General features: G+C 68.2%; 413 protein-coding genes, 5 tRNA genes, 3 rRNA genes and 1 other RNA gene (2 of these 422 running past the window's edge). 156 read left to right on the top strand and 266 right to left on the bottom strand.

The window, feature by feature from the left end; genetic code table 11:
* A protein-coding gene (locus CAL11_RS08520; RefSeq protein ID WP_086092667.1) for a valine--tRNA ligase crosses the window boundary here: on the top strand, positions 1-380 show its 3' end. It extends 2503 nt beyond the left edge of the window; the window shows 380 of its 2883 coding nt (coding positions 2504-2883); the start codon falls outside the window, past its left edge; its stop codon occupies positions 378-380.
* A gap of 78 nt (positions 381-458) precedes the next feature.
* Here CAL11_RS08520 and CAL11_RS08515 read toward each other — a convergent pair whose 3' ends face one another.
* The gene (locus CAL11_RS08515; RefSeq protein ID WP_015063938.1) at positions 459-1214 is read right to left on the bottom strand and encodes a MipA/OmpV family protein; all 756 of its coding nucleotides are present in this window, start codon (positions 1212-1214) and stop codon (positions 459-461) included.
* Positions 1215-1343: 129 nt separating this feature from the next.
* Between CAL11_RS08515 and CAL11_RS08510 the strand changes: the two genes are divergently transcribed.
* The 4 genes from CAL11_RS08510 to CAL11_RS08495 all read left to right on the top strand — a co-directional run bounded on the left by CAL11_RS08510 (position 1344) and on the right by CAL11_RS08495 (position 5142).
* The gene (locus CAL11_RS08510; protein WP_033466135.1) at positions 1344-2015 is read left to right on the top strand and encodes a response regulator transcription factor; all 672 of its coding nucleotides are present in this window, start codon (positions 1344-1346) and stop codon (positions 2013-2015) included.
* Entirely contained in the window at positions 2012-3361 is a 1350-nt protein-coding gene (locus CAL11_RS08505; protein WP_086092666.1) for an ATP-binding protein, read from the top strand. Before CAL11_RS08510 ends, CAL11_RS08505 begins: the two co-directional genes overlap by 4 nt.
* A 73-nt stretch (positions 3362-3434) precedes the next feature.
* Positions 3435-3908, top strand: coding sequence for a RidA family protein (locus CAL11_RS08500; RefSeq protein ID WP_086092665.1), 474 nt, complete (start codon positions 3435-3437; stop codon positions 3906-3908).
* 25 nt (positions 3909-3933) lie between these two features.
* Positions 3934-5142 carry an aminotransferase class V-fold PLP-dependent enzyme gene (locus CAL11_RS08495; RefSeq protein ID WP_086092664.1) on the top strand — a complete coding sequence of 403 codons (1209 nt, stop codon included), beginning with the start codon at positions 3934-3936 and terminating at the stop codon, positions 5140-5142.
* Here CAL11_RS08495 and trmD read toward each other — a convergent pair.
* From trmD to rpsP, 3 genes are all read right to left on the bottom strand, one after another.
* Positions 5139-5912, bottom strand: coding sequence for a tRNA (guanosine(37)-N1)-methyltransferase TrmD (gene trmD / locus CAL11_RS08490; RefSeq protein WP_015063943.1), 774 nt, complete (start codon positions 5910-5912; stop codon positions 5139-5141). The genes CAL11_RS08495 and trmD overlap by 4 nt on opposite strands.
* A complete protein-coding gene (gene rimM / locus CAL11_RS08485) occupies positions 5912-6535 on the bottom strand; it encodes a ribosome maturation factor RimM (RefSeq protein ID WP_015063944.1) in 624 nt (207 codons plus the stop codon). The genes trmD and rimM overlap by 1 nt, the downstream gene beginning before the upstream one ends.
* Positions 6536-6700: 165 nt before the next feature.
* Complete coding sequence (gene rpsP, locus CAL11_RS08480; RefSeq protein ID WP_010926757.1) at positions 6701-6961, bottom strand: 30S ribosomal protein S16; 261 nt, start codon at positions 6959-6961, stop codon at positions 6701-6703.
* Positions 6962-7266: 305 nt separating this feature from the next.
* Here rpsP and CAL11_RS08475 point away from each other — a divergent pair, with 305 nt between their 5' ends.
* Entirely contained in the window at positions 7267-7848 is a 582-nt protein-coding gene (locus CAL11_RS08475; RefSeq protein ID WP_086092663.1) for a hypothetical protein, read from the top strand.
* 64 nt (positions 7849-7912) lie between these two features.
* Here the strand turns inward: CAL11_RS08475 and CAL11_RS08470 are convergent, their stop codons facing one another.
* The 17 genes from CAL11_RS08470 to CAL11_RS08390 all read right to left on the bottom strand — a co-directional run bounded on the left by CAL11_RS08470 (position 7913) and on the right by CAL11_RS08390 (position 27540).
* Positions 7913-8167, bottom strand: coding sequence for a sulfurtransferase TusA family protein (locus CAL11_RS08470; RefSeq protein WP_015063946.1), 255 nt, complete (start codon positions 8165-8167; stop codon positions 7913-7915).
* Positions 8154-10778 carry an alanine--tRNA ligase gene (gene alaS, locus CAL11_RS08465; protein WP_086092662.1) on the bottom strand — a complete coding sequence of 875 codons (2625 nt, stop codon included), beginning with the start codon at positions 10776-10778 and terminating at the stop codon, positions 8154-8156. The genes CAL11_RS08470 and alaS overlap by 14 nt, the downstream gene beginning before the upstream one ends.
* 71 nt (positions 10779-10849) lie before the next feature.
* Positions 10850-11668, bottom strand: coding sequence for a hypothetical protein (locus CAL11_RS08460; protein ID WP_086092661.1), 819 nt, complete (start codon positions 11666-11668; stop codon positions 10850-10852).
* On the bottom strand, positions 11665-12270 hold the full coding sequence (locus CAL11_RS08455) for a type 4 pilus major pilin (protein ID WP_015063949.1): 606 nt from the start codon (positions 12268-12270) through the stop codon (positions 11665-11667). Before CAL11_RS08455 ends, CAL11_RS08460 begins: the two co-directional genes overlap by 4 nt.
* Positions 12271-12307: 37 nt before the next feature.
* Positions 12308-13441 (bottom strand): general secretion pathway protein, encoded by a 1134-nt coding sequence (locus tag CAL11_RS08450; RefSeq protein WP_086092660.1) that lies wholly within the window; start codon positions 13439-13441, stop codon positions 12308-12310.
* A complete protein-coding gene (locus tag CAL11_RS08445) occupies positions 13434-15149 on the bottom strand; it encodes an ATPase, T2SS/T4P/T4SS family (protein ID WP_086092659.1) in 1716 nt (571 codons plus the stop codon). Before CAL11_RS08445 ends, CAL11_RS08450 begins: the two co-directional genes overlap by 8 nt.
* Entirely contained in the window at positions 15146-15625 is a 480-nt protein-coding gene (locus tag CAL11_RS08440) for a hypothetical protein (RefSeq protein ID WP_244172923.1), read from the bottom strand. The genes CAL11_RS08445 and CAL11_RS08440 overlap by 4 nt, the downstream gene beginning before the upstream one ends.
* The gene (locus CAL11_RS08435) at positions 15600-16874 is read right to left on the bottom strand and encodes a type 4b pilus protein PilO2 (protein WP_086092658.1); all 1275 of its coding nucleotides are present in this window, start codon (positions 16872-16874) and stop codon (positions 15600-15602) included. The genes CAL11_RS08440 and CAL11_RS08435 overlap by 26 nt, the downstream gene beginning before the upstream one ends.
* A gap of 4 nt (positions 16875-16878) precedes the next feature.
* Positions 16879-18456: a hypothetical protein gene (locus CAL11_RS08430; protein ID WP_086092657.1), complete on the bottom strand. Its 1578-nt coding sequence runs from the start codon at positions 18454-18456 to the stop codon at positions 16879-16881.
* Positions 18453-19187 carry a TcpQ domain-containing protein gene (locus CAL11_RS08425; protein WP_086094532.1) on the bottom strand — a complete coding sequence of 245 codons (735 nt, stop codon included), beginning with the start codon at positions 19185-19187 and terminating at the stop codon, positions 18453-18455. The genes CAL11_RS08430 and CAL11_RS08425 overlap by 4 nt, the downstream gene beginning before the upstream one ends.
* 178 nt (positions 19188-19365) lie before the next feature.
* Positions 19366-20721 carry an amidase gene (locus CAL11_RS08420; RefSeq protein WP_086092656.1) on the bottom strand — a complete coding sequence of 452 codons (1356 nt, stop codon included), beginning with the start codon at positions 20719-20721 and terminating at the stop codon, positions 19366-19368.
* Positions 20718-22352, bottom strand: a complete 1635-nt coding sequence (locus CAL11_RS08415) for an ABC transporter ATP-binding protein (RefSeq protein ID WP_086092655.1) — start codon at positions 22350-22352, stop codon at positions 20718-20720. The genes CAL11_RS08420 and CAL11_RS08415 overlap by 4 nt, the downstream gene beginning before the upstream one ends.
* Positions 22345-23175, bottom strand: coding sequence for an ABC transporter permease (locus CAL11_RS08410; protein ID WP_086092654.1), 831 nt, complete (start codon positions 23173-23175; stop codon positions 22345-22347). Before CAL11_RS08410 ends, CAL11_RS08415 begins: the two co-directional genes overlap by 8 nt.
* Before the next feature lie 17 nt (positions 23176-23192).
* Positions 23193-24131 (bottom strand): ABC transporter permease, encoded by a 939-nt coding sequence (locus CAL11_RS08405; protein WP_411469332.1) that lies wholly within the window; start codon positions 24129-24131, stop codon positions 23193-23195.
* A 58-nt stretch (positions 24132-24189) separates the two neighbouring features.
* On the bottom strand, positions 24190-25764 hold the full coding sequence (locus CAL11_RS08400; protein ID WP_068925794.1) for an ABC transporter substrate-binding protein: 1575 nt from the start codon (positions 25762-25764) through the stop codon (positions 24190-24192).
* A 47-nt stretch (positions 25765-25811) separates the two neighbouring features.
* A complete protein-coding gene (locus tag CAL11_RS08395) occupies positions 25812-26171 on the bottom strand; it encodes an AtuA-related protein (RefSeq protein WP_161780343.1) in 360 nt (119 codons plus the stop codon).
* On the bottom strand, positions 26164-27540 hold the full coding sequence (locus tag CAL11_RS08390; protein ID WP_086092653.1) for an acyclic terpene utilization AtuA family protein: 1377 nt from the start codon (positions 27538-27540) through the stop codon (positions 26164-26166). Before CAL11_RS08390 ends, CAL11_RS08395 begins: the two co-directional genes overlap by 8 nt.
* 96 nt (positions 27541-27636) lie before the next feature.
* On the opposite strand from CAL11_RS08390, the gene CAL11_RS08385 reads away from it, so the two are divergent.
* Entirely contained in the window at positions 27637-28593 is a 957-nt protein-coding gene (locus CAL11_RS08385) for a LysR family transcriptional regulator (RefSeq protein ID WP_086092652.1), read from the top strand.
* 156 nt (positions 28594-28749) lie between these two features.
* Here the strand turns inward: CAL11_RS08385 and CAL11_RS08380 are convergent, their stop codons facing one another.
* The 14 genes from CAL11_RS08380 to CAL11_RS08315 form a co-directional block, all read right to left on the bottom strand.
* Positions 28750-30087, bottom strand: a complete 1338-nt coding sequence (locus CAL11_RS08380) for an extracellular solute-binding protein (RefSeq protein ID WP_086092651.1) — start codon at positions 30085-30087, stop codon at positions 28750-28752.
* 4 nt (positions 30088-30091) lie between these two features.
* Entirely contained in the window at positions 30092-31348 is a 1257-nt protein-coding gene (locus CAL11_RS08375; protein WP_068925791.1) for a D-amino acid dehydrogenase, read from the bottom strand.
* Between the two features lie 196 nt (positions 31349-31544).
* Positions 31545-32591, bottom strand: a complete 1047-nt coding sequence (locus CAL11_RS08370) for a CDP-6-deoxy-delta-3,4-glucoseen reductase (RefSeq protein ID WP_015063962.1) — start codon at positions 32589-32591, stop codon at positions 31545-31547.
* Positions 32592-32648: 57 nt separating this feature from the next.
* Positions 32649-33017, bottom strand: coding sequence for an aspartate 1-decarboxylase (gene panD / locus CAL11_RS08365; RefSeq protein WP_003818672.1), 369 nt, complete (start codon positions 33015-33017; stop codon positions 32649-32651).
* A gap of 130 nt (positions 33018-33147) precedes the next feature.
* The gene (locus tag CAL11_RS08360) at positions 33148-34020 is read right to left on the bottom strand and encodes an MOSC domain-containing protein (RefSeq protein ID WP_015063963.1); all 873 of its coding nucleotides are present in this window, start codon (positions 34018-34020) and stop codon (positions 33148-33150) included.
* A gap of 74 nt (positions 34021-34094) precedes the next feature.
* A complete protein-coding gene (locus CAL11_RS08355) occupies positions 34095-34991 on the bottom strand; it encodes a GntR family transcriptional regulator (RefSeq protein WP_033460229.1) in 897 nt (298 codons plus the stop codon).
* A gap of 4 nt (positions 34992-34995) precedes the next feature.
* Entirely contained in the window at positions 34996-36051 is a 1056-nt protein-coding gene (pdxA, locus tag CAL11_RS08350) for a 4-hydroxythreonine-4-phosphate dehydrogenase PdxA (protein WP_015063965.1), read from the bottom strand.
* Positions 36048-37265: a D-threonate kinase gene (gene dtnK / locus CAL11_RS08345; protein ID WP_086092650.1), complete on the bottom strand. Its 1218-nt coding sequence runs from the start codon at positions 37263-37265 to the stop codon at positions 36048-36050. The genes pdxA and dtnK overlap by 4 nt, the downstream gene beginning before the upstream one ends.
* Positions 37266-38288 carry a 2-keto-3-deoxygluconate permease gene (locus CAL11_RS08340; protein ID WP_033460235.1) on the bottom strand — a complete coding sequence of 341 codons (1023 nt, stop codon included), beginning with the start codon at positions 38286-38288 and terminating at the stop codon, positions 37266-37268.
* A gap of 263 nt (positions 38289-38551) precedes the next feature.
* Positions 38552-39478: an ectoine hydroxylase gene (thpD, locus tag CAL11_RS08335; protein WP_015063968.1), complete on the bottom strand. Its 927-nt coding sequence runs from the start codon at positions 39476-39478 to the stop codon at positions 38552-38554.
* Between the two features lie 18 nt (positions 39479-39496).
* Entirely contained in the window at positions 39497-39892 is a 396-nt protein-coding gene (locus tag CAL11_RS08330; protein ID WP_015063969.1) for an ectoine synthase, read from the bottom strand.
* Entirely contained in the window at positions 39889-41196 is a 1308-nt protein-coding gene (ectB, locus tag CAL11_RS08325; RefSeq protein WP_015063970.1) for a diaminobutyrate--2-oxoglutarate transaminase, read from the bottom strand. Before ectB ends, CAL11_RS08330 begins: the two co-directional genes overlap by 4 nt.
* 110 nt (positions 41197-41306) lie before the next feature.
* Positions 41307-41867, bottom strand: coding sequence for a diaminobutyrate acetyltransferase (gene ectA / locus CAL11_RS08320; protein ID WP_003810598.1), 561 nt, complete (start codon positions 41865-41867; stop codon positions 41307-41309).
* Entirely contained in the window at positions 41864-42409 is a 546-nt protein-coding gene (locus CAL11_RS08315) for a MarR family winged helix-turn-helix transcriptional regulator (protein WP_033446833.1), read from the bottom strand. Before CAL11_RS08315 ends, ectA begins: the two co-directional genes overlap by 4 nt.
* Positions 42410-42605: 196 nt before the next feature.
* Between CAL11_RS08315 and CAL11_RS08310 the strand changes: the two genes are divergently transcribed.
* The 4 genes from CAL11_RS08310 to CAL11_RS08295 all read left to right on the top strand — a co-directional run bounded on the left by CAL11_RS08310 (position 42606) and on the right by CAL11_RS08295 (position 48835).
* A complete protein-coding gene (locus CAL11_RS08310; protein WP_086092649.1) occupies positions 42606-43634 on the top strand; it encodes a MurR/RpiR family transcriptional regulator in 1029 nt (342 codons plus the stop codon).
* Between the two features lie 40 nt (positions 43635-43674).
* The gene (locus CAL11_RS08305; RefSeq protein WP_086092648.1) at positions 43675-45015 is read left to right on the top strand and encodes an aspartate aminotransferase family protein; all 1341 of its coding nucleotides are present in this window, start codon (positions 43675-43677) and stop codon (positions 45013-45015) included.
* Between the two features lie 108 nt (positions 45016-45123).
* Positions 45124-46128 (top strand): TAXI family TRAP transporter solute-binding subunit, encoded by a 1005-nt coding sequence (locus tag CAL11_RS08300; RefSeq protein ID WP_015063973.1) that lies wholly within the window; start codon positions 45124-45126, stop codon positions 46126-46128.
* Positions 46129-46234: 106 nt separating this feature from the next.
* Positions 46235-48835, top strand: a complete 2601-nt coding sequence (locus CAL11_RS08295; RefSeq protein WP_015063974.1) for a TRAP transporter permease — start codon at positions 46235-46237, stop codon at positions 48833-48835.
* Here the strand turns inward: CAL11_RS08295 and CAL11_RS08290 are convergent.
* From CAL11_RS08290 to CAL11_RS08275, 4 genes are read right to left on the bottom strand one after another with little or no spacing between them, the layout of a single operon-like run.
* Positions 48832-50043 (bottom strand): DUF418 domain-containing protein, encoded by a 1212-nt coding sequence (locus CAL11_RS08290; protein WP_086092647.1) that lies wholly within the window; start codon positions 50041-50043, stop codon positions 48832-48834. The genes CAL11_RS08295 and CAL11_RS08290 overlap by 4 nt on opposite strands.
* A 2-nt stretch (positions 50044-50045) precedes the next feature.
* The gene (gene parC, locus CAL11_RS08285) at positions 50046-52361 is read right to left on the bottom strand and encodes a DNA topoisomerase IV subunit A (RefSeq protein ID WP_086092646.1); all 2316 of its coding nucleotides are present in this window, start codon (positions 52359-52361) and stop codon (positions 50046-50048) included.
* Positions 52362-52378: 17 nt separating this feature from the next.
* Positions 52379-52990 carry a YcxB family protein gene (locus CAL11_RS08280; RefSeq protein ID WP_086092645.1) on the bottom strand — a complete coding sequence of 204 codons (612 nt, stop codon included), beginning with the start codon at positions 52988-52990 and terminating at the stop codon, positions 52379-52381.
* Complete coding sequence (locus CAL11_RS08275) at positions 52990-55002, bottom strand: DNA topoisomerase IV subunit B (protein ID WP_086092644.1); 2013 nt, start codon at positions 55000-55002, stop codon at positions 52990-52992. The genes CAL11_RS08280 and CAL11_RS08275 overlap by 1 nt, the downstream gene beginning before the upstream one ends.
* 241 nt (positions 55003-55243) lie before the next feature.
* Here CAL11_RS08275 and trxA point away from each other — a divergent pair, with 241 nt between their 5' ends.
* Both trxA and rho read left to right on the top strand, forming a co-directional pair.
* A complete protein-coding gene (gene trxA / locus CAL11_RS08270) occupies positions 55244-55570 on the top strand; it encodes a thioredoxin TrxA (protein WP_033446842.1) in 327 nt (108 codons plus the stop codon).
* Positions 55571-55682: 112 nt separating this feature from the next.
* On the top strand, positions 55683-56939 hold the full coding sequence (gene rho, locus CAL11_RS08265) for a transcription termination factor Rho (protein ID WP_003810577.1): 1257 nt from the start codon (positions 55683-55685) through the stop codon (positions 56937-56939).
* A 66-nt stretch (positions 56940-57005) separates the two neighbouring features.
* Here rho and CAL11_RS08260 read toward each other — a convergent pair whose 3' ends face one another.
* Positions 57006-60665, bottom strand: a complete 3660-nt coding sequence (locus CAL11_RS08260; protein WP_086092642.1) for a YhdP family protein — start codon at positions 60663-60665, stop codon at positions 57006-57008.
* Between the two features lie 33 nt (positions 60666-60698).
* Between CAL11_RS08260 and glnE the strand changes: the two genes are divergently transcribed.
* A complete protein-coding gene (gene glnE, locus CAL11_RS08255; protein WP_086092641.1) occupies positions 60699-63524 on the top strand; it encodes a bifunctional [glutamate--ammonia ligase]-adenylyl-L-tyrosine phosphorylase/[glutamate--ammonia-ligase] adenylyltransferase in 2826 nt (941 codons plus the stop codon).
* 35 nt (positions 63525-63559) lie between these two features.
* The gene (locus CAL11_RS08250) at positions 63560-64219 is read left to right on the top strand and encodes an epoxyqueuosine reductase QueH (RefSeq protein ID WP_003810571.1); all 660 of its coding nucleotides are present in this window, start codon (positions 63560-63562) and stop codon (positions 64217-64219) included.
* A 144-nt stretch (positions 64220-64363) separates the two neighbouring features.
* On the opposite strand, the gene CAL11_RS08245 is transcribed toward CAL11_RS08250, so the two are convergent.
* Positions 64364-65755 (bottom strand): L-serine ammonia-lyase, encoded by a 1392-nt coding sequence (locus CAL11_RS08245; protein ID WP_167382464.1) that lies wholly within the window; start codon positions 65753-65755, stop codon positions 64364-64366.
* A gap of 167 nt (positions 65756-65922) precedes the next feature.
* On the opposite strand from CAL11_RS08245, the gene CAL11_RS08240 reads away from it, so the two are divergent.
* Entirely contained in the window at positions 65923-67584 is a 1662-nt protein-coding gene (locus CAL11_RS08240) for a Na/Pi cotransporter family protein (RefSeq protein ID WP_068925775.1), read from the top strand.
* Positions 67585-67617: 33 nt separating this feature from the next.
* Here the strand turns inward: CAL11_RS08240 and CAL11_RS08235 are convergent, their stop codons facing one another.
* The 3 genes from CAL11_RS08235 to polA form a co-directional block, all read right to left on the bottom strand.
* Positions 67618-68406, bottom strand: coding sequence for a dienelactone hydrolase family protein (locus CAL11_RS08235; RefSeq protein WP_033460384.1), 789 nt, complete (start codon positions 68404-68406; stop codon positions 67618-67620).
* Between the two features lie 54 nt (positions 68407-68460).
* Positions 68461-69297 (bottom strand): ZIP family metal transporter, encoded by an 837-nt coding sequence (locus CAL11_RS08230; RefSeq protein WP_086092639.1) that lies wholly within the window; start codon positions 69295-69297, stop codon positions 68461-68463.
* 115 nt (positions 69298-69412) lie between these two features.
* Complete coding sequence (polA, locus tag CAL11_RS08225) at positions 69413-72127, bottom strand: DNA polymerase I (RefSeq protein WP_086092638.1); 2715 nt, start codon at positions 72125-72127, stop codon at positions 69413-69415.
* A gap of 52 nt (positions 72128-72179) precedes the next feature.
* Between polA and CAL11_RS08220 the strand changes: the two genes are divergently transcribed.
* From CAL11_RS08220 to CAL11_RS08210, 3 genes are all read left to right on the top strand, one after another.
* Positions 72180-72809 carry a TIGR00730 family Rossman fold protein gene (locus tag CAL11_RS08220; RefSeq protein ID WP_167382463.1) on the top strand — a complete coding sequence of 210 codons (630 nt, stop codon included), beginning with the start codon at positions 72180-72182 and terminating at the stop codon, positions 72807-72809.
* A gap of 149 nt (positions 72810-72958) precedes the next feature.
* On the top strand, positions 72959-73363 hold the full coding sequence (locus CAL11_RS08215; protein WP_033460396.1) for a hypothetical protein: 405 nt from the start codon (positions 72959-72961) through the stop codon (positions 73361-73363).
* Positions 73360-74097, top strand: coding sequence for a toxin (locus tag CAL11_RS08210; protein ID WP_086092637.1), 738 nt, complete (start codon positions 73360-73362; stop codon positions 74095-74097). The genes CAL11_RS08215 and CAL11_RS08210 overlap by 4 nt, the downstream gene beginning before the upstream one ends.
* A 71-nt stretch (positions 74098-74168) precedes the next feature.
* On the opposite strand, the gene typA is transcribed toward CAL11_RS08210, so the two are convergent.
* The 8 genes from typA to scpB all read right to left on the bottom strand — a co-directional run bounded on the left by typA (position 74169) and on the right by scpB (position 85601).
* Positions 74169-75989, bottom strand: a complete 1821-nt coding sequence (gene typA / locus CAL11_RS08205; RefSeq protein ID WP_033460398.1) for a translational GTPase TypA — start codon at positions 75987-75989, stop codon at positions 74169-74171.
* A 16-nt stretch (positions 75990-76005) separates the two neighbouring features.
* Complete coding sequence (gene truB, locus CAL11_RS08200; protein WP_086092636.1) at positions 76006-76740, bottom strand: tRNA pseudouridine(55) synthase TruB; 735 nt, start codon at positions 76738-76740, stop codon at positions 76006-76008.
* Positions 76741-76785: 45 nt separating this feature from the next.
* On the bottom strand, positions 76786-77187 hold the full coding sequence (rbfA, locus tag CAL11_RS08195; protein ID WP_003810550.1) for a 30S ribosome-binding factor RbfA: 402 nt from the start codon (positions 77185-77187) through the stop codon (positions 76786-76788).
* A gap of 27 nt (positions 77188-77214) precedes the next feature.
* Complete coding sequence (gene infB / locus CAL11_RS08190) at positions 77215-80214, bottom strand: translation initiation factor IF-2 (protein WP_086092635.1); 3000 nt, start codon at positions 80212-80214, stop codon at positions 77215-77217.
* Positions 80215-80290: 76 nt separating this feature from the next.
* Positions 80291-81769, bottom strand: coding sequence for a transcription termination factor NusA (nusA, locus tag CAL11_RS08185; RefSeq protein WP_033460401.1), 1479 nt, complete (start codon positions 81767-81769; stop codon positions 80291-80293).
* Positions 81766-82272, bottom strand: coding sequence for a ribosome maturation factor RimP (gene rimP, locus CAL11_RS08180; protein ID WP_086092634.1), 507 nt, complete (start codon positions 82270-82272; stop codon positions 81766-81768). The genes nusA and rimP overlap by 4 nt, the downstream gene beginning before the upstream one ends.
* Before the next feature lie 459 nt (positions 82273-82731).
* Positions 82732-84474: a 23S rRNA pseudouridine(2605) synthase RluB gene (rluB, locus tag CAL11_RS08175; RefSeq protein WP_432206081.1), complete on the bottom strand. Its 1743-nt coding sequence runs from the start codon at positions 84472-84474 to the stop codon at positions 82732-82734.
* Positions 84475-84509: 35 nt separating this feature from the next.
* Positions 84510-85601, bottom strand: a complete 1092-nt coding sequence (scpB, locus tag CAL11_RS08170) for an SMC-Scp complex subunit ScpB (protein WP_167382462.1) — start codon at positions 85599-85601, stop codon at positions 84510-84512.
* Positions 85602-85670: 69 nt separating this feature from the next.
* On the opposite strand from scpB, the gene CAL11_RS08165 reads away from it, so the two are divergent.
* Positions 85671-85747 (top strand) — tRNA-Met (locus CAL11_RS08165).
* Between the two features lie 788 nt (positions 85748-86535).
* Here CAL11_RS08165 and CAL11_RS08160 read toward each other — a convergent pair.
* Positions 86536-87447 (bottom strand): LysR family transcriptional regulator, encoded by a 912-nt coding sequence (locus CAL11_RS08160; RefSeq protein ID WP_086092631.1) that lies wholly within the window; start codon positions 87445-87447, stop codon positions 86536-86538.
* 110 nt (positions 87448-87557) lie between these two features.
* Between CAL11_RS08160 and CAL11_RS08155 the strand changes: the two genes are divergently transcribed.
* The gene (locus tag CAL11_RS08155) at positions 87558-88148 is read left to right on the top strand and encodes a malonic semialdehyde reductase (protein ID WP_086092630.1); all 591 of its coding nucleotides are present in this window, start codon (positions 87558-87560) and stop codon (positions 88146-88148) included.
* A gap of 55 nt (positions 88149-88203) precedes the next feature.
* Here CAL11_RS08155 and CAL11_RS08150 read toward each other — a convergent pair whose 3' ends face one another.
* On the bottom strand, positions 88204-89208 hold the full coding sequence (locus CAL11_RS08150; RefSeq protein WP_086092629.1) for a CobW family GTP-binding protein: 1005 nt from the start codon (positions 89206-89208) through the stop codon (positions 88204-88206).
* A gap of 210 nt (positions 89209-89418) precedes the next feature.
* Between CAL11_RS08150 and CAL11_RS08145 the strand changes: the two genes are divergently transcribed.
* Positions 89419-89754, top strand: a complete 336-nt coding sequence (locus tag CAL11_RS08145; protein WP_086092628.1) for a cupin domain-containing protein — start codon at positions 89419-89421, stop codon at positions 89752-89754.
* A 185-nt stretch (positions 89755-89939) separates the two neighbouring features.
* On the opposite strand, the gene CAL11_RS08140 is transcribed toward CAL11_RS08145, so the two are convergent.
* Positions 89940-90015: transfer RNA gene (locus tag CAL11_RS08140), tRNA-Asn, on the bottom strand.
* A gap of 170 nt (positions 90016-90185) precedes the next feature.
* Between CAL11_RS08140 and CAL11_RS08135 the strand changes: the two genes are divergently transcribed.
* A tRNA-Thr gene (locus CAL11_RS08135) sits at positions 90186-90261 on the top strand.
* A gap of 47 nt (positions 90262-90308) precedes the next feature.
* Here CAL11_RS08135 and maiA read toward each other — a convergent pair.
* The 3 genes from maiA to CAL11_RS08120 are packed head-to-tail and all read right to left on the bottom strand — an operon-like array spanning position 90309 to position 92445.
* Positions 90309-90953, bottom strand: coding sequence for a maleylacetoacetate isomerase (maiA, locus tag CAL11_RS08130; RefSeq protein ID WP_086092627.1), 645 nt, complete (start codon positions 90951-90953; stop codon positions 90309-90311).
* Positions 90954-90991: 38 nt separating this feature from the next.
* Positions 90992-91969: a 4-hydroxy-3-methylbut-2-enyl diphosphate reductase gene (gene ispH / locus CAL11_RS08125; protein ID WP_033465830.1), complete on the bottom strand. Its 978-nt coding sequence runs from the start codon at positions 91967-91969 to the stop codon at positions 90992-90994.
* Positions 91969-92445 (bottom strand): FKBP-type peptidyl-prolyl cis-trans isomerase, encoded by a 477-nt coding sequence (locus CAL11_RS08120; protein WP_086092626.1) that lies wholly within the window; start codon positions 92443-92445, stop codon positions 91969-91971. The genes ispH and CAL11_RS08120 overlap by 1 nt, the downstream gene beginning before the upstream one ends.
* A gap of 52 nt (positions 92446-92497) precedes the next feature.
* Between CAL11_RS08120 and radC the strand changes: the two genes are divergently transcribed.
* The 6 genes from radC (at position 92498) to CAL11_RS08090 (ending at position 98466) form a co-directional block, all read left to right on the top strand.
* Positions 92498-93175: a RadC family protein gene (gene radC / locus CAL11_RS08115; protein ID WP_086092625.1), complete on the top strand. Its 678-nt coding sequence runs from the start codon at positions 92498-92500 to the stop codon at positions 93173-93175.
* Between the two features lie 86 nt (positions 93176-93261).
* Positions 93262-93891: an arylformamidase gene (gene kynB, locus CAL11_RS08110; protein ID WP_033465836.1), complete on the top strand. Its 630-nt coding sequence runs from the start codon at positions 93262-93264 to the stop codon at positions 93889-93891.
* 31 nt (positions 93892-93922) lie between these two features.
* The gene (kynA, locus tag CAL11_RS08105) at positions 93923-94777 is read left to right on the top strand and encodes a tryptophan 2,3-dioxygenase (protein ID WP_086092624.1); all 855 of its coding nucleotides are present in this window, start codon (positions 93923-93925) and stop codon (positions 94775-94777) included.
* A 167-nt stretch (positions 94778-94944) separates the two neighbouring features.
* Positions 94945-95211, top strand: coding sequence for a type B 50S ribosomal protein L31 (locus tag CAL11_RS08100; protein ID WP_003810513.1), 267 nt, complete (start codon positions 94945-94947; stop codon positions 95209-95211).
* 115 nt (positions 95212-95326) lie between these two features.
* Complete coding sequence (locus CAL11_RS08095; RefSeq protein WP_033465838.1) at positions 95327-97063, top strand: ArnT family glycosyltransferase; 1737 nt, start codon at positions 95327-95329, stop codon at positions 97061-97063.
* A complete protein-coding gene (locus tag CAL11_RS08090) occupies positions 97060-98466 on the top strand; it encodes an MATE family efflux transporter (RefSeq protein ID WP_086092623.1) in 1407 nt (468 codons plus the stop codon). Before CAL11_RS08095 ends, CAL11_RS08090 begins: the two co-directional genes overlap by 4 nt.
* 67 nt (positions 98467-98533) lie before the next feature.
* Here CAL11_RS08090 and CAL11_RS08085 read toward each other — a convergent pair whose 3' ends face one another.
* The 3 genes from CAL11_RS08085 to radA all read right to left on the bottom strand — a co-directional run bounded on the left by CAL11_RS08085 (position 98534) and on the right by radA (position 101074).
* Positions 98534-98761 (bottom strand): hypothetical protein, encoded by a 228-nt coding sequence (locus CAL11_RS08085; protein ID WP_033465841.1) that lies wholly within the window; start codon positions 98759-98761, stop codon positions 98534-98536.
* 158 nt (positions 98762-98919) lie between these two features.
* Complete coding sequence (locus CAL11_RS08080) at positions 98920-99690, bottom strand: sulfite exporter TauE/SafE family protein (protein WP_086092622.1); 771 nt, start codon at positions 99688-99690, stop codon at positions 98920-98922.
* Positions 99691-99712: 22 nt separating this feature from the next.
* Positions 99713-101074 carry a DNA repair protein RadA gene (gene radA, locus CAL11_RS08075; protein WP_033465845.1) on the bottom strand — a complete coding sequence of 454 codons (1362 nt, stop codon included), beginning with the start codon at positions 101072-101074 and terminating at the stop codon, positions 99713-99715.
* Positions 101075-101201: 127 nt separating this feature from the next.
* On the opposite strand from radA, the gene CAL11_RS08070 reads away from it, so the two are divergent.
* The 3 genes from CAL11_RS08070 to CAL11_RS08060 all read left to right on the top strand — a co-directional run bounded on the left by CAL11_RS08070 (position 101202) and on the right by CAL11_RS08060 (position 104308).
* A complete protein-coding gene (locus tag CAL11_RS08070; protein WP_086092621.1) occupies positions 101202-102917 on the top strand; it encodes a vWA domain-containing protein in 1716 nt (571 codons plus the stop codon).
* Between the two features lie 77 nt (positions 102918-102994).
* Entirely contained in the window at positions 102995-103573 is a 579-nt protein-coding gene (locus CAL11_RS08065; protein WP_033465849.1) for an RNA polymerase sigma factor, read from the top strand.
* Positions 103574-103576: 3 nt separating this feature from the next.
* Positions 103577-104308, top strand: a complete 732-nt coding sequence (locus tag CAL11_RS08060; protein ID WP_086092619.1) for a hypothetical protein — start codon at positions 103577-103579, stop codon at positions 104306-104308.
* Positions 104309-104321: 13 nt separating this feature from the next.
* Here the strand turns inward: CAL11_RS08060 and CAL11_RS08055 are convergent, their stop codons facing one another.
* Positions 104322-105038 (bottom strand): SDR family oxidoreductase, encoded by a 717-nt coding sequence (locus CAL11_RS08055; protein WP_003810494.1) that lies wholly within the window; start codon positions 105036-105038, stop codon positions 104322-104324.
* Between the two features lie 151 nt (positions 105039-105189).
* Positions 105190-106317, bottom strand: a complete 1128-nt coding sequence (alr, locus tag CAL11_RS08050; RefSeq protein ID WP_086092618.1) for an alanine racemase — start codon at positions 106315-106317, stop codon at positions 105190-105192.
* Positions 106318-106445: 128 nt separating this feature from the next.
* Here alr and hpnC point away from each other — a divergent pair, with 128 nt between their 5' ends.
* Genes hpnC through hpnE form a run of 3 tightly spaced genes read left to right on the top strand, consistent with a single transcriptional unit; the run spans position 106446 to position 109469 of the window.
* Complete coding sequence (gene hpnC / locus CAL11_RS08045; protein ID WP_033465856.1) at positions 106446-107276, top strand: squalene synthase HpnC; 831 nt, start codon at positions 106446-106448, stop codon at positions 107274-107276.
* Position 107277: 1 nt separating this feature from the next.
* Complete coding sequence (gene hpnD / locus CAL11_RS08040) at positions 107278-108141, top strand: presqualene diphosphate synthase HpnD (protein ID WP_033457053.1); 864 nt, start codon at positions 107278-107280, stop codon at positions 108139-108141.
* Positions 108138-109469 carry a hydroxysqualene dehydroxylase HpnE gene (gene hpnE / locus CAL11_RS08035; protein ID WP_086092617.1) on the top strand — a complete coding sequence of 444 codons (1332 nt, stop codon included), beginning with the start codon at positions 108138-108140 and terminating at the stop codon, positions 109467-109469. The genes hpnD and hpnE overlap by 4 nt, the downstream gene beginning before the upstream one ends.
* Before the next feature lie 21 nt (positions 109470-109490).
* Here the strand turns inward: hpnE and crcB are convergent, their stop codons facing one another.
* The 4 genes from crcB to CAL11_RS08015 form a co-directional block, all read right to left on the bottom strand.
* Positions 109491-109877, bottom strand: coding sequence for a fluoride efflux transporter CrcB (gene crcB, locus CAL11_RS08030; protein ID WP_033457057.1), 387 nt, complete (start codon positions 109875-109877; stop codon positions 109491-109493).
* A gap of 9 nt (positions 109878-109886) precedes the next feature.
* Entirely contained in the window at positions 109887-110447 is a 561-nt protein-coding gene (locus CAL11_RS08025; RefSeq protein WP_033465862.1) for an HdeD family acid-resistance protein, read from the bottom strand.
* Positions 110448-110538: 91 nt separating this feature from the next.
* Positions 110539-111324: an ABC transporter permease gene (locus CAL11_RS08020; protein WP_086092616.1), complete on the bottom strand. Its 786-nt coding sequence runs from the start codon at positions 111322-111324 to the stop codon at positions 110539-110541.
* On the bottom strand, positions 111321-112268 hold the full coding sequence (locus CAL11_RS08015) for an ATP-binding cassette domain-containing protein (RefSeq protein WP_086092615.1): 948 nt from the start codon (positions 112266-112268) through the stop codon (positions 111321-111323). The genes CAL11_RS08020 and CAL11_RS08015 overlap by 4 nt, the downstream gene beginning before the upstream one ends.
* A 147-nt stretch (positions 112269-112415) precedes the next feature.
* On the opposite strand from CAL11_RS08015, the gene CAL11_RS08010 reads away from it, so the two are divergent.
* Genes CAL11_RS08010 through CAL11_RS07990 form a run of 5 tightly spaced genes read left to right on the top strand, consistent with a single transcriptional unit; the run spans position 112416 to position 116810 of the window.
* Positions 112416-113045, top strand: coding sequence for a PepSY-associated TM helix domain-containing protein (locus tag CAL11_RS08010; RefSeq protein ID WP_086092614.1), 630 nt, complete (start codon positions 112416-112418; stop codon positions 113043-113045).
* 22 nt (positions 113046-113067) lie between these two features.
* The gene (locus CAL11_RS08005) at positions 113068-113583 is read left to right on the top strand and encodes a DUF2271 domain-containing protein (protein ID WP_033465868.1); all 516 of its coding nucleotides are present in this window, start codon (positions 113068-113070) and stop codon (positions 113581-113583) included.
* Positions 113584-113612: 29 nt separating this feature from the next.
* Positions 113613-114413 (top strand): DUF4198 domain-containing protein, encoded by an 801-nt coding sequence (locus CAL11_RS08000; RefSeq protein ID WP_086092613.1) that lies wholly within the window; start codon positions 113613-113615, stop codon positions 114411-114413.
* 4 nt (positions 114414-114417) lie between these two features.
* Positions 114418-115431, top strand: a complete 1014-nt coding sequence (locus CAL11_RS07995) for an FAD:protein FMN transferase (RefSeq protein WP_086092612.1) — start codon at positions 114418-114420, stop codon at positions 115429-115431.
* The gene (locus CAL11_RS07990; protein ID WP_086092611.1) at positions 115431-116810 is read left to right on the top strand and encodes a sulfite reductase subunit alpha; all 1380 of its coding nucleotides are present in this window, start codon (positions 115431-115433) and stop codon (positions 116808-116810) included. The genes CAL11_RS07995 and CAL11_RS07990 overlap by 1 nt, the downstream gene beginning before the upstream one ends.
* Before the next feature lie 15 nt (positions 116811-116825).
* Here CAL11_RS07990 and CAL11_RS07985 read toward each other — a convergent pair whose 3' ends face one another.
* Together CAL11_RS07985 and CAL11_RS07980 are read right to left on the bottom strand one after the other, a co-directional pair.
* Positions 116826-117782 (bottom strand): tripartite tricarboxylate transporter substrate binding protein BugE, encoded by a 957-nt coding sequence (locus tag CAL11_RS07985; RefSeq protein WP_086092610.1) that lies wholly within the window; start codon positions 117780-117782, stop codon positions 116826-116828.
* Between the two features lie 50 nt (positions 117783-117832).
* Complete coding sequence (locus CAL11_RS07980; protein WP_086092609.1) at positions 117833-119275, bottom strand: N-acyl-D-glutamate deacylase; 1443 nt, start codon at positions 119273-119275, stop codon at positions 117833-117835.
* A gap of 104 nt (positions 119276-119379) precedes the next feature.
* On the opposite strand from CAL11_RS07980, the gene CAL11_RS07975 reads away from it, so the two are divergent.
* Positions 119380-120342, top strand: coding sequence for a LysR family transcriptional regulator (locus CAL11_RS07975; protein ID WP_033465881.1), 963 nt, complete (start codon positions 119380-119382; stop codon positions 120340-120342).
* An 11-nt stretch (positions 120343-120353) separates the two neighbouring features.
* On the opposite strand, the gene CAL11_RS07970 is transcribed toward CAL11_RS07975, so the two are convergent.
* The 3 genes from CAL11_RS07970 to CAL11_RS07960 form a co-directional block, all read right to left on the bottom strand.
* On the bottom strand, positions 120354-120806 hold the full coding sequence (locus CAL11_RS07970; protein ID WP_086092608.1) for an SRPBCC family protein: 453 nt from the start codon (positions 120804-120806) through the stop codon (positions 120354-120356).
* A 67-nt stretch (positions 120807-120873) separates the two neighbouring features.
* The gene (locus CAL11_RS07965) at positions 120874-121704 is read right to left on the bottom strand and encodes a phosphoenolpyruvate hydrolase family protein (protein ID WP_086092607.1); all 831 of its coding nucleotides are present in this window, start codon (positions 121702-121704) and stop codon (positions 120874-120876) included.
* A 9-nt stretch (positions 121705-121713) separates the two neighbouring features.
* Positions 121714-122922 carry a Tm-1-like ATP-binding domain-containing protein gene (locus CAL11_RS07960; RefSeq protein WP_086092606.1) on the bottom strand — a complete coding sequence of 403 codons (1209 nt, stop codon included), beginning with the start codon at positions 122920-122922 and terminating at the stop codon, positions 121714-121716.
* Between the two features lie 128 nt (positions 122923-123050).
* Between CAL11_RS07960 and CAL11_RS07955 the strand changes: the two genes are divergently transcribed.
* Positions 123051-123776 carry a TetR family transcriptional regulator gene (locus CAL11_RS07955; protein WP_050458167.1) on the top strand — a complete coding sequence of 242 codons (726 nt, stop codon included), beginning with the start codon at positions 123051-123053 and terminating at the stop codon, positions 123774-123776.
* Between the two features lie 156 nt (positions 123777-123932).
* Here the strand turns inward: CAL11_RS07955 and CAL11_RS07950 are convergent, their stop codons facing one another.
* Together CAL11_RS07950 and clpB are read right to left on the bottom strand one after the other, a co-directional pair.
* The gene (locus CAL11_RS07950) at positions 123933-125762 is read right to left on the bottom strand and encodes an autotransporter outer membrane beta-barrel domain-containing protein (RefSeq protein WP_086092605.1); all 1830 of its coding nucleotides are present in this window, start codon (positions 125760-125762) and stop codon (positions 123933-123935) included.
* 316 nt (positions 125763-126078) lie between these two features.
* Positions 126079-128676, bottom strand: a complete 2598-nt coding sequence (gene clpB, locus CAL11_RS07945; protein WP_068925744.1) for an ATP-dependent chaperone ClpB — start codon at positions 128674-128676, stop codon at positions 126079-126081.
* Between the two features lie 322 nt (positions 128677-128998).
* Between clpB and btr the strand changes: the two genes are divergently transcribed.
* Both btr and CAL11_RS07935 read left to right on the top strand, forming a co-directional pair.
* Complete coding sequence (btr, locus tag CAL11_RS07940; RefSeq protein ID WP_033461900.1) at positions 128999-129727, top strand: oxygen-responsive transcriptional regulator Btr; 729 nt, start codon at positions 128999-129001, stop codon at positions 129725-129727.
* The gene (locus CAL11_RS07935; RefSeq protein WP_033461902.1) at positions 129724-130878 is read left to right on the top strand and encodes a hypothetical protein; all 1155 of its coding nucleotides are present in this window, start codon (positions 129724-129726) and stop codon (positions 130876-130878) included. The genes btr and CAL11_RS07935 overlap by 4 nt, the downstream gene beginning before the upstream one ends.
* A 31-nt stretch (positions 130879-130909) precedes the next feature.
* On the opposite strand, the gene CAL11_RS07930 is transcribed toward CAL11_RS07935, so the two are convergent.
* The 6 genes from CAL11_RS07930 to CAL11_RS07905 all read right to left on the bottom strand — a co-directional run bounded on the left by CAL11_RS07930 (position 130910) and on the right by CAL11_RS07905 (position 133979).
* Positions 130910-131251 (bottom strand): 2Fe-2S iron-sulfur cluster-binding protein, encoded by a 342-nt coding sequence (locus tag CAL11_RS07930; RefSeq protein WP_086092604.1) that lies wholly within the window; start codon positions 131249-131251, stop codon positions 130910-130912.
* On the bottom strand, positions 131248-131865 hold the full coding sequence (locus CAL11_RS07925; RefSeq protein ID WP_080699689.1) for an NUDIX domain-containing protein: 618 nt from the start codon (positions 131863-131865) through the stop codon (positions 131248-131250). The genes CAL11_RS07930 and CAL11_RS07925 overlap by 4 nt, the downstream gene beginning before the upstream one ends.
* A gap of 49 nt (positions 131866-131914) precedes the next feature.
* Entirely contained in the window at positions 131915-132133 is a 219-nt protein-coding gene (locus CAL11_RS07920; protein ID WP_003810443.1) for a DUF3820 family protein, read from the bottom strand.
* A gap of 24 nt (positions 132134-132157) precedes the next feature.
* A complete protein-coding gene (locus CAL11_RS07915) occupies positions 132158-132484 on the bottom strand; it encodes a hypothetical protein (protein ID WP_086092603.1) in 327 nt (108 codons plus the stop codon).
* A gap of 150 nt (positions 132485-132634) precedes the next feature.
* A complete protein-coding gene (locus CAL11_RS07910; protein ID WP_086092602.1) occupies positions 132635-133540 on the bottom strand; it encodes a sigma-70 family RNA polymerase sigma factor in 906 nt (301 codons plus the stop codon).
* On the bottom strand, positions 133533-133979 hold the full coding sequence (locus CAL11_RS07905) for a carboxymuconolactone decarboxylase family protein (RefSeq protein ID WP_033461911.1): 447 nt from the start codon (positions 133977-133979) through the stop codon (positions 133533-133535). The genes CAL11_RS07910 and CAL11_RS07905 overlap by 8 nt, the downstream gene beginning before the upstream one ends.
* Before the next feature lie 231 nt (positions 133980-134210).
* On the opposite strand from CAL11_RS07905, the gene CAL11_RS07900 reads away from it, so the two are divergent.
* Complete coding sequence (locus CAL11_RS07900) at positions 134211-134639, top strand: copper resistance protein NlpE (protein ID WP_086092601.1); 429 nt, start codon at positions 134211-134213, stop codon at positions 134637-134639.
* Positions 134640-134646: 7 nt separating this feature from the next.
* On the opposite strand, the gene CAL11_RS07895 is transcribed toward CAL11_RS07900, so the two are convergent.
* The 3 genes from CAL11_RS07895 to CAL11_RS07885 all read right to left on the bottom strand — a co-directional run bounded on the left by CAL11_RS07895 (position 134647) and on the right by CAL11_RS07885 (position 136116).
* Positions 134647-134865, bottom strand: coding sequence for an oxidoreductase-like domain-containing protein (locus CAL11_RS07895; protein WP_050458063.1), 219 nt, complete (start codon positions 134863-134865; stop codon positions 134647-134649).
* Between the two features lie 11 nt (positions 134866-134876).
* On the bottom strand, positions 134877-135761 hold the full coding sequence (locus CAL11_RS07890; protein ID WP_086092600.1) for a hypothetical protein: 885 nt from the start codon (positions 135759-135761) through the stop codon (positions 134877-134879).
* Positions 135762-135921: 160 nt separating this feature from the next.
* On the bottom strand, positions 135922-136116 hold the full coding sequence (locus tag CAL11_RS07885) for a hypothetical protein (RefSeq protein WP_033461918.1): 195 nt from the start codon (positions 136114-136116) through the stop codon (positions 135922-135924).
* 286 nt (positions 136117-136402) lie between these two features.
* Here CAL11_RS07885 and CAL11_RS07880 point away from each other — a divergent pair, with 286 nt between their 5' ends.
* From CAL11_RS07880 to CAL11_RS24335, 9 genes are all read left to right on the top strand, one after another.
* Positions 136403-137083 carry an RraA family protein gene (locus tag CAL11_RS07880; protein WP_086092599.1) on the top strand — a complete coding sequence of 227 codons (681 nt, stop codon included), beginning with the start codon at positions 136403-136405 and terminating at the stop codon, positions 137081-137083.
* Entirely contained in the window at positions 137080-138282 is a 1203-nt protein-coding gene (locus tag CAL11_RS07875) for an aminotransferase class I/II-fold pyridoxal phosphate-dependent enzyme (protein ID WP_004568591.1), read from the top strand. The genes CAL11_RS07880 and CAL11_RS07875 overlap by 4 nt, the downstream gene beginning before the upstream one ends.
* Positions 138283-138347: 65 nt before the next feature.
* Entirely contained in the window at positions 138348-139166 is an 819-nt protein-coding gene (locus CAL11_RS07870) for an ABC transporter substrate-binding protein (protein WP_080699691.1), read from the top strand.
* Positions 139167-139269: 103 nt separating this feature from the next.
* Complete coding sequence (locus CAL11_RS07865; RefSeq protein ID WP_033461923.1) at positions 139270-139959, top strand: amino acid ABC transporter permease; 690 nt, start codon at positions 139270-139272, stop codon at positions 139957-139959.
* Positions 139952-140641, top strand: coding sequence for an amino acid ABC transporter permease (locus CAL11_RS07860; protein WP_033461987.1), 690 nt, complete (start codon positions 139952-139954; stop codon positions 140639-140641). Before CAL11_RS07865 ends, CAL11_RS07860 begins: the two co-directional genes overlap by 8 nt.
* Positions 140642-140660: 19 nt before the next feature.
* The gene (locus CAL11_RS07855) at positions 140661-141398 is read left to right on the top strand and encodes an amino acid ABC transporter ATP-binding protein (RefSeq protein ID WP_086092598.1); all 738 of its coding nucleotides are present in this window, start codon (positions 140661-140663) and stop codon (positions 141396-141398) included.
* 112 nt (positions 141399-141510) lie between these two features.
* The gene (locus tag CAL11_RS07850) at positions 141511-142446 is read left to right on the top strand and encodes a LysR family transcriptional regulator (RefSeq protein WP_244172922.1); all 936 of its coding nucleotides are present in this window, start codon (positions 141511-141513) and stop codon (positions 142444-142446) included.
* 345 nt (positions 142447-142791) lie between these two features.
* The gene (locus CAL11_RS07845; protein ID WP_068925725.1) at positions 142792-143655 is read left to right on the top strand and encodes a DMT family transporter; all 864 of its coding nucleotides are present in this window, start codon (positions 142792-142794) and stop codon (positions 143653-143655) included.
* 86 nt (positions 143656-143741) lie between these two features.
* Positions 143742-143885 (top strand): hypothetical protein, encoded by a 144-nt coding sequence (locus CAL11_RS24335; protein WP_157668845.1) that lies wholly within the window; start codon positions 143742-143744, stop codon positions 143883-143885.
* Positions 143886-143895: 10 nt separating this feature from the next.
* Here CAL11_RS24335 and CAL11_RS07840 read toward each other — a convergent pair whose 3' ends face one another.
* The gene (locus CAL11_RS07840; protein ID WP_033461990.1) at positions 143896-144306 is read right to left on the bottom strand and encodes a VOC family protein; all 411 of its coding nucleotides are present in this window, start codon (positions 144304-144306) and stop codon (positions 143896-143898) included.
* Between the two features lie 174 nt (positions 144307-144480).
* On the opposite strand from CAL11_RS07840, the gene CAL11_RS07835 reads away from it, so the two are divergent.
* Positions 144481-144693, top strand: coding sequence for a YdcH family protein (locus CAL11_RS07835; RefSeq protein WP_033461929.1), 213 nt, complete (start codon positions 144481-144483; stop codon positions 144691-144693).
* 84 nt (positions 144694-144777) lie between these two features.
* Here the strand turns inward: CAL11_RS07835 and CAL11_RS07830 are convergent, their stop codons facing one another.
* Complete coding sequence (locus CAL11_RS07830; protein ID WP_086092597.1) at positions 144778-146064, bottom strand: MFS transporter; 1287 nt, start codon at positions 146062-146064, stop codon at positions 144778-144780.
* Between the two features lie 109 nt (positions 146065-146173).
* On the opposite strand from CAL11_RS07830, the gene CAL11_RS07825 reads away from it, so the two are divergent.
* The 3 genes from CAL11_RS07825 to CAL11_RS07815 all read left to right on the top strand — a co-directional run bounded on the left by CAL11_RS07825 (position 146174) and on the right by CAL11_RS07815 (position 150444).
* Positions 146174-147064: a LysR family transcriptional regulator gene (locus CAL11_RS07825; RefSeq protein ID WP_033461934.1), complete on the top strand. Its 891-nt coding sequence runs from the start codon at positions 146174-146176 to the stop codon at positions 147062-147064.
* 121 nt (positions 147065-147185) lie between these two features.
* Positions 147186-149261: a putative bifunctional diguanylate cyclase/phosphodiesterase gene (locus CAL11_RS07820; protein WP_086092596.1), complete on the top strand. Its 2076-nt coding sequence runs from the start codon at positions 147186-147188 to the stop codon at positions 149259-149261.
* A gap of 97 nt (positions 149262-149358) precedes the next feature.
* Positions 149359-150444 carry an AI-2E family transporter gene (locus CAL11_RS07815; RefSeq protein ID WP_080699693.1) on the top strand — a complete coding sequence of 362 codons (1086 nt, stop codon included), beginning with the start codon at positions 149359-149361 and terminating at the stop codon, positions 150442-150444.
* Positions 150445-150459: 15 nt separating this feature from the next.
* On the opposite strand, the gene CAL11_RS07810 is transcribed toward CAL11_RS07815, so the two are convergent.
* The 14 genes from CAL11_RS07810 to CAL11_RS07745 all read right to left on the bottom strand — a co-directional run bounded on the left by CAL11_RS07810 (position 150460) and on the right by CAL11_RS07745 (position 161558).
* The gene (locus CAL11_RS07810) at positions 150460-151221 is read right to left on the bottom strand and encodes an ABC transporter permease (RefSeq protein WP_033461937.1); all 762 of its coding nucleotides are present in this window, start codon (positions 151219-151221) and stop codon (positions 150460-150462) included.
* On the bottom strand, positions 151218-152141 hold the full coding sequence (locus CAL11_RS07805) for an ABC transporter ATP-binding protein (protein ID WP_086092595.1): 924 nt from the start codon (positions 152139-152141) through the stop codon (positions 151218-151220). The genes CAL11_RS07810 and CAL11_RS07805 overlap by 4 nt, the downstream gene beginning before the upstream one ends.
* A 98-nt stretch (positions 152142-152239) precedes the next feature.
* The gene (locus CAL11_RS07800; RefSeq protein WP_208617576.1) at positions 152240-152740 is read right to left on the bottom strand and encodes a GNAT family N-acetyltransferase; all 501 of its coding nucleotides are present in this window, start codon (positions 152738-152740) and stop codon (positions 152240-152242) included.
* 32 nt (positions 152741-152772) lie between these two features.
* Positions 152773-153516, bottom strand: a complete 744-nt coding sequence (locus CAL11_RS07795) for a sulfite exporter TauE/SafE family protein (protein ID WP_033461993.1) — start codon at positions 153514-153516, stop codon at positions 152773-152775.
* A 97-nt stretch (positions 153517-153613) separates the two neighbouring features.
* A complete protein-coding gene (locus CAL11_RS07790; protein WP_086092593.1) occupies positions 153614-153853 on the bottom strand; it encodes a hypothetical protein in 240 nt (79 codons plus the stop codon).
* 13 nt (positions 153854-153866) lie between these two features.
* Complete coding sequence (locus CAL11_RS07785) at positions 153867-154085, bottom strand: FixH family protein (protein ID WP_033461946.1); 219 nt, start codon at positions 154083-154085, stop codon at positions 153867-153869.
* Between the two features lie 28 nt (positions 154086-154113).
* Complete coding sequence (ccoG, locus tag CAL11_RS07780) at positions 154114-155604, bottom strand: cytochrome c oxidase accessory protein CcoG (protein ID WP_033461949.1); 1491 nt, start codon at positions 155602-155604, stop codon at positions 154114-154116.
* A 91-nt stretch (positions 155605-155695) separates the two neighbouring features.
* Positions 155696-156634, bottom strand: coding sequence for a cytochrome-c oxidase, cbb3-type subunit III (gene ccoP / locus CAL11_RS07775; protein ID WP_033461951.1), 939 nt, complete (start codon positions 156632-156634; stop codon positions 155696-155698).
* Positions 156631-156807 (bottom strand): cbb3-type cytochrome oxidase subunit 3, encoded by a 177-nt coding sequence (locus CAL11_RS07770; protein ID WP_033461952.1) that lies wholly within the window; start codon positions 156805-156807, stop codon positions 156631-156633. Before CAL11_RS07770 ends, ccoP begins: the two co-directional genes overlap by 4 nt.
* Before the next feature lie 2 nt (positions 156808-156809).
* Positions 156810-157472: a cytochrome-c oxidase, cbb3-type subunit II gene (gene ccoO / locus CAL11_RS07765; RefSeq protein ID WP_033461955.1), complete on the bottom strand. Its 663-nt coding sequence runs from the start codon at positions 157470-157472 to the stop codon at positions 156810-156812.
* 10 nt (positions 157473-157482) lie between these two features.
* Entirely contained in the window at positions 157483-158970 is a 1488-nt protein-coding gene (gene ccoN, locus CAL11_RS07760; protein WP_086092592.1) for a cytochrome-c oxidase, cbb3-type subunit I, read from the bottom strand.
* Positions 158971-159094: 124 nt separating this feature from the next.
* Positions 159095-159238, bottom strand: a complete 144-nt coding sequence (gene ccoS, locus CAL11_RS07755; RefSeq protein WP_033461960.1) for a cbb3-type cytochrome oxidase assembly protein CcoS — start codon at positions 159236-159238, stop codon at positions 159095-159097.
* Entirely contained in the window at positions 159235-160209 is a 975-nt protein-coding gene (locus tag CAL11_RS07750) for a hypothetical protein (RefSeq protein WP_086092591.1), read from the bottom strand. The genes ccoS and CAL11_RS07750 overlap by 4 nt, the downstream gene beginning before the upstream one ends.
* Positions 160210-160283: 74 nt before the next feature.
* Complete coding sequence (locus tag CAL11_RS07745; protein WP_086092590.1) at positions 160284-161558, bottom strand: adenosylmethionine--8-amino-7-oxononanoate transaminase; 1275 nt, start codon at positions 161556-161558, stop codon at positions 160284-160286.
* Positions 161559-161667: 109 nt separating this feature from the next.
* Here CAL11_RS07745 and bioF point away from each other — a divergent pair, with 109 nt between their 5' ends.
* Genes bioF through CAL11_RS07720 form a run of 5 tightly spaced genes read left to right on the top strand, consistent with a single transcriptional unit; the run spans position 161668 to position 166027 of the window.
* Positions 161668-162861 (top strand): 8-amino-7-oxononanoate synthase, encoded by a 1194-nt coding sequence (gene bioF, locus CAL11_RS07740; protein WP_167382461.1) that lies wholly within the window; start codon positions 161668-161670, stop codon positions 162859-162861.
* The gene (locus tag CAL11_RS07735) at positions 162858-163511 is read left to right on the top strand and encodes an alpha/beta fold hydrolase (RefSeq protein WP_086092589.1); all 654 of its coding nucleotides are present in this window, start codon (positions 162858-162860) and stop codon (positions 163509-163511) included. Before bioF ends, CAL11_RS07735 begins: the two co-directional genes overlap by 4 nt.
* On the top strand, positions 163508-164944 hold the full coding sequence (gene bioD, locus CAL11_RS07730; RefSeq protein ID WP_086092588.1) for a dethiobiotin synthase: 1437 nt from the start codon (positions 163508-163510) through the stop codon (positions 164942-164944). Before CAL11_RS07735 ends, bioD begins: the two co-directional genes overlap by 4 nt.
* On the top strand, positions 164932-165291 hold the full coding sequence (locus tag CAL11_RS07725) for a CidA/LrgA family protein (protein WP_033461973.1): 360 nt from the start codon (positions 164932-164934) through the stop codon (positions 165289-165291). Before bioD ends, CAL11_RS07725 begins: the two co-directional genes overlap by 13 nt.
* Positions 165284-166027, top strand: coding sequence for an LrgB family protein (locus tag CAL11_RS07720; RefSeq protein ID WP_033461975.1), 744 nt, complete (start codon positions 165284-165286; stop codon positions 166025-166027). The genes CAL11_RS07725 and CAL11_RS07720 overlap by 8 nt, the downstream gene beginning before the upstream one ends.
* 10 nt (positions 166028-166037) lie before the next feature.
* On the opposite strand, the gene CAL11_RS07715 is transcribed toward CAL11_RS07720, so the two are convergent.
* Together CAL11_RS07715 and aceA are read right to left on the bottom strand one after the other, a co-directional pair.
* Entirely contained in the window at positions 166038-166748 is a 711-nt protein-coding gene (locus CAL11_RS07715) for a hypothetical protein (protein ID WP_086094528.1), read from the bottom strand.
* A 251-nt stretch (positions 166749-166999) separates the two neighbouring features.
* Positions 167000-168322 carry an isocitrate lyase gene (aceA, locus tag CAL11_RS07710; RefSeq protein ID WP_033467077.1) on the bottom strand — a complete coding sequence of 441 codons (1323 nt, stop codon included), beginning with the start codon at positions 168320-168322 and terminating at the stop codon, positions 167000-167002.
* Positions 168323-168641: 319 nt separating this feature from the next.
* Here aceA and queF point away from each other — a divergent pair, with 319 nt between their 5' ends.
* Positions 168642-169463, top strand: coding sequence for an NADPH-dependent 7-cyano-7-deazaguanine reductase QueF (queF, locus tag CAL11_RS07705; protein WP_086092587.1), 822 nt, complete (start codon positions 168642-168644; stop codon positions 169461-169463).
* Between the two features lie 6 nt (positions 169464-169469).
* On the opposite strand, the gene CAL11_RS07700 is transcribed toward queF, so the two are convergent.
* From CAL11_RS07700 to CAL11_RS07650, 11 genes are all read right to left on the bottom strand, one after another.
* Positions 169470-170723 carry an MFS transporter gene (locus CAL11_RS07700; RefSeq protein ID WP_086094527.1) on the bottom strand — a complete coding sequence of 418 codons (1254 nt, stop codon included), beginning with the start codon at positions 170721-170723 and terminating at the stop codon, positions 169470-169472.
* A 165-nt stretch (positions 170724-170888) separates the two neighbouring features.
* A complete protein-coding gene (pgsA, locus tag CAL11_RS07695; RefSeq protein ID WP_003810356.1) occupies positions 170889-171461 on the bottom strand; it encodes a CDP-diacylglycerol--glycerol-3-phosphate 3-phosphatidyltransferase in 573 nt (190 codons plus the stop codon).
* Between the two features lie 39 nt (positions 171462-171500).
* Positions 171501-173330 (bottom strand): excinuclease ABC subunit UvrC, encoded by a 1830-nt coding sequence (uvrC, locus tag CAL11_RS07690; protein ID WP_086092586.1) that lies wholly within the window; start codon positions 173328-173330, stop codon positions 171501-171503.
* The gene (gene nagZ / locus CAL11_RS07685; RefSeq protein ID WP_086092585.1) at positions 173293-174354 is read right to left on the bottom strand and encodes a beta-N-acetylhexosaminidase; all 1062 of its coding nucleotides are present in this window, start codon (positions 174352-174354) and stop codon (positions 173293-173295) included. The genes uvrC and nagZ overlap by 38 nt, the downstream gene beginning before the upstream one ends.
* Before the next feature lie 37 nt (positions 174355-174391).
* Entirely contained in the window at positions 174392-174853 is a 462-nt protein-coding gene (gene acpS, locus CAL11_RS07680; RefSeq protein ID WP_086092584.1) for a holo-ACP synthase, read from the bottom strand.
* A gap of 85 nt (positions 174854-174938) precedes the next feature.
* Positions 174939-175685, bottom strand: coding sequence for a pyridoxine 5'-phosphate synthase (pdxJ, locus tag CAL11_RS07675; RefSeq protein WP_086092583.1), 747 nt, complete (start codon positions 175683-175685; stop codon positions 174939-174941).
* Complete coding sequence (locus tag CAL11_RS07670; RefSeq protein WP_086092582.1) at positions 175682-177181, bottom strand: efflux transporter outer membrane subunit; 1500 nt, start codon at positions 177179-177181, stop codon at positions 175682-175684. Before CAL11_RS07670 ends, pdxJ begins: the two co-directional genes overlap by 4 nt.
* A complete protein-coding gene (locus tag CAL11_RS07665; protein WP_033467098.1) occupies positions 177178-180408 on the bottom strand; it encodes an efflux RND transporter permease subunit in 3231 nt (1076 codons plus the stop codon). Before CAL11_RS07665 ends, CAL11_RS07670 begins: the two co-directional genes overlap by 4 nt.
* 66 nt (positions 180409-180474) lie before the next feature.
* On the bottom strand, positions 180475-181704 hold the full coding sequence (locus CAL11_RS07660) for an efflux RND transporter periplasmic adaptor subunit (protein WP_033467101.1): 1230 nt from the start codon (positions 181702-181704) through the stop codon (positions 180475-180477).
* Between the two features lie 336 nt (positions 181705-182040).
* A complete protein-coding gene (locus CAL11_RS07655) occupies positions 182041-183219 on the bottom strand; it encodes a DUF3734 domain-containing protein (protein ID WP_033467103.1) in 1179 nt (392 codons plus the stop codon).
* A gap of 10 nt (positions 183220-183229) precedes the next feature.
* Entirely contained in the window at positions 183230-183820 is a 591-nt protein-coding gene (locus CAL11_RS07650; RefSeq protein WP_086092581.1) for a DUF4136 domain-containing protein, read from the bottom strand.
* Between the two features lie 110 nt (positions 183821-183930).
* Between CAL11_RS07650 and CAL11_RS07645 the strand changes: the two genes are divergently transcribed.
* Positions 183931-184737 (top strand): TOBE domain-containing protein, encoded by an 807-nt coding sequence (locus CAL11_RS07645; RefSeq protein WP_068927748.1) that lies wholly within the window; start codon positions 183931-183933, stop codon positions 184735-184737.
* 28 nt (positions 184738-184765) lie between these two features.
* Here the strand turns inward: CAL11_RS07645 and CAL11_RS07640 are convergent, their stop codons facing one another.
* The 16 genes from CAL11_RS07640 to CAL11_RS07565 form a co-directional block, all read right to left on the bottom strand.
* The gene (locus tag CAL11_RS07640) at positions 184766-185560 is read right to left on the bottom strand and encodes an ABC transporter ATP-binding protein (RefSeq protein ID WP_033467107.1); all 795 of its coding nucleotides are present in this window, start codon (positions 185558-185560) and stop codon (positions 184766-184768) included.
* Between the two features lies 1 nt (position 185561).
* On the bottom strand, positions 185562-186452 hold the full coding sequence (locus CAL11_RS07635; RefSeq protein ID WP_033467110.1) for an ABC transporter permease: 891 nt from the start codon (positions 186450-186452) through the stop codon (positions 185562-185564).
* 109 nt (positions 186453-186561) lie between these two features.
* Positions 186562-187536, bottom strand: a complete 975-nt coding sequence (locus tag CAL11_RS07630) for an ABC transporter substrate-binding protein (RefSeq protein ID WP_033467112.1) — start codon at positions 187534-187536, stop codon at positions 186562-186564.
* Between the two features lie 161 nt (positions 187537-187697).
* Positions 187698-188210: a superoxide dismutase family protein gene (sodC, locus tag CAL11_RS07625; RefSeq protein WP_086094526.1), complete on the bottom strand. Its 513-nt coding sequence runs from the start codon at positions 188208-188210 to the stop codon at positions 187698-187700.
* A gap of 156 nt (positions 188211-188366) precedes the next feature.
* Positions 188367-189338, bottom strand: coding sequence for a Bug family tripartite tricarboxylate transporter substrate binding protein (locus tag CAL11_RS07620; protein WP_086092580.1), 972 nt, complete (start codon positions 189336-189338; stop codon positions 188367-188369).
* Between the two features lie 196 nt (positions 189339-189534).
* A complete protein-coding gene (locus CAL11_RS07615; protein ID WP_086092579.1) occupies positions 189535-191076 on the bottom strand; it encodes a malonate--CoA ligase in 1542 nt (513 codons plus the stop codon).
* A gap of 5 nt (positions 191077-191081) precedes the next feature.
* Entirely contained in the window at positions 191082-191888 is an 807-nt protein-coding gene (locus CAL11_RS07610) for an enoyl-CoA hydratase/isomerase family protein (RefSeq protein ID WP_033467121.1), read from the bottom strand.
* Positions 191885-193183, bottom strand: coding sequence for a malonyl-CoA decarboxylase domain-containing protein (locus CAL11_RS07605; protein ID WP_167382460.1), 1299 nt, complete (start codon positions 193181-193183; stop codon positions 191885-191887). The genes CAL11_RS07610 and CAL11_RS07605 overlap by 4 nt, the downstream gene beginning before the upstream one ends.
* Positions 193134-193895: a GntR family transcriptional regulator gene (locus tag CAL11_RS07600; protein ID WP_086092578.1), complete on the bottom strand. Its 762-nt coding sequence runs from the start codon at positions 193893-193895 to the stop codon at positions 193134-193136. The genes CAL11_RS07605 and CAL11_RS07600 overlap by 50 nt, the downstream gene beginning before the upstream one ends.
* A gap of 113 nt (positions 193896-194008) precedes the next feature.
* A complete protein-coding gene (locus CAL11_RS07595) occupies positions 194009-194779 on the bottom strand; it encodes a spermidine synthase (protein ID WP_033467129.1) in 771 nt (256 codons plus the stop codon).
* 87 nt (positions 194780-194866) lie between these two features.
* Entirely contained in the window at positions 194867-196048 is a 1182-nt protein-coding gene (gene bktB / locus CAL11_RS07590; RefSeq protein WP_033467132.1) for a beta-ketothiolase BktB, read from the bottom strand.
* Positions 196049-196120: 72 nt separating this feature from the next.
* Entirely contained in the window at positions 196121-196495 is a 375-nt protein-coding gene (locus CAL11_RS07585) for a tautomerase family protein (protein WP_033467135.1), read from the bottom strand.
* Between the two features lie 94 nt (positions 196496-196589).
* The gene (locus CAL11_RS07580; protein ID WP_086092577.1) at positions 196590-197852 is read right to left on the bottom strand and encodes a quaternary amine ABC transporter ATP-binding protein; all 1263 of its coding nucleotides are present in this window, start codon (positions 197850-197852) and stop codon (positions 196590-196592) included.
* Positions 197849-198706 (bottom strand): ABC transporter permease, encoded by an 858-nt coding sequence (locus CAL11_RS07575; protein ID WP_033467141.1) that lies wholly within the window; start codon positions 198704-198706, stop codon positions 197849-197851. The genes CAL11_RS07580 and CAL11_RS07575 overlap by 4 nt, the downstream gene beginning before the upstream one ends.
* A gap of 173 nt (positions 198707-198879) precedes the next feature.
* Entirely contained in the window at positions 198880-199881 is a 1002-nt protein-coding gene (locus tag CAL11_RS07570) for an ABC transporter substrate-binding protein (RefSeq protein ID WP_033467144.1), read from the bottom strand.
* A gap of 451 nt (positions 199882-200332) precedes the next feature.
* On the bottom strand, positions 200333-201598 hold the full coding sequence (locus CAL11_RS07565; protein ID WP_086092576.1) for a class I SAM-dependent methyltransferase: 1266 nt from the start codon (positions 201596-201598) through the stop codon (positions 200333-200335).
* Positions 201599-201756: 158 nt separating this feature from the next.
* Here CAL11_RS07565 and CAL11_RS07560 point away from each other — a divergent pair, with 158 nt between their 5' ends.
* The 3 genes from CAL11_RS07560 (at position 201757) to rpmG (ending at position 203794) form a co-directional block, all read left to right on the top strand.
* Positions 201757-202950, top strand: a complete 1194-nt coding sequence (locus tag CAL11_RS07560; protein ID WP_086092575.1) for a multidrug effflux MFS transporter — start codon at positions 201757-201759, stop codon at positions 202948-202950.
* 373 nt (positions 202951-203323) lie between these two features.
* Positions 203324-203560 carry a 50S ribosomal protein L28 gene (gene rpmB / locus CAL11_RS07555; protein WP_003810297.1) on the top strand — a complete coding sequence of 79 codons (237 nt, stop codon included), beginning with the start codon at positions 203324-203326 and terminating at the stop codon, positions 203558-203560.
* A gap of 66 nt (positions 203561-203626) precedes the next feature.
* Positions 203627-203794 carry a 50S ribosomal protein L33 gene (rpmG, locus tag CAL11_RS07550; protein WP_003810296.1) on the top strand — a complete coding sequence of 56 codons (168 nt, stop codon included), beginning with the start codon at positions 203627-203629 and terminating at the stop codon, positions 203792-203794.
* A 112-nt stretch (positions 203795-203906) separates the two neighbouring features.
* On the opposite strand, the gene CAL11_RS07545 is transcribed toward rpmG, so the two are convergent.
* A complete protein-coding gene (locus tag CAL11_RS07545) occupies positions 203907-205712 on the bottom strand; it encodes a SulP family inorganic anion transporter (RefSeq protein WP_033467146.1) in 1806 nt (601 codons plus the stop codon).
* A gap of 115 nt (positions 205713-205827) precedes the next feature.
* Here CAL11_RS07545 and CAL11_RS24330 point away from each other — a divergent pair, with 115 nt between their 5' ends.
* From CAL11_RS24330 to CAL11_RS07505, 9 genes are all read left to right on the top strand, one after another.
* On the top strand, positions 205828-205968 hold the full coding sequence (locus CAL11_RS24330; RefSeq protein ID WP_157668844.1) for a hypothetical protein: 141 nt from the start codon (positions 205828-205830) through the stop codon (positions 205966-205968).
* Between the two features lie 174 nt (positions 205969-206142).
* The gene (locus tag CAL11_RS07540) at positions 206143-206580 is read left to right on the top strand and encodes an HU family DNA-binding protein (RefSeq protein ID WP_033467147.1); all 438 of its coding nucleotides are present in this window, start codon (positions 206143-206145) and stop codon (positions 206578-206580) included.
* Positions 206581-206702: 122 nt separating this feature from the next.
* Positions 206703-207215 carry a MarR family winged helix-turn-helix transcriptional regulator gene (locus CAL11_RS07535; protein ID WP_086092574.1) on the top strand — a complete coding sequence of 171 codons (513 nt, stop codon included), beginning with the start codon at positions 206703-206705 and terminating at the stop codon, positions 207213-207215.
* Positions 207212-208417, top strand: a complete 1206-nt coding sequence (locus tag CAL11_RS07530; RefSeq protein ID WP_033467149.1) for an MFS transporter — start codon at positions 207212-207214, stop codon at positions 208415-208417. The genes CAL11_RS07535 and CAL11_RS07530 overlap by 4 nt, the downstream gene beginning before the upstream one ends.
* Before the next feature lie 76 nt (positions 208418-208493).
* Positions 208494-211151: a leucine--tRNA ligase gene (gene leuS / locus CAL11_RS07525; protein WP_086092573.1), complete on the top strand. Its 2658-nt coding sequence runs from the start codon at positions 208494-208496 to the stop codon at positions 211149-211151.
* A 15-nt stretch (positions 211152-211166) separates the two neighbouring features.
* A complete protein-coding gene (gene lptE, locus CAL11_RS07520) occupies positions 211167-211826 on the top strand; it encodes an LPS assembly lipoprotein LptE (RefSeq protein ID WP_086092572.1) in 660 nt (219 codons plus the stop codon).
* 2 nt (positions 211827-211828) lie between these two features.
* Entirely contained in the window at positions 211829-212884 is a 1056-nt protein-coding gene (gene holA / locus CAL11_RS07515; RefSeq protein ID WP_033467152.1) for a DNA polymerase III subunit delta, read from the top strand.
* A gap of 121 nt (positions 212885-213005) precedes the next feature.
* A complete protein-coding gene (locus tag CAL11_RS07510; protein ID WP_086092571.1) occupies positions 213006-214265 on the top strand; it encodes a glutamate-5-semialdehyde dehydrogenase in 1260 nt (419 codons plus the stop codon).
* Complete coding sequence (locus tag CAL11_RS07505; protein ID WP_086092570.1) at positions 214262-214657, top strand: hypothetical protein; 396 nt, start codon at positions 214262-214264, stop codon at positions 214655-214657. The genes CAL11_RS07510 and CAL11_RS07505 overlap by 4 nt, the downstream gene beginning before the upstream one ends.
* 21 nt (positions 214658-214678) lie before the next feature.
* Here the strand turns inward: CAL11_RS07505 and CAL11_RS07500 are convergent, their stop codons facing one another.
* Positions 214679-216073: an amidase family protein gene (locus CAL11_RS07500; RefSeq protein WP_086092569.1), complete on the bottom strand. Its 1395-nt coding sequence runs from the start codon at positions 216071-216073 to the stop codon at positions 214679-214681.
* Positions 216074-216244: 171 nt separating this feature from the next.
* On the opposite strand from CAL11_RS07500, the gene CAL11_RS07495 reads away from it, so the two are divergent.
* The 3 genes from CAL11_RS07495 (at position 216245) to CAL11_RS07485 (ending at position 217991) form a co-directional block, all read left to right on the top strand.
* A complete protein-coding gene (locus CAL11_RS07495; RefSeq protein ID WP_086092568.1) occupies positions 216245-217213 on the top strand; it encodes a 3-hydroxyacyl-CoA dehydrogenase NAD-binding domain-containing protein in 969 nt (322 codons plus the stop codon).
* Entirely contained in the window at positions 217210-217482 is a 273-nt protein-coding gene (locus tag CAL11_RS07490) for a GNAT family N-acetyltransferase (protein WP_086092567.1), read from the top strand. Before CAL11_RS07495 ends, CAL11_RS07490 begins: the two co-directional genes overlap by 4 nt.
* Positions 217483-217589: 107 nt before the next feature.
* Positions 217590-217991, top strand: coding sequence for a YchJ family protein (locus CAL11_RS07485; protein WP_086092566.1), 402 nt, complete (start codon positions 217590-217592; stop codon positions 217989-217991).
* Between the two features lie 665 nt (positions 217992-218656).
* On the opposite strand, the gene rrf is transcribed toward CAL11_RS07485, so the two are convergent.
* From rrf to CAL11_RS07460, 5 genes are all read right to left on the bottom strand, one after another.
* Positions 218657-218769: ribosomal RNA gene (rrf, locus tag CAL11_RS07480) — 5S ribosomal RNA — on the bottom strand.
* A gap of 175 nt (positions 218770-218944) precedes the next feature.
* A 23S ribosomal RNA gene (locus tag CAL11_RS07475) occupies positions 218945-221826 on the bottom strand.
* Positions 221827-222148: 322 nt separating this feature from the next.
* Positions 222149-222224 (bottom strand) — tRNA-Ala (locus CAL11_RS07470).
* A gap of 20 nt (positions 222225-222244) precedes the next feature.
* Positions 222245-222321, bottom strand: a tRNA-Ile gene (locus CAL11_RS07465).
* A gap of 97 nt (positions 222322-222418) precedes the next feature.
* Positions 222419-223949 (bottom strand): 16S ribosomal RNA (locus CAL11_RS07460).
* The 16S, 23S and 5S rRNA genes sit together here with 2 tRNA genes alongside, the layout of an rRNA operon.
* 748 nt (positions 223950-224697) lie before the next feature.
* Here CAL11_RS07460 and rng point away from each other — a divergent pair.
* Entirely contained in the window at positions 224698-226161 is a 1464-nt protein-coding gene (rng, locus tag CAL11_RS07455; protein ID WP_033462414.1) for a ribonuclease G, read from the top strand.
* A 51-nt stretch (positions 226162-226212) separates the two neighbouring features.
* Here rng and CAL11_RS07450 read toward each other — a convergent pair whose 3' ends face one another.
* Positions 226213-227136 (bottom strand): aromatic alcohol reductase, encoded by a 924-nt coding sequence (locus CAL11_RS07450; protein WP_086092565.1) that lies wholly within the window; start codon positions 227134-227136, stop codon positions 226213-226215.
* 232 nt (positions 227137-227368) lie between these two features.
* On the opposite strand from CAL11_RS07450, the gene CAL11_RS07445 reads away from it, so the two are divergent.
* Positions 227369-228274: a LysR family transcriptional regulator gene (locus CAL11_RS07445; RefSeq protein ID WP_086092564.1), complete on the top strand. Its 906-nt coding sequence runs from the start codon at positions 227369-227371 to the stop codon at positions 228272-228274.
* A gap of 42 nt (positions 228275-228316) precedes the next feature.
* Here the strand turns inward: CAL11_RS07445 and CAL11_RS07440 are convergent, their stop codons facing one another.
* Both CAL11_RS07440 and CAL11_RS07435 read right to left on the bottom strand, forming a co-directional pair.
* Positions 228317-229117 carry a prephenate dehydratase gene (locus CAL11_RS07440; protein ID WP_244172921.1) on the bottom strand — a complete coding sequence of 267 codons (801 nt, stop codon included), beginning with the start codon at positions 229115-229117 and terminating at the stop codon, positions 228317-228319.
* 41 nt (positions 229118-229158) lie between these two features.
* Positions 229159-229704 (bottom strand): TetR/AcrR family transcriptional regulator, encoded by a 546-nt coding sequence (locus tag CAL11_RS07435; protein ID WP_086092562.1) that lies wholly within the window; start codon positions 229702-229704, stop codon positions 229159-229161.
* A gap of 83 nt (positions 229705-229787) precedes the next feature.
* On the opposite strand from CAL11_RS07435, the gene CAL11_RS07430 reads away from it, so the two are divergent.
* The gene (locus CAL11_RS07430) at positions 229788-231287 is read left to right on the top strand and encodes an MFS transporter (protein ID WP_086092561.1); all 1500 of its coding nucleotides are present in this window, start codon (positions 229788-229790) and stop codon (positions 231285-231287) included.
* Here the strand turns inward: CAL11_RS07430 and msbA are convergent.
* Positions 231260-233131, bottom strand: coding sequence for a lipid A export permease/ATP-binding protein MsbA (msbA, locus tag CAL11_RS07425; RefSeq protein WP_208617574.1), 1872 nt, complete (start codon positions 233129-233131; stop codon positions 231260-231262). The two genes, CAL11_RS07430 and msbA, sit on opposite strands and share 28 nt — an antisense overlap.
* A 15-nt stretch (positions 233132-233146) precedes the next feature.
* Here msbA and CAL11_RS07420 point away from each other — a divergent pair, with 15 nt between their 5' ends.
* Genes CAL11_RS07420 through CAL11_RS07410 form a run of 3 tightly spaced genes read left to right on the top strand, consistent with a single transcriptional unit; the run spans position 233147 to position 235163 of the window.
* The gene (locus CAL11_RS07420; protein ID WP_086092560.1) at positions 233147-234106 is read left to right on the top strand and encodes a glycosyltransferase family 9 protein; all 960 of its coding nucleotides are present in this window, start codon (positions 233147-233149) and stop codon (positions 234104-234106) included.
* 12 nt (positions 234107-234118) lie between these two features.
* Positions 234119-234883, top strand: coding sequence for a YdcF family protein (locus CAL11_RS07415; RefSeq protein WP_086092559.1), 765 nt, complete (start codon positions 234119-234121; stop codon positions 234881-234883).
* A gap of 4 nt (positions 234884-234887) precedes the next feature.
* Positions 234888-235163: a YkgJ family cysteine cluster protein gene (locus tag CAL11_RS07410; RefSeq protein ID WP_086092558.1), complete on the top strand. Its 276-nt coding sequence runs from the start codon at positions 234888-234890 to the stop codon at positions 235161-235163.
* Between the two features lies 1 nt (position 235164).
* On the opposite strand, the gene CAL11_RS07405 is transcribed toward CAL11_RS07410, so the two are convergent.
* Both CAL11_RS07405 and CAL11_RS07400 read right to left on the bottom strand, forming a co-directional pair.
* Positions 235165-236286, bottom strand: coding sequence for a glycosyltransferase family 4 protein (locus CAL11_RS07405; protein ID WP_086092557.1), 1122 nt, complete (start codon positions 236284-236286; stop codon positions 235165-235167).
* A gap of 7 nt (positions 236287-236293) precedes the next feature.
* A complete protein-coding gene (locus tag CAL11_RS07400) occupies positions 236294-237019 on the bottom strand; it encodes a polysaccharide deacetylase family protein (RefSeq protein WP_086092556.1) in 726 nt (241 codons plus the stop codon).
* Between the two features lie 361 nt (positions 237020-237380).
* Here CAL11_RS07400 and CAL11_RS07395 point away from each other — a divergent pair, with 361 nt between their 5' ends.
* Complete coding sequence (locus tag CAL11_RS07395; RefSeq protein WP_033462426.1) at positions 237381-238997, top strand: phosphoethanolamine transferase; 1617 nt, start codon at positions 237381-237383, stop codon at positions 238995-238997.
* Here the strand turns inward: CAL11_RS07395 and CAL11_RS07390 are convergent.
* The 5 genes from CAL11_RS07390 to dnaE are packed head-to-tail and all read right to left on the bottom strand — an operon-like array spanning position 238976 to position 246272.
* Complete coding sequence (locus tag CAL11_RS07390) at positions 238976-240088, bottom strand: glycosyltransferase family 4 protein (protein ID WP_086092555.1); 1113 nt, start codon at positions 240086-240088, stop codon at positions 238976-238978. The genes CAL11_RS07395 and CAL11_RS07390 overlap by 22 nt on opposite strands.
* Entirely contained in the window at positions 240085-240837 is a 753-nt protein-coding gene (locus CAL11_RS07385; RefSeq protein ID WP_033462429.1) for a glycosyltransferase family 2 protein, read from the bottom strand. The genes CAL11_RS07390 and CAL11_RS07385 overlap by 4 nt, the downstream gene beginning before the upstream one ends.
* The gene (locus tag CAL11_RS07380; protein ID WP_086092554.1) at positions 240834-241685 is read right to left on the bottom strand and encodes a polysaccharide deacetylase family protein; all 852 of its coding nucleotides are present in this window, start codon (positions 241683-241685) and stop codon (positions 240834-240836) included. The genes CAL11_RS07385 and CAL11_RS07380 overlap by 4 nt, the downstream gene beginning before the upstream one ends.
* A complete protein-coding gene (locus CAL11_RS07375; protein ID WP_086092553.1) occupies positions 241678-242781 on the bottom strand; it encodes a glycosyltransferase family 4 protein in 1104 nt (367 codons plus the stop codon). Before CAL11_RS07375 ends, CAL11_RS07380 begins: the two co-directional genes overlap by 8 nt.
* Positions 242781-246272 carry a DNA polymerase III subunit alpha gene (gene dnaE / locus CAL11_RS07370; protein WP_086092552.1) on the bottom strand — a complete coding sequence of 1164 codons (3492 nt, stop codon included), beginning with the start codon at positions 246270-246272 and terminating at the stop codon, positions 242781-242783. Before dnaE ends, CAL11_RS07375 begins: the two co-directional genes overlap by 1 nt.
* A gap of 137 nt (positions 246273-246409) precedes the next feature.
* On the opposite strand from dnaE, the gene lpxO reads away from it, so the two are divergent.
* Complete coding sequence (lpxO, locus tag CAL11_RS07365; RefSeq protein ID WP_033462434.1) at positions 246410-247309, top strand: lipid A hydroxylase LpxO; 900 nt, start codon at positions 246410-246412, stop codon at positions 247307-247309.
* 49 nt (positions 247310-247358) lie between these two features.
* Here lpxO and hrpA read toward each other — a convergent pair whose 3' ends face one another.
* A complete protein-coding gene (gene hrpA / locus CAL11_RS07360; protein WP_086092550.1) occupies positions 247359-251246 on the bottom strand; it encodes an ATP-dependent RNA helicase HrpA in 3888 nt (1295 codons plus the stop codon).
* Between the two features lie 132 nt (positions 251247-251378).
* On the opposite strand from hrpA, the gene argA reads away from it, so the two are divergent.
* The 3 genes from argA (at position 251379) to CAL11_RS07345 (ending at position 255067) form a co-directional block, all read left to right on the top strand.
* A complete protein-coding gene (argA, locus tag CAL11_RS07355; RefSeq protein ID WP_080699722.1) occupies positions 251379-252782 on the top strand; it encodes an amino-acid N-acetyltransferase in 1404 nt (467 codons plus the stop codon).
* A gap of 73 nt (positions 252783-252855) precedes the next feature.
* On the top strand, positions 252856-253128 hold the full coding sequence (locus CAL11_RS07350) for an oxidative damage protection protein (RefSeq protein WP_033462439.1): 273 nt from the start codon (positions 252856-252858) through the stop codon (positions 253126-253128).
* Positions 253129-253183: 55 nt separating this feature from the next.
* Positions 253184-255067 carry an alkaline phosphatase family protein gene (locus CAL11_RS07345; RefSeq protein WP_086092549.1) on the top strand — a complete coding sequence of 628 codons (1884 nt, stop codon included), beginning with the start codon at positions 253184-253186 and terminating at the stop codon, positions 255065-255067.
* A gap of 13 nt (positions 255068-255080) precedes the next feature.
* Here the strand turns inward: CAL11_RS07345 and phoU are convergent, their stop codons facing one another.
* From phoU to rmuC, 4 genes are all read right to left on the bottom strand, one after another.
* Positions 255081-255866 carry a phosphate signaling complex protein PhoU gene (phoU, locus tag CAL11_RS07340; RefSeq protein ID WP_086092548.1) on the bottom strand — a complete coding sequence of 262 codons (786 nt, stop codon included), beginning with the start codon at positions 255864-255866 and terminating at the stop codon, positions 255081-255083.
* 154 nt (positions 255867-256020) lie between these two features.
* Positions 256021-256701, bottom strand: coding sequence for a ribose-5-phosphate isomerase RpiA (gene rpiA, locus CAL11_RS07335; protein WP_003813244.1), 681 nt, complete (start codon positions 256699-256701; stop codon positions 256021-256023).
* A gap of 53 nt (positions 256702-256754) precedes the next feature.
* Positions 256755-258413 (bottom strand): isovaleryl-CoA dehydrogenase, encoded by a 1659-nt coding sequence (locus CAL11_RS07330; RefSeq protein ID WP_086092547.1) that lies wholly within the window; start codon positions 258411-258413, stop codon positions 256755-256757.
* Positions 258414-258492: 79 nt separating this feature from the next.
* Entirely contained in the window at positions 258493-259875 is a 1383-nt protein-coding gene (gene rmuC, locus CAL11_RS07325; RefSeq protein WP_411469324.1) for a DNA recombination protein RmuC, read from the bottom strand.
* A gap of 111 nt (positions 259876-259986) precedes the next feature.
* Between rmuC and CAL11_RS07320 the strand changes: the two genes are divergently transcribed.
* The gene (locus CAL11_RS07320; RefSeq protein ID WP_086092545.1) at positions 259987-260694 is read left to right on the top strand and encodes a PhoP regulatory network YrbL family protein; all 708 of its coding nucleotides are present in this window, start codon (positions 259987-259989) and stop codon (positions 260692-260694) included.
* Positions 260695-260701: 7 nt separating this feature from the next.
* Here the strand turns inward: CAL11_RS07320 and CAL11_RS07315 are convergent, their stop codons facing one another.
* From CAL11_RS07315 to CAL11_RS07275, 9 genes are all read right to left on the bottom strand, one after another.
* Positions 260702-261418 (bottom strand): DNA-3-methyladenine glycosylase, encoded by a 717-nt coding sequence (locus tag CAL11_RS07315; RefSeq protein WP_033462446.1) that lies wholly within the window; start codon positions 261416-261418, stop codon positions 260702-260704.
* Positions 261419-261422: 4 nt separating this feature from the next.
* Positions 261423-261779 carry an arsenate reductase gene (locus CAL11_RS07310; RefSeq protein ID WP_086092544.1) on the bottom strand — a complete coding sequence of 119 codons (357 nt, stop codon included), beginning with the start codon at positions 261777-261779 and terminating at the stop codon, positions 261423-261425.
* The gene (locus tag CAL11_RS07305; RefSeq protein ID WP_086092543.1) at positions 261776-262585 is read right to left on the bottom strand and encodes an ABC transporter permease subunit; all 810 of its coding nucleotides are present in this window, start codon (positions 262583-262585) and stop codon (positions 261776-261778) included. Before CAL11_RS07305 ends, CAL11_RS07310 begins: the two co-directional genes overlap by 4 nt.
* Positions 262582-263496, bottom strand: coding sequence for an ABC transporter permease subunit (locus CAL11_RS07300; protein WP_086092542.1), 915 nt, complete (start codon positions 263494-263496; stop codon positions 262582-262584). Before CAL11_RS07300 ends, CAL11_RS07305 begins: the two co-directional genes overlap by 4 nt.
* Positions 263493-264620 carry an ABC transporter ATP-binding protein gene (locus CAL11_RS07295; RefSeq protein WP_086092541.1) on the bottom strand — a complete coding sequence of 376 codons (1128 nt, stop codon included), beginning with the start codon at positions 264618-264620 and terminating at the stop codon, positions 263493-263495. Before CAL11_RS07295 ends, CAL11_RS07300 begins: the two co-directional genes overlap by 4 nt.
* A 6-nt stretch (positions 264621-264626) precedes the next feature.
* A complete protein-coding gene (locus CAL11_RS07290; RefSeq protein ID WP_033462452.1) occupies positions 264627-265730 on the bottom strand; it encodes a polyamine ABC transporter substrate-binding protein in 1104 nt (367 codons plus the stop codon).
* A 134-nt stretch (positions 265731-265864) separates the two neighbouring features.
* Entirely contained in the window at positions 265865-266599 is a 735-nt protein-coding gene (locus tag CAL11_RS07285) for a 3-deoxy-D-manno-octulosonic acid kinase (RefSeq protein ID WP_086092540.1), read from the bottom strand.
* Entirely contained in the window at positions 266589-267014 is a 426-nt protein-coding gene (locus CAL11_RS07280; RefSeq protein ID WP_086092539.1) for a group II truncated hemoglobin, read from the bottom strand. Before CAL11_RS07280 ends, CAL11_RS07285 begins: the two co-directional genes overlap by 11 nt.
* Positions 267014-269545: an ABC transporter permease gene (locus tag CAL11_RS07275; protein WP_086092538.1), complete on the bottom strand. Its 2532-nt coding sequence runs from the start codon at positions 269543-269545 to the stop codon at positions 267014-267016. The genes CAL11_RS07280 and CAL11_RS07275 overlap by 1 nt, the downstream gene beginning before the upstream one ends.
* 114 nt (positions 269546-269659) lie before the next feature.
* Here CAL11_RS07275 and CAL11_RS07270 point away from each other — a divergent pair, with 114 nt between their 5' ends.
* The 7 genes from CAL11_RS07270 to CAL11_RS07240 all read left to right on the top strand — a co-directional run bounded on the left by CAL11_RS07270 (position 269660) and on the right by CAL11_RS07240 (position 275644).
* Positions 269660-270634 carry a TRAP transporter substrate-binding protein gene (locus CAL11_RS07270; protein WP_068926747.1) on the top strand — a complete coding sequence of 325 codons (975 nt, stop codon included), beginning with the start codon at positions 269660-269662 and terminating at the stop codon, positions 270632-270634.
* 82 nt (positions 270635-270716) lie between these two features.
* Positions 270717-271217, top strand: a complete 501-nt coding sequence (locus tag CAL11_RS07265; protein WP_033462458.1) for a TRAP transporter small permease — start codon at positions 270717-270719, stop codon at positions 271215-271217.
* Positions 271218-271257: 40 nt separating this feature from the next.
* A complete protein-coding gene (locus tag CAL11_RS07260; protein ID WP_086092537.1) occupies positions 271258-272535 on the top strand; it encodes a TRAP transporter large permease in 1278 nt (425 codons plus the stop codon).
* A gap of 157 nt (positions 272536-272692) precedes the next feature.
* Positions 272693-273322, top strand: coding sequence for a fimbrial protein (locus CAL11_RS07255; RefSeq protein WP_086092536.1), 630 nt, complete (start codon positions 272693-272695; stop codon positions 273320-273322).
* A gap of 116 nt (positions 273323-273438) precedes the next feature.
* A complete protein-coding gene (locus tag CAL11_RS07250) occupies positions 273439-274068 on the top strand; it encodes a fimbrial protein (RefSeq protein WP_086092535.1) in 630 nt (209 codons plus the stop codon).
* A 121-nt stretch (positions 274069-274189) separates the two neighbouring features.
* A complete protein-coding gene (locus CAL11_RS07245) occupies positions 274190-274810 on the top strand; it encodes a fimbrial protein (protein WP_086092534.1) in 621 nt (206 codons plus the stop codon).
* A gap of 234 nt (positions 274811-275044) precedes the next feature.
* Positions 275045-275644 (top strand): fimbrial protein, encoded by a 600-nt coding sequence (locus tag CAL11_RS07240; RefSeq protein WP_086092533.1) that lies wholly within the window; start codon positions 275045-275047, stop codon positions 275642-275644.
* Between the two features lie 50 nt (positions 275645-275694).
* On the opposite strand, the gene paaK is transcribed toward CAL11_RS07240, so the two are convergent.
* The 9 genes from paaK to paaA form a co-directional block, all read right to left on the bottom strand.
* Positions 275695-277008, bottom strand: a complete 1314-nt coding sequence (gene paaK / locus CAL11_RS07235; RefSeq protein WP_033461998.1) for a phenylacetate--CoA ligase PaaK — start codon at positions 277006-277008, stop codon at positions 275695-275697.
* 75 nt (positions 277009-277083) lie between these two features.
* Positions 277084-277554 carry a hydroxyphenylacetyl-CoA thioesterase PaaI gene (gene paaI / locus CAL11_RS07230; protein ID WP_033461999.1) on the bottom strand — a complete coding sequence of 157 codons (471 nt, stop codon included), beginning with the start codon at positions 277552-277554 and terminating at the stop codon, positions 277084-277086.
* Complete coding sequence (gene paaG, locus CAL11_RS07225) at positions 277554-278342, bottom strand: 2-(1,2-epoxy-1,2-dihydrophenyl)acetyl-CoA isomerase PaaG (RefSeq protein WP_086092532.1); 789 nt, start codon at positions 278340-278342, stop codon at positions 277554-277556. The genes paaI and paaG overlap by 1 nt, the downstream gene beginning before the upstream one ends.
* A 10-nt stretch (positions 278343-278352) precedes the next feature.
* A complete protein-coding gene (gene paaN / locus CAL11_RS07220; protein ID WP_033462002.1) occupies positions 278353-280017 on the bottom strand; it encodes a phenylacetic acid degradation protein PaaN in 1665 nt (554 codons plus the stop codon).
* Between the two features lie 50 nt (positions 280018-280067).
* The gene (paaE, locus tag CAL11_RS07215) at positions 280068-281156 is read right to left on the bottom strand and encodes a 1,2-phenylacetyl-CoA epoxidase subunit PaaE (RefSeq protein ID WP_003813290.1); all 1089 of its coding nucleotides are present in this window, start codon (positions 281154-281156) and stop codon (positions 280068-280070) included.
* An 11-nt stretch (positions 281157-281167) separates the two neighbouring features.
* A complete protein-coding gene (paaD, locus tag CAL11_RS07210) occupies positions 281168-281674 on the bottom strand; it encodes a 1,2-phenylacetyl-CoA epoxidase subunit PaaD (RefSeq protein WP_086094524.1) in 507 nt (168 codons plus the stop codon).
* Positions 281671-282435, bottom strand: a complete 765-nt coding sequence (gene paaC, locus CAL11_RS07205; protein ID WP_086092531.1) for a 1,2-phenylacetyl-CoA epoxidase subunit PaaC — start codon at positions 282433-282435, stop codon at positions 281671-281673. The genes paaD and paaC overlap by 4 nt, the downstream gene beginning before the upstream one ends.
* 15 nt (positions 282436-282450) lie before the next feature.
* Complete coding sequence (paaB, locus tag CAL11_RS07200; RefSeq protein WP_003813296.1) at positions 282451-282735, bottom strand: 1,2-phenylacetyl-CoA epoxidase subunit PaaB; 285 nt, start codon at positions 282733-282735, stop codon at positions 282451-282453.
* 64 nt (positions 282736-282799) lie between these two features.
* Entirely contained in the window at positions 282800-283789 is a 990-nt protein-coding gene (paaA, locus tag CAL11_RS07195; protein ID WP_086092530.1) for a 1,2-phenylacetyl-CoA epoxidase subunit PaaA, read from the bottom strand.
* Between the two features lie 171 nt (positions 283790-283960).
* Here paaA and paaX point away from each other — a divergent pair, with 171 nt between their 5' ends.
* Entirely contained in the window at positions 283961-284890 is a 930-nt protein-coding gene (gene paaX / locus CAL11_RS07190) for a phenylacetic acid degradation operon negative regulatory protein PaaX (protein ID WP_033462007.1), read from the top strand.
* Here paaX and CAL11_RS07185 read toward each other — a convergent pair.
* Together CAL11_RS07185 and orn are read right to left on the bottom strand one after the other, a co-directional pair.
* The gene (locus tag CAL11_RS07185) at positions 284862-285548 is read right to left on the bottom strand and encodes an NAD(P)H-hydrate epimerase (RefSeq protein WP_086092529.1); all 687 of its coding nucleotides are present in this window, start codon (positions 285546-285548) and stop codon (positions 284862-284864) included. The two genes, paaX and CAL11_RS07185, sit on opposite strands and share 29 nt — an antisense overlap.
* A gap of 33 nt (positions 285549-285581) precedes the next feature.
* Entirely contained in the window at positions 285582-286127 is a 546-nt protein-coding gene (gene orn, locus CAL11_RS07180; protein ID WP_033460125.1) for an oligoribonuclease, read from the bottom strand.
* 44 nt (positions 286128-286171) lie between these two features.
* Here orn and CAL11_RS07175 point away from each other — a divergent pair, with 44 nt between their 5' ends.
* Both CAL11_RS07175 and rsgA read left to right on the top strand, forming a co-directional pair.
* Positions 286172-287437 carry a M48 family metallopeptidase gene (locus tag CAL11_RS07175; protein ID WP_033460127.1) on the top strand — a complete coding sequence of 422 codons (1266 nt, stop codon included), beginning with the start codon at positions 286172-286174 and terminating at the stop codon, positions 287435-287437.
* A complete protein-coding gene (gene rsgA / locus CAL11_RS07170; RefSeq protein ID WP_033460129.1) occupies positions 287434-288336 on the top strand; it encodes a ribosome small subunit-dependent GTPase A in 903 nt (300 codons plus the stop codon). The genes CAL11_RS07175 and rsgA overlap by 4 nt, the downstream gene beginning before the upstream one ends.
* A 55-nt stretch (positions 288337-288391) precedes the next feature.
* On the opposite strand, the gene CAL11_RS07165 is transcribed toward rsgA, so the two are convergent.
* From CAL11_RS07165 to rplS, 3 genes are all read right to left on the bottom strand, one after another.
* A complete protein-coding gene (locus CAL11_RS07165) occupies positions 288392-289441 on the bottom strand; it encodes an NADP(H)-dependent aldo-keto reductase (protein WP_033460131.1) in 1050 nt (349 codons plus the stop codon).
* 104 nt (positions 289442-289545) lie between these two features.
* Complete coding sequence (locus CAL11_RS07160; protein WP_003813314.1) at positions 289546-290271, bottom strand: CoA pyrophosphatase; 726 nt, start codon at positions 290269-290271, stop codon at positions 289546-289548.
* A 624-nt stretch (positions 290272-290895) separates the two neighbouring features.
* Positions 290896-291276, bottom strand: a complete 381-nt coding sequence (gene rplS / locus CAL11_RS07155; protein WP_003813315.1) for a 50S ribosomal protein L19 — start codon at positions 291274-291276, stop codon at positions 290896-290898.
* Between the two features lie 307 nt (positions 291277-291583).
* Here rplS and CAL11_RS07150 point away from each other — a divergent pair, with 307 nt between their 5' ends.
* A complete protein-coding gene (locus CAL11_RS07150) occupies positions 291584-292456 on the top strand; it encodes a DMT family transporter (RefSeq protein ID WP_086092528.1) in 873 nt (290 codons plus the stop codon).
* A gap of 7 nt (positions 292457-292463) precedes the next feature.
* Here CAL11_RS07150 and CAL11_RS07145 read toward each other — a convergent pair whose 3' ends face one another.
* From CAL11_RS07145 to CAL11_RS07080, 14 genes are all read right to left on the bottom strand, one after another.
* Complete coding sequence (locus CAL11_RS07145; protein ID WP_086092527.1) at positions 292464-292835, bottom strand: hypothetical protein; 372 nt, start codon at positions 292833-292835, stop codon at positions 292464-292466.
* A 155-nt stretch (positions 292836-292990) separates the two neighbouring features.
* Complete coding sequence (locus tag CAL11_RS07140; protein WP_086092526.1) at positions 292991-294265, bottom strand: PA0069 family radical SAM protein; 1275 nt, start codon at positions 294263-294265, stop codon at positions 292991-292993.
* Positions 294266-294454: 189 nt separating this feature from the next.
* Positions 294455-295753, bottom strand: coding sequence for a sulfate adenylyltransferase subunit 1 (locus CAL11_RS07135; RefSeq protein WP_086092525.1), 1299 nt, complete (start codon positions 295751-295753; stop codon positions 294455-294457).
* A 52-nt stretch (positions 295754-295805) separates the two neighbouring features.
* Positions 295806-296714 carry a sulfate adenylyltransferase subunit CysD gene (gene cysD, locus CAL11_RS07130; RefSeq protein WP_033460142.1) on the bottom strand — a complete coding sequence of 303 codons (909 nt, stop codon included), beginning with the start codon at positions 296712-296714 and terminating at the stop codon, positions 295806-295808.
* 49 nt (positions 296715-296763) lie between these two features.
* A complete protein-coding gene (locus CAL11_RS07125; RefSeq protein WP_086092524.1) occupies positions 296764-297516 on the bottom strand; it encodes a phosphoadenylyl-sulfate reductase in 753 nt (250 codons plus the stop codon).
* The gene (locus CAL11_RS07120; RefSeq protein ID WP_086092523.1) at positions 297513-298577 is read right to left on the bottom strand and encodes a sulfate/molybdate ABC transporter ATP-binding protein; all 1065 of its coding nucleotides are present in this window, start codon (positions 298575-298577) and stop codon (positions 297513-297515) included. Before CAL11_RS07120 ends, CAL11_RS07125 begins: the two co-directional genes overlap by 4 nt.
* A 24-nt stretch (positions 298578-298601) precedes the next feature.
* Positions 298602-299501, bottom strand: a complete 900-nt coding sequence (cysW, locus tag CAL11_RS07115; RefSeq protein ID WP_086092522.1) for a sulfate ABC transporter permease subunit CysW — start codon at positions 299499-299501, stop codon at positions 298602-298604.
* Complete coding sequence (gene cysT / locus CAL11_RS07110; RefSeq protein WP_033460152.1) at positions 299498-300373, bottom strand: sulfate ABC transporter permease subunit CysT; 876 nt, start codon at positions 300371-300373, stop codon at positions 299498-299500. Before cysT ends, cysW begins: the two co-directional genes overlap by 4 nt.
* A gap of 14 nt (positions 300374-300387) precedes the next feature.
* Positions 300388-301422 carry a sulfate ABC transporter substrate-binding protein gene (locus tag CAL11_RS07105; RefSeq protein WP_033460154.1) on the bottom strand — a complete coding sequence of 345 codons (1035 nt, stop codon included), beginning with the start codon at positions 301420-301422 and terminating at the stop codon, positions 300388-300390.
* 158 nt (positions 301423-301580) lie between these two features.
* Positions 301581-302222, bottom strand: coding sequence for a peroxiredoxin (locus CAL11_RS07100; protein ID WP_033460156.1), 642 nt, complete (start codon positions 302220-302222; stop codon positions 301581-301583).
* Between the two features lie 82 nt (positions 302223-302304).
* Entirely contained in the window at positions 302305-304131 is a 1827-nt protein-coding gene (locus CAL11_RS07095; protein ID WP_068926761.1) for an acyl-CoA dehydrogenase, read from the bottom strand.
* Between the two features lie 260 nt (positions 304132-304391).
* The gene (locus tag CAL11_RS07090; protein ID WP_086091891.1) at positions 304392-305321 is read right to left on the bottom strand and encodes an electron transfer flavoprotein subunit alpha/FixB family protein; all 930 of its coding nucleotides are present in this window, start codon (positions 305319-305321) and stop codon (positions 304392-304394) included.
* On the bottom strand, positions 305321-306070 hold the full coding sequence (locus CAL11_RS07085) for an electron transfer flavoprotein subunit beta/FixA family protein (protein WP_086092521.1): 750 nt from the start codon (positions 306068-306070) through the stop codon (positions 305321-305323). Before CAL11_RS07085 ends, CAL11_RS07090 begins: the two co-directional genes overlap by 1 nt.
* Before the next feature lie 71 nt (positions 306071-306141).
* Positions 306142-307056, bottom strand: coding sequence for a histone deacetylase family protein (locus CAL11_RS07080; RefSeq protein ID WP_086092520.1), 915 nt, complete (start codon positions 307054-307056; stop codon positions 306142-306144).
* Positions 307057-307075: 19 nt separating this feature from the next.
* On the opposite strand from CAL11_RS07080, the gene mltB reads away from it, so the two are divergent.
* On the top strand, positions 307076-308221 hold the full coding sequence (mltB, locus tag CAL11_RS07075; RefSeq protein ID WP_086092519.1) for a lytic murein transglycosylase B: 1146 nt from the start codon (positions 307076-307078) through the stop codon (positions 308219-308221).
* A 57-nt stretch (positions 308222-308278) separates the two neighbouring features.
* Here mltB and cysM read toward each other — a convergent pair whose 3' ends face one another.
* The 14 genes from cysM to gyrA form a co-directional block, all read right to left on the bottom strand.
* Positions 308279-309190, bottom strand: coding sequence for a cysteine synthase CysM (gene cysM, locus CAL11_RS07070; protein WP_033467722.1), 912 nt, complete (start codon positions 309188-309190; stop codon positions 308279-308281).
* Positions 309191-309270: 80 nt separating this feature from the next.
* Positions 309271-309855 (bottom strand): ComEA family DNA-binding protein, encoded by a 585-nt coding sequence (locus tag CAL11_RS07065; protein ID WP_086092518.1) that lies wholly within the window; start codon positions 309853-309855, stop codon positions 309271-309273.
* A 34-nt stretch (positions 309856-309889) separates the two neighbouring features.
* Positions 309890-310879: an ADP-glyceromanno-heptose 6-epimerase gene (gene rfaD, locus CAL11_RS07060; protein ID WP_086092517.1), complete on the bottom strand. Its 990-nt coding sequence runs from the start codon at positions 310877-310879 to the stop codon at positions 309890-309892.
* Positions 310876-311817 carry a D-glycero-beta-D-manno-heptose-7-phosphate kinase gene (gene rfaE1, locus CAL11_RS07055; protein WP_050458070.1) on the bottom strand — a complete coding sequence of 314 codons (942 nt, stop codon included), beginning with the start codon at positions 311815-311817 and terminating at the stop codon, positions 310876-310878. The genes rfaD and rfaE1 overlap by 4 nt, the downstream gene beginning before the upstream one ends.
* A complete protein-coding gene (gene lapB / locus CAL11_RS07050; RefSeq protein ID WP_086092516.1) occupies positions 311814-313034 on the bottom strand; it encodes a lipopolysaccharide assembly protein LapB in 1221 nt (406 codons plus the stop codon). Before lapB ends, rfaE1 begins: the two co-directional genes overlap by 4 nt.
* Positions 313035-313076: 42 nt before the next feature.
* Positions 313077-313391: a lipopolysaccharide assembly protein LapA domain-containing protein gene (locus CAL11_RS07045; RefSeq protein ID WP_003813353.1), complete on the bottom strand. Its 315-nt coding sequence runs from the start codon at positions 313389-313391 to the stop codon at positions 313077-313079.
* Positions 313392-313531: 140 nt separating this feature from the next.
* The gene (locus CAL11_RS07040; protein ID WP_010928906.1) at positions 313532-313891 is read right to left on the bottom strand and encodes an integration host factor subunit beta; all 360 of its coding nucleotides are present in this window, start codon (positions 313889-313891) and stop codon (positions 313532-313534) included.
* A gap of 1 nt (position 313892) precedes the next feature.
* A complete protein-coding gene (gene rpsA / locus CAL11_RS07035) occupies positions 313893-315608 on the bottom strand; it encodes a 30S ribosomal protein S1 (protein WP_033462332.1) in 1716 nt (571 codons plus the stop codon).
* 183 nt (positions 315609-315791) lie between these two features.
* The gene (gene cmk / locus CAL11_RS07030) at positions 315792-316463 is read right to left on the bottom strand and encodes a (d)CMP kinase (protein ID WP_033462333.1); all 672 of its coding nucleotides are present in this window, start codon (positions 316461-316463) and stop codon (positions 315792-315794) included.
* Positions 316464-316476: 13 nt separating this feature from the next.
* Positions 316477-317805 (bottom strand): 3-phosphoshikimate 1-carboxyvinyltransferase, encoded by a 1329-nt coding sequence (gene aroA, locus CAL11_RS07025; RefSeq protein ID WP_086092515.1) that lies wholly within the window; start codon positions 317803-317805, stop codon positions 316477-316479.
* Entirely contained in the window at positions 317802-318701 is a 900-nt protein-coding gene (locus CAL11_RS07020) for a prephenate dehydrogenase (RefSeq protein WP_033462335.1), read from the bottom strand. The genes aroA and CAL11_RS07020 overlap by 4 nt, the downstream gene beginning before the upstream one ends.
* 86 nt (positions 318702-318787) lie before the next feature.
* Positions 318788-319873, bottom strand: a complete 1086-nt coding sequence (gene pheA / locus CAL11_RS07015) for a prephenate dehydratase (protein WP_086092514.1) — start codon at positions 319871-319873, stop codon at positions 318788-318790.
* Positions 319866-320999, bottom strand: coding sequence for a 3-phosphoserine/phosphohydroxythreonine transaminase (gene serC / locus CAL11_RS07010; protein WP_086092513.1), 1134 nt, complete (start codon positions 320997-320999; stop codon positions 319866-319868). Before serC ends, pheA begins: the two co-directional genes overlap by 8 nt.
* The gene (gene gyrA, locus CAL11_RS07005; RefSeq protein WP_068926770.1) at positions 320999-323680 is read right to left on the bottom strand and encodes a DNA gyrase subunit A; all 2682 of its coding nucleotides are present in this window, start codon (positions 323678-323680) and stop codon (positions 320999-321001) included. The genes serC and gyrA overlap by 1 nt, the downstream gene beginning before the upstream one ends.
* 370 nt (positions 323681-324050) lie before the next feature.
* Here gyrA and ompA point away from each other — a divergent pair, with 370 nt between their 5' ends.
* From ompA to ssrA, 5 genes are all read left to right on the top strand, one after another.
* Complete coding sequence (ompA, locus tag CAL11_RS07000) at positions 324051-324632, top strand: outer membrane protein OmpA (protein WP_033462340.1); 582 nt, start codon at positions 324051-324053, stop codon at positions 324630-324632.
* 126 nt (positions 324633-324758) lie between these two features.
* Positions 324759-325484: a bifunctional 2-polyprenyl-6-hydroxyphenol methylase/3-demethylubiquinol 3-O-methyltransferase UbiG gene (gene ubiG, locus CAL11_RS06995; protein ID WP_086092512.1), complete on the top strand. Its 726-nt coding sequence runs from the start codon at positions 324759-324761 to the stop codon at positions 325482-325484.
* Positions 325481-326158, top strand: a complete 678-nt coding sequence (locus CAL11_RS06990; RefSeq protein WP_086092511.1) for an HAD-IA family hydrolase — start codon at positions 325481-325483, stop codon at positions 326156-326158. The genes ubiG and CAL11_RS06990 overlap by 4 nt, the downstream gene beginning before the upstream one ends.
* A gap of 217 nt (positions 326159-326375) precedes the next feature.
* Entirely contained in the window at positions 326376-327560 is a 1185-nt protein-coding gene (locus CAL11_RS06985; RefSeq protein WP_086092510.1) for an MFS transporter, read from the top strand.
* 42 nt (positions 327561-327602) lie between these two features.
* Positions 327603-327989: a transfer-messenger RNA gene (gene ssrA / locus CAL11_RS06980) on the top strand.
* Positions 327990-328067: 78 nt separating this feature from the next.
* Here the strand turns inward: ssrA and CAL11_RS06975 are convergent.
* Positions 328068-328979 carry a LysR family transcriptional regulator gene (locus CAL11_RS06975; RefSeq protein ID WP_086092509.1) on the bottom strand — a complete coding sequence of 304 codons (912 nt, stop codon included), beginning with the start codon at positions 328977-328979 and terminating at the stop codon, positions 328068-328070.
* A 123-nt stretch (positions 328980-329102) separates the two neighbouring features.
* Between CAL11_RS06975 and CAL11_RS06970 the strand changes: the two genes are divergently transcribed.
* From CAL11_RS06970 to CAL11_RS06940, 7 genes are all read left to right on the top strand, one after another.
* The gene (locus CAL11_RS06970; protein WP_086092508.1) at positions 329103-330077 is read left to right on the top strand and encodes a Bug family tripartite tricarboxylate transporter substrate binding protein; all 975 of its coding nucleotides are present in this window, start codon (positions 329103-329105) and stop codon (positions 330075-330077) included.
* A 77-nt stretch (positions 330078-330154) separates the two neighbouring features.
* A complete protein-coding gene (locus CAL11_RS06965; RefSeq protein WP_033462348.1) occupies positions 330155-330502 on the top strand; it encodes a DUF4286 family protein in 348 nt (115 codons plus the stop codon).
* Between the two features lie 81 nt (positions 330503-330583).
* A complete protein-coding gene (locus CAL11_RS06960) occupies positions 330584-331756 on the top strand; it encodes a thiolase domain-containing protein (protein WP_086092507.1) in 1173 nt (390 codons plus the stop codon).
* A 2-nt stretch (positions 331757-331758) separates the two neighbouring features.
* Entirely contained in the window at positions 331759-332181 is a 423-nt protein-coding gene (locus tag CAL11_RS06955; RefSeq protein ID WP_086092506.1) for a Zn-ribbon domain-containing OB-fold protein, read from the top strand.
* A 4-nt stretch (positions 332182-332185) separates the two neighbouring features.
* A complete protein-coding gene (locus CAL11_RS06950; protein ID WP_086092505.1) occupies positions 332186-333169 on the top strand; it encodes a tripartite tricarboxylate transporter substrate binding protein in 984 nt (327 codons plus the stop codon).
* Positions 333170-333180: 11 nt separating this feature from the next.
* Entirely contained in the window at positions 333181-334839 is a 1659-nt protein-coding gene (locus CAL11_RS06945; protein WP_167382458.1) for an AMP-binding protein, read from the top strand.
* 91 nt (positions 334840-334930) lie between these two features.
* On the top strand, positions 334931-335506 hold the full coding sequence (locus CAL11_RS06940; protein WP_086092503.1) for a restriction endonuclease: 576 nt from the start codon (positions 334931-334933) through the stop codon (positions 335504-335506).
* Between the two features lie 19 nt (positions 335507-335525).
* Here the strand turns inward: CAL11_RS06940 and CAL11_RS06935 are convergent, their stop codons facing one another.
* Positions 335526-336515 (bottom strand): LysR family transcriptional regulator, encoded by a 990-nt coding sequence (locus CAL11_RS06935; protein WP_086092502.1) that lies wholly within the window; start codon positions 336513-336515, stop codon positions 335526-335528.
* Between the two features lie 137 nt (positions 336516-336652).
* On the opposite strand from CAL11_RS06935, the gene CAL11_RS06930 reads away from it, so the two are divergent.
* The 3 genes from CAL11_RS06930 to CAL11_RS06920 all read left to right on the top strand — a co-directional run bounded on the left by CAL11_RS06930 (position 336653) and on the right by CAL11_RS06920 (position 339736).
* The gene (locus tag CAL11_RS06930) at positions 336653-337630 is read left to right on the top strand and encodes a Bug family tripartite tricarboxylate transporter substrate binding protein (RefSeq protein ID WP_086092501.1); all 978 of its coding nucleotides are present in this window, start codon (positions 336653-336655) and stop codon (positions 337628-337630) included.
* Positions 337631-337753: 123 nt separating this feature from the next.
* On the top strand, positions 337754-338827 hold the full coding sequence (locus tag CAL11_RS06925; protein WP_086092500.1) for a TauD/TfdA family dioxygenase: 1074 nt from the start codon (positions 337754-337756) through the stop codon (positions 338825-338827).
* A 48-nt stretch (positions 338828-338875) separates the two neighbouring features.
* Positions 338876-339736 (top strand): fumarylacetoacetate hydrolase family protein, encoded by an 861-nt coding sequence (locus CAL11_RS06920; protein WP_086094523.1) that lies wholly within the window; start codon positions 338876-338878, stop codon positions 339734-339736.
* Positions 339737-339788: 52 nt separating this feature from the next.
* Here the strand turns inward: CAL11_RS06920 and CAL11_RS06915 are convergent, their stop codons facing one another.
* Both CAL11_RS06915 and CAL11_RS06910 read right to left on the bottom strand, forming a co-directional pair.
* Positions 339789-340685, bottom strand: a complete 897-nt coding sequence (locus CAL11_RS06915; RefSeq protein ID WP_086092499.1) for a TrmB family transcriptional regulator — start codon at positions 340683-340685, stop codon at positions 339789-339791.
* A gap of 41 nt (positions 340686-340726) precedes the next feature.
* Positions 340727-341542, bottom strand: a complete 816-nt coding sequence (locus tag CAL11_RS06910) for a phosphosulfolactate synthase (protein ID WP_086092498.1) — start codon at positions 341540-341542, stop codon at positions 340727-340729.
* Positions 341543-341654: 112 nt separating this feature from the next.
* On the opposite strand from CAL11_RS06910, the gene CAL11_RS06905 reads away from it, so the two are divergent.
* Genes CAL11_RS06905 through tcuA form a run of 3 tightly spaced genes read left to right on the top strand, consistent with a single transcriptional unit; the run spans position 341655 to position 345538 of the window.
* Positions 341655-342887: a 2-methylaconitate cis-trans isomerase PrpF family protein gene (locus tag CAL11_RS06905; protein ID WP_086092497.1), complete on the top strand. Its 1233-nt coding sequence runs from the start codon at positions 341655-341657 to the stop codon at positions 342885-342887.
* Positions 342888-342929: 42 nt separating this feature from the next.
* The gene (gene tcuB, locus CAL11_RS06900) at positions 342930-344114 is read left to right on the top strand and encodes a tricarballylate utilization 4Fe-4S protein TcuB (RefSeq protein WP_086092496.1); all 1185 of its coding nucleotides are present in this window, start codon (positions 342930-342932) and stop codon (positions 344112-344114) included.
* A gap of 20 nt (positions 344115-344134) precedes the next feature.
* Complete coding sequence (gene tcuA, locus CAL11_RS06895; RefSeq protein WP_086092495.1) at positions 344135-345538, top strand: FAD-dependent tricarballylate dehydrogenase TcuA; 1404 nt, start codon at positions 344135-344137, stop codon at positions 345536-345538.
* Between the two features lie 267 nt (positions 345539-345805).
* Here the strand turns inward: tcuA and CAL11_RS06890 are convergent, their stop codons facing one another.
* From CAL11_RS06890 to CAL11_RS06870, 5 genes are all read right to left on the bottom strand, one after another.
* Entirely contained in the window at positions 345806-347218 is a 1413-nt protein-coding gene (locus CAL11_RS06890; protein ID WP_167382457.1) for an MmgE/PrpD family protein, read from the bottom strand.
* 125 nt (positions 347219-347343) lie between these two features.
* Positions 347344-348123 carry an ABC transporter ATP-binding protein gene (locus CAL11_RS06885; protein ID WP_033462366.1) on the bottom strand — a complete coding sequence of 260 codons (780 nt, stop codon included), beginning with the start codon at positions 348121-348123 and terminating at the stop codon, positions 347344-347346.
* Positions 348124-348146: 23 nt separating this feature from the next.
* Entirely contained in the window at positions 348147-348974 is an 828-nt protein-coding gene (locus CAL11_RS06880) for an ABC transporter permease (RefSeq protein WP_086092494.1), read from the bottom strand.
* Positions 348971-349843: an ABC transporter permease gene (locus tag CAL11_RS06875; protein ID WP_086092493.1), complete on the bottom strand. Its 873-nt coding sequence runs from the start codon at positions 349841-349843 to the stop codon at positions 348971-348973. The genes CAL11_RS06880 and CAL11_RS06875 overlap by 4 nt, the downstream gene beginning before the upstream one ends.
* Before the next feature lie 19 nt (positions 349844-349862).
* Positions 349863-350837 carry an NrtA/SsuA/CpmA family ABC transporter substrate-binding protein gene (locus CAL11_RS06870; protein ID WP_086092492.1) on the bottom strand — a complete coding sequence of 325 codons (975 nt, stop codon included), beginning with the start codon at positions 350835-350837 and terminating at the stop codon, positions 349863-349865.
* A gap of 225 nt (positions 350838-351062) precedes the next feature.
* Here CAL11_RS06870 and CAL11_RS06865 point away from each other — a divergent pair, with 225 nt between their 5' ends.
* Positions 351063-352433, top strand: a complete 1371-nt coding sequence (locus tag CAL11_RS06865; protein ID WP_086092491.1) for an MFS transporter — start codon at positions 351063-351065, stop codon at positions 352431-352433.
* A gap of 14 nt (positions 352434-352447) precedes the next feature.
* Here the strand turns inward: CAL11_RS06865 and CAL11_RS06860 are convergent, their stop codons facing one another.
* Positions 352448-354067, bottom strand: a complete 1620-nt coding sequence (locus tag CAL11_RS06860; RefSeq protein WP_086092490.1) for a sensor domain-containing diguanylate cyclase — start codon at positions 354065-354067, stop codon at positions 352448-352450.
* Positions 354068-354211: 144 nt separating this feature from the next.
* Here CAL11_RS06860 and CAL11_RS06855 point away from each other — a divergent pair, with 144 nt between their 5' ends.
* Positions 354212-355066 carry a universal stress protein gene (locus tag CAL11_RS06855; protein ID WP_086092489.1) on the top strand — a complete coding sequence of 285 codons (855 nt, stop codon included), beginning with the start codon at positions 354212-354214 and terminating at the stop codon, positions 355064-355066.
* A gap of 10 nt (positions 355067-355076) precedes the next feature.
* Here the strand turns inward: CAL11_RS06855 and CAL11_RS06850 are convergent, their stop codons facing one another.
* The 3 genes from CAL11_RS06850 to CAL11_RS06840 form a co-directional block, all read right to left on the bottom strand.
* Positions 355077-355517, bottom strand: coding sequence for a YidB family protein (locus CAL11_RS06850; protein ID WP_208617573.1), 441 nt, complete (start codon positions 355515-355517; stop codon positions 355077-355079).
* A gap of 167 nt (positions 355518-355684) precedes the next feature.
* Positions 355685-356914 (bottom strand): lytic murein transglycosylase, encoded by a 1230-nt coding sequence (locus CAL11_RS06845; RefSeq protein WP_086092488.1) that lies wholly within the window; start codon positions 356912-356914, stop codon positions 355685-355687.
* Positions 356915-356952: 38 nt separating this feature from the next.
* The gene (locus CAL11_RS06840) at positions 356953-357774 is read right to left on the bottom strand and encodes a ferritin-like domain-containing protein (RefSeq protein WP_086092487.1); all 822 of its coding nucleotides are present in this window, start codon (positions 357772-357774) and stop codon (positions 356953-356955) included.
* Between the two features lie 53 nt (positions 357775-357827).
* On the opposite strand from CAL11_RS06840, the gene CAL11_RS06835 reads away from it, so the two are divergent.
* Positions 357828-358982, top strand: a complete 1155-nt coding sequence (locus CAL11_RS06835; RefSeq protein ID WP_086094520.1) for a GNAT family N-acetyltransferase — start codon at positions 357828-357830, stop codon at positions 358980-358982.
* A gap of 51 nt (positions 358983-359033) precedes the next feature.
* Here the strand turns inward: CAL11_RS06835 and CAL11_RS06830 are convergent, their stop codons facing one another.
* From CAL11_RS06830 to CAL11_RS06820, 3 genes are all read right to left on the bottom strand, one after another.
* Positions 359034-360017: an IS110 family transposase gene (locus tag CAL11_RS06830; protein ID WP_157668840.1), complete on the bottom strand. Its 984-nt coding sequence runs from the start codon at positions 360015-360017 to the stop codon at positions 359034-359036.
* A gap of 291 nt (positions 360018-360308) precedes the next feature.
* On the bottom strand, positions 360309-360797 hold the full coding sequence (locus tag CAL11_RS06825) for a DUF1854 domain-containing protein (RefSeq protein ID WP_086092486.1): 489 nt from the start codon (positions 360795-360797) through the stop codon (positions 360309-360311).
* Positions 360794-363082, bottom strand: coding sequence for an ABC transporter ATP-binding protein (locus CAL11_RS06820; RefSeq protein ID WP_086092485.1), 2289 nt, complete (start codon positions 363080-363082; stop codon positions 360794-360796). Before CAL11_RS06820 ends, CAL11_RS06825 begins: the two co-directional genes overlap by 4 nt.
* 264 nt (positions 363083-363346) lie before the next feature.
* Here CAL11_RS06820 and cphA (CAL11_RS06815) point away from each other — a divergent pair, with 264 nt between their 5' ends.
* The 5 genes from cphA (CAL11_RS06815) (at position 363347) to CAL11_RS06795 (ending at position 369661) form a co-directional block, all read left to right on the top strand.
* Positions 363347-365962 (top strand): cyanophycin synthetase, encoded by a 2616-nt coding sequence (cphA, locus tag CAL11_RS06815; protein ID WP_033460064.1) that lies wholly within the window; start codon positions 363347-363349, stop codon positions 365960-365962.
* Between the two features lie 70 nt (positions 365963-366032).
* Positions 366033-368606, top strand: a complete 2574-nt coding sequence (gene cphA / locus CAL11_RS06810; RefSeq protein ID WP_086092484.1) for a cyanophycin synthetase — start codon at positions 366033-366035, stop codon at positions 368604-368606.
* Between the two features lie 265 nt (positions 368607-368871).
* Positions 368872-369072 (top strand): CsbD family protein, encoded by a 201-nt coding sequence (locus tag CAL11_RS06805; RefSeq protein WP_003813568.1) that lies wholly within the window; start codon positions 368872-368874, stop codon positions 369070-369072.
* A 31-nt stretch (positions 369073-369103) separates the two neighbouring features.
* Positions 369104-369265, top strand: coding sequence for a DUF1328 domain-containing protein (locus CAL11_RS06800; protein ID WP_003813570.1), 162 nt, complete (start codon positions 369104-369106; stop codon positions 369263-369265).
* A 57-nt stretch (positions 369266-369322) separates the two neighbouring features.
* The gene (locus CAL11_RS06795; RefSeq protein ID WP_003813572.1) at positions 369323-369661 is read left to right on the top strand and encodes a BON domain-containing protein; all 339 of its coding nucleotides are present in this window, start codon (positions 369323-369325) and stop codon (positions 369659-369661) included.
* 148 nt (positions 369662-369809) lie between these two features.
* On the opposite strand, the gene CAL11_RS06790 is transcribed toward CAL11_RS06795, so the two are convergent.
* From CAL11_RS06790 to CAL11_RS06745, 10 genes are all read right to left on the bottom strand, one after another.
* On the bottom strand, positions 369810-370691 hold the full coding sequence (locus CAL11_RS06790) for a PhzF family phenazine biosynthesis protein (protein WP_086092483.1): 882 nt from the start codon (positions 370689-370691) through the stop codon (positions 369810-369812).
* Positions 370692-370768: 77 nt separating this feature from the next.
* Positions 370769-372148: a 4Fe-4S binding protein gene (locus CAL11_RS06785; RefSeq protein WP_086092482.1), complete on the bottom strand. Its 1380-nt coding sequence runs from the start codon at positions 372146-372148 to the stop codon at positions 370769-370771.
* A gap of 40 nt (positions 372149-372188) precedes the next feature.
* Entirely contained in the window at positions 372189-373034 is an 846-nt protein-coding gene (locus tag CAL11_RS06780; RefSeq protein ID WP_086092481.1) for an FTR1 family iron permease, read from the bottom strand.
* Positions 373035-373049: 15 nt separating this feature from the next.
* Positions 373050-373394 (bottom strand): cupredoxin domain-containing protein, encoded by a 345-nt coding sequence (locus CAL11_RS06775; protein WP_080699623.1) that lies wholly within the window; start codon positions 373392-373394, stop codon positions 373050-373052.
* Positions 373395-373396: 2 nt separating this feature from the next.
* Entirely contained in the window at positions 373397-373933 is a 537-nt protein-coding gene (locus CAL11_RS06770; RefSeq protein WP_003813582.1) for an iron transporter, read from the bottom strand.
* 171 nt (positions 373934-374104) lie between these two features.
* Complete coding sequence (phaR, locus tag CAL11_RS06765) at positions 374105-374680, bottom strand: polyhydroxyalkanoate synthesis repressor PhaR (protein WP_033460072.1); 576 nt, start codon at positions 374678-374680, stop codon at positions 374105-374107.
* A 102-nt stretch (positions 374681-374782) separates the two neighbouring features.
* On the bottom strand, positions 374783-375520 hold the full coding sequence (gene phbB / locus CAL11_RS06760) for an acetoacetyl-CoA reductase (protein WP_033460074.1): 738 nt from the start codon (positions 375518-375520) through the stop codon (positions 374783-374785).
* Between the two features lie 67 nt (positions 375521-375587).
* Positions 375588-377225, bottom strand: a complete 1638-nt coding sequence (locus CAL11_RS06755; RefSeq protein ID WP_033460075.1) for a PHA/PHB synthase family protein — start codon at positions 377223-377225, stop codon at positions 375588-375590.
* A 107-nt stretch (positions 377226-377332) separates the two neighbouring features.
* Positions 377333-378088 (bottom strand): peptidoglycan editing factor PgeF, encoded by a 756-nt coding sequence (gene pgeF, locus CAL11_RS06750; protein ID WP_086092480.1) that lies wholly within the window; start codon positions 378086-378088, stop codon positions 377333-377335.
* On the bottom strand, positions 378076-379038 hold the full coding sequence (locus tag CAL11_RS06745) for an RluA family pseudouridine synthase (protein ID WP_086092479.1): 963 nt from the start codon (positions 379036-379038) through the stop codon (positions 378076-378078). Before CAL11_RS06745 ends, pgeF begins: the two co-directional genes overlap by 13 nt.
* 101 nt (positions 379039-379139) lie before the next feature.
* Between CAL11_RS06745 and CAL11_RS06740 the strand changes: the two genes are divergently transcribed.
* Positions 379140-379940: an outer membrane protein assembly factor BamD gene (locus CAL11_RS06740; protein WP_003813594.1), complete on the top strand. Its 801-nt coding sequence runs from the start codon at positions 379140-379142 to the stop codon at positions 379938-379940.
* A 61-nt stretch (positions 379941-380001) separates the two neighbouring features.
* Here the strand turns inward: CAL11_RS06740 and CAL11_RS06735 are convergent, their stop codons facing one another.
* Positions 380002-382077, bottom strand: coding sequence for an ATP-dependent DNA helicase (locus CAL11_RS06735; protein ID WP_033460081.1), 2076 nt, complete (start codon positions 382075-382077; stop codon positions 380002-380004).
* Positions 382078-382241: 164 nt separating this feature from the next.
* Here CAL11_RS06735 and tex point away from each other — a divergent pair, with 164 nt between their 5' ends.
* Entirely contained in the window at positions 382242-384617 is a 2376-nt protein-coding gene (gene tex / locus CAL11_RS06730; protein WP_086092478.1) for an RNA-binding transcriptional accessory protein Tex, read from the top strand.
* Between the two features lie 95 nt (positions 384618-384712).
* Here tex and CAL11_RS06725 read toward each other — a convergent pair whose 3' ends face one another.
* The 7 genes from CAL11_RS06725 to CAL11_RS06695 form a co-directional block, all read right to left on the bottom strand.
* A complete protein-coding gene (locus CAL11_RS06725; RefSeq protein ID WP_086092477.1) occupies positions 384713-386068 on the bottom strand; it encodes a tryptophan--tRNA ligase in 1356 nt (451 codons plus the stop codon).
* A gap of 59 nt (positions 386069-386127) precedes the next feature.
* Entirely contained in the window at positions 386128-386454 is a 327-nt protein-coding gene (locus CAL11_RS06720) for a DUF3325 domain-containing protein (protein WP_086092476.1), read from the bottom strand.
* 7 nt (positions 386455-386461) lie between these two features.
* Positions 386462-388093, bottom strand: coding sequence for a PepSY-associated TM helix domain-containing protein (locus CAL11_RS06715; protein WP_086092475.1), 1632 nt, complete (start codon positions 388091-388093; stop codon positions 386462-386464).
* Complete coding sequence (locus tag CAL11_RS06710) at positions 388090-388398, bottom strand: DUF3649 domain-containing protein (RefSeq protein ID WP_080699809.1); 309 nt, start codon at positions 388396-388398, stop codon at positions 388090-388092. Before CAL11_RS06710 ends, CAL11_RS06715 begins: the two co-directional genes overlap by 4 nt.
* Positions 388399-388514: 116 nt before the next feature.
* On the bottom strand, positions 388515-390992 hold the full coding sequence (locus CAL11_RS06705; RefSeq protein ID WP_086092474.1) for a TonB-dependent siderophore receptor: 2478 nt from the start codon (positions 390990-390992) through the stop codon (positions 388515-388517).
* A 92-nt stretch (positions 390993-391084) separates the two neighbouring features.
* Entirely contained in the window at positions 391085-392047 is a 963-nt protein-coding gene (locus tag CAL11_RS06700; protein ID WP_086092473.1) for a FecR domain-containing protein, read from the bottom strand.
* On the bottom strand, positions 392040-392573 hold the full coding sequence (locus CAL11_RS06695) for a sigma-70 family RNA polymerase sigma factor (protein WP_086092472.1): 534 nt from the start codon (positions 392571-392573) through the stop codon (positions 392040-392042). Before CAL11_RS06695 ends, CAL11_RS06700 begins: the two co-directional genes overlap by 8 nt.
* Positions 392574-392842: 269 nt before the next feature.
* On the opposite strand from CAL11_RS06695, the gene CAL11_RS06690 reads away from it, so the two are divergent.
* Genes CAL11_RS06690 through CAL11_RS06680 form a run of 3 tightly spaced genes read left to right on the top strand, consistent with a single transcriptional unit; the run spans position 392843 to position 395448 of the window.
* A complete protein-coding gene (locus CAL11_RS06690) occupies positions 392843-393691 on the top strand; it encodes a TauD/TfdA dioxygenase family protein (RefSeq protein ID WP_086092471.1) in 849 nt (282 codons plus the stop codon).
* Positions 393688-394410, top strand: coding sequence for an SDR family oxidoreductase (locus tag CAL11_RS06685; RefSeq protein ID WP_015065173.1), 723 nt, complete (start codon positions 393688-393690; stop codon positions 394408-394410). The genes CAL11_RS06690 and CAL11_RS06685 overlap by 4 nt, the downstream gene beginning before the upstream one ends.
* A 54-nt stretch (positions 394411-394464) precedes the next feature.
* A complete protein-coding gene (locus tag CAL11_RS06680) occupies positions 394465-395448 on the top strand; it encodes a Bug family tripartite tricarboxylate transporter substrate binding protein (protein WP_015065172.1) in 984 nt (327 codons plus the stop codon).
* Between the two features lie 26 nt (positions 395449-395474).
* Here the strand turns inward: CAL11_RS06680 and CAL11_RS06675 are convergent, their stop codons facing one another.
* Positions 395475-396377 (bottom strand): LysR family transcriptional regulator, encoded by a 903-nt coding sequence (locus CAL11_RS06675; protein WP_086092470.1) that lies wholly within the window; start codon positions 396375-396377, stop codon positions 395475-395477.
* An 87-nt stretch (positions 396378-396464) separates the two neighbouring features.
* Between CAL11_RS06675 and CAL11_RS06670 the strand changes: the two genes are divergently transcribed.
* Positions 396465-397223 carry an SDR family oxidoreductase gene (locus CAL11_RS06670; protein WP_015065170.1) on the top strand — a complete coding sequence of 253 codons (759 nt, stop codon included), beginning with the start codon at positions 396465-396467 and terminating at the stop codon, positions 397221-397223.
* Between the two features lie 12 nt (positions 397224-397235).
* Here the strand turns inward: CAL11_RS06670 and zapE are convergent, their stop codons facing one another.
* The 6 genes from zapE to CAL11_RS06640 form a co-directional block, all read right to left on the bottom strand.
* On the bottom strand, positions 397236-398327 hold the full coding sequence (zapE, locus tag CAL11_RS06665; RefSeq protein ID WP_167382456.1) for a cell division protein ZapE: 1092 nt from the start codon (positions 398325-398327) through the stop codon (positions 397236-397238).
* Between the two features lie 97 nt (positions 398328-398424).
* Entirely contained in the window at positions 398425-399852 is a 1428-nt protein-coding gene (gene lpdA, locus CAL11_RS06660) for a dihydrolipoyl dehydrogenase (RefSeq protein WP_015065168.1), read from the bottom strand.
* Positions 399853-400081: 229 nt separating this feature from the next.
* Complete coding sequence (gene odhB, locus CAL11_RS06655) at positions 400082-401302, bottom strand: 2-oxoglutarate dehydrogenase complex dihydrolipoyllysine-residue succinyltransferase (protein WP_015065167.1); 1221 nt, start codon at positions 401300-401302, stop codon at positions 400082-400084.
* A 45-nt stretch (positions 401303-401347) separates the two neighbouring features.
* Positions 401348-404218 (bottom strand): 2-oxoglutarate dehydrogenase E1 component, encoded by a 2871-nt coding sequence (locus tag CAL11_RS06650; protein WP_033460735.1) that lies wholly within the window; start codon positions 404216-404218, stop codon positions 401348-401350.
* 325 nt (positions 404219-404543) lie between these two features.
* Positions 404544-406592, bottom strand: a complete 2049-nt coding sequence (locus CAL11_RS06645; RefSeq protein WP_086094519.1) for an OPT family oligopeptide transporter — start codon at positions 406590-406592, stop codon at positions 404544-404546.
* Between the two features lie 35 nt (positions 406593-406627).
* On the bottom strand, positions 406628-407116 hold the full coding sequence (locus CAL11_RS06640) for an Lrp/AsnC family transcriptional regulator (RefSeq protein ID WP_033450274.1): 489 nt from the start codon (positions 407114-407116) through the stop codon (positions 406628-406630).
* Positions 407117-407238: 122 nt separating this feature from the next.
* Here CAL11_RS06640 and mdeB point away from each other — a divergent pair, with 122 nt between their 5' ends.
* The 4 genes from mdeB (at position 407239) to CAL11_RS06620 (ending at position 413739) form a co-directional block, all read left to right on the top strand.
* Positions 407239-409935 (top strand): alpha-ketoglutarate dehydrogenase, encoded by a 2697-nt coding sequence (gene mdeB, locus CAL11_RS06635; RefSeq protein ID WP_086092468.1) that lies wholly within the window; start codon positions 407239-407241, stop codon positions 409933-409935.
* 152 nt (positions 409936-410087) lie between these two features.
* A complete protein-coding gene (locus CAL11_RS06630) occupies positions 410088-412370 on the top strand; it encodes an NADP-dependent malic enzyme (RefSeq protein ID WP_086092467.1) in 2283 nt (760 codons plus the stop codon).
* Positions 412371-412545: 175 nt separating this feature from the next.
* Complete coding sequence (locus tag CAL11_RS06625; RefSeq protein WP_086092466.1) at positions 412546-413175, top strand: fimbrial protein; 630 nt, start codon at positions 412546-412548, stop codon at positions 413173-413175.
* 111 nt (positions 413176-413286) lie between these two features.
* Complete coding sequence (locus tag CAL11_RS06620) at positions 413287-413739, top strand: DUF2214 family protein (RefSeq protein ID WP_086092465.1); 453 nt, start codon at positions 413287-413289, stop codon at positions 413737-413739.
* Between the two features lie 13 nt (positions 413740-413752).
* On the opposite strand, the gene CAL11_RS06615 is transcribed toward CAL11_RS06620, so the two are convergent.
* From CAL11_RS06615 to CAL11_RS06580, 8 genes are all read right to left on the bottom strand, one after another.
* A complete protein-coding gene (locus CAL11_RS06615; protein WP_244172917.1) occupies positions 413753-414862 on the bottom strand; it encodes a hypothetical protein in 1110 nt (369 codons plus the stop codon).
* A gap of 91 nt (positions 414863-414953) precedes the next feature.
* A complete protein-coding gene (locus CAL11_RS06610; RefSeq protein WP_015065159.1) occupies positions 414954-416264 on the bottom strand; it encodes a citrate synthase in 1311 nt (436 codons plus the stop codon).
* A 20-nt stretch (positions 416265-416284) separates the two neighbouring features.
* Positions 416285-416545, bottom strand: coding sequence for a succinate dehydrogenase assembly factor 2 (locus CAL11_RS06605; protein WP_015065158.1), 261 nt, complete (start codon positions 416543-416545; stop codon positions 416285-416287).
* A gap of 25 nt (positions 416546-416570) precedes the next feature.
* Positions 416571-417287, bottom strand: a complete 717-nt coding sequence (locus CAL11_RS06600; RefSeq protein WP_015065157.1) for a succinate dehydrogenase iron-sulfur subunit — start codon at positions 417285-417287, stop codon at positions 416571-416573.
* Positions 417288-417299: 12 nt separating this feature from the next.
* On the bottom strand, positions 417300-419078 hold the full coding sequence (gene sdhA, locus CAL11_RS06595; protein WP_015065156.1) for a succinate dehydrogenase flavoprotein subunit: 1779 nt from the start codon (positions 419076-419078) through the stop codon (positions 417300-417302).
* 3 nt (positions 419079-419081) lie between these two features.
* The gene (gene sdhD / locus CAL11_RS06590; RefSeq protein ID WP_003813653.1) at positions 419082-419465 is read right to left on the bottom strand and encodes a succinate dehydrogenase, hydrophobic membrane anchor protein; all 384 of its coding nucleotides are present in this window, start codon (positions 419463-419465) and stop codon (positions 419082-419084) included.
* Positions 419465-419878, bottom strand: coding sequence for a succinate dehydrogenase, cytochrome b556 subunit (sdhC, locus tag CAL11_RS06585; protein WP_003813654.1), 414 nt, complete (start codon positions 419876-419878; stop codon positions 419465-419467). The genes sdhD and sdhC overlap by 1 nt, the downstream gene beginning before the upstream one ends.
* A gap of 123 nt (positions 419879-420001) precedes the next feature.
* Positions 420002-420781: a GntR family transcriptional regulator gene (locus CAL11_RS06580; protein WP_003813656.1), complete on the bottom strand. Its 780-nt coding sequence runs from the start codon at positions 420779-420781 to the stop codon at positions 420002-420004.
* A 287-nt stretch (positions 420782-421068) separates the two neighbouring features.
* Between CAL11_RS06580 and CAL11_RS06575 the strand changes: the two genes are divergently transcribed.
* The 15 genes from CAL11_RS06575 to CAL11_RS06505 all read left to right on the top strand — a co-directional run bounded on the left by CAL11_RS06575 (position 421069) and on the right by CAL11_RS06505 (position 438077).
* Positions 421069-422058: a malate dehydrogenase gene (locus CAL11_RS06575; protein ID WP_015065155.1), complete on the top strand. Its 990-nt coding sequence runs from the start codon at positions 421069-421071 to the stop codon at positions 422056-422058.
* Between the two features lie 258 nt (positions 422059-422316).
* The gene (gene prpB / locus CAL11_RS06570; RefSeq protein ID WP_015065154.1) at positions 422317-423210 is read left to right on the top strand and encodes a methylisocitrate lyase; all 894 of its coding nucleotides are present in this window, start codon (positions 422317-422319) and stop codon (positions 423208-423210) included.
* A 71-nt stretch (positions 423211-423281) separates the two neighbouring features.
* A complete protein-coding gene (gene prpC, locus CAL11_RS06565) occupies positions 423282-424484 on the top strand; it encodes a bifunctional 2-methylcitrate synthase/citrate synthase (RefSeq protein WP_015065153.1) in 1203 nt (400 codons plus the stop codon).
* Positions 424485-424602: 118 nt separating this feature from the next.
* Positions 424603-427197 (top strand): Fe/S-dependent 2-methylisocitrate dehydratase AcnD, encoded by a 2595-nt coding sequence (gene acnD / locus CAL11_RS06560; RefSeq protein WP_167382455.1) that lies wholly within the window; start codon positions 424603-424605, stop codon positions 427195-427197.
* Positions 427198-427253: 56 nt separating this feature from the next.
* Positions 427254-428444 carry a 2-methylaconitate cis-trans isomerase PrpF gene (gene prpF, locus CAL11_RS06555; RefSeq protein ID WP_086092462.1) on the top strand — a complete coding sequence of 397 codons (1191 nt, stop codon included), beginning with the start codon at positions 427254-427256 and terminating at the stop codon, positions 428442-428444.
* Positions 428445-428461: 17 nt separating this feature from the next.
* The gene (locus CAL11_RS06550; protein WP_086092461.1) at positions 428462-429919 is read left to right on the top strand and encodes a bifunctional 2-methylcitrate dehydratase/aconitate hydratase; all 1458 of its coding nucleotides are present in this window, start codon (positions 428462-428464) and stop codon (positions 429917-429919) included.
* A gap of 70 nt (positions 429920-429989) precedes the next feature.
* Positions 429990-430412 carry a CopD family protein gene (locus CAL11_RS06545; RefSeq protein WP_010930898.1) on the top strand — a complete coding sequence of 141 codons (423 nt, stop codon included), beginning with the start codon at positions 429990-429992 and terminating at the stop codon, positions 430410-430412.
* A gap of 29 nt (positions 430413-430441) precedes the next feature.
* Entirely contained in the window at positions 430442-431938 is a 1497-nt protein-coding gene (locus CAL11_RS06540) for a THUMP domain-containing class I SAM-dependent RNA methyltransferase (protein WP_086092460.1), read from the top strand.
* 212 nt (positions 431939-432150) lie between these two features.
* Complete coding sequence (locus CAL11_RS06535; RefSeq protein ID WP_003813674.1) at positions 432151-432333, top strand: hypothetical protein; 183 nt, start codon at positions 432151-432153, stop codon at positions 432331-432333.
* Between the two features lie 143 nt (positions 432334-432476).
* Entirely contained in the window at positions 432477-433007 is a 531-nt protein-coding gene (locus CAL11_RS06530; RefSeq protein ID WP_015065147.1) for an RDD family protein, read from the top strand.
* Between the two features lie 64 nt (positions 433008-433071).
* A complete protein-coding gene (locus CAL11_RS06525) occupies positions 433072-433944 on the top strand; it encodes a UDP-2,3-diacylglucosamine diphosphatase (RefSeq protein ID WP_086092459.1) in 873 nt (290 codons plus the stop codon).
* A 137-nt stretch (positions 433945-434081) separates the two neighbouring features.
* Positions 434082-435746 carry an acyl-CoA synthetase gene (locus tag CAL11_RS06520; RefSeq protein ID WP_086092458.1) on the top strand — a complete coding sequence of 555 codons (1665 nt, stop codon included), beginning with the start codon at positions 434082-434084 and terminating at the stop codon, positions 435744-435746.
* 11 nt (positions 435747-435757) lie between these two features.
* A complete protein-coding gene (locus CAL11_RS06515) occupies positions 435758-436279 on the top strand; it encodes a gamma carbonic anhydrase family protein (RefSeq protein WP_015065144.1) in 522 nt (173 codons plus the stop codon).
* Positions 436280-436328: 49 nt separating this feature from the next.
* Positions 436329-437243: an Hsp33 family molecular chaperone HslO gene (gene hslO / locus CAL11_RS06510; RefSeq protein WP_086092457.1), complete on the top strand. Its 915-nt coding sequence runs from the start codon at positions 436329-436331 to the stop codon at positions 437241-437243.
* A gap of 81 nt (positions 437244-437324) precedes the next feature.
* The gene (locus CAL11_RS06505; protein WP_086092456.1) at positions 437325-438077 is read left to right on the top strand and encodes a TadE/TadG family type IV pilus assembly protein; all 753 of its coding nucleotides are present in this window, start codon (positions 437325-437327) and stop codon (positions 438075-438077) included.
* Here CAL11_RS06505 and CAL11_RS06500 read toward each other — a convergent pair.
* From CAL11_RS06500 to CAL11_RS06490, 3 genes are read right to left on the bottom strand one after another with little or no spacing between them, the layout of a single operon-like run.
* Positions 438055-438456: a cupin domain-containing protein gene (locus tag CAL11_RS06500; RefSeq protein WP_086092455.1), complete on the bottom strand. Its 402-nt coding sequence runs from the start codon at positions 438454-438456 to the stop codon at positions 438055-438057. The two genes, CAL11_RS06505 and CAL11_RS06500, sit on opposite strands and share 23 nt — an antisense overlap.
* A gap of 24 nt (positions 438457-438480) precedes the next feature.
* Entirely contained in the window at positions 438481-438960 is a 480-nt protein-coding gene (locus CAL11_RS06495) for a carboxymuconolactone decarboxylase family protein (protein WP_086092454.1), read from the bottom strand.
* A 49-nt stretch (positions 438961-439009) separates the two neighbouring features.
* A complete protein-coding gene (locus CAL11_RS06490) occupies positions 439010-439765 on the bottom strand; it encodes an SDR family oxidoreductase (protein WP_086092453.1) in 756 nt (251 codons plus the stop codon).
* A 197-nt stretch (positions 439766-439962) separates the two neighbouring features.
* Between CAL11_RS06490 and CAL11_RS06485 the strand changes: the two genes are divergently transcribed.
* On the top strand, positions 439963-441528 hold the full coding sequence (locus CAL11_RS06485) for a winged helix-turn-helix domain-containing tetratricopeptide repeat protein (protein ID WP_086092452.1): 1566 nt from the start codon (positions 439963-439965) through the stop codon (positions 441526-441528).
* 278 nt (positions 441529-441806) lie between these two features.
* On the opposite strand, the gene ftsB is transcribed toward CAL11_RS06485, so the two are convergent.
* The 12 genes from ftsB to CAL11_RS06425 form a co-directional block, all read right to left on the bottom strand.
* Positions 441807-442163, bottom strand: coding sequence for a cell division protein FtsB (gene ftsB, locus CAL11_RS06480; protein ID WP_015065137.1), 357 nt, complete (start codon positions 442161-442163; stop codon positions 441807-441809).
* Positions 442164-442244: 81 nt separating this feature from the next.
* On the bottom strand, positions 442245-443531 hold the full coding sequence (gene eno, locus CAL11_RS06475; protein ID WP_015065136.1) for a phosphopyruvate hydratase: 1287 nt from the start codon (positions 443529-443531) through the stop codon (positions 442245-442247).
* A gap of 5 nt (positions 443532-443536) precedes the next feature.
* Positions 443537-443821 (bottom strand): DUF1330 domain-containing protein, encoded by a 285-nt coding sequence (locus CAL11_RS06470; protein ID WP_015065135.1) that lies wholly within the window; start codon positions 443819-443821, stop codon positions 443537-443539.
* 9 nt (positions 443822-443830) lie between these two features.
* Positions 443831-444688 carry a 3-deoxy-8-phosphooctulonate synthase gene (gene kdsA / locus CAL11_RS06465; protein WP_015065134.1) on the bottom strand — a complete coding sequence of 286 codons (858 nt, stop codon included), beginning with the start codon at positions 444686-444688 and terminating at the stop codon, positions 443831-443833.
* Complete coding sequence (locus CAL11_RS06460; protein WP_003813705.1) at positions 444685-446337, bottom strand: CTP synthase; 1653 nt, start codon at positions 446335-446337, stop codon at positions 444685-444687. The genes kdsA and CAL11_RS06460 overlap by 4 nt, the downstream gene beginning before the upstream one ends.
* Before the next feature lie 216 nt (positions 446338-446553).
* Positions 446554-448353 (bottom strand): aminopeptidase P family protein, encoded by a 1800-nt coding sequence (locus tag CAL11_RS06455; protein ID WP_086092451.1) that lies wholly within the window; start codon positions 448351-448353, stop codon positions 446554-446556.
* 8 nt (positions 448354-448361) lie between these two features.
* A complete protein-coding gene (locus CAL11_RS06450; RefSeq protein ID WP_086092450.1) occupies positions 448362-449180 on the bottom strand; it encodes a M55 family metallopeptidase in 819 nt (272 codons plus the stop codon).
* A 26-nt stretch (positions 449181-449206) separates the two neighbouring features.
* A complete protein-coding gene (locus CAL11_RS06445) occupies positions 449207-450355 on the bottom strand; it encodes a P1 family peptidase (RefSeq protein WP_086092449.1) in 1149 nt (382 codons plus the stop codon).
* 15 nt (positions 450356-450370) lie between these two features.
* Positions 450371-451270, bottom strand: a complete 900-nt coding sequence (gene gsiD / locus CAL11_RS06440; protein ID WP_086092448.1) for a glutathione ABC transporter permease GsiD — start codon at positions 451268-451270, stop codon at positions 450371-450373.
* Positions 451271-451277: 7 nt separating this feature from the next.
* Positions 451278-452198, bottom strand: coding sequence for a glutathione ABC transporter permease GsiC (gene gsiC / locus CAL11_RS06435; protein WP_086092447.1), 921 nt, complete (start codon positions 452196-452198; stop codon positions 451278-451280).
* A 61-nt stretch (positions 452199-452259) separates the two neighbouring features.
* A complete protein-coding gene (gsiB, locus tag CAL11_RS06430; protein ID WP_015065128.1) occupies positions 452260-453813 on the bottom strand; it encodes a glutathione ABC transporter substrate-binding protein GsiB in 1554 nt (517 codons plus the stop codon).
* 70 nt (positions 453814-453883) lie between these two features.
* Positions 453884-453930, bottom strand: the final stretch of a protein-coding gene (locus CAL11_RS06425) for a dipeptide ABC transporter ATP-binding protein (RefSeq protein WP_086092446.1). Its footprint extends 1864 nt past the window's final position; only the last 47 of its 1911 coding nucleotides appear in the window; the start codon falls outside the window, past its right edge — the gene reads right to left on this strand; its stop codon occupies positions 453884-453886.

Raw genomic sequence — 453930 nt, 5'->3', positions numbered from 1 at the left:
CGGCCCAGCGCGTGCCATTGGTGGCCGAAGGCTCCATCGACGTCCTGTCGCGCAATGCGCCCTACCTGGCGGCGCTGGCCAAGCTGAGCGAGGTCGAGGTGGTGGCCGCCCTGCCCGACGCCGGCGCGCCGGTGCAGGTGGTGGGCGACGCCCGCCTGATGCTGCATGTCGAAATCGACGTAGCGGCCGAATGCGCGCGCCTGGACAAGGAGATCGCGCGCCTGGAAGGCGAAATCGCCAAGGCGAACGGCAAGCTGGGCAACGCCAGCTTCGTCGAGCGCGCGCCGGCGGCCGTGGTCGAACAGGAGAAGGCGCGCCTGGCGCAATTCAGCGAAACGCTGGACAAGGTGCGCGGCCAGCGCATCAAGCTGGGCGCCTGAACGCAAAAAGCCCCCGGCACGGCCGGGGGTTCTTCTTGCCCACGCCAATCGCCATGGACGCGGCGGCGCTTGCGCGGTTCAGAACGCGTAGGTCAGGCCCACGCCGCCGAAGTAGTTGGTCGAACGCTCGCTCACGGGGCTGTCGCGGGCGTCGCCGAACAGGGTGTTGACCCCGGCCGTGGCATTGACGGCCCAGCGCTGGTCCAGGCGGTGCGTCCAGGACGCGAAGAGCCCGCCGGACTTGAATCCCGACGAGGCCGAGTAGCGGCGCAACCCGGCCTCGCTGCGCGCGGCCTGGGAGGCGCTGATGCCGTACCAGGTGCGCATGTAGTCGTCGCTGGCCCACTCGGTGCGCGCGCCCACCGAGACGCTGTCGCGCCCCGTCTGCCAGATGCGGTAGGTGGCGCGCAGCTCTCCCACGCCGCCGTAGCCGCTGCGCGCCGCCTGGCGGTATGCGGCGCCCAGGCCCAGCGCGCCATGCTGCCATTCGATGTAGGCGCCGTAGGTCGCGTGCATGTCGATGTCGCCCAGGCCATGGAGAATGGCCGAATCGTCGGCGTCACGCCCCAGGTGCGCGCCCACGAACACGCCGGCATGCACCTGTTCGCCGAGCTGCCATTTGAGGCCGGCGCTGGGCAGCCCGGCGCGCGGCGAAATGAAGAAAGGCCCGTTCTCGTAATGGATGAGGGGCACCGGCAGGAAGCGGTAGTCCTTCGCGCCCTCGTAGCGCGGCGCCACCGCGGCCGACATGCCGATGTAGTTCTGGGCCTGCGCCGCCGTGCCCAGCGTGCCGGCCAGGCACACGACGGTCGCGCGCCACCATGCGTGCTTCATTGTCATTCCTTGGAAAACCGGGGCGCCGCGCTGGCGGCCTGCCCCAACGGCGCGATTGTGCGCGCCGCGTTTTAAATTCTTTTTAATCGGCGGCTGCGACACTGGACGCAGACAGCCCGGCGACACGACATGACTCATTTGCTATTGGTGGAAGACGACCCGATGCTGGGCGACGCGCTGCAAACCGCGCTGCAGCGCGAACTCGGCGCCCGGGTCGATTGGGTGCGCGACGGCGCGCAGGCGCAGCTTGCGCTGGTCGACCACGCCTACCAGCTGATCCTGCTGGACATCGGCCTGCCCGGACCGTCCGGGCTCGCACTGCTGCGCGCGCTGCGCGAAGGCTACGACACCACGCCGGTGCTGCTGGTGACCGCGCGCGACCAGCTCAGCGACCGCATCCGCGGCCTGGACGGCGGGGCCGACGACTACATCGTCAAGCCGTTCGAACTGGACGAATTGCTGGCGCGCCTGCGCGCCGTGCTGCGCCGCAGCCACAACCAGGTGGCCCCGCTGATGCGGCACGGCGAACTGCTGGTGGACCCCGCGGCGCGCCAGGTGTCGCGCGCGGGCCGGCCCGTCGCGCTCAGCCAGAGCGAATACCGCACTCTGCTGGCGCTCATGCAGCGGCGCGGCCGCACGGTCTCGCGCGAGCAGCTGGAGCACGACGTCTACGGCGCCAGCGTGGCGCTGGAAAGCAACACGGTCGCCGTGTACGTGCACCAGTTGCGGCGCAAGCTGGGCGACGACCTGATCGAGACGGTGCATGGCTACGGCTACCGTATCGGCCAGGAAGGCGCATGAAATCGCTCAAGCGCCGCATCCTGACCGCGGTACTGGCCGCGCTGCTGCTGAACTGGGGAGTCTGGCTGGGCTGGCAGGCCTTCGAAATGGGCCGGCGCGAAACCGGCACCTGGGACGCCCGGCTGCGCGATGTGGCCAGCCAGGCCATGCTGTCCATGCCGCTGGACATCATGGAGCGTTCCGAGCCGACCGGCTTCCGCCTGCCCGAGCCGGCGCCGACCAGCGAGCTGCGCATGAGCTTCCAGATATGGAGCATGGCGTCGCGCCGCCAGATCGTGCACAGCGTCAATGCGCCGCCCGGCCCGCTCAACCCGGCCTTCGCCGACGGCTATGCCGACGTCGAGCTGGACGGAGAGCCATGGCGCGTCTACAGCGTGACCGACGCCGAAGGCCGGATACAGGCGCAGGCCGGCCATTCGCTGGCCGCGCGCCGCGGCGACATCCTGCAGTGGCTGGGCGCCAGCCTGAAGGCCTCGGCCCTGCTGTTCCTGTTCCTGGCCCTGAGCATACTGCTGGCGATCGACCGCGCCATGCGGCGCCTGGACCATGTCGGCCGCGCCGTCCAGCAACGCGATCCGCTGGATCTCGCCCCCCTGCCCGACGGCGACGTGCCGGCCGAACTGCGGCCGCTGATCACGGCGATCAACCGGCAGTTCGCGCGCGTGCACACGGCGCTGGCGCGCGAACGGCGCCTGATCGCCGACGCGGCGCACGAGCTGCGCACCCCCCTGGCCGCGCTGAAGATGCAGGCCGAAGTCGCGCTCGGCGCGCGCCACGACGACGAACGGCACAGCGCGCTGTGCAAGCTGCTGGACGCGGCGCGGCGCGCCGCCCGCCTGTCCGAGCAGTTGCTCGACCAGGCCCGCCTGGACGCCATGGAGGCCACCGTGCCAAGCGGCGAAGTGGACCTGGCCGCGCTGACCGCCATGATCATCGCCGACTGCCAGGCGCGCGCGCAGGCCCGCCGCCAACGCATACAGCTCGACGTCCAGCCCGCTGCCGTGACCGGCGACCTGGACTCGCTCGGCATCCTGGCGAGCAACCTGGTCGACAACGCCCTGCGCTACACGCCCGAGGGCGGCCGGATCGTGGTGTACTGCGGCCCGCTGGGGAACGGCGCCGTCGGCCTGCGCGTGCTGGACAACGGCCCGGGCGTGCCCGCCGACCGGCACGCGCGCATCTTCGAGCGCTTCTATCGCCAGCCGGGACAGGCGCAACGCGGCGGCGGCATCGGCCTTTCGCTGGTGGCCCAGATCGCCCGCCTGCATCATGCCCGGATCGACTGCGGCCCCGGCCTGGACGGCCGCGGCTTCGGCATCGCCGTGGGCTTCGCGCCGCGCGGCTAGCGCACGAAGGATTGGCCAGCATGGGCCGCAACCGCTAGGATGTGGGATTCACTCTCCCAACAGGTGTACCGACATGACTGCTTCGATCTCCGCCCGCGTCGCCGAACTCGGCCTGGCCCTGGAACCGGCCAACGCCCCAGCCGCCAATTACGTGCCGTTCGTGCGCGACGGCAACCTCCTGTACATATCGGGACAGGTGCCGCGCGTGGGTGGCAAGCCCGTACACCTGGGCCGCCTTGGCGACAGCGTAAGCGACGAGGAAGGCGTGCAGGCCGCGCGCCAGGCCGCGCTGGGCGTGCTGGCGCAACTGGCGGCCGCCACGGGCGACCGCCTGCAAGGCGTGGCGCGCGTCGTGCGCCTGGGCGTGTTCGTGGCCGCGACGCCGGACTTCAATCGCCACAGCGCCATCGCGAACGGCGCATCGGACTTGATGGTCAATGTGTTCGGCGAAGCCGGGCGCCACGCGCGCAGCGCGGTGGGCGTCGCCTCGCTGCCCAACGGCGTGGCCGTCGAAGTCGAAGCCGTGATCGCGCTGGCCCAGGCCTGAGCCGCTCCAACGCCAGGATTGCGCCATGCCCGCAACGCTGACCGATGAGCTCGTCGCCACCCTGCGTGCCCGCACACCGGGCACGCAGGGCGCATTCATCCACTTCAACCACGCGGGCGCTTCGCTGCCTTCGGCCGGCACCTTGCAGGCCATCGAGACGCATCTGCGCCTCGAGGCCATGCAGGGGCCCATGGAAGCCGGCGCGCAGGCGCGCGAGCAGACCGAGCGAGCGCGCCTGCTGGCCGCCCGCCTGCTCAATGCCCAACCGGCCGAGATTGCGCTGACCACGGGCAATTCGGCGGGCTGGGGCGCGGCATTCGCCGCGCTCGGCCCCTGGCGGGCCGGCGACCGCATCCTGGTCGCCCGCCATGAATGGGGCGGCAACCTGGCGGCCATGCGCCTGGCCGCGCAGCGCGCCGGCGCGACAATCGAAACCATTGCCTCGGACGAAAGCGGCGCGGCGGACCCCGCGGCCTTGCTGGCCATGCTGGACGAGCGAGTGCGCCTGATCGCGCTGACATGGCTGCCGGCCAATGGCGGACTGGTCAATCCGGCCGCCGCCATCGGGCGCATTGCGCGGCGCCACGGCATCGCCTATTTCGTCGATGCTGCGCAGGCCATCGGGCAACTGCCCATCGATGTCGCCGAGGTGGGTTGCGACGTCCTGAGCGGCGCCGGCCGCAAGGCCTTGCGCGGACCGCGCGGGACCGGACTGCTGTATGTTCGGCAGGCTTTCCTGCAACGGCTTGCGCCCGCCTGGGTCGACACCTGGTCGGCGCCGCTGGGCGAGGATGGGACCCCCATGGTGCGCGGCGACGCCGCCCGTTTCGAGTCGGCCGAAAACAGCGTGGCGCTGCGCTGCGGCCTGGCCCACGCGCTGCACGAAGCGCTCGAGCTGGACATCGCGCCGATCCGCGCGCGCATCGACGCCGTGGCCACGCGCCTGCGCGCGCGCCTGGCCGCGCTCGACGGCATCACGCTGCTGGACCAGGGACGGGTGCGATCGGGGCTGGTTGCCTTCGATGTGGCAGGATGGCAGGCCGATGCGGTGCAACGCGACCTGGCGCGCCAGGGGATCGCGCTGGGCTGCAACGGGGTGGCCTATACGCCCCTGGACATGCAGGCGCGCGGGCTGCGGCAGATCGTCCGCGCTTCGGTCAGCTACCTGACCACCGAGGCCGAAATGGACGCGCTGGTCGATGCGCTGGCCGCGCTGGCGCGCCGCGCGCCCTAGCTTTCGCGCTCGCCCGCCAGGCTGGCCAGGAAGCGCTCGTCGGCCTTGCTGAGCCGGCCCTCGCCGCGCGCGCGTTCGATCAGTTCGGGGCGGCGGCTGGCGGTCAGGCGCAGGGATTGCTCGCGGCGCCAGCGCGCGATATTGGCATGGTGGCCGCTGAGCAGCGGCTGCGGCACCGGCGCGCCTTCGTACACTTCCGGACGGGTGTAGTGCGGACTGTCGAGCAGGCCGTCGAGCGCCGCGTTGAAGGAATCCTGCAGCGCGGAGTCGCCGTCGTTGAGCACGCCGGGCAGCAGACGCACCGCGGCGTCCATCATGGCCAAGGCGGCCAGTTCGCCGCCCGACAGCACGAAATCGCCCAATGACAGCTCATGCGTGACACAGCGCTCGATGAAACGCTGGTCCACGCCTTCGTAGCGTCCGCAAATGAAAATAGCGCCCGAGCCCGCCGCCAGCGTGGTGGCTTCGGCCTGGTCGTAGCGCCGGCCCGCCGGCGACAGCAGGATCACCGGCGCGGCCTGCAGTCCCTGCGCGGCACGGGCGGCCTGCGCGGCCGCCACCGCGGCCTCCAGCGGCGCGGCCATCATCACCATTCCCGGACCGCCGCCGTAAGGGCGGTCGTCAACCGTGCGGTGCACATCGTGGGTGAAGTCGCGCGGATTCCACGCGTGCAGCGCCCACAGGCCCTGCGCATGCGCGCGCCCCGTCACGCCCTGGTCGCGCACCAGGCCGAACATGTCGGGAAACAGCGTGACGACGTCGAAGCGCATCAGTAGTCCAGTGGCCAGTCGCTGTCGATGCGGCGCGCGGCCAGATCGACATGCCGGATATGGGCGCCCACGAACGGCACCAGTTCTTCGAGCGGACGACCTTTGGCGTCGACCAGCGGCACCGGCTCGGACTGGCCCGGCTGGATCTGCTGGCGCAGGACCTTGAGGACCGCATGCGCGCCATTGTCGAATACCTCGTCGACCACGCCCAGCAAACGGGACTCGCCGTCCGCGTCGCTGTAGAGCGCGCAGCCGATCAGGTCGACCCAGTAGTATTCGTCGTCGGCGGGCGCCGGAAAGGCGCTGCGCGCCGCCTGGACGAGGCAACCGCGCAAGGCCTCGGCCTGGTCGCGGTCGTCGATGCCTGCCAGCTGGGCCACCACCGCGCCGCCATGGACGCGCGCCTGCAGCACCTGGTAGGCGCGCGGCACGGACGCGACAACGCCCCGGGCCGCTTGCGGCGCGGGGCGAGTCAGCCACCAGTGAGAGACGGTGCGCAACACTTCGGCCTGTGCCGAGTGGGGCTGCACCTTTACCCAGCCTTTGACACCGTAGGCCGATGCAATGCGGCCCAGCTCGACCAGATCCGCGGGCGCCGCGCCGGAATGTGCGGCTTCAGACATGTGTCGTGTGTAGCAAAGTTGCGGACAAAGAAAGCGCTGACCCAGGCAGCGCTTTCAAGAAATGCGGGCGCCGGCGGGCATGGCAAAGCCCCGGCCAGACGCGCACGGGGGCACGGCCGGGGGTACGCTTACGCGCGCCCGCACCCGCCGCACCCGGCAGCGGGCTCAGGCAGCAGCCGAAACCTTGGCCGAGTATTCCTTGACCAGGCGCTCGACGGCGGGCGACAGCAGCGCGCCATTGCCGGTCCAGTATTGCACGCGGTCCAGGGCGATGCGCAGATTCTCGGTGCCTTCGGCGGCAACCGGGTTGTAAAAGCCAACGCGCTCGACGAAACGGCCATCGCGACGATTGCGCGAATCGGTAGCTACCAGGTTGTAAAACGGACGCTTCTTCGAGCCACCGCGGGCCAGACGAATCACCAGCATAGGTAATCCCTTGAATTGGTTGTGAAAAACGGGAAATTCTAGCACTTAAAGTTGCCTGGTGGCAACTGAAGTTGCGTTTTTCCCCTATGGACAGATAAAAAATGGGGCGAATGCCCGACTGCGCTGAACGCCGCCAGCGCCACAGGCGTATGCTTGCGTGACGCAATCGGGGGGATCGGCCACGCGGGCGGCCCCAAGGCCCCTCGCAAGCGGCGCGCCGGCCTGCCTGCAAAGGCAGCCGGCCCGGCAGGTATGCAAGCATACACCGCCCGCTGTTTCATCGCATCGACAAGGAGCTTTCCATCATGAAGCATTGCTCGATTCTTGCCCCGCTTACCCGCCTGGCTGCCTGCGGCGCCCTGGCCGCCATCCTGGCGGCCCCCTTGCCGGCGGCCGCGCGGGTCGGCGACGCCGCCCTGGTCTCGGTCACAGGCCAGATTACCGCGGTGGACCCCGCCACTCGCACGGTGACGGTGCGCGGTCCGCAGGGCAACGAAGTCCCCCTGCAGGCCGGCCCCGAAGTGCGCAATTTCGACCGCATCAAGGTGGGCGACACCATGCGGGTGGACTACTACGAATCCGTGTCGATCGCCACCCGCGCCAAGGGCAGCGGCGTGCCGGAAGTCCGCAGCGAGACCGTCGCCACCCGCGCCAAGGAGGGCGCCCTGCCGCAAGGCGCGGTGGGCCGCAGCACGACCATCACGGCCGAAATCTGGCACATCGCCAAGGATGGCCGCACGGTCATCCTGCAAGGCCCGCAAGGCGGCCGCGAGACCTTCCATTTGCGCAGCGCCGCCGCGCAGGAAAAGCTGCGCACCCTCAAGGAAGGCGACCTGGTCGACTTCACGGTGACGCGCGCGCTGGCCGCCGCCGTGCGCAACCGCTAGCCCCGCTCCTGCCCGCCTACGCAAACGGCCCGCTCGCGCGGGCCGTTTGCGTGCCGGCGGGCGCTCAGCGCCGCTGCAGGAAATGCTCGCCGCGGCCCTCGGCCTCGTGTTGCGCCAGCAAGGTATTGCCGGTCTGGCGCGCGAAGGCCTGGAAATCGCGGATGGCGTTGGGGTCGGTGGTGACCACCCGCAGCACCTGGCCGCTTTCCATTTGCGCCAGCGCCTTCTTGGCGCGCAGGATGGGCAGCGGACAGGTCAGTCCGCTGGCGTCGACCTCGTGCTGGTAGGACGGCAGGCCGCCGGTATCAGAGGCGCTCATCGACCCACTTCTGTACGCTGGCCACGGCAGCCGGCAGAGCCGCCAGGTCGGTGCCGCCGCCCATCGCCATATCGGGACGGCCCCCGCCCTTGCCGCCCACCTGGCCGGCTACGAAGCCGACCAGATCGCCGGCCTTGATGCGGCCGGTGAGGTCGGCCGTCACGCCGCCCACCAGGCTGATCTTGCCATCGGCCGAGCCGGCGGCAAGCAGGACCACGGCCGGCTTGAGGCGGTCCTTCAGGTTGTCGACCATGCCGCGCAACGCCTTGGGATCCACATCGCCGATGCTGGCGGCCAGCACCTTGATGCCCTTGACCTCGACCGTGGCCGTGGCGGCCAGGTCGTTGCCGGCGCTGGCGGCCAGCTTGGTCCGCGCCTGCTCGAGCTCTTTCTCGAGCGCCTTGAGCTGTTCCTGCACCTGGGCGATACGCTCGGGCAGCTCGTTCGCCGGGGCGCGCAGCACGCCGGCGGCGCGCTGCAGCAGCGCGTTCTGGTCCTGCACCCAGGCCAGCGCGTTGTCGCCGGTAATCGCCTCGATGCGGCGCACGCCCGCCGCCACGCCGCCTTCGGACACCACCTTGAACAGGCCGATGTCGCCGGTGCGCTGCACGTGCGTGCCGCCGCACAATTCGCGCGAGAAGCCGATGTCCAGCACGCGCACGGTATCGCCGTATTTCTCGCCGAACAGCGCCATCGCGCCGCCCTTGACGGCATCGTCGTAGGCCATGACCTGGGCCTGCGTGGCCTGGTTGGCCAGCACCTCGGCGTTGACGATGGCTTCCACGCGGGCGATCTGCTCGGCCGTCATGGGCGCGTCGTGCGCGAAATCGAAGCGGGTCTTGTCGGGGTCGACCAGCGAACCGCGCTGCTGCACGTGGGCGCCCAGCACTTCGCGCAGGGCCTTGTGCATCAGGTGCGTGGCGGAGTGGTTGCGCACCGTGCGGGCGCGGCGCACCGCGTCCACGCGCGCCAGCAAGGTGTCGCCGACCTTCAGCGCGCCGGCTTCGAGCGTGCCGTGATGGCCGAACACGCCGGGCTGGATCTTGAGGGTGTCGGCCACCGCGAACCGCACGCCGCCGGCCTCCAGCAGGCCGGTGTCGCCCACCTGGCCGCCGGACTCGGCATAGAACGGGGTGGCGTCGAGCACCACGACTGCGTCCTGCCCCGCCGACACCTGCTCGACCTGGGTGCCTTCGACGTACAGCGCCGTCACCTTGACGCCGCTCAATTCGAGGTTCTCGTAGCCTTCGAAGCGCGTCTCGGCGCCTTCGTAGCTCAGGCCCTCGGCCATCTTGAACTTGCCCGCGGCGCGCGCCTGCTCGCGCTGGCGTTGCATGGCCGCCTCGAAGCCGGCCATGTCCACCTCGACCTCGCGTTCGCGACAGATGTCGGCGGTGAGATCGACCGGAAAGCCATAGGTGTCGTACAGCGTGAACAACGTGGTGCCGTCCAGCTGCCCGCCCTTGGCGACCTTGGCCAGCGCGCCGTCCAGGATCTTCATGCCGTGTTCGAGCGTTTCGCCGAAGCGTTCCTCTTCCTGGCGCAGCACCTGCGCCACGCGCTCGGCCACCTGCGCCAGCTCGGGATAGGCGTCGCCCATCTCGGCCACCAGGTCCGGGACCAGGCGATGGAAGAACGGCTTGGTCTGGCCCAGCTTGTAGCCATGGCGCAGGGCGCGGCGCACGATGCGGCGCAGCACGTAGCCACGGCCTTCGTTGCTGGGAATGATGCCGTCGACGATGAGGAAGGCGCAGGCGCGGATGTGATCGGCAATGACCTTCAGGGAGTTATCGGCCAGGTCCTTCACGCCGGTCTCGCGCGCGGCGGCGGCGATCAGCTTCTGGAACAGGTCGATCTCGTAGTTGGAATGCACGTGCTGCAGCACGGCCGCGATGCGCTCCAGGCCCATGCCGGTATCCACGCACGGCTTGGGCAGGCGCTCCATGTTGCCGGCGGCGTCGCGCTCGAACTGCATGAACACCAGGTTCCAGATCTCGATATAGCGATCGCCGTCTTCCTCGGGCGAGCCCGGAGGGCCGCCCCAGATGTCCGGGCCATGGTCGTAGAAGATTTCCGAACACGGGCCGCAGGGGCCGGTGTCCGCCATTTGCCAGAAGTTGTCGGACGCATAGCGGGCGCCCTTGTTGTCGCCGATCCGGATGATGCGTTCGGTGGGCACGCCGACTTCCTTGGCCCAGATATCGTAGGCTTCGTCGTCTTCCTGGTAGACCGTGACCCACAGCTTCTCGGCCGGCAGCTTGTAGACCTGGGTCAGCAGTTCCCAGGCGTACTGGATGGCCTCGCGCTTGAAGTAGTCGCCGAAGCTGAAGTTGCCCAGCATCTCGAAGAACGTATGGTGGCGGGCGGTGTAGCCCACGTTCTCGAGGTCGTTGTGCTTGCCCCCGGCGCGCACGCTGCGCTGCGAGGACGTGGCGCGCGTGTAGGCGCGCGCTTCCTTGCCGGTGAACACATCCTTGAACTGCACCATACCCGAGTTGGTAAAGAGCAGCGTGGGGTCGTTGGCCGGCACCAGGGACGACGACGGGACGATCGTGTGGCCCTTGGATTGGAAGAATTGCAGGAACTTCTGGCGAATCTCAGAGGATTTCATCGTGGATGAATCGGGATTTTGGCGAATTTTTGATTATAGAGGGTCGGCAGACCGATGCCAGCGCCGCCGCCCTACCCCTTGTCCGGACGCACGCAGACGAAGCTGCTGAACCCCGGCGCGCCGTCCACCCGGTCGGTGGTCTGCGCCATGATGACCGACGTGTAACCCGGCGGGCACGAACACTGACCGGTGAGCGGGTTGCGGCTGGTATGGCCGCTGTACGAACGGCAGCCCGTGTGGGAGTTCACCGAATAGGCCCCGCCGAACGCCGCCGACGCCTTGCCCGCCGCCAGGCCGGCCCAGGCCAGCGGCGTGCCGGCGGGCAACCGCGCCATGCCCGGCCAGGGCGGGTTGGCAAAGCGAAACGCCGCGCCTCGCACCGCGTCGGCCGAGGCGAAGCCGCCATGGCCGGCGGTGGCCGCCACCAGGGGCGCCATGCGCATCAGGTCGATCTGCCCGTGGCCGTCCAGCAAGGGACGATCGAGCCAGGCCAGCGCGTCCAGCCGGCAGCCCGCCCATGGACAATGCGGATCGCGCCTGACCTGCAGGGTCACGCCCGTGCCCAGGGGCGAGCGCCCGGGCAGCGAGCTTGCCAGCAGGCCGGCTGCCCGCAGCTCGGGCAGCGTCGGACGCCAGGCATCGCGAAACAGCGCACGCCCGCGCTCATCGCGCGGCGCCAGCCCTTCGGCCAGCGCATCGAAATGCCGCTGCAGCAATTGCTCGAGGCCGCGCTGGATTTCGCCCAGCCAGACGCCGGCGCCGCGCGCGGCCGCGTCCTGCGCATCCTGCACCAGCCGGTTGGCGGCCCACACCGCCGCCATCGCCGCGAGCGCGGCGGCCACGGCCAGCTCGAGCAAGGCCAGGCCACCCTGGGTGTGCGCGGACCTCATCGCGCCGTGAACACGAAAGTGTTGCGATCGCCCGCCACGCACTGCGCCTGGGCGGCCTGCGCGCGATACGGCAACGCCGGCACGGCCAGCGCGTTCTTGACCACCACCGGCCCCGCCTTGCCCTGCACGGCAATCATGTCGGATACGCGCTGCATGACCGAGGCCAGCGCCGGGCACGCCGCGTCGTTGACATTGGTCAGCGTCAGCGTGAACGCCGATCCGGGCGGCGCGCCGCCCGGCGCGGCCGGCGCCACGCTGATGACGCCATTGGCGCCGACCCCCTGCCCGCCCAGGCCGTGCGCCACCGTCGCCCCGGCGCCCTCGCCGCGCACCGACACCACGCTGGAATCGCGCAGCGCATGCGCCAGCGACGCCGTGCCGATGCCCGTGTACGGCGCGGCGCCATCGCCTTGCGCATTGGCCTTGGTCCGCGCCACGAAGCGCTGCAGTTCCTCTCCGACCCGGGGAACCTTGCTTTCGATGACATACGAGCCGATGGCGGGAATGCCGATGATGGCCACCAGCAAGACGATGGCCGTGACGATGGACACCTCCACCAGGGAGAAGCCGGCTTGGCGGCCGGACGGAATCGTGTGCGACATGAAGAATGCTCCTGCTTGAAGAAACGCCTGCCGGGCTTTACTGGCTGGCGTAGAAACTGACCAGTGCGCGCCGTAGATCGTCGATGGCGGCGTAATGCCACAACGCCAGGGCCAGCACCGCCGCCACCGCGCCCAGCAGCAGCGCCCAGCGCAGGCCTTGCGCCTGGCGCCGCAGGCGCGGCAGCATGTGCGCCTCGACGCGCATGCGCGCCCGCGCCAGCCCGGCTGCCAGGCCATGCGCAGCGACCATGTCGGCCATGAACCAGGCGTGCGCGGGCTCGAACAGCCCGGTATCGAACACGCTGGCGTCGACCGCCCCGGCGTCGACCCGCAGCAGCATGCGCTCGAGGTGCCAGGCCAGCCATGGCGGCGCGTCGGCCCCCTGGACCAGCAGCGCGGTGCGCAGGCGCGTGTCGATGTTGCCTCGCTGGCGCAACAGGACGGTGGCCAGCGCCAGGAAGCGGACCGCCTGCATATCGCGGTACAGGCGCCATGGCTGCCAGCGTTCCAGGAACATGCGCGCGCGCCCCGTGTAGCGGGGCAGCGACCAGCACACCAGCGCCGCCGCGACCGCCAATGCCGCCGCTGCCGCCGGCCAGGCCGCCTCGACGTGCCTGGCCAGCGCGAACAGGCCGGCCGACCAGGCCCCGTAGTAATCCGGCGGCACGGCCTGGAATACCAGGCGCAGGCGAGGCGCGCTGAAGGCCGGCACGGCCGCCAGCAAGGCGCAGGCCACCGCCATGGCGACGATGCCGGCGGCGGTCGTCATGCAGAACTCGCGCCGCAGCCCCTGCGTCAGGCGGGTCAGGTGCGCCAGATCGCGCAACACGACGCCCAGCGCGCCGCCGCCCGCCGACTGCGCCAGCGCCAGAAGCGCGCAATCGCCCTCGGGCAGGCAGCCCGACCAGGTAGCGCGCAGGTCGCCGCCGCAATCCTGGTAGCGATGCAGCCAGCGGCGCGCCAGGCGGCCGCGCACGCTTGCCTGCCCATGGCGCGCCGCGTCGGCCTCGAAGATGTCGCGCAGGGTCTGCCGCCCTTGCAGGCCTTCCAGCATGTCGGCCAGGTATTCGTAATAATCGGCCCGCTCGGCGCCGAAGCGCCATGCGTCGAGCCGCTGGACCAGCGCGCCGTCCGCGCGCCAGGCCGACGCCAGCGCCGCATGCTCAGCCATGGCCGCCCTCCGCGCCCGTCGGCGCGCGCAAGGCGGGCGGCAACGCGAAGCTGCGTTCGACCAGGCGCGGATCCACCCCTCCGGCCTCGACCTTGCGCCAGGCGCAATCGACCGCCCGCAACGGCGCATCGGGCGCCCGCCGGCGCGCGCGCCGCCCCAGCAGGCGGCGCAGCGCCGGATTGTCGCGCCGGCGGATGAGATCGAGCAGGACGGTGTCGGTTTCGGGCTCGAGCAGTTCGGCGACGACAGTGCGGCCCGCGTAGCCGCGCAAGGCCGGCAAGCCGGCGTCCGCGCAAGCCTCGCAGCCGGCCGGGTTGCGAACGCGCGCCTGCTCCAGCGCCACGCCGGCGCGGCGCAGGCGCGCGGCCCAGCAGCGCCAGGCCAGGCGTTGCGCATGGGACCGCCCGGCGTCGCGGCGCCACAGCACGGCCAGGGGCAAGGCGCATGCCGGACACAGGCGCGGCAGCAAGGTCTGGTAGACCAGCAGCTTGAGCACGCCGGGCGTGGCCAGGAAGTCGCGCGACACGCCGATGAAGTCGGACGCCAGGCGCTCCGGGATCAGCAAGGCGGAGCCGGCATGGGTCGTGGTGTAGAGGCTGACCCCGGAGCCGGCCAGTTCCGTGAAGACGCGCCCGGTCTGGCGATCGCGGACTTCGCCCAGGTACAGGTCGTGCATGGCGGAGCGCTTGATGGTCAGCAGCTTGGCATCGAACGGCGCGCCGGCCTCCCCTTCCAGCGAGCGGCTCACGCTGTTCTGCAAGGCGTTGGCGATGGCGTACTCGGCCGGGTCCTCCAGGGTGACCAGCTTGCGCTCGGCCGGCAGGCCGCGCAGCATGGCGGCGATCGTGGTGGACTTGCCGGCCCCCACCGTGCCCGCCAGCACCACCGCCCCGCCGGCGCGCTGGCAGGCGCGCTCGAGCGTGGCGACCTGCGCCGGCAGATAGCCCAGTTCCGCCAGGCTGCCCCCGCCGTGCGGCTGGTCCTGGCGCAGGATGCGCAAACATACCGACGGACCGTGATCCGTCGCCAGGGAGGCCCAGCGCAGCACGACCGGCACCTCGTCGACCTGCAGCGTAATGCGCCCCTGCTGTTCGGCGCGCGGATCGAACACCGCGCCATTGCCCGCGCGCACGTCCATCCAGGCCACCGCGAGGATTTCGAGCAGGCAGGCGTGCGACAGGCCCTGGAAGCATGGCGCGGCCACATAGGCGCCGCCCACGGTGTAGCGAACCTGCGCGGCCGCGGCGCGCCGGTCGGCATGCAGGTGCAGATCGCTGGCGCCGTGGCGCACGCCCCAGCGCACCATGTCGAAGAACAGCGCCTGCAGCGCCGTGCGCCGTTGCGCGGGATGCTCGGCCGCGTGCAGGCCCGGGGCGCCGGACGCCTCGCGCGCCACGGCCAGCAGCAAGGGCGAGGGCAAGACATAGCGCGCCGGCGCCGCCAGCCGGTAGCCGCGCTTGCGCATGAGCCGTTCGAGCTCGTCGGCCTGGTCGCCGTGCACGTAATCGGCCAGCGCGAACAGGGCGGCGTAGCTGCCTTCGAGCAGTACCGGGCACAGGCGTCCCGCCAGGGCGCCCAGGTCGAACTCCCGCGCCAGCGCGCGCACGAACGCGGGGCGCAGGCGGCCCAGCGCCTCGTAGTCGGCCACGAACGGCGCGAGCGTCGGGCACGCGCCGTGCAGGGCCGGCCTGTGGGAACGCATTCTCATGGCGCCTCGCCTGTGGCGGGCGCCGCGCCGCTGTCCAGGCTCGCGGCCGGCCCCAGGCAGGCCGTATGGCGGGCCGCGCCCTTGCGCAGGTGCACGCATGGCGCGTCGATGCCATCGAGCTGGTAGCGGGCCTCGGCCGCCTGGCCGGACGGCTTGCGCTGGCCGGCCAGGTAGCGCCAATGGCGCCGGTTGATGGAGACTTCGGCGCGCAGCGCCGCGCCGACGCCGTAGATGGCCAGCAATACGATGCGGTCGTCGCGCCGGCCGGGCGCGGCCCGCGCTGCCTCGCCCGGGGCCGGGGACCGCGGCGCCCGCGCGGCCGCCAGGGTTTCTCGCCGCAGCAGCTCGCGCACGGTGTCGGCCTGCGGCCACGGCGCGGGCGGCGTGGCCGGCTGTGCCAGCGCGGCATGGGCCGTCAGGGCCGATACCGCGGCCAACAGGGATGCCCCGCTAGGAACGGGAAGTCGTCTGCTCATAGAGGGATCCTTGAAGATGCAGCGACAGTACGCTGGCGCGCAGCGTCGCGATCGTATCCGGGACCACGCGCAGGGACACCGCGGTCCATCCGATGGGCGCCGACAGCGGCCACACCAGCGCCAGCGAACGCAGGGGCCCGTCGAGCACGAGTTCGCGCCGGTGGAGCGCGGGCGCGGGGGGCGGCGCGAGCTCGGGCGGACCGTCCCAGACCGGGCCGGCCAGCGCTTGCGAAGCGCCCACGAAGACATGCGTGAAGGCGGCGCTGGCGCGCTGCAGCGTGGCGGCCAGCGCCAGCGTGTCGGCCGGCGAGGCCGGCGTAGCGCGATCCAGCCCCTGCCGGTCGCCGGCCAGTATCCAGGCCACCCGCGTATGTTCCAGCGTGTGCAGCCGCATCTGCCAGCCGGGCGGCACGGCGGCGGCAAACGCCAGGCTGGTGGCGGCCACATCGACGCGGTGGTAGTCGGCGTCGCACTGCCACGCCGGGCCCGGCACGCATTGCGCCTGCCGCAGCGCCCAGCCGGCGACCCGCAACGGCAAGGCCTGCAAGGTGTCGAGCACGCGCGCCAGCTCGTTGCTGGTATGCACCGGCCAGGCGCGCAGGAACTCCGCTTGGGCGGCCCGCCAGGCGGCCCGCGGATCGGGCGCGGCGGGCGGCGGCGCCTGGTGCGCGCTGCGCCACAGCGAGACGCCGCCAGCCACGGCCAGCGCCAGCGCGCCCGCTCGCGCCGCGACCGGCACACGCGACCAGCGCGAGGCCAGCGGCGCCAGGCGGGCGGCGGGATCCGGCCTGGCGAGCAAGGCATCCAGCGCATCCTGGGCCGGCGCCTCGCGCAGATCGGGACGCTGCGCCAGCAGGGCGCGCAGTCGGGCCTGCGCCTGGGCGGCGTCCGCGAAGAGGCGGTCGGCGCTGGCGAGCACCGCGCCGTCCTGCACGGCGATCAGCCAGCCCTGCCCGTCCGGCAGGCTGGCCACGCCTGCCTGCGCGCCCTCCGGGTGCAGATTGGCGTACGCCTGCGCCGCGCTGTGGACCGCCATCGCGCCATACCGGCGCGGCAGGCGCGCGCAACCCGCGGCAACCGCGTGCCGGCCGCCCACCACGTAATGCGTGGCGCGCAAGGCGCGGGCGCGGGCCCGCCCCTGCAGCGCGGCGTGGCTGCCCAGCACGGCGAACCACGTCAGCCCGAAGGCCAGCGCGGGCCCGCCCTGCGTCTGTTGCAGCACCAGCGGTGGATGCGTGGTCGCGCCCATGGGGTCAGCCCTCGTCGATCTGCGCGGTGACCATGACCACGGTCGTGACCCGCTCGCGCGCCGTGCGGTCGTGCCCGCCCGCCGCGAGCGGCGCATCGGGGAACAGGCGATGGCGTTCGTATTGATCTTCGCTGTGGTCGAAGCCCGACAGGATGACGGGCTGGCCCGGCAACAGTTCGACCTGCTGCACGATGCCGCTGCCGTCGATGGCGATCTGCTGCAGCGACACCTGCTGGCCGCCCTCGCCGAAGGCCAGGGTGCGCAGCGGCTGGGCGGTGGTGTTGTCATAGGAAATGGAGAGCAGGATGCGGCCGTCATCGCGCGCCTCGGGCAACAACGTGAGGAACGTGCCCACGGTCTCGCGCTTCTGCTGCACGGCCAGGCCCGGCGCGACGTCGCGCCCATCGGGCGCCGCCGAACCCTGGCCCAGGCGCTGCACCTGGTCCACGTAGGAGAACGTGGTGCGCACGGCGTGGGTGACGGCGCGCCGGTTCAGCGTCAGCATGGGTATGCTGCGATGGCGCAGCACCGCCCCCATGGTGCTCAGCGCGGCGATCAGGGCGCGCGCGTCGCGCCAGGGCCCCGCCAGCACGTGGGCGCCAAGCGCGCCCGCCGCGCCGGCCCCGCCGGGCATGGCGTAGGATGCCGCGGCGCGCGCGCTGGCGTAGACCGCCTGCCAATCGATGCCACCCTCGGCGGCGGCCGTGGTGCGCACGGTGAGTTCTTCGAAAACCAGGCGCACCCGGCGCGTCAGGGAACGGTTTTCGCGCTGCAGGTATTGTTCGATGCGTTCGAGCGCCTCCGGCGTATCGGTAACCGCGAGTGTGCTTCCGCCCGCCTCGATCCCGGCGATGACGCCGGCGCGCGTCAGGAAGGCGGCGACGCGGTCTCGCACGGCCTGCAGCGCCTTGCCGGCGTCGGTGCTCAGCACCGTGCTGGAGGCGTGGTCGAAACCGCCGGCCTCGTCGCCGCCGGCGCGGCCCAGCCGCGCCTGCGCGCTGGCGGCCAGCGCCAGCGTATGCACATCGAAGACCCGCGTTTCGGTGCGGTAGAACTCGATGGCGCCGCGATGGTAACGCCAGTGCACATACAGCTGCGCGGCCAGCGCATCGAGAATGTCCGCCAGCGGGCGCGGCCCGGCCCGCAATTCGGCCTGGCCGCCAGGCTCGGCCGCCAGTTCGGCCTGCTCGGCCAGGCGCGGCAGGAAAGCGGCGCGCGGCAGCAGCGCGTCCGGATGCACGCGCACGGCGATGCCGGTGGCGCGATGCAGGCGTTCGGCCAGCACGGGCAGCGTGCTCTTGCCCGCGAACAGCAAGGTCGTATCGACATCGGCGCGCAGCGCCGGCGGCAGCAGCACGTCGCGGGCCAGCGGCTGGGCGCGCCCGGCCAGCCAGGGCCGCGCGACGTCCTGGGCGGCCTCGCGCGCCGGCCGCTCGCCGCCCCGGCCCACGGCCTGCTGCCCTTCGAGCAGGCGGGCGCGCAGGGACGCCGCGGCGTCGCGCATGGCCTGCATCTGCTGCGACAGGGAGCATCCGCCGAGCGCCAGCAACAGGCCCGCCGCGACCAGGCGCCGCGCCTTCATGTCAGCCCCGGCGCGGCCGCGCGCGTGCGGTCGCAGGCTTGCGCCAGCGGCACGACGCGCAATACCCGGTTGGCGTAGAAGCACGGCTGCGCCGGCCGCTCGGACAATTCGGTGGTGGCCAGCAGCGCGCGCACTGCAGCCTTGAAATCACCCGGCAGCTCGGCCCTGCCCGCCAGCGGAATATCGACGTCGAGAGTCCAGTGTTCGGGCTCGAAGGTCCAGCCGGCGGCGCGCGCCCAGCGCGCCAGCACGGCCCGCAAGGTCTGGTCGGGCGGCGCGGCCTGGAAACGCGGCGCCGGCGGCGGGGCCTCGGCAGTGGCGGCGGCCGGAACCTCGGAGGCGGGCGTGGCGGGCGGGGCCGACGCCTCGGCGCGGGCGGCCGGCGCGCCGGCGCGCTGTATGCGCGCCACATAGCGGCCACCCCGCAGGCTGAGCGCGGGCCAGGCGCCATCCACGACGATGTAGGGGTCGCGGCGCACGTACGGCACCGGACGCTCGCCGCCCGCGCCATGCGCGAAGATGGCCGGCACCGGCTGGCCCGGCGCGAACTGCAGCCAGATGCGCCGGGAGTCGTCGAACACTTGCAGCGGCGCCACCGCCGGATCGCCCGAGAGGCGCCAGTCGAAGCGGTACTGGCCCGCCGGCGCCTCGGCCCAGGCATCCGGACCCGGGCCTGCGCAGGCCTGCACCATGATGGCCAGCAGGCACACTACGAACAGCGATCGAACCATGCGACTTTCCTGGCAAGGCGGCGCGACGGCCGCGGGATGCCAGGCATGGTGGCGCAACCGGCCAGGCGCGCCTAGACCGACATGTACGCATGGATCAATCGGGCACTAGGCCTTGCCGGCGCAGGCCCACGGGCACGAAAAAAGGCCGGCCGGCGGCCGGCCCGCGGCGCGCCGCGCCCTACGCATATTCCTGGTAGGCACGTCCCAGCGCCATCACCAGCCGGTCCGATTCGGGCAGGCCGACGATCTGCAGGGAGGTCGGCAAGCCGTGCGCCCCGGTGCCGTTGGGCACCGCCAGCGCGCAGCAACCCAGCCACGCCGGCATGCGCGTGTACACCGCCGGGTTGTACGGCGACTGCTCCAGCCCCGAAAGCGGCTGCGCCACGCACGGCGTCGTGGGCATCAGCAAGGCCTTGACGCCGGCCATGGCCTGCGTGAACGTATCGATCATCGCGCTGCGGCGCCCCAGCAGTTCGGCATAGGCCGCGGCGTCGTACTGGTCGCCAACCAGGAAGCGCCCGCGCACGTCCTCGTCCATGCCAGACAGCGGATCGTGGGCGTACTTCCCGGCGAACTGCAGGCCTTCGCAGGCAATCAGGGTGGAGGTCAGCTGGGCGAACACTTCCCGGTCGAACGGCAGCGCCAGCTCGACCAGCGTCGCGCCCATCGCCTCGAAGGCCCGCAGGCTTTGCGCATAGGCGTGCGCCACCTCGGGCTCGATGGCGCCCAGCCAATCCGTGCCCAGCACGCCGATACGCGCGTCGCGCACCCGCGCCATGGCCTGCGAACCCGGCTGCGCGGTGTCCGTGGTGGTCTTGCCGGTCAGCAGGTCGTCGAGCATCTGCACGTCTTCGACGGTGCGCGTCAGCGGCCCGATGGTGTCGAGCGTGTGGCTGAGCGACATGACGCCGGCGCCGCTGTGGCGTCCCATGCTGGGCCGCATGCCGGTCAGGCCGCAGAACGCCGAGGGGATGCGGATAGAACCGCCGGTGTCCGTGCCTACCGCGAAGGGCACCATCCGCGCGCCGACCGCGGCCCCCGATCCGCTGCTCGACCCACCCGTCGCGCATGGCACGTCCGCGCGCAGCGGGTTGCGCGGCGTTCCCATGCGCTGGTTGGTGCCCCAGCCGCCGAACGCGAACTCGACGGTGTGGGTCTTGCCCAGCAGGATCATCCCGGCGTCGAGCAGCGCACGCACGTACTCGGCGGTGGCGCCGGCCTGCCGCCCCGCGCCGGTGCGCGAGCCGTAGGTGGTGAACTTGCCGGCCACGTCGACGATGTCCTTCACGGCGAACGGAATGCCGTGCAAGGGGCTCAGGCGCTGCCCTTGCGCCAGCGCCTGCGTGGCCTGCCGGGCCGCTTGCCGGGCTTCGTCCTCGTAGACGGCCACGAACGCCCCGATCGCGGGATTCAGGTCCTGGATACGGCGCAGGAATACGTCGGTCACCCCGGCGGGCGTGTACTCGCCCCGGGCGATCCCCCTGGCGAGCTCGGCGACGCCGGCGCGGGCAATGTGCTGATCGGTACTGGTCATGCCTGTAGCTCCATGGCGGGTTCCGCCGCCTGGCCCACGCGGCCGGGCAGCGAATCGAACAAGTGGCGGGTATAGGGGTGCCGGGGCGCATGGATGACCTGCCGCACCGGACCCAGCTCCAGCAGGCGCCCTTTCTGCATCACGCCGATGCGGTCGCAGACCTGCGCGGCCACGCGCAAGTCATGGGTAATGAAGATCATGGCGAATCCCAGCCGCTTCTGGAGGTCCTCGAACAGCTCCAGCACCTGCGCCTGCACCGACACGTCCAGCGCCGACACGGCTTCGTCCGCGACGATCAGGTCGGGCTCCATCGCCAGCGCGCGCGCGATGCAGATGCGTTGCCGCTGCCCGCCCGAGAACTGGTGCGGGTAGCGCTGCAGGCCGTCGGCCGGCAAGCCCACCAGGGCCATCAGCTCGGCCGCGCGCGCGCAGGCCGTCTTGCGGTCCACCCCGCTTTCGACCGGGCCTTCGATCAAGGCGTGCAGGATCCTGCGGCGCGGATTCAGCGACCGGTAGGGGTCCTGGAAAACCATCTGCACGCGGCGGCGCACCGCCCGCAGCGCCTTGCCGGACAGGCCCGCGATGTCCACGCCGTCGAATACGATCCGGCCCGACGTGGGCGTGTGCGCCCGCGTGATGCAGCGCCCCAGCGTGGACTTGCCCGAACCCGACTCGCCGACGACGCCGAGGGTTTCGCCCTTTTTCAGCGTGAAGCCGACATCGGCGACGGCATGCGTGCGCCGCGCCGGGCCCAGCAGGCCGCGCGACTCATAGACCAGGTTCAGGCCGCTGACCGACAGCAGCTCATCGGACGACGCGCCCTGCTGCGCCTTGGGCGTGCCGCTGGGCACGGCGGCCAGCAGTTTGCGGGTGTAGTCGTGGCGGGGCGCGTCCAGCACCTGCCCGGCCGGCCCCTGCTCGACGATGCGGCCCAGTTGCATCACGGCCACGTGGTCGGCGATATCGCGCACCACGTCGAAGTCATGGGTGATGAACAGCACCGCGCTCGAATGCTTGGCGAGCAATTGGCGAAACAGCCTGAGCACCTGCGCCTGGGTCGTGACATCAAGCGCCGTGGTGGGTTCGTCGGCGATGATCAGCGCGGGCTCCAGCGCCAGCGCCATCGCTATCATGATGCGCTGGCGCTGTCCGCCCGACAGCTGGTGCGGAAAGGCGTCCATGAGCGCCTCGGGGGTGGGCAGGTGCACATCGTGCATCAGCTCCAGCACCCGCGCCCGCACTTGCCCGCCGCTCAGCTCGGGCCGGTGCACCTGCAGCACCTCCGCGATCTGGCGTCCCACGCGCATCAACGGATTCAGCGAGGTCATGGGCTCCTGGAACACCATGGCCATGCGGTCGCCGCGCAGCGCCTGCATGCGCGCCGGCGACGCCGCGGTGAGGTCTTCGCCGTCGAGCCGGATGCTGCCGGCGCCCACGCTCAGGTTGCCCGGCAGCAGCCCCATGACGGCCGACGCCGTCAGCGACTTGCCCGACCCCGACTCGCCCACCAGGCACAGGATTTCCCCCTGCGCCACGTTCAGCGTGACGTCCTGCACCAGCGGCCGCCCGCCGGCGTGGATGGCCAGGCCGGACACCTCCAGCACCCGTTGCTTCGGTGTGTTCTCAGTCATTTGCGCGCCTCGCGAGTTTCGGGTCCAGGCTGTCGCGCAGTCCATCGCCCAGCAGGTTCACCGCCAGCACCGTGACGGCCAGCAGCAGGCCGGGCGCCACGGTGGCCCACGGCGCGCGCTGGAATACCGGCCGCGCCTCGGCCAGGATGTTGCCGAAGGTGGGGATTTCGGGCGGAAAGCCCACGCCCAGAAAGCCCAGCACGGCCTCGAGCAGGATCGCCGCGGCGAACACGTAGCTGGCCTGCACGATAAGCGGCGCGAAGCAATTGGGCAGGATGTGCCGCCAGACGACTTTGGGATACGGCACCCCCAGCCCGACCGCGGCCTCGACGTAGGGCTCTTCGCGCACCGAGAGCACCACGCTGCGCACCAGGCGCACCACGCGCGGAATCTCGGGCACGGCGATCGCGATCACGACCGAGACCAGGCTGGCGCCGAACAGGGACACCAGGGCCACCGCCAGCAGGATGCCGGGAATGGCCATGACGCCGTCCATGATCCGCATGAGGATGCGGTCCATGATGCGCGAGGCCCCGGCCACCAGGCCGATGAGCGTGCCGATGGCAATCGTGATGACGACCACCAGCGCGCCGATCGCCAGCGACATGCGGCTGCCATGCACGACGCGGGAGTACACGTCGCGCCCGAGCGCATCGGTGCCCAGCAGGAAGGCCTCGCCCGGCGGCGTCAGGCGCATGCGCGGCTGCATCATCGCGGGGTCCATGCTGGCGACCCAGGAGGCCGCGACGCTGATGGCGATCATCAGCAGCAGCACGCCGCCTCCCAGCAGCGCCAGTCTGTTGTGGCGAAGAATGGATGTCATGTCTCGTCTCCGGATCGTCAGTAGCGGATCCGTGGGTCGATGACCACGTACAGCATGTCGATCAACAGGTTCACCAGGATATAGACGCAGGCGAAAAAGAGGATGACGCCCTGGACCACGGGATAGTCCCGCGACAGCACGGCGTCGATGGTCAGGCGGCCCAGGCCGGGCAGGTTGAACACGCTCTCGGTGATCACCACGCCGCTGATCAGGAAGGCCAGCCCGATGCCGATGACGGTGACGATGGGAATCGCGGCGTTGCGCAGCACGTGCTGCGAAAGTATGCGCAACGGCGGCACTCCCTTGGCCTTGGCGGTGCGCACGAAATCCTCGTTCAGGACTTCCAGCACGCTGGCGCGCGTCACTCGCGAAATCAGCGACATGTAGAAGATCGCCAGCGCCAGGGTGGGCAGCACCAGGTGCTGCGCGGCCAGCCAGAGATCGTCGGTGATGCTGACGTAGCCCTGCACCGGCAGCCAGCCCAGCCAGACCGAGAACATGAGTATCAGCAGGTACCCCACCACGAAGCTGGGCAGCGAGAAGCCGATGACCGCGTAGACCATCACGACCCGGTCCACCAGCGTATTGTGGCGCCAGGCCGCCAGCACGCCCAGCGGCACCGCCAGCAGCACCGTCACGACCAGGGCGCTGAGCGACAGCACCAGGGTCGATTCAAGGCGTTCGCCGATCAGCGTCGCCACCGGCTGCTTGGTGACGATGGATGTGCCGAGGTTGCCCTGCAACAGATCCCACAGCCATTGCGCATACTGGCCCAGCAAGGGACGGTCCAGCCCCAGGTCGGCGCGCACGCTGGCGACCACCTCGGGGCTGGCCATGTCGCCGGCAAGAATCGTGGCGGGATCGCCGGTCAACCTGACCAGCAGGAACACCACCGTCACCACCACGAGCACCACGGGAATGGCGCTGGCCAGGCGCAGGAACAGCAACCTCAGAATTTGCACGGAAACGACCTCCTACGTGCTGCGCGGCGCCGTGGCGGCGCCGCGCGGCGACTCAGTTCTTGGATATTCCCCAGAATACCGTCACGGGCGCGTCCAGCAGCGGCGTCACATTGCTGCGATGGGCGGCGTAGTTGCTGTAGGTGCCCAGCGGAATATAGAAGACCTGGTCATAGGCCAGCTGCTGGATCTTCGCGGCAATCTGCTGCTGGCTGGCAGGGTCGGTGGCCTGGGCGTACTGCGTGCGCAGCGACTCCATCTCGGCGCTCTCGGTCCAGCCCGCGTATCCCTCCTTGCCGCGGCCGTCGAGGTTGAGGTTGGCGATGGGCGACATCAGGTCCAGGGTGTTCCAGCTGCCGTAGGCCACGCTCCAACCGCCCTTCTCCACCGGGTCCTGCTTGCCGCGGCGGGTGAGGAAGGTCGCCCAATCCATGGACTGGACTTCCGCCTTCATGCCGATGGAACGCAGGATCTGCGCCGTGAACGGCGCGATGGCCGACGTGGGCGGATAGTCGGTGGCGTGCAGCAAGACGGCCTTCTCGTTCTTGTAGCCGCTCTCCTTGAGCAAGGCCTTGGCGGCGTTGAGATCGACCTCGTCGTCCTTGGACACCACGCCGGCCGTGCTGGCCAGCGGCGAGTCGCAGCCGAACATGGCCCAGCACACGCGATAGGCCTTGGGGTCGCCGACCTGCGCATCCATGTAGTCGCGCTGGCTCACGGCATGCAGCAGCGCCTGCCTCACCTTCTGGTTGTTGAACGGCGGCTGCAGCCAGTTCAGGCGCAGGGTCGGCGTGGTGGTGCTGGCCAGTTTCTGGATGACCACATCCTTGCTGGCCTGAAGCGTCTGCACCACGTCGGGGTACACGGTCTGCACATAGTCCACCTCGCCCTTGGCCAGCGCATTGGCCTCGGTCTGGATGTCGGGCAGCGACAGCCAGACGACGCGGTCCACGTTCACGACCTTGCCGCCGGCCAGGCCGCTGGCGGGCTCGCTGCGCGGCACGTAATCCGTGTTGCGCTCGTAGACGACCTGCAGGCCGGGGCGGTATTCCGACGCCACGAAGCGAAACGGCCCGGACCCGATCACTTCGGTGATCGCCTGGCTGGCCGGCGCGTCGGCGATGCGCTTGGGCATGATGAAGGCCGGCAGCGAGCTGGCCTTGCTCAGGCCTTCGATGACGGCGCCGAAGGGCTGCTCCAGCACGATCTCGAAGGTCTTGTCGTCCTTGGCGGTGATTTCCTTGGTCGCCGCCATCATGCGCAGGCCGGTCAGGTCGCGTTGCGCCCAGCGCTTGATCGACGCGACGCAGTCGGCCGCGGTCACCGGGCTGCCGTCATGGAACTTCAGCCCGTCGCGCAAGGTGAAGCTATAGACCAGTTTGTCGGGGCTCACGCTCCAGTTGCCCACCATCTGCGGCTGCGGCTTGAGCTGCGCGTCCAGCGCGAACAGCGTGTCGTAGACCATGTAGGCGTGGTTGCGCGTGATATACGCAGTCGTGCCCACCGGGTCCAGCAGCCTCAACGGCGCCTCGGCCGCAACCTTGACTTCCTGCGCCAGGGTGGTCGCGTGCGGCACGGCCGTGCCGATGGCCAGCAGGACGGCTGCATAGGTACTTTTCAGGTATCGCATCAGGGGGCCCCTTATCAGTTGAGTTGTTATAAGCAGACTGACCGCCTTCAGCCGGGCGAACCGGCCAGGCGGCAGACCAGGTCGGACGGAACGGCGATTTCCGTCTTCAGGATCAAATAGGACAGCGCCTTGCCGTGCGCGTCGAGGTTGAGCGCGCCATTGACGCCCCCGTCGAGCACGGCGTCAAGCACGAAGTTCATGGCGCCCAGCTTGGGCAGCAGATAGCGCTGCGCCCCGGCGGGCCGCCGATGCGCGAATTGCGCCAGCACCACCTCGGGCGTGAGCTGCTCGACCAGCAAGGGGTACAGCGCGCGGTCCCAGGCGATCACGCTGATATTCGAGCGGTCGCCTTTGTCGCCGGTGCGCGCGTGCGCGACGCGAAACAGGGGAACAAGCACATCAGACATCGGCATCCACCATTTCGAATCCGGCGCGCACCAGGTCGCGCGGCAGCAGGCATGAAACCATATCGAGCCGCGGCGTCAGCGTGGTGCGCACGCCGCCGCCGCCGGCGGGGCCGCAACAGTAAAGCGCGGTCACTTCGCGCGTCAGGCGCATGGCGTCCTGGCGCGTGACGGCGTGCGCGGCCAGGCGCAGGCGCACGTCCTCGCCATCGCCCGTCAGCGCGCCGGCCAGCAGGCGCCCGGCGTCGTCGCCGAAAATGCTCACGCGGCCGATCAGGTCGGTCCGGATGCGCAGGTCGGCCAGCCGCTTGCACACCACCTCGGCGGCCAGGCGCGCGCGCGCCTCGGCGCGCGGGCCCGCGTATGAAATCTCGCCCTCGGCCAGCCAGCCGCCTTCCAGGCACACATTGACCTTGTACGCCGCCGGCCGGGGATGGCCGCGCACGCCGGTCAGCCGGACCTGGTTGTCGGCCACGCGCCGGACCTCGGCCTGCGAAATGTCGGCAACCACGTCGGGCGTCAGGTAGCCGGCCGGATCGTGCACCTCGTAGAGCAACTGTTCGATGACGGTGGCCTCGTCGACCAGGCCGCCCGTGCCATCGGATTTGCCGATGACGCAATGACCGTCCTCGTCGATCTCGGCGACCGGAAAGCCGACCTGCTCCAGTCCGGGCACGTCCTTGTAGCCGGGGTCGGCGTAGTAGCCGCCGCAGACCTGCGCGCCGCACTCGAGCAGATGCCCGGCCATGGTGGCGCGGCCGATGCGGTCCCAGTCGTCGGCCTGCCAGCCGAAATAGGACATCGCGGGCCCCACCGTCAGCGACGGATCCGCCACGCGGCCGCACACGACGATTTCCGCGCCATGGTCCAACGCATCGCGGATCTGTTCGCCTCCCAGATAGGCATTGGCGCTGACGATGCTGGACGGATCGTATTGCTCGCCCAGGTATTCGGCCAGCATGCCGGCATGCTGCGCGCCCGAGACATCATCGCCCTTGACTACCGCGATGCGCGGCTTGCGCAAGCCCTGCCGCGCGGCCATGCGCAGGATATGGCGCGCCGCGCCTTCCGGATTGGCGGCCCCGAAGTTGCTGACGATGCGTATGCCATGCGCCAGGCAGCGCGCCAGCACCGGTCCGAGCATGTCCTCGAGCAGGGGTTCGTACCCGGCCTGGGCATCGGCGCGCTTGCGCAGCTGCGCCAGCGCCAGGGTGCGCTCGGCCAGGGTCTCGAAAATCAGGAAGGCTCGGCCGTTGGCGGGAGCGCCGCCCAGGCGGGCGATCAGCGTATCCACCACCGGGCCGGCGGCATCGACACGGTCGCCCGAGAAACCTGCGGCGCAACCGATCAACAGGGAAGGGAATGAACGCATTGCTGAATCACGAAGTGACGGTGGCAGCCAGTTTAGAATCGGCAGTACGATAAGAAAAATCGATTTTTTGGATTGATTAATAGATACTTCAAATCAATGAGACCCCAGGCCGATCTGTCCACCCGCCAATTGCGCGCCTTCGTCATGCTTGCCGACCTGCGCCACTTCACCAAGGCCGCGCAGGCATGCCATTTATCCCAGCCCGCATTCAGCGCGCTGATCCAGTCGCTGGAGGCGACGCTGGCCATGCAGCTGTTCGATCGCAGCACGCGGCGCGTGGTGCTGACGCAGGAAGGCGAGCTGTTCGAGCCCCTGGCGCGCAGGCTGCTGGCCGACCTCGGCCACGCCATGACGCACATCGCCAGCTTCGTCGAACTGCGGCGCGGACGCGTCCATGTCGCCGCCCTTCCCTCCCTGGCGGCGGGATGGCTGCCGAAAATCCTGCACGAATTCCACGCCGAGCATCCCGACATCGAACTCATGCTCTCGGATGTCCTGTCCGACGAGTGCATCGAGCTGGTGCGCAGCGGCCAGGCCGACTTTGCGCTCGCCTCGCGCGGCATCCGCTCCTCGGATCCCGCGGTCCTGCATGCGCGCGAGCTGTGCAGCGACACCTTCCACCTGATCTGCCGCAAGGACCATCCGCTGGCGTGCGAGCCGCGCCTTACCCTCAGGCACCTGGCGCCCTGGCCCTTCATCCATCTCACGCGCAACAGCAGCGTGCGCCAGACGGTGGAGGCGGCGCTGCGCCCGCACGTCGCGAAAACGATACTGGAGGTCGCGCAGCTCGCGACCGTAGCGGGCATGATCGAGGCCGGACTGGGCATAAGCGTCGTGCCGACCTTCACGCTGTACCAGTTCGAACGCCCCGGCCTGCTCATCCGCCCCATTTCGCTGCCGGGCCTGACGCGCCAGATCTACATCGTCCGCCGGCAGGAGGAAAGGCTGTCGATCGCCGCGCAGGCGCTGTACGACCTGGTGGTCGCGAAACTGGGCACGCCGGCGGCCTCCCCGGCAAGGCCCCGGCGGCGGCGCACCGAGAAGCGCGATTGAACGCCAGGCGCATTCACGGCGCCATGACGGAGCGCCTGTCCCGGCGGGGACAGGCACCCTGGCCGCAGGTGTCGCTCCCTCTGCGGGCACAGGCACCGCGCCGTACGCAAAAAAAAACCGGGCCAGCGGCCCGGTTCCGTTGCGGCGCCTGAACGCTCAGCGCTGCGCGGCGAGCGAGCGCGCCTGCGAGGCGGCATTGTTCAGCGCCGCGACCGGCGGCGTCTTGCCGTCGAAGGCCGCGGTCAGCTGGGTGTTGAGCACCGGTTCGATGCGATCGTAGTTGGCGATGCGAAAGCCCCGGCTGGTGGCCGCCGGCGGGTTGCGCATCAACTCGACCACTTGCTGCGCGCCGGGCACCTTGTTGTAGAACGACACGTCCGAAGCGCGGAAGGCCGCCTCGGTCAGCGGCAGGTAGCCGGTGCGCTGGTGCCATTCGGCGGCGATCACGGGCTTGGAGAGCCACGCCAGGAATTGGGCGGTGGCCTTCTCCTGCGCCTGCGGATGGCCTTCCATGGCCCACAGCGCCGAGCCGCTGACAAATGGCCGGCCGCCGGTCTTGGTGACCTGGTCATAGTACGGCAGCGGCGCCACGCCGAACGACAGCGAGCGGGTGTTGAGGAACTGGCCAAGCGCGCTCGAACTGGTGGTCAGCACGGCGCATTCACCCTTGGCGAACAGCTGGTCGCTCTTGTTGTCGTCCGAATACGCGGTCAGCAGCAGCGAACGCTTCCAGCTCACCATCAGCGAGACGTGGCGCATGTACAGCGTGTCGAACTGCATGGACGGCGAGCCCTTCTTTGCGACGTCCAGGCCGTTGTTCAGGGTGGCGTACAGTTGGTTGTTGACCGGCGCCAGGTTCTCCAGGTGCACCGTGACCTGGTCGCTGGTGGCATACGGGCAATCGATGTTGGCCACGTCGCGCAGCTTGAGCAGCTCGGCCTGCAGGTCGGCCCAGGTGCGCGCCGGCTTGTTGGGGTCCAGGCCCGCCTTCTTGTAGTACGCGGTGTTGTAGAACATCACCGGCACTTCGGCCATCCACGGGAAGGCCAGCAGGCGGCCCTTGCCGTCGCGCGTGAAGCTGGTGGTCGACGGCAGGAACCAGTTCAGGTCCTTGACCGGATACTTGGCCAGCAGCTGATGCAGCGGCAGGATGGCCTTGTGCTCGGCGACCACTTCCGGCGAGTGGTTGTCCGCCAGTTGCACCAGGTTCGGTCCCTTCTTGGACTTGACGGCCGAAGCGGCCTCCTTCTTGAGGTCGTCCTGGTTGCCGAAGTCGCGCAGCTTGACGACGACGTCGTCCTGCTCTTTGTTGAATTGCTTGGCCAGCTTCTCGAATTCGGCCTTGTTGGGGCCTGACAGGGTGTGCCAGACCTGGATCTCGACCGAGTCGGCGGCCTGGGCCGCGCCCATCGCGGCCATCGCCAGGCCCAGCACACAAGCGCGCCGGCTGGCGCGCATCGCGCGGGCAAAGCCCGTCATTTGCAGTTTCTTCATAGGTTCACAGACCAAGAAAGGGAAATTCCGGTTCCGGCCGCCGCCCGCTGAGCAGGTCGGCCAGGGCCCGGCCAGAGCCCACCCCCATCGTCCAGCCCAGCGTACCATGTCCGGTATTGAGGTACAGGTTGGATACGCTGGTGCGGCCGATCAGGGGCACGTTGGAAGGCGTGGACGGGCGCAGGCCCGACCAATAGCTGACGCGCTCGAAATCGAGCGCCTCGGGAAACAGTTCGCGCGCCAGGCGCGTCATGGCTTCGCAGCGGCCGGTATTCAGGCCGCGCGAATAGCCCGACAGTTCGGCCGTGCCGGCCATGCGCAGGCGTTCGCCCAGGCGCGAGAAAACCACCTTGTGGCTGCTGTCGGTCAGGCTGACCATCGGCGCGAGCGCGCCCGGGCGCACCGGGAACGTCGCCGAATAGCCCTTGGCGGGATACACCATGCACGGCACGCCCAGCGGGCGCACCAGTTGCGCGCTGAAGCTGCCCATGGCCACCACGAAGGCGTCGGCATCCAGCCGGCCGTAGCGGCCGTCGGGCTCGATCAGTTCCACGCCCTGCACGCGCCCGCCTTCGCTCAGCAGGCGCGTCACACGCGTGGAGAAGCGGAACTCCACGCCGGCGGCCTCGCAGCGCCGGGCCAGTTCGGCGGTGAACAGATGCACGTCGCCGCTTTCGTCCTCGGGCGTGTAGTCGCCGCCGACGATGGTCTGGCGATGCGCGGCCAGGGCCGGCTCGATGGCCACCACTTCGTCGGCGTTGATCACCCGCCGCTCGACGCCGAAGTCGCGCATCAGGCCGGCGGCGCGCTGCGAGGTCTCGAACTCGCGCTGGTCGCGGTAGAAATTGAGAATGCCGCGCTCGAGGTGGTCGTACTGGATGCCCAGTTCGGCCCGCATGCCCTGCAGCGTGGCGCGGCTGTATTCGGCCATGCGCACCATGGCGCGGATATTGGGCGCCAGCCGCGAGGGCAGGCATTCGCGCAGGAACGCCAGGCCCCATTGCCATTGGCGCCAATCGAGCTGCGGCCGGAACAGCAGCGGCGCGTCGTCCTGGAACATCCACTTCAGCAGCTTGAACGGCGCCTGCGGATTGGCCCAGGGCTCGGCGTACGACACGGATATCTGCGCGCCGTTGGCCAGGCTGGTTTCCTGCGCCGCGCCGGTGCACCGATCGACGACCACGACGTCGTGGCCTGCCTGGCTCAGCCACCAGGCGCTCGAGACTCCTATGATGCCACTGCCCAATACCGCTACTTTCATTCCTGAATCGCTCCCTGGGTGCGGGTCGGATCGGCGGGCCCGACCTGCGCACCGCGGCCGCATGACCGGTCAATATGCTGGCCGGCAGTTTACTCCGGCGCGCCGGGCGCGCCTATGACATTAAAAAAAGGGCGGTATCCATTTGCACGCGCCGCGTGCAGGGATGCCGCCCCGTGCTTGCCGCGCCGGCCCGCCCTCAGGGCGTCGCCCTGGCCAGATCGGCTTCCGAGGTGAAGGCGTCGGCATAGAACGCCTCGGCGGGCAGGCCGCACTGCGCGCTGAATTCGCGCCGCGCCGCGTCGACCATCAGCGGCGTGCCGCATGCATACACTTCGTAACCAGAGAGGTCGGGCAGGTCCTGCATGACCGCTTCGTGCACATAGCCGGTGCGGCCGCTCCAGCCATCCTCGTCCAGCGCGTTGGAGACCACCGGCACATAGCGAAAGCCCGGCAGGCTCCGGGTCCACGATTGCGCCAGCGCATCGTGGTAGAGGTCGCGCGGGCGCCGTCCGCCCCAGTACAGCACGACGGGCCGCTGGATCTGGTGGTGGATCATGTGCTCGACGATGGCCTTGACCGGCGCGAATCCGGTGCCGCTGGCCAGCAGCACGACCGGCTTGTCGCTGTCCTCGCGCAGGAAGAACGAGCCGAACGGCCCCTCCAGGCGCAGGATCTCGCGCTCCTTCATCTGCGTGTCGCCCGCGCCGAACACGTGGTCGGTGAACAGGCCGCCCGGCATGTGGCGGATATGCAGTTCGAGCGGGCTGCCGGTATGCGGCGCGCCGGCCATCGAATAACTGCGGCGCTTGCCGTCCTTGAGGATGATTTCGATGTACTGGCCGGCGTAGTAGCGGAACTGCTCGGAAGCCGGCAATTGCAGCTTCAGCACCGCGACGTCGGGCGCGACGCGTTCGATCGTCTGGACCCGCGAAGGCAGCTTGCGGATCTGGATGTCGCTGGCCAGCCGGACTTCGGTGGACTCGACCACCAGGTCGCTCTGCGGCTTGGCCTGACAGAACAGCGTGTAGCCCTGCGCGAGGTCCTCGGGCGACAGGATCTGGGCCGGATAGGGCCCCGCATCCACCTCGCCGGAGACGACCTTGCCCTTGCAGGTCGAACACGCGCCGGTACGGCAGCTATAGGGCAGCACGATGCCGGCCGCCAGGGCCGCATCCAGGACAGTCTGGCCGGCCTCGGCCTGGAACTGGTGCTTGCTGGGTTCGATGGTGACCTGGAAACTCATAGCGATACGAATCGGAAGTGACCGCGGCGCCCTGCCCGGGCGCGCGCGCAACGGCCGTCAGGCCGGGAATTTACGGATTTCCTTGACGCGGTTGGCGTCGTCGACCAGCACGACCTGCGGCTTGTGCGCGGCCGACTGCTCTTCCGACATCGGGCCGTAGGTGCAGATGATCAGCAGGTCGCCGACCTGCGCGCGCCGCGCCGCGGCGCCGTTGAGCGAGATCGCGCCGCTGCCGCGGGCGGCCTTGATGATGTAGGTGTCGAAGCGTTCGCCGTTGGTGACGTTGTAGAGCTCGATCCGTTCGAACTCGCGCATGCCGGCGGCGTCCAGCAGGTCTTCGTCGATGCCGCACGATCCCTCGTAGTGCAGATCGGCCTCGGTGACCGTAACGCGGTGCAGCTTCGCCCGCAGCATGATGCGTTGCATAGAAAATGTCCTGGCGCGCGGGCCGGACCGCGCAAGCGTGCTCGAATGCGCCCGGCATCCGGCTGTGCCCGCGCAAACCCACATTCTATATTTTTTGCCGCCGCCGACGCGCGCGCCGCGGCGGACGGGGCTAGAAGTCCAGTTCGATCTCGACCGCGTCGCCCACGCGCAATGGCGCCGGGGCGGTACGATCGACGATGGCGTTCTGGCCGAACACCACGCCGATCTCCAGTGAGCGGAAGGTCGTCAGCGTCAGGCCGGGCTCGTCATACACCTCGGCGGTGACCTGGTCCACATTGGGCATCGGACAGCGCGTGCACGGCTTGACGAACGCCATGCGCACGCCGCCGGCCACGATGCAGGCGGTCTGGTCTTCCTCGAAGGCCGGCCAGTCGCCCTCGACCACGATATTGGCGCGAAAGCGGTTCATCGGCACCGGCGCCTGGCCGCGCGCCGCCAGGCGTTCGTTCAGCTCGTCCAGCGACGACTGGTTGGCCACCAGCAGCGGAAACCCGTCGGCAAAGCCGAAGAAATGGTCGCCGGCGAAATCCTCGGCCCATTCGGGGTGGCGCTCCAGCCAGGTGTCGACCCATTCCGGATTGGCCGAGCGGTCCGCCCGCAGGTCGATCTTGAGCAGGCGGCACGGCAGTCCCAGGAAGCGGCTCAGCCACTCGGCGCAGCGCGGATGTTCGGCGCGGGCAATCACCGTATCGCGCCACACGCCCACGGGCTGGGTGCGCTCGGCCAGTTCCGAGCCATCCGCCGGTATGCGCAAGTCGTCCATGCCCGGAGCGCGCAGCACCAGCATGCCGTCCTCGAGCGCCGGGCGGATGCGCGCCATCTGCGGATACTGGCGCTGGGTCATGAACTGGCCGGCGGCCGTCGTCACCATCCAGCGGCGATCGTGCGCCAGGCCGGCGCGATCGACGCTCGACTCGGCCAGGTCGATGCCGGCGCAGGATTTGACGGGATAGATATGCAGACTGCGGATGCGGGTGGACATGGCGACGCGACCTGACAGGAGAAGGCGTCAAGAATAGCAGTTGGCGCCAGCCGGCGCGAAATGGCGCGCCTGCCCTATCGGCCCTCGCGGGCGTGCCGCACGGCCTGCAGCGCCTGCAGCAGCGACTGCTCGACGGCGTCCAGTGCGCCGGACGGCGGCACGGCCACGGCCGGCGACGTCACGGCGGCCGCCCCGCGAGTGAGCGCGGGCTGCACGCTTTCCTGCTCCTGCCCCACGTCCACGTCGAACACCAGGTTTTCAGGGCGGTGCCAGGTGGTGAACCACTCCAGCGGATGGCCGTCCTGGTCCAGTCCCTGCCCTTCCAGCATCAGCAGCGGGCTGCCCGGCGCCACGTCCAGCGCCTGCGCCAGGGGCGCGTCGGCGGCCACGGCCCGGATGCGATTGCGGCCGCGCCCCGGGCGCAGACCGAAGCGCTGCGCCAGCACGCGGTGCAGCGAGGCGTCCCGCAAGTGGTCGGCCGCCAGCCCGGCAATGGCCGCGCGCGGCAACCAGGTGCGCACGTACGCCAGCGGCTGGGCGTCGACGCTGCGCAAACGCTCCAGCAGCAAGGTCTCGGCCGTGCCGAAGAAGGCCGCCACCTCGGGCGGCGGTTCGGCGGGCCGGCAGACCAGCACGCGCGTGCGCAGCGCCACGCCCAGGCCGGCGAACTGCTCGTACAGGCCGGCCGAGCGCTGCACCATGCGCCGATGTTCGCGCGGCGGCGCCACCACCGGCGCGCGGCCCTGGTCGCGGCGGATCAGCCCTTCGGCGACCAGGGCGCCCAGCGCCTGCCGGACCACGCTGCGCGCCACGCCGAAGCTGTGGCACAGCGCCGCCTCGCTGGGCAGTACGGTGCCGGCGGTCAGCCGATGGTTGCGGATATGGGCGCGGATTGCGTCCGCCACCTGCGCATGCAGGGGGATTGCGCCGGAACGATCCAGCGCAAGGGGTTCAATGGCGGACAACGCCATGCGATCAGCCTCCGGTTGTGGAGCGCGCAGTTTCCCATACTTGATGCCAGCCCGGCGCCAGCTGCGCCGCGCGCTCGGCGGCCAGCACCAGGCTGTCCTCGCGCGCGATGCCCTTGCCGGCGATGTCGAACGCGGTGCCGTGGTCGACCGACACGCGCACCACCGGCAAGCCTACCGTGATGTTGACGCCGTCGTCGCCGTAGACCGACTTGAACGGCGCATGGCCCTGGTCGTGGTAGCAGGCGATGACGAATTTCCACTTGCCGCGCACGGCCTGCGGAAACAGCGCGTCGGCCGGAATCGGGCCGGCCGCCAGGATGCCCTCGGCATTGGCCTGCGCCACCGCCGGCGCCAGGATCTCGTCGTCCTCGGTGCCGAAGATGCCGTTCTCGCCGGCATGCGGGTTCAGGCCCGCGACCGCCACCGGCTGGTCGGCGCGGCCCAGCGCGCGCGCGAACGAACCGGCCAGGCGCAGCACCGCGCGCATGCGCTGCGGATTCACATCCTCGATCGCCTGGCGCAGCGACACATGGGTGGTGGCATGGAAGATATACAGGTCGCCGGCCGACAGCACCAGCGAGAAGGTCTTGACGCCGAACTCGTGCGCCAGCAGCTCGGTATGGCCCGGCCATTTGTGGCCGGCCATGTGCATGGCGGCCTTGTTCAGCGGCGCGGTGACGATACCGTCGATCAGGCCGTCGCGCGCCAGCGCGCAGGCCGTGGTGACGTAGCGCACCGAGCCGTCGCCGGCCTCGGCGCTCAGCTGGCCCGGCGGCACGTGCGCCAGCGACGGGCCGGCCTGGATCACTTCGATGCCGCCGGGCTGGTTGGTCGCCTCGGCCGGCGTCGCGATGACGCGCACCCGCGCCGGATCGCCCCCCACGGCCTGCACGGCCTGGGCCAGCACGGCGGCGTCGCCGACCACCAGCAGGCGGGCGCGCTGGCGCAGCTCGTCGTGGCCGAGCAGCATCTTGGCGGTGATTTCCGGGCCTATGCCCGCCACGTCGCCCAGCGTCACCGCCAGGGTGGGAATGCGGGAGGGGGTAGCGTCTTGCGTCATTTCGTGAATCTCCGTTCCCGGATCGCCTGCGCGGCCCGGATCAATACATCCTGCTCGCCAAAGCCGCCGGCCTTGGTAACGATTGGCAGCCCTGCCGCCTGGCCACCGGTCAGGGTGCCCAGCGGTACGCCGCCGGTGACTTCATCGACCAGCGCAATGCCGCTGGCCCGCAATGCCGCCAGCACGGCGCTGGCGCCGTCGCCGCCGGTGGCCACCACGCCGGCCGCGCCGTGCGCCAGCACCAGGCGCGCGGCCAGCTCGCCCAGCCTGCGCGCGACGCTGTCGGCGTCCAGCCCGGCCAGGCGTCCTTCGGGCGCCAGCAGCATCAAGGCGTCGACCGCCGGCATGCCGTGCTCGGCCGCCTCGACCTCGGCGGCCCAGGCCGCCCAGCTCCGGTCATCGGCCAGTTGCGCCAGTGTCGGCGACCAGGTGCGCGCGCCGGCCTGCTGCAACGCGGCGGCCTGCTGGCGCGCCGCGCTGTGCTGCGAGGTCACGACCACCAGCACCGGGCCGGCGGCCTGCCCGCCCGCCCATACGCGCGCAAGCGGCGCGGCCAGCCCGCCCGAGCCGACCGGCACGGCGCGCTGGCCCAGCACGCCGATGGCGTGCGCCAGCCGCTGCATATCGGCGTCGTCCAGGGCATCCACCACCACCACCGGAGCGGCGGCGGCGATGCGCCGCGCCAGTTCGGCCGGGGTTTCCCCCGCCTGTACCGCCAGGTGGGCGCAGCCCAGCAGGGTGGGAATGTGCGATTCGGTCACCGGCGTCACCGGGTCCGTGGCGGCCGATGTCTCGGTGACCGGCCGATCGCCCACATACAGCACGCCCTGGCGCACCGTGCGGCCGGTGACGGGAAACGCCGGGCAGACCACCGCGATCGCATCTTCGCCCCAGGCCAGCCGCGCGGCGTCGATCTCGGCCTTGAAGGCGCCGCGCAGGGTCGAATCGACCTTCTTGTACAGGCGCTGCACGCCAGCGGCGCGCAGCCGCTCGACCTCGCCGCGCACCACGGCGGCGGCGGCTTGCGCCGCCAGGGGACGGCTGTGCGTCGTGACCGCCAGCACCTCGGCCTGGCGCACGGCCGGATCGGCCAGCGCCTGCTCGGCGCCGCCCACCGACAGCTGGGTCGCCCAGCCGGCCCGCACGAACTGCACCGCGGTGTCGCCCGACCCGGTCAGGTCGTCGGCCACGATGCCTATGTACGGCCCGCTCATTCAGAGGCTCACTTCGGCGGGCTGGCCGGCGCGCTCGTCCTGCGGTTCCTGGTCCACCGGCTTGAGTTCGCCGGCGCGCTTGAGGAAGTACGACGCCAGCACCGGCGCGAGGATGGAGCTGATCAGCACGCACGCGGCCACCTGGGCCGTCGCGGTCGCGACATAGGGCTGGAACGACGGATCGGCGGCGGCCACCACGGCCGGCGTGGCGATGGCGTTGCCGGCGGTGGTCCCGGCGGCGAAGCCCAGGCCGCTCTTGCCGCCGCGGCGCAGGATGTAGCGGTAGCCGAAGTACACCAGCGCGCCCGTGATGGGGCTGATCAGCAGGCCCAGGACCAGGCCGCTCATGCCGCCCGAGATCACCGCGCCCAGGTTGATGCCGGTGCCCAGCGCGAAGGCGAAGAACGGGATCACGATGTTGGGCACCGGCTTGAGCACGTTGCGCCATTCGATGTCCAGGTTGCCCACCACCACGCCCAGCAGGAACGGCACCAGCGCGGCCACCAGGGCGATGGTCGGGATGTCCGCCAGGCCCGAGGCGCCCAGGAACAGCAGGCTGAAGAACGGGCCGTCGTTGACCGCGCTGGCGACGTAGGCGCCGCGATCGCGGCTGTCACCGTATTGCCCGGTGTAGGCGAGCCACAGGCCGCCGTTGCTGTTGTCGAAGGCCGCCAGCATGGCCAGGATGGAAATGCCCATCACGCCGTCCAGGCCGACGAAATGGCCCAGCAGAATGATCAGCGTGGCCGGCACCAGCGTCTTCATCAGCAGGATGGTGCCGGCCGTGGCCAGGATCGGACCGCCGGTGCGCATGTTGACCTGCGTGCCGGTCGCGAAGATCAGCAGCGCGATCAGCGGCAGCGCGCTGTTCTTGAACAGCGCGGTGGTGAAGCCGCCGATGGCCAGGGCGTCGGGCGCGAAAGTACCCAGCAGCGATCCGAGGATCAGCGGCAGCAGCATGAGGCCGCCCGGCACTTTCATCATGGTCGAGTAGAACGGTACGCGGGAAACTTCGGTAGTCATGACAGGTTGTCTCCGTAGGATTTGCTTTGCTTATGCATCAGAGGGAACACAGCTGCTGGGAAAAGCGCCATTCTAATCCTATACGTACAACCTGTACGTACAAATCTGCAACATACTGATTTGTCACCGTTTTTTCTCGATTCCGGGCAGCGATCCGCATGGGCCCAGCCCTGCCGATCCGGGACATGGCGGGCATAAAAAAACCCCGCGGGGGTTCGCGGGGCTCAAGCCAAACGCAGGTCGGCCCGAGGGCCGCTCCGCGCCTAGCGCTCGACCAGTTTCAGGCTATCGAGCGGACGCACCGCCTTGAACGCCTGACGGGTGGCAATGTGCTCGGGCCGCGGATTCAGCCCGTACTTGGGCGGGTTCAGCGTGTTCTCCATGCTGTTGTAGACCATGAACACGTTGGCGCGCGGCCACGGCGAGATGTTGCTGTTGGAGCCGTGCATGGTATTGCAGTCGAAGAACACCACCGAGCCGGCCTTGGCCGTCATGGTGCTGATGCCGCCCTGCTCGGCCAGCAATTGCAGGCTGACCGGATCGGGCACGCCATACTCCTGCTTCTTGAGCGACTGCTTGTAATGGTCGCGCGGCGTCTCGCCCACGCACGAGATGAACTGGCGGTGCGAGCCGGGCACCAGCATCAGCGGGCCGTTGGTCTCGTTGTTGTCCGTCAGCAGCACCGAGCAGCTGAGCGCGCGCATCGACGGCATGCCGTCCTCGACGTGCCAGGTTTCGAAGTCGGAGTGCCAATAGAACTCCTTGCCCTTGAAGCCCGGCTTCATGTTGGCGCGCGACTGGTGGATGTACACCTCCGACCCCAGGATCTGCCGCGCGGCATTGGCCAGGCGCGGGTCGCGCACCAGGCGGCCCAGGATGGGGCTGAGCACATGCACCATGAAGATAGAACGCACCGCGTTGCTGCCCGGTTCGGTAATCGCTTCTTCGCGGCGCACGATGGCGGGATCGCGCGTCATGCGCTCGACCTCGGCCAGCAATGCGGCAACCTCTTCATCGGAGAACAGGTTCTCCAGCAGCAGGAAGCCGTCGCGCTCGTAGGACTGGACCTGGTCGGCCGACAACGCGTCGGCAAACTTGCCCTCGCCATAGACCACGGGATCCTGGCGGGCAATGATGGCGGAACTGCGATCCGTACGCGAGGCGTACGGATCCTGAGCAGGTGAAATCATAATGAGCCTCCTTGGTTCTCAGGCCGCTTCCTCGACCAGCGCATAGACGCCTTCGGCGTCGTGCACTTCCTGGCCGGTCAGCGGCGGGTTGAACACGCAGATCACGCGCAGCGGCTGCTTGCCGCCGCACAGCCAGTGCTCGTCGTTCTCGTTCAGGGCATAGACCACGCCCGGACCCAATTCATACGTCTTGCCATCGGCGATCGTTTCGATCGAGCCGTCGCCCTCGATGCACCACACGGCCTCGAGGTGGTTCTTGTAATGGATATGGGTGCGGGTGCCCGGAAAAATGGTGGTTTCGTGAAACGAGAACCCCATGCCGTCCTTCTTCAGCAGCACGCGGCGGCTGACCCAGGTTTCGGTGCGGACTTCGTCCTCGGTTCCCATCACATCTTTCACGTTGCGTACGATCATCGACGTTTTCCTCCAAATTTCAGTACCTGGGCGGCAGGCTGGTCTTCCGACAGCGCATCGGCAACGCTGGCCTCGATCAGGTCCAGGCCGCGCGTCAGCAGCTCGTCCTCGATGGTCAGCGCCGGCAGCAGCTTGAGCACTTCGTCCTGCGCGCCCGACGTTTCGATCACCACGCCGCGCTCGAAAGCCTTGCGGGCGATGCGATTGGCCAGTTCCGGCTCGGCGGTGGCCACCAGGCCCTGGATCAGGCCGCGGCCGCGCACGGCCAGGCCGGCGTTGGGATAGCTGTGGACCAGGTTCTCCAGCCAGTCGCGCACCAGGCGCTCCTTGCGCTGCACCTCGTTGGAGAACGCGTCGCTGGACCAGTAGGTCTCCAGCGCCTGCGTGGCGGTGACGAAGGCCAGGTTGTTGCCGCGGAACGTGCCGCTGTGGGCGCCCGGCTTCCAGATGTCCAGCTCGGGCTTCATCAGCACCAGCGACATGGGCAGGCCGAAACCGGACAGCGACTTCGACAGCGTGATGATGTCGGGCTGGATCCCGGCCGCCTCGAAACTGAAGAAGCTGCCGGTGCGGCCGCAGCCGACCTGGATGTCGTCGACGATCATCAGCATGTCGTGGCGACGGCACAGCTTCTGCAGGTCCTTCAGCCAGCGCAGCGTCGCGACGTTGACGCCGCCTTCGCCCTGCACGGTCTCGACGATCACCGCGGCCGGCTTGTCCAGCCCGCTGCTGGAATCGTCCAGCATGCGCTCGATGTAGGCGATGGTGTCGACGTCCGGGCCGAAGTAGCCGTCATACGGCATGAACGTGGTATTTCCCAGCGATACGCCCGCCGCGTCGCGGAACTTGGCATTGGCCGTCGCAGCCAGCGAGCCGCCGCTGACGCCATGGAATCCGTGGGTGAACGATATGATGTTCGAACGCCCCTTGACCTGCCGGGCGATCTTCAGCGCCGCCTCGACCGCGTTGGTGCCCGTCGGGCCGGTGAACTGCAGGGTGTACTGCCAGTTGCGCGGCTTGAGCAGCACGCGGTCCACCGTTTCGAGAAAGCGCTTCTTGGCGCTGGTGGCCATGTCCAGGCCGTGCACCACGCCATCGGAGTGCAGGTACTCCAGCAGGCGTTCCTTGAAGACCGGATTGTTATGGCCGTAGTTCAGCGTGCCGGCGCCGCTGAAGAAATCGATGTACTCGTTGCCTTCCTCATCGATCAGCAGCGAACCGCGCGCCTGGCTGAATATCACTGGAAAAGACCGAATGTAGCCCCGCACTTCCGACTCCATTCGGTCAAAGATTTTCAAGTCCATAAATCCTCCCTTCATATAAGTTGACAGACGGCCAGCGCCGGCCTGCTGCCGCTTTGGCGGCCAGGCTTTACGCTGCGTCCCGGTTCCGATAGGCCGTGCGGCCCGCCCAGCTAGTGCGGCGGATGCGTGAACGGACCTATCCTCAACAGCATCTCGTCGTCATGGTCTGCGCCGCCGAAAGCCTGCCGGTCGAAGAACGGCTGTTCGGAGACATGCGCGCCCCGCTCGCCGGCCAGGCCGGCGAAGGTGCGGCGCGAAGCCTGGTTGTCAGGCCCCACCGTGGTTTCAAGATGTCGAACATGCCTGCACTCCTGGCGTTCCAGGATGTGGCCAAGCATGGCGCGGCCCAACCGATGGCCGCGTGCGCGGGAATGCACCGCGACCTGCCAGACGAACAACACGTCGGGCCGAGTCGGGAGCAGATAAGCGGAAACGAACCCGTCGATACGTCCGCCCGGGCTTTCGGCGACCACGCAGGTATGGGCGTGGTGCTCGCACAGCAGCAGGTAGGCGTAGAGGGAATTGAGGTCCAGTGGCGGACACTCGGACACCAACTGGTGTATGGCCGCGCCGTCGTTGCGGCGGGGTGGGCGCAGCTGGTAGCGCAAGGCGCTGGCCGGCTGCGCGGCGGAGATATCTGGCGAGGTGTTCGATGTTTCGTCTTTTCTCATACTACCAATCCCGATTCCGGGGGCGCGCCGCCAGTAGGCATTTCGAGTATGGGCGGCGATCCCTCGCCGGCCGCCTCGACGGCATGCCCCTCCTGTTCCATCAGCGCCACGATGCGCTCCAGCGCCAGCGTGATCGTCGCCTGCTCCAGTTCGGGCAGGGCATTCAGGCCGTCGGCCAGGTGCTTTTGCAGCGGCGACGGCGCGTCCGCGGCCAGCGCGCGGCCGGCCTCGGTGGCGGTGACGAACACGATGCGGCGGTCTTCCCGGCCGCGTTCGCGGCGGATCAGGCCCTTGTCTTCGAGGCGATCCAGGATGCCGACCACCGTGCTCGGGCTGACGTGGATTTCGCGGCTGATGGCCGTGGCCGTCATGGGGCCGCCGGCGATCACGGCGCGCAGGCACATCAGCTGCGGAGCGGTGATGTGGCTGACGGCCGCCAATTGCCGGGAATGCAGCGCGATGGAACGCGTAATGCGGCGCAGGGCGCGCAGGATGCGTAGATCGTATTGCTGCGGCGTGTCAGTCTGAGCGACGTTGTTCATAGCCAGGAAAAAAGAGGTTCGGACCAAATTGATTTCTACTCAAATGATATGCCTGCAATCCATTCAAGTCAAACCAGAATTGCCGGCAAGATGTAATTCAATGCGAGCGTTTTTGCGGCAATTGCCGTCATGATCGCTTCGGCGGGCGAATCCTCCCAGGGGGCTTAGTGGATTACCCCTAGGACGCATAAAACACATGTTTTTTATTTTTGACGGGATATATCATGTGTTTTTTATCCTGTTTCACGCCATGCTGCCCACCCCCGCCCCGTCCATGCTGGAAACCCTCCAGTCACTGCTCGACGACCTGCCCGCCGAACTGCAGCGCGCCGCCCGCTGGGTGGCCGCGCACCCGGCCGAAGTGGGCCTGTGGTCGATGCGCCGGCAGGCCCAGGCCGTGGGCGTGGCGCCAGCCACCATGCTGCGCCTGGCGCGGGCGGCAGGCTGCGACAGCTACGAAGACTTCCGCGCGCCGTTCCAGCAGGCGCTGACCGCCGCCGGCGGATCGGGCTGGCGCGACCGCGCGGCGGAACTGCAGGCGGCGCAGGACGCGGGCGCCGCGCCCGGCCATGACGTATTGACGGGGCTGCAGACCCAGGCCATAGGCTCGATCCGGGCGCTCAATCCGCCGGCCGCCTTCGACGCCGCGGCCAGGACCCTGCTGGCCGCCGGCCAGGTGGGCTTCCTGGGCACCCGCTCGGCTTTCGGCATCGCGCACCAGATGCGCTATGCCTACCAGCTGGTGCGCCGCAACGGCCTGCTGATCGACGGACTGGGCGGCGCGCCGGCCGAACAGATCGACAACCTGCAGGCCGGCGACGCGCTGGTGGCGATTTCGCAGGCCCCTTACCCGGCCGCCACGGTGCACCTGGCGCGCCAGGCCAGCCAGCGCGGCGTGACCATCGTGGCGCTCACCGACGACCCGCTCTCGCCCCTGGCGCTGGACGCCGGCCATGTGCTGCTGTTCGCGCGGCCGGAACGCGAGCGGGTCTATGCCGAGCCGGCCCAGCGCGGCCCGGGCTCGTTCTTTCACACCACCGCCGGGCTGCTGGGTCTGGCCGAGCACCTGATCGCCCGCCTGGCCGCGTGCGGCGGCGAGACCGCCCTGGCGCGGCTGGCCGAAATCGAGGCGCGCCTGCAGGCCGAGCAGGTGTATTGGTCGCCGGCGCACGCGCGCCGCGACAAGGCGCGGCCAGGCCGCGGCATGCCGCGGGAAACGGCATGACCGCCCTTCTCCTCTTGCCTCTCCTACCAGGAATACCGGAATGAGCACCACCCACGTTCTTCATCGCTCCTTGCGCCACACTCCGCCGGTCGCCGTGCGTGGCGAAGGCGTCTGGCTGTACGACCAGGCCGGCCGCGCCTACCTCGACGGCTCGGGCGGCGCGGCCGTCTCGTGCTTGGGCCACAACCACCCTGATGTGCGGGCGGCCATGCACGCGCAGATCGACGCGCTGGCCTATGCGCACACGGGCTTTTTCTCGACCGAGATCGCCGAACGCCTGGCCGACCGCCTGGTCGCCGATGCCCCGGCCGGCACCAGCCATGCCTATTTCGTCTCGGGCGGCTCCGAGGCGGTCGAGGCGGCCCTGAAAATGGCGCGCCAGTACTTCGTGGAGATCGGGCAGCCGCAACGCCGCCACCTGGTGGCGCGCCGCCAGAGCTACCACGGCAATACGCTGGGCGCCCTGGCGGTGGGCGGCAACGAATGGCGGCGCGCCCAGTTCGCGCCGCTGCTGATCGACGTGGAGCACGTTGCGCCGTGCTATGCCTACCGCGACCAGCGCGAGGACGAAAGCGCCGAACAGTACGGCGAACGGCTGGCGCGCGAACTGGAAGACACTTTCCAGCGGCTGGGCCCGGATACCGTCATCGCCTTCGTGGCCGAACCCGTGGTGGGCGCCACCGCCGGCGCGCTGACCGCAGTGCCGGGGTATTTCCGCCGCATCCGCGAAATCTGCGACCGCTACGGCATCCTGATGATCGCCGACGAAGTGATGTGCGGCATGGGCCGCACCGGCACGCTGTACGCCGTCGAACAGGAAGGGATCGTGCCGGACCTGATCACCATCGCCAAGGGTCTGGGCGGCGGCTATCAGCCGATCGGCGCCGTCATGGCGCAAGGCCGCATCGTCGACGCCATGGGCAAGGGCAGCGGCTTTTTCCAGCACGGCCATACCTACCTGGGTCACGCGACCGCCTGCGCGGCGTCGCTGGCGGTGCAGGAGGTGATCCGCCGCGACGGCTTGCTGGCGCGCGTGCGCCGCCAGGGCGACGGCCTGCGCCAGCGTCTGGTCCATGCGCTGGGCGCGCATCCGCACGTGGGCGACATCCGCGGCCGCGGACTGTTCCTGGGCGTGGAGCTGGTGCGCGACCGCGCCACCAAGGCGACCTTCGACCCCGAGCTGACCCTGCACGCGCGCGTCAAGCGCGAGGCCATGGCGCGCGGCCTGATGGTCTACCCGATGGGCGGGACGATCGACGGCCGCCATGGCGACCATGTGCTCGTGGCGCCGCCCTTCATCATCGCCGACGACGAACTGGACCAGCTCGTCGAGCGGCTGGCCGGCGCCATCGACGCGGCCATCGCGCAAACGCGCGCCTGACGGCCGCGCGCGGCGCGCGACTCAGTAGCGGCTGGCGTCACGGGCGCCAGCGCAGACCGCCGGCACAGACCGGCAATACCACGGGGAAAAACCCCAAAAGGAGTTTGTATGAGCAAGTCAGTCAAACACACCTTGGGCCACCGCAAAGCCTTCAGTCTGGCCGCCGCCTGCGCCGCCGTGACGCTGGCGTGGGCCGCGCCCTCGCCAGCGGCGGCCCAGCAGAAGTTCGTCAGCATCGGCACCGGCGGGGTGACCGGCGTGTACTACGCCGCCGGCGGCGCGATCTGCCGCCTGGTCAACAAGGACCGCGCCACCCATGGCGTGCGCTGCTCGGTCGAATCGACCGGCGGCTCGGTGTTCAACGTCAACACCATCAAGGCCGGCGAACTGGACCTGGGCGTGGTGCAATCGGACGTCGGCTTCAATGCCTACAACGGCGAAGGCCAGTTCAAACAAGGCGGCGCGTACAAGAAGCTGCGTTCGGTGTTCTCCATCCACCCCGAGCCCTTCACCGTGCTGGCCCGCAAGGACGCCGGCATCAAGTCGTTCGAGGACTTCAAGGGCAAGCGCTTCAACGTCGGCAACCCGGGTTCGGGCACGCGCGCCTCGATGGAGGAGCTGCTGTCGAGCATGGGCTGGACGCTGAAGGACTTCTCCCTGGCCTCCGAACTGCGCCCGGACGAACACGGGCCGGCGCTGTGCGACGGCAAGATCGACGGCTTCTTCTACGGCGTGGGCCACCCCTCGGCCAACATCCAGGACCCCACCACGACCTGCGGCGCGCAACTCGTGTCGCTGACCGGTCCGGCGGTCGACAAGCTGGTCGACAAGTATCCGTACTACGCGCACGCCACCATCCCGGGTGGCCTGTACCCCAACAATCCGCAAGACACCAAGACCTATGGCGTGACCGCCACCTTCGTCACCTCCGAGGATGTGCCGGAGCAAACGGTGTACCTGGTGGTCAAGGCCGTCTTCGACAACTTCGAGGACTTCAAGAAGCTGCACCCGGCCTTCGCCAACCTGAAGGCCGCCGACATGGTCAAGAATGGCCTGTCCGCGCCGCTGCACCCCGGCGCCCAGAAGTACTTCAAGGAAAAGGGCCTGCTGTAGACGCAAGCCGCGGCGCGCGCCAGCCTGCCGGGGCGCGCGCCTTCGCAACACCGCGCGGGCGGCCGCCAGGCCGCGCGCGCGCCATGACAAGCAGGGGAATCCACGCATGAAAAACGAGTCGTCCACCACGACCGCAGACCTCGAGCAATTGGTCGCCGAAGCCGACCGGGGCGGCCGCCATGCCGGCGGCGTGGCCGGCGCCACGCTGGCCGCCGGCGCCCTGGTCTGGTCGCTGTTCCAGCTCTGGTATGCCTCGCCGCTGCCTTTCTCGCTGCACTGGGGCATCTTCAACGATACCGAGGCGCGCGCGCTGCACCTGGGCATCGCCATGTTCCTGGGCTATCTCGCCTATCCAGCCACCAAGCGCTCGGCGCGCGACCGCATGCCCTGGTACGACTGGGTGCTGGCCCTGGCCGCCGGGTTCTGCGGCGCCTACCTGTACCTGTTCTACAACGAGCTGGCCACCCGGCCGGGCCAGCCCACGTCGATGGACGTGGCCACCGCCGTGGCCGGCCTGCTGCTGCTGCTGGAAGTCACCCGCCGCGCGCTGGGCCTGCCCATGACCGTGCTGGGCGCCGTGTTCGTCCTGTACGCCCTGGCCGGTCCGTGGCTGCCCGACGTGCTCGCGCACCGCGGCGCCTCCATCGAGCGCCTGATGTCGCATATGTGGCTGACCACCGAAGGGGTCTACGGCGTGGCGCTCGGCGTGTCGGTGTCGTACATCTTCATCTTCGTGCTGCTGGGCTCGCTGCTGGACAAGTGCGGCGCCGGCAACTACATGATGCAGGTCTCGTTCGCCTTGCTGGGCCACCTGCGCGGCGGCCCGGCCAAGGTCGCCGTGGTGTCCTCGGCGGTCAACGGCCTGGTGTCGGCCTCCTCGGTCGCCAACGTGGTGACCGGCGGCATCTTCACCATCCCGCTGATGAAGAAGGCCGGCTACGGCGGCGTGCGCGCCGGCGCCATCGAAACGGCCTCGTCGGTCAACGGCCAGATCATGCCGCCGGTCATGGGCGCGGCGGCTTTCCTGATGATCGAGTACGTGGGCATTCCCTACACCGATATCATCCGCCACGCGATCCTGCCGGCCTCGATCTCGTACATCGCGCTGTTCTACATCGTGCACCTGGAAGCGCTCAAGCTGGGCATCGAGCCCATGATGGCCGCCGGCAAGCCGCGCACGCCGCTGCAGAAGCTGGCCGGCTGGGGCATGGGCATCAGCGGCACGCTGATCGCGATGGGCCTGATCTACTGGATCGGCGTGGGCGTGCAGGCGGTGGCCGGCGCGGCCGCGATCTGGATCCTGCTGGCCATGCTGGCGGCGCTGAACATATGGCTGCTGCGCGTCGCCGCGCGCCACCCCGACCTGCCCACCGAGATCGACGTCAACCATCCGGTGCGCCCCGAACCATGGCCGACGGTGCGCGCCGGCCTGCACTTTCTCATCCCCATCGGCATCCTGGTGTGGTGCCTGAGCGTCGAGGAGCTGTCGGCGGGCCTGTCGGCGTTCTGGGCGGCCGCGGCGATGCTGCTGCAGATGGTGACCCAGCGTCCGCTGGTCGCGTGGTTCCGCGGCCAGGCTGTCGCGCCCGCCACCCGCTTGGGATGGCAGGACGCCATCGGCGGCCTGCAGGACGGCGCGCGCAACATGATAGGTATCGCCATCGCCTGCGGCACCGCGGGCCTGATCGTCGGCGCCATCACGCTGACCGGCCTGGGCCTGCGCATGACGGCCTTCGTCGAACTGGTGTCGATGGGCAACGTGCTGCTGATGCTGATCTTCACGGCCATCGTGTGCCTGATCCTCGGCCTGGGCATGCCCACCACGGCGAACTACATCCTGATGGCCACCCTGATGGCGCCGGTGGTGGTCGAGCTGGGCGCGCAGAACGGCCTCATCATCCCGCTGATCGCCGTGCACATGTTCGTGTTCTATTACGGCATCATGGCCGACATCACGCCGCCGGTGGGCCTGGCCACCTTCGCCGCCGCGGCGATCTCGGGCGCGGATCCGATCAAGACCGGCATCCAGGGCGTGACCTACGCACTGCGCACGGCCGTGCTGCCGTTCATGTTCGTGTTCAACCCCCTGCTGCTGCTGATCGACGTCAACTCGTGGACCGAGCTGATACTGGTGGCCGGCAGCGCCACGCTGGCCTCGCTGACCTTCGCCGCGGCGACGCTGGGCTGGTTCCGCGTGCGCTGCACGGTGCTGGAGATCGTCGTGCTGCTGGCCGTCACGTTCATGCTGTTCCGGCCCGACTGGCTGCTGGACCAGGTGTCCGAGCGCTACCAGGCTCGGCCGGCCGCCGAGGTGGTGCGGACCGCCGCGGCGCTGCCCCACAACGGACGCCTGGTCGCCGTGCTGCGCGGCATCAACCTGGAAGGCGACGAGCTGACCAAGACCGTGGCGGTGGCGCTGCCGGCCCTGGACGAAGGCGAGGCCCTGCAAGGCGAGGCCGCGGGCCGCAAGCGGCTGACCGACGCCGGCCTGACCGTCGTCGCGCTGGGCGACCAGGTGCAGGTCGGCGGCGTGCGTTTCGGCAGCACCGCGCGCCGCGCCGGCTGGGAACAAGGCTGGGACATCCTCGAGCTGCGCGTGCCCAACCCCGCGCGCCCGGCGGAATTCTGGGCCTATCTGCCCGCGCTCGTGTTGCTGGCCCTGGTGTGGCTCGCGCAGGGGCGTCGCCAGCGCGCGGCGGCGCGCTAGCCGCGCCCGGCCGGCGGCGGCCCGATCCGCCATGCCGGCCGGCGCGCCAGCGTCAGCGCACGCAGCAACCACTCCACCGGCCCATACGCATGGTGGCGCAGCCACCATGCCGACCAGGGCATCTGCAGCGCGAACAGCAGCACGGCCAGCGCCAGCACGGCCAGCGGCGCCAGGGTGCCGACCCAGCGCAACCCCCAGGCGGTAAACAGCACGGCGCAGACCAGCGACTGCAGCAGATAGTTGGTCAGCGCCATGCGCCCGGCCGGCGCCAGCCAGCGCGCCAGCCGCGCCCCCGCCGGGCGGCGCATGGCCAGCAGCAGCGCGGCCGCGTACGAAGCGCTCAACAGCGGCGCGGTCAGCATGCCCGCGCCCAGGCCGATGAGATCGATGCCCAGCGGCTGGCCGGGCAAGCCGCTCCAGGCATAGACAGCGGCGCCCGCCGCGCCCAGCGGCAAGCCCGCGGCCAGCACGGCGCGCAGCAGGCGCGGATGCGCCTGCGGGTCGGCCAGCGCGCGCCGCCGGCCCAGCGCCAGTCCGGCCAGGAACATCGCCAGAACGAACGGCCCCTGCACCAGCAGCACGACCATCCAGACGCCATGGGTCAAATCATGGATGTGCCGCGCGATCGTGGTGCCTATGGTGCCGCGGTAGGCCTGCAGCGCCGCCAGCGCATCCTCCTGCGTCAGCGCCAGCGTGGCGGGATCCTGCGGCGTCATCAGGCTGAGCACGCCCAGCGCCAGCCAGCCCAGTCCGGCCAGCAGCGCCAGCCAGCAGGCCCAGCGCAGCGCCCGCCCGGGCGCGGTGCGGCGCAATGCCAGCAACAGCGCGCCCAGCAGGGCGTACGTCAACAGGATGTCGCCGTGGTACAGCAACACCGCGTGCGCCAGCCCCAGGACCGCCAGGCCGGCCAGCCGGCGCAGGAAGCGCGGCGCGAAGGCCGCGCCGGCCCGCTCGGCCGCGTCGATCTGCAAGGTGAAGCTGTAGCCGAACAGGAACGAAAACAGCAGGTAAAACTTGGTTTCGAACAGCACGGCCACCAGCAGGTTGACCCACTGGTCCAGCGGCCGCGAGAACGCGGGATCGGGCAGCCCGGTACCGTAGTACACGGAGGCGAACACACCGATGTTGACGACCAGGATGCCGAACAGCGCGAAGCCGCGCAGCGCGTCCAGGTGGGCCAGGCGCTGCGCGGCGGGGCCGTCGGTCACGTTCAGAACACCGGCGAAAGCACAGGCTGCTTGGGACGCACGTCCAGTTGCCGGCCCTTGCGGGCGCGCTTGCCGACGTAAGGCGCGAGCGCGGCGCCGGCCAGGATGTCCTCGGTCGGCTTGTTGCGGTAGATGCCGGCTGCGCGCAGGCCCGCCGCGCCGATCGGCACGGTCTGGTCCAGCTTGTCGGCCGTGTCCAGCCCCATCAGGATGGTGCCGCGCCCGCCGCCCGACAGGCTCTTGACCTCGTCCAGGCCGAACACCAGGAATTTGCCCTTGGCCGACAGCAGCGCCAGCTGGGTCGCCCCGTCGAACAGCGGAACCGGCCGCAACAGCTCGTCGCCCTTCTCCAGCGTGATGAACTGCTTGCCGGCGCGCTGGCGGCTGCTCATGTCGCTCAGCCGGGCGGCGAAGCCGAAGCCGCGGCGCGTGGCCAGCAACCAGCGGCTGTCGGGCGCCGCCGCGATGGTGTGCACGATGCGCGTGCCGGCCTCGAGGTCGATCATGGTGGTGACCGGCTGGCCATCGCCGCGCGCCGACGGCAGGCCCGAGACCGCCACCGAATAGACACGGCCGTTGTCGCCCACCGCGATCAGGGTATCCGTGGTGCGGCACTCGAAGGCGCCGTACAGGTCGTCGCCCTGCTTGAAGCTGAATTGCCCGGCATCATGGCCGTGGCCCTGGCGCGCGCGCAACCAGCCCTTCTGCGACACGATCACCGTGACGGGTTCGTCGACCACCTTGGTCTCGAGCACCGCGCGCTCGGCGGTTTCGATCAGGGTGCGGCGATCGTCGCCGTACTGCTTGGCGTCGCCCTCGATTTCCTTGATGAGCAGGCGCTTGAGCGACCCCGGGTTCTCCAGCAGGTCCTGCAGGCGCAGTTGCTCTTCGCGCTTGCCGGCCAGTTCCTGTTCGATCTTGATGCCTTCCAGGCGCGCCAGCTGGCGCAGGCGCATTTCCAGGATGTCCTCGGCCTGGCGCTCGGTCAGCCCGAAGCGCGCCATCAGCGCGGCGCGCGGCTCCTCGGCCTCGCGAATGGTCTGGATCACCTCGTCGACATTGAGGTAGACCACCATGCGCCCTTCCAGCACATGGATGCGGTCGAGCACCTTGTCCAGGCGATGGCGCGTACGGCGCACCACCGTATCGGTGCGAAACGCCACCCACTCTTCCAGCACGTCGCGCAGGCTCTTCTGGCGCGGCCGGCCGTCGGTGCCGATACACACCAGGTTGACCGGCACGTTGCTTTCCATGCTGGTCTGCGCCAGCAGGGTGTTGACGAATTCGTCGCGGTCGACGCGCGAGGTCTTGGGCTCGAACACCAGCCGCACCGCCGCGTCCTTGCCGGATTCGTCGCGCACCGCGTCGAGCAGGCTGAGCATGACGGCCTTGGCCTGCTGCTGCTCGGCCGACAGGCTTTTCTTGCCCGCGCGCACTTTCGGATTGGTGATTTCCTCGATTTCTTCCAGCACCTTCTGGCCCGAGGTGCCCGGCGGCAGCTCAGTCACCACCAGCTGCCACTGCCCGCGCGCCATTTCCTCGAACTGCCAGCGCGCGCGCGCCTTCAACGAGCCGCGCCCGGTGGCGTAGATATGCGCGATATCGGCGGCCGGGGTGATGATCTGGCCGCCCCCGGCGAAATCCGGGCCGGGCACCAGCCCCAGCAGTTCCTCCTGCGGCAGCTTGGGATTGCGGATCAGCGCCACGCAGGCCTGCGCCACCTCGCGCAGGTTGTGCGAGGGGATCTCGGTGGCCATGCCCACCGCGATGCCCGAGGCGCCGTTGAGCAGCATCACGGGCAGGCGCGCCGGCAGCATGGCCGGTTCCTGCTGGCTGCCGTCGTAGTTCGGCACGAAGTCGACCGTGCCCTCCTCCAGTTCGTCGAGCAACAGCTTGGCGAACGGCGTCAGGCGCGCCTCGGTATAGCGCATGGCCGCCGCGTTGTCGCCGTCGCGCGAACCGAAGTTGCCATGGCCGTCGATCAGCGGATAGCGCAGCGAGAAGTCCTGCGCCATGCGGACCATGGCGTCATAGGCGGCCTGGTCGCCGTGCGGGTGGTACTTGCCCAGCACGTCGCCGACCACGCGCGCCGACTTCACCGGCTTGGCACCGGCGGCCAGCCCCATGGCCTGCATCGCGTACAGGATGCGGCGCTGCACCGGCTTCTGGCCGTCGCCCACATCGGGCAGGGCGCGGCCGCGCACCACGGACACGGCGTAGTCCAGGTAGGCCTGCTCGGCATAGCGGCCCAGGGTGATGGCTTCGTGGGGATCGGTGGCGCCACCGTCGAACAGGCCCGGTTGATTGCTGTCGCTCATGATGTACTCGGATTTGACTATTGCTTGTCCGCCGCGCCGGCCAGCACCGCGCCGGGCACGTGCGCGCGCAACTGCGCGCGCACCGCCTGCAGGACATCGGCGGACTGGCCGCGCTTGGGAATGATCACGCCTTGCAGCGGACTGATGAACAGATACAGATGGCTAGCGGTTTCCTCGACCTGGGCCACCGCCTCCCATGGCATGGTACCGCTGGCGCCGGCGGCGGCGTCATCCACGCCGCGCGGCCCGAAGTCCAGCGTGTGCCGGCCCAGGAAGGGATTGTCGGGCTGGCGGCCCAGCGCGCGGCGCACGTTGCCGCGCGCCAGCCGCGGCAGCACGTACTCGTAGCCCGCGGCCAGCAGCGCGAACACCGCCAGGCCTACGGCCAGCGCCTGCCCGTAGGCCGGCAGCGCCGCGCCCCAATCCAGCTGCCCGCCGTCCCACACGCGCAGCAGGATCACCGCCAGCAGGCCGGCGGCCAGCAGGACGGCAAAACGCAGGTGCGACGCGCGGCGGCGGCGGCGCAGCGCCGGGCGCTGGTACGCATAGGCGGTGAATGCGGCATAGTCGTCGACCGTCAGGTCGACCACCATGCGCACCGGCGCGCTGCTGTCGGGCGCCTGCGCCATCAGATATCCAGCTCCGCCAGGTTGCCCTTCTCCTCGATCCAGGCACGCCGCTGCGACGACTCGCCCTTGCCCATCAGCATGTCGAACATGCGGGTGGTGTCGCCGGGAGTCAGGTCGCCGTAGCCGACCGGCAGCAGCCGGCGGGTGTCCGGGTTCATGGTGGTCTCCCACAGCTGTTCGGGATTCATTTCGCCCAGGCCCTTGAAGCGGCTCACGCTCCAGGCCGACTCGCGCACGCCTTCCTTGCGCAGCTTGTCCTGCGCGGCTTCCAGTTCGCCGGCGTCCAGGCAGTAGATCTTGCGCGCCGGCCGCTTGCCCTGCGCCGGCACGTCCACCCGGAACAGCGGCGGCCGGGCCACGAACACATTACCGGCTTCGATCAGCTTGGGAAAGTGCCGGTAGAACAGCGTCAGCAGCAGCACCTGGATGTGCGAGCCGTCCACGTCGGCGTCCGAGAGGATGCAGATGCGGCCATAGCGCAGGCCCGACAGGTCGGGCTCATCGCCCGGGCCGTGCGGGTCCACCCCGATCGCCACCGAAATATCGTGGATCTCGTTGTTGGCGAACAGCCGGTCGCGGTCGACCTCCCAGGAGTTGAGCACCTTGCCGCGCAGCGGCAGGATGGCCTGGAACTCCTTGTCGCGCCCCATCTTGGCCGAACCGCCGGCCGAGTCGCCCTCGACCAGGAACACTTCGGTGCGGCTGGCGTCGCTGGACTCGCAATCGGTCAGCTTGCCCGGCAGCACGGCCACGCCCGAACTCTTGCGCTTTTCGACCTTCTGCGCCGAGCGCTGGCGCGCCTGCGCCTGGCGTATGGCCAATTCGGCCAGCTTCTTGCCATATTCGACATTGCTGTGCAGCCACAGGTCCAGGGCGCTCTTGGCAAAGCCGCCCACCAGGCGCACGGCGTCGCGGCTGTTCAGGCGCTCCTTGATCTGGCCCTGGAACTGCGGGTCCAGCACCTTGGCCGACAGCACGAAGCTGGCGCGCGCGAACACATCCTCGGGCAGCAGCTTGACGCCCTTGGGCAACAGGCTGTGCAGCTCGGCGAACCCCTTGACCGCGCCGAACAGGCCTTCGCGCAAGCCCGACTCATGGGTGCCGCCGGCCGGGGTCGGGATCAGGTTGACGTACGACTCGCGCACCACGTTGCCGTCCTCGGCCCAGGCCACCACCCATTGGGCGCCCTCGCCCTCGGCGAAGCTGTCGTGGTCGGCCCCGGCGTACTGCCGGCCCTCGAAGAACGGGATCATCAGCTCGGCGCCGGCCAGCGCCTCGGCCAGGTAGCCGCGCAGGCCCTCCTGGTACTGCCAGGTGCGCGTGTCGCCGGTTTTCTCGTTGACCAGCGACACCTTCACGCCCGGCAGCAGCACGGCCTTGCTGCGCAGCAGGTGGGTCAGCTCGGCCATCGGAATGGCCGGGCTGTCGAAATACTTGGCGTCGGGCCATACCCGCACGCGGGTGCCCGACTTCTTGCGCCCGCCCTCGGGATACGGCGCCAGCGCTTCGATCACGTCGCCGCCGGCGAACACCAGCCGGTGCGCGGCGCCGTCGCGCCACACCACCACCTCCAGGCGGGTGGCCAGCGCGTTGGTGACGGACACCCCCACGCCGTGCAGGCCGCCGGAGAACGCGTACGCGCCGCCGCCCTGCTTGTCGAATTTGCCGCCTGCGTGCAGGCGCGTGAAAACCAGCTCGACGACCGGCGCGTTCTCTTCCGGGTGCAGGCCGACCGGAATACCGCGTCCGTCGTCCTCGACCGAAATGCTGCCGTCGCCGTGCAGCGTGACTTGAATCTGCTTGCCGTAACCGGCCAGCGCTTCGTCGGCCGCGTTGTCGATGACCTCCTGCACGACGTGCAGGGGGTTCTCGGTGCGGGTATACATACCCGGGCGCTGGCGCACAGGCTCCAGCCCCTTCAGAACGCGGATCGACGCTTCGGTGTAACGTGGTGTGGCCAAGTTATCCCCAACATCTGTGGAAAAAAACCGACATTTTACGGACAAGTCCATATTCGGCGCGGCTCCAGGTGGGATGCGCACGCGCTGACCAGCCGCGAATTCGGTACGATGAACATTGTGACAGCCGCCGGACCCTTTTGTGGGCCCGGTGACGCCGCAACATCCTACACAAAACCGGCAAACCCTGTTGTTAATGACAGTGGTATGCTTTAATCCTTCCTACACGTCGAACAAGAACAGCGGCCACATGCTCCATGCACGGGCCGCGCAGCGGAATCCGAGAATCACCATCATGAGCGAGCAAATCAAGAACGTCAGCGACGCCAGCTTCGAGGCAGATGTGCTGAAATCCGGCCAGCCCGTGCTGGTGGATTACTGGGCCGCCTGGTGTGGCCCCTGCAAGATGATCGCCCCCATCCTCGAAGAGGTGGCTTCCGAATACGCCGGCCGCCTGACGGTGGCCAAGCTGAACGTGGACGAAAACCAGGACACGGCGGCCAAGTACGGCGTGCGCGGCATTCCGACCCTGATGCTGTTCAAGGACGGCCAGGCCGCCGCCACCAAGGTCGGCGCCCTGTCCAAATCGCAGCTGACCGCATTCCTGGACGGCGCGTTGTAAAATCCGGGAATGCGCCGCCGACCGGCCCGCGCATTCCCCCTGATTCCCGCGCGGGCCCGTCCGTGGCCCGCCGCCCGAACCCTTCTTCTTACCTCCCCCTACATTCACCGCGATGCACCTCAATGAACTGAAGGCGCTGCACGTGTCGCAGTTGCTGGAAATGGCCGCCGGCCTGGAAATCGAGAACGCCAACCGCCTGCGCAAGCAGGAGTTGATGTTCGCCATCATGAAGCGGCGCGCCAAGCAAGGCGAACAGATCTTCGGCGACGGCGTGCTGGAAGTCCTGCCCGACGGCTTCGGATTCCTGCGCTCGCCGGACACCTCGTACCTGGCCAGCACCGACGACATCTACATCTCGCCGTCGCAGATCCGCCGCTTCAACCTGCACACCGGCGACTCCATCGAAGGCGAAGTGCGCACCCCGAAGGACGGCGAGCGCTATTTCGCGCTGGTCAAGGTGGACAAGGTCAACGGCTCGCCCCCCGAAGCGATCAAGCATCGCATCATGTTCGAGAACCTGACGCCGCTGCACCCCAACCAGGTGATGCGTCTGGAACGCGACATCAAGAGCGAGGAAAACCTCACCGGCCGCATCCTCGACATTTTCGCCCCCATCGGCAAGGGCCAGCGCGGCCTGATCGTGGCGCCGCCCAAGTCCGGCAAGACGGTCATGATGCAGCACGTGGCCCACGCCATCACCACCAACTACCCGGATGCCGTGCTCATCGTCCTGCTGGTCGACGAGCGTCCCGAGGAAGTGACCGAAATGCAGCGCACCGTGCGCGGCGAAGTGGTGGCCTCGACCTTCGACGAACCGGCCACCCGCCACGTGCAGGTCGCCGAAATGGTCATCGAGAAGGCCAAGCGCCTGGTCGAGATGAAAAAGGACGTGGTCATCCTGCTGGACTCGATCACCCGCCTGGCCCGCGCCTACAACACCGTGGTGCCGGCCTCCGGCAAGGTGCTGACCGGCGGCGTGGACGCCAACGCCCTGCAGCGCCCCAAGCGCTTCTTCGGCGCGGCGCGCAACCTCGAGGAAGGCGGCTCGCTGACCATCCTGGGCACCGCCCTGATCGAAACCGGCAGCCGGATGGACGAAGTCATCTACGAAGAATTCAAGGGCACCGGCAACTCCGAAGTGCACCTGGAGCGCCGTCTGGCCGAAAAGCGCGTCTACCCTTCCATCAACCTGAACAAGTCGGGCACCCGCCGCGAAGAGCTGCTGATCAAGCCCGAACTGCTGCAGAAGGTGTGGGTGCTGCGCAAGTTCATCCACGACATGGACGAAATCCAGTCGATGGAATTCATCCTCGACAAGATGCGCGCCACCAAGACCAACGCCGAATTCTTCGACATGATGAAGAAATAAGCCTGGCCCGCGCCATGCCTGTCCCGACCCCCGGCCCGCGCCGGGGGTTTTGCTTTGCGGCGCGGCTCAGTGCTCTGGCTGCGGCTCCTGCTGGCGCGTCGGCGCGCGCGACTCCACCGGCGTCACCTTGGGGTCGTCCCAGGTGCCGGTGACCGCATACTCGGAAGACATGGCGCGCGCCAGCGGCTGCTTGAGCAGCCACTGCGTCACGAAAGCGCCCAGGCCGATCAGCGGATTGACCAGCGCGGCCGTCACGGCCGCCGCGCCGCTGGCGTCCAGGTTGGGCACCACCACCGCCCGCATGTCCCAACGCTCGTCCACGATATTGGTGGTGCCGGCCAGGACGATCCCGGCCACCGGGCCGCTCAGCTTGTAGCCCTCGGTCGTCAGCACACCCTGGCTGAGCGACATGTCGCCGCGGATCGTGTCGAACGGGAACCCCTCGCGCAGCAGCCCGCCCGGGTTGGCGTCCAGGCGCGCCAGCCGCTGCAGCGACTGCAGCGACAGCAGCTCCAGCAGGCGCGCGGCGCGCGAATTCACGTGCAGGAAGCGGCCATTGTCCAGACTGACGCGCGCATTGCCTTCCAGCTCGGCCAGGTTGTGCGACCAGGGCAGATTGCGCCAGGTGACGGTACCCTCCAGGCTGCCCTTGCCCCCGCCCACGGTCTGCGGCAGCCCGACCCGGTCCAGGAACTTGCCCAGGTCGCTGAACTCGGCGTTGGCCTGCACGGTCAGGCCGCGCTGCGTGCCGTCCAGGCGCCAATTGCCCGTGGCGTCGAGCCGGGCGGCGTCGTTGGCGATCTGCAGCTTGTCCAGCCGCCACAGGCGGCCGCGCTCCATGTTCGTGCCGACCAGCTGCAGGCTGCCCAGCTCCTTGCCGTACAGGCTGAATTCCTGGGCCTGCAGATCGATGGCGGGGATATCCTCCAGGTCGTTGCCGGCCGACAGCGCATCCTCTTCCTGGCGCGTGTCCTCCTCGCCCGCCAGCGCCAGCCGCTTGAAACGGCCGGTCACGCGGCCGGCGATGGCGCCCGAGGCCTCGGTCCACTCCAGCGTGCCCTGCGCCTGGCGCGAGTCCACCGTCACGCGCCACTGCGAGGCGGCCGGCCGCTGGGCCGCCAGTTTCAGGTCATTGAGGGTATAGCCGGCCACGCGCAAGCGGTCGGCGGCCAGGTTGATCTGGTCGGGCTGCGGCAGCAGCGGCACGCGCGACGACTGCCGCCGGCCGCTGGAAGGCTCGTCGAAATCGGCCTTCAGGGCGTCCCAGGCGTCCAGGTCCAGTTCTGGCAGGGTCGCGGCCACGGTCAGGCCGCGCTGCGGCAGGCTGGCGGCCCGGTTCACGCCCAGCGCGCCGCGCGCGAAATAGGTCCGCGAGGCGTCGGCGGGATCGTATTCCAGCAGCGCATTGATGTTCTCGGCCAGGCTGCCCGACAGCCAGCGTCGGCCGCGCGGTCCGCGGTCGTTGGCCGGGCCCCATTGCAGCTTCAGCGGCATGGCGCCGCGCGCGGGCTTGCCGACCGGCGCCGGCATGTCGATCGCCATGCCGTCCAGGTTGGACTCCATCGAGATATCGACCGCCCCGCCCTTCAGGTAGTTGAGCTGTCCGCGGTAGGCGCTCTGGCCGGACAGGCGCTTGAGCGCCGGCGCCTTGCTCACCTCGCCCAGGCCCGCCGCCGTCAGCGTGCCCTCGAAGCGCAGCGGGGCGCTGCCCTGCTCCAGCACGCCCCAGATGCGCGCCGGCCCGCCCAGGAAGCGGGCATGGATTTCCTTGGCGCTCATGCCCAGGTCGGAGAACGCCAGCTCGCCGCGCACTTGCGTCAGCATGGGCATCTCGGGCATGAAGCGAAACGCGTTGCCGGCGAATACGATACGCCCCTGGACCTTGGTGTCTTCGGCATTGAGCAGCGGTACGTCCAGCGCCAGCGGCACCTCCCACTGGCCGGTGCCCTCGGCCTCGTCCAGCGCGCCGTCGAGCAGCTCGCCCAGCGGCGAATTGGCGGCCAGCGCCAGATAGGCCGGCACCGCGCCGGAACTCTGCCCCTCCACGCGCAATTGCGCGTGGTCCTCCATGTCGGGAATCGAGGCGCTCACCGCTCCCAGGTTCACCACCTGGTCGTCGGCGGTGCGCACCAGGCCGCCGCCGGCGCTGTCCAGGCTCAGGCTCACCTTGTCCACGGCGAAGTTGCCCGACAATCGCTCCAGCTTGGGCCAGGCCTTGCGCTTGCCTTCGGCCGGCGCGTAATCGACCACGGCATCCTGGTACCGTCCCGCGATGCGGAACTGCCCCTCGTCGCCCGGCTGCGAGAACGGGAAGTCATCCAGGTCTCCGGCCAGGGTGATGGCGGCGTCATGGACCGTCCCCGCCGGCAGGCCCGTCGCCAGCCACAGGCGGGCATCCTCGTTCACCTCCAGGGGCAGGTAGCGGTGGATGGCCGGCATCGACGCGCGCGCCAGGCTGCCGCGCAGGTCTGCCGTGCCGGCCGCCGTCTTGCCCTGCTGGCGCCAGGCGCCGTGCAGGGTCGCATCCAGGTCGGGATTGGCAAGCTGCAGGCGGCGCAGGTTCAGGGTCAGCGGCTGCCCCGCCGGCTCGGTCAGGCTGGCGTCGAGTTGCGCCCGGTCCAGCGCCAGCGGGTGCTCGAATATCTCGGGCAGGTTCAGCCACAGGCCCTGCGCCTGGCCCGTGACCGCCACGCCGGCGCCGTCGGCGCTGCGCGCCAGCGGCAGGTCCGAGAACTGCAGCAGGTCGCCCGGGGCGCCCTGCAGGCGCCATTGCGCGCTGTCCACGCTGACCGACGCGCTCTGGCCGGCGCGCCAGTTCAGCCCGCGCAGCGCCACGTCCATCGTCAGGTCGGTGAACTTGCCATGATCCAGTTGCAGCCAGGCACGCGCCGCGTAGCGGCCTTCGGCCGCCGGCATCGCGACCCACGGCGCCCAGGCCGCCGGCTCGGCGTCCTGCACCTCGGCAAACAGCTGGCCGCTCCAGCTGGCCGGATTGCTGCCGTCGCGCGCGAACAGGCTGCGATTGAGTTCGCCGCGCACCGATACCCTGGCGGCCAGGTGCGCGGGCGGCCGCACGCGCAGGGAGAAGCGATGCGACAGCACCCCGTTGCGCATCAGCAGGTCCAGGCCATCGAGGCGCAGTTCGGGCGCCTGGCGCGCCTCGTCCTGCCAGCGCAGCGTCACCCCGTGCAGGGCCAGCTCGCGCTGGCGCGCCAGCCAGCGCAGCGCCGGCGATTCGGTCAGCCCGTGGTCGGACGGCGCGGCCAGGTCGATCGATTGCCCCGCGACCCACAGACGATCGGCCGCGTCGCGCCGCACCAGCAGATCGGCGCCGTCGATGCGCAGGCTCTGCAAAGTGGGCGACAGCTTGAGCACGCTGCGCCAGCCCAGCACCGCCGCCACCGAGGGCAGGCTGAGCACCGGGTCGGCCTGGTGGTCGTAGATGCGCACGCCGGAGAGATTCAGGCGCGGATTCAGGCCGCTCCAGTCCGCGCTGAGGCTGTCGATCGCCACCCGCGAACCCAGCGCCTGGCTGGCGTACTGCTCGATCTGCGGCCGCCATTGGTCGGCCCGCGGCAACACCCAGTAACGCAAACCCAGGAAAGCGATCGCCAGCACGCCATAAATGGCGAACACGCTCCAGAACAGCAAGCGAAGAATTTTCGTCGATACGGACACGGGCGGCGGGCAGGAAGAGGCGTCTTGCAGTATCGTCCCCTTATACATGAATCCCGCCTTTCCGTCTGCCTGAGTCCCGCCATGTCCTCCGCCCCTCCCTTCGCCGCCGCCCTGGCCTGGTCCGGCCACCTGCGCCGCCGTCTCGATGCCCATCCCGACCTGGCGGCCTGGCTGGCCAACGCCTGCGCCCATCCCGTCAGCGCCAACGTGCTGGCGGCCTGGCAGGCCGAACTGAGCGGCCCGGACGCGCCGGAAGTGCTGCCGGTCGACCAATGCCGCGGCATGCTGCGCAAGCTGCGCGAACGCGTCTTCCTGACCCTCATCGTGCGCGATCTCGGCGGACAGGCGGACCTGGAGGAAGTGGTCGGGGCGATGACGGCCCTGGCCGACATCGCCGTGGGCACCGCCTACCGCAGCGTGGCGGCCGAACTTGCCGCCGTCCACGGCCTGCCGCGCGAACAGAGCACCGGCGACCCGCAGGAAATGCTGATCGTCGGCATGGGCAAGCTGGGCGGCCGCGAGCTGAACGTTTCCTCGGATATCGACCTGGTCATGCTGTACGGCGACGAAGGCGAGACCGACGGACCGCGGCGCATCAGCAACCATGAGTTCTATGGCCGGCTGACGCGCCGCATGATGCCGGTGCTGTCGGAGGTGGACGCCGATGGCCAGGTCTTTCGCACCGACCTGCGGCTGCGCCCCGATGGCGACGCCGGACCGCTGGCCTGGAGCCTGGACGCGCTGGAGCACTACCTCATCGGCCAGGGACGCGAGTGGGAACGCTACGCCTGGCTCAAGGCCAGGCTGATGCCGGCGCAGGCGTTTGCCGACAGCAATCCGCAGGCCCAGGCCCGCCAGCTCGAAAGCCTGCGCGTGCCGTTCGTCTACCGCAAGTATTTCGACTTCGACGCCCTGGCGGCGCTGCGCGCCCTGCGCGAACGCATTCGCCAGGACTGGCAGCGCCGCGCCCTGGCGCGCAACGGCGTGGACAGCGCCAACAACATCAAGCTGGGCGATGGCGGCATCCGCGAGATCGAGTTCATCGTGCAGCTGTCGCAGCTCATACGCGGCGGCCGCATGCCCGCGCTGCAGCGCCGCGGCCTGCTCGAAGCGCTGCACGCCGAACGCGCCGCCGGGCTGGTGCCCGAGGGCGACGCGCAGAAACTGGAAGCCGCCTATCGCTTCCTGCGCCGCACCGAGCATGCCCTGCAATACCGCGAGGACGAACAGACCCATCTGCTGCCGGCCGATCCGGCCCAGCGCGCGGCGCTGGCGACGGCCCTGGGCTACGAGCCGGCCGTCTTCGAGCGCACGCTGGCCGAACATCGCGCCTTCGTGTCGCAGACCTTCCGCAACGCCTTCCGCCTGGCGGGCATGGGCGAGGAGGACGACAGCCCCGCCCCCGCACGCGCCTTCGCCAACGGGCACGGCATGCGCCCGCATGCCGGCGCCCTGCACGATATCGAGGAGCGCCTGGCCGGACAGATCCAGCGCGACTTCCCCGAACAGGCCGAGGACCTGCTGCGCCGCACCGAAACGCTGCTGGGCAGCCATCGCGTGCGCAGCCTGCCCGACAGCAGCCGGCACCGGCTCGAAGCGCTGCTGCCGGCGGCGCTGACGGCGGCGGCGCAGACCGGCGCGCCCATGGATGCCGCGCTGCGCCTGTTCGACCTCATCGAAACCATTGCGCAGCGCAGCGCCTACCTGGCGCTGCTGGCCGAGTACCCCGACACCCTGGCCCGCGTGGCGCGCATGGTGGCGGCCAGCCCCTGGGCGGCCCAGTACCTGACCCAGCACCCCCTGTTGCTGGACAGCCTGATCGATTGGCGCACGCTGTTCGAACCGCTGGATTTCGCCCAGGTCGCGCGCCAGCTGGCCGCCGACCTGGACGCCTGCCGGCTGCCGGACGGCGAGCCCGACATCGAGCGGCAGATGAATCTGATGCGCGACGTCCAGCGCCAGGCCAGCTTCCAGTTGCTGGCGCAGGATCTCGAAGGCGAGCTGACGGTGGAGAAACTGGCCGACCAGCTCTCGGCGCTGGCCGACCTGCTGCTGGCCGAGGCCATCCGCCGCGTCTGGCCGCTGGTCAACCGGCAGCCCGGCGCCGAGCCGCGCCTGGCCGTCATCGCCTACGGCAAGCTGGGCGGCAAGGAACTGGGCTACGCCTCCGACCTGGACCTGGTGTTCCTGTTCGACGACGACCGCGAGGACGCCGCCGAGCTCTATGCCAAGCTGGGGCGGCGCATGACGTCATGGCTATCGACCATGACGTCCTCGGGCCGCCTGTACGAAATCGACCTGCGGCTGCGCCCCGACGGCGACGCCGGGCTGCTGGCCGTCTCGCTGGAGGCCTTCGAGCAATACCAGCGCTCGCACGCCTGGCCCTGGGAGCACCAGGCGCTCACGCGCGCGCGCTACGCCGCCGGCGACACCGAGGCTGGTGCGCACTTCGAGCGCATCCGCGCCGACATCCTGGTCATGCCGCGCGACGCGCAGGCGCTGCGCGGCGAGGTGCTTGGCATGCGCGACAAGATCAGCGCCGGCCACCCGAATCCCACCGAGCTGTTCGACGTCAAGCATGACCGCGGCGGCATGGTCGATGTGGAGTTCGTCACCCAATACCTGGTGCTGTGCCACGCGGCCACGCACCGGGTGCTGGTCAACAATCTGGGCAATATCGCGCTGCTGCGCCTGGCCGGCGAGGCGGGCCTGATCCCGGCGCCGCTGGCGCTGGCCGCCGGCGACGCCTACCGGACACTGCGGCGGGTGCAGCACCAGCTGCGCCTGAAGGGCGTCGACAAGGCGCGCGTGCCGCCCGGGCAACTGGCCGCCGAGCGCGCCACGGTGTGCGAATTGTGGCAAACCGTGCTGCAGGACGGCACGATTGCGCAAGCCGAAGTAAAATAACGGTTTTTCCCCGCCGCAAAGCCGCTTTTCACGCCATGTCCCAACTCGTGCGCCCCACACTCGAACTGCCCGCCGGCCGCCGCAAGGTGCTGCTGCACTCGTGCTGCGCGCCCTGTTCCGGCGAAGTCATGGAAGCCATGACCGCCTCCGGCATCGACTATGCGATCTACTTCTACAACCCGAATATCCATCCGGTCAAAGAGTACGAGATCCGCAAGAACGAGAACATCCGCTTCGCCGAGGAACACGGCATCGAATTCATCGACGCCGACTACGACATGGACAACTGGTTCGAGCGCGTCAAGGGCATGGAAAACGAGCCCGAGCGCGGCATCCGCTGCACCGCCTGCTTCGACATGCGCTTCGAGCGCACGGCCCTGTACGCGCACGAGCACGGCTTCGACACCATCACCAGCTCGCTGGGCATCTCGCGCTGGAAGGACATGAACCAGATCAACGGCTGCGGCGAGCGCGCCGCCGCCCGCTACGACGACCTGGTGTACTGGACCTACAACTGGCGCAAGGGCGGCGGCTCGCAGCGCATGATCGAAATCAGCAAGCGCGAGAACTTCTACCAGCAGGAATACTGCGGCTGCGTCTACTCGCTGCGCGACACCAACCGCCACCGCCGCGCCCAGGGCCGCGAACGCATCCACCTCGGCGTGAAGTTCTACGGGGTAGAGGAAAAACTCTAACCCCGGGTGCCTGTCCCCGCAGGGGACTGGCACCCGCAAACTCAACCCGACGTGCCTGCCCCCACAGGCAGAAGTGCCTGTCCCCGCTGGGACAGGCGCCTGCAGACGGCGGCCGTCCCCGCAGGGGACTGGCACACAGTGCCGTCAGCACTCGACGATATTCACCGCCAATCCGCCGCGCGCGGTTTCCTTGTATTTGGTCTTCATGTCGGCGCCGGTTTCGCGCATGGTCTTGATGACCGAGTCCAGCGATACATAGTGGTGCCCGTCGCCGCGCAGCGCCATGCGCGCGGCGTTGACGGCCTTGACCGAGGCCATGGCGTTGCGCTCGATGCACGGAATCTGCACCAGCCCGCCCACTGGGTCGCAGGTCAGGCCCAGGTTGTGCTCCATGCCGATCTCGGCGGCGTTCTCGACCTGTTCGACGCTGCCGCCCTGCACGGCGGCCAGCGCGCCGGCCGCCATCGAACAGGCCACGCCCACCTCGCCCTGGCAGCCCACCTCGGCGCCCGACAGCGAAGCGTTGTACTTGTACAGCAGGCCGATGGCCGCCGCCGTCAACAGGAAATCGTGCACGCCCGCCCGGCCGGCGCCCGGGACGAAACGGTCGTAATAATGCAGCACCGCCGGAATGATGCCGGCCGCGCCATTGGTCGGCGCGGTCACCACCCTGCCGCCCGCGGCGTTTTCCTCGTTGACGGCCATGGCGTAGAGGTTCACCCAGTCCATCACCGACAGGGGGTCGGACAGCGTGCGCTCGGCGCGCTGCGTCAGCGCGCGATACAGCTCGGGCGCGCGCCGACGCACCTTGAGCGGGCCCGGCAGGTCGCCGTCGGCCTCCGGATGGCCGATGCCGCAGCCACGGGCCACGCACGCCTGCATGACCTCCCAGATGCGGTCCAGCCTCTGCTCGATCTCGGCGGCGCCGCGCCAGGTCAGCTCGTTGCGCATCATCAGGCCCGCCACCGAGTGGCCGCTGGCGCGGCACATCTCCAGCAGCTCGCGTCCGCTGCGAAACGGATACGGCATCTGGTCGTGCGCGCCGATGACCTGGGCATTGGCCGCGCCGGCCGTGACCACGAAGCCGCCGCCCACCGACAGGTAGCGCGATTCGCGCAACAAGTGGCCATCGGCGTCAAAAGCGTGAAACTTCATCCCGTTAGGATGTTCGGCCAACGCCTCGCGGCGATAGAACAACATATGCTCTTTTTCGACGAACGGCACCTCGTGCCGACCCAGCAGCGACACGCGCCGATTGGCGCGCACGGCCTGCAGCATGCCGGCGATGGCCGCGGGGTCGACCGTATCGGGCGCCTGGCCCATGAACCCCAGCAGCACGCCCTTGTCGGTGCCGTGCCCCTTGCCGGTCGCGCCCAGCGACCCGTAGAGTTCGGCGCGCACGCTGGCCACGCGCGCCAGCAGGCCGTCGCGCTCCAGCCCCTGCACGAACAGGAGCGCGGCCCGCATCGGGCCCACCGTATGCGAACTGGACGGCCCTATGCCTATCTTGAAAAGGTCGAAGACGGAAACTGCCACGCGCACACTCCGTATCTGGGTCCACTGGCCGCCATGGCGGTCGATAGCATCATACGCGCCGGCCCGGATTTCCGCTGCGAGGCGAGGCGTGCGATGATTACAGAATTGTTTCATGTCATATATGGACGCCGCGCCCCGCGCGCGGCGCGCCTTTTCCAGGGAGAGCCATGTCCGGACTGCTGCCGTTGCTCGATTTCGCCGGCTACGTAGCCCTGCTGCTGTGGGGCGTGCACATGGTGCAGACCGGCGTGCAGCGCGCCTTCGGCGCCGCGCTGAGCATCGCGCTGGGGCGCGCCCTCGGTACGCGGCTGCGCGCCTTCGCCTCCGGCCTGGCCATCACCGCCGCGCTGCAAAGCAGCACCGCCACCGGGCTGATGATCACCGGTTTCGCCGCCGGCGGGGTGGTGGCGCTGGTGCCGGCGCTGGCCGCCATGCTGGGCGCCAACGTCGGCACCACCCTCATCGTGCAGCTGCTGTCGTTCGACCTGACCTCGCTGGCGCCCATCCTCATCCTGGCAGGCGTATGGATGTTCCGACGCGCCGCGCCCGGCCGCACCCGCGACCTGGGGCGGGTATTCATCGGCCTGGGCCTGCTGCTGCTGTCGCTGCACCAGTTGGTGCAGCTGTTCCAGCCCTTCGAGACCGCGCCCCTGCTGGGCGTCCTGCTCGACGCGCTGGCCAGCCAGCCGGTTGCCGCGGTGCTGCTGGCGGCGGCCCTGACCTGGGCCGCGCACTCCAGCGTGGCGATCGTGGTGCTGGTCATGTCGCTGGCCAGCCATGGCATGGTCAACCCTGAACTGGCGTTCGCGCTGGTGCTGGGCGCCAACCTGGGCACCGCGATCAATCCGATGATCGAAGGCGTGACGGGCGACGACCCGGCCGCCCGCCGCCTGCCGCTGGGCAACCTGCTCACGCGCGTGGCCGGCGTACTCGCCGGCATCATCCTGCTGCCCTGGCTGCAGCCCTGGCTCAGCGCCATGGCCGGCGACCCCGCGCACGCCGTGGCCAACTTCCACACCTTGTTCAACGTCGTGATCGCGCTGGTATTCCTGCCCATCCTCGCGCCGTACGCCGCGCTGCTGACGCGCTGGCTGCCCAAGCGCACCGACCCCAACGACCCGGCGCGGCCGCAATACCTGGACGAATGGGCCCATGACGTGCCGACCGTCGCGCTGGGCAACGCCGCGCGCGAGGCCTTGCGCATGGCCGACATGCTGCAGACCCTGCTGCTGTATGCGCGCGCCGGCTTCAAGCGCGACAACCGGCACCGCATGGTGCAGGCGCGCCAGCTCGACAGCGCGCTGGACAAGCTGGAGACCGCCATCACGACCTACCTGGCCACGCTCGACCAGGAAAACATGACGCGCGAGGACCACCAGCGGCTCGACGCCATCCTGGCGTTCTGCAGCAACATCGGCCACGCGGGCGATATCGCCTATCACGGCCTGCTCAACCATATCGGCCGCCTGCGCAAGCAAGGCCTGCTGCTGTCGGCCGAGCAGCGCGCCAGCCTGGACGCGACGCTGGGCGAGCTGATCGCCAACCAGCGCCAGGCCGCCGCGCTGTTCGTCACCGACGACCTGCGCCAGGCGCGCGCGCTGGCGGGCGAAAAGGCGCGCTTTCGCGCCCTCGAGGCGGAAGCCGCCGAAACGCAGCTGCAGCAGATCAAGTCCGGCAAGGTCGATGCCGCCGAAGTCGGCGCGCTCTACCTGGACATCCTGCGCGACCTCAAGGGCATCAACTCACACGTGGTGGGCGCATCGGCGTATCCGCTGCTGGCGCGCCACGGCGAGCTCCTGCCCAGCCGCCTGCGCGACGCGGGCAACTGAGGGCCTGCCCGGAGACCGGCAGGCCCCGGTCCGCTACAGATACAGCGCGAACCAATCCAGCATGCGCCGCCAACCGTCCTGCGCGTCGGCGGCGCGATAACTGGGACGGTAATCGGCCAGGAAGGCATGCCCGGCCTGCGGGTACACCACGATGCGCGATGCCTGGGCGGACGCGCCGCCTTGCTGCAGGCGCGCTTCCATGGCCCGCACATCGTCCAGCGGAATGCTCTCGTCCTTGCCGCCGTACAGCCCCAGCACCGGCGCATGCAGGTTGCCGGCCACGTCCAGCGGCACCTGCCTGATCAAGGGGCCATGGCCCGAGGACAAGCGCCCGTACCAGGCCACGCCCGCCTTCACGGCCGGATTGTGGGCCGCATACATCCAGGTGGCGCGTCCGCCCCAGCAAAAGCCGGTCACGCCCACGCGCGCGCCGTCGCCGCCGTGGGCGACGGCCCAGGCCAGACTGGCGTCCAGGTCGGCGTGGACCTGCTCGTCGGACACCTTGCTCACCAGCTCGGCGACCAGTTCGGGAATATTGTCGTAGCGCGAGGCGTCGCCCTGGCGCTGGTACAGGTTGACCGAGACCGCCAGGTAGCCATCGTGCGCCAGGCGGCGGCAGACATCCTTGATGTGTTCGTGCAGGCCGAAGATTTCCTGCACCACCAGCACGATGGGCAATTGCTCGCGCCCGGCCGGCGCGGCGTAATAGGCGGCGACCGGTCCGCCCGGCACCGCCAGTTCGAAATCGCCGTGCGACAGGCCCTGCGTGTCGGTATGGATCGTGGTGGGCGCGGTACTACCCGCGGCGGCGGCGAAACTCATGGCAACTCCTGGGCGTGGAAAGGAAATGGCCGCCCTCCTGCCGCCGCGCCGCGGTCAATGCCGGTGGCCTGCCGCCTCGATGGCATGCTGCCCGTGCTCGCGGGCCGGGTCATGCTCATGATGCATGAACGAGGTGACGCCATAGATGAGCAGCACGCCGGCGCCCACCAGCAACAACTGCGGCACCGCATCGGCCGGCGAAACGCGTTCGTGCATTTGCGGCATCAGGTCGGCAACCGAGATGTACAGGAAGCTGCTGGCCGCGACGACCAAGACGTAGGGCACCGCCGCCTGCGCCTCCTGCAATACGAAGTATCCTACAACGCCGCCCGCCGCCGTGCACAGGCTGGTGAACAGGATCAGGGAAAATGCCCTGCCCCGCGCCAGGCCGGCGTTGAGCAGCACCACGAAATCGCCCAGCTTGTGCGGCACCTCGTGCACGATGATCGACGCCGCGGTCAGCACGCCCAGCATGGGATCGGTAAGAAAGGCCGCCGCCACCAGCACGCCATCGGCCAGGTTGTGCAGCGAGCTGCCCACCAGGATGAGCACGCCGCCCCGCCCTGCCTCGTGCCGGTCGTGGCCCTTGTGATGATGGTGCCCGTCGCCCTCATGGTGGTGGCTGTGGCGCAGCAGCGCGATCTTCTCCAGCACGAAGAAGCCGATCAGGCCGGCCAGCATCAGCGCGAACAGGGCCCGCGCGTCGGCGTGCGCGGTTTCGAACGCCTCGGGCAGCAGGTGCAGCAGCGCCACCGACAGCAGCACGCCCACCGACAGGCTGACCATGTGGTGCAGGTACCGCGCGAACACGCGATAGGCCAGCCAGCTGGCGATCGAGACGGCGATCAGGCCGCCGGCAATCGTGGCGAGCAGTATCCAGAGCAGCAGCATGGCGAGGGGCGATTCAGGCGGGAAAGCGCAACATTATATCGTTGCAAGCACCAAATCGAAAATGGCCGTCAGGCAATTCGCAACCGGCCGGCATACGCGCCGGCCGGGGGCCCCATCAGTGCGCCTGCTCCCAGTTCGCGCCCATGCCCACCTCGGCCACCAGCGGCACGCGCAGCGTGGCCACATCGCACATCAGCCTGGGCAGCGCCTGCGTCACGGATGCCAGTTCCTCGTCGGGCACCTCCAGCACCAGTTCGTCATGCACCTGCATGATCATGCGGGTGCGCAGGCGCTCGGCGTCCAGCCAGTCCTGCACCGCCACCATGGCCATCTTGATCAGGTCGGCGGCGGTGCCCTGCATCGGCGCGTTGATGGCGGCCCGCTCGGCGCCCTGGCGGCGCGGCCCGGAGGCGGCCCGGATGTCCGGCAATTGCAGCCTGCGGCCGAATACGGTCTCGACGTAGCCCTGGTCGCGCGCCAGCCGGCGCGTGTCCTCCATGTAGCGCGCCACGCCGGGATAACGGGTGAAATAGCGGTCGATGTAGGCCTGCGCGGCGTCGCGCGTGATGCCCAAGTTGGAAGCCAGCCCGAACACGCCCATGCCGTAGATCAGGCCGAAATTGATCGCCTTGGCGGCGCGGCGCTGTTCGGCGCCGACCTCGGCCAGCGGCACGCCGAACACCTCGGAGGCGGTCGCGCGGTGGATGTCCTCGCCGGCCGCGAAGGCGCGCTGCAGGTTGGCGTCATCCGACACGTGCGCCATGATGCGCAGTTCGATCTGCGAGTAGTCGGCCGACAGCAGCTTGCCCTGCTCGGCGACGAAGGCCTCGCGCACGCGCCGGCCGGCCTCGGTGCGCACCGGGATGTTCTGCAGGTTGGGATCCGACGACGCCAGCCGGCCGGTGATCACCGCCGCCTGCGAATAATGCGTGTGCACGCGGCCGGTGGCCGGATTGATCATGCGCGGCAGCTTGTCGGTGTAGGTGGACTTCAGCTTGGACAGGCCCCGGTATTCCAGCAGCACCTGCGGCAGCGGATAGTCCTGCGCCAGCCTGGACAGCACCTCCTCGTCGGTCGAGGGGGCGCCGCCCGCGGTCTTGCGCACAACCGGCAGCCCCATGCGGCCGAACAGGATCTCGCCCAGTTGCTTGGGGGAGTTCAGGTTGAACGGCTGGCCGGCCAGCTCATAGGCGCGCTGCTCCAGCGCCAGCATTTCCTGGCCCAGCTTGTGGCTCTGGCGTCCCAGCTCCTGGGCATCGACCTTCACGCCATTGCGCTCGACCACCGTCAGCACGCGCGAGACCTGCAGCTCGAGCAGGTAGGTGCGCTCCAGCCCTTCGTCTTCGGCCACGCGCGGACGCAGCACCTCGTGCAATTGCAGGGTGAAATCGGAATCCTCGCAGGAATAGTGCCCCGCCAGGGCGACCGCCACTTCGTCGAAACCGATCTGCTTGGCGCCCTTGCCGCACAGGTCTTCGTAATTCACGCCGCTGCGCCCGAGAAACCGCTGGGCCAGATCGTTCAGGCCCACGCCGCGATGCGATTCCAGCACATAGGCCTGCAGCATCGTGTCCTCGGCCACGCCCGCCAGGCTCACGCCTTCGTTGGCGAACACATGGGTATCGTATTTGGCATGGTGCAGCAGCTTGGCGCGCCCGGCGTCCTCGAGCCAGCCGCGCAGGCGCGCGATGACCTCGTCCCGGGGCAGTTGATCGCCCGCCTCGGGGCCGCGGTGCGCCACCGGGATATAGCAGGCCACGCCCGGCTTGACCGCCATCGACAGGCCCACCAGCCGCGCCTGCATTTCATCGAGCGAGGTGGTCTCCGTATCCAGCGCCACCAGCGAGGCGTCGTCCACCAGCGCCATCCAGGCGTCGAAGGCGGCCCAGTCGGTGATGATGCGATAGTCCAGTTCGGCCGGCGCGACGGCCTGCGGCGCGGCGCGCGCGTCGCCCGTGGGCAGGCGCTCCTGGTCGCCCGTCAGCTCGCGCAGCCAGGTGCGGAAGCCATAGCGGTCGAACAGCGCGGTCAGCGTATCGGCGTCGCGCTCGCGCCATGCCAGGTCTTCCCAGCCCGACACATGGCCGCTCAGGTCGCAGTCGCACTTGACCGTCAGCAGCGTGCGCGTGAGCGGAAAGTTCGGAATGGCTTCGCGCAGGTTGTTGCCGGCCACCCCCTTGACGCTGTCGGCGGCGGCCACCAGCGCGTCGATGGAGCCGTGCTCGGCCAACCACTTGACGGCGGTCTTGGGCCCGACCTTGTTCACGCCGGGCACGTTGTCGACCGCGTCGCCCACCAGCATCAGGTAATCGACGATGCGCTCGGGCGGCACGCCGAACTTGCTGTTCACTCCCGCGACGTCGAGCACCTCACCGCTCATGGTGTTGACCAGCGTCACGTGCGGGTCGACCAGCTGCGCCAGGTCCTTGTCGCCCGTGGAGACGATGGTGTCGATGCCCTGCGCGCTGGCCTGCCGCGCCAGCGTGCCGATGATGTCGTCCGCCTCCACCCCTTCGATGGCCAGCAGCGGCCAGCCCAGGGCCCGTACGGCCTCGTGGATCGGCTCGATCTGCGCCGCCAGGTCTTCCGGCATGGGCGGGCGGTGCGACTTGTAGTCGGGGAACAAATCGTCCCGGAACGTTTTTCCGCGTGCATCGAAAACGCATACGGCATACTCTGCCTTATGATCCTGAACGAGCTTGCGCAACATATTGACCACGCCATAGAGCGCACCCGTGGGTTCGCCCTGCGCATTGCGCAGGTCGGGCATGGCGTGGAAAGCACGGTACAAGTAGCTCGAACCGTCTACCAGCAATAAGGTTTTTTTCATGGTTACAAAGGCAGAGCTTGAGACACCCGCCGGCAAACAAATTCCGGTGATTATGTCAGAGATAAAGACCGCGGCCGAGAAATTGGCCGACATCGGTCCCGCGGTGAGCATGTTCGGCAGCGCCCGCATCAGCCGCGAGTCGCCCTATTATGAAACCTGTGTGGCCATCTCGGCGGCCCTGGCCGGCGCCGGTTTCGCGATCATCGCCGGCGGCGGCCCCGGCATCATGGAAGCGGCCAACAAGGGCGCCTTCGAGGCGGGCGGCACCAGCGTCGGCCTGAACATCAGCCTGCCCCACGAGGCGCACAACAACGAATACCAGACCATCAGCCTGTCGTTCGAGTACTTCTATTCCCGCAAGGCCACCTTCTTCATGCACAGTATGGCCTATGTCGCCATGCCCGGCGGGTTCGGCACCCTGGACGAGCTGTTCGAGGCGCTGACCCTGATCCAGACCGGCAAGGTCCCGCCCGCCCCCATCGTGCTGGTGGGCAGCGAATTCTGGCATGGCCTGGTCGACTGGCTGGGCGAGCAGTTGCTGGCCAACGGCATGATCGCGGCCCACGACCTGAATCTCTTCATCATCGAGGACGACCCCGCCAAGGTCGTGCGCAAGGTGGTCGAATTCCACGACAGGCAAGGCAGGACGGACAGCCAGTACGCGCCCTCCCTCCCGGCATAACAAGGGATAACGCTTCGTTATCACCAAGAAAGAGCAACCAGACCTGAAGGAAGCATCTACTTTGGCATAACCCCCGACGGTCGAGCGCCCACGGCGCAGGCCAGCGCCCTAGACTGCCACACAACTCGCAGTCCAGGGTCCTCCTCGCTATGCCCCCATTTAATTTCACCGCGTCCGCGCTGGCCGCGCTGCTGGCCGCCTGGCTCCCGGCGCACGCCGGCGCCGTGCACGACTACCCTTCCGCCGTCATCGACGCCTACCACATCGGCCAGTTGCGCACCGGCTCCACGCCCTTCGTGTGCGCGCGCTTCCATCCCGCCGGGCAGGCCTCGCCGCAAGCGCTGCGCATTGCCTGCGCCGTGCAACGCTACGGCAGCGGGCGCAAACACTTCGACGAACACCTCGCGCGCATCCTCACCTGCCATGCGTCAAACATACCCACATCGCTGCGGGTCGAATCCGACGTCTGGACCGATCCGCAGATATACCGCCTGTTCTCGCGCGCCGAGATCCTCTCCATCGCGCCCTGCGGTATGGGCGGGTATCTTCCATGAGGCGGATCCCGGCGCGTGCGGGCTGGCGGGCAGCCGCGCTGCTGTGCCTGCTGTTGGCGGGTACGCGCGCTTGGCCCGCCTCCGAGCTTATCCTGGTGCGCGGCTATGGCAATTGCCCTTTCGGCTATGCCCCGCTCACATACGACCAGGCGCATCAACCGTCGCTGCGGGCACGCATGCGCGAACTGTCGGGCAACGAGCCCTGGCCGATCCACGGACTGGCCGACGGACAATACCTGGGCGGCAGGTACGGCGGCGAACTCAAGCGTACCCGCATCGAGGATATCCGCGGCCTGCGCGATCACTTCTGCCTCGCCTCGGATTGGGACGGCGCGACCGGAAATGGCCCGGACCGGTACCTTCCCGCCTGGCGCGACGCATCCTGGTGGCGCGGCTGGCAATGGCGGCACGGCAGCCAGCCCGCCAGGGGGCCGGGCCACTATTCCAATGTGCGCGTCGCCCGGCTCGAATACCTGCCCTTCGGCGACCTGTGCGCGGTATTCACGCGTGAGGGCAGCCCCGTGGTGCAAGCCTGCATCAGCCCGCAGCCGGGCCAGCCGCACCGCGAATCCTACGCCCCGCTGCGGCGCGCCCTGGAGACGCTGAAGCGGCGAGGCCTGCCGCTGCGCGTCTATGTCGACCATGACCGGCGCCCGGCCATTGCCGCCGAGCCCGACATGCCGGCTTACGCGCTCACCGAGCTGGCCACCTGCAATCGCGGCGGCTGCATGTAAAAAGGGTTGTGGCCGCCACGGCCACAACCCTTGCGCCAGGCATGGCCGCCTGGCGGCCGCCCGGTCCTGCGTTACGCGTTTTCGCGCGAAGCGCGGCGGCGCTCGTGCTCCTGCAGGTGGCGCTTGCGCAGGCGGATCGACTTCGGCGTGATTTCGACCAGTTCATCGTCGTCGATGAACTCGACCGCGTACTCGAGCGACATCTGGATCGGCGGCACCAGGCGCACGGCCTCGTCGGTGCCCGAGGCCCGAACGTTGGTCAGCTGCTTGCCCTTGATGGGGTTGACCACCAGATCGTTGTCGCGGCTGTGGATGCCAATGATCATGCCTTCGTACAGCGGCTCGCCGGGGTTGACGAACATGCGGCCGCGATCCTGCAGCTTCCACAGGGCGTAGGCCACCGCGTCGCCGTTATCCTGGCTGATCAGCACGCCGTTGCGGCGCTCGCCGATCGAGCCTTCGCGCACCGGCGCGTACTCGTGGAAAATGTGGCTCATCAGGCCGGTGCCGCGCGTCAGCGTCAGGAACTCGTTCTGGAAGCCAATCAGGCCGCGCGCCGGAATGATGTATTCCAGGCGGGTACGGCCACGGCCGTCGGGCTGCATGTCCTGCAGGTCGCCCTTGCGGCGGCCCAGTTCTTCCATCACGCCGCCCTGGTGGGCGTCCTCGACGTCGACCGTCAGCGCCTCGAACGGCTCGCACTTCACGCCGTCGACTTCCTTGTAGACCACGCGCGGGCGCGACACCGCCAGCTCGTAGCCCTCGCGGCGCATGTTCTCGATCAGGATGGTCAAGTGCAGTTCGCCACGGCCCGAGACTTCGAACACCGTATCGTCGCCCGTGTCGCGCACGCGCAGCGCGACGTTGGACTTCAGTTCGCGCTCCAGGCGGTCGCGGATCTGGCGGCTGGTCACGAACTTGCCTTCGCGGCCGGCCAGCGGCGAGGTGTTGACCATGAAGTTCATGGTCAGCGTGGGCTCGTCGATGCGCAACACCGGCAGGCCTTCGGGCGTGGACGGATCGGTGACGGTCGAACCGATGTGCAGGTCCTCGATGCCGTTGATCAGCACGATGTCGCCGGCCTCGGCTTCGTCCACCACGACGCGCTCCAGGCCGCTGAACTTCATCACCTGGTTGATGCGGCCGCGCTGGACCTCGCCGTCGGGCCCGAAGCGGAACGCAACGTCCATGTTGCCGCGCATGCGGCCGCGGTTGATGCGGCCCACGCCGATCTTGCCGACGTAGCTGTTGTAGTCCAACGAAATGATCTGCATCTGCAGCGGCCCGTTGGCATCGTCATCGCGCTGCGGCACGTACTTCATGATGGCCTCGAACAGCGGCCGCATGTCGCCCGAACGCACGTCGTCGGTAAGGCCCGCGTAGCCCGACAGGCCCGAGGCGTACACCACCGGGAAGTCCAGCTGTTCTTCCGTGGCGCCCAGCTTGTCGAAAAGCTCGAAGGTGGCATTGATCACGAAATCCGGGCGCGCGCCCGGGCGGTCGATCTTGTTGACCACCACGATGGGCTTGAGGCCCAGGGCCAGCGCCTTGCGCGTGACGAAGATGGTCTGCGGCATGGGGCCTTCGACGGCATCGACCAGCAGCAGCACGCCGTCGACCATCGACAGCACCCGCTCGACTTCGCCGCCGAAGTCGGCGTGTCCCGGAGTGTCGACGATGTTGATGTGCGTGCCTTCGTACTCGACGGCGCAGTTCTTGGCCAGGATGGTGATGCCGCGTTCTTTCTCGATGTCGTTCGAATCCATGACCCGTTCGGCCACCGATTGGTTCTCGCGGAAAGTGCCGGATTGGCGTAGCAATTGGTCGACCAGGGTCGTTTTGCCGTGGTCCACGTGGGCAATGATGGCGACGTTGCGCAGGGCGCGGGTCATAGCAGGTCCTTTAAGTTCAGGTGGCGGGCAGCAGGCCCGCCGGCAATTCATTCATGGCAAGCAAGGCCTGCTTGGCGTCGGGCATCGCCTGCAGGGCTTCCAGGGTTACGGCGCGGTCCAGCGAAAACGGCCCGACGTGCGTGCGCCGCAGCGCCGCCAGGTGGGCGTGACAGCCCAGCGCGCGGCCGATGTCCTGGGCCAGCGTGCGGATATAGGTGCCCTTGCTGCAGGCCACGTCGATCTGCGCCTGCATCCCGGAGAACGACAGCAGCTCGATGTGGTGAATGGTCACCCGCCTGGGCGGGCGGTCCAGCTCGATGCCGGCCCGGGCGTACTCGTACAACGGCTTGCCGTCGCGCTTGAGCGCCGAATACATGGGCGGAATCTGCTCGATGGTGCCCACGAAACGTGACAGCACATCGCGCAGCGCCGCCTCCTCGACCCCGGCGAATCCGTCCGGCGCCCGGGCCACGATGTGGCCGGTCAGGTCGCCCGAGTCGGTCTCCTCGCCAAACTGCAGCGTGGCCTGGTAGGTCTTGTCGGCCTCGAGCATGCGGCCCGAGATCTTGGTAGCCCGGCCCATGCAGCAAACCAGCAGGCCGGTGGCGAAAGGGTCCAGCGTTCCCGTATGACCGGCCTTGGCCGCGTCCACGGTGCGCTTGGCTCGCTGCAAGGCGTGATTGCTGGACAGACCCACGGGTTTGTCCAGCAACAGCACACCGTCGAGCGCGAGCCCGCGTCGTTTAGCCATCGTCGAATCCGGAAAAAAAGAGAAAAAGCAGCGACGACAGCCCGGTCAGGACTGGTCTTCGGGCTCGTCGGGAACGCCCGAGTGCGGACCGGGCCGGTTGGCACGATCGATCAGCATCGACATCTCGATGCCGCGGGTGATTTGCGGATCATGCACGAACCGCAGGGTAGGAACAGTATGGATGTGCAGCAGCTTGTACAGCTGCGAATGCAGCCAGCCGGCCTTTTCGTTCAGCAAGGCGGCAGCGGTGTCGGGCTCGGCGCCCAACACCGTGAAATACACCTTGGCATGCGCGTAGTCGGCCGACAGCTCCACACCCGAAAGCGTGATCAGTCCGGCGCGGGTCATATCGATCTCGCGCTGGATGATCCCGGCCAGATCCTTCTGGATCTGGTCGGCCAGCCGCAGGTTGCGGCCGGGGATGGATTTGGACTTGTGACGGCTCATGTAAAGATTGCTGTATCGCCTCGCACCTTACAGCGTGCGCGCGATCTCCTTGATTTCAAAGACTTCCAGCTGGTCGCCCAGTTGCAGGTCGTTGTTGCCGCGCAGCGTCAGGCCGCAATCGAAGCCGGACTTGACTTCCTTGACGTCGTCCTTGAAACGGCGCAGCGAATCGAGATGGCCCGTCCATTGAACCACGTTGTTGCGCAGCAGTCGAACCTGCGAATCGCGGCGCACCACGCCGTCGAGCACCATGCAGCCCGCCACCGTGCCGATGCGGGAGATCGTGTAGACCTCGCGCACTTCGACCAGGCCGATGACCTCTTCGCGCTTCTCGGGAGCCAGCATCCCCGACATGGCGGCCTTCACTTCGTCGACCGCGTCGTAGATGATGTTGTAGTAGCGCAGGTCGATACCGTTGGTCTCGGCCAGCTTCTTGGCGCTTTGCTCGGCGCGCACGTTGAACCCGATCACCACCGCGTTCGAGGCGATGGCCAGGTTGACGTCGCTTTCCGAGATGCCGCCCACGGCGGCGTGCACCACCTGCACGCGCACTTCGTCGGTCGACAGCTTGGTCAGCGACGACACCAGCGCCTCCTGCGAACCCTGCACGTCGGTCTTGACGATCAGCGCCAGGGTCTGCGTGCCCTCGCCCAGGTTGTCGAACATGGATTCCAGCTTGGCGGCCTGCTGGCGCGCCAGCTTGACGTCGCGGAACTTGCCCTGGCGGAACAGCGCGATCTCGCGCGCCTTGCGCTCGTCGGACAGCACCATCAGCTCGTCGCCGGCGGCCGGCACTTCGGTCAGGCCCTGGATCTCGACCGGGATCGACGGACCCGCGGTCTGGATCTGCTTGCCGTTCTCGTCCAGCATGGCGCGCACGCGGCCGAAGCTGGCGCCGGCCAGCACGACGTCGCCGCGCTTGAGCGTGCCGCTTTGCACCAGGATGGTGGCAACCGGGCCACGCCCCTTGTCCAGACGCGCCTCGATGACCAGGCCCTTGGCAGGCGCGTCGATCGGCGCCTTCAGTTCCAGGATCTCGGCCTGCAGCAGCACGTTCTCGAGCAAATCGTCGATACCCGCGCCCGTCTTGGCCGACACCGGCACGAACGGCACATCGCCGCCGTATTCTTCCGGCACGACTTCCTCGGCCACCAGCTCCTGCTTGACACGCTCGGGGTTGGCCTCGGGCTTGTCGATCTTGTTGACGGCCACCACCAGCGGCACGCCGCCGGCCTTGGCATGGTGGATGGCTTCGCGCGTCTGCGGCATCACGCCGTCGTCGGCCGCCACCACCAGGATGACGATGTCGGTGGCCTTGGCGCCGCGCGCACGCATCGCCGTGAAGGCCTCGTGGCCCGGGGTGTCCAGGAAGGTCACGACGCCACGGCCGGTCTCGACGTGATACGCGCCGATGTGCTGGGTAATGCCCCCGGCTTCGCCCGAGGCGACCTTGGCGCGGCGGATGTAGTCCAGCAGCGAGGTCTTGCCGTGGTCGACGTGGCCCATGACGGTCACGACCGGCGCGCGCGGCTCGGCTTCGGCCTCGGTGACCGCCGCGGTTTCGTCCAGGAAGGCCTCGGGGTCGTCCAGCTTGGCGGCGATCGCCGTGTGGCCGAACTCCTGCACCACGATCATCGCGGTTTCCTGGTCCAGCACCTGGTTGATCGTGACCATCTGGCCCAGCTTCATCAATTGCTTGATGACCTCGGCCGCCTTCACCGACATCTTGTGGGCCAGGTCGGCCACGCTGATGGTTTCGGGAACGTGGATCTCGCGCGCGATGAATTCCTGCTGCACCTGCTCGTGGCGGCGATCCTGGTGCTGGTTGCGGCTGTTGCGTCCGCCCCTGCCGCCCTTGCCGCCGGCGCGCCAGCCGTCACGCGTGGTGACCGCGGGCTTGTTGTCGGCCGGCTTCTTGCGGGCGCTGTCGTCGCTCCAGGTGGAGGACACCTCGGCGGTCTTGATGGTCTTCTTGGTGCCCGGCGCGCCCGGCTTGGCGTCCTTCTTGGGCGCGGCCGTGGCGGCCGGCTTGCCGGCCGGCTTGTGCAGCGTGCCCGACAGGGCGCCTGCCTGCGGCTCGGGCTCGGGGGCACGCAGCACCTTGCGCGGACGGCTGAGCATCTCGCGCAGCGCGGCGGCCTCGGCCTCGGCGGCGCGACGCGCCTCTTCGCGGGCACGGTCGGGCGCCGCCGGCGCGGCGGCGCGGCGGATCTCACCCGGCTTGGCCGTGGTCTTGGACGCGGCGGCCGGTTCGGCCTTGGCGCTCTTGGGAGATTCAGCGGGTGCGGACGGCTGGGCCACCGGAGCCGGGGTCTTGGAGGTCAGTTCAGTTTGGGCGTGCACAACGGGTTCCGGCCGGGCCTGTTCAGCCTCGGTCTCGGTGACAGATACATTCTTTGCAGGTTCGACCGGCTCGGCGACTGCCTGGGCAGGGGCGGCTTCCGGTTGAGGCTCGGGTTGCGGCTCAGGCTCGGCCTGGGCAGCGGGAGTCGGCTCGGGCTGGGCTTCGGCCTGAGCGGGCTGTTCGGGTTGCGGCTCGGCCGCCGGCGCCTCGGCAGGCTCGGCGGACGCCTGGGCGACGGGTGGTTCGACCGGCTTGGCGGCCGTCTCGACCGCGGGCTCGGCGCGCACCGGTTCGGCCGGCGCGGGCGCAACCTCGGCCGGCACGGCCTCCGCGGCCGCCGCGGCTTCTTCCGCACGCGCGGCAGCCTGCTCGGCGGCCAGCTCGGCCGGATCGCGCTTGACGAAAACGCGCTTCTTGCGCACCTCGACCTGGATCGTGCGCGAGCGGCCGGTGGCGTCGGCCTGGCGGATCTCGGACGTCTGGCGACGCGTCAGGGTGATTTTCTTGCCCTCGGTCGCACCATGCGCGCGACGCAGCGATTCGAGCAACTTCGCCTTGTCGCTATCGGTGACGGCGTCGTCCACCGATTTGAGGTCAACACCGGCCGCACGCAACTGCTCGAGCAGCACGTTGGCAGGCATTTTCAGCTCGGTAGCGAACTGGGCGACAGTATTACTCGACATTAGGCTCTCTTCCCTATATGCAGCTAATTACAAACATGAACTCTCGGCATTACGCCGTACAACCGTGCGCCGTGTTTCATTCCTCGTCGAACCAGTGGGCGCGGGCGCGCATGATCAGGTCGCTGGCCTCCTGTTCCTGCAGGCCGGCGATCTCGGCCAGCTCGTCGGTCGACAGCTCGGCCAGATCGTCACGCGTATGCACCTGCCGTTCGGCCAGCTTGGCGGCCAGCTCCGGCGTGATGCCCTCGAGTTCGAGCAGGTCCTGGGCCGTTTCAAGGCGCTCTTCCTGGGCGATCGCCTCGGTCAGCAGCGCATTGCGGGCACGGGCACGCAGCTCATTGATGGTGTCCTCGTCGAATGCCTCGATCTCCAGCAGTTCCTGCATGGGCACGTAGGCAATCTCTTCGATACCGGTGAAGCCTTCATCGATCAGGATGTCGGCCACTTCTTCGTCGACGTCCAGCTTGCTCATGAACGTCGCGCGCAACGCGGCACGCTCGGTCTCCTGGCGGTTGAGGCTTTCCTCCGGCGTCATGATGTTGATCTGCCAGCCGGTCAGCTCGGACGCCAGGCGCACGTTCTGACCCTTGGCGCCGATGGCCTTGGGCAGGTTTTCCTCGTCGACCACCACGTCCATGGCGTGCTTGTCTTCGTCCACCACGATGGACTCGACGTTGGCCGGCGCCAGCGCGCCGATCACGAATTGCGCCGGGTCTTCCGACCACAGCACGATATCGACCTGCTCGCCGCCCAGCTCGTTGCGCACGGCGGTCACGCGCGAACCGCGCATGCCCACGCAGGTGCCGATGGGATCGATGCGCTTGTCGTAGGCCACCACGGCGATCTTGGCGCGCACGCCCGGGTCGCGCGCCGCGGCCTTGATTTCCAGCAGGCCCTGCTCGATCTCGGGCACTTCGTTCTCGAACAGCTGGCGGATGAACTCGGGCGAGGTGCGCGACAGGATCACCTGCTGGCCGCGCGCGGCGTGGTCGACCCGCAGCACGAAGGCGCGCACGCGGTCGCCGACCCGCAGGTTTTCCTTCGGGATCATCTCGGAGCGCGGCAGGCGCGCTTCGATCTTGCCGGTTTCGATGATCACGTCGCCCTTGTCCATGCGTTTGATGGACCCGGAAATGATCGTCTCGCCACGGTCGAGGAAGTCGTTGAGGACCTGCTCGCGCTCGGCGTCGCGGATCTTCTGCAGGATCGCCTGCTTGGCGGCCTGCGCGCCGATGCGGCCGAACTCGACCGGCTCGAGCGCTTCCTCGATGTACTCGCCGACTTCGATATCGGGCGCCAATTCGCGCGCATCGGACAGCAGCTCCTGCTTGTCGGGCTCTTGCAGGCCAGCCTCGTCGGGCACGACCAGCCACCGGCGAAAGCCTTCGTGGCCGCCGGTTTCACGATCGATGGAGACACGGATGTCCGCGTCGTCCTTGAAGCGCTTTTTCATGGCCGAAGCCAGCGCGCTTTCGAGCGCCCCGAACACCACTTCGCGGGTGACGTTCTTTTCGCGCGCCAAAGCATCGACCAACAGAAGAATTTCGCGACTCATCGCTTTTTGCCCTTGAAATCCAGAACGGGATCCAGCTTTGCGCGCTCGATGTCATCGAGCGTGAAGCTCAGCACCTGGATATCGTTCTTCTTTGCCTCAAATTCGAGACCGAATACGGCCTTGCCCGCACCGGCGGTGTCATCCTGGCCGGACGCGCCACCCGCCTCGGGCGCGTGCAGCGTGCCGGAGAACACTTTGCGCCCGTCGAGCGCCTCTCTCAGCTTGATCTCGATACGTTCGCCCGCGAAACGGCGGAACTCCGCCTCGTTGCGCAACGGACGATCGACGCCCGGCGACCCGACTTCGAGGCGCTTGTAGTCGATGTTCTCGACTTCGTACACGCGCGACAAATGGCGGGACACCTGCTCGCAATCTTCAATACGCACGCCATCGACCCGGTCGATGGTGACGCGCAACAGCCCCATGGCGGCACGTTCGACATCGACCAGTTCGATGTCCATGCCCGCCAGCGCTTCTTCGGTCAGTGCGAATAAATCAGCCATACACTCAAAAAAAATGGGCTGCACGCCCAGCCCACCGTATTGCCTGGCCCCCGGCCGGGCGCTGCTGACAGCGCCGCTTGCCGAACCCAAGCCCAAAATTGCGACCCAAAATATATTGCAAAAATCGGCCGCGCTTGCCCGCGGCCCGCTGGTGGCCGCGTGCGCATTCCAGGTTCCCCTGGCGCGCCGCCCACCCGGCTGGCCTGCCCTGCAAAGGCAAACCCGGCGCACTTGCGACTCACGCGCCAAATAGCGCAAATCACATCAATCACGCGCCAAAGCGTGCACAACGTGCATTCAAAAGCCGCTGCGCGCAACGCCGTGCTGCGCGCGCATTGCCCTGCAAATGCACTGCGCGCCATGAAAACCGTTGATTTTACCAGATAAACCGGAAATTTGCCTGATACGCCGGGAGCTTACGGATAAGCGGGACACATCCGATCCTCATGGCGCAGCGCATCAACGTCCGCGCCCGCCTCGCCCGCCCAGGAAACCGAGACGGGACTCGTGGGCGCCAGCGCCCTTGGGCTGCCAATCGTCGCCCCGGCCGCCGCCACCGCCGCCACCGCGACGCGCGCGCTGCGGCTTGGGCGCGGCCGGGCCGCGGTTGCCTGTCGGCGAGGCGGGCTTGGCCACCCCCGCCACCTTGCCGCCCGCGCCGGCCGCCTTGTTGCCGCCGGCACGGCCGCCCGCGCCCTTGGCGCCAGGCGCCGTGGCGCGCCCCCCGGCCTTCTTGCCGCCACGCGCGCCCGCCGGCTTGGCCGCCGCGCCCTGGCCGCCGCCCTGGCCACCCTGGCCGGCGCCGCCCTGCGCGCCCGCCGCCTTGCGGCCCTGGCCGCGCTGCGGCCTGTCGCCGCCGGCCTTGCCCTTGGCAGGCTTGCCCTTGCCGCCCCGCCCAGCCGCGCTGTCGTTGCCCAGCGGATGGCCATTGGCATAGCCGCCGGTAATCATCAGCCCGGTCCCGAACGGGTCGGACGGACACGCGGCCGCGCTGCCGGGACGGCCGCCCTGCAGCTTGCCGCGACGGCCGATGCGGGCGCCGTTCATGCCATTGCGCTCCAGCGTGCCGAAGCCCGGCGGCAGCGCGCTGTCATGCGACTGGGGCTGGCGCGATTTGCGCCGCCCTTCGGACTCGTCCCCGTCGCGCAGCAGGCCCAACTGAACCATCAGGGCGGTCACCAGCGAACCGTCCAGCTCTTCCCAGCGGCCGCGGCGCAGGTTGCGCGGCAGCACGATATCGCCGAAACGCGTACGGATCAGGCGGCTGACGGTCACACCCACCGCCTCGAACATGCGGCGCACTTCGCGATTGCGCCCCTCCTGCAGGGTGACGCGATACCAGCGGTTGCTGCCGTCGCCTCCCAGGTATTCGAAAGAGCCGAAAGCCGCCTTGCCGTCATCCAGCTCGATGCCCTCGGTGAGCGACTTGCGCTGCGCGTCGTCCATCTCGCCCAGGACGCGCACCGCGTATTCGCGCTCGGTACCGTAGCGCGGATGCATGATGCGGTTGGCCATGTCGCCGGAGGTCGTGAAGATCAGCAAGCCTTCGGTATTGAGGTCCAGCCGCCCCACGGACAGCCACTTGCCGGTACGCAGCTTGGGCAGCCGGGCGAACACGCTGGCGCGCCCGCCCGGGTCGTCATGGCTGACGATCTCGCCGGCCGGCTTGTGGTAAAGGATGACGCGCGGCGGCTTCTTGGCATTGGGGCGTGCAATCGGCTTGCCGTTGACGCGCACCTGGTCGTTGGGGGCGACGCGCTGGCCGATGTGGGCCGGCTCGCCGTTGACCGACACCCGGCCGGCAACGATCAGCTCTTCCATTTCGCGGCGCGAACCGATCCCGGCATCGGCCAGCACCTTGTGCAGCTTGGGCATCACCGCCTCGCTGTTCAGGTACTTGCCCAGGCGCTGCTCGATACGCGCCGCATTGTCCAGGTAGGCCAGCGCCTGGTCGGCGTCGCGCTCGCTGGCGCGGGCGTCGCCCTCGGACTGGACGGCAGGCTGGCCGCCCGCCTCGTCGGCGCCGGCCTCGCCAGCGGCGGCCGCATCGCCGCGACGGCGGCGAAACGGCGTGCGCAGCTTGCGGCCACGCGCCCGGGCTCCGCCCTCGCCGTCGCCGGCCTCGCCGGATGCGGCGGGCTCGCCGACGGGCGGCTGCGCCACCGGGGATTCATTATCAGGAAAGGAATTATCGTCTTGCATCGTTGTATTCGTTGTCACTGGGACAGCTCCGAATTTCAAACTTGGGGGAGCCGGCCGGATGCGGCAGACTCGTCATCTTCAGGATCGGACACCACGCCATCGGCCTCCTCGCGTCCCGGCGCCGGCTCTGGGGCCGGCGGGGTGGCGGGCTCGGGCGTGGCCGGCACGATTTCGGGCTGCGGCTCGCCAGGATCGACCTCGGGCGCCGGCACGTGCGGGCGCGCCTCGGCAGGCTCGTCAGGTAGGGATATCTGGTCTGGCTGGAGCGGAGGGACCTCGACAGGCCCATTCCCATCATCCGGCGCCGCGCCGGCGGACTCGTGCGCCGGTTCGGCAACACCTGCGCCGGGCAGGCTGGCGGCCGTGGTTTCGGCCGGCTCGTTCGTATCATCGTCGGCGGATACGGGCGGAGCCGGCGCCGGCGACACGGCGGATTCTACGCTATCCGCGGCCGCCTGCGCCACCTCCGGCGGCGCATCGCCCAGCGAGGCAGCCACCTGCCCCGCGGCATCGTCACCGGCCGCGCCGTCCTGGACAGCATCGCCCTCGACTGCCTCGACCAGCACCTCGGTGCCGCCCAGGTCCAGCCCCGCCAGCGCGGCGGCGGCCTGCGCCGACTCCAGCGGCGGCAACTCATCCAGCGCACGCAGGCCCAGGTCATCGAGGAACTGCCGGGTGGTGGCGAACAGCGCCGGCCGGCCCGGCGCATCACGATGACCGATGACCTCGATCCAGCCACGGTCTTCCAGCACCTTGACGATCTGCGACGACACCGTCACGCCGCGGATGTCCTCGATATCGCCGCGCGTCACGGGCTGCCGCCAGGCAACGATGGCCAGCGTCTCGAGTACCGCGCGCGAATACTTGGGCGGCTTCTCGGGATTGAGCCGCTCGAGGTAGCGCTGCATCTGCGGCCGGCTCTGGAAACGCCAGCCCGAGGCCAGTTGCACCAGCTCCAGGCCGCGCTCGTTCCATTGCACCTGCAGCGCTTCCAGCCAGGCGCGCAATGCGTTGTTGTCGAGATCCTGGTCATCACCGAACAGCTTGCGCATTTCGGCGAACTGCATCGGCTGGGACGCGCACAGCAGCGCGGTTTCCAGCACGAGTATTGCCTCGCTATCGTTCATCGGCACTCACAAAATAAGGGGGCAAACTTGCGCTAAATCGGGATTGAGATTAATATTCTTCTTCTCAGACGCGGGGTGGAGCAGTCTGGCAGCTCGTCGGGCTCATAACCCGAAGGTCGTAGGTTCAAATCCTGCCCCCGCAACCAAATCGTTGATCAAGGCCTGGCACATCGTTGCCGGGCCTTTTTCATTGGCGCGGCGCTTGCCGCCGGGCGCAACGGCGCCACGCACGCCGAGCGACACGCGACGAGCGCGCACGGCCGCCCCGGCAGCCTGGGCATGATGAGCCCGGGCTTGAAAAAACGCATGACCGGAAATACGGATACTGGCGCTCACGAATATCTTGTTCAATCAAACTGGATCACGGCGGGACCACCCCATGCCGGCTGCGCCGACGCGGCCGTCGAACCACGGCCGCGCGACGCCCGTGCCGGCCCGCCAGCTATGCCGCGGCCCGGCATGCCGCGAAATGGCGCGCCAGCCGCCGCACCGACATGGCGGCGCGACATCGGCAAACCGCATCGCGGGCATGGCCCACAGACCGAGGCTTTCTTGACCGTAGCCGGCAGCGGCTGCAAGCGCCTGCATCCAGGCGCCGGGGCAGGCGCGCCACGGCAATCGCAAACAATGAATCCGCCAGGGCGGGCCCGCCTGCGTGGCCCGTTCCGGACCAGGGCGCGGCCCCGACCGCACAACGACCACCGTACCGGCTTGTGACCGGGCGCCCGTGCCGCAAGGGCCGGGTTACGCGCAATCGTTGATCGGGGGATTCTTAGACGTATTGGAACGACATTGTGTCCGGCGGCATATCGCGCAATCAGCGCAGGCCCGCCCGGACAAACCGGTTTGGCGTCGCACGCCAGGCCGGATGTAATGTTTTGATTATACCCACAACCGCCCACCCGACAAAGCCCTCGCGACGCCCGCGCCACACTCAGCGCCCGTCCAGGGCCGCATCCCAGGGGGCGGGGCTGAAGCGCTCGGCCAGGAAATCGAGCATGGTGCGCAGTATCAGCGGCATCTGCTTGCGCGATACGTAGACCCCATGTATTCCCAGCACCGGCGGCGCGCAATCGGGCAGCAAGGGACGCAGGCTGCCCGCGGCGATCTGCCCGGCCGCCAGGTAGGTGGGCAGCATGACGATGCCCGCGCCGGCCAGCGCCGCCCGCATCAGCACGTCGGTTTCATTGGCCGTGATATTGCCGCCGACCGGCACTTCGATGGGCTCGCCGGCGCGCTCGAAACGCCACAGGCTGCGGCCGAAATACGAATGCGTCAGGCAATTGTGCAGTGACAGGTCCTCGGCCCTGGCCGGCGCGCCGTGCTGCTGCAGATAGTGCGGCGCGGCGCAGACGACCGACCGGCAGTCGGCCAGCCTGCGCCCGATCAGGTTGGGATCGAGCTCATTGGTGATCCGCACCGCCAGGTCGACCCGCTCCTCGACCAGATTGACGGCGCGATCGACCAGCAGCAGGTCGATGCTGGCGGCCGGATGGCGGCGCACGAACTCCGCCACCGCTTCGGCCAGCTGCGCGCCGCCGAACGACATGGCGGCCGTGACACGCAGCAGCCCGCGCGGCTCGGCGTCGGGCGCGGCCACCGCCTCGCGCATGTCGCCCACCATTTCCAGCATGCGGCGGCAGCGCGGCAGGGTTTCCGAGCCGGCCAGCGTCAGGCTCAGGCGGCGGGTGGTCCGGTGCAACAGCCGCACGCCCACCCATGCCTCGAGCTCGGCCAGGTAGCGCGACACCATGGCGCGCGACATGCCCAGGTGCATGGCCGCCGCCGACAGGCTGCCGCGATCGGCGACCTCCACGAACACCTGCATGGCTTTCAGACGATCCAAGATTGTCTCGCTTTATGCATCAGACTGTTCTGTTTATACCGTATTTTGATGCGTTTCAAGCACTTAAAATTGACGGGTCTCCAACATCCACGCCCGCACGCCCCTCCCCCATGAATGCCCCGTTGAGCCTTGCCGCCCAGGAACAGATCTTCCAGGCCGCCCGCACCTTCAATCGCTATACCGACCAATCGATCAGCGACGCGACCCTGCTCGAACTGTACGAGCTGATGAAATGGGGACCGACCGCGATGAATTCGCAACCTGGCCGGTTCATCTTCCTGCGCAGCGCCGAGGCACGGCAGCGCCTGGCGCCCGCCCTGTCTCCCGGCAACCTGGAAAAGACGCTGGCCGCGCCCGTGACGGTGATCGTCGCCCAGGACACCCGGTTCTACGAGCACCTGCCCACGCAGTTCAGCGCCTACGACGCCCGCCCGGTCTTCGAGAACAACGCCGATGCCGCGCGCGCGACCGCCATGCGCAACAGCTCCCTGCAGGGCGCCTATCTGATCGTGGCCGCGCGCATGCTGGGGCTGGACGCCGGCCCCATGAGCGGCTTCGACGCGGCCAAGGTGGACGCCGAGTTTTTCCCCGACGGCCGCTGCAAGTCCAACTTCCTGGTCAACCTGGGTCATGGCGACCCGGCCGGCAACTATCCGCGCGGCCCGCGCCTGCCATTCGACACCGCGGCGCAGATCCTCTGAGCGCGGCAGGCCGCGCGCCGCGGCCTCGCCCCCGGACAGGGGCCGCCCAGCGCCCTCACCCCTGCCGCAGCCGCCTGGCGACATCGGCCTGGACCGCATCCCGATCCAGGCCGCGCAGGATGAACACCAGGCGCGACTGGCGGTCGTCGCCCGGCCATTGCGGCAACGGCTCCAGCGGATACAGTTGGCGGTGCACGCCATGCACCGCACAGGGCAAGGCTTCCGCCTCGAAACACACCAACCCCTTGACGCGCAGGATACCGCGGTCATAGACCGCCTGGATTTCCGACATCCGCGCCAGGAACATGCCGCGCGTGAGCGGCACGGACAGGTTCAGGGAAAAATGCGCCACATTGGGATGCGGGCCGCCCGGCGGCGTGGCAAACGCGCTCAGCCAGCGCCCCATGGGCGCGGCCTGCCGGCGCTCGCGCACCAGGAAGTCGCCGCGCAGCCGTTCATCCAGCGGCTCGCCGCGCCGCACCACGCACGTGGGCACGCCCGGATTGGCGCGCGCCACATCGCGCATGGCGCTGGCCAATTGCGCCCGGCCAGCCAGGTCCGCCTTGCTGAACACGACCAGGTCGGCCAGCGCGATCTGCTGGGCCGCCTCGGGCTGCACCATCAGCTGTTCGCGCACGCGCTGCGCGTCGGCCAGGGCGATCGCGCCATGGTACGCGTAGCGCTCGGCCAGGAACGGATCGTGACGCAGCGAGAACATGACCGAGGCGGGCCCGGCCAGGCCGGTTGTCTCCAGCAGCACCCGCTTGAACGGCTTGATGCGGCGGCGCACCGCCAGCATGAACAGATCGCGCAGCGTATCGACCAGCCCGCCGCTGGCGGTGCAGCATATGCAGCCGCCCTCCAGCAGCACGATACGGTCATCGACATTGCGCACCAGATGGTGGTCCACGCCTATGTCGCCGAACTCGTTGACGATGACCGCCGCCGCGGCGTACTCGGGCTCCTGCACCAGACGATTGAGCAGCGTCGTCTTGCCGCTGCCCAGGAATCCGGTCAACACCGTCACGCCGATGCGACTGTCTTGCTTGAACGCATCCATCGCTTTCCCATGCGCGGGCCCGTCCCGCGCCATTGCCGCCCCGGCACGGCCTCGCCGCCCATGCCAAGGGCAGCGGCCGCGCACGACGCAACACCTATTGATCATCCCGCGGGCCGCCCGCGGGCTTGCACATGCGCCTCCCGCGTTTGCACGCCCGGGGACGTGCAGTAAGCTGAGGTTTTGCCCCCTTCGCACAGGGAGGTTCTTGTTATGGCCATGCATCACGCCCGCTCGGGCGAATTGATCGACTTGCGCCCGCTGGGCGAATCGCTGCGCGAAACCGTCTCGCAGGCGCTGGTGCGCGCCGACCACCTGGAAGTGATGCGCCTGGTGCTGCCGCGCGACCACCAGCTTCCCAGCCACGCCATCGACGCCAGCGCGATCACCATTCAGTGCCTGGAAGGCGCCGTCATGCTGACCGCGCAGGACACGACGCAACGCATGCCCGCCGGCACGCTGGTCTACCTGGCGCCAGGCGTCGCGCACGCCGTCAAGGCCCTGGAAGACAGCACGCTGCTGGTCACGCTGATGCTGGCGCGCCCCTGATGGCGGCCTGCCCGCAACGCAAGCCCGCCGGCCGCCATTCTATCCAATCGGACTGCGCCCGCCGCGCGGCAGCGCCCGGCCACAGGCGATGCCGACCGCGCAATGCAAAAAGCCGCTCACTAGCGTGAACGGCCCTTTTGTGTCGACGGTGTCGGTACTGTCGACGATACGGCAAAAAATTCTTTTGGCTCCCCGAGCTGGGCTCGAACCAGCGACCTGCGGATTAACAGTCCGTCGCTCTACCGACTGAGCTATCGGGGAACTGCCAAGAAACGAGATTATGACGACTTTTTTTTAAGTGCGCAAGTCACCCCGCCCGATGCATGTTTATCCGGCCCGGGTTTCTCATCGCGATTTTTTTCTGATATCATCTCGGTCTTTCCTGGATACGCCCACCCGCACGGGGCGCGGCATCCGAGAAACAGGTTTTGGCCGGCATAGCTCAGTTGGTAGAGCAGCGCATTCGTAATGCGAAGGTCGGGGGTTCGACTCCTCTTGCCGGCACCAGAAAAAAGGGCAGCCCATCAGGGCTGCCCTTTTGCTTGGGCGCGCGGCTATTCGGCGTCGGGCTGCGCGGCAGGCGCTGCCTGCTGGAACGCAGGCAGTTCGGCGCATGCCGCTTCGATGCGGGCCAGCGTCGGCATGGCCGACAGATCGCAGCCGAAGCGGCGCGCATTGGCCAGCTGCGGCACCAGGCATAGGTCGGCCAGGGTCGGCGCATCGCCATGGCAGAAGCGCCCAGTCTGCGGCGCATCGGCCAACATGGCCTCGACCCCCGCCAGGCCCAATTCCACCCAGTGGCTGTACCAGGCGTTCTTGGCCTCTTCGCTCACCTTGAGCTCATGCTTGAGATATTTCAGCACGCGCAGGTTGTTCAGCGGATGGATGTCGCAGGCAATGGTCTGCGCGATCGCGCGCACGCGGGCGCGCCCGAGCGCGTCGGAGGGCAGCAGCGGCGGCTGCGGATGGGCTTCCTCGAGATACTCGACAATGGCCAGCGACTGGGTCAGGACCGCATCGCCGTCGACCAGCGCCGGCACCAGGCCATTCGGATTGAGCGCGCGGTACTGCGGCGCCAATTGCTGGCCGCCGTCCTTGAGCAGGTGCACGGCGCGATAGTCGTACGGCAGGCCCTTCAGATTGAGGGCGATGCGCACCCGATAGGCGGCCGAACTGCGGAAATAGCTGTACAACTCCATTTTGCCTCCAGCTGCGCGGGCTGCGCCGCGCGTCGTTGTCATTCGAGGGATTCGGTCTGGGCGATCTTGCGCGACAGGCCCTTGGGCAGGGGGAAGGCCACGCTTTCCTCCAGGCCCGGCATGGTGCGGACCGACACCGCACCGAGTTCGCGCACGCGTTCGACCACCTGCTGCACCAGCACTTCGGGCGCCGAGGCGCCGGCCGTGATGCCGATGCGCCGCCGCCCCTTGAGCCACGCCGGGTCGATGGCGTGCGCGCCGTCGATCAGGTAGGCGGCCACGCCCTTGCGCTCGGCCACTTCGCGCAGCCGGTTGGAATTGGAGCTGTTGGGGCTGCCCACGACCAGCACCAGGTCGCACTCCGGCGCCAGCACCTTGACGGCGTCCTGGCGGTTCTGGGTGGCATAGCAGATGTCGCTTTTCTTGGGCTCGACGATGCCCGGGAAACGCGCCTTGAGCGCGCCCGCGACCGCCGCGGCGTCGTCCACCGACAGCGTGGTCTGCGTGACATAGGCCAGGTTGCCCGGATCGCCGACCTGCAGGGCCGCGACGTCCTCGACCGTTTCGACCAGGTACATGCCGCCCTGCGCCTGCCCGAGCGTGCCCTCCACCTCGGGATGGCCCTTGTGCCCGATCATGACGATCTCGCGCCCGGCCGCGCGCATGCGCGCCACCTCGATGTGCACCTTGGTCACCAGCGGGCAGGTCGCGTCGAACACCCGCAGGCCGCGCGCCTCGGCTTCGCCGCGCACCGCTTGCGACACGCCGTGCGCGGAGAACACCACGATGGCGCCGGCCGGCGCCTGGTCCAGTTCGTCGATGAACACGGCGCCCTTGCCGCGCAGGTCCTCGACCACGTAGCGGTTGTGCACGATCTCGTGGCGCACATAGATCGGCGCACCGTGCAGCTCGAGCGCGCGCTCGACGATGTCGATGGCGCGATCCACGCCGGCACAGAAGCCGCGCGGCTGCGCCAGCATGACTTCGGCATCGGCGGCGGTAACTTCAGCGGTCATCACAGCACTCCCAGGATGGCGACATCCACGCGCAAGGCCGTGCCGGCCAGCGGATGGTTGAAGTCGAACATCGCCCAATCGGCGTTGATTTCCTTCAGCACGCCCGAATAGCGCCCGCCGTTGGGCGCGGCGAACTCGACCAGGTCGCCGGGCTCGAAGGTGGCATCGGCGCCCGCATGCTCGGCCAGCATGGCGCGCGTCACTTTCTGGACCAGGTCCGGATTGCGCTCGCCATAGGCCTGGGCCGGCGCCAGCGTCACGCTGAAGCGCTCGCCCTCCGCGCGGTCGAGCAAGGCGGCTTCGAGGCCGGGGGCCCACTGGCCGCTGCCCATCTGCAGCGTCGCCGGACGACCGTCGAAGGTATCCGTGAACACCGAGCCTTCGGCAGGCCCCGAGGCCAGCACGATGCGGTAATGCAGGGTGAGGTAGGAGTCCGGACGGACCAAAACATTCACATTCTCAGAGGCGGCGCTCAAGGTCTGTCACCGTATGGCAATCCAATAAAGATCTGATTTTAGAGCTTATGCCATGACTCTGCCCGCCCCCCTGCCCCGCGCCGACTGGCCGCGCGAACGCCTGCTGCGCCACGGCGCCACCGCGCTGAGCGATCCGGAGCTGCTGGCGCTGGCGCTGCGCACCGGCGTGGCGGGCTGCAACGCGGTCCAGCTGGGGCATGACCTGCTGCGCCGGTTCGGCGGCCTGCGCGGCCTGCTCGGCACCTCGCCGGCCGAACTGCAGGCGGTGCCCGGACTGGGCACCGCCAAGGCCTGCGTACTGGCCGCGGTGCTGGAACTGGCCCGCCGCACGCTCGAGGAAGACCTGGCGCGCCAGGATGCGCTGGCCAACCCCGACCTGGTGCGCCGCTATTGCCAGGCGGCCCTGGGCCACCGCCAGGTCGAGCACTGCATCGCCCTGTACCTGGACGCGCGGCTCAAGCTGATCGTCTGCGCCGAAGTCGCGCGCGGCACCTTGACCCAGGCGCAGATCTACCCGCGCGAAATCGTCCGCGAGGCGCTGCGCCACCACGCGGCCGCGCTGATCCTGGCCCACAACCATCCGGGCGGCACCGCCGCCGCCAGCGCCGCGGACATCGCCATGACGCGCCAGGTCAGGCAGGCGCTGGCCCTGATCGACGTGCGGCTGATCGACCACGTCATCGTGGCCGGCGCCACCACCGTGTCGATGGCCGCGCAAGGGCACCTCTGACAGGCCCAGGCATCCCGGCATCGCCAAACCCCGGGCAGTTCGTTAGACTAGGAGTCAGTCATTTCAATCCTAAACCGTTTTTTCTCATGAAGCGCCTGTGGGACATTTCGCCGCCGGTTTCGGCCGACTCGCCGGTTTTCCCGGGCGACACGCCATATCGCCAGCAATGGAAATGGTCGCTGACGCCGGATTGCCCGGTCAATGTCAGCGAGATCACCCTGTCGCCCCACGTCGGCGCGCACGCCGACGCGCCGCTGCACTATGAGAACGGCGCGGCCGCCATAGGCGCCGTCGCGCTCGAACCCTTCCTGGGACCCTGTCGCGTCATCCACGCCATCGGCCGCGGGCCGCTCATCCTGCCCGAGCACCTGGCGCACGCCCAGGCCGGCCTGCCGCCGCGGGTGCTGGTGCGCACGGCACGCCACGCGGCGCTGCAATGGTGGGTGGACGACTTCTCCGCCTATGCGCCCCAGACCATCGAATGGCTGGCCGGACGCGGCGTCACGCTGATCGGCATCGATACGCCCAGCATAGACCCCGCGTCCAGCAAGACCCTGGACAGCCATCACGTCATCCGGCGGCACGACATGCGCGTACTGGAAAACCTCCGCCTGGACGACGTGGACGAAGGCGATTACGAATTGATCGCGCTTCCGCTGGCGCTGGTCCAGGCCGACGCCAGTCCGGTGCGCGCCGTGTTGCGCGAACTGGCCTGACCCGCCCGCCATTCACGCAGCAGGACCCACTATGCCGCCCACCCCTACGCAACGCCCCGAAGCCATCGTGCACGACGAGAAAGCCCAGCTCGATTTCGCGCGCGACATGAGTTATGGCGACTACCTGCACCTGGACGAACTGCTGGGCGCCCAGCACCCGCTCTCGCCCGAGCACAACGAAATGCTGTTCATCGTGCAGCACCAGACCAGCGAGCTGTGGATGAAGCTGATGCTGCACGAACTGCGCGCGGCGATCGCCGCGATCCAGCAGGACCGCCTGCAGCCGGCGTTCAAGATGCTGGCGCGCGTCAGCAAGATCATGGAGCAACTGGTGTCGGCCTGGGATGTGCTGGCCACCATGACGCCGCCCGAATACTCGGCCCTGCGTCCCTACCTGGCGCGCTCCAGCGGCTTCCAGAGCTATCAGTACCGCCAGATCGAGTACCTGCTGGGCAACAAGAACGCCGCCATGCTGCAGCCCCATGCCCACCGCGCCGACCTGCTGGCGCAGGTGCGCGCCGCCTTCGAGGCGCCCTCGCTGTACGACGAGGCGCTGCGCTTCCTGGCCCGCAGCGGCCTGGACGTGCCGGCCGGCGCGCTGCAGCGCGACTGGACCCAGCCCTACCAGGCCGATGACCGGGTCGAACAGGCCTGGCTCACCGTCTACCGGCAATCCGAGCGCTACTGGGACCAATACCAGCTGGGCGAAAAGCTGACCGACCTGGAGGACGCCTTCCGCCTGTGGCGTTTTCGCCACGTGACGACGGTGGAGCGCATCATCGGCTTCAAGCGCGGCACCGGCGGCACCTCCGGCGTCACCTACCTGCGCAAGATGCTGGAGGTGGTGCTGTTTCCGGAAATCTGGAAATTGAGGACGGATCTCTGAGGCACGCGGGACTTGTATCGGGGCCGGATATGCGTGCTAGAATGCGGGGTTGTTTTTTGGATACGTTGCCAGACGGCGCATCCTGGCAGCCGCCGCGCTAGACGCGTGGCCGTGCGCCGGGCGGCTCCACCGGCCTGGCTGGCGACCCGCTAACCTGGGAAATTATCATGAAAGAAGGCATTCACCCCGAATACCGCGAAGTGGTGTTCATGGACGTTCAGACGGGCAACAAGTTCATCACCCGCTCGACCATCCACACCCGCGAAACCGTCGAAATGGACGGCAAGACGTACCCGCTCTTCAAGTGCGACGTGACGTCCGAATCGCACCCGTTCTACACGGGCGCGCAGACGCGTATCGTCGAGACCGGCCGCGTGGAAAAATTCCGCGCCCGTTTCGCCCGCACCGCCGGGACGGTCAAGTCGGCGTCCTGATCGGCAAGCTCCTTCGGGAGGCGCACCAGAAAGCAGCCTGCGGGCTGCTTTTTTTTCCTCGCGGCATGCCGCGCCAACCCTCATCGGTTCCACGCTCGTCGGTTACATTACGTCCGTGTCTCCCACTTCGCGCTCTACTCCGGCCCGGCTGACGGTACAGGCTACCGCCAAGCTGCCCCGGCTCGTCCTGCTTGGCCTGTCGCTGATCTATATCGTGGCGGGCCTGTTCATGCGCGACCCCTGGAAGACCGACGATGTGGTCGGGCTGGCCACCATGGTCACCGCGCTGCGCGAAGGCGGCATGACCTGGCTGCTGCCGCAGGTGGGGCACCTGGCGCACGCCGAGGAAGGCCCGATGATCACCTGGGTCGGCGGCGCCTCGATGTGGTTGTTCGGCCCATGGCTGGGCGACATCACGGCCGGCCGCCTGCCCAACCTGCTGTGGTTCGGCATCGCCACGGTCAGCGTCTGGTACGGCACCTATCTGCTGGGCCGGCGCGCCGAAGCGCAGCCGCTGAAACTGCCGTTCGGCGGCGAGCCGGCGGCGCGCGACTATGGCCGCATGCTGGCCGACGCGGCCCTGCTGCTGCTGCTGGCCACGGTGGGCATCCTGCAACGCCTGCACGAAACATCGGTGGTGCCAGCCATCATGGCCTGGCAGGCGCTCGCGTTCTACGCCATGGCGCGCACACTGGACCGCCCTTTCCTGGGCGCCACTACCCTGGGGGTGGCGGTGGCGGGCGCCTTCCTGACGCGCGGCTGGATCGGCGCCGCGCCGGTGATGGTGGCCGCGGTGCTGGCGTTCTACCCGCGCAGCCTGCTGTGGCAGCGGGTGCGCTGGCTGCCCTGGGCGGCCCTGGTCGCCGCCGCGCTGATGCTGGCCTGGTGGCTGCCCGCCACCCTGGCCGAGGGCAGCGACTACTGGATACGCAACTGGAAAACCTGGACCCTGGCCTCGTACGACTGGCCGGACCTGCGCATCACCGGCCGCACGCTGCGCGACCTGCCCTGGTACCTGTGGCCCACCTGGCCGCTGGCCCTGCTGGCGATCTGGCGCTGGCGCGCCTGGCTGTATGCGCCCCATATCTGGGTGCCCCTGGTGCTGGCCGCCACCGCGGCGCTGATGCTGCTGTTCCTGGACGGACCCAACGACGCCGAGTACGCCATGCTGGCGGTGCCTTGCGCCATCCTGGGCGCCTTCTCGCTGCCCACGCTGCGGCGCGGCGTGGTCAACACGCTGGACTGGTTCGCGGTGATGTGCTTTTCGCTTACCGCGGCCACCGCCTGGCTGGGCTGGGTGGCGCTGCATTTCGGCTGGCCGGCGCAGATTTCCCGCAACATCGCCCGCCAGACCACCGGCTACGAAGCGTCCATTTCCTGGCTGGCCAGCGCGCTGGCGCTGGTCATCTCGGCCGCCTGGGTCGTGCTGGTCGTCTGGCGCCTGCGCAGCCGTCCGCTGGCGCTGTGGCGCGGCACGGTGCTGTCGGCCGGCGGCCTGACCGCCACCTGGATCCTGCTGGTGCTGCTGTGGCAGCCCGCGGTGGACTATGCGCGCAGCTACCGCACCGTGTCGGGCCAGCTGGCCGAGGCGCTGCAGGCCAATCGCCAGCCGGGCGAGTGCGTGCGCGGCCTGAGCCTGGGCAGCGGGCAGCGCGCCTCGTTCCTGGTGTTCGACAACATGTCGTTCACCTATGACTCCAAATGCACGCTGGTGCTGCAGCAGACCACCCACAGCAGCCTGCGCGACGGCACCGCCGCCTACAGCGACGGCGCCACCGAACTGTGGCGCGGGGGCCGCCGCGCCGACCGGCACGAAGTATTCCGCCTGCTGCGCGTCACGCCCGTCCGATGACGTCCGCCGCCGCCCCCTCGCCCGGGTTCGGCGCGACCATGCGCGACATCGCGCGCCAGGCATGGCCGGTACTGATCAGCCAATGGGCCGGCATCTCGTTCGGCGTGCTCGACACCGCCATGACCGGCCACGCCAGCGCGCAGGACCTGGCGGCGATGTCGCTGTCGGTGTCGGTGTACATCACGGTTTTCGTCGGCCTGATGGGCGTGGTGCACGCCCTCATTCCCATCCTGGCGCAGCACTTCGGCGCCGGCCAGCATCGCGAAGTCGGCAGCACCTGGGGCCAGGGCGTGTGGCTGGCGCTGGGCCTGTCGGTGGTAGGCGCAATCCTGATGCTGTTTCCCGACGCCTGGCTCTCGCTGTCCGGCGACGTGGACCCGGCGGTGCGCGACCGGGTCGCGGCCTATCTGCGCGCCCTCGTGCTGGCCCTGCCCGCCATGCTGGTGTTTCGCACCATTTACGCCCTGGGCACGGCGGTATCGCGTCCCAAGGTGGTGATGAGCATCAACCTGGCGGCGGTGTTCGTCAAGGCGTTCTGCAACTGGGTGCTGATCTACGGCAAGTTCGGCCTGCCCGCGCTGGGCGCCGTGGGCGCCGGCCTGGCCACCGCCATCTCGGGCTGGCTGAGCCTGGCGGCAGGCCTGTGGATCATCACGCACGACCGCTATTACCGCCGCTTCCGCCTGCGCGTGGGACGGCCCGACTGGCGCGCGCTGAAAGAGCTGCTGCGCCTGGGCCTGCCCATGGGCGGCTCGTACCTGGTCGAGGTATCGGCGTTCACGTTCATGGCCTTGCTGGTGGCGCGCGAAGGCACATACGTGTCCGGCGGACACCAGATCATGTCCAACCTGGCCGCGCTGTGCTACATGATGCCGATGGCGCTGGGCGTGGCGACCGCCGCGCTGACCGCGCAATCGATCGGCGCGGGCCGCCCCGACCTGGCGCACCGCACCGGCATGGCCGGCCTGGCGCTGGGCCTGCTGGGCGCGGCGCTTACCGCCGCCGTGCTGCTGGTCGGCCGCCCGCTCATCATCGCCGCCTATACCGACGATCTCGAAGTCGCCGCGGTCGCGGCGTCGTTGCTGGCCATCATCCCGCTGTTCCACTTGTGCGACTCGATGCAATGCATCAACTCGTACCTGCTGCGCGCCCACAAGGTCGCTGTCATGCCGCTGGTGCTGCAAACCGTGGCGCTGGGCGGCGTCGGCCTGCTGGGCGGGTGGTGGCTGGGATTCGGTCCGGGACGCGGCGGCCTGGATCCGGTGCGCGCGGCGCTGATGCCGGGCTCGCCGGCCGGCGCCGGCACGATGTGGCTGATGGCGATGGCCGGACTGGGCTTGTCGGCCGTGCTGCTGCACTACTGGTACCGTCGGATAGCGCGGCTGGCGCTGGCCCGCGGCTGAACGCGGCGCCGGTCCGCGGCGCGGCGCCCCCGCGGCGCCCCGTGCCATGGACCGGCTGCCATGAAAATTATTTGGTGGATGTACCGCCCGTCTTGGCGTGGTGGGCGCCGTGATGCGCGCCGCTCTTGGCGTGTTTCTCGCCCTTGGCATGCTTGCCGCCGGACGGCGCCTTGACGCTGCTCTTGGCACCGGACTGCGCGTCGCCCTGCGCGGCGTACGCCGATGGGGCGGCCGCCAGGCCGAGGCACAGGGCCGAGGTGGACAAAAAGGCGGCGATACGGGACTGAGTCGTCATGTTGTGTACTCCTATCTTGCGGGCGCGGGAGCCCGTCCATACAAGGCCCGGCAAAATGCCATGAGACCTGTAATTCGTTGGAGCAAGCACCCAAGGAAAGGTTCGGAGTGCGGAATAAATTTTTCCGTCGCTAACGGCTCGTCATGATCCCGCGCCGATCAGGCCTCGAAGATCAACAAGGCGACGGTCGCGAACAGCATGGCGGCGAAGCAGGCTCTCAGCTTGCGTTCAGGCAGCCGATAGGCCAGCCGTACCCCCACCGGCACGAACACCAGGCTGCCGGCCGCCAAAGGCACGCCTATCCACCAGTCCGCCTGCCCGGCCCAGCTGTAGGTGAGCAGCGCGATCATCGAGCCGGGGATGACCATGGTCAGCGCCAGCGCCTGGGCCATCGTCTGCGGCAGGCGAAACACCGAAGTGATGATGGGCACGGCCAGCACCGCGCCGCCCACCCCGAAGAATCCGCCCAGCGTGCCGCACAGCATGCCCAGCGCGGTGGCGCGCGGCGGGCTCAGGACGGGCGCGGGCCGCGCCTGCGCCGCCGGCGCGGCGGCGCGCTTGCGCAAGGTCTGGTAGACATAGAACAGCGCGATGAAGAACAGGAACACCGCGAAGCTCAGGCGCAGCGTACGCGAGGAGATGCCCAGCGCCAGCTGCGCGCCGACCCAGGTGAACACCACGGCGCCCGCCGCGCCGGCGGCCGCCACGCGCATGTCGATGCGCGCATGCTGGTGGTACTTGCGCACCGCCATCATGATGGTGGGCAGCACCATGATGAGGGCCGTGCCCTGGGCGAGTTGCTGCGACATGCCAAGCAGCAGCGCCAGCGCCGGGATGGCGATCAGCCCGCCGCCGATGCCGAGCGCGCCGCCCATGAAACCGATCAGCGCGCCGCTGGCCAGGCAGGCCACGATTACCAACAGACTCAAGACATGCTCCCCGGGCGTTCCATCAACGCAATTTGTCCAGGGCGGCGTCCAGCCGGTCCACGGCCCATATCTCCAGCCCTTCGATGGGCTGGCGCGGCGCATTGGCCTTGGGAATCAGCGCAATGCTGAACCCCAGCTTGGCAGCCTCGCGCAGGCGCTCCTGGCCGCGCGGCGCGGGCCGGATCTCGCCGGCCAGGCCGATCTCGCCGAACGCCACCAGGCCGGCGGGCAGCGGCTTGTCGCGCAGCGATGACATGATGGCCAGCAATACCGGCAGGTCGGCCGCCGGCTCGGTGATGCGCACCCCGCCCACGGCATTGACGAACACGTCCTGGTCGTAGGTCGAGACGCCGGCATGGCGGTGCATGACGGCCAGCAGCATGGCCAGGCGGTTACCCTCCAGCCCGACCGTCAGGCGGCGTGGATTGGGCGCGTGCGAGGTGTCGACGAGCGCCTGCACCTCCACCAGCAGCGGGCGCGTACCCTCCTGGGTCGCCAGCACGCACGAACCCGCCACCTGCTGCTGGTGCTGCGAGAGAAACAGCGCGGACGGGTTGGCCACGCCGCGCAGGCCGCGGTCGGTCATGGCGAACACGCCCAGTTCGTTGACGGCGCCAAAGCGGTTCTTGAAGGCGCGCACCAGGCGAAACGACGAATGCGTGTCGCCCTCGAAGTACAGCACGGTATCGACGATGTGTTCGAGCACGCGCGGGCCAGCCAGCGCGCCGTCCTTGGTGACGTGGCCGATCATCACGATGGCGATGCCGGTCTGCTTGGCCAGGCGCGTCAGTTGCGCCGCGCATTCGCGCACCTGGGACACCGAGCCCGGCGCGGCGGTCAGCTCGCCGCTGTAGAGCGTCTGGATCGAATCGATCACCGCCACGGTGGGTTTCTGTTCCGACACCGCCGCCTGGATCGCCTCGAGCCGGATCTCGGCCAGCAGGTCGACATTGCCGGTCTGCAGGCCCAGCCGCCGCGCGCGCAGCGCGACCTGTTCGGCCGACTCTTCGCCGGTGACATACAGCACCTTGGTCGTGGCCGACAACGAGGCCAGCGCCTGCAGCAGCAGCGTGGACTTGCCGATGCCGGGGTCGCCGCCGATCAGCACCACCGCGCCGGCGACCAGCCCGCCACCCAGCACGCGGTCGAACTCGTCCAGCCCGGTGGGCTGGCGCGGCGTCTCGCGCGCTTCGATTTCGGACAGGCTGCGTACCGGGCTGGCCGCCGCCAGGGGGGCGTAGCGATGCCCGCCGGCCGAGGGCGCGGCGGACTCTACGGTTTCTTCCAGGGTGTTCCAGGCCGAGCAATGCGGACACTTGCCCAGCCACTTGAGGCTGGTGCCGCCGCATTCGGCGCAAACATAGATGGTTCGGGATTTCGCCATGCCGGCAGTTTACCGGCAAGCGCAGTGCCGATACGTTTGTTTGCAATTCTGTCGCCTCGCATCAACCCCTTCCGGGTCGCTCGTGCGTTTAACCAAGTACCGATCCACCACGACGAGACCCGACGCCATGACGCCGATCCTACGCCCCTCTCCCCTGCTGTGCACAGTGCTCAGCCTGGCCCTGCTGAGCGCCTGCAGCCCGCCCGAACCGCCGCCGGCCGGCGCGGCCGCCCAGCCCGCCGCCGTACCGGGCCGGCCGGCGCCACAGGCCGTGCCGGCTGCGCCGCGCGGCGAACCGGCCGGCGCGCCGCAGCGCGAACTGGCGGCGCAAGCCTATATGCCCGCGGCGCCGCACGCGGCAGTCCGGGCGCATGCCGACCAGGCACGCATGCGGATCATGCCGGCGCCCCTGCCGGTCATCCAGGAGGATCGCGAAAATTATGCCGGCTACCAGGACAATCCCGTCCAGCTGGCGCAAGAGCAGCCGGTCTCCACCTTCGGACTGGACGTGGATACGGGCTCGTACAGCAACGTGCGCCGCCTGCTCAACGATGGCCGCCTGCCGCCGGCCGACGCCGTGCGCGCCGAAGCGTTCATCAATTACTTCGACTACGGCTATCCAGCCCCCGCCACGCCGGCGGTCCCCTTTTCGGTCACCACCGAGGTCGCGCCGGCGCCCTGGAATCCGCAACGCCAGCTGCTGCTGGTCGGCATCCAGGGGTACCGGGTGGCGCCGCAGGATATTCCCGCGGTCAATCTGGTGCTGCTGATCGACACCTCCGGCTCGATGGCCGACCGGGCCAAGCTGCCGCTGCTCAAATCGGCCCTGCGCCAGCTGGTGACGCAGATGCGCGCGCAGGACCGCGTCGCCATCGTCGCCTATGCCGGCAGCGCCGGACTGGTGCTGCCCTCCACGCCCGGCGATCGCCATGCGCAGATCCTCGCGGCCATCGACGGCCTGCAGGCCAGTGGTTCGACCAATGGCGGCGCCGGCCTGGAGCTGGCCTACGCCGAGGCCGCCAAGGGCCTGGTCAAGGATGGCGTCAACCGCATCGTGCTGGCCAGCGACGGCGACTTCAACGTGGGCCGCACCGATCTCGCGCAGCTCAAGGACTATGCCGGCAGCCAGCGCAAGCGCGGCATCGCGCTGACCACCCTGGGGCTGGGCAGCGGCAACTACAACGACGCCATGGCCATGCAGCTGGCCAACGCCGGCGACGGCAGCTATCACTACATCGACAGCCTGCTGCAGGCGCGCAAGGTCTTTGCCAGCGAACTGTCGGCCACCCTGCTGACCATCGCCAAGGACGTCAAGGTGCAGGTGGAATTCAACCCGGCGCAGGTGGCCGAGTACCGCCTGATCGGCTACGAAAAGCGCGCCCTGGCGCGCGAGGACTTCAACAATGACACGGTCGACGCGGGCGAGCTGGGCGCCGGCGCCAACGTCACGGCGCTGTACGAGATCACCCCGGTGGGCGGCGCCCGGCGCATCGATCCGCTGCGTTACGGACAGCCGGCCCGCGCCGCGGACAGCGCGCGCGACGAACTGGCCCATGTGCGCATCCGCTACCAGCCGCCCGAAGGCGGCGCCAGCCGCCTGATCGAGCAGCCGGTGGCGGCCGGCGCGGCGGCGCCGGACGCGAGCGCGCGCCTGAATCGCGCGGCGGCCGCGGCGGCCTTCGCGCAATGGCTGCGCGGCGGCAAATACCTGGACGGCTACGCCCCGCCGGCCATCGCGGCGCTGGCGCGGCAATCGCGCGGCGCCGACCCGCTGGGCCTGCAGGCCGAGTTCGCCAACCTGGTCGAGCTGGCCGCCAGCCTGGGCGCCCCGGCGGCGCGCTGAATACGGTGACGACCCTGGCAGTCGCGCCGGCCTCGGCGGCGTGCGCAATCGCCGCCGAGGCGATACACTGCGCCGCCATGGACACCGCGAGCGCCGCCGACGAAGCCTTGATGCTGGCCTACGGGGCCGAGGGCGACATGGACGCCTTCGATGCCCTGTACGCCCGCCACCGCGCCGGCCTGTACCGCTACATCCTGCGCAGCGCGCGCAACGCGGCCCAGGCCGACGACATCTTCCAGGAAACCTGGAGCCGCGTCATCGACGCCCGGGCCCGCTACCGTCCCCAGGCGCGCTTTACCACCTGGCTGCTGCAGATCGCGCACAACCTGCTGGTCGACGCCCATCGCCGCCAGCCCGCCCCGGTCGCCCCGGAGCTGGCCGAGGCCGCGCTGGCCAGCGTGCCGGCCGCCGAGCACGAGCAGCCCGAGGCGCGGCTATCCGAGTTCCAGCGGCGCCGCCGGCTGCAGCTGGCCATCGAGCGCCTGCCGGATGAACAAAGACTGGCAATGCTGCTGCGACTGGAGCACGATCTGGATGTGGAAGAAATTGCGCAAGTCACCGGTGTCTCTCGCGAAACCGTCAAATCGCGCCTGCGCTACGCCACCCGGCGCATCCGCGAGGAGCTGAGCTCCGAGAGCGCCCCCAGGAGCCCCTAGGCCATGAACCCGCACCTGCCGCCCGACGACGACGATCGCGACCTGCGCGCGCTGTATCGCGAGCTGCCGCGCCACGAGCCCGACATCATGCTCGACGCCTCGATCCGCGAGCAGGCCCAGCGCGCCGCCGAAGCCGACCGTCGCGCCCGCCGGCCGCGCGCGACCTGGCACCCGGCCTGGGCCGTGGCGGCCTGCGTGGTCGCGGTGAGCGCCCTGTTCGTGTTCACCGACCTGGAGCAGTACGCGCTGCAGCCCGCCGCCGAGGTCGAGCTGCAGGCCGAGCAGGAGGCCGCCCAGGCCACCCGCGACGCCGTGCCCGAACCGCCCGCTCCCGATCCCGCCCTGGCCGCGCCGCCGCCGCTGGGCGCGCTGGCGCCGGCGCCCGCGCCCGCCCTGCCGCCGGCGCTGGCGCCCGAGGCCGCGCGCGGCGCCGCCGCCGAATCGTCGGCCCAGGACGCCGCGCCGGCACGGCGCGGCTATATGCCGCAGCGCGCCGCGCCCGCGGTGCGGGCCGAAAAACAGCAACAGGAAAACCTGGCGGCGTCAGCGCGCCAGCGCGACGAGCCGGCCTATGCGCAACGCGTCGAGCGCATCCGCGCGCTGGTGCGCGACGGCAAGCGGCAGGAGGCGGCCGCGGAAGTCCTGGCCTGGCGCCATGCCGTCCCGGGGCTGACCCTGCCGCCCGATCTCGAACAGTTGGCGCCCGCCGACCCGGGCGGCACGCCCGGCCAATAGGGGCCGGAACCGGTCAGTGGCCGCCCAGGCTGCCGCCGCCGTCCACGCCCAGGACCTGCCCGGTAATGAAGCCGGCATCGTCCGACAGCAAGAACGCCACCGCGGCAGCCACCTCGGCCGGCGTGCCGAACCGCTTCATGGGGATCGAAGCCTGGGCGCGCTTTTCGGCGTCGCTGCCGGCCGGATGGCCGCGCCGGAACAGCTCCGTCTCGACCGGGCCGGGCGCCACCGCATTGACCGTGACGCCATACTCGGCCAGCTCCAGCGCCCAGGTGCGGGTGCATCCGACCAGGGCGCTCTTGGCGGCCGAATAGCTGGTGCGGTCGTAGGCTCCCAGGATGGCGCGGCTACAGATATTGACGATCCGTCCGCTGCGTCGCACCTTCATCGACTCGACGAAAGTCTGGGTCACCTGCACCGCCACGCGCACGTTCAGGTCGAGCACGCTGTAGAGCGTGGCCAGGTCGATCTCGCCGAGCGCCTGCGGCGCCACGATGCCGACATTGTTGACCACCGCGTCGACCGGGAATTTGTCGCGAATCTCGCGCAGCACTTCCTCGGTGCGGCCGGCGTCGGCCAGGTCGCAGGCGTAGAGATAGCCAGGGAAGTCGACATCCGCGGTATTGCGCGCGATACCCACTACGTGGCAACCCAGATCGGTCAACCGCTGCGTCAGTGCCCAGCCGATGCCTTTGGTGGCACCTGTCACCAGCACGCATTTGTCCTTCATGGATTGAAACCTCGTCATGTTTGCCCCGCCAGCGCGACCGGCGGCCGCGCGACGACAGGGTATAGAGTAGACACCATCCGGCCGGCGGCGTCATGTAACTTGCGTAGCAATTCATGCCAGCGGGCCGGCCCGCCGGCGGTCCGCGCAGCGCTCAGCCCTCGTGGCGCACGGGTACGCGCGGGGCCAGCGCGCACAGCAATTCGTAGCCGATGGTGCCGGCGGCCTCGGCCACTTCGTCGACCGACGGGCCATCCTCGCCCCACAGCACCACGGGCGTGCCAATGCCGGCGGCCGGCACCGGATCCAGGTCGACCATGAGCATGTCCATCGACACGCGGCCGACCAGCCGCGTGCGCACGCCGCCCACGGTCAGCGGCGTACCGGTGCCGGCATGGCGCGGATAGCCATCGGCATAGCCGCACGCCACCACGCCGATGCGCATCGGCCGCTCGGCGCGGAAAATGGCGCCGTAGCCCACCGCCGCGCCGGCCGGAATATCCTGGATGGCGATCAGCTCCGAGCGCAGCGTCATGGCCGGAATCAATCCGAACGCCCCGGCGTGGGCATCGGCGAACGGCGAGGCGCCGTACAGGCAGATGCCCGGGCGCACCCAGTGGGTCTGGCCGTCGTGGCCGACCGCCAGGTCGGCATAGCGCAGGGTGGCGGCCGAATTGCACACGCTGGTCGTCCCGGCCAGGTGCGCGGTGGCGCCGTTGAAGACGTTCATCTGCTGCGTCACGCCCTGCGGCCCGTCGGCACAGGCGAAGTGGGTCATCTTGCCGATGCCGCCCACCACGCCGTACTCGTGCAGCTGCTGCGCGCGCGCATAGGCCGACCCGTAGGCGTCCGGCGCGAAACCCAGCCGGTTCATGCCGCTGTTGAGCTTGACCATGATGTCGACGCGGCGCGACAGCCGCGCATGCGCCAGCATGTCGAACTGCTCGCGCGTGTGCACGGTGGTGGCGAGATGGTAGCGATCGACGATTTCCAGGTCGGACGGCTGGAAGAAGCCTTCGAGCAGCAGGATGGGACCGCCCCAGCCTGCTTCGCGGCAGCGCACGGCCTCCTGCAGGTCCAGCATGGCCAGGCCCTGGGCCGCCGAGAAGCCGGCCACCGCCTGTTCGATGCCGTGCCCGTAGGCATTGGCCTTGATCACCGCCCAGATGGAAGGCGGCGTGCCATCCGCCTTGGCCGCCACGTCATCGAGATGGCGGCGCACGGTGGCAAGGTTGTGCCGCAGCGCGGACTGGGAGATCGAAGCGAATATGGGACGCGGCATGATGAGATTTCCGAGGCACCCGGGCCTGTTGCCGCCAAGTCTAACTGATCCGCCCGCGGCGCCATACGCCGCCCTCCCCTAAAATGCCTCATTCCGGCGGCTGATGCCGCCCTGACCTCTCTATCCGTATGGCCATCGATCACTACGAGAATTTTCCCGTCGCTTCGCTGCTGCTGCCGCGGCGGCTGCGCGGCGCCGTGACCGATATCTATCGATTCGCCCGCGCCGCCGACGATATCGCCGATGAAGGCGCCGCCGAGGACGCCGACCGCCTGCGCCAGCTGGCCGCCTTCCGCGCCGAACTGCATCGCATCGGCGCCGAGCCGGGCGCGCTGGCCGTGCCGGCCAGCGCCGACCTGGCGCCCATCTTCACCCCGCTGGCGGCCACCATCGCGCGCCACCAGTTGCCCATCACGCCGTTCTTCGACCTGTTGTCGGCGTTCGAGCAGGACATCTCGGTCAAGCGCTACGAGTCCTACGACGATCTGCTGGACTACTGCCGGCGCTCGGCCAACCCGGTGGGCCGGCTGATGCTGCACCTGTATGGCGCCGTCGACGAAACCAATCTGCGCGATGCCGACGCGATCTGCACCGGCCTGCAACTGGTGAATTTCTGGCAGGACGTGCGCATCGACTGGCGCAAGCAGCGCGTCTACCTGCCCGAGGAGGATCTGCGCCGCCACGGCGTCGGCCGCGACGACCTGGCGGCCTGCCGGCTGACCCCGCAATGGCGCGAGCTCATGGCCTTCGAGGTGCAGCGCACGCGCGCGCTGCTACACTCTGGCGCTGCGCTGCCGCGCCGCCTGCCGGGCAGGATCGGGTTGGAATTGCGCCTGGTCGTCCAGGGCGGCCTGCGCATCCTGCAACGCATCGAGGACGCCGGATACGACGTCTTCATGAATCGCCCCGAGTTGGGCGCCAAAGATTGGGCCGTCATGCTGTGGCGCGCCTTCACCTGATATGACCCCTGACGAATACTGCCAGGAAAAGGCCGCCAAAAGCGGCTCCAGCTTCTATTACTCGTTCCTGTTCCTGCCGCCGGCGCGGCGGCGGGCCATTACCGCCCTGTACGCGTTCTGTCGCGAGGTCGACGACGTGGTCGACGAATGCAGCGACCCCTCCCTGGCGCGCGTCAAGCTGGCCTGGTGGCGCACGCAGGTGGACCAGATGGTCGATGGCAAGCCGGACCACCCCGTCACGCGCGCGCTGCAGCCGCACCTGGCCGATTGCAACATCACGCGCGAGCGTCTGCTGGCCGTCATCGACGGCATGGAGATGGACCTGGACCAGACCCGCTACCTGGACTGGCCCGGCCTGCGCAAATACTGTTGGCACGTGGCCGGCGTGGTCGGCGAATTGTCGGCCGGCGTGTTCGGCTACCAGGATGCGCGCACGCTGGACTATGCCGGCAAGCTGGGGCTGGCGTTCCAGCTCACCAACATCATCCGCGACGTCGGCGACGACGCGCGGCGCGGCCGCATCTACCTGCCGGTCAACGAACTGCAGCAATTCGAGGTCAAGGCCGCCGATATCCTCAACGGCGTCCATTCCGAACGCTTCAGCGCGCTGATGCGCTTTCAGGCCGAGCGCGCCCGCGGGCTGTACCGCGAGGCGATGCAGGCCCTGCCCGAGACGGACCGGCGCGCCCAGCGGCCCGGGCTGATGATGGCGGCCATCTACCATGCGCTGCTCGACGAAATCGAGCGCGACGACTGGCAAGTGCTGGACCAGCGCATTTCGCTCACGCCAGTGCGCAAGCTGTGGCTGGCCTGGAAGACCTGGGTAAGCGGCGGCGCCCCCCTGGTGCGCCGGTTGGCGCGATGAAGGTCGCCGTCATCGGAGCAGGCTGGGCCGGCCTGGCCGCCAGCGTGGCGCTGCGCGAGGCCGACGCCAAGGTCACCGTGTTCGAAGCCGGGCGCACGCCCGGCGGGCGCGCCCGCCGCGTGGTCCATCCGGAGTTCGGCGACGACCTCGACAACGGCCAGCACATCCTGCTTGGCGCCTATGGCGAAACCCTGGCGCTGATGCGCCGCCTGGGACGCAACCCGGATGCGCTGCTGATGCGCCGGCCGTTGCGGCTGGCCAGCCTGGACGGCGGTTTCCGCCTGTCGGCGCCGCCCCTGCCGGCCCCCCTGCACGCCGCCGCCGCGCTGCTGCTGGCGCGCGGCCTGCCCTGGCGCTCGCGCCTGGCCGCCGTGCGGCTCATGCACTACCTGCGCCAGATGCAGTGGCAGGCGCCGCGCGACTGGACCGTCACGCAATTGCTGGACCATACCCGCCAGCCGGCCGGCATCCGCCAATCCGTCTGGGTGCCCCTGTGCCTGGCCGCCCTGAACACGCCGCCGGCGCAGGCCAGCGCCCTGCTGTACGCGCACATCCTGCGCGACAGCCTGACCGGCCACCGGCGCAACAGCGATCTGCTGCTGCCCTGCGCCGACCTGTCGGCGCTGTGGCCCGATGTGGCGGCCCTCCAGGCCACCATGCGCTACGGCAACACGGTGCGGCGCCTGACGCCGCAGGCCGGCAGCGTCGAGGTCAACGGCGAACGCTTCGACGCGGCCGTCCTGGCCGTCTCGCCCCAGGTGGCGGCGCGCCTGCTTGAGAACGCGCTGGCCGGGCAAGGCTCCGTCGGGCTGCTGCGCGCCCTGCAGGCGTTCAACTACGAACCCATCGCCACGCTGAACCTGCGCCTGGCCGGCCCCTGGCCGCTGCCCGAACCCATGATGATGCTGCGCGAGGAACCGGCGCGCGGCTTTCATGGCCAGTGGCTGTTCGACCGCTCGCGCCTGACCGGCCGCGGCGAGCGCGGCGAACTGGCGCTGGTGGTCAGCGCGGCGCGCGCCGTGGCGGCCGCCGACCGCGAGCAGGCCATCGCCGCCCTGACACGCCAGGTGGCCGAACAGGCCAGCCGCCACCCGGCGCGCCTGGCCCCGATGCCCGCCGTCGAGATCGCCGAACTGTTCGTGGAAAAGCGCGCCACCTTCGCCGCCGTGCCCGGCCTGGCGCGGCCGCTGAACAGCACGCCATGGCGCTCGCTGGCGCTGGCCGGCGACTGGACCGACACGGGCTACCCCGGCGTACTCGAAGGCGCGGTGCGCAGCGGCCTGCAGGCCGCCCGCGTCGTGCTCGGCGGCGCGGCCGCGCCGGACTGAGGCCGGCGCCCGGCGCCGGCCTCAGCGCAACAGCAGGCGCACGGTCGCCAGCCCCAGCCCGGTCATGACCAGCGAACCGGCCAGGCTCGCGCCGGCGTAGGCCGCCGCGGTCGCGTAGACGCCCCGCTCCAGCATGTCGACGGTCTCGGCCGAGAAGGTCGAGAACGTGGTCAGCCCGCCCAGGAAGCCGGTCACCGCGGCCAGCCGTATCCAGGCGGGCCATTCCGGATGGCTGGCGACAAGCGCGACCATCACCCCGATCAGATAACCGCCGACCAGATTGGCCGCCAGGGTGCCCCAGGGCCAGCCTGCCCCGTTCAGGCGCAGGCCCAGCACCCAGCGCAGCCAGGCGCCCAGGGTCGCGCCGATGCCGATGGCGATGAAATTGAGCGGTGCGAAGGTCAGCACGAAAACTCCTCAGGCCGGCGTCGCGGCGTGGTTCTTGAGCCGGAATGCCAAGGCCAGCAGCAGCACGCCGAACAGCACCGCGTACACGCCGATCACCCACACCAGCGCCAGCGCGCCGGCGCCCGGCTGGAACAACAGCAGCGCCCCGAAGACAATCGACAGCGCGCCCGACAGGCCGTGCAGCCACTCGTTCTCGATATCCTTGCGAAAGCGGATCGCCGCGGCAATCTGGAACACCCCGCCGATCACCGCCCAGAACGCGATGATGTAGAGCAGCACCAGCGCGGTCAGGCCGGGCCAGGCAAAGGTCGCGATGCCGGCGGCGATGCCCGTCAGGCCCACCAGGATCAGCGGCCACAACGGCTTGTCCTGGTCGCGGATGCGCCAGCCCGCGATCAGCGCGAAAATCCCGTCGGCCAGCGCGAAAGCGCCCCACACCAGCACCAGCGCCGACAAAGTGATGCCTGGCATCAGAACCGCCATCAGGCCGAACAGCACGGCCACCACGCCGCGCAACGCCACCCAGCCCCACTCGCGTCCTGCATGATTCAACACCGCATCCGTGACCATGACGTTCTCCTTTGAGTACCGCGACAAACCGCCCAGGCGGGCCCTGGAAACATGTTAGACGTCCACGCCGCCCCTGTCATGCGGGCGCCGTTCAACGCAGCAGCCGGCGCCGCATCAGCACCGCCACCAGCCAGATGCCCAGCGCGGCCGTCACGGCCAGCTGCGCGACATCGGCCCACCAGGCGTGCGGCACCTGACCCAGCGTGAGCGGCCGGATCAGGTTGACCGCCGGGGCCACGGGCAGCCACTGCAGCGGGCCGGCCAGCGCGGCCGGCAGTTGCGAGGCGGGAAAGAACACCCCCGACAGGAACACCATGGGCGTGACGCCCAGCGTGAAGTAATACATGAAGAACTCGTAGCCGCGCGCCAGCGCGCTGACCACCAGCGCCATCGACGCGAAAGCCAGCCCGGCCAGGGCCAGCACCGACGGCACCCACAGCAGGGTCGGCGCACGCGCGATGTCCAGCGCCACCACAACCAGCAGGATCGCGATGCCGCTCTTGAGCGCCTTGGCGGCGGCCCAGAGGATTTCCGCCCAGACCACGTCGTCCAGGTCCAGCGGCGTGCTCAGCATGGCATCCCAGGTGCGCTGCACGTGCAGGCGCGAGAAGGCGTTGTAGGTGGCCTCGAAGGTGGCGCCATACAGCGCCCCCACGCACATCGAGCCGGCCGACAGGAAGGTCACGTAGGGCACGCCCTCGATGCCCGGCAGCAGCGCGCCCAGGCCGAACCCCAGCGCCAGCAGCGCGACGATGGGATCGAGAACGTCGCCCAGCACGGTGGTCAGGGCAGTCTTGCGCCACACCAGGAAATTGCGCCGCAGCACCGCCACGCAGCGGCGCGTCAGCGGCGGCCAGCCCCAGGCGCCGGCGCTCATGCGTCCTCCCGCATGCCGCGCCCCGTCAGGCGCAGGAACAGGTCTTCGAGGTTGGCCGGCCGGTGCAGGTAGCGCAGGTCCGGCCAGCCCTGCAGCGCCTGCACGATGGGTGTGGCGTCGTCGGTATGGCAGAACGCCGTTTCGCCGCTCACCTCGACCCGCGCCGGCAAGGCCGCGCGATGCGCGTCCAGCCAGGCGTGCAGGTCCTCGCCATAGATCTCGACCACCTGCGGCTCCAGGTAGCGCTCGATCAGGGCCCGCGGCGCGCCCTCGGTAATCAGGCGGCCATGGTCGATCACGCCGAGCCGGTGGCACAGGCGTTCGGCCTCGTCCATGAAATGCGTGGTCAGCAGGATGGTCTTGCCGCGCGCCAGCAGCGCCTTCAGGCGCTCCCAGATCAGGTGGCGCGCCTGCGGGTCCAGCCCGGTGGTCGGCTCATCCATGATGATGAGGTCGGGATCGTTGATGAGCGCGCGGGCCAGCGTCAGGCGCCGCTTCATGCCGCCCGAGAGCTCGCCGATGCGCGCATCGGCCTTGGCCGCCAGCGCCGCGAAGGCCAGCAATTGCGGCAGCCTGGCCCGTACCTGCGCGTCGCTCAGGCCGAAGTAGCGGCCGAACACCAGCAGGTTCTCGGCCACGGTGAAATCGGGGTCCAGGTTGTCGAGCTGCGGCACCACGCCCAGGCGCGCCCGCGCCTGCCTGGCCTGCGCCGGCACGGCGCGGCCCAGCACCTCGACGTCCCCGCCGTCGAACGGCGTCAGGCCCAGCAAGGCGCGCAAGGTGGTGGTCTTTCCGGCGCCGTTGGGGCCCAGCAGGCCATAGCACTCGCCGCGCCGCAGCGCGAAGGACAGGCCGTCGACGATCACGCGCTCGCCGTAGCGCTTGGTCAGGCCATGCACCTGCAGGACAGGCGCGCACGAGGCGGAAACCAGGTTGGAGGACATGGCGACGATTCTATATCCGCGGCGCGCCGCGCCCGCGTGGCGCGCGCGAAACCGATTGAAATAGGGCCAGCCAGAATGAAAACGAGGCTTTTATAAGATTCATTCTCATTAAGTGTTAGAATCCGCGACCTTGACAAACGAAATCCCATGGACGGCAAAACCTCCTCCAAACGGCGCGCCTACTGGCTGAAGACGCTGCATCAATGGCACTGGATCAGTTCGGCGCTCTGCCTGCTGGGCATGTTGCTGTTTGCCGTGACCGGCCTGACGCTGAACAACGCCTCGCACATCGAGTCGCGCGCCCGCGTCGATACCCGCCGCCTGGAATTGCCGGCGCCGCTGCGCGCCGAACTGGCCGCCGCGGCCCCGGCCAGGCCGGCGCTGCCGCCGGCCCTGCTCGAATGGCTGGACCGCGAACTCGACGTCGATGCGCGCGGCGCCGCCGCCAAGCCCGAATGGTCCCCCGACGAACTGTACGTATCGCTGCCGCGGCCGGGCGGCGACGCCTGGCTGTCGATCGACCTGCAAAGCGGCGAACTCGAATACGAGCGCACCGACCGCGGCTGGATCGCCTACCTGAACGACCTGCACAAGGGGCGCCACACCGGCCTGGCGTGGAGCTGGTTCCTGGACATCTTCGCGGTGGCCTGTCTGGTGTTTTCGCTGACCGGGCTGGTGCTGCTGAAAATGCATGCCGGCAACCGCGCCGCCACCTGGCCCATGGTCGGGCTGGGCGTGATCATCCCGGTCGTGCTGGCACTGCTATTCATTCATTGACCGTCTTACTGGATATCGGACTATGCGCAAACTGTTGTTGTCTGCCCTGCTGGCCGGCCTGGTCGCCCGCACCGCCTACGCGGCCGACCTGGGCCTGAGCGTCGAAATTCCCCGCCTGGACGTGGCCGAGTACCACCGCCCGTACGTGGCCATCTGGATCGAGCAGGCCGACCAGAGCGTAGCGGGCGACCTGGCGGTCTGGTACGACGTGGCCAAGAAGAACAACGAAGGCACGGAATGGCTCAAGGACATGCGCCAGTGGTGGCGCCGCAGCGGCCGCAACCAGCAGTTCCCGGTCGACGGCGTCAGCGGCGCCACGCGCCCGGCGGGCAAGCACGCCCTGTCGTACGCCGGCACCGCCAAGCCGCTGGCCGATCTCAAGCCCGGCAAATATGCCGTGGTGGTCGAGGCCGCCCGCGAAGTCGGCGGCCGCGAGCTGGTACGCGTGCCGTTCGACTGGCCGCCGCAACAGGCGCAGCAGCTCACCGCCCGCGGCGAGCACGAGCTGGGCGCCATCGCCGTCGATCTCAAGCCCTGACATTCCTTTCCCCCACTAGGAGCGCCCTCATGAAAGCCGTAGCCAAACTGGCCGCCGCCCTGACCCTGGCCCTGCCGCTTGCCGCGCAGGCGCACGACGTCTGGGTCCTGCCCTCTTCCACGGTGCTGTCCGGCGTGGATAGCTGGATCACCGTGGACGCCGCGGTCGGCAACGACAAGTTCTACTTCAACCACGCGCCGCTGCGCCTGGACGGCCTGGACATCGTCGCCCCCGACGGCAGCGCCGCGCAGGCCGAGAACGTCAGCCGCGGCAAGATCCGCAGCACCTTCGACCTGCAGCTCAAGCAGAACGGCACCTATCGCGTGGCGGTGGTCAACGACGGCGTGTTCGCGCGCTGGAAGGAGGACGGCAAGCCCAAGCGCTACTTCGGCAAGCCCGAAGGCATGGCCGCCGCGGTGCCGGCCAACGCGCAGGAGCTGGAAATCTCGCAGAGCCTGGGCCGCGTCGAAACCTTCGTGACCGCCGGCAAGCCCGGCGCGATCAAGCCGGTCGGCAAGGGCCTGGAACTGGTGGCGGTATCGCACCCCAACGATCTGTACTCCGACGAGCCGGCCACCTTCCAGATGCTGCTCGACGGCAAGCCGGCCGCCGGCCTGGAAATCGAAATCGTGCCCAACGGCAGCCGCTACCGCGACAAGATCGAGGAAATCGAGCTCAAGACCGACGCCGACGGCAAGTTCCAGGTCAAGTGGCCGCAGCCCGGCATGTACTGGGTGCACACCGGGGCCGAAGACGACAAGGTCAGCGTGCCCAAGGCCACCAAGCGCCGCATGTCGTACGCGCTGACGCTGGAAGTGCTGCGCCCCTGAGCGCCTGAGCATGGCTCGTCCGCCCTCCTACGCGCCGCCGCTGGCGGCGCGCATGCCCTCGACCCCGCCGCGCCTGTCCGGCGAACCGGTGGCGCTGGCCGGCGCCACCATGGGCACGACCTGGTCCGCGCGCCTGGCCCTGCCGCCCGGCGTGACGCGCCAGCAGGCCCGGGCGGCCATCGCGGCGGCCCTGGACGAAGTCGTGGCCCAGATGAGCACCTGGGAGGCCGGCTCGGACATCTCGCGCTTCAACCGCGCCGCCACGGGCTGGCATGCGCTGCCCGAAGCGCTGTTCCACGTGCTGTCGCATGCGCTGCATCTCGCCGACGCAAGCGGCGGCGCCTACGACCCGACCATCGGCGCACTGGTCGACGCCTGGGGCTTTGGCGCCGGGCCGCGCGTGCACGAGCCGCCCGCCGCCGCGGCGATCGCCGCCGCCCTGGACGATTGCGGCCACGGGCGGGTGCGGCTGGATGCCGGGACCCGGCGCGCCTGGCAACCCGGCGGCGTGCGCCTGGACCTGTCGTCCATCGCCAAGGGCTATGGCGTGGACCGCGCCGCGCTGGCCCTGCGCGCGCTGGGCGTGACGGCCTGCCTGATGGAAGTGGGCGGCGAACTGCGCGCCCATGGCGCGCGGCCCGACGGCCTGCCCTGGCGCGTGGCGGTCGAAGTGCCCGATGCCAGCGGCGCCCATGCGCTGGCGGTGCCGCTGCGCGACCGGTCGATCGCCACCTCGGGCGATTACCGCCGCTACCTCGAACAGGCCGGCCGGCGCTACGCGCACACGCTGGATCCGCGCACCGGCAAGCCGCTGGACAACGACGTGGCCTCGGTCACGGTGATCCATCCCGAATGCATGCTGGCCGACGGCCTGGCCACCGCGCTGGGCGTACTGGGCGCGGCCGCCGGCGGCGACTACGCCGCGCGCCATGGCCTGGCCGCCCTGTTCATCCTGCGCGGCGCGGCGGGCCACGAGGTGCGCGCCACGCCGGCCTTCGCCGCGCTGCTGGAACCCTGATGCCGCTGCCGCCCCATCCGCGCCTGATCGCCGCGGCCGGCATCGTGCTCGCCTGGCTGTTGCTGTGCCTGTGGGCCTGGCGCCAGGCGCGCATGCGCGCCGCCAGCCAGGCTCGCGCGCTGCGCGCGCTCGACGCCCCGCCCGGCCCGCAGACCGTCCTGGTGGCCTACGCCAGCCAGACCGGCTTCGCCGCCGAACTGGCCGAACATACCGCGGCGGCGCTGGCCAGCGGCGGCCTGCAAGCACGCGTGGCCAAACTCGGGCAGCTCGACACCGCCACGCTCGGCCACTACGCCCGCGCGCTGTTCATCGCCAGCACCTACGGCGAGGGCGATCCACCCGACGCGGCCGCCGCGTTCGCCGACACCGCCATGCAGTCCGCCGCCGGGTTGGGCGCCTTGCGCTACGCCGTGCTGGCGCTGGGCGACAGCAGCTACGCGCACTTCTGCGGCTTCGGCCATCGCCTGGACGACTGGCTGCGCGCCAACGGCGCCACGCCGCTGTTCGACCTGGTCGAGGTCGACGCCGGCGACGCGGCGGCGCTGCGCCACTGGCAACACCACCTGGGCCTGGTGACCGGCTGCACCGACCTGCCGGATTGGCAAGCCCCCGCCTACCAGGCCTGGCGGCTGGCGCGGCGCACCCTGCTCAACCCCGGCAGCCAGGGCGGGCCCTGCTACTTCATCGAATTGACGCCGCCGCACGGCATGGCGCCGCAATGGCAAGCCGGCGACATCGCCGAGATCGGCCCGCGCGACGCGCCCGACAGCCCGCTGCACGCCCATCGCGAATATTCGATTGCCTCGCTGCCGGCCGATGGCGCGGTACACCTGCTGGTGCGCCAGATGCGCGCCGCCGACGGCGCGCTGGGCCTGGGCAGCGGCTGGCTGACGCACACCGCGCAGGCCGGCCAGCGCATCGACCTGCGGGTGCGCGCCAATCGCAACTTCCATCCGCCGGCCGACGCCCGCCCGCTGATCCTGGTGGGCAACGGCACCGGGCTGGCCGGCCTGCGCGCCCTCATCAAGGCGCGCCGCGGCGCCGGCCACGGACGCAACTGGCTGGTGTTCGGCGAGCGCAACGCCGCCCACGACTGGTTCTGCCGCGACGAACTGGAACAATGGCGCGGCGAAGGCTGGCTCGAACATGTGGACGCGGTGTTTTCCCGCGACACGCCGCAACGCCGCTACGTGCAGGACCTGCTGCGCGAACGCGCCGAACGCGTGCGCGACTGGATAAGCGAGGGCGCCGCGGTGTATGTGTGCGGCAGCCTGCACGGCATGGCCGAAGGCGTGCACCAGGCGCTGGCCGACATCCTGGGTCCGGCGCAGCTGCAGGCGCTGCAGCACGCCGGACGCTATCGCCGCGACGTGTACTGAGCGCCGTGCACGCCGTCACTGCAGCTTGATGTCGGCCTTCTCGATCACGGTCTTCCAGCGCGCCTGCTCGGTCTGGATCTGCGCGGCGAACTCGGCCGGCGTATTGCCCAGCGGGAATGCGCCGGTCTCCTCCATCTTCGCCGCCGTGGCCGGGTCGCGCACGGCCTGGGCAAACGCCTGGGCCAGCTTGTCGCGTACCGCGTCCGGCAGACCGGCCGGCGCGACCACGCCATACCAGGCCGTCACGTCGTAATCGCGGTAGCCCTGTTCGGCGAAGGTGGGCACCTCGGGCAGACGCGGATTGCGCGCCGTGCCGGTGATGGCCAGCGGGCGCAGGTGGCCGCTCTTGACGTAGGGCAACGACGAGGGGAAGTTGTCGAAGATCACCGGAACCACGCCCGAGACAGTATCGGTCAGTGCCGGCGCCGAGCCGCGGTAGGCAATGCTGGTCATCTTGCCGCCAATCAGCTGCAGGAACCAGATCATGCCCAGGTCGTTGACGCCGCCGGCGCCCGCGTTGGCGTAGCCGTCGCGGCCCGGGTTGGCGCGCACGTGCGCCACGAACGCGCCGAGATCGGCCGCCGGGTACGAGGGATTGACGCTGAGGATGTTGGGGCTGGTCACCAGGTTGCTGACCGGGGTGAAGTCCTTGATCGGATCGTAGGCCAGGTTGGGAAACAGGTGCGGCGCCGTGCCGTGCGTGCTGACCGTGGCCAGGCCCAGCGTATAGCCGTCGGGCTTGGCCCGCGCGGTGGCGGTGATGCCGATGGTGCCGGCCGCGCCGGTCCGGTTCTCGACCACGATCTGCTGGCCGAGGATCTCGCCCGCCTTGGCCGCGGCCACGCGGCCGACGATATCGGTCGGGCCGCCGGCCGGGAACGGCACGATCAGCGTGATCGGACGCTCGGGAAAATCGGCGTGCGCCGCGGGCACCGCGGCCATCAAGGCCAGGACGGCCAGGGTCTTGCGCATGGGATGTCTCCGTTTCAAGTGTCGATGCGTAGGAAAAAAAGCCGGCGCGCTCAGGCGCCGGCGCGCAGTACCTGGCCTGGACGGCTATCGGCGGGGGACTGCGGGAAGACTTCGGCGCCATTGACCAGCACGCCGGCGATGCCGACCGAGGCCAGCGTCGGCTCGTCCCAGGTGGCGCGGTCGGCCACCGTATCGGGATCGAACACCACGACGTCCGCCCAGGCGCCCAGCTGCAGCACGCCGCGGCCGGCAAAGCCGAACACGCGCGCCGGCAGCGCGGTCATCTTGGCCACCGCCTGCTCCAGCGTCATCAACTGGGCTTCGCGTACATAACGGCCCAGCACGCGGGTAAAGCTGCCCCACAGGCGCGGGTGAGGGCGGGCATCATTGGGCAGGCCGTCCGAGCCCACCATGCAACAGGGATGCTGGAAGATGCGCTTGACCTCGTCCTCGTCCATGGCGAAATAGATCGCGCCCGCAGGCGCCAGGCGGCGCGCCGCGGTGGTCTTGTCGCACCCCCAGCGCGCGGCGATATCGGCCAGGTACTCGCCACTGCATTCCGGGTGCGGCGTGGACCAGGTGATGCGGATGTCGTCGATGGTCTCGGCGCGCTCGGGAATCAGGATGGTGGAGCTTCCCGGGTAGGGATAGATATCCAGCGCCACCTCCACGCCCTGCTCGCGCGCGCGGTCGATATTGGCCAGGGTGGCGCGGCTGCGCCCCCAGTTCTGCGGCATCATGCATTTGTGATGCGACACCACCGTGGCGCAACCGGTGCCGCGCCCTATCGCCAGCACCTCCTCGACGGCCGCCTCGACGCCGTCGGCCTCGTTGCGGATGTGGCTGGTATGCAAGCGCTGTCGCTCGGCCGCCACCCGCGCCAGCCCTTCGAGCTCGGCCGCCTGCGCCACCGCGCCGGGCTGGTAGGCCAGCCCGGTGCTGAAACCCACCGCGCCGGCCTCGAGCGCCGCTTGCAGCATGTCCTGCATGGCCTGCTGCTCGGCCGCCGTGGGCGCGGCCTGCGGATCCCGCATCGCCGCCAGCCGCAAGTTGGCATGCCCGACCAGCGCGGCGACGTTGATCATGGGCCGCTGCGCGTCGAGCGCGGCGAAATAGGCCGGCACATCGGCAAAAAGCGGCGTCTCGCCCAGCAGCGCCAGCGCCGCGGCGGTGTTGCCCGGCAGCGGCGCGGGCGCGGCGCTCACGCCGCAGTTGCCCACCACCACCGTGGTGATGCCCTGGCTGGTCTTCCAGCGCAAGTCCGGCTTCTCGACGAACATCAGGTCATCGTGGCCGTGCACATCGATGAAGCCCGGCGCCACGATCTTGCCGCTGGCGTCCCAGGCGCGGCGCGCCGGATGCGCGCCCAGCTCGCCGATCGCCACGACGCGGCCGTCGCGCACGCCCAGGTCGGCGCGGCGGCGCGGCGCGCCCGTGCCGTCGATGATCCAGCCGCCAGTAATCTTGAAATCGAGCCTGTCCGCGTTCTGCATGTCCACCCCTTGCGGGCCTGTCCCAAACCTTGGAAGGGTCCAGTATCATCGCAAACATCGATCATGAAAAATTGTTTTACTTTATCCATCTATCGTAATTTGCAATGAATCGCCTGCCCAAGCACGTCACGCTCAAGCATCTGACCGCCTTCGTGGCCGTGGCCCAGGAAAGCAGCTTCACGCACGCGGCGCGCCGCCTGTTCCAGACCCAATCCTCGGTCACCACGCTGGTGCGGCAGCTGGAGACCGCGCTGGGCACCCAGCTGTTCGCGCGCACCAGCCGCAAGGTCCTGCTGAGCGCGGCCGGCCAGGACTTCCTGCCGCGCGTGATGCGCCTGCTGGCCGATTTCGACGGCGCGATCGAGGATGTGGTGCGCTACGGCGCGCTGGAGCGCGGCCGCGTGAGCGTGGCGGCCGCGCCATCGGCCATCACCGAGTTGATCGCGCCGGCGGCGGCCGACTTCGCACGGCGCCACCCCGCCATCCGCCTGTACCTGCGCGACGACAATTCCGGGCGCATCCAGCGGCAGGTGGCCGCGCAGGAGGTCGACTTCGGCCTGACCAGCCGCTGGGCCGACGCGCCGGGGCTGGCGTTCGACCCCTTGCTGGAAGACCGGTTCGGCGTGCTCTACCGGGCCGACGACACAAGCATCCAGCCGGGCCGCGACGGCCACGTGCGATGGGAGCACCTGAGCCATCGCAAACTGGTGGGGGTCGTGGATGAAACCGGCATCATGGCGCTGCTGCGCGCGCGCGCCGATCTGCCGATCGAAGCGGCGGCGCCGTTCTACGAAGCCTCCAGCACCACCTCGCAGGCGGCGCTGGTCAAGGCGGGCCTGGGCGTGGCCCTGCTGCCGGCGCTGGCGGCCGAACGGGTGCGCGAGCCGGGCCTGGCCTTCGCCCTGCTGGCGCGTCCCACCGTGATGCGCACGCTATGCATCATCGGCCACCAGGAGCAGGCGCTCAGCCCGGCCGCCGCGGCGCTCATCGACACGCTGCGCGCCTATGTGCGGCAGGCCGCCCTGCCGGCGGGCTGCCGTCCGGCCAGCCGCAACAGCCGCGCCTGAAAACCCTGCCCCTATCCCCGCCGATCGCGCAGGTACTGGTCCAGGGCCTCCAGGCCGGCGGCAAACACGCCCTCGCCCACCAGGCGGGCCACCTCGTCCCGGTTCGCGCCGGCCACCACGTCGAAATCGGCCCACCATTGCGCAAACGTGCCGCCACCCTCGGTGACCGGGCACAAGTCCACGCCGGCGACGTAATCGCGCATGGGCAAGTCGGTTTCGATGATGGCGTAGCGCAGCGACCGCCCGGCATCGTCGAGCATCAGCAGACGCTCGCGTACATAGCCCGACGGATTGAGCGACAGGAAGCGCACCGTGCCCGGCGCGTCGGCGCGCCCGCCCTCTTCCAGGCGGCTGTCGGCCACGCCCGGATGCCAGACCGACAGGCCGTTGAAATCGCGCAGATGCGGCCACACCCGCTCGATGGGCGCGGCGATGACACGGCTGACATACACCAGATGACTCATGAACGGTCTCCGCGGCCGTAGCCGCCTGCTTGCACATCCCGGCGCGGGCCGGCGGCCCCGCCGGTCCTCAGAAACTCAGCTGCTTGAACGCGCGCGTCGTCGCCGTCAGCGCCTGTTCGGCGGGCAGGCGCTCCATCGAGCTGGCGCCGTAGAAACCGTGGCAGTGCTTGCAGCGCTGCAGCACATAGGCGGCGTCCTGCGGCGTGGCGATCGGCCCGCCGTGGCAAAGCACGATCACGTTGCCGCGTTCGGCCAGCGCCGCGGCGGCGATCGCGTCGATGCGCGCCACGCAATCATCCAGCGACAGCGCCGTCTCCGCGCCGATATTGCCGCCCGTGGTCAGCCCCATGTGCGCCACCACGATGTCGGCGCCGGCGGCGGTCATCGCACGCGCCTGGTCCGGATCGAAGACATAGGGCGTGGTCAGCATGCCCTTGGCGTGCGCCAGGCGGATCATCTCGACCTCCAGGCCGTAGCCCATGCCGGTTTCCTCCAGATTGGCGCGGAACGTGCCGTCGATCAGGCCTACCGTGGGAAAGTTCTGCACGCCGGAGAAACCGGCCGTGGCGAGCTCGTCGAGAAAGGCGTCGAAATTGCAGAACGGATCGGTGCCATTGACCCCGGCCAGCACCGGCGTGTGCTGCACGACCGGCAGCACTTCGCGCGCCATGTCCAGCACGATGTCGTTGGCGTTGCCATAGGCCAGCAGCCCGGCCAGCGAGCCGCGCCCGGCCATGCGGTAGCGGCCCGAGTTGTAGATGACGATCAGGTCGATACCGCCGGCCTCTTCGCACTTCGCCGACAGGCCCGTGCCCGCGCCGCCGCCCACGATGGGCTGGCGCCGGCGCACCATGTCGTGGAACTTGTCGAGCAGGGCCGAGCGCTCAAAACGCGGCATGGCAATACCTCATTGGCTGATTTCTTGAAACTGCTCGACCGCGGCGCGGGCGAACAGCGGATCATTGATATGGCAAGGCACTCGCACCAGGCGGCGCCTGTCGGTCTGGCGCACATGGTCGTACAGGGCCTGGAACAGCGCCGCGTCGGCGGCCTCGTCGTGAAACGCCTGCCCAGGCGCGTCCAGCGCCGACACCCCGCCCTCCGGAATCAGGAAACGCACCTGGCCTTCGCAGCGGTTCAGGCGCTCGGCGATCCACGCGCCTTGCCGGGCGTTTTCCTGCGCCGTGGTGCGCATCAGCGTCACCTGCGGATTGTGCGGGTAGAACAGGCGCTCGCGGCAGGCCGCCGGCACCGTGTCCATCGCGCCAAAGTTGACCATGTCCAGCGCGCCGCACGATCCCACGTAAGGCACGCCGCTGCGCGCGATGGCGCCGAAGCGGTCGTCGGTGCAGGCCAGCACGCCGCCGAACAGGAAGTCGCAGACTTCGGTCGTGGTGAGATCCAGCACGCCTGCCAGCAGCCCGCTGTCGGCCAGCTTTTCCATCGATTGGCCGCCCGTTCCGGTGGCGTGGAACACCAGGCAATCGTAGCGGTCGTGCAGCGCGGCCGTCACATGCTGCACGCATGGCGTGGTCACCCCGAACATGGTGATGCCCACGGCCGGCCGGCCATCGTCGGCGACAGGCTGGCGCGCCTGGCGGAATGCGCCCGCGATGGCGCCCGCGGCATTGGCCAGCACGCGCCGCGAAATGCGGTTCAGGCCCGCCACGTCGGTCACCGAGTACATCATGGCAATGTCCGACGGCCCGACATATGGCGCCACATTGCCCGAGGCCATGGTCGAGACCATCAGCTTGGGCACCCCGACCGGCAACGCGCGCATCGCAGGCGTAATCAGCGCCGTGCCGCCCGAGCCGCCGATGCCCAGCACCGCGCCGACATCGCGCTGGCCGACCAGGTAGCGTTCGAAAGCCAGCGCCATCGCGGCGATGGCGCTGCCACGCTCGCCCGTGAAAACGGCCTGCGCCCCCTGCGGGTGACAGGCCGCCACCTCCTGGGCCGACACCATGGCCGGCGATCCCTGGCCGCCGGTCGCCACATCGACCGTCACCACCATGACGCCGTCGCGGCGCAGCAACTGCCGCAGGTACTCCGCCTCCTCGCCCTTGGTGTCGTAGGTGGCGGCCAGGTAAATCCGCTGTTCAATCTCTTGCATGGCTCCTCCGCTGGGCGAGCTACACTTGATGGACCCCGGTGTCCCCGGCAGACAGTACGCCAGGAAAAATGAGACGAAAGAATCATATTGAGACGAGTGTCTCACGTCAATCCGCTGGGACGGCCGACATGGCCGCAACGCAGACGGTACCCGAATCAGGACAGCTTATCGCGCCGGCCAGTCCGCAGGCCGCGCTCAGCGGCGAGCCCCCGCACGGCCCGCGAGCCCGCATGCGCAAGGCCTTGCTCGATACCGCCCAGCGCTTGATGGCCCAGGGCATCACCCCCTCGGTGGCCGAACTGGCGGAAGCCGCGGCGGTCTCGCGCGCCACCGCCTACCGCTACTTTCCCAGCCAGAGCGCGCTGATCGCCGCGGTGGTGGACCAGAGCCTGGGCCCCATCCTGCAATGGCGGGCGCAATCGGATGACGCGGCCGAACGCATCGACGAACTGCTGCGCTTTGCCTATCCGCGCCTGCAACAGCATGAAGCCTCGCTGCGCGCGGCCATCATGCTGTCGCTGCAGCAATACGCCGAAGCCAGCGCCGGACATAACCCCGATACGCCGCGCCTGGTGCGCGGCCATCGGGTCGATACCCTCAAATATGTCACGGCTCCGCTGGCCGGCCAGCTCGAGCCCGCCGCGCACCAGCGCGTCATGCGCGCCTTGTCCTTGTTATACGGCACGGAAGTCTTCCTGATACTCAAGGATATCTGGCACCTGGAACTGGACGACATCGTGGACGTCGTGACATGGACCGCGCAGGCCATCGTCCGTCAGGCCAAGCAGGAAGCCGGCATTGCGCCGACTTCCGGCAAGTCGCAGGCCCGGCGCAAGCGCAACGCGCCTGCATGAGCGTCGCGCCCTGTGGTCCTGCCCCGCATGAGGCTGAACGCTGAGGCAGGGTGTGCCTGCCCCCGCCGGGACGGATACCGTCCTGGCGGCCAAGCGTTCATGGCGTAGAACGGTGTGCCTGTCCCAGTCGGGACAGGCACACGGCGCAAGCGCCCGCTACCAGGTGTAGCGATAGCCGATGTGGAAGGTCCACGGCATGGTCTGGCGGCTGCCCTTGGCGTACTCGTACGAGCCATACAGGCTGCCGTGCCGGCCCAGCTGCGCGGCCACCCCCACGTCCAGTTCCACGCGCCCGCCATCGAGCCGGCTCTTGTGGCGTATGCCGTTGGTGCGCACCGTGTTCTTGCCGTCGAACTCCTGCAGCCAGCTCAGCTTCGCGTACGGCTGCACCACGCGCCCATCGCCCAGGTCGAACTGCCGCCCCACGTGCAGCCCCGCCCGCCCCAGCAACGAGGTCAGCCCGCCGTCCTTGACGCGCAAATCCTTGCCCGCGCTATAGCTGCCGCCTTGCGCATGGAACACCGCCATCTCCAGTTGCGGCTCCACGTACCAGGCATCGGCCCACGTGAAGCGCCGGCCCAGCTCCAGCGACGCGCCCACGCCATTGGCCCGGTACCTGCCCCGCGCGCGCCGGCCCTTGGCATCGGGCGCCTTGAACGCATGCGCATAGCGCGCCACCCGCACGATGCCGTCGAGATAGAACCCGCCATCCTCGATGTAGGTCGCGTAAGCCCCCACGTGCGCGCTGTCGCCCTCGCCCGTGGCGCCGCCGCCGAACTTCAGCTTGCCGTGGCTGTAGCCGGCCACCGCGCCCACGTGCCAGCGCCCCTCGGCCGCCGCCAGCGCCGTGTCCGCGCCCACTTCGAAGCCGCCCACGGTCTGGCGCAATTCCCGCGCCGCGCCGTTGTCCAGCTTCTGCCGCTGCGCGAAGGCCCGACCCCACACCCCGCCCGCCGCCGGCGTCAGGCGCAACTCGCCCATGCGCTTGCCCAGCGCGTTCATCTCGGCCTGCCACAGGCCTTGCGCCGCGCTCGCCGTGCCCAGCGCCGCGTCGGCCGTCGGCGTCAGCGTGCGCGTGCCCGGCAGGTACACCGCGTCGCCGGCCGGCCGCGCGGGCTGGACGGCCGGCGGCTCGGCTGCAGGCGGCTCGGCCGGCTCCGGCATCACCGGCGGCGCTTCGGGCCCCGCTTGCGGTGGCGCCGCCGGCGGCGCTTCGGGTTGGCCGGAAGGCGGGCTGGGCCTGGCCGGGGGCGCCAGCCATTTATCGAGGTCCTTGCGATACTCCTGCGCCGCCTTGTCCGGATCCGGCTCGACGGGCGGCTTGGACCCGGGCGCCAGCCATTTTTCGAGACCCGCACGGATTTCGTCGAGCGTCTTGCCAGGTTCGGGCGGATTGCGCTTTTCCGCCCCCGGCACCAGCCACTTGCCGGGCCCCTCGTCCGGCGTTGCGCCGATTTTTTCGGCCGTCTTGCCGGGCTTGGAGGGGCTGCGCTTTGCGGCATCCGGCGCCAGCCAGCTGCCGAGGTCCTGCTGCAGGATCCCGCTGATCACGCGATCGCCGCCTGAAGCAGGCGGCGGATGTGGCAAGGCATCGGGCGACGGCATGGCAGGCGTGCCGGGCGATGAGCCGCTCACGGACGCCGCTGGCGAGCCGGAGGGACTGCCGGGCCGGACCGGGGCAGGCCTGCTCGACGGCGCCAGCCATTGATCCAGGCCGCCGGCGCTCAGCGAGCCGAAGCCTGCCATGCCCGTGGCCGCTGCCTGTTTTCCCGGCGGCGTGGCCTCGGGCGCCTTCCGGCTGGGCGGGGCCAGCCACTGGCGCAGGTCGGCCTGGCCCGCGCCCGCGGCCCAGGCAGGCGCCGCGCATATCGCGCCCGAGCCCGCCAACGCGGCGAGCCGCCAACGCCAGCAATGGCGCCAAGAAGCCGGGACGCGATGCACGCGCCGATCGATGCGCACGCCATGCGATTTTCGATGGACGAACATAAGCTAAGACCTGTCTTACGCACACCCACATGAATGAGCATGCCGTTTATCAAGATTGATTCGTACGCTTGCGAAAATGAAAACACTCGACTAAGCATTTCCATACACACGCGCACAACCAAGTCTCCTATCGGCATCACCCATCCGGCCATAGGCCGGTTGTTCGCGAACGGTGTCGCATCGGCCTTTCTTCGCACTGAAGCCACCGCAAGGCCACCCTGAAATCGCGATACGAGCGAACAGAAAAAACCCCTGGTCCAATGGAGCCAGGGGTTGGGAGACCGGGCGCCGCGCGTGGCGGCGCCTGTCGGCGGCGTTACTGCAAGGTGCGCGTGAAAACGAACTTGCCGTCCTGCCAGTCGACCGGCACGACATCGCGCGGTCCGAACACGCCTTCGAGAATCAGCTTGGCGACCGGGTTCTCGATCTGCTGCTGGATGGCTCGCTTGAGCGGTCGGGCGCCGAACACCGGGTCGAAGCCCGAGCGGGCGATTTCCGCCAGCGCCGCGTCGGACACGTCCAGGCGCATCTCCTGCTTCTCGAGGCGCTCGCCCAGCCGCTTGAGCTGGATCCGGGCGATGGACTCGATATGCTGGGCCTCCAGGCCATGGAACACCACGACTTCATCGATACGGTTCAGGAACTCCGGGCGGAACGTATGCTTGAGCTCGTCCCACACGACTTCCTTGATGACCTCGTACGGCTTGCCCGCCATGCTTTGTATGTGCTGCGACCCAAGGTTGGATGTCATGACGATGACCGTATTGCGGAAGTCCACCGTACGCCCCTGGCCGTCGGTCAGGCGGCCGTCATCGAGCACCTGCAGCAGCACGTTGAACACATCGGGGTGCGCCTTCTCGACCTCGTCGAGCAATATCACGCTGTACGGCTTGCGGCGCACCGCCTCGGTCAGGTAGCCCCCTTCCTCGTAGCCCACGTATCCCGGCGGCGCGCCGATCAGCCGCGCCACGGAATGCTTCTCCATGAATTCGCTCATGTCGATGCGGATCATGTGCTCTTCGGAGTCGAACAGGAAGTCCGCCAGCGCGCGGGTCAGTTCCGTCTTGCCCACCCCGGTGGGCCCGAGGAACAGGAACGAACCGTAGGGACGCGACGGATCCGCCAGGCCCGCGCGCGAACGCCGGATGGCATCGGAAACCAGCCGCACGGCTTCATCCTGGCCCACGACGCGCTTGTGCAGGAAGTCCTCCATGCGCAGCAGCTTGTCGCGTTCGCCCTGCATCATCTTGGCCACCGGGATGCCGGTGGCGCGCGAGACGACCTCGGCGATTTCCTCGGCGCCCACCTGGGTGCGCAACAGGCGCGGCTTGCCGCTGTCGGATTCGCCGGCTTCGCGCTCGGCGCTGTCGGCGGCCTTCAGGCGCGCTTCGAGCTCGGGCAGCTTGCCGTACTGCAGCTCGGCCAGTTTGTCGAACTGGCCCTTGCGCTGCAGTTCGGCCATCTCGGCGCGCACGCGGTCGATCTCTTCCTTGATGGCCTGCGTGCCCTGCACGGCGGCCTTCTCGGCTTTCCAGATTTCCTCGTAGTCGTTGTATTCGCGCTGCAGCTTCTCCAGCTCTTCCTCGATCACGGCCAGGCGGCGCATGGAAGCATCGTCCGTTTCCTTCTTGACCGCTTCGCGCTCGATCTTGAGCTGGATGATGCGCCGGTCCAGGCGATCCATCACTTCCGGCTTGGAATCGATCTCCATGCGGATGCGCGCGCCGGCCTCGTCGATCAGGTCGATCGCCTTGTCGGGCAGGAACCGGTCGGTAATGTAGCGGTGCGACAGCTCGGCCGCCGCCACGATGGCCGGATCGGTGATCTCGACGCCGTGGTGCAGCTCATAGCGCTCCTGCAGGCCGCGCAGGATGGCGATGGTGGACTCCACGTCGGGCTCGCCGACCAGCACCTTCTGGAAGCGGCGTTCGAGCGCGGCGTCCTTTTCGATGTACTTGCGGTATTCGTCCAGGGTGGTGGCGCCGATGCAATGCAGCTCGCCGCGCGCCAGCGCCGGCTTGAGCATGTTGCCGGCGTCCATGGCCCCTTCGGCCTTGCCCGCCCCGACCATGGTGTGCAGTTCGTCGATGAACACGATGTTCTGGCCGTCGTCCTGGGCCAGCTCCTTGAGCACGGCCTTCAGGCGTTCCTCGAACTCGCCGCGGAACTTGGCGCCGGCAAGCAGCGCCGCCAGGTCCAGCGACAGCACGCGCTTGCCGCGCAGCGTCTCGGGCACCTCGTCGTTGACGATGCGTTGCGCCAGCCCTTCGACGATGGCGGTCTTGCCGACGCCGGGTTCGCCGATCAGCACGGGGTTGTTCTTGGTGCGGCGCTGCAGGATCTGTATGGTGCGGCGGATTTCATCGTCGCGGCCGATGACCGGATCCAGCTTGCCCTGGCGGGCGCGCTCGGTGAGGTCCAGCGTGTACTTGGACAGCGCCTCGCGGTTGGATTCGCCTTCCGCGCCGGAGACATTCTCGCCGCCGCGCACGGCGTCGATGGCCGCTTCCAGGGCCTTCTTCTGCAGGCCCGCCTCGCGCAGGATGCGGCCGGCGTCGCCCTTGTCGTCGGCCAGCGCCAGCAGGAACAGCTCGCTGGCAATATAGGTGTCGCCGCGCCGCGCGGCCTCCTTGTCGGTGCGCACGAGCACGCTTTGCAACTCGCGCCCGACCTGGACGTTGTCGTCGCCCTGCACCTGCGGCAGGCCTTTGAGGGCGCTGTCGATGGCGGGCTGCAGGCGGTTGACGGCGACGCCGGCGCGCGCCAGCAGGCTGGCCGCGCCGCTGTCGGGGTCGCCCAGCAGGGCCGCCAGCACGTGGATGGGCTCGATATAGGGATGATCGTTACGGGCGGCCAGGCTTTGCGCGTCCGCCAGGGCCTGCTGGAACTTGGTGGTAAGTTTGTCGAATCGCATAATGTACGGTTAGCAGATGAGAGAGCCCGACCGGCGTCGCGGTCAGCCCGATGATCTGAAAATGCGGGCAATGCAGGCCATTTCAAGACCTTGCGCCCGCTCCTGTTGCCGTTATGACGACTTGCTCGTTACAACACCTTGTCCCGCCAGCATATACGCATTCCCCCAGGCCGCGCCATGCGGCCGCCCGGGCCGGCCCGGGCGCGCAATGTTGTAACCACTCGGTCAAGCTGCCGCGCGCCGTCCGGTCTACAATGTAACGATTCCTAGCGTGCCGGGCGCTCGCGGCGCACCGGCTCTCACGCATTGCCAGAGGTATCACATGCAAAGACGGGTTCCCCTTTCACCAGATGCGGCACACTGTTCCAGCTGCATGCTGGGGCACGTCTGCGTCCCCGTGGGCATGCCCGCCAACGAAGTCGAGAAACTCGACGAGCTCGTCAAGGAGCGCGTGCGCGTGGAGCGCGGCAAATCGCTCTACGAGCTCGACGATCCCCTGGACGCCGTCTATGGCGTGCGCTTCGGCTCGCTCAAGACGCAGCTCGAGGATTCCAGCGGCCAGCAGCAGATCACCGGCTTTCACCTGCCCGGCGAAATCGTCGGCCTGGACGGCATGCTCGAGGGCAAGCACGTCTCGAGCGCCGTCGCCCTTGAAGACTCCGAAGTCTGCGTCATACGCCTGCCGGAAATCGACCGCGTCTCGACCCAGCTGCCATCGCTGCAGCAGCAGTTCCGCCGCCTCATGAGCCGCGAGATCAGCCGCTCGCACCAGATGCTGGCGACAGTGGGCGCGATGCGCTCGGAACAGCGGCTGGCCGCGTTCCTGCTGAATCTGTCGCAGCGCTACGCGGCGCTTGGCTATTCATCGACCGAGTTCGTGCTGCGCATGAGCCGCGAGGAAATCGGCAACTACCTCGGCCTGACGCTGGAGACCGTAAGCCGATTATTCTCGCGCTTCGGCCGCGAGGGCTTGATCCGCATCAACCAACGCGAAGTCCGCCTGATCGATCTGCCCGGCCTGAAGCAGTTGATCGGCCAAGAGAGCTGTTGACCGGCAGGCCGCGGGCGCCCATGGTATCCGGCCTTTTCCGCATAGGCGCTCTGCTGGCCGCCGGGCTCGTGTGCGCAGGCGCATGGGCGCAGGACGCCGAGGCCGACCCCTACGGCGATCCCGTCGTGGCGCCGCGCGCCGCGCCGCCGCAGTGGAAACCGCTGCAGATCGGCCCGCCCGGGCACCGTTATGCCTTTCCCCTCTACAGCAGCAAGAACCTGGAACGCGATGACCTGCGCGGCATCCGGCGCCTGGTGATCGTCCTGCACGGGGTCAAGCGCAACGCGGCTTCCATCCATGGCACGGTCACGGCGCTGTTCGAGGCCAATCCCGAGCGCGCCGAGGATACGCTGGTCATCGCCCCCAAGTTCGCCAGCGCCATCGACGCGGGCTTTGCCGCCATGCCGGCCTGGCGCCGCGCCACCTGGGAAGACGGCGAGCTCAGCATGCAGGCCAGGGGACGCCCGGCGCCGGTCAGTTCGCTGCAGGTGCTCGACGACCTGTTGCGCGAGCTGAGCGATTCGTCCCGCCTGCCGGCCCTGCGCGACATCGTCCTGGCCGGCCATTCGGGCGGCGCGCAGCTGGTGCAGCGCTACGCGGTGCTCAACAGCCTGGACGAGACCCTGCGCCGCGAAGGCCTGACGCTGCACTACGTGGTCGCCAATCCGTCCTCGTACCTGTACCTGTCGCCGGAGCGCCCACGCGCCGACGGCAAGGGGTACGCCCCCTACGAACGCGGCATCTGCCCCACCTACAACCAATACAAGTACGGCCTGGACCACCTGCCCGCCTATGCGCGCGGCCTGGACCCGGCCAGGCTGCCGGCGCGCTATGCCGAGCGGCACGTCACCTATCTGCTGGGATCGGCCGACAACAACCCCGAGCATCAGCTGCTGGACAAGGGCTGCGGCGCCGAGGCGCAAGGCGCCACGCGGCTAACGCGGGGGCTGGGGTACTGGCGCTACGAAGCCGGCGTGCTGGCGCCGCGCCTGCCCAAGTCGGTGGCATGGCACCATGACGCCCAGGAGGTCGTGGACGCCGGCCATGACGCCGCGCAGATGTTCGGTTCCAGCTGCGGCGCGCGCGCCCTGCTGGGCGGCCGCAGCGCGCCGCTGCCCGACGGCCCGGCCTGCCTGCCCGCCCGGCGCTGAGCCGCGGCCCCTGCCCGGCCTGCCCCGGCCATCAGGCCCGCCTGGCGCCTGTCAGGGGCAACGAGGGCGGCGGTTTGGGCGGCAGGGGCGTCGCCCGCGGCGCCTCGATGGCCGCGGGCGCGAGCGCCTGCGCCACGCAAGGCAGGATCCAGCCCTGCGCCTTCTCGTCGGCGCTGACGCCCGGCCACTCGACCAGGTAGGCGACCTCGCCCGACACCAGGCGGCAAAGACAGGTGCGGCAGGTACCGTTGCGACAGGAGCTGGGCAACCGGATGCCGGCGCGCGCGGCAGCCCGCAGCAAGGACTCGCCGGGCCGCGCGCCGAACCGCCAGCCCTGCGGCCGGATCTCTACCTCGTGGTCTTCCGGGCTCATGCGGACTGCCAGTCCAGCGGCCACTCGCCGGCCAGCACATTCTGCAGCCACAGCACGCAGGTCAGGGTCTTGGCATCGGTGACGCGCCCTTCGCGGCAGGCTTGCAGCAGCTCGGGGACGGTCGCGCTGTGCACATCGAGGAATTCGTCTTCGTCCAGCTGTCGCGCGCCGGCCCGCAACTGGCGCGCGAAGAAAATGTGGATGATTTCGGTCGAATACGCGATAGCCAGGTGCAGCGCGCCGGCGCTGGCCCACTGGCCGGCCGTATAGCCGGTTTCCTCGAGCAGCTCGCGCCTGGCGCAAGCCAGCGGGTCTTCGCCCGGGTCCAGCTTGCCGGCCGGGAACTCGGTCATGACCTGGCCGATGGGGTAGCGGAACTGCCGCTCGAGCAGCACCCGTCCGTCATCGAGCAGCGGCACCACCACCACGGCGCCGGGATGCACGATGTATTCGCGCGTGGCGGCGCGGCCGCTGGGCAGGCGCACGGTGTCGCGGCGCGCCTTGAGGAACCCGCCATCGCACAGCGTTTCGCTGCTGATCAGGGTTTCGACGAGATGGGAGGAATCGGACGGATCGGCGCTCATGGCATGGGCTGGCATGCGCGCGGCCAACACGGCCACGCGGAAAAGGGCCAGCTTACCATCGCCGGCGCGGCGCCCAGGATCAGGCGCGCCCGCCGCGCAAGGGCTTGAGCAAGTCGCGCAGGCCGTTGTGATCCAGTTCGTGCATCAAGGCCAACAGGCGGCCGATCTCGCCGGCCGGAAAGCCGTTGCGCGCGAACCAGGCCAGATAATGGCCCGGCAGGTCGGCCATCAGGCGGCCCTTGTACTTGCCATAGGGCATTTCGCGCTCGACCAGCAGCGCCAGCAATTGTGGATTCATGGGCGCCGCCTGATGTACTCCGCCTCAGCCCGCCTGGCGGCGCGCTTCCAGCTCTTTCAGGCATTGCGCCACGCCGGCGCGCATCTGCTCGTTGGACACGGCGGCGCGGTCCGAGACTTCGCGGCAACGCTGGTACTCGCGCACGCTCTCGGGAGTGTCGCGAATGGGAGCGGCCGTGCTGCCGGGCGTCTCGGTGATGCGCAATGTCGAAGGCGGCGACTGGCTGCCATCCCTGGACGGCGCGCTGGGGTACTGGTACTGCTGCTGCACGGCCTGCGCCTGCGCCGCCGGGGCGGCGGCGCACAAGGCCGCCAGCAGGCCGGCGGCAAGAATGCGATGGGGTGTCTTCATGGTTACCTCGTGGCGATACGGTGCGCCGGGCTGCCGATGGCGGGCGCCCGACGGCTGCGCCTATGGTAGCCCGGCGCGGCCGCGCCCGCGCGTGCCAATCGGCAACAAGGGCAACAAGACCGCACGCCGGCCGGCGCCGCCCCGGCCTGCTCAACCGACCAACCGGGCCAGGTGCGCCAGCTTGTCGGGGTTGCGCATGATGTAGACGCGGACGATGCGCCCGCCGCATATGCCCAGCGAAATCGTGCGCGGCAACCCGTCGCGCTCGATGCCATAAATGGCCGGCATGCCGTTGAGCTGCACGATGCGCACCGACGACAGATCGCTCTGGCCCTTGCGCGCCAGGCCGGCGAAGGCGCGCAGGATGCTGGCGCGGCCCAGGATGGGGCGCATGAACGCCAGCTTCTTGCCGCCGCCGTCGCTGTGCAGCACCGCGTCGTCGGCCAGCAACTGCCGCAGGACGTCCACGTCGCCATGCCGCGCGGCGTCGATGAAGGCGCGCGCCAGCCGGACGCCTTCGCTTTCCTCCACGGCAAAGCGCGGCCGCGACTCGCGCACGCGGTTGCGGGCGCGCGCGGCCAACTGGCGGCAGCCTGCCTCGGTGCGCCCCAGCGTGCCCGCGATTTCGGAAAACGGCACATCGAACACATCGTGCAGCAGGAAGGCGGCCCGCTCGGATGCGGACAGCCGCTCCAGCGCCAGCATCAGCGCCACCGACACATCGTGCGCGATCTCGCCCGGGGCCGCGCCGGCATAGGCCTGCGCGTCGGGCAGGGGCTCGGGCAGCCAGGGACCGACATAGACCTGGCGGCGCACGCGCGCCGACTTGAGCACATCCAGGCACAGGCGGGTCGCGATGCGCGAGAGAAACGCCCGCGCATCGTCCAGCGTGGCCGGATCGACCTCGCGCCAGCGCAGCCAGGTTTCCTGCACGACGTCCTCGGCCTCGGACCAGGAGCCCAGCATCCGGTATGCCAGCCCGTACAGGTGGCGCCGGTGCGGCTCGAAATCGTCCGCGCGCGGCGTATCGGTCGTAAGGGCGGCGGTTTTACTCATTGACGGGATGCAGGCTGCGGAACCCCACGGCGATGCGGTTCCACGCGTTGATGGTATTGATGGCCATCGTCAGGTTAACCCGTTCCAGCTCGTCGAAGTGGGCCGCCAGTTCGGCATAGTCCGCGTCGGGCGCCCGTGTTTGCGCCAGCAGGGTGAGCGCTTCGGTCCAGGCCAGCGCGGCGCGCTCGCGCGGCGTATACAGCGGCGATTCGCGCCAGGCGTTGAGCAGTTGCAGGCGCAGCTCGCTCTCGCCCTGCTTGCGCGCCTCGGTATAGTGCATGTTCAGGCAGAATGCGCAGCCATTGAGCTGCGAGGCGCGCATCTTCACCAGTTCGAGCAGGCTGTGCTCCAGTCCGCAATCGTTGACGTACGACTGCAGGGCCATCAGGGCCTGCATGGTCCGGGGCGCGACGGTATAGGGGTTCATGCGGGGCTTCATTGCGGTTCCTCGAATCGACGGCCGCCCGGGGCGGGCAGCCATGCGGACAAGACGAGCCAGCCCCCGCCCGTGTGACACGCCGGAGCGCCAAAGATGAAACAAGACGTTTCATCTCGGTCGCGGCGGCGCCGTCCTATTGCGCGCGCCAGGGGGCTGGCATCCAATATCCGGTTACCCCGCCCGCCTCGATGAAGTCTTATGGTTGGGCCTGGCCCGCACAAGGAGAACGTCTTGAAAACCCTGCTACCCGTCCTCGCGCTTACCGCCCTGCTGTCGGCCTGCAATGCGAACGCCCCATCGGACACGCCCGAAGGCGCGCCGCCGCCCGATACGCACACCTCGCGCAATTCGCTGGACTGGCAAGGCACGTACCAGGGCGTGCTGCCGTGCGCCGACTGCCCCGGCATCCGCACGGTGCTGACCCTGCGCGCCGACAACACCTACCAGCTGCAGACCCAGTACCTGGAACGCCAGCCACGCCCGGACACGGTGCAAGGCAATTTCGGCTGGCTGACGGGCGACAACGCCATCGAACTGGACAGCGCGGGCGATCACTACCGCTACCAGGTCGGCGAAAACCAGCTGACCATGATGTCGCAGGACGGCAGCCTGCCCAGCGGCCCCCTGGCCGAGCACTACGTGCTCAAGCGCAGCCAGTGAATATGGGTCAGGCGTCGCCGCCGCCCGCCGCCTCGGGATGGCGCGCGCGCCAGGCGCGCAGCGCAGCCTGGTAGCGCTCGCGCGCCTCGTCGTAGAGGTCGTAGACACACGGAATGCAACCGCTTTGGCAGCAATCGGAGGGCTCGGGCGGCTCCGGCGGCTCCGGCTTGGGGTCGTCGGCCACAGCCTGGTCGGGAAGTCTTTGCATATCCCTAGGATACGCCATGCGCCGTGGCGCTATGCCTGTGCGTCCAGGGCGGTTGCGCCGATCCAGTGGCCGCTGAGCAGCGGCCCGAGACAACGCGCGGCGGCGACCCGCGCCGAATCGGGCCAGGCGTCGACGCGCACGCGCAGCCCGGCGTATACGCCATGCCCTTCGCCAGCCTCGATGCGCCCGCCCGCCTCCAGGCCTTCGCCCGAACGGATCGCCCCGTCGGCCACGATGTCGTGGCCGGCGATCATGCCCCACCCCGTTTCCACATGGCCGCCGGCCAGGATGGAGCCGCCGGCCTGGATGCCGCTGACCACGTTGATGTCGTATTCGGCCTGTACGTCCTGCCCCGCGCGAATGCCTTGCTCGCACTTCAGGATGCCGCCGCTGACCACCGCGTCGCCCGCCCGGATGGGCCCGGCCACGCTCAGGTCGCCTCCGGTGCGGATGTCCCAGCCTGCGCGCAGCTGTCCGCCCGCCGTCAGGCGCTTGCCCACCTGGACACCCCACGTGGTCTGGATATCGCCGCCGGCCTGGACGTCGCCGTCGCAGACGATGCTGCCGCGCGCGTCGATGCCTTCGCCGGCCTGCACCAGCGTGCCGGCGCGAATGCCGGCGCCGCAGACGATATTGCGGCCCGCGCGCAGCACCCCGTCGACGGTGATCCCGCGCCGCACCGTCACGGTGCCGGCGAACACCAGCGCCGGCGCGTCCAGCGTATCCAGGTTCAGCACCTGGTCGGTGGGGCCGAACTGGTCGATCAGCCACATGGCGTCGTCGATGCGGCCGGCCGCCACCAGCGCGTCGAGCACGGGCTGGTACTCGCCATGGCCGTTGTGGTCGCGCAGGAACCACCGGTATCCGGCCGTGCAGGGGTTCTTGGCTTTGACGAAGTTCTTGGTAAGTTGCATAACGCTATCGGACAGGACGAGACAAGGCGCGCCACGCAGGCTCGAGGCCGGTCCGGCCCGCGCATCCGGCAGGGATGCGCGCGGGCGGGCGGGCCGGGCCGCCGCGTGGCGCAATGCGCCGCCGCGGGCGGTGTGGCGGGAAAATGGCGTGCTTGTCTGCTCAGCCGGGTTTGGCGCGCGCATAAGCCGAGCGCGCGGCCACTTCGTACGAGGCCAGCAGCATGGCCCGGCGTGCGAGGTCGAGCGCGTCGATGGCGCCCAGGCCATGCGCCGCCCGCGGCGCGCAACGCTGCGCCCACCAGCGGGCGGGCCCGGCGGGAAGCGTGGTGCGGCTGGCAGGAGCTGTGGCGTTCATGACCGTCGATAGCAAGCGGCGCGCCTGCTCCAGCCCTTTCGGGAACAGTACGCGCCGACCAAAAGAAGACCGCCTCGACAGGCGGTCGCGCCCATACTACCAGCCCGGGCGGCGGCGTCAAGCCACCTGGCGGGGCTCGCCGCGGCGTCACGAATAAGGGTTTACCCTTATCCCACACATCCACGAATTAAATTCGTGCATGGCGTGGAATTTATATCGTTTTGAGGAATGTGCATCGGCGTCTTGTAATGCAAGCCTGTTCCGTGACGTATCTGGTTCCATTCCCATGAGTTCTATCGGTTTCCGTATTCTTCCCCCGCCCGAGCCGCCCGCGGCCGATGAGGTGCTGGCTGGCTTCGCCCAGATCGGCACGGCCCAGATCAGCGATTGCATGGGCCGCCTGTACGGCGCGCAGGGCCTGCGCCCGCTGCATGCCGGCGCTGCCCGCATCGTCGGCCGCGCCATCACGGTCAAGACCCGCCCGGGCGACAACCTGATGATCCACAAGGCCATTTCGCTGGCCGGGCCGGGCGACGTGATCGTCGTCGATGGCGCCGGCGAGACGGCCAACGCCCTGGTGGGCGAACTGATGATGATGGACGCGCGCTCGCGCGGCGTGGTTGCCTTCGTCGTCGACGGGGCGGTGCGTGACCTGGATGTGTTCCAGCAAGGCGGGTTCGGCTGCTTTGCCCGCGCCGTGTCGCACAAGGGACCCTACAAGGACGGCCCCGGCGAGATCAACGTGCCGGTGAGCATAGGCGGCCAGGTCGTGGCGGCCGGCGATGTCATCGTGGGCGACGCCGACGGGGTGGTTGCCGTACCGCTGGCCCAGGCCGGGGAAGTCCTGGCGGCGGCCCGCAAGAAAGAGGACGCGGAGCTGCTGGCCAAGGAAAAGCTGCGCGCCGGCACCTACGCCAAGCCCTGGGTGGACCGCCTCATCGCCGAGAAGACGGGGGGCGCGCAGTGAGCATCGTCGCCGACAAGATCAAGCGCATCAAACTGTCGCCCAGTGTGGCCACGCGCGCCATCGTGGCCCAGCTGCGCGAGGAAGGCCGCCGCGTCATCGACCTGACGGTGGGCGAACCGGACTTCTCCACCCCCGCGCATATCTGCGAGGCCGCCATCGCGGCCATGCAGCGCGGCGAAACCAAGTATCCGCCGGCCCAGGGGACGATGGCGCTGCGCAAGGCGGTGCGCGCCCGGCTGCGGGAAGAAACCGGCGTCGACTACCCCGAAGGCCGCATCATCGTGGGCACCGGCGCCAAGCAGGTGCTCTACAACGGCCTGGCCGCCACGCTGAACGAGGGCGACGAGGTCATCATTCCGGCCCCCTACTGGGTGTCGTACCCCGACATGGTGCTGGTCAACGGCGGCGTGCCCGTGGCGGTGACCGCGACGCCGGCCACCCAGTACAAGCTGACGCCGCAGGCGCTGGAGGCGGCCATCACGCCACGCACCAAGTGGCTGATGATGAACGCGCCCAGCAACCCCACCGGCGCCATCTACACCGCCGACGAATGGCGCGGCCTGGCCGAGGTGCTGCGCCGCCACCCGCACGTCTGGCTCATGACCGACGACATCTACGCACGGCTGAACTTCACCGCGACGCCGACGGTGCATCCGCTGCAGGTGGCGCCCGAACTGGCCGAGCGCACGCTGGTGGTCAACGGCGTGTCCAAGGCCTATGCGATGACGGGCTGGCGCATCGGTTATGGTGCGGGTCCGGAGGCGTTGATCAAGGCCATGGCCATCCTGCAATCGCAGAGCACCTCCGGCGCCTGCTCGATCAGCCAGGCGGCGGCGCGCGAAGCGTTGGCCGGCCCCCAGGATTGCGTGGCCGAGTTCGCCCGCACCTTCAAGGCCCGGCGCGACGCCGCGGTGGCGGCCCTGCAGGGCGCGCCCGGCCTGTCCGTGGTGATGCCCGAGGGGGCCTTCTACGTGTTCCCGGACTGCGCCGGCGTGCTGGGCAAGACCACGCCCGACGGCCGCGTCCTGGAGACGGACACCGACTTCGTGCACTACCTGCTGCGCGAAGCCGGCGTGGCGGTGATCGACGGCACGCCGTATGGCGTGCCCGGCACCTTCCGGCTTTCTTTCGCAGCGGCGCTGGAGGATATCCAGCAAGGCTGCGCGGCCATCCGCGCGGCGTGCGAACGCCTGGCCTGAGCGCAACCCGATCGGCGGCGGGCCCGCGCCCGCCGCGGCTTTTTCGACAACCAACAAGGGGATCGATGATGAAACGCAATGTTCTTGCCGTGCTGACGATAAGCCTGCTCGGCCTGGCCGGCCCGGCCCACGCCGACCAGCTCGACGATATCAAGGCGCGCGGCGAATTGCTGTGCGGCACGCTGGGCACCTCCCAGCCGTTCAGCTACCAGGACGCCGCCACCCGCACCGTGGTGGGCTACGACGTGGACATGTGCAAGCTGGTGGCCGACAAGCTGGGCGTGAAGGTCAACTACAAGCTGCTGTCGGTGGCCGCGCGCGTGCCCGAACTCAACGAAAGCCGCGTGGACATCCTGGCCGCCAACCTGGGCTACTCGCCCGAGCGGGCCGAGCAGATCGCCTTCAGCCACACCTATTACGTCAGCCCGCAGAAGCTGCTGGTGCGCAAGGACTCGAACCTGCAGACCATCGAGTCGGTCAACGGCCGCCGCGTGGCCGCCACCAAGGGTTCCAGCTCGGAGCGCGAGATCAAGCGCATCCTGGACAAGTCGCAGGTGATCGGTTTCACCGACAGCTCGGCCTCCTACCTGGCCCTGCAGCAGAAGAAGGTCGACGCGCAATTCGCCTCGGAACTGGTGCTGGTGCGTCTGATGCTGCAAAGCCCGCCCACCGCGCCCGTCTCGATCATCGACAAGGCGGTGTTCGACGAACCCTGGGGCCTGGGCATGCGCAAGTCCGAAACCCGCTTCATCGCCAAGGTGAACGAGATCCTGGACCAGGCCGAAGCCTCCGGCGAGGCGCAGCGCCTGTTCGAGAAGTGGTTCGGCGCGCAGACCCCGTACAAGCTGGAGCGCTCGTTCAAGATCGGGCCCATCGCGGGATGACGCCCCGGCGCGCCGGCCGCCGCCCGGGCCTTGGCGCGCCACCCTGCCGCGGCGTGCGCCCCCTCCCCGGCGCCGCCGCGCAGTCATTTCCGGAGTTCTACGCGTGTTTTTCCTAGACGCCCATTATCTGTCCCAGCTCGCCGATGGCATGATGACCACGGTGCAGCTGTTCCTGGTGGCCTGGGTGCTGGCCTTCACACTGGCCGTGCTGCTGGTCGTGATACGCACCACCAACCTGGCGCCGTGCCGCTGGTTCGTGGACGCCTATGTCGAATACCACCGCAACGTGCCGCTGCTGGTGCAGGTGCTGTTCTGGTACTTCGGCATGCCCGAGCTGCTGCCCGAAGGCGTGCGCGGCTGGCTCTACCAGCACAACGCGGAGCTCTCGCTGGCCGCCATCGCGCTGGGCCTGGGCTCGGCCGCCTATATCGCCGAAGACATACGCAGCGGCCTGCGCGCGATCCCCGGCACCCAGTTCGAAGCCGCCCGCGCCCTGGGCTCGTCGTACCTGCAATGCATGCGCCACGTCATCGTGCCGCAGGCGCTGCGCATTTCGATCCCGCCGCTGGTCGGCCGGGCCCTGCTGCTGTTCAAGAACACCAGCGTGGCCATGGCGATCGGCGTGGTCGAGCTGACCTACCAGGCGCGCGAGATCGAGAACGAGACCTACCGCACCTTCGCCACCTTCGGCGCCGCCACTCTCATGTACCTGCTCGGTTCGTTCCTGCTGATGTTCATCGGCTCGCGCGTGTACGCCCGCTACAGCATTGGAAGCGGAGGCCGCCGTGCTTGATATCCTGCATGACTACTGGCCCATGCTGCTGGTGGGCCAATACCCCAACGGCCCGCTGGGCGGCCTGGCGCTCACGCTGATACTGGCGCTGCTGGGCCTGCTGCTGTCGATGCCGCTGGCCCTGCTGATCGCCATCGCCCGGGTCAGCCCGTTTCGCGGCCTGCGGGTGGCCAGCCGCCTGCTGGTCAATACCGTGCGCGGCATGCCGTTGCTGATGCTGATCTTCTGGGCCTACTTCGCCGTGCCCAAGCTGACCGGCGGAAGCATCAGCGGCTTCTGGACCCTGGTCACCGCGCTGGTGATCTACGAAAGCGCCTATCTGTCCGAGGTCATCCGCTCCGGCATCGAGGCCATTCCCAAGGGCCAGATCGAAGCGTCGCGCTCGCTGGGCGTGGGCTACTGGACGACCATGCGCAAAGTGGTATTGCCGCAGGCGCTGTTCAACGTGCTGCCCAGCATGACCAGCCAGTTCGTCTCCACCATCAAGGAGACCTCGCTGGGCTATGTGATCAGCGTCAACGAGCTGACCTTCGCGGCCAACCAGGTCAACAACCTGGTGCTGACCCAGCCGCTGCAGGTGTTCGGCATCCTGGCCATTATTTACTTCCTGGTGTGTTTCAGCCTGAGCCGCAGCGTGGCCTGGCTGGACAACTGGGTGCGCCGCAGCCGCAGCATGGCGTGACGGCGGGAGGAATCACAACATGATCAAGCTAGAAGGCGTCAACAAGTGGTACGGCGAGCACCATGTGCTCAAGGATGTCAGCCTGGAGGTCGGACGCGGCGAAGTGCTGGTCGTGTGCGGCCCGTCGGGCTCGGGCAAGTCCACGCTCATCCGCACCATCAACCGGCTCGAACCCATCGGCAAGGGCGTCATCCGCATCGACGGCCGGGACATCCACGCCAAGGGCGTGAACATCAACACGCTGCGCCGCGGCATCGGCTTCGTGTTCCAGCAGTTCAACCTGTTTCCGCACATGAGCGTGCTGGACAACGTGACGTACGCGCCGCTGCATATCCTGAAGACGCCGCGCCGCGACGCCGAGGCACTGGCGCACCAGCTGCTGGAGCGGGTGGGCATGGCGCACAAGGCGCAGGCCTATCCCGGCGCGCTGTCCGGCGGCCAGCAGCAGCGCGTGGCCATCGCCCGGGCGCTGGCCCTCAAGCCGCCGATCATGCTGTTCGACGAACCGACCAGCGCGCTGGATCCGGAGATGGTCGGCGAAGTGCTGCAGGTGATGAAGTCGCTGGCGCGCGACGGCATGACCATGGTCTGCGTCACGCACGAAATGGGATTCGCGCGCGAGGTCAGCGACCGGGTGATCTTCATGGACGCCGGCGAGATCCTCGAGATCGCCACGCCGCAGCGTTTTTTCAGCGCGCCGCAGCATCCGCGGGCGCAGCGCTTCCTGGCCGACATCATCGGACACCACCCCGCCTGATGGGCAGCGACACCTTTCATGGCGCCGCGGCGCCATGAACCGGCGCATGGCCGCGCGGCCGTGGGGCGATGGTATGGTTGGACCTTCCGATCGACAGCCCGCCTACTCTGCCATGTACACCCTGAAGCAACTCGAGGCGTTCTACTGGAGCGCCGTGCTGGGCAGCTTCAGTGCGTCCTCGCGCAAACTGCACACCACCCAGTCGGCCGTGGCCAAGCGGGTCGGAGAGCTGGAAGGGTTCGCGGGCACGCCGCTGTTCGAGCGGCGCGCCAAATCGCTGGTCCTGACCCAGCAAGGCCGCAAGCTGTTCGAGGGCGCGCGCGAGATGCTGGAGCTCAACAGCCGCATGGTGCTGGACATGGCCGACCCATCGCGCTTCGAAGGAAGCGTGCGCCTGGGCGTGACGGAACTGGTGGCGCTCACGTCGCTGGCCGGGGTCATCGAACGGCTTAACCAGCGTTATCCGAAGATCCAGCTGGTACCCGAGATCGAGGCCGGCATCACGATGTACCAGCAGCTCGAACGCGACGAACTGGACCTGGCCATCATGCCCGGCCCCTTCTGGAGCTACGAGTACGACTGCGTGCAGCTCGGCTCGGTGACCAACGCCTGGATGGCCAGCCCCTCGCTGGCGCTCGATGCCGCACGCGTGCTGACGCCGCACGACCTGGCGCCCTTTCCCGTCATCAGCCAGCCGCAGAGCTCGGCGCTGTCGCACCTGTACGATGCGTGGTTCGCGCAGCAAGGCCTGTCGGTCAAGCGCGTGCTGACCTGCAACAGCCTGGCCATGATGGCGCAGCTGACCATGCTGGGGCTGGGCATCAGCCACCTGCCTTCGGCCTATTTCGATCCGCTGGTGGCGCGCGGCGCGCTGTGCCGGCTGCGCGTCCAACCGGACCTGCCCACCATCCACTATTACGCCGTCTACAAGAAAAGCCTGATCAATCCGGTTGTCAGCACGGTCATCGACATCGCGCGCGAGACCTGCGACTTCGAGGTCGAAGGCGCGTTCCTGCCGCTGCCGCCAAGCGGCCAGCCGTCCGGTTGACGCCGCCAGCGTCCCTGTGTAGCGTATAGGCCTCCTACATCCCGCTACCTCCGGGTGCCTCCATGATCCGCTTCGGTCCGTCCTGCCCGCCCGCCGCCGCATTTGCCGGCGGCCTGCCGCGCACGCGCACGACCCTGGCGGGCCTGCAGGCCCCGCCGCCTGTCGTCTCACCGCCAGCCGGCCTGCTGCGCGGCGCTCCGCCGCCGCCCCGGCACGCCCGGGGCTGATCCGCAGCCCTCCCGGCCTTTCTCCGTCGCCGCCGCGCCGCGGCCGCCTTGCGCGGCCATGGCGCTCGCGCCCGCGCGCGCCGGCAACCCGAGCATTCTTCGACACAGGTGATTCGACATGCCATTCAATCAGACCGTCTGGGCCGCGCGCGGCTCGACGGCGCTTTTCGTGCTGCTGTGGAGCAGCGGCGCGATCTTCGCCAAATGGGGGCTGGACTATGCCTCGCCCTTTGCCTTCCTGGTGCTGCGCTTCGCCCTGGCGCTGGCCGTCCTGGCGGCCCTGGGCCTGCGCGCGGGGCGCTGCCTGCCCGCGCCCGGCACGCGCCTGCGCACCGCCGCCACCGGCGCGCTGCTGCTGGGCGGCTATTCGATCTGCTATCTGCTGGCGCTGCAGCACGGCGTGACGCCGGGGGTGCTGGCCACGGTGCTGGGCGTGCAGCCGCTGCTGACGCTGCTGTGGCTGGAACGCGACCTGCCGGCCCGCCGGCTGGCCGGGCTGTCGCTGGCCCTGGCGGGCCTGGTGCTGGTGGTGTGGCGCAACATCGATGTGACGCGGCTGGACCAGGCCGGCATGGCCTACGCCCTGGCCGCGCTGGGCTGCATGACGGCGGGCGCCCTGCTGCAGAAGGGGTCGCGCCAGGCGCCGGGCGAGGTCTTGCCGCTGCAGTATGCGGCAAGCCTGGCGCTGTGCCTGGCGCTTGCGCCCGGACAGCCCTGGCAGGTGCAGTGGAGTCCTGGTTTCGTGGCGGCCTGGCTGTGGCTGGCGCTGGTCATATCGGTGGCGGCCACGCTGCTGCTGTACCGCCTGATCCAGGGCGGTAATCTGGTCGACGTGACCAGCCTGTTCTACCTGGTTCCCCCCGGCACCGCGCTGCTGGATTACCTGCTGCTGGGCAACCGGCCCGCGCCGGCCAGCCTGGCCGGCATGGCGGCCATCATCGCCGGGCTGGCGCTGGTGTTCGGGCGCCGGCGCGCGCCTTGAGCGGCCGGGCACGCGCCTTGGCAAGGCGCCGGCGCGGCGCTATGGTATGCGGATAGCGCCGCGCGGGCCGCGGCAGGAGACGCGCCATGAAGCGCTTGCTCATACTCGCCATGCTGGCGATCGCCGCCCTGACCGGCGGCTGCGCCAGCGAACCCGGAGCCGGCCGCCCCGCCTCTTCCATGCCGGACGATACCGGCGGTGGCGGTGGTGGTGGTGGCGGCGGCTACTAGCTCCGCTGGTTCAAGCAGCCGTTGGCGGCCCCTTCAATTCGACGGTGTTGCCTTCGGGATCGTTCAGGTAGACCGACGGCCCTTCGCCGCCGGCGCCATAACGCATGCCTGTTTCACCCACTTCCACGCCATGTCCGCGCAGATAGGCGACGATCGCTTCGGTATCGAACGGTTCGACGGCCAGGCAGAAATGATCGACGTTGCGGCCCTGCGCGCCCGGCCCGGCGCCGCCGGCGCGCCCCAGCTTGCCATCGAGCGCCACCAGGTCGATCAGGGCGCTGCCGGCGCGCAGCTGGGTCAGGCCCAGTGCGGGCTGCTCGCGTTCGCCGGTACAGCCCAGTATGTCCACGTAGAACGCGCGCATGCGCGCTACATCGCGCACACGCAGCACAATGTGGTCCAACCCCTTGATCCTGAACATACCGCCTCCGCAGGTCCACGGCGCGATGCGCGCCCATTGCGCCATGATAGGCAATCGACACGGCGCATGGACAGCGCGGCAACCGCTATACTGGGTTCATATCAGGAACCCGGCAATCTTGAACAGCCGCGCCGCCCCCCTGGCGGACGCGGTGTTTTTATCAAGGAGGTCCCCATGTTCCCTGAGTATCGCGACTTGATATCCCGACTCAAGAACGACGATCCGCATTTCTCCAGGTTGTACGACAAGCACAACAACCTCGACCAGCATATCCAGAATATCGAGGCCGGCCGCGCCACCGGCACATCGCTGGACATCGAGAAGCTGAAGAAGGAAAAGCTGCATCTCAAGGATCAGATCTACGCGATCCTGAAGAACGGCGCATAGCGCCCCCTTCTCCTCCCCGCCGCCAGTCCGGCGCGCCGCCTCGACAGCGTGCGCGCATGGGCCAGTTCGTGTCCGCGGCCCGGCTCAGGCAGCGGGCGGGCGCGCCGCGGCCGCGCCGCCACGGACCGGACTGCCCCGGAACAACCACGCGCTCAGCCCCACCGCCCCGGCCAGCAGCGCGCCGGCCAGGGCCACCACGCCGGCCCAGCCGCCATGCGACCAGCTGCCTCCGCCCACCGAACCCAGCACACTGGCGCTGAAGTAATAGGCCAGCAGGTAGAGCGAGGCCGCCTGCGCCTTGTAGCCGCGCGCCATCTGCCCCACCCAGCCGCTGGCCACGGCATGGGCGGCGAAGAAGCCGAAGGTGAACACGATGATGCCGGCCACCAGCACCGCCAGCGCATCGGACAGCGTCAGCAACAGCCCCGCCATCGCGATGCTGGTGGCCGTGCACAGCATGGCGCCCCGGCCATGCCGGTCGGCCAGCCGGCCGAACAGCGTCGAAGCCACGATGCCGACCAGGTAGACCACGAAAATGGCGCCGATGAAGGTCTGGCTGAGCGAAAACGGCGGCAACAGCAGCCGGTAGCCCACATAGTTGTAGACCGTCACGAACGCGCCGGCCTGCAGGCCGGCCAGCACGAACAGCGCCACCAGGCGGCCATGGCGCAGATGCGTGGCCAGGCCCGCCCGCGCATCGCGCCAGCCGTTGCCGCGGCGCGGCACGAAGCGGCGCGAAGCCGGCAGCAGCCAGACGAACAGCACGGCCGCCAGCAGTCCCAGGGCGCCGAGCGCGCCCAGCGCCGCGCGCCAGCCCAGGTAGTCCGACACGAAGCCCGTGATGACGCGCCCGGTCAGTCCGCCGAACGCGCTGCCGCTGATGTACAGCCCCATCACGAAACCCAGGGTATCCGGCTCGACCTCTTCGGCCAGGTAGGCCATGGCAACGGCCGGCACCCCGCCCATGGCGGCGCCTTGCAGGGCGCGCAGCACCAGCAGCGTGTGCCAGTCGGGCGCGAAGGCCGCCACCGTGCCCAGCGTGGCGGCGGCGAACAACGAGACCGCCATGACGGCCTTGCGCGGCAGCGCCTGCGCCCACAAGCCCACCAGGAAGATGGCCAGCGCCAGAAAGATGGTGGACAGCGACAGCGACAGGCTGCTCTGGACCGGCGAGACGGCAAACGCCTGGGAGAACAGCGGCATCAGCGGCTGCACACAGTACAGCAGGGAGAAAGTGGCGAAACCGGCGGCGAACAGCGCCCATTGGGCGCGATGCAGCTCGGCCGTGCCGCGCCGCAGATAAGGCTGCCCCGGATCCGCCCCGGAATGCGTGGTGGGCGGGGTGGCGGCGACGGCAGACGGGGGCGGCATGGGGTTCTCGGCAAGACGGCAAGCGGAGCACATGCCCGCCCGGCCACAGTAGACTTCCGGCCGTCATTTGTCCAATATATGAAACCGGCACCAACGATATTTTAAAAAAATGGAACTGCGTCACTTGCGCTACTTCGTCGCCGTGGCCGAAGACCTGCACTTCACCCGCGCGGCCGCCCGGCTGGGCATCGGCCAGCCGCCGCTGAGCCTGCAGATCCAGCAACTGGAACGGGAGATCGGCACGGCGCTGCTGCTGCGCCAGCCGCGCGGCGTGACCCTGACCGAGGCCGGCGCCCGGTTCCTGCAGGATGCCCGCGCGGTGCTCGCCGCCGCCGAGCAGGCCGTGGAGACCGCGCGCCGGCTGGGTCACGGCGAACAGGGCGATATCGCGGTGGGCTTCACCGCCTCGGCGGTCTTCCATCCCTACCTGCCCAGCGCCATCCGCGCCTATCGCGACCGCTACCCCGGCGTACGCATCGCGCTGAGCGAAAGCAATACGCGGGCGCTGCTGGCGGGCCTGCGCAGCGGCGAGGTGGACGTCGCCTTCGTGCGCCCGCCCTACGCCCTGGACCAGGAGTTCGCCAGCGAACGGGTGCTGGACGAGCCGATGCTGGTGGCGCTGCCGCCGGACCATCCGCTGTGCCGCAAACGCGCCGTGCCCGTTGCCGCTCTGGCCGGACAGGACTTCGTGCTGTACCCGCGCCCCATCGGCGCCGGCCTGTATGACGCCATCATGCAGGCATGCCAGCGCGCCGGCTTCACGCCGCGCGTCATCCAGGAGGCCCCCCAGATGGCCTCCATCATCAGCCTGGTGGCCGCCGGCGTGGGAATCGCCGTCGTGCCCGCGGCCATGCGCCACATGGGCGCGGCGGGCATCGTCTACCGACCCATCCGCGGCGATGCGCCGCGCGCGCTGCTGGACATGGCGTACCGGCGCGAGCCCCGCAGCGCCGCGGTGCGTCATGCGGTCGAACTGCTGCGCGGCCGCGCCCACCCCTAGGCCAGGACCCGCCCACAAGCCTCCTCCCGCTGGTATATTGGCGCACCTCGACGCGCCTGGCGTCGGCAGGCACTCTTTCCCCCGCGCTCGCGGCCATGCGCCGTACTCCTGGAGGCTTCCGATGCTCGTTGGCAATTACGATGCAACCCTGGTGTTGACTTCGCTGTTTGTTGCCATTCTGGCGTCGTACACCGCCCTGGGCATGGCCGGGCGGGTCGCGGCCAGCCGCGGCGTGGCCGCGCGGGTCTGGCTGGGCGGCGGCGCGTTCGCCATGGGCCTGGGAATCTGGTCCATGCACTTCATCGGCATGCTGGCGTTCAGCCTGCCTATCGCGCTGGGCTACGACATCGCACTGACCGTGGCGTCAATGGCGCTCGCGGTGGCCTGCTCGGCGTTCGCGCTGTGGGTGGTGACGCGCGCCACGCTGCCGTGGCCTCGCCTGGCCGGCGCCGCGGCCCTGATGGGCTCGGGCATCGCGGCGATGCACTACACCGGCATGGCGGCCATGCGCATGCACCCCGCCATCGAGTACTCGCCGGTCCTGTTCATGCTGTCGGTGGCCGTGGCCATCGCGGCCTCGGGCGCCGCCCTGTGGATCACCCACGCGCTGCGCCACAACCGCCCCGGCGCGCCGGCCTACCGGATCTGCGCCGCCATCGTCATGGGCCTGGCCATCGTCGGCATGCACTACACCGGCATGGCCGCCGCCAATTTCCCGGAAGGCAGCGTCTGCATGGCCGCCAACAGCGGCATCTCGGCCGGCTGGCTGGCGGTCTCCACCGCCTCCGTCACGCTGGCCGTGCTGGCCGTGGCCCTGGTGGTGGCGGTGCTCGACACGCGGCTGGAGACGCGCACCTCGGCGCTGAATGCCTCGCTGGCGCAGGCCAACGAAGAACTGGTGCAGATGGCGCTGCACGACACCCTGACCAAGCTGCCCAACCGCGCCCTGCTCGACGAGCGCCTGAAGCAGGCCATCATCCGCGCCACCGCCGCCGGACGCGGCTTCTCGCTGCTGTTCATCGACCTGGACGGCTTCAAGGCCATCAACGACGCCTATGGCCATGGCGCGGGCGACCTGCTGCTGGTCGAAATGGCGCAGCGCATCAAGCGCGCCATGCGGCCGCAGGACTGCGTGGCCCGGCTGGGCGGCGACGAGTTCGTGGTGCTGGCCGACCTGCCCGACCCCAATGACGCGGCCGGCCTGGCCGAACGCCTGATCGATGCGCTGACCATCCCGGCCGAGGTGCAAGGCCACGAGGTGTCGGTGGCCGCCAGCATCGGCATCGCCCTGTTCCCCGGCGACGGCGCCGACGCCGGCACGCTGCTGGCCCATGCCGACGCGGCCATGTACCACGCCAAGCGCCTGAGCCAGACGCATCGCGTCAGCTTCTTCGAACCGTCGATGAACGAGGATGCGCTCGAACAGCTGCAATTGCTGCAAGACCTGCGCCTGGCGCTGCCGCGCGATCAGCTGGAGCTGCATTACCAGCCCAAGTTCGTCGCGCCCGCCGGCCCGGTGGTCGGCGCCGAGGCGCTGCTGCGCTGGAACCACCCCACCCGCGGCGTGATTGGCCCGACCGTATTCATCCCCATCGCCGAACGCACCGGCCTGATCTTCTCCATCGGCGCCTGGGTGCTGGACGAAGCGTGCCGGCAAATGCGGCAGTGGCGCGACATGGGCCATGCCGACTGGACCGTGGCGGTGAACCTGTCGTCGCTGCAATTCTCGCAACCCGACCTGGTCGCCTCGATCCGCGCCACCCTGGCGCGCCACGACCTGCCGGCGCGCTGCCTGGCCATCGAGATCACCGAATCGACCGCGATGCGCGACGCCGAGGCCAGCCTGACCGTGCTGCGCGAACTGGCCGAACTGGGCGTGTCGATCTCGATCGACGACTTCGGCACCGGCTATTCGAGCCTGCTGTACCTCAAGCGCCTGCCCGCCACCGAGCTGAAGATCGACCGCGGCTTCGTCAACCAGCTGGAGCACGACAACGAGGACGCGGCCATCGTGTCGGCCATCATCGCGCTGGGCCAGAAGCTGAACCTGAAGATCGTCGCAGAGGGCGTGGAAACCCTGGCGCAGCAGTCCTTCCTGACCGAAATGGGCTGCGATTCGCTGCAGGGGTTCCTGCTGGGCCGGCCGCTGCCGGCGGCCGAGTTCCTGGCCCACACGCTGCAGCCCCAGCCCGCCTAGCGGCCGGCCGACAGTAGAATAGCCACGCGCGCCCCCACCCCTTTGCCCGCTTTCCTGACGCCGCGCGCCTGAAGTCCGTCTTCAACCCGCGAGGCTCATGATGCAGACAGAATCCAATCCCCTGGCCGAACGCTTCATCGCGCGCAACCTGCTCGACCTGGCCATCCGCATTACCCTGATCGGCGGACTGACCGTCTGGTGCTACCGGGTCGCCGAGCCCTTCATCGGCATGCTGCTGTGGTCCATCATCCTGGCGGTCACCCTGGCGCCGCTGCACCTGCGGCTGACCCACTGGCTCGGCGCGCGCCCGCGGCTGGCCGCCGTCGTGCTGACGCTGGCCACCATGCTGGTGCTGCTGGTGCCCTGCGCCATGCTGACCGCGTCGCTGGGCGACTCGCTGGTGAACATTTTCCATCACTCCAGCGGCCGGATCGTGCGCATCCCGGCGCCGCCGGACTTCGTGATCGAACTGCCGCTGATCGGCGCGCGCCTGCACGAAATCTGGCTGCAGGCCATGACCAATCTGCAGGACGTGCTCAAGCCCTTGCAGCCCCAGCTGGCCACCGCCGGCCGCTGGCTGCTGGCGGGCATGGCCAGCGCCGGCCTGGGCATCGCCGTGTTCCTGGCCTCGATCGCCATCGCGGGCGTCATCCTGGTCTATGCGGACCCGGCCAAGCGCGCCGCGCAGGCCATCGGCGTGCGCATCGCCGGCCCCGAACAGGGCGTCGCGCTGGCGCAGCTGACGGCCGCCACCATCCGCGCCGTGGCCCAGGGCGTGATCGGCGTGGCCCTGATCCAGGCCGTGCTGGCCGGCCTGGGTTTCCTGCTGGCCGGCGTGCCGGCCGCCGGGCTGTGGGCCATCGTGGCGCTGCTGATCTGCATCGTGCAGCTGCCGCTGTTCCTGCTGATGGTGCCCATGGTGGCGTATGTATTCCTGAACAACACCCCCACGGTCGCCATCGTGTTCGCCGTCTGGTGTCTGCTGGTGTCGCTGTGCGACAACGTGCTCAAGCCGCTGATGCTGGCGCGCGGGGTCGACATCCCCATTCCGGTCATCCTGATCGGGGCCCTGGGCGGCGTGCTGGCCGCCGGCATCGTCGGCCTGTTCCTGGGGTCGGTGGGGTTCGGGCTGGGCTACGTCCTGTTCATGCAGTGGGTGCGCCAGCAGTCGCCGGCCCGCTGAGCCGGCGCGCGCCGCTCAGGTCTTGAGACGATAGCCGGTGCGAAAGATCCAGCGCACGGTCAGCAGGCACACGAGCAGGAAGGCCAGCGTCATGCCCACGCTCACGCCCAGGCTGACGTCGGCCGCCCCATAGAACGCCCAGCGAAAGCCGCTGACCAGGTACACCACCGGGTTGAACAGCGTCACCGTCTGCCAGAACGGCGGCAGCATCTTGATCGAATAGAAGGTGCCGCCCAGGAAGGTCAGTGGCGTGATGATCATCAGCGGGATGATCTGCAGTTTCTCGAAGCCATCGGCCCAGATGCCGATGATGAAGCCGAACAGGCTGAAGGTCACCGCCGTCAGCACCAGGAAGGCCAGCATCCAGAACGGGTGGTCGACATGGAACGGCACGAACAGGCGCGCCGTCGCCAGCATGATCAGCCCCAGCAGGATGGACTTGCTGGCCGCCGCGCCGACGTAGCCCAGCACGATCTCGACGTACGAGATCGGCGCCGAATGGATCTCGTAGATCGTGCCGGAAAAACGCGGCATGTAGATGCCGAACGAGGCGTTGGCGACGCTTTGGGTCAGCAGCGACAGCATGATCATGCCCGGCACGATGAACGCCCCGTAGCTCACGCCGTCGATCTCGACCATGTGCGAGCCGATGGCCGCGCCGAACACCACGAAGTACAGCGAGGTCGAGATGACCGGCGAGGCCACGCTTTGCATCAGCGTGCGCCAGGCGCGCGCCATTTCGAATTTGTAGATGGCCTTGATGGCATACCAGTTCATGTTTGCGCACTCACCAGGCTGACGAAGATATCCTCGAGGGAACTCTCGGACGATTGCAGGTCGTGAAAGCCTATGCCGCGCGCGTCCAGCTCGCGCAGCAGCGCGGCGATCCCGCCGCTGACCTGGTTGTCGTAGGTATAGACCAGCTGCGTGCCCTCTGCGGCCAGTTCGAGCTGGTAGTCGCCGGCCAGCGCCGGCAGCGCCGCCAGCGGCGCGTCCAGCATGATGACCAGCTGCTTCTTGCCCAGCTTGCTCATCAGCGCATGCTTGTCCTCGACCAGGATGATCTCGCCCTTGCGGATGACGCCGATGCGATCGGCCATCTCCTGCGCTTCCTCGATGTAGTGCGTGGTCAGGATGATGGTGACGCCGTTTTCGCGCAGCCGCCGCACCATCTGCCACATGCCGTGGCGCAGCTCGACGTCCACGCCGGCGGTCGGCTCGTCCAGGAACAGGATGCGCGGCTCGTGCGACAGCGCCTTGGCGATCATGACGCGCCGCTTCATGCCACCGGACAGCGCCATGATGCGGCTGTCCTTCTTGTCCCATAGCGAGAGGTCGCGCAGGATGCGTTCGATGAGCGCCGGGTCCGCCACCTTGCCGAACAGGCCGCGGCTGAAGCTGACGGTGTTCCAGACCGTCTCGAACGCGTCGGTGGTGAGCTCCTGCGGCACCAGGCCGATGGCATCGCGCGCGGCGCGGAACTCGCGCACGATATCGTGGCCGTCGGCCAGCACGCGCCCGCTGCCCGGATTGACGATGCCGCAGATGATGCTGATCAGCGTGGTCTTGCCGGCGCCGTTGGGGCCGAGCAGCGCGAATATTTCGCCGCGGTGGATATCCAGGTTGATGTTCTTCAGCGCGGAATGCCCTGACGCATAAGTCTTGGACAGGCCTTGCACGGAGATGACTGCTTGCACTGCGTCTCCCTGGAGGAAAGGTACGGGATGGCCGATTCTACCGGCTGGCCGCGCGCCACTGCACGGCCGCGCCGACAACTGCAGTCGGCCGCGGCGGATTATGCGTCACGCGCCGCGAACCCCGGATGATAGGTCACGGTGCCGCGCGCCGGCGCGCCGAAGGTCAGCGCCAGGAAATGCGTGGGCGGCATGTCCGGCAGCACCAGCCCGGGTTCGGGCCGGAATCCGAAACGCCCATAGTAAGCCGGCTCGCCCACCAGGACGCAGCCGGCCGCGCCGCGCGCCTGCAGCCGCGCCAGCCCGTGCTCGATCAGGGCGGTGCCGATGCCGCGGCCCTGGTGGGCCGGGTCGACCGACACCGGTCCCAGGCCGAACCACGACGGGCTGCCATCGGAAATCTGCACCGGCGAGAACGCGGCATGGCCGACCACCCGGGCGTCGAGCTCGGCCACCAGCGACAGCGTCAGCGCGCCGGCGGCGCGCAGCGCCTGGACGATGTATGCCTCGGTCTGCTCGCTGTGCGGACGGTCGCGAAACGCCGCCTGCGTCACGTCGAAGATGGCGCGCTGGTCGGCAGGGGTTTCGGAACGGATCAGCATGGGGTCTCCCGCGGCGCCCGGCACGCGGACGCCTATAGCAATCGGGGCAGCGACGAAGCCAGCATGGCCACGCCGGACAGGGTCAGCAGGCCTAGCACGATGCGGCGAAACGCCTGGTCCGATATACCCAGGTACAGGCGCGTGCCCAGCACGGTGGGAATCAGCATCGCCAGCGCCACCAGGCCGAACAGCGGCAGCATGTCGGCGGTAACGATACCGGTGCCGACGTATGTGGCCATGGTAACCAAGAGCGTGCCCAGATTGAAGTTCTGGATGATGGAGCGCTGTTCGTCGCGGGCAAAGCCGCGCAATGTGCACCACAATGTGGGCAAGGTTCCGGTGAACCCGCCGATCCCGCCCATGACGCCGCCCAGACCGCCCACGACGGCATCGGCCAGCCGGCCGCCCGCCGTGATGCGGGGCAGGTACTTCACCGCCAGCATGAGCGGGCACCACAGCACCAGGAAGCCACCCAGCAGCGCCTTGAACATATGGACGTCCAGCATGGGCAGGATGCGCACGCCGATCGGGATGCCCGCCAGGCCGCCCAGCAGGAACGGCAGCAGCCGCCGCCAGTCGAAGCCGCGCCGCACCGAGAAGGCGGCGATCAGTTGCCCGGTCAGCGAGCCGAACACCACCAGAGCGGCCGCCAGGCGCGGATCGATGCTCCACGCCCAGACGGACATGGCGGTCAGCCCGTAGCCGAAACCCGACAGGCCCTGCACGAAGCCGGCCACCACCGCGCCGGTCACTACCACCACATGCAATGCATCCACGATACGCCCGCCGCCCCCTTGTTCAACGTGATGGCAGGCGGCGATCTTACCGGGCTTGCGCGAACCGTGCTTGCTGCGCCGCAGCAAACATGGCGCCTCAGAACGGCGCGTCGTCCTGGTCGCGGGCAGGCATCAGGTAGGCGGTGACGGTGCTGGAGAGCGCCGTCACCAGCCACAGCACGAAGAAGGATACGGTATAGAACCCGGTCCGGCTGGTCGGCACCTGGCCGAAGATGGCCACGTCCAGCGGGTCGATCAGCGCGAAGATCAGCGCGCTGCCCACGCCGGCTGCCAGGAAGGACGGCCACAGTATCCACATCAGCGAACGCCAGCGCATGGTCGGCTCCGCTTCAGCGACGCGCGTCGGCGGGCGTCGCGGCCGGCGCGGCGACGCGCTCGACCACCAGCCCGCGCTTGACCGCGCCTTCCGCGATGGGCTGGTCGCCGTAGCGCGTCATCGCCAGGTAGATGGTGATGACGCAGCCGATGATGGCCACCAGCGGCCCGGCCATCAGAATCCAGGGCCAGGGCTCGCGGTACCAGGGGCGGGCAGCGGGCGTATCGGTCATGAAAGCGTCTCCTTGCCGGGGCTCCGGCCTATTCGGGTAGGTAGAAACTCGCGCGTTCGCGCACTTCCAGCACACGCCCGGCGTCCTGCGAACGGGCCTGCACGACGATGGAATGGGCGCCAGGCGCGGTGTCGCCGCGCGGCGCGCGCAGCACCACCGGCACCAGCCTGTTGGCGGCGGCCTCGACCTCGACCACGTCCGAGCCGTCGCGGCCGGCCAGCACGGCCAGGCCCTCGATGCCCTCGGCCGTCAGTTGCAGGCGCAAGGGCTGGTCCGACGTATTGATGATCTGCAGGCGGTATACGTTCTCGACCAACCCGCCGGCCACCTCGCGGCCCAGCGCGCCGCGGTCGCGGATCACGTCCACCCGCAAAGGGTTGCGCATGCCCAGCGACACCACGAAGGCGATCGCCAGCGCCAGGATCAGCCCGCCATAGATCAGCACGCGCGGGCGCAGCAGGTGCGAGCGCGCGCGCCGGCCATCGAGCCCCTCGTCCACCGCCCGCTCGGACGTATAGCGGATCAGGCCCGGCGCATAGTGCATCTTGTCCATGACCTGGCCGCACACGTCGATACAGGCGCCGCAACCGATGCACATGTACTGCAGGCCGTCGCGGATGTCGATGCCTGTCGGACAGACCTGCACGCACAGGCTGCAATCGACGCAGTCGCCCAGGCCCGCCGCCTTGTGGTCGATCTTGCGCGAACGGCCGCCGCGCGGCTCGCCGCGCCGCTTGTCGTAGGTCACCACGAACGTGTCGTGGTCGACCATCACGCTCTGGAAGCGTGCGTACGGGCACATGTACTTGCAGACCGATTCGCGCATGAAACCGGCGTTGCCCCAGGTGGCGAAGCCGTAGAACAGCATCCAGAACCATTGCCAGGCGCCCAGCTGCAGCGTGAACAGCTGATGGCCCAGCTCGCGGATGGGCGCGAAGTAGCCGATGAAGGTCGAGCCGGTCCACCATGCCACCGCCAGCCACAGCACGTGCTTGGTGGCCTTGATGCGCAGCTTGCGCGCGCTCCAGGGCGCTTCGTCCAGGCGGATGCGCGCGATGCGGTCGCCTTCGATGCGGCGCTCGATCCACATGAAGATTTCGGTATAGACCGTCTGCGGACACGCGTAGCCGCAGAACAGCCGTCCGGCGACGGCCGTGAACAGGAACAGCGCCAGCGCGCTGATCACCAGCAGCACGGCCAGGTACACCACGTCCTGCGGCCACAGCACCAGCCCGAACAGATAGAACTTGCGCGCGCCCAGGTCGAACAGCACGGCCTGCCGGCCGTTCCACTGCAGCCACGGCAGGCCGTAGAAGATCAACTGGGTCAGGAGGACGAACACGACGCGCCAGCGCGCGAATACGCCGCTGACCGAGCGCGGGTAGATCTTGCTGCGCACGTCGGCGAGCGTCTGCTCCAGCGTTTCTCCGTCGGCGCGGCGTGGGCCGGGAGCGGGCCGCCAGGCCGGCGGCTGCGGATCGGACGGGCCGCCAGGCGCGGCCGGTGCCCCTTGGGTCATTGCGATACTCCGTACTGCGATTGGCGCGGACGCGCGGACACGCCGCCGGCGCGACAGCCGGCCGACGGCCGGCCAGCGCGCCGGCGCGCGCTCATCGCGCCGCCTCGGCCGTCCTGGCCGGCGCCTGGTTCGACAGGCCCCATACCCAGGCCGACAACAGCTTGATCTGCTCGGGCGTGAGCACTTCCTCGTGCGCCGGCATGCGGTTGTCGCGGCCTTCCAGGATGGTGCGCACGATGGACGCCTCGGAACTGCCGTACAGCCACACATCGTCGGTCAGGTTGGGCGCGCCCAGCGCCTGGTTGCCCTTGCCGTCCACCCCGTGGCAGGCCACGCAGTAGTTGGCGAACTCGCGCTTGCCGCGGAACACCCGCACCGGATCGACCGCCAGGCCGGACAGCGAGCGCACGTAGTGGGCGATGTCGCCGGCCATCCTGGGATCGATCACGCCCTTCCAGGGCGGCATCACGCCATGGCGCCCCTTGGCGATGGTCTCGGCGATGATTTCCGGCGTGCCGCCGTACAGCCAGTCGCCGTCGGTCAGGTTGGGGAAGCTGGTGCTGCCCTTGGCGTCCGACCCGTGGCATTGCGCACAGGTGTTGAGGAACAGCCGCTGGCCGATCTCGCGCGCCGGCGCGTCGGCGACCAGCTGCTCGGGCGTCATGCCGCCAAAGCGCTCGTACACCGGCTTGACGCGCTCGGCCAGCTCGGCCTGCTTCTGCCTGACCTCGCCGACCGAGGTGAAGCCCAGGGTGCCCTCGTACGAGCCCACGCCCGGAAACAGCACCAGGTAGCCCAGCGCGAACACGCAGGTCAGCAGATACATCCAGGTCCACCAGCGCGGCACCGGGTTGTTCAGCTCGGTCAGGTCGCCGTCCCAGACGTGGCCGGTATCCTCGACCGCCCCGCCGGCCGGCCGGTTGCCCAGCCAGCGCCGCTGCGAATACAGCAGCCAGACGCACCAGATGATGCCGCCGATGGCGATGATGCCAATGAAATAGCTCCAGAAGCCGTTGACGAAATCGCTCATGGCTGCATTGCTCCATCCTGTTTTGCGGGCCCGTCCTCGTCGGGCAAGGCGAACGGCAGCAAGGCCGATTCGCGGTTGGCGCTCTGGCGGTGGCTCGACCAGGCCCACCATACGATGCCAAGGAACGTCCCCATCGAAAGAACCGTTATCAGGGCGCTCAGGTAACCCATCATGATCAGCCTCCCGCCGCGCGTTGCGGCTCGCTGGCGGCGCCGCGCCGCGCGCCCACGCCCAGGGCCTGCAGATAGGCCACCAGCGCGTCCTCTTCGTTCTTGCCGGCGATGGCCGCCGGCGCCGCGGCAATGGCCTCGTCGGTGTACGGCACGCCCAGCCGGCGCAGCGCCTGCATGCGCTGGGCCACGTTCTGGCCGGTCAGGTCGGCATGCTGCAGCCACGGGTAGGCGGGCATGTTGGACTCGGGCACCACGGCGCGCGGATCGCGCAGGTGGATGCGGTGCCATTCGTCGGAATAGCGCTCGCCCACGCGCGCCAGGTCGGGCCCGGTGCGCTTGGAGCCCCACAGGAAGGGATGGTCGAACACCGACTCCCCCGCCACCGAGTACGGGCCGTAGCGCTGCACCTCGGCCTGCAGGGTGCGCACCTGCTGCGAGTGGCAGCCCACGCAGCCTTCGCGGATGTACACGTCGCGCCCCATCAGTTGCAGCGGCTCGTAGGGCTCCACCCCGGGCATGGCCTGGGTGGTCGAGTGCTGGAAGAACAGCGGGATGATCTGCACCAGCCCGGCGACCGACACCACCAGGATGCTGGCGATGATCATCAGGCCGATGTTCTTCTCCAGCGTCTGGTGGGAGAAAAAGCCATGTTGTTTCTGTGCCACGAGATTCTCCTCAGACTGCCGGGGCGGCCGCCGGCACACCCGCGGGCGCCGTCGCGCGGGTATCGTTTTCCAGCGGAATCGCCGGGTTGACGGCGCGCGCGCCGCGCACGGTCATCCAGACGTTCCAGGCCATGACGAACACGCCGCTCAGGTACAGGACGCCGCCGGCCAGGCGAATCACGTAGTACGGAACGCGCGTCTTGAGTTCCTCGACGAAGCTGTAGACCAGCGTGCCGTCGGCGGCGGTGTCGCGCCACATCAGGCCTTGCTGCACGCCGGCGATCCACATGGCGGCGATGTACAGCACCACGCCGATGGTGGCGACCCAGAAATGCAGCTCCATGGCGCGCACGCTGTGCATCTGCTGGCGGCCGTACAGGCGCGGGATCAGGTAGTACAGCGAGCCGAAGGTGATCATCGCCACCCAGCCCAGCGCGCCGGAGTGCACGTGGCCGATGGTCCAGTCGGTGTAGTGCGACAGCGAATTGACCGTGCGGATCGACATCATCGATCCCTCGAAGGTGGACATGCCGTAGAACGACAGCGCGGTCACCAGGAACTTCAGGATCGGGTCGGTGCGCAGCTTGTGCCAGGCGCCCTGCAGCGTCATGATGCCGTTGATCATGCCGCCCCACGACGGCGCCAGCAGGATCAGCGAGAACGTCATGCCCAGCGACTGGGTCCAGTCGGGCAGCGAGGTATACAGCAGGTGATGGGGGCCCGCCCACATGTAGGTGAACGCCAGCGCCCAGAAGTGCACGATGGACAGGCGGTACGAATAGATCGGACGGCCGGCCTGCTTGGGCACGAAGTAATACATCATGCCCAGGAAGCTGGTGGTCAGGAAGAAGCCCACCGCGTTGTGGCCGTACCACCACTGCACCATGGCGTCCTGCACGCCCGCATAGGCGGAGTACGACTTCCACAGCGTCACCGGCATCTCGATATTGTTGAAGATGTGCAGGATGGCGATGGTCAGGATGTACGAGCCGAAGAACCAGTTGGCCACGTAGATGTGCTTGGAGCGGCGCTTGACGATGGTGCCGAAGAACACCACCGCGTACGCCACCCACACCAGCGTGATCAGGATGTCGATGGGCCACTCCAGCTCGGCGTATTCCTTGCTGCTGGTAAAGCCCATGGGCAGGGTGATGGCGGCTGCCACGATCACCACCTGCCAGCCCCAGAACGTGAAGGCGGCCAGCCTGTCGCAGAACAGCCGCGCCTGACAGGTGCGCTGCACCACGTAGTACGAGGTGGCGAACAGGGCGCTGCCGCCGAAGGCGAAGATCACCGCGTTGGTGTGCAGCGGCCGCAGGCGTCCGTAGCTCAGCCAGGCGGTTTCGAAATTCAGTTGCGGCCATATCAACTGGGCGGCAATCAGTACGCCCACGGCCATGCCGACGATGCCCCACACCACAGTCATGATGGCGAATTGCCGCACGACCTTGTAGTTGAACGTCTCGGCCTTGCTTGCGATTGCGCTGCAATCGTTCATCAGCCATCCCCCAAAAGAAAAGACAGTGTTTCTCCAGGATGGATGATGCGGCCCCGCGCGCCGGGACGCCTTGATTTGCGTCAAGCGGCCGTCGTTCCGCCTGTTTGCGGGGTCGGCGCGGCGCTCAGTTGTCGTTATCGCGCAATATCGCGGCGCCTTCGTCCTCGGTGTCGTCGTACTGGCCGCTGAACACGGCCCACCACAACGCCACGCCGATCGCCAGCACGAAAACCAGCGACAGCGGCAGCAGCAGGTAGAGAATGGTCATGGCGCGGGTTGCGCCACGGCGGCGGCCGGCGCGGCGTCCCACTGGTGGCGCCGCAGGCGCCATGCATTGCCGGCCACCGCCAGCGAAGACAGCAGCATGGTGATGGCCGCCAGCCATGGCGCCACCCAGCCGGCCAGCGCGAGCGGGGTCATGAGCAGGTGCCAGGCCAGCGAACCGTACAGGTTCTGGCGCGCCACCCGCGCGGCCGCGGCCAGCAGGGCATCGCCTTGCGCCGGGGTGGCCTCGGGCCGCGCCAGCAGCGCCGAATGCGCGCATGCCATGGCCGAAGGCACGGCCATCGACATGGCGCACGGGCAGCTCATGACCAGCAGCGCCACCATGACCGGCACCGCGTGCGCCGCGTCGATCTGCGTCCACACCGCGCCGGCGGCCAGCGCCAGCGCCACCTGGACGAACACGAAGCGCGTGGCCAGGCGGTCTGCCGCCGCGCCCAGTTCGCCGCCGGCCTGGTGCAGGCGCCGCACCAGCGGCGTGGCCGGCGCGCTGGCGCCGCAGGCCTGGCGGGCGCACAGTTCCAGGTAGCGCGCGGTCAACAGGAACGCCACGAACATGGTGACCGAATCGAAATACACCTCGCCGCGGCCCGTCCAGGTGGCATGCACGCTGGGAATGAAGGCCGCCACGATGCCCAGCGCCACCGGCGCGTCCATGCCGGCGCGGCCGCGCCGCAGCCCGTCGGCGGCGCCACGCCAGATCGGCCAGGCGCAATACAGCACCACCGGCACCGTCATCAGCAAGGCGGCCCAGTTCATCAGCACGATGGCCCAGTCCAGCGTGGCCAGCGCATCGGCCGGAATGCCGTCGTTGCGCACATAGCCCGGCCAGGCGAACATCATCACCTGCATCATCGCCAGCCACGCCACGCCCAGGCGCACCAGCGCATGGCGGCGCGACTGCCGGTCGGCGCTCGGCAGGTCCGCGGGCACGGCAAGAATAGAGGTTGGTCGCATGGGAGGGATGGTAGCCCGCCCCGCCCCTGGCCGCCCTTGATGCAGATCAAGCCGGGGCGCCTGGCGCCAGGGGTCTAGGGACGGCGTTCGGCCACGACCCGCCGCACCGCCGCCAGCAGCGCCTGCAATTCGTCCTCGGCGATGGTGAAGGCCGGCGTCAGGTAGACGATGTCGCCGAAGGGCCGCACCCACACCCCGGCTTCGACCAGGCGGCGCCTGAGGTCGTCGCGCTCGCCGATGCCGTCTAGCTCGACCACGCCTATGGCGCCCAGCACCCGCACATCGCGCACCCAGGGCAGCTCGCGGCAGGGCTCCAGCCCGGCGCGCAGCGCCTGCTCCAGCGCCGCCACCTGCCGCAGCCGCGGCTCGCGCTCGAACAGGTCGAGCGAGGCGTTGGCCGCCGCGCAGGCCAGCGCGCAGCCCATGAAGGTGGGACCGTGCATCAGCGCATGGCCCGGGTCGTCGGACCAGAACCCCTCGAAGACGCGGGCGCTCGCCACCGTGGCCGCCAGCGGCAGCGTCCCGCCGGTCAGCGCCTTGGACAGGGTGAGGATGTCGGGCCGCACCCCGGCCTGCTCGAAGGCGAACATCGTGCCCGTGCGCCCGAAACCGGTGAAAATCTCGTCGAAAATCAACAGGATGCCGTATCGGTCGGCCAGTTCGCGCAGCCGCGCGAGCACCTGCGGGTCGTGCAGCAGCATGCCGCCGGCGCCCTGCACCAGCGGCTCGACCAGCATGCCGGCGATCCGCCCGCCATGGCGCTCCAGGTGCGCCTGCAGGGCCGCCAGCGTGGCCTCGTCGCGCGGCAGCGCCAGCACATCGTGCTCGGGCAGCAGGCCGCGGAACATGGCGTGCATTCCCTCGTCCGGGTCGCACACCGCCATGGTGCCGAAGGTGTCGCCATGGTAGCCGCCGCGAAACGCCACGAACCGCGTGCGGCCGCGCTCGCCCTGGTTGAGCCAGAACTGCACGGCCATTTTCATGGCCACCTCCACCGCCACCGAACCCGAGTCGGTGTAGAACACGCGCTCCAGCCCCGGCCCCAGCAGCGCGCTCAGGCGGCTGGCCAGGCTCAGCGCCGGCTCGTGCGCCAGGCCGCCGAACATCACATGCGGCATGCGGTCCAGCTGCTCGCGCACCGCCTGGGCGATATGAGGGTGGTTGTAGCCATGGCAGGCGGTCCACCACGAGGCCACGCCGTCGATCAGCGTGCGCCCGTCGGCCAGCTCCAGCAGGCTGCCGTGGCTGCGCGCCACCGGCAGCGGCGGCGCGGCGGTCTTCATCTGCGCATAGGGCAGCCAGATATGGGGATAGCCCTGGGCCATCCAGGCAGGCGTGGTGTCTGACATGATCGCTTCCGGAAACCGGGAGCGGCTTCGGCCGCTCCACTACAATGCTCGGCATTCTACGGCCAGGCGCGCCTGGCCCTTGTCCGACAAGCCGCCTCGGGTCGTGTCTATGTCCAAGCTGGATTCCCTGTTCACCGCCGCGCTGGAGCAGGCCGCGCGGCGCCAGGTGCGCCGCCGCCTGCGCCGCGCCACCGCGGCGCCCCCCGGCCGGCTGGCCCTCGATGGCCGCACCCTGGTCAACTTCTCCAGCAACGACTACCTGGGGCTGGCGCGCCATCCGTTGCTGGCCGAGCGCGCCAGCCTGTGGGCCACCCGGCACGGCGCCGGCGCGCAGGCCTCGCGGCTGGTATGCGGCAACCTGGACCTGCACGAACAGGTCGAAGCCAAGCTGGCGCGCCTGAAAGGCACCGAGGCCGCCTTGCTGCTGGCCAGCGGCTGGCAGGCCAACGCCGCGGTGCTGCCGGCCCTGTTCAAGGCCGCGGCCGCGCAGGGCGAGCCGCAGGTCTACACCGACCGGCTCAACCACGCCAGCCTGCACCATGGCTGCCAGGCCGCCGGCGTGCGCCAGATCCGCTTCCGCCACAACGACCTGGCGCACCTGGAACGCCTGCTGGCCGAACGGGCCGGCGCCCCGGGCGCGCGCTTCATCGTGACCGAGAGCGTCTTCAGCATGGATGGCGACCGCGCCGACGTGGCGGCGCTGGCCGCGCTGGCGGCCCGCCACGATGCCTTCCTGTACCTGGACGAAGCGCACGCGACCGGCGTGCTCGGACCGCGCGGCATGGGGCTGGCGGGCCTGGCGCCCGGCGGCGTCGACCTGGCCATGGGCACCTTCAGCAAGGGCCTGGGCAGCTTCGGCGCCTACGTGGCCGGCTCGCGCGCGCTGTGCGACTACCTGGTCAACGCCTGCTCCGGTTTCATCTACACCACCGCGTTGCCGCCGGCCGTGCTGGGCGCCATCGACGCGGCGCTGGACCTGGTGCCCCAGCTGGACCAGGCGCGCGCCGCCCTGGCGGACCACGGCGAGCGGCTGCGCGCCAGCCTGGCCGCCCAGGGCATCGATTGCGGCGCGTCCTCGACCCAGATCGTGCCGGCCATCGTCGGCGACGCCGGCCATGCGCTGGCCCTGGCCGCCGAACTGGAGCGGCGCGGCCTGCTGGCGGTGGCGATCCGCCCGCCCACGGTGCCGGCCGGCACCAGCCGCTTGCGCATCGCCCTGAGCGCCGCGCACGGCGAGGCCGAGCTGGACCGGTTGATCGAGGCCCTGGCCGCCGGCTGGCGCGCCGTGCGGCAAGCGGCATGAGCGCGCCCCGCCCGTTGTTGCATTTCGAGCATGGCTGGGCCCACGACGCCGGCGTGTGGGCGCCGCTGCGCGCCGCGCTGGCCGACTGGCCGCAGCAGGCCGCCGACGCCGGCTATTTCGACGCGCCCGTCGCGCCCGGCCACGCCGCCGCGCCCGTGGTCGCGATCGGCCACTCGCTCGGCTTTCTGAAGCTGCTGCAAGCCCCCCCGCCGGGCTGCATCGCCTACATCGCCATCAACGGCTTCGCGCGCTTTGCCGGCGGCGCCGATTACCCGCCCGGGGTGGCGCCCAGGCTGCTCGAGCGCATGATGGCGCGCCTGGAGCGCGACCCCGCCGCCGTGGTGGACGATTTCCGGCGCCGCGCCGGCAGCGCCCCGCACGCGGGCACGCTCCGGCCCGAACCCTTGCGCCACGACCTGCGGCGCCTGCTCGAGGCCGATGAACGCCAGACGCTTGCGGCCAGCCGGCTGCCCTTGCTGGCCCTGGCCGGCACCGCCGACCCCATCGTTGCGCCCGCCCTGACCCAGGCGCAGTTCGGCGCATGCGCCGGACTGCGCTGGCGCGACGGCGGCGGCCATCTGCTGCCTGTCTCGGACCCCGGCTGGTGCGCAGGCCGGATACGCGCCTTTCTCGCCGGGCTGCCCTCATGAACATGCGTTCCCCACCCACGATAGGGCAGCGCTTCGACCGCGCCGCGGCCCGCTACGAAACCCATGCCGAGGTGCAGCGCCACGCCGCCGAACAACTGGCCGAGCGCATCGCCGCCCTGCCCCTGCCCGCCGAACCGCGCATCCTGGAAATCGGCTGCGGCACCGGACTGCTGACACGCGCGCTGGCGCGCCGGCTGGGCCGTGCCGACTGGACCATCACCGACATCGCGCCGGCCATGCTGGCCGCGCAGCGGGCGGGACCGCCGCCGCCCGGGCGGGTACGCCACCAGCTGGTCGATGGCGAGCACCCCGCCGGCCTGCCCGGCGGCTACGACCTGATCTGCTCCAGCCTGGCCGTCCAGTGGTTCGGCGACCTGGACGCGGGCCTGGCCCGGCTGGCCGCGCTGCTGGCGCCCGGCGGCCTGCTCGCCATCGCGACGCTGGCCGAAAACACCTTCAGCGAGTGGCGCGCCGCCCACCAGGCCCACGGCCTGCGCGCGGCCACGCCCGCCTATCCGCCGGCCGAGCGCATCGGCCGCGCCCTGGCGGGCCTGCGCGGCGGGGTGGCGCGCGTGGCCTACCGCCAGCGCCATCCCGATGCGCTGCACTTCGTACGCAGCCTCAAGGGCATCGGCGCGACCGCGCCGGCCGCCGGCCATGCACCGCTGTCGCCAGCCGCCTTCCGGCGGGTGCTGGCCCAATTCGATCGACAAGGAAACCACGTGACCTACGACCTGGCCTACGGCCTGTGGCGCAAGCAGGCCCCGGGCGTTTTCGTCACCGGCACCGATACCGGCGTCGGCAAGACCCTGGTCTCGGCCATCCTGGCGCGCGCCTGGCGAGCCCACTACTGGAAGCCGCTGCAGACGGGCGTGGCCGAAGAACCGGGCGACACCGAAACCGTGGCCGCGCTGGCCGGGCTGGAACCCGCCCGCCTGCACCCGCCGGCCCATGTCCTGCAGGCGCCGCTGGCGCCCTGGGCGGCCGCGCCGCTCGAGGGCGTCACGCTCGATGCGGCGGCCATCGCGCCGCCGCGGGTCGACGGCCCATTGGTGGTCGAAGGCGCCGGCGGCCTGTACGTGCCCATCGACGAGCGCCACATGATGATCGACCTCATTGCCCGCCTGGACATGCCCGTGGTGCTGGCCGCGCGCAGCGGACTGGGCACCATCAACCACACCCTGCTCAGCCTGCGCGCCCTGCGCGAGCGCGGGCTGCCCGTGCTGGGCGTCGTCATGCTGGGCGAGCCCTCCGAAGGCAACCGCCATGCCATCGAGCATTTCGGCGGCGTGCCGGTGCTGGCGCAGATCCCGCGCCTGGCGCGCGTCGATGCCGAGGCGGTTGAGGCCTGGGCGGCGCGCATCCCGCCGCTGGCCGACTGCCTGGCGCGCCGCTGGCCCGACACCGAGGAGGCGCCGGCATGCAGGCCCTGACCGGATTCACCTGGCTGCTGGCCCTGCAGGCGCTGGGCGAGGCCTGCACGCGCCTGCTGCACTTTCCCATCCCCGGCCCGGTGACCGGCATGTTGCTGCTGCTGGCGGCGCTGCGCTGGCCGCTGGTGCGCGAGCCGGTGGCGCTGGCGGCGCAGTTCCTGCTGTCGCACCTGTCGCTGCTGTTCGTGCCGGTTGGCGTGGGCGTCATGACCCATATCGCGCTGCTCGCCGAGTACGGCCTGCGCATGGCGGCCGTGATCGTGCTGTCGACGCTGGCCGGCATGGCGGCCACGTACTGGGCGCTGCGCGTGGGCAGGACCGCGACGCCGGAGGCCGACGATGCCTGATTTCGTCAACCTCTGGATCTACCTCTCGTCCACCCCGTTGTTCGGCCTGACCGCCACCCTGACGGTCTACCTTTCGGCGCACGCGCTGTACCTGCGCCTGGGCCAGGTGCCGCTGGCCAACCCGGTGCTATGGAGCATGGTGGTGCTGGCCGCCGGCCTGCTGGCCTTCGGCGTGCCCTACCCCACCTACTTTGCCGGCGCCCAGTTCATCCACTTCCTGCTTGGCCCGGCGGTGGTGGCGCTGGCCTGGCCCCTGTGGATGCGGCGCGCCGAGCTGCGCCGCCGCTGGGCCCGGCTGCTGTGGGCCGCCCTGTTCGGCGGCGCGGTGGCCTGCGCCAGCGCGGTGCTGCTGGGCTGGGCGGTCGGCCTGCCGCGCGACATCATCCTGTCGCTGGCCCCCAAGTCGGTCACCGCGCCCGTGGCCATGGGCCTGTCCGAAACCCTGGGCGGCATCCCCGCGCTGTCGGCCGTGTTCGCCGCGCTGACCGGGCTGGTGGGCGCGCTGACCGGCAAATACCTGTTCGATCTGCTGGGCCCGGTACGCGGCCGGCAGGACTGGGCCGACCGGGGGTTCGCGCTGGGCACCGTGTCGCACGGCATCGGCGCGGCGCGCGCCATCCAGGTCAACGCCGACGCCGGCGCCTACGCCGGCCTGGCGCTGGGACTGCAAGTCATCCTGGCTTCGCTGCTGATCCCGGTGGCGTTCCGGCTGGCCGCGGGGCTGGGCGGCTCGTAGCGGCGCGCCTTCAATCGCGCGGCGTACGCCGCCGGCTCAGCCAGGCCAGCAGGAAGAACGCCCCGCCGCCCAGCAGGGTCAGGCCGGCCAGGTAGACCGGCCGGGCCCGGGTGGCGTGCTCCAGCCGCAGCCCGCTGGCGCCGGCTTCGATGGGCGCGACGATATAGGCGAACGCCAGCACGGCCGCGCCGATGAACAACAGGAAGAAGGCCGTCCAGCCCAGCCAGGGAATCCGCTGGCCGCGCGGGGCGAGCTGCGTCCTGGCCGCGGCCTTGGCGGCGCGGGCGGCCGGCTTCGCCCCCTTGGGCGGCGCCGCCTTGCGGGCCGCCGGCTGCTCGGCCGCCGCGGCGCGCCGGGCGCGCAGCCAGCGCCAGAACGCCGGGCCGCCGGCCAGCATGGCCGCCGCCGTGGTGGCCCCCATCAGGGCCGCGGCCGACAGGTGGCTGTTGCCCGCCAGCCAATGGGGCGCGCCGCCCACCAGCGCCGTGGCGCCGATGGCGCCATACAGGGCCTCGCCCACCGCATGGCAGCCCCACAGGGCCAGCGCCACCAGGACGAAAATCGCCACGCCGCTGGCCAGCGCCTGCGACCGCTCCAGCGCAAACGCGCGCACGGCCCAGCCCACCAGCCGGGTCGCCAGCAGCGTCGCCGCCACCAGCAGCACCAGCGCCGCCAGCAGCATGCAGAAACCAAAACCGAAACGGGCCAGAACCAGGGCCATGAAGCACGCCATGCAGGAAAAGAGGCGTCAGACATTAGCATAAAGTGCGCGCGGCCCGCCCCGGAGCCATCCGCGCACCCGGTCCTGTCCCGATGCGCGGGGAGCCTGTCCCCGCAGGGGGACTGGCTCCCTGACGGCACGCGCAGCTTCCAGGTGCCGGGGCAAAAAAAGGGGGCGTCCGAGGACGCCCCAAATCCACCCTGCAACTACACTTGCTGGCGCCAGCCCCCGTGGGGGCAGGCGCCGGAAGATCACGCCGCCTTGACGGCCTGCTCGCCCTGCTCGAACTGCGCTTCCTCGGTCGAGCCGGTCAGGGCCGTGGTCGAGGATTGGCCGCCCTCGATGGTCTGGGTCACGGCGTCGAAGTAGCCGGTGCCGACTTCGCGCTGGTGCTTGACCGCGGTAAAGCCCAGCTCCGCGGCGGCGAATTCCTTCTGCTGCAGTTCCACGAAAGCGCTCATCTGGCGGCGCGCATAGCCGTGCGCCAGTTCGAACATGCCATAGTTCAGCGCGTGGAAGCCGGCCAGCGTGATGAACTGGAACTTGTAGCCCATTGCGCCGAGTTCGCGCTGGAACTTGGCGATCGTGCCGTCGTCCAGGTTCTTCTTCCAGTTGAACGAAGGCGAGCAGTTGTACGCCAGCAGCTTGCCCGGGAACTGGCGATGGATGGCCTCGGCGAACTTGCGCGCATATTCCAGGTTGGGCGTGGAGGTTTCGCACCAGATCAGGTCGGCGTACGGCGCGTAGGCCAGGCCGCGCGAAATCGCCTGGTCCAGGCCGGCGCGGGTGCGGAAGAAACCTTCCACCGTGCGCTCGCCGGTGATGAACGGACGATCGTTCTCGTCCACGTCGCTGGTCACCAGGTCGGCCGCGTCGGCGTCGGTGCGGGCCAGCAGGATGGTGGGCGTACCCATCACATCGGCCGCCAGGCGGGCCGAAACCAGCTTGGACACGGCCTCGCGGGTCGGCACCAGCACCTTGCCGCCCATGTGGCCGCACTTCTTCACCGAAGCCAGCTGGTCTTCGAAGTGCACGCCGGCCGCGCCCGCCTCGATCATGGCCTTCATCAGTTCGAAGGCGTTGAGCACGCCGCCGAAACCCGCCTCGGCATCGGCCACGATGGGCGCGTAGTAATCGATGTAATCCTGGTCGCCCGGGTTCTTGCCTTCCATCCACTGGATCTGGTCGCAACGCGCCAGCGCGTTGTTGATCCGGCGCACCACCTGCGGCACCGAGTTGGCGGGGTACAGCGACTGGTCGGGATACATCTCGCCGGCCAGGTTGGCGTCGCCGGCCACCTGCCAGCCCGACAGGTAGATGGCCTTCAGGCCGGCCTTGACCTGCTGCATCGCCTGGTTGCCGGTCAGCGCGCCCAGCGAATTGACGAAGGGCTCGCTGTGCAGCGAATCCCACAAGCGGGTCGCGCCGCGGCGCGCCAGCGAATGCTCGACGGCCACCGAGCCGCGCAGGCGGATCACATCCTCGGCGCTGTAGGCGCGCTTGATGCCCTGCCAGCGGGTGTTCTCGGCCCAGTCTTTCTGCAAGTTGCGGATTTCGGTTTCGCGATTGCTCATGGTGTGCTCCTGCTCAGGTTTGGAAAGGCGTTGATCCGGCGGTTTTCAAAGCGCGAATCGTTGGAGAGAGTCTATGCCTTTGCTGCAGGGCAATGCAGGCTTATATCTTATATAAGACAAAAATTTTATATATTAAAAATCAAGTAGTTATATTTTAATTTTCGGATTGTGAAACGCAATTGTTGCCTGTGAAATGCCATCGCATTGCCGCGCAACACGCGCTTTCATATGACGAAGTCGGCTTTTCACATTGCAAAAAAAGAGCGCCGTGGAAGCGCCTACAATGCGGGCATCATTGCTTACGCGGATCCCGGTTTCCATGTCGCTGTCCAACGCCCCGCTGGGCCAACACGTCGCCTACCCCTCGCAGTACGATCCCGGCCTGCTGTTTCCCATCCCGCGCGCGGCCAACCGCGCAAGCCTGCAGCTGGGCGCCACCCTGCCCTTTACCGGCGTGGATATCTGGACTGCCTACGAACTCTCGTGGCTGGACGCGCGCGGCAAGCCGCGCGTGGCCATGGCCACCTTCAGCTTTCCCGCCGACAGCCCCAACATCATCGAATCGAAGTCGTTCAAGCTGTACCTGAATTCGTTCAACCAGACGCGGCTGCCGAATGCCCAGGCGCTGCGCGACCGCCTGGAACGCGACCTGGCCGCCGCCGCCGGCGCGCCCGTGGGCCTGGAGTTCATCAGTCCGCAGCGCTTTGGCGAACTGGGCATGGCCGAACTGGACGGCATCTATATAGACAAGCTGGACATCGAGATCGACACCTACGAACCGGCGCCGCAATTGCTGCGATGCGCGCCGGGCGACGAGGTGGAGGAAACGCTGGCCACGCGCCTGCTGAAGTCGAACTGCCCGGTCACCGGCCAGCCCGACTGGGCCAGCCTGCAGGTGCGCTACCGCGGCCGGCCGATCGACCGCGCGGCGCTGCTGAAGTACGTGGTGTCGTTTCGCCAGCACGCGGAATTCCACGAGCATTGCGTGGAACGCATCTTCGGCGACATCATGCGCGCCTGCCAGCCGCGCCAGCTCACCGTCTACGCACGCTACACGCGACGCGGCGGGCTGGACATCAATCCGTGGCGCAGCAATTTCGAAAGCGCGCCGCCGGCCGACGTCCGCACGGCGCGCCAGTAACCGCGTTCAGGCGGCGCGGCGCGCCTGCACCGCGATCCACTGGGCCAGCAGGGCGGCGGCGGCGAACGCCACGCCGGCGCCGACCCATGGGCCATGCGCCATGCCGGCATCGAGCAGGAGGCCGAAACCCAGCGGCCCCAGGGCCGACCCGACGTCCATGCCGGAATACACCAGCCCGTACACCGAGCCGGTCGCGCCCTTGGGCGTGACCCGGCGGATCAGCATGTCGCGGGACGGCGCGGCCACGCCCGAACAGAACCCGGCCAGCCCGACCACCAGCGCCGCCCAACCGGCCGGCACCCAGCCCATGGCCAGCACGACCAGCGTCAGCCCCGCCATGATCAGCGCGGCGGTCACCGTCAGCTCGGTGCGAGGGTTGGCCGACACCAGGAACCCGCCCGCGGCCATGCCCAGCGCGGACGCCACCATATAGCCCGACAACGCCGAACTGGCCGCCACCTTGGACAAATCGTAGAGCTGGCCCAGCAGCGGAATGGTGTAGTTCTGCACCGACGACAGCGCGATCGAGGTGCAGGCGAAGAACAGGAAGGCGCCCCACAGCGCCGGCCGAGCCAGCAGCGCCGCCAGCGTCTGCCAGACGCTTTCCTGGGCGGCCGGCCGCGCGGCGCTCTTGCCGCTCGCCTCGGCTGGCGCTGCGCCGCCGAGCAGGTCGCGACCTATCACCGTCATCAGCAGCACCACGGCCACCAGCGCGGCGGCCGAAAACGCCGCCACGCGCCAGTTGGCCAGCAGCGTGATGGTGGTGATGAAAACCGGTGTCAGGGCCCAGCCCAGGTTGCCGGTCAGCCCGTGCAGGCTGAACGCATGGCCCAGCCGCGGCGGGCTGACGCGATGGTTGATGATGGAGTAATCGGCCGGGTGGAACACCGAATTGCCGATGCCGCCGATGGCCGCCGCCAGCATCAGCATGGCATAGCCGTTGGCCGCGCCGATCAGCACCGCCGACAGGACGAAGCAGGCCAGTCCGAACCACAGCACGGGCCGCGCGCCGATGCGGTCGACGACGAAGCCGGAGGACGCCTGCCCGAGGCCGGAAACCACGTAGAACACCGATACCAGCAGGCCCAGCCGGGCGAAATCCAGCCCGAACTCCGTGCCCAGCGACACGTACAGCGAGGGCAGCACCAGTTGGAAGAAGTGGGACGACGAATGCGCCACGCCTATCAGCAGGATGATTTGCCAGTCGCGCCGGCGCAGGGCGGGACTATCCAGTACAGCGGTTTCCGAATTCATAGCCATCACGGCCCCACGGCAGGGGCAGGAGCGAGGCGCGCCGATGGCGGCGGCGCTTCGCGGTCTCCAGAACGCGGCGGCCGCAAACCAGCCCGCCACACCATGGGCGAATGACGCGCTGCGCGCGCTTCGCCTCTTGTATTGCCCGGGCCTGCGCCCGGCCGCGTACGCTTACTGCGACTTTTCGCGGATGGCGGGCCAGGCCCGCTGCAGGTAATACAGCATCGACCAGACGGTCAGCACCGCCGCCACCACGATCAGCACGTCGCCGATCAGGCGGCTGCTCAGGCCGAACAGCGGCTGATCGTACAGCAGGCACGGAATCGCCACCATCTGCGCCGCCGTCTTGAACTTGCCCAGCCGGTGTACCGCGACGCTCGCGCTGGCGCCGATCTTGGCCATCCACTCGCGCAACGCCGAAATGGTGATTTCCCGGCCGATGATGATCAGCGAAATGAAGGCGTCGACGCGGCTCAGGTCCAGCAGCACGATCAGCGCCGCGCAGACCATCAGCTTGTCGGCCACCGGGTCCAGGAAAGCGCCGAAGGCCGAGGTCTGGTTCCAGCGCCGCGCCAGCCATCCGTCGAACCAGTCCGTCAGGGCCGCGATAATGAACGCCCAGGCCGCGAAGGTGTCGCGCATGGGCACGGACATCCAGCTCTCGGGCAGGTAGAACAGGCCGACCACCAGCGGAATCATGGCGATCCGCAGCCAGGTCAGGAAAATGGGTACGTTTATCGGCATAGTGACCGTATGCTACCTCACCGGCGCGGCGGGCGGATGTCAGCCATGCAGCGCATCATGGATACGCTCGGCCAATTCCTGCGAAATACCCTCGACCGAGGCCAGGTCTTCGATGCTGGCCGAGCTGACGCCCGACAGCCCGCCAAAGCGCGCCAGCAGCCGCTGGCGCCGGCGCGCCCCGACCCCTTCGATTTCCTCCAGGCGCGAGACATTGCGCGTCTTGGCGCGGCGCGCGCGCATCCCGGTGATGGCGAAGCGGTGCGCCTCGTCGCGCACCTGCGCGATCAGCATCAGGGCCGCCGATTCCTTGCCCAGCGCGACGGGCGGCCGCCCGTCGGCGAATACCAGGGTTTCCAGCCCCACCTTGCGGCCCTCCCCCTTGGCCACCCCCACCAGGGACTGGATATCCAGCCCGAGTTCGACGAACACTTGGCGGGCCACCTCGACCTGGCCCTTGCCGCCATCGATCAGCACCAGCCCCGGCATGGGCGCCTCGCCGTCGGCCACCTTGCCGAAGCGGCGCGTCAGCACCTGCCGCATCGCCGCATAATCGTCGCCCGGCGTAATGCCCACGATGTTGTAACGGCGATACAGCGACGGCTGCATGTCGTGGTGCAGGAACACCACGCACGAGGCCTGCGTCGCCTCGCCGGCAGTGTGGCTGATGTCGAAGCACTCGATGCGCAAGGCATCGAGCGACTCCTCGTCGGTATCGAGATCCAGCGCTTCGGCCAGCGCCAGGGTGCGCCCGGCGCGCGCGCCCGACTCGGTCAGCGCCCGCGCCAGCGCCATCTCGGCATTTTTCTGCGCCTGCTCCAGCCATGAGCGGCGCACGCCTTGCGGGCGGGTCAGCACCCGGGCCACGCGGGTGCCGCCCTGCTCGGCCAGCAGGCCGACCAGCCCGCTGTCGGGCAGCGCATGCGAACAGACCAGCACGGGCGGCATGGCGCCCTCGGCGTAATGCTGTGCGACGAACGCCTCCAGCACCTGGGCCGGCTGCTCGCCCTCGGCATGCGTGGGAAAGAACGGCTTGTCGCCCAGGTGGCGGCCGCCGCGCACCATGGCCAGGTTGACGCAGATCTTGCCGCCGGCCGACGCCACGGCGATCACATCGGTATCTTCGCCGCCGACGTTTTCCATGGTCTGCTGGTGCAGCACCTTGGACAGCGAACCCATCTGGTCGCGCAGCGCCGCCGCCTCCTCGAAGCGCAGCTCGGTCGAGGCCTGCAGCATGCGGGCCTCGATCTCGTCCATGACTTCGCGCGCCTCGCCGTTGAGAAAGCGCACGGCGCGCTGCACGTCATGGGCGTAGTCGGCGGCTTCGATCACGCCCACGCAGGGCGCCGAACAGCGGCCGATCTGGTGCAGCAGACAGGGACGCGAGCGATTGGCGAAAACCGTGTCCTCGCAGGTACGCAGGCGAAACACCTTCTGCAGGATCTGGATGGTCTCGCGCACGGCCCACGAGTTGGGGTACGGACCGAAGTACTGTCCCCGCTTGCTGGTGGCGCCGCGGTAATAGGCGATGCGCGGCCACTCGTGGCCGGTGATCAGCAGATAGGGATACGACTTGTCGTCGCGAAACAGGATGTTGTAGCGCGGCCGCAGGCTCTTGATGAGGTTGTTCTCGAGCAGCAGCGCCTCGGCCTCCGAACGCGTGACGGTGACGTCCACGCTGGCCACCTTGGCCACCATCTGCGCAATGCGCGGGCTGGCCAGGTTCTTCTGGAAGTACGACGACACGCGTTTCTTGAGATCGCGCGCCTTGCCGACATACATCACCTCCCCGGCGGCATCGAGATGCCGGTACACGCCGGGCAGGTGCGGCAGGTCAGCCAGAAACGATTTGAGATTGAAGTCGTCGGGCATGCTGATAGCGGCTGTCATTCTGCAAAGTGTCCCAGTCCGGCGCGGCAAACCGCGGCATCAGCCGGCGGATGCGCTCGACCGAGGCGACCGGATGCTCGATCCGCAGCCGCTCCAGCAGCTCGTCGGCCAGGTCCGGGCGGTTGCATACCAGCACCATGTCGCAGCCGGCGCCCAGGGCCGCCTCGGCGCGCGCCAGGATGTCGCCCGCCACCGAGGCGCCCTCCATGGTCAGGTCGTCGGAGAACACCACCCCATCGTAGCCCAGCCGCTCGCGCAGGATCTCGCTGACCCAGCGGCGCGAAAAACCCGCGGGATGGGCATCGACCTTCGGATAGATCACATGCGCCGGCATGACGGCCGGCATGACCAGGTCGCCCAGCCAGGCGTAGGGCGCCGCGTCGTCCTTCAGGATGCGTTCGAGCGGCCGCGGATCGACCGGGATTTCATGGTGCGAATCGGCGCCCACGAAACCATGGCCGGGGAAATGCTTGCCGCAGGCCGCCATGCCCGCCAGCGCCAGGCCTTGCGCCAAGGCGCGCGACAGCATGGCCACCACGCGCGCGTCATGATGGAAGGCGCGATTGCCGATCACCTTGCTCACGCCGTAGTCGAGGTCCAGTACCGGCGTGAAGCTGAGATCGACGCCGCAGGCGCGCAGCTCGGCGGCCAGCACGTAGCCGGCCTCGGTCGCCCGCCGCATCGCCGCCAGCGGATCGCGGTCCCACAGCTTGCCCAGTGCCTGCATGGGCGGCAGCGCGGTGAAGCCATCGTCGCGAAAGCGCTGCACGCGGCCGCCTTCGTGATCCACCGCGATCAGCAGCGGCTCCTTGCGCGCCTTGTGGATGGCCCGCGTCAGCTCGCACAATTGCCGGCGATCGGCGAAGTTGCGCGCGAACAGGATCACCCCGCCCACCAGGGGGTTGCGCAGGCGGCGCTTCTCGTCCTTGGTCAGCGTCGTGCCGGCCACATCCACCATGACGGGGCCGGGAGGCAGGACGGGCTTGGATTTCTTCTTGCGGGACATGGCTCTTGCCTCGGTTGGGATGGCGGCCGCGCCGGCCTCACGGCCGGCCGTCGGACGCCGGTTTGCGTTCGACGATCACGTAGGCCGCGGCCATATCGGACTCGTCGGTAATGGACACATGCGCCGCGCCGAAGCGCGCATCGAACCAATCGGCCAGCTCGGCGCCGATCACCAGCACCGGCCTGCCGCCCGGGGCATTCAGGGTCTGCACCCGCCGCCAGCTCATGGGCATGCGCATACCCAGCCCGATGGCCTTGGAAAAGGCCTCCTTGGCGGCAAAGCGGGTGGCCAGGAAACGCACGCCGCGCGCCGGATCGCGCCGGCGCCGTGCCTGGAACTTGGCCAGTTCCTCCGGCCCCAGGATCTTCTGCGCGAAGCGGTCGCCATGGCGCGCCAGCGCGCGCTCGATACGCTCGATGCGCAACAGATCCATGCCGATGCCGGCGATGCAGCCGGGCGACGCGGGCGGCGTCGCGCCGGCCGCGGAAACGGAGCTCATGTGGTTCGGATTCCTGCAGTGGAGCGCGCGGCGCTGCCGCGACGCGATATCGTGATGATAATACGCCGGGCGCTCCCGCCCTGCTTCAGGCGTGGCCGCGCACGGCCGCCAGGCGCGCCTGCACCATCAGCGCCTTCATGTCGCGCACTGCCTTGTCCCAGCCGTCGAAGATCGACTGGGCCACGATGGCATGGCCGATGTTCAGCTCGGCGATGCCGTCGAGCGCCGCCACCGCCTGCACGTTGCCGTAGTGCAGCCCATGGCCGGCATTGACGCGCAAGCCGTGGCGCAATCCCTCGGCCACGGCGGCGCGCACGCGCGCAAGCTGGGCCTGCGCCTGGGCATCGTCGCGCGCCTCGGCGTAGGCGCCCGTATGCAGTTCGATGACCGGCGCGCCGGCGCGCGCGGCCGCTTCGATCTGGTGCGCGTCCGGATCGATGAACAGCGACACCCGGATGCCGGCCTCGGCCAGCAGCTGCACGGCGTCGGTAACGGCCGCCTGCGCGCCGGCGACATCCAGGCCGCCCTCGGTCGTCAGCTCGGTACGCTTTTCCGGCACCAGGCACACGTCGCTGGGCTTGACCGCGCAGGCGATCTCCAGCATCTCCGGCGTCACCGCGCACTCGAGATTCATGCGGGTGCGCAGCAAGGGGCGGATGGCGTAGACATCGGCGTCCTGGATGTGGCGGCGGTCTTCGCGCAGGTGCAGCGTGATCAGGTCGGCGCCGGCGTCCTCGGCGCGCAGCGCCGCCTGCACGGGGTCGGGATAAGCCGTGTGGCGCTGCTGCCGCAGCGTGGCCACATGGTCGATATTGACACCTAGTTCGATCATGGTTGCTTCGTGGTTGATTCCTGCCAGCCGCCGCCGAGCGCCTTGTACAGCTCGACGCGGTTGATCAATGCCGCCAGCCCCGTCTGTACCAGGCCGAGCTGCGCGTTGAAGTAGTCGACCTGGGCCGTCTGTACCTGCAGATAGCTGTCGATGCCATTGTTGTAGCGCAGGTTGGACAGTTCCAGCGTGCGCCCGGCCGCCACCTGCAGCGCGCGCTGCGCATCGAGCTGCGCGCTGTAGGTCGCCTCGCCGGCCAGCGCATCCGACACCTCGCGGAACGCTTGCTGGATGCTCTGTTCGTACTGGGCCACCGCGATGTTGTCGCGCGCCTTGGCCAGGTTCAGGCCCTCGCGGATGCTGCCGCCGGCGAACAACGGCGTCGTGATCGACGGCGAGAAGCTCCAGTAGCCCTGCCCGCCCTTGAACAAAGTGTCCAGCGACGTGCTGGCCACGCCCAGCAGGCCGGTCAGCGAGATGGTCGGGAAGAACGCCGCGCGCGCCGCGCCGATATTGGCATTGGCCGCCTTGAGCTGGTTCTCCGCCGCCAGGATGTCGGGCCGGCGCGTCAGCAGGTCGGACGGCAGCCCGGCCGGCACGCTGGCCAGCAGCTGGTCGCGGCCGAATACGGCCGGCGCCGGCAGGTCCTCGGGCAGGCCCGGCAACCCGACCAGCACCACCAGGGCATTGGCGGCCTGCGCGCGCGCGCGCGCCAGCGTCGCCAGGTCGGCCGAGGCGCTGTCGAGCAGCGACTTGGATTGGTTCAGGTCGAGCTCGGAGGCCACGCCGCCGTCAAAGCGCGTCTTGACCAGGTTGTACGACTCCTGGCGCGAGGCCAGCGTCTTCTGGGTCAACTCCAGCTGCACCTCGGCGGCGCGCAGGTTGAAGTAGGACTGCGCCACCGCGCCGACCAGCGTGATGTGCACGCTGCGCTGCGCCTGCTCGGTCGACAGGTACTGCTGGTAAGCCGCCTCGGAGAGATTGCGCAGGCGGCCGAACAGGTCGATCTCGAACGTGGTCAGCCCCAGGCCGGCCTGGTACTGGCTGGAGATGGAGGTCGAATCCGGGCCGAGCGGACGCATGTCGGGCGGCAGGTGCTGGCGCTGCCCCTGGATGCCCGCGCCGATGCTGGGCCACTGCGCGCCGCGCTGCACGCCATACTGGGCGCGCGCCTCTTCGACGCGCTGCACCGCCACGCGCAGATCGCGGTTGTTGACCAGGGCCAGCTCGATCAGCTTGCGCAGGCGCTCGTCGCGGAAGAATTCGCGCCAGCCGATCTCGTCGGCCGGCGTGGCGCCCTGCGGCGCCACCGCCGCGGCCGGCTGCTCACCCAGCGAGGTGGGGCTGGCGTAGGCGCCGTACTGCACCTTGGGCTGGCTCGGCCAATCGGCCTGCACCGGCGCCTCGGGACGCTTGTAGTCGGGCGCCAGCGAGCAGCCCGCGAGCGCGGCCGCCACCAGCACCGAGAGCGCACTGCGCTTGTACATCACGGCCATCATTCCTTGTTCTCCTGACCGCCGGTCTGCGGCGCCGGCGTCGCGGCGCCGTCCTGCGGCTGCTGTTGCTCGGCGGCGCGCTTGGCCGCCTGCTCTTCCTCGAAGGCGCGCAATTCGGCGCCCAGCAGGCGCGGCCGGGTCTTGAACAGGCCCAGCACCACCACGAAGAAGGTCGGCACGAAAATCACCGCGAACGGGGTGGCCGCGAGCATCCCGCCCAGCACGCCGATGCCGACGGCGCGCTGGCTGGCCGCGCCGGCGCCGGTGGCGATGGCCAGCGGCACCACGCCCAGGATGAACGCCAGCGACGTCATCAGGATGGGGCGGAAACGCAGGCGCGCCGCCTCCACCGCCGACTCGTACAGACCCTGCCCGCGCGCGTACTGGTCCTTGGCGAACTCCACGATCAGGATGGCGTTCTTGGCTGCCAGCCCGATCACGGTCACCATGCCCACCTGGAAGTACACATCGTTGGACATGCCCAGCGCCGACACCAGCGCCACGGCGCCCAGCATGCCCAGCGGCACGACCAGCATCACCGACAGCGGGATGGCCCAGCTCTCATACAGCGCGGCCAGCACCAGGAACACGACCAGCAGCGCCAGCCCCATCAGGATGGGCGCCTGGTTGCCGGCCAGCCGCTCCTGGTAGGACAGGCCGTTCCATTCGTAGCCGAAGCCCTGCGGCAACCGGGCCACCAGGTCCTGCATTTCCTGCATGGCTTCGCCGGTGGTGTAGCCCGCCGCCGCGTCGCCGCCGATACGCACCGCCTCGTAGCTGTTGTAGCGCACCACCTGGACCGGGCCTTGCACCCACTTGGCCGACACGAAGGTCGACAGCGGCACCATGCCGCCCTGGTTGTTGCGGGCGTTCAGCTTGAGCAGGTCCTCGACCTGCATGCGGTACTGCTGGTCGGCCTGCACCCAGATGTTCTGCATCCGGCCCATGTTGGGAAACTTGTTCAGGAAGGCCGAGCCCACCGCGGTGGAGATCAGGGTGGCCGCCTCGTCGAAGTTGACCCCCAGCGCCGCCGCCTTGTCGCGGTCGATCGTCAGGCTCAGCTGCGAACCCGGCCCCAAGCCGGTAATGCGCACCTGCGACAGCACCGGGCTCTTGGCCGCCATGCCCATCAGCTCGGCGGTGGCCGCGCCCAGCGCCTCGGTGCCGGCGCCGCCGCGGTCCTGCAGGCGGAAGTCGAAGCCGGAGGCGTTGCCCAGCGACGAGATCGCCGGCGGCACCAGGGTGAACACCTGCGCGTCGTGGATGCCCATCAGCTGCTTGGAGAAAGCCGTGAAGGCAATCGCCCCGGCCGAGTCGGCACGGCTCTTGCGCTCGGAGAAATCCTTGAGCGTGGTGAACGCGATGGCCGCGTTCAGGCCGTTGCCGTTGAAGCTGTAGCCCTGCACCGTGATGACGTTCTCCACCGCCGGGATGTTGCGGAAGTAGTTCTCGACTTCCTCGATCACCTCGATGGTGCGGTTGGCGCTGGCGCCGGTGGGCAGCTCGATGTTGCTGACCACGTAGCCCTGGTCTTCCTCGGGCAGGAACGACGACGGCAGGCGCATGTACAGCCAGCCCAGCAGCACCACCAGCAGCGCGAACGCGAGCATCATGCGGCCGCCCTTGTGCAGGATGCGCGACACCCAGTTCTGGTAGTTGTGGGTGGTGGCGTCGAACTTGCGGTTGAACCAGCCGAAGAACCCCTTCTTTTCCTGGTGATGGCCCTTGGGAATGGGCTTGAGGATCGTCGCGCACAGCGCCGGCGTGAAGCTGAGCGCGAGGAACGCCGAGAAGAAGATCGACACCGCCATCGCGACCGAGAACTGGCGATAGATCACGCCGACCGAGCCGGTCATGAAGGCCAGCGGCAGGAACACCGTGACCAGCACCAGCGTGATGCCGACGATGGCGCCGCTGATCTGCGGCATGGCCTTCTTGGTCGCCTCCTTGGGCGACAGGCCCTCGGTGGCCATGATCCGCTCCACGTTCTCGACCACCACGATGGCGTCGTCGACCAGGATCCCGATGGCAAGCACCATGGCGAACATGGTCAGCACGTTGATCGAGAAGCCCAGCGCCAGCATCACCGCGAACGCCCCCAGCATGGCCACCGGCACCACCAGGGCCGGGATCAGGGTATAGCGCACGTTCTGCAGGAACAGGAACATCACCAGGAACACCAGCACCATGGCTTCGACCAGGGTGTGGATGACCTGCTCGATCGACACCTTCACATAGGGCGCGGTGTCGTACGGGATGTCGTAGCGGATGTTGGACGGGAAATACTGCGACAGCGACGCCATCTGCTGGCGCACGCCCTCGGCGGTGGCCAGCGCGTTGGCGTCGGGCGAGAGCACGATGGCGAACGCCGCCGTGGGCTTGCCGTTCAGGCGCGCGCCGAACTGGTAGTTGTCCGCCCCCACCTCGATGCGAGCCACGTCGCGCAGCAATACCTTCGAGCCATCGGTGTTGGCGCGCAGCACGATCTGGCCGAAGCCTTCGATCGTGCTCAACTGGCCGTTGACGATCACGGTGGCCGTGGCGCGCTGGCTTTCCGGGTTGGGCGGCGCGCCGATGCTGCCGGCCGAAATCAGCACGTTCTGCTGGCTGATGGCCTGGTTGACCTCGGCCATGCTGAGGTTGAAGCCCACCAGCTTGTCCGGGTCGACCCAGATGCGCATGGCGCGCGGCGCGGCGAACAGCTGGAACTGGCCCACGCCGGGCACGCGCGACACCGGGTTCTTGACGTTGCGGGTGATGTAGTCGGCCAGGGCCGTCTGGTCCAGCGTGCCGTCGGTGGACGACAGGGTCACGATCATCAGGAAGCCGGCGCTGGTCTGCTCGTACTGCAGGCCCTGCTGCATCACCGCGACCGGCAGCTGCGCCGTCACGTTGGACACGCGGTTCTGCACGTCCACCTGCGCCAGGTCCGGATCGGTGCCCGGGGCGAACGTCGCGGTGATCTGCGACTGGCCGTACGAGTCGCTGACCGACTCGTAATACAGCAGGCCCTTGGCGCCGTTGAGCTGGTCCTCGATGATACTGGTGACCGACTCGGCCACTTCCTTGGCGGAAGCGCCCGGATAGGTCGCGGTGATCGTGATGGCGGGCGGCGCCACGTCCGGATACTGCGACACGGGCATATTGGGAATGGCCAATATCCCTGTCAGCAGGATGAACAGTGCGACTACCCAGGCAAAAATCGGTCTATCGATAAAAAATTGCGGCATGTGGGCTGACTCTGAAAGCGATGCTCACGAAAAGGGAACGCGGCGCCGTCGGGCGCCGCGCGCCGCTTACGACTGCTGGCCGGCGGCCGGCGCCTGCTTGGCGGGTTCCTGCTTGGAAGGCTGCTGGCCCGCGGCGGGCTGCTGGCCGGCAGGCGCCGCGCCCCCCTTGTTCCAGGGCGAAGCCTGCACCGGCGCACCCGGGCGGATCTTCTGGAAGCCTTCGACCACCACCACGTCTCCCGCCGCCAGGCCGCTGTTGATGACCCACTGGTTGTCGATCACGCTGCCCGTGGTCACCGGCACCTGCTCGACCTTGTTGTCCTTGACCAGCATCAGGCTCTGCATGCCGTCGGCGGTGCGCTGCAGGGCCTGCTGCGGCACCAGCAGCGCCTTGTCGTCGACGCCCTGGTCCACCCGCACGCGCACATACATGCCAGGCAGCAGGATGTTGTCCGGATTGGGCACCTCGGCCCGCAGGTTCACCTGGCCGGTGGTCGGATCCACCGTCACGCCGGTAAACAGCAGCTTGCCCGCTTCGGGGTAGGTCGAACCGTCTTCCAGCACCACCTGGACCTTGACCGCATCCTTGCCCACCTGCTGCAGCTTGCCGGCGGCGAACGCGCGGCGCAGCGCCGCCAGGTCGGCGGTGGATTGCGTGAAGTCGACGTAGATCGGATCGAGCTGCTGCACCGTGGCCATCTGGGTGGCGGAGGTCGCCTCGACCAGCGCGCCCTCGGTCACCAGCGGCTTGCCGATGCGCCCCTTGATGGGCGAGGTCACGTCGGTATAGCCCAGGTTGATCTTGGCATTGGTCAGGTTGGCCTTGGCCGCCGCCACGCTGGCGTCGGCCTGCCGGTAGCGGGCCACGGCATTGTCGTATTCCTGCTTGCTGACGGCATTGGCCTTGACCAGCGGCGCATAGCGCTCGGCCAGCAGCTTGGCGCTGAACAGGTCGGCCTGCGCCTGCTTGAGCTGCGCGGCGGCCTGGTCGTAGGCGGCCTGGTAAGGCGCCGGGTCGATCTTGAACAGCAGCTGGTCGGCCTGGACGTCGCCGCCCTGCTCGAAGGCGATCTTCTGGACGATGCCGGTCACCCGCGCCCTGATCTGCGCGTCGCGCACCGCGTCCACGCGGCCGGGCAGCTCGGACACCACCGCGGCGCGCTGCGGCTGCACCGTGATCACGCTGACCTGAGGCATGCCGGGATTGAACTGGGGCTTTTCGCCGCATGCTGCCAACAACACTGAAAGCGTCGCAACAAGACCGAAAGCCGAGACACGCTGAGGCGAAAAACGCATGGATTCCTCACGGAGGTAAAAGCGCGCTGCTCCCAACCGCCATTGCGACGGCCGCACGCGAGCATGAGGCACGCAGAGAACGCGTTAATGTAGCCGATTTTCAGTTAAAACGCCGGGGTTTCCCGCATTCGGCGGATGGGCATGCCGGCCTCAAAGGCGCATGGGACGGTCGTTTGCGGACAGCGCGGGCCGTTCCGGCTGCCCCGCCCCACGCCGGCCGCGGCGGCAAGCGCCCCGTACGAATGTCCATGTCCCTGCCCGGCGGGGCGGACACGACGCCGGGCGGAATTCGCCCCCGGCAGGCGCGGCTTCCGACGGCCCGGCACGGTCGCGGACTCAGTCGTCCGTACGATGGATGTCGTGCGTCACGAAACTCTCGTCGGGCGACGGCTTGTCCAGCACGCCTGGCTGCGCCAGGGTGCGTTCGATATCGGCCAGGCCGAAGCGCCAGTGCTCCCGCATCGACTCGGTATTGAACTCGTAGTCCTTGGAATGGCGTTCGAACTGGTTGGCCTCGTAGATGAGGTTGACCACATTGACCAGCGGCGTGCAGGCCTCGCGCCGGGCCTCGGCCAGCTCGGGGCTGCTGCGCACCCGCGGGGGCAGGCGGTCGAGCACGCGCTGCAGGCTGCGGCGCAGCTTGAGCTGGCGACGGAACGTATCGGTGACGATGCGCGTGCGGCTGGAGTACTGGATGTCCTTCTGCCGCTCCGCCACCTCTTCCAGGCTGGCGGGCAAGGGGCCGCGCGCCGGCCACAGGTCGACCTGGAAAGCCAGCGTGTCGCGCATCGGATGGACCGCCAGCACCTTGGTCAGCGGGGTGTTGGACACCAGCCCGCCGTCCCAGTAGAACTCGCCATCGATCTCGATGGCGGGAAAGCCGGGCGGCAGCGCGCCGGACGCCATGACGTGCTCGGGCCTGATGACGGTCTCGCGGCTGTCGAAGTAGGCGAAATTGCCGGTGCGCACGTTGACCGCGCCCAGGCTGACCCGCACATCGCCGCGGTTGAGCAGGTCGAAATCGACATGGTCGCGCAGCGTCTGCAGCAGCGGCGTGGTGTCGTAGAAGCTGGTCGCGGCCGCCCCGCCCCCCTGCACCAGGTACGGCGGCGGAAAGCGCGGCTCGAAAAACCCCGGCTGGCCGCGCGTGAGCGCATTGAAGGCGGCCAGCTGGCCATTGCTCTGGTTGGAACCGAAGCCGAACGGCGCGTTGGCGAACAGGGCCGCCCAGGCGTCGCCCCAGGGCAGGCCGGCGAACCCGGTGGGCCGGCAGATGGCCTCCCAGAAGCCGCGCAGGCGCCCGACCCGCTCGTCCACGGGAGCGCCGGCGATGATGGCCGCGTTGATGCCCCCGATGGAAATGCCGGCCAGCCAGTTGGGCCGTATGCCTGCCGCATGCAGGCCCTCGTAGACGCCGGCCTGGTACGCGCCCAGGGCGCCGCCGCCCTGCAACACCAGCGCCACCGTCTCGTAGTCGGGCATGCGGGCGCCGCCGCGCGCCTTGCGTTTGCTCATCGGCGCCCCGCTACGGTTTGGGAGGCGTCTGCGGCTGGCCGTTGCCGGCGCGGAACGGATACCGGGAGAAGATCTGCGCCACGCCCTGCTCGACGCTGGCCACCGATTGCGCCTTGTCGAGATCGTTGACCTCGCCCGTGGCCACGCCCTCCCACACCAGTTGCCGGCGGCGCGCGTCGACCAGGTCGATATTGAGCGTGCCTTCGGTGTACTGGTAGACGTCGTCGCCCCAGCCGTAGCCGGGCCAGCCGCCGTAGAAGCCGGCCCGGTAGCCGTAGTACGGGCCCATGGGCGGCGGCGCCGGCGTCACCTGGGTTTTTTCCTGCAGCTTGCCGTTGAAATTGACCAGCAGGTCGGGTTTGCTGTCGTCATAGGTGTAGCCGCGCATCTCGAGCTGGCCGCGGGTGGCCTGCTTCAGGCGTTCGGTCAGCAGGCTGCTGTAGCCGGCCCGGTCGGTGCCCAGCGGCGACATGAATGCGAAGGTCCGGTACTGCGCGAAGTTGGCGCTGTGGTCATAATCGCTGCGTAGCGTAGGCCCCGACGCGCAACCGGCCAGCAGGCCGGCGGCCACCGAGGCGGTAAGCAATTTGACGATCTGCATGTCTCACCTGTGTAGCGACGTGTGAGCGCCCATCATGCCGCGATCGGGGGCAACTTGCAATAAACTCTCATTTGCATCCACCATCGGCCGGCCGCGCCGGCCAGACCGCCATGTCCGCACCTTCCCTGCAACTCGACGGCGCGCTTTGGCTGCGCTCGGGCGACCAGCCCTGGGGCGGCCAGCATCGCATCGACCTGCTGGCCCAGATCGAGGCCACCGGCTCGATCAGCGCGGCCGCGCGCGCCGCCGGAATGAGCTACAAGGGCGCCTGGGACGCCATCGACGCCATGAACAACCTGGCCGGCGAGCCCCTGGTGCTGCGCTCGACCGGCGGGCGCGGCGGCGGCGGCACGCGCCTGACCGACCGCGCCCGCCGCCTGATCGCCACGTTCCGGGCGCTGCAGGCCGAACACCAGCGTTTCGTCCAGCACCTGGCCGCCGGCGGGCTGGACGCCGCCGGCGACATCGACATCATGAGGCGATTCATGCTCAAGACCAGCGCCCGCAACCGCCTGCTGGGCACCGTCGAAGCGGTCCATGCCGGCGCCGTCAACGACGAAATCGTGCTGCGCATCGCCGGCGGCCAGCGCATCGCGGCCGTCATTACCCGCGCCAGCACCGAAGAGCTGGGCCTGGCGCCCGGCACCCAGGCCATCGCCCTGATCAAGGCGCAGGCGGTGCTGCTGGGCCTGCCCGGCCCCGGCCTGCGCCTGTCGGCGCGCAACCAGCTGCCCGGCAAGGTAGCCGAGGTGCGGCCGGGCGCCGTCAACAGCGAGATCATCGTCGAGCTCGACGGCGGCGGCACGCTGGCCGCCATCGTCACCGAGGAAAGCGCGCGCGACCTGGCGCTGGCCGCCGGCATGCCGGTCTGCGCCCTGTTCGACGCCGCCAGCGTGATGCTGGGCGTGCTGGACTGAGGCCCCGGGGGGCCTCCCCTCGGGCGGTTCAGCCCAGCAGCAACGCGTCGTCGGACAGCTTCTCGCCGCGCACCCGCTCGAACATGGCGAGCAGGTCTGGCACGTCCATGCCCTTGCGCTCGTCGCCCGACACGTCCAGCACCACCTGGCCCTGGTGCAGCATGACGGTGCGCTCGCCCACGTCGAGCGCCTGGCGCATGCTGTGCGTGACCATCATGGTGGTGAGCTGGCTCTCGGCCACGATGCGGGCGGTCAGCCGCAACACGAAATCGGCGGTGCGCGGGTCCAGCGCGGCCGTATGCTCGTCCAGCAACAGGATGCGCGAGGGCTGCAGCGCAGCCATCAGCAGGCTGACCGCCTGGCGTTGTCCGCCCGACAGCAGGCCGATGCGGTCGGCCAGGCGGTTCTCCAGCCCCAGGCCCAGGGTCGCCAGCCGCTCGCGGAAACCGTCGCGCATCGACGCCTTGACGGCCCGGCTGAAGCCGCGCCTGGCGCCGCGCATCTGGGCCAGCGCCATGTTCTCCTCGATGGTCAGGTCTTCGCAGGTGCCCGCCATGGGGTCCTGGAACACGCGCGCCACGCGTCCGGCGCGCTCCCAGACCGGCTGGCGGGTCACGTCGGCATCGTTGATGCGTATGGTGCCGGTATCGACCGGCAGGTCGCCGGAGATGGCATTGAGAAACGTCGACTTGCCGGCCCCGTTGGAGCCGATGACGGTCACGAACTGGCCATTCGGAATGTCCAGCGACAGCCCGCGCAGCGCGCGGGTCTCGATCGGCGTGCCGGCATTGAAGGTAATGTGCAGATCCTTGGCGCTCAGCATGTCAAGCCCCCTTCCTGCCGACCAGGCGGCGCTTGAGCATCGGGATTACCAGGGCGATCGTGACCAGCACGGCCGTCACCAGGTTCAGATCCTGTGCCTTGAGTCCGATGAAATCGCTGTTCAGGGCCAGCGCGATGAAGAAGCGGTACACGATGGCGCCGAGGATGACCGCCAGGGTCGCCATCACCAGGCGGCGCGACGGCAGGATGCTCTCGCCCACGATGACCGCGGCCAGCCCGATGACGATGGTGCCGATGCCCATCGAGATGTCGGCGCCGCCCTGGGTCTGCGCGAACAGCGCGCCGGCCAGCGCCACCAGGGCGTTCGACAGCGCCATGCCCGCCAGGATCATGGCGCCGGTATTGACGCCCTGGGCGCGCGCCATGCGGCCGTTGGAGCCGGTAGAGCGCATGGCCAGGCCGGTCTGGGTGGCGAGGAACCAGTCCAGCGCCAGCTTGACGATGATGACCACCACCAGGAGGATCAGCGGCCGCGCCACGTAATCGCTCAGCCACTGCGGCTGCAGCAGGGTGAAGACGGTGGGTTCGGTGATCAGGGGCACGTTGGGCTTGCCCATGATGCGCAGGTTGACCGAGTACAGCGCGATCATCATCAGGATGCTGGCCAGCAGGTCCATGATGCGCAGCCGCACATTGAGCCAGCCGGTGACCAGCCCGGCGGCGGCGCCGGCGAAGGTGGCGATGATGGTGGAGGTGAAGGGGTCGTAGCCCGCGGCGATCAGGGTCGCGGCCACCGCGCCGCCCAGCGGAAAGCTGCCGTCGACCGTGAGGTCGGGAAAGCGCAACAGGCGGAAGGAAATCAGCACCCCCAGCGCGACCAGGCTGAAGATCAGGCCGATTTCCAACGCCCCGAGCAAAGAGAACAATGACATGTAGGAGAACCTGGCCAGCCCTGTCTTGTGGATGAGGCCGGCGCTGCCTTGAATTGTGTTCGGTGGAAATGCCGGCCGGGCACCGCGTGGCGCCCGGCCGAATACGCGATTACTTGATGACTTGCGCCGCGGACTTGACCAGCGCGTCGGACAGCGTCACGCCCTGCTTGGCGGCCGCGCCCGGGTTCACGTAGAGCTCCAGCTTGGAGCTGGTCTCGGAGGGCATGGCGCCGGGTTTTTCGCCCTTGAGGATGCGCACCACCATCTTGCCCGTCTGCACGCCCAGGTCGCGGTAGTTGATGCCCAGCGCGGCGATCGCGCCGCGCTTGACGCTGTCGGTGTCCGAAGCCACCAGCGGGATCTTGGCGTCGTTGCCCACCTTGACCAGCGACTCGTACGCCGACACGACGTTGTTGTCGGTGTTGGTATAGATGACGTCGACCTTGCCGATCAGGCTGCGCGCGGCCGAGGCCACGTCCACCGTGCGCGGCGCGGCCGCCTCGACCAGCGTCATGCCGGCCTTGGGCAGCAGGTCCTGCATCTGCTTGACGACCACGACCGAGTTGGCCTCGCCCGGGTTATAGACCATGCCCACGCGCTTGGCATTGGGCACCACCTTCCCGATCAGCTCGATCTGCTTGTCCAGCGCCAACAGGTCGGACACGCCCGTGACGTTGGTGTTGGAGGCCTCCATCGAGGGCACCAGCTGCGCGGCCACCGGGTCGGTCACGGCCGAGTACACCACGGGCACGTCCTTGGTGGCCGCCACCACGGCCTGGGCCGACGGCGTGGCGATCGCCACGATCACATCGGGCCGGTCGCCGACGAACTTGCGCGCGATCTGCGCGGCCGTGCCGGTGTTGCCCTGGGCGCTCTGGTATTGCCACTTCAGATTCTTGCCCGATTCGTAACCCGCCTGTTTCAGGGCGTCCTGCACGCCGTCGCGCACCGAGTCGAGCGCGGGGTGTTCGACGATGGCCGTGACCGCCACCGATTTCTGCTGCGCCATGACCGGTGCGGCGTGGATAGCCATCGCCAGCGCCAGCGCGCCTACCGTCAGAAAATGTTTTTTTCCGATCAGCATGTTGTTTGCTCCTTAGACCCTCGGGTAGTTATCGTCCATGGCGCCCCCGCGGCCTCCCGCAGATCGTGCGGCCATGAAACCGTGTAGTCTAACGTGAGCCGGCCGGCCCCAAGGCGCGGGATATCCCTAGAACGGCCGGCCGCGCGACGGCGCACCCCTTCTTACTTCACGACACCGCAGGCCATCCGCCCGCCCCCGCCGCCCAGCGCGGCCGGGTGATCGCTGTAATTGTCGCCGCCGACATGGATCATCAGGGCATGGCCGGCCAGGTCCGCGACCTTCAGGCGCGGGGCCAGCACCGGATAGGTCGCCTTGCCGTCGGCCGCCACGTACATGGCCGGCAGGTCGCCCTTGTGGCCGGTCTTGTCGTAGGGCCCCTTGTGGGCCCCGGTGTTGTCCGGATCCCAGTGTCCGCCCGCCCCGCCGCCAACCACGTCCTTGCCGTCGACCTTGGTCATCGTACAAGAGGGCTTGGCATGCAGGTGAAAGCCGTGCACGCCGGGCGACAGGCCGTGCAGGTCGGGCGTGAACAACACCCCGTAGTCCGTTTGCTCGTACTTGATCTGGCCGATCTTCTGGTCGTCGCCCTTGGGGCTCAGGAGGGACATTTCGACGGACTGGGCGGCGGCCACGCCGGACATGGCCGCCAAAGCCAAGGCTATCAGGGACTTCATCACATGCTCCTTGAAAAGGGCCCGCCGGGGCTGGCGCACGGCCAAGCCCGCGCCATGCGGTCCCGCGGCCAGGCCGACTGCGATACGGAACCAGCGATGAAAGAAGAGCGGCGCCGGCTGGCGCGGCTCTCCTTTCGTCCCTCACTGTACACCCGCTCAGTCCAGCGTGACGCCCGAATCCTTGACGACCTTGGCCCAGCGCGCCACTTCGCTATCGACGAATTCGCCGAACCGCGGGCCGGTCAGGTCGGGAATGGCCGAACCGTTGCCCGCCCAGGTTTCCTTGATCTTGGGATCGTTCAAGGCCTTGGTCACGGCGGCGGTCATCTTGTCGACCGCCTCCTGCGGGGTGCCGGCCGGCGCCCACAGGGCGTACCAGGTCGAGACCTCGTAGTTGGGCACGCCCGCCTGCGCGGCGGTGGGCACGTCGGGGAACGACGGCGAACGCTGCGACGCCGCCACCGCCAGCGGCTTGATGGTGCCGGCCCGGATATGCCCCGCCGACGACCCCAGCCCGTCGAAGGCCAGGTCGACCTGGCCGCCGATCAGGGCCGAGAGCATCGGCCCGGCGCCCTGGTACGGCACGTCGACCAGCTTGATGCCGGTCTGCATGGCGAACAGCTCGCCGGCCAGGTGGTGGGTGCTGCCCTTGCCGGCGGTGCCGAAGTTGATGTCGCCCGGCCGCTTGCGCGCATATTCGATGAACTCCTGCAGCGATTTGACCGGCAGCTTGGCCGTGTTGATGACCACGACCTGGGGCGGCTGCGCCAGCAGGGCCACCGGCACGAAATCCTTCTGGATGTCGTAGCTCAGGTTCTTGTACAGCGATGGCGCCAGGGCATGGTGGGCGCCCCCCATGAAGAAGGTGTAACCGTCAGGCTTGGCCTTGGACGCCACGGCGGCGCCCACGGTGCCGCCCGCGCCCCCCTTGTTGTCGATGACCACGCTCTGGCCCAGCTGCATGCCCAATTGCTGGGCCAGCGGGCGGGCGAAGGTGTCGGTGCCGCCTCCGGCCGGAAACGGCACGATGATGGTGACGGGACGCTCCGGCCAGGCGGCCTGAGCCGGCGCCGCGGCGCCCAGCGCCGTCGCGGCGATGAGCGCGGCGCCCAGGATGGGGTATTTCATGGTGTCTCCTCGTTGGTACAGCGTAGCGGGGCCTGAAGGCCCGGTCTGTTATGCGCCGCGCTCGCCATGCTGGCGGCCGGCTTGTATGTACATCTGACGCGTCCAAATCGTGCGGTTGTCTGTCTGGTGGTCTGCACTCCTCCCTGGTCTGTTTCATGGAGGCGCGCGCCGCCCGGCGCGCGCCGTCGATATCGCGTCAGGACGCGGCGTAGGTATCGCGCAGGACGTTCTTCTGCACCTTGCCCATGGTGTTGCGCGGCAACTGGTCCACGACGTGGATCCGCTTGGGCACCTTGAAATTGGCGATGCGCGATTTCAGGTCGGCCTGCATGGCCGAGACATCGATCGCCGCGCCGGCGCGCGGCACCACCACCGCCACCACCGCCTCGCCGAAATCGGGATGCGGCACGCCGATGACGGCCGACTCCAGCACGCCCTGCATCTCGTCGATGACCGTCTCGATCTCCTTGGGGTAGACGTTGTAGCCGCCGGAGATGATCAGGTCCTTGCTGCGTCCGACGATCGACAGGTAATCGGCAGGCACCGCGCGCCCGCCCGACTCGCCGCCCCAGCGGCCCACGTCGCCGGTCTTGAACCAGCCGTCGGCGGTGAACTCCTCGCGCGTCTTCTCGGGCATGCGCCAGTAGCCGGAGAAGACGTTCGGCCCGCGCACCTGCACGTTGCCGATCTCGCCGGCCGCCAGCGCCTGGCCCGCGTCGTCCACCACCCGCACCTGCACGCCCGGCAGCGCCTTGCCCACCGTGCCGCCCAGGCGTTCGCCGTCCCCGGGCCGGTAGGGATTGGAGGTCAGCATGACGGTTTCGCTCATGCCGTAGCGCTCCAGGATGGTGTGGCCGGTGCGGGCCTGGAAATCCGTGAACGTCTCGGTCAGCAGCGGCGCCGAGCCGGAGATGAACAGGCGCATGTTGGCGCAGGCCGCGCGGTCGAAGCGCGCGTCGGCCAGCAGACGCACGTAATAGGTGGGCACGCCCATCATGACGGTGCTTTGCGGCAGGTAGCGCAGCGCCTGGTCCACGTCCAGCCTGGGCAGCCAGATCATGCGCGCGCCGGCCAGCAGCGCCCCGTGCGAGGCGACGAACAGACCGTGCACGTGGAAAATCGGCAGCATGTGCAACAGCACGTCGTCCTCGCGCCAGCCCCAGTACTGGTGCAGCACGCGGGCGTTGGAGGCCAGGTTGCCGTGCGACAGCATGGCGCCCTTGCTGCGGCCGGTGGTGCCGGATGTGTACAGGATGGCGGCCAGGTCGCCGGCCTGGCGCGCCACCGTCCTGAAGCGCTGCGGCATCGCGGCGGCGGCCTGCAGCAGCGTGCCGGTGCGGTCTTCGTCCAGGGTATAGACGTGCGCGCTGCCCGCCTTGGCGGCGGCGCGGCGCACCCACTGGGCGTTGGCGCTGGTACACACGACCACGGCCGGCTCGGCGTTGCCCAGGAAGTATTCGATCTCGGCTTCGCGGTAGGCCGTGTTCAGCGGCAGGTAGACCAGCCCCGCGCGCAGCGTGGCCAGGTACAGCAGCAGCGCCTCGGGCGACTTCTCGACCTGCACCGCCACCCGCGCGCCGGCCGGCAGCTTCAGCGAGGCCAGCAGATTGGCCAGGCAGGCGCTGGCGCGGTCGATGTCGTTCCAGGTATAGCGCAGCGTCGGGGTCTCCAGCGCGACGCGGTCGCGATCGGCGGGGAAGCCCCCCTCCAGCACAGCATACAGGTTGGCGTTGCTCACCTTGTCTAGTCTCCGGTAAATGTAGGGGCCGTGCCGGCCAGGAAGGCGCGCACGCCCTCCCGGTGGTCGCGGCTTTCAGCATAGGAAAAGAAATCCAGGTATTCGTCTTCGCCCAGCGGCGCGCCGGCGCAAAGGCGGCGCGCCTGGCGCTTGTTGATGCGCGCGGCCAGCGGGGCGCCGCCCAGGATGGCGGCCACGCTGCGCTGCACCGCCTGGTCCAGTTCGGCCGCGGGCGCCGTACGCGTGACCAGCCCCAGGCGCAGCGCTTCGGCGGCGTCGAAGACGCGTCCCTCGAGCAGGATGGCCAGCGTCGCCGCGCGGCCCACCAGTTCGAGCAGGCCGCGCATTTCGTCCGGCGCCATCGGAAAACCCAGCTTGCCGATCGGCACGCCGAAGCGGGCCGACTCGGCGGCGATGCGCAGGTCGCACTGCGCGGCGATCTCCAGCCCGCCGCCCACGCATACGCCCTCGATACGGGCCAGCACGGGATGCGGGCAGGCGGCCACCGCGGCCAGCGCCGGCGCCAGGATCTCGCGGTGATAACGCTGCACTCCGGCCAGGTCGGCGCGTTCGGCCGGAAACTCGCGGATGTCGGCGCCGGCGGCGAAGTGTCCCTCGGCGCCGCCGACGACCACGCAGCGCAGCGCCGCGTCGGCGCCCAGCGCCTCGAAGACCTCGCGCAGCTGCCGCCACATCGCGACCGTCAGGGCATTCATGCGGCCCGGATGGCTCAGCGTGACATGCGCCACGCCGGCGTCGACACGGCACAGGACCTGCCCAGGCTGGGAACTCGGCTTCATGGCGCGGCTCATCCCAGGCGCGCAATGCCGCGGCTGACTTGCGGCTTGCCCTCGTTCAGGCGCGCCAGGTTGCCGTCCAGCTCGCCCAGTTCGTAGAGATAGTTCACCATCATGCCGCAGGACTGCGCCAGCCCCTTGGCCGAGGTGTCGGCGGCCCAGTTCAGGCGCTCGATGCGCGCGCCGTTGCCCAGGTGGAACCGGGCCACCGGATCGAGCGGCTGGCCGCCCCGCATTGCCTGCAGGTAGCGCGCGGCCAGGCGCAGGCCGGCTCGCTGCACCACTTCCGACGGTTTGCCCGTAGCCGCGCGCGCCAGCCGCGTTGCCCAGCGCGCGCCATCCGGCGCACCGCTGCGCGTGCGTGCCTTGTCGCGCACCGTCTGCTCGACCTCCTGCGCGTCCAGCCGCGACAGCCAGTCGACGAAACCGGGAATGGGCGACAGCGTGGCGAAGAATTTCAGTTTGGGCAGCTCCTGCAACAGGCGGTCGATCACGCGCTTGAGCAGGAAGTTGCCGAAGCTGATCCCGCGCAGGCCGGGCTGCGTATTCGAGATGGAATAGAAGATCGCCCAGCGCGCCTTGTCCAGGTCCTGCGGCGGCGCGCCGGTGTCCAGCAGCGCCTGGACGTTGTCGGCCATCTGCGCGGAAAACGCCACCTCCACGAAGATCAGCGGCACGTCGGGCATCTGCGGATGGAAATACGCGTAGCAGCGCCGGTCGCCCGCCACCCGGTGGCGCAGGTCGTCCCACGAGCGGATTTCGTGCACGGCCTCGTAGAGGATCAGCTTCTCGAGCAGCGAGGCGGGCGAATCCCAGGTCAGCGGACGCAACTCCAGCAGGCCCACGTCGAACCAGGCCGACAGCAGCGCCTCCAGCTCCTTGTCCAGCGCCTGCAATCCTGCGACCTGCTTGCGCCAGCGCAGCATGTCGGCGCGCAGCGCCACCAGGAAGCGCAGCCCGTCGGGCAAGGCATTGAACCGCTTGAACAGGCGCGTGCCCTGCGCCCCGTCGCCCTGCATGCCCGCGCCGACCTGCGCCAGCCCGCCCAGCATGGCGCGGCGCCGCTTGCCATCGGCCTGCTCATAGGCCAGGCGCCAGGCCTGCGCCAGCTTGTTGGCGCGCACGTCGGTCAGGCGCGCCTCGAACAATTGCGCCAGGTCGGCCGGCGGCGGCATCCGGTCGCGCTCGAACAGGCGACCCAACCGGGCAATGAGGCCGGCGCTTTCGCCGGCCGATGCATCGGCCGCTTCCGGTTCGGCGTCAGGCGTGCGTGCGACGCGTGCGGATGCCTGGGGATCGAGTGCGGACATGGCTGAGCTCCTGTACGGCCTGAACGGCGGGTGAGTCGATGGCGGCGGCCCCGGCCGGCTCCTGCCCGGCCAGCGCCTGCAAGGCGGCCAGCTGGCGCAGCAGGTGCTTGCGGGTAAGGGCCTCGGCGCCTTCCGGGTCGCGCGCCTTGAGCGCGGCGAAGATGGCCATGTGCTCGGCGCAGGATTCGCGGATGCGCCCCGGCAGCGCCAGGCTCTTGTGGCGGAACAGGCTGAGCACCTTGCGCAGGTTGTCGACCATGTCGGACAGCCAGCGATTGTCGGCCAGGGCCTGCACCGCGACGTGAATGCGGAAGTTGGTCTCGTAATAGGCGTCGATGCGGCCAGCCTGCGCATGCGCCTGCAAGGCGCGGTGCAAGGGTTCGAGCGCGCGCAGGTCGTCCTCGCCGGCGCGCTGCGCCGCCTCGAAGGCGCAGCGCCCCTCCAGCATGGCCATGAGCGGAAAGATCTGCTCCAGGTCACGCACCGTCAGCTCATTGACGAAGCACCCCCGGCCCGGCTCCAGGCGCACCAGGCCCTCGGTGGCCAGCACCTTGAGGGCTTCGCGCAGCGGCGTGCGGGAAATGCCCAGCTGCTCGGTCAGCCCCGCTTCGTCCACCCAGGCGCCGGCGCCCAGCGCGTGGGTGCGGATCATGGTGCGCAGACGATCGGCCACTTCCAGGTACAACGCCTGCCGGACGATGGGTGTAGTCATCGGGCTGCCCTCTGCGGTAATTCATAATTATGAATAAACCCATGGTAGCCTGCTTTCGCGCGGGCGGTAAGCGCCGTACGCCTAGGGTATTCCCAGGGGTGGCGGCCGCCCGCTCAGAAGTGCAGTACGCCGTCGACCGCGTGGCGGGTCAGCGCCCGCGCCCAGCGGCGCGCCGGCAACCTGTACTGCGCCTCGACGACTTCGGCGCGCGCCAGCAGGTCGGCCGGCGTGATGGCCAGCGGCGGGCCGGAAAACGCCAGCACGATCTGGTTGCCCGCGTCGATCTCGGGCAGCACCACCAGGCGGTCGTCGAAAGCCTTGCTCAGGTTGTCGATATTGCGCCCGTAGCTCTCGTGGCGGCCGAACAGGTTGACCGACAGTACGCCCACCTCGCCCAGCACGCGGCGGCAATCGCGGTAGAACTTGACCGAATCGCGCACCGGGCCGCACGCCATGGCGTCGTAGAGGTCGACCATGAGCACCGGGCAATCGCCGGCGTGCGCGGGATCGGCCACCCAGGCGCCGGCATCCTCGTGATGCACGTCCAGGCGCTGCGACGTAGGCAGGCGGAAGAACATCTGGCAGACCGCGGTGACCTGGGGATTCCATTCGACCACCGTCACGGGGCTGCGCGTGTGCTTGAGACAGAACCGCGCCAGCGACCCCGCGCCCAGGCCGAGCAGGCCGATGGATTGTTCGCGTGGCGGTTCGAGAAACAGCAGCCACGCCATCATCTGGGCAGTGTATTCAAGCACCAGCCGGGCCGGGTCGCGGATCATCATCGCGCCCTGCACCCACTCGGTGCCGAAATGCAGATAACGGATGCCGTCGGCTTCGGACAGCGAGGGTTGATCGAGTTCTGAGGGGGTGTGGCGAATAGGCATCGCGGCATTGTAGCCACTGCGCCCTCACACCCTTGTCCCATGCCGCGGCCGGGCTCGCGGCACCGGCGGCGCCGCGAGCCCGGGGCGTCAGACGCGCTCGAAAATGGCGGCGATGCCCTGCCCGCCGCCGATGCACATCGTCACCAGCGCGTAGCGGCCGCCCACGCGCTGCAGTTCGTACAAGGCCTTGACCGTGATGATGGCCCCGGTCGCGCCGATGGGATGGCCCAGGCTGATGCCGCTGCCGTTCGGATTGACCTTGGCGGGATCCAGCTCCAGCTGGCGCGTCACCGCGCAGGCCTGCGCGGCGAACGCCTCGTTGGCCTCGATCACGTCGAGCTGGTCCACGGTCAGGCCGGCGCGCTTGAGGGCGGCCTGTGTGGCCGGCACCGGGCCGATGCCCATGATCTCGGGATCCACGCCGGCATGCGCATACGCCACCAGGCGCGCCATCGGCGCGATGCCGCGCTGCGCCGCCGCGGCCGCGCTCATCAGCACCACCGCCCCCGCGCCGTCGTTCAGGCCCGACGCGTTGCCCGCCGTGACCGTGCCGTTTTCCTTCTGGAACACGGGCCGCAGGGCCGCCATGCTTTCGAGGGTGATATCGCGGCGCACGTGTTCGTCGGTATCGAACACCGTCTCGCCCTTGCGCGTCTTCAGCGTCACCGGGACGATCTGGTCGCGGAAACGGCCCGCGTCGATGGCGGCCGCGGCGCGGCGGTGCGACTCCACCGCCAGCGCATCCTGGTCGGCGCGGCTGATGGAATAGCGCGCCGCCACGTTCTCGGCCGTCACGCCCATGTGCATGCGGCCAAACGGATCGGACAGCGCGCCGGTCATCATGTCGACCATGGCGCTGTCGCCCATGCGCGCGCCCCAGCGCTGCGCCGGGGCGATATACGGCGCGCGGCTCATGCTTTCGGCGCCCGCGCCCACGGCGATCTCGGTATCGCCCAGCATGATGGTCTGGGCGGCCGACACGATCGCCTGCAGCCCCGACCCGCACAGGCGGTTGACGTTGAACGCCGGGGTTTCCTTGCCGATGCCGGCGTTGATGGCGGCCACGCGGGACAGGTACATGTCGCGCGGCTCGGTGTTGATGACATGGCCGACGGCAACGTGGCCGACCTCGGGGCCGGCCACGCCGGCGCGCGCCAGCGCTTCGCGGATGACCGTGGCGCCCAGGTCGCAGGGCGCCACGTCTTTCAGGCCACCGCCGAAATCGCCAATGGCGGTACGGGCTGCGGCTACGACTACGACTTCGTTCATGATGTCAATTCCTCCTGTTTTCATGCGGTATGGCCATGCAATCGATCATACCGCCGCCGGGCGCGGCATGCTTCAGCGGCCCGCCGCCCGGGCGCTGATGCCATTGGCCACGCCCATGCCGGCCTTGGGCACGTCGTGGATCATCACGCGCACGTCCGTGCCGTCGATGCCTATGCTGTCGCACACGGCGCGGTTCAGCGCCCCGATCAGCGCCTCTTTCTGCTCGTCGGTGCGGCCGGCGATCATGTCCACCGTCACCAGCGCCATTTGCCGGCCAAGTTCGCCCGCCACGATGACATGGGCGGCGGGGACTTCCTCCAGCACGACGCGTACGCTGGACAGCGGCGCGCCGATGCTGTCGACCACAGCCTGGCAGGCGGCCGCGAGCAGCGCCGACTTCTGCGCCGGCTGGTGGCCTTGCATGATCTGTACATTCAAGAGAGGCATGACATGGTTCCGGTAGCGATTGAGAAAAACGGCCACCCCGTGGTGACCGTCTGCCATCATATCGCCGTCGGGGCGCGCCGCGAAGTCCGCGGGCTCAAGCCGCGTCGCGCTCGTGCGCCTGCCCCGCGCCGTCCGAGGCCGCCTCCGCCGCATCGCCCGGCCCGCCGGCGGCGTCGGACTCGGCCAGCACCGGCGTGACCAGCTCGACCACCTTCTTGCGCGACAGCATGCCGATGAACTCGTCGCCCTCGCCCGTCACCGCCACCGGCTGGTCGCTGTGCACCAGTTGCGCCAGCACCTGGTCCAGGCCGGCGGTGGCCGGCACCGAGGCCAGGTCCTCGACGAAGCGCGACACGTCGCGCGCGCCCTCCTCCACCGCCTGCTGCGCGGCGGCGGCCATCAGCACGCCCGCCAGGCGCTTGCCATCGAGCACCGGCGCATATTCGTAGCTCAGCGCCTGCATGCGATCCAGCGCATGCGCCGGCCGCGAGCGCATCGTCAAGGTCAGGCGCGGCGGGTTCACCGCGTGCGCCGCGTTGAGCACCTTGGTGCGGTTGACGTCCTGCAGGAACGACTGCACGTATTCGGTGGCGGGATTGAGCAGGATGTCTTCCGGCGTGCCCTCCTGCACCAGCTCGCCGTCCTTGAGGATCGCGATGCGATTGCCCAGGCGCAGCGCCTCGTCCAGGTCGTGCGTGATGAACACGATGGTCTTGTTCAGCTTGGCCTGCAGCTGCAGCAGATGGTCCTGCATCTCGCGGCGGATCAGCGGGTCCAGCGCCGAGAAGGCCTCGTCCATCAGCAGGATCTCGGCGTCGGTGGCCAGCGCCCGGGCCAGCCCCACGCGCTGCTGCATCCCGCCCGACAACTGGTGGGGATACTGGTTCTCGAAACCGGACAGGCCGACCTGCTCCAGCCAGTGGCGGGCCCGCTGCTCGCGCTCGGGGCGCGCCACGCCCTGCACCGCCAGCCCGTAGCCGGCGTTGTCCAGCACCGTGCGATGGGGGAACAGGCCGAAGCGCTGGAACACCATGCTCATCTTCTTCTGGCGGAACGTCTCCAGATCGCGCTTGTTCAGGCTGACCACGTCCACGCCATCGACCAGGATATGGCCGGCGCTGGGCTCGATCAGGCGGTTGAAATGGCGGATGAGGGTCGACTTGCCCGAACCCGACAGCCCCATGATCACGTAGATGCTGCCTTCCTCGATGGACAGGCTGATGTCGCGCAGGCCCAGCGTGTGGCCGCTCCTGGCCAGCAGGTCTTCCTTGCTGATGCCGTCGCGCGCGGCCTGCAGCCACTTGCCGGGATGCGGGCCGAAGATCTTGTAGATATTCTTGACTTCGATTTTGCTCATCGCTGGCCTCCGTTGCGTACGCGTTGCCCGTACGATTGCGTGATGCGGTCGAACAGCACCGCCAGCACGACGATGCCCAGCCCGGCCAGCAGTCCGCGGCCGACCTCCAGGCGGTTGATGCCCAGCAGGACTTCATAGCCCAGCCCGCGCGCGCCGATCATCGAGGCGATGACCACCATCGACAGCGCCATCATGGTGGTCTGGTTGATCCCGGCCATGATGTTGGGCAAGGCCAGCGGCAGCTGCACGCCGAACAGCTGCTGGCGCGGGTTGGCGCCGAAGGCGCGCGCCGCCTCCAGGACTTCGCGGTCGACCAGGCGGATGCCCAGGTCGGTCAGGCGGATCAGCGGCGGCACGGCGTAGATCACGGTCGCGATGATGGCCGGGATCTTGCCCAGCCCGAACAGCATCACGACCGGGATCAGGTACACGAAGCTGGGCATGGTCTGCATCACGTCCAGCACCGGCAGCATGCCGGCGCGCAGCCAGTCCACCCGCGCCATCAGCACGCCCAGCGGGATGCCGATCACCACCGAAAGGCCGGCGGCCATGATCATGAGCGCCAGCGTCTGCATGCCGGCGTCCCACAGGCCCAGCACGCCGATGACGCACAGCAGCGCGCCCATGGCCAGGCTCAGGCCGATGCGGCGGCTGACCAGCCACGCGATGGCGATGGTGACCGCCACCACCGCCCACCAGGGCGACTGGCGCAGCACCTGCTCCAGCCAGACCAGCACGCTCAGGAAAGGTTGCGACATCGCTTCGAGCGTGTCGGCGTAGTTGGTAACGAGATGATCGACGAATCCGTCGATGGCCCCGCGCACTGCGCGCGCGGGAATAACTTCAGGGAACATCAGGCGACTCCATTCTGGCGTGTCGCGCGGCCGGGGAAAGGGCCGCTCCGGCGTACGGAGCCGGCGACACGGGATGCCCGGGGCCTGCGGCCGCGCCGGGCGCGATCGGCGCCCCCGTCAGGGCGCCATCGCGGGCCGCGGCGGCGCAACGGCGCCGTCGCGGCCCTGGACCGCTACAGGGCGGTCTGGACGCGCTCGGCCACGTCGGCCGGCACCCACTTCTTCCAGACATCGGCCTGGTTCTTCAGGAACCACTGCGCCACGGCGGCGGACTCGTCGCCGGACTCTTCCATGTGGGCCAGGGTCTGGTCCATGACCGGCAGCGGCACCGCCACCTTGGACAGGAACTCGGTCAGCTTGGGCGCCTCTTCCGAGAACCGGGTATTCACGGCGGTGAACACCGGGTTCTCGGGATAGGCGCTGGGCTGCGGATCGCTGCACTTGGGCGCCGTCAGGCACTTGTGCTTTTCCGCATCGTACGGCGGCAGTTCCAGCTTGACCAGGTCCATCGAGCCGACCAGCGGCGTGGGATACCAGTAATAGAACACCACATCCTGCTTGCGCTTGTAGGCGGACATCAGGGCCGCCTTCTGCGCCGCGCCCGTGCCGGGCGAGTACAGCGTGTAGCTGTCATCCAGCTTGAGCGCATGGAACAGGTTGGTGCTGGTCACTTCGCAGCCCCAGCCCGCCGGACAACCATAGAAGCGCCCCTTGCCGGGTTCCTCGGGGTCCTTGAAGCGGTCCTTGAACTTGGGCAGGTCGGCGGCCGCCTTCAGCTCGGGCAGGCGCTCGGCGGTGTAGCGCGGCACGAACCAGGCTTCGCCGCCCATGTAGAGCTCGCCCACCCGCTTGACCTTGCCGGTCTTCTGGGCGCGCTCCCAGGGATCGGCAACGCTGTTGAGCCAGATTTCGGTATTGATGTCGAGGTCGCCGCGCTCCAGGGCGGCCAGCGCCGGCAGGGTTTCGGTGGGCAGGACCTCGGTCTTGCAGCCGTAGCCCTTTTCCATGATGAAGCGCTCGATGTCGACGAGGACGAGGTTGGACTCCCAATTCATGCCGCCGAAATTGACGGGCCGCGAGATTTCGCACTGGGGCTTGTCGGCTGCCTGGGCCGCACCGCTGAACGCGCATAGTGCGGCCAGGGCGGCCAGGGTCTTTACTGGGGTGAAACGCATTGGCTTTTGCCTCCATAGGTTCAGGGACACGGGACCGGGCAGACGCCGGACCATGCCGTGGAGCTAAGGGGGTTGTGCGGAAGACGGGCAGAACCGCCAATACAAACCGACACTAGCAGCAGGAGGCCGCGCCGCGGGCTGGGGCCATCCTGTAAGACAGCGGCCTGGTCACCGGCAGGTTGCCGGCACAAGGCTCGCAGAAATTTGAAAGAAACTAAACGAAGAAGGCCGCATCTTAGACGATTTTGAATTCTCGACCAACCCCGAACCGGAAGCAAACGGATACATTCACCCTGTTCAGGCGTCGGGGAAAGCCCCTAGGCGCCCGGCGCAAAACCAGCGTCCGCGCAGTGCTGCGACGCAACACAATGCGGATTCATTTGGTTTCAATTTGAGATGAAATGATTTGCAGCCGCCGGTCCTGCGCATGGCGCCAGGACCGGCGGCCGCCCTAGCGGGCGTTGCCTGCGTAGATGTAATCGCGCCGCCATGGATAGGCCAGGTCCTGGGCCATGTCGAGCTCGTCGGCGCGGCCCGTGGCGGGTGTCGTGACCAGCACCTGGTGCAGCGAAATCCAGCCGTGCTCGAAACCCATCGCGCACCCGGCCAGGTACAGCCGGTAGGCGCGCAGCGAACGCTCGCCCTGCTCTCCCTGCAGGATGCGCGCGGCCTCGGGCAGGCACGCTTCCAGCGCGTCGCTCCAGGCCCACAGCGTACGCGCGTAGTGCGGGCGCAGGTTCTCGTCGTCGACCGCTTCCAGGCCGCCCGCCGTCACCGCCTCCAGCACGCTGCTGATGTGGGTCAGCTCGCCGCCCGGGAAGATGTACTTCTCGATGAATTCGCCCATGCCGTTGCCGAGCTCGGCGTTGTAGACGCCGCCCGCGGTAATGCCATGGTTCATCACCAGCCCGCCCGGCTTGACCAGCCGCCGCAGCTTGGCGAAATAGGCCGGCAGCTGCGCGCGTCCGACGTGCTCGAACATGCCCACCGACGCGATCTTGTCGTACGGCGTGCCTTCATCCAGCTTGCGGTAGTCGAGCAGTTCCATGCGCACCCGCCCGGACAGGCCTTTTTCCTCGATCAGGCGGTTGACATAGGCGTGCTGGTTGCGCGAGAGCGTGATGCCGGTGGCATCGACGTCGTAGTTCTCGGCCGCCCACAGCAGCAGGCCGCCCCAGCCCGCGCCGACGTCCAGGAAGCGCTCGCCCGGCTGCAGCCGCAGCTTGCGGCAGATGTGGTCCAGCTTGGCCTCCTGGGCCTGCGCCAGCGTCATGTCGGGCGTGCGGTAATAGGCGCAGGAATAGACCCGGCGCGGATCCAGCCACAGGGCGTAGAAGTCGTCGGAGAGGTCATAGTGGAACTCGATCTGGCGCGCATCGCGCTCGATCGAATGGCGCCAGACCGAGGTGACCTTGCGCACCAGCTCGGTCAGCCAGCCGCCGCGTGCCGCGTCGACCGGCGAACTGGGCAGCAGCGCCGCGGCGGCCGCCATCACATCACGCATGCTGCCCTGGATATCGATGCGGCCCTCGACGTAGTCCTGGCCCAGCACGCCGACGGCGCCCTCGGCCAGGTGGGCCAGCGCGGTCTTGTCCCGCGCCACGAAGCGCACGCGCGCCTCCGGACTGCCCAGGACCGTGCCGTCAGGCAGGGTCAATTGCACCGGTACCGGTAATTCCTGGAGCTTGCGTTCCACCACAGACAGCAAAGGATTCACGACTTCCTCTCCCCTGAATATGAACGGACACGCAGACTTTATCGGAAAACAGTTGCAATTCAAACGCAAGCCTGGCCGTGATAAAGTGGCCGGCTTGCCTCGAAACATGCAATAACGCTCGCACGGCCCTGTACGCCGTCGCCGCGCACGCCCCTCCCATGCCCCCGAAAACCATTTCCCGCAGCATGCCGGGCTGGCTCATCCTCATGGGTGCGCTGACCGCCATCGGCCCTTTTTCCATCGACATGTACCTGCCGGCCTTTCCGTCGATCGCCGCCGGCCTGGGCGTCGAACGCGGCGAAGTCGAGCGGACCCTGGCGGCGTACCTGATCGGCATGGCCGGGGCGCAGATCATCTATGGCCCGCTGGCCGACCGCTACGGCCGCAAGCTGCCCATGATGGGCGGACTCATCCTGTACGTGCTGGCCTCGCTGGGCTGTGCGCTGGCCGGCGACATCCAGACCCTGACGGCGTGGCGGGTGGCCCAGGCCCTGGGCGGCGCGGCCGGCGTCGTCATCCCGCGCGCGGTGATCCGCGACCACTACGAGACCCAGGAAGCCGCGCGCGCCATGTCGCTGCTGATGCTGATCATGGGCCTGGCGCCGATCCTGGCGCCGCTGGCCGGCGCGCAATTGCTGGCCTTCGTCGGCTGGCGCAGTCTGTTCTGGCTGATGGCCGCCGGCGGCCTGGCGCTGCTGCTGGCCGTCGCGCTGACCATGAAGGAGACGCTGGCTCCCGAGCGCATGGTGCCGCTGCGGGCGGGCACCATCCTGAACAATTACCGCGCCCTGCTGGCGCACCGCGGCTTCATGGGCCACAGCCTGGCGGGCGGCATGGGCCAGGCCGGCATGTTCGCCTATATCGTCGGCTCGCCGCGCATTTTCATCGAGCTGTACGGCATCGCGCCCCAGTATTACGGCCTGCTGTTCGGCGCCAACGCGGCCGCGCTCATCGTCGGCTCGCAGATCAGCGCCCGGCTGCTGCGCAAGTCCGCGCCGGCCACCCTGCAGCGGCGCGCCCAGGTCGCGCTGGCGGCGGCCAGCCTGAGCGCCCTGGCCCTGGCCCTGCTCGGGCTGATGAGCCTGCCGCTGCTGATGGCCTGCCTGATGGGCTATATGTTCAGCCAGGGCTTCGTCAATCCCAACTCGGCCGCCCTGGCGCTGGCCGAACAGGGCCGGCGCCTGGGCGCGGCATCGGCCCTGCTGGGTACGCTGCAGCTGTCCTGTGGCGCGCTGGCCGGGCTGATCATCAGTATCTGGCCGGCCGAAAGCGTGCTGCCGCTGGCGGCGGTGCTGGCCGGCTCGGCCTGCCTGTCGTGGCAGCTTGGCCGCATGGCGCGCAGACCTGCTTGATTTTCCTTGGGTTTTCGTAGTAGACTTTATGTCTTGACTTGAAGTTTCCCGTGCACGACTACTATGCTTTGTGGCCGTGTGCATAATTTGCGTCTCGCAGTGAACACACGCGGGATAGGCAACGGGGTATAAGCACAGGTCCTGGGTTGGCTTACGGATTGCCGCGCGCGTTCTGGTGGATCAGGAATCCCCGCGACGCAACAGGCGCCGGATCGGCCATCTCGCGGACCCCATCCAGATACTGGGTGGCAAGGCCGGGGGGCCTCCCCCGGGCGCCAATCGGCCACCGGCCGCGGCGCAGCACCTTGCGGCAAATGCCCGGTCACCGATTCCCGACGCGCCGCGGACTAGAACAACCCAGAGAGGTGCATCCATGGCACGCGTATGCCAAGTGACCGGTAAAGGCCCGATGGTGGGCAACAATGTTTCGCACGCGAACAACAAAACCAAGCGCCGCTTCCTGCCCAACCTGCAATCGCGCCGGTTCTGGGTGGAAAGCGAAAACCGCTGGGTGCGCCTGCGCGTGACGGCAAAAGCCATCCGCACGATCGACAAGAACGGCATCGACGCCGTCCTGGCCGACCTGCGTGCCCGCGGCGAAGCGGTCTGAGCAGGGCTTGCGCCCCCACCAGCCCCCTAGACATTAGCCGCCAACACTACACCTCAGGAGCACGACATGGCCAAAGGTATCCGCGAAAAGATCAAGCTCGAGTCGACTGCCGGCACGGGCCACTTCTACACGACCACCAAGAACAAGCGCAACATGCCCGAAAAGATGCTGATCAAGAAATTTGATCCCGTCGCTCGCAAGCATGTCGACTACAAAGAGACCAAGCTGAAGTAATTCGGCTTGCGTTGGCATGGCGCGTGCGCGCGCCATGGTGAGCGGCCCCGCCCTGGCGGGGCCGTTTTATTTGGCCGCGCTCGCCGCGGCAGCGCCGCCCCGGCCGAGCGCCTCATTCGGCGCGCTCGGCGCCGGGCTGGTGCGCCGTGCCCGGCGGGCCGCACTCGGTAAAGATGCGTGCCGTACAGGCGCGGCAGATCTCCGGATCGAGCCGCTCGTAAATGGTGTGTATGGCGGTCGCCTTGTCGGGGAAGATATGGTCGGCGCCCAGGCGGTCGATGAAGCCCGAGCGGCGCCAGTCGCGCAGCACCTCGGGGCGCGGCCGGTGGAAATACAGATCGCCGCCGCCCGCCCGCCGCCTGCGCAACTCCTCCTCCCAGACCTGCGCGCCGGCATGGTCGATGAAGTTCATGCTCTTGCTCATCACCAGCAGGTGGCGCTGCCCGGCGCTCGCCCCTGCGCGCAGCGCCTGCAGGCGGTCGGTGACATGCGTGGCCGCGCCGAAATACACCGACCCCTCCATGCGCAGCAGCTTCAGCTGGGGACATTCCGGCAATTCGCCGGACTGCCCTTCCAGCACCACGAAATGGCGCTGCGGATCGGCGGCGTCGAAGCCCATCGGGCGCATGGCGGGCCGCGCCGTGCGGTACAGGTAGGCGGTCAGCGACAGCAGCGTGCCCAGCAGGATGGCGATTTCCATGCGGATCGTCACGGTGGCCACCAGCGTCGCCGCGGCGATCAGCGCCTCGCGCGGCGCGATGCGCACCAGCACGCGCCAGCGCGGCAGGTCCAGCAGCGACCAGGCCACCACGATCAGCAGGCCGGCGATGGCCGCGTGCGGAATCAGCGCCAGCACCGGGCTGCTGACCAGCACCAGCAAGACCAGCAGCAAGGCCGCGAACACCGCCGCCATCGGCGTGCGCGCGCCCGCCTCGTAGTTCGGCACCGAACGGTTGAGCGAACCGCATGACAGGTACGACGAGAACAGCCCGCCCACGACATTGGACAGGCCCTGGCCGATGAACTCGCGGTTGGCGTCTATCAACTGCCCGGAGCGCATCGCGACCGCCTTGGCGATCGAGATCGATTGCGCCAGCGCGACGATGGTCAGCGGCACCGCCACGCCCACCAGGTCGGGCAGCACGCTCCATTGCACGGCCGGCACGTGAAACGGCGGCCACGGCTGCGCCAGGGCGCCAAGCACCGAAATCGGCTGGCCCGCCGCGGTGAACACGCCGGCGTTGAGCGCCACCGCCAGCAGCGTGCCGGCCGCCAGGCCGGCCAGCATGTGCGGCTTGCGGCGATCCCAGCGCCGCACCAGCAGCGTCACGATGATGGTGGTCAGCGCGACCGCACTGGCGCCCCAGTGCGCCTCGCCCAGACGGCTGCCCACCGCCGCCAGGACCGCGCCGGCGGAGTGCGCCTGCACGCCTTCCAGCCCGAGCGCATCCTTGAGCGCATGCACGGCGATCAGCAGCGCCGCCCCGCTGGTAAAGCCGAACAGCGCCGAGGGCGAAATGAAATTGGCCAGCGAACCCAGCCGCAGCAGCCCGACCGCCAGCTGCATCACCCCGACCAGGATGGTGACCGCCAGCGCCATCTGGATATAACCGGGGCTGCCCGGCAGCGCCAGGGGCGCCAGCACGGCGAACAGGGCCAGCGAATTGGCGTTGGTCGGGCCGGACAGCACATGCCGGCTGGAGCCGAACAGCGCCGCGACGACACAGGGCACGATGGCCGAATAAAGCCCGTATTCGGGCGGCAGGCCGGCCAGCATGGCGAAGGCCACCCCTTGCGGCAACACCAGCAACGCCCCCAGCAAGCCCGCCTGCGCATCCGCGCGCAGCGTGCCGGCAGTGATGTCGTTTACCCAGCCGCCCAGGATTGCGGCCACGCCGCCGCGTACTGTCTTCCCCATCTTGTTGACCTTGTATCCCGCGCCACGGCCGCCTCCGCCCGCTGTCGCGTCAAAAGGCGCTAGCGTAAACCCATGGCCGCGCACGCGCAACGCGCCGGCGAGACCCGCCTTTGCCATGGCGCTTTCCGATACTGGCGAGAAAACATCCGGGATTGAGCGCGCCATCGCCAAGCCCCCTGCCAAGCAGTCCGCGCACATCGTCCACAACGGCTTCGACGCGCCCGCGCGCATCGCCGCGCACCCCTCGCACGGCTAGGGAAAACCAGCGTCGGCACGCATTCGTTGCGCTGAAAACAACAACCTGTACCCCTGCTCGGCGCTGAACGCATGCAGCGGCGCGAGTTTCCGCTATCATCGGGCGCGAGGTGTTGTTCATCGAATATCCGGCGAACACGCTGCCTCCATATCCTCACTACTACGGATTTTGACCATGGCTACCAAAGCAAAAGCGCCTGCCAAGAAAGTCACGAAGACCGCCGCCAAGGCTCCTGCCAAGGCTCCCGCCAAGAAGGCCCCCGCCAAACCCGCCGTGAAGAAAACGGCCGCCGCAGTGCGTCCCATCAAGGAAGCGCTGAACAAGTCGCAACTGATCGCCTACCTGGTCGAGAACACCGGCGTGGAAGCCAAGTCGGTCAAGGCCGTGCTGGCCGGCCTGGAAAACTCGGTGCTCGCCTCGGTCGACAAGAAGGGCGCTGGCGAATTCACCCTGCCCGGCCTGTTCAAGGTCGCCGTGCAGAAGGTTCCCGCCAAGGCCAAGCGCTTCGGCAAGGACCCGTTCACCGGCGAAGAGCGCTGGTTCCCGGCCAAGCCCGCCTCGGTGAAGGTCAAGGTTCGCCCCCTGAAGAAGCTGAAGGACGCCGCGCAATAAGCGCCTGACGTCTCAGGTCAAACCGCAGAGCCCGCCGCACCGGCGGGCTCTTCGTTTATGCGGCCGCGATTTGACCGGGCCGCATTTATCTTGATATAAAGATACTTTACATCAAGATAACAATGAAAGATCACGTCGACCTGGTGCTGTCCCAATGGGCGCACGAACGCCCCGACCTGGACGTCTCGTCCATGGCCGTGCTGGCGCGCGTTTTCCGCTTCAACACGGCCGCGCTGCGGCGCATCGAGCCGCTGTTTCGCGCCGCCGGCCTGCACCAGGGACAATTCGACCTGCTGGCCACGCTGTACCGCGCGGGCGCCCCGCATGCGCTGTCGCCGCAGCAACTGACCGCCGCCCTGCTGCTTTCCTCCGGCGCCATGACGCACCGGCTCGATCAACTCGAACAAGGCGGCCTGATCGCGCGCAGCCCCAACCCCGACGACCGGCGCGGCGTCATCGTCTCGCTCACGCCCGCGGGCCTGCGCACCATCCGGCAGATCCTGGCCGACTACCTGGCGGAGATCGACGCCCTGCTGACGCCGCTGTCGGCCACCGAGCGCCGCCAGCTGGCGGGCCTGCTCAAGCGTCTGCTGGCCGAACACGACCGCACGACGCCGGGAGGCATCCCGCAATGAGCCCAGCGCGCGCGCGCCTGACCGCGCCCATCGTTCTGCTGATGTCCGTGGCCACCGGCCTGGCCGTGGCCAGCAACTATTACGCCCAGCCGCTGCTGCATACCATCGGCGCCGAGTTCTCCCTCACCACCGCGACCGCGGGCGCCATCGTCACCGTGGCCCAGCTCAGCTACGCCGTCGGCCTGATCCTGCTGGTGCCGCTGGGCGACCTCTACGAGCGGCGCAGCCTGATCGCGCTGATGACCGCCCTGTCGGCCGTGGGCCTGCTGCTGTCGGCCTTCTCGCCCGGCATCGGCTGGCTGATGCTGGGCACGGCCGTGACCGGGCTGTTGTCCGTCGTGGCGCAGGTCCTGGTGCCGTTTGCCGCCACCCTGGCCGAACCGCACGAACGCGGCAAGGTGGTCGGGGCCGTCATGAGCGGCCTGCTGCTGGGCATCCTGCTGGCGCGCACCATTGCCGGCGCGCTGGCCGATCTCGGCAGTTGGCGCACCGTCTACTGGGTGGCCGCCATCCTGATGCTGTTGATGTCGATGGCGCTGTGGCGCGTGCTGCCGCGCTCTGTCAACCCGACCAGGCTGAGCTATCCGCGCCTGCTGGCCTCGATCGCCCAGCTTTATGCGCAGGAACCCTTGCTGCGCGCACGCTCGGTGCTCGGCGCGCTGCTGTTCGCCGCGTTCAGCATGCTGTGGACGCCGCTGACCTTCCTGCTGTCCGGCCCGAACTATGGCTATTCCAATACCACCATCGGGCTGTTCGGCCTGGCCGGCGCCATCGGCGCCTATGGCGCCAACCGGTTCGGACGCCTGAACGACCGCGGCCAGGGCAACCGCTCGACGCGCCAGGGCCTGTTGCTGCTGCTGGCCTCGTGGCCGCTGCTGGCCTGGGGCACCCACCATGTCGCGCCCCTGCTGGCGGGCGTGCTGGCTCTGGACCTGGCGATCCAGGCGGTCCATGTCACCAACCAGAGCGCCATTTACCGCCTACGGCCCGAGGCGCGCAGCCGCCTGACCGCCGGCTACATGACCTCGTATTTCCTGGGCGGCGCGGCGGGATCGCTGCTGTCGGCCTGGATCTACGCCCACGCCGGCTGGCTGGGCGTCACGGCGGCCGGCGCGCTGACCTCGCTGGCCGCCCTGCTGTACGGGTGCCTGGCGCGGTCGGCGCGCATCCCCGAAACCACGCCGGCCCCTGCGATCGGCTAGCACCTCCTATAATTGATGGTTTTGACCGCCCGCGCCCGCCGGGCGCGGTCCGTTACCTATTTTTTCGCACGAGTCCATGCAGGAACGCTACCAACCCAACTCCGTCGAAGCAGCCGCCCAGCAGAACTGGCAGGCCCGCGATGCCTATCTGGTTCGCGAGCACGCCAGGAACCCCGACGGGTCGGAAAAACCCAAGTTCTACGCCTGCTCCATGCTGCCCTACCCGAGCGGCAAGCTGCACATGGGACACGTGCGCAACTACACCATCAACGACATGATGGCGCGCCAGCTGCGCATGCGCGGCTACAACGTGCTGATGCCGATGGGCTGGGACGCCTTCGGCATGCCCGCCGAGAACGCCGCCATCAAGTCCAAGGTGCCGCCGGCCAAGTGGACCTACGACAACATCGCCTACATGAAGAAGCAGATGAAGGCGATGGGGCTGGCGATCGACTGGTCGCGCGAGATGTGCGCCTGCGACCCGAAGTACTACAAGTGGAACCAGTGGCTGTTCCTGAAGATGCTGGAAAAAGGCATCGCCTACCGCAAGACCCAGGTCGTCAACTGGGATCCGGTCGACCAGACGGTGCTGGCCAACGAACAGGTCATCGACGGGCGCGGCTGGCGCTCGGGCGCCCCGGTCGAAAAGCGCGAGATCCCCGGCTACTACCTGCGCATCACCGATTACGCCGAAGAATTGCTGGACCAGGTCAGCGGCAACCTGCCGGGCTGGCCCGAGCGCGTGCGCCTGATGCAGGAGAACTGGATCGGCAAGTCCGAGGGGCTGCGCTTCGCCTTCCCGCACCGAATCGCCGGCGCCGACGGCAAGCTGATCCAGGACGGCAAGCTGTATGTATTCACCACGCGCGCCGACACCATCATGGGCGTGACGTTCTGCGCGGTGGCGCCCGAGCACCCGCTGGCCACCCATGCCGCGCAGTCCGATCCGGCGCTGGCCGCCTTCGTCGAACAATGCAAGCTGGGCGGCACCACCGAAGCCGAGATGGCCACGCGCGAAAAGGAAGGCATGCCCACGGGCCTGACCGTCACCCATCCGCTGACCGGCGCGGAAATCGACGTCTGGGTCGGCAACTACGTGCTGATGACCTACGGCGACGGCGCCGTGATGGGCGTGCCGGCGCACGACGAGCGCGATTTCGCCTTTGCGCGCAAGTACGGCCTGCCGATCCGCCAGGTCGTCGCGCTGGAAGGCAAGGCCTACTCCACCGACGCCTGGCAGGAATGGTACGGCGACAAGCAGGCCGGCCGCACCGTCAACTCCGGCAAATATGACGGCCTGGCCTACCAGGCCGCCGTGGACGCCATCGCCGCCGACCTGGCGGCCCAGGGCCTGGGCGAGAAGCAGACCACCTGGCGCCTGCGCGACTGGGGCGTTTCGCGCCAGCGCTACTGGGGCACGCCCATCCCCATCATCCACTGCGCCGATTGCGGCCCGGTGCCCGTGCCCGAGCAGGACCTGCCCGTGGTGCTGCCCGACGACCTCATCCCGGACGGCTCGGGCAACCCGCTGGCCAAGAACGAAGCCTTCCTGTCGTGCTCGTGCCCGCGCTGCGGCAAGCCCGCGCGCCGCGAAACCGACACCATGGACACCTTCGTCGACTCGTCCTGGTACTTCATGCGCTACACGTCGCCGGACAACGACCAGGCCATGGTCGACGCCCGCAACGATTACTGGATGCCGATGGACCAGTACATCGGCGGCATCGAGCACGCCGTGCTGCACCTGCTGTACGCGCGCTTCTGGACCAAGGTCATGCGCGACCTGGGCCTGCTCAACTTCGACGAGCCCTTCACCAAGCTGCTGTGCCAGGGCATGGTGCTCAACCATATTTACTCGCGCAAGACGCCGCAGGGCGGCATCGAGTACTTCTGGCCCGAGGAAGTCGACAACGTCTACGACGCCAAGGGCGCCATCGTCAGCGCCAGGCTCAAGCGCGACGGCTCCGAGGTGAACTACGGCGGCGTGGGCACGATGTCCAAGTCCAAGAACAACGGCGTCGACCCGCAGTCGCTGATCGACACCCTGGGCGCCGACACGGCGCGGCTGTTCGTCATGTTCGCCAGCCCGCCCGAGCAGACGCTCGAATGGTCCGATTCCGGGGTGGAGGGCGCCAACCGCTTCCTGCGCCGCCTGTGGGCGCTGGGCTACGCGCAGCGCGAGGCGGTCGGCCGCGGCCTGGCCGCCGGCGCCGACTGGACGCAGGCCCCGGCCCCCGTCAAGGACCTGCGCCGCGAGGTCTATGGCCTGCTCAAGCAGGCCGACTACGATTACCAGCGCATCCAGTACAACACGGTCGTGTCGGCCTGCATGAAAATGCTCAACGCCATCGACGACGCGACCCTGCCCGAAGGGCCCGCCGCCGATGCCGCGCGCGCCGAGACCCTGGGCCTGCTGCTGCGCGTGCTGTACCCCGTGGTGCCGCACATCACCTGGCACCTGTGGCAGGATCTCGGCTACGCCGAGCACCTGGGCGACCTGCTGGACGCGCCCTGGCCGCACGTCGACGAGGCCGCCCTGGTGGCCGACGAGATCGAGCTGATGCTGCAGGTCAACGGCAAGCTGCGGGGTTCGATCCGGGTCGCCGCCAAGGCGCCCAAGGAAGACATCGAACGCATCGCCGCCGCCCAGGAAGAAGTGGCGCGCTTTCTCGAAGGCCGTCCGCCCAAGCGCGTCATCGTCGTACCGGGCAAGCTGGTCAACGTCGTAGGCTGACAGAGGTCCACAAGCATGAACTTCGCCGGGCACTTCCTGCATCTTCCCCGCCTGACCTGGCCGCGCGGCATCGCGCTGGCGATGCTCATGCTGCTGGCCGGCTGCGGCTTCACCATGCGCGGGGTCACGCCGCTGCCGTTCGATACGCTGTATGTCGGCATTCCCGACAACACGCGCTTCGGCGCCGACGTGCGGCGCGCGTTGCGCGCCGCCTCGCCGAATACCCGTCTGGTCGCCGGCACCAAGGAGGCGCAGGCCATCCTGCAGCAGGTCAGCACCGACCGTACGCTGCGCGAGGTCTCGCTCAACGCGCAGGGCCGGGTCGAAGAATACGAACTGGGCATCGACTACACGTTCCGCCTGATCGACGCCAAGGGCAATGCCCTGGTGCCCGACACCACCATGTCGATCTATCGCGAAATGCCGTATGACGACCAGGTCGTGCAGGCCAAGCAGGGCCAGATCGACTCGCTGTACCAGTCGATGGAAAAAGAGCTGGTCAACCGCCTGCTGCGCCGCCTGACGGCTCCCGACGTGCACGAAGCCGCCACCAAGGCGGCGGCCGGCACGCTGGATCCCGACGCGCCGGTCTATGACCCCAACCAGGCCACGCCCGCCAGCCAGCCGTCGCCCTGGAATACCCCCAACGCCTACCCCGGCATGGGCACGCCCTGACGATGGCCGCGCCCCTGGACAGCGACGCCCTGGCCAGCCACCTCGCACGCGCGGGGGGCCGGCTGGCGCCGCTGTACACGGTGTCGGGCGACGAACCGCTGCTGGTCACCGAAGCCGCCGACGCCATCCGCGCGGCGGCGCGCGCGGCCGGCTACACCGAGCGCACCTCCATGGTCATGGACGCGCGCAGCGACTGGAGCGCGGTGGCGGCCGCCACGCAAAGCGTCTCGCTGTTCGGAGACCGGCGCCTGCTGGAGCTGAAGATCCCGACCGGCAAGCCCGGCAAGAGCGGCGGCGACATGCTGGCCCGGCTGGCCGAGCAGGCGCGCGACCAGGCCGACGCCGACACGCTCGTGGTCGTCGCCCTGCCCCGCCTGGACAAGGCCACGCGCGACAGCAAGTGGGCCCAGGCGCTGGCGCGCGGCGGCATCATGGCCGACATCGCCAACGTCGAGCGCGGCCGCCTGCCGGCCTGGATCGGCATGCGCCTGGGACGCCAGAACCAGCGCGCCGACACCGCCACGCTGCAATGGATGGCCGACAAGGTCGAGGGCAACCTGCTGGCCGCCCACCAGGAAATCCAGAAACTCGGGCTGCTTTACCCGGAAGGCCAACTGGCCGCCGAGGATGTCGAACGCGCCGTGCTCAACGTGGCGCGCTACGACGTATTCGGGCTGCGCGACGCCATGCTGGCCGGCGATACGGCGCGCACCGTGCGCATGCTCGACGGCCTGCGCGCCGAGGGCGAGGCCCTGCCGTTGGTGCTATGGGCGGTCGGCGAGGAAATCCGCCTGCTGGCGCGCGTGGCGCAGGCGCGCCAGCAGGGCCAGGACGCCGGCGCGCTGATGCGCCGGCTGCGCATTTTCGGCGCCCATGAACGGCTTGCGCTGCAGGCGCTGGGCCGGGTGGCGCCCGGCGCATGGCCGGCGGCCGTGCAACACGCCCATGAAGTCGATCGCCTGATCAAGGGCCTGAGCGTACCGGGCCGGCTGGCCGATCCCTGGGAAGAAATGACCCGGCTCGCGCTGCGCGTGGCCGCGGCCGGCGCCCGACCGTGAAGGCGGCCTGGCCGCCACCTCCGCCTCGCCGACCGGTCCGCCCCGCGCATCGGTCGGGCTAAACTTCAGCCATGCACGCCGGCCAGCCGCCGGCCCGACATTACAAGACCAGAACGCAGCCATGTCCTCTATCGAAACCTATATGCAGTCCGTGGGCGAACAGGCCCGCAGCGCCTCGCGCGCCATGATGCGCGCCACCGGCGCCGCCAAGAACCAGGCCTTGCTGGCCATGGCCGAGGCCATCCTGGCCCAGCGCGCCGACCTGCAGGCCGCCAACGCCAAGGACGTGGCCGCCGCGCGCGCCAACGGCCTCGAAGCCGCCCTGCTCGACCGCCTGACGCTCTCGGACCGCTCGATCGAGCTGATGGCAGAAGGCCTGCGCCAGATCGCCGCCCTGCCCGACCCGGTTGGCAGCATTACCGCCACCAGCGTGCGGCCCAACGGCATGCGCGTGGCGCAGATGCGCGTGCCCCTGGGCGTGATCGGCATCATCTACGAGTCGCGCCCCAACGTCACCATCGACGCCGCCGCGCTGTGCCTGAAATCCGGCAACGCCACCATCCTGCGCGGCGGCAGCGAGGCGCTGCACTCCAACGTGGCGCTGGGCCGCATCGTGCAGGCGGGCCTGCAGGCCGCCGGCCTGCCCACGGCCGCCGTGCAAGTGATCGACACCACCGACCGCGCCGCCGTGGGCAAGCTGATCACCATGACCGAACATGTGGACGTGATCGTGCCGCGCGGCGGCAAGGGCCTGATCACCCGGCTGGCGCAAGAGGCGCGCGTGCCGCTGATCAAGCACCTGGACGGCAATTGCCACGTGTACGTGGACGCGGCCGCCGATCTCGCCCAGGCCCAGGCCATCGCCTTCAACGCCAAGACCTACCGCTACGGCGTGTGCGGCGCCATGGAAACCCTGCTGGTGCACGCCGACGTGGCGCAGCGCCTGCTGCCCGCGCTGGGCCAGGCGCTGCATGCGCACGGCGTCGAATTGCGCGGCTGCGCGCGCGCGCTGCAGTGGCTGCCCGAGGGCAAGCCGGCCGACGACGCCGACTGGGCCACCGAATACCTCGGGCCCATCCTGGCGGTGCGCGTGGTCGATACGATCGACGAAGCCATGGAGCACATCGCGCGCTGGGGCTCCGGCCATACCGACGCCATCGTCACCGAAAGCCTGACGGCGGCGCAGCGTTTCCAGCGCGAAGTGGACTCCAGCTCGGTGTACGTCAACCTGCCCACCTGCTTTGCCGACGGCTTCGAATACGGACTGGGCGCGGAAATCGGCATCTCGACCAACCGCCTGCATGCGCGCGGCCCGGTCGGCCTGGAAGGCCTGACGACCCTCAAATGGGTGCTCAACGGCGAAGGCCAGGTGCGCGGATGATGCAGGCCGGCATGTACTCGCAAACCGTCGCCTTCCTGTTCAGCCTGTTCGTGCTGTGCTTCATCACCTGCACCGTCAGCGGGCTGGTGCTGTTCCTGCTCAAGGCGCGCCGCGCCAACGAGGAACTGCGGCACCCGCTGCTGCAGCACCGGCCGTTCAAGCAGTATCCGTTCGCCATCCAGGCTTCGATCATGCTGGACTACTTCCTGCGCCTGTCCTTTCCGCGCGCCAAGTGGTGGCTGATCGGCCATGCCAACAAGCAATTGGCCCATGTCGATCCCAAGCGCGTGCCGCTGGACGTCAAATGGCCCATCATCGGCTTCTGGGGCGCATGCTGGCTCGGCCTGCTGGCCATGATCTCGCTGTGGGCCATGCTGCTGCTGGGCATGTAGGCCATCGCGCCGGCCCGGGCCTCAAGGCCCGGCCAGCGTCACCGGCGCGCCGCGCGCCTCGATATCGGCGCCCGCCGCCAGGCACAGATCTTCGCGGAACCGCGCCGCCACCACCTGCACGCCCAGCGGCGCCGCACCCCCGCCCGGCATCGCCAGGGCCAGCCCCGGCAACCCCATGAACGGCAGGCCGACCTGGGTCAGCTGGGCGCGCCAGACGCGCCGGTACGCATCGGCGCCCTGCAGATCCAGGTCGTCGGCAAACGGCGGCTCGGCGGAAACCGGCAGCAGCAGCACGGGATACTCTTCGAAGAACAGCTGCCACAGGCGCGTCAGCGTCGCCCGGCGCGTCAGGGTCGCCGTGTACGCGGGCAGATCGAGCGCCCGCGCCGCCTCCCGCTGGCCGCGCAGCGCCACCAGCGCACCGGGATCGCCCTCCTGCTGCGCGGCGCGCAGCAGCGCCTCGTAGCCGTCGGCCAGCCACATGCGGATCTGCAGATCGGCCGCCTCCTGCAGCGGCGGAATGACGTCGATCTCCTCGACCTGCCAGCCCGCGTCGCGCAACCGCGCCGCCGCCTCGTACAGCGCCGCGCACACTGCGGGCTGCGTTTCCAGCCCGTCCGGCGACACGCACAGCGCGGCCCGGCGCGGCGCCGGCGGCCCCTCCAGAGGCGCGGGCATCCACCATGGATCGCGCGCGTCCGGGGCCGCCATCGCCGCCAGCCCCAGGCGCAGATCGGCCACCGTGCGCGCCAGCGGCCCCGACACCGCGGTAATCTGCCCGCCCAGCGAGCGTTCCGGTAGCGCCGCGTTATACGCCGCCACGCGTCCCAGCGACGGCCGCAACCCGTGCACGCCGCAGGCATAGGCGGGATAGCGGATCGAGCCGGCGATATCCGTACCGTGCGCCAACTGGCCTATGCCCGCGGCCACCGCGCTGGCCGCGCCGCCCGACGAGCCGCCCGGCGTCAGCGCCGCATTGCGTGGATTGAGCGTGCGGCCGTGCAGCAGGTTGGACGTGAACCAGCGCAACGAGAACGCCGGCGCATTGGTGCGGCCCAGGATGACCGCGCCGGCGCGTCGCAGATTGTCCACCACCGGACTGTTGGCCTGGGCAATCACGTCTTTCTGCAACGCGACGCCGTTGCTGGTCGCAAAACCCGCCTGGTCGATGTTGATCTTGACTGTCACCGGCACCCCCGCCAAGGGCCCGGGATCGTCGCCGCGCGCAAGCGCCGCGTCGATTTCATCGGCCTGGGCCAGCACCTCGCCGGGACGCCAGTCCACGACCGCATTCAGGCGCGGATTGACCTCGTCGAGCCGCCGCAGGGCGGCCTCGGCCGCGGCACGCGCCGACACCTCGCGCGCCCGGATCGCCTGCGCCAATTCGCTTGCCGACATGCGCCAGAGCTGACTCACGGGACTCCTCCTCGATGCGTGCATGAGGCGCCCCGACCGCCGCGGGCGCTGCGCTCCACCATAGCGCCGTCGTGCCGCCGCCGTCCAGCGCCTGCTTGCGCCGCATCGCCGACGCGCCCAAGATAGGCGCGTGCGCCCGTACGCGGCGCCCGCCTACGCCCGGAGCCCGTCATGAATCCCGCCGAACACGTCGTTTCCCCGCCCATCGCGCGCGTCGCCGTCGTCGGCGCCGGCACCATCGGCGCAAGCTGGGCCGCCCTGTTTGCCGCCCGCGGCCTGCGCGTCACCGTCACCGACCCCGCGCCCGGCGCGGCCGAGACGCTGCGCATGCGCATCGCCGCCATCTGGCCCGCCCTGGCCGCCGCCGGCGCCATCCAGGACGGCGCCGACCCCGGCGCCGTACGGTTCGACGCCAATCTGCAGGATGCCTTGCAAGGCGCCGACTTCGTGCAGGAGAACGCGCCCGAGCGCCCCGGCTTCAAGGCCGGTCTGTTCACGCGCATCGACGCCGCCCTGCCGCCGCGCGCCATCATCGCCTCGAGCAGCTCCGGGCTGGCCATGAGCACCCTGCAGGCCGGCTGCCGCCACCCCGAACGCTGCGTCATCGGCCACCCCTTCAACCCGCCGCACCTGATCCCGCTGGTCGAAGTCGTCGCCGGCAGGCAGACCGCCCCGGCCACGGTCGAACGCGCCATGGCCTTCTACCGCAGCCTGGGCAAGCATCCCATCCGCATCGACAAGGAAGTCCCGGGACACGTCGCCAACCGCCTGCAGGCGGCCCTGTGGCGCGAAGCCATCCACCTCGTCGCCGAAGGCGTCGCCAGCGTCGCCGACGTCGACGCCGCCGTCACCCAGGGGCCGGGCCTGCGCTGGGCCCTGTACGGCCCGCACATGACATTCCACCTGGGCGGCGGCGACGGCGGGCTCGCACACTTCCTCGACCACCTGCTGGGCCCGGTCCAGACCTGGTGGGACGACCTGGGCCAACCGGAACTCACGCCCGCATTGCAGCGTAAACTGATCCAAGGCGTCGCCGCGCAAGCGGGCCAGCGCTCCATCGCCGAGCTGAGCGCCACGCGCGATGCACAACTGACGGCCATCCTGGCCATTCTTCGCCAACAAGGAAGCCCCCATCCATGAGCGACATCGCGCATCGCGAACCCCAGTCCCGCTTTGAAACCATCGTCGACGGCCAGCTCTGCGAGCTGGACTACGTCCTGCGCGACCACACCATGACCATCGTGCACACCGGCGTCCCCGCCCCGGTCGGCGGCCGCGGCATCGCCGCCGCCCTGACGCGCGCCGCCCTGGACACCGCCCGCCAACGCGGCTGGAAAGTCATCCCGCAGTGCTCCTACGCGGCCCTCTACCTCAAACGCCACCCCGAATACCAGGACCTGCTGGCCTGAAACCGCCTGGCGGGCCGACATGAACGCCGCCCGGCGGAAAACCCCGCCCGGCTCGCGCATGCCGTCTCCGGCACGCCGCCCCACCAGCCGCCCGCCACAATGACACCGTGAAAAAGAACCTATCATCCCCGCTCGCCTGCCCCTGCGGCAGACCGCGCGCCTACCCTGACTGCTGCGGCCGCTGGCACACCGGCGCCCAGTTCCTGCAAGCCCCCGACGCCGAATCGCTGATGCGCTCTCGCTACAGCGCCTTCGTACTCGATCAGCTGGACTATCTGCTGCAGACCTGGCATCCGGACACCCGCCCGCCCGAACTCGAACCCAACGCCGCCGACGTCAAATGGCTGGGCCTGCAGATCAAGGCCAGCCAGCAGCAGGACGACACCCACGCCACTGTCGAATTCGTCGCCCGCCTGCGCCAGGCCGGCCGCGCCACCCGCCTGCATGAGCTGAGCCGATTCGTCAAGAAAGACCGGCGCTGGTACTACGTGGACGGCGACGTCCGCTGACGGTGCCATGGGCAAGCAGGTGCCATTCCCCGTGCGGGGGGACAGCCCCCCCAGCGGCGTGCGGCGGATGCGGACGCATGGGTGGTTGCCTGCCGTCATGGTTGGCGGAAGTGATGCCAAGGCAGGATTCCACAGTGTGTATCAGTCCCCGTGCGGGGACTGACACACGCTGCAGGCGGCACGCTCAGAAGCTGGGCAGGCATGCAGGTGCCAGTTCCCCTGCGGGGACAGATACCCTCCTGGCCGTCAACCGTTCGTGGCCTGCGACGGTGCGCCTGTCCCAGTGAGGACAGGCACATCCTGCCGCAGAGGTCAGTTCCATGCCGGGACGGGCGCCCGCGCGTCGAAGCAGGGCCGGCCTCCACGGGTGTCTGTCCCCGCAGGGGACCGACACCCCGTGTGCGGCCAGGGCCATCCTCGGTCTGAGGGAGGACGCGCATGGAGATCCCCCGCGCAATCCCGTCGCAGGGACGGTACGCGTCGCGCTGAGACGAGCGCGGATTTTGTGGTGGCGTGGCGGCGTGCCAGTCCCCGTTCGGGGACAGGCACCCGGGGCGCCGGGCGCCGGGGCGGGGCGGGGCGCGCCGCAGCGGGCGCGCATGGTTGCGCACCCCAAAAAACAAAACCCCGCGAGCCGTGAGGCTGCGGGGTTTTGAGCAATAAAAGCCTGACGATGACCTACTTTCACAGATGTACATCCACTATCATCGGCGCGAAGGCGTTTCACTGTCCTGTTCGGGATGGGAAGGAGTGGGACCACCTTGCTATGGTCGTCAGGCGTAACCGGCTAAGCGGTTGACGCATGGTCAACGGCTTGAATCTGGAAGAAGCACAGCGTGCGCCTGGCAGTCGGTTGGGACTGGCAGCGACGCGGGTTGCGTATGTATGTTGTGTTGGTATGAACGGCGCTGGCGCTTACTGTCCAGCGGTAATAATTAAGACTTGAGAGTTATAGGATCAAGCCTCACGGGCAATTAGTATCGGTTAGCTTAACGCATTACTGCGCTTCCACACCCGACCTATCAACGTCCTGGTCTCGAACGACCCTTCAGGGGGATCTAGTCCCCGGGATACCTAATCTTCAGACGAGTTTCCCGCTTAGATGCCTTCAGCGGTTATCTCTTCCGTACTTAGCTACCCGGCAATGCCATTGGCATGACAACCGGTACACCAGAGGTACGTCCACTCCGGTCCTCTCGTACTAGGAGCAGGCTCCGTCAAGTATCCAACGCCCACGGCAGATAGGGACCAAACTGTCTCACGACGTTTTAAACCCAGCTCACGTACCTCTTTAAATGGCGAACAGCCATACCCTTGGGACCGGCTACAGCCCCAGGATGAGATGAGCCGACATCGAGGTGCCAAACACCGCCGTCGATATGAACTCTTGGGCGGTATCAGCCTGTTATCCCCAGAGTACCTTTTATCCGTTGAGCGATGGCCCTTCCATTCAGAACCACCGGATCACTATGTCCTGCTTTCGCACCTGTTCGACTTGTCAGTCTCACAGTCAAGCACGCTTATGCCATTGCACTATCAGCACGATTTCCGACCGTACCTAGCGTACCTTCGAACTCCTCCGTTACGCTTTGGGAGGAGACCGCCCCAGTCAAACTGCCTACCATGCACTGTCCCCGATCCGGATAACGGACCAAGGTTAGAACCGCAAACAAACCAGGGTGGTATTTCAAGGATGGCTCCCTCGAATCTGGCGACTCGAGTTCTGCGCCTCCCACCTATCCTACACAGGCCGGTTCACAGTCCAATGCAAAGCTACAGTAAAGGTTCATGGGGTCTTTCCGTCTAGCCGCGGGTAGATTGCATCATCACAAACACTTCAACTTCGCTGAGTCTCAGGAGGAGACAGTGTGGCCATCGTTACGCCATTCGTGCAGGTCGGAACTTACCCGACAAGGAATTTCGCTACCTTAGGACCGTTATAGTTACGGCCGCCGTTTACCGGGGCTTCGATCAAGAGCTTGCACCCCATCACTTAACCTTCCGGCACCGGGCAGGCGTCACACCCTATACGTCGACTTTCGTCTTTGCAGAGTGCTGTGTTTTTAATAAACAGTCGCAGCCACCGATTCTCTGCGACCCCTTCATGCTCAGCGCGCAGGCGCATCACACTACCAGGGTATACCTTCTCCCGAAGTTACGGTATCAATTTGCCGAGTTCCTTCTCCTGAGTTCTCTCAAGCGCCTTGGAATATTCATCCCGTCCACCTGTGTCGGTTTGCGGTACGGTCTCGTACAGCTGAAGCTTAGAGGCTTTTCTTGGAACCACTTCCAATCACTTCGCGAGACTTGCTCGCTCGTGCCACACCCTTGATTTACGCGCCCGGATTTGCCTAAGCGCCATCTTCAATGCAGCAACAGGGACTTCCAACACCCTGATGACCTTCCGCGATCCGTCCCCCCATCGCACTGTACGACGGTGCTGGAATATTAACCAGCTTCCCATCAGCTACGCATCTCTGCCTCGCCTTAGGGGCCGACTCACCCTGCGCCGATGAACGTTGCGCAGGAAACCTTGGACTTACGGCGAGGGGGCTTTTCACCCCCTTTATCGCTACTCATGTCAGCATTCGCACTTCTGATACCTCCAGCAGCCTTTACAAGCCACCTTCGCAGGCTTACAGAACGCTCTCCTACCGCGTGCACTAAAAGTGCACACCCGCAGCTTCGGTTTATCGCTTAGCCCCGTTACATCTTCCGCGCAGGACGACTCGATCAGTGAGCTATTACGCTTTCTTTAAAGGGTGGCTGCTTCTAAGCCAACCTCCTGACTGTCTATGCCTTCCCACTTCGTTTCCCACTTAGCGATAATTCGGGACCTTAGCTGGCGGTCTGGGTTGTTTCCCTCTTGAGTCCGGACGTTAGCACCCGGTGCTCTGTCTCCCAAGCTGTACTTGCAGGTATTCGGAGTTTGCCATGGTTTGGTAAGTCGCCATGACCCCCTAGCCATAACAGTGCTCTACCCCCTGCAGTAATACTTGAGGCACTACCTAAATAGTTTTCGGAGAGAACCAGCTATTTCCAGATTTGTTTAGCCTTTCACCCCTATCCACAGCTCATCCCCTAGTTTTTCAACACTAGTGGGTTCGGTCCTCCAGCACGTGTTACCGTGCCTTCAACCTGGCCATGGGTAGATCATCTGGTTTCGGGTCTACACCCAGCGACTGGACGCCCTATTCGGACTCGCTTTCGCTACGCCTTCCCTATTCGGTTAAGCTCGCCACTGAATGTAAGTCGCTGACCCATTATACAAAAGGTACGCCGTCACCCCATAAAGAGGCTCCGACTGTTTGTATGCATACGGTTTCAGGATCTATTTCACTCCCCTTCCGGGGTTCTTTTCGCCTTTCCCTCACGGTACTGGTTCACTATCGGTCGATCACGAGTATTTAGCCTTGGAGGATGGTCCCCCCATCTTCAGACAGGATTTCACGTGTCCCGCCCTACTTCTCTTACGCCTAGTTCCACACTCTGCATTTCGTCTACAGGGCTATCACCTGCTACGGCCGGACTTTCCATTCCGTTCGACTATGCAAAATGCTAAATCGTAAAGGCTCTTCCGATTTCGCTCGCCACTACTTTCGGAATCTCGGTTGATTTCTTTTCCTCGAGCTACTGAGATGTTTCAGTTCACCCGGTTCGCCTCCACTGGCCTATGTATTCAGCCAGGGATACCGCTTGCGCGGTGGGTTTCCCCATTCGGATATCTGCGGATCAATGCTTGTTTGCCAGCTCCCCGCAGCTTTTCGCAGGCTACTACGTCCTTCATCGCCTGTGATCGCCAAGGCATCCACCATATGCACTTAGTCGCTTGATCCTATAACACTAAAGTCTTATAGGTGCTGTTCATTCGCGCTTGTGCCGTTCATAAGTTCAAAGCATCTGACCAAACGCTTGCGCGCCCAGCCAGTCTTGAGACTTGGAACAAAATCATGCAATCACAACCCGTATCCGTCTTCATCGGCTCGCACCGACTACTAAACGAACACTTTACGTTGTGCTTCTTCCAAATTGTTAAAGAACATATATAGCTGTCGGGCCAAAACCCAACGCTTAACACTGACTCGCAGCACTAAGCGTTGCTCTCTCGCCTTCTGGTCTCGCCTCTCGCCCCACACCCTTGCTCAGAAACAGGCGCGTGGTGGAGGTGAACGGGATCGAACCGATGACATCCTGCTTGCAAAGCAGGCGCTCTCCCAGCTGAGCTACACCCCCATTTCCCTCTCAGGAAACCTTGGTGGGTCTGGTTGGATTCGAACCAACGACCCCCGCCTTATCAAGACGGTGCTCTAACCGACTGAGCTACAGACCCGCGAAACCTCTCTCTCTCGGATCAGCAGCCACCGATCCAGCAGCTATATAACAACAACCGATAAGCGTGGACACTTAATACGAGCACCTAAGCTCTTAAAGGAGGTGATCCAGCCGCACCTTCCGATACGGCTACCTTGTTACGACTTCACCCCAGTCATGAATCCTACCGTGGTAATCGCCCCCCTTGCGGTTAGGCTAACTACTTCTGGTAAAACCCACTCCCATGGTGTGACGGGCGGTGTGTACAAGACCCGGGAACGTATTCACCGCGACATGCTGATCCGCGATTACTAGCGATTCCGACTTCACGCAGTCGAGTTGCAGACTGCGATCCGGACTACGATCGGGTTTCTGGGATTGGCTCCCCCTCGCGGGTTGGCGACCCTCTGTCCCGACCATTGTATGACGTGTGAAGCCCTACCCATAAGGGCCATGAGGACTTGACGTCATCCCCACCTTCCTCCGGTTTGTCACCGGCAGTCTCATTAGAGTGCCCTTTCGTAGCAACTAATGACAAGGGTTGCGCTCGTTGCGGGACTTAACCCAACATCTCACGACACGAGCTGACGACAGCCATGCAGCACCTGTGTTCCGGTTCTCTTGCGAGCACTCCCAAATCTCTTCGGGATTCCAGACATGTCAAGGGTAGGTAAGGTTTTTCGCGTTGCATCGAATTAATCCACATCATCCACCGCTTGTGCGGGTCCCCGTCAATTCCTTTGAGTTTTAATCTTGCGACCGTACTCCCCAGGCGGTCAACTTCACGCGTTAGCTGCGCTACCAAGGCCCGAAGGCCCCAACAGCTAGTTGACATCGTTTAGGGCGTGGACTACCAGGGTATCTAATCCTGTTTGCTCCCCACGCTTTCGTGCATGAGCGTCAGTGTTATCCCAGGAGGCTGCCTTCGCCATCGGTGTTCCTCCGCATATCTACGCATTTCACTGCTACACGCGGAATTCCACCTCCCTCTGACACACTCTAGCCCGGTAGTTAAAAATGCAGTTCCAAGGTTAAGCCCTGGGATTTCACATCTTTCTTTCCGAACCGCCTGCGCACGCTTTACGCCCAGTAATTCCGATTAACGCTTGCACCCTACGTATTACCGCGGCTGCTGGCACGTAGTTAGCCGGTGCTTATTCTGCAGGTACCGTCAGTTGCACAGGATATTAGCCCGTGCCGTTTCTTTCCTGCCAAAAGTGCTTTACAACCCGAAGGCCTTCATCGCACACGCGGGATGGCTGGATCAGGGTTGCCCCCATTGTCCAAAATTCCCCACTGCTGCCTCCCGTAGGAGTCTGGGCCGTGTCTCAGTCCCAGTGTGGCTGGTCGTCCTCTCAAACCAGCTACGGATCGTCGCCTTGGTAGGCCGTTACCCCACCAACTAGCTAATCCGATATCGGCCGCTCCAATAGTGCGAGGCCCGAAGGTCCCCCGCTTTCCCCCGTAGGGCGTATGCGGTATTAGCCACGCTTTCGCGTAGTTATCCCCCGCTACTGGGCACGTTCCGATACATTACTCACCCGTTCGCCACTCGCCACCAGGCCGAAGCCCGTGCTGCCGTCCGACTTGCATGTGTAAAGCATCCCGCCAGCGTTCAATCTGAGCCAGGATCAAACTCTTCAGTTCAATCTCTGTGTGTGGACCCTGACCTAAGCCAGGATCCGTATCGCTTGCTCAAAGGAAGTGAGGTTTAAAAAACCTTACTTCATTCAGTGAGCACTTGATAATGCTTCGCTTGTGATGACAGACGAATCCGCCATCGTGCGCTCGCACCAAGTGCCCACACTTATCGGTTGTTAAATTGTTAAAGAGCGGTCCTGCCACCCGGCCTTCCGACCGGCGCTGCGTTCTCAGCAGCAGAGAAACGAGATTATGAAGAAGTTTTTTCAGCTTGTCAAGTTGGCCTGGCTTGCACCGCAACTCCGACTCGCTCCTTCCTCAAGGCCTGCGCCTCTCGCCTGGCACTTCTCGAAACCCCAGCACCCGCGCCTATCGGCATCAGGGTTAACCCTTGGGTTTCGGCAACTGCCAAGCCCGAAACTATAACACGACTTTTGCAGAACTTGCAACCCGAAGGCAGCGATTCGTTAACCGTCGTGCAACAACACCTGCCAGAACCCCGGGAACCGCCCATCGGCTTAATCCCGCTCGCCCTGCCCCGGTGTTGCCCGCGCCTCCTGCCCTGGCTTGCCGGCTCCCGCACCTGGGCGGAGAACCTGCAAACCGCGGGATTCGCGGTTCCGGCTTCGCTTGCGGGATAACCCGGGCTGCGAAGGGGGCGAACTATAGCACAACTATAAACCCGCTGCTTGCGGAGTTCCTGTACCCTAGCCAATCCCTCGCATCCTTCTATCCATAAGCTGATCTGCCCACAATGACGGAAGACATCCTGATCAACGTTACCCCGTTTGAGACCCGCGTCGCCCTGGTGGAGCAAGGCGCCGTACAGGAACTGCATGTAGAGCGCAGCATCCAGCGCGGCCATGTGGGCAATATCTACCTGGGCCGGGTCGTGCGCGTGCTGCCGGGCATGCAGAGCGCCTTCATCGATATCGGCCTGGAGCGCGCCGCCTTCATCCATATCGCCGACCTGCGCGAGAACCGCAGCGAGCGCAGCCAGGGCCAGACGCCCACGCCGATCGAGAAGCTGCTGTTCGAGGGGCAGACCCTGATGGTGCAGGTCATCAAGGACCCGCTGGGCACCAAGGGCGCGCGGCTGTCCACGCAGATCAGCATAGCCGGGCGCATGCTGGTGTACCTGCCGCACGATCCCCACATCGGCATTTCGCAGAAGATCGATTCCGAATCCGAACGCACCCAGTTGCGCGAGCGCCTGCAGGCGCTGATGCCCCCCGAGGAGAAAGGCGGCTTCATCGTGCGCACCCAGGCCGAAGGAGCCACCGACGAGGAAATCGCCGCCGACCTCGAATATTTACGCAAGCTGTGGGCCAGCGTACAGGCGGCCGCGCGCAGCCAGCCCGCCCCCACGGCCCTGCACCAGGACCTCACGCTGGGGCAGCGCGTGTTGCGCGACATGGTCGGCCCGCACACCGGCGCCATCCTGGTCGATTCGCGCAGCACCAGCAGCGCCCTGCAGGAATGGGCCCGCGTGTACACGCCTTCGGTGGCCGAGCGCATCCGCCATTACAGCGGCGAGCGCCCGCTGTTCGACACGGCCAACGTCGACGAGGAAATCGCACGCGCGCTGTCGCGCCGGGTCGACCTCAAGTCGGGCGGCTACCTGATCGTGGACCAGACCGAGGCGTTGACCACGGTGGACGTCAATACCGGCGGCTTCGTGGGCGGGCGCAACTTCGACGACACCATCTTCAAGACCAACCTGGAGGCCGCGCAGGCCATCGCGCGCCAATTGCGCCTGCGCAACCTGGGCGGCATCGTGATCCTGGATTTCATCGACATGGAAGACCCGGACCACCGCGAAACCGTGCTGGCCGAACTGAAAAAGGCGCTGGCTCGCGACCGCACCCGCATGACGGTCAATGGCTTCACCCAGCTCGGGCTGGTCGAGATGACGCGCAAGCGCACCCGCGACTCGCTCGCGCACCAGCTATGCGAGCCGTGCCCGATGTGCCAGTCGCGCGGCAATGTGCGCACTGCGCGTACGGTGTGCTACGAGATCCTGCGCGAGATCCTGCGCGAGGCGCGCCAGTTCAATCCGCGCGAATTCCGCATCCTGGCCGCGCAGGGCGTGGTGGACCTGTTCCTCGAAGAAGAAAGCCAGCACCTGGCGATGCTGGGCGACTTCGTCGGCAAGCAGATATCGCTGGAGGTCGAGGGGCAGTATTCGCAGGAGCAGTACGACATCATCCTGATCTAGCGCCCCCTCCCGACTGCCCGAGCGCCCGCGCGGGAACAGGAAGGAACCGCCCTAGGCGCGCCAGCGCTTGCGCAGGTAGCGCTCGACGTCGGTCGTCTCGTACCCGTTGCGCTCATTGAACGTCTCGGATTTCTCCCACCACATGCCATCACCGCGGGCGAATGCCGCGCGGTAGCGCGCCATCACGTCGTCCGGCGCCGCCGCCAGGTCGGCGCGCAGCTTTTCCCGGGTCCATACCGCCTTCTCGAACGCCTGCCCCGTGACGCGCTCGACGACCTCCGCCAGCCGCCCATATGAGATCGTGTCCCCGGCGACATGGACGATCTCGTTGGCGATGCGCGGTTCGGCCAACAGGATCTCCGTGGTGAGCCGGCCGATGTCTTCCGGCGTCGTCACCGTGACCTTGGTATCCCAGCTGCCCAGACCGTGGAGGGTTCGACGCTCCAGGTTCACCACGCCGAACGCCGGCTCGAACAGGAAGCTGGTGAACATGCCCGTGGAAACGATCACCCACTCGGTGTCCTGCTGGCTGCGCAGCAATTGCCGCACGTCGTACTGCTCGTCGAAGACCGGCTGCCCGCTGCCGCGGCCGACGATGTCGTAGTCGACCCCGAACTGCCATGGGAAATAACGCTCCACCCTGGCGGCCAGCACGGCCCGGGTGATCTTCAACTGCGTGCCCGGCCCGGCGACGAATCCGGTGCAGTTCAGGACGGTCCGGTAACCGCCGAAAATGTTCTTCAGGGCTTCCTCGCCGGACGCCAGATCGAAACCGATGATCTCGACGCCCATGCCCCGAAGCCAGGCAAGATCCCGGGCCTCCTGCCCGCCCGGACTGGCGGCGGCGCCCGGAGAGACCAGTACGGTGACCTGCGAGGCGCCGGCTCGCGGCGCGAGCGCGCGCAGCACCGCCATCCCCAGCTGCCCCGCCCCCAGCACAAGCATCCCCTGCCGACCTGATTCGCTATGACGCATCTCTTGATTCCTTCAATTGTTCAACATAATCACGTCGCCTGCGCGGCAAAGCCCAAAGCCGCCCGACAGGCCCGGGATGCCATGGCCGGGCCGGAAAATCCGGCCGTTCTTTCGTGATCGAAGGGCCCCATGGTGCAACAGCAGCGGCTCGGGATAAAGCGGCCCGGCTCCGTTTGATAATTTGAATATCTGCAATAATTTCTCGATTCGCCAGACACGGGAGCGTCATCGCATGGATCGGCTGCAAGCCATGGAAACCTTCGTACGCGTGGTCGAGGCAGGCAGCTTCACGAAAGCCGCCGACACCCTGCACGTGCTTCCCTCCACCGTGACACGCACGATCAAGGAGCTCGAATCGCACTTGAATGCGCGGCTGTTGAACAGGACGACGCGCGCGCTGAGCATCACGGATGCGGGCCTGCGCTACTACGACAGCTGCAAGGCGCTGTTGCGCGACGTGCAGCTGGCCGAAGAGGCCGCTGCGCAGCAGACGGGCTTGCCGCGGGGCAGCGTCAGGATCGGCACCACTGCGTCCCTGGCCAGGAACTTCATCATTCCGGCGGTGCCCGACTTTGCGCGGCGCTACCCGGGGATAGACCTGGATCTCCATTTGAGCGACGCCACCGTGGACGTCGTCCAGCACGGCATAGACTGCGTCATCAGGACCGGGACGCCGCAGCCGTCACGCCTGGTCGCGCGGCGCATCGGCCAATTCCATTGGTACGTGTGCGGCTCGCCCGACTATCTGGAACGGCACGGCAAGCCCACGAGCCTGGACGCGCTCGGCGGGCACACGGCGGTGGGCTACATCGGCGGACGCTCCGGCCGCTCGTCCAGCTGGACTTTCCGCAAGGGCAGGCAGGCCACCGCCGTGGCGATGGCGCAACACGTCAGCGTCAATGACACCGATGCCTATGTCGCGGCCGGCGTGGCGGGCCTGGGCCTGATCCGCATTGCCAGCTACATGGCACGCGAGCACATCGCCAATGGCCGGTTGATCCGCCTCCTTGACGATATCGACGCCGCGCCCGAGCCCATTTCCATCCTGTACCCGCAAGGGCGCCATCTTGCGCCCGCGATCCGCGCCTTCATCGACTGGAGCGCCGAAGTGATCAGCAAGGCATCGGCCGACTGGTGAGCCGGGCCGCCGCGCGCGCCTGGCGCGCGTGGACCGGGTTGTTCAGTAGCGCCGCGGGTACGAACCCAGTACGCGCAGCGCACCCTGCCGGGCCAGCAGGCCGGCCAAAGCCTCATCGCGGGCGTGGCCGGCCACTTCGATGACATAGCGATGGGTGTCGAGCGTTTGCCTGGCGGGACGCTCGTAGATGGTCAGGATGGGCACCCCGGCCCGCGCGAACGCGGCCAGCAGCGGCGCCAGCTGGCCGTCCGAGATGCCGGCCAGCAGCGAGGTCTTGTCCTGGCCGGTGGGTGCCGGCATATCGCGGCCCAGCACCCACCAACGCGTCACGTTGTGGGGCCCCTCCTCGATACCGTCCTCCAGCGAGACCAGTCGGTAGACCGATGAGCCGACCTTGGGGCCGAAGGATGCCTTGTCCCGCGTGGCACTGGCGGCCACGGCCTGGGCCGCGGCCCCGCCGCTGGCGGCCGGCACGCGCCTGACGCCGGGCATCTCGCGCTCCACCCAGGGCTGGACCTCCTCGAAGGCCACGGGATGGGCGAGCACTTCCTTGATGTCCTCGCGCCGCGTGCCGGGGCGCGCGAGCAGGCTGTAGCCCAGCATCCTGGGGTACTCGGCCACCACGACCACGCCGGGCAGCGCCAGCACGTCGTCCATATAGGGCGTGAGGCCAACCACGGAGGTGGCGACCGGCACGCAGGCGCGCTCGACCTTGCCGTCCGCGTAGGCGGCGAACAGGGCTTCGCGCGACAACGGCACCAGGCCGTCGGGGCCGTACAGGTCCAGGCAGGCCTGGTGGGTCCAGGATCCGGCCGGGCCGAGATAAGCGGTACTGGTGGCCATGGCCGGGCCCCCATTGCAGTCAAAGTGATCAGGCTGGCCGCTCACGGCGCATCCACCAGCACGGCGCGGATGTCGCGGAAAATCGCCTGCCATTCGGATTCGTCCATCTCCATCAGGCCGAAAAAGCGCAGCAGGAAGGCGCCCTCGGTGGCCAGCACGGCCAGCCGCGCGCGCCGGCCCGCGTCGGTATCGACGTCCAGGCCATCGAGCCGGCTGCGATACCAGGACCGGGTGCTGCCCAGCAATTCGGGCGCCTGGATCAGCGCGGCAAGCAGGCTGGCCGCCTTGGCATTGGACGCGGCGTCGGCGCGGCGGGTGGCCTCGGCATGGGCGCGCACCCGCCCGCGCGGCGAGGCGTCCTCGTCGAGCACCTCCTGGAACAGCGTTTCGTAGGCCTTGTCCCAACGCTCGAACAGCGCCTCGATCATGGCGTCCTTGCTGCCGTAGCAGTACTGGATGCCGCCCTTGGTGACCCCCATTTCCCTGGCGACCGCGTCGATGGTCAGGCCCTTGGCGCCATCGCGCACGACGATGGTTTCGGCCGCGTCGAGCACCTTGTCGCGGTCAATGCTGCGTTTTCGTCCCATGCGGGCCTCTTTTCAATACATACGTATGGATTTATATTATAGGCACGCCCGTTCCGGCGTGAATCTCTTCAAGGCATTCCATCATGCGGCCTCAAAACCGTTGGCTGGTGCTGGCCATCATCGCCAGCGCCCTCTTCCTGATCACGGTCGATACGACTGTACTGTATGCGGCACTGCCCCGCCTGACCCACGACCTGCACGCCTCGGCGGCGGAAAAGCTGTGGATTATCAACGCCTATCCGCTGGTGGTCACCGGGCTGCTGCCGGCCATGGGCGCCCTGAGCGACCGCTGGGGGCCGCGCGCCACGTTCACCAGCGGGCTGGCGGCATTCGGCGCGGCCTCGCTGTGCGTGGCCTACGCGCCCTCGGCCACCCTGTTGATCGTCGCCCGCGGCCTGCTGGCGATCGGCGCGGCGCTGATGATGCCCGCCACCCTGGCGATCCTGCGCCATGTCTTCACGGACGCGCGCGAACGCGCCCTGGCTATCGGCGTATGGGCCGCCATCGCCTCCGGCGGGGCGGCCCTGGGGCCGGTGGTCGGCGGCGTGCTGCTGGAGTATTTCTGGTGGGGCTCGGTGTTCCTGATCAACGTCCCCGTGGTGCTGGCCCTGCTCTGGCCCGCGTGGCGACTGGTGCCGGCGGTGCGGCCGGCGGCCCATCGGCCCTGGGACCTGGCCGCGGCCGTGCTGATCATGACGGCGCTGGTGGGACTGGTGTTCGGGCTGAAGGAGCTGGGCAAGCCGGCGCCGGACTACGGCGTGGCCGCGCTCGCGGTGGCGGCGGGCGCCGTGGCGATGGCGCTGTTCGCGCGCCGCCAGCGTGGCCAGTCCGAGCCGATGATAGACGTGGGAATGTTTCGCGATGCCGGATTCAGCCGCGGCGTCGCGGTCGCCCTGATCGCGATGCTGACGCTGGTGGGCGTGGAGCTGGTGCTCAGCCAGCGGCTGCAGCTGGTGCAGGGCATGACGCCGCTGCAGGCGGCGCTGCTGCTGTTGCCGGTGCCGCTGGCGGCGGCCGCGGCCGGACCGCTGGCCGGCCTGTGGCTGGGCCGCGCGGGCGAGCGCCGCGTGATGGGCTCCGCGCTGGCCCTGGCTGGCCTCGGGGCGGCCGGCATGGTCGCCGGCGCCGGGTGGCCGCTGGCCGGCCAGATGGCGGTACTGGCCCTGCTGGGCGCCGGCCTGGGCGGCGCCATGACCGCCGCCTCGACCGCCGTCATGCTGCACGCGCCCGCCGACCGCGCCAGCATGGCCGCCTCGATCGAGGAAGTGGCATACGAATTGGGCAGCGTGCTGGGCGTGACCCTGTTTGGCAGCATCATGACCACGGTCTACACCCGCACGCTGGTATTGCCGGCCGATGCGCCGGCCGCCGCGCAATTGCGCGACAGCCTGGACCAGGCGCTGGCCGCCGCCGAAACCATGGCGCCGCAGTGGGCGCAGCAGGTATTGCCGCTGGCCTACCGGGCGTTCGACCATGCGTACGTGGTGGTGGCCGCGACGGCCGCGGCCCTGCTGGCGGGCGCGGCGCTGCTGACGCAGGCGCGCCGGCGCGGGCCTCAGTCCTCGCGGAACTGCATGTTGTAGAGCGAGGCGTACAGGCCGTTGGCGGCCAGCAGCTCGCTGTGCGGCCCGTGCTCGACGATCCTGCCGGCGTCCAGCACGATGATGCGGTCGGCGTTCTGCACGGTCGACAGCCGGTGGGCGATGACCAGCGTGGTGCGTCCGCGCATCAGGCGCTCCAGCGACGCCTGCACCTGGCGCTCGGACTCGTTGTCCAGCGCCGAGGTCGCCTCGTCGAGAATCAACACCGGCGCGTTCTTGATCAGGGCGCGGGCGATCGCCAGGCGCTGGCGCTGGCCGCCCGACAGGCGGGCGGCATTCTGGCCCACCGGCGTGTGGATGCCCAGCGGCAGGCCGTCGACGAACTCCAGCAGGTTGGCCGCGGCCAGCGCGTCGCGGATGCGCGCGTCGTCGACGGTGCCGCCGGCGCCATAGCCCACATTGGCGGCGATGGTGTCGTCGAACAGCACCACGTCCTGGCTGACCAGCGACAGGTGCGAGCGCAGGCTGCGCAAAGTGAGGTCCTGGATGGGCACATCGTCGAACAGGATGTCGCCGCCATCGGGCAGGACAAAGCGCGGCAGCATGTTGACCAGGGTGGTCTTGCCGCTGCCCGAGCGCCCGACCAGGGCCACGGTCTGGCCCGGCTCGACCAGGAACGACACGGCGCTGACGGTATCGCGGTCGGCATCCGGGAAGCGGTGGCTGACCGCGCGGAACTCGACCTTGCCGCGCACCGGTTCGGGCAAGGCGCGCGTGCCGGCGTCGGCCTCGGGCGTCTGGTCCACCAGGGTGAACACGCTTTCTGCCGCCACCAGCATTTTCTGCATCTTGCCGGCCAGGTTGGTCAGGCGCTTGATCGGATCGAAGATCTGCGCCAGCGCGGCCATGAACGAGGCGAAGCTGCCCACGGTAAGCGCGCCGCTGTTGGCCTGGCTGAGGGCCACGGCGATGACCGCGCCCACGGCGACCGAAATGCAGACCTGCGTAAGCGGCGTAAGCGCCGCGTCGGCGGTGGCGCTGCGCATCGCGAAGCGGCGCAGGCGCGAGTTGACGAAGTCGAAGCGGCGGCGCTCGGCGTCATAGCCATCGAACAGCTTGATGACGCGTTGCCCGTCTATGCCCTCGCTGACCACGCGGGTGAGCTCGGCGTTCATGTTGACGGTTTCGCGATTGATGCGGCGCAGCCGGCGCGTGAACGCGCGGGCGATGCCCACCGACACCGGCAACATGACGAGAATGATCAGCGTCAGCGCCCACGACATGTACAGCAGCACGCCGATCAGGGCGATGACGACCAGGGTTTCGCGCACCAGCACCGTGATGACGTCGGTGGCGTAGCCGGTGACGTTGCCCGCGTCGATGGTGAAGCGGTTGAGCAGCCGGCCGGTATCGCCGCGCTTGAAGTCGGCGTCGGGCAGGCCCAGCAGGCGCTCGAACATCTCGCCCCGGATGCCGCGCAGCACGTTGTTGGCCACCCAGGCCAGCAGGTAGTCGCTGAAGAAATTGCAGATTCCGCGCAGCAGGATCAGCCCCACCACCGCCAGCGGCAGGAACCAGACATAATGCGGTTTGGCGCCCGAGAAGCCATCATCGAGCAGCGGTTTCATGATGACTGCCAGCGTGGGCTGGGTCGCGGCGGCGCCGGCCATCAGCAGGACGGCCAGCACCAAACCCTTCCAGTAAGAGCCTACGCGGCTGTAGACCCGCTTCCAGAGTTCGGCCTTGACCGGCTGGGAGCCGGCGGGCGCATTGCGTGCGGCAGAATTCAAGGAAACACTCGCTTTAATACAATCGTGCCCGGGATTGTACCGTCGGCCACCCGCCGCCCGACAACCGTCCGGCCGACCCGGCCGCCACGCCAGCATGCCACGCACACTCCGATGACCACCATTTCATGCATTTATGTCCGCCTGCCCAACTGGATCGGCGATGTTTGTATGAGCCTGCCCAGCCTGCGCGCCCTGCGGGACAGCGGCGTGCCGCTGGTCATCTGCGCGCGCCCCTGGGCGCGCGACCTGCTGGCCGGCGTGCCGAAGCGGGATTTCCTGCCCATGACCGGCAAGGTGCTGCGCGACCGGGCCGCGGTGGCCGCGCACCGGCGCGCCCTGGGCGGCGGCGCCACGCGCGGCCTGCTGCTGCCGGACTCGCTGTCGAGCGCCGCGGTGTTCCGGCTGGCTGGCGTACCCTGCGCGGGCTACCGCGACGATGGCCGCAGCCCGCTGCTGCGCTGGCCGGTGGACAAGCCTGGCGCCGGCCTGCACGCGGTGCAGTCGTGGCACAACCTGACCCGCGCGGCCCTGCAGCGCTGGGGCTTGCCGGCCGGACCCGCCGAGCCGGGCACGCTTGGCCTGCCGCTGACGCAGGCGCATCGCGACGCGGCCGGGCAATTGCTGCAGGAGCAGCAGCTGGCCGGACGGCCGTTCGTGCTGATCGCCCCCACCGCCACCGGCCTGCACAAGGGCAAGGTCAAGGTATGGCCGGGCTTCGACGTCCTGACCCGGGCCCTGCAGGAACGGGGCCAGACCGTGGTAATGTGCCCTCCACCGGCCGAAGTCGCCGAGGCCCGCCGCAACGCGCCCTCCGCCACGCTGCTGCCGCCGCTGGGGCTGGGCGCCTTCGCCGCCCTGGCGCAGCGCGCCGCCCTGGTTGTGTGCAATGATTCAGGCGTATCCCATGTGGCGGCGGCGGTCGATGCCCGCCAGTTGACGCTGTTCGGCGTGACCCGCCCGGGGCGCACCGGCCCGTGGTCGCCCGGGGCGGTCTGCCTGGGCTCCGAAACACACTGGCCGGAGCCAGAACAAGTAATGGAAAAATCGCTCGAACTACTGAGCGGCGCGTAAACCCAACCCGACATGGCCATATCGAGTTTCCTCACCAATCTGATCATTCCCCTGAATCTGTGCCTGACGCTGGTCGTCCTCGGCCTGGTGCTGGGCCTGTTCCGCCTGCGCAAGACGGGCGCGGCCCTGATCGCCGGCGGCCTGCTGTGGGCCCTGGCCTGGTCGCTGCCGGCCACCTCGCTGTGGCTCGGGGGGGCGCTGGAGTCGCGCTACCCGCACCTGCCTCCCGAGCAGTCGCCCACCGCCGACGCCATCGTGGTGCTGGGCGGCAACACCGCCAATGGCCGGGCCAACTGGTTCCTGCCCTACGACAAGGAAACCGCGGTGGTGCGCGTGGACACCGCCACCGAGCTGTTCCAGGCCGGCCGCGCGCCCAAGGTGGTGCTGTCGGGCGGCGCGCTCGAAGGCGACATCAGCGAAGCGCGCGGCATGGCCTACCGGATGCGCCAGCATGGCGTGCCGGAAAGCGCGCTGATCCTGGAGAACGCCAGTCGCACCACCTACGAAAACGCGGCGCTGACGGAAGACACGCTGCGCCAGCACGGCATCCAGAAGGTGTTGCTGGTGACTTCCGCGCTGCACATGCCGCGCGCCATGGCGGCATTCTCCAAGCAGGGGGTGCAGGCAATCGCCGCGCCCGCGCCGCCGCAGATCGTGGCGCCGGCCGACGGCTTGCTGTCGCCCTGGCTGCCCGACCAGCGCAGCTTCGACGCCAGCCGTTCCATCATCAAGGAATACGCCGGCCTGTTCGTCTACTGGCTGCGCGGCTGGGTGTAACGCCATGCCCGCCACGCTGTCGTGCCGGCCCGGCTGCGGCGCCTGTTGCATCGCGCCGTCGATTTCCAGCCCGCTGCCCGGGCTGCCCGAGGGCAAGCCGGCGGGCGTGCCCTGCCCCCATCTGACGGCCGAGCTGCGCTGCGCGATTTTCGGGCGCCCGGAGCGCCCTGCCGTGTGCAGTGGACTGCAACCCGCGGCCGATATGTGCGGCGCCGATCGCGGGCACGCCATCGCCTGGCTGGCCAGGCTGGAGGAGGCGACGGCGCCCGCCGGCGCGTGATTCAGCCGGCCGCGCGTTCGCGCAGCAAGGTTTCGTACAAGGTCTCGTAGCGGGCGGCGACCGCCTCCCAGCTCTGCGCGCGCGCCAGCGCCAGGCCGGCGGCCGACAGCGCGGCGCGCACGGGCGCATCCTCGCCGATCGCGGCCACGGCGCGCGCCACCTCGGCGCCGTCGCGCGGGTCGCGCAGGATCAGCGCATCGCGGCCATCGGCCAGGTACTGCGCAAAACCGCAATAATCGGCGCTGCTGACCACTACGGGCAAGCCATGCGACATGGCTTCCAGCGGCGCCATGCCGTAGCTGTCGTTGAGCGTCGGGTGCACGTAGATGTCGGCTGCCTCGTAGTAGGGCGCGACGCCCGGCGTGGGATCGACGAGATGGACGCGGCCATCGGGCAGCCCGCTGTCGCCGACGCACTGGCGTGCCGGGCCGTCGGCGCCGACCACCAGCAGGCGGTAGCGGTCCGGCAATTGCGCCAACGCGGCCAGCAGCGCCGGCAGCCCCTTGCGCAGCGGGTTGCGCGCCACCAGCAGGCACGCCAGGTCGTCCTCGCCCCAACCCAGCGCGGCGCGCGTGGCGGCCCGGCGCGCCGGGTCGGCCGGCGCGGGCAACTGCACGCCGGGGGGAATCGTCTCCATGGGCAGGCCCACGCCGTAGGCGTCGCGCATCTGCTCGACGATGAGCTCGGACACCGCCACCACGCGCTTGCCCGGCCGTTGGGCCACGCGGGCTTTTTCCAGCGCCAGGTAGGTGGCCACCCGCGGGCTGGTCCAGGCCGTCAGGCGCCGGCCCAGCCCCGGCCGGCACAGCCAGTTGTAGCGCACGGGCGTGACGTGCATGACCTGCACATCGCCCGCCCCCCCGTTCATGTGGGAATGGACAATGTCGAAACCCTCGCGCGTCAGGCGCGCCGCGCGCCAGGCGAAATACAGCACCCGCAGCCAACTGGGCAGGCGGCAGCTGACACGCACCGGCAGATAGGGCAAGGCGAGGTCGCTGTCGTATTCGCGCGCCACCACCGTGACATCGTGCCGCCGCGCCAGGACGCGCATCAATTCGACGCCGTAGGCTTCGGCGCCGCCGAAGCGATTGCCGAACCGGTCCACCAGCAGCGCAATGCGCAAGCGCCGCTTATCCGCGGCGGCGCCTGTCTTCATAGCCGGTAAGGGTCTTTTGCAGGAAGCGCAGCAAGTGGGTCGAGCGCGAAACCGTGACGCGCGGCAGGCCGAAGGGATCGTCTGCGGCCGAGGCCAGCCCGCGCACGGTCAGCGTGGCGTTGTCGTAGCCGGCTTCGCGCGCCATGGCGCGATGCTCGTCCGTGTGGTCGCCGTAGGGGTAGCAGAATGCCGTCACCGGCGCGCCCAGCACCTGTTCGAGTTCGTCCTTGGATTGGCGGATCTGGCGCCGCGCTTCGTCGGCGGCCATGCGCGGCAAGTGCACGTGGTCCAGCGTATGCGAGCCGACCTCGTTGCCGGCCTGGTGCCACTCGCGCATTTCCTGCGCGCTCATGAGCGCCGAGAACGGAATGCCTTTTTCGAGATCCCACACGTTGCCGCCATCGAGCTGATGGGCCACGAAATAGTTGGTGGCGGTAAAGCCCAGCTCGCCCAGCACGGGCATGGCGTTGCGATGCACGTTGCGGTAGCCGTCGTCGAACGTGATGCCGAATACCTTGCCGCTGCGCTCTCCGCGCAGGTAGGGCATCAGGTCGCGCATGGACAGGCCTCGATAGCCGAAGCGCCGCAGCCAGGTCATCTGGCGGCGGAAGCTGGCGGGATGGACCGTCAGTCCGCGATACGGCGTGCCGCGTGGCGCCGGCTCGCCGATCTGGTGGTACATGAGGATGGGGATAGGCATGATGCCGAATTATATGGGGATCGATGCCGGCCAAGCCCGCTCAAGATTCCCTCAATGCTGCCGTTAAGTCGATCGGAAATGACAGGGGCGAGCGACAACGCCACAATATGTCAAATTGAATCAAATAAAGTATAATTATAACAAAACAAGCACCTTGTAAAAGAACCGACGCCACGACCGGCGCCGCCCCCATGCAGAGACAAGCAGTCCCGGCGCGCCACCGACGCGCGCCTCGCTCGATTCCCCGCCAGCCCGCCCCACGCCGCGAACGCCTGCCCGATCGCTAGGCGTCCGCCGCCGCCGTGCCGGACCGCGCCCCCGCGCGCCGCGTCCACGCCCTCTTCCCGCCTCCCGTATTGCCATGACCCGCTTCCTGCAAGCCTGGGTGCCGCTTCTCGTTGCCGGCATCGCTCCGATCTGGATCCAAGCCCGCCTGCATGGCGACACCTTCTCGCCGCGCGTCTATCTGCTGGGCGTTACCCTGATGCTGGCCTGCGCCCTGTTGTGGCGGCGCGCCTGGACGCGGCCGGCGGCCGTGCTGTTGTGCGTCGGCGTGGCGACGAACCTGGGGCTGGCGCAATTCAGCTACCAGGCCTATGGCCAGCGCTTCAACTTCGGTTTCGCCTACAGCATTCTGACGACGAACTACGACGAGACCGTCCAGATGCTCACCCTGCACTGGCGCTCGGCCGCGCTGACCCTGGCGGTGCTGGCGCTGCTGCTGTGGGTGGTGCGGCGCGCCGCGCGCGAATTGCCCACGCGTTGGCTGGCCTTGGGCGCGGCCGCCACCGCGCTGGTCTTTTTCGGTTCGTGGCTGCGCTATGAGCTGGCGATGCGCGGCGCGGCCGATGAGTACTACCCGTCGATCGAGCGCACGGTTTCGCGCTCGCCGATGTTCAACATGCGCTATTTCATCCAGGCCAGCTACGACCAGTCGCTGCTCGACACGGCGAACCGGCACCGCGTCACGCACCCGCTGACCCGGCGCGACACCGGCATCGACACTTATGTCGTCGTGGTGGGCGAATCGGCGCGGCGCGCCAATTGGGGGCTGTACGGCTACCCGCGCGACACCACGCCGCGGGCGGCGGCGGAACGCGACCGCATGACGCTGTATACCCGGGCCGCCGCGCCCGCGCCGCTGACCATCATGGCGGTACCGCTGACCCTGAGCGCGGCCACGGTGGACCGCTACGACCCGCGCCTGTTCGGCGACAACGTGGTGGCGCTGGCCGGCGATGCGGGATTCCGCACTTACTGGCTGAGCAACCAGGCCAGGCTGGGCCGCTATGACACGCCCGTCACGGCCATGGCCAACATGGCCCACTTCAAGACCTGGGCCGACGCACCGTACGACGAGGCCTTGCTGCCGCTGCTGGACGCGGCGCTGGCCGAGCCAGGCAGGAAAGTGGTCTTCCTGCATATCAATGGCAATCACGACAACTACTGCACGCGTTACCCGGAATCGGCCACGGTGTACCAGGGCGGCGCGCGCTACGAGGACTGCTACGACAATTCCATCCGCTATGTGGACGCGCTGCTGGGCGCGGTGATGGACCGGCTGCGCGAGCGGCGCGCCTCCTTGCTGTTCTACCCCGACCACGGCCTGGAGCGCCACGAAAGCGTGCTGGGCACGTTCTACCACGGCGGCGTGCGGCCCTCGCGCGAGGCTTACGACATTCCGATGTTCATCTGGAACAGTCCCGCCGCGCCAGCCCGGGCGCGGCGCGAATACGACGCGCCCTATTCCACCGAGGACAACTACGGGCTGATCCTGGACTGGCTGGGCGTGGCGACCGGGGTGGACGATTGCAAGCACCGGCCCGCCGCCCCGGCTTGCGCGGGCCGGCCGGTACGGGTGATCGACGCCAGGCGCGACGTGTATGCGTACGCCGAACTGGCGCCGCACCCGGATGGCCGCCGTCCGGCCACGCCGCCGCGCGTGGGGCCGCGCGCTCAGGCGCCCAACGTGCGCTGATAGACGTCCAGCGTGGCCTGCGCGAAATCGCGCAGGCCGAACTCGCGCTCGGCCGTGGCGCGCGCCTGGCGGCCCATTTCGGCCACGCGCTCCGGCTGCTCCAGCATCTCGCGCAACACGGCCGCGATGGCCGGCACGTCGCGCACCGGCACGACCCAGCCATCCCGGCCCGCCGTGATGTTCTCGGGCAACCCGCCGGCGTCGCTGGCCAGCACCGGCCTGCCCAGCGCCATCATTTCGCGGCAGGCGAACGACAAGGCCTCGCGGTACGACAGCACATAGCCCGCATCGCAGGCGCCCAGCGCCTCGCGCACGTCGTCGAGCAGGCCGGGAAACACCATCTGGTCCTGCATGCCGTGCTCGCGCACGCGATCCAGCTTGGCCTGGCTGGGCGGATCGCCGGCCACCAGGATGCGGACGCGCTCGCGCAGCGGCGCGGGCAGACTGCCCGCGGCGGCCACCAGGTCGAGCCAGCCCTTGTCGTAATCGGTGCCGCCCGCGCTGCCCAGCAGCAGTTGGCCCCGCCAGTCCGGGCCGAAGTAGCGCTCGCGCCATTGCGCGGCGGTCGCGGCGTCGGGCGGCGCGTAGTAATCGGTGTCAATGCCGTGGCGCACGGTGGTGATGGGGTGGCGGCGGTACGGCGAATCGGCCAGCAGGCCGTGCACATAGGCGCTGACGGCAATGCTGTGATCGGTGGCCAGCGCGGCGCGCAGGCGATTGCCCAGGCTGCCCAGGGGATGGTCGTTGTGCTTGGTGAAGACGATGCGCGGACGGCGGCGCAGCCCCAGCGTGGCCAGCATGACCTGCTTGTGATCGGCCGAGCCATTGCAATGGATGATGTCGTAGCCGCCCTCGGCGATCAGCCGGCGCAGCGCCGCCCGGTCATGGAACCAGGACGACAGCCGCGTGGTGTACTGCATGTCCACCACCTCGACGCCGGGAATCTCGCGGGCATAGCGGTACAGCCGGCTGGTGCCGGGCACCGCCACGGTCAGCGAGTGCTCGGGCGCCAGCGCGCGCGCCAGGTTGATGACATAGGTGACATGGCCGCCGCCGTTGCGGCCATGGAAATTGGTGTACAGGATCTTCACTTGCGTGGCTCGGACAGGAACATCAGCTTGGCATAGCGGAAGAAGCTGCCGGCGGCGGCCGTCACGGCCAGGACCAGCCCGTGGCGCCCGTCCAGGAAGCCGCGCCGGATCAGGTAGATGCGCACGAAGGTCCAGAAACCGTGGCCCAGCGCCGAGAACACCGTGGCGCGCTTGCCGCGCGCATGCATCATCGCGGCCGCATCCGAGGAATAGCGGTTGACCTTGGCGATGAGGGCGTCGAAATTGTTGTACGGGTAGTGCAGGAAGTGCCCGCGCAGGCGCGCGGGCTGGCCCCGCGCCGGCACGACGCGCTCGTGCACGGCCGCATCGGTGAACCGCGCGCTGCCGCGCCGGAACAGGCGCAGCACGTAATCGGGCCACCAGCCGCTGTGGCGGATGAAGCGGCCGCAGAAATCCGACAGCCGGGCGATTTCGTAGCAATCGGCGCTGGCGCCGGCCATGGCGGCCTGGATCTCGCCCGCCAGTTCGGGCGTGACGCGCTCGTCGGCATCGATGGACAGCACCCAGTCGCCCGTGGCCAGGTCCAGGGCGCGGTTCTTCTGCGGTCCGAATCCCGGCCAGTCCGGCGTGACTTCGACACGCGCGCCGAAATCGCGCGCCAGCTCGACGGTGTTGTCGGTGCTGCCCGAGTCGACCACGATGAACTCGTCGGCGAAGGCCACGGACTCCAGGCACGCCAGGATATTGGCCGCTTCGTTCTTGGTAATGATGATGACCGACAGCGTCATGCGCGCCTCCTCAGCTTTTTCTTCCAGGCCTTCCAGGCGTGATAGCGCGGGCCGATCCAGGGATGGCGCGCCAGCCAGATGCGGCGGTTGAGCCAGCCGCCGGCGCGGTTGCGCACCGCGAAGCGGTATATGTGCTCGCGATCGCCGCCCGGGACGTTCTGCCCCAGGGCGTCGGTGGTGTAGAGATGGCGAAAGCCGGCCTCGCGCGCCGCCTGGACATAGTCGGCGTCGAAATAGCCCTGGGGCCAGCACAGGTGGTCGCTGACCTCGCCCAGCCGGGCCTGCAGCGCCTGGCGCGAATCGGCCAGCTCCTGGGCGATATGGGCGCGCTTGGCGTCCACGTCGGGGCCGCACTGCTTGTCCCAGCGCGTATGGGTGTGGGTGTGCGAATGCACCTCGAAGGTACCGGCCGCCAGCATGGCCTGCACTTCGCTCCAGCGCAGCATGACCTCGTCGGCGCGTCCGGCGGCGATCAGGCGCTTGCTTTCGTCGTGGTCGGGCGCGGGCGGCAGCGGCTGTCCCTGCCCGGCGCAGGGCCGCGCCGGACCGTCGCCGAGCAGGCCGGTGATCAGGAACAGCACGGCCTTCATGCCGTGGCGCTGCAGGACAGGGTGTGCATACACCCAGTTGTTCAGGTATCCATCGTCGAAAGTGATCAGCACCGACTTCTCGGGCACCGGGGCGCCGTCCAGGTAGGCGGCGAATTCGGCCGTGCCCAGCGAACGGTAGCCGGCCCGCGCCAGCGCGGCGATCTGTTGCTCGAACACCTCCGGCGTGGCGGCGATCATGCCGCCGGCCGGGGTGACGTGGTGGTACATCAGCACCGGGACGTTGGGCGCGTTACGCATGGCCGCGCTCCGCCAGCCACTGCCGGTAGATCGCCTCGGTGCGCTCGGCCAGGCGTTCGGGGGCGAATACTTTTTCGTCGCGCACCATGCGCCGGCCGGCCTCGCCCATGCGGCGGCGCAGCGCCCGGTCGTCGATCAGGCGGCGCAGCGCCGCGCCCAGCGCCGCCGGGTCGCCCACCGGCACCAGGATGCCGGTCTCGCCGTCGCGCATCATCTCGGACACGCCGCCCACGTCGGTGCCGACCACCGGCAGGCCACAGGCCTCGGCTTCGACATAGACCGTGCCCGACGCCTCCTGGCGGGTGGCCAGGGCGAACAGGTCGAAACCGGCCAGCAGGTTGGGGACGTCGTTGCGCGTGCCCATCAGGTGGATGCGCGCCTGCAGGCCCAGCTCGGCCACATAGGCCTGGGTCTGCTCGAACACCGGCGAGCCGCCGCCGACGAACACCAGGTGCAGGTTGGCACGCTCGGCCATCAGCGGCCGCATGGCGTCGATCAGCTCGCGGTGCCCCTTGGTGGCGCGCATCACCGCCACGCAGCCGACCACGATGTCCTCGGCCGCCAGGCCCAGTTCGTCGCGCAGGGTCGAGCGTTCGATGGGGGGCGGCAGCACGATGGGCGAATAGATCGTGGCGATGTGGCCGGCGGGCACGCCGCGCTCGATGAGGTGCTGGCGCACGTGGTCGCTGACCGTGGTGACGCGATGCGGCAGGCCGGTATACGACCAGAGCGAGCCGACCTTGTTGGACAGGTGACGGGTGCGCACGATCAGCGGCGTGCCCGCCAGCCGGCCGGCGGCCGCGGCGATCACGGTATCGCGCCGGCTGTGGGTGTTCAGCACGTCGTAGCGGCGCTGGCGCAGCAGGCGGCGCAGGCTCAGCACGCCGCGCAGGTAATTGCCCGGCCCGTCCATTTCCAGCGTGTGCACGGTGAAGCCGGCCTCGGCCAGGCGGCGCGCCAGCTGCGCCTGCGGCTGGCAGATGGCCTCCATGTGATGGCCGCGCTCGCGCATGGCCGTCATTTCCTTGAAGATGCGCCCTTCCTGGCCGCCGAAACTGGTGGCGGCTTCGGAGTGCACGATACGCAATGGCCGCATCAGTAGGTAACCTCGACGCCGTCGGGCTTGGCCCAGTCGTTCAGGTTCTCGAGCAGCGTGTCGGCCATGCGCACGCGCCAGTCTTCGCCCAGCCGCACCGTGCACAGGAAATTGTTCTTGCGGTAGACCACGTCCACCGGCACGCCGGGCACGCCGTTCTCGGGCTCGGCCCGGAACGGGTTGAGCAACTGGCGCAGGCGCGCCGCGTCGGCCTGGCCGTTGAGCCGGATGCGCAGCGATTTGGCGCGCGCCTCGCGCGCCAGCTGCAGGTCGTACAGCTGCTCGGCCACGATGCGCATGCCGCCGGAGTATTCGTCGTTGCTGACCTTGCCCTGCACCACCAGCAACTGGTCTTCGCGCAGGCGGCTGCGATGCTTCTCGTACAGCTCGTTGAACACCGAGATCTCGATCTGCGCCGTGCCGTCGTCAAGCACGGCGAACACCATCTTGCCGCGCCGCGTCATCATGGTGCGCACGCCGGCCAGCACCCCGCACATCCATTGCAGGTCGCGCTGCGGCTCCAGGCGCGCCAGCTGCATCGGCACGATGCGCCGCACCTCGTCGCGCCAGGCGTCGAACAGGTGGCCGCTGAAGTAATAGCCCAGCGCCGTCTTTTCCTCGGTCAGGGTGGTGTGCAGGTTCCAGGGCGCCACCTTGGTCAGTTCGCCGGCGACCACGTCGCCGCTGTCGTCGCCGAACAGCGACGCCTGGTTGGCGCTGCGCGCGGCCTGCTCGGCGGCTTCCATCGCCGTGCCGACCGAGGCCAGCATGGCGGCGCGGTTGGGTTCGATGGTGTCGAACGCGCCGGCCTTGATCAGGGCCTCGATGGTGCGCCGGTTGACCGCGTGCTTGCTGACGCGCCGGCAGAAGTCGAACAGGTTGGCGAACGGGCCGCCTTCCTGGCGCGCGCGCAGGATTTCCTCGACCGCGCCCTGCCCGGTGCCCTTGACCGCGCCCAGGCCGTAGCGCATGGTGCGCGGCGGCTTGCCCTGCTCGGTGTGCTTGTCGGCCACCGGTTCGAAACGATAGCCCGAGGCGTTGACATCGGGAGGCAGCACCTCGACGCCGTTGTCCTGCGCATCGCGCACGAAGATCTGCACCTTGTCGGTATCGTCCATATCGGACGACAGCGTGGCGGCCAGGAACTCGGTGGGATGGTAGGCCTTCAGCCATGCGGTCTGGTAGGCGATCAGCGCATAGGCGGCCGAGTGCGACTTGTTGAAGCCGTAGCCCGCGAACTTCTCCATCAGGTCGAACAGCTTGACCGCCAGGTCGGGATCGTGCCCCTTCTCGCGCGCGCCCTGTTCGAACAGTTCGCGGTGCTTGGCCATTTCCTCGGGCTTTTTCTTGCCCATGGCGCGCCGCAGCAGGTCGGCGCCGCCCAGCGAGTAGCCGCCGATGATCTGCGAGATCAGCATCACCTGTTCCTGGTAGACGATGACCCCATAGGTGCTGCGCAGGGTGCCTTCCAGGTCCGGGTGGAAATAATCGACCGCGGCGCGGCCGTGCTTGCGGTTGACGAAATCGTCCACCATGCCGGATTCCAGCGGCCCCGGACGGTACAGGGCCAGCATGGCGATGATGTCTTCGAAAGTGCTGGGGCGCAACTTCTTCAGCAGCTCTTTCATGCCGCGCGATTCAAGCTGGAACACCGCGGTCGTGTTGGCGTCGCACAGCACCTTGTACGCGGCCTGGTCGTCCAGCGACAGGGCCATGACGTCGAAGTCGCGCTTGTCGGCGTTGAACTGGCGCACGAAGCGCACCGCCCAGTCCAGGATGGTCAGGTTGCGCAGGCCCAGGAAGTCGAACTTCACCAGGCCGGCCGCCTCGACGTCATCCTTGTCGAACTGCGAAACCGCGCTGTTCTCCTGGCCGGGCTGGCAATACAGCGGGCAGAAATCGGTCAGCTTGCCCGGCGCGATCAGCACCCCGCCGGCGTGCATCCCGATGCTGCGCGTCAGGCCTTCGAGCGGGCGCGCCAGGTCGACCAGGGCGCGCACTTCCTCTTCCTGCTCGTAGCGGTCCTTGAAGGCCGGCTCGTCCTTGAGCGTGCGCTCCAGCGTCCACGGATCGGCCGGGTTGAACGGGATCAGCTTGGACAGGGCATCGCAGAACAGGTAGGGCATGTCCAGCACGCGGCCGGCATCGCGCACCACCGCCTTGGCGCCCAGGGTGCCGAAGGTGGCGATCTGGCTGACCGCCTCGCGCCCGTACTTCATCTTGACGTAGTCGATGACCCGTTCGCGGTTGTCCTGGCAGAAGTCGATGTCGAAGTCGGGCATCGATACCCGTTCGGGGTTCAGGAAGCGCTCGAACAGCAAGTCGTAGCGGATCGGGTCCAGGTCGGTGATGCCCAGCGCATAGGCCACCAGCGAGCCGGCGCCCGACCCCCGCCCCGGGCCGACCGGAACGCCGTTGTTCTTGCCCCAGTTGATGAAGTCCTGCACGATCAGGAAGTAGCCGGGAAAGCCCATCTGGATGATGGTCTTGCACTCCCAGCGCAGCCGCTCGTAGTACTGCTCGCGCTTGGCGTTGCGCTCGGCCTCGTCGGGGAACAGGAACTGCAGGCGCTTTTCCAGGCCTTCCTCGGACAGCTGGACCAGGTAATCGTCCAGCGTCACGCCTTCCGGCGTGGGGAAATTCGGCAGGCGCGGCTTGCCCAGCACCAGGGTGAGGTTGCAGCGCCGCGCGATCTCGACCGTATTGGCCAGCGCCGAAGGCACGTCGGCGAAGCGGCGCGCCATTTCCTCGGAGCTGAGCAGGTATTGGTCCTGCGTGTAGCGCCGCACCCTCCGCGGATTGGCGAGGATCTCGCCTTCGGCGATGCACACGCGCGCCTCATGCGCCTGGAACTCGTCGCGGTCCAGGAACTGCACCGGATGGGTGGCCACCACCGGCAGCCCCGCCTCGGCGGCCAGCCGCATGGCGGCCTGGGTATAGGTTTCGTCGCCGTCAAAGCCGGCGCGCTGCAATTCGATGTAGTACGAACCCGGAAACAACTGGCCCCATTGACGCGCCAGCGACAGCGCCGTGACGGCATTGCCGGCTTCCAGCGCCTGGCCGACATCGCCGCCACGCGCGCCCGACAGCACGATCAGCCCTTCCTGGCCCTGCAGCCATTCGCGGCGCACCTCGGCGCGCCCCTTGTACTGGTTTTCCAGGAACGAACGCGTCAGCAGCTCGCACAGGTTGAGGTAGCCCTGGTGGTTGCGCACCAGCAGCAGGAGACGGAACGGCTTTTCGCGGTCATCGTCGTTGGTCAGCCAGATATCGCTGCCGGCCACCGGCTTGACGCCGGCGCCGCGCGCGCCCTTGTAGAACTTGATCAGGCCGAAGATATTCGACAGATCCGTCAGCGCCACGGCTGGCTGGCCCAGCTTGGCCACGCGCTTGATCAGATCGGAAATGCGCACGATGCCATCCGAGACGGAAAACTCGGAGTGGACGCGCAAATGTACAAATGGGGGCGGATTTGTTACGGCTTCGGACATGTCCGGAATTGTACCCAGTCGGGGCAGCCGACGGCGCGATTTCACCCCTCGTCCGGACCCGCCGCGCCGCCGCCTGTGTAACAATACCTGATTACCGATTTATCCCACGGATGCCGCAACGGCATCCTCTGCGCACCATGAAATGGCTGATCCCGGGCCTATGGCTGGCCTCTATCCTGTTTGCCCACTTCCGCGGCCGCGTGCGGCTGTCGCTGTCGCGCCAGATGCTGGACCACTCCGTGCTGCTGGCGCCGGTCAACGCCTTCATGGTGCTGACCTCGCGCGTGCCCACCACCCCGTACCTGACCACCAGCGAAATCCCCGAGCTCAAGGTGCTGGACGACAACTGGGAAACCATTCGCGACGAAGCCCTGAAGATGGCCGAGCTGCGCCGCATCAAGGCCGCCGAGCGCCATGACGACATCGGCTTCAACTCGTTCTTCAAATACGGCTGGAAGCGCTTCTACCTGAAGTGGTACGACGCCCGCCACCCATCGGCCGAGGAGCTCTGCCCCAAGACCGTGGCCATCCTCAAGAGCCTGCCCAAGGTCAAGGCGGCCATGTTCGCCGAACTGCCGCCGGGCGGCAAGCTGAACCCGCACCGCGACCCCTTCTCGGGCTCGCTGCGCTACCACCTGGGCCTGGCCACGCCCAACGACGACCGCTGCTACATCGCCGTCGACGGCGAAAGCTACAGCTGGCGCGACGGCGAAAGCGTGGTGTTCGACGAAACCTATGTGCACGAAGCGCACAACAAGAGCGAAGGCAATCGCATCATCCTGTTCTGCGACGTCGAGCGCCCGCTCAAATGGCGCTGGGCGGAGGCCTTCAACCGCTGGTTCGGCCGCGTGGTCATGTCGGCCGCCAGCTCGCCCAACGACGCCGGCGACCAGACCGGGGCCATCAACAAGCTGACCCACGCGCACTGGGTCATCGACCAGAAGCGCAAGCAGTTCAAGGCCTGGAACCGCACCGTCTACAAAGCCACCAAGTGGGGCCTGATCGCCCTGCTGGTCATCGGCTTCCTGGCCCTCTGAAGCCACAGGCGCCTGTCCCCGCGGGGACAGGCGCCTGTGGGACAGCCCCCTACCGCCGCAACGACTCCCAGGCTTTCATCAGGCGCTTGACCGAGACCGGCATGGGGGTACGCAACTCCTGGGCGAACAGGGCGACCCGCAGTTCTTCCAGCAGCCAGCGGAATTCGTCCAGGCGCGGATCGGGCGCGCCCTTCAGCGCGCTGCGCGCGCGCTGGTACTGGGTGAGGATGGGCGCCATCTCGCCCATCAGGCGGGCGTCGCGCGCCGGATCCGCGCGCAGCTTGTCGATGCGCGCCACCGCCGCCTTGAGATAGCGCGGATAGTGCGCCAGCTGCGCATAGGGCGTATCGCGCACGAACCATTTGGGCATCAGCACGCCCAATTGCTGCTGCAGGTCGGCATAGGCCGCCGCGTGCGGCCTGGCCTGCGGCAGCTTGCGCTGCAGGGCGCCGTACTCGGCCAGGATGGCATGCGCCATGCGCGCCACTTCCTGCGCCAGCAACCCCAGCCGGCCCTTGCCCTCCTGCCGGCGCGCCTCGAACTGCCGTTCATCGACCGGCCAGGGTTCGGCCAGGCAGGCCTGCGCCAGCGCGCAATCGATGATCTGGTCGCGCAGCTCTTCCTGCGTGCCCAGGGCCATGTACAGCATGCTCATCTTCGTCAGGTCGGCCAGGTTCTTTTCCAGGAACTTGACCTGCTCGCGCAAGGCCAGCCGGAACAGCCGCAGCAGGCCGGCACGATGGTGGCGGCGCGCCTCGTCGGGGTCGTCGAACACGTCGAGATCGCAATGCGCGCCCCGGTCGACCAGCGCCGGGTAGCCGATGACGGATCGCCCGCCGCGCTTGATCTCCATGATCTCGGGCAAGGGGCCGAACGACCAGGATGTCAGGTTCTCGTGCGCCAGCGCTTGCGCCACGTCCGAGTCGCGCGCCGCCAGTTGCTGGAAGGTCGCCTGGGCCTGCTTGCCCAATTCGGCCTTGAGCTGCGCCAGGTTGCGCCCGGCGGCCAGCATCCGGCCATGCTCGTCGACCACCTTGAAATTCATGAACAGGTGCGCCGGCAGCGTTTCCAGCTTGAAGTCGCCAGGCGCCGGACGCACCTGTACCTGGTCCCACATGTCGGCGATCAGCGCATCGACCAGGCCTTGCTGCGGGTCGGCCTGGCGCTCGTACCAGCGCTCGTAGAAGCCCGCCGCGTAGTCGGGCAGCGGCACGCAATGGCGGCGCAGCTTCTGCGGCAGCGACTTGAGCAGCAGATGGGCCTTTTCCTTGAGCATGCCCGGCACCAGCCATTCGCAGCGCTGCGCGTCGATCTGGTTGAGCGCGAACAGGGGCACCGACAGCGTGACGCCGTCGCGCGGCGAGCCCGGCTCGAAGTGATAGTCCAGCGGCATCGCCACGCCCTGCCACTCGACTTTCTTGGGAAAGACGTCGGTCGTTACGCCGGCCGCCTCGTGGCGCATCAGTTCGTCGCGCGTCAGCAGCAGGCGCGCGGCGGCCGCCTTGTCCAGGCCGTTCACCCACTTTTCCAGGCTGGCGGTCTGCGAGATGTCGGCCGGCAGCTGGCGATCGTAGAACGCGTAGATCAGTTCGTCGTCGACCAGGATGTCGGGACGGCGCGTTTGATGCTCCAGCTTCTCGATCCCGGCGATCAGCTTGCGGTTGTGGGCCACGAACGGCAGCCGAGTGTCGATCTCGCCGGGCACCAGGGCCTGGCGGATGAACAGTTCGCGGGCGTGCTGCGGGTTGATGCGGCCGTAGTGCACCCGCCGGCCGTTGTACACCAGCAGGCCATACAGGGTGGCGCGCTCGTTGGCGACCACCTGCCCGGCTTTCTTCTCCCAGCGCGGGTCGGACCAGTTGCGGCGCAGCAGGTGCGCGGCGGCGCGCTCCAGCCACACCGGCTCGATGCGCGCCACGCAGCGCGCGTACAGGCGCGTGGTTTCGACCAGCTCGGCGGCGACGATCCAGCGCCCGGCCTTCTTGACCAGGCGCGAGCCGGGATGGATGTGGAAACGGATCTCGCGCGCGCCGTGGTACTGGCCGCCCTCCTCGCCCTTGAAGCCGATATTGCCCAGCAGGCCCGACAGCAGCGCCATGTGCAGCTGCTCGTAGGTGGCCTCGCTCTGGTTCAGGCGCCAGCCCTGTTCGCCCACCAGCGCGGCCAGCTGGGTATGCACGTCGTGCCATTCGCGCAGGCGCACCGGCGACAGGAAGTTCTGGCGCAGCAGCGCCACCAGCTTGCGCTGGGACGCCTTGTGCTGCACCTGCTCGCCATACCAGCGCCACAGTTTCAGGAACGACAGGAATTCGGACTTGTCGTCGGCGAACTTGGCGTGCGCGTTCTCCGCCGCCTCGCGTTCGGCCATCGGACGGTCGCGCGGGTCCTGCACCGACAGGGCGGCGGCGATGATGAGCATCTCGGCCAGACATTGCTGTTCGCGCGCGGCCAGGATCATGCGGCCGATGCGCGGGTCCACCGGCAGCTTGGCCAGTTCCTGGCCGGTGCGGGTCAGGCGGAACGCCGCGCCGCCGCCCGCCTCGGCGGCCTCGTCGTCGCCGGCGCCGGCCAGCTCGATGGCGCCCAGTTCCTGCAGCAGGTGGTAGCCGTCGGCCACGGCGCGTCCCGGCGGCGCCTCGACGAACGGAAACTGCTCGATGTCGTCCAGCTTGAGCGACTTCATGCGCAGGATCACCGACGCCAGCGAGGAACGCAGCACTTCCGGGTCGGTGAACGGCGCGCGGGCGTTGAAATCGGCCTCGTCGTAGAGGCGGATGCACAGCCCCGGGCCGATCCGGCCGCAGCGGCCGGCGCGCTGGTTGGCCGAGGCGCGGCTGACCGGCTCGATGCGCAACTGTTCGACCTTGTTGCGCCAGGAATAGCGCTTGACGCGCGCCAGGCCGCTGTCGACCACGAAGCGGATGCCCGGCACGGTCAGCGAGGTTTCGGCCACGTTGGTGGCCAGCACCACCCGCCGCGCATTGCCGCGCGGGTGGAATATCTGTTCCTGCTCGGCCTGCGACAGCCGCGCGTACAGCGGCAGCACTTCGGTGCCGACCGGATGGCGCTTGCGCAACGCCTCGGCCGACTCGCGTATTTCGCGCTCGCCCGGCAGGAACACCAGCACATCGCCGGGGCCGTGGCGCGCGCATTCATCGACCGCGTCGACGATGGCGTCGATCAGGTCGCGCTCTTCGTCGCCGGCGCTGCGTTCGCGGCCGCCCTTGGCGGGCGCGGCGGCCTCGTCGTCGGACATGGGAGGCTGCACCGGCCGGTAGCGCACCTCCACCGGATACAGGCGCCCCGACACCTCGATGACGGGCGCCGGATGCTCCGGGCCGGCGGCGAAGTGCCGCGCGAAACGCTCCGCGTCGATGGTGGCCGAGGTGATGATGACTTTCAGGTCGGGCCGGCGCGGCAGCAGCTGCTTGAGGTAGCCGAGCAGGAAGTCGATGTTCAGGCTGCGCTCGTGCGCCTCGTCGATGATGATGGTGTCGTAGCGGCGCAGCAGCGGATCGCGCTGCGACTCGGCCAGCAGGATGCCGTCGGTCATCAGCTTGATCGAGGCGTTCGGGCCGGTGCGGTCGTTGAAGCGCACCTGGTATCCCACCACTTCGCCCATCGGCGTGCGCAACTCCTCGGCGATGCGCTTGGCCACCGAGGTGGCCGCCAGGCGGCGAGGCTGGGTATGGCCGATCATCTTGCGCCGGCCGCGCCCGAGCTCCAGGCAGATCTTGGGCAGCTGGGTCGTCTTGCCCGACCCCGTCTCGCCGCTGACGATGACCACCTGGTGCGCGGCGATGGCGCGCGCGATTTCCTGGCGGCGCGCGCTGACCGGCAGGTCTTCGGGATAGGAAATCGCGGGAATCGGCCGCTCGGGGCGCGGTTCGGAACGCGCGGCGGCCGCGCGCTCGGGCGGACGGGAGGCTTCTGGCATTGACGAAATATCCGTTGAACCCGGCATTATAGGAGGCGCCGGCCAACCGGGAACCCGCGCGGCGCCCCTGCCCCCGGCGCGCGCCGGCCATATAATTTCCGCTGGCCGCACGATCGCGGCTGACCGGCGGCCATGCAAGACCGCTGCCCGCACCAAGACCACAGGAGTATTCCGACCATCATGCCCGACCTGGAACCAGACACCGTCTCCGCGCTCGAAGCCCCCGAATTCGCCCCCGCGCAATTCGTCCGATGGTTCCGCGAAGTGGCGCCCTACGTGCATGCGTTCCGAGGCAAGACCTTCGTGGTGGCGTTTGGCGGCGAACTGGTCCAGGCCGGCGCCCTCAATGTCCTGGTGCAGGACCTCTCCCTGCTGTCGGCCCTGGGCATCCACCTGGTGCTGGTGCACGGCTCGCGTCCGCAGGTCAATGAACAGCTGCGCCTGAAGGGCTACACCCAGCAGTTCGGCCGGGGCCTGGCGCCCACCGACCCGGCCGCGCTGGAATGCGCCAAGGAGGCGGCCGGCGAAATCCGCCTGGACATCGAGGCCGCCTTCAGCCAGGGCCTGCCCAACACGCCGATGTCGCATTCGCACATCCGCGTCCTGTCGGGCAACTTCGTCACCGCCCGCCCCACCGGCGTGGTCGACGGCATCGACTACAAGCACACCGGCCAGGTGCGCAAGATCGATGTCGACGCGCTCAAGTTCGCCATCGAGCAAGGCTCGGTGGTGCTGCTCTCGCCGCTGGGGTTCTCGCCCACCGGCGACGCCTTCAATCTGGCCATGGAAGACCTGGCCACCAGCGTGGCGGTGGCCCTGCGCGCCGAGAAACTGATCTTCCTGTCCGGCGCGCCCGGCGTGCTCGACGGCAACGGCGCGGTCGACACCGAGCTGGCCCGCGTGGACGCCGACGCCCTGCTGGCGCGCGGCGAGCTGGACGAGGACACCACCTACTTCCTGCAGCACGCCTCGCTGGCCGTCAAGCGCGGCGTGGCGCGCGCCCACCTGGTGCCCTACTCGCTGGACGGCAGCGTGCTGCTGGAGATCTTCACCCATGACGGCGTGGGCACCATGGTGGTCGAGGACACGCTGGACGACCTGCGCGCCGCCACGCTCGATGACGTGGGCGCCATCCTCAGCCTGATCGAGCCGCTGGAAGCCGACGGCACCCTGGTGCCGCGCCCGCGCAGCGCCATCGAGCGCGACGTGGAGCGCTTCACCGTGCTCGAGCACGACGGCGTGATCTACGGCTGTGCCGCGCTGTATCCCTTCCCCGAGGACCAGATGGCCGAGATGGCCTGCCTGATCGTGCACCCCGAATGGCAGGGCTCCGGCGAGGGCGAAATCCTGCTGCGCCACATGGAGTCGCGCGCCCGCGCCAGCGGCGCGCGCCGCCTGTTCGTGCTGACCACCCGCACTTCGCACTGGTTCATGAAACGCGGCTTCGTGCGCGGCGGCGTCGCCGACCTGCCGCGCGACAAGCAGAACAACTACAACCGCTCGCGCAACAGCCTGGTTTTCATCAAGAAACTGTAACCGCCCGGCTTGGCGCCGCTTGCGGCGGCAAGCCGGCTAAAATGACCTGTTCGCAACTTACCGGCAGCAAACCATGTCCCGTATCGTCAACTGTGTGAAACTCAAGCGCGAAGCCGAAGGGCTGGACTTCCCTCCGTACCCGGGCGAACTGGGCACCCGCATCTGGCAACAGATCTCCAAGGAGGCGTGGGAAGAATGGAAGCAGATCCAGACGCGCCTGGTCAACGAGAACCGCCTCAACCTGGCCGACGCGCGCGCCCGCAAGTATCTGCAGCAGCAGATGGAACGCTTCCTGTTCGAGGACGGCAGCGTCGAGGCGCAAGGCTACGTCCCGCCCTCGGCCTGAGCGCGCCGCGAGCCCGCCCCCCTTCGCAACCGGCCGGCAGGCCGGTTTTTCATTGATGCCCGCCGCCACCGATCCCGACATCGCCGCGCTGGTCGCGCGCGCCGCCGCCGTGGCCCCCGAGCGCCGCAGCGGCACGCTGCGCGACCTCGACCACATCGTCATCCTGATGCAGGAGAACCGTGGCTTCGACCACTACTACGGCGCCCTGCCCGGCGCGCGCGGCTGGGCCGACCCGCATCGCGCGCCCACGCCCGACGGCGACGTGCTCGTCCAGGCGCATGCCGGCCAGCGCCTGGCGCCCTATCCGCTGGCGCCCGCGCTGCCGCCCGGCCAGCCGCTGGGCCATTTGACGCCGCACACCTGGGACGATGCCCAGCGCGCCTGGAACGACGGCCGCATGGACCGGTGGCTGGCGGCCAAGGGCCGGCTGGGAATGGGCTACTACCGCCCCGAGGAACTGCCGCTGCAGACCGCGCTGGCGCGCGCCTTCACGTTGTGCGAGGCGTACCACTGCTCGATGCAGGCAGGCACCAACCCCAACCGCCTGTTCCTGTGGACCGGCACCAACGATCCGCTCGGCCAGGCCGGCGGCCCGGCGCTGGTCAATACCCATGACCGCCTCGGGCCGGCGCACGAAGGCTACGCCTGGACGACCTACCCCGAGCGCCTGCAGGCCGCCGGCGTGGACTGGGCCATCTACCAGGACATGGCGGACAACTATCACGACAATCCGCTGGCCGGCTTTCGGCAGTACCGCGCCGAACTGGCCGGCGGCGCGGCCCGGGCGCCGCTGCGCGAGCGCGCCCTGAGCACCCGCACCCTGGCGGCGCTGGCCGATGACGCGGCCAACGGCCGCCTGCCGCAGGTAGCGTGGGTCATCGCCCCCACTGCGGACTCCGAGCATCCGGAAGTGTCCAGCCCGGCGCAGGGCGCCGCCTTCAGCGCCCGCGTGCTCGACATCCTGACGCGCGACCCGGCGCTCTGGCGGCGCTGCGCATTGCTGCTTACCTACGACGAGAACGACTGCTTTTTCGACCACATGCCGCCGCCCGCGCCGCCCGGCGCGGCAGGCGGCGGCAGCACCGTGGCTACCGCGGGCGAATACCACCAGGCGCGCGGCGGCCCCTCGGCCGGCACGCCCGACGACCCGCGCGCGCTGCATGGGCGCGCCTACGGCCTGGGGCCGCGCGTGCCCATGCTGGTGGTCTCGCCATTCAGCCGCGGCGGCTGGCTCGATGCGCGCGTCTATGACCACACCTCGGTCATCCGCCTGCTGGAGTCGCGCTTTGGCGTGGCCGAGCCCAACATCAGCCCATGGCGGCGCGCCGTCTGCGGCGACCTGAGCCATGCCTTCGATTTCACCGGCGCGCAGGAAAACGCGGCCGCGCCGCGGCCGCGCTGCCGGCCTTCGCCCTATGCGTGCCGTGTCGAAACCTGGGCGGCCGATGGCCGCCAGCGGCTGCGCATGACCAACCCGGGCCGCGCCACGCTGGTGCTGCATGTGTACGACTGCCTGCGGCTGGCGCAGGGCCCGCGCCGCTACACCATCGAGCCGGGCCGGCAATGGGAAGACAGCTGGCCGGATGCCGGTGCAGACCTGGCCTGCGACCTGTGGATACTGGGGCCGGACGGATTCCACCGGCGCATCCGCCGCCACGCGGCCGGCGCGCCCCTGGCGGCGGCCTGGCGCGACCAGCCGCCCGCCCTGTTGCTGGAAAACCGGGGCGTGCAGGCCCTGCAGGTGCGGATTGATTCGGCCTACGGCGACGCGCCGGCGCTGCTGCGGCTGGCGCCGGGCGAACGGGCCGCCTGGCCATGCGAACCGTCGGCCAACCGCGGCTGGTACGACCTGACGGCCAGCGCCGCGGGACAATCATTGCGGCTGGCCGGCCGGGCGCGCGCCGCCGGGCCGGGCCGGCCCGACCCGCGCCTGGGCTGACGCGCCCCGCGGCTTATTGCCGGGCGTCCGGGTCCGGGATGGACGCCGGCGTTTCGCCCTTCTCGGCCTTCTCGGCCTTGTCGCCCTTCTCGATGGCCTCTTCGCCGCGCGCCAGGCGTTCGGTGTTCTTGACGCCGGTGTGGCGCACGTCGGCGCCCTTGACCATGTAGATCACCCGCTCGGCCATGTTCTTGGCGTGGTCGCCGATGCGCTCGAGCGCGCGGGCAATGAAGATCATGTCGATGGCGCGCGAAATGGTGCGCGGGTCTTCCATCATGTAGGTGATCAGGTTGCGCAGCGCCGCCTTCCATTCCTTGTCGACTTCCTTGTCGCTGCGCACGACCTGCGCGGCCAGGATCGGATCCAGGCGCGCGAAGGCGTCCAGCGCCTGGCGCAGCATATTGCCCACATTCACGGCCATGTGGCGCAGTTCGATCAGGGGAATGTGACGCTGGTCGTTCTCGTACATGCGGCGCACGGCGGTGGCGATCTTCTCGGCCTCGTCGCCCGAGCGCTCCATGTCGGTCAGCATCTTGGAGACGGCCAGCAAGGTGCGCAGGTCGATCGCGGTGGGCTGGTGGCGCGCCAGGATCAGGCTGATGCGCTCGTCGATCTCGACTTCGTGCCGGTTGACCTCTTTCTCGCGCTCGCGCACCTTCTCGACCATGCTCATGTCGCCGGCCGGAATGGCTTCGACCGCTTCGTGGATCATGGCCTCGACGATTCCGCCCATCTGGAGGAACTGCGACCGCACGTGCTGCAGGTCTGCGTCGAATTGTTTGTTGGTGTGCTCCGTCATCCGGACTCCCTGCGTGGTTGGTCTCATCTGTAGTGCCCCTGAAAACGCGGTTGCGCAGAGGGCTGCCCGACCCGCAAGGTTATGACCCGACTATGACAGGATTATGAATCCCCCCCGGGAGACCGGCAAGCCGGCCCCGGGAAGGCGCGCCGGGTCAGCCGCGGCGCTCCAGGCGGCGGATGCCGTCCTGGGTGGCCAGCAGCGCCACATCGGCGCCGGCCAGGGCGAACAGGCCGCAGGTCACCACGCCCGGAATGTCGTTGATGGTCTTCTCCAGCCCCGGCGCGTCGGCGATCGACAGGCCGGCCACGTCCAGGATGATGTTGCCATTGTCGGTAACGAAGCCTTCGCGCAGCGCCGGCTGCCCGCCCAGCCGGCTCAGGCCGCGCGCCACGGCGTTGCGCGCCATGGGGATGACCTCCACCGGCAGCGGAAAGCGGCCCAGCCGCTCGACCAGCTTGGACTCGTCGGCGATGCAGATGTAGCGCCGGGCCACCGAGGCCACGATCTTCTCGCGCGTCAGCGCGCCGCCGCCGCCCTTGATCATGTGCAGGTTAGGATCGATTTCGTCGGCGCCGTCCACGTAGATCGGCATGCTCTGGACGTCGTTGAGGTCCAGCACCGCCAGGCCGTGGCCGGCCAGCCGCGCCGCGCTGCGCTCGGAACTGGCCACCGTGCCGCGCAGCCGGCCCTTGAAGCGGGCCAGGCCGTCGATGAACAGGTCGGCGGTCGAGCCGGTTCCCACGCCGATGATCACGTCCGGCCCGGCTACCTGTTCGACCAATTCGAGGGCCGCGTCGGCGGCTTGTTGCTTGAGTTCTTGCTGAGTAAGCATGGCGATTGCGAGTATGAGCGCGGCAGGCGCGCGAAACCTTGAAGGCCGGAAATTTAGCAGATACCGGGCCAGGCGCGGGCCAGAATCGGGGCCGGGTCGTCGATCGGCGCGGCCCCGGCGATGCCCGCGGGCGCCCGCAGGCGGGTGGCGGCAAAGGCCGCGGCCACCGGCGCGGGCGCGTGGCGAATCAGCAAGGCTGCCTGCCAAAGCGTGGCCAGCCCGGCCGCCACGTGGCGCGCCATGCCCTGCGGTACCGAGTCCGGCTGCGCCACCAGCGCCAGCCAGCCGTCGAGCGCCTGGTCGAACGCGGGCGCCACGCCGCGCGCGCGGCCCAGCTCGTCGCGCAGGCCGGGCAGCGCCTCGGGCTCGCGCGCCAGGCCGCGCAGCACGTCCAGCGCCATGACGTTGCCCGAGCCCTCCCAGATCGAATTGACCGGCGCCTCGCGGTACAGCCGCGCCAGCGGCGCTTCCTCGACGTAGCCGTTGCCGCCCAGCACTTCCATGCATTCGCCCAGCGCCGCGATGGCGCGCTTGCAGACCCACAGCTTGGCCGCCGGAGTGCCCACGCGCACCAGGGCGCGCGCGACCGGGTCGGCGCGTTCGTCCACGGCGCGCGCCAGCCGCAACGCCAGCACCGTCGCCGCCTCGCTCTCCAGCGCCAGGTCGGCCAGCAACGCCCGCATCAATGGCTGCGCCAGCAGGGCCGTGCCGAAAGCCTGGCGCTGCGCGGCGTGATGCAGGGCCTGCGCCACCGCCTGGCGCAACAGCGCCGCGCTGCCCAGCACGCAATCGAGCCGCGTGGTCGCGGCCATCTCCAGCAATACGGCCGTCCCGCGCCCCGGCTCGCCCAGCATGGCGCCCCAGGCCTGTTCGAACTCCACTTCGGCGCTGGCGTTGCTGCGATTGCCCAGCTTGTCCTTCAGGCGGCGCAGGCGCACGGCGTTGCGCGGACCCTCGGGCACCCAGCGCGGCACGAAGAAGCAGCCCAACCCCTCGTCGGTGCGCGCCAGCACCAGGTGCGCATCGGCGTGCGGCACCGACAGGAACCATTTATGGCCGGTCAGCAGGTAGGCCTGGCCGCGCCCGGATGCGCCGACCGGCTCGGCGCGCGTGGCCACCGAGCGCAGGTCCGAACCACCCTGCTTCTCGGTCAGGCCCATGCCGATCAGGGCGCCACGCTTGCGGCCGATGGGCGCGTCGCTGGCATCGAACTCGCGCGAATACAGCACGCCCAGCCAGTCGCGTCCGTAGTCGATGACGCCGGCCGGCTCGCGCGCCAGCAAGGGCACCGCGGCGTGGGTCATGGTGGTGGGACACAGGGTGCCGGCCTCGATCTGGCCCTGCATCAGGTAGGCGGCCGCGCGCGCCACATGCGCGCCCGGCACGGGCTGCGCCCAGGCCCTGCTGTGCAGCCCGCGCGCCACGATGCCGGTCATCAGGGCGTTCCAGGCCGGATGAAAGGCCACCTTATCCTGCCGGTGGCCGGTCGGGTCATAGGCCAGCAGGCGCGGCGAATTGCGATTGGCCTCGGCGGCGGCCTCCAGCGTCTGGGCCCGGCCCAGCCATGCGCCGTGCTCGCGCAACTCGGGCTCGAAGGCCGCGGCGCCCTCGCGCCGCACGGCCTCCTGCAGCACCGGATCGGTCTCGTACAGCGAATAATCTTCCAGCGGCGCGACCTGGTTGGTCACCTGGTGCGTAAGGAACGGCTGCATGGCGCCTCCGGCCTTGGCGGCATAAGAAGTGGGCGGACCGCCCGCCCCGCCGGAGGCTCGCCGCCCCCGGGCCTGCTCCTCAGGATGGGGAGCCCTGGTCAGCCCCTAGTGTATCGGGTTCATCGCCCAGCAGCCGGGCCGCCTCGGCCTCCGGCAAGGCCTCGACCGTCTTGAGGTTGCGCAGCATGGCCCGCGTACGCACCTCGGTCTGGCCGATCCTGTTGCTGGCGGTGTCCAGGGTTTTCTTGACCGTGGCCAGCGATTCGCCGAACTTGGCGAACTCGGTCTTGACCGCGCGCAGCACCTGCCACACCTCGGACGAGCGGCGCTCGATCGCCAGGGTGCGAAACCCCATCTGCAGGCTGTTGAGCAGGGCCGCCAGGTTGGCGGGGCCGGCCACGTTCACGCGCAGGCCATGCAGCTTGTCCAGCAGCCCGGGGCGTCGCAGCACTTCCGCGTACAGGCCTTCGGTGGGCAGGAACATGATGGCGAAGTCGGTCGTGTGGGGCGGCGCCACGTACTTGGAGGCGATAAGCCGCGCCTGCGTCTCCACGGCCTTCGCCAGCGCCGCGCCGGCGGCGCGGGCGGCCTCCTGCTCGGCCGCGTCCTGGGCGTCCATCAGGCGCTCGTATTCTTCCTTGGGAAACTTGGCGTCGATGGGCAGCCACACCGGGCCGCCGCCTTCGTCCTTGCCGGGCAGGCGGATCGCGAACTCCACCACCGCGTCGCTGCCCGGCACCGGCTTGACGTTGCGCGCATACTGCTCGGGCGTCATGGCGTCCTCCATGAGGCGCGCCAGTTGCACCTCGCCCCAGGTGCCGCGCGACTTCACGTTGGTCAGCACCCGCTTCAGGTCGCCCACGCCGGCCGCCAGCGTCTGCATCTCGCCCAGGCCCTTGTGCACGGCCTCCAGCCGATCCGACACCATCCGGAACGACTCGCCCAACCGCTGTTCCAGCGTCGCGTGCAGCTTCTCGTCCACGGTGCGGCGCATTTCCTCCAGGCGGGCCCCGTTGTCCGCCTGCAAAGCCTGCAGGCGCTGGTCCACCACCTGGCGCACGTCCTGCATGCGGCGGTCATTCAGTTCGACCAGGCCCTGCAGGCGCTCGCCGAACTGGCTGGCAAAGCGCGCCAGCGACTCTCCATGCTCGGCGCGGGCGGCGCGCGCGTCGCGTCCCAGCGTGGCGCGCAGCTCTTCCTGGCTTTGCGCCATCTCGGCGCGCAGCGCGCGCATCGACTCGGCCAGCTCGGCGCGCAACCCGCGCTGGCTCTCCGCCAGATCGGCGCGCAGCCCCCGGTCCACGCGCTCCAGGCCGTCGAGCAGCGCCTGCAGGCGCGCATCGCCGCCTCGCCCGCGCAGCGCCAGCAGGCAGGCCAGCAGCGCAAACACCGCGGCGGCCACGGTTATCCAAGGCAGATAAGATTCCAAGCCAATCTCCACAAACCACGATTGTAGGAACATGGGCCGGCCCACACCGGAACACCACCTACGCAAGCCGGCACAGGCGCACGCCGGGCATACAAAAAAAGACTAACATTGCTCGCTGACTGTCATACCTATCCTTTTTTCATCGTGTCCTGGCCTGACAATACCGCAGACAACAACACCCATCACGCGCCCTTGCCGGGCAGCGGCTATGCCGCCATGTTCGGCCCGCTGGACCTCAGCCAGGCGCGGCTGCTGGCCCAGGGCGGCGACCGATACGTATTCCAGCACCCGCACGAGCCCTCGCTGCTGGTCAAGGTCATGGACATGGAGGCGCGCGCCGTCTACCTGGAGGCGCGCCCGTTCAAGCGCTGGTACAAGCAGTTCCAGCGGGAAAGCGCCTACCGCGTCTACCTGAACGAAATCACCGAATACGTCACCACCTCGACCGGCGCCTCCGGCGTATGGCAGGTGCCGCTGGCGCGCATCGTGGGGCTGGCGCAGACGTCGCTGGGCCTGGGCCTGCTGGCCGAGAAGATCACCGATGCGGCCGGCAACATGGCGCCGACCGTCAGCGACCTGGTCAAGCGCGGCGAATTCGACACCGCGCTGGCCCATCGCCTGGACCGGTTCTTCGAAGACCTGGCCGACGCCCACATCGTGATCCACGATATCTCCGCCAGCAATATCGCCTGTGGCCGCAATGCCGAAGGCCGCGAAGGCCTGTACCTGATCGACGGGTTCGGCGTGCTGCCGCTGATTCCCACCTATGCCTGGAGCCGGCGCCTGAACCGCAAGCGCATCATGCGCAAGTATGCGGAACTGCGCGCCCGCATGCCCGCCCCGGCGCCCTGAGCCGGCGCTACACGTACAGCGCGCCGTCGGGGTCCACCCAATCGAAATCACGCCCGGCCTGTTGGCCGCGGCGCAACGGATTGCGCGTGCAGAACGCCGCATAGGCCGGATCGACATAGCGGTACGGCAGGTGCTCGTCGCGCCCGGCCGGAATGCCCAGCCGGGTGGTGCGGACCAGGCGCTCGAGCCGCACGCCCACGTCCTCGACGAAAAACCGCCGCGGATCGAAGGCCTTGGCGTCCCATTGCGGCACTTTCAGCCCCAGCGCGCGGCACAGCAGGGTCTGGCCCGCGCACAGGCGCGCCGGCGGCCGGGGCTGGCCCTGCGCATCCGGGTTGAGCCGCTGCATGCAGGCCAGCGCGCGCGGCCCGGACACCTCGTCGATCCAGGGATGGCCCGATTTGATCAACACCGCGTTGCCGGGGCCCGCGGCGCTGAAATTGAGCGAATCGCCGCCGCGCGCGTAGTACATGTAGACCACGCCCCCGTCCATGAACAACGCACGCCGCTTGTGGGTGTAGCCGAGCGAGGCATGGCTGCCCTTCTCGGCCAGGTAATAGGCTTCGGTCTCGATGATGCGCGCCGACAGCCACAGGCCGTCCACGCGGTGGCGCACCACCTTGCCCAGCAGGTCGCGCGCGAGCTGCTGGGCGTCGCGGTCGAAGAAGGCGGCCGGCAAGGCCGGGCCCGGCCGCGGCCGGGCCGTGCGCGCAGGAGCCGGCATGCGATCAGGCGAAGCGCTCGCCGTAGCGCTTTTCCGAGTAGCCAACGGTCACCTCGCCGTCCGGCGTCACGGTAACGGGACGGCGCACCAGCGCCGGGTATTCGGCGATCAGCGCGGTCCATTCGGCGTCGCTCCGGGCCGCCTTGCGCTCGTCGGACAGCGCGCGCCAGGTCATGGACGTGCGGTTGACCAGCTTTTCCCAGCCGCCCACCTTGCCGGCCCATTGCCTGAGCGTGGCCGCCGGCACGGGATGGTCGCGATAATCGACAAAGGCATGCTCCACGCCGTGGGCCGCCAGCCAGTCGCGCGCCTTCACGCAGGTGCTGCACTTGTTCAGACCATACAGGGTGACTTGTTTCATCGGTTATCGGCCTCCTTGCGCCACTGCAACCGGTTGGCGATGATCACGCAGGTGCCGACCGCCAGGATGAACAGGGTGGCCAGCGCGTTGATCTCGGGCTTGAGCCCCAGGCGAACGCGCGAGAACACCTCCATCGGCAAGGTCGACGACCCCGGCCCCGACAGGAACGACGCGATCACCACGTCGTCCAGCGAAAGCGTGAATGCCAGCAGCCAGGCCGACACCAGCGCCGGGGCGATCAGCGGCAGCGTGATCGCGAAAAACACCTTGATGGGCGTGGCGCCCAGATCGAGCGCGGCCTCTTCGAGCGAGCGGTCCATGTCGCGGATGCGCGACTGGACCACGACCGCCACGAACGCCATGCACAGCGTGACGTGGCCCACCCAGATGGTGAACACGCCGTTCTGCTCCGGCCAGCCCAGGTGGCCACGCATCTCGACGAACATCAGCAGAAGCGAGATGCCCAGCACGACCTCGGGAATGACCAGCGGCGCGCTGAGCATGCCCACGTACAGCGTGAAGCCGCGAAAGCGGCCCATGCGCCCCAGCACGTAGCCGGCCCAGGTGCCGATGATGGTGGCGGCGGTGGCCGTCAGGACGGCGATCTTGAACGACAGCCAGGCGGCGCGCAGCAGGGCGCTGTCCTCGAGCAGCGAACCATACCAGCGCAGCGAGAATCCGGTCCAGGACGTCACCACCGGCGAGTCGTTGAACGAGAAGACCATCAGGCTGATGATGGGCACATACAGGAAGAAGTACCCGAGGCCCAGCACCAGCATCCGCAGCGATTTGTCGGGCCCCTTCATCGGCGGCCTCCGCCGGCGAAATCCTGCTGCTTGATCTGGTTGTACTGGAACAGGGCCAGCGGCACCAGCAGCAACAGCACCATCACGCAGGTGACGGCCGAGGCCATCGGCCAATCGGTGTTGTTGAAGAACTCGTTCCACATGACGCGCCCCATCATCAGGGTGTCGGCGCCGCCCAGCATTTCCGGGATGACATACTCGCCCACCGACGGGATGAACACCAGCATGGCGCCGGCGATCACGCCCGGCCGCGACAGCGGCACGGTGATGCGCCAGAACGCCTGCCACGGCCGCGCGCCCAGGTCGTAGGCGGCTTCGAGCAATCGCAGGTCCATCTTCACCAGGTTGGCGTACAGCGGCAGAATGAAGAACGGCAGGTAGGCATAGACCAAGCCGATGTAGACGGCCAGGTCCGTACGGTAGATTTCCAGGGGGCTGGAAATCAGGCCCAGGCCCATCAGCAGCTTGTTCAGCAGGCCGTCGTTGCGCAGGATGCCCACCCACGCGTAGACGCGCAGCAGCAGCGAGGTCCAGAACGGCAGGATCACGGCCAGCAGCAACAGGTTGCGCAGCGCGGGCGCCGAACGCGCGATGTAGTAGGCGATCGGATAGCCGATGAGAATGCAGCACAGCGTGGTGATCGCCGCCATCTTGACCGAATTGAGGTAGGTGGCGACATAGAGGCTGTCGGTGAACAGCAGGACATAGCCGCGCAGGTGCAGGCTGAGCTGCACGGCCTCGTCCTTGAACTCGGCCAGCGGCGTGTACGGCGGGATGCCGAACTGCAGCTCCGCGAAGCTGATCTTGAACACCAGCAGGAACGGCACCAGCAGGAACAGCACCAGCCAGGCGAACGGCGGCACGATGGCCACCGTGCGGCGCGATGGCCGCGGCAGGGCGAACCGCCTCATGACGAGAACACCGTCGCGCTATCGGCGTCCCAGCTGACGAAGACCTCCTCGTCGATGCCGGGCGCGTCCTGGCGCGCCAGTTGCAGGCTGGGGACGCTGGCCTCGACGATCTTGCCCGAGTCCAGGCGGATCTGGTAGAGGCCGTAGCTGCCCATCCAGGCCATGTGGGTGACCATGCCATGCGCCCAGTTGTGCTCGGCCTCGGGCTGCTCGCGCAGGACCACCAGCCGCTCGGGCCGGATCGATACGTGCACTTCCATGCCCAGCGGCTCGCTCACGCCGTGGCTGACATACAGCGGCCGGGTCAGCTCGCCCGACTCGATGGCGACATGGTCGGGCTCGTCGACCACGATGGTGCCCGAGAACAGGTTGGTCGAGCCGATGAAGCCCGCCACGAAACGCGAATTCGGAAACTCGTAGACATCCTGCGGGGTGCCGCATTGCACGATCTGGCCTTCGGTCATGACGGCAAGCCGGTGCGCCATGGTCATGGCCTCTTCCTGGTCGTGCGTCACCATGATGCAGGTCACGCCGACCTGCTGCAGGATCTTGACCAGTTCGATCTGCGTCTTCTGGCGGATCTGCTTGTCCAGCGCCGACATCGGCTCGTCGAGCAGCAACAGCTTGGGCCGCTTGACCAGGCTGCGCGCCAGCGCCACGCGCTGCTGCTGCCCGCCGGACAGCTGGTGCGGCTTGCGGCGCGCGTAGCCGGCCATCTGGACCAGGTCCAGCGCCTCGAACACGCGGTCATGGATCTCGGCGCGGTCCACCCCTTCCTGCTTCAGGCCGAAGGCCACGTTGGCCTCGACCGTCATGTGCGGAAACAGCGCGTACGACTGGAACATCATGTTCACCGGCCGGCGGTACGGCGGCACGTTGGTGATGTCCTCGCCGTCGAGCAGGATCTGCCCCGAGGTGGCGTCCTCGAAGCCGGCCAGCATGCGCAGCAGCGTCGACTTGCCGCTGCCCGAGCTGCCCAGCAGCGCGAAGATCTCGTTGCGCCGCACGGCCAGGTTGACCGACTGCACGGCCACCACGTCGCCGAAGATCTTGACGACGTCGGTGACCTTGACGAATTCGTCCGGATCGGCGGAATGCTGCGCCGAATAGCGGATGTCGCTCATGATGGCTCAGCGCCCGGACTTCAGTTCGGCCCACATGCGCGTCTGCAGGCGCTGCACGTTCAAGGGCTGGGCCTTGATCACGTACAGGGTCTTGGACACGTCGGCGGGCGGATAGATCATCGGGTTGTCGGCCACGTCCTTGACCACGAACTCGCGCGCCGCCTTGTTGGCGTTGGGATAGAACATGGTGTTGGTGATGGCCGCGTGCACCTGCGGCGTCTCGATGTAGTTGATGAAGGCGTGCGCCTCCTCGGGATGCGGGGCATCCTTGGGAATGGCCATCACGTCGAACCAGGCCGGCGCACCGCCCTGCGGGATGAAGTAATTGATCTCGTACGGCTTCCTGGCCTCCTGGGCCCGGCGGCGCGCGATCATCACGTCGCCCGAAAAGCCGTAGACCATGCACAGGTCGCCCACGGCCAGTTCGTCGATATAGCCCGACGAGCTGAACTGGCGGATATAGGGCCGGATCTGCTTGAGCAGGGCCAGGGCTTCCTTGTAGTCGTCCGGGTTGGCGCTGTTGGGGTCCTTGCCCAGGTACTTGAGCACCGCCGGGAAGACCTGCGCGGCCTCGTCCAGCATGGAGATGCCGCACTCCTTCAGCTTGGCGGCGTTCTCGGGCTTGAACAGCATGTCCCAATTGGCCAGGTCCACGCCCTCGCCCATGATCTGCTTGACCTTGGTGACGTTGTAGCCCAGCCCATTGGTGCCGTAGCCCCACGGAATCACGTACTGGTTGCCCGGGTCGATGGTGGCGACCAGCGCCATGACGTCCGGGTCGAGGTTCTTCCAGTTGGGGATCTTGGACTTGTCCAGCTTCTGGTACAGCCCGCCTTCGATCTGGCGCGATGCATAGTGGGTCGAGGGCACGACCACGTCGTAGCCCGACTTGCCCGTCAGCAGTTTGGCCTGCAGGGTGTCGTTGTTGTCATAGACGTCATAACGCACCTTGATGCCGGTTTCCTTCTCGAAACCGGGAATGGTGTCGGGCGCCGTGTATTCGGCCCAGTTGTAGACGTTGACGACCTTGTTTTGCGCCCCTGCCGGCGACATCGCCGCCGCCAGCACTGCGCCGCCCAATACGCAGCGCAACTGTGCCGAGAATTTCATCGCGAACCCCCTGCCATGATGCGATTTTCGAGAATTGCCAAAAGGCGGAATCATAAAGCCTTTTAGGAGCGGACTGGTCGCAAATCCAGCCCTGGACAAGCAGTTTTCACCCGCGGGCTTCGCCGGGCGGCGGTTCAGGCCCTTGCGGTCCCGCGCGCCCAGGCAGCCTGGTAGGCCGGCTCCAGCCGCCGCCAGAAGGCCTGCCCCCGCTCGCCGCCGACCTTGGCGAGCGAACGGCGCAGGCGCGCCAGGTTGCCCTGGCGCCCCCGCTCGGACACGCCGCCGGCCGTGCCCCGGTCGAAATCGATCAGCCATGCCAGCCCGCCCGGGTCGAGCAGGATATTGAAGGCGTTGAGGTCGGCATGCCAGACGCCCGCCCGGTGCATGGCCGCGATGGCGCGCGCCACCGCCTCCCAGGCGGGCTCGTCGAGCAGGCTGGCCAGCGGCCGGGCGGCCGGGATGCGCTCGACCAGGATCGCCGCCCGGTACGTCAGGCCGTGGCGCCAGTAGCCGGCCGCCAGCGGCGCCGGCACCGCCAGCCCTTGCTCGCGCATCTGCGCCAGCAGGCGGTACTCGCGCAAGCTGCGGGTACGCGCCTCGCCCTGCCACACATAGGCATCGCGGCTGACGCGCGCGGCCAGGCCGCCGCGCCGGTAGCCGCGCAATACCCCCTGCCAGCCGGGCGCGGCGACAAACCACGCCGCCTGCCGGCCGCCCGCGGCCACCGGCTGCGCGGCCGCGCCATAGCTGGCCGGATCGAACAGCGCCGGCCCGGGCGCCTCGATACGCGCCGCGTCATACAGCATGGCGCCGGCCGGCGTCTCGCGCCAGGCCAGGCGTTCGGTGCGCGGTCGGGCCTCAGCCGGCACGGTTGCGCATCCAGTCGGCCGTGCCGTAGAAGGCCTGCAGCAGGCGATCGACCAGGGCCGGGGGCAATTGCCGGTCCTGCATGGCGCGGCCCATGCACGCCACCCACTGGTCGCGCTCGATCTCGCCGATCGAGAACGGCAGGTGGCGCGCGCGCAGGCGCGGATGGCCGAAGCGCTCGATATAGTGGTCCGGACCGCCGAAGTAGCCGCACAGGAACCAGAACAGCTTGTCGCGCGCCTGCTCCAGGCTGGGGCCGTGGGCGTCGCGCAACGCCTTGAAATCGGACTCCATGTCCATCAGGTCGTAGAACCGGTCGACCAGCTCGCGCACGCCGGGCTCGCCGCCGAGCATGTCGAAAACGGTCTTGGAGGTGTCCAGCGGCTCGGAAATCGGCTGGACGCGGGTCGTCGTCATTACGCTTCTCGCAAAGTAACCAGGGGCGGCGTGCGCAGCACGCCCCGCAAAGCCAGGGCGCCGCCAGCCCACGCCCCCAGCATGCCGGCCAGTGCGCCGGCCGGCCAGGGCCACCATTGCAGGCTGATGGCGAAATCGAATACCTGGGTCGACAGCACCCAGGCCACGGCGGTGGCGCCGCCGGCGGCCAGCAGGCCCGCCAGGCCGCCCACCGCCAGCAGCTCCAGGCGCTGGGCGCGGGCCAGTTGGCGGCGGGTCGCCCCCAGCGCGCGCAGCACCGCGGCCTCGCGCACGCGTTCGTCGCGGGTGGCCGTCAGCGCGGCCGCCAGCACCAGCACGCCGGCCGCCAGTGTAAACAAGAACAACAGCTGCACGGCCTTGACCACCTCGTCCAGCACGGTCTGCAATTGCCCGAGGATCGCCCCCACGTCGAACACGGTCAGGTTGGGAAAGGCCTGCACCAGGTCGCGCAGCACGGCGGCCTTGCCGGGCGGCAGGTGGAACGAGGTGATCCAGCTCTGCGGCGCATCGGCCAGCGCCTGCGGCGAGAGGATGGCGAAGAAGTTCACCCGCATCGAATCCCAGTCGACCCGGCGGGTGCCGCTGACCACGACTTCGACCTGCTGTCCGGCGATGTCGAAAACCAGCTTGTCGCCCACCGCCAGCTTCAGCGAGCGGGCCAGCCCGGACTCCAGCGACACCTCGGCCGCGTCGGGGCGCAGCCAGCGCCCCTGCTCCACCCGGTTCGACTCGGGCAGCGTATCGCCATAGGACAGGTTGAATTCGCGATCCACCAGCCGCTTGGCGCGCGGCTCGTCGAAATCGTCCGGCCCGACCGGCCGTCCATTGACGCTGACCAGGCGGCCGCGCACCATCGGCCACAGATGGACCTGCCCCAGGCCGGCATCGGCCAGCCGCCGCATGACGGCCTCGCGCTGGTCGGGCTGCACGTTGATCAGGAAACGGTTGGGCGCGTCGGGGGGCAGCGTGCGCTGCCAGCCGGCGATCAGGTCGGTGCGCGTCATGGTCAGCAGCAACAGGGCCATCAGGCCGATCGCCAGCGCGCACACCTGGGTGATGGTAGCCGCCCGGCGCCGCACCACGCCGGCCAGCGCGAAGCGCAGGGCCGGCAGGCCGGCCGCGGCGTGGCGCAGCCGCGCCAGCGCCTGTACGGCCAGCCAGGCCACCAGCGCGAACACGGCGAAGGCTCCCAGGAAACCGCCGGCCACCACCGCGCCCAGGCGCGCGTCGCCGGCAAACCACCAGATCAGCAGGCCCATGCCGACGGCGCCCAGCGCATAGCCGCCCGCGCCGCGCGCGCGCAGGCGGTCGGCGTCGCGCCGCAGCACCCTGGCCGGCGGCACGTGACGCAACTGCGCCAGCGACGGCAGCGCGAACCCCAGCAGCATCAGCAGGCCGGTCAGCACGCCCTGGGCCGCCGGGATCGCCGACGGCGCCGGCAGGCTGGTGTCGATCAACTGGCCCAGCGCCAGCACCAACCCCTGGTGCACCGCGTAGCCCAGCAGGCAGCCGACGGCCGAGGCCGCCAGCCCCACCAGCGCGAATTCCAGCACCAGCATGCGCGTCACCTGCGCCTGCACCGCGCCCAGGCAGCGCATGACGGCGATGCCGTCGCGATGCCGCTGCATGAAGCGGCCGGCCGCCAGCGCCACGGCCACCGCCGAAATCAGCACCGCCAGCAGCGCCACCAGCGCCAGGAAGCGCTGCGCCCGGTCCAGGGTGCGCCGCACTTCCGGCCGCCCCGATTCGAGCGTGGCCAGCTTCTGGCCACGCTGCAGATGCTGGCCCAGCCACTGCCCGTAGGCGGCCACAGCGTCGGGCTGCCCGGCCGCCAGCAGGGCGTAGCCGATGCGGCTGCCAGGCGCGACCAGTCCGGTGGCGGGCAGGTCGGCGGTGCGCAGCAAGACGCGCGGCGCCACATTGACGAACTGCATGCCGCGATCGGGCTCGTAGGTGATGACGCGCTCGATGCGCAGCCGGGCATCGCCCAGGCCCAGCGTATCGCCCACCTGCACACCCAGCAGCGTCAGCAGCTGGGCGTCGACCCAGACAGCGCCCAGCGCCGGCACGTCGCGGGTGGGCGCGTCCTGGGCGAAGGGCGCGTCGGCCACCCGCAGGCTGCCGCGCAGCGGGTAGCCCGGCTCGACGGCCTTCAGCGAAGCCAGCTGGGCGTTGCCGTTGGCGCTGGCCATGGACGGGAACTGCAAGGTACTGGAAACCGACAGCCCCGCCTGGCGCGCCCGCTGCGCGAACTCGGCCGGCACCGGCTCGTCGGCCTCCAGCACCAGGTCGGCGCCCAGCATCTGCCCCGCATCGCGCTCCAGCGCCCGGCCTACCCGGTCGGCCAGGAAACCCACGCTGGTGACCGCGGCCACCGCCACCACCAGCGCCAGCACCAGCAGGCGCAATTCGCCGGCGCGCGCGTCGCGCATCATCATGCGCAAACCCAGGCGCAGGGTCGGCAACCAGCCCTGGCGGGCGGGGCTGCGGGCATCAGGGAAATCCATCATCGGGCAATCGTAACCAAGTAGGGGGGTTGTCAGGGAATCCCGCTATCATGCGCGAGGGGCAGTCCGGCGCGGCTGTCAAGCAACAATATTAATTAATGAAACGGAGAAGACACTATGCGCAAGTCCTGGCTTGCGGCCGCGACCCTGGCCGCCTGCACCGTTGCCGCCGCCCTGCCCGCGGCGGCCCAGACCACCCTGAAGATGGCCTATGCCCTGTCGACCTCGTCGCACTACGGGGCGGGGGCCGAGGCCTTCGCCAAATCCATCGAAGGCGCCTCGGGCGGCAAGTACAAAGTACAGCAATTCGCCAACAGCGCCCTGGGCGGCGAACGCGAAGTCATCGAAGGCCTGCAGATCGGCACCATCGACCTGGCCATCGTCTCGACCGGCGCGACGCTGAACTTCGTGCCCGAGACCGGCGTGTTCGACATCCCGTTCCTGCTGCGCGACCTGCCGCACGCCCGCGCGGTGCTCGACAGCAAGATAGGCCAGGATATGCTGGCGAAGTTCCCTGACCGGGGCATCATCGCCCTGGCCTGGGGCGAACAGGGCTTTCGCCACCTGACCAACAACGTGCGCCCGGTCAAGACGCCGGCCGACGCCAAGGGCCTGAAGATCCGCACCACGGAGAACCCCATCCACATCACGGCCTTCCGCCAGATCGGCATCCTGCCCACGCCCATGGCCTGGCCGGAGGTCGCCACCGCCTTGCAGCAGGGTACCATCGACGGCCAGGAGAACCCGCTGTCGGTCATTACCTCGGCCAAGCTGTCGCAGCTGCAGAAATACCTGTCGCTGACCGGCCACGTATATGGCCCGGCCCTGGTGCTGATGTCCGCCAACGTCTACAACGGCCTGTCGGACGCCGAAAAGGCCAGTTTCAAGACTGCCGGCAAGGACTCGGCCCAGGCCATGCGCGCCTACGTCGACAACATCGAGAAGACCGGCGTCGAGCAACTGAAGAAGGAAGGCATGCAGGTCAGCGAGGTCGACCGCGCCGCGTTCGCCGCCGCCGTCGAACCGGCCTACGCCGAGTACTACAAGAAGTTCGACAAGCAGCTCATCCAGTCGATCCGCGACACCAAGTAAGCCTGCTCGCGCGCCGCCCGGCCTGGCCGGCGCGGCGCCCGGCGGCCCGCCAGGCTGCCGTCCTCCCATCCCGGAAGCCATCATGCGACTGCTTTGCACCGCCGAGCGCGCGCTGTTCCGCCTGGTTTCGGCCATTGCCCAGATCCTGCTGATCGCCGCCGCCTGCGCCGCGTTCTACCAAGTCATTGCCCGTTTTGTCCTGCACTCCCCGGCGGACTGGAGCGAAGTCGCCACGCGCGCGCTGCTGATCTGGACCGTGCTGCTGGGCGTGGCGCTGGCCTTCCGGCATGGCGCGATGATCAGCGTGGAACTGCTGCGCAACACCCTGCAGGGCGCCGCGCGCCGCTTGCTGGAGCATGCCATCGCGCTGATCTGCATCGCCTTCCTGGCCTTCATCGCCTGGATCGGCGGCCAGATGACCTGGCGCGTGCGCTTCCAGAACGTGCCCAGCCTGGATATATCCATTTCCTGGATCTACCTGGCGATTCCGGTCGGCGCCACGCTGGCGGTCATTGCCGTGCTGGCGCGCTGGCTGGGCGGCGAGCAGGACGACGTGCCGGTGCGCAACGACGCGCAGGGCTGAAGCCCGTTCCATCCCCTTCGAGCAACCAGGGCTGTCCATCATGTCGCAGTTGATGATTCTCTCGATGTTGATTTTCTTCGGGCTGTCGGTGCCGGTCGCGGTGGCGATCGGGATCGCGGCCCTGACCGGCGTGTCGGTGGGCGGCCTGCCGTGGCTGGTCGTGGCGCAACAGATCTACGCGGCCCTGGACAAGTATCCGCTGGTGGCCATTCCCTTTTTCATCCTGGCCGGCAACCTGATGGAGGCCGGCGGAATCTCCGAGCGCATGGTCGAGTTCGCCAAGAGCCTGGTGGGCGGCATACAGGGCGGCCTGGCCTGCACCTGCGTGCTGACCTGCATGATCTTCGCGGCGGTGGCAGGCTCCAGCGTGGCGACGACCTTCGCGGTGGGCGCCATCCTGATTCCGGCCATGGTGCGCCACGGCTACCCGGCGCCGTTTGCCGCCTCGCTGCAGGCCAGCGCGGCCGAGCTCGGCGTGATCATCCCGCCGTCCATCCCCATGATCCTGTTCGCCGTGTCCACCGACACCTCCACCGGCGAGCTGTTCATCGCCGGCATCATGCCCGGCGTACTGATCGGCCTGGCGCTGATGCTGTACGTATGGCTGTACGCGCGCCGCAACGGGCTGGGCAAGCAGGATGGCGCCGGCCGCCTGCCGGTGTGGCTGGCATTCAGGCGGGCCTGGCTGGCCCTGTTGATGCCGGTCATCATCCTGGGCGGGATCTACGGCGGCGTGTTCACGCCCACCGAGGCCTCGGTGGTGGCGGTCATGTACGCGGTGCTGATAGGCACGCTGGTCTACCGTCGCCTGTCGTTCGGCCTCATCTCGGCCACCCTGCACCGCTCGGTGATTTCGACCGCCGTCATCATGTTCGTGATTGCCAATGCCGGCGTATTCAGTTTCCTGCTCAACCGCGCCGGCATTCCGGACGCGCTGGGCGTCTGGCTGAGCCAGCTGTTCGACAACCAGTTTTCCTTCCTGATGGGCGTGAACGCGGCGCTGTTCGTGATCGGGATGTTCATCGAAACCTCGGCCTCGGTGGTGGTGCTGGCGCCGCTGCTGCTGCCGGTGGCCATGAAGTTCGGCGTCGAGCCGGTGCACTTCGGCGTCATCATGGTGGTGAACCTGGCGCTGGGCATGATCACCCCGCCCTTCGGCGTCAATCTGTTCGCCGCCTGCGCCGTCGCCAAGCTGCCGCTGGAACGCCTGGTCCGGCCGCTGATCCCGTTCGTGGGCGTGGTGCTCGCCTGCCTGCTTGTCATCACTTACTGGCCCGGCCTGTCGCTGGGCCTGCGCGATCTGGTCTACGGCAGGTAGCACAGGCCGCCTGCTTATCCTCATTCCTGTCCACCTTGGTGGTAAAGAGGCATCGATCAACCACACTCAATTCCTACAGCCGCATCAGCCCCCCCCCCCCCCGAACCTCTAATATTCTTGCTTCCATCGTTGTATAGGCTTCCAAGCCAGTTTTCGCATGAAGCAAGTCTCCGCATACTTCCTCCTCGCGCCGGCCGTCCTGGCCGGCGCCCTGTCGTGGCACATCCCGGCGCGCGCCAACGACGGCACCATCGTCATCACCGGCACGATTACCGACACCACCTGCGTCGTCGAGGACCCTGCCGGGCCCAGCCATACCAAGGTCGTGACCCTGCCCAAGATTTCCAAGTCCGCCCTGAAGAACGTGGGCGACCAGGCCGGCCGTACGCCTTTCATCATCAAGCTGAAGGATTGCCCGTCCAGCCTGGGCAACGGCGTCAAGGCGTATTTCGAACCGGGCCCGACCACTGACTACGCCACCGGCGACTTGCGGGCATACAAGATGGCCTATGCCACCAATCCGCAAACCCAGTTGAACAGCATCACCGCCGCCACCGAGGCCCAGGGCGTACAGGTACGGATTTCAAACCTCAATGACTCCAAGATCGCCATGGGTGCGGACGAGGCGACCCAGCAGGCGGCAGGCTTCAACCCCGAAGCGCAGACCGGCGACGCCAGCAAGCGAACCGTCACGATGCGCTACCTGGCCTCCTACGTCAAAAAGAACGGCGACGTCGAAGCCAGCGCCATCACGACTTATGTGGGCTTTTCCGTGGTCTACCCTTAATGAGAGCCACCCGACAATACGTCGAATTCCTACATATCTATCAGCCCCCCCCCCCCCGGCGACCTCTAATATTCTTGCTTCCTCCGTGATTCCGGCGCACTTGCGCCCATACCAGCATGAAGCACTTTCGCCGCCATCGTGGGCTGGCGCTGGCCTGCCTGGCCAGCGCCATGGGCCTGCACGCCGTCGTCCATGCCAACGACGGCACCATCGTGATTACCGGCAACATCGTCGACAACACCTGCGAGATCGCGGATCCGCCGCAACCCAATCACGTCAAAGTGGTGCACCTGCCCAAGATATCCAAAAGCGCGCTCAAGCAGACCGGCGATACCGCCGGCGCGACGCCGTTTTCCATCAAACTACAGAACTGCCCTGATTCGCTGGGCAATGGCGTGAAACTGTACTTCGAGCCCGGCCCCACCACCGACTACAGCACCAAGGACCTGATCGCCTACAAGCTGGCCTACGTCGCCAACACCACGACCAACAGCAAGATTGTCGCCGGCCAGGTCGCGGAAGGCGTGCAGGTGCGCATCGCCAACCTGAACGGCACCCAGATTCCCATGGGTGAAAACGTCACCGGCCAGAATGCGCGCGGCTTCGACCCGGTAATGCAGAATGGGCAAGCAGGCAAGAAAGAAGTGACCTTGCGCTATCTGGCCGCGTATGTGAAGAAAGCCACGGGCACAATTTCTGCGAGCGCAATAACCACCTATGTAGGTTTTTCGGTCGTATATCCCTAGATACAGGGTGCGGGGCTTGATATAGAAAAATCCTACACAAAAGAAAGCCCCCCCCCCCCGCGTTTTCTAAGATGCTTGCACCTCGATTCACGTACAGCGCTTGGCGCTCCTTACCATCGATATGCAAGCAATATCTTCCATTCTCCGCGCGTCGACGCTTGCCGGGGCCATGACCATTGCCGTCGCGGCGCACGCCAACGACGGCACGATCGTCATCACCGGCAGCATCACCGATACCACCTGCGTCATCGAACAGCCGGCCGGGCCCGATCATTTGCGGATCGTGATCCTGCCCACGATTTCCAAGAACGCGTTGCGCAAGCCGGGCGACCAGGCGGGCAGGACGCGCTTCGACATCAAGCTCAAAGACTGCCCCTCCTCGGTGGGCAACGGCATCAAGCTGTATTTCGAACCCGGCGCCACCACTGACTACGCGACCGGCGACCTCAAGGCCTACAAGATCCGGTATTCCTCGTCCGCCCCGGTCACGCAGACCGCGCAGATCGTGGGCGCCACCGAAACCACGGGGGTGCAGATACGCCTGTCCAACCTTGACGACAGCAAAGTCACCATGGGCGCCACCGAGACGATGCAGGGCGCGCAAGGCTTCGACCCGGTCGCCCAGGGCGCCAAGAAAGCCGCGACCCTCAGCTACCTCGCTTCGTATGTGCGCAAGACCGGCGGCGATGTGGATACCGGCTCGATTACCACTTACGTGGGCTTTTCGGTCGTCTATCCCTAGCGGGGCGAATGCGCGGATATCGACGCGCGCAGGGCCAAATCCCATAGGCCGACGAACCCACCCCTCGATGGCGGCATGAAGCCTTACCACGTAAGTGATTCCCGCCGTCGTCCATACCTGATTTGGCGGCGACAGGAGAAATTCCTACACACCCATCAGCCCCCCCCCCCCCCGAGTCGTCTAATAATCTTGCACACACATTGTCCCTGGACCCTTTCACTACTCCAGCCCTGTATGCAAGCCAAGACGTTCATTCTTGGCGCGGCGCTCGTCGGCGCCGCGCTCGCCGTCCATGCCGAAGACGGCACCATTGTCATCACCGGCACGATTACCGACCAGACCTGCACGCTCGAGGACCCGAGCCCCGGTTACGTCAAGGTCGTGCACCTGCCGACGATCTCCAAGAGTGCGCTGAAGAACGCCGGCGACGTGGCGGGCCGCACTCGCTTCGACATCAAGCTGAAAGACTGCCCGACCACCGTCGACTCCCTCAAGCTGTACTTCGAGCCCGGCCCGACCACAGACTACGGCACCAAGGATCTGAAGGCATACAAGACATGGTATGTCGACCCCATAACGATCCAGATGCCTCCCGCCGTTACCGAGATCAAGGGCGTGCAGGTGCGATTGATGAACCTGAACGGCCAGCATATCCCCATGGGCGAGACCGAGCCCAACCAGCATGCCGCGGCATTTTCCGGCACCATGCAAGCCGGCCAGAGCAAGAAATCGTTCACGTTGCAATACCTGGCCGGCTACGTGAAGAAGGACAAGGAAGACGTGGAAGCGGCCGCGTTGACGACCTACGTGAGCTTTTCGGTGGTCTATCCCTGAAACGGCAACGCCGGCCATGGCGGCCGGCGTTGCGCCATGCGAATCCGCCTTCAGCGCGGACGCTTGTCGATGACGCGCCGCGCTTTGCCGGTCAGGGTGCGTTCGACGAACCCCGCGTCGGCAACCTGCACCCGGGCGCTGACGCCGATGTACGACTTGACCGCGTGTTGCAGCTGCTTGCCCAGGCCAGCACGCTCGGCCTCGGTCAGCGTCGAGAACTCGGCGCGCACCTCGGTGAGGATTTCCAGCTCGTCCAGGTTGCCCGAGCGCGACAGCACCAATTGGTAGTGCGGCGCCAGTTGGGCGATCTTCAGTACCAGTTCCTCGACCTGGGTCGGAAACAGGTTCACGCCACGCACGATCAGCATGTCGTCGCTGCGGCCCGTGATCTTGCCGATGCGGCGCATGCTGCGCGCAGTGGGCGGCAGCAGGCGCGTGAGGTCGCGCGTGCGGTAGCGGATGATGGGCATCGCTTCCTTGGTCAGCGATGTGAACACCAGCTCGCCCGGTTCGCCGTCGGCCACCGGCTCGCCCGTGTCCGGATTGACGATCTCGGCATAGAAGTGGTCTTCCCACACGACCGGACCATCCTTGGTTTCGACGCATTCGCTGGCCACGCCCGGCCCCATCACTTCGGACAGGCCATAGATATCGACCGCGTCGATGCCGCCTTCGGCCTCGATATCGGCGCGCATCTGGCCCGTCCACGGCTCGGCGCCAAAGATGCCGATGCGCAGGGAGCTCTGGCGCGGGTCCATGCCCTGGCGGCGCTGTTCCTCCAGGATATTGCAGTAATAGGACGGCGTGACCATGATGATGTCAGGCCGGAAATCGTTGATCAACTGCACCTGCTTCTCGGTCTGCCCGCCCGACATGGGCACGACCGTGCAGCCCAGCCGCTCGGCGCCGTAGTGCGCGCCCAGCCCGCCGGTGAACAGCCCGTAGCCGTAGGCCACGTGCACGATATCGCCGGGCTTGCCGCCTGCCGCGCGGATCGAGCGCGCCACCAGGTTGGCCCAATTGTCGAGATCGCGCGCGGTGTAGCCCACCACGGTCGGCTTGCCGGTGGTGCCGCTGGAGGCATGCACCCGCGACACGCGCTCGCGCGGAACCGCGAACATGCCGAAGGGATAGTTGTCGCGCAGGTCCTGCTTGGTGGTGAACGGAAACCTGGCGATATCGGACAGCTGCTTGAGGTCCTCGGGATGCACGCCAGCCGCGTCGAATGCCTGTTTGTAATGGGGCACGTTCTGGTAGGCATGGCTGAGCGTCCACTTGAGCCGCTCCAGCTGCACGGCCGCGATCTCGTCGCGGCTGGCGTGCTCGATCGGATCCAACCCCGGCTTGCTCATGGTGGTGGACATGATGGTTTGTCTCCTGAAAATTCCTGTTGCCGGCGGCGCGTTGCCGGCCGCCCTTTCTTGTCCTGGCCCGCGGGATCAGTCCTGCGGCGGCTCGCCCACGACCTGGCCACGGATCCGGTACGAGCGGCCGCGGAATACCGCCACCGAACGCCCCTGCTGGTTGGTGACGGTCACGTCGTAGATGCCGGTGCGGCCGGCCAGCGAACGCTCCTGCGCCACCGCCGTCAATACGTCGCCCTCCAGGCCCGGTGCCAGGTAATCGATGGTGCAGCCCGACGCCACCGTGCTGACGTTGCGCGAATTGCACGAGAACGCGAACGCGCTGTCGGCCAGCGCGAAAATGAAGCCGCCGTGGCAGGTCTTGTGGCCGTTGAGCATGTCGGCGCGCACCGGCATGGTCAGCTTGGCATAGCCCGGGGAGATTTCCACCACCGTCATGCCCAGGCCCTGCGACGCCGCGTCGCCGGCATACATCGTGGCGCCCACGGCGCGTGCCAGTTCGTGCGGATCGCTGGGCACGTCTACGGCAGGAACATGCGCGTTCATTATTTCCCCTTGAATTGCGGTTCGCGTTTATCGAGAAATGCCGCCACGCCCTCGGCGTAGTCGGCGCTGCCACCCAGCTCGCGCATCATGTCGCGCTCCAGGTCGAGCTGGGTGGACAGATCGTTGCCCAGGCTGGCCTGCAGCGCCCGCTTGGTGAACGCCAGGCCCTTGGTGGGCGCTTGCGCGAAATGGGCGGCCAGTCCGTCGAGCACGCTGTCGAACTCGTCATCGGCCACGCATTGCCAGATCAGGCCCCAATCCTGCGCCTGCCGGGCGCTCAGCTTGTTGCCCAGCATGCTCAGGCCCGCGGCGCGGGCGCGGCCAACCAGGCGCGGCAGCGCGAACGTTCCGCCGGTATCGGGGATCAGGCCCAGCCGGCAGAACGACTGGATGAAACTGGCCGACTCCCGGGCGATCACGATGTCGCCGGCAAGAGCCAGGTTGGCGCCGGCCCCGGCGGCCACGCCATTGACGCCCACCACCACGGGCAGGGGCAGCGCCGCCAGGCGGCGCACCAGCGGTCCGTAGAATTTCTCGACCGTCTCGCCCAGGTCGGGCGGCGCCCCATCGGCCGTGGGACGGCGTTCGCTCAGGTCCTGGCCGGCGCAAAAGCCACGGCCGGCGCCGGTCAGCACCAGCACGCGGGCGCCCTCGCGCTCGACCCGGCCGAGCGCGTCGGCCACCTCGCCGTGCATGCGGGCCGTGAAGCTGTTGAGTTTGTCTGGGCGGTTCAGCGTCAGGCGGGCCACGCCGCCGGCCAGCTCGAACAGGATGTCCTGGTAGGTCATGGGCGCCCTCTCAAACGTGGCGGCGGGTTTGCACGACGCGGAACCGGTTGGCGACGAACGCCGAATCGGACAGCGCGGCATTGGCGGCCGGGTTGGCGCCGGTGCCATGGAAATCGCTGAACGCGGCGGTCTGGTTCACGAACACGCCGCCGGTCAGGTTCAGCGACAGCGACACGCCGCTGTGCTCGGCCATGTCCTGCACCTGGGACGCGACCGCCTCGTCGGTGGTGTAGGCCGACAGGCTGAGCGCGCCATGCTGGCGCACGCTGGCGCCGGCCAGCTCGATGCTGTGGGCGGTGGAGTCCGTGGCGACCACGAAGGCGATCGGCCCGAACCACTCCTGTCCGAGCGCCTCGTTGCCGGCTTCGGCGCGCAGCAGCAGCGGCGTATGCACGCGCGCCTGCTCGAACTGCGGGTGCGCCAGCGCCTTGCTGTCGGCCAGCACCGGCAGGCCGAGCTGGCGCGCCTTGTCGATGCGCGCCGCCGTCGCGTCGTTCTGGACCGCGCCGGTCAATTCGACCGCCCTGGCCGGATCGCCGGCCAGCTTGTCCAGGGCAGCCCCCAGCGCCGCGGCCACCTCGTCGAAGCCGACCCGGCCTTCGGCGGTCCGGATGCCGTCGCGCGGCACATAGATGTTCTGCGGCGCCGTGCACATCTGGCCGGAATACAGCGCCAGCGAGAATGCCAGGTTGCGCGCCACGCCCTTCAGGTCGTCGGTGGAATCGATGAGGACCTGGTTGACGCCGGCCTTCTCCGTGTACACCAGGGCCTGGCGGGCGTTCTGCTCCAGCCAGTTGCCGTTGGCGCTGCTGCCGGTGAAGTCGACGATGCGCACCGCCGGATCCAGCGCCAGGCGCTGCGCGGTGTCGTCGCCGGCCGGATGCGCCGCCAGCAGCACCACATTGGGGTCGAAGCCGGCCTCGTTCAGCACCTCGCGCGCCACCTGGACCGTGAGGGCCAGCGGCAGGATGGCGCCGGGATGCGGCTTGACGATGACCGTGTTGCCGGTGGCCAGGCTGGCGAACAGGCCTGGATAGCCGTTCCACGTGGGGAAGGTCGAGCAGCCGATCACCAGCGCGATGCCGCGCGGCACCACGGTGAAGCGCTTTTCCATCTTGATGGGGTCGTTCTTGCCCTGCGGCTTTTCCCAGAGCGCCACCCCGGGAATGCGCGACATCTCCTGCCAGGCATAGGTCACGGCCTCGACGCCGCGGTCCTGCGCATGCGGGCCGCCGGCCTGGAACGCCATCATGAAAGCCTGGCCGGTCGTGTGCTGCACGGCGTGGGCCATCTCGAAGCTGCGGCGGTTCAGGCGCTGCAGGATCTCCAGCGACACGCCCACCCAGGCGCGCGGCCCGGCGCGGCGCCATTGTTCCAGGGCCTTGGACGATGCCGCGACCAGCGCCTCGGGCGCGACCTGCGGATAGGTAATGCCCAGTTCGAAGCCGAACGGGGAGACCTCGCCTCCGACGGTGCCCGAGGCTTGCGGCAGGTCCAGCGCGAACGGCTTGCCGCGCAGCGCCTCGAACGCGGCCTGGCCGTCCTGGGCGGCGGTTTCGCCGTAGTTGCGCGGGCTGGGCGACTCGGGGAACGGGCTCCAATAGCCGCGCTGCGCGGCGGCTTCCAGCGCTTTCTGCAGCATGGGCTGGTGGCGTTCAAAGAAATCTTGGGACACTGCGCTATCTCCGTGATGAATAGTTGTATTGCTTCGCTGGCCTCGGCGGCTCAGGTTTCCTGGTCGAAGTCGATGACCAGTCGATCGCTGACTGGGTAGCTCTGGCAACTGAGCACGAAACCGCGCGCCACTTCGTAATCTTCCAGGGCGAAGTTGGCATCCATGTCGACTTCGCCTTCGACGACCTTGCAGCGGCAGGTGGAACATACCCCGCCCTTGCACGAATAAGGCAGCTCGACGCCTTGCGCCAGCGCCGAATCGAGCACGCTGTCCTTGTTCTTGTCGATGAAAAACGTCCGGCTGTGGCCGTCCTGCACGACCGTGACCTCGCACTGGCCCTTGCCTGGCGCGGCAGGCGCGTCGCGTCCGGTGCGCAGCGCCCGCGGCCCCTTGGGCGCGCCGAACAGCTCGAACTTGATATGCGACTTGGGCATGCCGCGCGCCTGCAGGTGCTCGACCACGCTCTCGATCATGGTCTGCGGGCCGCACACAAAAGCGTAATCGATATCGCCGGGCCGCATCCAGGCGGTAAGCAGTTGATCGACCTTATCGCCGTCCAGGCGGCCATTGAACAGCTCAATGTCCTGGCTTTCGCGGCTCATGATGTAGACCAGCGAGAAGCGCTCCATATAGAGGTTCTTGAGGTCTTCGATTTCCTCGCGAAACAGCACCGACGACGAGGCGCGGTTGCCGAAGAACAGCGTGAAGCGGCTGCGCGGTTCGGCCGACAGGGCCGACTTCACCAGCGAGAACACCGGCGTGATGCCGCTGCCTACCGCGAACGCCACATAGTGGCGCGCGTTGTCCGGGTCGAAGTCGACGGTGAAGTTACCGGCCGGCGGCATCACTTCCAGGCTCTGGCCCGGCTGCAGCTCGTGGTTGGCCCAGTTGGAGAACACCCCCTCGTCGACCTTCTTGATGGCCACGCGCAGCACGCCGTCGCCCGGCGCCGAACAGATGGAATACGAACGGCGCACCTCCTCGCCGTCCAGGCGGGTGCGCAGGGTCAGGTACTGGCCCGGCCGGAAGCGGAAGTCGCCGGCCAGCTCGGGCGGCAGGTCGAACGTGACGACCACGGCGTCGCGCGTGTTGCGCGCCACCGAAGCGACCTTCAGCATATGGAATGGATTGTGGCTCATGGCGCGGGCAGTCAGTGGGGCTTGAAGTAATCGAACGGCTCGCGGCAGGCGACGCAACGGTACAGCGCCTTGCAGGAGGTCGATCCGAAATGGCTGATCAGGCGGGTATCGAGCGAACCGCAATGCGGGCATTCGATGGCGGGCGCGGCGCGGCGCCGGCTGATGCCGGAAATATCGACGGCGCGCTCGACCGGCGCGGCGATGCCGTACTGCCTGAGCGCGGCGCGGCCGCGCGCGCTCATCCAGTCGGTGGTCCAGGCCGGCGCCAGGCGCGTCTCGACCCGCACGCTGGCCAGGCCGTGGCCGGCCAGCGTGGTTTCGATGTCGTGGGTGATTTCGCGCATGGCCGGACAGCCCGAGTACGTGGGCGTGATAGTGACCACGCAGGTATCGCCGTCCCAGCCGATGTCGCGCACCACGCCGAGGTCCACCACCGACAGCACGGGGATCTCCGGGTCGGGCACGCTTTCCAGCCAGGCCAGCACCTGGCCGGCCGGCACCCTGGGCAAGGCGTTCACCACGAGGCTCCGGGATAGGCGCGCTGCAGATGCTGCATCTCGGCCAGGATGTAGCCCAGGTGCTCGGTATGGCGCCCCTGCCGTCCGCCGCGGTGGGCGGGATGGAAGGCCTCGTCTTCCGGCGGCATGGCCAGGGTGGCCTCGTCGAGCACCTCGCGCACCTGCGCCAGCCACTCGTCGCGCAGGCTGGACAGCTCACAGGCGACGCCGCGCGCGGCAAGATCCAGGTCGATGGCATCGTCGACGAACATCTCGCCCGCGTAGGGCCAGGCCGCGTCGATCGCCGCCTGCATCCGCTCGTGGCTGAGCGCCGTGCCATCGCCCAGCCGCACCACCAGATCGGCGGAACGGCGCGCGTGATAGGTGACCTCCTTCAGCGCCTTGGCGGCAATCGCCGCCACGCGTTCATCGGCCGACTTGGCCAGGCGGATCAGCAGGAAGTAATGCCAGGTGTCGAACAGGAACTGGCGCGCCATGGTGTCGCCATAGTTGCCGTTGGGCCGCTCGACCAGCAGCAGGTTGCGGAACTGCGGCGCATCGCGCAGGTAGGCCAGCCGGTCCTCGTCGCGCCCCGCCCCCTCGACCTCGCCGGCCAGCGTCAGCCACATGCGGGCCTGGCCCAGCAGGTCGAGCGCGGTATTGGTCAGCGCCAGGTCCTCTTCCAGCACCGGCCCGTGGCCGCACCACTGGCCCAGGCGCTGCGACAGCACCAGGGTGGTGTCGCCCAGTCGCAGCAGGTACTCAAACAATGATTTGTCCATGTCCGCCGCGCCGCCCTACATGTGCTTGATTTCGTCGGGCATCGGGAAAAACGTCGGATGCCGGTAGACCTTGCTGTTGGCGGGCTCGAACAGCGGCTCCTTGTCGCCCGGGCTGCTGGCCACGATGTCGGCCGCGCGCACGACCCAGATGCTCAGGCCTTCGTTGCGGCGCGTATAGACGTCGCGCGCATGATTGATGGCCATTTCGGCGTCGGGCGCGTGCAGACTGCCCACGTGCTTGTGGGCCAGGCCATGCTGGCTGCGGATGAATACTTCCCAAAGAGGCCAATCTTTGCTCATGATGCGTATCCCTGGCGCGCCGCCTGGGCGCGCCGAAACTGGAATGAAGAAACCGGCGGCGCGGTCAGGCCGCCTTGCGGCGCGCCTGCTTGTCGGCGTGGGCGACCATCGCCTCGCGCACCCAGGCGCCATCCTCGTGCGCCTTGACGCGGGCGGCCAGGCGTTCGCGGTTGCACGGGCCATGGCCCTTGATCACCGCGTAGAACTCGTCCCAGTCGATCGCGCCGAAATCGTAATGGCCGCGCTCGGCGTTCCACTTCAGGTCGGGATCGGGCACCGTCAGGCCCAGGTACTCGGCCTGCGGGACGGTCTGGTCGACCATCTTCTGGCGCAATTCGTCGTTGGAGAACAGCTTGATCTTCCATTGCATCGACTGCGCGCTGTTGGGCGAATCGGCGTCGGAAGGGCCGAACATCATCAGCGCCGGCCACCACCAGCGATTGAACGCCTCCTGGCACATGGCCTTCTGTTCGGGCGTGCCATGCAGGCACATCTGGATCAGCAGATCGTAGCCCTGGCGCTGGTGGAACGACTCTTCCTTGCAGACGCGCACCATGGCGCGCGCATAGGGGCCGTACGAACATCGGCACAGCGGGATCTGGTTGATGATGGCCGAGCCGTCGACCAGCCAGCCGATCATGCCGATATCGGCCCACGTCAGGGTGGGATAGTTGAAGATGCTGGAGTATTTGGCGCGGCCCGCATGCAGGTCGTCGATCAGGTCCTCGCGCGAGACGCCCAGCGTCTCGGCCGCGCTGTAGAGATACAGGCCATGCCCGGCCTCGTCCTGCACCTTGGCCAGCAGGATCGCCTTGCGCTTGAGCGACGGCGCGCGGGTGATCCAGTTGCCCTCGGGTAGCATGCCGACGATCTCGGAATGGGCGTGCTGGGAAATCTGGCGCACCAGGGTCTTGCGATAGGCCTCGGGCATCCAGTCCTTGGGCTCGATGCGCACCCCGTCGTCGATACGGCGCTGGAACGCCTGTTCGGGACCTTCCAGCTGATCGACGTGCTTGACCTTGCTGACCCCGGTTTCGACCAGTTGAGCGTACATGTCTGTCTCCTGCGGCGGGGCTGCGCCAGGCGCTGGCGCGCCCGGAATTTCCGCCGTCTCATGGATCGGATTATTTAATACAAAAATTTGATTGTCAAACCTATTTCTGTATCACATTGGATTTATGTATCATGTCATGAATCCTCATATCCGCCCGGCCTACGCCCGCTCATGGCAAGCACTCCGTCACCGCTGGACCGCTTTCTCTCCCGTCTGCTGAAAAACGATCCGCCGCGCGCCAAGTCGCTGTGCGTCAGCCTGCTGGGCGACGCGCTGGCGCCGCACGGCGGCGCCATCTGGCTGGGCGACCTGATCGAGCTGCTGGCGCCGATCGGCATCAACGAACGGCTGCTGCGCACCAGCGTGTTCAGGCTGGTCGCGCAGGGCTGGCTGCAATCCGAGCGCCATGGACGGCGCAGCCTGTACCTGTTGTCCGAGCACGGCCTGCGCCACACCGCGCACGCCTCGCAGCGCATCTACGACGGGCCGGCGCGCGCCTGGAACGGCGAGTGGACGCTGGTGGCGCTGCCGCGCACCGGCAACAACGGCCTGGCCGAGCGCGGCGAACTGCGCCGCGAACTGCTCTGGGAAGGTTTCGGCATGGTGGCCCCGGGCCTGTTCGCCCACCCGCAGACCGAAGCGCGCGCCGCGCACGAAATCCTCGAAAAACTGGGCATTCCCGACAAGGCCCTGGTGCTGTCGGCGCGCGACCTGGCCGGCGCCGGCGGCCTGCCGATCGCCAGCCTGGCGGGACAATGCTGGAATCTCGATGAAGTGGCGGACCAGTACCGCCTGTTCTCGCGCAACTTCGGCCCGGTGGAAAAGCTGCTGGATCCGCCCCCCACCCCCGCGCAGGCCTTCGCGGTGCGCGTACTGTTGCTGCACAACTGGCGGCGCATCGTGCTGCACGATCCGCAACTGCCCACGCCCATGGAGCCGGACGGCTGGCCCGGCAACGCCGCCCGCGAACTGTGCCGGCGCATCTATTGGCAGGTATTCGACGCGTCGGAGCGCCACCTGGATGCCGTCGCCGGCCGCGAGAACGCGCGCTACCGGCCGGCCCAGGCCGACATCATGGGCCGCTTCGGCGGCCGGCCGTAGCCGCGGCCTGCCCGCGCGAACCGGCCGCCTCGGCCAGGAACGCCGGCGTCAAGCCAAGCAGGGACAGATGCTGCTCGCCGCACCAGGCCGCGGCGCCGGGTGCGCGCAGGGCGGCCGGCACGCCGATGAACGACAGGGTCCAGGTGGCCCGCACCGGCCGGCCCGGCGGATCGCCCAGGGGCTGGCCGCTTTCCGCGCTCAGGCCGCTGGGCACATCCAGCGCCAGCACCGGCGCGCGCCAGGCGTTGACCTGGTCGATCAGTCCCTGCCATGCGCCATCCAGCGGACGCGCCAGGCCGATGCCGAACAGGCCGTCGATGACCAGCGCGGGCGCATCGGCCGGCAGGTCGGCCCTGGCCTGGCCGCCGGCGGCGCGCCAGCCTTGCCAGGCATGGCGCGCGTCGTCGGGCAGGCGCGCCGCACCGGCGGGCATGACGACCGCGACCCGATAGCCGCGCGCCCGCAGCAGCGTGGCCGCCACCAGCGCGTCGCCGCCATTGTTGCCCGGCCCGGCCAGGGCCAGCACCGGCGCGCCGGGCGGCAGGCGGGCCGCGACGAAGTCGGCGGCGGCCAGCCCGGCGCGCGGCATCAGCGCCAGCCCGCGGGAATGCGCCAGCCGTTCGACGGCGCGAATCTGCTCGACGCGATCGATGTCCATGGGGCCCTGCCGTCCGGTGCCGCGCGGGGCTGCTCAGACCTTGAGCAGGTGCTCGCGGTAATACTTGAGTTCGTCGATGGATTCGTAGATGTCGGCCAGCGCCTCGTGGCGGCTTTTCTTGTCGAATCCCTTGTAGACGGCGGGCGCCCAGCGCCGCGCCAGCTCCTTCAGGGTGCTGACATCCAGGTTGCGGTAATGGAAGAAGCGTTCCAGGTTGGGCATGTAGGCGTACATGAAGCGCCGGTCCTGGCTGATGGTATTGCCGCACAGCGGCGACTTGCCCGCGGGCACGTGCTCGGCCAGGAATTCGAGCAGGATCCGCTCGGCCTGCTCCTCGCCCAGCGTCGACGCCTTGACCTTCTCGATCAGGCCGCTCTTGCCATGGGTGGACTTGTTCCAGTTGTCCATGGCGTCGAGCAGGCTGTCGGACTGGTGCACCACCAGCACCGGGCCTTCGGCCACCACGGTGAGATCGGCCTCGGTCACGACCACCGCCACCTCGATGATGCGCTCTTTCTCGGGATCGAGCCCGGTCATCTCCATATCGAGCCAGACCAGGCGGTTTTCGTTCGCAGCCATATAATTTGCCTTTAAAACACACCATTTTCGCATACCACCGCCCCGTGACCGCCCCCGTGCCCCTTTTCACGCTTTTCTTCGTTGTCCTGCTGCTGGCCGATATCGGCGTGCGCCTGTGGCTGGCTACCCGCCAGATCCGCCATGTGGCGGCCAACCGCCAATCCGTCCCGCCCGAGTTCGCCCCGCGCATCGGGCTGCACAGCCACCAGCGCGCGGCCGACTACACCGTGGCGCGCGTGCGCCTGGGCATGCTCGAACGCGTCTACGACGCGGCCATCCTGGTGGCGCTGACGCTGCTGGGCGGCCTGCAGTTCATCGACCTGCGGCTGGGCCAGCTGACCCAGCACGACTTCCTGCGCCAATTGCTGCTGCTGGCCTGCGTGCCGCTGCTGCTGGGCCTGCTCGGCCTGCCCTTCACTCTGTGGCGGCAATTCCGCCTGGAGGGCCGCTTCGGGTTCAATCGCATGACGCCCGCGCTGTTCTTCAGCGATGCCGTCAAGGGCGTACTGGTGGCGCTGGTCCTGGGCCTGCCGCTGGCCGCCGCCGTGCTGTGGCTGATGGCCAGCGCCGGGGCCTATTGGTGGCTGTGGGCCTGGGGCCTGTGGCTGGGCTACAACCTGCTGCTGCTGCTCATCTATCCCACCTTCATCGCGCCGCTCTTCAACAAGTTCACCCCGCTGAACGACCCCGAACTGGCCGGCCGCATCCGCCAGCTGGCGCAACGCTGCGGCTTTGCCCTGAACGGGCTGTTCGTCATGGACGGCTCGCGCCGCTCGGCCCACGGCAACGCCTACTTCACCGGATTCGGCAAATCGCGCCGCATCGTCTTCTTCGATACCCTGCTCGCGCGCCTGAACGGCGACGAGATCGAAGCGGTGCTGGCCCACGAGCTGGGCCACTTCGCGCGCCGCCACATCATCAAGCGGCTGGCGCTCAGCTTCGCCGGCGCGCTGGTCTTCTTCGCCGCGCTGGGCTGGCTGGCCCGCCAGCCCTGGTTCTACGAAGGACTGGGCGTCCTGCCCAATCTGGCCGGGCGCAACGACGCCATGGCGCTGGTGCTGTTCTTCCTGGTGGTGCCGGTGTTCACCTTCATGCTGACGCCGCTGGCCAGCTGGTACTCGCGCCGCGACGAATTCGAGGCCGACCGCTACGCCGCGGCCCAGAGTTCGCCGGATCGGCTGGTATCGGCGCTGGTCAAACTGTACGATGACAACGCCGCCACCCTGACGCCCGACCCTGTGCACTCCGCCTTCTACGACAGCCACCCGCCGGCCGCGGTACGCATCCGCCACCTGATGGCGGGCGCATGAGCGGCAACCACGCCGAAGGCCTGATCATCGCCGCCCACGGCCGCCACTACACCGTGGAGCTGGCCGACGGCTCGCTGCGCCAGTGCTTTCCGCGCGGCAAGAAGAACGGCCCTGCCGTCGGCGACCGGGTGCGCATCACGCCGCAAGGGCGCGACGAAGGCGCCATCGAAGCCGTGCTGCCGCGGCGCAACCTGCTGTTTCGCTCCGACGAAATGCGCGTCAAGCAGTTCGCCGCCAACGTCGACCAATTGCTGATCGTCGTGGCGGTCGAGCCCACCTTCGCGGACGACCTGACCGGCCGCGCGCTGGCCGGCGCCTGGAGCGCCGACATCGAGCCGGTGATCGTGCTCAACAAGATAGACCTGCCCGGCGCCCTGGACGCCGCGCGCGCGCGGCTGGAGCCGCTGCGCCGGCTGGGCGTGCCCGTCATCGAATTGAGCGCGCAGGACCACGCCATGGTGCACGAGCGCCTGGCGCCGCGGCTGGCCGGACGCACCAGCCTGCTGCTGGGCCAGAGCGGCATGGGCAAGTCCACCCTGCTCAACACGCTGGTGCCGCACGCCCAGGCCGCCACGCGCGAATATTCGGCGGCGCTGGACATGGGCCGCCACACCACCACCAGCACGCGGCTCTACCACCTGCCCGAACCCGGCGGCGACCTGATCGACTCGCCGGGCTTCCAGGCGTTCGGCCTGCAGCACCTCAGCGGCGAACAGATCCTGCGCGGCTTCCCGGAATTCGCCCCGCATATCGAACACTGCCGCTTCTACAACTGCACCCATCGCCACGAGCCGGGCTGCGGCGTCCTGGCAGCGCTGCAGGCCGGCCAGATCGACGCCGGCCGCTACGCGCTGTACCTGCGCATCCTGGACGAAAACGCGGCCGCGCGCCCCTACTGACCCCCCCCAGGTGCCCGTCGCGGCGGGGACTGGCACCCGCAGGCTTCCACCCCCCTTACGGCGCCGGATTGGGCTGGCGCGCGTGGATCGCCTCGATGCCTTGCAGCACCTCGTCCGACAGGGTGACGTCGACGCTCTCGATGTTTTCCTTCAGTTGCGCCAGCGTGGTCGCGCCCATCAGGTTGCTGCTCACGAAGGGGCGCTGGTTGACCCAGGCCAGCGCCATCTGCGCCGGCGCCAGGCCGTGCTCGCGCGCCAGCATCACATAGTCGCGCGCCGCGGCCTCGGCCTGCGGGTTGCTGTAACGGGTAAACCGCGTGAACAGCGCGAGCCGCGAGCCTTCCGGGCGCGCCCCGTCGAGGTACTTGCCCGACAGGATGCCCATGGCCAGCGGCGAATAGGCCAACAGCCCTACGCCTTCACGGTGGCTGAACTCGGCCAGCCCGATCTCGAAGATGCGGTTGAGCAGGTTGTACGGGTTCTGGATCGTGGCCACCTTGGGCAAGCCGTGCTTCTCGGCTGCCTGCAGGAAACGCGCCATCCCCCACGGGGTCTCATTGGACAGGCCGACATGACGCACCTTGCCCGCGCGCACGAAATCCTGCAGCACCCCGAGCGTCTCTTCGATCGGTACGGTATGGGCGTCGTCCACCCACGGATAGGCCAGCTTGCCGAAAGTATTGGTGGTGCGGTCGGGCCAGTGCAGCTGGTAGAGGTCCAGGTAATCGGTTCGCAGGCGCTTGAGGCTGGCGTCCAGCGCCTGCGTCAGGTTCTTGCGATCGAGATTGGTCTTGCCGTCGCGGATATGGCTGGGGCGCTTGGCATCGCGCACCGGACCCGCCGCCTTGCTGGCCAGGACCACTTCGTGGCGCCGCCCGGTCCGGGCCAGCCAGCTGCCGATGCAGCTTTCGGTACGCCCCTGGGTTTCCGGCTTGGGCGGCACGGGGTACATCTCGGCGGCGTCGATCAGGTTGATACCGTGCGCCAGCGCGTAGTCCAACTGTTCGTGAGCCTGCGCCTCGGTGTTCTGCTCGCCCCAGGTCATGGTGCCCAGGCCGATGAGGCTGACGTCGAGATCGGTGTGTCCGAGTTTGCGGTATTTCACGGCTAGATCCTGTCCAGACTGCAAGGCGCCCTGCGCCGGGAATGAAAAAAGCGCGCCACGGCGCGCCGTACTGTTCGGGGATATTACTCCCCTCCTGGCAGGCCTCAGCCCGGCAGCGCCTCGCGCACCGTCTGGTAGAGGTTGCGCAGCATGCCCGCGGTGGCGCCCCAGATGAAATAGCGTTGCCATGGCATGGCGTAGTATTGCCGCACATAGCCATCGGGCAGCGCGGCGCGGTAAAGACGGTGATTGGCCGGATCCATGAGAAACGACAGCGGCACCTCGAACACCTCGGCCACTTCGAAGGCATCGGGCGCCAGCTCGAAGTCGGGCTGCACCAGGGAGACCACCGGCGTGATGGCAAAGCCCGTGGCGGTGAAATACTGGGGCATGCTGCCCAGCACTTCCACCTGCTGTACCGGCAGGCCGGTTTCTTCCTGCGCCTCGCGCAGCGCGGCAGCCACCGGCGTGGCGTCGCTGACTTCGATACGCCCGCCCGGGAAGCTGACCTGGCCGGCATGGTCGTGCAGGTGCGCGGCGCGCTGGGTCAGCATGACGCGCACGCCGTCGGCCCGCATGACCAGGGGGATCAACACCGCCGCGGCCACCAGGCTGCCTTCCCGGCCGGGCGCGCGCGGCTCCGCCGCGCACAAGGGATCGAGCCGCCAGTGATCGGCCGGACGCAGGCTGGAGCGCAGTTCGGGCGGCGTCAGCAGGCGCTCATCCACGCGGGCCAGCCCCTGGTTGGCGGTTTCCCAGGGCTGCGCCATGGGATCGAAGAGCGGACGCACTGGCGTACGACGCGGACGGGAAGGGGCAGAGTCAGACATGCGGCAACGAAAAAAAGAGAAGGCAGCTGCAAGAGTAACCCTGCAATGCAGAAAGGCAGCCTTGCAGCTGCCTTTTTACTCTGAAAAGGCTGTTTTCCAGGTACCTTTTCGCGACAAAAAGGCACCCGCAAGGGTGCTGCCTCTCCGGACCCGGAAGGCTCTCTTCCTGATGCTTTGTCGCGATAAAAAGGCACCCGCAAAGGTGCTGCCTCTCCGGACCCGGAAGGCTCTCTTCCTGATGCCTTGTCGCGATAAAAAGGCACCCGCAAGGGTGCTGCCTCTCCGGGCCCGGAAGGCTCTCTTCCTGATGCTTTGTCGCGATAAAAAGGCACCCTTGCGGGTGCTGCCTCTCCGGACCCGGAAGGCCCTCTTCCTGATGCTTTGTCGCGATAAAAAGGCACCCGCAAGGGTGCTGCCTTTCCGGACCCGGAAGGCCCTCTTCCTGATGCTTTGTCGCGATAAAAAGGCACCCGCAAGGGTGCTGCCTCTCCGGGCCCGGAAGGCTCTCTTCCTGATGCTTTGTCGCGATAAAAAGGCACCCTTGCGGGTGCCTTTTTATCGCGGAATGCCGTGCCAGGCTCAAACGCGTCAACGTTTGCATGCCGGACACGACCGCGGTCTCGATCAAGCCGACTTGGCTTTCTTGAGAACCAGCTTTTCCTTGATGCGCGCGGACTTGCCCGAGCGGCTGCGCAGGTAGTACAGCTTGGCGCGGCGCACGTCGCCGCGGCGCTTGACTTCGATGCCGGCGATTTGCGGCGAGTACAGCTGGAACGTACGTTCCACGGCTTCGCCCGACGAGATCTTGCGCACGATGAACGACGAATTCAGGCCGCGGTTGCGCTTGGCGATGACCACGCCTTCGAAAGCCTGAACGCGCTTGCGGGTGCCTTCGACCACGTTGACGCTGACCACGACGGTGTCGCCGGGGGCGAATTCGGTTACGGCATTGCCGCCGGTGAGGCGAGCAATTTCTTCCTGTTCCAGGATAGCGATGAGGTTCACGAGAACTCCTTGATCATCTTGCCTTGCGGACGGTATTTGCCAGGATTTCTTGTCCGTCGCCTGTCATGCGCCACAAGTGGCGCCTGCCGCTCCGTCGGTATGGCTACCGCCGGATGCCGCGACCAGGCAACGGCTATTGGGTTTCCGCAAGCAGAGGATGAGGTTTGGCAAACCCAACATTCTACATCAAAAGCGCGGATAAGGCCGCTGCCCGCCACCCTCCGGCCCTATTTACGTTACTCTAGCGGCACGGGCAGCCCATATACACCGGGACTCGACCCCGCTCCAGCGGACATATCCCAACGCAATGTCGTACACGTCCCTTATTTTGGTGGTAATGGCTGCCATGGCCCATGCGGCCTGGAATCTGCTGGCCAAGCGCGCCGCGATGGTCGGCCCCATGTTCGTCTTTGCCTATGGCCTGGCGGCAACCATACTGTATGCCCCCTGGGTGATCTGGGTGCTGGCGCACGACGGGATGGTCTGGAGCTGGCCGGTGGTGCTGTGCATCCTGGCATCCAGCATGTTGCATCTAGGCTACAGCCTGTGCCTGCAACGCGGCTACCAGGTCGCCGACCTGTCCGTCGTGTACCCGATCGCGCGCGGCACAGGCCCCCTGCTCTCGACCATGGGCGCCTTCACGCTGCTGAGCGAACCGGCCACCACCACCGGCATTGCCGGCATGCTGTGCGTGGTCGGCGGCGTACTGCTGATTGCCACGCAAGGCCGGCTGGGCATGTTCCGGCAGGCGCAGGCCTGGGTTGGCGTGCGCTGGGGCGTGGTCATAGGCCTGTTCATCGCAGCCTACACCGTGGTGGACGCCTATGGCGTAAAGATGCTGCTGATCATGCCGGTGCTGTTCGACTGGTTCACCTGCGCCACCCGCACGCTGATGATGACGCCCCACGTGCTGCGCCGGCGGGCCCAATACTGGCCGGCCATGCGTGGCTATTGGCACCTTGCCATTGCGGTGGGCGTCCTGTCGCCGCTGGGCTACATCCTGGTGCTGTACGCGCTGCGCAATGGCGCGCCGCTCAGCCTGGTTGCACCGGCCCGCGAAATGTCGATGATGCTGGGCACGCTGGCGGGCATGTTCCTGCTGCGGGAAAAAGTAGGCATAGGCCGGCTGGCTGGCTGCCTGGCCATCCTGGCCGGCGTGGTGCTGCTGGGCTCGAGCTGAGCCCGGATCAGAACCCGCCAGCCGCGCCCAGCCACATCAGCGCCGGAATCATGGCGCCCCATACCGCCACCAGCAGCACGTCGATGATCTTGGCCTTGGTGCTCAATACTTGCGCCGCCGCGTCGCCAAGCCCGGCCTGAGCGTGAAGCGGCTGGGCCTGGGCTTGGACCTGGGCAGGCTGGACAGCCTGGGCAGGCCGGGGCTGGCTGGCCGTGCAAGGCTGCGCCTGGCCCGGCGGCGTCGGCGGGAACGGCCATTTGCGCTGCGGCACGGCCGCGCCGGCCCATGCGCGCGCCAGGCGGCGCAACGCGCCCAAAGTGCGGCCAGGCATGGCCGTCGGCAAGGATGTTGCAGCGTCAAGCGTCGTAGCGATAGTCATGTCGACTCTCCTGGTGTTGAAGCCGGCGGGCTTCGAGGCCCCGGCTCTGCGCGGACCACGCCGCGGAATGCATTTCCAACCACTGCCGCGACGGGCGCGGCCCCCTTACCACTGGCAACGTCGCGGCGGCGCCAGGCGCCTGCGGCGACGCGCCGCTAAAACAAGGCCAGTTGCCCGGGCTGGACGCGCGCCTCGCGCCGGCCGCGGGCCGGCGGCAAGCCGGGCTCGAGCGGCGGAATGAACCGATGCGTGTCGAGTTCGGGGCGGTGGCGGTTCAGGCCCAGCTTGCGCGTGGCCAGCGCAAAACGCTGACGCAGCAAATCGGCCCAGATGCCGGTGCCGCGCATGCGCGACCCAAAGGCCGTATCGTTGCGCCGGCCGTTGCGCAGGTCTTCGATACGGTGCAGCACGCGCTGGGCCCGATCCGGGAAATGCGCCTGCAGCCAGGTTTCGAAGACCTCTTTCACTTCCCAGGGCAGGCGCAGCACGGTGTAGCTGGCGTAGCAGGCGCCAGCCGCGCTGGCCTCGTCCAGGATGTGCTCGAGGGATTCGTCGTTGATGAACGGGATGACCGGCGCCACCAATACGCCCACCGGCACGCCGGCCTGCGCCAGGGTGCGCACCGTCTGCAGCCGCCGGTACGGCGCCGAGGCGCGCGGCTCCAGCGTGCGGGCCATGGCGGCATCCAGCGTGGTGATGCTGACGAATACCGTCACCAGATTCTGGCGCGCCAGCTCCTGCAGCAGGTCGAGATCGCGCTCGACCAGGGCGTTCTTGGTCACCACGGTGAGCGGATGGCGTGTCTGCAGCAGCAGTTCGAGCATGCCGCGCGTCAGGCGCCAGGTGCGCTCGATGGGTTGGTAGGCGTCGGTGGCCGAGCCGATGTTGATGGGCGATGCGCGGTAACCGGGACGGGCCAGCTCGGCGCGCAGCGCGGCGACCGCGTTGGCCTTGGCCACCAGGCGGGTTTCGAAGTCGAGCCCCGGCGAATAGCCCAGGTAGGCATGCGTGGGCCGTGCGTAGCAGTACACGCAGCCGTGCTCGCAGCCCCGGTAGGGATTGGCCGCCACGTCGAACGGAATGTCGGGAGAGTCGTTGCGCGACAGCATCTTGCGGGCTTGCTCGGCCTGCACGGTGGTGCGCGGAGCCGGCGCCTGGGCGCAAGCATTCGGGGACGCATCATCGCCCTCTACGGCGATGGGGATGGCCCGCCGCCCGCCCTGCCCGGGCGCGCCGGCGCCCAGCGCCAGAGCGGCTGCGTCGGAACCTGCGGTGTAGTCGGGGTTGGCCCAGCCATCGTCGACGCGGACCCGGTCGGTTTGCTGGAAGCGGTGCGAAACATTAGTAACCGCACCCCGACCGCGCAAGGCGGCGGGGGCGGCAGCCGGGGACCCAAAACCGGCGGAAAAAGAATGTTCGGTGCTTGCCATGAATGCACTGTACAAAAACACAGTACTTTTGACAAGCCCCGCAGCCCTTGCGAGCCATGCATCGAATTTACCCCAAGACGGCGGCGCCGTCCGGGGAAATCATTTCATCCTTTGGAAATCGCCCGGAAAGCCGCGTCCAGCAAGGGTTTGGATTAAAAACAACAGCCTGGCGGAAGGCCTTGCGGCCACCTATTCGAGCATGCCGGCGGCCGCCGTCTGGTGCGTGGCCTCGTCGATCAGGATGAACGCGCCGGTGGCCGCGATCGCGGCGTACGGATCGGTCGCCAAGGTCTCGCGCGTCAGCAGCGAGACGCGGCCGATATCGTTCATGTGCAATGCGCCATCGGCGTTGGACACCTCCTGCAGTTCATGGATGTCGCGCCGCGTATGCACCGCGCTGATCTTCGCCGAAGTCAGCCGCGTGCCATGCTTGAGCAGATAGCGGCGCGCGGGATTGAGCGGCCGCGCATCCAGCCAGCACAGCTGCGCGTCGAACTCGCGCCCCACGCGCGCCGGCGCCTGCGCATGCGCCAGCACATCGCCGCGCGAGACATCGACATCGCGATCCAGGATCACCGTCACCGAGTCGCCGCTGACCGCCTCCCGCAGCTCGCCGTCGAAGGCCAGCACCCGCTGCACGCACGCGCGCACCCCGGACGGCTGCACCACGACTTCGTCGCCTGGACGCAGCACGCCGCTGGCCACGCGGCCGGCGTAGCCGCGAAAATCGTCGGCCCGTTCGCCGCCGTGGCGCGCCACCCATTGCACCGGCAGGCGCAATGGCAGGTCGCGGCCGTCTCCCGCCAGGTCCAGCCCTTCGAGCAGGGTCAGCAAGGGCTGTCCTTCGTACCAGGGCGAACGCGGCGACAGGTTGACGACATTGTCGCCATGCAACGCCGACAGCGGCAGGATGTGAAACGCCGGCAGCGCCAGCCGGCGCGCCAGCTCGCCGTAGGCTGCGCCGATGCGCTCGAACACGGCCCGGTCCCAGTCGACCAGGTCCATCTTGTTGACGGCGACCACGATGTGCTTGATGCCCAGCAGGCGCGCGATGGCGCTGTGGCGCTTGGTCTGCGCCAGCAACTGCCCGTCGGCCGCCCGCGTCGCGTCGACCAGGATGATGGCGGCATCGGCGGTGGACGCCCCGGTCACCATGTTGCGCGTGTACTGCTCGTGGCCCGGCGCGTCGGCGATGATGAACTTGCGCAGGGGCGTCGAAAAATAACGGTAGGCCACATCGATGGTGATGCCCTGCTCGCGTTCGGCCTCCAGGCCATCGGTCAGCAGCGAGAAATCGATGCCGTCGCCGGCCACGCGCTTGTGCTTGGCGCGCGAGATGGCGTCGAGCTGGTCGGCGAAGACGCCCTTGCTGTCATACAGCAGGCGGCCGATCAGCGTCGACTTGCCGTCGTCGACCGAACCGGCGGTGATCAGGCGCAGCACGCCGTTGTCGGCGCCGGCCAGGAAAGAATCGTTCAAAGCGTTCATGCAGGTCCCCAGTAGGCGCGCCCGGCGCGCCGGTGTTCAGGTATCGGCGGGCTCAGAAATAGCCTTCGCGCTTGCGGCGTTCCATTGACGCCTCGGAGGTCTGGTCGTCCATCCGGGTGGCGCCGCGCTCGGTGATGTCGGTGACCGCGGTCTCGGCGATGATGGCGGCCGCATCGGCCGCCTCGGAAGCCACCGGGCAGGTGCACGAGATATCGCCCACGGTGCGAAAGCGCACCGCCAGCCGCTCGACGGTTTCGCCCTCGTCCGGCGGCGTCAGGCGCGTGACTGGCACCAGTAGCCCCTTGCGCCGCACCACCTCGCGGGTATGGCTGTAGTAGATCGACGGCAGCGCCAGGCGTTCGCGCTGGATGTACTGCCACACGTCCAGTTCGGTCCAGTTGGAAATCGGGAAGACCCGCATGTTCTCGCCCCGGTGCACGCGGGTATTGAACAGGCTCCACAGTTCCGGACGCTGGGCCTTGGGATCCCATTGGCCGAACTCGTCGCGGAAGGAAAAGATGCGCTCCTTGGCGCGCGCCTTTTCCTCGTCGCGCCGGGCGCCGCCGATGCAGGCATCCAGCCCCAGCTCCTCGATCGCCTCCAGCAGGGTCACGGCCTGGGCGGCGTTGCGCGAGTCGGTCTCGCGCCGCAGCACCACGCTGCCGCGGGCGATCGAGTCCTCGACGCTGCGCACCAGCAGCGTCTCGCCCAGCTCGGCGGCGCGGGCATCGCGAAAGGCGATCACCTCGTCGTAGTTGTGCCCGGTGTCGATGTGCAGCAAGGGAAACGGGAACTTGCCCGGACGAAAGGCCTTCTCGGCCAGCCGCAGCAGGACGACCGAGTCCTTGCCGCCGGAAAACAGCAGCGCGGGCCGGGCGCATTCGGCCGCGACCTCGCGCAGGATGAATATCGCTTCGGATTCGAGCCAATCGAGATGGCTGCGGGTCATGACGGCGCTCATGGGCGTTTCCTTTCTTTCTGCGTTATCGATGTCTGTGACGGCCCGGGCCTCAGGCGGGCCGGGCCGCGATCTGGATGACCCGGTTGCCGGCATGCAGGCCGCATTCCTTCGAGTCCGACGACTCCCACCACCAGCGGCCGGCCCGCACGTCCTCGCCCGGGCGCACGGCGCGCGTACACGGTTCGCAGCCGATGGACGGGTAGCCCTGGTCGTGCAGCGGGTTGTAGGGGATGCCCAGCGCGCGGATCACGCTCCACACATCGGCCTCGCTCCAGGCCGCCAGCGGGTTGAACTTGTACAGGCCGAACACGGGGTCCCGTTCCTCGTCGGGCAGCTCGCCACGGGTGGCCGATTGCGCACGGCGCTGCCCGGTGATCCAGGCTCCGCGCCCGGCCAGCGCGCGGCGCAGGGGCTCGACCTTGCGGATTTCGCAACAGGCCTTGCGCAGCGCCACGCTTTCATAGAAGGCGTGCATGCCGTGCGCGTCCACATGGGCCTGCACCGCCGCGGCGTCGGGCCGGTAGACCGTGATGGCGCGCCCGTAGCGCGTGGCCACCGCGTCCAGCACGCCGAGCGTCTCGGCATGCAACCGGCCGGTATCCAGGGTGAACACCTCCAGGTCCAGGTCGCCGGCATAGATGGCATGGGTCAACACCATGTCTTCGGCCGCCAGCGACGAAGCCAGCGCCGCGTCGGGATACTGCCGCGCGATGATCGCCAGGCGCGACTGCAAGTCGTGCCAGCGGGCGGCGGCGGCGGCCGTCAGGCCGGCGATGGCGGCAAGGGGACGGGCCGCCATCATGGCTGCACCGCGAACACGCGCGCGCGGCGCGGCTGGGCCAGCAGCGCCTCGCCTTCCTGCAGGCCCAGGCTGCGGAACAGGGATTCGGGCACCTGGGCCTCGATGATGGCTTGATTGTCCTGGCGGGCCAGTTCGAGATAGGCGCTGGGTCCGGCCAGGTACACATGGTTCAGGCGCACGGGGATGCCGGCCACGGCCGTGCCCGCCCGGGCCAGGTCGATCTCGTGCGGACGCACATAGGCGATCGCGCGCTGGTGGTCGGCCTCGGGCAGGTCCGGCGCCGGCAGCGCCACCTCGCCCAGGCGCCACACGCCACGCGTGGCATGGCCATGCAACTGGTTGACGTCGCCCAGGAAACCGTAGACGAACGGCGTGGCCGGCCGCTCCCAGACCTCGCGCGGCGAGCCCACTTGCTCGATGCGCCCGGCGTTCATCAGAACGACGCGGTCGGCCACTTCCAGGGCTTCCTCCTGGTCGTGGGTGACGAAGACGCTGGCCACGTGCAGCTCGTCGTGCAGGCGACGCAGCCAGCGGCGCAGCTCCTTGCGCACCTTGGCATCCAGCGCGCCGAACGGCTCGTCCAGCAGCAGCACGCGCGGCTCGACCGCCAGGGCGCGCGCCAGGGCAATCCGCTGGCGCTGCCCGCCGGAGAGCTGGGCGGGATAGCGGTCGGCCAGCCAGTCCAGCTGCACCAGCCCCAGCAGGTCCAGCACCTTGGCGCGGATCCGCGCCTCCGAGGGGCGTTGCGAACGGTGCCGCACGCGCAGTCCGAAGGCGACGTTCTCGAACACCGTCATGTGCTTGAACAACGCGTAATGCTGGAACACGAAGCCGACCTGGCGTTGCCGCACGTCCACGTCGGTGGCGTCTTCGCCGGCGAACAGCACGCTGCCGGCATCGGCCGATTCCAGTCCGGCGATGATGCGCAACAAGGTGGTCTTGCCGCAGCCCGACGGCCCGAGCAGGGCCACCAGCTCGCCCGTCTCGATATGCAGCGAAACCTCGTCCAGCGCCCGGAATGCGCCGAACCGCTTGGACAGACCGCGAACTTCGATACTCATGAATCGTCTCCTGGTAAACGGCGCTCAGGCTGCCGCCGGCCGCACCGCCAGCGCGCCGGCGTGCGCGGGCGCCTCGGCCTGGCGCGGCGACAGCTGCTGGTTGCGCCATTCGACGACCTGCTTGGCCGCCAGCGTCACCAGCGCCAGCAGGGCCAGCAGCGAGGCCACGGCGAAGGCCGCCGCGAACTGGTACTCGTTGTAGAGAATCTCGACGTGCAAGGTCATCGTGTTGGTCAGGCCGCGAACCTGTCCGGACACGACCGAGACCGCGCCGAACTCGCCCATGGCGCGGGCATTGCACAGGATGGCCCCGTACAGCAGCCCCCACTTGATATTGGGCAGCGTGACGCGCCAGAAGATCTGCCAGCCGCTGGCGCCCAGCGTCAACGCGGCCTGTTCTTCCTCGCTGCCTTGCGCCTGCATCAGCGGGATCAGCTCGCGGGCGATGAACGGAAACGTGACGAACAGCGTCGCCAGGATCACGCCCGGCACCGCGTACACGATCTTCCAGTCATGGTCCTGCAGCCAGGGGCCGAACCAGCCTTGCGACCCGAACAGCAGCACGAACACCATGCCTGCCACCACCGGCGAAACCGAGAACGGCAGGTCGATCAGGGTGATCAGCAACTGTTTGCCGCGAAACTGGAACTTGGTGACCGCCCAGGCTGCCGCCACGCCGAACACCAGGTTCACCGGCAGCGCGATGGCGGCCACCAGCACGGTCAGGCGGATGGCCGCCCAGGCATCGGGCTCGACGATGGCCGCCAGGTACAGTTGCCACCCCTTGCGCAAGGCCTCCGTGAACACCGCGGCCAACGGCACCAGCAGGAACAGCGTCAGGAACGCCAGCGCCGCGCCCAGCAGCAGCGCACGCACCCAGCGCGGCTCGGTCAGGTGGGCGGGCCGGTGATCGGCCGGGCTCATGGCTGCCTCCCGCCGCGGCGCGCCTGCCAGCCTTGCAGCAGATTGATGACCAGCAGCAAGGCGAACGACAGCGCCAGCATGACGGTGGCGATCGCCGCGGCGCCGGCGTAGTCGTACTGTTCCAGCTTGGAGATGATCAGCAAGGGGGTGATCTCCGAAATCATGGGCATGTTGCCGGCGATGAACACCACCGAGCCGTACTCGCCGATGGCGCGCGCGAAGGCCAACGCGAAACCGGTCAGCAAGGCCGGCAGCAGCGCGGGCAGCAGCACGCGGCGTATGGTCTGCCAGCGGCCCGCGCCCAGGCTGGCGGCGGCCTCTTCCAGCTCGCGCTCGACATCCTCCAGCACCGGCTGCACCGTGCGCACCACGAACGGCACGCCGATGAAGATCAGCGCCACCACGATGCCCAGCGGCGTGAACGCCACTTTCAGGTCGAACCAGCGCTGCAGCGGCGCGCCCAACCAGCCGTTGGCCGAATAGAGCGCGGTCAGCGCGATGCCGGCCACCGCGGTGGGCAGCGCGAACGGCAGATCCACCAGGGCGTCGACGATCTTCTTGCCGGGAAAGCGGTAGCGCACCAGCACCCAGGCGACGATGGTACCGAACACCAGGTTGACCAGCGCCGCCAGCAGCGACGCGCCGAATGTCAGGCGATACGAGGCCACCACCCTGGGCGCGGTGACCGTATCCCAGAAGCCGGCCCAGCCCAACTCCAGGCTCTTGATCGGCAGGGCCGCCAGCGGCACCAGCACCAGCAGGCTGAGGTACAGCACGGCGTACCCCATCGAGATGCCGAAGCCCGGCAATACGCCGGGGCGCTGGCGCCGCGCCGCCGTCGGCGCGGGCCCGGAAAGAATGGCCATGGACATGTGGCTGGACCCTGCTATTTCCGCTGAGGCTGATAGATCTGGTCGAAGGTGCCGCCGTCGCTGAAGTGATCCTTCTGCGCCTTGCGCCAGCCACCGAAGATCGGGTCGTCGATGGTCACCAGTTTCAGCTTGGGAAACCGGCTTGCGTATTTGGCCGCCACGGTCTCGTCGGTGGGCCGGTAGAAATTGCGGGCGATGATTTCCTGGGCGGCCGGCGTATACAGGTACTCGAGATAGGCCTGCGCGGCGGCGCGGGTGCCCTTGCGATCGACCACCTTGTCCACCACGGCGACAGGCGGCTCGGCCAGGATGGACAGCGACGGCACCACGATGTCGAATTTGTCGGGCCCCAGCTCCTCGCGCGCCAGGAAGGCCTCGTTTTCCCAGGCCAGCAGCACGTCGCCCACGCCGCGCTCGACGAACGTGGTGGTCGAGCCGCGCGCACCCGTGTCCAGCACCGGCACATGGCTGAGCAACTGGCCCACGAACTCGCGCGCCTTGGCTTCGCTGCCGTCGTTGCGCGCCAGCGCATAGGCCCAGGCCGCCAGGTAGTTCCAGCGCGCGCCGCCCGAAGTCTTGGGGTTGGGCGTGATCACCTGCACGCCGTCCTTGACCAGGTCGTCCCAATCATGGATCTGCCTGGGATTGCCCTTGCGCACCAGGAACACGATGGTCGAGGTATAGGGCGAGCTGTTGCGCGGCAGGCGCTTCTGCCAGTCCTGCGGCAACAGGCCGCGGTCGGCGATGGCGTCGATGTCGTAGGCCAGCGCCAGCGTCACCACGTCGGCATCCAGGCCATCGATCACCGAGCGAGCCTGGCGGCCCGAGCCGCCGTGCGACTGGCGCACCGTCAGGTCCACGCCGGCGCGGACCTGGTAGTCCTTGATGAAGGCCTCGTCCACCGCACGGTACAACTCGCGGGTGGGGTCGTAGGAAACATTGAGCAGCGTCTGCTTTGCCTGCGCCTGCACGGCCAGCGGCAGGCCCAGAGAGAAAATCGTCGCCAGCGCCACGATGGCGCCGCGGATACCTGCTGTGCTGCGTGGCATACCTGCTTCCTTCGAGAATAGTGGGATGGATGCAAGTGTGCCGGCCGCTCCTACTGAACGGAACGACTCATTTTTTGGTTGCTCATCGCCTCAGGGCATAAGGCGCGCGGCGCAAAAAAAAACGCTCCTTGCGGAGCGTTCCTGCCGAAGCGGCCGGTTTACTTATTCGGCTGCGGGGTGATGCGCAGATACGGACGCAGCGCCTTGTAGCCCTTGGGGAACTTCTCCTTGATGACGGCTTCGTCCTTCAGCGACGGCACGATGATCACGTCCTCGCCATCCTTCCAGTTGACCGGCGTGGCCACGCTGTGGCTGTCGGTCAGCTGCAGCGAGTCGATCACGCGCAGGATCTCGTCGAAGTTGCGGCCGGTGCTGGCCGGATAGGTGATGATCAGGCGCACCTTCTTGGCCGGATCGATCACGAACACCGAGCGCACCGTCAGGGTGGCGTTGGCGTTGGGATGGATCATGTCGTACAACTCGGACACCTTGCGATCGTCGTCGGCCAGGATGGGGAAATTGACCGTGGTCGACTGCGTATCGTTGATGTCGTCGATCCACTTGGTGTGCGAATCGACCGGATCCACCGACAGGGCCAGCACCTTGACGTTGCGCTTGGCGAACTCGCCGGCCAGCTTGGCGGTGTAGCCCAGCTCGGTGGTGCAGACCGGCGTGAAATCGGCCGGATGCGAAAACAGCACACCCCAGCTGTCGCCCAGGTAGTCGTACAGGCGGAGGGGACCGATGGAGGATTTTTGTTCGAAATCGGGGGCGGTATCGCCCAGACGGAGTTGACCCATTGACGTCTCCTGCTTCAGGTTAAGTGGCGCTCTGATTTTTGCATCAAACCTATTTAGGGGGAAATACGTAAGGCATATAACTTTATGCGATATCGGCCATACTGCCGCACGAATCGGCCACATCGCCGGCGCGCACCGCCGCCGCCAGGGCCAGGGCGCGCGGCAGGATGTGCGCGCCGTAGAACAGGGCCGTGCCCAGCTTGTGACGATGGAAATCATCGCCGGACCCGGCGGCCAGGTGGCGGCGACACGCCAATGCCGCGCGCGCCATCTGCCAGCCGCCGTGAACCACGCCGGCCAGCATCAGATAAGGCACGCTGCTCGAATACACCGCGCGCACATTGGACGCGGCGTGCGCCAGAATGAATTCGACCGCGTCCTCATAGGACTGGATGGCCTGGTCGAAATTGTCGCGCAACACGCGCAAGGCGGTGTGGTCGGCCGTATCGGCGCGTTGCGCCTCGGCCGCCACCGCCTTGAGGGTGTCGCGCATGGCCGCGATCGAGGCATGGGCCGTGGCCCCGCCGTCGCGCAGCGTCTTGCGTCCCACCAGGTCGTTGGCCTGGATGGCGGTCGTCCCCTCGTAGATGGGCAGGATGCGCGCATCGCGATAATGCTGCGCGGCGCCGGTCTCTTCGATGAAACCCATGCCGCCATGCACCTGGATGCCCAGCGATGCCACTTCCACGGCCGATTCGGTCGAGAAGCCCTTGACGATCGGCACCAGGTATTCATAGAAGGCGCGGTTGCGGGCGCGCACCTCGGCGTCGGGATGATGCGTGCCCTTGTCGTGCGCGGCGGCCGCCACGTAGGAGACGGCGCGGGCCGCTTCGGTCAGCGCCCGCATGGTCAGCAGCATGCGCTGCACATCGGGGTGGTGGGCAATGGTCACCGGCGCGGCCGATCCTTCGATGGCGCGCCCCTGCACGCGTTCGCGCGCGTAGGCCTGCGCATGCTGGTATGCCCTCTCGGACACGCCTATGCCCTGCTGGCCGACCGAATAGCGCGCGGCATTCATCATGATGAACATGTATTCCAGGCCGCGGTTGGCCTCGCCCACCAGATAGCCCACCGCCCCCTCGCCCACCTCGCCCTTGCCGGCGCCGTACAGCAGCACCGCGGTCGGGCTGCCATGGATGCCCAGCTTGTGCTCCAGCGAGGCGCACCACACATCGTTGCGCTTGCCGCGCGAGCCGTCCCCGTTGACCAGGAACTTGGGCACGATGAACAGCGAGATCCCCTTGACCCCGGCCGGCGCATCGGGCGTGCGCGCCAGCACCAGGTGGATGATGTTCTCGGCCAGGTCATGCTCGCCATAGGTGATGAAGATCTTCTGCCCGCTCAGGCGGTAGCTGCCATCGTCCTGCCGCACCGCGCGCGTGGCCACCTGGGCCAGGTCCGAGCCGGCCTGCGGCTCGGTCAGGTTCATGGTGCCGGTCCATTTTCCGCCGATCAGGTTGGGCACGTATGTCTGCCGCTGCGCCTCGGAGCCCACCGTCAGCAGCGCCTCGATCACGCCATCGGTCAGCATGGGACACAGCGAAAACGCCAGGCTGGCCGCCTGGATGTTTTCTCCCGCCGGCGCCGCCACGACCTTGGGCAGGCCCTGCCCGCCCCACTGCTGCGGATGCTGCAGGCCTTGCCAGCCCCCCGCCGTATAGTCCGCGAAACCCTGGCTGAAGCCCGGCGTGGTGGTCACCTGGCCATCGTTCCAGACGGGCGGCTTGGTATCGCCGGCCACGTTCAGCGGCGCGATGGCCTGCTGCACGAAGCGCGCGTTTTCTTCGAGGATGGCGTCCACCAGGTCCGGGGTCACCTCTTCGAACCCGGGCAGTTTCAGGATTTCTTCCAGCCCGGCCAGCTCATTGAGCGCAAAGCGGAAATCCTGCAACGGTGTGGCGTAAGTCATTTTGTCTCCGTAGTCTTGATGCGGCTGGCGGTCAGGGCGGCCAGGATTCCGCATGGCGCGCGCCGGCGCGGCGCGGCGCGGCGCGCCAGCGGATTTCGTAAGGTATGCCAAGCGACGATAATCGGCCTCGCCACGCAGGGCAACCTCATTCCGGGCGGCAGATGTAACCACGCGGGCGTCTTTGCGGACGGCGGCATGCCGCGCATGGACCAAAAAAAACCGCGGGCGTCGGCCCGCGGCTTTCCTGTGCGCGGCAGCGCTCAGAGCGCGCCGGTCAGCTCGGGCACGAGCTGGAACAGGTCGCCCACCAGGCCGTAGTCGGCCACCCCGAAGATCGGCGCCTCCGGATCCTTGTTGATGGCCACGATGACCTTGGAGTCCTTCATGCCCGCCAGGTGCTGGATCGCCCCGGAGATGCCCACCGCCACGTACAGCTGCGGCGCGACGATCTTGCCCGTCTGCCCCACCTGCCAGTCGTTGGGCGCGTAGCCGGCGTCCACCGCCGCGCGCGAAGCCCCCAGCGCCGCGCCCAGCTTGTCGGCCAGCGGATCCAGGATCTTGAAGTTCTCCGCGCTGCCCAGCCCGCGACCGCCCGAGACCACCACCCGCGCGCCGGCCAGCTCCGGACGGTCGCTCTTGGCCACCTCCCGGCCCACAAAGCGCGACAGCCCCGAATCGGCCACCGCCTCCAGCGCCTCGACCGCCGCCGACCCGCCCTGCGCGGCCACCGCGTCAAAGCCCGTCGTGCGCACCGTGATCACCTTGACCGCATCGCCCGACTGCACCGTGGCGATCGCGTTGCCCGCGTAGATCGGCCGCTGGAACGTATCGGCCGACTCCACCCCGATGATGTCCGAGATCTGCGCCACATCCAGCTTGGCCGCCACCCGCGGCGCCACGTTCTTGCCCGAGGCCGTGGCCGCGAACAGAATGTGGCTGTACCCGCCGGCCACCGCCAGCACCTGCGCGGCCAGGTTCTCGGCCAGCCCTTCGGCCAGCTGCGGCGCATCGGCCAGCAGCACCTTGGACACCCCGGCCGCCTGCCCGGCCTGCTCGGCCACCGCCTGCGCGCCCGAGCCCGCCACCAGCACGTGCACCTCGCCACCCAGCCTGGACGCCGCGGCGATCGTGTTCAGCGTCGCGCCCTTCAACTGCGCGTTATCGTGTTCGGCAATTACCAGCGTCGTCATCACACCACCTTCGCTTCGTTCTTCAGTTTGTCCACCAGCGTGGCCACGTCAGGCACCTTGATGCCGGCCTGGCGCGCCGGCGGCTCGCTCACCTTCAGCGTCTTCAGCCGCGGCGCCGCATCCACCCCCAGGTCCTGCGGGCTCACCGTCTCCAGCGGCTTCTTCTTGGCCTTCATGATGTTGGGCAGCGTCACGTAGCGCGGCTCGTTCAAGCGCAGGTCCGTGGTCACGATCGCCGGCAGATTCAGCGACAGCGTCTCCAGCCCCCCATCGACCTCGCGCGTCACCGTCGCCTGCCCATCGCCCAGCTCCACCTTGCTCGCAAACGTCGCCTGCGGCCAATCCAGCAGCGCCGCCAGCATCTGCCCCGTCTGGTTCGCGTCGTCGTCGATCGCCTGCTTGCCCAGGATCACCAGCTGCGGCTGCTCCTTGTCCACCAGCGCCTTGAGCAGCTTGGCCACCGCCAGCGGCTGCAGCTCCGCGTCGGTCTGCACCAGCACCCCGCGGTCCGCCCCGATCGCCATCGCCGTGCGCAGCGTCTCCTGGCATTGTGCAACGCCGCAAGAAACCGCCACCACCTCCGACACCGCGCCCTTCTCCTTGAGCCGCGTGGCCTCCTCGACCGCTATCTCGTCGAACGGGTTCATGGACATCTTCACGTTGGCGATATCCACCCCCGTTTGATCCGATTTGACGCGCACCTTGACGTTGTAGTCGACCACGCGCTTGACTGGTACCAGCACCTTCATCCAGCAGTCTCCAAAATAACAATAATTACCCGGCGAAACCCGGGACCGCATTGCACAATTTTTTCCCGATTCTACAGCTTCGACAGGGATCGTATATGCGCGACCACGCTGCGGCCCAAGGCTGACAAGTTGTAACCGCCCTCCAGGGTGCTGACGATACGCCCCTGGCAATGCTGGTCGGCGACTTCCACCAGGCGGTCTGTGATCCAGGCGTAGTCGGCCTCGACCAGGCCCATCTGGGCCATATCGTCCTCGCGATGGGCGTCGAAACCGGCCGAGATCAGGATCAGTTCGGGGCGATGCGCGTGCAGCCGCGGCAGCCACTGGTCGCGCACGATCGTCCGTATCGCCGCGCCGCCGGTATAGGCGGCCACCGGCACATTGAGCATATTGGGCGCCGGATCGTCGGCGCCGCTGTTGGGGAAGAACGGATGCTGGAAGAAGCCGCACATCAGCGCCCGCGGATCGCCCGCGAAGGCATGTTCGGTGCCATTGCCATGGTGGACGTCGAAATCCACCAGCGCCACCCGTTGCAGGCCATGGAAGTCCAGCGCGTGGCGGGCCGCGATCGCGATATTGTTCAGAAAGCAGAATCCCATGGCGTGGTCGCGCTCGGCATGGTGGCCAGGCGGACGCACCGAACAGAATGCCGTGACGGCCTCGCCGCCCAGCACCGCGTCGACCGCGGCCACCCCCGCGCCGGCGGCGTGCAGGGCCGCCTCGTAGGTGTGGCGGTTCATCGACGTGTCAGCGTCTATGGCGTAATAGCCTTGCTCCGGCTGGTGCGCGCGCAGGCTGTCCAGGTAGGCCGGCGTATGCACCCGCAGGATGTCGGCGCGCGAGGCTTCCGGAGCCTGCCGCTCCTGCAGGTAGGGCAGCAGGCCGCTGGCCAGCAATTGATCGGAAATGGCATCGAGCCTCTGCGGGCTCTCGGGATGCCAGTCGCCCATTTCATGCAAGCGGCATGACGGGTGGGTAAGATACATAGTCTCCATAAGGAAGATTATGTTCAACTGTCGGCGATTCCTGCAAATCGGCGCGCTGTCGGCCCTGCTGGCCGGCTGCGCCACCTCCAGCCAAACACCCCAAGCCCAGCATATCTCCCCGCAGGCCGCCACAGGCCAGGCCGACCGCGTCCGCATCGGCCCGGACAAACCCGTCTTGAGCGACGAAGGCCCCGCCACGCTGACGCCGGCCGGCGAACTGCGGCCCGAAGTCCGGGTCTTCGCCGAACAGCTGGCGACGCAGCGCGAGCTGCCGCTGCCGCAAGTGCTGGCCAGCCTGGAAAGCACGCGCTACAACGCGACCGTCGCCCGCCTCATCGCGCCGTCCGGCGCCTCGGGCAAGAAGATCTGGCGCAGCTGGCTGACCTATCGCGGGCGTTTCGTCGAACCCAAGCGCATCGCCTGGGGCGTGGAATTCTGGAGCGCCAACCAGGACCTGCTCAACCGCGCCGCCCAGCGCTACGGCGTGCCGGCCTCGATCATCGCCTCCATCATCGGCGTGGAAACCCTGTATGGCCGCAACGTGGGCAACTTCCGCGTGGTCGACGCCCTGGCGACGCTGGCGTTCGACTACCCCGATCCCGCCAAGCCCGAGCGCGCCGACATGTTCCGCGGGCAGCTCGGCGATTTCATCACCCTGGCGCTGCAGGGCAAGCTGGACCCCGAGACGCGCGGCTCGTACGCCGGCGCCATCGGCATGCCTCAGTTCATGCCCGGCAGCATCATGCGCTATGCGGTCGACGGCGATGACGACGGCCACATCGACCTGACCAACAGCGTCGCGGACGCGGTCATGTCGGTGGGCAACTTCCTGGTCGAACATGGCTGGCAACGCGGCCTGCCGGTGTTCGCGCCGGTCGCGTTGCCAGCCGATCCGGCGCCGCTGGTGGCCGGCGGCCTTACGCCGACGCTGGACTGGAACGGCCTGCAGGCCGCCGGCGCGCGTGCGGCACCGGGCGCCGCACGCGGCGCCTGGCAGGAACACCCCATGGGCATCGTGGACCTGGTCGAGGAAGCGCGCGGCACCGCGCAGTACCGTACCGCCACGCCCAATTTCTTTGCCCTGACGCACTACAACCGCAGCTACTTCTATGCCACGGCCGTGGCCGACCTGGCGGCCGAACTGCAGGCCCGCACAGGCTATTGACGCCGTCCTGCCGCGGCTCGGCCCGCCACGCGGGCGGACGCCGCGCCCGGACGCGCGTCAGTTGAAGACGCCGGTCGACAGGTAGCGGTCGCCGCGGTCGCAGACGATGAACACGATGGTGGCGTTCTCGACCCGCTCGGCTACGCGCAACGCCGCCACCAAGGCGCCCGCCGACGAAATGCCGGCGAATATGCCCTCTTCGGCGGCCAGCCGACGCGCCATGGCTTCCGCCTCGGCCTGCGCGATGGACTCGTAGGCATCGACCAGCGAACGGTCGAAGATCTTCGGCATGTAGGCTTCGGGCCATTTGCGGATGCCCGGGATCTGCGAGCCTTCGGCCGGCTGCGCGCCGACCACCTGCACCGCCGCGTTGCGCGACTTCAGGTAGGTGGACACGCCCATGATGGTGCCGGTGGTGCCCATCGCGCTGACGAAATGCGTGACGCGGCCATCCGTCTGGTTCCAGATTTCCGGACCGGTGCCCTCGATGTGGGCGCGCGGGTTGTCCGGGTTGCCGAATTGGTCCAGCACCTTGCCCTTGCCTTCGGCCTGCATGGCCGTGGCCAGGTCGCGGGCGTACTCCATGCCGCCCTTGGCGGCGGGCGTGAGGATCAGCTCGGCGCCATAGGCGGTCATGGCGGCGCGCCGCTCGAGCGACAGGTTGTCGGGCATGATGAGGACCATCCGGTACCCGCGCATGGCCGCCGTCATGGCCAGCGCGATGCCGGTATTGCCGCTGGTGGCCTCGATCAGGGTATCGCCCGGATGGATTTCGCCGCGCTCTTCGGCGCGCAGGATCATGGACAGGGCCGGACGGTCCTTGACCGAGCCGGCGGGGTTGTTGCCCTCCAGCTTGGCCAGGATCACGTTGCCGCGCGCCTGCCCGGCCGCGCCGGGAATGCGCTGCAGGCGCACGAGCGGCGTATTGCCGACGGTTTGCTCGATAGTGGGGTAGGTAGGAGTGCTCATGCCGCCGATAATAACCGCCCCGGATCGGCCGGGGCGGTTTAGCCGCGCTGGCGCCAGGGGCTCCCGCCCCGCCGGCCAGGCTAGCGACCGGGGGCCGCCTTGGCGCGCGCTCCGCCCGCCGGCCTGGCCTCGGGCCGGGCGCCCGCGACCGACGCAGCCGGGCCGGCCGTCAGGCCGGCCGCCTGCAAGGACTGTATTTTCTTGTGGCCGATGCCGCTCACGCGCTCGGACAGGTCGTCGAGCGACAGGTAGCGGCCTCCCCGCTGGCGCTCTTCGATGATGACCCGGGCCGTGCGCGGCCCCAGGCCGCGCACGGTTTCGAGTTGGTCGACGGTGGCGGTGTTGACGTCCAGCGCATGGGCCGGCGCGGCGGCCAGCGCGCAACCGGCCATCACCAGCCAGCGCGCCAGCGGCTCTCGGGCCGGCTTGCGCCCGGCTGGCGCCTGGCCTGCCGGTGCGCGCGCCGCGGCGCCGGGCAGGCGCGCCCGCCATGGCCGGCCGCGGCCCACCAGCGGCCAAGCGGGAGCGCTGGCGCAACGCGCGACGGGATCGTGCAAAAACGGATTCATGCTGTGCTCCTTGGATGCCTGTCGGACGAACCGGTCGATCCGCCCCGCAGCCATCTTGCCCGCCCTGGCGAACGCCGGGGCCGGCGGTGCACGCAAACATCCACCCGGGCAATTACCCGGGGCCAATCCGCTACTTCAGGGCGCGCCAATAGCGCACGTATTCCGATACGCCGGTCTGTACATCGCGCATCGGCGCGCTGAAGCCGGCCGCGCGCAGCCGGCTGACATCGGCCTGCGTGTAGCTCTGGTAGCGCCCCTTCAGATCGTCCGGGAACGGGATATAGCGCAGCAGGCCCTGGCTGACCAGTTCTGCCAGCGGCAGCGCCGCCTCGCCGCGCTCGGCGCGCAGGGTATTGACCACCGCCGCGGCCACGTCGTTGAACGGCTGGGCGCGTCCGGTGCCGCAGTTGAAGACGCCCGACTGGTCGGGGTTGTCGAGGAAATGCAGATTGACCGCCACCACGTCTTCCACCGAAATGAAATCGCGGCTCTGCCCGCCGTCCTCGTAGCCATCCCAGCCGGCGAACAGGCGTACATGGCCTTCGGCCAGGAACTGGTTCATGTTGTGGAAGGCCACCGACGCCATGCGGCCCTTGTGCTGCTCGTGCGGCCCGTACACGTTGAAATAGCGCAACCCCACCACCTGGGCGGTCAGGCTGTCCATGCGCGTGCGCAGCACCTGGTCGAACAGCAGCTTGGAATAGCCGTACACGTTGAGCGGGTGCTCGTTGACGGGGTCTTCCACATACACCGACGAGCCGCCGTAGACGGCGGCCGACGAGGCGTACAGGAACGGCACGCGCTCGGCCTGGCAGTACTCGAACAGCTCCAGCGTGACGCGGTAGTTGTTGTCCAGCATGTAGCGGCCGTTGCGCTCGGTGGTGTCCGAGCAGGCGCCCTGGTGCAGCACGGCACGCAAGGCCGGCAGGTTGCCGCTGCGCACGCGCTCGCGGAACTCGTCCTTGTCGAGATAGTCGGCGATGCTGCAATCGACCAGGTTGCGGAATTTGTCGCCGTCGGTCAGGTCGTCGACGGCGATGATGTCCTGGATGCCGCGCCGGTTCAGGCCGCGCACCAGGTTGCTGCCGATAAAGCCGGCCGCGCCGGTCACCACGATCATGTTGATTCTCCTGCAAGTTCCGCGGCGGTCACCACCGACGTGCCCAGCTTGCCGACCACGATGCCGCCGGCCCGGTTGGCCCAGCGCATCGCGTCGCCCCAGGACAGCCCCACCGCGCGCATGACGGCCAGGGTCGCCAGCACGGTATCGCCGGCGCCCGATACATCATAGACCTCGTGCGCGGCGGCGTCGGCATGGTCGCGCCCGGCGTCGGTAAAGAGGGTCATGCCCTGCTCGGACCGCGTCACGAGCAAGGCCTCCAGGGCCAGGTCGAGGCGCAGCCGCTGGGCGCGCTCGGCCAGTTCGTCCTCGGTTTTCCAGCGCCCGACCGCCTCGCGCATTTCGGCCCGGTTGGGCGTGACCAGCGTGGCGCCGCGATAGCGCTCGTAGTGGTCGCCCTTGGGGTCGACCAGCACCGGCAGGCCATGGCCCACAGCGGCGGCGATGATGGACTCGACCCGGTCCAGCACGCCCTTGGCGTAGTCCGACAGCACCACGATATCGTGCTGCGCCAGTTGGCGCGCCACGGCGGCGCTGACGCCCTCGAGCGCGGCCGGCTCGGGGTGCTGCTCGAAATCCACCCGCAGCAGCTGCTGCTGGCGGCCGAGCACGCGCATCTTCAGCGTGGTCGGGTGTTCGGTGTCGGATACCAGGTCGGTGCGCACGCCCTCTTCGGCGGCCATGCGTTCGATGCGGTGGCCGACCTCGTCGGCGCCCACCACCCCGACCAGCGTCACCTGGGCGCCCAGCGCGGCCACGTTGCGCGCCACGTTGGCGGCGCCGCCCAGGCGGTCTTCGCGCCGCGCCACGCGCACCACGGGCACCGGGGCTTCCGGCGAGATCCGGTCGACTTCGCCGAACCAGTAGCGGTCGAGCATGACATCGCCCACGACCAGCACGCGGGCGCGGGCGATGCGTTCAGCGGGGTATTGATTCATTCGAGTTCTTCCAGGCGGCGCGGCGCGTAGGTTTCCCAGGAATTGCAACCGGGGCACTGCCAGTAAAAGCGGCGCGCCTGGAAGCCACAACTGCGGCACGCATAGCGGTCCAGGCGCTGGGTATGTTTATGGATGAGGCTGCGCAACAGGGTCAGGTCGGCCCCCGTCACGGGTCCGGCGTCGGCGGGCGCGCCGGGCGAGGCCAGTTCGGCCTCGAGCAGGCGGTCCAGGCCCAGCAGGGACGGATGATGGCGCAGCGCCTCGCGCGCGAACGCCCAGGCGGGCGCCGCGCCTTGCTGCACGCGCAGCTCGCGGAACACCACGTTGAAGAGGTCCAGCGAAGCGTGCCGCTGGTACTGCTGCTGCAGCATCGCCAACCCGGCGGCGGCCTGGTCGGCCTGCCGGTAGTTCGTCAGCAGGGCCTCGGCCACCAGCCCGGCGAATTCGGGCGCCTGTGTGAGAATGGATTCGAGATACAGGCGCTCGCGCTTGGGATCGCTCTCGAGGGCGGCAAGGCGCGCGCGCAGCATGGCGGTGCGCACCAGCGAAGCCTTGGCCGGCACGTTGCCGCGCTCGACCATGCCGGCGGCGTGGTCGGCCGCGTCCAGCGCGGCATGGGCGGCGTCGAAATCCACCGGCTTGGCGGCCAGCGCGGCCTGCGCCTGCTCGCAGTAATAGTGCACGATCTGCGGCACGGGTTCGTCGACCAGCCCGTGCAAGGTCTTGACCGCCTCGATGGCGCGCGGCCAGTCGTGCTCGGATTCGTAGATGCGGATCAACGAACGCAGCGCGGGCAGCGCGTAGCGGGTGTCCTTGAGCTGCTCGAACGCCCCTTCGGCGCGATCCAGCATGCCGGCCTTCAGGAAATCCTGCGCCAGCTCGTGCTGCGCATGTTCGCGCTCGGCCACCGGCAGGTCGGAGCGGCTCAGCAGACTCTGGTGCACGCGGATGGCGCGCTCCATTTCGCCGCGCCGGCGAAACAGGCTGCCCAGGGCGAAGTGCAGCTCGGTGGTTTCGGGATCCAGCTTGGCGACCTCGACGAACGCGTCGATCGCCCGGTCGGGCTGCTCGTTGAGCAGGAAGTTCAGGCCGCGGAAGTAGGAATCGGGCAGCGTGCGCGTCTCGCGCAGCATCTGCCGGAAGTCAAAGCGCGCCGCCAGCCATCCCAGCGCAAACAGCACCGGCACGAATATCAGCCACCAGGGTTCAAAATCCACAGCGCGGGCTCTCGGTAGGAAGAAGGGACACGGCGCCCCGGGTTACAGCGGCGACATCGGCGCGACGGCTTCCGGCGTGACGACCGGCGGCGTGCCGCTGGCGGCCGCCTGCAGGCGCTCGACTTCGCGGCGCAGGCGCAGGGCCTCGCGGCGGCGGCGCATGGCGGCCGGCACGGTCAGCAGCAGCCCGAACAGGGCCCCGACGACGAACACAACCAGCATGACGACGATCAGCGGCACGTCGTGCACCACGTAATCGGCGTAGAAAGTCACGGCGACGGGATTGGTGTTCTTGAGCGCGAACATCAGAACCGCCACAAACACGAGCAATCGCAGGGCCCAGACCAGGTAGCGCATGACGCATGCTCCAAAGAATTCAAGACGAGTAATTGTAAGCGGAAGCGGCGCGCCGCCGGCCCGAAAAAACAAAGCCCCTTGAACAAGCAAGGGGCTTTGCCGGTACAACACCAACCACGCGGGACGCCCTGCGCGGCGCATCAGTGCATGGCATGCATATCCATGACCGATTGCAGCGGGTCGGACGACCCGTTGGACGAGTCGTCGCCCTGATCGTTGCCAACCAGATCGACCCGCTCGCGCAGCTCCTTGCCGGCCTTGAAGTGCGGCACCTGCTTGCCAGGCACCAGCACTTGTTCGCCCGACTTCGGATTGCGCCCGATACGGGGGGAGCGCTGCGACAGCGAGAAGCTGCCAAACCCGCGGATTTCGATGCGCTGACCCGAGGCCAGGGCCTGGGTCATTGCATCGAGCATGGTCTTGACAGCGTAATCGGTGTCGCGGGCGGCCAGCTGAGGATAGCGGGCCGCCAACGCGGCGATCAGCTCCGACTTGGTCACGTCAACCGTCGTTGCGCTGTTGGTCCAGCTTGGCCTTGAGCAGCGCGCCCAGGTTCGTCGTACCCGACGAAGCGCTCGCCTCGGACATGCGCTGGATGGTTTCGGCCGTCTCGGCGTTATCGCGGGCCTTGATCGACAGCTGGATCGAACGCGCCTTGCGGTCGATGTTGACGATCATGGCTTCGATGTTCTCGCCAGCCTTCAGCACGGTGGTGGCGTCCTCGACGCGGCCCGAGGAGATCTCGGAAGCGCGCAGGTAGCCTTCCACGTCCACCGACAGGGTGATCACGGCGCCCTTGGGCTCGACCGACTTGATGGTGCCCGGAACAACGGCGCCCTTGTCGTGCGTGGCAACGAAGTTGTTGAACGGGTCGCCTTCGAGCTGCTTGATACCCAGCGAGATGCGCTCTTTCTCGGTATCGATGCCCAGCACCACGGCTTCCAGCTCGTCGCCCTTCTTGAAGTTGCGCACGGCTTCCTCGCCCGATTCCGTCCACGACAGGTCGGACAGATGGACCAGGCCGTCGATGCCGCCAGGCAGGCCGACGAACACGCCGAAGTCGGTGATCGACTTGATGGCGCCGCGGACCTTGTCACCACGCTTGAAGTTGGTGGCGAACTCTTCCCACGGGTTCTGGCGGCACTGCTTCATGCCCAGCGAAATGCGGCGACGGTCTTCGTCGATTTCCAGGACCATGACTTCGACTTCTTCGCCCAGGGTCACGACCTTGCGCGGATCGACGTTCTTGTTGGTCCAGTCCATTTCGGACACGTGCACCAGGCCTTCGATGCCGGCCTCGACTTCGACGAACGCGCCGTAGTCGGTCAGGTTGGTGACCTTGCCGAACAGGCGGGTGCCCTGCGGGTAGCGGCGAGCCAGGCCCACCCACGGATCTTCGCCCAGCTGCTTGACGCCCAGGGAGACGCGGCTCTTTTCCTGGTCGAACTTGAGCACCTTGGCTTCGACTTCCTGACCCACTTGCAGGACTTCGGACGGGTGACGCACACGGCGCCAGGCCATGTCGGTGATGTGCAGCAGGCCATCGATGCCGCCCAGGTCGACGAACGCGCCGTAGTCGGTGATGTTCTTGACCACGCCCTTGACCACCGCGCCTTCGTGCAGCGTCTCGAGCAGCTTCTGGCGCTCTTCGCCCATGCTGGCTTCCAGCACCTGGCGGCGCGACAGCACGACGTTGTTGCGCTTGCGGTCCAGCTTGATGACCTTGAATTCGAGGGTCTTGCCTTCGTACGGCGTGGTGTCCTTGACCGGGCGCAGGTCGACCAGCGAGCCGGGCAGGAACGCGCGGATGCCGTTGGTCATGACGGTCAGGCCGCCCTTGACCTTGCCGGTGATCGTGCCGGTGACCAGCTCGCCGTTCTCGAGGGCCTGCTCCAGTTGCAGCCAGGCCGACAGACGCTTGGCGCGGTCGCGCGACAGGATGGTGTCGCCGTAGCCGTTCTCCAGCGAATCGATCGCCACCGAGACGAAGTCGCCGGGTTGAACTTCGAGTTCGCCCTGGTCATTGAGGAACTCTTCCAGGGGAATCAGCGCTTCGGACTTCAGGCCGGCGTTGACGACCACGAAGTTGTGGTCGACGCGCACGACTTCTGCGCTGATGACCTCGCCGGACTTCATGTCCTGGCTCTTGAGGCTTTCTGCGAACAGGTCGGCGAAGTTTTCGCCGCCAACGATGGCGGAGGTGGAAACGGAAGACATTAGGTTGGAATCCATTTGGCCGGGATTGGCCAGTCAAAACACACCGCAACGGATTGCCCGCAGCAGTGGAGTGGTAAAACCTGCCGGCTTCGCCGGCCCTTGCGGGGTGTCCCGTGGGGGCTGGAGATTGGCCGTCAGGGCCTCAAACGGTACTGAGGTACTGCCAAACTACACGCGCCGTGGCTAGGCGCGCCAGAAATCCAGCACGGCCTGTACGGTCTGTTCGATGGTCAGGCCGGAAGAATCCAGCACATGCGCATCGGCAGCCGGGGCAAGCGGCGCCACCGCACGCTGCGTGTCGCGCGCATCGCGCTCGCGCATATCGCGTAGCAGGTCATCTAGATTAGCAGAAATTCCCTTTTCGATCAACTGCTTACAACGCCTTTGCGCGCGCGCCTCGACATCGGCCACCAGAAATATCTTAAGGGACGCATCAGGAAACACAACCGTCCCCATGTCGCGGCCGTCGGCGACCAGGCCGGGCGGCCGCCGGAAAGCCCGCTGGCGCTCCAGCAGGGCCTGACGCACCCCGGGATAGGCCGCGATGCGAGAGGCGTAGTTTCCGACCTCTTCCTGGCGGATTTCGTGCCCGGCGTCCCGCCCTTCCAGATAGACATGCGGCCCGTCGAACCGTACGTCCAGCGCCTGGGCCACGGCGGCCACCGCCGGCTCGTCGGTGGCGGGCAGGCCGCGCCGCAACGCGGCCAGGGCGGTCAGCCGGTACAGGGCGCCGCTGTCGAGCACGTCCCAGCCCAGTTGCTTGGCCACCCGGTGCGCGATGGTGCCCTTGCCGGAGGCCGTCGGGCCGTCGATGGTGATGACCGGCGCGGCGCCGGAGGATGCGGAGATAGCCATGGGCAGGCGCCGTTCAGTCCCGCGCGGCCAGCAGGCCCGCGTACACGTCGAAATAATCGGGGAAAGTCTTGCTGACGCAGCCCGGATCCAGGATGCGCACCGCCGCCGGGCCGAACGCGGCCAGCGAGAAGCACATGGCCATGCGGTGGTCGTCCCAGGTGCCGATATGGGCATCGCGCCAGCCGCCGGGCGCCGGCGGCGCCACTTCCAGCCAGTCCGCCCCGCTTTGCACGTTCGCCCCCAGCTTCTCCAGCTCGGTATGCATGGCGTGGATGCGGTCGGTCTCCTTGACGCGCCAGCTGCCGATATTGCGCAGGCGGCATGGGCCGTCGGCGTACAGTGCCAGCGTCGCGGCCGTCATGGCGGCGTCGGGAATCAGGTTGAAGTCGGCGTCGAACGCCTTCAGGCGCCCGCCTTCGGCCACCCGCACGCCGCGCGTCTCGATCCAGCCCGGGCCATGGCGCACGTCGGCGCCCATCGTCGCCAGCGTCGCGGCGAACGCCACATCGCCCTGGATGCTGTCCTCGCCCACGCCGGTGACGCGCACCGGCCCGCCGCCGATGGCGCCCAGAGCCAGGAAGTACGACGCCGTGGACGCATCGCCCTCGATCGCCATGCGGCCCGGCCCGCGGTAGGCGGCATCGCGCGCGATCGTGAAGGCGCGCCAGCCGTCGCGCTGCACCGACACGCCGAAGCGCGCCATCAGATTGAGCGTGATCTCGATATAGGGCTTGGAAATCAGCTCGCCCACCACCTCGATGGTGATGTCCCGGCCGCTGCGCCGCGCCAGCACGGGGGCGGCCATCAGCAAGGCGGTCAGGAACTGGCTGGACACCGACCCCTCCACGCGCACCGGCCCGTCGACGCGAATGCTGCCGCCGCCGATGCGCAGCGGCGGATAGCCCGCCTGCCCCAGGTATTCGATCTCGGCGCCGAACTGGCGCAGGGCGTCGACCAGGTCGCCGATGGGCCGCTCGTGCATGCGCGGCACGCCGGACAGGCGGTAATCGCCGCCCATCAAGGCCAGCGCAGCGGTCAGCGGCCGGAACGCGGTGCCGGCGTTGCCCAGGAACAGCTCGGCCCGTTCGGTCGGGAAGCGCGCCACGCCCTCGATGGTCACGCAGCCGTCGGCCACCTCGCCCACCGACACGCCCAGCAGGCGCAGCGCGGCCAGCATGACGCGGGTGTCATCGGAATCGAGCAGGCCCGTGATTTCGGTGCTGCCTTCGGCCAGGGCGGCCAGCAGCAAAACCCGGTTGGAGATGCTCTTGGAGCCCGGCAGGGCCACCTCGCCGCGCGCCAGGCGCGCCGCGGGCAGGTCGAGATATGCCAATCCGCTCATTTGGAATCCTTGCGCCAATTGCGCCGCGCATGCGCCGCGCGCTCCAGCAAGGCCTGCAGGCCCGCGCCGTCGCCGGCGCCCAATGCCTGCTCGGCCTCGTCGAGCACCCGTCGCAGGGCCGCCAGCTCGGACTGCATGGCGGCCTGGTTGGACAAAAAGATATCGCGCCACATTTCCGGCGAACCGGCCGCGATGCGCGTGAAATCCCGAAAACCGCTGCCGGCCAGGTCCATGCGCGCCTGGGCGTCGTCGGAGCCGGCCACCTGGGCCATGTAGACGGCGGCCAGGAAATGCGGCATGTGGCTGACCGAAGCCAGCAGCCGGTCGTGCGCCGCGTCGTCCATCTCGACCACGTGCGCGCCGCAGGCGTGCCAGCAGGCGCGCACGCGCGCCACCGACGCGGCGGCGTTCTCCGGCAAGGGCGTAAGCACCACCGCGCGCCGTACGTACAGGCCCGCGTCGGCCGCCTCGGGCCCGGTACGCTCGCCCCCGGCTATCGGATGCCCGGGCACGAAGCAGGCGACCTGCTCGCCCAGCGCCTGGCGCGCCGCCATGACGACCTGCGACTTGGTGCTGCCGGCGTCGGTCAGCAGACAGCCCGGCCGCAGATGGCCGCGCATGCGCGCCAGCATCGCGCCCAGCCCGCCCACCGGGGTGGACAGCAGCACCAGGTCGGCGCGCGCCGCCGCTTCCTCGGGCGAGACGGCCTCGTCGATCAGGCCCAGCTCGCGCGCGCGCGCCAGCGAGGCCGGGTTGCGGCCCACGCCGAGAATGGTGCCGACCTGACCGGCGTGGCGCAACGCGGCGGCGAACGAGCCACCGATCAAGCCTACGCCGACCACGGCCAGCACGGGGACCAGGGGCCCCTGCCCGTTTGCCGAATTGTTCGCGCTCATACCTGCAGAAAAACGATACGGCGGCGCCGGACGGACATACGCTCCGTCACGGCGGCTGCCTGCTGTACGTCAACCACGCCGTGGCCCTATTGCGCCGGATACGAACCCAGCACCTTGAAGAAGGCCACCTGCGCCTGCAATGCCGCCAGTGCGCGGGCCACATTCGCGTCATCGCGATGGCCCAGCACGTCGACGTAGAAATAGTATTCCCACTGGCCCGTGCGCGCCGGGCGCGACTCGAAGCGCGTCATGGAAACGCCGTTGGCCGCCATCGGCGCCAGCATGTCGTAGACGGCGCCGGCGCGGTTGGGCACGGCCAGGATCAGGCTGGTCTTGTCCTTGCCGCTGCTCAATGGCTCGATATGGCCGACGGCCAGGAAACGCGTACGGTTCTGCGGATCGTCCTGAATCCCGGCGGCCACCACGCGCAGGTTCCAGGCCGGCGCGGCGACTTCGCCGGCGATGGCCGCGACCGTCGGATCCTCGGCGGCCACGCGGGCCGCCTCGGAATTGCTGGCCGCCGCCACGCGATTGAGGTCCGGGTAATGGCGCGTCAGCCAGCCCTGGCACTGCGCCAGCGCCTGGGGATGCGCCGAGATCGTCTTGATGCCGTCCATCGTGCCGGACTGGCTCATCAGGCAGTGGCGGATCACCAGCGAGCGCTCGCCCAGGATGGTCAGAGGCGTGTTCAGCAGCAGGTCCAGGCTGCGGTTGACCGCGCCCTCGGTGGAGTTTTCCACCGGCACCATGCCCACGTCGGCCTGTCCGGCCTCGACGGCGCGGAACACCTCGTCGAACGAGGGGCACGGCAGCTGCTGCACCGAATGGCCGAAATGCTCGAGCGCGGCCTGTTCGGAGAACGAGCCCTGCGGCCCGAGATAGGCCACCGTCATGCCGCGCTCCAGGCCGCGGCACGCCGACATGATCTCGGTCCAGACGGCGGCCACGGCGGCCTTGGGGAACGGCCCCGGGTTGTTCTGCTGCAACCGGCGGATCACCTCGGCTTCGCGCTCGGGGCGCAGCACCGGGCCATCCGCGTGCGCGGCATGCTTGACCGAACCCACCTCCTGCGCGGCGCGCGCGCGCTGCGACAAGAGCTCGAGGATCTGGGCGTCGATGGCGTCGATGCGGTCGCGCAGCGGCCGCAGCTTGTCCTGCAGGGAATCATCCATGGCGGCGCTCGAACTCCTTGAGGTAATCGATCAGGGCCTGCACGCCGGCCAGCGGCATGGCGTTGTAAATCGAGGCCCGCATGCCGCCGACGCTCTTGTGGCCCTTGAGCTGCATCAGGCCGGCTGCTTCCGCGCCTTGCAGGAAGGCGTCGTTGAGCGATTCATCGCGCAATACGAACGGCACGTTCATGCGCGAACGCACCGAGGCCTGGATCGGGTTGCGATAGAACGAGGAGCCGTCCAGGTAGCCATACAGCAGTTCGGCCTTGGCGCGGTTGGCTTCTTCCATGCCGCGCACGCCCCCGTGCGCCTTGATCCACTTGAACACCAGGCCCATCACGTAGATGGCGAAGGTGGGCGGCGTGTTGTAGCGCGAGTGATCGGCCGCCACGTTGGCATAGTCGAACGCCGACGGGCAGATCGGCAGCGCATGGCCCAGCAGGTCGCGGCGCGCGATGACCACGGTGACGCCGGCCGGACCGGCGTTCTTCTGGGCGCCGGCGAACACCAGCCCCGCGCGCGCGATGTCCAGCGGACGCGACAGGAAATGCGAGGACGCATCGACCACCAGCGGCACGTCGGGCGCGCCCAGGCTGGCCGGATCGGGCCATTCGGTGAACTCGACGCCACCGATGGTTTCGTTGCTGCACAGGTGCAGATAGGCCGCATCCTTGCGCACGCGCCAGGTATCCACCGGCGGCAGCCAGGTCCAGGGAGCCTGGGCCCGGCCATCGATCTCGGTGGCCTCGGCGGCGCTGGCCGCGATCTGCGCGTCGCCGTAGCGGCCCGCCTCCTTGTGCGAACGGGTCGACCAGTGGCCGGTCACCACGAAATCGGCCGCCGGCGTGCTGCGCCGGCCCATCAGGTTCATGGGCACGATGGCGTTTTCGCCCAGCCCGCCGCCCTGCATGAACATCACGGCGTAGTCGGCCGGCAGTCCCAGCAGGTCGCGCAGGTCGGCCTCGGCCTCATCGCAGATCTGCACGAAGTGCTTGCCGCGGTGGCTCATTTCCATCACGGACATACCGCTGCCGTGCCAGTCCAGCATTTCGGCGGCGGCTTGCTGCAGCACCGCCTCGGGCAAGGCCGAAGGGCCTGCCGAGAAATTCCAGGGGCGAGCCATCATTACTCCGTAGGTTCAGTCGGTTCAGAATCCTTGCCCTGGGCGCCGGCATCGTCGCCGCCGTGGCCGTCGCCCCCTTCGCCGGGGTCTTCGCCGCCATCCTCGTCATCGGCGTCGGCGTCGCTTTCGACCACGCGCCGCACGCCCGACAGGCTGCTGCCGTCATCGACGTTGATCAGCGTGACGCCCTGCGTGGCGCGGCCCATCTCGCGGATCTCGGCCACGCGGGTGCGCACCAGCACGCCGCCGGTGGTGATCAGCATGATCTCGTCGGACGGCATCACCAGCACGGCGCCGACCACGCGGCCGTTGCGCGAACTGGTCTGGATGGCGATCATGCCCTTGGTGCCGCGGCCATGGCGGGTGTACTCGGTGATCGGGGTGCGCTTGCCGTAGCCGTTCTCGGTGGCGGTCAGCACGCTCTGGGTCTCGTCGCCGGCCACCAGCAGCGCGATGACGGTCTGGCCCTCCTCGAGCATCATGCCCCGCACGCCGCGCGCATTGCGGCCCATCGGACGCACGTCGTTCTCGTCGAAGCGCACCGCCTTGCCGGCGTCGGAGAACAGCATCACGTCGTGCTTGCCATCGGTCAGGTCGGCGCCGATCAGGTAATCGCCGTCGTCCAGGTCGACGGCGATGATGCCGGCCTTGCGCGGGTTCGAGAAATCGGACAGCGGGGTCTTCTTGACCGTGCCGCGCGAAGTCGCCATGAAGACGTAGTGGTCTTCGCTGAATTCCTTGACCGGCAGCACCACGGTCACCTTCTCGCCGTCGGCCAGCGGGAACATGTTGACGATGGGCTTGCCGCGCGAGTTGCGCGTGCCCTGCGGCACCTCCCACACCTTCAGCCAGTACACCCGCCCCCGGTCGGAGAAGCACAGCAGGTAGTCGTGCGTATTGGCGATGAACAGCTGGTCGACCCAGTCGTTCTCCTTCATGGCGGTGGCCTGCTTGCCGCGTCCGCCGCGCTTTTGCGAACGGTACTCGGACAGCGGCTGGCTCTTGATGTATCCGCCATGCGACAGGGTCACCACCATGTCCATCGGCGTGATCAGGTCTTCGGTATCCAGCTCGGTGGCGTTGACCTCGATTTCGGCGCGGCGCGTATCCTTGGTCGAGGTCGAGAACTCGGCCTTGATGGCCTGCAGCTCTTCGCCGATGATCGTGGTGATGCGCTCGGGACGGGCCAGGATGTCGAGCAGGTCGGCGATGGTGGCCATCACGTCCTTGTACTCGCCGATGATCTTGTCCTGCTCCAGGCCGGTCAGGCGTTGCAGGCGCATGTTCAGGATTTCCTGCGCCTGGGTCTCGCTCAGCCGGTAGTTGCCATCGCCTTGCAGGCCGTACTCGGGCGCCAGGTCGTCGGGGCGGAACGCCGCGACGCCGCCGGCGGCGTCGCCGTCTACGCGGGCCAGCATTTCACGCACCAGCGACGAATCCCAGGAACGCGCCATCAATTCCTGGCGCGCCACCGGCGGGGTGGGCGCCGCCTTGATGATGGCGATGAAATCGTCGATGTTGGCCAGCGCCACCGCCAGGCCTTCCAGCACGTGGCCGCGTTCGCGCGCCTTGCGCAGCTGGAACACGGTGCGGCGCGTCACCACTTCGCGGCGGTGCTGCAGGAAGTACTCGATCAGCTGCTTGAGGTTCAGCAGGCGCGGCTGGCCGTCGACCAGCGCCACCAGGTTCATGCCGAAGGTGTCCTGCAGCTGGGTATTCTTGTACAGGTTGTTCAGCACCACCTCGGGCACTTCGCCACGCTTGAGCTCGATGACCAGGCGCATCCCGTCCTTGTCCGACTCGTCGCGGATGTCCGAAATGCCCTCGATCTTCTTGTCGTTGACCAGCTCGGCGATGCGCTCCTGCAGCGTCTTCTTGTTGACCTGGTAGGGAATCGCGTCGACCACGATGGCCTGGCGGTTGCCCTTTTCCATGTCCTCGAAGTGGGTCTTGGCGCGCATGATGACGCGCCCGCGCCCGGTGCGGTAGCCCTCGCGAACGCCCGTGATGCCGTAGATCACCCCGCCCGTGGGGAAGTCCGGCGCCGGGATCAGTTCGATCAGCTCGTCGATCGAGCACTCCGGGTTGCGCAGGCAATACAGGCAGCCGTCGACCACTTCCTGCAGGTTGTGCGGCGGAATGTTGGTGGCCATGCCCACGGCGATACCCGAGCTGCCGTTGACCAGCAGGTTGGGCAGGCGCGAAGGCAGCAGCAGGGGCTCCTGCTCGCTGCCGTCGTAGTTGGGCCCGAAGTCGACCGTTTCCTGGTCGATATCGGCCAGCAGCTCATGCGCGATCTTGGCCAGGCGGATTTCGGTGTAACGCATCGCCGCGGCGTTGTCGCCGTCGATGGAGCCGAAGTTGCCCTGGCCGTCGACCAGCATGTAGCGCATGGAGAAATCCTGCGCCATCCGGACGATGGTGTCGTATACCGACTGGTCACCGTGCGGGTGGTACTTACCGATGACGTCCCCGACGATACGCGCGGACTTCTTATAGGCACGGTTCCAATCGTTGTTCAGTTCGTGCATCGCGTACAGCACGCGGCGATGCACTGGCTTGAGACCGTCACGCACGTCTGGCAGCGCGCGCCCCACGATCACGCTCATCGCGTAATCAAGATAGCTACGGCGCATCTCTTCTTCCAGCGATACCGGAAGCGTCTCCTTGGCGAAGGAATCCATATATATAGGCGACAGAATCGTATGTAAGGATGAACCCGAGCCGGGTAAACAGGAAATTCTATCATTCGATCCTTTTTGCCTCCTTGGGGGCGGCCCCGGCGGGCATCCTTCCGCGCTTTGCCGCCTTGTTGCCAAAAACCAACATGATCAAGGCGACGAGCCCTGAAATGCTCAATATCCACGGTCAATGCAACGGTCTAGGGCAGCCAAAGCCACCCAAATGCCTTAAGATTGTTTCCAGCACGCAGGAGACCCAGTAGCGATCCTTTGAACCTGTTCTTGGCGTTGCTATACTGGCCCCGTTTTCCTGATATGCGGCGGGGGTTCGCTGCGAGTCACTTATCCAGCTTCAAGCTCAACGAGGAGAAACATGAACAAACCCTCCAAATTCGCTCTGGCGCTCGCCTTCGCCGCTGTTACGGCCTCTGGTGCAGCTTCCGCGCAAACCGTGGACAACTGGCGCAATCCGTTTGGCGACGTTTGGAAGAACGGCACCAATGAACTGTGCTGGCGCGATGCGTTCTGGACCCCGGCTACCGGCATCCCCGGTTGCGACGGCGTTCCGGTCGCTCAGAAGGAAAAGCCCGCTCCCATGGCCGCCAAGGTCGTGTTCAATGCTGACACCTTCTTCGACTTCGACAAGTCGACGCTGAAGCCGGAAGGCCGCCAGCTGCTGGATCAAGTCGCCCAGCAAGCCGGCACGATCGATCTGGAAACGATCATCGCCGTTGGCCACACCGACTCGATCGGCACCGAAGCCTACAACCAGAAGCTGTCCGAGCGCCGTGCCGCTTCGGTCAAGGCCTACCTGGTCAGCAAGGGTATCGACCCCAACCGTATCTACACGGAAGGCAAGGGCGAACTGCAACCGATCGCTTCGAACAAGACGCGTGAAGGCCGTGCCCAGAACCGTCGCGTGGAAATCGAGATCGTCGGTAGCCGCAAGAACTAATTGCAGCGCTAGCCGCTACAATGAGGGGGCCTCGCATAGCGAGGCCCTTTTTTCTTGCCGCGCCTCTCGGCGCGGCATGCCGCACCCTTATATATAGAGCCGGTCGGCCCGCCGACCCCCGCGCCCATGACGACAGCCACCCAATCCAGCGCCCCCGGCGTCAACGTCGACCAAGCCGAAGTCGAGAAATTCAGCGCGCTGGCCGCCCGCTGGTGGGACCCGGAAAGCGAATTCAAGCCGCTGCACGCCATCAACCCGCTGCGCCTGGGCTGGATCCAGGAGACCGCCGGCAGCCTGAGCGGCAAGCGCGTGCTGGACGTGGGCTGCGGCGGCGGCATCCTGTCCGAGAGCATGGCCGTGGCCGGCGCACAGGTCACCGGCATCGACCTGGCCGAGAAATCGCTCAAGATCGCCCGCCTGCACGGGCTGGAGTCCGGCGTCAGCGTCGATTACCGCGCGGTGCCCGTCGAGGAGCTGGCGGCCGAGCAGCCGGGCCAGTACGACGTGGTGACCTGCATGGAAATGCTCGAGCACGTGCCGGACCCGGCCTCCGTCGTGCGGGCCTGCGCCGCGCTGGCCAAGCCCGGCGGGTGGGTGTTCTTCTCCACCCTGAACCGCAACCCCAAGTCGTTCCTGTTCGCCATCGTCGGGGCCGAATACGTTCTGCGCCTGCTGCCGCGCGGCACCCACAGCTACGACAGCTTCATCAAGCCCAGCGAGCTGGCCGCCAGCGCGCGCCAGGCCGGCCTGGAACCCACGGGCATGCGCGGCATGGAGTACAACCCCATTACCCAGGTGTATTCGCTGTCGGCCAACACCTCGGTCAACTACCTGATGTCCACCCGCAAATGAGCGCCCTGATCCTGTTCGATTTCGACGGCACCCTGGCCGATACGGCCCCCGACCTGGCCGCCGCCGCCAACCGGCAACGTACCCGCAAGGGCCTGGAGCCCATGCCCTACGAAGCGCTGCGCCCGATGGCTTCGCAGGGCGCGCGCGGCCTGCTGCGCGCCGCGCTGGGCCTGCTGCCCGACCATCCCGACTACGAGCCGACGCGGCTGCAGTTCCTGGAAGACTATGCGGCCGAGTCGACCGTGCACAGCCGCCTGTTCCCGGGCATCGCCGATCTGCTGCAGGATATCGCCCAACGCGGCCTGTCATGGGGTATCGTCACCAACAAGGTCACCTACCTGACGCTGCCCATCGTCGAACACCTGGGCCTGACGCGCGACAGCGCCGTGCTGGTCTGCGGCGACACCACCGCCCACGCCAAGCCGCATCCCCTGCCCCTGCTGCACGCGGCCGAGCAGGCCGGCTTCCAGGCTGGGCGATGCGTCTACGTGGGCGACGACCTGCGCGATATCCAGGCGGCCCATGCGGCCGGCATGCCGGCGGTGGCGGCGGCCTATGGCTACGTCGGCATGGAAGAGGACGTCTCCACCTGGCAGGCCGAGGCGTGCGCCACGTCGCCGCGCGAACTGTGGTCCGCCATCGAACCCTTGCTGCCCGCGCGCGCCACGGCCTGACCCGCGGCGACGGCTGGCGCGGGTCCCACTCCCGCGTCGGCGCCATCCCCGGTCACGGATTGTTCCCCCCATGCGAACAGTCCTGCCGAGTTTTCCCTCTTTATCCTGTCATCGCGTTCCTCTAGCGTAACGTTCCTGCGCCGGCGCCGCCCAGCCGCCGGCGCGTCCAACCGTTCCTTCCCCAACGCGCCCGCCTCGCCGGTGCGCGGAGAATCCTATGTTGTTGCCCATCATTCTGCTGTCCGCGGCAGGCTTTACCATTCTGACCACGGAATTCCTGATCGTCGGCCTGCTGCCGCCCCTGGCGCGCGACCTGCAGGTCACCGTGCCGCAGGCCGGCCTGCTGGTATCGCTGTTCGCCTTCACCGTGGCCGCCGCCGGCCCGGTGCTGACCGCCCTGCTCGCCAATATCGAACGCAAGCGCCTGTTCGTCTGGGTGCTGGTGCTGTTCGGCCTGGCCAACGCCCTGGCCGCCGTCTCGCCCAATATCTGGGTCATGGCGTTCGCCCGCTTCGTGCCCGCCCTGGCGCTGCCCGTGTTCTGGTCCCTGGCCAGCGCCACCGCCGTCGAACTGGTCGGCCCCGCCTATGCCGGGCGCGCCATTTCCATCATCGGCTTCGGCATCGTCGCCGCCACCGTCCTGGGCATTCCCATCGGCGTGCTGATTTCCGACGCCTTTGGCTGGCGCGCCGCCTTCGCGATGCTGACCGCCGTGGCCTGGGCCAAGGCCTTGCTGCTGCTGGCCTACTTTCCCAAGCCCAGGACGGGACGCCCGAGCCAGCGGCTGAGCGCTCAGCTGCGCATCCTGCGCGATCCCTGGCTGCTGGGCCACGTGATGCTGTCCCTGCTGGTCTTCACCGGCATGTTCACCGCCTACACCTATCTGGCCGACATGCTCGAACGCCTGGCCGGCTTCGACGGTAAGGTGGTGGGCTGGACCATGATGGCCTTCGGCGGCGTCGGCATATTGGGCAACTGGCTCGGCGGACGCCTGGTCGACCGCAGCCCCCTGGGCGCCACCATCCTGTTCAGCCTGATCATGACCGCCGGCCTGCTGTTCGTCGCCCAGGTCATGCAGGCGCCCTACTGGCTGGCGCTCGCGCTGGCGCTGTGGGGCATCGCCCAGGCCGCGCTGCTGACCGTCTGCCACGTGCGCGTCATCAAGGCCGCCCCGCAGGCGCCGGCCTTTGCCGCGTCGCTGAACATCTCGGGCGCCAACATCGGCATCGGCCTGGGCGCCGCCGTGGGCGGCCACTTCATCGACAGCTACGGCCTGGCGACGCTGGGCATGGCCGCCGCCGTCATCGTGCTCGTCGCGGTAGGCCTGGCCATCGCGCTGGCGCTGGCGCCGCGCCCGTCCCCGCCCCACCCGGCCACGCCCGCGCCAGGCGTCGAACCATGAAGACGCGCGGGCCGAATTGACGGTACAATGAGTGTCAACCTTGGGGCCGATCCGGATTCGACGTGGGTCATGAAACAGCTCAGGGCATGCCGAGCACCAGTAAGCTCGTTAATCCACTGGAACACTACAAACGCCAACGACGAGCGTTTCGCTCTCGCCGCTTAAGCGGTGAGCCGCTGCACTGATCTGTCCTTGGGTCAGGCGGGGGAAGGCAACTTCCCAGGGGGCAACCCCGAACCGCAGCAGCGACATTCACAAGGAATCGGCCACCGCTGGGGTCACACGGCGTTGGTTTAAATTACGTGAATCGCCCTGGTCCGGCCCGTCGATCGGCTAAGTCCAGGGTTAAATCCAAATAGATCGACTAAGCATGTAGAACTGGTTGCGGAGGGCTTGCGGACGGGGGTTCAATTCCCCCCGGCTCCACCAATTTCAAGGGCTCGGATAATCTCCGAGCCCTTTTTCTTTGCAGGCACGCCGGACAGCCGCGCAAGACCGGATCCTGCCCTATCCCAGGCTCTGCCGGATCGCCCGCCGGAAATGATCCGCCAGCGTGGTGTGGTGGTCCGGGCTGCTCAGCAGCGCCAGGCCGGTGCGGAATCGCGAGCCTGGCGCGAGCGGTCGGAACGCCACGCGGTAGCCGACGCGGCCCACGATGGATTGCGGAACCAGCGCGATGCCGGCGCCCATTTCCACCAGCGCCAGCACGGTCGCGGTCTGGGTGGCCATGTGATTGGCGATGCGGGGCATGATGCCCTGGGCCTGGAAACCCTCGAGCATCAGCGCGCGCAATGGCGGCGAATGTTCGCGCGGCGGCAGCAGCAGCGGCTCGTCGGCCAGGTCGCGCAGCGAAATCTCCCTGGCCGCGACCAGGGCATGGTCGTGCGGCAGCGCCACGCAGAAACCATCCTCGTCCACCAGTTCGAGCTCCAGGCCCGGAAACGCGTCCAGCGGATAGCGCACGATGCCCAGGTCGAACGTGCGATTGTGCAGGCCCTCGACAATGCGATCGGTGGTGGCCTCGTACAGCTCGACGTGAACGCCCGGGTGGGCGCGCTGCAGTTGCGGCAATGCCTGCGGCAGCAGGCGATAGGGTGCGCTGCCGACAAAGGCCAGCCGCAGGGTGCCGACGTCGCCGCTGGCGGCGTCCCGGGCCAGGAACGGCAACCTTTCGGCGTGCCGCAGTATCTGCATGGCTTCGGGCAGCAGCAGCGCGCCGGCTTCGGTCAGCGTGACGCCTCGCCGTCCGCGCACGAACAGCCTGGCGCCCAGCCTCGATTCCAGCTGCGCGATGGAGACCGACAGGGCCGGCTGCGCGATGTGCAGCTGCTCGGCGGCGCGGCGCAGGTTCAATTCGGTGGCGACGACGCAGAAGTGGCGCAGGCTCTTCAGGTTCACGGTTGCCAGGAAATCAGCCATATCGTTTTTATTATCAGAGCAACTAAAAATAGTATTTTACGCATTATGGCTGTCTCTCTAAGCTCTCGTTGATCCACCGAACCGGCCCGTCCGGATCCGATATCGATAACGACAGGGGGAGACATGAATCGAAGACATGCGTTGAAAGTCCTGGGGGCGGCAGCCCTGCCCGCGCTGGGATGGCCGATGAGCGCCATGGCCGGCGAGTTTCCGCAAAAGCCCATCCGGTTCATTTCGCCCAGCCCGCCCGGCGGCGTGACGGACTTCCTGCCGCGCCTGCTGGGCCAGGAGATGGGCAAGATCCTGGGCCAGCCGGTCGTGGTCGAGAACCGCACGGGCGGCAACCAGACCATCGCGACGAACTATGTCGCCAAGGCGGCCCCGGATGGATACACCATCCTGCTCGCCACGTCGGGCGCGCTGGCGGTCAACCCGCATCTGATCGCCGACATTCCCTACCAGCCCCTGACGGACTTCGAGCCCATTTCCATGCTGGGCGGCGTCGCCTCGGTGGTGATGGCAACGCAGGCGTCGGACGCCACGACGCTGGCGCAACTGCTCGACGCCGGCCGCCGGACGGCGCGCAAGCCGGCGTTCGGCCACACGGGCATCGGCACCTCTCCGCACCTGGTGCTCGAGGCGCTGAAGCAGGAAGCCGGCATCGACATCGTGGACGTTCCATACAAGGGAACGCAGCAGTTGTTTACCGATGCCAAGGGCGGGCAGTTCGAGTTCCTTTGCAACAACATCGGGCCGTCCCTGCCGCTGATCAGGAACGGCGACCTGCGCGCGCTCGCCGTCACCAGCCGCCAGCGCTCGCCGGCGTTGCCCGACGTTCCGGCGATCGCCGAAACGCTGCCGGGATTCGAGGTCCTCGGATGGATGGCTGCCTACGCTCCGGCGGGAACGCCCGCGGACGTCATCGACAGGCTGGCCGCCGCGCTGCACGCGTCCCTCGCCACGGACGAGGTGCGCAAGGCGCTGGCCAACTTCGCCATCGATGCGATGCCGACAAGTCCGCAGGAAGCGAAGGACTTTCTTGCGGCCGAGTACCGCCGGTGGGGAGAGGTGGTCCGCCGCTCCGGCATCCGCATCTAGCGGGGCGGGACGACCGCGCCCGGACGAACGGCGCCGCGCCATGAGGCTCGGCCATATTCAACAGGAGGGGCAACAGCATGCAGGAATATCGATTGGTGGTGTTTACCAACCCGACCGAGGGCATGGAGGATCAGTTCGATGAGTGGTATGTGAACCAGCATCTTCCCGACGTGCTGGCCGTGCCGGGGTTCAAGGCGGGGCAGCGTTTCGAACTGGAGCGCGAACAGCTCAAGGCCGGCCCGCATCCATGGCGTTTCATGACGGTGTTCGATATCGAAACCGATGACCTGCGCCACACGTTCGACACCCTGATCAGCCGCGTCGACACCCCCTTGATGCCCATGTCTCCCTCGATCTCGGAACATCGGATTGCCTATGCCTACAGGGCCGTGACGCCCAAGGTGCAGGCGGCGACGACACGCTGACAGCAGCCGCAATAACGGGTTCCGGCCCAGCCTCGCCCCCGATCGCGCGGCGCGGGGACCGGCCGGACGACGGAGACAGACATGACGAGACACGCTCTGGCCTATGTGGCGGGCGCCTATGAACATCCACTGCGCCATGCGCCGGACAAGTCCGTGGCGCAATTGCATGCGGAAAGCGCGCGCGGCGCGCTGGACGATGCCGGCCTGAGTTTCGCCGACGTGGATGGGTATTTCTGCGCGGGCGACGCCGGCCTGGGGCCCGCCTATATGGTGGACTACCTGAACCTGACGCTGCGGCACGTGGACGGCACCGAGATAGGGGGCGGCTCCTATCTTGCGCAGATCGGCCACGCCGCCCATGCCATCGCCGCCGGCAAGTGCTCGGTGGCGTTGATCACCCTGGCCGGACGCCCGCGCAGCGACGGCCAGGCCACGGGCACCGAGCCGCGCATTCCGGGCCCGGACCGCCCCTCGGCGCCGTGGGATGCCGCATACCGCTGGACGATCGGCACCCTATACGGGAATTTCGCTCGCCGCCACATGCACGAGTACGGCACGACCAGCGAGCAGATGGCATGGGTCAAGGTCGCCGCCTCGCACCACGCGCAGCACAACCCCAACGCGCTCCTGCGCAAGGTCTACACGGTGGACGACGTGCTGAACTCGCCCATGGTGGCCGACCCGCTGCGCCGGCTGGACTGCTGCGTCATCACCGACGGCGGCGGCGCATTGGTCATCGTGGCGCCCGAAGTCGCGCGCAGCCTGAACCGGCCGCGCATCAAGGTGGTGGGCCACGGCGAGACCATCCGCACCAACAACGGCGGCCACCATGAGGACCTGCTGGTGACGGGCGCCGCCCGCTCGGGAGGCGCGGCATTCGCCCAGGCGGGCGTGACGCCGGCGGACATCAAATATGCGTCCATCTACGACAACTTCACCATCATGGTCATCATGCAACTGGAAGACCTCGGCTTCTGCCCCAAGGGCGAAGGGGGGCGCTTCGTGGCCGACGGCAATCTGATATCCGGCGTGGGCCGGCTGCCTTTCAATACCGACGGCGGCGGGCTGTGCAACAACCATCCGGCCAATCGCGGCGGCATGACCAAGGCGATCGAGGCCGTGCGCCAGCTGCGCGGCGAGGCGCATCCCGCCGTGCAGGTAAAGAACTGCGACCTGGCCCTGGCGGCCGGCCCGGGCGGGGTGTATGGCATCGGCCATTCGCACACGACCGTCATTTTCGAGCGGGAGGACTGACAATGCAGACCAGCGAACAGGCAGGCGGCTGGCAGGCCGACCCCTACGCCCTCGCGTATCCGGAGTCCACGCCATTCTGGCGGGCGGCCGAAACCGGCACGCTGCTTTTGCCTCAGTGCGTCCTGTGCGAATGCTTCCATTGGCATCCCCGCGCGTTCTGTCCTTTCTGCAAGGCCCCGGACCCTCGCTGGACCGCATCGAGCGGCCAGGGCGAGATCTTCAGCTTCAGCGTGGCGCGCACCGCGACACCCTACGTCGTGGCCTACGTCAGGCTGGCCGAGGGCCCGTTGATGCTGACCAATATCGTCGACTGCGACCCCGACAGCGTGCGCATCGGCCAGCGCGTCAGCGCCCGCTTCCGCCCCACGCAGCAAGGCAGGCTGCTGCCGGTGTTCGCGCCGGCGCACGATAACGACAAGGACTAGAGACATGCATTCCGGAAATCGCATCACTCGCCGCAGTTTCATGCTGGCCGCGGGAGCCTTGGGCCTGGCCCTCGCGGGCGCCGCCCAGGCGGCCACGTTCCCGCAGCGCCCTGTCGCGATGATCGTGCCCTTCCCGGCCGGAACGGCCGTCGACGTCGTGGCCCGTTTTCTGGCGACCCGGCTGACGCAGCAATGGAGCCAGCCGGTATACGTGGAAAACCGCGTGGGCGCCGATGGCCTGATCGGCACGGTGGCCGCCAAGATGGCGCCCGCCGACGGCCACACCATCCTGTACAGCGGCCCGCCCTTTCTCTTCGTGCCGGATCTCAACCCGCAGGCGGACTACGATCCGCTGAAGGATTTCCGTCCGGTGGCACGCGTGACCGCGCCCGTCTACATGCTTGCGGCAACCAGGAACGCGCCCTACAGCACCTTCCAGGAGATGGTGGAAACGGCAAGGCGCACCGGCGGCCAGCTGGATATCGGCACCGCCGGCGCGCACGGCACCGCCACGGCCGCGGGAATGGCCAGGGCGGCCGGCGTCGACGTCAACATCATCAACTACAAGACCACGGCGCAGTTGATCAGCGACAGCATCGCCGGGCACGTTCCCATGGTCCTGTCCGCGCTGGGGTCGTTGAACGCGCTGACGCACAACGGTTCGCTGAAGGCCCTGGCCGTCAGCGGACCGCAACGATCGATCATCGCGCCCGAGGTCCCCACCGCCATGGAAGCCGGCGCGAAGGATTTCTCGGTGGTCTCCTGGAACGGCGCATTCGTGCGCACCGGCACCCCGGACGCCGCCGTGGACGCCATTGCCCAGGCCATCCACAAGGCGACGCTGGGGCAGGACTTCATCGAGTTCTGCCGCGCCCAGGGCCTGGAGCCCGCGTTCGAAGACGGCAAGGCGTGGCTCGAGGCCTTGCCGGCCGAACGTACCTACCTGAACGGGCTGCTGCGCCAAAGCGGCCTGCTGGCGGCAAAGTGAGAACGGCACCCATGCAAGCAGCAAACACCTGGCCGGCCATCGACGCCGAGGCTGAAATCGGCGACATCCGGCAATGGACGACCGGCGCGGTGCTGGCGCGCCGCGCCGAACGCAGCCCGGACCGGGTTTTCCTGCGCTTTGCGCCGGACGGCCGCAGCTATACCTACGCAGACCTGCACCGCCGCACCAACGGTATCGCCCGCGCGATGATCGGCTATGGCATCGCCCAGGGCGAGCACGTCGCCATGCTGTCGCCGAACTGCCCCGAATGCCTGCTCGGCAATCTGGCGCTCGGCAAGGTGGGCGCGGTATCGGTACCGATCAACACCAATGCCAAAGCGTCGCTGCTGGAGTACTACCTCGCGCATGCGGATTGCGTGACCGCGATCGTGGCCGACGCCTGCATGGAAACCTTCGTGGCGGTGGCCCCTCGCCTGGCGCGACTGCGGCGCGTGCTGGTCATCGGCGATGCCGCCAATGCTCGCCGGATGCTCGCAGGCCTGCCGCTGGCGGTCGAGCCCTTTCCCGCGGACGCCGCGAGCGACGAGACGGTTGGCAATGAGGTGCGCTTCACCGACCTGGCCTACCTGATGTTCACCTCGGGCACCACGGGGCCCTCGAAGGCCATCATGATCCCGCACGGGGCAGCCTGGCACTGGGGCAAGCACAGCGTGCACTATCGCTACTTCCTGCCCGAAGACGTCGACTACGTCTGCATGCCGCTGTTTCACGCCAACGCGCTGCTGCTCAGCTGCACGACCGCGATCGTGGCCGGCACATCGGTGGTGCTGGACGAGCGTTTCTCCGTCTCGCGCTTCTGGGACCGCATACGCGCCTTTGGCGTGACACGCTTCAACGCCATCGGCGCCATCGGCAATTTTCTTTGGTCGCAGCCGGCCTCGCCGGCCGATCGCGACCACAAGGTGCGCATTTGCTCGCTGGCGCCCCCGCCGCCCTTCGTGCACGATTTCGAGCGCCGTTTCGGCCTGCGGGTGATCGCGGGCTACGCCTTGAGCGATTACGGCTTCGGGGCGTCGCTTTCGCCCGATGCGCCGCCCGACAAGTCGCTCAGCCTGGGCAGGACCTGCGAAGGCGTCGCGATCCGGGTGGTGGACGAGGACGACCTCACCCTTCCGGCTGGCCAGGTCGGCGAGATCGTGATGCGCATCGAACAGCCGGGCGCCGCGCCGCTGGGCTACTACAAGATGCCGGAAGCCACGCTGGCGGCCTGGCGCAATCTCTGGTTCCATACCGGGGATCGCGGCTATTTCGACGCCGACGGCTATCTGTACCTGACCGACCGCAAGAAGGACATGATCCGCCGCCGCGGCGAGAACATCTCGTCGTACGAAGTCGAGTCCGTCATTGCCCTGCATCCCGCCGTGCTGCAGGTGGCGGTCTACCCGCTGCAATCGGAGCACAGCGAGGACGAAGTGGCGGCCACGGTCATGCTCAAGGATGGCCAGGCCCTGGATCCGGGTGAGCTGGTCGCGTTCTGCCAGCAGCAGATGGCGGCGCACATGGTGCCGCGCTTCGTCGAATTCGTGGACGCGATGCCGCTGACGCCCACCAACAAGATCGAGAAGTACAAGATCAAGGAGCGCGCGCAAGCGGACCGCTCGCGGCTATGGGACCGCGAAGGCGCCCCGGGCGCGCGGCCCCGGCCGTAACGCGGATGGGCCAGGCCGGTGGACCGGGCGGACGGGGGCCGGCCCGCCTGCCCTATACTGGCGCCTGCCCACCAGACCCGACAGCTCCGGCGTGAAACTCAAGCCAGCCCCCAACTCGATATTCGCCATCCTCCTGCGTTCCTCATGGTGGATCAGCGCCGCCATCGCGCTCGCCCTGATCGCAAGCGCGCTGGCATCCACCCGGCCAACGTTCGCCGCGATCCTGCTCTTCGCCGCCCTGCCCTTCTTCGTCATCGCGGCCATGGCGGCCTGGAAGCAACGCAACGTCCCTTCGGCCGCCCGCGTCGAACGCGCCACGAACGCGGTGCGCGCCATGTCCTGGGACACCTTCTCGAAAGTGCTGCAAGAGGGCTTGCGCCAGGACGGCTGCGAGGTCACGGCGCTGCGGAGCGGGCCGGCCGATTATGTGCTGCGGCGCAAGAACCGGCTGGCCGTGGTCAGCGCGAAACGCTGGAAAGCCTCGCGCGTCGGCGTGCAGGCGCTGCAGGAGCTGGACGCCGTCCGCGAGACCCATGGCGCGCACGACGCCATCTACGTCACCATCGGCGACATCAGCGCGCCGGCGCTGGCGTATGCGAAGGCCAACCAGATCCAGTTCATGGCCGAGTCCGAATTGACGCGCCTGTTGCCGCGGCTGTCGAAGTAGCGCGCTGCTCGAACGCGGGTCAGCATTCGCCGGCCCGGACGGCCGCCCCTATTTCCCGTGCGCCCGGCATGGCGGCCGCGCACTCGATCAGTGCGTTCTTCATGTCCATGATTTCCGCGATGTCGCCCTTGGTGCGCCGCCACACCACCGAAATCGGCGGCAGCGGAACCCGCAGATCGATGGGCAGCACATGCAGGCGGCCACCCTGCTGCAATTCGGCCGCCACCGAGGCAGGGCATATGCCGAGGAAATTGCTTTTCTGCACCAGGGTCAGGCGCGAGGCCGAGGTAAGCCATTCCACTTTGGGCACGGGCGGCCGCAGTCCCGCGCTGACGAACTCCTCTTCGATCAATTTGCCGGTAATGGACGTCGATGGCGGCAGCACCCAGTCATACTGCGTCAGCATGTCCAGCGCGACCGTGTCCGCCGCGCACAGCGGGTGGTCCGTGCTGCACACGATGGCGATGGCTTCCTCATAGAGGACCGCGCTATCGAAATTGCGCGCGCCGGCCAGGCCCGCGTGGCTTTCCAGCACACGGGTAACCGCGATATCGATCGCGCCCTGGTCCAGCGCGTCGAGCAGCTGCCGCGACGTGCCCTCGGTAATCCGCACGCGCGACTTGAAGCTGGCGCCGAACAAGCGCACCAGCGTCGTGGGCACGAGGGTATGCAGGCAACGCGGCAGCGCGCCGAGATCGATCGACACGCCCTGGCGATTCTCCAGGTCGGCCACGTCGGCCTGCATCTCGCGCAGCTCGCGCAGGATGACCCGCACGCGGCCGACCAGCACATCGGCGAACGGATTCGGCCGCATCCCCCGCCTGCCCCGCTCGAACAGCGCCACCCCGAACGTGGATTCGACTTCGCGCAGCATCTGGCTGGCGGCCGGCTCGCTCAGGTGCAGGCCCTCGGCCGCCTTGCGCAGGGAGCCGTACTGCACCACCAGTTCGAGCAGGCGCAAGTGCTTGATCCGGATATGCCCCAGCCCCCTGACCGTTGATTTCTGCATTTTGTTTTTCCGATCACTTGATAAGTTACTCCTATTATTAATTTATCACTGGCCCGGATAGACTGCTTTCCACCCAAACGGAGTACGCCACCCCTCGCGCCGGGGCACACCGGCCGACCGAAAAACCTGGAGACAGAATGATGTTGCAACGGCTTTTCGCAGTATTGCTGGCCGCCGCGGCGCACACAGCCGCCTGCGCGCAAGCCCCCGCCCCGGCCTATCCGGAGCGCGCGGTCCGCTTTCTGGTGCCCTACACCCCTGGCGGCAATGCCGATATGCTCGTCAGGCTGCTGTCGCTCAAGCTGACCGAGTATTGGGACAAGCCGGTGGTGGTCGAAAACAAGCCGGGCGCGTCCGGCACCATTGCGGTCAACACGGTCGCCAAGGCGGAACCGGACGGGCATACCCTGGTCCTGGGCGCGGCGGGCAACCTGGTCGTCGCGAACAAGCTGATCAAGGGCCTGCCGTACGACCCCGTCGCGGACCTGAAGGCCGTTTCGGTGATTGCCACCCCGCCCTTCGTCCTGGTCACGGCCCGGCAATCGAAGTACCAGGACGTCGCCAGCCTGGTTGCGGACGCCGGCCAACGGCCCGAGCAGATCACCTTCGGCTCGGCCGGCATCGGGTCGGCCAATCATCTGTCCGGCGAGCTGCTGGCCTTGATGAAGCACGTCAAGTTCACGCACGTCGCATACAAGGGCATGGGCCCCGCCCTCAATGACGTGGTGGCTGGCCGCATCGACTTCGCGTTCGCGCCGATTCCGCTCGTGCTGCCGCAGATCCAGGCCGGCAAGCTGCGCGCGCTGGCCGTCTCCGGCACGACCCGCACCCAGGTGCTCCCGGAAGTGCCGACGGTGTCCGAGGCGGGCGTGGCAGGCTTCGAGAGCGGCGCCTGGTTCACCGTCATGGTGCCCAGGAACACCCCCGATCGCATCGTCGACAAGATCAATCACGATCTGAAGTCGGCGATGCAGGACGCGGATTTCGTCCGCAAGCTGGCCGAAGAAGGAGCGGTCCCGATCGGCAATACGCCCGCCGAGGCATCCGCATCGCTGCAGTCGGAAATGGCCAAGTGGGGCGACCTGATCGACCGCCTGAATCTGCAGCCCATCTGACGCGGCCGCGGCGCCGGGTCCGACCAACATTCTTTTGAACCGCAATCCCGCCGCGCGCGCGTGGCAGGATCAAACTCGCCCGCCGGCTGCGCAGCCGGCAGGCCATCCCGCAGGGAGAACGCCATGAACGAAGCATGCACGCCGACCCAAGCGTCATTGGACTCATACCGGAACGCACAGGCCTGGTATGGTCCGCAACTGGACAGACAGCCGGAATACTGGGTTCATCAACTGACCGGCCCGGAGCTGGCGCAACTGGACCAGGCGGTGCGGCGCGCCGATGCCGGCGGCAAGGACATCACGGAACTGACCCGGGACGATTTCGAGCTGGGCGGACTTGGCCAACGCCTGCAGCACATCAAGCACGAAGTGCTGCACGGGCGCGGCCTGTACCTGATCCGCGGCGTGCCGGTCGAGCAGTACACCATGCGGCAGTCCGCCATCGCATTCTGGGCGCTCGGGACGAGCCTCGGCCTGCCCGTCTCGCAAAACGGCAAAGGGCATGTGCTGGGCCATGTCGCCAACCTGGGGCTGGACTATGCAGACGCCGCCGTACGCGGTTATCAGACCTCCAACCGGCTTCCCTACCATACGGACTCGTCGGACATCGTGGGCCTGCTGTGCGTCAGGCCGGCAAAATCCGGCGGGCTGTCGTCGGTCGTCAGCTCCACGACCGTCTGGAACGAACTGGCCGCCCGCCACCCCGAACACGCGCGCACGCTGCTCGACAGTTTCCATCGCACGCGCTGGGGCGAGATTCCGCAAGGACAGAAGCCCTACTCGTCGAGCCCCATCTTCGCGCCCTGGCAGGGGCGTATGTACGCCAACTACGTGCGCAGCGCCATCCGCAAGGCGCAGGCGCTGCCGTCGGTTCCACGCCTTACCCCGCAGCAGAACGAAGCGCTCGACTGCCTGGATGCGTTGGCATGCGACCCGGCGCTCTACCTCGACATGGATTTCAAGCCCGGCGACGTGCAGTTCTTGTCCAACTTCACCATCCTCCACTCCCGCACGGCGTATGAAGACTGGCCCGAAACCGAACGGCGCCGGCATTTGCTGCGCCTCTGGCTGGCCTGCGAAGGCGGCCCGCCCATCCCGGAGCCGCTGCTGCGGCGCAATGGCCTGGCCAGTAACGGCCGGCCCAACGGCATCGAGGTGCCCGGCGTCAAGCCCAACGCGCCCCTGGTGCCCCAATAGGATGGCGCGCGCAAGCACGCCCCGCCCTCACCACAGATGAAGAAAGACATGCAATTCGTGAACCTAGACCAGGCCGGGCGCGCGATGGCCGCCGTGGCGCACCCCCATGGATATGTCCTGCTGCCGAACCCGGACAACGGCGACTCGCCGGAGCTGGGCGAGCGCATACGCCGGGAGGAAGACCTGCCCGCGCTCGGCAAACAGGCGCTTGCCGCCGGCGCGCCGCTTGTGGCCGGCGCGGCCGCCGTGTTCGCCCCCCTGCTGGCCCGGCCCGGCAAGGTCATCTGCCTGGGCCTGAACTACTACGACCATGCCAGGGAAGGCGGCCGCGACAAGCCGACATATCCCTGGTTCTTTCTGCGCGCACCCAGCTCGCTGGCGGCTCACGGACAAGCCGCGTGGTCGCCCCGGGTCTCGGGCCATTTCGACTACGAGGCGGAGCTGGCGGTCATCATCGGCAGGCCCGCCAGGCACGCCACGCCGGAGCAGGCGCTGGACGTGGTGCTGGGCTACGCCTGCTTCAACGACATGTCCGTGCGCGACTACCAGAAGAAAACGCAGCAATGGACCGTGGGCAAGAATTTCGACCGTACCGGCGGCTTCGGCCCGGCGCTTGTCCTGGCCGAAGACCTTCCGCCGGGCGGGCGCGGCCTTGCGATCTCATGCCGGGTAAATGGACAGACGGTGCAGGAGGCCAACACGGCGGACATGATCTTCGACGTCGCCGAGTCGATCAGGATCATTACCGAATGCATGACTCTGGAGCCCGGGGATGTCCTGGTGATGGGAACGCCTGCCGGCGTCGGCATGGCGCGCACGCCCCCACTCTGGCTCAAGCCGGACGACACGGTCGAAGTGGAGATCGAGCGCGTAGGCCGCCTGTGCAACCCCATCGTGGCCGAGCCTTGACACGGCGCGCAGGCCGGGCAAGGCTCGCCTTGCCCGGCCTGGCCCGACCTGCTCACGCCACGGTGGCTTTGCCGGCCAGCCGGGCAGGGTCGGCGGTTTCCAGGAACACCTTCAAGGCATCCGCCTGGTCGGCGGGCAGGTAGCTCTCGCGCAGCTTGACCAGCGCCGGGCCGAACTTCTCCTGGATCTCGTCGCCGAAACAGCTGAAGATCTCGGCAAAGTAGATCTCGTGACGCAGCAGCGAGTCGGCCAGGGTGACGATGGGCTTGTTTTCCGTATAGGAACCGTATGCGTCCCGGCCGACCTCGGCGACCAGGGCCTCTTTATAGTCGCGCGTGACGGTAATCAGCTTGTGCGAGATGCCCACGCGTATGCCGTTGCCTTCGTGCAGATAGACCTTGCAGTTCTTGCCCAGCTCGAACGGCCGGACATCCTCGCCGAACAGGATGATCAGCACCTTGACGCCGCGCCGGGCGGCTTTCTTCAAGCTGGGCAGATGCGGCTCCAGCGTGGTGTCCGCGGCCTTGATGCGAATCGTGTCGCGCGCCGAGCCGATCATCTTCTCGATATGCAGGCCGACCGCCGCCGCGTCGTTGAGCGACCAGACCAGGTCTTCCTGCGGCAGGTGGCCGATATTCTTCAGGCTCTCCTTCAGGTCTTCGCAGCGCAGCTGGGTAAGCTCGACCATCTGGTTGAAATAGCGGTTGGGATCGACGGCGACGTACTTGACCGGATTCTCCGAAACCGCCTGCACGGCGCCATTCTTGCGCAGCGCCTCGAGCACGGAGTAGCAATTGGCCTTGGGAATGCCGGCTTCCTTGCTGATTTCGTAGGCGGTTGCGTTGGGAGTGAGCAGAAGCGCGATATAGGTTTTGGCTTCGTAATCGCTGAAGCCCACGCCCTGCAGATCCTTGATTATCTTCTCGTACGCCGATCTCGTATTGTTCATCTGCAAACTGCCTTGCTGTCGTGACCTTGCCGGGGCCTGCCTCAGATGCGGGACAAGATGGAGTAGTTGACCGCACGGCCCACGCCGTAGCGGAACCCTTGCAGGCGCAGCACCTGGTCCGCGGTAATGTTGGCGAGATTGACGCCATCACCGAACTTTTCGAGCAGCGTGACGTGGCCCTTGGGGAAGGCGTACGGATCCGCCTCGATGAATATATTGCGAAACCAGTCCCGGGCGGCAATGTCCTTGAGTATAGCCGGATTGCTGGCGCTGACGCAGTCGATCTCGGACTGCTCGATGATGGTGTGATGCACGCCCATGGCGACATTGCTGCGGATGACCTTCTCCAGTTGCGCCAGGCTGAACGGCTCGGTCGGGTTCTTCCTGCCGAACTCGTATATCACCTCGAAGCCATGCTTTTGCATCGTCTCTATATGGCGCGTGCGTTCGTCCTCGCTGAAGTCCAGATAGTTTTCCGAGACCTCGATCCTGGGCATGCCCAGCTTCTTCAGATGCCGGATGTAGCCGTCCAGCTCGTTCTTCAAGTATGCGTACTCGAACAATATGCCGCCGGCGTACGGCTTGATGTCCGCATCCCGGTAGATCCGCACGGTCTCGCGCACGATCTCCTCGGGCAGGATCAGGGCGTTCATGGCGTAGATCTTGGCGTAATCGATGTAGTCGGCCACACAGCGCAAGTAATCGCGCAGGCTGGCAGGCCCGGTCCAGCCGAAGCCGTCCGGGCCGAAATCGATGACCGACGTAAGGCCGACGGCCCGCGGCTTCATCGAACGATGGTCCTGATCGAAACTCAACGGCGGCAACGAGGCGGCAGGTGCGGTACGCGGCTTGTCCATGATCCAGCCTTGACAACGGTTTTGACGGTAGTAGTATTATTCACTACTTCCAATATCCTGTAAAGACGCAGGCGCCCGCCGCCGTCCAGCCAGGAACCGCAAGGAGACGCCCATGGACGCACCCGCCCGAGAACCGCAACGCACGCAGGCCGCCCCCTCACCGCTTTGCGTGACGGCCGACCCGGAACAACTCAGCCTGCCCTGTCTGTACATGCGGGGCGGCTCCAGCAAGGGCGGCTTCTTTCTCGCGGCCGAGCTTCCGGCCGATCCGTTGGAGCGGGACGCGACGCTATTGGCCGCTTACGGCTCGCCGGACGCCCGGCAGATCGACGGTATCGGCGGCGCCGATCCCCTGACCAGCAAGGCGGCCATCGTCGCGCGATCCGAACGCCCCGACGCGGACGTCGAATACACCTTCTGCCAGGTCGATCTCACGCGCGCCCAGGTATCGACCGGCGGCAACTGCGGCAACATGCTTGCCGCGGTCGGGCCATACGCGGTCCTGCGCGGCCTGATCGCGGCCCGGGAGGGAGAGAATCGTGTGCGCATCTACACCACCAACACCAGGCAGGTGGTAGAGGCCAGCTTTGCGGTGCGGGCGGGCGTGCCTTGCGTCGAGGGGCCGACGGTAGTGCCGGGGGTGCCGGGCAGCGGCGCGACGGTGGCCATCGACTTCGGCGACTGCGCGGGCTCGGTATCCGGGGCCTTGCTGCCTACCGGCCAGGCCGCCGACACCATCCGGATCGACGGGCGCCCCATCCGCGTCTCGCTGGTCGATGCGGCCACGCCGTTCGTCTACGTGGTGGCCGAGGACATAGGCGGCGACGCCACCGCCACCCCGCAGGACATCCAGAACGACAGTGCGCTCATGGACCGCCTGGAGCAGGCGCGCGGCTGGGCCGCCGTGATGCTGGGCCTGGTCGACGACCCCGGCAAGGCGCGCGAGGCCAGTCCCAATGTGCCGCGCGTGATGATGATATCGGCGCCGCGCGACTACGTGGCGGGCGACACGCCCATCAAGGCCGCCGACATCAACCTGTGCGTGCGCCAGCTGGCGATGCAGAAACCGCACAAGGCCCTGGCGGTGACTGGCGCGGTGTGCACCGCCATCGCCTGCCGCATCCCCGGTTCGGTGGTGCAGGAGCAATTGCGCGGCGATACCGGGCGCGAGATCCGGCTTGGCCATCCATCCGGCGCGCTTTCGGTCGATTCGCAGGTGGACCAGACGCCAGCCGGGCCGCGGGTCCGCAAGGCCGCGCTGAACCGCACGGCGCGCCTGATCATGGCGGGCCAGTTGTATATCGCCCGAGCGAAGATCCGCCAACTCGTGCAACGGATGCGGTAAGGCCGCATCCGCGGCGGACATTCAGCCAAGAAGAGGAGACAGATGAGCACACCCTATACCGAAAGCCAGGCCATGGCTCGCGCGATGGTGCCGATCGCCGTGGAAGACGCCGGCATCGACCACGACGAGGCGCAGGCGCGGCGCGTCCTGACGATCTGCAATGCGTGCCGGTACTGCGAGGGATACTGCGCGGTGTTCCCGGCGATGACGCGGCGCCTCGATTTCCTGAAAGAGGATGTGCACTATCTCGCCAATCTTTGCCACAACTGCGGCGCCTGCCTGCATGCCTGCCAATACGCGGCGCCGCATGAGTTCGACGTCAACATCCCTCGCACCCTGGCCAAGGTGCGCCTGAAAACCTATTCCGAGTATGCGTGGCCGAAGGCGCTGGGGCGCCTCTACGACCGTAACGGCCTGGCGCTGTCGCTGGCGACGGCCGTGGGGCTCTCGCTCTTTCTGGCGCTGCTGGTCTGGCTCAACGGCGCCCTGTGGCACGCCCCGTTGCAGGGCAATTTCTACGCCATATTCCCGCACAACCTGCTGGTGGCCATGTTCGGCCTGGTCTTCCTGTATGCGGCACTGGCGCTGGGAATCGGCGCAACCCGTTTCTGGTGCGGTACCCGCCAGGACGCCGCGCCGCCGTCCTCGGCCAGCGGCGCGGCCGCGGAGGCGTCGTTCGACGTCCTGACGCTGCGCTACCTGGGCGGCGGACACGGGGAAGGCTGCAACGAAGAAAGCGCGCGCTTCACCCTGTGGCGGCGCCGCTTTCATCACCTGACGTTCTACGGCTTCATGCTGTGCTTCGCTGCCACCGGCGTAGCCACGGTCTATCACTACGCGCTGGGCTGGCAGGCGCCCTACCCGGTACTCAGCCTGCCCGTACTGCTGGGCACGGCCGGCGGCATCGGCCTGCTGATCGGGCCCGCCGGACTCTACCTGCTCAACCGCAAGCGCCACGCCGACCATGGCGACCCCGCCCAGCATGCGATGGACCGCGGATTCATGGCCCTGCTTTTCTTCGTGAGCCTGACCGGCCTGCTGTTGCTGGCGCTGCGCGACACGTCATGGATGGCGGTGCTGCTGGCGGTACACCTGGGCTTCGTGATGGCTTTTTTCCTCACCATGCCGTATGGCAAGTTCGCCCACGGCATTTATCGCAGCGCCGCGCTGCTCAAGAACGCCGTCGAGAAACGCACGCCCAGCACGCTCAATGTAGGCGCTGACTGAACCAACCCCTGGAGGAACGGATGATAGACGTACTGGTGATTGGTGGCGGCAACGCCGCGCTGTGCGCCGCCCTGTCGGCGCGCGAAGCGGGCGCGAGCGTTCTGCTGCTCGAAGCCGCGCCGCGCGAATGGCGCGGCGGAAACTCGCAGCACACGCGCAATCTGCGCTGCATGCACGACGCGCCGCAGGACGTGCTGGTGGAGAGCTACCCGGAAGAAGAATACTGGCAGGACCTGTTGAAGGTCACCGGCGGCATCACCAACGAGCACCTGGCCAGGCTCGTCATCCGCCGCTCCTCCAATTGCCGGCCGTGGATGCGCAGCCATGGCGTACGGTTTCAGAACTCGCTGTCGGGAACCTTGCACCTGGCCCGTACCAACGCATTCTTCATGGGCGGCGGCAAGGCCCTGGTCAACGCGTACTATCGCAGCGCCGCCGCCCTCGGCATACAGGTGCGCTACGACACGCCGGTCGCGGCCATCGAGCGCGACGGCGAGCGCTTCGTGGCGGCCCTACTGGAGGACGGCTCCCGCATCGAGGCCGGCAGTTGCGTACTGGCCGCCGGCGGCTTCGAGTCCAACCTGGAGTGGCTCGACCAGGCCTGGGGCACCAACGAGAACGGCGAAAGGCCCGCGCTGCAATTCCTCATCCGCGGCACCCGGTACAACCGAGGCGTGCTGTTGCGGCACATGCTCGACAGCGGGGCCGACGCCATCGGCGACCCCACCCAGGCCCATATGGTGGCCATCGACGCGCGGTCCCCGTTGTACGACGGCGGCATCTGCACCCGCATCGACTGCGTACCGCTGGGCATCGTGGTCAACCGAGCCGGCCAGCGCTTCTATGACGAAGGCGAAGACTTCTGGCCCAAGCGGTACGCCATATGGGGCCGGCTGGTGGCCCAGCAACCTGGCCAGATCGCCTGGTCCATCATCGACCGCAAATCGATCGGCCGCTTCATGCCGCCGGTGTTTCCCGGCACGCAGGCCGACAGCATCGAAGCATTGGCGCGCAAGCTGGGCCTGCCCGTGGAGCAGACCAGCCGGACCATCGCCGACTACAACGCCGCGTGCACGTCCGGCACGTTCGATCACAGCGTGCTGGATGATTGCCGCACGCAGGGGCTGACGCCAGCCAAGACCCACTGGGCCAGCCCCATCGTCGAGCCGCCCTTCCAGGGCTTTCCGCTCAAGCCTGGCATCACCTTCACCTACCTGGGCCTGAAGACCGACGACACGGCCGCGGTCCGCTTCAATGACCGGCCCAGCCCGAACCTGTTCGTGGCGGGCGAAATGATGGCGGGCAATATTCTCGGCAAGGGCTACACCGGGGGCATCGGCATGGCCATCGGCACCGCCTTCGGCCGCATCGCGGGCGCGGGCGCGGCGCGGTATGCCTTGGCCGGATGCCGCCAGGCCGCCTGAACGCAACGGCCCGCCTTGCGGCGGGCCGCTTTTCGGACCGGATCGAGAACTACTGGTTGAAGACGATCAGGCGCTCTTCGGTCATCTCTGACGCGCGGCGCTGACGTACCGCCGTTGAATCGATGCGTATGCCTGGACGGCTTTGTCAAAACGTCCGCGTCGGCAAACCGCGACACGCCGGACGACATGCCCACGCCCTTGGGTCTGGTGCCGCGGGGACGGCCGGCGCCCCCGCGCTTCATTGCCGCGCATCCCGGCGCGGCGGCGTCAAGCGGCGCGCAGCGCGGGCGTCTGGCCCGCCGCCTTCAGCGGTCCGATCAGGTCCGCAATGGCCTTCTCGTCCTCCAGGTGCATCAGGCGCCGCGAAAACTCGCCGCTGACCTGCGCGGACGTTTCGACCATATCGACCAGGCCGGTGAACTTGTCGGTCAGCTCCTGGTCGGTCAGCGGATTGCTGGGTTCGCCCTTGGGCTCGGCCTGGTCGCGCTGCAGCACGCGCCCGTCCTTGAGCGTAACCGCCATGGCCGCCTGGCGGCCGGTGACGCCATAGGCAGGCTCCATGATGAGACGCGTGCGGTCCGCCGCGGCCTCGTGGACGCGCTGGTCGTTGAAACCGTCCCAGTACTCCCGCAGACCGTTGCGGCCGCCCGCCAATGCCAGCGCGACACCGAACTCGGTGCTGCCCATGGCGGCGTTCAGGTTGGGCGCCTTGGGCTTGGACGCCTGGCGGATCGACAGTTCGCACATGCGCACGTCGATCTTCTCGACGTCCTCCAGGCGCACCCCCTCTTCGAAGAACTGCTGGGCCAGATCGATGGGGCCGTGCGCATAGCGGCAGGCGGCATGCGGCTTGAAGCCGACTTCCATGATGACGAAGCGCTCGCCCAGTCCGTCGAGCAGGTCCTCGACGCGGATGTCTTCGCAGTAGGCGTTGAAGAAACCCTCCTTGCATTCCAGGGCCTTGCGGGGGCCGGCGAAGCCGCGGCTGGCCATGACGGCCGCCATGGTGCCGTTGAAGGCCGATTTGCCGGGGCTGAAAGGCTTGGCCATGCACGGATCGTCCAGGTAGGACTGGATGCCCGCCGACTGCATGGCGGCCAGGCCGATCGCCGCCGCAATGCCCTCTTCGTCGCAGCCCAGCAGCTTGGCTCCGCCGGCGGCCGCGCCGAACAGGGACACCGTGCCGGTGGTGTGGAAGCCGCGCTGGCGATGCCCGGGGTTGATCGCCTTGGCGATGCGCACCGCTACTTCATAGCCGGCGACGATGGCCGTGATGACCTCGCGGCCGCTTTTGCCGTTGGCCTCGGCCAGCGCCATGATCGACGGGATCATGACCGAACCGCCCTTGATCAGGCCCGAACCATGCGCGTCGTCGAGCTCCACGCCATGGCCCAGCATGGCATTGCACATGGCAGCCAGCGGCGCGGGCACCTTGAACCCGTAGCCGATGACGGTGGCCTCGGGCTTGCCGCCCCATTCGCGCACGATCTCGACCACGCGCCGCGCCGGCTCGCTGATGGCCGAGGCCGCGATCTGGTTGCCCAGCCCGTCGCGAATGATCAGCTTGGCCTTGTGCAGCACCTCCTCGGGCAGGTCCTCGAATTTCAGCTCGTGCACCAGCTTGGCGAAACGCCGGGTCAGGCCCTGGAGTTTGGCGGCGGTTTCCTCGTTCATGCTCATTTCTCTCACCTCGGTGTGGTTGAAGTCCAATTAGAAGTATTTAATGCTACTACCTTAAATCCGGCACGCCAATACGGGATGCGGCCGCCGGCCGCGCGCGGCCGGCATGGCCGGCCCGCCGCGCGTCACGCCGCCACGCGCCGCTCCATGCTCATGGATTTGTCGACTTCGGCGGACAGGATGCGCGTCACCTCGTTCTCGTACGCCTTGACGCTGTCGTCGCCGGCGCCCCTGGGATGCGGCAGGTCGATCCTGATGTCGGCAATGATGGAGGACGGCCGTGCGCTGAAGATCAGCACGCGGTCGGCCAGCAGCACCGCCTCCGACACACTGTGCGTCACCATGACGATGGTCTTGTTCGCCTCAGTCCAGAGGTTCTGCAGGTCATGGATCATGTAGTTCTTGGTCTGCACATCCAGCGCCCCGAACGGTTCGTCCAGCAGAATCACCTCGGGGTCGTAGGTCAGCGCCCGGGCGATCGCCACCCGTTGCTTCATGCCTCCGGACAGCGTGGACGGATACGCATCCTCGAATCCGTCCAGCCCTGCCAGGGTGATCCACTTCTGGGCCCGCCGCCGCGCTTCCTGCGGCGGCGTCTTCTTGATGTCCAGGCCCAGCGTGACGTTCTCCATGACGGTGCGCCAGGGGTACAGGACGAACTCCTGGAAGACGATGCCGCGGTCCGGACCCGGTCCGCGTATCGGTTCGCCGTCCAGTTCGATGGCGCCGCCCGAAATCCCTTCGAAACCCGCGATCACATACAGAAAGGTGGATTTGCCGCAGCCGCTGGGGCCGATGATCGCGACAAACTCCCGCTCCCCGATGCTGCAGGTCGCATCCTTGATCGCCAGTACGTCGCCGAACCGCATGCTCACGTTCCTGGCCACGATCTTGTCCCTTGCCATCTCCGTCTCCCGTTTGGTTGTTTTCAGCGTTCGACCTGGACGCCCCATCTGCCGACCGTACGCTCCTCGAACGCGCCCATCAGGACGTTCTCGATGAGATAGCCGAGCAGCGCGATCATGATCAGCCCGCCGTAGATGGTGGTCATGTCCATGAACTCGGAGGCCTCGTAGATCATGAAACCCAGCCCGTAGGAGCTGGCCGCCAGCATTTCCGCGGCGATCAACGCCCGCCAGGCGTAGCCGCTGCCCAGCCGCACCCCGGTGATCAGGTACGGCAGGATGCCGGGAACGATCACCTTGAAGAAGATCTGCGAGCGGCTGGCCCCCATCGAACGCGCGACCCAGAACACCTTGACGTTCATGTTCTCGATGCCGGCCACGACGTTGAGAATCACCTCGAAGCTGGCCGCGATGAACACGATCAGGATCGTGGTCTTGTTGTCGACGCCGATCAACAACAGCAGGATCGGCGTCCAGGCCAGCGTGGGCACCGGCATGAACAGGCTCAGCAAGGGCTTGAAGACGAACCGCCCCCATCGGGTCAGGCCGATCAGGATGCCAATCAGGGTGCCGACGGCCGCCGCCAGCGCAAGGCCGGCCAGCAGGCGCATCATGCTGTAGTACACGTGGCGGTATAGCTGTCCGCCGTGGACGTCGGCCCCGGAGTCCGACCAGAGCGTGGAGAAAATACTGCTGGGCGGGGGGAACAGGAAGTCGCTGACCAGGCCGGAACGCGCCAGGAACTCCCAGACCAACAGCGGCACGCCCAGCGAAACCAGGGGCACGAGAAGCCGGTCGAAAGCCCTGGCCCCGTCGCCGCCGGGCATGGAGGAAGCCATTGCGCTGCTCATTTCGATCCTCCGATGCGCGAGGCGCCATGCCATTTCCTGATGGTGCGCTGCTCCAGCACGCCGAATATCCCGTATTCGATCGCCATGCCGATCAGGGCCAGCAGCGCGATGCCCACGAACATGGTCGAGACGTCCATATAGCTGCGCGCGGCGAAGATCATGTAGCCCAGGCCCGTGCTGATGGCCGCCAGCATCTCGGCGGCGACCAGCGTGCGCCACGAGTGGGCCATGCCCAGCTTCAGGCCGGATATCAGCGCCGGCAGGCAGGATGGCAGCAGGACGTTCAGCAGTACGTGCCGGCGCTTGCCGCCCATGCTGCGCACCACCCAGATCGACTGTTTTCCCACTGCCTTGACGCCCTGGATCGTGCTGTAGAGCACAGGAAAGAACGCGCCCAGGAAACATACGGTGATGATGGTCCGGTCGCCCTGGCCGAACGCGACCAGCAGGATGGGCGTCCACGCGACGGCGGGCAACGGCAGCATGACGCTCAGGATCGGGCTGATCCACCTGTGGACAGCCGGCATCAGGCCCAGGCAGAAGCCCAGCGGTATCCCGATGAGCACGCTCAGCACGAAGGCGCTGATCGCGCGGTACAGGCTGGCGCCGATGTGCTTGAACAGCATGCCCTGCTCGGGCCCGGTGGAAAAGATCTGCTCGCTGGCCCGCGCGAAGATCATCGACGGCGAAGGGAAGATGTTCGAGGCGATCCACCCTGCCCGGACAGCGAACTCCCAGAATACGAGCAGGGTGACGATGGGCAGCATGAACCGGCCGAACTCGGCGTACGCGGCGAAAGCGCCGGGGGTACGCCGCGGGGCAGGCCTGATCATTGCCGTATGAGCGGTGGTTGCGGCAAGCGGCTTCATGGGGTCTCCCTGATCCGGTTCACTGCCTGGCCTTGGCGAGCTCGGCAGCCCGCTCGTAGTACGACTTCTGGACCAGCTTGCCGAACTCCGGCATGGCGTTGATGCGTCCGGCGGCGATCATGGGCTCGGCAATGGCGGGCAGCTCGTCGAGCAGGCGGTCCTCGATCCGGGGGTCCACCACGATGCGCGAAACGGCCAGCTCCATCGCCTTGGGCGGGATGCTGACGCCGGACTTGCCCAGCTGGGCCGCGATCATCTCGCCGGCCTTCTTGGGGTCGTTCGTGGTCAGCTGCGACATGTCGATCATGGACGCGATGTACTTGGCGACCGCTTCTGGGTGCTTGCCGGCATACTCGCGATTGACGAGGATGAAGTTCGGGCTTTCGTTGACGCCCTTCATCGACTGGATGCGCTTGACCGCGCCGCTGACCTCCGCCAGCGCGACATGCGGCTCCCAGGCCAGGCCGGCATCGACCACGCCGCGGTTCACCGCCGCCGCGATGTCCTCGACCTTCATGTTGACGAAGCGGAAATCCTTGGGACTGAGCTGGTTCTTCTCGAGATACAGCATCAAGGTGCCGTGCGCGCCCGAACCGCTGACCACCCCGATCTTCTTGCCTTTGAGATCGGCGATGGATTTGTACGGAGCATCGGGCCCGACGATGATGCCGTAGCGGTCGCCGCCGTACTGGTTGGCGGCCACGATGTAGAACACCTCGGGCTGCTTGGCGGCCATGGTGACCAGCCGCGCCGCGCCGCCGGACACGACGTCCACGCGGCCGGCCAGAAACGCCTTGAGGGAATCGCCCGCCGAACTGTAGGTCGAGATTTCCGTCTTCAACCCGTAGGGCTGGGCCCAGTCCCGGGCCTGGTACAGCTCGTCGGTGGGGACCGCCTGCAACCCCAGGCGTATGGTGTCTTGCGCCTGGCTGGCGCAAGCCACAACCATACCGAGCAACGCGCCGGCCAGCCGGCGGCAAATGCGTGACTTCATGGTCAGTCTCCTTGGCTTGTTATCGATCCGCCTTTGGCAGTATCAATTGATACTACCTTTGTGAAAAGAGTCTAGCGAAGTTTCCAGCGCGCAGCAAGCGGCCGTTACAAAGTGGGAGAGGACGGGCCGGCGCCTCCTGTCGCGGCTTGCGCGCCGCGCCGCCGGCCGGGCGAAACGGAATCGGAATTACTTTATGATTCCAGCAAAACAGCCGGACACCCTAGCTTGAAGAACTTGGCCCAGCAGTCTGTGGAAGAAAACGGCCTGAGCGGCCCACGCCAGCAACGGGCCCTCGTTACCGTGACGCTGGGCGTCACGATGGCGGTGATGGACGGCGTCATCGCCAATACCGCCCTGCCGCTCATCGCGCAGGACCTGGCGGCGCCCGCCGCCACGTCGATCTGGATCGTCAACGCCTACCAGATCGCCCTGTTCATGGCGCTGCTGCCCCTGGCGGTGCTGGGCGAATCGCTGGGGTACCGGCGCGTCTACCTCGCCGGCCTGTACGTGTTCACCGGCGCCTCGCTCATGAGCGCGCTGGCCGGCAGCCTGACCGCGCTGGTGCTGGCGCGGGTGATGCAGGGCCTGGGCACCGCCGGCATTCTCAGCGTCAATCTGGCGCTGATCCGCTATATCGTGCCGCGCGACCGCCTGGGACGGGCGATCGGCATGAACGCGACGGTGGCCGCCATCGCTTCCACGGCCGGCCCGGTTCTTGCCAGCGTGGTGCTGTCCATCGGCAGCTGGCCCTGGCTGTTCGCCATCGGCGTGCCGGCGGGCATCGCCGCCATCCTCACCGGTTCGCGCTCCCTGCCCGAAAGCCACCGCCGCGAAGGCGGCTACGATTGGCGCAGCGCCATCCTGAGCGCCACGGCGTTCGGCCTGGCGCTGCTTGCCGTGGTCACGTTCTCCCATCGCCTGCCAGCCTTGCTGGTGCTGGGGCTGCTGGCCATGGCGATCGCCACGGGGTGGTTCCTGGTGCGGCGCCAGCGCGCCGTGGAAGCCCCGCTGCTGCCGCTGGACCTGCTGCGCAAGGCGGCTTTCAGCCTTTCTCTCTGTACGTCGATCTGCTCGTTCGCGGCGCAGACGCTGGCCTACGTCGGACTGCCGTTCTATTACCAGCTGGTGCTGGGCTTCAATGCCGTCGACACCGGCATCCTGCTGGCTCCCTGGCCGCTGGCGCTGGCCGCCATCGCCAGCAGCTCGGGCAGGCTGGCCGATCGCTGGAGCGCGGCGGTGCTGGGTTCGGTCGGCATGGCGCTGCTGGCCACGGGGCTGCTGCTGCTGGCCGCGCTGCCGCGCGAACCGGCCATCACCGACGTCCTGCTGCGCATGGCCATCTGCGGCGCCGGCTTCGGCCTGTTCCAGCCGGCCAACAACCGCGCGATCATGGGCGCGGCCCCGCCTTCGCGCAGCGGCGCGGCCAGCGGCATGCTGGGCACGGCGCGCCTGCTGGGACAGGCGGCGGGCGCCGCCCTGGTGGCTTACCTGCTGGGCCGGGCCGGCCCGCAAGGCGCCGTGCAGTGCCTGTACGCGGGCGCGGTATGCGCGGGGGTGGCCGGCGTGATCAGCCTGGCGCGGCTGGGGCGCCGCTAGGCCGGCCAATTCAGTTAGGAACGCGCGTCCTGGCTTGATTCCGGGCCGGCGGCGGCTTCCGTTGCACCTGCAGGAAGAGGCATACCGACGCGATACAAATGCGTGCGGTTGCGACCGCCCGCCTTGGCGGCGTACAGGGCCTCGTCCGCGCAGCGCATGACGGCCTCCAGCGAGGCGCCATGCGCGGGATAACAGGCCACGCCGATGGATACGGTGTAAGACACGCCGGCCGCGGTGGGCGCGGCCTCGATCGAACGGCGTATGCGCTCGGCCAGCTGGGGCGCCTGCGGCACGTCCACATCGGGCAGCAGCACGGCGAACTCTTCGCCGCCCAGGCGCGCCAGCACGTCCTTGGTGCGCGCGCTGGCACGCAGGATCGCCGCCAGGGACTGGATGACCTCGTCGCCCGCGGCGTGGCCGTAGTTGTCGTTGATGGTCTTGAAACGATCGATATCCAGGGCCAGCACCGTCATCGCGCCGTCCTGCCACGGGGTATTGCGCAGGTATTCCTCCAGGCCGCGGCGGTTGAGCAGACCGGTCAGCGGGTCGGTCAGGCTGTCCTGGCGCAACTGTTCGAACTTGGTGCCGATCTTGCGGCGCACCAGCATGAGCGCGTTCTTGATCTGCAGCGCTTCGCGATACCAGGCACGCACGCTGAGCGCCCCGTCGGCGGCGCGCGGGTTGTCGAGGTCGGCGGCCGCCCGCGCCAGCTGCGACAGCGGACGCGAAATGCGGTCGGCCAGCCACCACACGCACAATACGCCCAGCGCTACCCATATCGCCAGCGCATAGACCGTGCGGCGCACCAGCAATTGGGTGGCGGCCACCACGCTGCTGACCGGCCGCTGGGCCACCACGCCCCAGCCGGTGGCCGGCACCACCGCATAACCGGCCAGCATTTCGGTGCCCAGGGTGTTGACGAGCCGCTGGGCTCCGCCGCGCCCGGCGCGCACTTCGGCAAGCAGCGGATTGCTGGTCTGGCTCTCGCCGATGCGGGCGGCCTGCGGGTGGTACAGCAGCACGCCCTGACGGTCGACAGCGTACTGGTAGCTGCCGTTGCGATGATCGCGCTCGCCCAGCAGCGCTTTCAGGGCATTGCCCTCATGCAGGTAGAACAGCCCCGAGAGCACGCCGGCAAAGGCGCCGTCCGGCCCGAAGACCGGCTGGGACATGGCGATCAGCCAGCGCCCGGTGGGCGCGACGAACGGATCGGAAATCAGCGCGCCGCGATGCTCCAGCGCCTGACGCATCTCGGCCGTGGCGACCGGTCGCCCGACGATGTTGCTGGCGTGCGGGGCGACCGCCCGGAACACGCCGTGCGCGTCCACATAGGTGACGGCATTGAAGCGATTGGTCTGCGCCTGCAGGCGCTCGACCTCCTGGGCGATGACGCGGCTGTCGGGCCGCTCGCCGATCTTCTGGGCGCCATAGGCCAGGTCGCGCATGGCGTTGGCCAGCAGGTCATCGGCCGCCAGCGCCAGCTTGCGCGCGTAGACACGGTTGTCCTCCAGGGTGGAAGACAGCAGGATGTCGCGCTGCACCACCGCGCTGGCATAGAGCGTCCCGCCCAGGGCCAGCAATAATGACAGCATGCTCAGGCCCAGGATCAGGCGGCGCAGATCGAGTTGGCGCATCGTCGGGGAACGTAACGGGCAAAAGCGCCATCTTATCCTCATCCGCCCCCGTCACGGTTGCGGTTGCGGTTTGCAGGCGAAGGCGGGATAGTATGGTAAGCCGGGCAGCGCGCACGACGAACCGGCAAACTCCGGGAGATGGTCATGAAGAACGTCATAGCCTGCATCAGCAGCCCCAGGCGCGTACAGAGCATTTGCGACTATGCGATCTGGGCCGTGCGCCGGCTCGGCAGCGAACTGGAGCTGCTGCACGTCGTCGAGCGCGAACAGGACGCGGTGCCCATCGCGGACCTGAGCGGCGGGATCTGGATGGGAGCGCAGGAAACCCTGCTGAAGGAGCTGGCCGAGCTCGACGAACGCCGCCAGCAGCTCGCCCAGGAGCAAGGGCGCCAGCTATTGCAGGCAGCCACCGAACGGGCGCGCGAAGCCGGCATACAAGGACTGGCCGGGCTGGCCCGCCAGGGCTACCTGGTCGATGTGCTGCTGGAGCTGGAAGACGACGCGCGCCTGTTCGTGATGGGGCAGCACGACCGTCCCACCAAGCCGTCGCGCCTGCTGCCCGACCAGCACCTGGAAGCGGCGGTGCGCGCGCTGCACCGGCCCGTCCTGGTGGCCGGCCCCAGTTTCGTGCCGCCGACCCGCTTCCTGGTCGCCTTCGACGGCAGCGCCACCTCCCGCAAGACCGTGGAGATGGTCAGCCGCAGCCCATTGCTGCAAGGCATGCAGGCCCATGTCCTGACGGCCGGCTCGGACGCCGGCGAGGCGCGCCAGGCGCTGCAATGGGCGCGCGAACAACTGCTCCAGGGCGGCTTCGACGCCATTACGCATCACGCCACCGAACGGCCCGCCGACGCGCTGGCCGCCTATGCCGGGCAGCACGGCATCGATATGCTGGTGATGGGCGCCTACGGGCATTCGCGCATCCGCCAACTGGTGCTGGGCAGCACCACCACCGAAATCCTGAGCCGGGTCTCGCTGGCGGTGCTGATCCTGCGCTAGGCGGCGCGCCTCAGCCGCGCTTGCCGTCGAGCAGCCCTGACAGCGAAGCCAGCAGGCTGCCGGCGTCGAAGGGTTGGCCCGGCTCGGCCTGGCCGCCCGGCGTGGCGCTGTCCACCAGGCCCGGCAGCAGGCGGCTCAGGTTGGCCAGCACATCGTTGCGGTCCTGGCCCGACTGCTGCGCCATCTGGTCGACCATGCCCGGCTCCAGCACCGAGTCCAGTTGCGCCGGGGTCACCGGCTGGTTGGGCCCGGCGCTTACCCACGAGGCGATCACCTCGCCCAGGCCGCCTTGCTGGAAGCGCTGGATCAAGGCCGTCAGGCCGCCAGGGTAATTGTTCAGTTGCGCGACCAGGACGGGCAGCAACGCCGCCACGCCGCCGTTGGCCGGGCGCTCGTCGCCGCCACCCAGGGCGCCGCCGGCGATCGACGTCAGAGAATCGAGAAGACCCATGACAGGCTCCCAAGAGAACGAAGGGGAAGCCAGTCTAGCGCATCCCTCCGACACCGCCGCGCGCGCGGGGCGCGGAAATTGCAACCATTTCCGCGCCCCGCGCGCGCGGCGGGCCTTGGCGATTGCGGGGTGGGCCTGGCCGACGGCGCCGCACCCACGGGCGAACGCTACGGCGTGCGCAGCGCCTTGAGCGTCTTCTGGCCGGCACGCCCGTCGGCCGGCAGGCCAAGCTGGCCCTGCACGGTCTGCAGCGCCTGGCGCGTACGCGCGCCGATCACGCCATCCGGCTTGCCGATATCGAAGCCGCGGGCAAGCAGCAACTCCTGCAGCTCGCGGCGTTCGGCGCGCGACAGCCCGGGATCGTCGGTGGGCCAGGCACGCGCGAACGGCAGGTCGCCGCGCAGGCGATCCGACAGGTGGGCAATGGCCAACGCATAGCTCTCGGCCGCGTTGTACGAATACAGTGCGTCGAAATTGCGCAACACCAGGAACACCGGGCCTTGCGCCCCGGCCGGCGCCAGCAATGCCGCGGGCGTATCGCCCGCCGGCAGCGGGCCGCCATCCACGCGCTTGACGCCGCGCGCCTGCCAGGCGCTCATGGGCTGCTTGTTGCGGCGTCCCGTGCCGGCCAGGTCCATGCCGGGCGGCAGCTTGACCTCGAAGCCCCAGGGCTGGCCGGTTTGCCAGCCGGCGCGGCGCAGGAAGTTCGCGGTGGAGCCCAGGGCGTCGGGGACGCTGTCGACCAGGTCGCGCCGCCCGTCGCCGTCGAAATCGACCGCCAGGCGCAGGTAGGTCGACGGCATGAACTGCGTCTGGCCGAACGCGCCTGCCCAAGAACCGGCCAGGCGCTCGGGCTGCATGTGCTCATCCTGGATGATCTTAAGAGTGGCGAAGAATTCGCCGCGGAAATAGCTTTGCCGGCGTCCGAAACACGACAGCGTCGACAGCGACGTCAGCAACGAGCGCCCGCCCAGGTTCTTGCCGAAATTGCTCTCGACTCCCCATACGGCCACCACGGTAGCGGGATCGACGCCGTACTCCGCCTGCGCGCGCGCCAGCACGTCGGCATGCTGGGCCAGGGCCTGGCGGCCGTCCTCGATGCGCTCCTCGTCGACCAGGCCCGCCATGTAATCCCAGATGGGCGTCTTGAATTCCGGCTGCGCGTCCAGGAAGCCCAGCACGTCCATGTCGGGCGCCAGCGACGCGGTCTGCGCGTCATAAGTGCTGGCCTGCACGCCGCTCTTGATGGCGTCGCCGCGCAGCTGCTTCAGGCAGGCGCGATACGTATCGAGGTCGGCCGGGGTGGCGGCGGCGGGCGCGGCCAGCGCGGGAACGGCCGCCGCGGCGAAGGCCGTGGCGCACAACAGGCGTAGGTAGGCTTTTTTCATGTGCACCATTCTAATTCGGGCGGCCGTCCGCGGGCATGCGCGCGCCGTTACGCCTGCAACAAGGCTCGCAGTTCGTCCTCGTCGAAACCGGCCGCGCGGCGCGCCTCGAGGTTGAACGGGCCGCGCAGGCGCGGCGCCCCGTAGCGGGCGGCGAGCTGCGCATACTGCGCCACCGGATCCAGGCCGCGTTGAGCGCACAACACCTTGTACCAGTGGTTACCGATAGCGACATGGCCGATCTCGTCGCGCAGGATGATCTCCAGAATGGCGGCGCCATCGGCGTCGCCAGCCGCGGCCAGCTTGTCGCGGATCAGCGGCGAGGCGTCCAGGCCGCGCGCCTCCAGCGTGCGCGGCACCAGCGCCAGGCGCGCCAGCAGGTCGGCGCGCGTTTTCTCGGCCATCTCCCACAGGCCATTGTGGGCCGGAAAATCGCCATAGGCATGGCCCAACCCGGCCAGGTGACGGTTGAGCAGGTCGAAGTGATAGGCCTCCTCGCGCGCCACCTTCAGCCAGCCGCGATAGTACGCGTGCGGCAGGCCGCCATAGCGCCACACGGCATCCAGCGCCAGGTTGATGGCGTTGAACTCGATGTGCGCCAGGGCGTGCAGCAAGGCGGCACGCCCTTCGGGCGACTGCACCGAGCGCTGCCGCACCTGCGACGGCGGCACCAGTTGCGGGGCGGCAGGCCGCCCCGGCAGGCCAGCCGGCTCGGCAAGGTCCTGTTGCGCGCCCGCCGGCGCGTCATCGTCGATGGCCGCCACGGCCGCCAGCTTGTCGGCCCAGGCAGGCGTCATCAGGGCGTCCAGCGCCTGGGCGCGCAGACTGGCGCCGGCCCCGACGCCGGTCGCTGCTATGCTTGCTGCTTCCATTGTCTTCTCGTTGCGAAAGGCATGCCGGGCCTGTGGCGCCGCGGCATGGCCACATGGCGACTTTATCATTGGCCATGCCCTCCTCGTCTGTCGAACTCTCGGTGCAAGCCGGCCTGGACCACTTCGATGCGGCCCAATGGGATGCGCTGGCCGGCGCGCAGCCATTCGTGCGCCATGCCTTCCTGCGGGCGCTGCACGATACCGGATGCGCCCATCCAGGCACTGGCTGGACGCCGTGCTTCCTGGCCCTGCGCCGCGATGGCCGGCTGGCCGGCGCGGTGCCGCTCTATGCCAAAAGCCACTCGCGCGGCGAGTATGTGTTCGACCATGCCTGGGCCGACGCCTACGCGCGCAACGGCCTGCCCTACTATCCCAAGCTGCTGTCGGCAGTGCCGTTCACGCCGGTCGGCGGGGCGCGCCTGCTGGCGCATGCGCATGCCGACCGGCTGCTGCTGGCGCGCGGATTGATCCAACTGGCCCGGCAGTTCGAGGTATCGTCGCTGCATGTCCTGTTCCCGAGCGATGACGACCTGCTCGCCCTGCGCGAGGCCGGCTACCTGATTCGCGCCGGCGTGCAATTCCATTGGCGCAACGCCGGCTATGCGGGGTTCGACGATTTCCTGGGCGCGTTCAGCCACGACAAGCGCAAGAAAATCCGCCAGGACCGCAAGAAGGTCGCCGCCGAACGCGTTTCGTTCCGCTGGCTGCGCGGCGCCGACATCGATGCCGCGGCACTGGACTTCTTCTACCAGTGCTATCGCCACACCTACCTGGCGCATGGCAACCCGCCCTACCTGAATCCGGCGTTCTTCCGGCAGCTGCATGCCGAGATGCCCGATGCCCTGGTGCTGATCCTCGCCGAACAGGACGGACAGCCGGTGGCGGCGGCGCTGAACCTGCAGGCCGACGGCGTGCTGTACGGCCGCTATTGGGGCGCCCGGCGCTACATCCCCGGCCTGCATTTCGAGACCTGCTACCTGCAGTCCATCGAGTACTGCATCGCGCACGGCCTGACGTGCTTCGAAGGCGGCGCGCAAGGCGAACACAAGGTGGCGCGCGGCCTGCTGCCCACGCCGACCTGGTCGGCCCACTGGATCGCCGACACGCGCTTTGCCGCGGCCATCGACGACTTCCTCGGCCACGAAACCCACGCCATCGACGAGTATCGCGACGAACTGGCCACGCACAGCCCGTTTCGAAAAACCTGACATAACCCTCCGGTGCCTGTCCCCGCATGGGGACAGATACCGTCTTGGCCGTCAAGCGTTCATGGCGTAATTGGGCTGATAGGGGATGCGGTTTTTGAGGACCCCGAAGCACAGATGCACCAGTTTTCTCATGGCCGCGCCCAGCGCGGCCTTTTTGCTTTTTCCCGCTTTGAGCAGACGCTGGTAGAGAGCACGGATGTGGGGGTTGTGGCGGGTGCCCACCAGGGCCGCCATGTACAACGTGGCGCGCACCTGGGCCGGGCCGGCTTTGGACAGGCGTGCGCGGCCGTTCAGGCTGCTGCCGGATTGGCGCTGCACGGGGACAATCCCGAGGTAGGCGGCCAGGCTCTGGGCGGAGTCGATACGCCGATTGTGCATGACGGCCAGGATGGCGTTGCCGGCCTGAGGCCCGACGGCGGGGATGGAGTTCAGCAGCTCGCGGTCTTGCTTGAGATCGGGGTGGTTGTCGATGTGCTGCTCGATCGCCCGCTCGATCTGTTTGAGCTGTTCGCGCAGAAACGCGATGGCCTTGTCGATGGAGCCATCGACCAAGGGCGCCGAAGGGCTGAACTGGCTCTTCTCCTTGCGATTGAGCTCACGCAGCAGATCCTTGCCCAGCGCCTCGCGTCGCGTCAACAAGGCGCGCAGTTGGCGCGCATGCAAGGGCGCCGGGTGCCACAGCGCCGGGCTCAGCGTCTGTCCATAGCGTGCCAGAACGTAGCTGTCGAGCGCATCATTTTTGGAGCGCATCGCCAAGGCCTTGGCAAAGTCCCGAGCCTGGGCGGGATTGACCAAAGAGACCCGGACCTGGGCATCGTGCAGCGCCGTGGCCGCTTGCTCGTGATACAGCCCCGTGGGCTCCAGGATGGCGTGCAACTGCGCTGGCTGTGCGCCGTGTTTGGCGCACCACGCCAGCAGGGCCTTCACGCCCGCGGCGCTGTTGGCCGCCACCTTGGTCTTACGCTTATCAGACTGAGCCGTCAGCAACGTGCAATCCAGCTTAGCCTTCGATACATCAATACCTATAAAAAACATGGACTTGGCCTCCTGCAGATAACAAACTGCTGTCAGCCACTGCGCCCACTTGCCTTGTACATACAGGGTCCTCGCCCTACGATACCGTCCAGTGTTTCGCCGGCCCAGCAGTGCGCAACCGAGCCGCTATCTGTCCCACAAAGTCCTCGCTTTGGGCACCAACTCGCGGTCATCGGCGCGCGGTGGTGATAGCTAATCACCACCGGAGGAAAGATACAAGGCACCGGCCAACTTCTCAGGTGCCCGTCCCCGCACGGGGACTGGCACCGGCCAACTTCCCGGGCCCCTGCGCTACAGGAACCGGTCCAGCAGCTTGCGGCTATGGCGATCCAACGCCAGCGCATCGCGGATCAGGAAGAAAATCCCGTGCATGTCGGTGATCAGCAAGGTATGGCCGGACAGCCGGCGGATGTCTTCTTCGCCACGCAACACGAAGGTGGCGCTGCCACGGTCGGTCTCGACCTGCCAGGACGATGGCGTGGCGAATGTGGACACCGCGACAATGCGGCGGATCTCGGGCATGAATTCGCGGCTGGCCAGCTCCTCCTCGACCAGTTGCCGCTGCGCGGGCGGCAACTGCGCCAGGTCGTCCAGCCAGGCCAGCTCGTGTCCGTCGGCGCTGACCAAGGACAACCCGCTGGCCGGGGCGCTGATCGGGAACGCACGCACCGGCGCCACGCCTTCATGTGAGCGGCCGTCGGCGCCGGTAAAAACCAGCCGGCCGGCCTGGTTGCGATGCAGCTGGAATGCGGGGTGGCTCATGGCGGGCTGCGCTCTCATGCGATGGCGGCAACGGCGTCGCTGTCGTCGTCGCCGCCTTCGGCCTGGCGCGTCTGCTGCGCCTGGTACAGCCGATAGTAGGCGCCTTCGCGCGCCATCAACGCCTCGTGCGCGCCCTGCTCGACGATCTGCCCGCGGTCCAGCACGACCAGCCGGTCGGCCCGCCGCAGCGTGCTGAGACGATGCGCGATGGCGATGGTGGTGCGCCCGCGCACGAGGTTGTCGAGCGCTTTCTGGATTTCCTTCTCGGTCGTGGTGTCCACCGACGAGGTCGCCTCGTCCATGATGAGGATGCGCGGATCGATCAGCAGCGCCCGGGCGATGGAAATGCGCTGGCGTTCGCCGCCGGACAGCGCCTGGCCGCGCTCTCCCACCAGCGAGTCATAGCCATGCGGCAGGCGCAGGATGAACTCGTGGGCATGCGCGGCGCGCGCGGCGGCGACGATCTCCGCGCGCGTGGCGTCGGGCTTGCCATACGAGATGTTGTCGGCGATGGTGCCGAAAAAGAGGAAAGGCTCCTGCAGCACCAGCCCGATGTTGCGCCGGTAATCGGCGATGCGCAGCGACCGGATGTCCACGCCGTCGACCAGCACCGCGCCTTCCAACACATCGTAGAAACGACAGATCAGGTTGATCAGGGTGCTCTTGCCCGAGCCGCTATGCCCGACCAGGCCGATCATCTCGCCTGGCGCGATCGACAGGTCCAGCCCGCGTATCACCGAACGGTTGCCGTAGCGGAACCCCACGTCGCGCAGTTCGATGTGGCCGTTCACGCGCGGCAGGCGCACCGGCTTGTGCGGCTCGGGCACGCTGGAGACATGATCGAGAATGTCGAAAATGCGCTTGGCGCCGGCGGCCGCCTTCTGCGTCACCGACACGATGCGGCTCATCGAATCCAGGCGGGTGTAGAAGCGGCCGATATAGGCCAGGAACGCCGCCAGCACGCCAACCGTGATGTGCTTCTGCGACACCTGCCAGATGCCGAAGATCCAGACGATGAGCAAGCCGATCTCGGTCAGCAGCGTCACCGTGGGCGAGAACAGCGACCACACGGTATTGACGCGGTCGTTGACCTCGAGGTTGCGGTTGTTGGCTTCGCGAAAGCGCTGCACTTCGCGCCGCTCCTGGGCAAACGCCTTGACCACGCGAATGCCCGGTATGGTGTCGGCCAGCACGTTGGTGATCTCCGACCAGATCCGGTCGACTTTCTCGAACCCGTGGCGCAGCCTGTCGCGCACGACATGGATCATCCACATGATGAACGGCAGCGGCACCAGGGTGGCCAGCGCCAGCCACGGGTTGATCGACACCAGGATCGCCGCTGTCATGGCGATCATCAGCACGTCGGTGGCGAAGTCCAGCAGGTGCAGCGACAGGAACACGCAGATGCGGTCGGTTTCGCTGCCGATGCGAGCCATCAGGTCGCCGGTCCGCTTGCCGCCGAAGTACTCCAGCGAAAGCTGCTGCAAATGTTCGTAGGTGGTGGTGCGCAGGTCCGCCCCGATGCGTTCGCTGACCCAGGCCAGGATATAGGTGCGCGCCCAGCCCAGCCCCCAGGCCAGCACGGCCGAGGCCAGCAGGCCGCCCAGGTACAGCCGGACTTTGGCGTAGTCGATGGGCGCGCCGTTCTGGAACGGAATCAGCACGTCGTCCATCAGCGGCATGGTCAGGTAAGGCGGAACCAGCGTGGCCGCGGTGCCCAGCAGTGTCAGCAGGAACCCGGCCAGCAGCGCGCCGCGATAGGGCCGCGCGAACCGCCACAGGCGCAACAGCGCCCAGGTTGCCGGCGGGGCGGCGGGCTCCTGGCTGCATTCCGGGCAGTCTTCCCGGTCGGCGGGAATCGGCGCCTGGCAGGTCGGGCATGGCCGGGGAGACCCGGCAGCGGCCCGGGCCGCGCCGGCCAGGCGCAGCGCCTGGAGGCTCTCGAACTGCTCCAGCAGGCGCAAGGCCGCCGGATTGCGGCCCAGGGTGAACCGCCAGCTTGCCACGCGCCGCGCGCCGGCATCGAGATCCAGGCTGGCGGCGCCGGCGTGATCGTGCAAGCTCAGGCGCAAATCAGGGGAATACGGCCAGCTCGACCATTCGCGCCGGCCCGGCGCGCAGGCCAGGATGCGCCGGTCGGTCGCCAACACCATTCCCGTCTCGAAGCGCAGCCGCGCGTCAAGATCGGTTTCCAGCCAGGCCAGCACGGTTTCACCTGCGTCAAGATGCGAATGAATCGCATCCCTCCACTCGGCCGGTACCTCGCGCCGGCCCGTGCCAGCAAGATTTTGTGGTTTTTTCATTAGAACGCGTTTCGAGCCACGGCCCGGCCCAAAAAGGCGATTCTCCGGCTTCCGGCCTCGGACCTGAAGCCTGTCCGTTCCTTACAACAGCGCGAGTTTATATGGGCAAAAAGGCGGCGTATAGTAGCAGCCGATTTTCACAATTTCCATACTTAGGAATTCTTCCGCCCATCCACGTGTTGGCACTTCCCAACCGGCCCTTCGCCCCTCGACTTTGCACGGGGTGACTTCGGCCTGCCAATGCGCAATCACTCCTCCATAACCATGAAAAAGAAAGACATTGAATTTCTCGATGTCGTGACTTTGCGCGGCCCCAACATCTGGACGTACCGTCCGGTGCTGGAAGCGTGGGTGGACATCGGCGAGTTGGAGGATTTCCCCTCCAACACGATACCCGGGTTCTACGAACGCCTGTCAGGCTGGCTGCCCACGCTGATCGAGCACCGCTGCAGCCCGGGTGTGCGCGGCGGCTTCCTGCAGCGCCTGCGCGAAGGAACCTGGCCAGGCCACATACTCGAGCACGTCACGCTCGAACTGCAGAACCTGGCCGGCCTGCCCGGCGGTTTCGGCAAGGCGCGCGAAACCTCGCGGCGCGGCGTCTACAAGGTGGTGGTGCGCGCCTGGCACGAACAGGTCACGCGCGCCGCCCTGCAGGAAGGACGCGACCTGGTGATGGCGGCCATCGAGGATCGCCCGTTCGACGTGCCGGCGGCCGTCGCGCGGCTGCGCGCCCTGGTCGACTCGCTGTGCCTGGGCCCCAGCACCGCCTGTATCGTGGACGCGGCCGACGATCGCGACATTCCCTATATCCGCCTGTTCGAAGGCAACCTGGTGCAGTTCGGCTACGGATCGCGGCAACGCCGCATCTGGACCGCCGAAACCGACCGCACCAGCGCCATCGCCGAAGGCATATCTCGCGACAAGGACCTGACCAAGGAATTGCTGTCGACCTGCGGCGTGCCGGTCCCCGAGGGACGGCTGGTACGAAGCGCGGCCGACGCCTGGGAGGCCGCGCAGGACATCGGCCTGCCGGTGGTCGTCAAGCCCTACGACGGCAACCACGGACGCGGTGTCTTCACCAACCTGCTGACTCGCGACGAAATCGAATCGGCCTATGCCGTGGCGGTGGATGAAGGCAGCGGCGTCATCGTCGAGCGCTTCATCACCGGCAACGAACACCGCCTGCTGGTGGTGGGCGACCGCATGGTGGCGGCGGCGGCGGGCGAACCCGCCTGGGTCACCGGCGACGGCGTTTCCACCATCGAAGACCTGATCGGCAGCCAGATCAATACCGACCCGCGGCGCGGCCGCACCGAGAACCATCCGCTCAACCCGGTGCGGCTGGATTCGGCGGCGCGCCTGGAGATCGCCCGCCAGGGCATGACGGCCACCAGCGTGCCCGCGGCGGGCCGCAATGTGCTGATCCAGCGCAGCGGCAACGTGGCCTTCGACGTCACCGACCGCGTGCATCCCAGCGTGGCGGCCACGGTGGCGCTGGCCGCCCGCGTGGTCGGCCTGGACGTCGCCGGCGTCGACCTCGTCACCGATGACATCTCGCGTCCGCTGGACGAAACGCGCGGCGCCATCGTCGAAGTCAACGCCGGGCCGGGGTTGCTGATGCACCTGAAGCCCGCCGACGGCCCGCCGCGCCCGGTAGGCCGCGCCATCGTCGACCACCTGTTCCCGGCCGACGACGACGGCCGCATCCCCATCGTGGGCGTGACCGGCACCAACGGCAAGACCGTGGTCGCGCGCCTGGTCGCGCGCCTGCTGCACCTGTCCGGCAGGCAGACCGGCCTGGCCTGCAGCGAAGGCCTGTACCTGAACAAGCGCCTGGTTCAGAAAGGCGACTGCGCCAATTGGGCCGCGGGACGGCGCGTGCTGATGAACCGTTCGGTCGACGCGGCGGTGATCGAGAACGACAGCGGCGTCATCCTCGGCCAGGGACTGGCCTATGACCGCTGCCAGGTCGGCGTGGTCACCAACATCGACGACGGCGATCATCTGGGCGATTTCGATATCAACGAAACCGACCGCCTGGTCGACGTGTTCCGCACCCAGATCGACGTCGTGCTGCCCGGCGGCGCGGCCGTGCTCAATGCGCGCGACCCGCGCGTGGTCCGCATGGCCGAGCTGTGCGACGGCGAGGTGCTGTACTTCGGCCTGGACCCGGCCCTGCCGACGCTGGCCGCCCACCTGGCCGACGGCAGGCGCGCCGTCTACCTGCGCGCCGGACGCATCGTGCTGGCGCATGGCCGCGACGAAGAGGCGTTGGCCGACATCGCCGCGGTCCCGCTGACACATGGCGGCCGCGTCGCCTTCCAGGTCGAGAACGTGCTGGCCGCGGTCGCGGCCGCCTGGGCGCTGGACATTCCGGTCGAGCTGATACGCGCCGGCATCGAAACCTTCGACATCGACCAGGCCGACGCGCCGTGGCAGTTCACACTGTTCGAGCGCAACGGCGCCTGCGTGGTGGTCGACGACGTGCACAACCCTTCGGCGCTGCGCGCGCTGCTGGCCGCCATCGAGCAATTCCCCGCCAGGCGGCGCGCCGCCGTGTACTCGGCCGGCGCCGACCGCAACGACGACGCCCTGATCGAACAGGGCCGCCTGCTGGGCGCCGCATTCGACCAGGTCGTGCTCTACGACGACGCCACGGTTGCCAGCAAGCGCCCGGCCGGGCAGGCGCGCAGCCTGCTGCGCCAGGGATTGCAGCAATCGGCGCGCGCCACGGCCATCGCCGAAGAGGCCGACCACGCGCGCGCCATCGCCCGCGTGCTCGACGGCCTGCGCGAGGGTGACTTCGCGCTGCTGCAATCCGATGAAGCATTCTCCGGACCCACCATAGACCTGGTGCGGCGCTGGATAGAACAAGGCTGAACCCGCGACTTCGCCCCTATTGCCGCGCCGCCCGAACGGCGGCGCTTCTTCGACGACAGGAACCCCTGCCATGGAAGTTTCCCGAATCCGCGCCCTGCGCGGCCCCAACCTCTGGAGCCGCAACACCGCCATCGAGGCCATCGCCGCCTGCTCCGATGCCGAATGCGCGATCAGCGGCATGCCGGACTTCGAGGCGCGCCTGCGCGCCCGGTTCCCGCAGCTGGGCGTGCTGCAGCCGGAAGGCCAGCGCGACGCCATTTCGATGGCCCACGTGCTGCAGGCTACCGCGCTCGGCCTGCAGGCCCACGCAGGCTGCCCGGTCACCTTCGGGCGTACGTCTCCCACCATCGAACCCGGCGTGTTCCAGGTCGTGGTCGAGTACAGCGAGGAGGAAGTCGGAAGGCTGGCATTCGAACTGGCCGAAGCCCTCATCCGCTCGGCCCAGGACGATACGCCCTTCGACCTGCCCCAGGGCCTGCAGCGCCTGCGCGATCTCGACGAGGACATGCGCCTGGGCCCGAGCACCGGCTCCATCGTCAACGCCGCCGTGGCGCGCAATATCCCCTATCACCGGCTGACCCAGGGCAGCATGGTGCAATTCGGCTGGGGCAGCAAGCAGCGCCGCATCCAGGCCGCCGAAACCGACATGACCAGCGCGATCTCGGAGTCGATCGCCCAGGACAAGGACCTGACCAAGATGCTGCTGGACGCCGCCGGCGTCCCGGTGCCGATGGGCAACTCGGTCGACAGCGCCGCCGCGGCCTGGCAGGCGGCGCAGGCGCTCGGCGGCCCCGTCGTGGTCAAGCCCCGCGACGGCAGCCAGGGACGCGGCGTGGCGGTCAATATCGAGACGCGCGACCGTATCGAAAGCGCCTTCGAGGCCGCCGCGGAAATCAGTTCGGAGGTCATCGTCGAGCGCTACATTCCCGGCCATGACTTCCGCCTGCTGGTGGTGGGCGACGCCCTGGTGGCGGCGGCGCGCCGCGATCCGCCGCAGGTGACCGGCGACGGCGCGCACACCATCGCCGAGCTGGTGGCCCAGGTCAACGCGGATCCGCTGCGCGGCGACGGCCATGCGACATCGCTGACCAAGATCCGCTTCGACGACATCGCCATCGCCACCCTGCGCAAGCAGGGATACGAGGCCGACTCCGTGCCGGCCGCGGGCGCCCTGGTCGTGCTGCGCAACAACGCCAATCTCAGTACCGGCGGCACGGCCACCGATGTCACCGACGAAGTCCATCCCGAACTCGCCGCGCGCGCCGTCACCGCCGCGCGCATGATAGGCCTGGACATCTGCGGCGTCGACGTCGTCGCCGAGACCGTGCACCTGCCGCTGGAGGACCAGCACGGCGGCGTGGTCGAGGTGAACGCGGCGCCCGGCCTGCGCATGCACCTGAGCCCGTCGTTCGGCAAAGGCCGCGCGGTAGGCGAGGCCATCATCTCCCACATGTTCGCCGAGCGCGACGACGGCCGCATTCCGGTCGTGGCGGTGGCCGGCACCAACGGCAAGACCACCACGGTGCGCCTGACGGCGCATATCCTGGGCTGCGCGGGCCACCGCGTCGGCATGACCAACTCGGACGGCGTCTACGTGGGCAAGCAGCGCATCGACACCGGCGACTGCAGCGGTCCGCGCAGCGCCCGGCGCCTGCTGCTGCATCCCGACGTGGATGCCGCGGTGCTGGAAACCGCGCGCGGCGGCGTGCTGCGCGAGGGCCTGGCCTTCGATCGCTGCAACGTCGCCATCGTCACCAACATCGGCATGGGCGACCACCTCGGACTGGGCTATATCAGCACCGTCGAGGACCTGGCGGTCGTCAAGCGCGTGATCGTGCAATACGTGCAGCCCGACGGCATGGCCGTGCTCAACGCCGCCGATCCCATGGTCGCCGAAATGGCCGGCGCCTGCCCCGGTTCGATCACGTATTTCGCCGAAGACCGCAACCATCCCGTCATGGCCACCCATCGCGCCCAGGGCCATCGCGTGGTCTACCGCGACGGCGACAACCTCGTCGCCGCGCAAGGCGGCGCCGAAACCGTCTTCGCGCTGGCCGACATCCCGCTGACGCGCGGCGGCGCGATCGCCTTCCAGGTGGAGAACACCATGGCGGCGCTGGCGGCGGCCTGGGCGCTGGGCATCGACTGGAGCACCATCCGGCATGCGCTTGCCATCTTCGTCAACGACGCCCAGACGGCGCCGGGACGCTTCAACGTCTTCGATTTCCGCGGCGCGACCCTGATCGCCGACTACGGCCACAACCCCGACGCCATCCAGGCGCTGGTGCGCGCCATCGACACCATGCCGGCGCGCCGCCGCAGCGTGGTCATCAGCGGCGCGGGAGACCGGCGCGACCAAGACTTGCGCCAGCAGACCGAGATCCTGGGCGGCGCGTTCGACGACGTGATCCTGTACCAGGACCAATGCCAGCGCGGCCGCGCCGACGGCGAAGTGGTGGCCTTGCTGCGCCAGGGCCTGCAACAGGCGCCGCGCACGCGCCACATCGACGAAATCCAGGGCGAATTCGTCGCCATCGACGCCGCCCTGGCGCGGCTGGCCCCCGGCGATCTCTGCCTGATCCTGGTGGACCAGGTGGAAGAAGCCCTGGCCCATATCGCCAGCCGCGTCGCCGGGCAACCATGACAAGCGCGGTTACCTGACTCCGTCAAAGCGGGTCAATTCTTTGCTCAAATGTAACTAGGGCCGGCGCAAGCCGGCCTTTTTTCTCCCTGCGCGAACCGCATCCCCGCCCACGCGGGGCCATTTACATTTTTCCACACGCCGGTTTGACACCGCCACCGCCCCCTCTTACGGTAGAACCGTACGCTGATCAGTGTCCACACTCACTCGCGGCAAGGCATTCGGCAGCCACGGATCCCGCGCCGCAACGACTTAGAAGAGGACAACCATGAACAACGATATTGTTGCAGGCAAGTGGAAGCAATTGACGGGCAAGGCCAAGGCGGCCTGGGGCGAGCTGACCGACGACGAGCTCACTCGCACCGAAGGCAACGCCGAACGGCTGGCCGGCCTGATCCAGGAACGTTACGGCAAGACCAAGGAACAGGCCCAGCGGGAGGTGCGCGAGTTCTTCGATCGCAATCCCTGACTGACTGCTTCGCGAACCAAGGAGAAACATCATGCTGCACTACGCGGTCGTGTTTTTCGTCATCGCCATCATTGCAGCCGTGCTGGGCTTCGGCGGCATCGCCGCCGGGGCGGCCGGCATCGCCAAGATCCTGTTCTTCGTGTTCCTGGTGCTGGCGCTGCTGTCCATCCTGGGCGGCGTCTTCAGGAAATGACGGGCTGCGCCAATCCCCGCTCCTGATCCTGGGCTTCATCGATAAAGGAGAATAACCATGCAAGTTCGCAAACTGTTCGTTGCCACCCTCATCGGCGCCACCGCCGCCATCGGTTCGCTGGCCCACGCCGCGGGTGAAGACAAGCCCAAGCAGTCCGTGGGCGAGTACGCCTCCGATGCCACGGTAACCACCAAGGTCAAGGCTGCCTTCGTCGCCGACAAGTCCCTGAGCGCGCTGGACATCGCCGTCGAAACGAACAACGGCGTGGTGACACTGACCGGCACGGTCGGCACCGCCACCGAGGCGGATCAAGCGGCGACCGTGGCGCGCGACGTCGAGGGAGTCAAGCAGGTCATGAACAACATCAAGGTCGACCCGGCCAAGGCCGCAAAATAAGTCATGACGCGGGGCCGCCGGGTGGTCCGGCGCGCCGTACGTGTACAGCCTTCGGGTTCGCCCCGAAGGCTTTTTTTGGTGCCTGTCCCGGTAGGGACAGGCGCCCGTGCATCGGGACGGAACCGGCACCTGCCGCGTCCGCCGCGGCCTAGCGCGGCAGGCGGATCTCGCCGCGTCCGATCTCGATCACGCCGCCGCCCACCTGGATGGCGCCGGCCTCATCCACGTCCAGCCGCAGCCGGCACGGCCGGCGCACCAGGTCTCCCTGCTCGACCAGGATATGGGCAGGCATGGGCGCGCCGCGCGCCAGCAGCCAGCCGCCCAGGTTGGCGCAGGCCGAACCGGTGCCGGGGTCTTCCGCCACCCCGCCGCCGGTGCGCGCATGGAAATAACGCGCGTGCACGACCTGCCGCGCGTCCGCCGCGGTCCGCGGGCCGAACGCAAATACATACGCAGTCTTGCGGCCCAGGCTGCTGGCCGGCCAGCGCGCCGCCCAGGCGCCGTCGGGCGCGGCGCTCATCACCGCCTCCGGCGTCCTGAGCGGCACCAGCAGCTGGTCGGAACCGGTGTCCACCCATAGCGGCTCGTCATGCAGATCCGCAGGGTCCAGGCCCAGCAGGCCGGCGATCTCGTCCGCGGCCAAAGCCGCACGCGCCGTCCTGGGCATGCCGGACGACGGCGCCGTGAAAGTCCACGCGCCTTCGCGCTCGCGCACCGTGACGACGCCGGCCGCAAAGCCCAGGCGCACCGACGCCCCCAGCCCCAGGAGGTCGCTGACCACTCGGGCCGTGCCCAGGGCGGGATGGCCCGCGAAGCGCATCTCGGCGTCGGGGGTGAAGACCCGTACCCGCGCGTCGGCGCCATCGCCGCCGGGCAGGATGAAGGTGGTCTCGGACAGATTGAACTGCAGGGCCAGGGCCTGCATCTCTTCGTCGCGCAGCCCGCGCGCGTCCTCGAACACGCACAGCGGGTTGCCGCCGAAACAGGATTCGGCGAATACATTGAGCAGGCGGAAAGCGTAGGACGTCATGGCGGACGGACCCAGGCGCGGTCGGCGCCCGAAAGAGGTGGCGGGATCGCCACCATACCGCGCCGCGCGGACCAGCGCTACCAGATAGCGAAGAACAGCACCCAGGAAAGGCAGAACGGCGCCAGCCCCGCCGCCGCGACCAGCCAGGCCAGCCCGCGCCGCGCGACACCGCCCGGACGGCGCGCCAGCAGGCGCCACACCAGGCGCAACGACCACAGCACGGCAAGCGTCAACAAGGTAAAGCGCACGGGGTTGGCCCAGCCGGTGCCTACCCCTTCGTGCCGCAACAGGGTCAGCGTGGTGGCGGACAGGCCGAGAAACACGCCGATTCCGGCACAGGGAATCAACCCCTGCGCCAGCTTGTGCACACCGGCCAGCCGGCCCGTGCGCGCGGCCAGCGGCGCGACGCGGTCGGCCAGCCACAATGCGGCGAATGCCGGCAAGCCCACGGCCAGGGTCGCCCCGGCCACGAACAGCAGGATGCCCGCGCCGTCCAGCCAGGAGAAACTGTCGTTGACATCCGGGTAGTGCGTCAGCACGAACCAGGGCGCATTGTCCAGCAGCGGCCAGATGATGTCGTGCTCGACCAGCCACGTGGCCACCCACTGCTTGACGGTCACATACCAGGGGCTGGCGCTCCACAGGAAGGCTCCCACCGCCACGCCCATCAGCCCGAAGCAGATCAGCGCGGTCTGCCAGCCGTCGCCGTCGGCGACCTCCACGATCTCGGCCTCGGGAGAGCGCGGCGTCAGGGCAATCGCCCCGCGATAACCGCTACATCGGCCACAGACGTGGCAATCGCCGGCGCCCTTCATGTGGCGCAGCGGCACCAGCGGCGCACAGTTGACCGCCTCGATGCGAATGACCGGGTGGCGCCATTTTTCCTCGTCCACCTTGAAATGCCAGGGCGCCAGCTTGGCCAGCAAGGTAAAGACGCCGTTGACCGGACACAGGTACTTGCACCAGACGCGCTTGCTGCGGCCATAGCGCCAGCCGACGATCATCGCCGCCACGGTCGAGCCGCCCAGCACCGCCAGCGCCGCCAGCGGGTACTGATAGACACTGACCAACTGGCCATAGATCGTCGTCAGGGCAAAGGCCACGAACGGCCAGCCGCCCCAGCGCATCCAGCGCGGGATGGCCCTGCCCTGGCCTCGCTCGCTGGCCCACTCGCTGAGCATGCCCTCGGGACAGAACCAGCCGCACCAGGCGCGGCCCAACAGCGGCATGGAAACCAGGACGAACGGCCACCACACGCCCCAGAATGCGAATTGCGCCAGCACGGTCAGGTTGTCGAACACCGATGCGGCGTTGTCCGGCAAGGGCAGGAACGCGGGCACGACCAACAGGAACGCATACACAGCGACGATGCCCCATTGCAGCTTGCGCAGCAAAGGGGCATGGTCGCGAAGCCCGTCGGCAAGGCGGGAGGTTGCCCGCCCGAGTACAGATGCCATGTCAAACCTTCATGTCGTGGCGCGCGGCACCTGGGTATCCTCAGGCGGCCGAGCGCGCCGAAACCGCCGCCGCGCCATCGGCGCGGCGCAGCAGCAGCCACACCACCAGCCAATAGGCCAGCCACAGCAAGACCGAGATCAATGCCGGATAGGCGCGATAGCCGGCGAAATCGGCCAGGATCTTGCCCACCCCGCTGCTGTCGTCGAGCAGCCATGAGCTGTCCCAGACCGGATCGATGAGCGTGGGCAGCACATCCAGCGAAATCAGGTGATCCAGGCCGCCCACCAGCAGGGAGCCGGCCAGCAGGAGCAGCAGGATTTCGGTAACGCGGAAGAAGCGCCGCCAGGTAATCAGCTTGCCGCCCAGTTGCAGCAGCCAGAACGTCAGCAGTGCGATCAGGAAGCCCGCCGCGCCGGCCAGCACCAGCATCGCGGCGTCCCCCGCCTGGCCGGCCGCGGCGGCCACGGTGCCGTACAGGAACACCACCGTCTCGCTGCCTTCGCGCGCCACGGCGATCATGACCAGCACCAGCAGGCCCCACCAGTTGTCGCGCTCGATGGAAGCGCGCGCCCCGCCTTCGAGCTCGCGCTTGAGCGTGCGGCCGTGGCGCTTCATCCAGATCACCATCTGGACCACCAGCGCGCAAGCCACCAGCGACATGCCGGCCTGGAACCATTCCTGGCCTTCGTCGCTCAACCACGACGAGACGCCCAGCAGCACCAGCGCCAGCAGGACCGCCAGCGCCAGGCCCGCCGCCACGCCGCCCCACAGGTAGGGCATGCCGCGCCGCCCGGCGGGCGTGGCCCGCAGCCAGGCGTAGAGAATGCCCACCACCAGCAGGGCCTCGACGCTTTCGCGCCATACGATGAAAAGTACTTGTTCCATATCCGACCCGGTGGCTCAGTCCTTGGGCTTGACGACCAGCGTGCCCTTCACGTCCTGGTGGAAGTCATCGAAAAAGGGATACTCGCCCGGGCGCGAGATGGTGATGACGACGAACGACTTCACGCCCGGACCCAGCACCTTCTCCTTGCGCAGCGGAATGCTTTCGAATTCCACCGGCTCATTGCTGGCGTTGATCAGTTCGATCTTGAAGCGCCCAGCCGGCACCTCCAGGCGGGCCGGCTCGAACGTGCCGTCGGGCTGGAACGTCAGGGTGAACGTAGGCAGGTCGGCGGCGCGCGCCGCCAGGGGCGCGCCCAGCCCCAACGCCATGGCCAGCAAGGCCGCCACCGGTGCGCGCACGATCAGTACCCGCCCTTCTTGCCGGTGCCGGCGAAGACGAATTCATACTCGAGATCGAACGGCTCGAACCACGGGCCCACGCCGGTTTCCTTGTCGATATGGCGGCCGAAGTGGTTCATCTTGTCGGAGGTCGGCGGCATGATGGTGTACTTCAGCTTGTACTTGCCGGGGCCGTCCAGCTTGACGTTGTCGCCATAATGCGGACCGTCGTTGGCCACCATGGGCATGAAGGTGCCCTTCTGGACCTTGTCGCTGCCGACCTTCTGCACTTCGTACTTGACCACCAGGTAAGGCACCCACTCGCCTTCCGGAAAGCCCGTGGCGTTGCCGGCGGTGGCGTGGATGTCGGCTTCCAGGTGGACGTCGGAGTCCTTGGCGGCGCGCATCATGCCGGGGGGATCCATCTCGATGGGCTGCAGATAGACCGCGCCGATTTCCATGCCGCCCTTCTCGGCCGGCTTGCCGATCGGATACTCGGCCGCGAACGCTGCGCCAGGCAGGCTCAGGGCAAGCGCAAGTAGCAAGGCTTTCTTCATCATGTACGAGTCCTCTTAACTGAAAAAACGGCTCGAAGAAACACAAACAAGAACCGTTTTCATTAATGTAATTCGGTTCGGCTTACAGCTCCCTTAAGCCGACCCCAATTTCAGGACCCGTACGAAAAAGGGGCGCCCGCAGGCGCCCCTTTTTCTCCAGCCAGCTTCGCGGCGCTACTTGCCGCGCCCGCCTTGCGGGCCATCGCCGCCCGGCGGCGTGAACGGGAAATTCGAGAACATCGCCCGGGTCTGATCCTGCATCTGGTCCTGCATCTGGACGAACAGGTTCTTGCTCTGGTCGATGTAGTTGTTCATCATCTTCTGCAGCATCGGCGTCTGCACGTTCATGAACTGCGTCCAGGCCTCGGGCCCGAACTGGCTGCCGTACAGCCCCTTGGACTGCTCGGCCATGCGCTGCTGGATTTCCATGAACGCCTGGATGTTCTTTTCCAGGTAGGAACCCATGATGCCCTGCATGGCGTGGCCATAGAAGCGGATGATCTGCGCCAGCATGTTGGACGAGAACATGGGCATGCCGCCGCTTTCCTCTTCGAGGATGATCTGCAGCAGGATACTGCGCGTGAGATCCTCTCCGCTCTTGGCATCGACGACCTGGAAGTTCTCGTTGGCCAGCACCAGCTGCTTGACATCGGCTAGCGTGATGTAGGTGCTGGTTTGCGTGTCGTACAGCCGGCGGTTGGGATACTTCTTGATCAGGCGCAGGGCGGCGCCATTTTGTGCTTGCGTCATGTCTGTCCCCGAGATCGGGAGATCTCTTTAACTTTCAACCATTTTACGTGTAATACCGGGTGTCCGCTTCCCCCCGGACCCCGGCCCCCTCCGAATACGGCGTCAACCCATGTGCAGGCCGCCATTGAGCGAGAAATCCGCGCCCGTGGCAAAACCCGATTCGTCCGACGCCAACCAGGACGTCATGGACGCGATTTCCTCGGGCGTGCCCAGCCGGCGCACCGGAATCGTCGCGACGATTTTCTCCAGCACGTCGGGACGGATTGCCCGCACCATGTCGGTCCCGATGTAGCCCGGCGAAATGGTGTTGACGGTAATGCCCTTGCTGGCGACCTCCTGGGCCAGGGCCATGGTGAAACCATGGATGCCCGCCTTGGCGGTCGAGTAGTTGGTCTGGCCGAACTGCCCTTTCTGGCCGTTGACCGAGCTGATGTTGACGATGCGCCCCCATTGGCGCTCCACCATCCCGTCGAGCACCTGCTTGGTCACGTTGAACAGGCTGTTCAGGTTGGTGTCGATCACCGCGCGCCAATCGTCGACCGACATCTTGCGGAACAGGCCGTCGCGCGTGATGCCGGCGTTGTTGACCAGCACGTCGACCTGGCCCAATTCGGCCGTGACGCGCTCGAAAGCCTCGACGGTGGAGTCCCAGTCGGACACGTTGCCCACCGATGCATAGAACGTATAACCCTGGGCCGCCTGTTCGTCGAGCCACTGCTGATAGTTGCGGCTGGGACCGCACCCCGCCACCACCCGGAAGCCGTCCTTGGCCAACCGCTGGCAGATCGCGGTACCGATACCGCCCATGCCGCCCGTCACATATGCCAATTTTCCGCTCATTTGACTTCCTCCTGTTTTCACGGCGAACGCCCGCCAAGAATGCCGGCCCTCCGGCCCACGCGCGTACTCAGACCGCTCGTACTTTCACATAACGCCCCGGCGCCGGCTCGATCGGCCGGAACCGTTTGCTGCCCGGCTGCGCGGGCGCGGCGACCTGCTTGCCGCCATGCCCCGCCAGCCAGGCAGTCCAGTCGGGCCACCAGCTGCCCGCTTGCTCGACCGCGCCGGCCAGCCAGGCGTTGGGATCGCCAGGCAGGTCGTGGGACACCGCGCCGGCCGATTCGTTAACCCAAAAGCTGCGCCGTTGCTTGGCCGGCGGATTGATCACCCCGGCAATATGGCCGGAAGCGCCCAGCACGAAACGCATCGGGCCGCGCAGCAACTGCGTCGATGCGTAGGCCGACGGCCAGGGCACGATATGGTCCTCGCGCGAGCCGTACAGATAGGCGGGCATGTCGAGCCGGGTGAGATCCAGCGGCACGCCCGCGGCCTGCGCCCGTCCGGGCACCTTGAGGTTGTTCTCGAGATACGTGTTGCGGAAGTACCAGGCAAAGAACGGCCCCGGCAGGTTGGTACTGTCGGCGTTCCAGAACAGCAGGTCGAACGCGGGCGGCGTCCTGCCCTTCAGGTAATTGGAGACGACGTAGTTCCACACCAATTCGTTAGGGCGCAGGAACGAAAACGTGGTGGCCAGATCGCGGGCCGGCATCAGGCCGCGCTGCCCGTACTGGTGGTCGCGCAGCAAGGCATGCGCTTCGTCGACGAACACCTTCAGGATGCCGGTATCGTGGAAATCCAGCAGCGAGGTCAGCAGCGTGAGCGAGGCCACCGGCCGCTCGCCGCGCGCGTGGGCCAGCGCCAGCGCCGAGGCCAGCATGGTGCCGCCGACGCAGAAGCCCAGCGCGTTGACCTGGGGCTGGCCGCTGATGTCGCTGGCCACCGCCAGCGCCTTGAGCACCGCGTCGTCCAGGTATTCGCTCCAGGTGGCGGTATCCACGCCATCGGCATCGGTCGCCAGCGGATTGCGCCACGAGATGATGAACACCGTATGGCCTTGCTCCACCGCATATCGGACAAAGGAGTTCTCGGGCTGCAGGTCGAGGATGTAGTACTTGTTGATGTTCGGCGGCACGATCACCAGCGGCCGCTCACGGACCTTGGCGGTCTGCGGCGCGTACTGGATGAGCTGCATCAGGCTGTTCTCGAACACCACATGGCCAGGCGTGGTGGCCACGTTGCGGCCGATTTCGAACTGTGTCTCGTCCGTTTGGCTGATGCGTCCGCGCTGGATGTCGCCCAGCAGGTTGGCCATGCCTTCCTGCAAGGTGCGGCCGGCGCTTTCGACGATGGCGCGCTGCGCATCCGGGTTGAAGGCCAGGAAGTTGGCGGGCGACATGGCATCGACCCACTGCATGACCGAGAACCGCAAACGGTTGCGCATGGGTTCGCTGACCTGCGCCGCGTCGACCAGGCGCGTCATTGCGCGGGCCGACAACAGATAGGCATGCGCCATGAGCAGGCGCTGGCGGTCGTCCAGCCAGGCCGCGCCGGCGAAACGCTTGTCGGCCGGGGCGCCCAGTACGCCGCGCTTGGCCTCGTCACACAGGCGCAGCCATTCGCGGGAGAAATCGGCCTGGATTTCTGCCAGAGCGTCCGGTGCCACGCTCACCGGGACGGGCCATGCAGCGGAAAAATGGGCGTTCACTTCGACACCTTGTTATCGGAACTGCGCGAATTGATGGTGCATGTCGCCATTTTTACTGTCAATGCGGGTATACCTAGGAGCCATCCCGCAAGCATACCGAAGTCGCATTACCGGGCGTCGAGCCAGGCCAGCAAAGCCATCCGGCCGGTTTCCCGGTCGCGCCGATACGAAAAAAAGCGGGAATCCTGCACCGTGCACAAACCGCACGATTGCGCCTGCACGCCGGCGCGCCGCAAGCGCAGCAACGCCAGCCCGGGCAGGTCGGCCAGCCATTTGCCGGGCAGGCCCGGACGCGGCGCGAACAGGGCCGCGGCCTCGGGGCCGTCGGCCGCGAAGGCTTGCAGCACATCGGCCCCTACCTCGAACGCCGCCGGCCCGATGCCGGGCCCGATCCAGGCGCGCCAGCCGCGCGCGCCCGGCGCCTTGGCCTGCATGGCACCCAGGGTGTTTTCCAGCACGCCGCCGGCAAGGCCGCGCCAGCCAGCATGCGCCGCGCCAAGCACGGTGCCGTCCTGGTCGGCGATGACCACCGGCAGACAGTCGGCGACCATGATGGCCAGCACGCGGCCGGACCTGGCCGTGACGCTGGCGTCGGCGGCCGGTTCATGCGGCGGGCCGGCGTCGGCGTCGACCACTTCGTGGCCGTGCACCTGGCGCAGCCACAAGGGCTCGGCCGGCACCGCGGCGCGTACCCGGCGGCGGTTCTCCGCCACCGTTTCGGGACGATCGCCGGCGCGCAGCCCCAGGTTGAGGGTGTCGTGCGGCGCGACGCCCGCCCCGCCGGCGCGCGTGGTGCAGAAGTAGTTCACGCCTGGCCATCGCGGACCCGTGATGACAGGCAGATCGTGTATCAGGCGTTCCATGCCAAGGTTTCCTGGACGTCGGACATATCGGCGGGCACGCCGGCCTCGAAGCTGACTTCGCCCGCGCCGCCCGGATCGTCGAAATGCAGGGCGCGCGCGTGCAGCATCTGGCGCGTGGCGCCGGCCAGCGGCTTGCCGCCGTACAGCGTGTCGGCCAGCAGGGGATGCCCCAGGCTGGCCAGGTGCACGCGGATCTGGTGGGTGCGGCCGGTTTCCAGCCGGCACAGCACTTCGGTCACCCGGGCGCCGCCTTCGGCGCAGCCTAGCCGTCGCGGGTCGAAATGCGTGATCGCCGGCTTGGGCGCGATGGGCCGCTCGACGCTCATCCGTACCGGAACCCGCGCATCGCGGCCGATGGGGCGGTCCACGGTGCCGGCCGCGCCCAGCCAGCCGTGCGCCAGCGCAATGTACTGGCGGCCCATGGTGCGCGCCTGCAACTGGCGCACCAGATGGGTCTGGGCCCGTTCGTTGCGCGCCACCACCATCAGGCCGGACGTGTCCTTGTCGAGCCGGTGCACGATGCCGGCGCGCGCCACGCGCGCCAGTTCGGGAAAACGGTGCAGCAGGCCGTTGAGCAGCGTACCGCTCCAGTTGCCCGCACCGGGATGCGTCACCAGCCCCGCCGGCTTTTCCACCACGATCCAGTCGGGGCTTTCGGCCACCACGCCGAACGCCACCGGCTCGGGCGCGAAGGCCCGGCTTTCGGGGGCCGGCTGCTCCCAGACCGACAGGACGTCGCCGGGGCCGACCGCCTGGCGCACCTTGGCCTGGGCGCCGTTTACCAAAACGTAACCGGCCTCGATCCAGCCCTGCAGCCGGCTGCGCGAATGCCCGGGCAGCAGCCCCGCCAGCACCTTGTCCAGGCGGTCTGCCGGGGTATCCGGCGGCACCGTGAGCAGCAGCGGTTCGTCGTCGGAAAGCAGGTCTACACTGGCGGCTGTATCAGACATGAAGACAAATCATATAATCAGCCTGCCATGCTAACACCAAGGATAGGACTCACGTGACTCACCGTCCCGCTGCACTCTCGAAGCCCGCCTCCCGCCGCGGGGTGGCCCTGCGCGCGGCGATCGCGCTGTCAACCATTCTGATCGTGGCCGGCTGCGGCTCGTCCAGCACCAAATACGACAAGACCGCGGGCTGGAGCGCCGAACAGCTTTACGCCGACGCCAAGCAGGAAGTCGCGGCGGGCAACTGGACCGACGCGCGGGAGCGCCTGACCGCCATCGAAAGCCGCTACCCGTTCGGCACGTACGCCCAGCAGGCCCTGATCGAACTGGCCTACGTCAACTGGAAAGACGGCGAAAACGAGCAGGCGCTGGCCGCCATCGACCGCTTCCAGCAGCTCTACCCCAACCATCCGGGCACGGACTACGTGCTGTACCTGAAGGGGCTGGTCAACTTCACGCCGGCCAGCGCCTTCATGAGCAACCTGACCGGCCAGGACCCCGCCGAGCGCGACCCCAAGGGCCTGCGCGCGTCCTACGATGCGTTCAACGAGCTGGTGCAGCGCTTCCCCAACAGCAAGTACACCCCCGACGCGCAAAAACGCATGACCTGGCTGGTCAACGCCATCGCCATGAACGAAGTCCACGTGGCGCGCTACTACTACGAGCGAGGCGCCTACGTGGCCGCCGCCAACCGGGCGCAGACCGTGATCACCGATTTCGAGGGGGCCCCCGCCTCGGAAGAAGCGCTCTACATCATGGTGGAGTCGTACGACAAGCTGGGAATGACAGAACTGAAGGGCGACGCCGAGCGCGTGCTCGACCAGAACTACCCCAACAGCAAGTTCAAGACGCAAGGCCTGTCGGCGGACAAGAGCTGGTGGAACCCGTTCTCGTGGCGCTGACGCCGCCCGAGCCGTCCATGGAAAACCCGGCCCCAGGCCGGGTTTTCCATTTGCGCGGCCGTTACGGTTGCGCCCCGCCCATGCGGGCGTAGAAAGCCAGCGCCTCGTTCATGTCGCGCGTGCGGGCAAAGGGAGGCAGGCCGCGCCACAGGCGCTTGCCATAGGGCTTCTCGACCAGGCGGGCATCGCCCACCATGAGCACGCCCCAATCGGTTTCGGTGCGGATCAGGCGACCGGCGCCCTGCTTGAGCGAAATGGCGGCCTCGGGCAGCTGGTATTCGGCAAACGGATTGCCGCCGCGCAGCCGACAGGCGCGCAGGCGGGCTTCGATGACCGGGTCGTCGGGCGGCGCGAACGGCAGCTTGTCGATCGCCACCAGCGTCAGCACATCGCCCGGCAGGTCGATGCCCTCCCAGAAACTGGCGCTGCCGACCAGCACCGGATGCTCCAGCCTGCAAAAGCGTTCCAGCAGGTCGCGGCGGGTTGCCTCGCCCTGGCGCAGCAGCGGCCAGTCGTGTCCCGCGTCCGCGAAGGCGTCGGCCAGCAACTGCGCCACCTTGTCGACCGCGCGCAGCGTCGTGCACAACACCAGCGCGCCGCCCGGGCTGGCCTCCAGCAAGGGCAGCAGATTCTCGACGAAGCGCTCGACGAAGCGCGGCGACTGCGGTTCGGGCATGTCGCGCGGCACGAACAGCAGGCCCTGCGCGGGATAGTCGAAGGGCGATTCCCAGCGTCCGGTGCGGGCATCCTCCAAGCCAAGCTGTTGCGTGAAATGACCGAAATCACCATAAACCGATAGCGTTGCCGACGTCAGAATCCACGCCTGGCCGGGCTTGCGATAGCGCGAAAAGGCCTGCGCCACCGACAAGGGCGCCGCATGCAGGCGCACATGATGCTGGCCATGCTCGACCCAGCGCACCGCCGGCCCGCTCCAGCTGGCGGCGGCCGCGGCCTCGGCCAGCAGCGCCTCGGACGGCGCCGCCACCGCGACGGCCTGGTCGTCGCGGCCCCAGCCCTCGTCGTGCTGCGCGGCCTGGGCCGCGTGGCGCGGCGGCGTGGCCCAACGCGACAGGCGCACCGAAATGTCGGCGCCCGCGCGGGCGGCGGCGGCCAGGTCCGGATGCTTTTCCGCCACGCCGCTCAACGCCCGCACCGCGGCGTCGAGCACCTCGCGCAGGCTGGCCAGCGCGGCGTCGAATTCGTCCGGATCCGGCATGGCCTCGAAGGTCGCCTTGCGGCCGGGCAGGCGCTCCAGCGGCGCGCAGGCCAGCCGCAGCTCGCGCGCGGCGGTTTCGACCTGCCGGCCGACGTCGCTCCATTTGGCGGCTTCGCGCGCATAGGCCAGGCCGGCCGCCTCCAGCGTGCGGGCGAAGTCCAGCAATTGGTGGGTCGACACGCTGCTGCCCAGGAACCGGGTCGCGGTGTCGGGCAATTGGTGCGCCTCGTCGAAAATCACCGTATCCACTTCGGGCAGCAGGTCTGTCACACCCTCTTCGCGCAGCACCAGGTCGGCCATGAACAGCGCGTGGTTCACGACCACCACGTCGGCCTCCTGCGCCTGGCGGCGCGCCTTGACCACGAAGCAGTCGCGGATGCGCGGGCACTCCTGGCCCAGGCAGTTCTCGCGCGTGGAGGTCACGCGTTGCCAGATGTCGGCATCCTCGGGCACCTGCGCCAGATCGGCGCGATCGCCGGTCTTGCTGATGCCCGCAAACACCTGGATCTGGCGCAGCTGCCCGATCTCGGCGCGCGACTTCAAGGCGCGGTCGTCGCCCTGCAGGCGGTCCAGATGGTAGTGGCAGACATAATTGCCGCGCCCCTTGAGCAGCGCGGCCGTCACCGGCGCGGCCAGCGCCTGCCGCACCTTGGGCAGGTCGCGCGCGAACAGCTGGTCCTGCAGGGTACGCGTGCCGGTCGAAATCAGCACCTTGCCGCCTTGCGCGAAGGCGGGCACCAGGTAGGCCCAGGTCTTGCCGATGCCGGTGCCGGCCTCGGCCACCAGGGTGGCGCGCGCCGCGATGGCGCTGTCTATGGCCTGCGCCAGCTCGACCTGCGACTGCCGCGGCCGGTAGCCCGGCATGGCGCGCGCCAGCGGGCCGTCGTCCGCGAAGAATTCCGAAATGTCGAGGTCCAGCATTGATGAAGCCATGCGCTAAAGTGGCTGACATAATAGCGCCTCCGGCCCACGCGGCCGGCCGGCCGGCGCAGGCCGGCGTGACATAAGCGCGCCACCCGCCATATCTGGTAACAGTGGCTTGTGGCACAATCCGCCCCTTGTTTTCCCTTTGCCGTCGTATCGAGATGTCTGAAACCTCCGCTACCACGAACGCCGCACCGGGCGTCGATCACGCCCGGATCATTGCCCAACTTGCCACCGAGATCGGCGCCCGCGCCTCCCAGGTCGCCTCGGCCGTGGAGCTGCTGGACGACGGCGCCACCGTGCCGTTCATTGCCCGCTACCGCAAGGAAGCCACCGGCGGCCTGGACGACGGCGCCCTGCGCACCCTGGAGGTGCGCCTGGGCTACCTGCGCGAACTCGAAGAGCGCCGCGGCACGATCCTGGAATCCATCGCGCAGCAGGGCAAGTTGACGCCCGAGCTGCAGCAGGAAATCGCCACGGCCGATACCAAGCAGCGTCTGGAAGACCTGTACGCGCCCTACAAGCCCAAGCGCCGCACGCGCGCCCAGATCGCCCGCGAGGCCGGCCTCGAGCCGCTGGCCGACGCCATCCTGGCCGACCCGGCCTGCGATCCCGCGGCGCTGGCGGCGCAGTACCTCAACCCGGAAGCCTCTATCAACGACGCCAAGGCGGCCCTCGACGGCGCGCGCGACATCCTGGCCGAGCGCTATGCCGAGAACGCCGACCTGCTGGCCGACATGCGCGAGCACCTGTGGGGCACCGGCCTGCTCTATTCGAAAATGGTGGAAGGCAAGGAAACCGACGGCGCGAACTTCCGCGACTGGTTCGATTTCAACGAGCCGCTGCGCACGCTGCCTTCGCACCGCATCCTGGCGCTGATGCGCGGCCGCCAGCAAGGCGTGCTGGAATTGCGCGTGGGCCTGGAAGCCGACCTCGAGGCCGAGACGCCCCACCCCTGCGTGGCGCGCATCGCCTCGTTCCTCAAGCTGGGCAATGGCCTGTTCGCCCTGGATGCCGCGCCGCGCGCGCGCTGGCTGGGCGAGGTGTGCCGCTGGACCTGGCGCGTCAAGCTGCTGACGGCGTTCGAAAGCGAACTGTTCGGCCGCCTGCGCGAAAGCGCCGAAGCCGAGGCCATCCGCGTGTTCGCCGCCAACCTGAAGGATTTGCTGCTGGCCGCGCCGGCGGGCCCCAAGACGGTGCTGGGGCTGGACCCCGGTATCCGCACCGGATGCAAGGTGGCGGTGATCGACCGCACCGGCAAGGTCGTCGATACGGCCACGGTCTACCCGTTCGAGCCGCGCCGCGACCGCGAAGGCACCATCAAGACGCTGGCGGCCCTGGCGGCGCGCCACAAGGTCGAGCTCATCGCCATCGGCAACGGCACCGCCTCGCGCGAATCCGAAAAGCTGGTCGGCGACATGATGGCCCGCTTTCCCGACCTCGCGTTGACCCGCGTGGTGGTCTCCGAAGCCGGCGCCTCGGTGTACTCGGCCTCGGAAACGGCCGCGCTCGAATTCCCCGACCTGGACGTCACGCTGCGCGGCGCCGTCTCGATCGCCCGCCGCCTGCAGGACCCTCTGGCCGAACTGGTCAAGATCGATCCCAAGGCGATCGGCGTGGGCCAGTACCAGCACGATGTCAACCAGCGCGAGCTGGCCCGTTCGCTGGACGCGGTGGTCGAAGACTGCGTGAACGCCGTGGGCGTGGACGTCAATACCGCCTCGGCGGCGCTGCTGGCGCGCGTCTCGGGGTTGAACACGCTGCTGGCGAAGAACATCGTGGCCTGGCGCGACGAGAACGGCGCCTTCCCCACCCGCGACATGCTGCGCAAGGTGCCGCGCTTCGGCGAGAAGGCTTTCGAGCAGGCCGCCGGATTCCTGCGCATTCCCAACGGCGACAACCCGCTTGATGCCTCGGCGGTGCACCCGGAGGCCTATCCCGTCGTGGAGCGCATCGTCGCCCGCATCAAGGCCGACGTACGCCACATCATCGGCCAGCGCGAGGCGCTCAAGGGCGTGTCGCCGAGCGACTTCACCGACGAGCGCTTCGGGCTGCCCACGGTGCGCGACATCTTCGCCGAACTGGAAAAGCCCGGCCGCGACCCGCGCCCGGAGTTCAAGACCGCGCAGTTCAAGGAAGGCGTCGAAACCCTCAACGACCTGTTCCCCGGCATGGTGCTCGAAGGCGTGGTGACCAACGTCGCCAATTTCGGCGCCTTCGTGGACATCGGCGTGCACCAGGACGGACTGGTCCATATTTCGGCGCTGGCCGAGAAGTTCGTCAAGGATCCGCGCGACGTCGTGCGCGTGGGCCAGACCGTGACCGTCAAGGTGCTCGAGGTCGACGTGGCGCGCAAGCGCGTTGCCCTGACCATGCGCCTGAACGATGCCGCCGAGCCGGCCCGCCGCGGCAACGGCGCGGGCTCGGGCCCGGCGCGCGGCGCCGATCGGGGCGCGCGCCGTCCGCAGGCCGACAGCGGCCGCGGCGCGCCGGCCAACAGCGCCATGGCCGACGCCTTCGCAAAACTCAAGCGCTGATCACGACACAGGCGCCGCCCCATCGCCGGGTGCGGCGCCTGCGTCCTTGCCCTGCTGCCCAGGCGTGCCGGCTGGCCGGCACGCCCGAGCCGATCCTAACCGGCAGCCAATTGGGCCAGGGCCTCGCGGGCCTTGGCCAGCAAGGCATCGCGCGCGCCGGCATCGGCGGCCCGCGGGCCGTACGCCACTTCCTTGCCATCCAGCCAGGCCGCATACGAAACGGCATCGTGGCCGCGCAAGGCCTGCTCGGGCGCCTCGTCCTGCAGGCGGCGCATCAGTGCGCCGGCTTCCTTGGGATTGGCAAACGGCACCGAGCACAGCAACTCTTCCCCATCGGCGGCAAGCAGCCGGAAACGGAAACTGCCATCGTCGTCGCGGAAGCTGACGAAACGCGCGCCCTTGGCGGCCTTGCGGGGCGGCTGGGCGGCTTTGGCCGCAGCAGGCTGCAAGGCGCCCAGGCCCACCGCATCGCGCAGCGTGCGGACCAGCGGCTGCGCCAGCTTGCGCGCCTTGGCGGCGCCGGCCTGCAGGATGTCCTCGATCAGGCCGGGGTTGGAAACCAGTTCGACATAGCGCTCGCGCATCGGCGCCAGATCGCGCTCCAGCCGTTCGTACAAGGCCTGCTTGGCGTCGCCCCAGCCCATGCCCTCCTCGAGCTGGCGGCGAAACGCCGCGGACTCCTGCTGCGTGGCGAAGGCGCGGTACAGCATGTACAGGTGCGAGGCCTCCGCGTCCTTGGGTTCGCCCGGCAGGCGCGAATCGGTCACGATGCGCTGCGTGGCGTTGCGCAGGCCCGCAGCGCCGCCCTCGAACAGCGGAATGGTGTTGTTGTAGCTCTTGGACATCTTGCGGCCGTCCAGGCCCGGCAAGGTCGCGACCTCCTCGGCGATCACCACCTCGGGAAGGACGAAGAACTCGTTGCCGTACAGGTGGTTGAAACGCTGCGCGATGTCGCGCGCCATCTCCAGGTGCTGGACCTGGTCGCGCCCGACCGGCACCTGGTTGGCGTTGAACAGCAGGATGTCGGCGGCCATCAGGACCGGATACGAGAACAGCCCCATGGTCACGCCGTCATCCGGCTCGACGCCCTTGGCGGCGTTCTGGTCCACCGACGCCTTGTAGGCGTGCGCGCGGTTCATCAGGCCCTTGGGGGTCACGCAGGTCAGCAGCCAGCACAGCTCGGGGATTTCCGGGATGTCCGACTGGCGATAGAACGTGACGCGTTCGGGGTCCAGCCCCGCGGCCAGCCAGGTCGCGGCGAGTTCCAGCCGCGAACGCGCCACCCGCGCCGGATCGTCGCACTTGATCAGCGCGTGATAGTCGGCCAGGAAGAAGAACGCGTCCACGCCCGGCTGGGTGCTGGCCTGGATGGCGGGGCGGATCGCGCCCGCGTAATTGCCCAGGTGCGGCGTGCCGGTGGTGGTGATGCCGGTGAGGACTCGGGTATTCATGGAGGACTGCTAGGCTGTGGATCGAAGGGCACAGTTTACCGTGCCCCCGGCGAGCGCATTCAAAGCAGCGCCAGCACTGGCGCGGCCAATGCGCAGGCGCCGCCCGCGCCCAGGGCCGCGCGCGGCCAGAACGTCAGGAACCAGATCAGCAGCAGGCCGGCCAGGCTCAGGATGCCGATCCATTCGACGGTGCCGTAGTTCCATCCCCACGCGCCCGCCGATGCCCACAGCGACAGCGCCAGGCCCAGCCACCCCAGGCTGCGCAGCGCCAGGCGGCGACGCCTGGGCAACACCCGGTCGAAGACGTCTTCGTAATGGCGGTCCATGCCCAGCGACAGGGCGGCAAAGCCCGCGTAAGCGAGGCAGAAGGCAGTGGCATTCAGCATGATGGGATCACCTCGTCTCGCCCACCGCGGCGGCCGCCGCATCGCGCGCGGGCGCCATGCGCGATACGGCCGCGGGCCGGGCGCGCGGCGGCGCGGCCGCGGCGGCCTTGCGCGCCGCCCGCCAAGCCATCCAGGCCAGCAAGGCGGCGCACGCCAGGGCGGTCAGATCGAAGCCGGCCATGACCCAGTCGCCCGCCGGCAGCGACACCCCCAGGTGGCGCCGGGTCGTCCACAGGTTCAGGACCGGCAGCGCGGCGGCCATGAATGCTGCCAGCGCCAGCAGGTCGCGCCACTTGCGCCGGCGCGCCACCGCCGCGTACAGGCCGCACAGCAGCCACGCGCCGAAGAAAATCCGGACTTCCCATTGCGCATGCTGCGGCAGCGCCGCCGGCAACAGGCGGTTGGCCCAGAAGAACGCCGCCACGGCCACGCAAAGGCCCGCGATGCTGCCGGCGTTCAGCGCGTCGACCAGCCGCAGCGCGAGCGACTCGCGCCCCGCCGCCTTCTGGCGGCGCTTGGCGATCCACAGCGCCAGGCCGGTTCCCACCATGGCGGTTCCCGCCAGGCTCACCAGGAAATACAGCCAGCGCAGCACGGGTTCGGCGAACAGGCCCAGGTGCAGCCCGACGATGGTGCCGGCGGTGGCCGCCACGGCGCTTTCCTTGGCGTCCTGGCTGCGCAATTGCCCGGTCACGCCATCGAAGGTGATGGTCGGCGCCATGCGCCCGTAGGCGATGCGCTCGCTGGTCGAGCGCGTCATGCTGACCGTGGCCGAAGCGTCGCCCGGATTGTTGACCACGATACGGCCGGGCTTGCCGCCATCCCACTCGGCCCGCGCCTGGGCCGCCAGCCCGGCCAGCGGCGCCAACGGCGCCGGCCGGTCCTGGAGCGCGGTCTGGGCAAAGGCGGGGAACATCTCGTCGAAGAAGGCGCGCTCGCTGTCATAGGCGGCCAGGATGCCGGCCGGCATCAGCATGTACATGAAGATCACCAGCCCGCTGAAGGTGATCATGAGATGGAACGGCAGCCCCAGCACCGACAGCACATTGTGGCCGTCCATCCAGGCGCGCTGGCCGCCCTTGCGTGGCCGGAACGTGAAGAAATCGGTGAATATCTTCTTGTGGGTGATGATGCCGCTGACGATGGCCACCAGCATGAACATCCCGGCGATGCAGGCCAGCCAGCGCCCCCAGGGAAAGGCCATCTCCAGTTCGAAATGGAAGCGGTAGAAAAAATCGCCGCCGCGCGTCTGGCGCGCATGCAGCACGTCCCCGGTGGCGGGGTCGAGCGACACGCGCGTAAGGCCGCGCTCGCCCGGCTTGGGCTTGACGGCCGGATACGACAGCTGGATGGCGGGCGCGCGCGGGGTGGGCAGGGTCACGAACCAGCGCCGCGCATCGGGCGCGTGGGTTTGCAGATAGCGCTGCGCCACCGCGCTGGCCTGCTCGGCCGAAACCGGCGCGACATCGATCTCGGGTTGCATCCAGCGCGTGATCTCCGGCCGGAAGAACGCCAGCGTGCCGGTCAGGAACATCGCGAACAGCACCCAGCCGAAGATCAGCCCCGACCAGGTGTGCAGCCACGACATGGACTGGCGCAGCCCCTCCTCGCCCGCCGCCTTGGTACGCGCCGGTTTCATGCCCCTCCCGCGGCCTTGCCCAGCCAGTACAGCGCCAGCAGCGCCAGCGCGGGCAGCAGCACGCCGGCCCATGCGCGCCAGGCGTTGCGGGTGGCGAACACCCACAGCACGGCGCACGTATAGACGACGAACGACAGCATCAACGCGGCCACCACCGCATCGACGCGGCGCATGGGCAGCCACACGGCCAGGCAGGCCGCCGCCGCGCTGGACACGGCGTAGCCGCCCAGGATGGCGGCCAGGGCGCGCGAGGTCACGGCGACCCGGTAATGCAGCATGTGGGCACCGGCAGCGGGCGCTTTCATGTCAATCTCCTTCTTGGCCCGGCATCGGCGCGCCGTTCGCGATGCGCGCCGATAATTGGGAAATTTCAGAAATTATAATCATTCTTAATTGCATTTGCTGGACATCGGGGCCTGCCTCACCAGCGATAGCGCAAGCTGGCCTTGATCGAACGCTGGTAGCCATACCAGCACCACGAATCGGACAGGCACGAGCCGATGTACTCCTTGTCGAACAGGTTGGAGACGTTCAACGCCACCTGCATGCCCTTGAGTGCGGGGCTCGCCCGGCCCAGGTCGTAGTCGAGCATCATGTCCACCAGCGTCACCGAGGGCACCTTGAGCGTGTTGGTTTCGTTGGCGTACGAGCTGCCGATGTAGCGCACCCCCGCGCCCATGCCCAGGCCGGCCAGCGGTCCCTCCTGCAGTTGATAGCGGGCCCAGGCCGACGCCTGGTGCGCCGGCACGGCCACCGGCTTCTTGCCCTTGAGATCCAGCCCGGTCGTGTTCGGATAGGCCTTCTCGTATTCGTTGTCGAGGTACGAATAGGCGGCGATCAGGCTCAGGCCGCGCAGCGGTTCGGTCTTGGCCTCCAGTTCGATGCCGCGGGTGCGCACTTCGCCGGCCTGTATCGAGCAGCGCGAGACGCCGCACATATGGGTGGGATCCGGGTCGGTGGTGGGCAGGTTCTTGCGCCGGATGTCGAAGGCCGCCAGCGTGAGCAGCGTCGCCGAGCCAGGCGGCTGGTACTTCACGCCGACCTCGTACTGCTTGCCTTCGGTCGGCTTGAACGGCGTGTTGTTCCAGCCCGTGCCGGTCTGCGGTTCGAACGACTCGGCGTAGCTGGCGTACGGCGCCACGCCATTGTCGAAGTTGTAGATCGCGCCGACCCGGCCGGTGAACGCTTCGGCGGCGAGCGCCGAACTGCTGTGCGAGCCGTTGGCCAGGTTGTCGGTGCCGGTATGGGTGCGCGACCAGTCGTAGCGTCCGCCCAGCAACAAGGACAGGCGGTCCAGCCTGATCTGGTCCTGCAGGTAGAGGCCGGTCTGGTAGTTGTATTGGGTCTGGTCGGACGTGAACGGCGGCCGCTCGATACCCATGTGGTAGTCCGGGTCGAACACATCGAGCGGCGGCGCGCTGCCGTAGCCCGACAGGGTATCGGTCTGCACGCGCTGGTAGTCGAACCCCGCCAGCACGGTATGCGCCAGCGCCCCGGTATCGAAGCGCGCCTGCAGGTTGTTGTCGATCGTGAACGCATCCACGTCCACGTCGCTGATGGCCAGGCCGCGCTGCGAGTAGCGGTAGTCCTTGTCGAGGTAGCCGTAGTTGCTGTTGCTGGCGCCGTAGATGCTGCGATAGACGCCCTCGGCATGCTGGAAACGCAGGTTCTGCGAGGCCTTGAAGGTATCGTTGAAGCGATGTTCCAGTTGATAGCCCAGCGCATAGCTGCGGCGGTCGCTCTTTTCGAAATCGGCGTCGCCGTCGTAGTGGTTCGGGCCCAGCCGCCTGCCGTCGGGCGCCGACAACAGCGTACGCATCGCCGAGATCGATCCGTATGAACCCATGTCGGGGTCGCGCTGGAAGTTCGTCAGCACGGTCAGCGTGGTATCCGCGCCGGGCCGCCACGTGAACGACGGCGCAATGAAGTAGCGGCGTTCCCTGGTGTGATCCACCTGGCCATCGGACATATAGGCCGCGCCGGTTACCCGGTACAGGAAGCGCCGGTCCTCGTCCACCGGGCCGGAGAAATCCATGTTGACCCGCCGGAAATCGAAATTGCCCGCCTGCACTTCGATCTCGCGCAAGGGCTCGTCCAGGGGACGCTTGCTGACCTGGTTGACCACGCCGCCCGGGCCGCCCTGGCCATACAGCACGGAAGCCGGCCCCTTGAGCACATCGACCCGTTCGAGCCGGTAGGCGTCGACCTGGGGCAAGGCGTCGCGGCCGCCGAACACGCGCATGCCGTCCAGATACGTGGCGGCGGAAAAGCCGCGCACGCTGAACTGGTCCAGCCGCGTCGCGGTCGCGCCGCGCGTCTCTGTGGCCACGCCGGCGGTATAACGCAGCACCTGGTTCAACGTCTGGGCGCCCTGCTCGGTTATCTGGTCGCGGGTCACCACAGAAATCGATTGCGGCGTTTCGATCAGCGGCGTATCGGTCTTGGTGCCGCTCAGGCTGGCGCTGGCGATGTAGCCTGCCGTGGGCGCCAGCGCCCCCTCCAGGCCCAGCACCGTCACCGGCGCCAGCGTCTGCGCATCGCCGCCGCGCGGCAATTGCGCCAACGACCAGTTGTTGCCGCCGCTGGCTCGGGCCTGCAGGCCCGAGCCAGCCAGCAGCGCCATGAATCCGTCGCGCACGCCGTACACGCCCTGCAGGCCCGCCGTGCTGCGCCCCTGCACCAGGGCCGGGTCGAACGACAGCACGACGCCGGCACGGCGCGCGAAGCGGGTCAGCGCATCGGCCAGCGGTCCGGCCGCGATTTCATAATGCTGGGCGCTGGCGGCGGGCGCCTGCGCGCGGACGCTGCCCGGGCTGCCCACCGCGACGGCGCACAAGGCGGCCGCAAGGATGCATGGCGACAGGCGCCAGGACGGATGCTTCTGACTGCGAGAAAACACGGAACTCTCCTATGCGTTAGCTTCTTCCATGAGCTATTCCGCGCGGGAAAGCCGAATCTGCAGGTACGGCGGCGATTATTTTGTAACCGCGCTCAGGCCGCGCGCGGCGTCACGCTGAGCCAGTACGCGGTGTGGCGGCGAATCTCGATGGGCAGGCTCTGGCGCGCGGCGGCCAACGCGCGCTCGGCGTCGTCGAGCGGAAACACGCCCGACACACGCAGCCCCGCCACCGCCGGGTCGACCCGGATGACGCCGACCCGGTAGCGCGCCAATTGCGCCGCCAGGCGGTCCAGCCGCCAGCCATGCACCACCAGCAGGCCGTCCTCCCAGGCGCTTTCGTCGGCGGCGACACGGCCGCGCAGCGGCGCGCCTGCGCCATCCAGACGCAGCGACTCGCCCGCCTCGCCGCGGTGCCATGGCTCGTGCGGCGCACTGGCCACCCGCACGCTGCCGGCATACACGCCGATGCGCGCCGAGCCGCCGGCGCGGCGCACGCCGAAGCGCGCCTGCTCGGCCAAGGCCATGCCGTATCCGGTATCGACCCGCAGCGCCGGCTGGGCCGCGCCACTGCGCACATCCACCAGTATTTCGCCGCGCAACAGCGCGACGGCGCGCCGGGCCGCGTCGATACGCAGGCGGACGGCGCTGTCGCTGGCAAGCACCAGGCGCACGCCAGGGCCGGGCATGATCTGGCGCCGCTCCCCCACGCCGGTGCTGGCATCGGCCGCCAGGCGCTGCCAGGGAGTCCAGGAATATGCGCCGGCGCCGGCCGCGGCGCCGACGCCCAGGCCCGCCAGCAGGCGCAGCACCTGCCGGCGCGACGGGCCGCGGCTGCCCAGGTCCGGCAGGATGGCCAGCGCCGGCTCGGCCGGCGCGCGGCGGATATCCGCCGCCAGGGCCGCGACGCGGTCCCACGCGCGCTGATGCGACTGGTCGAGCGCCAGCCAGGCGCGACAGGCCTCGTGTTCGGCACTGGCGGCGCAACCGGACTGCAGCCGCACCCACCAGGCGATGGCCTGCCGGGCGACCGCGTCGGGCGCCGCCGGCCTACTCATGGAATGCCGCATAACAAGCGCTCATGGCGCGCAGCATGTATTGCTGCACCGAACTGAGCGAAATGCGCAGGCGTTGTGCGATCTCGGCATAGCCCAGCCCTTCGAGCTGCGACATCAGGAACACCGCGCGAGCGCGCGGCGGCAAGCCATCGAGCAGGCGATCAAGCTGGGCCAGCGCCTGCAGCAGCTCGGCCTGCTGTTGCGGCGAAGGCGCGTGTCCGGGCGGCTGCGCCGCCAGGTATTCGAGATAGGCGTGCTCCAGCGCCGCGCGGCGCTGGTGATCGATGACCAGGCCCTTGGCGATCGTGGCCAGCAAGGCGCGCGCCTGCTCCATGCGCACCGACTTGCGCCCCTGGATCACGCGCACGAACACGTCTTGCGTCAGGTCCTCGGCGCGGTGCGGACAGCCCAGCCGCCGCCGCAGCCACCCGGCCAGCCAGGACTGGTGCTGGCGGTACAGGCCCTCCACCGCGACGGCGTCGGCGGCGGGGCGGGCGGAGTGCGAAGTGATCAGGCTGGCAGGCACAACGGCAAACCCATCGGGGCGGCGATGATAGGACGATCAAACGCTGGATATTAATTGATAATTACTTGCATTATCAATACCGATTGACGCGGCTGCCCCGCCGGGCATCGCGCGGTGTTTGCGCACCGGCCGTCCAAGGGCTGCCGGCGGCACCTCCATTAATACCTTTAAGGTATCTAAAAAGAACATAATTAATATTGGACGCCCAGGGGAATTGATCCTAATCTTCGTTCGCACCCCGCAAGTTCGATCGAGGAGACAACAAAGACATGGATACGCAAACCGCCCTGGAAGTCAGGCCCCTGACCGGCTCCTGCGGCGCCGAAATATTCGGCGTCGATCTTTCGCGAACGCTGTCCGCCGATATCGTCAAGGCCATACGCCAGGCGCTGCTGGACCACAATGTCATTTTCTTTCGCGAGCAGGCCCTCACGCCCGAGCAGCATCGCGCATTCACCCGCCAGTTCGGCGAAGTGGTCGTCAATCCGGTGTACACCCATGTGGAAGGCTATCCGGACATCATGCCGGTCATCAAGGAGCCGAACGACCGCTACAACATCGGCGATACGTGGCACTCCGACATGTCCTATATGCAGGAGCCCCCGCTGGGCTCGGTGCTCTATGGGCGCGACATCCCCGAATATGGCGGCGATACCTTGTTTGCCAATATGTACCTGGCCTATGAGCTGCTGCCCGACGCCTTGAAGCAGATGATCGACGGCCGCCGGGCCTACCATTCCGACCGCTACCTCACCTCGCGCATCAGCGAACGCAATGCGGGCCGCTCGACCCGCCTGAAGGCCGACGCCGACGCCCAGGAGAACCTGGCCCTGCATCCCATGGTGCGCACGCACGAGGAAACCGGCCGCAAGTGCCTGTACGTCAACTTTCCCTTCACGTGGCAAATCGAAGGATTGAGCCGCGAGGAAAGCCTGCCCCTGCTGAACCAGCTCTACGCCCATGCGGCGCGGCCCGAGCTTGCCTGTCGCTTCCGCTGGCGCAAGGGTTCGCTGGCCTTCTGGGACAACCGCTGCACCATGCACTATGCCTGCAACGACTACCAGGGCAAGCGGCGCGAAATGCATCGCATGACCATCGCCGGCGGCCGTCCGCAATGACGCTGGCGCAAGGGTACACGCTGATCACCGGCGCCACCCGCGGCATCGGGCGCGCCATCGCCGAGCTGCTGGCGGCCCGCGGCGAACCCGTCATGGGCATTGCGCGCAGCGGCGACGCCGGCTTTCCCGGCCCGCTGCTGCAAGCCGACCTGCTCGATGCCGCCCAGCGGCGCGACGTGCTGCGCGAAGCGGCCTCGCATGGCGTGCTGCGGCTGGTCAACAACGCCGGATTCAATCAAATGCAGCCGCTGGGCGAGATCACCGACGCAGCCACGTCGGCGATCCTGGAGCTGAACATCGCGGTCGCCATCGATGCGGCGCAGGCGGTGCTGCCCGGCATGACCGAGGCCGGCGTGGGCCGCATCGTCAACATCGCCAGCCGTTCACTGCTCGCGCGGCCCGGCGGCAGCGTCTATTCGGCCGCCAAGGCCGCCATGGTCGGCCTGACCCGGTCCTGGGCGCTCGAGCTGGCCACACGCGGCATTACGGTCAACTGCGTGGCGCCGGGCCCCGTGGCGACGGAGATGTTCCAACGCAACAATCCGCCCGAGCTGGCGCGCAGCCGTGCGCTGGTGGAGGCCATACCGGTGGCGCGCCTGGGCACGCCGGAGGAGATCGCCCACGCCGCCGATTACTTCCTCGCACCCCACGCGGCCTACACGACGGGACAGACCCTGTTCGTCTGCGGCGGCGCGAGCATCAGCCAGATCAAACTGTAGGGAGCCTGGCGCCCGCCAGGCATGACATAACAAAGCCACCTCAGGAGACACGTCATGACCTTCAGCACGCTTCGGGCGCAAGCCTGTCTTGCCGCCCTGCTGGCGCTGGCCGGCGCGAGCGGCGCCATGGCCGCCGGCTACCCCGCCCAGCCCATCCGCCTCATCGTGCCCTACGCGGCCGGCGGCACCACCGACCTGATCGCGCGGCTGGTGGGCCAGCACATGGGCGCCAGGCTGGGCCAGCCCGTCATCGTCGAGAACAAGGCCGGCGCGGGCGGCAATATCGGCACCGAGCAGGTCTCGCGCGCGACGCCGGACGGATACACCCTGCTGCTGGGCACGGCGGGCAACATGACGGTGAACCAGTCCATCTACAAGGACATGGCGTTCGACCCGAACAAGGACTTCCAGCCGATCTCCCTGATCGCCACCCTGCCCAACCTGATGGTGGTCAACAAGAACGTGCCCGCCAAGACCGCGAAGGAGTTCGTGGCCTGGGCCAAGGAGAACCCCAGGACCGTGTTCTTCGCCTCCTCCGGGGTCGGCTCGACCACCCACCTGACGGGCGAACTGTTCAACATGGCGACCGGCCTGCGCATGGAACATGTGCCCTACAAGGGCAGCGGACCGGCCCTGATAGACCTGGTCGGCGGCACCGGCCCGGTCGTCATGTTCGACAACATGCCCTCGGCGATCTCTCTGGTGCGCGACGGCTCGCTGCGCGCCCTGGCCGTCACCGGCCCGGACCGCGAGAGCAGCGCCAAGGATATCCCCACCGTGAAGGAGTCGGGCTACCCCGACTTCGACGTGGTGACCTGGTTCGGCCTCTTCGCGCCCGCCGGCACGCCCGCCGACGTCGTGCAGAAACTGAACCGGACCGTGCAGGAGGTCGTGCACAGCCCGCAGGTCAGCAAGCGCCTGAGCGAGCTGGGCGCCACGCCAAAGACGAATTCCCCGCAGGAGTACGCGGCCATCATGAAGGACGACACCGCGAAATGGGCCAAGGTGGTCAAGACCGCCAATATCGTCAAGCCGTGAGGCGCGGCCGGCCGGCCGCCGCGCGGCTAGCCGGCGCTCTCGCCGGTACGGACCAGTTCGCGCACGTGCCGCACCCACGCGTCGAGGCTGCGGCTGGAGTCCTGGTGGCGCCAGCAGACCGTGGAGCTCACGCGCGTCGTGGCTTCGGCGAAAGGACGCGTGACGACGCCGTCGATATGCACCATGCGCGAGGTCTCCGGAATGATGCATACCCCCACCCCCGCCAGCACCAGGCCCATGCCCGCATGGATCGTGCCGACTTCCTCGCAAGCCTTGACCGGCACGTCGTGCGCGCGCAGGAACGCCGCGATGGTGCCGTGCAGGCCCACGTCGCCGCGCAGGGCGCGAAACAGGATCAGCGGCTGGTCGCGCAGGCTATGCACCGACACATGGCGCTTGCGCGCCAGCGGGTGCCCGCTGGGCAGGGCCAGGACGAACCCCTCCTCGAAGATGGGCAGCGTGGCGATTTCAGGGTGCCGCACGGTGGGCCGATAGATGCCGGTGTCGATCTGGCCGGAAAGCAGCGCGCTTTCCTTGTCGGCCACCGTGACCTCGCGCAGCGAGACGGCTATGCCGGGGTGCTTCTGCCTGAAGCCCGGCAGCACCCTGGGCAGCAGGGAATAGGCCAGCGAGTGGACGAAACCGATCACGATACGACCCGTGCGCCCCTGCCCGGCCTCGCGGGCCTCGAAGACCGCCTCGTCGGCGGCCGCGACGATCTGCGCGGCGCGCTGGGCAAACGCCAAGCCCGCATCGGTGAGCGAGACGCCGCGCGTGCCGCGGTAGAACAGCGTGGCGCCGACCTGCTCTTCGAGATCGCGTATCTGGCGCGACAACGGCGGTTGCGCGATACCCAGCCTGCTGGCGGCCCGGCCAAAGTGCAGGGTCTCCGCGAGCATCAAAAAATAGCGCAAATGGCGCAATTCCATGGCAGGCCACCGAACGGCTGGAACTAGGGCAATGCATTTAACCACAGCGGCCCTGGCGCCGCCCACCCATACCGAGAGGAGTTATCCATGACGGCTGCCAACCGAACAGCCCTGGTCACCGGCGCCGCGCGCGGCATCGGCCTTGCGATCGCCACCCGCCTGGCGCTGGATGGCCACCCGGTCATCATGCTCGATGCCAGCCCGGACGTGCTGGCCAGCGCGGACGAACTGGCCGGCCGCGGCCTGCGCGCGCGTGGCATGCAGCTGGACATCTCGGACGAACAGGCGGTGCGCGACCTGCCCCGGCAATGCGGCCTGTGGTGGGAGAACCTGGCCATCGTGGTGAACAATGCCGGCATTTCCCCCAAGCACGAGGGACGCAAGCGCAAGGTGGCGGAGATGCCGCTGGACGAATGGCGCCGGGTGCTGGAGGTCAATCTCACCGGCACGTTCCTGGTCACGCAGACCTGCCTGCCGGCGCTCATCGCCGCCGGCTGGGGCCGCGTCATCATGATCACCAGCCAGGCGGCGCGCACGCGCACGCCCGTGCCGGGCGCCCATTATTCGGCGACCAAGTCCGGCATGACGGGCCTGGCCCGGGTGCTGGCCGGCGAGGTGGCCGAACACGGGATCACGGTCAATTGCGTGGCGCCGGGCCGCATCCAGTCGGCCATGACGGCCGAGGCCGGCGGCGCGGTCAACGCCAGCCATTCGGCCACGGTGCCGCTGGGACGCCTGGGCCTGCCGGAGGAAGTCGCCGCCACGGTAGCCTTCCTGGCGTCCGATGGCGCGGGCTACACCACGGGCGCCACCATCGATGTGAACGGCGGCAGCTTCATGCTGTAGGGCGACGCGCCGCTACAGCGTCACGGCCAGCCGGCGCTCGGCCTCGAGGTATTCGCGCGACTGCATCTCCAGGATGCGCGACACCGTGCGATGGAACTCGTTGGCCAGCGCGCCTTCGGTATAGAGCTGCTCGGGCTCGACTTCGGCCGACATGATCAGCTTGACCTTGTGGTCGTAGAACACGTCGATCAGCCACGTGAAGCGCCGCGCCTCGGAAGCCTGGCGCGGCCCCATGCGCGGCACGTCCGAAAGGATCACCGCGTGGAAGCGGTTGGCCAGTTCCAGGTAGTCGTTCTGGGAGCGCGGGCCGCCGCACAGCGTCGCGAAATCGAACCACACGACCGAGCCCGCCAGCGCCTGGGCGCGGATTTCGCGATGCTCGATGTGCAGCACCGGATCCTGCGGCGCGGTATCGGACAGCTGCGCGAATGCGTGCTCGAGCGCCCGCCTGGCCTGGTCATCGAGCGGCGTGTGATAGCACTGCACCTGTTCCAGCGAACGGCGCCGATAGTCGATGCCGGCGTCCACGTTCAGGACATCCATGCGCTTCTGGATCAACGCAATGGCGGGCAGGATGCGGTCGCGATGCAGGCCATCGGGATACAGCGTGGACGGTTCGTAGTTGGACGTCATCACGAACGAAGTGCCGTGCTCGAACAGCTTGAGCAACAGGCGATACAGGATCATCGCATCGGCGACGTCCGAGACATGGAACTCGTCGAAACAGATCAGGCGGTAGCGGCGGGCCAGGCGGCGCGCCACTTCGTCCAGCGGATCCTGGGTGCCCTTGACCTCCTCGAGCTCGCGATGCACGCCGCGCATGAATTCGTGGAAATGCAGGCGCGTCTTGCGCACTACCGGCACGGTGGCATAGAAGGCATCCATCAGGAAGCTCTTGCCGCGCCCCACTCCCCCCCACAGATACACGCCGCGCGGCACGTCGGGGCGGTTGAGCAGCTTCTTCAGGGCGTTCGAGCGCAGGGCCTTGAAGCGGACCCATTCATCGTAGTAGCGCTGCAGGCGTTCGACGGCCTGCAATTGCGCCTCGTCGGGCTGATAGCCGCGTTCCGCCAGGGCGTGTTCGTAGTATTCGCGGACGTTCATGTCGCAACCGGAAAATCCAAAACAAAGGGGCGGATTGCACAACCCGCCCCAGGCCAAGCCGGGAAGCCCCGGAGCCTGCTGGCCCCGGGACGCCTGATCAGAAGTTCAGGGTGCGCTTGTCGACCGCCAGCGCGGCTTCCTTCACCGCTTCCGACAGGGTCGGGTGAGCGTGGCAGATGCGGGCGATGTCCTCGGCGGCGCCGCGGAACTCCATGATGGTCACGGCTTCGGAGATCAACTCCGACGCCATCGGACCGATGATATGAACACCCAGGACTTCGTCGGTCTTGGCATCGGCGATCACCTTGGCAAAACCGGTGGTGTCGCCCAGCGCGCGCGCGCGGCCGTTGGCCATGAACGGGAACGAACCGGCCTTGTACTCGCGGCCTTCGGCCTTGAGCTGCTGCTCGGTCTTGCCCACCCAGGCGATTTCCGGCGAGGTGTAGATCACCCACGGCACGGTGGCGAAGTTGACGTGTCCGTGCTGGCCGGCAATGCGCTCGGCCACCGCGACGCCCTCTTCCTCGGCCTTGTGCGCCAGCATCGGGCCGCGCACCACGTCGCCCACCGCCCACACGTTGGGCAGGTTGGTCTTGCAGTCTTCGTCGACGGCGATGAAGCCGCGCTCGTCCAGCTTCAGGCCCACGGCTTCGGCATTGAGGCCGCCGGTGTAAGGCACGCGGCCGATGGAGACGATCAGCTTGTCCACCACCAGCTTCTGGTCGGCGCCCTTGGCGTCGACGTACGGCACGGTGATCGACTTGGCCGTGGCCTTGATCTCGCCGATCTTCACGCCGGTCTGGATGTCCAGGCCCTGCTTGGCGAAGGACTTGAGGGCTTCCTTGGCCACCTGTTGGTCGGCGGCGGCGAGGAAGTCGGGCATCGCCTCCAGAATGGTGACCTCGGCGCCCAGGCGGCGCCACACGCTACCCATTTCGAGGCCGATCACGCCCGCGCCGATCACGCCCAGCTTCTTGGGCACGGCGCCGATGTTCAGCGCGCCATCGTTGGACAGGATGTTCTTTTCGTCAAAGGGCAGGCCGGGCAGTTCGCGCGCCGACGAGCCGGTGGCCACGATGACATGCTTGGCAACCAGGTCGGCGTCGGTGGTGCCGGTGACCTTGATGGACCAGCCACCGTCGACCTGGCCGGCAAACGCGCCCTTGCCGTGAAAATACGTGACCTTGTTCTTCTTGAACAGGTACAGGATGCCGTCGTTGTTCTGCTTGACCACCGTGTTCTTGCGGCCGATCAGCGTGTCCAGCTTGAGGCTGACGCCCTTGACTTCGATGCCGTGCTCGGCGAAGTGGTGGTTGGCCTGTTCGTAGTGCTCGGACGACTGCAGGAGCGCCTTGGACGGAATGCAGCCCACGTTGGTGCAGGTGCCGCCGGGAGCGGGGCCGCCCTGGCCGTTCTGCCAGGCGTCGATGCAGGCCACCGACATACCGAGTTGGGCGGCGCGGATCGCGGCGATGTACCCGCCGGGGCCGGCACCGATGACGACGACGTCGAATTGTTTGGACATAGTGTTCTCGCGATGAGAGAAATTTGAAACCGCCTACCGCGCGGCCGCCAGGACGCAGGTCCGCGGGCATGCTGGATCCGGACAGCCGCGCGCATGGCGCGGCCCGGACGGGCAGGCTAATAGAACCGGATTCGACGAAACCGGCAGGGCCGCCGGGCCGGCCGCGATGGCGGCCTGGCCCGTGGCGGCAGCGACAGAAGAAGGCATTCCTCTCTCGCCTTGACGCCGATTACAGATCCAGCAACAGGCGTTGCGGGTCTTCCAGCGCTTCCTTCATGGCCACCAGGCCCAGCACGGCTTCGCGGCCGTCGATGATGCGGTGGTCATAGGACATTGCCAGGTAGTTGATCGGCCGGATGACGATCTGGCCGTTCTCCACCACCGGGCGTTCCTTGGTGGCGTGGATGCCCAGGATGGCCGCCTGCGGCGGGTTGATGATGGGCGTGGACAGCATCGAGCCGAACACCCCGCCGTTGGAGATCGAGAACGTGCCGCCGGTCATTTCCTCGATGCCCAGCTTGCCGTCCGCGGCGCGCTTGCCGAAGTCGGCGATGGTCTTCTCGATCTCGGCGATGGTCAGCTGGTCGGCGTTGCGCAGGATGGGCACCACCAGGCCACGCGGGGTGCCGACGGCGATGCCGATGTCGAAGTAGCCGTGGTAGATGATGTCCTTGCCGTCGACCGAGGCGTTGAGCACCGGATACTTCTTCAGCGCGGCAACGGCGGCCTTGACGAAGAACGACATGAAGCCCAGCTTGACGCCGTGCTCCTTCTCGAACTTGTCCTTGTAGCGGGCGCGCAGGTCCATCACGGCCTGCATGTTGACTTCGTTGAACGTCGTCAGGATGGCGTTCTCGGCTTGCGATTGCAGCAGGCGCTCGGCGATGCGGGCGCGCAGGCGGCTCATCGGCACGCGCTGCTCGGGGCGGCCGTCCAGCGACAGCGTGGGCGGCGCCACCGGCGCGGCGGCCTTGGCGGCGGGCGCGCTGCCCGCAGCCAGGGCGTCGCCCTTGGTGACGCGGCCGTCGCGGCCGGTGCCGGCCACGCTGGCCGCGTCCACGCCCTTCTCGGCGAGGATCTTGGCGGCGGCCGGCGAGGCCACGCCGCTGGCGGCGCTGCTGGCCGCGGCGGGCGCGGCCGCGGCGGGAGCGGCGGCGGCCGGCGCGGCGGCCGGCGCTTCGGCGGCGGCGGGCGCCGCGGCAGCCTTGGCGGCAGTGTCGATGCGGGCAATGACTTCGCCCGAGGTCACGGTGCTGCCGTCACCCTTGACGATTTCGGACAGCACGCCCGAGGACGGGGCCGGCACTTCCAGCACCACCTTGTCGGTCTCGATTTCGATCAGGATTTCGTCGGCCTCGACCGCGGCGCCCGCCTGCTTCTTCCAGGTCAGCAGCGTGGCTTCCGAAACCGATTCGGACAGTTGAGGGACGAGAACGTCGGTAATAGCCATAGTGATGAATTCCGTAAAGTTAGTGTTCTATGTCAGCGGCTGTTGTTACTTGGTCAGCATGAAGCCCTTGTACTTGGCGGCGAAGGCCTGCTCGATGAGCGCCTTCTGCTGCTCCTGGTGCTTGGCCAGGTAGCCCACCGCCGGCGAGGCCGAGGCGGCGCGGCCCGCGTAGCCCAGCTTCTGACCGTCGGCCATGTTTTCGTACAAATGGTGCTGCACATAGAACCACGGGCCCTGGTTCTGCGGCTCGTCCTGCACCCAGACCACCTCGGTGGCCTTGGAGTACTTGCGCAGCTCGGTCTCGAACGCCTTGTGCGCGAACGGGTACAGCTGCTCGACGCGGACAATCGCCACGTGGTCGGCGCCACGCTCGCGGCGGGCGTTGACCAGGTCGTAGTAAACCTTGCCCGAGCAGGCCAGCACGCGCTTGACCGAAGCGGCCTTGATCGACTCGTCGACCTCGCCGATCACCGGGCGGAAGCTGCCGCCGGCCAGATCGGTCAGGGGCGAGCCGGCATCCTTGTTGCGCAGCAGGGACTTGGGCGTGAAGATGACCAGCGGCTTGCGGAACGGGCGGATCATCTGGCGACGCAGCAGGTGGAAAATCTGCGCGGCCGAGGTCGGCTGGACCACCTGGATGTTGTGGTCGGCGCACAGCTGCAGGAAGCGCTCGATGCGGCCCGACGAGTGCTCCGGACCCTGGCCTTCGTAGCCGTGCGGCAGCATCAGGGTCAGGCCCGACTGGCGGCCCCACTTGGCTTCGCCAGCGGTGATGAACTGGTCGATGACGACCTGCGCGCCGTTGACGAAGTCGCCGAACTGCGCTTCCCAGATGGTCAGCGTGTTGGGTTCGGCCGACGAGTAGCCGTATTCGAATGCCAGCACCGCCTCTTCGGACAGGACCGAGTCGATCACGGTGAACGGCGCCTGCCCTTCCGAGACGTTCTGCAGCGGCACGTAGAAGCCGTCGTTCCAGCGCTCGCGGTTCTGGTCGTGCAGCACCGCGTGGCGGTGCGTGAACGTGCCGCGGCCCGAGTCCTGGCCGGTGATGCGCACGGCGTAGCCCGAGGCCACCAGCGTGGCGAAGGCCAGGTGCTCGCCCATGCCCCAGTCGAGGTTGACCTCGCCCTTGGCCATGTTGCGGCGATCGTTGAGCAGCTTGGCGACCAGCGGATGCACCGTGAAGCCCTCGGGCACGGTGGTAATGCGCTCGCCGATGCGCTTGAGTTCGGCCAGCGGCACGGCGGTATCGGCCTGGTCGGTCCACTTGGCGCCCAGGAACGGCGACCAGTCGATGGCGTACTTGCTCTTGTAGTCGGTCAGCACCGGCTCGATGGTGCGCTGGCCGTCTTCCATCAGCTGGCGGTAGTCCTTGACCATCTGGTCGGCATCGCCCTCGGCCAGCACGCCCTGCGTGGTCAGCTTGTCGGCGTACAGCTTGCGGGTGCCGGGGTGGTGGCCGATGCGCTTGTACATCAGCGGCTGCGTCAGCGAGGGGGTGTCCTGCTCGTTGTGGCCCAGCTTGCGGAAGCAGACGATGTCGATCACCACGTCGTGGCGGAACTGCATCCGGTAGTCCAGCGCCAGGCGGGTGGCGAACACCACGGCCTCGGGATCGTCGCCATTGACGTGGAACACCGGCGCTTCGATCATCTTGACCACGTCGGTGCAGTACAGCGTCGAGCGCGAGTCGCGCGGGTCCGAGGTGGTGAAGCCGATCTGGTTGTTGATGACGATGTGCAGCGTGCCGCCCGTGCCGTAGCCGCGCGTCTGCGCCAGGTTCAGCGTTTCCATCACCACGCCCTGGCCCGCGAAGGCGGCGTCGCCGTGCACCAGCACCGGCAGCACCTGCTTGCCCTCGCCATCGCCGCGGCGTTCCTGGCGTGCGCGGGCGCTGCCCTCGACCACCGGGTTGACGATTTCCAGGTGCGAGGGGTTGAAGGCCAGCGACAGGTGCACCGGGCCGCCGCGCGTGGAGACGTCGCTGGAGAAACCGTTGTGGTACTTCACGTCGCCGTCGGTCAGGCCTTCGGCGTGCTTGCCTTCGAACTCGGCAAACAGGTCGCCGGGCATCTTGCCCATGATGTTGACCAGCAGGTTCAGGCGGCCGCGGTGGGCCATGCCGACCACGATTTCCTGCACGCCCGATTCGCCGGCGTGGTTGACCACCTCGTCCATCGAGGCGATGAAGCTCTCGCCGCCTTCCAGCGAAAAGCGCTTCTGGCCCACGTACTTGGTGTGCAGGTAGCGCTCGAGCCCTTCGGATTCGGTCAGCTGCTGCAGGATGTGGCGCTTTTCCTCGGTGGAGAACACCGGCGCGCTGAAAGTCGACTCGAGGCGCTGCTGGATCCAGCGCTTGGCGGCCGGATCGGAAATATGCATGAACTCCGCGCCCACCGAGCGGCAATACGTGTCGCGCAGCGCCTTCAGGATGTCGCGCAGCGTCATGGTGCTGGCGGTCGTGAAGTAGGTGTTGGTGGCGGAGTAGGTCTGGTCCAGGTCGGCTTCGGTCAGGCCGTAGAACGCCGGATCCAGTTCGGGAATGCTGGGGCGTTCCTGGCGCTTGAGCGGGTCCAGGTCGGCCCAGCGCGAGCCCAGCGAACGGTAGGCGGCGATCAGCGACTGCACCGACACCTGCTTGGAGGCCACCGACAGGTCGGGCTCGGCGGCGCGCTGCACGAAGGCATTGGCGCGGGCGCGTTGCGCAAACGATTCTACGATGGGAGCGTGGGCCTGGTCGCGGGTGGCTTCCTGGCCATCGGTGGCGGGCGAGTGCTGCAGCTGGTCGAAATATTCACGCCAGTTGTCGGGCACCGAGCCGGGATTGTCGAGATACGATTCGTAGAGCTCTTCGACGTACGGGGCGTTACCCCCGAACAGATAGGAGGTGGATAGGGATTCTGATTCCGTAGACATAAGTCGCTTCACCTTGACGAGTGCTTCACTCGATACGATGCAGGAAAACCTTCCGCGACACGGGCTTCCCGTTTAGCGGATAGCAGGGGCAGAAGGCACGTACAAGCCTCGAAAGCCGTATAGGCGCAGTATACCCCTTGAGTCTGCGGCCGTCTTGCTGCAACGGCGTGACAGGGCCGAGCTTGCGGCATGCCCTCATTCCGGCCCAGAATACCTCTCGCAACGCCGCGCATGTCGCGTCGATTGCCGGGCAATATCGGCAATCGACGCGGGCCGGATCGCCTCACCCTGTGTCGCGAAAACGACGCCGGGCCGACGGGCCTGGCTAAGCCTGTTCCGGCCGGGTCCGCACCACCCGGCGATAAATCCATACGGCCACCGCCGCGAAAACCACAAAACCCAGCCATTCCGCGGTCGGGCCGAAGCCCGCGCCGACCACCGCCAGGGGCGCCTCGTCGCCAGTGGCCCCGATGACGGCTGCCAGCAGCACCCCCACCAGGCTCTCGCCCACGATCAAGCCCGAGGCAACCAGCACGCCGCGGCGATTGGGCCCTTCGGCGTAGCGCTCGTAGGCCTGTCCGGCGGCGGCGGCCCGGCGGCGCAGCGCCCCCTCGAGCAGCCAGGCCAGCATCGCCCCGACCACGATGGGCGCGCTGGCCGACGGCGGCAGGTAGATGCCGATGCCGACCGCCAGCACCGGCAGGCGCGCCACCCGGCAGGTGCGCCGCAGCACCTGGTCGATCACGATCAGCGCCACGCCCACGCCCATGCCGATCAGGATCATGGTCCAGTTCAATTGATGGGTGAAGATGCCTTGCGCGATGGCCAGCATCAGCGTCGCCTGGGGCGCCGCCAGCGCCTGCGCTGGATCCATGCCCGGGCGCGGCAAGGCGTCGCCGAAGCCATAGGCGTTGTACAGCAGCTCCAGCACGGGCGAGATGACCGCCGCCCCGACGACGCAGCCGATCAGCAGCGCGACCTGCTGGCGCCAGGGCGTCGCCCCCACCAGCCAGCCGGTCTTGAGATCCTGCAGGTTGTCGTTCGAGATCGACGCCACCGCCACCACCGCCGAGGTCGTGAAGATCGCCAGGGCGATGCCCATCTGCAGGCCCTGCGGCGTGGCCAGCAGGCCGTCGCCGCGCTGGATCGCCAGCATGAGCAGCGACACCAGCACGATCGCGACGATGCCGACGCCGGAAATCGGGCTGGTCGACGAACCGATCAGCCCCGCCATATAGCCGCAGGCCGCCGCCACCAGGAAACCGAAGACGATGGCGAACGCCACGGCGTAGGCCACCAGCCCCCAGCGTGCGCCCGGCGAGAGCATGGCCGGCTGCAGGAAGACGGCGAACACGGCCACCAGCACGGCGACCAGCGCCAGCGTGATGAGCGAGATCCAGCGCGACGGCAGGTCGCGCTCGGTGCGCGGGGCGCTGCCATAGGCCGCCTCCCCGCTGCGGCCAAAGGCCGCGAACGACGCGCGCACGCCGCGCACCATGGGCATGAACAGCGTGGCCAGCGTCCAGATGGCCCCCACGCCGATGACGCCGGCGCCGATGAAGCGCACCTGCGACGCCCACAGGCCGTTGGCGAAGGCGCTGATGGACTGGCCATCCGGGATGGGCGTGGTGGCGGTCAGCACGGGCACCGCGACCAGCCAGGCGATCAGCAGCCCCACCAGCATGGCCATGCCGGCGACGATGCCGATCAGGTAGCCGGCGCCCAGCAATGCCAGCGAGAACCCCATGGGCAGGCGGAACACCGCCGCGCCGAGCTGGCCCCACCAGCTGAAGCTGTCGCCCAGCACCCGCAGGCCGCCGGTGGCCAGGCTGACCAGCGCGGCCACGCCGCCGCCCGCCAGGATATCGCCCATGCCGGACGCGCCGCGGCGGCCGGGGGCCGTGTCGGGCGCCTCGGCGCTGCCCACCCGCAGGATCTCGGCCGCCGCCACGCCTTCGGGATACGGCAGGTCGCTTTGCACCACCATGATGTGGCGCAGCGGAATCGTGAACATCACGCCCAGCATGCCGCCGGCGGCGCAGATGGCCAGGGTCTGCCAGAACGGGAAGCCGTGCCAATGCCCCATCATGACCAGGGCGGGCAGGATGAAGATGATGGCCGACAAGGTGCCGGCGGCCGAAGCCTGCGTCTGCACCATGTTGTTCTCCAGGATGTTGGCGTCGCGGAACATCCGCAGCACCGACATGGAGATCACCGCGGCCGGAATCGCCGAGGAAAACGTCAGGCCGACCTTCAGGCCCAGAAAGACATTGGAGGCCGTGAAGATGACGGTGATCAATGCCCCCAGCAAGACGCCGCGCAGCGTCAACTCGGGCAGGGTCACGCTATCGGGAATGCGGGTTGCATCAGCCATGAGCGATCCGAAATACAAAGGGAAAACCCGTAATTTTACTGCGCCCCGCTTCCCTGCCTGAGCGGCAGGGCCGTCTGGTACTTGACCTGCTTGAGCGCAAACCCGGAGCGGATGTTCTTGACGCCGGGGATGCGCGACAGGCGATTGACGATGAAACGCTCCAGTCCCGGCATGTCGGCCACCACCACCCGCAGCAGATAGTCCGAATCGCCCGTCATGAGATAGCACTCCATTACTTCGGGGCAATCGGCCATGGCGTCCTGGAACCGCTCCAGCTCGCTTTCGACCTGTTTCTCCAGGCTGACCTGGATGAACACGTTCAGGTTGAGGCCCAGTTGCGCCGGGTCGGCCAGCGCCACATAGCCGCGGATGATCCCGGCGGCCTCGAGGGCCTTGACGCGGGCCAGGCACGGCGAGGGCGACAGATGCACCCGGCGCGCCAGCTCGACATTGGTGAGGCTGGCGTCGGTCTGCAACAGGTCCAGGATCCGGCGGTCAATGGCATCCAGCGCATGTGGCGGCATTTTCAACTCCAGGAAATGTTAATCACGGAATTTCATGCTTAATGGATCGGCATTTTGGCGCATTTTCGATGACTCATGCCAGCCCTAAAGCGCTAGCATGGATGCAAACAGGAGACAACGCCATGTGCAACGCCCAGGCCGGCGCCACGCCGCCCCAGATCCCGGATCCCGACCCCGCCGAAACCGCCGAATGGCGCGAGGCGCTGGACTCGCTGGCCCAGGCCGGCGGCCCCGAGCGCGCCGCCTACGTGCTGCAGCAGCTGATGGCGCGAGCCGCCGCGCTGGGAGTGCGCGCGCCGGGCGCCACGCGCACGGCCTATCTCAATACCATCGCGGCCGACCAGGAACCGCCCTTTCCCGGCAACCTGCCGCTGGAAGAGCGCATCGCCTCCATCAATCGCTGGAACGCGCTGGCCATGGTGGTGCGCGCCAACCAGGCCCATGGCGAACTGGGCGGCCACATCGCCAGCTATGCGTCGGCGGCCGACCTGTTCGAGGTGGGCTTCAACCATTTCTTCCGCGCCCCCGCGCCCGGCTTCGGCGGCGACCTGGTCTACATGCAGCCGCACTCGGCGCCAGGCATATATGCCCGCGCCTATCTGGAAGGCTTCCTGAACGACGCCGACCTGGCGCATTTCCGCCAGGAAATCACCGCCGGAGCACAGGGGCTGCGAGGCCTGTCTTCCTATCCACACCCCTGGCTGATGCCGGACTTCTGGCAATTTCCCACCGGCTCGATGGGCATCGGCCCCATCAATGCCATCTACCAGGCCCGCTTCATGCGCTACCTGGAGCACCGTTCGCTGGCGATGCCCTCGGACCGCAAGGTCTGGGGCATTTTCGGCGATGGCGAAATGGACGAACCCGAATCGATCGCCGCGCTGACGCTGGCCGCGCGCGAGCGCCTGGACAACCTGGTGTTCGTGATCAACTGCAACCTGCAGCGCCTCGACGGCCCGGTGCGCGGCAACGGCCGCATCATCGACGAGCTGGAAACGCTGTACGCCGGCGCCGGCTGGAATGTCATCAAGCTGGTCTGGGGCGGCGACTGGGACGCCTTGCTGCGGCGCGACCCCGATGGCGTGCTGGCCAGCACGTTCTCGCACACGGTGGACGGCCAGTTCCAGACCTTCGCCGCCAATGACGGCGCCTACAACCGCCAGCACTTCTTCGGCCAGGATCCGCGGCTGAGCGCGCTGGTGGCGGACTGGTCCGACACGGCGATCGACCGCCTGCGCCGCGGCGGCCACGACATGGTCAAGATCCATGCCGCCTACCACCGCGCCGCGCATCATCGCGGCCAGCCCACCGTCATCCTGGCGCAGACCAAGAAGGGCTTCGGCATGGGCACCGCCGGACAGGGCAAGATGACCACGCACCAGCAGAAGAAACTGGACGACGAAGCGCTGCTGGCGTTTCGCGACCGTTTCGCGCTGCCCATCTCCGATGCCGACTGCCTGGCGTTGAAGTTCTACAAGCCGGCCGACGACAGCGCCGAACTGCGCTACCTGGAATCGCGCCGCGCGGCCCTGGGGGGGTACCTGCCGCGGCGCCGCACCGAGGCCCCGCGCCTGGCGCCGCCGCCGGTGGCCGACTGGGCCCGCTTCGCGCTGCAGGCCTCGGGCAAGGAGATGTCCTCGACCATGGCTATCGTGCGCATGCTCACCGCCTTGCTGAAAGACCCGCAACTGGGGCCGCGCATCGTGCCTATCGTGGCCGACGAAGCGCGCACGTTCGGCATGGCCAACCTGTTCCGCCAGGTGGGCATCTACTCGGCGCAGGGACAGTTGTACGAACCGGAAGACATCGGCTCGGTGCTGGCGTACCGCGAGGCGCGCGACGGCCAGATCCTGGAAGAAGGCATTACCGAAGCCGGCGCGATCTCGTCCTGGACCGCGGCGGGCACCAGCTACTCGGTCAATGGCCTGCCCATGCTGCCCTTCTATATCTACTACTCGATGTTCGGCTTCCAGCGCATCGGCGACCTGATCTGGGCGGCGGCCGACCAGCGCACGCGAGGCTTTCTCATCGGCGCGACGTCCGGGCGCACGACGCTGGGCGGCGAAGGCCTGCAGCACCAGGACGGCTACAGCCACCTGGCCGCGGCGGCGGTGCCGAATTGCCGCGCCTACGATCCCGCCTATGCCTACGAAGTGGCCGTCCTGGTCGAGCATGGCATGCAGCGCATGCTCGATGAACAATGCGATGAGTTCTATTATCTGACCGTCACCAACGAAAACCTGGCCCAGCCGGACATGCCCGCGGACGAGGAAACGCGCACGGGCATCCTGCGCGGCATGCATCGCGTGCGCGCGGCCGATGGCATCGCGCAGGTACGCCTGCTGGGCGCCGGCCCGATGCTCGACGAGGCCATGCGCGCGGCGCAATTGCTGCGCGATGAGCACGGCGTGGACGCGGAAGTCTGGAGCGTGACCAGCTTTTCGGAGCTGGCGCGCGGCGGGCGCGCCGCCGAGCGCGCCCAGGCGCTCGGGCTGCCCTGCCCCGACGGCAACTGGCTGGCGCGATGCCTGGGCGACCTGGCCACGCCGGTGGTCGCCGTCAGCGACTATGTCCGCGCCGTGCCGGAGCAGATCCGCGCCTGGATCCCCGGCCCGTATCGCGTGCTCGGCACCGACGGCTTCGGCCGCAGCGACACGCGCGCCCAGTTGCGCGACTTCTTCGAGGTCGGCGCGCCGTGGATCACGCTGCATGCGCTGGACCTGCTGGCACGCGAGGACAGCGCCTGGCAACCTGCGCTGCAGGCCCGGCGCGAGCAATTGCGGACTGCCGCGCGGGACGTTCCCTCCTGGCAATCCTGACGACGGCTCCGGCCGGGCCACGCCCTGGCCGGAGCATTGTCGCTGCAGTGCAGCAAGCACACTACGGCGCTTTCTGGTGAAATAGGGGGTTCCCCTCGGATTTCAGCTTTTCCGTTATTTCCCTCAGTTTGCGCCGCAAAGGTTGTGCACCCATGGACGAAAATCTCACCAAACTGGCGTTGGATTACCACGCTTACCCCACCCCGGGCAAAATCTCGGTCACCCCGACCAAGACGCTGGCCAATCAGGACGACCTGTCGCTGGCGTACTCGCCCGGCGTGGCCGCGGCCTGCATGGCGATTTTCGACCAGGGCAATGACGCGGCGTCGAAATACACGTCGCGCTCCAACCTGGTCGGCGTGATCACCAACGGGACGGCCGTGCTGGGCCTGGGCAACATCGGCCCGCTGGCCGCCAAGCCGGTCATGGAGGGCAAGGGCTGCCTGTTCAAGAAATTCGCCGGCATCGATGTGTTCGACATCGAGCTGGCCGAAAACGATGCCGACAAGCTGGTCGACATCATCGCCGCGCTCGAACCGACGCTGGGCGGCGTGAACCTCGAGGACATCAAGGCGCCCGAGTGCTTCTATATCGAGAAGAAGCTGCGCGAGCGCATGAAGATCCCGGTGTTCCACGATGACCAGCATGGCACCGCCATCATTTCGTCGGCGGCCATCCTCAATGGCCTGAAAGTCGTCGGCAAGGACATCGGCCAGGTCAAGCTGGCCTGCTCGGGCGCCGGCGCCGCCGCCATCGCCTGCCTGGACCTGCTGGTGCACCTGGGCATCAAGCGCGAGCACATCTACGTGGTGGACTCGCGCGGCGTCATCTGGGAGGGCCGCGACGAGAACATGGAGCCCAACAAGCGCCGCTACGCGCAGAAGACCGAGGCCCGCACGCTGGCCGACGTGGTCGACGGCGCCGACGTGTTCCTGGGTTGCTCGACCGCCGGCGTGCTGACGCCGGAAATGGTCAAGACCATGGCGGCGCAGCCGCTGATCCTGGCGCTGGCCAACCCCGAGCCGGAAATCCGCCCCGAACTCGCCAAGGCGGCGCGGCCCGACTGCATCATCGCCACCGGCCGTTCGGACTACCCGAACCAGGTCAACAACGTGCTGTGCTTCCCCTTCATTTTCCGCGGCGCCCTGGATGCCGGCGCCACGCGCATCACCGAGGAAATGAAGCTGGCATGCGTCAAGGCCATCGCCGAGCTGGCCCAGGCGGAGCAGAACGACGAAGTGGCGCGCGCCTACGCGGGCCAGGAGCTCAGCTTCGGCCCCGACTACATCATCCCCAAGCCGTTCGACCCCCGCCTCATCGTGCAGATCGCGCCGGCCGTGGCCCAGGCCGCCGTGGACTCGGGCGTGGCCTCCCGTCCGATCGAGGACATCGAGGCCTACCGCCAGAAGCTGATGGGCTTCGTGTACCACTCCGGCCAACTGATGCGTCCGCTGTTCCAGCAGGCCAAGCAGGCGCCCAAGCGCGTGGTGTACGCCGACGGCGAGGACGAGCGCGTGCTGCGCGCGGTGCAGACCGTGATCGACGAGAAGCTGGCCGAACCCATCCTGGTCGGCCGTCCGGCGGTGATCGAGATGCGCATCAAGAAGTTCGGCCTGCGCATGGTTCCGGGCCAGAACGTCGAGATCGTCGACCCCGAGGACGACAGCCGCTTCAACGAAACCTGGAATGGCTACTACCAGTTGCGCGGCCGCGAAGGCGTGACCCCGGCCATCGCCAAGGCGATGATCCGCAAGCACAACACGCTGATCGGCGCGATGCTGCTGCGCCGCGGCGATGCCGACGCGCTGCTGTGCGGCGTCGCCAGCAAGTACGACAACCAGCTCAAGTACGTGGAAGAGGTCATCGGCCGCAAGCCCGGCCAGACCTACGGTGCGCTGAATGTGCTGATGCTGCCGAACCAGACCCTGTTCGTCACCGACACGCACGTCAACGAGAACCCCTCGGCCGAGGAAATCGCCAACATCACGATCCAGGCCGCCGATGAGATGCTGCGCTTTGGCGTCATGCCGAAGATCGCGCTGCTGTCGCACTCGAACTTCGGCAGCCGGCCCACGGACTCGTCGCGCAAGATGGCCCACGCCCGCAAGCTGGTGGCCGAGCGCGCGCCGCACCTGGAGGTCGATGGCGAGATGCACGCCGACGCCGCGCTGTCGGAGTCGATCCGGCTGCAAGCCTATCCGGACAGCACGCTGAAGGGCCGCGCCAACCTGCTGGTCATGCCCAACCTGGATACCGGCAACATCACCTACAACATGCTGAAGATGACCGGCAGCAACGGGATTGCGATGGGCCCGATCCTGCTGGGTTCGGCCCGTCCGGTGCACATCCTGACCACCAGCGCCACCGTGCGCCGCATCGTCAACATGACGGCGCTCGCCGTGGTGGACGCGCAGCAGGAAGCCGCCGAAGGCTGAAACTGAGGCGGTGGCCCGGCGCCATGACGGCGCCGGGCCGCGCCTGACTTGACCCAGGCAAACCCCGGCGCTTCACGGCATTTTCCTACCCAACAATCAGCCCCCCCCCCCACCCCCTAAACCGTAAGATGGCGACTCTCGTTACTCTTACGGCGCCAAGGCGCCCGGCTGTTCCATGCATGTCCCTGCCCCTCGTCGCGCCGTACTGGCCGCGCTACTGACCCCCGCCCTGTTCGCTCCCGCCGCGGTTCATGCCAACGACGGCACCATTGTCGTCACCGGCGCCATCACCGACACTACCTGCGTCATCGAAGACCCCGGCGGACCGACGCATACCAAAGTGGTGCAGTTGCCCAAGATATCCAAGAGCGCGCTGGCCAAGGACGGCGACGAGGCCGGCCGCACGCCCTTCCTGATCACGCTGAAGGACTGCCCGACGTCCCTGAACAACGGCGTGAAGGCGTATTTCGAACCGGGGCCGACCACCGACTACGTAACCGGCGACCTGAAGGCGTATTCGATCGCCTATAACAACAACCCCGCCACCACGCAGAGCGCGATCGTCGCCGCGGCCGAAGCGCAAGGCGTGCAGATCCGCATCTCCAACCAGAACGGCACCAAAATCCCCATGGGCGGGGACGCCGCCGCCCAGAACGCCCAGGCCTTCGACCCCGTCACGGACACCGCGGACAACAGCAAGAAAAAGGTCACGCTACGCTACCTGGCGTCCTACGTGAAAAAAGCTGGCAACATCACGGCCGGCCAGGTCACGACCTATGTCGGCTTTTCCATGGTCTATCCGTGATGCACGGTTCCCGCCCGCCAGGTGGCCCGAGCGGGCTGCGGCAACCTTCCCGTCGTACTATCGAGGTTGACCGGCGGCCGTCGTGGCCGCCGCCACCACACGGGAGCCCTCATGCTGCAAGACGCGTTGCTCGCCTGGCTGCACTACCTGGCCATTTTCGTCCTGATCGTCCTGATGACTGCCCAGGCCGTGCTGCTGCGGCCTGGAATGGCCGCGCAATCCGTGGGCCGGCTGGCGCTCTATGACCGCCTGTACCTGGCGAGCGCGCTGGCCGTGCTGGCGACGGGCGTCCTGCGCCTGACGCTGGGCGCCAAGGGCGCGGCCTTCTACATGGCCAACCCATGGTTCCACGCCAAGATCGGGCTGTTCGTGCTGATCGCGCTCTGTTCCATCCCGCCTACCCTGGCCTTCCTGCGCTGGAAGAAGCAGTCGCGCTCGCAACCGGGCTTCACCCCCGCCGACGCCGAGATCCGGCGTGCGCGCCGCTGGGTAATGATCGAATCGCATCTGTTCATCTTCCTGCCGCTGTTCGCCGTGCTGATGGCGCGCGGCATGGGCATCTAGCGGGCTTGAACTCTCAGCGCGGCGGGCAGGCGGCCCGCTGCGGCGCGGCCGCGTCGTTCTCGCCCACGGTGATGACGGCAAAACGCAGCACCCCGGCCTCATTGTTGGGAACCACGGCCAGCACCTCGCCGCCGCGCGCCTGCACGACTGTCTGGCCGTCCGCCACGTCAGGGTGGCCGGCGTACCTGGCGGGCGCGCCAGCCACCGGACTGAACATCCAGGCCCCGGGATGGCGCTCGCGCCATCCACGCCGCGCCGAACTGACCTCCGTGCCGGGCTGATAGCGCATGGGCCCGACCTCCAGCGGGCAGGCCAGTTCGGCTCGCTCGAACGCATCGTAGCGCCGCTCGGCATCGAGCCGGATGATGGCGCCAGCCAGCCATGCGCCACCGATCCGCACCGCCATGCCGGGCTCCAGCCAGACTTGCCAGCGATCGGGATCGACATGGCCGTCGGTATAGACCGTTCCCTCATGGGCCAGCAGGCGCGCACCTGGCGGCAGCGCCATGCCATCGGCCCGGTTGCCCTCGGCCAGCACGCATTCCTCGAACGCCGCGATGCTGCCGTCGCGCCGGGTGCTGAACTGCATGGGGCTGGCCGCGTCGCAGCGCCACCCCTGCACGGTCTGCGTACCCGGTCCGGTCACGCGCATGGTAAGCGGATAGGCACCGGTCAATCTGTAGGTGTCCGGCTCGTGCTCCAGGCGGATGTAGCGCTCTATGCGCAGCGCCTGCACGCCATGCGCGGACACCGGATGCGGAAAATCGGCGCGGTTGTACGTGTCCGGCGCATGCGCCACCTCGAGGCTGAGGCGGGTGCCGGCCGGCATGTCGATGCCGCCCACCCGGGCCGCTTCGGACAGGGTGTAGTTGCGCGTCCGCCATTCCCGCTCGATCTCGCGCTGGGCATACGCCGCAACGCCCTGGAAATAGGCGAAATACCCTGCCAGCAGGAGCAGCGCCGCATAGAGGCCGCCGCACGCCAGGCGGCGCCTGCCGAAGGCGCGCCGGGCGCGCCCGCTGAAGGCCAGCGCGGCGCTCCACCCCAGCAGGGCCAGCGTGCCCAGCGCCGAGGCCAGCAGCAGCAATACGACCGACAGGGAAGGCAGCGCGACGGGAATCATGCTCGGATGATAGCGGAGCCGGCCGGCCCGATGGGCCGGCAAGAAAAAACCGCCCGAAGGCGGTTCTTTCAGCGGACATGGGTACGCCCGATCAGCGCTTGTCCATGCCGGGCACGTCGCGCGTGACCGAACCGGTGAACAGCTGGCGCGGACGGCCGATCTTGTAATCGGGATCGGACAGCATTTCGTTCCACTGGGCGATCCAGCCCACCGTGCGGGCCAGCGCGAAGATGGCCGTGAACAGCGAGGTCGGGATGCCGATGGCGCGCTGCACGATGCCCGAATAGAAGTCGACGTTCGGGTACAGCTTGCGCTGCACGAAGTAGTCGTCTTCCAGGGCGATGCGCTCCAGTTCCATGGCCAGCTTGAACAGGGGATCGTTCTCCAGGCCCAGCGCCGACAGGACTTCCTTGCAGGTTTCCTGCATCAGCTTGGCGCGCGGATCGTAGTTCTTGTAGACGCGGTGGCCAAAGCCCATCAGGCGCACGCCCGAGTTCTTGTCCTTGACCTTTTCCATGAACTCGCCGACCTTGGCCACGCCGCCGTTGGCCTGCAGCTCTTCGAGCATCTGCAGGCAGGCTTCGTTGGCGCCGCCGTGAGCCGGGCCCCACAGGCACGCCACGCCCGCGGCGATGGCGGCGAACGGATTGGTGCCCGACGAACCGCACAGGCGCACCGTCGACGTCGAAGCGTTCTGCTCGTGGTCCGCGTGCAGGATGAAGATGCGGTCGAGCGCGCGCTCGACGACTTCATTGACCTTGTACTCTTCACACGGGGTCGCGAACATCATGCGCAGGAAGTTGCCGGTGTACGACAGGTCGTTCTGCGGGTAGATGAACGGCTGGCCTTGCGAATACTTGTACGCCATGGCGACCAGCGTCGGCATCTTGGCGATCAGGCGGATGGCCGAGACGTGGCGATGGTGCGGGTTGGTGATGTCGGTCGAGTCGTGGTAGAAGGCCGACAGCGCGCCCACCAGGCCCGTCAGCACGGCCATCGGGTGCGCATCGCGGCGGAAGCCGCGCAGGAAGAAATGCAGCTGCTCGTTGACCATCGTGTGATGGGTCACCTGCGAGTCGAAATCCTGCTTCTGGCCGCCGTTGGGCAGCTCGCCGTTGAGGATCAGGTAGCAGATGTCGAGGAAGTCGCAATTGACGGCCAGCTGCTCGATGGGATAGCCGCGGTACAGCAGCTCGCCCTTGTCGCCGTCGATATAGGTGATGCCCGACGCGCACGCGGCGGTGGACATGAAGCCAGGATCGAAGGTGAACATCCCCGTCTGCCCATACAGCTTGCGGATGTCGATCACGTCCGGGCCGACCGTACCCTTGTAGACTGGGAATTCGATAGGAGCGCTGCCGTCCGAAAAGGATAGCGTGGCTTTTTTGTCAGACAGGTTCATCGCAGTTTCCTCGTAATGAATCAGAGCTCTCGCATCCGGTCAATGATGGCGCGCAGCCGGGGAGTGGCCAGCACTCCCTCCGGCTCCTTGCGCGCGAGCAGCAGATCAAGCAGATCGTTGTCTCCAAGCTCGAAGAGCTGCGTCAGCGCCGTTACGTCTTCGTCGGTAAGCTGGTCTTCGTACGCATCCAGATACCGGGTAATGATGATGTCGTTCTCCAGCAGGCCACGTCGTGCTCGCCAACGCAGACGAGCCCGCTGCAATTCCGTAAGCCTGCTCATGAAAACACCTTGATGCCAATAAACACTAGACCGTACGACGGACCATCAGTTCCTTGATCTTGCCGATCGCCTTGGTCGGGTTGAGACCCTTGGGACAGACGTCGACACAGTTCATGATGGTGTGGCAGCGGAACAGGCGGTACGGATCCTCCAGGTTGTCCAGGCGGGCGCCGGTGGCTTCGTCGCGGCTGTCGGCGATGAAGCGATAGGCCTGCAACAGGCCGGCCGGGCCGACGAACTTGTCCGGGTTCCACCAGAACGACGGGCACGACGTCGAGCAGCACGCGCACAGGATGCACTCGTACAGGCCATCGAGCTCTTCGCGCGCCTCGGGCGACTGCAGGCGCTCTTTCTCGGGCGGCGGCGTGTCGTTGATGAGGTAGGGACGGATCGAGTGGTACTGGTTGAAGAAGTGCGTCATGTCCACGATCAGGTCGCGGATCACGGGCAGGCCGGGCAGCGGCTTCAGGACGATAGGCTCCTTCAGCTCGCGCAGGTTGGTGGTGCAGGCCAGGCCGTTCTTGCCATTGATGTTCATGGCATCCGAACCGCACACGCCTTCGCGGCACGACCGGCGCAGCGCCAGGCTGTCGTCGACGTCGTTCTTGATGCGCACCAGCGCATCGAGAAGCATCTTGTCGGTCGGCTGGAGTTCGACTTCCAGCTTCTGCATGTACGGACGCTCGTCCTTGTCAGGATCGTAGCGGTAGATTTCGAACTTAACGATTCGTTTAGTGCTCATTCCGGATCCTGCTTAGAAAGTACGAGCCTTGGGCGGGAAGGATTCCACCGTCAGCGGCTTCATCTGAACGGGCTTGTAGTCGAGGCGGCTGCCTTCGGAATACCACAGCGTATGCTTGAGCCAGTTCACGTCGTCGCGCTCGGGATGGTCGTCCAGCGCATGCGCGCCGCGGCTTTCGGTGCGGTTGGCGGCCGACTTGATGGTGGCGCGCGCCACCTCGGTCATGTTGGCCAGTTCCAGCGCCTCGACGCGCGCGGTGTTGAACACCTTCGACTTGTCCTTGAAGTAGATGTGCTTGGCCGTCTGCGCCAGGTCTTCGATCTGGCCCACGCCTTCGTTGAGCAGCTCCAGCGTGCGGAACACGCCGCAGTGGCGCTGCATCGACATGCGGATGGCGTTGGCGACGTCCTGGGTCTTCTCGCCCGAGGTGCGCGATTCCAGCTCGTTGACGCGCGCCAGCGACTGGTCGACGGCTTCCTGCGGCAGCGGCTGGTGGGCGTGCTGGCGCTCGGGATGCGAGTCGACGATATGGTTGCCGGTGGCGCGGCCGAACACGATCAGGTCCAGCAGCGAGTTGGTGCCCAGGCGGTTGGCACCGTGCACCGACACCGCGGCGCATTCGCCGATCGCGTACAGGCCGTTGACGATCTTGTTCTCGCCGTTGGCGCGCTCGAGCACCTGACCGTGGTAGTTGGCGGGAATGCCGCCCATCTGGTAGTGGATGGTCGGCACGACGGGAATGGGCTCCTTGATCGGGTCGACGTTGCCGAACTTGATCGCGATTTCGCGGATCGACGGCAGGCGCTTGTTGATCACGTCGGCGCCCAGGTGGTCCAGCTTCAGCACCACGTAGCTGCCGTCGGGACCGCAGCCGCGGCCTTCCTTGATTTCCTGGTCCATCGAGCGCGACACGAAGTCGCGCGGCGCCAGATCCTTGAGCGTGGGCGCGTAGCGCTCCATGAAGCGCTCGCCATCCTTGTTGAGCAGGATGCCGCCTTCGCCGCGCACGCCTTCGGTGATCAGCACGCCCGCGCCGGCCACGCCGGTCGGGTGGAACTGCCAGAACTCCATGTCCTGCAGCGGAATGCCCGCGCGCGCCGCCATGCCCAGGCCGTCGCCGGTGTTGATGAAGGCGTTGGTGGAAGCGGCCCAGATACGGCCGGCGCCGCCGGTGGCCAGCACCGTCGTCTTGGCTTCCAGGACGTAGATCTCGCCGGTTTCCATTTCGAGCGCGGTCACGCCCAGCACGTCGCCGGCGTCGTTGCGCAGCAGGTCCAGCGCCATCCACTCGACGAAGAACTGGGTGCGGGCGGCGACGTTGCGCTGGTAGAGCGTGTGCAGCAGCGCGTGGCCGGTACGGTCGGCGGCGGCACAGGCGCGCTGCACCGGCTTCTCGCCGAAGTTGGCCGTATGGCCGCCGAACGGACGCTGGTAGATGGTGCCGTCGGCGTTGCGGTCGAACGGCATGCCGAAGTGCTCGAGCTCGTACACGGCATTGGGCGCCTCGCGGCACATGAACTCGATGGCATCCTGGTCGCCCAGCCAGTCCGACCCCTTGACGGTGTCGTACATATGCCAGTACCAGTTGTCTTCGCTCATGTTGCCCAGCGACGCGCTCACGCCGCCTTGCGCGGCGACCGTGTGCGAACGGGTCGGGAACACTTTGGACAGCACCGCAACCGACAGGCCCGCCTGGGCCAGTTGCAGCGAACAGCGCATGCCGGCTCCGCCGGCGCCGACCACCACCACATCAAACTGGCGGCGCGGCAAGGAATTCATGACAGCGACCACGGCTTAGATTCTCCAGAGGATTTGCGCGAAGTAGACGACCGAACCGACCAGCCAGAGGATGGTCAGCACCTGCAGCAGCAGGCGCACGCCTACCGGGCGGACATAGTCCATCCAGATGTCGCGCACGCCGATCCAGGCATGCCAGGCCAGCGCAAAGAAAGCGAGCGAGGCCAGAATCTGGCCCACCGGAAGGGCGAACACGTGGAAGGTGAACAGCGCCTTCCAGTTTTCATACGTGAAAGCCGGCATGATCAGCAGGCCGACGATCAGCACCAGGGTATACACGGCCAGGATGACGGCGGTGATGCGCTGGGCGATGAAATCGGTAACCCCGTAGTGGGCGCCGACGACCAGGCGCTTGGGGCCATAGTTTTTCGTATCGGCCATTACAGGACTCCGAACAGTTTGAGACCGAACACCAGGGTCAGCGCCAGGCTGACGCCGAATGCCACGCCGGCGCTTTTCTGCGCCGAAACCTTGTCCAGACCGATATGCAGGTCCAGCACCAGGTAGCGGATGCCGGCGCAGAAGTGATGCAGATAGCCCCAGATCAGGGCCAGCAGCACCAGCTTGACCAGCGGATTGGCCGCGTACTGGGCGACCTGCGCGTAGCTTTCCGGCGAAGTCACGCTGGCCGCGAACAACGGCACGATGACCAAGGGAAGACAGAGGAACAGCAACGCGCCGCTAATGCGGTGCAGGATGGACAGTTTTCCAGCCAGCGGCAATCGGTAGCTAAGGATTTGCGGAACGCTGATATTGCGAAACTGTGGACGCGGCTTGGCAGCTGAGTCGGACATGACGGCCTCGGTGTTTCGGAACTAGGGGGAATCGTGACGGCGAAATGCCGTGAAGCCCTCGCGGGCAAACGCGCTATTTTCGCCTAGAGCGGGGTTCGTATCAAATCGTAGGGGAAAAACTCATCAATTCAGGCTATTGCGGTAGTGGTAATGATCGGTAAGGTACAAGCCGCGGCGCACTTCCATGGGCCGATCGCCGTAGGTATACGAAATGCGATCGACCTGCAGCAAGGGCCGGCCAGGCTCGACACCCAGGAGCGGGGCAATTTCAGGCGAGGCGGCGACGGCGCGCAGTTTTTCGTCGGCCCTGACCATGCTGACCCCGAATTCGGACTCGAACAGCCCATACAGGGGCGCCTTGCTGGCGGTCAGCAGTTCGAGCGTGAGCCCGCGGAAATGCGTGCCGGGCAGCCAGAGGTCGTCGATGACCGTCGGCATGTGGTTCATGGACAGCTGGCGGCGTATGGTCACCACGGTCTCGCCGGCCCGCAGCTCGAGGGCGCGGGCGATCTCGGCCGGCGCGCGCAGGCGGCGGCATTCGAGGATGCGGCTTTCGGCCCGCCCGCCCTCGCCCTCTTCGTCGGGCGCCAGGCGCAGGAACCGATAGCGCACGCGCGCTTCGTGATGGGTGGCGACAAAGGTGCCCTTGCCCTGGCGGCGCAGCAGCAGGTGCTCGGCGGCCAGTTCGTCGACCGCCTTGCGCACGGTGCCCTGGCTGACCTGGAAACGGGCCGCCAGATCTATCTCGCTGGGGATGAGTTCGCCGGGCTTCCACTCGCCGCGATCCAGGCTCTGGACCAGCAGCTCCTTGATCTGGCGGTAGAGCGGACTGAAAGCGGCCCCCTCGCCTGCCGGTTTTGCGGCACGCGAACGCGTGAGGGAATCGGGCCGTGCTTCTGCCATGTCGGAGTTGTGTGTGTTCGGTATCCGCCCGGCCGCCATCGCGGCGAAGGGCGGCGCGAAGGCCGTCCGGGCAAACATCCCATTGTGGCACAGACGCCCTCCCTATGTCCAACGTCTTATGTCTTATATAAGATATAAGAGATGTTGACGCATACGTAAATTGGCTCTAGGATTTCGAGCTACCGGACAGAGGCCCCGCGCGCGTTTCGCGCGCCGGTTGCAGCCCGTCAGCGATTACACTGATTGACGAGATTCTTTCTCGCCAAAACCTATTACGGAGAGCATTCATGTCCAAGCCCGCCTTGCGTGTCGCCGTCACTGGCGCCGCCGGCCAAATCGGTTACGCCCTGCTGTTTCGCATCGCCTCTGGCGAAATGCTGGGTAAAGACCAGCCGGTGATCCTGCAACTGCTGGAAATTCCCGACGAAAAAGCCCAGAAGGCGCTCAAGGGCGTCATCATGGAACTGGAAGATTGCGCCTTCCCCCTGCTGCACGAAGTCACCGCCCACAGCGACCCGCGCACCGCCTTCAAGGATGCCGACGTGGCCCTGCTGGTCGGCGCCCGTCCGCGCGGCCCCGGCATGGAGCGCAAGGACCTGCTCAGCGTCAACGCCCAGATCTTCACCGCCCAGGGCCGCGCCCTGAACGACGTGGCCAGCCGCAACGTCAAGGTGCTGGTGGTCGGCAACCCGGCCAACACCAACGCCTACATCGCCATGAAGTCGGCGCCGGACCTGCCCGCCAAGAACTTCACCGCCATGCTGCGCCTGGACCACAACCGCGCCCTGTCGCAACTGTCCGCCAAGTCGGGCAAGCGCGTGGCCGACATCGAGAAGCTGATCGTGTGGGGCAACCACTCGCCCACCATGTATCCGGACTTCCGCTTCGCCACGGTCGGCGGCCAGAGCCTGACCCAGCTGATCAATGACGATGCCTGGAACCGCGATACGTTCATCCCCACGGTGGGCAAGCGCGGCGCGGCCATCATCGAGGCGCGCGGCCTGTCGTCGGCCGCCTCGGCCGCCAACGCCGCCATCGACCACGTGCGCGACTGGGTGCTGGGCAGCAATGGCAAGTGGGTCACGATGGGCATCCCGTCGGACGGCTCGTATGGCATTCCCGAAGGCATCATCTACGGGTTCCCGGTGGTGACCGAGAACGGCGAGTACAAGATGATCAAGGACCTCGAGATCGACGCCTTCTCGCGTGAGCGCCTGGACTTCACGCTGAAGGAGCTCCTCGAAGAGCGCGACGGCGTCAAGGACCTGCTGAAGTAATCCGGCATTGCCGCCACGGGCCCGCGCAGACGGGCCCGTTTCGCAGGACCGTCCACGACGGTCCTGCGCGCCGAAACATAAGTCTGCGCCTTCCTGGCCGCCACGGAGGGGACAGAGTTATTTTCCGGACTCGCGGTCTGGTCTGGCAGCCTTGTTGCAGCGTCTGGCACGCTTGCCGCAATCGTGGACCGGCCCGCACCGTGCCTGCAAAAATAGCTCGCGCATGCAGCGAGCGTTCCATTATTTCGGAGACCACCCATGTCCAGACCCGAATCTCCCGGCGCCCTCTTTCGCCGCGCACTCAACGAAGAACAGCCGCTGCAGATCATCGGCGCCATCAATGCCAATCATGCGCTGCTGGCCAAGCGCGCCGGCTACCGCGCCATCTACCTGTCGGGCGGCGGCGTGGCGGCGGGTTCGCTGGGGCTGCCGGACCTGGGCATCAATACGCTGGACGATGTGCTGACCGATGTGCGCCGCATCACCGATGTGTGCGACGTGCCCCTGATGGTGGACATCGATACCGGCTTCGGCCCCTCGGCGTTCAACATCGCCCGCACCGTCAAGGGCCTGATCAAGTTCGGCGCGGCCGCCTGCCACATCGAGGACCAGGTCGGCGCCAAGCGCTGCGGCCATCGGCCCGGCAAGGAGATCGTCAGCACCGAGGAGATGGCCGACCGCGTCAAGGCCGCGGCCGACGCCCGCACCGACTCCGACTTCTACCTGATCGCGCGCACCGACGCCATCGCCTCGCACGGCGTGGACGCCGCCATCGAGCGCGCCATTGCCTGCGTGGAAGCGGGCGCCGACGCCATCTTCGCCGAGGCGGCCTACGACCTGCCCACCTACGATCGCTTCGTCAAGGCGGTCAAGGTGCCGGTGCTGGCCAACATCACCGAATTCGGCCAGACGCCGCTGTTCTCGGTGGAAGAGCTCAAGAGCGTGGGCGTGGGCATGGTTCTGTATCCGCTCTCGGCATTCCGCGCCATGAACAAGGCCGCCGAAACCGTCTACCAGGCCATCCGCCGCGACGGCCACCAGAAGAACGTGGTGGACCTGATGCAGACGCGCGACGAACTGTACGACCGCATCGGTTATCACGAATTCGAATCGCAGCTGGACAAGCTGTTCCAGCAAGGCAAATCGCAATAAAGGGCGGCGGCGCGGCACGAGCCGCCGCCGGCCCCCCCTGTGTTTATCCCATAGGAAGGAGCAAGAGAGACATGAGCACCTCGCAGAAGAAGCCCGCCGTCCAACAGAAGAAGCCCGCCGCCCAACCCGCGGAGAAGGCTGCGTTCAAGCCCAAGAAATCGGTTGCGCTGTCGGGCGTGGTCGCCGGCAATACCGCACTGTGCACCGTCGGCCGTACCGGCAACGACCTGCACTATCGGGGCTATGACATCCTGGACTTCGCCGGCAGCGCGGAATTCGAGGAAATCGCCCACCTGCTGGTGCACGGGAAGTTGCCGAACAAGGCCGAACTGAAGGCCTACAAGGAAAAGCTGCGCGCGCTGCGCGGCCTGCCGGCGCAACTGCAGAACGTGCTGGAATGCCTGCCGGCCTCCAGCCATCCGATGGACGTCATGCGCACCGCCGTCTCGGTGCTGGGCTGCGTGCTGCCCGAGAAGGACGACCACAACACCCCGGGCGCGCGCGACATCGCCGACCGCCTGATGGCCAACCTGGGTTCGGCCCTGCTGTACTGGTACCACTACAGCCACAACGGCCGCATCATCGACGTCCAGACCGACGACGACAGCATCGGCGGCCACTTCCTGCACCTGCTGCATGGCGCCAAGCCGTCGGACGATTGGGTGCGCGCCATGCACACCTCGCTGATCCTGTACGCCGAGCACGAGTTCAACGCCTCGACCTTCACCGGCCGCGTCATCGCCGGCACGGGCTCGGACATGTATTCGTCCATCACCGGCGCCATCGGCGCGCTGCGCGGACCCAAGCACGGCGGCGCCAACGAAGTCGCGTTCGAGGTCCAGAAGCGCTACGAGACGCCCGACGAAGCCGAGGCCGACATCCGCCGGCGAGTCGAGAACAAGGAAGTCATCATCGGCTTCGGCCACCCGGTCTACACCGTTTCCGACCCGCGCAACAAGGTGATCAAGGACGTCGCCAAGAAGCTGTCCAGGAAGGCGGGCAGCACCAAGATGTTCGATATCGCCGAGCGCCTGGAAACGGTCATGTGGGACATCAAGAAGATGTTCCCCAACCTGGACTGGTTCTCCGCCGTGAGCTACCACATGATGGGCGTGCCGACGGCCATGTTCACGCCGCTGTTCGTCATCGCGCGCACGGCCGGCTGGTCGGCCCACATCATCGAGCAGCGCATCGACAACAAGATCATCCGCCCGACGGCCAATTACGTCGGACCGGAAGACCAGACCTACGTTCCCATCAGCAAACGCGCCTGAACCAGCGCTCGCGGCCCTCGTGCCGCGCCGGGCCCGCCATGCCGGCCCGGCGCGGCCGGCCCGGCCCTCGCAGCCGCGCTTGCCGGCCTGCCCGCATGCCCATAGAGACACGCCTGTCATGAACACGAAATACCGCAAGAACCTGCCCGGTACGTCGCTGGACTATTTCGACGCCCGCCAGGCAGTCGAAGACCTCCAGGCCGGCGCCTGGGCCACGCTGCCCTATACCTCGCGCGTCCTGGCCGAGAACCTGGTGCGGCGCTGCGACCCCGCCACGCTGTCCGACTCGCTGCGGCAGCTGATCGAGCGCCGCCGCGACATGGACTTCCCCTGGTACCCCGCCCGCGTGGTGTGCCACGACATCCTGGGCCAGACGGCGCTGGTCGACCTGGCCGGCCTGCGCGACGCGATCGCCGACGCCGGCGGCGACCCGGCGCAGATCAACCCGGTGGTGCCCACGCAACTCATCGTGGACCATTCGCTGGCGGTCGAGTACCCGGGCTTCGACAAGGACGCCTTCGAGAAGAACCGCGCGGTGGAAGACCGGCGCAACGAAGACCGCTTCCACTTCATCAACTGGACCAAGCAGGCCTTCCGCAATGTGGATGTGATCCCGCCGGGCAACGGCATCATGCACCAGATCAACCTGGAGAAGATGTCCCCGGTGGTGCAGGTGCGCGACGGCGTGGCCTTCCCGGACACCTGCGTGGGCACCGACAGCCACACCCCGCACGTCGACGCCCTGGGCGTGATCGCCATCGGCGTGGGCGGCCTGGAGGCCGAGAACGTGATGCTCGGGCGCGCTTCCTGGATGCGTCTGCCGGACATCGTCGGGGTGGAGCTGACCGGCCGGCCGCAAGCCGGCATCACCTGCACCGACATCGTGCTGGCGCTGACCGAATTCCTGCGCCGCGAAAAGGTGGTGGGCGCGTACATCGAATTCCTGGGCGAAGGCGCCAGCGCGCTGACCATCGGCGACCGCGCCACGATTTCCAACATGACCCCGGAATTCGGGGCGACGGCCGCGATGTTCTATATCGACGGCCAGACCACCGACTACCTCACCCTGACCGGCCGCGAAGACAGCCAGGTCAAGCTGGTTGAAACCTATGCCCGGCAGGCCGGACTGTGGGCCGACGACCTGGCGGGCGCGCAGTATGAGCGCATGCTGCGCTTCGACCTGTCGTCGGTCGTGCGCAACATGGCCGGCCCGTCCAACCCGCACAAGCGGGTGGCCACCACCGAACTGGCCGAACGCGGCATTGCCGGGCCGTGGCAGGAAACGCCGGGACAGATGCCCGACGGCGCGGTGATCATCGCCGCCATCACCAGCTGCACCAACACCAGCAACCCGCGCAACGTCATCGCCGCCGCGCTGCTGGCGCGCAACGCCAACCGCGCCGGCCTGACGCGCAAGCCATGGGTCAAGAGCTCGCTGGCGCCAGGCTCCAAGGCGGTCCAGCTTTACCTGGAGGAAGCCGGCCTGCTGCCCGACCTGGAAAAACTGGGTTTCGGCATCGTGGCTTTCGCCTGCACGACCTGTAACGGCATGAGCGGCGCGCTCGACCCGAAGATCCAGCAGGAAATCATCGACCGCGATCTCTATGCCACCGCCGTGCTGTCGGGCAACCGCAACTTCGACGGCCGCATCCACCCGTACGCCAAGCAGGCCTTCCTGGCCTCGCCGCCGCTGGTGATCGCCTACGCGATCGCCGGCACCGTGCGCTTCGACATCGAGAAGGACGCGCTGGGCGTCGACGCCTCGGGCAAGCCCGTGACGCTCAAGGACATCTGGCCCAGCGATGCGGAAATCGATGCGGTGGTGGCCGCCAGCGTCAAGCCCGAGCAGTTCCGCAAGGTCTACGAGCCGATGTTCCGCTTCGCCGAGGAGCAGACCGGCAAGATCGACCCGCTGTACGACTGGCGCCCGCAAAGCACCTACATCCGCCGCCCGCCCTATTGGGAAGGCGCGCTGGCCGGGGAGCGCACGCTCAAGGGCATGCGCCCGCTGGCCGTGCTGGGCGACAACATCACCACCGACCACCTGTCGCCGTCCAACGCCATCATGGCCGACAGCGCGGCGGGCGAGTACCTGGCCAGGATGGGCCTGCCGGAAGAGGATTTCAACTCCTACGCCACCCACCGCGGCGATCACCTGACCGCGCAGCGCGCCACCTTCGCCAATCCGAAGCTGATCAACGAGATGGCGGTGGTCGACGGCCAGGTCAAGCAAGGTTCGCTCGCGCGGCTGGAGCCCGAAGGCAAGGTCATGCGCATGTGGGAGACCATCGAAACCTACATGGACCGCAAGCAGCCGCTGATCATCATCGCCGGCGCCGATTACGGCCAGGGCTCGTCGCGCGACTGGGCGGCCAAGGGCGTGCGGCTGGCCGGCGTCGAGGCCATCGTGGCCGAGGGCTTCGAGCGCATCCACCGCACCAACCTGATCGGCATGGGCGTGCTGCCGCTGGAGTTCCAGGCCGGCGTCGACCGCAAGACGCTGGGCATCGACGGCACCGAAACCTTCGACGTCGTCGGCGAGCGCGTGCCGCGCGCCACGCTGACGCTGGTCATACACCGCCGCGACGGCGAACAAGTGCAAGTACCGGTCACCTGTCGCCTGGACACCGCCGAGGAAGTCTCGATCTACGAGGCTGGCGGCGTGCTGCAGCGATTCGCCCAGGATTTCCTGGAGTCCACGCAGACGACCTGACCCTCCTACGGCGGCGCCCGCGCGGCGCCGCCCCAGCCCCGCAAGGAATCGAAGACATGGCTTTCCTTCCCCAACTCAAGGTCCGCGCCACCTACATGCGCGGGGGCACCAGCAAGGGCGTGTTCTTCCGCCTGCAGGACCTGCCACCCGCGGCCCAGGCGCCGGGACCGGCGCGCGATGCGCTGCTGCTGCGCGTGATCGGCAGCCCCGATCCGTACGGCAAGCAGATCGACGGCATGGGCGGCGCCACCTCCAGCACCAGCAAGACGGTCATCCTGGACCGCAGCCAGCGCCCCGACCACGACGTCGACTACCTGTTCGGCCAGGTCTCGATCGACAGCGCCTTCGTCGACTGGAGCGGCAACTGCGGCAACCTCAGCGCGGCGGTGGGCGCCTTCGCCATCGAAAGCGGCCTGGTCGACCCGGACCGCGTCCCGCGCAACGGCACCGCCGTGGTGCGAATCTGGCAGGCCAATATCGGCAAGACCATCCTGGGCCATATCCCCATCGTCGACGGGCAGGTGCAGGAAAGCGGCGACTTCGAGCTCGACGGCGTCACCTTCCCGGCCGCCGAGGTGCAGTTGGAATTCCTCGACCCGGCCGACGAGGGCGAAGGCGAAGGCGGGGCGATGTTCCCCACCGGCAACGTGGTCGACACCCTCGAGGTGCCGGGCATCGGCACGCTGCAGGCAACGCTGATCAACGCCGGCATCCCGACGATTTTCGTCGACGCGCAGGCCGTCGGCTATACCGGCAGCGAATTGCAGGACGATATCAACGGCGACCCCAAGGCCCTGGCCATGTTCGAGACGCTGCGCGCCCACGGCGCGCTGCGCATGGGCCTGATCGCCGACGTCGCGGAAGCGGCCAAGCGCCAGCACACGCCCAAGGTCGCCTTCGTGGCGCCGCCGGCCGCCTATACGGCCTCCAGCGGCAAGCAGGTCGGGGCCGGCGACATCGACCTGCGCGTGCGCGCCCTGTCCATGGGCAAGCTGCACCACGCGATGATGGGCACCGCCGCGGTCGCGATCGGCACGGCGGCCGCCGTGCCCGGCACGCTGGTAAACCTTGCCGCCGGCGGCGGCGAACGCGAATCCGTGCGTTTCGGCCACCCTTCGGGTACGCTGCGGGTAGGCGCCCAGGCTCGCCTGGAGGACGGCCAGTGGAAGGTCACCAAGGCCGTCATGAGCCGCAGCGCCCGCGTACTGATGGAAGGCCATATCCGCGTACCGGCCGAAACGCTCTGACTACAGGGAGGAGGAGGATGAGCCACGCCACCATCCCCTTCAACCAGCGCCCCGCCTGGGATCCGGCGCTGGCCGATATCGTCGACTATGTGCTGGATTACGAGGTCCAGGGCAACCTGGCCTACGAAACCGCGCGCAACTGCCTGATCGACACGCTGGGCTGCGGCATGGAAGCCCTGGAGTACCCGGCCTGCCGGAAATTGCTCGGGCCCATCGTGCCGGGCACGGTCGTGCCGCATGGCGCGAAAGTCCCGGGCACCCAGTTCCAGCTCGACCCGGTCCAGGCCGCCTTCAACATCGGCGCCATGATCCGCTGGCTGGATTTCAACGACACCTGGCTGGCCGCCGAATGGGGCCACCCGTCCGACAACCTGGGCGGCATACTGGCCACCGCCGACTGGCTGTCGCGCAACGCCGTGGCCAACGGCAAGCCGCCGCTGGCCATGCGCGACGTACTGACCGCGATGATCAAGGCGCACGAGATCCAGGGTTGCATCGCGCTGGAAAACTCGTTCAACAAGGTCGGCCTGGATCACGTGGTGCTGGTCAAGGTTGCCTCGACGGCCGTGGTCGCGCGCATGCTGGGCCTGTCGCGCGAGGAAATCCTCAACGCGGTGTCGCTGGCCTGGGTCGACGGACAGAGCCTGCGCACCTACCGCCACGCGCCCAACACCGGCAGCCGCAAGAGCTGGGCCGCGGGCGACGCCACCAGCCGCGCCGTGCGCCTGGCGCTCATCGCCCGGACCGGCGAAATGGGCTACCCATCGGCGCTCACGGCGCCGACCTGGGGTTTCTACGACGTCCTGTTCAAGGGCCGGCCGTTCAAGTTCCAGCGGCCCTACGGCAGCTACGTGATGGAGAACGTCCTGTTCAAGATCTCCTTCCCCGCCGAGTTCCACGCGCAGACCGCGGTGGAATGCGCCATGGAGATCCATGCGCTGCTCAAGGCGCGCGGCAAGTCGGCCGACGATATCCGTCGCATCACGATCCGCACCCACGAAGCGTGCATCCGCATCATCGACAAGCAGGGCCCGCTGAACAACCCCGCCGACCGCGACCACTGCATCCAGTACATGGTGGCCGTGCCCCTCCTGTACGGCCGCCTGACCGCCGCCGACTACGAGGACGGCATCGCCCGCGACCCGCGCATCGACGCGCTGCGCGCCCGCATCGTGTGCATGGAGGACCCGGCGTTCACGGCGGACTACCACGATCCGGCCAAGCGATCGATCGCCAACGCGCTGACGGTCGAATTCAACGACGGCTCCAGCCTGGATGAAATCGTCTGCGAGTACCCGATCGGCCACCGCCGCCGCCGCGCCGACGGTCTCCCGCTGCTGGAAGCGAAATTCCGCGCCAACCTGACGCGCGTCTTCCCCGCCCGTCAGCAGGAGCGCATCCTGGATGCCTCGCTGGACCAGCGAAAGCTGGAAACCATGCCCGTCAACGAGTACGTGGATCTTTACGTGATCTGAGGGCGTGCCCGGCCCGCCGCCATGGGCCCTGCAATACAATGTGGCGTTTCACGCAAGGGACGCGCTCTCCATGCTCTGGGTCAAGACTTTCCACATTGTGTTCATTGCCGCCTGGTTCGCCGGCCTGTTCTACCTGCCGCGCATCTATGTCAACCTGGCGCAGCAGTCCGATCCGGCGATCCAATCCTGTCTGCTCGGCATGGCGCGCCGCCTCTACCGCTTCACGACGCTGCTGGCCATCCCCGCCATCGTGCTGGGTCTCTGGCTGTACGTGGGCTACCGGATCGGCACCGGCCCGGGCAATGCCTGGATGCATGCCAAGCTGCTGTTCGTGCTGCTGATCATCGGCTACCACCATGCCTGCGGCGTCATGCTGCGCAAGTTCGAGCAGGGCCGCAATGCCCGCACGCACAAGTTCTATCGCTGGTTCAACGAAATCCCCGTTGTGCTGCTGTTGATCGTGGTCACGCTGGTTGTCGTCAAACCCTTTTGATTTCCGCGCCAGCGATGGCCTGAACCCGTATGCCCACCGATGATAAAGCGCGTCCGCGCAAGACGCTGACGATCAAGAAAACCGCGCCGGCCGCGCCTACGGCCGGCGACGAGGCGCCCAAGCGCAAGCGCACCGGCGCCCGCGCGCGCCTGGTGGCGCAGATGGAGCGCGCCAAGGAGCAGCACGCGCCGCGGCGAGCGCCCGAATCGCGGGACGCGGCCGCCGACGCGCCGCAGCCTGGACGCCGCGACGACCGCGCGGCCCGCGCGGCGCGCGCCTGGCAGGACGAGCACGCGCCGCGCCGGAAAGCGCCGCGCCAGGACGCCGCGCACCACGAAGACGCCCCGCGCCGCCGCCCGCGCGTCCCGCGCGAAGCCGAAGTCTTCGCCGTATACGCCCCCTGCCCGCAGGGCATCGAGGAAGCCCTGGCCGCCGAAATGCAGGCGCTGGGCTTCGAGGATGCCCGTCCGGGCCGCGCCGGCTGCGCCTTCAGCACCGACTGGGCCGGCGTGCAGCGCGCCAACCTGTATTCGCGGCTGGCGACCCGCATCCTGGTCCAGGTCGCGCAGGCCGACATCGGCCACGAGGACGATATCCTCGACCTGGCGCGCAGCGTGCCCTGGGAGCGCTGGTTCGGTCCGGACGAGACCCTGCGCGTCGATACCTCGGCGATCAAAAGCCCGGTCAAGAGCCTGCAGTACTGCAACCTGCGCGCCAAGGACGGCATCTGCGACCGGCTGCGCGAGATCGAAGGCGCGCGGCCGGACATCGACACCGTGCGGCCCGACGCCCGCGTCCACCTGTTCCTGTCCGGCACCACGGCCACGCTGTACCTGGACACCTCGGGCGAATCCCTGTTCAAGCGCGGCTGGCGGCTGGACAAGGGCGAGGCGCCCCTGCGCGAAAACCTGGCCGCCGGCATGCTGGCGCTGGCCGGCTGGGATCCGGCCGAACCCTTGCTGGATCCGTTCTGCGGCAGCGGCACCATTCTCATCGAAGCGGCCTGGATCGCCCTGGGCGTGCCGCCCGGCATCTCGCGGCCATTCGGCTTCGAGCGCCTGCGCAACCACGACGCGCGCCGCTGGCAGGACCTGAAGGCCGACGCCCGCACGCGCATCCAGACCCAGCTCGAGACCCCGCTGTTCGGCTACGACCTCGATCCGCGCGCCATCGAATACGCGCAGGCCAACGCCGAACGCGCCTGGCTGACCGCCGACACCATCCGCTTCGAAGTGGGCGACGCGCGCCACCTGGCTGCGCCGGCCGACCACGGCTGGATCGTCACCAACCCGCCCTATGGCGAGCGTATGGAAACCGAGGAAGACTCCGAAATGTGGCGCGACTGGGCAGCGTGCCTGAAGCGCCAGTTCGCCGGCTGGCAGCTGCATGTGATTTCCAGCGACATGACGCTGCCGCAGCGCCTGCGCCTCAAGCCGCTGCGCCGCGTGCCGCTGCACAACGGCGCGCTGGACTGCCGCCTGTTCGGCTTCGAACTGGTGCCCGCCAGCTACCGCAAGCCCGCATAGTCGCCGGCACGTGGCGCAGCGGCGTTGTAAAAGCGCCGCAACAATGCCCCACTATCGTCATGGCTGGCGCCCCCGTTGCGCCGAATTGGGGCATTATCACCACAGGCATCGCGCACTTTGCACCACGGGCTTGCATGCGTTCAGGGTTAACCCTATAATCGGGGTTAACCCTAGTAGCACGAACACATGCACTGGCCCTGGAGCCTACCGCGATGAACCCGAATACCTTCCGCCTGACCGACGAACTCGAACGCCAACTGATGCTGCAAGCCATGGAAGACCAGTTCCGCCCGCGCCCGATGCGCGCGCTGGCTGCCGGGCTGCGCAAGCTGGCCGACGGCATCAAGTCGGTCGCCGGCAAGAGCGGCTCCAAGGCCGCCCACTCGGCCGCCTGAACAGGCCCGAGCGCAAGAAGCAACGATTTTCCGTTTTCCTTACCGTTTTCCCCTTGGGGGCTGCAAAGCCCCTTTTAAGACCCGCTCTAAACCAGCGGGTTTTTTTTTGGCCGGGATCCTGGCTTGCTGGATAATACCGGCCCATGAATGCCACCCATGACCTCCAGTCGACTCCCAGCCGCCTGCGGCGCTTCGCCTGCATGATGTACGAAGGCGTGTTGCTGTTCGGCGTCGTCTTCATCGCCAGCTACCTGTTCGACACCCTGACCCAGAGCAAGCACGGCCTGATGCTGCGCGACGGCCGCCAGGTCTGGCTGTTCCTGGTGATCGGCCTGTACTTCGTGCTGTGCTGGCGGCGTCGCGGCCAGACCCTGCCGATGAAGACCTGGAACATCCGCCTGGTCGACCGCGACGGCCAGCCGCCCTCCACGCCGCGGCTGATCCTGCGCTACGTGCTGGCGTGGCCGCTGCCCCTGGGGGCCGCCGCGCTGGTGTGGCTGGCCTCGTCGCTGACGGGCTGGCGCTCGGTCGACATGTTCATCGTGCTGGCGCCGTTCGCCATTTTCGCGTGGAGCTGGGTCGATCCGGACGGCCAGTTCCTGCACGACCGGCTGCTGGGCACCCGGTTGCGCAACGCCCCGCCGCGCGCCGCGCGCGCCGTCGCGGGGACATAGCGTCACAACGCCGTCACGGTTCGTTCACGGAGGCGTCATCGGGGGGTGGTTTCATCCTTGGGCAATGACAGCCCGAATGGAAACGACCGTGACCGAGATCCATCCCACGCATTGGCGCACGCTGTGGATTTCCGACATTCACCTGGGAACGGCCGGATGCAAGGCCGAATTCCTGCTCGATTTCCTCGACCATAACGATTCGGACACGCTGTACCTGGTGGGCGACATCGTGGACGGCTGGCAGTTGCGCAAGCACTGGCACTGGCCGCGCGCCCACAATGACGTGGTCCAGCGCATCCTGCGCAAGGCGCGCAACGGTACCCGGGTGGTGTTCGTACCCGGCAACCACGACGAGTTCGCGCGAGAATTCGCGGGCTTTGCCTTCGGCGACATCGAGATCCTGGACGAGGACATCCACGTCACGGCCCAGGGCGTCAAGCTGCTGGTGCTGCACGGCGACCAGTTCGACGGCGTCATCCAGCACAGCAAATGGCTCGCCCACCTGGGCGACTCGCTCTACCAGACCGCGCTGTGGCTGAACCACCACTTCAACCGCCTGCGCCACCGGTTGGGCCTGCACTACTGGTCGCTGTCGCAATACCTCAAGCACAAGGTGAAGAACGCGGTGGCCTTCATCACCGACTTCGAGGAGGCGCTGGCCGGCGAAGCGCGCCGGCGCGGACTGGACGGGGTGGTATGCGGCCATATCCACCAGCCGGCGCTGCGCCAGGTCGACGGGATCCTCTATTGCAACGACGGCGACTGGGTGGAAAGCCTCTCGGCGCTGGGCGAAACCCACGAAGGCCAGCTGCAGCTGCTGGACTGGGCCGCCTGCATGGCCGAACGCGGCAACGACCCCGCGGCGGCCCGGCCGCGGCGCTCGCTGACCCTGCCCGCCCTGCCCTCGGCCTTGCGCCGCCAGGGCCGCCACCCGTAATAACCCTTATACGTCCCCGTTAGGGATACGGGGATGTTGCAGTTCACGGCCCTCTCAGTCATGCTTGCAGTTGGGGCAACCGGCTCCTCGCAACGCCAACCATCCCATCGTTGCCACCGAGCTCAGACCATAGGGCCATGAACGACCAATACGAGGCGCTGTACCAAACCTTCCGCTGGCTGGTTCCGACCCAGTTCAATATCGCGGACGCCTGCTGCCACCGCTGGGCCGCCAGCAGTCCGGACGCACGCCGTATCGCCATCTACTACGAAGACGAAGCGGGCAACCGCGAGGTCTGGACCTACGCGCGCCTGGCCGAAGCCGCCAACCAGTTGGCCAACGGCCTGGTGAAGATGGGCGTGGAGCGCGGCGACCGCGTGGGTGTGGTATTGGGACAACGTCCGGAGACCGTCGTCGCGCATATGGCGATCTACAGCGTCGGCGCCGTGGTGCTGCCGCTGTCGCCCCTGTTCGGCCCGGAGGCGCTGGAGTCGCGCCTGCGCGATGCCGAGGCGCGGATCGCCATCGTCGACTACGCCTCCAGCGCCAACCTGCTGGCCATCAGCGACAACTGCCCCAACCTGCACCAGATCATCGGCATCGGCTTCGCCGACGAGCGGGTGCTGCCCTGGCGCAGCCTGCTGGCGCGCCAGCCGAGCGAATTCAAGATGGTGGCCACGCGCGCGTCCGACCCGGCCATCCTGATGTACACCTCGGGCACCACCGGCGCGCCCAAGGGCGCGCTGCTGCCGCACAGCGTGCTGATCGGCAACCTGCCCGGGTTCGTCGCGTCGCAGGACTGGTTCCCCAGGCCCGGCGACGTCTTCTGGTCGCCGGCGGACTGGGCCTGGACGGGCGGCATGATGGACGCCCTGCTGCCGACCCTGTATTTCGGCCACCCCATCGTCGGCACGCGCGGACGCTTTTCGCCGGAGCGCGCCTTCGAGCTGATGGAGCGCTATCAGGTCACCAATACCTTCCTGTTCCCGACCGCGCTGAAGATGATGATGAAGTCCGTGCCCGAGCCGCGCGGCCGCTACCAGTTGGCGCTGCGCAGCATCATGAGCGCCGGAGAAAGCGTGGGCGAAACCGTGTTCGCGTGGTGCGAACAGGCGCTGGGCATCACGCCCAACGAGATGTTCGGCCAGACCGAGCTGAACTACGTGGTGGGCAACAGCAACCGGCGCTGGCCGGCGCGCCCCGGCAGCATGGGCCGGCCCTATCCGGGCCACCGGGTCGCCGTCATCGACGAGGCGGGCCAACCGGTCAAGCCGGGCGAAACCGGCGAGGTGGCGCTCAACCGGTTCGATATCCACGGGTTCCCCGACCCGGTGCTGTTCCTGGGCTACTGGCGCAACGAGGCCGCCACCGCCGCCAAGTTCACCGGCGACTGGTGCCGCACGGGCGACCTGGCCAGCATCGACGCCGACGGCTACCTCTGGTACGCCGGACGAGCCGACGATGTGTTCAAGTCGGCTGGCTACCGGATCGGCCCGGGCGAAATCGAGAACTGCCTGCTTGGCCATCCCGCGGTGGCCAATGCCGCGGTCGTGCCCAAGCCCGACGCCGAGCGCGGCGCCCTGGTGAAGGCCTATGTGGTGCTGACGCCCGAGTACCAGGGCCGCGATCCGGACAGCATTACCCAGGTGCTGCAGGAACACGTGCGCGACCGCCTGGCCCCCTACGAATATCCCAAGGAAATCGAATACGTCGATGCCTTGCCCATGACCACTACCGGAAAGATCCAGCGCGCCGTACTGCGCCGCCGCGAGGCCGAACGCGCCAGCGGCGTTCACTCCTGAAGACCTTCGCAATGCCGATTTACCAGCTCGACGACCTGATCCCCGCCATCGACCCCAGCGCCTATCTGGCCGACAGCGCCGATATCATCGGCAACGTCACCCTGGAGGCCGGCGTGAGCATCTGGTCGCAAGTCTCCATCCGCGGCGACAATGCGCCCATCCTGGTGCGCAGCGGCACCAACATCCAGGAAGCCAGCGTGCTGCACGTGGACGCCGGCTGCCCCATGACCGTGGGACCCAATGTCACGGTCGGCCACCAGGCCATGCTGCACGGCTGTACCATCCATGAAGGCGCATTGGTGGGCATGCAGGCCATCGTCCTGAACAACGCCGTGGTCGGCCGCAATTGCCTGATCGGCGCCGGCGCCATCATCCCGGAAGGACGCATCATCCCCGACAACTCGCTGGTCATCGGCATCGGCAAGATCGTGCGCGAACTCAGCGCCGAGGAAATCGCCGAAATGCAGGCCAACAATCGCCACTATGTCGAGCGCGGCCTGCACTACAAGACCGCGCTCAAACGCATCGGCTGACGGGTCGCGGGCGCCCCGGCGCCCCTGGGCAATCGGCTAAGATTCCACTATGACCGATCTGCTCAAGAAATACCTGTTCGAAGACCGTTCCGTCCGCATCCAGGCGGTTCGGCTGCACGAGACCTGGCTGCAAGCCCAGGTCAACCATCAGCACCCGCCCGCCGTCACGCGCCTGCTGGGCGAGCTGGTGGCCGCCTCGACGCTACTGGCCGCCAACATCAAATTCGACGGCTCGCTGGTGCTGCAAATCCAGGGCGATGGCCCGCTGGCCCTGCTGGTGGTCGAGTGCCGCTCGGACCTGAGCCTACGCGCCACCGTCAAGGTCCGTGAAGGGGAATCCGTCCCTGATAGCGGGACGATGCAAAGCCTGCTCAACGCCAACGGCAACGGCCGCTTCATGGTGGTGCTGGATCCGCAGCGCAAGGTGCCCGGCCAGCAGGCCTACCAGGGCATCGTGCCGCTGGAAGGCGAAACCGTCGCCGAAGCGCTGGGCCACTACATGAAGGCGTCCGAACAACTGGATACGCAGCTGTGGCTTGCCGCCGACGAGCAGCATGCCGCCGGCCTGCTGGTCCAGCGCCTGCCCGACCATGGCGGCACCACCCAGGGCGACGCAGCCGAAAGCTGGAGCCGGGCCACCCATCTGGCCGCCACGCTGCAGCCGGCCGAACTGCTGGCGACCGACACCGACACGCTCATCCACCGCCTGTACTGGGAAGAACCCCTGATGGCGTTCGAGCCGCATGCCGTGCGCTGGTTCTGTCCCTGCACGCGCGAGCGGGTGTCGAACATGCTGCGTTCGCTCGGCCAGGCCGAAGTCGAGTCCATTCTTGCCGAACAGGGCCGGGTCGAAGTGTCATGCGACTTCTGCGGCAAACCCTACGAGTTCGACAAGGTGGATTGCGCTGGCCTGTTCGCGCCCAATGCCCCCATGCCGGAACAGGACCCGCCCACGGTGCACTGACGGCGCGCCGGCCGTGATGGCCGCAGCCCGCGTACTAGCCACAATCGACGCGCGCGGCGGCGCCCAGCAGACTGGGCGGCCATGGAGAACACCGCCGCCGTCCCGTTCCCGCGCCACGCAGGCGCCGCCGCCCTCGAGTTCATGCTGGCCGGCATGCTGTTGCTGGCAGTGTCCATCGCCGCCGTCGAAACCATGTATTGGCACCAGACGCGCCACCTGGCCTATCTGGCGCTGATCGAGGCGGCGCGCGCCGGCGCCACCTCGCACGGCGACCCTGGCGCCATCGAGCGGGCCTTTGCCCGCGCCATGCGGGCGCGCTACGCGGCAGCCCAGCCCGGCCAGGCCGCGGCACGCCGGCAACATGCCTGGAGCCGCCAGCAGGCACGCACCGGCCTGCCGGTCTGGCGCATCGATATCCTGCGGCCCGGCCCGGCGGCGTTCGCCGACCATGGCGCCGCCAACCGGGCCCTGCGCGGCCCGCCCCGCATCCGCAACGATTATCAGGCTGAACAGCACGCGCGGCGCCTGGCCCAGGGCTGGCCGGGCGGGGCCGGGCCGCGCTCGGGGCTGGACATTTTCCAGGCCAACACGCTGCGGCTGCGGCTGGTCTACCGCCTGGCGCCGCTCTCTCCCTGGCTGGGCGCCCTGCTCAAGGCTGCGGCCGCGCTGGCCCCGGCTTGCGCCCGGCCCGCCTGGCGGCAGGGCCTGCTGCCGCTGCGGCTCGAACTGGACATGGACATGCAATCCGATCCGGTGCTCGGGCCCGCCCGGCCCGATGTGGCCTATGGCGACGCGCGAGGCTGCGGCGACCTCACGGCTGCGGCGTCAGGATAGCCTCGCCGCGATTCTTCAACAGAAAGACCAGGAACCGGGCCGGCTCGGTGGCGCTGGCATTGCGTCCTATGGTGTGCACGTCGTCCGGCCCTTCATGGAAGGTCTGCCCCGGCCCCAGGGTGACGGGTTGGCCGCCGCGCACGCCCATCACGATCGAGCCCTGCAGCACATAGACGAATCCGTGCGCATTGTGGCGGTGCACGGGATCGGCGCCGCCAGGAGGATAGTCGACCACGATGACCGCCACTTCCTTGCCGGGATAGTCCCGCAGCGGCTGCGTCATCAACGGCGTCACGCCGGGTTCGGGCGGCCCTTGCCGGGCGGCCGCCGTGCCCGTGGCCAGGCACAGCGCCAGGCATAGCAGTGGAAAGCGGGACATGATTCGCTCCTTGCGGGCCGGGGCTCAGGACAGGCCGGACTTGTCCACGCCGAAGGCCTGGTCGTATTTGCCGGGCTCGATCCGGAAGGCCACATTGACGCGGTTCCAGGCATTGATCGACATCACCAGGAACGTGAGATCCGAGAGCTCCTGGTCCGACAGCTGCTCGCGCACCTGCGCGTAGATCTCATCCGATACGCCCTCGGCCGGTATCCGCGTCAGCACGTCGGTCCAGGCCAGGGCGGCGCGTTCGCGCGGGCTGAACAGCGTTGATTCGCGCCACGCCGCGATATGGTGCAAGCGCAGCGGCCGCTCGCCATGAATGGTGGCCTCCTTGACGTGCATATCCAGGCAGAAGGTGCAGCCGTTGATCTGCGAGGCCCGGATGTCGACCAGGTCGCGGATCGACGTCTCGATGCTGGACTGCTTGAAGGCCAGGCTGAAGGCGACGAATTTCTTGAACAATTCGGGAGACTGCTGTTGGTAGTCGAGGCGTTGGGTCATGGGGAATGCTCCGGTTGGTTGTCTGGACAGGCCCGGCGAAAGCGCGTCCTCATGGCCGCGCCGCGGGACGGCTGAGCCAGTTCATCAAGCGCGTCGGGCCAATGCGCGGGTTGTCGCCCGCCACCAGCGAGCGGTCGTCGAGTTCGCTGCCGAAGTAGCGCGCATGCACGTCGGCGACGACCTGCCGCCGGTCGCCGCGCGCGACGAGGAACTTGCGCGCCAGCTCATCGAGCGGCAAGCGGTCGGGCCCGGCCACTTCCACCGTGCCGTTGAGCGGCATGCCGACGGCCAGGTCCGCCAGCGCGGCGCTGACGTCGTCGGCGGCGATGGGCTGGATCAGCGCGGGCGACAGGCGCACCATGTCGCCATCGGCGCCCGCATTGACGATGCTCTCGATGAATTCGAAGAACTGGGTCGCGCGCAGGATGGTGTAAGGCACCTTGGACGCCTTGATGAGCGCTTCCTGCGCCACCTTGGCGCGGAAGTACCCGCTGTCGGCCAGTCTGTCGGTGCCCACGACCGACAGCGCCAGGTGATGCGTCACGCCCGCGGCGGTCTCGGCGGCCAGCAGCGTGCGGCCCGAGGTTTCGAAAAATGCCATGACGGCCTGGTCCTCGAAGGAAGGCGAGTTGGCCACGTCGATCACCACCTGGGCGCCGTCCAGCGCCTGCGCCAGGCCTTCGCCGGTGATCGTGTTGACGCCGGTGCCCGGCGAAGCCGCCACCGTCTCGTGGCCATCGCGGCGCAGCCGGCTGACCACGTTCGATCCGATCAGGCCGGTGCCGCCAATAACGACTATCTTCATGCTCTGCTCCTTTGGGGGGACGATCGCCGTCGTTGCGGCGACCTGTGCATGCAGTATGCTTGGCACCCTGGCGGAGCACTTTGCCGGCATCTTGTTTTTCCCTTGTTTTTCGCTTGGCGCGGTCCGCGCAGGCCGCGCCGGCCGACCCGTCCCCACGGTTACCCGAACGGCACGTCCCCAGGCACCAGGAGCTGCGAATGCGATTGGCATTTGACGACTGTCTGCTCGACCTGGACCGGCGCGAACTGACGCGCGGGTCGCGGGCGGTGGCGACTGCGCCGCAAGTCTTCGACCTGCTGGCCTATTTGCTGGCAAACCGCGAGCGCGTCGTCGACCGCGACGAACTGATCCAGGCGGTCTGGAACGGCCGCATCGTCTCCGAATCGACCCTGGCCAGCCACATCAATGCGGTGCGCACGGCGGTCGGCGACAGCGGACAGCGGCAGGCGGTGGTCCGTACCGTTGCCCGCAAGGGCTTTCGCTTCGTGGCCGAGGTGCGGGCCGCCGCGCCGGTTCCGGCCGAGATGGCCAGCACGCCGGCGCCGCCCGCGACGGCGCCGGCGCTGCCTGCCAAGCCGTCCATCGCCGTGCTGCCGTTCGTGAACCTGAGCGCCGACCCCGAGCAGGATTACCTGGCCGATGGCGTGGTGGAAGACATCATCGCCGCGCTGTCGCAATACCGCTGGCTGTTCGTGGTAGCGCGCAATTCCAGCTTCACCTACAAGGGCCGGACCGTGAACGTGCGCCAGGTGGGCCGCGAACTGGGGGTGCGCTATGTGCTGGAAGGCAGCTGGCGCAAGGAGCGCAACCGCGTGCGGATCACCGGGCAACTGATCGACGCCGCAAGCGGCGCGCATCACTGGGCCGATCGATACGAAGGCGTGCTGGACGATATCTTCGCGTTGCAGGACCAGATGACCGAAAGCGTGGTCGGCGCGATCGCGCCGCAGCTGGAGCGGGCCGAGATCGAGCGCGCGCGGCGCAAGCCCACCGGCAGCCTGGACGCCTACGACTACTACCTGCGCGGCATGGCCTGCGTGCACCAGGGCACCCGTCAGGCCGCCGAACAGGCCTTGCCGCTGTTTCACCGCGCCATTGCCTGCGACCCCGATTTCGCGCCGGCCTATGCCATGGCCGCCTGGTGCCACTGCTGGCGCAAGGTCAATGGCTGGATGCAGGACAAACCGCGGGAGATGGCCGAGGGCGCCCGCCTGGCCCGGCGCGCCGTGGAGCTGGACCGGATCGATGCCGTGGCCCTCACGCGCAGCGGCCACGCGCTGGGCCACCTGGCCGGCGATCTGCAAGGCGGCATTGCCTTGCTGGACCGGGCGCTGGTGCTCAACGCCAACCTGGCCGCGGCCTGGTTCCTGAGCGCGTTCCTGCGCCTGTGGCACGGCGAGACCGGGCTGGCCGTCACGCATTTCACCCAGGCCATGCGGCTGAGCCCGCTGGATCCGGAACTGTACCGGATGCAGGCCGGCATGGCGGTGGCGCATCTGTTCCTGGGGCATTACGACGCCGCGGCGGCGTGGGCCGAACAGGCGCTGCGCGAACTGCCCAGTTTCCTGATGGCGGTCGCCACTGCCGCGGCCGGCCACGCCCTGGCCGGCCGCGGCGCGCGGGCGCGGCACGCCATGGAGGAGTTGCGCCGGCTCGATCCCGCCTTGCGGCTGGCCGGCCTGGCGCAGTGGCTGCCGATCCGCAAGGACGAGGACCTCGCCGCTCTCGCCCAGGGGCTGCGCCTGGCGGGCCTGCCTGAGTAGCGCAGGGCTGCGCCCGCTACGCGGCCTTGCTGCCCCCCGACGGGGCTTTTTTGCCTTGGGACGGCCCTACGGCAAAAGTCGTGCCCCCACGCTGCGCCCGCTACGCGGCCTTGCTGCCCCCCGAGGGGGCTTTTTTGCCTTGGGACGGCCCTACGGCAAAAGTCGTGCCCCCACGCTGCGCCCGCTACGCGGGCTTGCTGCCCCCCGAGGGGGCTTTTTTGCCTTGGGACGGCCCTACGGCAAAAAAAACTCCCCTGGCGGGGAGTTCCGGCGCCGGCTCAGCGGCGCGGCGGCGTGGCGGGCGGCTTGGGCTTGGACAGCGCCGAAGCCTGTGGCGTGGAATTGTCCGAGGGCAGCGCCGTGCCGGGCGGCAGGATATGCACGAAGACTTCGCCATCGCGCATCATGCCCAGCTCGCTACGGGCACGCTCCTCGACCGCGCCCACGCCGGTCGCCAGGTCGCGTACTTCGGCCTCCAGCGCCGTATTGCGCGCCCGCAGGCCGTCGTTGGTCTCGCGCTGTTCGGCCACCTGCCGCTGCAGATCCCATACCTTGAACCAGCCGCCCTTGCCCAGCCAGAGCGGGTATTGGATCAAGCCTAGCAGCACTAGCAGCACCAGGAACAGCAGGCGCATACGCGGGCACCTTGAGCAAACGCGGTAGACAGCGGTTTCCGGCCGGTCCGCGCTACCGCGGCCCGGCCGGATTACTGACCATTAACGCAGGTTGTAGAACGCCTCGAGGCCGGGATAGGAGGCCACTTCGGCCAATTCTTCCTCGATGCGCAGCAACTGGTTGTACTTCGCCATACGGTCGGAACGCGACAGCGAGCCGGTCTTGATCTGCATGGCGTTGGTAGCCACCGCGATGTCGGCAATGGTCGAATCTTCGGTTTCGCCGGAACGGTGCGAGACCACGGCGGTATAGCCGGCGCGCTTGGCCATTTCGATGGCGGCGAAGGTCTCGGTCAGGGTGCCGATCTGGTTGATCTTGATGAGGATCGAGTTGGCCACCCCCTTCTGGATGCCTTCGCGCAGGATCCGCGTGTTGGTGACGAACAGGTCGTCGCCCACCAGCTGCACCTTCTTGCCCAGCTGGTCGGTCAGCAGCTTCCAGCCGTCCCAGTCGTTTTCGGCCATGCCGTCTTCGATCGAGATGATGGGATACTTGTCGCACCAGGTCGCCAGCAGATTGGCGAACTCCTGCGAGGACAGCGACACACCGCCTTCTCCGGCCAGCGTGTACTTGCCGTCGCGGTAGAACTCCGAGCTGGCGCAATCCAGGCCCAGGGCGATCTGCGTGCCCGGCTCGTAGCCGGCTTCGGAGATGGCCTTGAGGATCAGCTGGATGGCGGCCTCGTGGCTGGGCACGTTGGGCGCGAAACCGCCCTCGTCGCCCACGGCGGTCGACATGCCCTGGTCGTGGATCAGCTTCTTGAGCATGTGGAACACTTCGGCGCCCCAGCGCAGCGCTTCGCGGAAGCTGGCCGCGCCCACCGGCAGGATCATCAGTTCCTGCAGGTCCAGCGTGTTGTTGGCGTGCGCGCCGCCGTTGATGACGTTCATCATCGGCACGGGCATGCTCATGGGGCCGCTGCCGCCGAAGTAACGGTACAGCGACAGGCCCGACTCGTCGGCCGCGGCGCGCGCGACCGCCATGCTGGCGGCCAGCATGGCATTGGCGCCCAGGCGTTCCTTGCTGTCGGTGCCGTCGAGTTCGATCAGGGTGCGATCGACGAAGGTCTGTTCCTGCGCGTCCAGGCCCATCAGGGCTTCGGAGATCTCGGTGTTGAGATTCTCGACCGCCCGCAGCACGCCCTTGCCCAGATAACGGCCCTTGTCGCCGTCGCGCAGTTCGATGGCCTCGCGCGAGCCGGTGGAGGCGCCCGAAGGCACGGCGGCGCGACCCATCGCGCCCGACTCCAGCAGCACATCGCACTCGACGGTAGGATTGCCGCGCGAATCGAGGATTTCGCGGCCGATGATATCGACGATTGCACTCATGGTTCTTACATTCCCTGAACGATAAACATATTCATGATGGCCGCGCCTTCTCGCGCATTGCGGGCACGGCGGTACTGATAGGAGTCATAGAAGGCCTGAGCCTTGTCCATGGACGGAAACTCCATGATGACCGTGCGGCCGGGCTCCCTGCCCTCGAGGTGCCGCGACTCGCCGCCGCGCACCAGAACCTTCGCATCGTAGGCGCGCATGGCCAGGGTGGACAGGCGCTTATAGTCTTCGTACTGCGCGGGTTTGGTAACGGAAACGTCGGCGATCAGGTAGGCACTCATGCGATTCCTTCAGACAAACTGGTTTTCGAGAAAGCCACTGCGTTTGGTGACGCGGTCCAGCGCCACCAGGGATTCAAGCAACTCCGCCATGCGGTCCAGCGGCACGGCATTGGGACCGTCGGACATGGCGCAAGCGGGATTGGGATGGGTTTCCATGAACAGCCCGGCCACGCCGACCGCGACGGCGGCACGCGCCAGCACCGGCACGAATTCGCGCTGGCCGCCCGACGAGGTGCCCTGCCCGCCCGGCAACTGCACCGAGTGCGTGGCATCGAACACGACGGGACAGTCGGTTTCCCGCATGATAGCGAGCGAACGCATGTCGGACACTAAGTTGTTGTATCCGAAAGAAGCGCCGCGCTCGCAAACCAGGATGTTATTGCCGTCGCCGCCGGCTTCCAGCGCCGCGTCGCGGGCCTTCCGGGCCACCTGGAGCATGTCGTGCGGCGCCAGGAACTGGCCCTTTTTGATATTCACCGGCTTGAGCGTGGCCGCACAGGCGCGGATGAAATCGGTCTGCCGGCACAGGAAGGCCGGCGTCTGCAGCATGTCGACCACCGCGGCCACGGGCGCGACCTGCTCGATATCGTGCACGTCGGTGAGGACCGGCACGTCCAGCTGGGCCCGCACATCGGCCAGGATCTTCAGGCCTTCGTCGATGCCCGGGCCGCGAAACGACTTGCCCGAACTGCGGTTGGCCTTGTCGAACGAGCTCTTGTAGATGAAGGGCACCCCCAGCTTGCCGGTGATCTCCTTGAGGCGGCCGGCGGTTTCGAAGGCCAACTCGCGCGACTCGATGACGCACGGGCCGGCGATCAGGAAAAAGGGATGATCCAGGCCGATATCGAAACCGCAGGCTTTCATCACGCCTCCTTGGCGCGCTGCGCTTTATGCTCGAGCGCCGCCCGGATATAGCTGGAGAACAGGGGGTGCCCGTCGCGCGGCGTCGAGGTGAACTCGGGGTGGAACTGCACGCCCACGAACCACGGATGGCTGGGCAGCTCCATCATCTCGGGCAGGTTCTCGGTGGGCGTACGCGCGCTGATCACCATGCCGGCGTCTTCGAGCCGGGGGACATACACGTTGTTGACTTCGTAGCGGTGGCGATGGCGCTCGTTGACGTCGTCGCCGTAGATGGACTGCGCCCGGGTGCCCGGGCGGATCGGACAGCGCTGCGCGCCCTTGCGCATGGTGCCGCCGAGATCCGAGCTGTTGTCGCGGCGCTCGACGCGGCCTTCGCGATCCATCCATTCGGTGATCAGGGCCACCACCGGATGCGGCGCGGCCGGATCGAACTCGGTGCTGTTGGCGCCGCCCAGGCCGGCCACGTGGCGCGCGAACTCGATCACGGCCAGCTGCATGCCCAGGCAGATGCCCAGGTACGGCACGCCGTTCTCGCGCGCATAGCGGATGGCGGCGATCTTGCCCTCGGTGCCGCGCTTGCCGAAGCCGCCTGGCACCAGGATGGCGTCCAGGTGCTTGAGCTGGTCGGTGCCGCGGGTCTCGATATCCTCGGAGTCGATGTACTCGATATTGACCTTGGAGCGCGTGTGGATGCCCGCGTGCACCAGCGCTTCGCTGAGCGACTTGTACGACTCGGTCAGGTCGACATACTTGCCGACCATGCCGATGGTGACGGAATCCTGCGGGTGCTCAAGCGCGTCGACCAGGTTGTCCCACATGGACAGGTCGGCCGGCGGCGGGGTCAGGCCCAGGGCCTCGCACACGATGTTGTCCACGCCCTGCTTGTGCAGCATGGCGGGAATCTTGTAGATGGAGTCGACGTCCCAGACCGAAATCACGGCATCGAGCGGCACGTTCGAGAACATCGAGATCTTGGCGCGCTCGTCGTCGGGGATGCGGCGGTCGGCGCGGCACAGCAGCACGTTCGGGTAGATGCCGATCTCGCGCAGCTTCTGCACCGAGTGCTGGGTCGGCTTGGTCTTGAGCTCGCCGGCCGACGCGATGTAGGGCACCAGCGTCAGGTGCACGAAGGCGGCGTTGTTGCGCCCCATGCGCAGGCTCATCTGGCGCGCGGCCTCCAGGAAGGGCAGCGACTCGATGTCGCCGACCGTGCCGCCGATCTCGACGATGGCCACGTCGGTGGCGCCATTCCAGGCGGCCTCCGCGCCACGCGCGACGAAGTCCTGGATTTCGTTGGTGATGTGCGGAATGACCTGGACAGTCTTGCCCAGGTAGTCCCCTCGGCGTTCCTTGCGCAGGACGGATTCGTAGATCTGGCCGGTGGTGAAGTTGTTCACCTTGCGCATCCGGGCCGAAATGAAGCGCTCGTAGTGGCCCAGGTCCAGGTCGGTCTCGGCCCCATCCTCGGTCACGAACACCTCGCCGTGCTGGAACGGGCTCATGGTGCCGGGATCAACGTTGATATAGGGGTCCAGCTTGAGCAGGGTGACTTGCAGGCCGCGCGACTCGAGGATCGCGGCGAGGGACGCGGCGGCGATCCCCTTGCCCAGGGAAGACACCACACCGCCGGTGACAAATACGTATTTGGTCATCGTGAGTGAGCGCCCGGGACGAGCGGGCGCATGCGGGAAATTTGGATTATACCCGGGGAAGCGGACGTGTTGGGGTTTCCCCTTAGGCGGGTGGCGGTAACAGTTGGCCGCGCGCCACGCCGGCGTCCGCGCGCCCGTCCATGTTAGGTCGCGGCCCGCCCGCGCGCCAGCCCCGCGCCCGATTTCCCGTCCGCCGGCCCTGCGCCCGGTGGCCGCTCAGTCCGCGCCCAGGGGCCGGGTGCGCGCCTGCAGCCATTGCAGCGCGTCGCCCTCGACCCAGGGCGCCAGGCGCTCGCGCACGGTGCGGTGGTAGTCGTCCAGCCAGGCGATCTCGTCGGCGCGCAGCAGCGTGGCGTCGATGCAGCGCGTGTCGATCGGACACAGCGTCAGGGTTTCGAAGCAGAGGAACTCGCCCAGTTCGCTTTCCAGCCACGTGCGGTTGGCCACCAGGTTCTCGATGCGCACGCCCCAGCGGCCGGGCCGGTAGATGCCCGGTTCGTTGGAGGTGATCATGCCCGGCTCCATCGCGGTATGCGGGCCGGGCGCGGCGCGGTACGAGATGACCTGCGGCCCCTCGTGCACATTGAGGAAATAGCCCACGCCGTGGCCGGTGCCATGGCCATACTCGGCGCCCCCCGCCCAGATGGGCGCCCGGGCGATGGCGTCGAGCATGGGCGAAGGCGTGCCGCGTGGAAAGGACGCGCGCGACAGGGCAATCATGCCCTTGAGCACTAGCGTGAAATCGACCTTCTGGTCGGCGCTGGGCGCGCCGACGGCGACCACCCGCGTGATATCGGTGGTGCCGCCCAGGTACTGGCCGCCGGAATCGATCAGCAGCAGGCCGTCGCCCTCGATGGCGGCATGCGCCTGCGGCGTGGCCCGGTAGTGCGGCATGGCGCCGTTGGCATTGAAGCCGGCGATGGTGGCGAAGCTGGGGCACACGTAGCCGGGCCGGCGGCCGCGCGCGGCCGTGATGCGCTCGTCGATGGTCAGTTCGGTCACCGGCTCGCGGCCCAGCGCGCCCTCGAACCAGGCGAAGAACTCGCACAGCGCCGCGCCATCCTGCTCCATGACGGCGCGCACGCTGGCCAGCTCCGCATCGCTCTTGCGCGATTTGTACAGCGTCGAGGGGTTGATGGCCTCGACGCGCGGCACGGCTGGATCCATGGCGTGGAACACGCCACAGGTGACGCGCGCCGGATCGATCAGCAGCGTCTGGTCCGTCTGCAGCGACCCCAGCGCTTCGGCGGCCAGCGCATAATCGGCCGTCTCGACCCCGTCGGCGGCCAGCGCCCGGCGCAGCGCCGCGTCGATCTTGCCGTCGGCGACGAACAGGGTGGCGTGATCCGGCCCGACCAGCGCGTGGGCGAGGAAAACCGGGTTGTATTCGACGTCCGAGCCGCGCAGGTTGAACAGCCAGGCGATGTCGTCCAGCGTGGACAGCCAGTGCGCATCGGCGCCGTGCTCGCGCATGGCGGCGCGCACGCGCGCCAGCTTGCCGGCGCGCGGCTCGCAGGCGTGCGGGGCCGCATGTTCATGGACGGGCGCGGACGGCAGGCCCGGCCGATCGGGCCAGATGGCCTGCAGCAGGTCGGACTGGATGTCCAGATGGATGCCGGCGGGCGCCAGCGCCGCCGACAGCGCGCGAAACGCGGCCAATCCCAGGACCTGGCCGTCCACCCCCACCCTGCTGCCCGCCGGCAACCGGGCGGCCAGCCAGTCCACGTGGCCCGGCGTGCCGGCCGAGGCGATCTTCATGAGCGTCACGCCGGTGCCGGCCAGTTGGTTCTCGGCCTGCACCCAGTAGCGGCTGTCGACCCACAGCCCGGCGAAATCGCGCGTGACGACCAATGTGCCCACCGACCCCGTGAAGCCGGACAGCCAGCGCCGGCCTTGCCAGCGCCCTGGCAGGTATTCCGACAGGTGCGGATCGGCCGACGGCACGATGTAGGCATCCAGCTGGTGCTGGCGCATGGCCCGGCGCAGCGCGCCGATGCGGGTATCGGTGACAGACATGAGGTTCCTTAACGCAGCATGAAGGACATGGCGGCGAGGCTGTTGAGCGTGCGGATGGCGGCCTGCATGCTGTCGACGGTAAAGCGCAGCGTGACGCCGTCCACGCGCTCCAGCGCGGGCCAGGTGCAGAACAGGTCGGCCAGCGCCGCGCTCTGGGTCTGCAAACGGCATTCTATCGGCGCGGCGATGCGCAGGGGAGTCAGTCCGCCCAGATTGCGCACGGCGGCCTCCGCCGCCTGGGCGATGGCCCGCCGCGCGGCGGCCGGATTGAGCGTCACGCCGCTGCCCTGCCCGTGCGCGACCTTGGTCTGCACCCATTGGGCGGCGGGAAACAGTTCGCGGGTCTCGGCGATGAACACGTCGTCGCCGCTGGCCAGCGCCACCGGCACCCCCAGCTCGCCGGCCAGCGCGCCGTACAGGCCGGCTTCGCCCAGCTCCGCGCCGTTGATGAAGACGCGCGCGAACGCAAAGCTGTTGATCGTGTGCGCCAGCACCCCGCGGCCCTGCGAACGCGAGTGGTAGCCGATCATGAACACCGCGTCGCAGGGCTCTTCGAGCCCGCCCATCATGCCCAGGTAGCGCGGCTTGCCCAGCACCAGGCGGGCCCGCTCGTCGAGCTGGTCGGGCAGCAGATTGCGAAAACCGCCGTGCGAGTCATTGACCAGCACTTCGTCGGCGCCGCCCGCGATGGCGCCGGCGATGGCGGCGTTGGCCTCGCTTGTCATCCAGGCCCGCGCGCGCTCGTATTCGCCATTGCCCGGCCGTACCTGCTCTGCATGGAACACGCCGGCCACGCCTTCGATATCGGTGGAAATCAGGACTTTCATGGGAAACCGCCTCGTTTCGGGGAGTGTCAGAAGGCCGCCTCGGCCAGCCACTGGCGCCACTGGGGCGCCGCCTCGCGAATCGCGCGCCGCACGTGGCCGTCGCGCCCGGCGACCGTTTCGGCGCGCCACAACGCCGCCACGATGGCCTGCTCGACCGCCTCGGCGGCGGCCTCGAACAGCGCGTCGATGCGGGTTTCGTGCAGCATCGCCTGCACCGGCATGCCGCGCTCGGCCAGGTGCGGAATCGTGTAGGCAGTGGAAAACGCCAGGGCGATGTCGCCGCTGCCATGGCCGAACACCGAGCCGGTGCGCGCCAGGCCCGCGCCCGCGCGCAGGGACAGCCGGCGCAATTGGCGCGAATCGAGCGGCGCGTCGGTCGCCAGCACGAGAATGATGGACCCCTGCTCGGGCTGGCCCGCGGGTTCGCCGTCATGCGAGGCGGCGGCCAGCCGGCGGCCGAACGGGCGGCCGGCAATCGTCATGCTGGCACGCCGGCCGAAATTGGACAGCACCAGCGCGCCCACCGTATAGCGCTGGCCCGGATAGGCCTGGGCCAGGCGCGACGCCGAACCGACGCCGCCCTTGAGCCCGAAGCTGGACATGCCGCGCCCGGCGCCCACCGAGCCCTGCTCGAACACGCTGGCGGCGCTGCGCCAGGCCTGCTCGTAGTGCGCCTCGGCCACAGCCTGCGCCTGGATATCGTTCAGGTAGCCGTCGTTGCACTCGAACACCAGCGGGTTTACCGTAGGCCAGGCGCGCCCGATCTCGGGATTGGCTCCGATGGCCTGGCGGATCTGCGCATTGGCCACGGCGCCCACGGCGAACGTATTGGTCAGCGCAATGGGCGTTTCCAGCACGCCCAGCTCTTCCACCTGGATCAGGCCGCAGCTCTTGCCGAAGCCGTTGAGGACGGTGGCGGCGGCCGGCACCTTGTTGCGAAACGGGTCGCCTTCGTGCGGCCGCACGACGGTCACGCCGGTCTGCCGCGCACCCTGCGCCAACGTGAAATGCCCGACGGTCACGCCGGGCACATCGCCGATCGAATCGAGTTCGCCCGCCGGCAGCATGCCGATGCGCGGGAGGTCCAGTTGTTCCATAGCATTCGTCCGTGTCGCCACGGCCTTGGAGGTGAAAGGGCCGCCGCGCGGGCTGCCCGACCGGCGCGGCGCATGCAGGCGCCGCGCCCTGTCCTACTTGCGGTCGATCTTGGGATCCAGCGCGTCGCGCAGGCCGTCGCCCAGCAGATTGAACGCCAGTACGGTAAAGAAAATCGCCAGCGCCGGGAAGATCGCCACATGCGGAGCAATGACCATGTCGGCGCGCGCCTCGCTCAGCATCGCGCCCCATTCCGGCGTGGGCGGCTGCGCCCCCATGCCCAGGAATGACAGGCTGGCCGCGGTGATGATGGAGGTGCCGATGCGCATAGTGCCATACACGACGATGGGCGATATCGTGCCCGGCAGGATATGCCGCATGATGATAGTCCAATCGGACGCGCCGACGCTGCGCACCGCCTCGACATAAGTCATCTGCTTGATCGCCAGCGTGTTGCCGCGCACCAGGCGGGCAAAGGCCGGCACGCTGAACACCGCCACCGCGACAATGACGTTGACCATGCTCGACCCGAGGATCGCCACCACGCCGATGGCCAGCAGCATGCCCGGGAAAGCCAGCAGCACGTCGGAAATGCGCATGGTGATGCGTTCCCACCAGCCCTGGTAGTAACCCGCCATCAGGCCCATGAACGTGCCGACCACGGCGCCCATGGCCACCGACAGGAAGCCGGCGGCGAGCGAAATTCGCGCGCCCATGATGATGCGGCTGAAGATGTCGCGGCCCAGCGAGTCCACGCCCAGCCAGTGGGTGGCCGACGGCCCGGCGTTCAGAGCGTCGTAGTCGAAGAAATTTTCCGGGTCGAACGGCACGATCCAGGGCGCGAGGACGGCGATGAGCACCAGCAGCAGGACGAACAGGCCGGCGCCGACGGCCAGCTTCTGCTTCTTGAACTTGCGCCAGAACTCGGAGGCGGGCGTGCGCACGTCCTCCTTGGAGGCCTGCGCGGCCACGACGGCGGTATCGGTGTTGCTCATGGCCGCCTCACTTGTAGCGGATGCTGGGATTGATGACGCCATACAGCACGTCCACAATCAGGTTGATCAGGATGAACTCCAGCGAGAACAGCAGCACCAGGCCCTGGATCACCGGATAGTCGCGCTGCGTGACCGCGTCGACCAGCAGCCTGCCCAGGCCCGGCCAGTTGAACACGGTCTCCACCACGATGGAGCCGCCCAGCAGGAAGCCGAACTGCAGCCCCATCATGGTGACCACGGGGATGAGCGCATTGCGCAGGGCGTGCTTGGTCACCACCACGCGCTCGGACAGGCCCTTGGCGCGCGCCGTGCGCACGAAATCCTCCTGGATCACCTCGACGAACGAGGCGCGGGTAAAGCGCGCCATCACGGCCGCGACCGCCGCGCCCAGCGTAAGCGACGGCAGGATGTAGTGTTTCCAGCTGGAGGCCCCCACGGTGGGCAGCCAGCCCAGGTTCACCGAGAACACCTGCATCAGCATCATGCCCAGGGCGAACGCCGGGAACGAAATGCCCGACACCGCCAAGGTCATGCCCAGCCGGTCGGGCCAGCGATTGCGCCAGACGGCCGAGATCACGCCGATGGCCATGCCGAACGTCACCGACCAGACCATGCTGGCCAGCGTGAGCCACAACGTGGGCATGAAGCGATCGGCGATTTCCGTGGACACCGGGCGCTTGGTGCGCAGCGAAGTCCCGAGGTCGCCCTGCAGCATATGGCCGAAGTAGCGAACGAACTGCTGCGGCAGCGGCAGGTCCAGGCCCAGCTCCTGGCGCACCAGCTCGACCGTTTCCTGGTCGGCTTCCGGCCCGGCGGCCAGGCGCGCCGGGTCGCCGGGCAGCATGTGCACGAAAAGGAACACGACCACGGCCACCAGCAACAGGGTGGGGATCATGCCCAATAGACGTTTGACGATGTAGGTCAGCATTGAAATTCCCGCGACACCGGCGGGGGCCGCGCGCCCCCGCCGGATGTGGCATTGCCAGGTGTTACTGCTTCAGGTCGATGTCGCCGAACCAGAACGAGGTATCAGGCTCGACGTAGACGCCGGACAGGTTCTTCGACTTCACGTACACGTTGTTCTGGGTCACCAGGAACGCCCACGGGGCGTCGTTCCAGATGGTTTCCTGGGCGCTCTTGTACAGTTCGGCCTTCTCGCTGCGATCGGTGGTGGCCAGCGCCTTCATCAGGCTGTCGTCCACCTTCGGGTTCGAGTAGTACGAGATGTTGTTCATCACCGGCGGGAAGGCGGCGGTGCTCAGCAAAGGCCGCAGGCCCCAGTCGGCCTCGCCGGTCGACGACGACCAGCCCGCGTAGTACATGCGCACCTTGGCGTCCTCGGGCTTTTGCACCTGCTGCACGCGCTGTACGCGCTGGCCGGACTCCAGCACCTCGACCGAGGCCTTGATGCCGACCTGGGCCAGCTGCTGCTGCAGGAACTGCACGGCCTTGACCGACGTGCCGTCGTTATAGGCAGACCACAGCGAGGTCTCGAAACCGTTCGGGTAACCGGCCTCCTTCAGCAGCGCACGCGCCTTGGCCGGATCGTATGGCCATTGGCCGATCTTGTACGCGAAATCCACGCCCTGCGGCACCACGCCGTCGACCACGGTCGCGTAGCCATTGAACGCCACCTTGGCCAGCGCCTGCTTGTTGATCGCGTAGTTGATCGCCTGGCGCACCTTGACGTTGTCGAACGGCTTGACGCGGGTGTTCATGGACAGGTAGCGCGCCATGATGGAGTTCTTGTGGTCCACCACGTCCAGCTTGTCGTTCCTGGCCAGGACCGCGGCCTGCTCGTAGGGGATCGGGAAGGCGAACTGCGCCTCGCCGGTCTGCACCACGGCGGCGCGCGTATTGTTGTCGGTGACCGTGCGGAAAGTCAGGGTGTCGACCTTCGGATAGCCCTTGCGCCAATAGCCGTCGAACTTCTCGACCTTCAGGTACTCGGCCGGCTTCCACTCGACGAACTTGAACGGACCGGTACCCACCGGATGAAAGCCGATCTCCTTGCCGTACTTCTGCAGCGCGGCAGGCGAGATCATCATCGCGGCCGGGTGGGCCAGCGCGTTGATGAAGGCCGAGAACGGCTCTTTCAGGGTGATGCGCACGGTGTGCGGATCGACCACTTCGGTCTTGGCGACGCGGTTGAACTGGGTGTAGCGCGACAGGCGGTTTTCCGGATTGGCGACACGGTCGAAGTTGACCTTGACGGCCTCGGCGTTGAAGTCGGTGCCGTCATGGAACTTGATGCCGTCGCGCAGCTTGATCGTGTAGACCAGGCCATCCGCGCTGACTTCGTAGTCGGTCGCCAGCAGCTTCTGGATCTTCAGGTCCTTGTCGAACTCGAACAGGCCTTCGTAGTAGGCCTTGCCGGCGGCCTGGTTCAGCGTGCTGTTGGTGTTGTAGGGGTCGAGCGTTTCCAGCGCGATGGCGACGGCGAAGGTGACGTCCTTGCTGGCATGGGCCAGCGGCGACGCGAGCACGCCGAAGGCCAGCGTGGCGGCGGCCACCAGCTTGGTCGGATGCAGAACTTTCATCATGGAAGGCTCCTGGTTTTGCGGGAGAAGCGTGGTTGAGGAACAAAAAGCGGCAGCCTCGTGACCGCCGCATTCAATACGCGCCGCCGATACTGTGGCGCGCGACAAAGTGATCCGGGC

It is taken from the genome of Bordetella genomosp. 6 (genome assembly GCF_002119705.1).
Lineage (GTDB): Bacteria > Pseudomonadota > Gammaproteobacteria > Burkholderiales > Burkholderiaceae_B > Bordetella > Bordetella bronchiseptica_F.
Note: the sequence above shows the minus strand (reverse complement) of the source record. Positions and strands in the feature narration are given on the sequence as shown.

Excerpts from the sequence above, each read along its gene's own strand:
- CAL11_RS08515 (WP_015063938.1), bottom strand. The coding sequence starts at position 1,214 with ATGAAGCACGCATGGTGGCGCGCGACCGTCGTGTGCCTGGCCGGCACG.
- CAL11_RS08510 (WP_033466135.1), top strand. The coding sequence starts at position 1,344 with ATGACTCATTTGCTATTGGTGGAAGACGACCCGATGCTGGGCGACGCG.
- CAL11_RS08505 (WP_086092666.1), top strand. The coding sequence starts at position 2,012 with ATGAAATCGCTCAAGCGCCGCATCCTGACCGCGGTACTGGCCGCGCTG.
- CAL11_RS08500 (WP_086092665.1), top strand. The coding sequence starts at position 3,435 with ATGACTGCTTCGATCTCCGCCCGCGTCGCCGAACTCGGCCTGGCCCTG.
- CAL11_RS08495 (WP_086092664.1), top strand. The coding sequence starts at position 3,934 with ATGCCCGCAACGCTGACCGATGAGCTCGTCGCCACCCTGCGTGCCCGC.
- trmD (WP_015063943.1), bottom strand. The coding sequence starts at position 5,912 with ATGCGCTTCGACGTCGTCACGCTGTTTCCCGACATGTTCGGCCTGGTG.
- rimM (WP_015063944.1), bottom strand. The coding sequence starts at position 6,535 with ATGTCTGAAGCCGCACATTCCGGCGCGGCGCCCGCGGATCTGGTCGAG.
- rpsP (WP_010926757.1), bottom strand. The coding sequence starts at position 6,961 with ATGCTGGTGATTCGTCTGGCCCGCGGTGGCTCGAAGAAGCGTCCGTTT.
- CAL11_RS08475 (WP_086092663.1), top strand. The coding sequence starts at position 7,267 with ATGAAGCATTGCTCGATTCTTGCCCCGCTTACCCGCCTGGCTGCCTGC.
- CAL11_RS08470 (WP_015063946.1), bottom strand. The coding sequence starts at position 8,167 with ATGAGCGCCTCTGATACCGGCGGCCTGCCGTCCTACCAGCACGAGGTC.
- alaS (WP_086092662.1), bottom strand. The coding sequence starts at position 10,778 with ATGAAATCCTCTGAGATTCGCCAGAAGTTCCTGCAATTCTTCCAATCC.
- CAL11_RS08460 (WP_086092661.1), bottom strand. The coding sequence starts at position 11,668 with ATGAGGTCCGCGCACACCCAGGGTGGCCTGGCCTTGCTCGAGCTGGCC.
- CAL11_RS08455 (WP_015063949.1), bottom strand. The coding sequence starts at position 12,270 with ATGTCGCACACGATTCCGTCCGGCCGCCAAGCCGGCTTCTCCCTGGTG.
- CAL11_RS08450 (WP_086092660.1), bottom strand. The coding sequence starts at position 13,441 with ATGGCTGAGCATGCGGCGCTGGCGTCGGCCTGGCGCGCGGACGGCGCG.
- CAL11_RS08445 (WP_086092659.1), bottom strand. The coding sequence starts at position 15,149 with ATGAGAATGCGTTCCCACAGGCCGGCCCTGCACGGCGCGTGCCCGACG.
- CAL11_RS08440 (WP_244172923.1), bottom strand. The coding sequence starts at position 15,625 with ATGAGCAGACGACTTCCCGTTCCTAGCGGGGCATCCCTGTTGGCCGCG.
- CAL11_RS08435 (WP_086092658.1), bottom strand. The coding sequence starts at position 16,874 with ATGGGCGCGACCACGCATCCACCGCTGGTGCTGCAACAGACGCAGGGC.
- CAL11_RS08430 (WP_086092657.1), bottom strand. The coding sequence starts at position 18,456 with ATGAAGGCGCGGCGCCTGGTCGCGGCGGGCCTGTTGCTGGCGCTCGGC.
- CAL11_RS08425 (WP_086094532.1), bottom strand. The coding sequence starts at position 19,187 with ATGGTTCGATCGCTGTTCGTAGTGTGCCTGCTGGCCATCATGGTGCAG.
- CAL11_RS08420 (WP_086092656.1), bottom strand. The coding sequence starts at position 20,721 with ATGACCAGTACCGATCAGCACATTGCCCGCGCCGGCGTCGCCGAGCTC.
- CAL11_RS08415 (WP_086092655.1), bottom strand. The coding sequence starts at position 22,352 with ATGACTGAGAACACACCGAAGCAACGGGTGCTGGAGGTGTCCGGCCTG.
- CAL11_RS08410 (WP_086092654.1), bottom strand. The coding sequence starts at position 23,175 with ATGACATCCATTCTTCGCCACAACAGACTGGCGCTGCTGGGAGGCGGC.
- CAL11_RS08400 (WP_068925794.1), bottom strand. The coding sequence starts at position 25,764 with ATGCGATACCTGAAAAGTACCTATGCAGCCGTCCTGCTGGCCATCGGC.
- CAL11_RS08395 (WP_161780343.1), bottom strand. The coding sequence starts at position 26,171 with ATGTCTGATGTGCTTGTTCCCCTGTTTCGCGTCGCGCACGCGCGCACC.
- CAL11_RS08390 (WP_086092653.1), bottom strand. The coding sequence starts at position 27,540 with ATGCGTTCATTCCCTTCCCTGTTGATCGGTTGCGCCGCAGGTTTCTCG.
- CAL11_RS08385 (WP_086092652.1), top strand. The coding sequence starts at position 27,637 with ATGAGACCCCAGGCCGATCTGTCCACCCGCCAATTGCGCGCCTTCGTC.
- CAL11_RS08380 (WP_086092651.1), bottom strand. The coding sequence starts at position 30,087 with ATGAAGAAACTGCAAATGACGGGCTTTGCCCGCGCGATGCGCGCCAGC.
- CAL11_RS08375 (WP_068925791.1), bottom strand. The coding sequence starts at position 31,348 with ATGAAAGTAGCGGTATTGGGCAGTGGCATCATAGGAGTCTCGAGCGCC.
- CAL11_RS08370 (WP_015063962.1), bottom strand. The coding sequence starts at position 32,591 with ATGAGTTTCCAGGTCACCATCGAACCCAGCAAGCACCAGTTCCAGGCC.
- panD (WP_003818672.1), bottom strand. The coding sequence starts at position 33,017 with ATGCAACGCATCATGCTGCGGGCGAAGCTGCACCGCGTTACGGTCACC.
- CAL11_RS08360 (WP_015063963.1), bottom strand. The coding sequence starts at position 34,020 with ATGTCCACCCGCATCCGCAGTCTGCATATCTATCCCGTCAAATCCTGC.
- CAL11_RS08355 (WP_033460229.1), bottom strand. The coding sequence starts at position 34,991 with ATGGCGTTGTCCGCCATTGAACCCCTTGCGCTGGATCGTTCCGGCGCA.
- pdxA (WP_015063965.1), bottom strand. The coding sequence starts at position 36,051 with ATGACGCAAGACGCTACCCCCTCCCGCATTCCCACCCTGGCGGTGACG.
- dtnK (WP_086092650.1), bottom strand. The coding sequence starts at position 37,265 with ATGAGCGGGCCGTACATAGGCATCGTGGCCGACGACCTGACCGGGTCG.
- CAL11_RS08340 (WP_033460235.1), bottom strand. The coding sequence starts at position 38,288 with ATGACTACCGAAGTTTCCCGCGTACCGTTCTACTCGACCATGATGAAA.
- thpD (WP_015063968.1), bottom strand. The coding sequence starts at position 39,478 with ATGATTTCACCTGCTCAGGATCCGTACGCCTCGCGTACGGATCGCAGT.
- CAL11_RS08330 (WP_015063969.1), bottom strand. The coding sequence starts at position 39,892 with ATGATCGTACGCAACGTGAAAGATGTGATGGGAACCGAGGACGAAGTC.
- ectB (WP_015063970.1), bottom strand. The coding sequence starts at position 41,196 with ATGGACTTGAAAATCTTTGACCGAATGGAGTCGGAAGTGCGGGGCTAC.
- ectA (WP_003810598.1), bottom strand. The coding sequence starts at position 41,867 with ATGAGAAAAGACGAAACATCGAACACCTCGCCAGATATCTCCGCCGCG.
- CAL11_RS08315 (WP_033446833.1), bottom strand. The coding sequence starts at position 42,409 with ATGAACAACGTCGCTCAGACTGACACGCCGCAGCAATACGATCTACGC.
- CAL11_RS08310 (WP_086092649.1), top strand. The coding sequence starts at position 42,606 with ATGTTTTTTATTTTTGACGGGATATATCATGTGTTTTTTATCCTGTTT.
- CAL11_RS08305 (WP_086092648.1), top strand. The coding sequence starts at position 43,675 with ATGAGCACCACCCACGTTCTTCATCGCTCCTTGCGCCACACTCCGCCG.
- CAL11_RS08300 (WP_015063973.1), top strand. The coding sequence starts at position 45,124 with ATGAGCAAGTCAGTCAAACACACCTTGGGCCACCGCAAAGCCTTCAGT.
- CAL11_RS08295 (WP_015063974.1), top strand. The coding sequence starts at position 46,235 with ATGAAAAACGAGTCGTCCACCACGACCGCAGACCTCGAGCAATTGGTC.
- parC (WP_086092646.1), bottom strand. The coding sequence starts at position 52,361 with ATGAGCGACAGCAATCAACCGGGCCTGTTCGACGGTGGCGCCACCGAT.
- CAL11_RS08280 (WP_086092645.1), bottom strand. The coding sequence starts at position 52,990 with ATGGCGCAGGCGCCCGACAGCAGCGCGCCGGTGCGCATGGTGGTCGAC.
- CAL11_RS08275 (WP_086092644.1), bottom strand. The coding sequence starts at position 55,002 with ATGGACTTGTCCGTAAAATGTCGGTTTTTTTCCACAGATGTTGGGGAT.
- trxA (WP_033446842.1), top strand. The coding sequence starts at position 55,244 with ATGAGCGAGCAAATCAAGAACGTCAGCGACGCCAGCTTCGAGGCAGAT.
- rho (WP_003810577.1), top strand. The coding sequence starts at position 55,683 with ATGCACCTCAATGAACTGAAGGCGCTGCACGTGTCGCAGTTGCTGGAA.
- CAL11_RS08260 (WP_086092642.1), bottom strand. The coding sequence starts at position 60,665 with ATGTATAAGGGGACGATACTGCAAGACGCCTCTTCCTGCCCGCCGCCC.
- glnE (WP_086092641.1), top strand. The coding sequence starts at position 60,699 with ATGTCCTCCGCCCCTCCCTTCGCCGCCGCCCTGGCCTGGTCCGGCCAC.
- CAL11_RS08250 (WP_003810571.1), top strand. The coding sequence starts at position 63,560 with ATGTCCCAACTCGTGCGCCCCACACTCGAACTGCCCGCCGGCCGCCGC.
- CAL11_RS08240 (WP_068925775.1), top strand. The coding sequence starts at position 65,923 with ATGTCCGGACTGCTGCCGTTGCTCGATTTCGCCGGCTACGTAGCCCTG.
- CAL11_RS08235 (WP_033460384.1), bottom strand. The coding sequence starts at position 68,406 with ATGAGTTTCGCCGCCGCCGCGGGTAGTACCGCGCCCACCACGATCCAT.
- CAL11_RS08230 (WP_086092639.1), bottom strand. The coding sequence starts at position 69,297 with ATGCTGCTGCTCTGGATACTGCTCGCCACGATTGCCGGCGGCCTGATC.
- polA (WP_086092638.1), bottom strand. The coding sequence starts at position 72,127 with ATGAAAAAAACCTTATTGCTGGTAGACGGTTCGAGCTACTTGTACCGT.
- CAL11_RS08220 (WP_167382463.1), top strand. The coding sequence starts at position 72,180 with ATGTCAGAGATAAAGACCGCGGCCGAGAAATTGGCCGACATCGGTCCC.
- CAL11_RS08215 (WP_033460396.1), top strand. The coding sequence starts at position 72,959 with ATGCCCCCATTTAATTTCACCGCGTCCGCGCTGGCCGCGCTGCTGGCC.
- CAL11_RS08210 (WP_086092637.1), top strand. The coding sequence starts at position 73,360 with ATGAGGCGGATCCCGGCGCGTGCGGGCTGGCGGGCAGCCGCGCTGCTG.
- typA (WP_033460398.1), bottom strand. The coding sequence starts at position 75,989 with ATGACCCGCGCCCTGCGCAACGTCGCCATCATTGCCCACGTGGACCAC.
- truB (WP_086092636.1), bottom strand. The coding sequence starts at position 76,740 with ATGGCTAAACGACGCGGGCTCGCGCTCGACGGTGTGCTGTTGCTGGAC.
- rbfA (WP_003810550.1), bottom strand. The coding sequence starts at position 77,187 with ATGAGCCGTCACAAGTCCAAATCCATCCCCGGCCGCAACCTGCGGCTG.
- infB (WP_086092635.1), bottom strand. The coding sequence starts at position 80,214 with ATGTCGAGTAATACTGTCGCCCAGTTCGCTACCGAGCTGAAAATGCCT.
- nusA (WP_033460401.1), bottom strand. The coding sequence starts at position 81,769 with ATGAGTCGCGAAATTCTTCTGTTGGTCGATGCTTTGGCGCGCGAAAAG.
- rimP (WP_086092634.1), bottom strand. The coding sequence starts at position 82,272 with ATGGCTGATTTATTCGCACTGACCGAAGAAGCGCTGGCGGGCATGGAC.
- rluB (WP_432206081.1), bottom strand. The coding sequence starts at position 84,474 with ATGCAAGACGATAATTCCTTTCCTGATAATGAATCCCCGGTGGCGCAG.
- scpB (WP_167382462.1), bottom strand. The coding sequence starts at position 85,601 with ATGAACGATAGCGAGGCAATACTCGTGCTGGAAACCGCGCTGCTGTGC.
- CAL11_RS08155 (WP_086092630.1), top strand. The coding sequence starts at position 87,558 with ATGAATGCCCCGTTGAGCCTTGCCGCCCAGGAACAGATCTTCCAGGCC.
- CAL11_RS08150 (WP_086092629.1), bottom strand. The coding sequence starts at position 89,208 with ATGGATGCGTTCAAGCAAGACAGTCGCATCGGCGTGACGGTGTTGACC.
- CAL11_RS08145 (WP_086092628.1), top strand. The coding sequence starts at position 89,419 with ATGGCCATGCATCACGCCCGCTCGGGCGAATTGATCGACTTGCGCCCG.
- maiA (WP_086092627.1), bottom strand. The coding sequence starts at position 90,953 with ATGGAGTTGTACAGCTATTTCCGCAGTTCGGCCGCCTATCGGGTGCGC.
- ispH (WP_033465830.1), bottom strand. The coding sequence starts at position 91,969 with ATGACCGCTGAAGTTACCGCCGCCGATGCCGAAGTCATGCTGGCGCAG.
- radC (WP_086092625.1), top strand. The coding sequence starts at position 92,498 with ATGACTCTGCCCGCCCCCCTGCCCCGCGCCGACTGGCCGCGCGAACGC.
- kynB (WP_033465836.1), top strand. The coding sequence starts at position 93,262 with ATGAAGCGCCTGTGGGACATTTCGCCGCCGGTTTCGGCCGACTCGCCG.
- kynA (WP_086092624.1), top strand. The coding sequence starts at position 93,923 with ATGCCGCCCACCCCTACGCAACGCCCCGAAGCCATCGTGCACGACGAG.
- CAL11_RS08100 (WP_003810513.1), top strand. The coding sequence starts at position 94,945 with ATGAAAGAAGGCATTCACCCCGAATACCGCGAAGTGGTGTTCATGGAC.
- CAL11_RS08090 (WP_086092623.1), top strand. The coding sequence starts at position 97,060 with ATGACGTCCGCCGCCGCCCCCTCGCCCGGGTTCGGCGCGACCATGCGC.
- CAL11_RS08085 (WP_033465841.1), bottom strand. The coding sequence starts at position 98,761 with ATGACGACTCAGTCCCGTATCGCCGCCTTTTTGTCCACCTCGGCCCTG.
- radA (WP_033465845.1), bottom strand. The coding sequence starts at position 101,074 with ATGGCGAAATCCCGAACCATCTATGTTTGCGCCGAATGCGGCGGCACC.
- CAL11_RS08070 (WP_086092621.1), top strand. The coding sequence starts at position 101,202 with ATGACGCCGATCCTACGCCCCTCTCCCCTGCTGTGCACAGTGCTCAGC.
- CAL11_RS08065 (WP_033465849.1), top strand. The coding sequence starts at position 102,995 with ATGGACACCGCGAGCGCCGCCGACGAAGCCTTGATGCTGGCCTACGGG.
- CAL11_RS08060 (WP_086092619.1), top strand. The coding sequence starts at position 103,577 with ATGAACCCGCACCTGCCGCCCGACGACGACGATCGCGACCTGCGCGCG.
- CAL11_RS08055 (WP_003810494.1), bottom strand. The coding sequence starts at position 105,038 with ATGAAGGACAAATGCGTGCTGGTGACAGGTGCCACCAAAGGCATCGGC.
- alr (WP_086092618.1), bottom strand. The coding sequence starts at position 106,317 with ATGCCGCGTCCCATATTCGCTTCGATCTCCCAGTCCGCGCTGCGGCAC.
- hpnC (WP_033465856.1), top strand. The coding sequence starts at position 106,446 with ATGGCCATCGATCACTACGAGAATTTTCCCGTCGCTTCGCTGCTGCTG.
- hpnD (WP_033457053.1), top strand. The coding sequence starts at position 107,278 with ATGACCCCTGACGAATACTGCCAGGAAAAGGCCGCCAAAAGCGGCTCC.
- hpnE (WP_086092617.1), top strand. The coding sequence starts at position 108,138 with ATGAAGGTCGCCGTCATCGGAGCAGGCTGGGCCGGCCTGGCCGCCAGC.
- CAL11_RS08025 (WP_033465862.1), bottom strand. The coding sequence starts at position 110,447 with ATGGTCACGGATGCGGTGTTGAATCATGCAGGACGCGAGTGGGGCTGG.
- CAL11_RS08020 (WP_086092616.1), bottom strand. The coding sequence starts at position 111,324 with ATGAGCGCCGGCGCCTGGGGCTGGCCGCCGCTGACGCGCCGCTGCGTG.
- CAL11_RS08015 (WP_086092615.1), bottom strand. The coding sequence starts at position 112,268 with ATGTCCTCCAACCTGGTTTCCGCCTCGTGCGCGCCTGTCCTGCAGGTG.
- CAL11_RS08010 (WP_086092614.1), top strand. The coding sequence starts at position 112,416 with ATGGACGGCAAAACCTCCTCCAAACGGCGCGCCTACTGGCTGAAGACG.
- CAL11_RS08005 (WP_033465868.1), top strand. The coding sequence starts at position 113,068 with ATGCGCAAACTGTTGTTGTCTGCCCTGCTGGCCGGCCTGGTCGCCCGC.
- CAL11_RS08000 (WP_086092613.1), top strand. The coding sequence starts at position 113,613 with ATGAAAGCCGTAGCCAAACTGGCCGCCGCCCTGACCCTGGCCCTGCCG.
- CAL11_RS07990 (WP_086092611.1), top strand. The coding sequence starts at position 115,431 with ATGCCGCTGCCGCCCCATCCGCGCCTGATCGCCGCGGCCGGCATCGTG.
- CAL11_RS07985 (WP_086092610.1), bottom strand. The coding sequence starts at position 117,782 with ATGCGCAAGACCCTGGCCGTCCTGGCCTTGATGGCCGCGGTGCCCGCG.
- CAL11_RS07980 (WP_086092609.1), bottom strand. The coding sequence starts at position 119,275 with ATGCAGAACGCGGACAGGCTCGATTTCAAGATTACTGGCGGCTGGATC.
- CAL11_RS07975 (WP_033465881.1), top strand. The coding sequence starts at position 119,380 with ATGAATCGCCTGCCCAAGCACGTCACGCTCAAGCATCTGACCGCCTTC.
- CAL11_RS07970 (WP_086092608.1), bottom strand. The coding sequence starts at position 120,806 with ATGAGTCATCTGGTGTATGTCAGCCGTGTCATCGCCGCGCCCATCGAG.
- CAL11_RS07965 (WP_086092607.1), bottom strand. The coding sequence starts at position 121,704 with ATGCCGCGTTTTGAGCGCTCGGCCCTGCTCGACAAGTTCCACGACATG.
- CAL11_RS07960 (WP_086092606.1), bottom strand. The coding sequence starts at position 122,922 with ATGCAAGAGATTGAACAGCGGATTTACCTGGCCGCCACCTACGACACC.
- CAL11_RS07955 (WP_050458167.1), top strand. The coding sequence starts at position 123,051 with ATGGCCGCAACGCAGACGGTACCCGAATCAGGACAGCTTATCGCGCCG.
- CAL11_RS07950 (WP_086092605.1), bottom strand. The coding sequence starts at position 125,762 with ATGTTCGTCCATCGAAAATCGCATGGCGTGCGCATCGATCGGCGCGTG.
- clpB (WP_068925744.1), bottom strand. The coding sequence starts at position 128,676 with ATGCGATTCGACAAACTTACCACCAAGTTCCAGCAGGCCCTGGCGGAC.
- btr (WP_033461900.1), top strand. The coding sequence starts at position 128,999 with ATGCAAAGACGGGTTCCCCTTTCACCAGATGCGGCACACTGTTCCAGC.
- CAL11_RS07930 (WP_086092604.1), bottom strand. The coding sequence starts at position 131,251 with ATGAGCCCGGAAGACCACGAGGTAGAGATCCGGCCGCAGGGCTGGCGG.
- CAL11_RS07920 (WP_003810443.1), bottom strand. The coding sequence starts at position 132,133 with ATGAATCCACAATTGCTGGCGCTGCTGGTCGAGCGCGAAATGCCCTAT.
- CAL11_RS07915 (WP_086092603.1), bottom strand. The coding sequence starts at position 132,484 with ATGAAGACACCCCATCGCATTCTTGCCGCCGGCCTGCTGGCGGCCTTG.
- CAL11_RS07910 (WP_086092602.1), bottom strand. The coding sequence starts at position 133,540 with ATGAGTAAAACCGCCGCCCTTACGACCGATACGCCGCGCGCGGACGAT.
- CAL11_RS07905 (WP_033461911.1), bottom strand. The coding sequence starts at position 133,979 with ATGAAGCCCCGCATGAACCCCTATACCGTCGCGCCCCGGACCATGCAG.
- CAL11_RS07895 (WP_050458063.1), bottom strand. The coding sequence starts at position 134,865 with ATGGCGTATCCTAGGGATATGCAAAGACTTCCCGACCAGGCTGTGGCC.
- CAL11_RS07890 (WP_086092600.1), bottom strand. The coding sequence starts at position 135,761 with ATGCAACTTACCAAGAACTTCGTCAAAGCCAAGAACCCCTGCACGGCC.
- CAL11_RS07885 (WP_033461918.1), bottom strand. The coding sequence starts at position 136,116 with ATGAACGCCACAGCTCCTGCCAGCCGCACCACGCTTCCCGCCGGGCCC.
- CAL11_RS07880 (WP_086092599.1), top strand. The coding sequence starts at position 136,403 with ATGAGTTCTATCGGTTTCCGTATTCTTCCCCCGCCCGAGCCGCCCGCG.
- CAL11_RS07870 (WP_080699691.1), top strand. The coding sequence starts at position 138,348 with ATGATGAAACGCAATGTTCTTGCCGTGCTGACGATAAGCCTGCTCGGC.
- CAL11_RS07855 (WP_086092598.1), top strand. The coding sequence starts at position 140,661 with ATGATCAAGCTAGAAGGCGTCAACAAGTGGTACGGCGAGCACCATGTG.
- CAL11_RS07850 (WP_244172922.1), top strand. The coding sequence starts at position 141,511 with ATGTACACCCTGAAGCAACTCGAGGCGTTCTACTGGAGCGCCGTGCTG.
- CAL11_RS07845 (WP_068925725.1), top strand. The coding sequence starts at position 142,792 with ATGCCATTCAATCAGACCGTCTGGGCCGCGCGCGGCTCGACGGCGCTT.
- CAL11_RS24335 (WP_157668845.1), top strand. The coding sequence starts at position 143,742 with ATGAAGCGCTTGCTCATACTCGCCATGCTGGCGATCGCCGCCCTGACC.
- CAL11_RS07840 (WP_033461990.1), bottom strand. The coding sequence starts at position 144,306 with ATGTTCAGGATCAAGGGGTTGGACCACATTGTGCTGCGTGTGCGCGAT.
- CAL11_RS07835 (WP_033461929.1), top strand. The coding sequence starts at position 144,481 with ATGTTCCCTGAGTATCGCGACTTGATATCCCGACTCAAGAACGACGAT.
- CAL11_RS07830 (WP_086092597.1), bottom strand. The coding sequence starts at position 146,064 with ATGCCGCCCCCGTCTGCCGTCGCCGCCACCCCGCCCACCACGCATTCC.
- CAL11_RS07825 (WP_033461934.1), top strand. The coding sequence starts at position 146,174 with ATGGAACTGCGTCACTTGCGCTACTTCGTCGCCGTGGCCGAAGACCTG.
- CAL11_RS07820 (WP_086092596.1), top strand. The coding sequence starts at position 147,186 with ATGCTCGTTGGCAATTACGATGCAACCCTGGTGTTGACTTCGCTGTTT.
- CAL11_RS07815 (WP_080699693.1), top strand. The coding sequence starts at position 149,359 with ATGATGCAGACAGAATCCAATCCCCTGGCCGAACGCTTCATCGCGCGC.
- CAL11_RS07810 (WP_033461937.1), bottom strand. The coding sequence starts at position 151,221 with ATGAACTGGTATGCCATCAAGGCCATCTACAAATTCGAAATGGCGCGC.
- CAL11_RS07800 (WP_208617576.1), bottom strand. The coding sequence starts at position 152,740 with ATGCTGATCCGTTCCGAAACCCCTGCCGACCAGCGCGCCATCTTCGAC.
- CAL11_RS07790 (WP_086092593.1), bottom strand. The coding sequence starts at position 153,853 with ATGCGCTGGCGTTCGCTGATGTGGATACTGTGGCCGTCCTTCCTGGCA.
- CAL11_RS07785 (WP_033461946.1), bottom strand. The coding sequence starts at position 154,085 with ATGACCGATACGCCCGCTGCCCGCCCCTGGTACCGCGAGCCCTGGCCC.
- ccoG (WP_033461949.1), bottom strand. The coding sequence starts at position 155,604 with ATGACCCAAGGGGCACCGGCCGCGCCTGGCGGCCCGTCCGATCCGCAG.
- ccoP (WP_033461951.1), bottom strand. The coding sequence starts at position 156,634 with ATGAGCGATTTCGTCAACGGCTTCTGGAGCTATTTCATTGGCATCATC.
- CAL11_RS07770 (WP_033461952.1), bottom strand. The coding sequence starts at position 156,807 with ATGATGGGTTACCTGAGCGCCCTGATAACGGTTCTTTCGATGGGGACG.
- ccoN (WP_086092592.1), bottom strand. The coding sequence starts at position 158,970 with ATGAACGATTGCAGCGCAATCGCAAGCAAGGCCGAGACGTTCAACTAC.
- ccoS (WP_033461960.1), bottom strand. The coding sequence starts at position 159,238 with ATGACCATTCTCTACCTGCTGCTGCCGCTGTCGCTGGTTTTCGTGCTG.
- CAL11_RS07750 (WP_086092591.1), bottom strand. The coding sequence starts at position 160,209 with ATGCGACCAACCTCTATTCTTGCCGTGCCCGCGGACCTGCCGAGCGCC.
- CAL11_RS07745 (WP_086092590.1), bottom strand. The coding sequence starts at position 161,558 with ATGTCAGACACCACGCCTGCCTGGATGGCCCAGGGCTATCCCCATATC.
- bioF (WP_167382461.1), top strand. The coding sequence starts at position 161,668 with ATGTCCAAGCTGGATTCCCTGTTCACCGCCGCGCTGGAGCAGGCCGCG.
- CAL11_RS07735 (WP_086092589.1), top strand. The coding sequence starts at position 162,858 with ATGAGCGCGCCCCGCCCGTTGTTGCATTTCGAGCATGGCTGGGCCCAC.
- bioD (WP_086092588.1), top strand. The coding sequence starts at position 163,508 with ATGAACATGCGTTCCCCACCCACGATAGGGCAGCGCTTCGACCGCGCC.
- CAL11_RS07725 (WP_033461973.1), top strand. The coding sequence starts at position 164,932 with ATGCAGGCCCTGACCGGATTCACCTGGCTGCTGGCCCTGCAGGCGCTG.
- CAL11_RS07720 (WP_033461975.1), top strand. The coding sequence starts at position 165,284 with ATGCCTGATTTCGTCAACCTCTGGATCTACCTCTCGTCCACCCCGTTG.
- CAL11_RS07715 (WP_086094528.1), bottom strand. The coding sequence starts at position 166,748 with ATGGCCCTGGTTCTGGCCCGTTTCGGTTTTGGTTTCTGCATGCTGCTG.
- aceA (WP_033467077.1), bottom strand. The coding sequence starts at position 168,322 with ATGAGCAATCGCGAAACCGAAATCCGCAACTTGCAGAAAGACTGGGCC.
- queF (WP_086092587.1), top strand. The coding sequence starts at position 168,642 with ATGTCGCTGTCCAACGCCCCGCTGGGCCAACACGTCGCCTACCCCTCG.
- CAL11_RS07700 (WP_086094527.1), bottom strand. The coding sequence starts at position 170,723 with ATGGCTATGAATTCGGAAACCGCTGTACTGGATAGTCCCGCCCTGCGC.
- pgsA (WP_003810356.1), bottom strand. The coding sequence starts at position 171,461 with ATGCCGATAAACGTACCCATTTTCCTGACCTGGCTGCGGATCGCCATG.
- uvrC (WP_086092586.1), bottom strand. The coding sequence starts at position 173,330 with ATGCCCGACGACTTCAATCTCAAATCGTTTCTGGCTGACCTGCCGCAC.
- nagZ (WP_086092585.1), bottom strand. The coding sequence starts at position 174,354 with ATGTCCCGCAAGAAGAAATCCAAGCCCGTCCTGCCTCCCGGCCCCGTC.
- acpS (WP_086092584.1), bottom strand. The coding sequence starts at position 174,853 with ATGAGCTCCGTTTCCGCGGCCGGCGCGACGCCGCCCGCGTCGCCCGGC.
- pdxJ (WP_086092583.1), bottom strand. The coding sequence starts at position 175,685 with ATGATCGAACTAGGTGTCAATATCGACCATGTGGCCACGCTGCGGCAG.
- CAL11_RS07670 (WP_086092582.1), bottom strand. The coding sequence starts at position 177,181 with ATGATGGCCGTGATGTACAAGCGCAGTGCGCTCTCGGTGCTGGTGGCG.
- CAL11_RS07665 (WP_033467098.1), bottom strand. The coding sequence starts at position 180,408 with ATGCCGCAATTTTTTATCGATAGACCGATTTTTGCCTGGGTAGTCGCA.
- CAL11_RS07660 (WP_033467101.1), bottom strand. The coding sequence starts at position 181,704 with ATGCGTTTTTCGCCTCAGCGTGTCTCGGCTTTCGGTCTTGTTGCGACG.
- CAL11_RS07655 (WP_033467103.1), bottom strand. The coding sequence starts at position 183,219 with ATGAGCAAACGCAAGGCGCGCGGCGGCGCCCGCATGCCCGACTACGAG.
- CAL11_RS07650 (WP_086092581.1), bottom strand. The coding sequence starts at position 183,820 with ATGCAGATCGTCAAATTGCTTACCGCCTCGGTGGCCGCCGGCCTGCTG.
- CAL11_RS07645 (WP_068927748.1), top strand. The coding sequence starts at position 183,931 with ATGTCCGCACCTTCCCTGCAACTCGACGGCGCGCTTTGGCTGCGCTCG.
- CAL11_RS07640 (WP_033467107.1), bottom strand. The coding sequence starts at position 185,560 with ATGCTGAGCGCCAAGGATCTGCACATTACCTTCAATGCCGGCACGCCG.
- CAL11_RS07635 (WP_033467110.1), bottom strand. The coding sequence starts at position 186,452 with ATGTCATTGTTCTCTTTGCTCGGGGCGTTGGAAATCGGCCTGATCTTC.
- CAL11_RS07630 (WP_033467112.1), bottom strand. The coding sequence starts at position 187,536 with ATGCTGATCGGAAAAAAACATTTTCTGACGGTAGGCGCGCTGGCGCTG.
- sodC (WP_086094526.1), bottom strand. The coding sequence starts at position 188,210 with ATGAAGTCCCTGATAGCCTTGGCTTTGGCGGCCATGTCCGGCGTGGCC.
- CAL11_RS07620 (WP_086092580.1), bottom strand. The coding sequence starts at position 189,338 with ATGAAATACCCCATCCTGGGCGCCGCGCTCATCGCCGCGACGGCGCTG.
- CAL11_RS07610 (WP_033467121.1), bottom strand. The coding sequence starts at position 191,888 with ATGAGCCGCGCCATGAAGCCGAGTTCCCAGCCTGGGCAGGTCCTGTGC.
- CAL11_RS07605 (WP_167382460.1), bottom strand. The coding sequence starts at position 193,183 with ATGTCCGCACTCGATCCCCAGGCATCCGCACGCGTCGCACGCACGCCT.
- CAL11_RS07600 (WP_086092578.1), bottom strand. The coding sequence starts at position 193,895 with ATGACTACACCCATCGTCCGGCAGGCGTTGTACCTGGAAGTGGCCGAT.
- CAL11_RS07595 (WP_033467129.1), bottom strand. The coding sequence starts at position 194,779 with ATGCCTATTCGCCACACCCCCTCAGAACTCGATCAACCCTCGCTGTCC.
- bktB (WP_033467132.1), bottom strand. The coding sequence starts at position 196,048 with ATGAACGAAGTCGTAGTCGTAGCCGCAGCCCGTACCGCCATTGGCGAT.
- CAL11_RS07585 (WP_033467135.1), bottom strand. The coding sequence starts at position 196,495 with ATGCCTCTCTTGAATGTACAGATCATGCAAGGCCACCAGCCGGCGCAG.
- CAL11_RS07580 (WP_086092577.1), bottom strand. The coding sequence starts at position 197,852 with ATGAGCAAAATCGAAGTCAAGAATATCTACAAGATCTTCGGCCCGCAT.
- CAL11_RS07575 (WP_033467141.1), bottom strand. The coding sequence starts at position 198,706 with ATGTTCCCTGAAGTTATTCCCGCGCGCGCAGTGCGCGGGGCCATCGAC.
- CAL11_RS07570 (WP_033467144.1), bottom strand. The coding sequence starts at position 199,881 with ATGCGTTTCACCCCAGTAAAGACCCTGGCCGCCCTGGCCGCACTATGC.
- CAL11_RS07560 (WP_086092575.1), top strand. The coding sequence starts at position 201,757 with ATGCCCCCGAAAACCATTTCCCGCAGCATGCCGGGCTGGCTCATCCTC.
- rpmB (WP_003810297.1), top strand. The coding sequence starts at position 203,324 with ATGGCACGCGTATGCCAAGTGACCGGTAAAGGCCCGATGGTGGGCAAC.
- rpmG (WP_003810296.1), top strand. The coding sequence starts at position 203,627 with ATGGCCAAAGGTATCCGCGAAAAGATCAAGCTCGAGTCGACTGCCGGC.
- CAL11_RS07545 (WP_033467146.1), bottom strand. The coding sequence starts at position 205,712 with ATGGGGAAGACAGTACGCGGCGGCGTGGCCGCAATCCTGGGCGGCTGG.
- CAL11_RS24330 (WP_157668844.1), top strand. The coding sequence starts at position 205,828 with ATGGCGCTTTCCGATACTGGCGAGAAAACATCCGGGATTGAGCGCGCC.
- CAL11_RS07540 (WP_033467147.1), top strand. The coding sequence starts at position 206,143 with ATGGCTACCAAAGCAAAAGCGCCTGCCAAGAAAGTCACGAAGACCGCC.
- CAL11_RS07535 (WP_086092574.1), top strand. The coding sequence starts at position 206,703 with ATGAAAGATCACGTCGACCTGGTGCTGTCCCAATGGGCGCACGAACGC.
- CAL11_RS07530 (WP_033467149.1), top strand. The coding sequence starts at position 207,212 with ATGAGCCCAGCGCGCGCGCGCCTGACCGCGCCCATCGTTCTGCTGATG.
- leuS (WP_086092573.1), top strand. The coding sequence starts at position 208,494 with ATGCAGGAACGCTACCAACCCAACTCCGTCGAAGCAGCCGCCCAGCAG.
- lptE (WP_086092572.1), top strand. The coding sequence starts at position 211,167 with ATGAACTTCGCCGGGCACTTCCTGCATCTTCCCCGCCTGACCTGGCCG.
- holA (WP_033467152.1), top strand. The coding sequence starts at position 211,829 with ATGGCCGCGCCCCTGGACAGCGACGCCCTGGCCAGCCACCTCGCACGC.
- CAL11_RS07510 (WP_086092571.1), top strand. The coding sequence starts at position 213,006 with ATGTCCTCTATCGAAACCTATATGCAGTCCGTGGGCGAACAGGCCCGC.
- CAL11_RS07505 (WP_086092570.1), top strand. The coding sequence starts at position 214,262 with ATGATGCAGGCCGGCATGTACTCGCAAACCGTCGCCTTCCTGTTCAGC.
- CAL11_RS07495 (WP_086092568.1), top strand. The coding sequence starts at position 216,245 with ATGAATCCCGCCGAACACGTCGTTTCCCCGCCCATCGCGCGCGTCGCC.
- CAL11_RS07490 (WP_086092567.1), top strand. The coding sequence starts at position 217,210 with ATGAGCGACATCGCGCATCGCGAACCCCAGTCCCGCTTTGAAACCATC.
- rng (WP_033462414.1), top strand. The coding sequence starts at position 224,698 with ATGACGGAAGACATCCTGATCAACGTTACCCCGTTTGAGACCCGCGTC.
- CAL11_RS07450 (WP_086092565.1), bottom strand. The coding sequence starts at position 227,136 with ATGCGTCATAGCGAATCAGGTCGGCAGGGGATGCTTGTGCTGGGGGCG.
- CAL11_RS07445 (WP_086092564.1), top strand. The coding sequence starts at position 227,369 with ATGGATCGGCTGCAAGCCATGGAAACCTTCGTACGCGTGGTCGAGGCA.
- CAL11_RS07440 (WP_244172921.1), bottom strand. The coding sequence starts at position 229,117 with ATGGCCACCAGTACCGCTTATCTCGGCCCGGCCGGATCCTGGACCCAC.
- CAL11_RS07435 (WP_086092562.1), bottom strand. The coding sequence starts at position 229,704 with ATGGGACGAAAACGCAGCATTGACCGCGACAAGGTGCTCGACGCGGCC.
- CAL11_RS07430 (WP_086092561.1), top strand. The coding sequence starts at position 229,788 with ATGCGGCCTCAAAACCGTTGGCTGGTGCTGGCCATCATCGCCAGCGCC.
- msbA (WP_208617574.1), bottom strand. The coding sequence starts at position 233,131 with ATGCTGGCGTGGCGGCCGGGTCGGCCGGACGGTTGTCGGGCGGCGGGT.
- CAL11_RS07420 (WP_086092560.1), top strand. The coding sequence starts at position 233,147 with ATGACCACCATTTCATGCATTTATGTCCGCCTGCCCAACTGGATCGGC.
- CAL11_RS07415 (WP_086092559.1), top strand. The coding sequence starts at position 234,119 with ATGGCCATATCGAGTTTCCTCACCAATCTGATCATTCCCCTGAATCTG.
- CAL11_RS07410 (WP_086092558.1), top strand. The coding sequence starts at position 234,888 with ATGCCCGCCACGCTGTCGTGCCGGCCCGGCTGCGGCGCCTGTTGCATC.
- CAL11_RS07400 (WP_086092556.1), bottom strand. The coding sequence starts at position 237,019 with ATGCCTATCCCCATCCTCATGTACCACCAGATCGGCGAGCCGGCGCCA.
- CAL11_RS07395 (WP_033462426.1), top strand. The coding sequence starts at position 237,381 with ATGACCCGCTTCCTGCAAGCCTGGGTGCCGCTTCTCGTTGCCGGCATC.
- CAL11_RS07385 (WP_033462429.1), bottom strand. The coding sequence starts at position 240,837 with ATGACGCTGTCGGTCATCATCATTACCAAGAACGAAGCGGCCAATATC.
- CAL11_RS07380 (WP_086092554.1), bottom strand. The coding sequence starts at position 241,685 with ATGCGTAACGCGCCCAACGTCCCGGTGCTGATGTACCACCACGTCACC.
- CAL11_RS07375 (WP_086092553.1), bottom strand. The coding sequence starts at position 242,781 with ATGCGGCCATTGCGTATCGTGCACTCCGAAGCCGCCACCAGTTTCGGC.
- dnaE (WP_086092552.1), bottom strand. The coding sequence starts at position 246,272 with ATGTCCGAAGCCGTAACAAATCCGCCCCCATTTGTACATTTGCGCGTC.
- lpxO (WP_033462434.1), top strand. The coding sequence starts at position 246,410 with ATGAAATGGCTGATCCCGGGCCTATGGCTGGCCTCTATCCTGTTTGCC.
- hrpA (WP_086092550.1), bottom strand. The coding sequence starts at position 251,246 with ATGCCAGAAGCCTCCCGTCCGCCCGAGCGCGCGGCCGCCGCGCGTTCC.
- argA (WP_080699722.1), top strand. The coding sequence starts at position 251,379 with ATGCAAGACCGCTGCCCGCACCAAGACCACAGGAGTATTCCGACCATC.
- CAL11_RS07350 (WP_033462439.1), top strand. The coding sequence starts at position 252,856 with ATGTCCCGTATCGTCAACTGTGTGAAACTCAAGCGCGAAGCCGAAGGG.
- CAL11_RS07345 (WP_086092549.1), top strand. The coding sequence starts at position 253,184 with ATGCCCGCCGCCACCGATCCCGACATCGCCGCGCTGGTCGCGCGCGCC.
- phoU (WP_086092548.1), bottom strand. The coding sequence starts at position 255,866 with ATGACGGAGCACACCAACAAACAATTCGACGCAGACCTGCAGCACGTG.
- rpiA (WP_003813244.1), bottom strand. The coding sequence starts at position 256,701 with ATGCTTACTCAGCAAGAACTCAAGCAACAAGCCGCCGACGCGGCCCTC.
- CAL11_RS07330 (WP_086092547.1), bottom strand. The coding sequence starts at position 258,413 with ATGCAGCCGTTCCTTACGCACCAGGTGACCAACCAGGTCGCGCCGCTG.
- rmuC (WP_411469324.1), bottom strand. The coding sequence starts at position 259,875 with ATGTTCCTACAATCGTGGTTTGTGGAGATTGGCTTGGAATCTTATCTG.
- CAL11_RS07315 (WP_033462446.1), bottom strand. The coding sequence starts at position 261,418 with ATGCCGGCTCCTGCGCGCACGGCCCGGCCGCGGCCGGGCCCGGCCTTG.
- CAL11_RS07310 (WP_086092544.1), bottom strand. The coding sequence starts at position 261,779 with ATGAAACAAGTCACCCTGTATGGTCTGAACAAGTGCAGCACCTGCGTG.
- CAL11_RS07305 (WP_086092543.1), bottom strand. The coding sequence starts at position 262,585 with ATGAAGGGGCCCGACAAATCGCTGCGGATGCTGGTGCTGGGCCTCGGG.
- CAL11_RS07300 (WP_086092542.1), bottom strand. The coding sequence starts at position 263,496 with ATGAGGCGGTTCGCCCTGCCGCGGCCATCGCGCCGCACGGTGGCCATC.
- CAL11_RS07295 (WP_086092541.1), bottom strand. The coding sequence starts at position 264,620 with ATGAGCGACATCCGCTATTCGGCGCAGCATTCCGCCGATCCGGACGAA.
- CAL11_RS07290 (WP_033462452.1), bottom strand. The coding sequence starts at position 265,730 with ATGAAATTCTCGGCACAGTTGCGCTGCGTATTGGGCGGCGCAGTGCTG.
- CAL11_RS07280 (WP_086092539.1), bottom strand. The coding sequence starts at position 267,014 with ATGACGACGACCCGCGTCCAGCCGATTTCCGAGCCGCTGGACACCTCC.
- CAL11_RS07275 (WP_086092538.1), bottom strand. The coding sequence starts at position 269,545 with ATGATGGATTTCCCTGATGCCCGCAGCCCCGCCCGCCAGGGCTGGTTG.
- CAL11_RS07270 (WP_068926747.1), top strand. The coding sequence starts at position 269,660 with ATGCGCAAGTCCTGGCTTGCGGCCGCGACCCTGGCCGCCTGCACCGTT.
- CAL11_RS07265 (WP_033462458.1), top strand. The coding sequence starts at position 270,717 with ATGCGACTGCTTTGCACCGCCGAGCGCGCGCTGTTCCGCCTGGTTTCG.
- CAL11_RS07260 (WP_086092537.1), top strand. The coding sequence starts at position 271,258 with ATGTCGCAGTTGATGATTCTCTCGATGTTGATTTTCTTCGGGCTGTCG.
- CAL11_RS07255 (WP_086092536.1), top strand. The coding sequence starts at position 272,693 with ATGAAGCAAGTCTCCGCATACTTCCTCCTCGCGCCGGCCGTCCTGGCC.
- CAL11_RS07250 (WP_086092535.1), top strand. The coding sequence starts at position 273,439 with ATGAAGCACTTTCGCCGCCATCGTGGGCTGGCGCTGGCCTGCCTGGCC.
- CAL11_RS07245 (WP_086092534.1), top strand. The coding sequence starts at position 274,190 with ATGCAAGCAATATCTTCCATTCTCCGCGCGTCGACGCTTGCCGGGGCC.
- CAL11_RS07240 (WP_086092533.1), top strand. The coding sequence starts at position 275,045 with ATGCAAGCCAAGACGTTCATTCTTGGCGCGGCGCTCGTCGGCGCCGCG.
- paaK (WP_033461998.1), bottom strand. The coding sequence starts at position 277,008 with ATGTCCACCACCATGAGCAAGCCGGGGTTGGATCCGATCGAGCACGCC.
- paaI (WP_033461999.1), bottom strand. The coding sequence starts at position 277,554 with ATGAACGCGCATGTTCCTGCCGTAGACGTGCCCAGCGATCCGCACGAA.
- paaG (WP_086092532.1), bottom strand. The coding sequence starts at position 278,342 with ATGACCTACCAGGACATCCTGTTCGAGCTGGCCGGCGGCGTGGCCCGC.
- paaE (WP_003813290.1), bottom strand. The coding sequence starts at position 281,156 with ATGAGCCACAATCCATTCCATATGCTGAAGGTCGCTTCGGTGGCGCGC.
- paaC (WP_086092531.1), bottom strand. The coding sequence starts at position 282,435 with ATGGACAAATCATTGTTTGAGTACCTGCTGCGACTGGGCGACACCACC.
- paaB (WP_003813296.1), bottom strand. The coding sequence starts at position 282,735 with ATGAGCAAAGATTGGCCTCTTTGGGAAGTATTCATCCGCAGCCAGCAT.
- paaA (WP_086092530.1), bottom strand. The coding sequence starts at position 283,789 with ATGTACGCTCAACTGGTCGAAACCGGGGTCAGCAAGGTCAAGCACGTC.
- paaX (WP_033462007.1), top strand. The coding sequence starts at position 283,961 with ATGGCAAGCACTCCGTCACCGCTGGACCGCTTTCTCTCCCGTCTGCTG.
- CAL11_RS07185 (WP_086092529.1), bottom strand. The coding sequence starts at position 285,548 with ATGGACATCGATCGCGTCGAGCAGATTCGCGCCGTCGAACGGCTGGCG.
- orn (WP_033460125.1), bottom strand. The coding sequence starts at position 286,127 with ATGGCTGCGAACGAAAACCGCCTGGTCTGGCTCGATATGGAGATGACC.
- rsgA (WP_033460129.1), top strand. The coding sequence starts at position 287,434 with ATGAGCGGCAACCACGCCGAAGGCCTGATCATCGCCGCCCACGGCCGC.
- CAL11_RS07160 (WP_003813314.1), bottom strand. The coding sequence starts at position 290,271 with ATGTCTGACTCTGCCCCTTCCCGTCCGCGTCGTACGCCAGTGCGTCCG.
- CAL11_RS07150 (WP_086092528.1), top strand. The coding sequence starts at position 291,584 with ATGTCGTACACGTCCCTTATTTTGGTGGTAATGGCTGCCATGGCCCAT.
- CAL11_RS07145 (WP_086092527.1), bottom strand. The coding sequence starts at position 292,835 with ATGACTATCGCTACGACGCTTGACGCTGCAACATCCTTGCCGACGGCC.
- CAL11_RS07140 (WP_086092526.1), bottom strand. The coding sequence starts at position 294,265 with ATGGCAAGCACCGAACATTCTTTTTCCGCCGGTTTTGGGTCCCCGGCT.
- CAL11_RS07135 (WP_086092525.1), bottom strand. The coding sequence starts at position 295,753 with ATGAACGCTTTGAACGATTCTTTCCTGGCCGGCGCCGACAACGGCGTG.
- cysD (WP_033460142.1), bottom strand. The coding sequence starts at position 296,714 with ATGAGCGCCGTCATGACCCGCAGCCATCTCGATTGGCTCGAATCCGAA.
- CAL11_RS07125 (WP_086092524.1), bottom strand. The coding sequence starts at position 297,516 with ATGATGGCGGCCCGTCCCCTTGCCGCCATCGCCGGCCTGACGGCCGCC.
- CAL11_RS07120 (WP_086092523.1), bottom strand. The coding sequence starts at position 298,577 with ATGAGTATCGAAGTTCGCGGTCTGTCCAAGCGGTTCGGCGCATTCCGG.
- cysW (WP_086092522.1), bottom strand. The coding sequence starts at position 299,501 with ATGAGCCCGGCCGATCACCGGCCCGCCCACCTGACCGAGCCGCGCTGG.
- cysT (WP_033460152.1), bottom strand. The coding sequence starts at position 300,373 with ATGTCCATGGCCATTCTTTCCGGGCCCGCGCCGACGGCGGCGCGGCGC.
- CAL11_RS07105 (WP_033460154.1), bottom strand. The coding sequence starts at position 301,422 with ATGCCACGCAGCACAGCAGGTATCCGCGGCGCCATCGTGGCGCTGGCG.
- CAL11_RS07100 (WP_033460156.1), bottom strand. The coding sequence starts at position 302,222 with ATGGGTCAACTCCGTCTGGGCGATACCGCCCCCGATTTCGAACAAAAA.
- CAL11_RS07095 (WP_068926761.1), bottom strand. The coding sequence starts at position 304,131 with ATGACTTACGCCACACCGTTGCAGGATTTCCGCTTTGCGCTCAATGAG.
- CAL11_RS07090 (WP_086091891.1), bottom strand. The coding sequence starts at position 305,321 with ATGACGACGCTGGTAATTGCCGAACACGATAACGCGCAGTTGAAGGGC.
- CAL11_RS07085 (WP_086092521.1), bottom strand. The coding sequence starts at position 306,070 with ATGAAGGTGCTGGTACCAGTCAAGCGCGTGGTCGACTACAACGTCAAG.
- CAL11_RS07080 (WP_086092520.1), bottom strand. The coding sequence starts at position 307,056 with ATGTATCTTACCCACCCGTCATGCCGCTTGCATGAAATGGGCGACTGG.
- mltB (WP_086092519.1), top strand. The coding sequence starts at position 307,076 with ATGTTCAACTGTCGGCGATTCCTGCAAATCGGCGCGCTGTCGGCCCTG.
- cysM (WP_033467722.1), bottom strand. The coding sequence starts at position 309,190 with ATGAGCACTCCTACCTACCCCACTATCGAGCAAACCGTCGGCAATACG.
- rfaD (WP_086092517.1), bottom strand. The coding sequence starts at position 310,879 with ATGATCGTGGTGACCGGCGCGGCCGGCTTTATCGGCAGCAACCTGGTG.
- rfaE1 (WP_050458070.1), bottom strand. The coding sequence starts at position 311,817 with ATGAATCAATACCCCGCTGAACGCATCGCCCGCGCCCGCGTGCTGGTC.
- CAL11_RS07045 (WP_003813353.1), bottom strand. The coding sequence starts at position 313,391 with ATGCGCTACCTGGTCTGGGCCCTGCGATTGCTCGTGTTTGTGGCGGTT.
- rpsA (WP_033462332.1), bottom strand. The coding sequence starts at position 315,608 with ATGTCTTCCGTTTCCACCTCCGCCATCGTTGGCGGCGAAAACTTCGCC.
- cmk (WP_033462333.1), bottom strand. The coding sequence starts at position 316,463 with ATGGCTATCTCCGCATCCTCCGGCGCCGCGCCGGTCATCACCATCGAC.
- aroA (WP_086092515.1), bottom strand. The coding sequence starts at position 317,805 with ATGAGCGGATTGGCATATCTCGACCTGCCCGCGGCGCGCCTGGCGCGC.
- CAL11_RS07020 (WP_033462335.1), bottom strand. The coding sequence starts at position 318,701 with ATGAGCGCGAACAATTCGGCAAACGGGCAGGGGCCCCTGGTCCCCGTG.
- pheA (WP_086092514.1), bottom strand. The coding sequence starts at position 319,873 with ATGGATGATTCCCTGCAGGACAAGCTGCGGCCGCTGCGCGACCGCATC.
- serC (WP_086092513.1), bottom strand. The coding sequence starts at position 320,999 with ATGATGGCTCGCCCCTGGAATTTCTCGGCAGGCCCTTCGGCCTTGCCC.
- gyrA (WP_068926770.1), bottom strand. The coding sequence starts at position 323,680 with ATGGATTCCTTCGCCAAGGAGACGCTTCCGGTATCGCTGGAAGAAGAG.
- ompA (WP_033462340.1), top strand. The coding sequence starts at position 324,051 with ATGAACAAACCCTCCAAATTCGCTCTGGCGCTCGCCTTCGCCGCTGTT.
- ubiG (WP_086092512.1), top strand. The coding sequence starts at position 324,759 with ATGACGACAGCCACCCAATCCAGCGCCCCCGGCGTCAACGTCGACCAA.
- CAL11_RS06990 (WP_086092511.1), top strand. The coding sequence starts at position 325,481 with ATGAGCGCCCTGATCCTGTTCGATTTCGACGGCACCCTGGCCGATACG.
- CAL11_RS06985 (WP_086092510.1), top strand. The coding sequence starts at position 326,376 with ATGTTGTTGCCCATCATTCTGCTGTCCGCGGCAGGCTTTACCATTCTG.
- CAL11_RS06975 (WP_086092509.1), bottom strand. The coding sequence starts at position 328,979 with ATGGCTGATTTCCTGGCAACCGTGAACCTGAAGAGCCTGCGCCACTTC.
- CAL11_RS06970 (WP_086092508.1), top strand. The coding sequence starts at position 329,103 with ATGAATCGAAGACATGCGTTGAAAGTCCTGGGGGCGGCAGCCCTGCCC.
- CAL11_RS06965 (WP_033462348.1), top strand. The coding sequence starts at position 330,155 with ATGCAGGAATATCGATTGGTGGTGTTTACCAACCCGACCGAGGGCATG.
- CAL11_RS06960 (WP_086092507.1), top strand. The coding sequence starts at position 330,584 with ATGACGAGACACGCTCTGGCCTATGTGGCGGGCGCCTATGAACATCCA.
- CAL11_RS06955 (WP_086092506.1), top strand. The coding sequence starts at position 331,759 with ATGCAGACCAGCGAACAGGCAGGCGGCTGGCAGGCCGACCCCTACGCC.
- CAL11_RS06950 (WP_086092505.1), top strand. The coding sequence starts at position 332,186 with ATGCATTCCGGAAATCGCATCACTCGCCGCAGTTTCATGCTGGCCGCG.
- CAL11_RS06945 (WP_167382458.1), top strand. The coding sequence starts at position 333,181 with ATGCAAGCAGCAAACACCTGGCCGGCCATCGACGCCGAGGCTGAAATC.
- CAL11_RS06935 (WP_086092502.1), bottom strand. The coding sequence starts at position 336,515 with ATGCAGAAATCAACGGTCAGGGGGCTGGGGCATATCCGGATCAAGCAC.
- CAL11_RS06930 (WP_086092501.1), top strand. The coding sequence starts at position 336,653 with ATGATGTTGCAACGGCTTTTCGCAGTATTGCTGGCCGCCGCGGCGCAC.
- CAL11_RS06925 (WP_086092500.1), top strand. The coding sequence starts at position 337,754 with ATGAACGAAGCATGCACGCCGACCCAAGCGTCATTGGACTCATACCGG.
- CAL11_RS06920 (WP_086094523.1), top strand. The coding sequence starts at position 338,876 with ATGCAATTCGTGAACCTAGACCAGGCCGGGCGCGCGATGGCCGCCGTG.
- CAL11_RS06915 (WP_086092499.1), bottom strand. The coding sequence starts at position 340,685 with ATGAACAATACGAGATCGGCGTACGAGAAGATAATCAAGGATCTGCAG.
- CAL11_RS06910 (WP_086092498.1), bottom strand. The coding sequence starts at position 341,542 with ATGGACAAGCCGCGTACCGCACCTGCCGCCTCGTTGCCGCCGTTGAGT.
- CAL11_RS06905 (WP_086092497.1), top strand. The coding sequence starts at position 341,655 with ATGGACGCACCCGCCCGAGAACCGCAACGCACGCAGGCCGCCCCCTCA.
- tcuB (WP_086092496.1), top strand. The coding sequence starts at position 342,930 with ATGAGCACACCCTATACCGAAAGCCAGGCCATGGCTCGCGCGATGGTG.
- tcuA (WP_086092495.1), top strand. The coding sequence starts at position 344,135 with ATGATAGACGTACTGGTGATTGGTGGCGGCAACGCCGCGCTGTGCGCC.
- CAL11_RS06890 (WP_167382457.1), bottom strand. The coding sequence starts at position 347,218 with ATGAGCATGAACGAGGAAACCGCCGCCAAACTCCAGGGCCTGACCCGG.
- CAL11_RS06885 (WP_033462366.1), bottom strand. The coding sequence starts at position 348,123 with ATGGCAAGGGACAAGATCGTGGCCAGGAACGTGAGCATGCGGTTCGGC.
- CAL11_RS06880 (WP_086092494.1), bottom strand. The coding sequence starts at position 348,974 with ATGAGCAGCGCAATGGCTTCCTCCATGCCCGGCGGCGACGGGGCCAGG.
- CAL11_RS06875 (WP_086092493.1), bottom strand. The coding sequence starts at position 349,843 with ATGAAGCCGCTTGCCGCAACCACCGCTCATACGGCAATGATCAGGCCT.
- CAL11_RS06870 (WP_086092492.1), bottom strand. The coding sequence starts at position 350,837 with ATGAAGTCACGCATTTGCCGCCGGCTGGCCGGCGCGTTGCTCGGTATG.
- CAL11_RS06860 (WP_086092490.1), bottom strand. The coding sequence starts at position 354,067 with ATGCGCCAACTCGATCTGCGCCGCCTGATCCTGGGCCTGAGCATGCTG.
- CAL11_RS06855 (WP_086092489.1), top strand. The coding sequence starts at position 354,212 with ATGAAGAACGTCATAGCCTGCATCAGCAGCCCCAGGCGCGTACAGAGC.
- CAL11_RS06850 (WP_208617573.1), bottom strand. The coding sequence starts at position 355,517 with ATGGGTCTTCTCGATTCTCTGACGTCGATCGCCGGCGGCGCCCTGGGT.
- CAL11_RS06845 (WP_086092488.1), bottom strand. The coding sequence starts at position 356,914 with ATGGTGCACATGAAAAAAGCCTACCTACGCCTGTTGTGCGCCACGGCC.
- CAL11_RS06840 (WP_086092487.1), bottom strand. The coding sequence starts at position 357,774 with ATGGAAGCAGCAAGCATAGCAGCGACCGGCGTCGGGGCCGGCGCCAGT.
- CAL11_RS06835 (WP_086094520.1), top strand. The coding sequence starts at position 357,828 with ATGGCGACTTTATCATTGGCCATGCCCTCCTCGTCTGTCGAACTCTCG.
- CAL11_RS06830 (WP_157668840.1), bottom strand. The coding sequence starts at position 360,017 with ATGTTTTTTATAGGTATTGATGTATCGAAGGCTAAGCTGGATTGCACG.
- CAL11_RS06825 (WP_086092486.1), bottom strand. The coding sequence starts at position 360,797 with ATGAGAGCGCAGCCCGCCATGAGCCACCCCGCATTCCAGCTGCATCGC.
- CAL11_RS06820 (WP_086092485.1), bottom strand. The coding sequence starts at position 363,082 with ATGAAAAAACCACAAAATCTTGCTGGCACGGGCCGGCGCGAGGTACCG.
- cphA (WP_033460064.1), top strand. The coding sequence starts at position 363,347 with ATGAAAAAGAAAGACATTGAATTTCTCGATGTCGTGACTTTGCGCGGC.
- cphA (WP_086092484.1), top strand. The coding sequence starts at position 366,033 with ATGGAAGTTTCCCGAATCCGCGCCCTGCGCGGCCCCAACCTCTGGAGC.
- CAL11_RS06805 (WP_003813568.1), top strand. The coding sequence starts at position 368,872 with ATGAACAACGATATTGTTGCAGGCAAGTGGAAGCAATTGACGGGCAAG.
- CAL11_RS06800 (WP_003813570.1), top strand. The coding sequence starts at position 369,104 with ATGCTGCACTACGCGGTCGTGTTTTTCGTCATCGCCATCATTGCAGCC.
- CAL11_RS06795 (WP_003813572.1), top strand. The coding sequence starts at position 369,323 with ATGCAAGTTCGCAAACTGTTCGTTGCCACCCTCATCGGCGCCACCGCC.
- CAL11_RS06790 (WP_086092483.1), bottom strand. The coding sequence starts at position 370,691 with ATGACGTCCTACGCTTTCCGCCTGCTCAATGTATTCGCCGAATCCTGT.
- CAL11_RS06785 (WP_086092482.1), bottom strand. The coding sequence starts at position 372,148 with ATGGCATCTGTACTCGGGCGGGCAACCTCCCGCCTTGCCGACGGGCTT.
- CAL11_RS06780 (WP_086092481.1), bottom strand. The coding sequence starts at position 373,034 with ATGGAACAAGTACTTTTCATCGTATGGCGCGAAAGCGTCGAGGCCCTG.
- CAL11_RS06770 (WP_003813582.1), bottom strand. The coding sequence starts at position 373,933 with ATGATGAAGAAAGCCTTGCTACTTGCGCTTGCCCTGAGCCTGCCTGGC.
- phaR (WP_033460072.1), bottom strand. The coding sequence starts at position 374,680 with ATGACGCAAGCACAAAATGGCGCCGCCCTGCGCCTGATCAAGAAGTAT.
- phbB (WP_033460074.1), bottom strand. The coding sequence starts at position 375,520 with ATGAGCGGAAAATTGGCATATGTGACGGGCGGCATGGGCGGTATCGGT.
- pgeF (WP_086092480.1), bottom strand. The coding sequence starts at position 378,088 with ATGGAACGCCTGATACACGATCTGCCTGTCATCACGGGTCCGCGATGG.
- CAL11_RS06745 (WP_086092479.1), bottom strand. The coding sequence starts at position 379,038 with ATGTCTGATACAGCCGCCAGTGTAGACCTGCTTTCCGACGACGAACCG.
- CAL11_RS06735 (WP_033460081.1), bottom strand. The coding sequence starts at position 382,077 with ATGCTGGACCTCGACATTTCGGAATTCTTCGCGGACGACGGCCCGCTG.
- tex (WP_086092478.1), top strand. The coding sequence starts at position 382,242 with ATGTCTGAAACCTCCGCTACCACGAACGCCGCACCGGGCGTCGATCAC.
- CAL11_RS06725 (WP_086092477.1), bottom strand. The coding sequence starts at position 386,068 with ATGAATACCCGAGTCCTCACCGGCATCACCACCACCGGCACGCCGCAC.
- CAL11_RS06720 (WP_086092476.1), bottom strand. The coding sequence starts at position 386,454 with ATGCTGAATGCCACTGCCTTCTGCCTCGCTTACGCGGGCTTTGCCGCC.
- CAL11_RS06715 (WP_086092475.1), bottom strand. The coding sequence starts at position 388,093 with ATGAAACCGGCGCGTACCAAGGCGGCGGGCGAGGAGGGGCTGCGCCAG.
- CAL11_RS06710 (WP_080699809.1), bottom strand. The coding sequence starts at position 388,398 with ATGAAAGCGCCCGCTGCCGGTGCCCACATGCTGCATTACCGGGTCGCC.
- CAL11_RS06700 (WP_086092473.1), bottom strand. The coding sequence starts at position 392,047 with ATGAGTAGGCCGGCGGCGCCCGACGCGGTCGCCCGGCAGGCCATCGCC.
- CAL11_RS06690 (WP_086092471.1), top strand. The coding sequence starts at position 392,843 with ATGGATACGCAAACCGCCCTGGAAGTCAGGCCCCTGACCGGCTCCTGC.
- CAL11_RS06685 (WP_015065173.1), top strand. The coding sequence starts at position 393,688 with ATGACGCTGGCGCAAGGGTACACGCTGATCACCGGCGCCACCCGCGGC.
- CAL11_RS06680 (WP_015065172.1), top strand. The coding sequence starts at position 394,465 with ATGACCTTCAGCACGCTTCGGGCGCAAGCCTGTCTTGCCGCCCTGCTG.
- CAL11_RS06675 (WP_086092470.1), bottom strand. The coding sequence starts at position 396,377 with ATGGAATTGCGCCATTTGCGCTATTTTTTGATGCTCGCGGAGACCCTG.
- CAL11_RS06670 (WP_015065170.1), top strand. The coding sequence starts at position 396,465 with ATGACGGCTGCCAACCGAACAGCCCTGGTCACCGGCGCCGCGCGCGGC.
- zapE (WP_167382456.1), bottom strand. The coding sequence starts at position 398,327 with ATGAACGTCCGCGAATACTACGAACACGCCCTGGCGGAACGCGGCTAT.
- lpdA (WP_015065168.1), bottom strand. The coding sequence starts at position 399,852 with ATGTCCAAACAATTCGACGTCGTCGTCATCGGTGCCGGCCCCGGCGGG.
- odhB (WP_015065167.1), bottom strand. The coding sequence starts at position 401,302 with ATGGCTATTACCGACGTTCTCGTCCCTCAACTGTCCGAATCGGTTTCG.
- CAL11_RS06650 (WP_033460735.1), bottom strand. The coding sequence starts at position 404,218 with ATGTCTACGGAATCAGAATCCCTATCCACCTCCTATCTGTTCGGGGGT.
- CAL11_RS06645 (WP_086094519.1), bottom strand. The coding sequence starts at position 406,592 with ATGGCTGATGCAACCCGCATTCCCGATAGCGTGACCCTGCCCGAGTTG.
- CAL11_RS06640 (WP_033450274.1), bottom strand. The coding sequence starts at position 407,116 with ATGCCGCCACATGCGCTGGATGCCATTGACCGCCGGATCCTGGACCTG.
- mdeB (WP_086092468.1), top strand. The coding sequence starts at position 407,239 with ATGTGCAACGCCCAGGCCGGCGCCACGCCGCCCCAGATCCCGGATCCC.
- CAL11_RS06630 (WP_086092467.1), top strand. The coding sequence starts at position 410,088 with ATGGACGAAAATCTCACCAAACTGGCGTTGGATTACCACGCTTACCCC.
- CAL11_RS06625 (WP_086092466.1), top strand. The coding sequence starts at position 412,546 with ATGCATGTCCCTGCCCCTCGTCGCGCCGTACTGGCCGCGCTACTGACC.
- CAL11_RS06620 (WP_086092465.1), top strand. The coding sequence starts at position 413,287 with ATGCTGCAAGACGCGTTGCTCGCCTGGCTGCACTACCTGGCCATTTTC.
- CAL11_RS06615 (WP_244172917.1), bottom strand. The coding sequence starts at position 414,862 with ATGATTCCCGTCGCGCTGCCTTCCCTGTCGGTCGTATTGCTGCTGCTG.
- CAL11_RS06610 (WP_015065159.1), bottom strand. The coding sequence starts at position 416,264 with ATGAACCTGTCTGACAAAAAAGCCACGCTATCCTTTTCGGACGGCAGC.
- CAL11_RS06605 (WP_015065158.1), bottom strand. The coding sequence starts at position 416,545 with ATGAGCAGGCTTACGGAATTGCAGCGGGCTCGTCTGCGTTGGCGAGCA.
- CAL11_RS06600 (WP_015065157.1), bottom strand. The coding sequence starts at position 417,287 with ATGAGCACTAAACGAATCGTTAAGTTCGAAATCTACCGCTACGATCCT.
- sdhD (WP_003813653.1), bottom strand. The coding sequence starts at position 419,465 with ATGGCCGATACGAAAAACTATGGCCCCAAGCGCCTGGTCGTCGGCGCC.
- sdhC (WP_003813654.1), bottom strand. The coding sequence starts at position 419,878 with ATGTCCGACTCAGCTGCCAAGCCGCGTCCACAGTTTCGCAATATCAGC.
- CAL11_RS06580 (WP_003813656.1), bottom strand. The coding sequence starts at position 420,781 with ATGGCAGAAGCACGGCCCGATTCCCTCACGCGTTCGCGTGCCGCAAAA.
- CAL11_RS06575 (WP_015065155.1), top strand. The coding sequence starts at position 421,069 with ATGTCCAAGCCCGCCTTGCGTGTCGCCGTCACTGGCGCCGCCGGCCAA.
- prpB (WP_015065154.1), top strand. The coding sequence starts at position 422,317 with ATGTCCAGACCCGAATCTCCCGGCGCCCTCTTTCGCCGCGCACTCAAC.
- prpC (WP_015065153.1), top strand. The coding sequence starts at position 423,282 with ATGAGCACCTCGCAGAAGAAGCCCGCCGTCCAACAGAAGAAGCCCGCC.
- acnD (WP_167382455.1), top strand. The coding sequence starts at position 424,603 with ATGAACACGAAATACCGCAAGAACCTGCCCGGTACGTCGCTGGACTAT.
- prpF (WP_086092462.1), top strand. The coding sequence starts at position 427,254 with ATGGCTTTCCTTCCCCAACTCAAGGTCCGCGCCACCTACATGCGCGGG.
- CAL11_RS06550 (WP_086092461.1), top strand. The coding sequence starts at position 428,462 with ATGAGCCACGCCACCATCCCCTTCAACCAGCGCCCCGCCTGGGATCCG.
- CAL11_RS06545 (WP_010930898.1), top strand. The coding sequence starts at position 429,990 with ATGCTCTGGGTCAAGACTTTCCACATTGTGTTCATTGCCGCCTGGTTC.
- CAL11_RS06540 (WP_086092460.1), top strand. The coding sequence starts at position 430,442 with ATGCCCACCGATGATAAAGCGCGTCCGCGCAAGACGCTGACGATCAAG.
- CAL11_RS06535 (WP_003813674.1), top strand. The coding sequence starts at position 432,151 with ATGAACCCGAATACCTTCCGCCTGACCGACGAACTCGAACGCCAACTG.
- CAL11_RS06530 (WP_015065147.1), top strand. The coding sequence starts at position 432,477 with ATGAATGCCACCCATGACCTCCAGTCGACTCCCAGCCGCCTGCGGCGC.
- CAL11_RS06525 (WP_086092459.1), top strand. The coding sequence starts at position 433,072 with ATGACAGCCCGAATGGAAACGACCGTGACCGAGATCCATCCCACGCAT.
- CAL11_RS06520 (WP_086092458.1), top strand. The coding sequence starts at position 434,082 with ATGAACGACCAATACGAGGCGCTGTACCAAACCTTCCGCTGGCTGGTT.
- CAL11_RS06515 (WP_015065144.1), top strand. The coding sequence starts at position 435,758 with ATGCCGATTTACCAGCTCGACGACCTGATCCCCGCCATCGACCCCAGC.
- hslO (WP_086092457.1), top strand. The coding sequence starts at position 436,329 with ATGACCGATCTGCTCAAGAAATACCTGTTCGAAGACCGTTCCGTCCGC.
- CAL11_RS06505 (WP_086092456.1), top strand. The coding sequence starts at position 437,325 with ATGGAGAACACCGCCGCCGTCCCGTTCCCGCGCCACGCAGGCGCCGCC.
- CAL11_RS06500 (WP_086092455.1), bottom strand. The coding sequence starts at position 438,456 with ATGTCCCGCTTTCCACTGCTATGCCTGGCGCTGTGCCTGGCCACGGGC.
- CAL11_RS06495 (WP_086092454.1), bottom strand. The coding sequence starts at position 438,960 with ATGACCCAACGCCTCGACTACCAACAGCAGTCTCCCGAATTGTTCAAG.
- CAL11_RS06490 (WP_086092453.1), bottom strand. The coding sequence starts at position 439,765 with ATGAAGATAGTCGTTATTGGCGGCACCGGCCTGATCGGATCGAACGTG.
- CAL11_RS06485 (WP_086092452.1), top strand. The coding sequence starts at position 439,963 with ATGCGATTGGCATTTGACGACTGTCTGCTCGACCTGGACCGGCGCGAA.
- ftsB (WP_015065137.1), bottom strand. The coding sequence starts at position 442,163 with ATGCGCCTGCTGTTCCTGGTGCTGCTAGTGCTGCTAGGCTTGATCCAA.
- eno (WP_015065136.1), bottom strand. The coding sequence starts at position 443,531 with ATGAGTGCAATCGTCGATATCATCGGCCGCGAAATCCTCGATTCGCGC.
- CAL11_RS06470 (WP_015065135.1), bottom strand. The coding sequence starts at position 443,821 with ATGAGTGCCTACCTGATCGCCGACGTTTCCGTTACCAAACCCGCGCAG.
- CAL11_RS06460 (WP_003813705.1), bottom strand. The coding sequence starts at position 446,337 with ATGACCAAATACGTATTTGTCACCGGCGGTGTGGTGTCTTCCCTGGGC.
- CAL11_RS06455 (WP_086092451.1), bottom strand. The coding sequence starts at position 448,353 with ATGTCTGTCACCGATACCCGCATCGGCGCGCTGCGCCGGGCCATGCGC.
- CAL11_RS06450 (WP_086092450.1), bottom strand. The coding sequence starts at position 449,180 with ATGAAAGTCCTGATTTCCACCGATATCGAAGGCGTGGCCGGCGTGTTC.
- gsiD (WP_086092448.1), bottom strand. The coding sequence starts at position 451,270 with ATGAGCAACACCGATACCGCCGTCGTGGCCGCGCAGGCCTCCAAGGAG.
- gsiC (WP_086092447.1), bottom strand. The coding sequence starts at position 452,198 with ATGCTGACCTACATCGTCAAACGTCTATTGGGCATGATCCCCACCCTG.
- gsiB (WP_015065128.1), bottom strand. The coding sequence starts at position 453,813 with ATGATGAAAGTTCTGCATCCGACCAAGCTGGTGGCCGCCGCCACGCTG.